This is a genomic window from Halorarum sp. SLYT50 (genome assembly GCF_059821265.1).
In genome coordinates this window covers 2040032-2493037 of the sequence record NZ_CM187555.1, presented here as the reverse complement: position 1 = coordinate 2493037, position 453006 = coordinate 2040032, and the positions used below count along the sequence as shown (strand labels likewise).

Here is a 453006-nt window from a genome sequence, read left to right as displayed (position 1 = left end):
TCCTCGATGAGGTCCTCGTCGATGCGGTTGAGTTCCTCCTTCGGGAGCGCCGACAGGAGGTCCCACCCGATCTCGATGGTCTCGTCGATGGAGCGTTCGGTCTGGAACCCCTGGTCGACGAACTGCTCCTCGAACTCCTCGGCGTAGTCGAGGTACTTGTTGTCGCGCTCGGAGAGCGCCTCGCGGCCGACGATGTTCACCAGGTCACGCAGGTCCTCACCCTCGGCGTACGCCGCGTACATCTGGTCGGAGACGTCGGCGTGGTCCGCGCGGGTGAGCCCCTCGCCGATCCCGTCGTCCATCAGCCGCGAGAGGCTCGGCAGCACGTCGATGGGGGGCTGGACGCCCTGCGAGTTGAGGTCGCTGTCGACGTATATCTGCCCCTCGGTGATGTACCCCGTCAGGTCGGGGATGGGGTGGGTGTCGTCCTCGCCGGGCATCGTCAGGATGGGAATCTGCGTGATGGAGCCGTCCCGACCCTGGATGCGACCGGCGCGCTCGTACAGTTGCGCCAGGTCGGTGTACATGTACCCGGGGTACCCGCGCCGACCGGGCACCTCCTCGCGGGCCGCGCCGATCTCGCGGAGCGCCTCGCAGTAGTTCGTCATGTCCGTCAGGATGACGAGGACGTGGTAGTCCTTGTCGAACGCGAGGTACTCGGCGGTGGTGAGCGCGAGCCGCGGCGTGACCGTCCGCTCGACGGCGGGGTCGTCCGCGAGGTTCATGAAGACGACCGAGCGCTCCAGCGCGCCCGTCCGCTCGAAGTCCTCCATGAACTCGTTCGCCTCCTCCTGGGTGATGCCCATCGCGCCGAAGATGACCGCGAACTCGCTCGCCTCCTCGCCCTCCTCCGCGGCCTCCTCGGGCACGGTCGCCTGGCGGGCGATCTGGAGCGCGAGTTCGTTGTGGGGCAGCCCCGCCGCCGAGAAGATGGGGAGCTTCTGCCCGCGCACGAGCGTGTTCATCCCGTCGATGGCCGACACGCCCGTCTGGATGAACTCCTCGGGGTACTCCCGGGAGTAGGGGTTGATGGCCGCGCCGACGATGTCTCGCCGCTCGTCCGGGACGATGTCCGGACCGCCGTCGATGGGCTGGCCCGACCCGTCGAGCACCCGCCCGAGGAGGTCCTCGGTGACGGGCATCTTCAGCGTCTCGCCGAGGAACCGGACCGACGCGTTTCGGTCGATGCCGGTCGTCCCCTCGAACACCTGAATGGCGACGAGGCCGTCCTCGCTCTCGAGAATCTGTCCGCGCTTGGTCTCGCCGGCGGGCGTCTCGATCTCGACGATCTCGTCGTAGCCGATGGGTTCGTCGACCTCGGCGTACACCAGCGGGCCGCTGACTTCCGTGATGGTCTTGTACTCTTTCATTGGTCTAGTAGAGCGAGCGGAGCTGCTCGGTTATCTCCTCTTTCAGGTCCGCGACGTACTCCTCCCAGTCGTCCTGGACCGCGATGCGGTTCAGACGCGGGGCCGCCTCGATGGCGGTTATCTCCTCGATGGGGACGCCGGCGTCGAGGGCGGCGAACGCCTCGTCGTTGAACGTCTGGATGGTCGTCAGGATGGCGTACGTCTTCTCGGGCGGGCAGTACATGTCCGCCGGGTTGAACGCGTTCTGCTGGAGGTACCCCTCGCGGAGGTACCGCGCCACCTCGAGGGTGAGCTGCTGGTCCTCCGGCAGGGCGTCCTTGCCGACCAGCTGGACGATCTCCTGGAGTTCGCCCTCCTCGTCGAGCGTGTCGACCGCCCACTGGCGGCGCTCGGGCCAGTCTTCCGCGACGTTCTCCGTGAACCACGGGTCGAGCTGTTCGCGGTACAGCGAGTACGACTGGTTCCAGTTGATGGCCGGGAAGTGGCGGCGCTCGGCCAGGTCGGAGTCGAGCGCCCAGAACGTCTTCACGATGCGGAGCGTGTTCTGCGTGACCGGCTCGGAGAAGTCGCCGCCGGGCGGGCTGACCGCACCGATGACCGACACCGACCCCTCGGTGCCGTTGATGTTCTCGAAGTAGCCGGCGCGCTCGTAGAACTGCGCGAGGCGAGCGGCGAGGTACGCGGGGTACCCCTCCTCGCCGGGCATCTCCTCCAGCCGGGAGGAGATCTCGCGCATCGCCTCCGCCCACCGCGAGGTGGAGTCGGCCATCAGCGCCACGTCGTACCCCATGTCGCGGTAGTACTCCGCGATGGTGATGCCCGTGTACACGCACGACTCGCGGGCCGCGACGGGCATGTTCGACGTGTTGGCGATGAGCGACGTGCGGGCCATCAGCGGGTTCCCGTTCTCCGGGTCCTCCAGTTCCGGGAAGTCCTCGATGACCTCGGTCATCTCGTTGCCGCGCTCGCCACAGCCGACGTAGACGATGATGTCCGCGTCGGCGAACTTGGCGAGGCTGTGCTGAGTGACGGTCTTCCCGGAGCCGAACGGACCCGGGATGGCGGCCGTCCCGCCCTTCGCGATGGGGAACAGGCCGTCGAGGATGCGCTGTCCGGAGATGAGCGGCGTGCGCGGCGTGCGCTTGTTCGACGCCGGGCGCTGTTCGCGGACGGGCCACTCCTGGCGCATCGTGATCTCCTCGCCGTTCTCCAGCGTGACGACGGGTTCGGTGACCGTGAACGACCCGCCCGAGGCGCTCTCGACGACGCCGCCCTCGTAGTCCGGCGGCACCATCACGCGGTGCTCGATGGTGACCGTCTCGGGGACGGTACCGACGACGTCGCCGGGTTCGACCTGGTCGCCGGCCTCGACCTCGGCGGTGAACTCCCACTCCTTGTCGAGGTCGATGCCGGGCGCGTCGACCCCGCGGTCGAGGAACGCGCTGTTCATCTTCGATTCGAGCACGTCGAGCGGGCGCTGGACGCCGTCGTAGATGGCGTCGAGCATCCCCGGGCCGAGGTCGACGCTGAGCGGTTCGCCCGTGTTCTCGACGGGTTCGCCGGGGCTGACACCCGACGTCTCCTCGTACACCTGGATGGTCGTCACGTCGCCCTCGATCTCGATGACCTCGCCCATCAGGCCCTCCTCGCCCACGTAGACGACGTCGTTCATCCGCGCGTCGAAGCCGACGGCGGTGACGACCGGGCCACTCACGCTCTCGATGCGTCCGGTGTCTTCGGCGGTGTCCGTCTGGGTTGCTTGACTCATGAATTCGGTTGGCTCTCGGGTTCGTTCTCGTCGTCCATCAGGTCGATTCCGATGGCGCGTTTGATCTGCTCGCGCAGGCCGCTTCCGGCGCCGCCGCCGAGCGTCACCAGCACGGGCTCGACGCTCCCCTCCGCCGACCGGCGCACCTGGCGGGAGAGGTGGTCGAGGTCCTCGTCGAGCATCACGACGATGCCGACGTCCTCGTCTGCCAGCGTCTCCTCGACGACGTCGTCGAGGGCGGCGTCCTTCTCGTCGTCCGGGACCGACTCCACCTTGCGGACGCCCGCGAGCCGGAACCCCGTGGTGAACTCCGGGCTGCCGATGACGGCGATCTCTTGGCTCATAGGATGACTAGTTCCTCCTCGATCTCCTCTTCGCTCAGGCCCGCCTCCTTCCCGCGGGCGATGGCGCGGATGTTCTCCACCTCGCGCTGCTTCGCGAGGATGTACGACACGACGGGCGTCACCGACAGCGGGTAGACGTGCCCGAGCGAGTCCGCGTACCGCAGCAGCGACGCCTCCAGCGCGCGTTCGAACGCGATGAGGCTGGTCGCCTCCTCGAGCGCCGACAGCGGCCGGTCGAGTTCGTCGCCGTACCGGCTCTCGCGGATTCGCTGGACCAGTTCGTCGGTGCTTCCCACGAGTTGACGCAGGTCCGCCGCCGAGAAGAGCGTGCCGCCCTCGATGAAGTACTCGGCCGGGTCGATGTCGGTGCCCGAGCGGGCGAGCCGGAGCGCGTTGATGGCGTTCCGGAAGTCGATCTCCGCGGTGAGGAACTCCCGGTACTCCGCGAGTTCCTCCCCCCGGAGGTCCGCCGTCGAGAGCAGACCGTAGTACGCCCGGTCGAGCGCGTTCTCCAGCGGAACCAGCACGCCCGACTCCTCGTAGTCCTCGTACGCCTCCTCGAGTGCGTCGCCGAACACGGTGTCCGAGAGTATCTCGACCACGTCCTCGATGGCGGTGGCGTCGAGCAGCCGCGAGATGCGGCGCTCGTCGAACTCGCCCGCGCGGATGAGGTCCACCTCCACCGTCTCGCGGTCGGCGTCGGCGTACAGTCCGCGGAGCACCGTCTTCACGTTCCACGCGTCGAACTGGCGGAGGTAGCGCGCCACCTGGTCGTACAGCCGACCCTCGCACCAGTCGAGGATGTCGTTGAAGTCGTTCGCGAGGCTCCGGTTCAGCGCGTACTCGATGAGGTCCACGCCGGAGAACCGCGAGCCGAGCGCGTTTATCTCCTCCTCGTAGGCGGGCGACTCCTCCATGAACCGAGCGATCTCCGCCGGGCTCATCCGGATGAGCTTCCGGTAGTCGTCGTCGTCGAACAGCGCGCCGCGTCGCGACCGGACGCGGGCGTTCACGTACTCCGGGTTGGAGGTGCCGGCGCGGCTACTCATGGTTACTCATCGTCGAACAGTTTGTCGCTCAGTTCCTTCAGGTTGTCCTCCCAGACCGACTCGAGCACGGAGTCGAAGGTGTTGTTGACCCGGACGCGCGACTCCTCGCTCTCGACGACGACGCCACCGAGACAGTCGTGCGCGCCGGCGAACGACCAGCCCTCGTAGTCCGCGAGGACGCGCCGCAACAGCGCCTCGTCGGACGCGCGACCGTGAACCGACACCGACTCGCCGGCGTCGAACTCCTCGGCGGCCGCGTCGAGCAGCGACCGGGTGAGCGTCTCGCGGCGCTCTCCCTCCAGGTTCGCGACGCGCTGTTCGACCGTCTCGCGGACCTCCTCGAGCACGTCGCGGCGGGCCTCGAGTCGCTCCTGTTTCGCCTCGAGTTTCGCGCCCGAGACGGCCTGTTCGCGCTCCTGTTCGATCTGGCGCTCGACCGCCGCCTGCCGCTCCTCGCGGATGCGCTCGGCCTCCGCGCGCGCCTCGGCGACGATCTCGTCCGCGCGCTCCTCGCCGTCTCCTCTGATTTCCTCCGCACGCGCGCGGGCTTCCTCCCGGATGTCTTCGACGACAGTGTCCAGACTCATTGTGAAAACAAGAGGGGTGAGTTACCCCAGGAAGAAGGTGACCAGTGCGAGAATGACGAGCGTCTCCGGCAGGACCGTGAAGATCAGGCCCTGCACGAACAGGTCGTCGTCCTCGGCGACCGCACCGACGGCGGCGGACCCGATGCCGCGCTCCGCGTATCCCGCGCCGAAGGCGGCGAGCCCCACCGCGAGCGCCGCGACGGCGTTCTTCGATAGTGCCGGGCTGCCCGTCCCCTCTTGCAGTACAACATTACCCAGTTCCGGAAGTGTCTCAATCATGGGTTTGAGTGACCGATTGCAGTCTTCGGACAGTCGGTGTTTGGACCGACGGAGGTCATAAAGCTTCCCAAAGAAATCGACAGAGGAGACCGAATACGGGAGGATAGGGACGCCCGATTCGGGGGCCTAGAGTAAAAACGTCGCGGAGTCGACCCGGGTCGACAGCCGACCGATAGGTCGGCACCCCCGGCTCCTATCGGGTCTCCGAGCCGGCACCGCCCGCCCGACGGTCGCGCGGGCGGCGACCGGGGCCGCTGCTTTCGCCGCTTCGCGCCGCTCACTCCGCGGTGGTGTGCTCGCGGTCGTAGCCGAACGGTTCGTACTCCGTGCCGCCGCCCTCGAAGAACTTCGAGAAGAACTCGTAGTACTCGAGGCGGACGGCCTGCAGGCCCGCGGAGGTGACTCCCAGCGCGAGCACGATGAGGTGACCGAACACGAGGATGAGGATGCCGCCGACGAGCGCCGCGGCGCCCCCGTGCATCAGCCCGCCGAACATGATCTCCGTGACCTCGTGGCCGTGGTACATCGACCCGACCTCCGGCATCCCGCTCAGCGCGAAGTGCCACTCGGCCTCGCTCCCCTCGCCGGTGACGTACACGCCGAAGAACAGGAGGTTGACGACGAACGCCATCCCCGCCTTCGCGAGCAGTACCGCGGCGATACGGGTGTACGACAGTCCGTTGACGAACACCTGGAGGAACAGCGCCTCGATGGCCTCGCCCACCTCACCCGACAGCCAGATGAAGACGAGACCGAGGAGGAACGCCCCGAGACCGAGCATCCCCACGGTCGAGGAGAACCCGGCGAACCCGAGCGGGAGCGGCTCCCCGTTGAACACGTGGAACAGGAACGACGGCTTCTGCCCGCCGAGGAAGTCGCTGAGCACGAACACCCACCAGCCGTTCAGCATGAGGAGCCACGACCCGCTCTCGAGGACCGCGTCCTTCAGCCCGTGGAACTCGTAGTTCTCGGCGAAGCTGAACACGTAGCCGACGTCGAGGTGGACGACGCTCACGACGATGCTGACGACCAGCCACGCCTGCGCCCACTCGAGTTCGGCCGGCTGGAGCCCCTTGTGGAGCGGCGCGCTCGACAGTCCGACGGCGCCCTCCCAGAGGTAGGTGGCGACGAGGTGCAGTCCGAACACTTCGCCGTAGAGGATACCGAACAACATCGTGAACAGGCCGGCCGCGATGGTGACGCCGCCCATGCTCTTGAACGCCGGCGCGTCGTAGTTGCTGTAGAGGAAGTAGCCGATGAGGGTGTAGAGCAACCCGTAGCCGAGGTCGCCGATCATGAACCCGAAGAACGCCGGGAACGTGAGGAACAGGACGACCGTCGGGTCGAACTCCGAGTACCGCGGGCGGCCGACCGCCCGCACGAGCACCTCGAACGGGCTGACGATGCCGGGGTTGTCCTGCACCACCGGGGGGTCGTCGCGGCGCATCACGACCGACCCGCCCGAGCCGTCGGCGACGGCTCGCTGGGGTTCCTCGGTCTCCTCCTCCTCGTCCGCGTCGCGCTCGCGGTCTGAGTCCGCCTCGGCGGCCGCTGGCGGGACCTCCTCGCGCAGTTGGACGTCGCCGTCGGAACCGAAGGCGGCGCGCTCCAGTTCCTCCACCTCGACGTGCGACCCCACCGCGTCCTGAATCGCGCTCGCGAACTCGGTGTACCGCTCGGTGGGGATCCACCCCTCGGCGACGAACGCATTGCGCGTCGTCGCGAACGAGAGGGGCGCCTCCGTCTTCTGAACCTCGATGGAGAGCTGTTCCTCGGCGGCGAGCAGGAACCCCGCCGCGTCCATCTTCACCGACTCGAGTTCGTCCTCGACGTCGGCGAGGTCGGACTCGACCTCCTGGCGCTCGGCTTCGAGGTCCCGGAGGTACTCCTGGGGACTCACCCGCCGTTGCTCCACCGACGGCACGTCGAGCGCCGCGAACTCGGTCCCGACCAGCACGTCCTGCACCGCGTCGTCGTCGGCGCCCGGCTCGAAGTACGCGAAGACGGCGAGCGTGTTCCCGTCGCCCGGGAACACCTCGTAGCCGCGGACCTCGTCGGCGTCGACGAGTGCGCGCTCGACCTCGTCCCGGTCGCCCTCGCCGACGACGACCGCCAGCGAGTCGTACCCCTGCAGGAGGTCGAGGTCGATGCCGAGGTCCGCGAACGGTTCGACCGCGTCGACGCGCTCTTCGACGTCCCGGAGCCGGTCGCGCAGGTCGTCGCGCCGGTCGTCGAGTCGGTTCACCCGGTCGCGGACCTCCGCGAGTTCCTCCTCGAGCGCCTCGTCGGTGACGATGCGGGCCGGTCCCGCCTCGTCGTCGTCCACGTCGAGGATGGACTCGATGGAGCGGACGGTCACGAGTTTGTCGGCCGCCTCCTCGGCCCCCGAGACCGGGTCGCCCGGTTGGAACCCCTCCCAGGAGCCGTTGTAGTCGGTGACGTGGAGGAGGTTGAGGTCGTGGACCGTCTCGATGACCGTCTCCATGACCCCCTTCGACCCCGTCACCGAGACCTTGCTCATCCGTTCAGGTCTGAGCATGTACCGCCTCCTCGAACCGCTCCACCGCGAACTCGACCGCCTCCTCGGTGCGTTCGTGAGCCGCGTCGGCGAGTTCGGCGCGTTCGTGCTGGCCGTCCGCGAGGATAGCCTCCCGCTCCTGCTCGATCTCCTCGCGGGCCGCCTCCAGCCGTTGCTCCTCCATCTCGTCGGCTTCGCGCTCCGCTTGGGCGACGATCTCGTCGGCCTCCGAGCGTGCCTCCGAGATGCGCTCCTCGCGGTCGGCCTCGGCCTGGGCGATGATCTCCTCCGCCTCGGCTTCGGCCTCTTTCACGCGTTCGAGAACTTCGGGTCTCGGCATAGGTGTTCGTCGTTCGTGGGTTGTGCCACCTGCGTATAAGGTGTTTGCGGAAGCCGTCGGGGACGACGGCGGGCTATCCGGGGGACGGAGCGCCAGTTCCGCTCGGTCGACGCGACGCCGGTCGCTCACTGTCGCTCGGAGACGTCAGCCGCTCGCCGCTGTACGGGGAGTTCTCGTCCCCCCCGCTCGGTTCGCCACGAACGTGTCGTTCCCCCCGTTCGTTCCGGGGAGAATCAGGAAAATATCACCACACCTGTGCATGACTGCGTTTCGCATTCCGAACGCTTAAGAGACGAATACACATGCGTGCGGTATGGCGCTGGCAGACTACTTCGCGCTCGACGACCACGGGACCGACCTCCGGACCGAGGTGGTCGCGGGCATCACGACGTTCCTGACGATGAGTTACATCGTCGTCGTCAACCCGAGCATCCTCGTCGCGATTCCCGAGGGGACGGCGGGCGGGCCCAAGCCCGGCATCGCGCTCGCGAACTACTCGTACGGCGAGACGGTCCAGATGGTGGCGGTGGTGACGCTCCTGTCGGCCGCGCTCGCCACGCTCGTGATGGCGCTGTACGCGAACCGCCCGTTCGGCCAGGCGCCCGGCCTCGGACTGAACGCCTTCTTCGCGTTCACCGTCGTCGGTGCGCTCGGCGTCCCGTGGCGGACGGCGCTCGCGGCGGTGGTCGTCGAGGGAATCGTCTTCATCGCCCTGACCGCGGTAGGCGCCCGGGAGTACGTCATCCGCGTCTTCCCGGAACCGGTGAAGTTCGCCGTCGGCACCGGCATCGGCCTCTTCCTCGCCATCATCGGACTGGAGGCGATGGGCATCGTCGTCGACGACCCCGCGACGCTCGTCACGCTGGGCGCGGTGGCGTCGGACCCGGTCGCCATCCTCTCCGTACTCGGCCTGTTTCTCACGTTCATGCTGTACGCCCGCGGCGTCAGGGGCGCCATCGTCGTCGGCATCCTCCTCACCACGCTCGCGGGCTACGCCGTCACGGCGCTGGGTGTCGTCCCCGCGAGCGCCGGGCTCACGGGGAACCTCTCGGCCGGCGCGACGTACGACATCACGCCGCTCGTCGGGTCGTTCCTCGCCGGGTTCGGGAACGTGGACGCGTTCACGTTCGCGCTCGTCGTGTTCACCTTCTTCTTCGTCGACTTCTTCGACACCGCGGGCACGCTCACCGGCGTCTCGCAGGTCGCCGGCTTCCTCGACGAGGAGGGCAACCTCCCGGACATCGACAGGCCGCTCATGTCCGACGCCGTCGGCACCACCGTCGGCGGGATGCTCGGCACCTCGACGGTGACGACGTACATCGAGTCCGCGACGGGCGTCGAGGAGGGCGGCCGGACCGGACTGACGGCGCTCGTGGTCGGCCTGCTGTTCGTCGCCTCGCTCGTGCTCGTGCCGCTCGCGGCGGCGGTGCCGCTGTACGCCTCCCACATCGCGCTCGTGGTCATCGGCGTGGTGATGCTCCGGAACGTCGTCGAAGTCGCGTGGGACGACATCACCGCCGCCGTCCCGGCGGGGTTGACGGTGCTCGTGATGCCGTTCACCTACTCCATCTCCTACGGCATCGCGGCGGGCATCATCTCGTACCCCGTGGTGAAACTCGCCGCCGGCCGGACCGACGAGACGCGGCCCGGCCACTGGGCGCTCGCGGCCGCGTTCGTCGTCTACTTCGTCGTGCGGACGGGCGGATTCCTCGCGGCGAACGTCTGAGACCCGGGCGCCGGCGTCGGTCGCGTCTCGGCCGCTCGACCGGGGCCGACTGAGGCGCGGTGCAAAGCACAAGAGTTTCACTTTCCGGCCTCCCTCTGCGGGACGATGGACGTCACGTCGCTCTCGCGCCGACGACTGGCGCGGGCGCTCGCTCTCCTCTGCGTGCTCGGGCTGCTCGCACCCGCGGGAGTACAGGCGGTCACGGCCGACGGCACCGGCACCCCCGCGACGGTCAGTCGCCAGGCGGGCACGGTGGCGAACGAGGCGAACGGGACGACGGTCGTCGCCATCCAGGGGTTCCACTTCGAGGGACAGGGCTCCACGAAGAAGCCCGCGGGTCTCGTGGGTGTGAACCCCGACGGCACGACCGCCTGGGAGTTCGACGGCTCCGAACAGGGGGCGAACTGGTTCTACGACGTCGACCCGCTGTCGAACGGGAACCTGCTCGTCGTCTCGACGAACCCCAACGGCACGATGCTGTTCGAGTTGGACCCCGAGACGCAGGAGGTGGTGTGGCGCGAGCGCCTCGACATCCACGACACCCACGACGTCGACATGCTCCCCAACGGGAACCTGCTCGTCGCCAACATGCGCCAGTGGAACGAGTCGGCCGAGCGGAGCGACGACCGGGTGTTCGTCTACAACCGGACGACCGACGAAGTCGTGTGGGAGTGGACGTTCCGGAACCACTACCCCGCCTCGACCGACGGGGGGTACGCCGAGGACTGGACGCACGTCAACGACGTCGACCGCATCGCGGAGGGTGAGTACCTCGTCTCCCCGCGGAACTTCGACCAGGTCATCGTCCTCAACCGCTCCACGAGGGAGATAGAGTACCGTCTCGGGAGCGACGGCAACCACAGCGTGCTCAACGAGCAGCACAACCCCGACTGGCTGCTCTCCGAGGAGGGGAACCCGACGATACTCGTCGCCGACTCGGAGAACGACCGGGTCGTCGAGTACGCCCGCCGGGACGGCGAGTGGGTCGAGGTGTGGGAGGTCGGCACCGGACAGCTCTCGTGGCCGCGCGACGCCGACCGCCTCCCGAACGGCAACACGCTCATCACCGACTCGCTGAACCACCGCGTCATCGAGGTGACGCCGAAGGGTCGTATCGTCTGGGAGTACTACGCGACGTGGGGGCCGTACGACGCCGAGCGGACCGTCCACGGCGGCGGGTCGACGGGCCCGACGATGGCCGACGTGGGCGTCACGGGGAGCTACCGCATCTACGGCAGCGCGGGCCTCATCGCCGGCACCGGCAGCACGTCCACGTTCGCGGCGACCGTCCAGAACGCGTTCGCGGACACGCCGCTCGACGACGCGGCGGCGGAGTTCGCGGTCCGCTGGGCGCACGTCACCCCGTGGATTCGCCCGGTGTGGATGGGAAGCTGGGCGTTCGCGGGCGTCGTCGGCGCGCTCTTCGTCCTGCTCTCCTGGGGCGGCGCGGAACTCGTGTACGCCCGCGAGCGGGTGGCCGGCGCGCTCCGGCGAGCGGGCGAGCGGGCGCGAACCGTCCGGTGAGGTCCGACCGTGCGTCTCCCCGGAACCGCGCCGGAGCGCACTGACGGCGGCGTCTCGGTGCGGGCGGTCCTCTGGGGGCTGTCCGGTCAGGTCCTCTACCTGTCCGCGCTGTTCGTTCTCCCGCTGTCGCGCTCGTTTCAGGCGGCGAACCCGACGCTCCAGGCGGCGAGTCCGCTGTTGCTCGCCGCGAGCGGCGCGGTCGGCGGGCAGATGGCCGGACACGTCGCGCACGAACACGGCGCGTCACCGACGCGGAGCGCGGCGGTGGCGGCGGGGGTCGGCGGGACGGGACTCGCCGCCGCCGTCTGGTGGTACCTCGTCACGCCCGCCGCGTTCGGCGGCGTGTTCTGGGGGTTCGCGTACGCGCTCGCCACGCACCGGGTCGTGCCCGTTCGGCTGGTCCCGCCGGCGCTCGGCGTCGCCGCGTTCTGTCTCGGCGTGGCGACGGCTCGACTCCCGCTCCGGTGGGAGGGGTCGCTCCTGGAGTGACCGGTGGAACGACGCCAGCGGTCCGGGCGGCGTCTGAGAGAAGCGCGCGAGCCGACGCCTACTCGAACGACGCGAGCGCGCCGACCGGCGCGTCGGTGAGTTCGCGCGCCCGGTCGGTGCCCTCCTCGCCGACGGCGATGAGCGCGAACACGCCCGCCACGTCGGCGTCCGCCTGGAGTGCGATGTCGAGGAGGAGTTCCTGCGTCTCGCCCGAGCGGATGAGGTCGTCGACGACGAGCACTCGCTCGCCGGCGTCGACGACGCCCGCGGGGAGGTAGTAGGTGAGTTCGATGCCCGAGGCGAGCCGCTGGCGCGACTCGATGAACTCCTCGACGGCCGTCTCCTTCGACTTCTTGGCGTACGCGACGCGGGCGTCGAAGTGGCTCGCCATCGCCGCGCCGAGCGTGATGCCGTCCGTCGCGGCGGTGAGCACAACGTCCGGGCGCTCGAAGCCGAGCGACTCCGCGGCGACGGGCGCGACCAGGTCGAGGAACGGCTGGTCGAACACCACGCCGGAGTTGTCGACGTACCCCTCGTCGTCGAACGCCACGCGCGCCTCCAACTCCGCGGCGAGCGTCTCGCGACCGATGCCCCCGACCACCTCGTTCGCGCGCTCCGCCCCCGGGAGTACGTGGCCGTTGACGTAGCGGTTGAGGTCCCCTGCGGGCAACCCCGTCAGGTCGGCGAGTTCGTCGTACGTGCGCGTCTCCTTCAGCGTCCGCAACACCGCGACCGCCTGTAGCTGGAGGGCGGCCTTCTCGGCCCTGTTCATCGTCGGTGTTCGTGGTTGCACAAACATGAATACTTCGGAAAAGAGCGCCGCGCTCGGTGGCCACGGGTGTGTAATCGCCTCGCGCGGAGCGGCCGGCCCGCTTCGACGGGACTGACCCTCAGCGGTCGGCGTCCGCGAGCAGGTCCGAGGCGGTGAGCAGCGACTCCAGTTCGACGTCGTGGTCGGCCAGCAGGGCGCGCGCTCCCTCCTCGCGGTCCACGACGACGAGCACGCGGTTCACCACCGCACCGGCGTCTCGGAGCGCCTCGACGGCGTCCACGGCCGACTGGCCGGTCGTGGCGATGTCCTCCAGGACGACGACTTCCTCGCCCTCCTCCAGTTCGCCCTCGATGCGGTTGCCCGTGCCGTACTCCTTGGCGGCCTTGCGCGCGATGACGTACGGCCGGCCCGTCTCCACGGCCGTCGCGGCGACGATGGGGACCGCCCCGAGCGCGACGCCCGCGAGTTTCGCGTCGCCGACGCGTTCCGCGAACGCCGCGGCGATGAGTTCCAGGCAGTGCGGGTCCGTCTCGAAGCGGTACTTGTCGACGTAGTACTCGCTCGTGCCGCCGTGCGAGAGTTCGAACTCGCCGAACAGCACCGCGTCCGCGTCTCGGAGGGCGGCGACGAGTTCGGCGCTCCGTTCGTCGTCCCCTCCGTCGCTCTCTCTCCGCTCGTGGTTCTCGTCCGGCCCGTCCGCTCGGCTCTCGTCCCGTCGTGTCATTGTCGAACCGGCGTGGTCGCGGGGCGAAAACCTGCCGATTGCCGCCGCCTACTCGGACGCCTCGCACCGCTGGACCGCGCTCGCCGGGATGGACGCCTCCACCTCGTGGGTGAGCAGCGTCTCCTCGCCCGCGCGTCCCTCGAAGACGACGCGGTAGGTCGCCCCCTGCCGGGGACAGCCGAGTACCGTCCGGCCGCCGGTGACGCGCGCGACGCCCGGGTCGGTCCTGACCTCCCCCCAGGCGACCCGGTTGCCGGCGTCGTCGACGACGAACACCCGCTCGGGGGACGGGACGGCGCCGGCGGGGTGTTCGATGACGAGCGCGGCGTCGTCGTCGACTTCGACGGCGACGACCAGCCCCTCGGGCCGGTCCGGGGTCGGGCCGAGGCCCGTGGCGACCGCACCGGCGATGCCGGCGACGCAGACGGCCGAGGCGAGCAGACAGCCCATCGCGATGAACGGGAGCGCGGTGCGCACTCGCTCCCGGAGGCTCCGGGCCGGTTCCTCGTCCGCCTCCTCTCCCCACATACCCCGATGGGGAAGGCCAGCGGGCTAAAGCGCGTCGTCCCGCCTATCAGCCCTGAGTCTATCACCAGGGTTCGTCCTTCAGACCGAGCCAGTAGGCGACGGCGTTCGTGCCGACGTGGAGCAGCGGCGTGACCACGACGACGACGGCGATGCGCGGCAGGGAGAACGTCGCCGCGAACCACCCGGGGGCGAACAGCGCCGCGAGTGCGAGCGCGCCGACGACGAAGTCGAGTTGGTCGAGCCCGGGGAACGCCGCCCCGCGCTCCCGGCCGGTCCGGCGCTTCAGGAACGAGGCGGCGACGTCGCCGAGCATCGCCCCGAGTGCGAGACCGACGGCGGCCGCGAGCGGGAACGGCGGGAGCGCGACTCCGAGCGCTCCCCCGACCGTCGGCGCGACGGCGTCGAGCGTGAGCGCGAGCGCGACGCCGGCGAGGGTTCCGGCGAGCGTGCCGCGCCACGTCTTCCCGTCGCCGAGGAGTCGCCGACCGTTCAGCGTGCGTCCGCCGTCGATGGGGCGGCCGCCGCCGGCGAGGACCGCGGCGTTGTTCGGGACGTAGGCGGGCAGCATCGCCCACAGCGCCCCGGCGACGAGTCCGAACGTTCCGGGCATACCCCCGCCTGCTCCCGGGTCCCTGATTAACCCCGTGGTCCGGCGGCGACCCGCGGCCCGCCGTGAGCGGCACGACTCGCCGCAGGCGAAGTGCCTCCCGACGACGGACCACGAGACTCAAGACGAGGGGGAGCACAAGAGACGGACGTGATTCCTCCCATCGCGAGCCGGTTCGTCGCCGGGGAGACGCCGGCCACGGCGTTCGAACACACCCGGCGAACGAACGAGGAGGGCGTGAAGGTCATCCTGAACCTCCTCGGCGAGCACTACCACGAGGCCGACGACGCCGAGGCGGACGCGGCGGCGTACGAACGGCTCGTCGCGGACATCGGCGGGACCGACCTCGACGCCTGCGTGTCGGTCAAACCCTCCCAGCTGGGACTCGACGTGAGCGACGCGACGTTCGTCGAGAACTTCCGGCGGGTCGTCGAGGCGGGCGACGAACACGGCGTGTTCGTCTGGTGTGACATGGAGGACGCCGACACGACGGACGTGACGCTCGACGCGTTCGAGGAGTTGGCCCGCGAACACGACGGCGGCGTGGGGCAGTGCGTCCAGGCGAACCTCCGACGCACGCGCGCTGACCTCGACCGCCTCGTGGACGTGCCCGGGAAGCTCCGGCTGGTGAAGGGCGCGTACGACGAGGGTGAGGCGGTCGCGTACACCGACAAGGCGGACGTGAACGAGGCGTATCGCGAGGACCTGGAGTTCCTGTTCAAGGAGCGCGACGCGGGCATCGCCGTCGGGAGCCACGACCCGAAGATGGTATCGTACGCACAGGAACTCCACGACGAGTACGGCAGCGAGTTCGAGATACAGATGCTGATGGGCGTGCGCGAGGACGCCCAGCGGCGGCTCGCCCGCGAGGGGTACGAAGTCTGGCAGTACGCGCCCTACGGGGGGAAGTGGCTCTCGTACTTCTACCGCCGGGTGCGCGAGCGCAAGGAGAACCTGACGTTCGCCCTGCGCGCCGTCGCCGGCGTCTGAGGGGCCGGGAGTCGAGCGGCCCCGCGGTGCGGTCCGTGTAGAAGGTCTGATAACCCCTGCCGCCGGACCACGAGACGAGACCGAATAATGTCCACGTGGAAGCGGGACTTCGCGAGCGGGCTGGTCGTGGTCGTCCCGGTGCTCGTCATCGTCTTCGTCGCCAACTGGGTGTACACCCAGATACTCAAGCTGCCGTTCGTCCCGGCCATCACCGTCGAGAACCCGCCGAACTGGCCGTCCGGCACCTTCCAGCTGTTCTTGAACCTCGTGCAGGTGACCATCGCGGTGGCGGTGTTCCTGCTGCTCGTCTTCTCGGCGGGCTACCTGATGCGGACGACGGCCGGCCGGCTGGCGGAGGGGTTGCTCGACGACACCATCAACCGGGTACCCGGCCTCCGGGTGCTGTACAACGCGTCGAAACTCGCGGTCGAGACGGCGCTCAGCGGCACGGAGGACCTCCAGAAGCCGGTGAAGATCGAGCCGTGGACGGGGATGCGAATGACCGCCTTCAAGACCGGCCAGACGACCGAGGACGGCCGGGAGGTGGTGTTCATGCCCACCGCGCCGAACATCACTACCGGGTTCGTGATGGAGGTGAGTCCGAACGACATGACCGAGACCGACGAGAGCGTCGAGGAGGCGCTCACGCGCGTCCTCTCGGCCGGCTTCGGCGAGGGGAACGGGCCGGGACCGGAGGTGACCGACATCCCCGTCGAGGACCTCGGGAAGTCGCCCTCCGACGACGACTGAAGCAGGGCGGGGAGCGTCCGACGACCGGTAGTCCGGGGAGGAGAGGAGTGCAGTCCGGTGCGACCCGCGGCGCGTCAGAACGGTCAAGTGCGCGCCGGCCGCCGGGTCGGTATGCACGACGACTCCGCCGACTCCGACCACTCCGACGACGCCGGTCAGGACGGGGGCGACCCAGACGAACCGTTCCCGGACCTCGACGCCGACCACGTGGCCCTGCTGGAGGCGTTCATCGAGCGCCACGGCTTCCTCTCGTGGCTGAACCTGGCCGTCGAGGACCTCGAACGCGGGCGCATCGTGATGACCGTCCCGTACGACGAGAAACTCGTCAACCCCGGGTCGCCCGTCGGCTCCATCCACGGCGGCATCGCGGCGACGCTCGTCGACACCGCCTCCGGGTTCGCGCTCCGGTCGACGTTCGACGACCCGACGACCGGGTCGCTCGCCACCACCGACCTGAACGTGACGTACCTCAGGCCGGCGACGAGCGACCTCCGGGTGGAGGCGGAGGTGCTCCGCGCCGGCGGGTCGATGGGGTACACGGACACGATGGTCTCCAGCGTCGACCCCGAGGGGGAGGAGAAGGCCGTCGCGGTCGGTCGGACCTCCTACCGCCTGTTCCGCGAGGAGTAGCCCGACGCTCGACACTCGGCTCCGCGGGTCGTCCCGCTCACCGGCCTCGCTCGTCTCGACCCGAGGAACCCTTATCCGACGGCCGCGCGAACCGCCACGACGACATGTACCACGGGGAGCGCGTCGAGTACGAGCCCGTGAGCGTGAAGGCCGTGCTGGCCGAGATGAAAGACACCGCGGAACTGCTCATCGACCTGTCGTACTCGGCGGTGCTCCACGGGAGCGACGACCTGGCGGCGGAGGTGCTCACGCTGGAAGCGCGGATGGACGTCCTCCAGTTGCAGGGACGCATGAGCGTCATCATGGCCGCCCGCTCCCCGGAGGACGCCGAGGAACTCGCGCCCGTGCTCGGGGTGATCGAGGCGGCGGAGAAGGTGTCGAACGCGGCGGGCGACATCGCGAAGGTCGTCCTCGAGGACATCGGCCTCCCCGACGCGATGCGGGCGGCGCTCCCCGAGGCGGTGGAGACGCTCGTTCGCGCGACCGTCGCGGCGGACTCGCCGTACGTCGGGCGGACGCTCGGCGAGGCGAACGTGGAGACGGAGACGGGCGTGCGCGTCATCGCGGTCCGGCGCGAGGGAGCGACCGGGAAGGCGTCCTGGGTGACGAACCCCGGCAAGGAGACGGAACTGCGCGCGGGCGACGCGCTCATCCTCCGGGGGTTCGAGGACGGCCTGCGCGAGGTGTACGAGGCGGCGACGGGCGACGCGTACGACCCGCCTGCGCCCCCGGCGGCGACCATCGACGACCTGGAGCGGGCGGTCGACTCCATCGTCACGATGAAGAACATGAGCGAACTCGCCGTCGACCTGGCGTACGGCGCGGTGCTGTTCGACAGCCGCGGCGTCGCCGAGGAGGTCGTCGAACTGGAGGCGGAGGTGGACCAGCTGAAGTCCCGGTTCGAGGCGTGGACGCTCCGCGCGGCCGGCCGCATCGAGGACCCGGTCCAGCTCCGGGGGCTGGTCCACCTCGCGTCCGCGACGGAGGTCATCAGCGACGCGGCGCTCGAGATCAGCGAGGGCGTGCTCCGGGGGCTGTCCGCCCACCCGGTGCTCGCGGAGGCCGTCGAGGAGTCCGACGAGGTCATCGTCAGGCTCGTGGTCGCGCCGGACGCCGACCTCGCGGGCGCGACGCTCGCCGAACGGCGCGTGCGCGACGAGACGGGGATGCGCGTCATCGCCGTCCGTCGCCCCGCGGGCGAGGAGCGCGAGGGCGAGTGGGTCGTCTCTCCGGGCGGGGAGACGGCGCTCCGGACGGGCGACGTGCTCGTGGCGAAGGGGACGCGCGCGGGCGCCGAGCGGCTGTCGGTGCTCGCGGGCGACCCGCGCGAGTTCGACGACTGAACCGGAGGGCGTCGAGCGAGAACGCGGGGGAAGCGCGAACGGGGGAGAGTCACCGCGATTCGCGCGCGCTCGCGCGAGCGAGACGAACCACCGAGACGACGGTGAGCAGCGTCGCGACGAGCAGCGCAGTCGCGGTGGCGAGTACGAACGCCAGCAGGAGGAAGTAGCCCTCCGCGCCGAGAATCGGGAACTCGCGGGTGCCGGTGAACGGGCCGAGCAGTTCGAACACGCGGACGGCGTACACGCAGACCGCGAGCAGGAGGCCGACGGCGACCCCGACGGCCGCGTTCCGGCGGACCGACAGCGCGTCGAGCAGGCCGCGCCCCGGCGGGCGGTCGGGGCGGTCGGGGCGGTCGTCGGGTGCGGTGTCCCGGCTCACGGCCGGAGTTGGGGGCGGTCGTCCAAAGCCTCGTCGGGACGGGCCGCCACCGGTCTCGGTCACGGCGGTCGCGGAACCGGGGGAGAGGCGACCGGGTGAGGCTCAGGCGTACGCCGCGAACTCCTCGCCGCGGGCGAGGAAGTAGGCGGTTCCGAGCAGGCCGACGGCGGTGGCGACGGTGAACGCCGCAGCCGGGGACGCGCCGTAGAGGTACCCGCCCAGCACGCCGCTGGGGATGACGACGACGTTGCGCACGAGGTAGTACGCCCCCGTGACGCGCCCGCCCGCGCCGGCCTCGGCGGGACCGACGATGAGCGCCTTGTGAGCGGGGAGCCCCGCGAACCGGAGCCCCGAGAACGCGAACAGGACGACGAGAATCGTCGCCGCCGACACCACGCCGAGGACGGGAACGGCGACGGTCGTGCGCGGCGCCGAGATGAGCAACAGCGGGAAGACGGCGTACACCGCGAACCCGAGCGCGACGACCGGCTTCAGACCGATTCGTTCGGCGAGGCGTGCGACCGGTACCATGGTGAGGAGCGCGACGGTCATCTCCACCGCGAGGAGGACGCCGAAGAACGCGGCCGGCGGGAGCCTCCCCACCACGGGGAGAGTGACGCCGATGCCGAACTCGTTCACGACGACGAGCGAGAAGAACGCGTACACCATCCCGTTCGCGAACCGGACGAGCGTGTCACCGACCAGCAAGGGACGGAGCGGGTCGGGGAGCGCCCGGAGGTCGGCCCGGACCGAGTCGAGTCCCTGGAACGACTTGCCGAGGCTGTCCTCCGACGCGTCGTACAGGGCGCGCTGTGCGACCGTCGCCAGCAGGCCGAACCCGGCCGCGACGAGCAGCAGGTACCGGAACCCGCGCTCGAACGCGTACACCGAGAGCAGACCGGCCGCGAGCAGCGGGCCGAGCAGGAACGCGGTCCGCCGGAACGTCTCGGTGCTCGCGAACCCCGCCGCGAGCCGCGAGGGCGGGACGCTCTGTTTCACCACTGCGAACGTCGCGCCCAGCCCGAACGACTTCCACGCCTGCGAGAGGAACAGCCCCAGAAACAGGAGCACGACCGCGAGGCTGGTCGGGCCGACGGGGACGGCGTCGAGGTCACCGGCGGCCCACCAGACGACGAAGCCGACGGTCGACGCGAGGCCGAACAGCGTGAGCGCGGTCCGCGAGCCGATGCGGTCCGAGAGCGCCCCGCCGGGGTACGGGTAGACCGCGCCGATGAGGTCGCCGACGGTCTTGTACAGGCCGACGACCAGCGCACTCGCACCCAGTACGTCGAGGTAGACGGGCATGTACCGCCCCGTCATCTGGAAGCCGAGGCTGAACGCGAACATGGCGACCGAGAGGACGAGCACGTCGCCCGACAGCGCGAAGAAGCCGCGGAACGTCTCGAACGGGTCCGGGTCCCGCTCGGCGGAGGCGTCCGCGTCGGAGTCTCCCATCATCGTTTCGCTGGGTAGCCACCGGCTAAAACGCTCCGAGGTGGGAGTAGAACCTGAAACACTTTACCCGTCGCCTCAGTACCCCCGGACATGGGATTGTTCGATCGGCTGCGCGGTGACGACAACCCGCGCGTCGCGTTCCTCGGTATCGACGGCGTGCCGTACTCGCTGCTCTCGGAACACCCGGACGAGTTCCCGAACTTCGCGGCGCTCGACACGGAGGGGACGAGCGGAGCCATCGACTCCATCGTCCCGCCGGAGTCGTCCGCCTGCTGGCCCGCGCTCACGACGGGTGTGAACCCGGGCGAGACGGGAGTGTACGGGTTTCAGGACCGCGAAGTCGGCTCCTACGACACGTACGTCCCGATGGGACGCGACGTGCAGGCGACCCGCGTCTGGGACCGCGTCGCCGAGGAGGGTCTCGACGCCACGGTGATGAACGTCCCCGTGACGTTCCCGCCCCAGCGGAACGTCCAGCGGATGGTCTCGGGGTTCCTCTCGCCGGACGTCGACAAGGCGGCCCAGCCCGACGAACTCCGCGACTACCTCAACTCCATCGACTACCGCATCGACTCGAACCCGAAGCTCGGGCACAAGGACGACAAGTCCGAGTTCATCGAGAACGCCCACGAGACCATCGACGCGCGGTACGAGGCGTTCAGCCACTACTTCGAGCAGGACGACTGGGACCTGTTCTTCGGCGTGTTCATGACGACCGACCGGGTGAACCACTTCCTGTTCAAGGACTACGTCGAGGAGGGAACGTACCACGACGAGTTCATGGAGTTCTACAAGAAGGTCGACGAGTACGTCGGGCGGCTCCGCCAGCAGCTCGACGACGACGTGACGCTCATCGTCGCCTCCGACCACGGGTTCACCTACGAGGACTACGAGGTGGAGATGAACCAGTGGCTCCAGGACGAGGGGTGGCTCTCGTTCGAGGACGACGACCACGAGGAACTGAACGACATCGCCGACGACGCGACGGCGTACTCGCTCATCCCCGGTCGCTTCTACATCAACCTCGAGGGTAGGGAACCCCGCGGGGGCGTCCCGGAGTCGGAGTACGAGTCGACCCGCGACGAACTGAAGGCGGCGCTCGAACAGTTGGAGGGCCCGGACGGGAAGAAGGTGGCCGCTCGCGTCGTCGAGAAGGAGGAGGCGTTCCGCGGCGACCACGACGACATCGCGCCGGACCTCGTCATCATCCCGAACGACGGGTTCGACCTGAAGGCGAAGTTCAAGGCGCACGACGACGGCGTCTTCTCGCACGGCCCCCGCAACGGGATGCACAGCTTCGACAACGCGACGCTGTACATCGACGACCCCGAGGCGACCGTCTCCGACGTCGACTTGCTCGACATCGCGCCGACCATCCTCGAACTCATGGAACTCGACTACGCGCGCACCGAGTTCGACGGCGCGTCGCTGGTCTGAGCGGGCGACTCTCCGCTACCCGAAGCTCTCGACTTTCGCGTCCCCTCCGTACCCGGCGTCCGCCAGCGCCGCGGTCGCCGTCTCGACGAACTCGTCGAAGCCGTAGACGAACGCCTGTTCGCCCGCCCGCCCGGTCACGGCCTCCGCGACGGCGCCGGTCACGTCGCCGTCCGTGACGACGACGGACGCCCCCCGGTCGCGCAGGGCCGCCAACCGGTCGCCGTGGGCGGGGGCGTCGTCCCGGTAGACGACCGCCGCCTCGTTGCCCGCGTCGAGCGCCGCCTCGGCGATGGCGACTGCCGGACCGACGCCCGGCCCGCCCGCGAGGACGACCGCGCGCGACTCCCCCTCGTAGTACTCCTCGCCGAACGGGCCGGACATCTCGACGGTGTCGCCCGCCTCCAGGTCGGCGAGGTACGCGGCGAACTCGCCGCCGTCGAGACCCACGGTCGTCTCGAAGCTCCCCTCGGTGTCGGGCGAGGAGACCGTGTAGAAGCGCGCTTCCGACTCGCCGTCGAGTTCGGTCGACAGACGGACGAACTGACCGGGCTTGGCGTCGAACCCGACGGGCGAGTCGAACACGACGGCGACGGTGTCCGGGCCGACGGTCGAGACCGACCGGACCGAGATAGTAGCGTCCATGCGCGTGGGTTCTCGACGGGGGCACCCGAAGCTGTCGGAACGCGCCCGCCTCCGGCGCACGCCGTCCCCTCGTCCGACGAGGGTCGATACGCGCGGAACGCCGGACGAACGTGCGACTTTCGGGGTCTCTTTCGACGCGACGTCGTCTCTCGTCGTTTACGCGGAAACGAATACGGAAATCGACCAACGCCGGCCGTCTCCCCCTTTCAGAAGGCTTTTCCTCCGACCCCGGGTAGGGCCGACTAGTATGCCAGCGGACTTCAACTGGGCCATCGGCGGGGAAGCCGGCGATGGCATCGACTCCACCGGGAAGATCTTCGCGCAGGCGCTCTCCCGGGCGGGTCGACACGTGTTCACGTCGAAGGACTTCGCGTCCCGTATCAGAGGGGGGTACACCGCCTACAAGATCCGGACGTCGGTCGACCGGGTCGACTCCGTCGTCGACCGCCTCGACGTCCTCATCGCGCTGACCCCGCGGACCATCGAGGAGAACCTCGACGAACTCCACGACGGGGCGGTCATCATCTACGACGGCGAGCGGACGACCATGCAGGACGTGGAGATCCCCGGGGAGATCGTCGGACTGGACGTCCCGCTCAAGCGGCTCGCCGAGGAGGCGGGCGGGGCCATCATGCGCAACGTCGTCGCACTCGGGGCCGCGTGCGAGGTGGCGGACTTCCCCGTCGAGAACCTCGACTCCGCGCTGAAGAAGCGCTTCGGCGACAAGGGGCAGGCCATCGTCGACAACAACAAGGAGGCCGCCCGGAACGGCATCGAGTACGTCCAGGCCGAGTACGAGGACACCGAGTTCGAGTACGACCTCGAGACGACCGACGCGGACTACGTCCTGCTCAACGGCGACGAGGCCATCGGCATGGGCGCCATCGCGGCCGGCTGCAAGTTCTACGCCGGCTACCCCATCACCCCCGCGACCGACGTGATGACGTACCTCACGGGGCGCATCGAGCGGTTCGGCGGGCACGTCGTGCAGGCGGAGGACGAACTCGCCGCCATCAACCTCGCGCTCGGGGCCGCCCGCGCCGGCGCGCGGTCGATGACCGCCACCTCCGGGCCGGGCATCGACCTGATGACCGAGACGTTCGGGCTGGTCGCCACGAGCGAGACGCCGCTCGTCATCTGCGACGTGATGCGCTCGGGGCCCTCGACGGGGATGCCGACGAAACAGGAACAGGGCGACCTCAACATGCTGCTGTACGGCGGTCACGGCGAGATACCCCGGTTCGTCGTCGCGCCGACGACGGTGTCGGAGTGCTTCTGGAAGACCGTCGAGGCGTTCAACCTCGCGGATAAGTACCAGACGCCGGTGTTCCTCGCCTCGGACCTCGCGATGGCCGTCACCGAGCAGACGTTCGACCCCGACGCGTTCGACATGGACGCCGTCGAGATCGACCGCGGCAACGTCGTCGACGAGGAGTCCGTCGGCGACCACCAGACCGACCAGGAGCAGTTCAAGCCGCACGAACTCACCGACGACGGCGTCAGTCCCCGCGCCGTCCCCGGCACCGCCGGCGGTGCGCACATGTCGACCGGTCTGGAACACGACGAACTGGGCCGCCGGACGGAAGACACCGAGATGCGCGTCAAGCAGGTCGACAAGCGCAACCGGAAGGTCGAGACCGCCCGCGAGCGGGAGGACTGGAACCTGCGGGAGTTCGGCGACCCGGACGCCGACGCGCTGGTCGTCTCGTGGGGGTCGAACGAGGGAGCGCTGCGCGAGGCGCTCGGCTTCCTCGAGGAGGACGGCGTGTCGGTTCGGGTGCTCTCGTGTCCGTACATCTTCCCGCGACCGGACTTCTCGACGGAGTTCGAGGGGCACGACGAGGTGGTCGTGGTCGAGTGTAACGCGACCGGACAGTTCGCGGACGTGCTCGAACACGACACGCTGACCCGCGTGAAGCGCATCAACAAGTACGACGGCGTGCGATTCAAGGCCGACGAACTCGCAAGGCGAATCACGGAGACCCTCGACGGGGAGACCCTGGAGGCAGACCAATGAGCTCGGAAGTCAGATTCACGGATTTCAAGTCCGACAAGCAGCCGACGTGGTGTCCGGGGTGCGGCGACTTCGGCACGATGAACGGGATGATGAAGGCGCTCGCGGAGACGGGGAACGACCCCGACAACACCTTCGTCGTCGCCGGCATCGGCTGCTCGGGCAAGATCGGGACGTACATGCACAGCTACGCCCTCCACGGCGTGCACGGCCGGGCGCTGCCGGTCGGCGCGGGCGTGAAGATGGCGAACCCCGACCTCGAAGTGATGGTCGCGGGCGGCGACGGCGACGGCTACTCCATCGGCGCGGGCCACTTCGTCCACGCGGTCCGGCGGAACGTGGACATGAGCTACGTGGTGATGGACAACCGCATCTACGGGCTGACGAAGGGGCAGGCGTCGCCCACCTCGCGGGAGGACTTCGAGACGGCGACGACGCCGGAGGGACCGAAGCAGCCGCCGGTGAACCCGCTCGCGCTCGCGCTGGCGTCGGGCGCGACGTTCATCGCCCAGTCGTTCTCCTCGGACGCGCTCCGCCACCAGGAGATCGTCCGGAAGGCCATCGAACACGACGGGTTCGGCTTCGTCAACGTGTTCAGCCCCTGCGTCACGTTCAACGACGTCGACACGTACGACTACTTCCGCGACTCGCTGGTCGACCTGAGCGAGGAGGAGTACGACCCGACCGACCGCGAGGCGGCCAAAGAGAGGGTCCTCGACGCGGAGAAGGAGTACATGGGTGTCCTCTACCAGAACGAGGAGTCGGTGCCGTACGGGAAACAGCACGGCCTCGACGCGAACATGAGCGAAGTCGACGACGGCGCGCCCGAGGACGCGACGGACCTCGTGCGCGAGTTCTACTGAGCCACTTCTGACGGGGGCCTCCTCGCTCGCGCGCCCCCGGCGCGCTCGCTCGTCGACCCCCGCCAAAACCCGTTCACGCGCGAAAGGGCCGCTCGCTCGCCAGTCTGTCGTTCTCGTGAGCGGCGCGAACGAGAGCACGGAAGACTCGCTCCGCTCGTCTTCCGAATGCTCGCTCGCTCGCGGAGGATAGCGGCGCGCTAGTCGTACCGCTTCCGCACCGCAACGGGACCACACCGACCCCACCGATGGCGCGGTCGTATCCACCGTTACCACGCTCGTCCCCCCGTTCTCGACCACGGCCGGAAGGTCGAAACCGCCCGCGCCCGACGCGTCACGCGAACCATGCCAGACGACGAGACGCCGAACACCGGGGAGGTCCCCATCGGGGGCAGTACCGTCGAACGCGCGGCAGAAGAGCGGGGCGTCGACCCGGACGTCCTCGCCGACGCGCTCGTCGAGGTGAACGCCGCGCTCATCGGTCGGCACGGCGAACTCGAACGGTCGGCCGACCACGTCACCGTCGACGGGGTGCGCGCCTACCGGGTCGGGACGGAACGGTGGGAGAGACTGTTCGACGAGGAGGCGTTCGCGTTCGACGACGACTTAGCGGCGGCCGTCGAGGCGGCACACACCGAGCGGGCGCGCCTGCTGTTCGCCGACGCCGTCGACGCGGACGAGGGGTTCGCGGACGACGAGGCCGGCGTGGTCGTCGGCGTCGACACGGCCGAGGAGTTCTGAGTCACCGACGCCGAGCGAGTCGCTCCGTCGACCTACCGCTCGCGCACGACGACGAACTCGGCGAGGTCCCGCAGGTACCCGCGGGCGTCCGACTCGCCGACGCCCGTCGTCTCCAGCGCTTCGAGCGCCATGTCGGCCTGAGCGTGGGCGCGCTCGTTCGCCTGTTCGGGCGTGAGGTCGGTCACCTGGAGCAGGGAGGGCCGGTCGACCGCCTCGTCCTGGCCGGTGGGCTTGCCGAGTTCGTCCTCGTCGGCCGTCGCGTCCAACACGTCGTCGCGCATCTGGAAGGCGACGCCGACCCGCTCGGCGTACTCGCCGAACGCCTCGACGGCGAACCCGTCGGCGTCGGCCGCGACCGCGCCGAGTTCGGCCGCCGCGCGGAATAGCGCCCCCGTCTTGCGGCGCGCGAGGTCCATGTACTCGACCTCGTTCGTCGGCCGGTCGACGAGTTCGACCGCCTCCCCCTTCCCGAGTTTGACCATCGACTCCGCGACCACCTGCATCGCCCGCTCGTCGCGCGAGAACAGCGCGAACGCCTCGCCGAGCAGGCCGTCGGAGGCGACGATGGCGGGACCGTAGCCGTACTCGGCCCACGCGCTCGGCGTCCCCCGGCGGACCGCCGAGCGGTCGATGATGTCGTCGACGACGAGCGAGGCGTTGTGGACGAGTTCGACCCCGACGGCGAAGTCCACCGCGTTCTCGGGATTCCCGCCGGCCGCCTCGCACGCGAGGAGCGTGACGGTCGGCCGGACGCGCTTCCCGCCGGCGAGCACGACGTGTTCGAGTTCCGCCGACAGTTCGGCCGGTTCGACCGCCGCCGTCACCTCCCCGAGGCGGTCGTCGACCATCGCGACCCGGCGTTCGAGATACTCCATTAGCGGCGGGTCGGGGCGCGGTATGTAAGAGGCTACCGGAGTCGGGCACGGAAAATCCGAAATCTGAACTCTGGAATCTGGACGGTTGGTAGCGCTCCCGCGAGCGTCGACTAGTCGGACGGGTCGAGAGAACGGTGAAGGGGTACTCGAGAGAATCGAGGGAGCGAACCGACGGAGTTGGACCCGGACGGGCGGCGTTGTCCCCGCCCCGTACGGTCCGACGAGCGCGACCGCTTCAGCCGGACTCAAACCGGCCTTGCCCTCCACGACCCGGTCGGGGTCGTCCGACCGGCCGGTGGTGCCGGTTCGTCGTGGTGGCTTTCGTCGGCTTTCACGACCTTTTGCTGGTTCGCGCGCACGTCCGACGCCGCGATGTGAGGTGGGGAACCCCACCGTGGTTGGCCGCCGAGGGTCCGTGACGGACCTGGTCGGGGCCTCGTCGTCGGCACCGGTCGCGCCGCCCGCACGGCGACGCCGCGCGGGAGTCGTCTGCGTCCGAAACCCGGTTACCCGTGCTCCGGCAGTCCTTCACACCACCCCGCCATGGCGGGACGGTAGTGGGACGGTTCGGTCCACCCGCGACGCTTGGTCTCGCGTCTCGTGTCGAGACGCTCGATGTCACGCCGCGCCCCGCGCCCCTCGGGTGTCGAACGTCGAGGGCCGGTCGAGGCGTCCGGTGTGTCCTCCGCAGTCCGCAATCGTGTTATACGGTACCGAACCACATAGTCGTATCTACCGGTTCGACTATCCGGTACGTATCGGCGTCGACCCCGGCAGAGACGGTGACGGCGGGACGCTCCGAGGGGAGGGGTTCGACGCGTTCCGCGTCGGGACGCTACTCGAACGCCTCGATGAGCGCCGGCACCACCTCGAACAGGTCGCCGACGATGCCGTAGTCCGCGATGTCGAAGATGGGGGCGTTGGGGTCGGTGTTGACGGCGACGATGGTCTCGCTCCCCTTCATCCCCGCCACGTGCTGGACCGCCCCGGAGATGCCGATTGCGAGGTACACCTTCGGCGTCACCTGCTTGCCCGACTGGCCGACCTGCCGGCTCTTGTCCAGCCAGCCGTTGTCGACGATGGGACGCGACGAGGAGAGGGTCGCGCCCGTCACCTCGACGAGTTCCTCGACGAGTTCGAGGTTCTCCTCCTCCTCGATGCCGCGACCGATGGAGACGAGGAACTCCGCGTCCGCGATGTCGACGTCGCCGCCCCCGACCTCTTCGAACCCGAGGACGCGCGAGCCGAACGTCGACTCGTCGGCCTCGAACTCGAACGCCTCGATGGACGCCTCGCCCGTGTCGTCCGTGACCGGCCACTCCCCGCCGCGCACCGTGACCGCGAACGGTTCCTCCTCGACGGCGACGGTGGTCTCCACCTTCGAACCGTACATCTCGCGCGTCGCCTCCAGTCCGCCGTCGTACGAGAGGCCGACGGCGTCGGAGACGAGCGGGAGGTCGAGCGCGTTCGCCACCGCCGGGGCGTAGTCCAGCCCGTTGACCGAGTTGGGCATCAGCAGCGCGGTCGGGGAGAGTTCGGCGTGGAGCGCCTCGGTCGCCGCAGCGTACCGGTCGTGGTTGAACTCCTCGCCGTCGGCGACGGTGTGGACGACGTCGACGCCCTCGCAGTTCAGCATCTCCGCGAACCGGTCGACGTCCCCAGAGACGACGGCGAGGTGGAGTTCCCCGCCGAGTGCGTCGGCGAGTTCGCGGCCGGCGGTGACGAGTTCGAAGCTCACCTCGCGCAGGTCCCCCCGGCGGTGGTCGGCGACCGCGAGCACGTCGGCGCTCATTCGCCGACCACCCCCCGCTCGCGGAGGAGGTCCGCCAACTGCGCGGCCTGTTCGCCGGCGTCGCCCTCGAAGTAGGTGGCGTCCGACTCGGTCTCGGGTTCGTACATGGCCGTCCGGCGGATGGGCGTCTCGACCGCGCTCGCGTCGAGACCGAGGTCGGCCAGTCCCCTCTCGGCGATTTCCTTCGACTGGGCCTGCCGGATGCCGCGGAGACTGGCGTACCGCGGCTCGTTGATGCCCGTCTGGATGGTGAGCACCGCCGGGAGGTCGACCTCCGTCAACTCCTCGACGCCGCCCTCCAGTTCGCGGTGGACGCTCGCCGTCGCGAACTCGTCGTCCATCTCCAGGCTGTTCACGACCGCGGCCCACTCGAAGCCGAGTTCGTCCGCGAGCGAGACCCCCGTCGCGCCGAACCCGTCGTCGTTCGCCTGCACGCCCGTCAACACGAGGTCCGGGTCCTCCTCGGCCGCGACGGCGGCGAGCAGGCGCGTCTTGGCCGCCACGTCGAGGTCGGCCTCCGCCACGTCGTCGTCCCACACGCGGACCGCCCGGTCGACCCCCTTCGCCAGCGCCATCCGGACGGTCTCCTCGGCGCGCTCGGGACCGATGGTCGCCGAGACCACCTCGACGTCGTCGAACGTCTCCGAGAGCTGGACGCCCGCCTCGACGGCGTAGTCGTCCCACTCGTTCAGGTCGTACTCGAGGTACTCCCTCGCGACGTCGGTCCCCTCGATCTCGAAGTCGTCGGCCGCCTCCGCGACCTCCTTGACGGTGACGAGGATCTTCATCGTGCGCCCGTATCCGCGGTCGCCGGTAAACAGTTTCGGAACGGGGGGAGAAGGCGGCGCGTCGTCGCCCGAACGGCGGGTCTGGAACGCTACTCGACCGGGCGGGAGAGACCGGCGGCCGGGCGTCGGCTACTCCTCCGTCTCGAACTGCTCGATGAGCGCCGGCACCACCTCGAACAGGTCGCCGACGACGCCGTAGTCCGCGATGTCGAAGATGGGGGCGCTGGGGTCGGCGTTGATGGCGACGACGGTCCGGCTGTTTTTCATCTGGCTGATGTGTTCGGACGTCCCGGAGATGCCGATGGCGAGGTAGACGGTCGGCCGGACGTACCGCCCGGACTGGCCGACCTGTCGGCTCCGTTCGACCCAGCCGCTGTCGACGACGGGCCGCGACGCGACGAGCGTTCCCCCCGTGACCTCGACGAGGTCGTGGATGAGATCGAGGTTCTCCTCGGACCCGATGCCGCGGCCGACCGAGACGAGCAGGTCGGCGTAGGTGACGTCGACGTCCTTGCCGACTTCCTGGAACCCGAGGACGCGCGAGCCGAACGTCGACTCGTCGGCCTCGAACTCGAACGACTCGATGGACGCCTCGCCCGTGTCGTCCGTGACCGGCCACTCCCCGCCGCGCACCGTGACCGCGAACGGCTCCTCCTCGACGGCGACGGTGGTCTCCACCTTCGAACCGTACATCTCGCGTACCACCTCGACCCCGCCGTCGTACGAGAAGTCGACCGCGCCGCCGACGAACGGGAGGTCGAGCGCGTTCGCCACCGCCGGGGCGTAGTCGCGCCCGTGGACCGAGTCGGGCGTGAGCAGCGCGGTCGGGGAGAGTTCGGCGTGGAGCGCCTCGGTCGCCGCAGCGTACCGGTCGTGGTTGAACTCCTCGCCGTCGGCGACGGTGTGGACGACGTCGACGCCCTCGCAGTTCAGCATCTCCGCGAACCGGTCGACGTCCCCAGAGACGACGGCGAGGTGGAGTTCCCCGCCGAGTGCGTCGGCGAGTTCGCGGCCGGCGGTGACGAGTTCGAAGCTCACCTCGCGCAGGTCCCCCCGGCGGTGGTCGGCGACCGCGAGCACGGCCACACCGCCGTCGTCGTCGGCACTCATTCGTCGGCCGCTCCTCCCTCGCGGAGCACGTCGGCCAACCGCGCGGCCTGTTCGTCGGCGTCGCCCCCGAAGTAGGTCGTCTCGGTCTCGGTCTCCGGTTCCGCCATCCCCGTCCGCCGGAGCGGCGACGCGAGCACACTCGCGTCGAGGCCGAGGTCGGCGAGGTCCCGCCGTTCGATCGGCGCCGACCGCGGGTCGACTCCGGCGTCTCCCTCCCGTGGTCGGTTGATTCCCAACTGGATGGTGAACACCGCCGGGAGGTCGACCTCGGTTCGCTCCTCGACGCCGTTCTCCAACTCGCGGTGGACGGTCGCCGTCTCGAACGCCCCGTCCACCTCGAGTCGGTTGACGACCGCGGCCCACTCGAAGCCGAGTTCGTCCGCGAGCGAGACCCCCGTCGCGCCGTTGGCCTCGTCGCTCGTCTGCACGCCCGTCAACACGAGGTCCGGTTCTTCCGTCTCGGCGACGGCGGCGAGCAGGCGCGTCTTGGCCGCCACGTCGAGGTCGGCCTCCGCCACGTCGTCGTCCCACACGCGGACCGCCCGGTCGACCCCCTTCGCCAGCGCCGTCCGGACGGTCCCCTCGGCGCGTTCGGGGCCGATGGTCGCCGAGACCACCTCGACGTCCTCGTACGTCTCCGAGAGCCGGACGGCCGCCTCGACGGCGTAGTCGTCCCACTCGTTCAGGTCGTACTCGAGGTACTCCCTCGCGACGTCGAGTCCGTCGACCTCGAAGTCCTCGGTCACCTCGGCGACTTCCGTGACCGCGACGAGAATCCTCATCGCCCGCCCGTACCCGCGGTCACAGGTAAACAGTTTCGACCGCCGACCCGGCGCGAACCCGTGCGTCCGAGCGTCCGCCGAACGGCCGGTCGGGTGGTCGACGGCCGGCGCCCCGGTGGCGCCGACGGCGTCACTCCTCGTCTTCGTCGGGCAGCGAGATGAGGTTCTCTCGGCCGAGTCTGAGTTTCTCGACGCGGCCCTCCTCGGCCATGGCCGACAGCAACTGCGACACCTTCGCGTCGGACCAGCCCGTCTCCTGAACGATGGCGGCCTGCCGCATCCGCCCCCCGTTCCGGTCGAGGAGCCGTTCGACGCGCTCCTCGTCCGAGAGGAGTTCGAGTTCCTCTTCGGTGGGACCGTCGTCGGGAGGCTCTTCGTCGTCCACCGGGGTCGTCGAATCGCCGCCAGCGCCGTCGACTCCGTTCGAGGGTGAGGCGGTCCCACCGTCGGTTGGCTGCGGGTCCTCACCTCCGCCGCCCGGGTCGGGGACGTCCTCGGGACGGGCGCCTCCGCGGCGGTAGAGGAGCGCCGCGACCCCCCCGAGGAGGACGAGACCGAGCAGCGCCAAGAGGAGCTCCCGCGACGCGAACTGCGGCGGGGGTTGCGGCGTCGGCGTCGTGGTGGACTGGACCCGCTCGAACCTGATGGCGAGTTCGTCGGCGTCGAGGGTCGCCGGGCCGGTGACGACGATGCGCCTGTTCTCGATCTGGTACTCGACCGGCGAGGAGACGTCGGAGGCGGTGAACCCCGGCGGCGGCTCGATGACGAGTCGCTGGCTCGCCTGGAGCGTCCGGAACCACGTGGTGTTCCCGGCCGTCCGGAACACGTCCGCGAGGACGAGACGGCCGGCGTCCGTCTCGCCGACGAATCCGGTCCAGGTGAAGGTGAGCCGGAGGAGCCCCGCCGTCTCGTTCACGAGACGGGCGGTCTGGTTCACGTTCCGGATGGCCATCTCGCGCCCCGTGGCGTTCTCGGCCGCGCGGGCCGCGTTCCGGAAGACGGTGGGGCTCGGCCCGCCCGCCGCCGTCCCGTTCACGTACCGGGCGGCGTACGTCTCGAAGGCGGCGCGGTCGGCCTCGGTCTCGAACGCGAACCGGGTCGTGACGTTCCACCGGGCGCTCCGGTCCTCGCGGACGGAGACGACGAACTCGGTCCGCGGCTCCTCGAACGCGAGGAGCGCTGACGGGGACGGGTCGTCGAGCGCGCCGTGTGCGGGGGCGCCGGCCGCCGCCCCGCTCGCGGCGACGACCGCCGTAGGGGCGAGAAGACAGAGGGCCGCGAAGAGGAGGGCGACGTACCGCATCGACAGACCGGTCACGGTGGCCCGGCAAAACGCTTTCCATCAGCCTCCTCCCGCGAGGAGGGGGTCCGCGGGGCGTGTCGCTCGGTTTTTTATGTCGGGCGGGGGTACTCGCCCCCAATGAGAGCCTTCCCCGTTCTCACCGCCCTCCTCGTGGTCTGCGTCGCGGTCGGCGGCGGCGTCGCCCCGACGCCCGGCGCGGCGCCGACGAGCGGCGCGCCGCGGGCCGTTCCGGTGACCACCGCCGGGGTACCGCCCGAGAACGCCGCAGCGGGCGCGAACACCCCGACCGGGAACGCGAGTGCGAGTAGCGCGACCGCTCCCGCCGCGGACTCGGTCGCGGCGAACGCGACGAACGTGACCGGCGGGGTGAACGTCTCCCGCATCCTCTCGCTCCCGTCGGGCGGAACGCCGGTCACCGGCGTCGAGGCCGTCTCGCTCGACGCCGGCGTCGCGGTGGCGTTCGGAACGAACGCGTCGGTCGAGCGGATGGAGACGCTCGCGCTGCGCGAGGAGATTCGAGCGGCCGAGACGAGAGACGTGCGTAGCCAGCGCATCCTCGGCGGCATGAACGGCGTCGAACAGCGGGTCGTCACCCTCCGCACCCGGTACCGCACCGCGGTGCAAGCGTACGCGAGCGGCGAGACGACGGCGACCGAACTCGTCGTCGAACTCGCTCGCGTCCGTGCGGAGGCGCGCGCGCTCGCAGACCGCGTCCGCGTCCTCGCGACGCTGGGAGAGGAGACCGAGGGGTTCTCGCTCGACAGCGCGCGGACGCAGTCGCTGCTGTTCCACCTCGACACCTTCGGCGGGCCGGTCACCGAGCGGTCGGTCGCCGCCCTCCGCGGCACGCGGGCTCCGACCCAGGTGTACGTCGCCGCCACCGGACCGAACGTCGTGTTGACGACCGTCAGCGACGACACCTACCTGCGCGAGGTGTTCCGGGCGGACCTCCGCGACCCGGACGGGTCGGCCATCCAGCCGGCCGTCGCGCAGAACGTGACCGCGCGGAGCTACCCCGAGATATGGGCCGCGAAGACGTCGACCAGCGGGTCGGGGAAAGGCGGGACGTTCATCTACAAGGTGTCGTACCCGAACGGCCGGCTCACCACCTTCGTCGACGGAGGGACGGAGCGGGTGTTCAAGGAGTACCAGCGGATTCCGGTCGCCGCCTTCCCGACCGGTCCGGTGGTCAACAGCACGCAGAACGGCCTCACGCTCAGCGTGAACCGGACGTACGCCGGCGGGCCGCTCCGCATCGAACTGGTCGACGCGCAGACCGACGAACCGGTGGACGCGACGGTGAAACTCGGCCGCGGCGGCGACAGCGTCACCGTCGGCCGTACCGGCGACGACGGCGTCCTCTGGACGCTCTCGCCGCGGGGGCAGTACCTGGTCACCGCGGTGCAGACGGACACCGCGAGCGCCGCGTTCGTCCAGGTCGAACCGGTCGACCCGGCGACGGTCGCCGAGGCGTACCGCGGGGACGCCTCCCCGGGGTCCGGGAACGGGAACGAGACCAGCAACAGGACGACGCCCGGCCGGGGGACCCAGTAGCGCGTCGGTCCGGGCGGGCGGTCGGCAGGAGCGGCCACGTTTATCACCGATGGGGCGACCACGCGCCCCGTGTCACGCCGCGCGTCCGCGCCCGCCGTCGGGGTCGTCCTACTCGTCCTGCTCACGGTGGCGCTCGCCGGGACCGTCGCAGCCGTCGGGCTGCCGGCGCCCGGTGAACCGGGCGGACTCGACGGACCGGCGCCGACGACCGCGCTCGCGCTCCGCGTCGAAGGCGACGCGCTCGTCGTCAGCCACCGCGGCGGGACGACGCTCGACGCCCGCCACCTCCGGGTCGTCGTCCGGGTGAACGGCACGCGACTCCGCCACCAGCCGCCGGTCCCGTTCTTCGCGGCGTCCGGGTTCCGCGGCGGACCGACGGGGCCGTTCAACGCGGCCGCCGACCCGCGGTGGACGGCCGGCGAGTCGGCGTCCGTCCGCGTCGCCGGGACCAACGACCCGACGCTCGGGCCGGGCGCACGGGTGCGCGTGACCGTCTACGCGGACGGGCGCCGGGTGGCGCGACTCGACGCGACGGCGGGGTAGCGGACGGGCACCCTCGGTCGGCTCACCTCTCGGGGACGCGCGCGACGGTCGTGATGGCCCGCGGGGTACCGGGGGCGCGCTGCTGGACGTGGTGGTCCATCTCCTCGAAGCCGGCCTCGCGGAACATCCGCTCGGCGTCCTCTGCGTCGTAGAACAGCATGATGGCGTCCGCGAGCCGCTGGAACAGCTTGGTCTTCGGGTAGTCGGGACCGACGACGAGCACCGTACCCCCGGGTCTGGTGACGCGGCGGAACTCCCGGAGGGCCGCGACGGGGTCGGGCCAGTACTCGATGGACCCGGACGACCACACCTTGTCGAACGTGTCGTCCTTGAACGGGAGCCGTTCGGCGTCGCCGCGGTGGAACCGCACCTTGCCGAACTTGCCGAACTTGCGGAACGCGTGTTCCATCTGGTCCATCGACTGGTCGAGCGCGTACACCTCGTCGACGTGGTTGAGCAGACCCTCGGTCGCGAAGCCGGTCCCGGAGCCCACGTCGAGCACGCGGTCGTCGCGGTCCGCGTCGAACCACTCCAGCGCCCGGTTGCGCATCCGGTCGTTCCAGACGAGCGGGTTGATCGTGTCGTAGACCGTCGAGAGGTACTTGTAGAACAGCCGGGCGCGCGACTTGTCCTCGAGGAGTCCCATCGCCCACGCGTTGGGGTGGCCTCGGCATAACCCCCACGGGTCCGCCCGCTCGCGATTCGAGCCCGGTAGGGGACGACGACCGGGAGTCACGGACCGGTCGCGGGGCGCCGGGCACACAGCTACAAGGCGGCCGCGGGCGCACCGTCGCGCATGAAGCTGACAGAGGCGACGTGGACCGAGGTGCGCGACGGTGCGCCCGACGCCGCGTTCCTCCCGGTCGGGAGCACCGAACAGCACGGTCCGCACGCCCCGCTCGGGACGGACGCGCTCACGGCGGTGGCCGTGGCCGAGGCGGCCGCCGAGCGGGCGACGGAGGACGAGGACGACGAGGTGGTCGTCGCCCCGCCGGTCCACGTGGGCGTGAGCGAGGAGCACCGCGCGTTCGACGGCACGCTGTGGGTGTCGCCCGACACGTTTCGCGCGTACGTGCGCGAGACCGTCGAGAGCCTCGCGCACCACGGCGTCGACCGGGTGGTGCTCGTGAACGGCCACGGCGGGAACGTCGAGGCGCTCGCGGAGGTGTCCCGGCGGGTGTCGCGCGACGACGCGACCGACGCGTACGCGGTGGCGTTCACCTGGTTCGACGCCGTCGGCGAGCACGCCGCCGAGATGGGACACGCCGGCAGACTGGAGACGGCGCTGCTCAGGCGGACGACTCCGGAGCTAGTGAGAGAGGACGAAGTCGAGTCGGCCCGTGCGGGGGGAAGCGACCGGTGGGGGGAGTGGGTGCGCGGGGTGAACCTCGCGCACGACAGCGACGAGTTCACCGACAACGGCGTCGTGGGCGACCCGGGAGCGGGCGACGCCGCGCTCGGGGAGGAACTGCTCGAACGGGCGAGCGAAGCGCTCGCGGCGGTGCTGGCCGCGGTGCGCGACCGGGAGCGCTAGGCCTCGGCCTCTTCGGCGTCCGCGTCGTCGGCGTCCGTCTCCTCCGCGTCCGTCTCCTCCTCGTCGGCGTCCGCGTCGGCGTGTGCGTCCTCCAGGTCGCCGCGGAGTTGCGGAACGGCGCTCGTGAGGTCGCTCACCTGCTCGTGGACCTCCTCGAGCGTCTCGACGAGCGACTCCAGCGCCTCGATGTCGTCCGCCAGGTCGTCGGCGTCCTCGAACGCGCCGGCGCGTTCGCCCAGCACGTACTGCTTCTTCGCCGCGCGGAGTTCCTCGACGGCGTCGTCGGTGTCGAGCGCCGCGTTGAGACCGTTGAGCGCGCCGAGCACGTTGTCGGCGTCCGTCTCCCACACCTCGTCGGCCGTCGGGAGGCCCTCGCGCGCGTTCGCGAGGTGCTCCTCGACCGCCTCGCGCATCTCGTCGGCCGCCTCGCCGAACAGGTCGTCGTCGTCGAACGTCGCTTGTCCCATGCCCCCGCGTTCGCCCCGTCGGCGGTTAAACCGTCGCCCGAAAGTGAAAGTGAAGACCGGCGCCTCGGACCGTCTCGCGTGCGTCCGCGCTCGGCCGACCGCTCAGTCGTCGGACCGCTCGCCGCTCGCGTCCCGGTCGGTCTCCTCCCCGCCGTCCTCGCCGTCCTCGACGACCGCGGCGAGTTTCATCCGCGGGTAGCCGTCCTCCATCTCCATGCGCGTCCGGACCGTGACGCCGCGGTAGCCCACGCGCATCTCGACGGTCATCAGCCGGCCGGTGAGTTCGGCGTACCCCTCGTCGTGGCCGATGGCGTCGCGGACGGCGTCGTCGTCGATGCGGACGGCGACCGACTCGCAGTGCGGCTGGTTCTCGATGGCCTCGGCCATCGCGCGTTCGAGCGACCGGGCGCTGGCGGGCGAGACGGGCGTCCCCGCGAACTGGTGGTACAGCGAGCCGAACTTGATACCCGCCTCGAAACACGCCTGCTGGGCGTCGGTCACCATGGGGACCGCTCGCCGGGCGGCCGGAAAGCCCTACCGGGGACGCGAGCGGCCGCGACCGACCGTTATTTATCGGCCGACGACCGACCCCCGGACGAATGGACGACCCGGTGCTGCTCACGGGGGCCGGCGGGCGGGTGGCGCGGGCCATCCTCGCCGGCATCGGCGAGGAGTACGACTGGCGCCTGCTCGACCGCGAACCGCTGAACGCGGAGGGCCTCCCGACGGACGTCTCGACGGCGGACACCGTCGTCGCGGACGTGACCGACGAACGAGCGGTGTACGAGGCCGTTCGCGGGGTCGGCACCGTCGTCCACCTCGCCGGCGACCCCCGCCCCAACGCGCCGTGGGACTCCGTACTCCGGAACAACATCGACGGCACGCACACCGTCTTCGAGGCGGCCGCGGCCGCGGGCGTCGACCGGGTCGTCTTCGCGTCTTCGAACCACGCGGTCGGCGCGTACGAGACCGACGAGCGCACTCCCGCGATGTACCGGACGGACGACGAGTTCCGCCTCGACGGGACGGAACTGCCGCGGCCGTCGAACCTCTACGGCGTCTCGAAGGCGGCCGGCGAGACCATCGGACGCTACTACCACGACCACCAGGACCTCTCCGTCGCGTGCGTCCGCATCGGCAACCTCACCAAGGACCACCCGCCCAAGGAGTACGAGCGCGGGCAGGCGATGTGGCTCTCGCACCGCGACTGCGCGCACCTGTTCGCGCGGTGTCTGGAGGCCGAGTACGGCTACGAGATCGTCTACGGCATCTCGAACAACGACCGGCGCTACTACTCGCTCGAACGCGCCAGAGAGGTGCTGGGGTACGACCCGCAGGACAACTCCGCCGACTACACGTTCGAGGGCGAACCGAAGGACGCCGTCTGAGAACGTCGGGTCGTCGCCGCGGGCGTCGGTCGTGCTACTCGCACTCGGCGTCGGCGTCGAACAGTCCCTCCACGTCCTCCTCCTTGCGCCGCCGCTCCACCACGTGCCGCTCCAGTCTGTCGAACACGAACGCCCGGGAGGGGTCGCCAGCGAGCAGGTCGAACAGCAGGGCCGTGAACGTCGAACGGCCCGTCCCCGCCTCAGCGCGAGCGTACCGCGCGGCGTCGGCGACGACGGCCGCCGCCTCCTCGCTGAACCCGCTCCCCTCGGCGAGCGCATCGGCCGCGAGCGCCGCCTCCTCGACCGAGAGGTCGGCGTACGTCACCGGCTGCCCCTCGTGGGTGAGCGCCGGCGGCGGGCCGCGCTCGACCCGCTCGGGGTCGCGTTCGAGCGCCCGGAGGTAGTCGCGGACGGCGGCGAGGTTCACTCCGCGCGCGTCCGCGGGCAGGTCCGCGAGGTACTCGCCCGCGCTCCGGGCCAGTCCGGTCGCGCCGCTCCAGTTCCCGTGCCGGGCGTGGTGGACGGCCGCCGTGAACTGGATGAGGCCGTGGAGCAGCGGTTCGTCGGCGGGCGCGGAGTCGGCGTCGAGCTCGAGCCACACCGCCTCCCACGGGTCGTGGGCCGCGCGGTACTCGCCGTCCGCGTACAGCGCGATTCCGGCGCGGAGAGCGGGGCGGAACTCCGTCACGCTCCCCGATTCGTGCCGGACGGGGTTAGCGCTGTCCGTCGGAGGAGCCGGTGGCCCCACTGTCCACGACGGAGCGGACTCGGACGGTCGGTCGGTGTGGTGTCGGCCAGTGGTGAATCGAACGGAGATTTGAACCACTCCCACGGCGCTCCGTTCGCACGCTCGCTGTGGTCCCGTGGGAGTCGCTTTTCGGTGTGGTGGCTCCGCTCGTCTGCGTAGCGCCGGTAAAATGTAACGTCCTGACGGAGATTTGAACTCCGGTCCCTGGCTCCGCAAGCCAAGAGGATAGTCCACTACCCTACCAGGACTCACTCTCGTATACTCCGGACCCACATAAGACGGTTACGATAGGCGAGCGGGACCGGAGACGCAAATAGGCGTTTGTGCCTCCGGCGGCCTTTTGCGCCCGCCGCGACACGAGTGAGCATGGACCGACGACGGGTCGTCGCCGGCCTCGGGGGCGTCGCGAGCGTCGCGCTGGCGGGCTGTGTCGGGGGCGTCGGCGGAGACGACGGGGACGACACCGGCAGTCCGCCGCCGGACGGGACCCCGCGCTTGACCGACCGGGCGTTCGAGCGGACGGGCGACTGTACGGCGTCCGAGTCGGAGTCGGCCGCCGTCTCGTACGGCGCGGCGAGCGTGACGTGCGAGGGCTGTCTCACCGGGCCGAACGGCTGTGCCGAGGCGGCGCTGGCGTCCGCCGAGTACGACGCCGCCGACCGGGTGCTGTCGGTCGTCGTGACGACCGAGGACCGGGGAGCGGGGACGGCCTGCACGCAGCAACTGGTGTACCGCGGCTACGAGGCGACGCTCTCGTTCGACGGTGGAGTACCGGAGACGACGGTAGTGTACCACGACTCGACGGGCGAGCGGCGCGAAGTCGCCCGCGCCTCGAACGCCTGACCGGGTCGGAGCGGCGTCGCGACTCCGGTCGAGTCCGTCGGTCGGGTCGAAGAGACGGGCGTCGGCGACGGCCGTCGGGAGCGACTCCCGAGGCGTCACACGACGGCAGTTGCCGGCTCCGGGGCGGCGGCGCGGTGCGTCCGACCACGCCCGATCCGCTACCCGGGTCACACCGGGTCGACGCCTACCGGAGGACGTTCAGGTCCTCCGTCTCGTCGTCGGGGGCGCCGTTTCGGTGGTCCAGTTCTTCCAGCACGAGGCGCCGGTCCTCCTGGAGCTGTCTGATCTTTCGGACGATCTGTCCGTGCATTCGCTTGACTTCGGTGTTGGATGCGCTTTCGAGTTCTTGGTATGTGGTGTGCATACACGACCCCCACTTACCGCGGAGGAGACGTGACACTCGAAGTATGAGTGTTTTGTCCCTCCGGGCAGTCTGTGTGTACAACCCGCCGCGTGCGGGTCGAGGTGCTCAGCTTTTTTCGTCATCGGGACCCAAGGAGTCGCGTATGTCACCACCGGTCCGCTCGGTCGCGCCGCCGCGTTCGACCGCGGTAGCTAAGTACCGCAGAGCGTCTCGGTACAACCCACGAGGAGATGCGCTTGCCATGGTAGGAACGACCGGCAGAGGACGCACCGCGGCAGTCGAGGAATGGGCGTAATCGAAGACGTCTACGAGGACGTGGAGGCGGACGTCCCCTTCGAGGAGTTCGAGGCCGCCGTCGAACAGAAGGTCGAGCAGATGGGCGGGCTGGCGGACGAGGAGACGGCGGCGATGCTCATCGCGCACGAACTCCGCGACGAGGAGGTGAACGGCGTGGCCGACATCAAGCCGGGGATGGACGACGTGAAGTTCCTCGCGAAAGTGATGACCGTCGGCGAGGTACGCACGTTCGAACGCGACGACGACGACGAGGACGGCCACGTGCTCAATCTGGAGGTCGCCGACGAGTCGGGGCGAATCACCGTCTCGATGTGGGACGAGATGGCGCTCGACGCCGTCGAGACGCTCCAGGTCGGCGACGTGCTCCGCATCATGGGTCGACCCAAGGAGGGGTACAACGGGCTCGAGGTGGCCGTCGACAAGGCCGAACCCGACGAGGACGCCGAGGTGGACGTGGAGGCGCTCGACGAGTACCGCGTCGCCGACCTCCAACTCGGCGCGTCTGACGTGACGCTCGTCGGCGTCGTCCTCGACACGGACAGCGTGCGGACGTTCGAGCGCGACGACGGCTCCGAGGGGCGGGTCGCGAACCTGACGCTCGGCGACGAGACGGGCCGCGTGCGCGTCACGCTCTGGGACGACCAGACCGACCGCGCGACCGAACTGGACGCCGGGGAGGTCGTCGAAGTGGTCGACGGCTACGTCCGCGAGCGCGACGGCTCGCTCGAACTCCACGTCGGCAACCGGGGCGCGGTCGAACCGGTCGACGCCGACGTGGAGTACGTCCCGGAGACGACGGACATCGCCGACCTCGAACTCGGCGACGTCGTCGACATCGCGGGCGGCGTCGTCGAGACGAGCGACACCCGCACGTTCGAGCGCGACGACGGCTCCGAGGGGCAGGTCCGGAACGTCCGGGTGAAGGACGACACCGGCGAGATACGCGTCGCGCTGTGGGGCGAGAAGGCGGACAGGGACGTCGACCTCGCCGACCGCGTCGTCTTCACCGACGTGGAGATACAGGACGGCTGGCAGGACGACCTGGAGGCGTCCGCCGGGTGGCGTTCGACCGTCTCGGTGCTGGAGAACGCCGACGGCGGGGCACGGGCGGCTCGGGGCGGCGAGTCGGACGAGCGCGACCCGGGTCAGGGCGGGCTGGACGCGTTCGAGTCGGGCGGCGGCGGGGCGGCCGCCGCGACGACCGACGCCGACGCGGAGGACGGCGAGGACGAGGCGGGCGGCGAGGTGGAGTTCACCGGGACCGTCGTGCAGGCGGGCGACCCGGTCGTCCTCGACGACGGGACGGAGACGCGCAGCGTGCACACGAGCGCGACGCTCCGCCTCGGCGAGGAGGTGACCGTCCGCGGGCGCGAGCGCGACGGCACCATCGACGCCGACGACGTGTTCTGAGCGCCGGGCGCGACGCCCGGGAACCCGGGTTCGTGAACGCCAACCACGGCAACGGAAAGCGTTATACACGCTTCACTCCGGCATGAGTGTATGAGTGTCGAGTTGCCGTTCTCGCCCGTCGACGAGGTCATCCGTCGGAACGCGGGCGACCTCCGGGTGAGTGCCGGTGCCGCCGAGGAACTGGCACGGCGCATCCAGCGCCACGGCGCGGACCTGGCGGCCGGCGCGGCCGAACGGGCCGACGAGGACGGACGCAAGACCCTGATGCCGAGCGACTTCGGCGTCGAACGCGTCGTGGACCGCGGCGACCTCACGCTCCCCATCGCGCCGGTGGACCGCATCGCCCGCCTCGACATCGACGGTCGCTACCGCGTCTCGATGGACGCGCGGGTGGCGCTCGCGGACGTGCTCGAGGACTACGCCGACAACGTCGCACGGGCGGCGGCGCTGCTCGCGCGCCACGCCGACCGGCGGACCGTACAGGCGGAGGACATCGAGACGTACTTCGCCCTCTTCGAGTAGATGCGATTCGGCTACAGCGAGGTGTGTCTCGACCACGACACGGGCGAGCGCCACCCGGAGAACCCCGACCGTCTGCGCGCCATCCGCGAGGGGCTGAAGCGGAAACACGGCGTCGAGTACGTCGACCCCGAACCGGCGTCCGACGAGGCGGTCGAGGCGGTCCACGACGACGAGTACGTCGCGGAGATTCGGGAGTTCTGCGAGTCGGGCGGCGGCAACTGGGACCCCGACACCGTCGCCAACGACTGCACGTGGGACGCCGCGCTCGCCTCGGCCGGCCTCGCGTGCTGGGCGGCCGAGGAGGCACTGGCGGGCGCGGACGGCCGCGAGACGCCGTTCGCGCTCGGTCGGCCGCCGGGCCACCACGCCGTCGCCGACGACGCGATGGGGTTCTGTTTCGTCAACAACGCCGCCGTCGCGGCCCAGTCGGTGCTCGACGCGGGCGACGCCGACCGAGTGGCGGTGTTCGACTGGGACGTCCACCACGGCAACGGCACGCAGGACATCTTCTACGACCGCGGCGACGTGTTCTACGCCTCGGTTCACGAGTCGGGGCTGTACCCCGGCACGGGCGAACTCGACGAGACGGGGACGGGCGACGGCGAGGGAACGACGCTCAACGTCCCGCTCGGAGCGGGCGCGGGCGACGGCGACTACCTCGCGGTCGTCGACGAGGCGGTCAGTCCGGCCATCGAGCGGTTCGACCCCGACCTGCTGCTCGTGAGCGCCGGCTTCGACGCCCACCGCCACGACCCCATCTCGCGGATGCGCGTCTCGACCGAGGGGTACGCGCTCATGACCCAGCGGATGCGGACGCTCGCGGACGCGACGGACGCCGGTCTCGGGTTCGTCCTCGAGGGAGGGTACGGCCTCGACACGCTCTCGGATGGGGTCGCCACCGTCCACGAGACGTTCGACGGCCGGCCGCCCATCGACGCCGAGGCGGACGTCGAGGCGGAGACGACGGACGTCGTCGACGACCTGCGCGAGCGGTTCGACCTCGGCTGAGTAGGACGCGACCGACCGCCGGCTGGGGCCGTCAGCGGGTCAGACCGTCGGTTCGAAGTACGCGCGGAGGTCGGTGCCGAACTCGTCGGCGAGGTCCGCGACGGCCGCGCCCGCGAGCACGTCGTACCCCTCGCGCAGCGCCGTCTCGACCCGCGCGCCGAGCGCGGCGTCGAACAGCGCGGGCGAGTCGAGCAGCGCCACCGCGTCGCGTTCGTCCCGGACGCGTTCGACGACGTACCGGCCGTCGTCGACGAACGGGCCGTACGCGTCGCTCCCCGCGTACGCCTCGTAGAAGCCGGCCGCGTGCTCGCGGACGTGGACCGGCGGTCCCTCGTGACGCTCGACGCGGGGGAGCGTGCGGTGGGCGAGTTCGAGGAGCAGGACCGCGCGCCGTCCACCGTCGGCGCCGCTCGCGGTCGTGCCGGACCCGGGGCTCGTGCCGCTCGCGTCGTCGTCCGCCGCCTCGGTCGCGAACGTGGCCGCTCGGAGCACGTCGAACCCCCGACCGGACAGTTCGCGTCGGAGGCCGTCGAGCGAGCGCCGGAGTTGCGGGTACAACTGGTCGTCCACGACGTCGGGCCCGTCGAAGACCACCGCGACCGGGGCGGTCCCCCGGCGTTCCACGTGGTCGCGGACGGCGTCCGCGGGGAGCGGGTCGGGGAGTGACGGGAAGAACGCCGACTCGTCGGGGGCCGCGAGGAGCGCGCGGGCGTGGTGCTGGAACCGCGCGAGGTTGTCCCGCGAGAGCACCGCCGCCACGTTCCGCTCCGGGTCGGTGGGGTCGACGACCACGAGGTCGTCGTCGAACGACGCCCGACCGTGCCGCTCGGGGTCGAGGTGGACCGGCGGGGTCCAGTCGGCGGCCGCGGCGAGCGTCTCCCGGACGCCGCCGTACTCCAGCACGAGAAGCTCCGAGAGGTACCCCGAGAACCCCCGGGTCCGGAGGTCGCTCCCGTAGACGCCGATACCTTTGAGGAACCGCTTGAACACGCGGACTTCCCCCGCGAGTGCGGAGTCGAGGCGAGCGTCGAGGTAGGCGGTGTGGAACGGCGTGCGGTCGACCGACGAGCGGATGGCGGTGGCGTCGGCCACGTCGTAGCAGGGGACGAGGTCCACGTCGAACCCGTCGAACGTCCCCGTGACGTACGGGTGTTCCGCGTACTCCTCGCGGCCCTCCGGTAGTACTGCGTGGCCGACGCGGAGGCCGTACTCGGCGAGGTCGTCCGCCGAGAGCGCCGTCGGGAACCGCACGAACAGGTCGATGTCGCGGTCGCCCGCGAGCCACGTCCCGCGTGCGGTCGACCCGACCAGGAGCACGTCCGCCTCGTCGGCCGGCGCCGGGAGGTCGGTCGCCGCCGCCTCGGCGCGGACCGCGAGCGCGTCGGCCGCCTCGCGCAGTCGCTCGCGCTCGTCCGCGCCGGGCGTCACCCGGTCCCGGACCCGCGACAGGAGCGCGTCGAGGTCGTCGCTGGCGTCCTCGGTCATGGCTCCTCCTTCCGCCGGTCGGCTTACCAGCGTGTCGGTCCGGAGGCGGAGAGAGCGCCCCCCGTCGGGGAGAAACGAAAGCCATTTCAGATACACGGGGGTAGAGACGAGTGCGGGCCGAAGTAGCTCAGTTGGTAGAGCACCTCGCTGTTAACGAGGTGGTCCCAGGTTCGAGCCCTGGCTTCGGCGCTTCTCCGTCGACAGCGACACCGAGCGGTCGCCGCGCCGCCGCCCGTCACCGCCGTGGGTACGGGATGGGAACTTACTTGGGCCGGTCGCCAGTACCGTCGGACGTGGGCCCTTAGCTCAGTGGTCAGAGCGCCCTGCTCATAACGGGGTGGTCGAGGGTTCGAACCCCTCAGGGCCCAGTTCCCCGGGCGACGGAGCGTGGAATGGCGCGTCCTCACCCGATTCGAACTCACCCTCGTCCGCCGAGAAGACCATACAATACGAAATGTCATCATAATATAATTCGGTTTGGGAAATAATTCTAAGAATATGGCCGTGATACTTATTCGCCTGTCCCACAGTTAGGTTACGCTATGTTCTCCCCCCCACCGGGCGGCCGCGGCCGCGATACCGAGCGCGGGGGCGCACGAGCGGCCCGGTCGCGTCGGTCGAGGACGCACCCGTGAGCGTCCCGACCGTCCTCTACGTCGGACCGGAGTCGGCGGCCGCGGAGGCCGTCGTGACCGCCGTCGAAGCCGGGCCCGTCCCGGTCGCGGTTCGCCGCGTCCCGACCCGGGCGGAGGCGCGAACGGTCCTGGAGCGCGAACCGGTCGAGTGTCTCGTCGCCGAGGGCCGTCTCCCGGACGGCGACGGCGCCGCGCTCCTCCGCACGCTCAAGAACGAGTTCCGGGTGTCGACCGTCCTGCTCCGCTCGGAACCCGACGCGGGCCCCGACGAGCCGCCACCGGGGGTCGACGAGGTCGCCGTGTACACGGGCCCGGCGTCGGCGCGCGTCGTCGCCGACGACGTCGCCTACCTGCTCCTCGCCGACCGGGCGGGGGAGGGAGCGTCGACGAGTCGGGCGCACCTCCTCGCGCTCTCGCGGACCACCTCCGACTGTCTCGTCACGGTGGACGCCGACAGCGTCGTCCGGTTCGTGAACCCGGCCGTCGAGGAGGTGTTCGGCTACCGGCCGAGCGAGATCGTCGGGGAGCCGCTGACGGTGTTGATGACGCCGGAACTCGGGGAGCGACACCGCGAGGGGCTCCGACGCTACCTCGAGACGGGCGAGCGGACGCTCGACTGGGGCTCGGTCGAACTCCCCGGGCGGCACAAGGACGGACACGAGGTGCCCGTCGAGGTGTCGTTCAGCGAGTTCACCGCCGGCGGCGAGCGCTACTTCTCGGGGGTGGTGCGCGACGTGACCGAGCGCCGGGAGCGCGAGCGCGAACTCGACCGGTACGGGCGGATGGTTCGGGCCGCGAGCGACGGCCTGTACGCGCTCGACGCGGAGTCCCGATTCGTCGCGGTCAACGACGCGTACCTCGACCTCACCGGGTACGCGCGCGAGGAACTGCTCGGGGAACGCGCGTCGGTGGTGACCGGGGAGGACCTCGACGCCGAGGCGGCCCGACTCCAGGCGGAACTCGAACGGAACGGCGCGGAGACGGCGGTGCTGGAGACCACGCTCACGACCGCCGACGGGCGGGACGTGCCCATCGAGGCCCGAATCTCGCTGTTCCCGGTCGGCGACGGCGAACACGGCCGGGTCGGCGTCGTCCGCGACATCACCGAGCGGAAGCGGTACGAGGCGACGCTGACCGAACTCCACGACGCGAGCCGCGACCTGGTCGACGCCGAGAACGCCGGGGACGTCTGCGCCCGGGTCGTCGAGACGGTGGTGAACCTGCTGGAGATTCCCGGCGGGGTCGTCTACCTCCGCGACGAACGCGACGGCCGCCTCCACCCGAGAGCGGTCTCCCCCTCCGTGGCCGAGTCGGTCGACGACCTGTCGGCGGTCGGCGCGGACGACGACGCGGCCGCCTGGCGGGCGTTCGACCGCGGCGAGACGGTGCGACCGGACGACGCTCGCGACGCCGGCCGGCCGCTGGAGGGCGGGGTCTGGATTCCTCTGGGCGAGCACGGCGTCCTCGGCGTCGGCTCGGAGACCGGAGCGACGCTCGAGGAGACCGACCGACGGCTCGCGGCGCTGCTCGCGGCGAGCGCGGAGTCGGCGCTCGACCGGGTCGAGCGCGAGCGGGAACTGCGGCGGCGGGGCGACCAACTCGCGCACCTCAACGACCTCGCGAAGCGCCTGACGGAGGCCGAGACCGAGCGAGAGGTGAGCGAGCGCGTCGTCGCCGCCGCTCACCGGGACCTCGGCTTCCCGGTCGCGACCGTCGACCTGTACGACGAGGAGACCGGTCGGCTCCGGTCGCTCGCCCGGACTCCGGCGGTCGCGGACCTCGTCGGGGACGGGTCGCTGTTCGCGTCCGAGCGAGACGTTCCGTGGCGGGTCTTCATCGACCGCGACCCGGTCGTGTCGGGCGACCTGCCGGCCGACCGCGACCTGCCGGCCTCCGAGACACCGCTCCGGAGCGCCGTCGTCCTCCCCGTCGGCGACCGGGGCGTGTTCGTCGCCGGGAGCACCGACCGGGACGCGTTCTCGGAGACCGACCGGCAGGTGGCGACGCTCCTCGCCGAGAACGCGGCGTCCGCGCTCGACCGGGTCGACCGCGAGGCCGCGCTCCGAGAGCAGCGCGACGCGCTCCAGCGGCAGACCGACTCGCTCGAACGGGTCAACCGAATCAACGAGGTGATTCGCGGCATCACCCGGGAACTGGTGCAGGCGTCCGCCCGGACCGACGTGGAGCGAGTCGTCTGTGACCGCCTCGCGAACGCCGACCCCTACCAGTTCGCCTGGTTCGGGACGTACGACCCGGTGAGCGACGAGGTAGTCCCGCAGGCGTGGGCCGGCGGGCACGAGGAGTATCTGGACGACATCACCGTGACCGCAGGCGGCGAGGAGAGCGGCGGAGGACCGACCGGACGGGCGGTTCGGACCCACCAGGTGCAGGTCCAGAACGACATCTACGCCGACCCGCCGTTCGAGCCGTGGCGCGCCGCGGCGCTCGACCGCGGCTTCCGCTCCAGCATCGCCGTCCCCGTCGCCTACCAGGGAACGCTCTACGGCGTCGTCAACCTCTACGCCGCCCAGCGCGGCGTGTTCAACGAGCTCGAGGCGACCGTGCTGGAGGAACTGGGCGAGATGATCGGGTACGCGCTCAACGCGCTCGAACGGCGGCGAGCGCTCGTCAGCGAGCACTCGGTCGAACTCGACTTCCGGGTCGGTCGTCCAGAGGGGGGACTGCTCGGGCTGGTGGCCGACACGGACCACGAGTTCGAGTTCGAGCGGGTGACGGAGACGAACGACGGGTCCCTCACCGTCGTGTTCACCATCCGCGGTGCGTCGCCCACCGAAATCGAGCGCGCGGGCCGGAGCGCGCGCGGAATCGAGGACCTGCACCTGGTCGCCGAGCGGTCGACCGAGTGTCTCTTCGAGTGCTCGCTCGGCGGGTCGACGTTCCTCGCGGAGCTGCTCGGGCGCGGCGGCGTCCCGACGCTGATGACCGCCGGCGACGACGAGGGGCGGGTCGTCATCCGCGTGCCGGGGAGCGCGGAGATTCGGTCGTTCGTCGACCTGTTCGAACGCCAGTACGGCGAGGTCGAACTCGTCGCCAGGCGCGAACTCGACGAGTCGGTGATGACCGCTCAGGAGTTCAGGAGCGAACTCGAACGGCGGCTCACCGAACGGCAGTGGGAGGTGCTCCAGAGCGCCTACCTCGCCGGCTTCTTCGAGACGCCGCGCGAGAGTTCGGCGCGCGACATCGCGGAGATGCTCGACGTCGCGCAGTCGACCGTGAGTCGCCACATCAGGAAGGGCGAGCGGACCACGTTCTCGCTCCTCTTCGGCGACGACTGACCCCGACGAACCCGCTCCGGGCGTGTAGATTCGTGTCGAATGCATCAGTATGCAGCCGCCAGTTCGGACGGAGCAACTGGATGCCGTCAACCGTTAGGTGTCCGGACGACGAGCGTTAGTTCATTCCGATGAAAGCTGATTCGAACGGGCGGGGCGACTCGACGCTGGAGCAGACGACGATGTGTGAACGGATAGTGACGGCCGTCGCGAACGCGAAGGGAGTCGACGTGACGACGCTCCCGCCGCTGTACGAGGTCATCGACCCGGAGTGTCTGAACGGGATATTCAGCGCGACGGAGACGGGGGTTTCGCGGACGGGGGGGACCATCTCGTTCCGGTGGGCGGGGTGCCGCATCGTCGTCGACAGCGACGAGGTGACCGTCTTCGTGGAGGACGCCGCGTCGGCGACAGTGAGCGCCGAATCGGCCGGGGCCGGCCGGTCGAGAAGCTGGCTCGACTGACCGGAGGAACCGATGGGCGACGACCGGAACGGCGACGGAGACGCGCGCGCCGAGTCGGCTACGAGCGACGCGACGGCGGCGGCGACGCGGCGGTGTGCGACCTGCGGGTCGCGGATAGACGCGACCGAGTGGCACCCGCTCTCGACGCGGGACGACGGCGGGGAGTTCAGCGTCCACGCCTTCTGCGATTCGAACTGTCGGCGAGCGTGGGACGAGGAGTGAGCGAGACCGGAACCGCGCCGGAGACACAAGCCCTCGTTTGTGCTTAAGTCAGCGTTATCTCCCGAGCGTGCGTTCACGGAGACATGACTACCAGACGCGGATTCCTCGGGACGGCTGCCCTCCTGGGCTCCGGGCTGTTCGCCGGGTGCCTGTCCGGCGGCGGCTCCTCCGGCGACGAGACACCCTCGGAGACGCCGCCGGGTGGCGGTTCGGGCGGCTCCGGCGGCAACGACACCAACGGAACGGGCGACACGCGCCCGCGCGGGTCGGGCGGGCCCGGCGTCACGCTCGCCGCCGTGGACGACGCGCCGTCGCTCCCGGTCCGTCCGACGGTGGAACTGCTCGACCCCGTGGCGACCGCCGACCACCCGCCGCGCCTGCGCGTCACCGTCGAGAACGGGGGCGAGGAACCCATCACGCTCGGCGAGGCCCGGGCGGTCGTCTTCGAGTACGTGACCGCCGAGTCGGGGCAACTCGTCCTGCTGCCGGCCGGCGGCGACTACCCCACCGACCCCGACTGTTGGCGGCTCCACGAGGGCGTCGCCACGACGATGGAGTACCGCACGGTGGCGCTCGAACCGGACGAGTCGGTCTCGGCCGACCTGGAACTGTACGGGGCGCCGACCGACGAGGACGCCTGTCTGCCGGTCGGCGAACACCGGTTCGAGTCGACCTACAGCGTCTCCACCGGGACGGCCACCGACGGAACGACCGCCGACGGGACGGCGACCAACGAGACGAACGCCACCGCCACCGGCAGTCAGGCGGAGGGTCCCGCCGAGGGAACGTGGGGTTTCTCGCTCCTCCTAGAGTGAGACGCCCGGTCGAGCGCCGAGAGCCCGTCGGAAGCCGTCAAAAGTAGGTGTCTCGGACCGTCCGCGCGAGCAGTCCACCCTTCTCGAAGGCGATGTACACGACGACGAACCGCCCGTCCGCCGGGCGGAGGACGAACACCTCGCGCGAGCCCTCGCCGGCGTCCTCGTTGACCCGTTCGACCAGCGGGTCGAGCGGGGTCGTCCCGTCGCGGAACGCGGCGAACAGGTCGCGCCTCCCGGTCGCTCCGGTTCCGGCGGTCGCCGCCCGGCGGACCGGCGAGCGCGCGTCCCCGCCTCCGCCGTCGGCGAAGACGTACAGCGCGCCGTTCGGGTCGCCGTCGGTGTCGCGGGTGACGCGCGAGGCCATCGCGTCGCCCGCCGCGCGGGCGTCGTCCCACGCGGCGCGCGCGGCCTCGAACAGGTCCGTCACGCCGTCCGCGAACCGGTAGCGGGTGCGGCGCTCGACGCGAACCGACGCGAACCGCGCGTGCCCGTCGACCCACTCGAGGGTCGCCTCGACGACGTACCCCGACTCCAGCGCCGCCACGTCCGCCGCGAGCGCCCCCTCGTAGCCGGCGGCGGCCACCCTGACCGGGTCGTACTCGTCGGCGTCGCCGGCTCCGTCCCCCTCGGCCGCGTCGAGGGTGACCAAGACGAACGTCGGGCGGCGTTCCGACTCCGCCGAGTCGTCGCCCGCCGGCGTGCGCTCCTCCGGTCCGCTCACCACGCGGTACCGTCCCGCGGTCGTCGCCTCCATACGCCCGGTCAGGGGTCCGCCGGACAAGCCCGTGTCGCTTTCCGCGGGCGGAGGGCGGGGGCGGCGCCGTCGCGCTCGTGCGTCGGTGGCCGCCCGCCCCGTCTATCCGTCCCCGTCTTCCCCGTCGAGCGCCCCGCTCGCGTCCCGGAACAGTCCGTCGAGAATCTCGGGTGTCGTCGGGTGGTACGCCCGGTCGGGCAACTCGCGCACGTCGGCGCCGCGCTCGACGGCCACCTGCATCGTCTTCGCCATCACGTCGGCGTGGTAGTGGAGGCCCTGGTAGCCGAGGACCGTCCCGTCGTCGGCGTCGACGACGAGTCGGGCGAGTCCGCGGGCGGCCGCCTTGGTCTTGAACACGCCGTCCTGCTCGGCGCGGCGGGTCGCGACGACCGGCTCGTGGCCGGCTTCGCGCGCCGAGTCGGCCGTGTGTCCCACCCGCGCGTACGGGTAGACGGCCGCCGCGGCGAACATCACCTCGTGGGTGACGGGGTGGTACTCCTCGAGTTCCGGCGTCCCGCCACTCGTCTCGACTCGGGCCGCGGCGACGACGTTGTCGGCCGCCAGGAAGCCCTGCTCCTTGGCGACGTGCAACAGCGGCTGTCGGCCGTTCGCGTCGCCGACGACGTACGTCCGGCCCGTCTCGTCGTCGGTCGCGCGCATCGTCGCGTCGACCCAGCCCGGTCCGGGGTCGAGGTCCGTCGCGCCGAGGTGCAGGCCGCCGAGGTTCGGCCGGCGACCGGTGAAGACGAACAGGTCGTCCGCCTCGACCGTCGCCGCCTCGTCCGTCCGGTCGGTGTGGAGGCGGACGCCGCCGTCGTCCGTCGGTTCCAGCCGCTCCTCGTGCGTCTCGGTCAGCACCTCGACGCCGAACTCCTCGCGGTAGACAGCGAGCAGTTCGTCGCCGAACGCGGCGGGCGCGTCGTCCAGCGGGCGCTCGTCGTGTTCGACCACCGTGAGGTCGACCCCCGCCTCCGCGAGGTACGGGACGAGTTCGACGCCGACGTAGCCGAACCCCACGACGATACCCGACTCCGGGAGCTCGGTCGCGTCGAGCGCGTCCGCGCTCGTCCAGTAGTCCACGTCGTCGATGCCGTCGGTGTCGGGCGCGTTCACCGTCGACCCGGTGGCGACGACGACGTAGTCGGCGTCGAGGCGGTCGCCCCCCGACAGTTCGAGTTCGTGCGGGCCGACGAACCGGGCGTCCTCGTGGACGAACTCGACGCCGTCGTGTTCCGCCAACTCGTGGATCGCGGAGCGGCGGTGGGCCGCGAACGACGACGTGTGGCCGTTCTTCCGCTCGACGATCCGCTCGAGGTCCATCTCGGGGGGGTCGCCCGCCAGCCGGTCGTCGTGGCGGGCGCGGTAGCGGTGCTCGGCCGCCGAGAGGACTTCCTTCGAGGGCATACAGCCGCGGAGGATACAGAGTCCGCCGCCGGGGTCGCCCCCGTCCACGAGCGTCAGGCGGTCGAGGACCGCTCCCTCGCCGGTGTGGTCGGCGAGCGTCTGGGCCGCGGCGACGCCGGCGCTCCCGTACGCGCCGAGGATTGCGACGTGCATCGCCCGGGGCTTCTGCGGGGGGGACCAAGTAGCTGCGCCCCTCGTGCGTGCCCGACGGTGGGTCGGTCGCCCCGTCCCTCCCGCGTCGTCTCCGTCACTCGTCGGGTCCGCCCCGACAGCACTAACCTCCGACGCGGAGAAGCGCCGGCCGTGCTGAACGCGGCGTTCCGCGACCGGGCCGTCTACCTGCGCGAACACGACGCGCTCGTCCTCGCGGACCTCCACGTCGGGCGCGCGGAGGCGTCGGACGTTGCGGTCCCGTTGGACGAGGCGGGCGACCTCCGGGGTCGGCTGGTCGCGCTCCTCGACCGGTTCGCGCCCGCGGAGATGGTGGTCGCGGGCGACGTGCTCCACGAGTTCGGGCGCGCGAGCGTCGCCGCCGAGCGCTCGCTCGCGGCGCTCGCGGACGCCTGCCGCGACGCGGGTGCGCGACCGGTGCTCGTCCGCGGGAACCACGACGTCGTACTCGCGGACGTGTGGGACGGGCCCGTCCACGACGCGTACGTGCTCGGGGGGGAGCCCGACGCCGGCGGACCCACCGTCGTCCGGCACGGTGACGAGACCCCCCCGACCGACGAGGACGCGGCGCTGTACGTCGTCGGCCACGACCACCCCACCATCGACGTCGAGGGGCGACGCACGCCGTGTTACCTCTACGGCGAGGCGGCGTATCGCGGCGCGGACGTACTGATGCTCCCTGCGTTCACCCGACTGGCCGGGGGCGCGGAGGTGAACGGAATGCGCGCGAGCGACTTCCGGAGTCCCCTCGTCACCGACCCCGACGCGCTCCGACCGCTCGTCCGCGCCGAGGACGACGACGAGACGCTGACGTTCCCGCCGCTCGGGGCGTTCCGGCGGCTGCTGTGAGCGCCGTGGACCCGAACAGCGAGGGACTCGGTGGCGTCGGCCCGAAGTCGAGCGCCCACCGGGGGCTGGAATCGGCGCTCCGCGCCGCCGCCCGGGTCGACTGGTCGCGCCTCCCGGTCGTCCGCGTTTCGACCGACCCCGCCGCGATTCCCGCCGAGGCCCGGGCGCGTCAGCGGCCGTCGAGCGCCGCCCGCGCGGCCGTCCGCCCGCTCTCCATCGCCCCCTGAATCGACGACCACTCGGTGTACTCGCCGGCGAGGAACACCGGTCCGTCGGGGGCGGTCACGTCGGGCAGGCGCTCGTGGATTCCGGGCGGCTGGTCGAACTGCGCGAAGCGGATGCGGTCGGTGTGCAGGCGGTCGAGTCCGTCGAACGTGCGCTCGGGGAACCACGCCGCGAGCGCCGCGCGCGTCTCCGCCGCGAGCGCCGAGGCGTCGTGGTTCAGCGCCGCCTCGCCGAGGAACGTCGCGCACAGCAGTTGGCTCCCCGCGGGCGCGTACTCGGGGGCGACGTCCGTCAGCGGGACCACCACGTTCGGCGCGTCGTCGTCGGCGTTGAGCAGAATCTTCCGGCCGGTCGACAGCGGCGTGTCGTCCGGGAGCGCGTAGTACTGCGCGACGGACGGACGCCCCTCCGTGGGGACGGACTCGACGCCCGTCAACTCGCGCGCCGCCGGCGGGTCGGTGGCGACCACCGCGGCGTCGGCGTCGAGTGCGCGCTCCGTCGTCTCGACGCGGACACCGTCGCCGGTCTGCTCGACAGTCTCGACGCCCTCGCCGAGCACGAGGTCCGCGCCGGCCGCGCGCGCCCGGTCGGCCAACTGGCGGGTGATGGCGCCCATCCCGTCGGCGGGGACGGCGATGTCCCCCGTCGAGAGCGCGCGGAACGTGGACGCGAACACGTGTTTCGACGTGGACAGCGAGCGGTCGAGCGTGATGCCGCCGTAGAACGGCGCGACGAAGTTGCGGCGGTAGCGCCGCGAGAACCCCCACTCGCGGAGGTACTCCTCGATGGACTCGTCCGAACCGGAGAAGAACCACGACTCGGGCTTGCTCGTCAACTCGCGCCGGAGCGCGAGCGTCCGGAGTTTGTCGCTCGTCGTCACCTGGCGGTTGAACGCCGACTCCACGAGGCTCCCCGGGTCGCGGAACGGGTCCGCGAGCGCCGCACGAGTGCCCTCCGCGCCCGAGCAGACGACCGCGCCGGGCGAGAACCGCCGGAGCGAGAGCGCGTCGAGGTCGAGTTCACGCTCGACGGCCGGGTAGCCGGTGAACAGCACCTGGAACCCCCGGTCGAGGACGAACCCGTCGCGCTCCCGCGAACGGACCCGTCCGCCGACCTCGTCGCGTCGTTCGTAGACGGTCACGTCCGCGCCCGCGTCCGCGAGGTGTCGCGCCGCGACGAGACCCGCGAGGCCCGCCCCGGCGACGGCGACGCTGTCTGGCATGGGCCGACGTTCGGCCGCGTCGTACAAATGCGTACCCGCGGCGCCGCCGGCCGCCGGGAAACCACTACACCCTTGCGCGGGCGGACCGTCGGGCCGCCCATGGAGACGACGGAGGCGTTCCGGGGGCTGACGTGTACGGCCTGCGGGGAGTCGTTCGACGCGGACGAGCACGGTCGCTGTCCGGCGTGCGACGGCCCGCTGGACCCGACGTACGACTACGACGCGCTCGGGGCCCTCGGCGCCGACGCGCCGCTCGCGGGCGACGGCCCGGGACACTGGCGATTCGACGCGCTACTCCCGTTCTCGGCGGACGCCGGTCTCACCGCGAACGAGGGGGCCACGCCGCTCGTCCGGGCGGACGCGTTCGCGGCCGAGTTGGGCGTCGAGTCGGTCGAACTGAAAGACGAGGGGCGCAACCCCACGGGGACGTTCATCGACCGCGGGATGAGCCTCGCGGCGACGGCCGCCGCCGAGCGCGGGGTCGAACCGCTCGCGCTCGCGGCCGCGGGCAACGCCGGCCAGTCGGCCGCCGCGTACGCCGGCCTCGCGGGCCTCCGGTCGTACGCGTTCGTCCCCTCGCGGACGGCGTTCTCGAACAAGGCGATGGTGAACGTCCACGGCGGCGAGATGCGCGTCGTCGGCGGGCGGTACGGCGACGCCGCCGCGGCCGTCGACGAGCAGTTGGAGACCGACTACCACTCGCTCCAGGAGTTCACCACGCCGTACCGCCACGAGGGGGCGAAGACGCTCGCGTTCGAACTGCACGCCGAACGGGGGACGCCCGACGCGGTGGTGCTCCCCGTGGGGACGGGCGAACTCCTCGTCGGGGTCGTCAAGGGGTTCCGCGAACTCCGCGACGCGGGCGTCGCCGACGCCGTCCCGCCCGTCTACGCGGTCCAGCCGGAGGGGTGTGCGCCCGTCGCGGCGGCGTGGGAGGCGGGCGCGGACGCCGTCGAGCCGTGGGAGACGCCAGACACCATCGTGGGCGAACTCGAGATCGAGGCGCCGGTCGGCGGCCACCTCGCGCTCGGGGCGCTCGAGACGGCGGGCGGCGACGCGCTCACCGTGAGTGACGACGACGCCCTGGAGAGCGCGGTCACGGCGGCGCAGTCGACGGCGATGGAGGTGGGCGGTGCGGGCGGCGTCGCGCTCGCGGGCGCGTGGCGACTCGCGGACGCCGGCCGGTTCGACGACGACGACGGCGTCGTCGTGGTGAACCCGGACGCCGGCGTGAAGACGCCCGACGTGCTCCGGAGCCACCTGATGGGTCAGGGCGTCTAGCGCGCCGCGTTCGACCCGCCGACTATAAGGATTAGCACCGTCTAATCCCGGACGAGATGCTGAGCGACGTGATGGAGGACTACCTGAAGGCCATCTACGTCCTCGAGTCCGAGGACGGAGCGCCGGTGTCGACCTCCGCCATCGCCGAGCGGTTGGGCAAGACCCCGCCCACCGTGACGAGCATGCTCGAGAAACTGGCCGAACGGGGCCTCGTCGAGCGTGAGAAGTACAAGGGCGTCGAACTCACCGACGAGGGGCGGACCGTCGCGCTGGAGGTCATCCGCCACCACCGTCTCATCGAGGCGTACCTCGCCGAACACCTCGACTACTCCTGGAGCGAGGTCCACGAGGAGGCGGACGCGCTCGAACACCACATCAGCGAGGCGTTCGAGCGCCGGGTCGCGGAGGCGCTGGGCGACCCGGCGGTCGACCCCCACGGCGACCCCATCCCCGGCGTCGACCTCGAACCGCCGAACGGCGACGACTCCTGGCCGCTGAGCGACGCGGCGGTGGGCGACCGGGTCGTCATCGCCCGCGTGAGCGACCGCGACGACGACGAACTGGAGTACCTCGAACGCGCCGGTATCACTCCGGGGACCGTCGTCGAGGTGGTCGACGTCGCGCCGTTCGGGATGGTGACCGTCGTCGCGAACGGCGACGAGCAGAGCCTGCCCGAGCGGGTGGCGGCGTCCGTGCGCGTGCGCGCCGCCGAGGCCATCAGGGACAACGGCGGTTCGGTGGACGAGGGGACGAGCGGCGCGTGACCGGATACGTCGAAATCCTCGTCGTGGCAGCGGTCGCACAACTCGCCGTGCTGCCCGGCGAGAAGGTCCAGTTCATCATCGCGGGCCTCTCGACGCGGTACCGACCGGCGGTCGTCGTCGCCGCCGCCGGTAGCGCGTTCGCCGGGTGGACGGCCCTGGAGGTCGCGTTCGGTGCCGCCATCCAGCGGGCGCTCTCGCCGTTCCTGCTCGACGCGTTCACCGCGGCGATGTTCCTGATGTTCGCGGTCCTGCTGCTCCGCTCGGCGCCGGCGAAGGGGGCCGGCGCGCACGCCGCCGAGACGGACGGCGGAAACGCGCTCGTCCCCGACGTCGCGGGCGAGGTCACCGTGCTCGGCCGCGAGTTCTCGGGGACGCTCGGGAGCTACCTCTCCATCTTCGCGATGATGGCCGCCGGCGAGTTCGGCGACAAGACGCAACTCGTCACCATCTCGCTGGCCGCACAGTACGGTGCCACGTCGGCCATCTGGGCGGGCGAGATGCTCGTCATCGTCCCCGTGAGCCTGGCGAACGCGTACGTCTTCCACCGGTTCTCCCACAGCTTCGACGTGCGGAAAGCCCACCTCGCGGGCGCCGCCCTGTTCGCCTTCTTCGGCGCCGACACCCTGCTCGCGATGGTCACCGGATTCTCCGTGTGGGAGACGGTCGTGGGCGCCGCATCGGACGCGGTGCTCGCGCTGGCGTGAGTCCGTGCCTCCGCGGACGGTGCCGACCGACGCCGACCGCGGGTCGTTCCCGGGACGCCCACCGCGGCGCTTAACACCGGCGTCCGCCTCCGCCCCGACGTGGCAACCCTCCCCGTCACCGTCGCCGCCGGGGTCGTCTTCGGCCTCGCGCTCGCCGCTCCGCCGGGACCGATGAACGCCGTCATCGCGGAGGAGAGCGTCGTCCGCGGTCGGGTCGCCGGCATCCGCGCCGGTCTCGGTGCGGCGGCGGCCGACTTCACCTTCTTCGTGCTGGCGCTCGTCGGCGTCGTGAGCGTCGTGGAGCGCTACCCGCTCGTCCGGGGCGGGATGGTCGGCGTCGGCGGACTGTTGATGTTGTACTACGCGTACGGGGCGACCCGCGAGGTCCGCGGGTCGTTCCTCGACCCCGACCCGGCCGTGGAGGCGTCCGCGGGCTTCCGCAAGGCGTTCGTGCTCGCGCTGACGAACCCGTACCAGCTGCTGTTCTGGCTCACCGTCGGCGTCGGCCTGCTCAGACCCGGGCGGGTCGACGTGTTCGCGGAGGCCGGAGTGGCGGGCCTCGCGGGCGAACTGGTCGTCGAGACGGGGAGTCCGGCGCTGCTCGTCGGCTTCTTCGGCGGCATCGGCCTGTGGGTGACGGGGTTCCCGACGGCGCTGGCGGGCGCGCGCCGAAGAGTGGAGGCGCTCGCGCCCGTCGTGGCGGCGTTGTCCGCGCTCGTCCTCGGCGGGTTCGGCGTCGCGTTCCTGCTCGACGCCGCCGGGACGCTCGGCGCACTCGCGTGACTCGGGCGGGAGTCAGTCGTCCGCGCTCTCCGGTCCCGACCGCTGCGAGGCGGGCGTACGCGCCTCCGAGAGCGGCCGGTGGCTCCGCTCGCCGATGATGAACCCGCCCGAGGCGGTCGTCTGCTCGGAGATGATCGCCGTCCGCAGGACGTAGGCGGTGAGCACGATGAACGGCGTCAGCGCGACGGCGTACGCCACCCCGAGGAACAGCACGAGGTTGGCGATGCCGAGCGTCGTCCCCGCGAACGACTCCGCGTTCACGGCCAACAGGACGTACGAGATGAACAGGATGGACGGCAGTCCCGTGTACAGCAGGTCCCGCGAGAGGTACGAGAACTCCCGCTTGTAGTAGATGGTCTTGAAGTACTCCCGCGCGGTGGCGAAGTACTGGAGCGCGTCCACCACCTCGTCGATGCGCTCTTTCGCGTCTTCCGAGAGGTCGACGTCGTATCCCCGGAGGAGGCGCGCCTCCTCGATGAACTCCGTGGGGTCGTACGCCGGGCTGAACAGCGTGACCGCGAACGACCCGGTCTCGGAGTCGAGCAGGTCGTCCGTGTGGTCGAGCGCCCCGTGAGTCCCCTCGACGAACTCCTCGAAGTCCTGGCGGGCTTCGTCGTCGAGTTCGTCCGGGACGTCGATGGCGTCGAGTCGTTCCCTGACCCCGTCTACGAGCGACATGAGGAACACACCCGGCCGCGCCGCCGACTCGGTCGACCCGAACTCGGAGGCGGTCCGCTGACGGAACTCCCACGAGTCGGAGATGCGGTCGTACTGGTCGCCGATGGGCGTCAACTCCTGGGAGACCACCAGCGAGTTGACCGAGACGACGACGGAGACGAGCAGGATGATGCCGCTCAACAGCGTGTTGAACAGTGTTTCGACCGTGTTCTGCTCGTTCAGCAGGTCGCGCATCCCACCCGGTGCGAGCACGCCGAGGACGACGAGGAACAGACACGTCAGCGCGAACAGGACGAGCGCGACGACGCGTCGCTTCCCGGTGATGAGAAACCAGTCGAGGGGGCGTCTGAGGAACGGCCGGAGTTTCATAGGGGGTAATCCACGTGGGACCGTTACAGATGTGTTAATTGATTACGACACATTAAGCAAAACGGTTCCGGACTCCGTTGCGTGTGGACGCGGTTAGTCGTCCGCTCCCTCCGGTCCCGACCGCTGCGAGGCGGGCGTACGCGCCTCCGAGAGCGGCTGGTGGCTCCGCTCGCCGATGATGAACCCGCCCGAGGCGGTCGTCTGCTCGGCGACGACGGCCGTCCGCAGGACGTAGGCGGTGAGCACGATGAACGGCGTCAGCGCGACGGCGTACGCCACCCCGAGGAACAACACGAGGTTGGCGATGCCGAGCGTCGTCCCCGCGAACGACTCCGCGTTGACCGCGAGCAGGACGTACGAGATGAACAGGATGGACGGTAGCCCCGTGTACAGCAGGTCCCGCGAGAGGTACGAGAACTCCCGCTTGTAGTAGATGGTCTTGAAGTACTCCCGCGCGGTGGCGAGGTACTGGAGCGCGTCCACCACCTCGTTGATGCGCTCCTTCGCGTCTTCCGAGAGGTCGGCGTCGTATCGCCGGAGGAGGCGCGCCTCCTCGATGAACTCCGTGGGGTCGTACGCCGGGCTGAACAGCGTGACCGCGAACGACCCGGTCTCGGAGTCGAGCAAATCGTCCGTGTGGTCGAGCGCCCCGTGAGTCCCCTCGACGAACTCCTCGAAGTCCTGGTGGACTTCGTCGTCGAGTTCGTCCGGGACGTCGATGGCGTCGAGTCGTTCGCGAATCCCGTCTACGAGCGACATGAGGAACACGTTCGGCCGCGCCGCCGACTCGGTCGACCCGAACTCGGAGGCGGTCCGCTGACGGAACTCCCACGAGTCGGAGATGCGGTCGTACTGGTCGCCGATGGGCGTCAACTCCTGGGAGACCACCAGCGAGTTGACCGAGACGACGACGGAGACGAGCAGGATGATACCGCTCAACAGCGTGTTGAACAGTGTTTCGACCGTGTTCTGCTCGTTCAACAGGTCGCGCATCCCGCCCGGCGCGAGCACGCCGAGGACGACGAGGACGACACACACCAAGACGAACAGGGCGAGCGCGACGACGCGTCGTTTCCCGGTGACGAGGAACCAGTCGATTGGACGACGGAGCGTCGAGCGGACTGCCATGCAGCCTCTATCGGACAGAGGGGGACAGGTGTAGTGTCCAGTTGCGTTTACATGGGAAGCCCTTTGCCCCGGCGCGGCGATTCGAGTGGCATGTTCGGGAAGACGACGTGGATAAAGCTCCCGCGGAACGTCCTCGTCGGACACGGGGTGCTCGACGAGGTGGGGGACGCGGTGGCGGAACTGTCGCTGGCGGGCCGGCCGCTGCTCGTCACGAGCCCGACGCCCGACGCCATCGCCGGCGACCGACTCCGCGCGCAGTTCGACGGCGCGGCGAGTACGACGGTCGAGTCGGCCAGTTTCGCCGAGGTGGCGGGCGTCGTGGAAGCCGCGGAGGCCGCGGGCGCGACGTACCTCGTCGCGCTCGGCGGCGGCAAGCCCATCGACATCGCGAAGATGGCCGCCGACGAACTCGGCGTCGGCTTCGTCTCCGTCCCGACGGCGGCGAGCCACGACGGCATCGTCTCCGGGCGGTCGTCCATCCCGGAGGGCGACAGCCGCCACTCGGTCGCGGCCGACCCGCCGCTCGCGGTGGTCGCCGACACCGAGATCATGGCCGACGCGCCGTGGGACCTCACGACCGCGGGCTGTGCGGACATCATCTCCAACTACACGGCGGTCAAGGACTGGCGGCTGGCCCGCCGGCTGAAGAACGTCGAGTACAGCGAGTACGCCGGTGCGCTCGCCGAGATGACCGCCGAGATGCTCGTCGACAACGCTGACTCCATCAAGCCTGGGCTGGAGGAGTCGGCGTGGGTCGTCTCGAAGGCGCTCGTCTCCTCGGGCGTCGCCATGTCCATCGCGGGGTCCTCGCGGCCGGCGTCGGGCGCGGAACACCTCTTCTCGCACCAACTCGACCGGCTGGCGCCCGGCGCGGCGCTCCACGGCCACCAGGCCGGCGTCGGCTCCATCATGACCGAGTTCCTCCACACCGGCGAGAAGGGGCAGTGGCGCGCCATCCGGGACGCGCTCGCGGACCTCGGCGCGCCGACGACGGCGGCGGACCTCGGCGTCGACGAGGAGACGGTCGTCGAGGCGCTCACCACCGCCCACGAGATTCGCGACCGCTACACCATCCTCGGCGACGGGATGAGCGAGTCGGCCGCCCGCGAGGTGGCGTCGTTCACGGGCGTCGTCTGAGCGGGCCGACACCGGGGAGCGGGCGAGCGCCGGGACCGGGCGCGTTCAGTCGGCGCGCTCGCCCGTCCCGGCGCGCGGGGCGTCCCGCTGGGCGGCGTCGAGTCGCGCCAGCCGGGCCGCCAGCGCCGGGTGCATCGAGAGGCGCGCGAGCGGTCCGGCGTCGTCGTCCGGGAGGTGACCAGTCTCGGCCAGGCGCGCGAGCGCGGCCGCGAACGCGTCGCCCGCGGCCCGGGCGGCGAACGCGTCGGCGTCGAACTCCGTCCAGCGCGCGACCCGGACCGAGAGGTACGCGAGCGGGAGCGCGAGCGCCGCGCCCGTCCACAGCCCCGCGGCGCCGTAGAGGGTCGCGTCGACGGCCCACGCGACGGCGTACGCGCAGGGGACGCCGACGCGCAGCGGGACGTGTCTGCGCGCGAGGTGGCCGTACTCGTGGCGGACGACCGCCGCCGCCTCCGCGGGCGGGAGCGCGTCGAGGAGACCCGTCGAGACGAACACCCGGCCGTACCGGGGCGAGAGCCCGGCCGCGTACGCGACGACCCGGTCGTCGGTGTCGACGACGGCGACCCGGTCGGCGGGGACGCCGACCGCCGCGACGGCGTCGGCGACGGGAGCGGGCAGGGGGCGGACCCGCTGGGTCCGTGCGACGACTCGCGGGGCGATGTGGACGCCGAGCAGACCCGCGACGATGAGCGTCCACAGTTCCCACCAGTCGAGCATCCACGCCGCGACGGCCGAGAGCGGCACGCCGCTCATGGCTCGCGGGCGAGGAGCGGGAGACGGGCGGGACGCCGGAGGGACGACACGGGGACGAGTGGGTCGCATCGCGTTGTATGTCTTTCCCCGTCGGGGGCCGGGGAGGGGTGTCACCCGACGGGTCACAGCGGATACTCGGCGACTTCGGGGTACAGCAGGTCGTCCGGGTGGTCGGCGACCCACCGGACGGCCGCAATCTCCCCGTCGCGCGGGTCCGCCTCGCCGCCGGCGTACTCGGCGTCGAATATCGCGATGAGGCGGTGGAGCGCGGAGCGGTCGGGAGCGCGGACGACGATTCGGTGTGCCGTCAGGACGCCCGCGAGTTCGACGGCGACGCTCGCCTCCTCGCGCGTCTCGCGCACGGCCGTCTCGGCGAGCGACTCGCCGGGTTCCTGCTTCCCCCCCGGTTCCGACCACGCGGTGTCGCCCTCGTGACGCACCACGAGCGCACGGCCGTCGCCGCGACGGACCCACGCGCCCGCGCCGCCGACGGTGCCGGCGTCGAACCGCTCCCGGTCGCGGTCCCAGTCGTCGGGGGAGACGTCCCACTCCTTCCGTTCCAGGGGAAACACCCCCCACTCGTCGCGGAGGCGTGCGAGCGCGTCGTCGACGGCCGAGCGCGACGCGTCGGTGACCATACACGACCGAGCGACGAGAGGACGGTAAGTGTTGGGAGCGACCGCGGCGCGTAGACCCGTTCGCCGTGCAGCGTGCGAGCCGCGAACCCGAAGACGCAAGACCGGTCGTCGCCAACGACCGGCCATGGCAACTGCCGACGCCTCCGGGGCGTTCCGGGCGATGAAAGAGCACCCGCGCGCCACCGTCGCGGTGCTGTCGGTCGTCGGGTACGCGCTCGTACTCGGGACGTTCGCCGGCGTCGTCCCGGGGTCGGTGTTCCCCTCGCTCACCGAGGCGCAGGTGAACCTCCTCAGCCACGCCATCGCCGCCGTGAACACGGTGACGACGGTGCTGCTCGTGCTCGGCTGGCGGTGGATTCGCCGCGGAGAGGTGCGCAAGCACGCCGCCGCGATGAGCGCGTCGTTCGGCCTCATCGTGCTGTTTCTCGTCCTCTACCTCGCGAAAGTCGGCGGCGGTCCCGGCGAGAAACACATCGTCATCCGCGAGACGGCGTTCCTCGGGGCGTACGCGGGCACGGTCGAACTCGGCTACCTCCTCATGCTCGCGGTCCACATCGTCCTCTCCGTCGTCGCCGTCCCGGTGGTGCTGTACGCCCTCGTGCTCGGCGTCACGCACACGCCCGCGGAGTTGCGGACCGAGACGCCCCACCGGCGCGTCGGCCGCGTCGCCGCCGGGACGTGGATACTCTCGTTGACCCTCGGCGTCGTGACGTACGTGATGCTCAACTGGGTGTACGCCTACGAGTTCGTCCGGGTCGCGCGGTAGGCGCGGTGAGTCGACTCGCACACCGCTCGACTCGGTGGCCGACCCCTCCTCGTCCGTCCCGCGCGTCCGGTACTCGGCAGACGGCACGCCGCCCCGTTCGCGGCGGCGAACCGACCCACGGCCGTTAAGTCCGCCGGGGGAGAACCCCGGACGATGACCGACCTCCGGGTGGCGGTTACGGGTGACGACGCGGCGGTTCGGCGGACCGTCGAGGGCGCCGGGTGGACGGTCGTCGCGCCCGACGCACCCGGCATCGACGCGCTCGTGACGGTCGGCGAGCGAGCGCTCGTGGACGCGGCGCTGGCGGACCCGGCCGCGCCGCTGGTTCCGGTCGACGCCGGGACGAGCGAGCACGCCGTCCGGGCGGCCGACCTCGACGCAGCGCTCGACGCGTTCGCGTCCGACGGGGGGCGGACGGTCGACCACCCGCTGCTGGTCGTCCGCACGGGCGGCGAGCGGGTCGCGCGCGCGCTCTTCGACGCGAGCCTGATGACGAACGAACCGGCGGGCATCTCCGAGTACTCCGTGTACGCCGGCGGCGAGCGGCTGGACGGGTTCCGCGCCGACGGGGTGGTGGTGGCGACGCCGCTGGGGAGCGCCGGCTACGCCCGCGCCGCGGGCGGGCCGTTGCTCGCGCCCGGGACGGGACTCTCCGTCGTGCCCGTCTCGCCGTTCGCGACCCGGACCGACGCGCGGGTCGTCGGCGGGGCGGCGAGCCTCCGCGTCGAACGCGACGACAGCGAGGTGTCGCTCGTCGCCGACGACCGAGTCGTGCGGACGGTGCCGCCCGGCACGACGCTCGACGTCCGCGCCGAGGGGAGCGTCGAACTGTTCGAGGCCGGCGCGCTCCCCCGGTCGCGGTGACCGACGGTCGGGCGAGCGGCGCCGCGCCGGCCGACGACCGGACGGCGAGCGCCGCGACCGACCGACCGGGAGGCGGTGAGTCCACCGCCGATTGGAAAGCTACTAATGAGTCGTGGTCCGAGGGTCCAGTATGCAACCGCTACCGCTGGAGTTCCTCGTCCCGCTGGGGGCGCTGGAGTCCGTCGCGGGGGCCCTACCGTTCGTCATCATGGCGCTGGTACTGGTGAACCTCGAGACGCGCGTGCTCGCACAGCGCTCGTACGCCGAGGAGGCGGACGAGAACGACGGCGACGAGCCCCTCTCGCGGTACCTCCCCCACGAGGCGATGAACGTGCTGCTCGTCCTCCTCTCGTTCGCGTACCTCGTCGTCCACCCGCACGGCGGCATGGTCCTGTCAGTGCTCGTGCTCGGCATGGTCATCTCGGACTTCTTCGAGTTCGAGGCGCGACAGGTCGAGGCCCGAAACGGGATGGAACTCGAACGGCCGAACAGCGCGCTCTTCGCGTCCGCGCTGGTGGTGCTGTACGCCGGGTTCCAGTCGCTGTTCTTCGTCGTCGAACCCATCTGGTCCCAGATCATCTGAGCCGGACCGACGGCCCGACGACCGCGATCCCCACCTTCTTCCCCGCCGTCGCCGACCGACCGCCCATGGAGTCAGCCCTGTTCGTCGGCGGTACCCGGTTCATCGGTCGCCACGCGGTGGAAGACTTTCTCGGCGCCGGCTACGCGGTCACCACGCTCACCCGCGGGGCTCACGAGGACCCCTTCGCCGACCGCGCGAACGTCTCGCGCGTCGAGGGCGACCGGACCGACCGCGACGCGCTCGAACGCGCGCGGGACGCGTCCGACCCGGACGTCGTCGTCGACACGGTCGCGATGCACCCCGGCGAGGTCCGCACCGCGACCGACGTGTTCGCCGACGCGCGCTACGTGTACGTCTCCTCGGGGAGCGCCTACGCCGGCGACGACGTGCCGATGCGCGAGGACGAGACCCCCCTCCACCCGTGCGACCCCGACCAGGAGGACGACGACTCGGTGGAGACGTACGGCCCGCGCAAGGCCGAGGGCGACCGCGCGGTGTTCGACGCGGCCGCCGACGGCGTCGAGGCGATGTCGGTCCGCCCGATGCTCGTCTACGGCCCCCACGACTACACCGAGCGGTTCGGCTACTGGGTGCACCGCGTCGGGGAGTACGACCGCGTACTGGTGCCGGGCGACGGCGGGTCGCTGCTCCACCGGGCGTACGTCGAGGACGTCGCGCACGCGCTCCGCGTCGTCGCCGAGGACGGCACCCCCGGCGAGGCGTACAACGCCGCCGACCGGAACACCGTCTCGCTGGAGCGGTCGCTCGACCTGGTCGCCGAGGCGCTCGACACCGACTACGAGGCGGTCCACGCGAGCGGGCGGGAACTGGCCGCACGCGGCGTCGACCCGTCCGACTTCCCGCTGTACACGCCCGCCCCGGCGGTCGTCTCGACGGAGAAACTCGCCACGCTCGGCTGGGAGTCCACCCCCCGGGACGAGGCCGTCGCGCGGACGGCCGAGGCGCACGTCGACGCCGGCGTGACCGGTCCCGACGACGCGCTCGACCGGGAGACCGAGGAGCGCGTCGTCGACGCACTGACCGGCGGCGACTGACCGCGGCCGACCCGGTGGCACGCGACCCGAGCGGCCGCGCCGCTCCCGACGGACCGGGCCGCGGCAATCGACCCGCGGACCGCCGGCTTTTCGACCGCGCCGGACGACCAGCGAGCATGAGCGACACCGCGCTCGTCGTCGGCGGTACCCGATTCATCGGCAGACACGTCGTCGAGGACCTGCTGGAGCACGGTTACGACGTGAGCATCTTCAACCGCGGGAACCACGAGAACCCGTTCGCCGACCGCGAGGGCGTGACGCACGTCGAGGGCGACCGGACGGACGAGACCGACCTCCGGGCGGCGAGCCTGTCGGTCGAGCCGGACCTCGTAATCGACTGCGTGGCGTACGAACCGCGCGAGGTGGAGACGGCGGTGGACGTGTTCGCCGACGTCGACGGCTACGTGTACGTCTCCTCGGGGAGCGCCTACGCGGCCGAGGAGATACCCAAACGCGAGGACGAGACCGCGCTGTGCGACTGCACCGCCGAGCAGGCGACGGACGACTCGATGGAGACGTACGGCCCGCGCAAGGCCGAGGGAGACCGGGTGGTGGCCGCGGCGGCCGCGGACGGCGTGAACGCGATGTCCGTCCGGCCGTGTATCGTCTACGGTCCCCACGACTACACCGAGCGACTCGACTACTGGCTCGACCGGGTGGAGGCGTACGACCGGGTCGTCGTCCCCGGCGACGGGACGAACCTCTGGCACCGGGCGTACGTCGAGGACGTCGCGCGCGCGCTCCGCGTCGTCGCCGAGGACGGCGCCCCCGGCGAGGCGTACAACGTCGGCGACCGCCGCCTCGTCACGCTGGAGGAGACGGTCGACCTGGTCGCCGAGGCGCTCGACACCGACTGCGAGGTGGTCCACGCCAGCGACCGCGAACTGTCGACCGTCGACCTCTCGACGACGGACTTCCCGCTGTACCGGGAGTACCCGCACGTGCTCGACACGAACAAACTGGCGGCGCTCGGGTGGGAGTCGACGCCGCTCCGCGAGGCGATGGAGCGGACGCTGGCGGAGCACCGCGACGCCGACCGCGACGGACGCGAGCAGGGCCCCGACCGCGAGGCCGAAGAGCGCGTCATCGGCGTGCTCGATACCGTCTGAGACGGCGGCCCCAGCCGGAGCCGTCGTCGAATCGACCGGTCAGTTCCCGCCGAGATCGTCGGGTTCCCACTCCATGCCAGCCACCTCCTCCTCCAGCCACTCGCGGAACCACCGTACCCGCTTGAGTCGTTCGTGTGCGATGGACTCCGCGGTGTCCGACTCGACGCGGGCGACGTGGTCCTCTCCGCGCTCGTACACCCGCTGGACCATCCGGGCCGTGTCCATGTGCGTGCGCGCCTCGTACCCCATGCGAAGGAGCATCAGCGCGGTGCCGTTCGCGCCGATCTTGTCGAGCAGGTCCGCCTCGATGAGACAGCGCGTCTCCAGCGGGAGGTCCGACAGCGGCCCCTGGTAGGAGTGTTCCGTCACGGCCGTACACACCTCGTCGACGAACGAGTCGGGGTAGTCGCCGTGCGCGGTGAGGAACTCGCGGGCGACGCGCGCGCCCTCGTCGGCGTGCGCGTCCTGTTCGGCCTCCAGTTTCGCCACGTCGTGGAACACCGCAGCCACGCGCACCACGTCGGCGTCGCCGCCCTCGCGGTCGGCGATGCGCTCCGCGAGGTCGACGACGTTGAGGATGTGGTTGAACCGGTACTCCGCGGAGTGCCACGGGTACCACCGCATCCGCCCGCCGTCGTCCTCGCTCTCGACGGAGGCCGCGAGGTACTCGCGGACGAACCGCTTCATCTCCGCGAACTCCTCGTCGGTCACCTGCGACCCCTTTATCTCGACGCCCACGGGTCCCACCTCCGCTGTCCGCCCGGTCCGAGAGAGAGGCGTGTCGTTCTCATTACGCGAAATGACGTGTGTTTCGTTCTTAGGCGTTACGACAAGGCTAACGGCGACGCGGGCGGGGGAACAACGGAGCGAAACCGTGGTGAACCGACGGACTCCGGCGAGGCGGGCGCTCGGGAGGACGTCCGCCGGGTCGCTCCGCCGCGGAACCAACCGCTAAGTACGCGCCGGTGCGTACCTCCGACGTGACCGACCAGCTCTACCTCGCGGACAGTTCGGTCCGGGAGTTCGAGGCGACCGTCGAGCGGGCGTTAGACGACCGGGTCGTGCTCGACCGGACCCACTTCTACCCGACCGGCGGCGGTCAGCCGCACGACACGGGGACGCTCCGGTTCGACGGCGGCGAGGCGCGCGTCACCGCCGTGACCAAGAAGGACACCGTTTACCACGGCGTCGACGGGACGGTCCCCGCGGAGGGGACGGCGGTGACGGGGGAACTCGACTGGGGGCGGCGGTCGGCGCACATGCGCTACCACACCGCCCAGCACCTCCTCTCTGCTGTCCTCCTCGACGAGTTCGAGGCCGAGACGGTCGGAAACCAGTTGTACGCGGACCACGCACGCCTCGACGCGCGCTACCCCAAGTTCTCCGAGACCGACCTCGCGGACGTGGAGGCGCGCATGAACGACCTGGTCGACGAGGACCTCCCGGTGCGTCACTACACGATGGACCGGGAGCGCGCCGAGGCGGAACTCGACACCCAGCGCACCCGCATCGACCTGCTACCCGACTCCATCGCGGAGCTACGCATCGTCGAAATCGGCGACGAGGACGACCCGTTCGACCGGACGGCCTGCGCGGGGACGCACGTCTCGGGGACGGGCTACCTCGGCCCGGTGGAGGTGACGGGCCGGACGACGCAGGGGAGCGGGAAGGAGCGCGTGACGTTCGTGCTGTCGCGGGAGCGATGACCGTCCGGCGGGTGATTCCACGGGACGCCATCCCCTCCGTCGAGGAACCGTCGTTCCGCTCCGCGGACGAGTACGACGGCGCCCCGGACGACGAGGTGCTCGTCGTCGAACCGGAGTGGGCGGACGAGGGGGAGAGGGCGGCCGCGGCGCGCGCGTACCCGGTCCGCTCCCTCGACTACCACGAAATCGTCAACGACGTCGTCGCCGGCCGACCGGTCGCGGTGACGTGGTGCCCCCTGTGCGGGAGCGCGGTCGTCTACGACCGCCGCGTCGGCGACCGGACGCTGGAGTTCGGCGTCTCCGGGAAACTGGCCGACGACGACCTGGTGATGTACGACCGGGAGACCGACAGCGAGTGGAAGCAGTCGCTCGGGGAGGCCATCGCGGGCGAGCTGGCCGGCGCCTCGCTATCTGTCCTCCCGGCGCCCGTGTACTCGATGCGCCGGTTCCGCGAGCGCTACCGAGACGGTGTCGTGATGGCGCCGCCGGGCGGCGAGAGCGAGGCCGCGAGCGACGACGACGCCCCGGCGAGCATCGACTACGACACCAGTCCGTACGAGGCGTACTTCGCGGCGGAGGGGTTCGGCCTCGCCGCACACCGCGGCAACGGGAGCGGCGAGCGGGAGTGGTCGCTCGACTGGCTCGACCCGAAAGCGGTCGTGCTGGGGTTGGAACGCGACGGCGACGCGGTCGGCGTCCCGGTACCGGTGCTCGACGGACGCGACGGGGAGACGCACGGGGACGAGAACGGTCGGGGAGCGGCGACCGACGCGGGTGGCGTCGCGACGGTCGGCGCCGGTGGCGTCGACGCCGTCGTGTTCGCGACGGCGGACGGGATACACGCGTTCCGCGACCCCGGGTACGACTGGGAACCGCGCCGGGGCGGGTTCCGGGGCGGCGGCGCGCTGTGGGACGGCGCGACAGGTGAGACGGTCGACCAGCCGGCCGCCCACACCGGCGAAGCGTACGCGGGCGACGCGCTGGAGCGACTCCCCGCAAAGCGCCTGTTCGCGTTCGCCTGGGTCGACGACCACGGGCCGGAGACGCTGTACCGCGGGTGAGTCGGGGAAAAGTACACCGCCGTCCGACCGAACCCCCCGACGCACGCGTGCCTCGCGGCCGTGCGAACGCCCGCGGCGGGTCCCACGAACTCGCAGACCGGACCGAGACGGACGAACTCGACCGCGTCGCCGGCGTGACGAGCACCCAAATTTCACGACTGATATATGGACCGAACGGCTATACGTCGGACGGGGAACCGGACAGTAGCGGCACAGGGAGCGGACGAACGGATGCTCAACCCAAGCGAGTACGACCCGGACGAGTTGCGAGCGCTGACGGGAGCGGCGCCGACGCCCGGCGAGGAGGCGGACGCCCGGTGGGCGACCCCGGCCGACTTCCTCGGACGAGCGGAGGCGTGCGTGCGCGCGACGCAGGTGGAAGACGCGTTCCTGCTTCAGGCGGCGGCCGGCGGCGCGGACCGACCGTACCTCCCGAGCCTCCCCGGCTCGGGCGTCGGAACGCGCATCGTGCTGGACTGGCTCCACTACCTCGTCGGCGTCGGCGGGCGGTCGAACGCCCGCGACGCGCTCGCGTTCTACCGACGGGTCGGCTGGCTCGGCGCCGACGCCGAGGAGGCGCTCGTCGCGCACCTCGACGCGTTCGACGACGACGGCGGGACCCCCCTCGGCGCCGGTCACCACCGAACGAGCCTCCTGTTCGTCGCTCGCCTCGCTGCGCTCTCATAATCATGGCAGCAGAATCAAACACCAGCGACGACAGCTTCGACTCCAGCCAGCCCACTCCGGTCGGCGTGAAACTCGGCTCGACGCGGACGGTGCTCCGCTACCCCGCGGACGCCGACGGGGACGAGTTGACCACGGTCCGGTCGCTCACCTGCCTCGCCACCTACGAGGACGCCATCACCGGCGACGAGCGGGTCCTGTTCGGCGAACGGGCCGCCGCGGAGTACCCCGACAGCGTCGAGTACATGCTCCGGTCGGGACTCCCCGAGGACGACGACCGGGCGGCGCTCGCGGGGCGGTTCTTCCGCGAACTGCTCCACGCGAACTCCGTCCCCGAGGACTCGGCGGTGGTGTACGCCATCCCGACGATGGAGAACGACGCCGGGCTGGAGAACCTCACCGCCGTCATCGAGGACTCCGCCATCGGCGCCCACGAGATGCGCTCGTACCCCGAGTCGCTCTGCGGCGCCATCCCCGCGATGGGCGGCGGCGTCGAGGCCATCGACGAGGTGTTCGTCTCTATCAATATGGGGTCGACGAACCTGGAGGCGTGCGCGTACCGCCGCGGCGACCAGCTCGTCCCCTTCTCGACGGGGTCGGTCACGGGCAACGACGTCGACCGCCGCATCGTGGCGAACGTCGAGGAGGAGACGCAGGGCCGCGTCCACGTCGACCTGACGACCGCCCGCGAGTACAAGGAGACCCACGGCGACTTCGAAGCGTTCGAGCCGTTCTCGGACGTCATCCAGCAGCCCGGTGGCGGCTCCCACGAGTTCACCATCGAGGACTCGGTCATGGACGCGCTGAACTGGTACCTCGACGCCGCCGTCGACGAGGTGGCCAACGAGTTCCTGCCGGACCTCGCCAACGACTACATGAAGCCGTACCAGCTGGCGCTCGACAACTCCATCGCGCTCACGGGCGGGATGGTCTGCATCCCCGGCATGGCCGCGGAGTTCGAGCGCCGCCTCGCGGCGGAACTCGGGCGCGATGTCGAGGTGGTCGCGCCCGACGAACCCGACCTGGCCGCCGCGGAGGGCGCCCGTCGTATCGCGGAACGACTCGCCGGCGCCTGAGTCCCGACCCGACCGAGCCGGGACGATAACGCGACCGCGTCGGCCGCGTCCGCTTCGGCATCCACCGACACCTAACTGATATTTCTCCGATGTTACCTGTTTAGAACTGTTGTATGCGGTATATATTCCGTACAGTTTCTGGCGTAGTCGGCAGAGATATCGCATTCGTTCGGCACGCTGAAACGAACTGTGCGTCTCGCAACCGAATCAGCCTCTCGTCACTCGATTCTCGCACGAAGATTTCCCAACGGACGGCCTCCGCGCGCTCCCGCCCGTCCCGGTCCGGGGACAGTCGAGTCGCGCGCCCGTCTGGCCCCGATTGTCGCTCGTCTGGCTGACACAGACGACCTGTCGTGGTGTTTATAACTACTACCGGACTGCCGTATCGGGGACTGGGACGTCCGGTTCTCGCCGGTCGTCACTGAAACACATGAGAAGACGGAATTACATGCGAACGATCGGTGGAATAGGTACAGCGGCGGGGCTCGGACTGGCGGGGACCGGAGTCGCGGCCGCGGCGGAGCCGTGCTACTACCAGGTCGACTTCGTCGCCGGCGACGTCGAGGAGCGACTCGGCGAGAGCGAGAACGACTTCTACGGCGCCCAGAACCGACTCATCCAGTATCTCCACGGTGACGAGAGCGGGGTCACGAAACGCGACACGTGGCTCAACTCGCTCGACCCCGACACGCGTGCGTGCGTCAGTTCGGAGCCGATACAGGTGGACGACGAGACGGCGTCGGTGGAGTTCACGGTCTCGGAGGGCTGTGAACTCCAGCTCTCGCTGGCGGTGTACACCATGCCCGACTCGATGTTCAGCTTCGGCACCGCCGACGAGCAGGAGCTGTTCGACTCGGACACCGGGACGTTCGGCCCCGGAACCCACGCGCTGGAGGTCACGCTCCCGTGCGCGGAGGACGACGACGACGTCGACGAGTGCGTCGAGTGTCCGGTCGACCCGGCGAGCGTCACCGAGTCCGACCTCGTCGACGTCCTCAGCGTCGAGTCCTCGTCGTACCCGGAGGTGTCGGTGTTCACGCGCGTCATGACCGACGCCGGGGACGCTGGCGACCTGGGAGCGGACGCCTTCAGCCTGTGTGAAGACGGCTGTCTGCAGGAGGACCTCTCCGTCTCGTCGTCGACGAGCGGCGGCGGGGCCGCGGACATCGTGTTCGTGCTCGACGACACCGGGAGCATGGGCTCGTTCATCGAGGGCGTGCTGGAGAACATCCGGCAGTTCGCCACCGACCTCGACGCCGCCGGCGTCGACAGTCGGTACTCGCTCATCACGTTCAAGGACGACGTCGAACTCGACCAGGACTTCACCGCCGACGTCTCCGTCCTGGAGAGCGCGCTCGACGACGTGGTGGCCAGCGGCGGCGGCGACTTCCGCGAGAACGACTTCGAGGCCGTCGAACGGGCGACGGAGCTCTCCTACCGGTCGGGCGTCCAGCGGGTCATCGTCGACATCACCGACGCGGCCGCACAGGTCGACGACCCCGACGCGTACGACAGCGACGAGAGCGTCACCGACCTCACCATGGCGGACGTCGAGAGCCTGCTGGTCGGCTACACGTACATCGCCGTCTCGCGCGACTTCAGCGAGGTGTACGGGGAGACCTTCGGCGACTACTACGGCGACGGCGACAAGCAGGTGCTCGCCGGGAACGTCGGCGGGACCTGGATCGACCTCGACAGTCCCGACTTCAGCAGCGTCCTCGAGGAGATCAGCGGCATCCTCAGCTCCACGTACACGCTGACGTACACCGCTCCGACCGACGGCGACGCCACCCGCCAGATACTGGTGAGCGTCGACGACCCGGCCGAGGGGACGCTCTACGCCACCACGTCGTACACGCACTCCACGACGACCTGATCCGCCGGCTCGCCGCGAGCTCAGTCGGTTCCCGTGAGCCGGCGGACTACCCCGCCGCTCTCGCCGGCCGTGCAGACGTACAGCTCCCCATCCGTGTCCTCCCCGAACGAGAACACGGGCCCGTTGACGCCTCCGAGTTCGATCGCCGAAACCGACCAGTCGATTCCCTCCTGCGGGTCGGCGACGAACAGCCGTCCGTTCGCCAGGAGGTCGGCGAAGACGTATCTCCCCTCGAGCCCCGAGAGCGCCGACCCGCGGTAGACGTACCCGCCGATAACGGCGATGCCCGTCACGTCGGTCTCGTCGGACTCGTGGGGGTACTCGATGACGGGCGGGAGGAGTGACTCCCCGTCGTCGGTGGTTTCGGGCGCCGAGTCGGCCATGAACGGGTGGGTGCCCTCGTAGACGTTCCAGCCGTGGTTGCCGCCCATCTCGACGCGGTTCACCTCCTCCCACATTCCCTGCCCGACGTCGGCGACGTAGAACTCGCCGGTCTCGCGGTCGAAGCTGAACCGCCACGGGTTCCGGAAGCCCCACGCGTACTGCTCGTCGAGTCCCTCGCTCCCCACGAGCGGATTGTCTTCGGGGATGCCGTACGGCTTCCCGTCCGTCTCGCCGTCGGGGTCGATGCGGAGGACGCTCCCCAAGAGATTCTGCGTGACGTCCTGCCCGTTCCCCCCGTCTACCGCCTCGTACCAGTCGTCGACGTGACCCAGCCCCTGGTCGTTCGCCGCGCCGCCGTCGCCGACAGCGACGTACAGGAGGTTGTCGGGGCCGAACGCGACCGACCCCGCGTTGTGGTTCCCCTGCGGTTCGGGAACCTCGAGGAGCACCCGCTCGCTGTCGGGGTCCGCGGCGTCGGGCGTCGCCGCGAACTCCGAGAGCACGAACGTGTGGCTGTATCCGTCGGGGGTGTCGGCGGTCGGGGGCGCGCTGTAGCGGACGAACACCCGTCCGTCCTCGGGGAAGTCGGGGTGGAACGCCGCGCCGAGCAAGCCCCGTTCCCCGGGGGAGTCGCCGAGTTCGACCAGCCGGTCGGTCACGTCGAGGAACGCCGACGTCTCGCCGTCGTCGACGACGTACATCTGACCGAACTGGTCGAGGACGTACCCGCGGCCACCGACGCCGGTGGGGAACTCCACGCCGACCGGCGAGGTGAACCCCTCCGCGTACACCTCGGTGGTCACGCCCGACGGCAGTTCCGCGGGTTCTCCGGTCGGGAGCGCGACCTCCAGAGAGTGGTCGCCCGGGCCGAACGTGCCGGTCGTCGCGTCGGCCATCTCCTGTTGGTCGGCCGTCTCGAACGAGAACGCTCCGCCCGGGAGCGTGTACGACACCAGCGAGAGTTGGAGTTCACAGCCCTCCGAGACCGTGAACTCCACCGACGCCGTGCCGGCCGAGACGGCTATCGGGTCGGACGAGAGGCACGCGCGCGTGTCGGGGTCGAGCGAGTTGAGCCACGTGTCGCGTCGTGTGACGCCGTCGACGTTCCCGTGGACGTACTGGACGAGGCGACCCTGCCGACCGTAGAAGTCGCTCTCGTTCTCGCCGAGGACCTCGTTCGGTTCGCCGACCACGAGGTCGACCTGGTACGACTCCACCGTCTGTGCGGCCGCCGGCGTCGCGCCCGCGCCGACCCCGAGCAGTCCGAGGCCGACCGCCGTTCCGCGGAGCAGGCGCCGCCGGCCGAGTGTGAGATTCGTTCGTGACACACCGTCGCGCACGATTGTAATCCACCTTACAATAGTTCCGTTTGTGCCACCGAAAGCTTGTACTAGTGGTACCAGCTGGTGACAGACCCGGCTTCACGCGTCGATAATCGAGGAGTCGACGGCGCCCGAAGCCGGGGACGCCGGAGGGCCGGTCTACAGTTCGCCGAGTTTGCGGAGGAGCTGACCGCGGTAGCGCTCGTCGGCGGTGACGCCCTTCAGTTCGAGGACGTTCCGCTCGAGTTTGTCGAGCGCGACGTGGAACGCGTGTTCCGAGCCGTACCCCTCGCCGGAGCCCGCCACCTGCCCGTGGGTGGTCCGCAGGCGGATCTGCGCCTGGATGAGCGGGGTGCCGCGGAGCTTCTCCTTGTGCTCGTGGAACCGGACGTGCGCGTGGAGGACGCGCATCTCCTGGTACTTCTCGGCGACCTGCGTGATGGACTCGCGGATGTCCTCCCGTGAGATGGTGTCGAGCAGGTCGACGTTCGTTATCTGGACGTCCATCGCGTCCTCGGCGGTGAACGTGAGCGCGCGCAGCACGTCCGTCTTCGTGACGACGCCCATCACGAGGCCGTCGTCGTCCTCGGGCGTGACGACGAGTCCGCTCACGTCCTGGTCCATCATCTCCTCGACGGCCTTTCGGACCGACGTCGCCGCCGTCGTCGTCAACACCGGGCTGCTCATCATGTCGTACACCGGGAGGTCGAGCAGGCGTTCGAGGTCGCCCGACCGGTCGCCGCGCCCCTGTCGCTCGTCGTTTCGCACGACGAAGTCGACGATGTCGTGGGTGGTGAGGATGCCCGTGAGTCGGCCGTCGTCGTCCACGACCGGGAGCCGGGAGATGCCGTGTTCCCGGAGGCGGTTGATCGCCTGCCCGACGCGCGAGTCCTCGTTGATGGAGACCACGTCCGACGTGTAGATGTCGTCGACGTCGAGTGCGTCGAGGTTCTCGAGGACGGCCTCGAGGATGGCGTCGGCCGTCACGATGCCGTACAGTTTCGACCCCTCGTACACGGGGGCGACCTTCACGTTCCCCTCGACGAGCACGCGCGCGACCTCGCGAACGTCCTCGTGGAGCGACACCTCGGGAGCGGACTTCATCAGCGCCGCCGCCTTGGTGTCGTCCTCGACGCGCGACCGGACCAGGTCGCGCTCACCGATGACACCGGCGTACTCACCGTCGTCCATCACGATGATGCCTTTCGGGTTCTCCCGGTCGAAGAGCGACCGAATCTTCCCCAGTCGCTCCCCCGCGTCGACCTCAACGAACTCCGGTACGGCGATGTCTGCGATGTCCATAACTCTCTCCGGAGGTACGCCACCCCACGTCTTGAAGGTTGGTTCCACGGACGGACGGACGCAACCCACCGCGGACGGGTCGCACCGCGGTCGACCGCGAACTCCGCGTGCCGGCCGAAGACGGAGACGGAGGGGAGGAACGAGACAGGAGTACGGCTCTACGGCGTCCTCCCCTCGCCGAGTCGAGAGTGGTTACTGCTCGCGCGAGATGCTGATGTTCTGCATCTCGCCGCCGCACTTCTCGCACTTGCTCGGTTGGTGTCTGGCCTCGATGCGATTGCCGCAGTCGGTGCACTCGTACGTGTACGGCGGGTCGTCGTTGTTCGAACCACTCCCTGGCATACTCTCCGATACGCGTCGGAAACATCTATGTCTTTGGGGGTGTGCTATCGCGAGTCAACCACGGGAAGTAGCACATATCATATACAACCCAATTGTGTCGTGTCGAGAACACCATTGTAAGTAGCCCCAGACGCCCGGTGGAGGCAACTGACGGAGAAGTACGAGAGTACGAAGCGGTACATATGTATAAGCCGATATGATTCCTCAGATATCATGTCCACGGAGGGTGGAGACCGGTGACGCCGCCCGCGCCGAACCACCGTCGAGCGCGGCGTTCACCTCGGATAGCTCCGGTTCCCGCCGACGTTCCGTTCTTTCGTCGGCGGGACGCGCCCGGCCGGGGGACAAGCAAGGAACCAACACCCCACAATGACTAATCTATCGCACTATACAAGCAAACTCCCTGTGCTCCTCGTGGTCATCGCGCTGCTCGTCAGCGCGGTGCCGATGGTGGCGCTCGCGCAGATAAGCGAGAGCGAACCCAACGACGAGCAGTCACAGGCGACGTCCGTCACCGTCGACGAGACGGTGGAGGGCGAAATCACGAGCGAGGACGAGGACTGGTTCTCGCTCGACGGCGTTCAAGCCGGCCAGAGCGTCGAGGTGAGCGTGAGCGTGCCGACCGACTCCGACGGCCTGTACGCGTACCTCTACGGTCCCGCCGGCTACACCGGCTCCGGCCAGTACGTCGACCCCGGCGAGACCGCACAACTCGGCGCGATGGCGGTCCAGTCCGGCACGTACTACGTGCGCCTGTACGCCAGCGGAACCGACACCGGCTCGTACGCTTTCGAGGTCACGACCGTCGATACCGACGGCTTCGAGCCCAACGAGCAGGAGTCCACCGCCACGTCCGCTTCCCAGGATACGGAAGTGAGCGGCGAAATCACCGTCAACGACCAGGACTGGTTCTCGTTCGACAGTATCCAGGCCGGTCAGAGCGTCGAGGTGAGCGTGAGCGTGCCGACCGACTCCGACGGCCTGTACGCGTACCTCTACGGCCCCGCCGGCTACACCGGCTCCGGCCAGTACGTCGACCCCGGCGAGACTGCACAACTCGGCGCGATGGCGGTCCAGTCCGGCACGTACTACGTGCGCCTGTACGCCAGCGGAACCGACACCGGCTCGTACGCCTTCGAACTGACGACCGTCGACACCGACGACTTCGAGCCCAACGAGCAGGAGTCCACCGCCACGTCCGCTTCCCAGGATACGGAAGTGAGCGGCGAAATCACCGTCAACGACCAGGACTGGTTCGCCTTCGGTGACGTTCAGGCGGGCCAGAGCGTCGAGGTGAGCGTGAGCGTGCCGACCGACTCCGACGGCCTGTACGCGTACCTCTACGGCCCCGCCGGCTACACCGGCTCCGGCCAGTACGTCGACCCCGGCGAGACTGCACAACTCGGCGCGATGGCGGTTCAATCCGGTACGTACTACGTGCGCCTGTACGCCAGCGGAACCGACACCGGCTCGTACGCCTTCGAACTGACGACCGTCGACACCGACGACTTCGAACCCAACGAGCAGGAGTCCACCGCCACCGACGTCTCGCGCGGGGCGGAGGTGAACGGGAACATCACCATCAACGACCAGGACTGGTTCGCCTTCGGCGGCATCCAGGCGGGTGACGACATCAACGTCACCGTGAGCGTGCCGACCGACTCCGACGGCCTGTACGCGTACCTCTACGGCCCGGACGGCTACACCGGCTCCGGCCAGTACGTCGACCCCGGCGAGACCGTCGAACTCGGCGCCATCGCCGAGCGGACGGGCACGTACTACCTCCGGCTGTACGCCAGCGGCACCGACACCGGCTCGTACACCTTCGAGGTAGCGTCGAGCGAAACCGACGAGTACGAACCCAACGAGCAGGCGTCGACCGCCGCGGATGTCTCGCAGGGCACCCAGATCAACGCAGAAGTCACGACCGGCGACGACGACTGGTTCGCCTTCGACGGCGTGGAGGTCGGACAGGCCATCACGCTCGACTTCGAGAAGCCCGCCGACGCGGACGGTCTGTGGGTCTACCTCCACGCACCCGGTAGCGGCGGCAGCGCGAGTGGCGCGGCCGTCGACGGCCTGTACGTCTCACCCGGTCAGACGAGCACGACGCTCGGCGGCATCGCCGAACGCTCCGGGACGTACTACGTCCACGTGTACGCGAGCGGCGACGACACGAGCGCCTACTCGTTCAGCGTCGGCACTGCGGAGACCGACGACTTCGAACCGAACCAGAACGCCGACACCGCGGCGCCGCTCGACGAGAGCGGGAACGCGAGCGGCGAGGTCACCCTCAACGACGAGGAGTGGTTCGACATCGGGAACGTCTCCGCCGACCGGAACGTCACGGTGTCGCTCACCAAGTCCGCGGACAGCGGCCTGCTGGCGCTCTACATCTACGGTCCGGACGGCTTGACGGCACTCGACGCCGTGACCGTGAGCGCCATGGAGGCCGAGGCGAGCGCCACGACCACCGAGGCGGGCACTCACTACGTGGTCGTCCGTCCGGTGGCCCGCAACACCGGGACGTACTCGCTGAACGTCTCGACCGACGAACCCGTGACGCCGCCCGAACCGACGGCGGTCGTCGTCTTCGACGACCAGGAGTCCGACGGTGACGAAGTGGTCGTCACCGAGGTCACCCTGTCCGACGGCGGCTTCGTCGTCGTCCACGACGAGTCGGGCGCCATCATCGGCTCCTCGGCGTACCTCTCCAACGGGACCCACGACGACGTCGTCGTGACGCTCGACCCCGAACTGGAGGAGACGGCCACGCTGACGGCCATGGCCCACGTGGACGACGGCGACCAGTCGTTCGACGCGAGCGCCGACGGACCGTACACCTCCGAGGGTGCGCCCGTGACCGACGACGCCGAAGTGGTCGTGGAGGAGGACACCAGCCCGCCGCCCGAGCCCGAACTCGCCTACTACCAGGTCGACTTCGTGGTCGGTGACCCCATCACTGACCTCGGCGAGTCGCTGTACGCGGAGGAGGACCGCCTGCTCCGGTTCGCGTGGGGCAACACCGAGGACGGCATCACCGACCGCGGCAGCGCCTGGCCGAGCAGCGACATCCGCGAGTCGGTCGACTACGCCCACATCGTCGAGAACGACGGCACCGCCACCGTGCGGTTCACCGTCGCCGAGGGCGAGGAGGTCACCGTCTCGCTGGTCGTCTACTCGATGCCCGGCGAGGCGTTCGACCCCGAGACGGCCGACGAGCAGGTGTTGCTGGCCGCCACGACCGAGACGTTCGGTCCAGGCGAGCACACCATCTCGGTCGACCTGCCCGACGACGACTGAGACTGAATCGGAACATCGGAATCGACCGACACCCGCCCCGGCGCCTCGGTGACCGAGGCGACCGGGGCGAACTGACCGGTTCGTTTATATGACACTCCCCGCGCGAATCGCCGCGTTCGTCGCTCGCCACGGGGCGAACGGCACGGGCGGAGAGGGTGTCGACCGACACGACGGGAGCAGTACTGTGTGAACGATACCCACGCTAAGTGACTTTAAGCACGGCTTGACGCGTCGAGCGCCGAAGAAAGAGTAAGCTTACTGTCCGAATCGAGACGGCGTAACGTGTGGGGACAGTCAGAACGTTTTTTCTAGTGTTGACCCTATCGGACGACGATGGCCGGTGAGACTGTCGCACGCTACTGAATCAACAATGGACACCAGCCAGAGACGCCTGTTCTCGGTGGGCGAACGAATCCGAGACGAGCGGCAGTCGGGGTTACCCCATGGACAGTAAGAACGACGAACGAGACCCGTGGCAGCAGGTGAACCGGTACTACTACGACCGAGAGGCGGGCGAGGAACTCGTGACGGCACTCGTCACGGCTATCGCCGAGTCCCGAGGGCTCGACCCGTTCGACCCCACGTCGATGGTGCCGTTACGCGACTACGTCGACCCCGAAGCACTGGAGGCGACCGTCTTCGGTCGGACGCCGACGGTGGGCGAACGGGAAGTGGGAAGCGTCGTGACCTTCCGCTATCAGGACAACAGAATCACCGTCCAGGACGACGGGTGGATTCTCGTCTCCGAACGCAGGGAGACGTGAGGTAGTCACGACGAGCGGAGGTCCGACGCGCGTCCGGACCGCGGGCCGACGAGCGAGGAGGCCCCGGCGGCGGGCGGAGGAGCCGACGGTGTCGAGGCGGCGGAACGACCGGGCGACGACGCCGGTCCGTCCTAGTCCTGTCCGAGTACGGTGGCGCGCACCGACGGGGTCTCCTGCTGCGGGTCGATGACGGGACGGAGGCGCGTCCGAAGCAGCAGCAGTACGGTTCCGATGCCGACGGCGTCCATCGAGAGGTCGAGCAGCGAGTCGTCGATGCCCCACCAGTGGAGTCCCGGCATGAGTTTGAGGTACTCGGCCAGTTCCCACCCGACGGCGCCGACGACCGAGAACCCGACCACGAACGCGACGAGTGTGCGGCCGCGGAGGCCGCTGTCGAGACCGAACCGGGCAAGCAGCAGGGCCATCGCCGCGGCCGACAGGAAGTGCGCGACCATCTGGAACCAGAAGAACCGCGGATAGTAGCCGAGCGTCGCCCCCGTCTTGTGAAACAGGTAGGCGAACAGGCCGAACGCGACGGCGAACAGCCACGCACGACTGAACAGAAGCGAACGGAGTCGTGCCATTTTCGACACCAGATAGGGGCGGGCTCGCCTTATCTGTTGCCAATCTCCTCACGCCGGCCGCGTCCCGCTACCCGCCGTCCGGCCGCCGTCGCCTATCGCCCGTCGTGACCTGCGGGTCGGTGCGCCACCAGAGGACCGTCAGGGCGAGCGTCGTTCCGACCGCGTTGGAGACCATGTCGACCGCGGCGTCCTCGAAGTCGTGGAAGTGCAGGTAGACGCCGTACTCGTCGAACCAGCCGAGGTACTCTATCGCCTCCCAGCCGAGTGCGCCGACCGCGGTCAGGGCGACGACGAACGCGAGGAGCCGTCGTCCCCGGTAGCCCAGTTCGAGGCCGACGAGACCGACGAGGATGGCGACGCCGCTCGCCGACGCGGCGTGGGTGACGTTCTGAAACCAGGGGTACGACAGGTACCAGCCGACTCTCGCCCCCAGCGAGTGCAACCCGTAGACGGACGCCCCCCAGACGAGCCCCGGTATCCAGACCCCCGCGTCGATGCGGTCGAGTGGACGGTACATACCCAGCGTCGTCGCTCCACCCCTTTGGCGTTGTCGGAGGTTCCGACCCGCTCGCCCGGACTGCGACGGTCGTCGCCCCGAGAACGTACCTCGGCAATCGTGCATTCCGATATCACAACGGTTATCGTCGGTACGTTCTCTCCCCCCGCTATGGGGACGCTCGTAGACGGAACAGTCCCGGCGTCGCAGTTCGCGCTCGCGGAGACGTTCGCCGAGTACCCCGACCTCGGCGTCAGAGTCGGGAAACTGGTGACGAGCGGCGAGCACGCCGTGATGCCGTTGCTGTGGACGCGGAACGTTCCGCACGGCCGGTTGAGCGATACGCTGGAGACCGATCCGACGGTCGACACGGTCGAACTCGTCGCGGAGTACGACGACGAGGCTCTCTACCGGATGCAGTGGGTCGACAACATCGACCTCGTCCTCCAGATGCTCACGAACTCCGGGGCGACCGTCCTCGACGCGACCGGGACCGACGGACGCTGGCGGTTCCACGTCCTCTATCCCGACCGGGAGTCGTACGCGAGGACGAGCGAGTTCTGTGACACCCACGAGGTCGCGTTCGACGTGCGGTCCATCAGGGAGGTGGACCGGAGTTTCGCCAGCCGGTACGGACTAACGAGCGACCAGCGGGACTCGCTCGTCGAGGCCGTTCGGCGCGGCTACTTCTCCGTTCCGCGCGAGGAGACGCTGGAGACGCTCTCGGAGGAGATGGACGTCTCCCACCAGGCGCTCTCCGAGCGCCTCCGACGGGCGACCGAGGCGCTCGTCGAGAGCACCCTCCTGTACGAGTCGGAGTACGTGGGCGTCGGCGACGAACGGGGGTAGACGGGTCGAACGGGAGGACGGGCCTGCGCGCGCCGGTCGGTCGGCGCGCAGCGACGCGACGGCAGGCAGTCACCGACGGGCGACGGCCGTCAGTCGAGTCGCCGCCGACCGTCGAGTCGCCACCGGAGTTGGCGGGCGGCGATGCCGAGTATCCTCGTCGGTCCCGTCGGGAGGTTGTCGAGTTGTTCGACGATGCCGAGCGCGTCCGCGAGTATCCACGTCTCGGCGACGCGTCCGTCCGCGCGGCGATAGATACCGAACTGCGGCACCTCGAACGTCCGGTCGGTGGGCGCCGCCTCGCGGTCTCCGACCCGGAGCGGTCCGACGTTCCGACCGCCCGCGGTGACGTACACCGCGATTCGGTCGCCGACCCCTCCCTTTCGACCCCATCAGCGACCTCGACCGGTTCGATATCTCCGACTTCAAGATGTTCAAGCGAGACGACGACGAAGTAGCCGATACTACCCTCTCCGACGTGACGATGGCACTTCGCACCTGCACCACGTGGTGCGAGTCGAAGGGACTCGTCTCTGACCGGATGGACGTGTCGCCTGACGTGCTTGAGGAACACTATGACCAGCGTACCGAGGAACAGAAGCGGAAACTCCGCCGAGAACTGTTTTGAGATGGAGGGATACCCAAGGACTCTACAAGAATACGACGACGCTGACGCCCTTTGCTCGACCCGTCACGATAATCCGTCACGGGGAATCGTGAGATGCAGGCAGACCTGACCAACTACCCCTTCGGACAGGAGAGATACCATGTGAACCTGTCGGGAATTTCTCCACCCGGCTCTAACGGCACCTCTCTCGAGTACACCCTGGATAAGTATTGACGAGTAGCCTGTACAGGGCAGCCGATAACCTACATGGGCTAACTGCTTTGATTCATCGTCCAAGTTCTTTTTACGAGGAATTGAGTGGGGGACCTATGGAAAACGAGCCGCCGGACGACGATGACGATGTTCACCCCGGAAACGGGACCTCGTCTACGGCATCGTCAGACGGTCCATCCATCCTCGAACTGGATGAGGTGTTTACCGCGCTCAGTCATCCCCGGCGGCGCTATCTTCTCTACACCCTCATCAACGAGGGTTCCGAGGAAACCCTTCCCGAGTTGGCGACGAGAATCGTCGCGTGGGAGCAGGACAAGCCCACCAGCGAGGTGACCGAGGAGGAGCGCCAACAGGTCCATCTCTCACTCTACCACTCGCACGTCCCCAAACTCGCCAAACTCGGCATTCTCGAATACGAACGGGGGAAAGACATCATCGTGCGAACGACAAACACCGAGCAGGTACAGGCCGTACTCGACGGTGCCGGCGCGGAACTCGATGCCCGACAGGAGACCCACGCCCGTCAGGAGGACACCAGTCAGGAGGATGATGTCGGTGACTCCAAGTAAGGACGGCCCGACAGAGACGGACGGCGGAGACCCTGACGATGTTCCCACCGAAACGGATGGTGAGAATGTGGAGGAGATGACAAGTGAGACACGTGGAGAAGACCCATCCAAGTACGTAGACGCGGAGCGGTGGGTGCAGGTCAACCAAGTCCATTACACTCAACAAGGGGACGGAGAGTTCGTGGCGGCGGTCGTCTCCGCCGTCGCGGATGCGAAAGGGGCCGACCCGCTTGACTACGCCGAGATGCCTCCCTTGGACGATTCGGTTGACGCCGAAGTACTTGAAGAGGCGGTGTTCGGTCGGGAAGTCGAGGGAGATGAACGCACGATGGGGTTCACCTACAACGACTACAAGGTGGCTGTACGCTCGGACGGCTGGATATTCGTCTACGAACAACGATAGACGGTCGACCCGGATGCGCCGAACGCAGCGAATTGAAGGGAGAGACTCACCCGAATCGCCTGCCGACGTTGGGGCTATCTCCTTCGAGGAAGTGCGGTGAGGAAGTGGGTCGGGGCGGATTCGAACCGCCGGCCTGCTCCGTGTGAAGGAGCCGTCATAACCGGACTAGACCACCGACCCGGTACACGGACGTAGCCGCGTCCAGAACTTAACCCTTCCCTTAGAGACTCAGTAGGTGGGTGCGTCCTCGGGTTCGCCGTCGCGTCGGTTCACCAGTCGCGCGGCCGTGAACAGCGCGTCCGAGAGGCGGTTGAGGTAGCGGACCGCCTCGTGGTTCACGGGTTCGTCGTCCGCGAGCGCGACCGCTCGCCGCTCGGCCCGGCGGACGACGGCGCGCGCGTGGTGGAGCGCGGCCCCGCTCTCGCTCCCCGACGGGAGGACGAAACTGGTGAGCGGGTCGAGTTCCTCGTCCATCGCGTCGATCCACGCCTCTAGGTCGTCGACGTGGCTCGCGCGGACGACCGGCGCGTCCTCGTCCGGGTCGGGGTTGGCGAAGTCGGCCTGGACGACGTGGAGGCGGTTCTGGACCGCGCGCAGTCGCTCGTCGACGTCGTCGTAACCGGTGGGACGGACCGTCCCGACGAGCGCGTTCGCCTCGTCGACGGTGCCGTACGCCTCGATGCGCGGGCTGGTCTTCGACACCCGCGACATGTCCCTGAGGTCGGTCTTCCCCTCGTCGCCGCGGCCGGTGTAGACGGGCATGAACTACGCGAGCGTGCGGTCGATGTACTCCACGATGTTCGCCGACTCGTTCATCGTCACGCCGTGCTCCTCGTCGACGAGGACGGGTACCCCACGCTGGTTGCTCACGCGCTTCACCTCGTCTCGCTCGGAGTGGAGCGCTTCCGTCCACTCCGTCTCGTAGTCGACGTCGTTCTCCTCTAGCGCGTCGTGGACCTTCTCACACCACGGACAGCCGTCCAGCGCGTACAGTGTCACGGACATGCAGGGGCGTTGGGTGGCGACGGCCAAGTAGCTTCGGCCGGGAGCGTCCGCGAACGCACGCGTGGAGGGGCGGGTCAATTGCGTCCGATAATCAGGCCATTTATGCTGGTACCTCGGACGGAATCCGAACGACTGAAGGGGCCGACCTCACGATAGGGGGGGCGTGAACGAGGAACGTGACCGGTACGCGCCGTCCGCGCCGGCGAGCGATGCGGAAGTATTCTCCGCTTCCGATGTCGCCGGGACCGGGTCGGCGTGAGCGTCGCCAGTACCCTCCGGCGCTACCTCCCGGGGCTGGCGACGCTCGTCGCGGTGGCCGCGGTGGCCCACGGAGTCGGGACGGCGCTTCCGGGCGTGACGCCGCTCGTCGTCGCGGTCGCAGGAGGTGCACTCCTGGCCAACACGACCGGGACGCCCGAGTGGGCCGCCGCGGGCGTCGGCCTCCACGGTCGGCTGCTGGAGGCGGGCATCGTGCTGCTCGGGGCGAGTGTGTCGCTCGCCGCTGTCGCCGCCGCCGGACCGGTGCTCGTCGGGTCGGTGGTGGGAGTCGTCGCGTTCGGTCTCGTCTGCGTCGAGGCGTTCGCCCGCCTCGCCGGCCTCGACGCGCGGACGGGGTCGCTGCTCGCGGCGGGGTCGTCCGTCTGTGGCGTCTCGGCGGTGGCCGCCGCCGCCGGAGCGGTCGACGCCGACGAGTCGCAGGTGGCGTACGCCGCCGCGACGGTCCTCCTGTTCGACGCGGTCACGCTCGTCGCGTTCCGCCGCTCGGGCACCTCCTCGAACTCGGCCCGCAGGCGTTCGGTGTCTGGGCCGGCCTCTCGATGTTCTCGACCGGACCGGTGACGGCCGCGGGGTTCGCGTTCTCGCGGACGGCCGGCGAGTGGGCGGCGCTGACGAAACTCGCGCGCAACTCGTTCATCGGCGTGGTGGCCGTGGGGTACTCGTTCCGCTACGCGTCGACCCGCGCGGGCGGAGAGGATAGCGTCTCGGGTGGTGGTAGCGGCGTCCGAGCGCGGCTCGCGACGCTGTGGGACGGCGTCCCGACGTTCCTCCTCGGCTTCCTCGCGCTCGCGCTGGCGACGAACGCGGGGCTCGTCCCGCCGGCGGTCCGTGACGTGCTCGGAGTCGCGGTCGACTGGCTGTTCCTCCTCGCGTTCGCCGGGCTCGGATTCGACATTCGGGCCGACCGGATGCGGGCCGCCGGCGTCGGACCGCTCGCGGTCGTGGGTGCGTACCTGCTGGTCGTGAGCGCGCTCGCCTACGTGCTCGTGGCGGCCGTCCTCTGAGTCGTCCGGTTCGCCTGCCCGCCGGCGGAGACCCGCTCGCCCGCCTCACGGTCGCTCGACGGTCGGGTACGACGCGGGCACCTCGAACCCCGCCCCCAGCCAGTCGCCGTCGACCAGCGTCTCGAACGCCGCCCGCGTCGCCGGCCGGTCGGTCCGGAGCGCCGCGCCGTACGCGATGGGCGCACCGCGGACGGTCCGTCCGTCCGGGAGCGTGTACGTGTGCTCGCGGTACCGGGCGGCGAAGCGGGGCGCTGAGAGGTCGATCCCGGGCGGGAGCGACCGGAACGCGACGGCGTGGTCCGCGGCCATGTTCCGGTAGACGACCGCGGCGTCGAGTCCGCCCGCCTCGAACGCGCCGAGCAGGTCCGTCTCCGGGAACACCTGTTCGGGCGAGAGCGCGTCCGGGTACGGCCGCCCCCAGCGCTCGCGGGCGAGTTCGAGCGCGAACAGCGTCCGGTAGCCGAGCGGGTCGGCGTCCGGGTCGGTGCGACCCCAGCGGACGGCCGGGTCGAGCAGCGGGTCGAACGCCCGTACGGCGTCGCGGACGCGGCGCCCGCCCGCGGTTTCGGGCGCGTACGCGACGACGAGCGCGTTCGTCGCGAAGGCGGTGTAGCGGTCGACGAGCCCCGCGAACAGGACCGGGTCGGCGAGCGCGAGCACGTCCGGGTCGCGTAGTCCCTCGCGCACCATGCGCGCGCACGCGGCCGACCCGTGGGACTCCAGGGCGACCGGCGCGTCGACGCGGTCGCGAAACCGCGTGTCGAGCGCGTGCTGGAGGCTCCCGGCCGCCAGCACCGAGACCGTCCGCTCCCCGCGAACCCGGTCGTCGCTCACCAGCGCGCCGAGACCGCCGAGTGCCGCGACCCCGGCGACCCCCGCGGCGAGCGCTGCACGCCGAGTGCGCGCCATACATCGACCAGGAGGAGTTTCACCAAAGATATTTCGTAACCGATACCGGGTACGTCCCCGGCCGGAACGAGGTCGTCGGCTGCGTCCTCGGCGAGCCACGGAGGAGGGAGGCGACGCGGCCCCCGGTTCCAGAACCGTCAAGTGGCCCGTCCACGCACCGGCGGGCATGCGTGACGGAATCGACGTCGAGGACGTCTACGACCTCTCGCTTCTGACGGACCTCTCGCTCTCGCCGGACGGCGACCGCGTCGCGTTCGTCGCGAGCGAGTCCGACCCCGACGAGGACGAGACTCGAAGCGCGCTGTACGTCGCCCCGACCGACGGCTCGCACGACCCCCACCGGCTCACGCGCGCGTCGAGCGCGTCGGCTCCGACGTGGGGCCCGGACGGCGACACGCTGTCGTTTCTCGCCGCGCGGACGGCCGACCTCGACCGGACGGCCGGGCGCGACGGCGCCGGGGAGGAGACGCAGGAGGACGACGAGGACGACGGCGAGGAGGGGTCCGGCGGGAACGGCGACGACGACCCGAGACGGCAGGTGTGGACGTTCGACCTCTCGCTCGGCGGCGACGCCCGGCAGGAGACCGACTTCGAGCGCGGCGTCCGCGAGTTCGACGTCTCGCCCGACGGCGACCGCCTGGTCGTCGCCGCGCGCGACCCGACCGACGAGGAGGAGGAGTACCTCGACCGGCGGGAGGAGAACGGTCCCATCGAGGTGACGCGCCTCCAGCACAAGCGCGACGGCGCGGGCTGGCTCGACGACGTGACGACCTACCTCTTCGTCGGCGCGCGCGACGGCCGCGCCGACGAGGCGGCGTTCGACCGACTCGACGACGCCTACGGCGCCGGGTCGAGCGAGCCGCTCTCGGGTCTCCAGCCGGCGTGGGGACCGACCGACCGCATCGCGTTCTGCCGGTGCGACGAGGAGAACCCGGACGACTCTGGCGCGTACGACGTGCTCACGGTCGACCCGGACGGGGGCGACCTCCGGGTGGTGACGGACGGCTCGCTCCGGTGTAGCGTGCCGACGTGGTCGCCGGACGGCGGCCGCGTCGCGTTCGCCGGCGGCAACTACGAGAACTGGTACGAACCGACCGAGGTGTTCGTCGCGCCGGACGTGGCCGACGCCGAGTACGAGTCGCTCTCGGCGCCGCTCGACCGGACGCTCCCGCTCGGTGGCGGCGACATGGCGTGGCTCGACGACGACCACGTCGTCACGCCCGTCGCCGACGAGGCGTGGACGCGCCTCGCGGTCCTCCCGCTGTCGGGCGAGCCACGCCGGGCGTACGGGCGACAGGGCCGCTCGCGGACCATCGAGGCGTTCGACCTGCAGGACGAGACGGTCGCGCTCGGACTGTCGCGTGCGAACCAGACGCCCGACGTGTTCGCGCTCGACGCCGCCGAACTCCGCGAGGGCGAGGCGGGTGGCCCCATCCGCCGGCTGTCGGCGCTCAACGCCGACTGGGAGGCCGAGACGGCGCTGCCCGACTGCGAGGTGGTGAGCTGCGAGAACAGCGACGGCGACCGCATCGAATCGGTCGTCTACTATCCGCCCGACTTCGACCCGGACGGCGAGGAGCGCGCTCCGACCGTCTGTTCCATCCACGGCGGGCCGATGAGCTACGACGCGCCGTCGTTCCGCTTCGCGAACGCCTACTGGGCGAGCAAGGGGTACGTCGTCGTGAAGCCGAACTACCGCGGGTCGACCTCGTACGGGCGGGAGTTCGCCGAGCGGCTGAAGGGGAGCCGCGGGAACCTGGAGTCCGACGACGTCGTCTCGGCGGTGGACGAACTGGTCGCGGAGGGCGTCGCCGACCCGGACCGACTGTTCTGTACGGGGTTCAGCTACGGCGGCATCACGACCGCCCACGTCGTCACGCGGACCGACGAGTTCGCCGCCGCCGCCCCCGAACACGGCATCTACGACTTCTACAGCAACTTCGGGACCGACGACAACCACAACTGGCACGAGTGGGAGTTCGGGGTGCCGTGGGAGAACGTCGAGACGTACCGCGACATCTCCTCCATCACGCGCGTCGACGAGATAGACACGCCGCTGCTCGTCACGGCGGGCGAGGAGGACTGGCGGTGCCCGCCGACGCAGGCCGAACAGCTGTACGTGAGCGTCCGCAAGCAGGGCGTCGACGCGAAGCTCGTCATCTACCCGGACGAGCACCACAACGTCGGCAAACCGCAGCGGGCGACCCACCGGCTGGAGACGCTGACCGAGTGGTTCGAGGAGCACGACCCGGGCGAGGCGTGAGCGAGCGACAGCGAGCGAACGCCTCGCCTCGACGGCGGCGAGGTCCTCGGGCCGAGCCGCCGACCGAACTGAGCGTCACCGAGTGAGCGAGCGTCTCGGTCGACGACGGTCACGAGTCACCGGCGCGCGGCACCTCCAGCCCTCCGTAGCTACAACCCCCATCCGAGCGCCCGGTTCGCGCCCACGAGCGCGAGACACCCGACGAGGAGCGCCACGACGACGCCGTACGCGAGCGGCCAGCCCGAGTCCGCGAGCGCGCCCACGACGACGCTCCCGGACGCGGCGAGCAGCATGTAGACGCTCCGGAGCAGGCCGAAACCGTAGCCGCGTTCGGCGTCGGAGAGGCGGTCCATGAACCGCGCCTGCACCGGGCCGGGCCACGAGATGCCGAGCCCGAGGACCGCGACGCCCGCCACCGTCCCGAGCGTCCCGGGGGCGACGAGCAGGAGCGCGACGCCCGACCCCGCGAGCGTCAGGCTCCCGGCGATTGCGGCGTCGCGCGACACCGCGTCGGAGACGCGCCCGGCGACGACCTGCGCGCCCGAGGAGAGCGCGAACATCCCGCCGAACGCCACCCCCGCCGTCGCGGGGGTCAGGCCGCGGTACTCCACGAGGAACGTCGGGAGGAACGAGGCGACCGCCTGGAACGTGAACGCGGCGACCACCGCGACGACCGTGGTGTACGCGAGCGCGGGCCGGGTGAGCAGGTCGAGGATTCGACGGCGGTCGAACACCGACCGCACCTCGCGACCGGGGGTCGACGGTTCGAGCGCCGGGACGACCCAGACGGTGGCGACGAGGGCCGGAATCGCGACGAGGACGCCGAGCGCGACGGCGGGCGCCAGCCCGCGCGCGCGCCGACGACGCCGCCGACGGCCGGGAACACGACGCCGGCGACCGCACCGGCCGCGGTGAGCGCGCCGAGCGGCCCGCCGCGCTCGTCGAACAGTCGGGTGAGCATCGCCGCCGCGGGCGCGAAGTACAGTCCCGCACCCGCCCCGAGTACCACGGCGGCGACGGCGAAGACGGCGACCGACGGCGCGAGCGCGACGAGCGCGGCGCCGACCGCCGTGCCGCCGACGCCAGCGAGCACGAGTCGGCGCTCGCCGTAGCGGTCCGCGAGCACGCCGCTCGGGAACTGGAGGAGCGCGTACGCCCCCCACATCGCCGCGAGCGCCAGTCCGACGGTCGCGGTGTCCGTCCGGAGGTCGACGAGCACGAACGGGACGACGGTCCCGAGGAGGAGCCGCGCGCCGAGTTGACTGAAGTTCCCGACGGCGACGGCCGCGAGCGCTCCCCGTCGACCTCCCCCGTCCACGGACGACACGCCTCACCTCGGTGGAGCGAGCGGTTAACCCTCGGGCACCGGGCAAGCCTCACCGGGAGAGCGGACGGCGACCGCGGACGCTCGCGGACCGCGACGGCCGTCGGTCAGTCCTCGAGGTGTCGCTCGAACGCGGCCCGGTGGTCGTCGTCGAACGGGGTCGGCCGCCCGTCGTCGTCGAGCGCGACCTGCACCGACTCGGCGGTGGCGACGCGGTCGCCGCCCACGCCGAGGTCGTACGCGAACGTCACGCTCGACGTGCCCACGTCGGTCACGTCGAGCGTGACGGTCAGGTCGTCGAGCGAGTCGACCGGCCGCTCGAAGTCGAGCGAGAGCGTCGCGAGCGCCGCGTTCGCCTCCTCGAGTCTGGTACCCACCTCCTCGCGGAAGAAGTCGATGCGCGCCTGTTCGATGTAGGTGGCGTACACCGCGTTGTTCACGTGGCCCATCGGGTCGAGGTCGCGGTACCGCGGCCGAACGGTCGTTTCGAACGTCACGTGCGGGCGTCGTCGCCGAGGGGCTTTTGCGTACCGCTCCACCGGCGCGACGCCCGTCGGCCGGCGACGGCCGCCGCGTACAGCGCGGTCACGCCCGCGCCGATGACGAGCGCGTCCGGGGGGGCCGAGAGCAGACCGAGTGCGACGATGAGCGTGGTCGCGCACGCGGGGGCGTGGCGCGTCCGCGTGACCGCCATCCCGGCGGTCGTGAGCGCGACCGAGCAGACGGCACTGACGACGAGGCGACCGGCGGCCGGGTCGCCCGGTGGGTGGGCCGCGAGGACCACGGCGCCGTCGGCGAGCGCGTGGTAGGCCGCCAGGCCAGCGAGCGTCCCGACCGCGTGCCCGCCGAGGACGCGCCGGGCCGTCGTCTCCTCGGGTGCGATCGCGAGCAGGTACGCCGACGGTCCGAGGCTCGGGAACACCAGCGGCCGGCCAGTGCCCCACGCGAGCACCCCGGCGACCGCCAGGAGCACGCCGGCCCGCGCCGACTCGACGACCGCGCGACGACTGCTCGACACGCCGGGACGCTCGCGCGTCCGGGACAAGAACGCGTCGATGCTCGAACCGGTGTTTTGAAACCCCGCGCGGCCCGATTCCGCCCGTGAGCCTCGAGATGGAACACGACTGTCCCCGGTGCGGCGGCGTGCAGACCTTCTGGCGGAGCGCCAGCATGACCCTGCACCTCGGCGAGAAGACGAAGTGGCGGTGTTCGGACTGCGACTACGGGTTCGTCCGCATCGACGACGGCGCGGACATCGACTCCTCGCGCGCCGACGCCTGACCCGGTCCCCGCCGTCCCGAACGCCACACCGAACCCCTCGGCGACGCCGACTCCCGAGCGGCGACGGTGTCTGACCCGCCGCGTGTGGGCCGGTCCCGGCCCACACCGCGGCCGTCAGCCATTACGGCTCGTCGCTCGAACCCCCGCTCGATGCCCGACAATCCGCAGAAGCAGCCGAGCGACGAGGTGGACGAGAACCAGATTCAGCAGTCGAAGACCGAGGGCGAGGCGTACCAGACCTCGGTCGCGTACATGGCGAACACCGTCGCCAACGACGGCGGGAAACGGGACGCGGGTGAGTACGTCGTCGGGTACGCACAGGAGGAGGCCGAGGGGATGTACGAACTCGTCGGCGAGGGGGAGTTCGAGTTCGTCGAACCCGACGGCGAGAACTGCCACCTCGAAGTCGTCGTCGCGGACGCGGGCGACAAGCGGTTCGTCCCCTACTGTGACGTGACGGCGGCGCTCGAACGCGACGGCGAGGAGTACGGCCCGTTCGAGTTGTCGTTCCTCTGGCACCCGGGCGTCTACCACTACGGGTCGAACGTCGAGGTGCCCGGGTCGGGGAGCTACGACATGCACGTCACGGTCGAACCGCCGACGTTCATGCGTCACGACGAGCAGAACGGCGACCGCTACGGCGAGACGGTCGAGGTGACGTTCGAGGACGTCGACGTCGAGACCGGACAGGACTGAGGGCGGCGACGACCGCGCCACCGCACGGCCGTGTGCCGCGTGACGCGCGATTCGCCCGCCGACCGAGACCGACCGCAAGGCCCGTAACCACGGCACCCGACGTGGCGCGTATGGCTCGTCGCATCCTCGTTCCGATCGACAGCTCCGACCACTCGACGGACGCGCTGCGTCACGCGCTCGACGTTCACGCCGGGAGCGAGCTCGTCGTCCTCCACGTCGTCGACCCCGCCCGGTGGATATCCACGGCCGACGACGACGAGGGCGAGGTGTTCTACTCGACCGAACTCGAGGAGGCGGTCGAGCGCGCCGCGGACGACCTGCTGGCCGAGGCGGCCGAGACGGCGCGGACCGCCGGTGCAGACGTCGAGACGGTCCGGGTGGTCGGCCAGCCCGCGAGCGCGATTCTGGAGTACCTCGACGAGCACGACGTCGACCAGGTCGTGATGGGGAGCCAGGGGCGAACGGGGCTCGACAGGCTCCTGCTCGGGAGCGTCGCCGAGCGGGTGACGCGGCGCTCGCCGGTACCGGTCACCGTCGTCCACTAGCCTCCCGTCGCGTCCGCGAGACACGCTTTTGCTCACCGAGCGTCATTCACGCGCATGTCTCAGACGCGGTCGAACTCTACCGTCGCACTCGTCACCGGCGCGAGCCGCGGGCTGGGGAGCGTCCTCGCGACGTTTCTCGCGGGCGACGGCTACGAACTGATACTCACCGCCCGGGGCGAGACGGGCCTCCGAGAGAGGGCTGAAGCGATAGAGCGGGCGGTCGAGGATGCGGTCGTCCACCCGGTCGCGGGCGACGTGACCGACGCCGGCCACCGACGCGCGCTCGGCGACATCGTGGCCGACGCCGGCGGACTCGACCTCCTCGTGAACAACGCCTCGACGCTGGGTCCCTCCCCGCTCCCGCCACTGGAGGAGTACCCGCTGGACGCGCTCCGGGAGGTGTTCGAGGTGAACGTCGTCGCGCCGCTGGCGCTCGTCCGGGAACTGCTCCCGGCGCTCCGGGAGCGGGAGGGACTCGTCGTGAACGTGACGAGCGACGCCGCGGTCGAGGGCTACCCCGGATGGGGCGGCTACGGCGCGAGCAAGGCCGCGCTCGACCAGGTGACGCGGACGCTCGCGGCCGAACTCGACTCGGTCGGTGTGGTCGGTGTCGACCCCGGGGACATGCGGACGGAGATGCACCAGCGAGCGTACCCCGACGAGGACATCTCCGACCGGCCGACACCGGACGTGACGATACCGTTCTGGGGCTGGCTACTCGGTCGCGACCCGCTCGCCGTGAGCGGCCGCCGGTTCCGGGCACAAGCCGAACGGTGGGAGGCGTGAGGTGTCGCTCTCGCTCGACGACCTCCGGTTCGAGCGTCCGGCCGACCTGGTGGCGGCCGAACCGCCGGAGCGGCGCGGACTCGCGCGCGACGGGGTCCGCCTGCTGGTGAGCGAGGGGGACGGCGAGGGCGCACACGGCCACGCGACGTTCGACCGACTGGCCGAGTTCCTCCGGCCGACCGACCTGCTCGTCGTCAACCAGAGCGCCACCCTCCCGGCCGCGCTGTCGGCGACCGGACCGTCGGGGGAGTTCCTCCTCGACCTCTGCACCGAGTACGGCGACGGCCTCTGGCTGGTCGAGCCACGTCGGAGTACGAGCGAACCCGGACCGCTCCCGCTCTCGCCGGGCGACCGAGTCGACGCCGGCGGGCTGACCGGGCGGGTCGTCGCCGCGTTTCCGGGCATCGAGCGGCTGGTGTTCGTCCGGTTCGCGGGCGACGTGCGCGCGGCGTTGGACGAGTACGGCAGACCCATCCGGTACGGGTACGTCAGCGAGGAGTACCCGCTCTCGGACTACCAGACGTACTTCGCGGCCGAACCCGGGAGCGCCGAGATGCCGTCGGCCGCCCGCCCGTTCACCGAGGGCGTCGTCGAGCGACTCCGGGCCGCGGGCGTCGGCCTCGCGTCGGTCACCCTCCACGCGGGCGTCTCCAGCCTCGAGGTCGAGGCCGACCAGTGCGCGCTCCACTGCGGGGACGCCGCGTGCAACCCGCTCTACCCCGAACCGTTCCGCGTGCCCGCCTCCACCGCGGCGGCCGTCAACCGGACGCGTGCCCGTGGCGGGCGGATCGTCGCCGTCGGGACGACGGTCGTCCGGGCGGTCGAGTCCGCGTGGGACCCCGAGGAGAGACGGGTGCGCGCGACGAGCGGATTCACCCGCCGGTTCGTGACGCCCGACACCGGCGTCGCGGCCGTCGACGGGTTGCTCACGGGGTTACACGACCCCGAGACGACGCACCTGGCGATGCTGTACGCCGTCGCCGGGCGGCCGCTCGTGATGACCGGCTACGAGGCGGCCATCGACGAGGGGTACCTCTGGCACGAGTTCGGCGACACGCACCTCCTGCTTCCGAACGAGGGAGTTCGCGGGTGAACCGCTACTGTCGACGGACTACTCGTCCTCGCCGCCCTCGAGTGCGCGCCACGAGAGCCGCGGGTCGCGCGCGGCGCTCGTCTGGTCGATACGCCGGGCGGTCGTCTTGCGGGGCGCGTCGGCCAACTCCTCGTCGGCGTCGGTCGCGGCGGCGTTGAAGGCGGCCGCGAGGTCGTCGAGCGACGCGCGGTTCTCCACCTCCGTCGGTTCGGTGAGCATCGCCTCGGGCACCATCTCGGGCCACTTCGTCGTCGGCGGGTGGACGCCGTAGTCGAGCATCCGCTTGGCCACGTCGGCCGCGTCGCGGTCGCCCGCGGTGGCCGCGAACTCGTGGTGGAACGGCCCGTACGGCACGTCGAACTCGATTTGCTCCGCGAGGTAGTTGGCGTTCAGCACGGCCTTCGCGCTGGCGTCGAGCAGGCCCTCGTCGCCGAGGCGGTGGATGTACGCGTACGCCTTCACCAGCACGAGCCAGTTACCCGCGAAGCCGTGGACCTTCCCGACGCTGTGTTCGGGGTCGAACAGTTCGTACTCGGGCGCGTCGCCGCCGGCGGACCCGCCTGCGTCTGCGCTCCGGACCTGCGGGCGCGGGAGGAACGGCGCCAACTCCTCGACGACGCCGACCGGCCCCGCGCCGGGACCGCCGCCGCCGTGGGGCGTGGCGAACGTCTTGTGGACGTTGTAGTGCATGATGTCGAACCCCATGTCGCCCGGGCGGGCGCGCCCGAGCAGGGCGTTCAGGTTCGCGCCGTCGTAGTAGAGCAGGCCGCCCGCGTCGTGGACGACGTCGGCGATCTCGACGATGTCGCGTTCGAAGAGACCGACCGTGTTCGGGTTCGTGAGCATCAGCGCCGCGGTGTCCCCGGAGACGGCCGCCTCGAGCGCCTCCACGTCGACGCGTCCGTCCTCGCCCGAGGGGAGTTCGACCACGTCGTAGCCGGCCATCGCCGCGGTGGCGAAGTTGGTACCGTGCGCGGACGCCGGAATGACGACCTCCGACCGGTCGTTGCCGTTCCGCTCGTGGTACGCCTTCGCCACGGCGATGCCGGTGAACTCGCCGGCGGCGCCGGCGGGCGGCTGGAGCGTCACCGCGTCCATCCCGCCGATGTCCGCGAGGTACTCCTGGAGGCCGTACAGCAGTTCGAGCGTCCCCTGTACCGTCTCGGGGTCGCGGTCCGGGTGGACCGCCGCGTCGGGGTCGGCCGCGACCGTCTCGGTGTACTTGGGGTTGTACTTCATCGTGCACGACCCGAGCGGGTACGGTCCCGACTCGACGCCCCAGTTCATCTGCGAGAGCCGCGTGTAGTGGCGCGCGAGTTCCGGTTCCGACAGCCCCGGCAGGTCGAGCGAGTCGCGCGTCAGGTCGTCGGGGAGGACGGAGTCCTCGTCGGGGTCGATGCTCGTGGTGTCCTTCTCGGAGAGCAACGGCTCGTTCCGCTCCTCGTCACCGTACCGGGCCTGGTCGTAGTTCACTCGGACCACCTCGGTGAGAGTGAGCATGTCGGACGGAGTCCGACGGAGTTCATGCGGCCTCCTCGAAGGCGGCGACCAACTCGTCGCTCGCCCCGGCGTTGAGGTCGGTCACGCACACCTGCAGCAGGTGGTCGTCGAGCGTGTGCACCGCGAACCCGGCGTCGGACAGGTCGCCGGCGACGGCCGGCGCCGGCTGGTCGGTCCGGACGACGAACTCCCGGAAGTGGTGGCGGTCGTGGACCGGCGCGGCCACGCCGTCGATGGCGTCGAGGTCCGCCGCCAAGTCGCGGGCGTTCCGGACGCAGTCCTCCGCGAGGGCGGCGAGACCGTCGGGACCGAGCGTCGCGAGGTGCATCGCGGCCCGGAGCGCGACCCACGCCTGGTTGGTGCAGATGTTGGAGGTGGCGCGCTCCTTGCGGATGTGCTGTTCGCGCGTCTGGAGCGTGAGCGTGAACGCGCGGCGCTCGGCGGCGTCCTCGCTCGCGCCGACCAGCCGGCCGGGGACCTGCCGGAGGTACGACTCCCGGCAGGCGAACAGGCCGAGTCCCATCCCGTAGCTGGTCGACAGGCCGAGCGCGCCCGCCTCGCCGACGACGACGTCCGCGCCGACGGCCGCCGGCTCCCGCAGCAGACCGAGCGCGACGGGGTCCGTCCCGACGCAGAACAGCGCGTCGTGCTCCGCCGCCACGTCGCCGACGGCCGACAGCGACTCCTCGATCGCGCCCGTCACGGTCGGGTTCTCCGCGTAGACGAAACACACCTCGTCGTCGACCCGCGCCGAGAGCGCGTCGACGTCGACGGTCGCCTCCTCGTACGGGTACGTCTCGACGGTCAGGTCGGAGCCGTCCACGTAGTTGTCGAGCGTGCCCCGCTTGCCGTCCCGGAGCGACTCCGGGACCAGCACGACCGACCCGCTCGTCTCGCGCACCCGGTCGGCGAGGAGCGCCGCCTCCGCGAGCGCGGTCGCGGCGTCGTACATCGAGCAGTTCGCCACCGGAAGTCCCGTCAACTCGACCAGCATCGACTGGTACTCGAACAGCGCCTGGAGGAACCCCTGGGTTATCTCGGGCTGGTACTGGGTGTAGCTCGTGAGGAACTCCGAGCGCGACGAGAGGTCGTCCACGAGCGCCGGGACGTAGTGGCCGTAGTGGCCCCGACCGAGGAACTCGGTCAGGTCGTCGTTGCGCCCGAGCGTCTCGGCGAGGTCGTCGACGACCGCGCGCTCGCTCCGCTGCGGGATGCCGAACTCGCCGTCGAACGCCACCTCGTCGGGGATGTCGAACAGGTCGGCCTCCGACTCCGCGCCGACGGCGTCGAGCATCGCGTCCGTCTGGGCCGGCGTGTGGGGTGCGAACGGGGAGCCGGCGGTCGAGCCGCGCCTACTCATCGCTCGCCCGTCCAGTCACGTCCGTGCCGTTCGAGGGACCGATTCCGTCCACGTCTGTCCATAGGTGTGCCTGCGCCGGGGCGATTAAGAGTCGTTCGTTCCCGGCCCGACCCTCCGGGTCCGACCTACCGGCGCCGGAGCCACCAGTAGCCGACCCCGACCGCGATGACGACCCCGAGGCCGACGACGGCGAGTGCGGCGCCCGTGTCGACCGTCGTCGGTTCCTCCGCGACGGTGACCGCGACCCGGTGCGACTCGGTCGACCGGACGTCGCCGTCGGCCGACTCCGAGGAGACGTTCGCCGCGAGGGCGTGGGTGCTCGCCACCGCGTCCTCGTCGACGCTCACCTCGAACGCGACGGACGCCGACTCGCCGGGAGCCAGCGACGGGACGTACGCCTCCGACGAGACGCTCGTGAACGGCGGCGTCGGCGCGAGCGCGACCGTGACGTCCGTTCGCGTCTCGTCGCCGGTGTTCTGCACCCGGACGACCAGGCGGTTCGAACTGTCCGGAGCGAGCGTCGCGTTTCGCGGTTCGAGCGCGAACAGGTCGCGGTCGGGGGCGACGGCGACGCGGGCGGGCGAGAGGTCCCGCTCGCGCCGGTCGCCGTCCGCGTCCCGGTAGCGCACGACGGCGTCGAACTGGTGGGGGCCGGACTCGCCCGCGTCGGTGACCCGGACCGGGAACTCGACGGGCGCCGACTCGCCGGGGCCGAGCGTCCCGACGGCGAACCCGGCGCGGAGCGGCACGACCGCGTCGCTCGGACTCTCGAGTCGGACGACCGCGTCCCGGACGGGTCGGGGACCCTCGTTGACGACGGTCCCGGTCACCGTCCCCCGCTCGCCGACGACCAGCGACGCGGAGACGTTCTCGAGCGCGAGCGACTGCTCGGGCGCCGGGACGACGCCCGCGGCGAGCGGACGCGACTCGACGGTCGCGCTCGTCTCGTTCGCGTACGTGACCCGCGCGAGGACGGTGTGGTTGCGGCGGTCGGCGTCCGCGAGGACGGCGGCCGGCACCCGGACCGTCCGGTTCTCGCCGGGGTTCCACCGGCCGACGAACCGGGAGACGGAGCCGTTCGCGCCGACGCGGACCGCCGCCGAGCGGGACTCGACCGCGACCCGCGCGTCCCGCGCCGGGGCGGACCCGACGTTTCGGAGCGTGAGCGAGACGTTCCCGGCGTCGCCGACCGGGGCGTCCGTCTCGGCGTCGACGACGCGGAACCGCGGCTCGCTCACCACCCGGAGCGTGACGGTGGCCGTCTCCCGGACGGTCTCCTCGTCGTGGTCGTCGGTGTTCGGGTCGATGTCCTCGGTGTACACGTACCGGAGCCTGACGGGGAGGTCGTACGCGCCCGGCGGGGCGTCCTCGTCGACGCGGACGGTCACGCCCGTCTCGACGAGTCCCCCGTCGGCGATGGCGCCGAGCGAGACGGTCCCCGTCTCGACCGACACCGGCGAGTCGCCGGCCTCGACCGAGAGCCGCACGCCGCGGGCCGTCGTCACCCGCTGTTCGGCCCGCGGGTCCCGCCCGCCCTCCTCGACGACGGCGGTGTTCGCCACCTGCAGGCGGAGTTCCGCCTCCTCGCCCGGTGCGACCCGGCCGTCGGGGAGCGTCACCGACAGGTCCGGTTCGGCTTCCAGAGCGAACGCGACGGTGGGGACGACGAGCAGGAGGACCACGACGCACGCGACGAGCGCGCGGCGTGCCGTCGCTCCCCGTCCGGCCGAGCGGCGCTGCGTCACCGGATGTCCCTCCGTTCGAACCGGAGGACGCTCGCGACGACGAGCAGGACGGCGGCTTCGAGGAGGACGACCGCACCCGTCAGGTCGTACGTCCCGTCGACGAGCACCTCGGTCGGGTCGTAGTAGCGCGTCGGGCTGAGCGTGCCGAGCCACTCGAAGTCCGTGTCGGTGACGACGGAGTCGAGCATGAACAGGCCGAAGACGACGCCGATGGCGCTGCGCTGTGCGAGGCTCTCCCGGCTGACGAGCACCGACACGAACAGCCCGATGCCCGCACAGACGAGCAGGTACGGGAACGAGAGCAGGTGGACCATCGCGAGGTCGGTCGCCGAGATGGGGTCGTCGATGAGGACCGTCCCGACGTAGACCACCGCCGCGACCAGGCCGTTGACGATGACCATCGGGACGACGAGCGGGAGGAACTTCCCGAGGACGACCGACGCGCGCGACACCGGACACGCCAGCAGGAGGTCCAGCCGGTCGTTCTCGACGCCCCCCGCGATGAGCGCCCCCCCGCTGTACGCGAAGTAGAGCCCGAGCAGGAGTATCCACCCGAACTGGTACAGTTCGGTCGCGAACAGCCCCTCGATGGTGCCGATGGACTCGACGCCGAACGCCGACCGGAACGCCGGCGGGAGCGCCTCGGCGTACGCCTCGAAGTCGACCTCCGCGATTATCGAGGGGCCGATGGCGAGAAACAGCCCCGCGAACGCCGAGAGGCCGACCGCGATGGCGACCGCTCCCAGCACCCGCCGCTCCGTCTCGTAGCGGGCTATCTCACGCATCGGCACCCTCCGGGTTCGGGGCCGACTCCCCGTAGAACCGCATGAACACCTCCTCGAGGGGGGCCTCCTCGATGTCCACGTCGGCGACGTCGAACCCGGTCAGGTGGCCGAGGAGGGCGGCGGGGTCACCGGTGAACGTGAACGAGACGGTCGCCTCCGCCTCGCCGGTCCCCCCGCCCCGGGCGACGCTCACGTCGTGGACGCCGGGGAGGTCGAAGTCGTCGGCGTCCACCCGGTCGGTCACCCGGACCCGGACGGCCTTCCCGGAACGGCTGCGCAGCGCCTCGACGTCCTCGAGCGCGACGAGGCGACCCTCGCGGATGATGCCGACCCGCTCGCAGACCTTCTGCACCTCGCTCAGGACGTGCGAGGAGAAGAACACCGTCTTCCCCCGGTCGCGCTCCCGGCGGACGAACTCGACGAACCGCTCCTGCTTGAGCGGGTCGAGCCCGCTCGTGGGCTCGTCCATGACGACGAGGTTCGGGTCGTGCATGAACGCCAGGACGATGGCGAACATCTGCCTGTTCCCCCGGGAGTAGCCGCCGATCTTCCGCTCCAGCGGCGGGTCGAACAGCCGGAGCAGTTCCTCGCTCCGCTCGTCGCCGCGAAGCGCGCCGTAGTAGTCGAGCACCCGCCTGCCGGTGGCGTCCTCGTCGAACACCGGCTCCGCCGGGAGGTACCCCACCTCGCGCCGCGCCTCGACGAGCGCCCGCTCGTCGGTGATGTCCCGGCCCAGCACCGCCGCGCTCCCGTCCGTCGGGGAGAGGAACCCGAGGAGCGTCCTGATGGCCGTCGTCTTCCCCGCACCGTTCGGCCCGAGGAACCCGAACACCTCGCCGCGTTCGACCGAGAACGTGAGGTCCTCGATGCCCCGCGTCTCGCCGTAGTACTTCGTCAGTCCGTCGGTCCGGATGGCTTCCATACCCAGTTTCGCTCTCCGACGTAGCTTCCGCGGGGGCATAGTGTTGTCGGCGTTATACGTACGTCCTCGCCAGAATCGTACCGAGGCACCGTCGGACGGTCGTCCCGAACCCCGGAACGGCCGTCGCGAGCGTCGGAGGCGCGCAGCCGTTCTGTACCCGGACTGGTCGTAGACTATATATACATATATAGTATTCGAAATACTTATCCTTCGGTCGCCGTCTAGTTCGGCCAGAGCATGGGCGCGAACGACCTCGCCGACCGACCCCTCTTCACCGGGGACGGCCCCGCGGACGAATCCACGTACGGGACGCTCACGACGGCCGAGCCGGTGACCGTCGCGCGGTTCGACCGACCGCGGGCGGCCACCCGGCGGCGCGTCGCCGTCGTCTCCGACCCGCACGTCTCGACCGGGGAGCGGGGAACGTGGAAGCTGTATCACCGCACCCGCGAGCGGTTCCGGGAGGCGGCCACCGCCTTCGCGGACCACGACGTCGACGCCCTCGTGGTGGCGGGGGACCTCACGAAGGACGGCGAGGCGCCGGACCTCGACTGGATGCGGGCGGCGCTCGACGGCCTCTCCGTCCCGACGCTCGTCGTCCCCGGGAACCACGACGTGAAAGCCGAGGGCATCGAGGGGTTCGAGCGCCGCTTCGGCGACGAGGGGTTCCCCGTCCACCGGTCGGTGGGCGACGTCGACCTCGTCGGTCTGAACAGCGCGATGGTGCCGGACGACGGCGACGACCCCCGGACGGGCGTCGTCTCGGCGGACCAGCTCGACTGGCTCGACGAGCGCCTGCCGGGCATGGTCGACCCCATCGTCGTCGCACACCACAACCTCCCGGGGCTGCGCGGACACATCGGGGACGGCGAGTGGGAGCCGCACTCCCCGGTGGGCAACGCCGACGCGCTGCTCGACGTGCTCGCCGACCACGACGTGCCGCTCCACGTCTCGGGGCACGTCCACCTCCTGTCGCTCGTCCGCGAGCGCGGCGTGCGCGGGCTCATCGCCCCCCCGCTCTCCTCGTTCCCGCAGGCGTTCCTGCTCCTCGACGTCGGCCCGGCGGGCACGACGGTCCGGTGCGTGACCGCCGCGAACGGCGCGGCCGTCGAGGAGTCGTACGACGCCGCCCAGTCCCACTCGGTCCGCAGCCGGGTCGTCTCGGCGCTGAACGCGGAGCAGTTCGACTCGCTCCCGCTGCTCGACGAGCGGGCCGACGCGGCGACCAACATCGACCCGATACTGGCGCGTCCGGTCGACGCGTCGTCGGACTAAGCGGGCTGGCGGGAACGACCCGAATCAGGACCGCTCGCACGCCGAGCGCAACAGCCGCTCGTAGACGTCGACCGCGTCGTGGACGCCGGCGAGGCTCACGACCGGGTTCACGTCGATGACGTAGTGCGCCTTGTGGACGAGCACGTCGAGTTCGAACAGCGTCAGGTCGAACAGGTCGGCGACGGCGTCGACCAGTTCCGCGAACCGCCGCGAGACGCCCACCGCCTCGGGCCGCCCGTCCGAGCGGAGTTCCTCGGTCGCGCGCACCTGGTCGCCGACGCGAAACAGCTTGAAACTCCGGCTGGGGACCACGTACCGCTGGACGAGGCGCTCACCAGCGAACGACAGGTCGCCCGCGAAGACGAGCCGGAAGTCGTGGCCGTCCGGGGCCGTCTCGTGGCGGGGTTTGACGAGGACCGGCGGGTCGAGCGTTATCTCGGCGGCGGTGCCGTACTCGAACTCGGCGACCGGGATACCGTGGTCGACGCAGGCCCGGCACGACCGGAGTCGGTCCTCGGCCACTCTCGCGCCGGCGTAGGAGTTGACCGTCGGAATCCCGGCTTCGTGCACCGCGCGGAAGTCCGCGAACGCCGCCCGCGACCACCCGGCCATGTGGTAGAGGTCGAACCCCATCTCCGCGACGTCCGGGTGGCGGCAGTCAGGGTCCAAGAGCACGAGGTCGGCCCACGAGCGAACGCGCTCGAAGAGCCGGTGTTTCGTCGGGTTCCCGCGGTCGGCGAAGTAGGTGATGCCGATCCGTGGTCGTCGGGTGGTCGTCATGGGCTTCGGTCCGTCTCGTCGACGGTGCGAGCATCGTCCGCCCCGGAAGTAGCCCTTGCTCTTCGCACATCGGACGGCTCGCGAGTACGAGAACGGTGATGCGTCGACGACTCATCCACAGTCATATATACAAGGTGTCTTGTATCTCGTTATGTATGTCATTAGGGAATATCGAGACCGTCTGAATCCATCCGATAACGTATGTATACAAGTATTTTGTCCCCCTTTCTATCCATACACATAAATTATACGTTGTTCTATCCACAATACTCAAACTACATGTCGTCCCTCGCCCCGGAGGGTGGCCGGAACCATATATATATATTTCTGGTATTCACAGATTATCTCCGTCTGGGTCTAAGGGGGCGTCGACGGTTCCACCGCGAGAGGGCGGCGGTTCGATATCGTCTACCGTGCGGTAACTGCTCCGACCGCGTCCGGACTCCGAACGCGCGTCGGGACCGGTGTGTTCACCTTTATTTTCCCCCGCGGTGAGGGGTCGCGTATGGCCCGAATCGCTCTCACCGGTGCAGCGGGAAGCGTCGGCTCGGCCGCGCGGTCCGGCCTCGAAGACCACGACGTGACGCCCGTCACCCACCGAGAACGCGACGGCATCGACAGTATCGTCCTCGACGTGGAGGACCGAGCGGCGCTCACGGAGGCGTTCGAGGGACAGGACGTCGTCGTCCACCTGGCGGGGAACCCGTCGCCCGAGGCGGAGTGGGAGAGCGTCCTCCCGACGAACATCGACGGGACGTACAACGTGTACGAGGCGGCCCTCGCCAACGACGTGGACCGCGTCGTCTTCGCGAGCACGAACCACATCCACCAGATGTACAACATCGAGGACCCGGAGCGTCCGGAGACGCTCCGGGAGGACGCGACCACCGTGCGGCCCGACGCCCCTCACCGGCCTGACTCGTACTACGGCGTCAGCAAGGTCGCCGGCGAGGCGCTCGGCAACTACTACGCGATGCGGCACGGGCTCGAAGTCGTCAACCTCCGCATCGGGTGGCTCCTGACCGAAGGGGAACTCCGCGAACAGCAGGAGGAAGACGAGGCGCTGGCGCGGTACGCGCGAGCGATGTGGCTGAGTCCGGACGACTGCGAGGACGGGATTCGCCGGACCGTGGAGGCGCCCCTGAAGCGGAACCCGCTCGCGGTCAACCTCGTCTCGGCCAACCAGGACCGGTACCTCTCTATCACCGAGACGCAGCGCGAACTCGGCTACGCGCCCCGCGACAACTCGGCGACCGTCGTCGAGTAACCCCGCGACGCCCGGGTCGCGTCGCTCCCCCCGTCCGACCCGCACCACCTTCCCAGTGGGAACCGTCAACGCTGCCGTCGTGGGCAGATACAAGTAGTATCGAAGCGACGCGACCACCGATGGAGTCGAAGTGTCCGACCTGCGGCGGAACAGTCGCGCGTACGCGTCGCGGGAACGTGCGCTGTTCCGACTGCGGATTCAGTCCCCGACACGGCGCCGACTGACCCGGAACCGACCGGTGGAGAGCCGCCGCTCGCGGCGGGGCGAGACCACCGGACGAGCCACGGCGTCGGCGTGCGCGTCGCGACAGGGAGACGCGGCCACGGGATGCGACTGCTCGGTCGCGGCGTGCGACCGCCGAGTATCGACGATGTGGAACGGACGCTCAGCGGGCCGTTCGACCCGGACCCGAGTCGCGGGGTCTGTCACGTACGCACCCCGGCGGTCGACGCGCCATCGGTGTCGTGAGAGCAAGACATATCTCCGGACGCGAGGAACTCCAGCCCAGCCAGCCAATGTCCGACGGGAGAGATCTGGACGACGACGCGCGGGAGTACCACCGGGCCGACCCACCGGGGAAGCTCGCGATTTCGACCACGAAACCGACGAACACCCAGCGCGACCTGTCGCTGGCGTACTCGCCGGGGGTGGCCGCGCCGTGTCTCGACATCGCCGAGGACCCCGAGCGAGCCTACGAGTACACGGCGAAGAGGAACCTCGTCGGCGTCGTCTCCGACGGTTCGGCGGTGCTGGGACTGGGCGACATCGGCCCACAGGCGTCGAAACCGGTGATGGAGGGGAAGGGCGTCCTCTTCAAGCGTTTCGCCGACGTCGACGTGTTCGATCTGGAACTCGACGCGGGCGGCGTCGACGGGTTCGTCTCGGCCGTCGCCGCGATGGAACCGGGGTTCGGTGGCGTCAACCTCGAGGACATCGCCGCGCCCGAGTGTTTCGAGATCGAGTCGCGCCTGCGCGAGGAGATGGACGTCCCCGTCTTCCACGACGACCAGCACGGCACCGCCATCATCAGCGGCGCCGCCCTCCTCAACGCCCTCGACATCGCCGACAAGGACGTCGAGGAGGTGCGCGTGACGTTCGCCGGCGCCGGTGCCGCCGCCACCGCCACCGCGCGGTTCTACGCGTCGCTCGGCGTGAAGCCCGAACACGTCACGATGTCCGACGTCCACGGCATCCTGTCGGATGACCGCGACGACCTCACGGCGCGAACGGAACCGTTCGCCGCGGGCACCGACCCGGGCGACCTGTCGGACGCGATGCGTGGGGCGGACGTGTTCGTGGGGCTGTCGGTCGGGGGTATCGTCAACGAGGAGATGGTCCGGTCGATGGCCAGCGACCCCATCATCTTCGCGATGGCCAACCCCGACCCCGAAATCGCCTACGAGAAGGCCAAGGCCGCACGCGAGGATACCGTCATCATGGCCACCGGCCGCTCCGACTACCCCAACCAGGTCAACAACGTCCTCGGGTTCCCCTTCATCTTCCGCGGTGCGCTCGACGCCCGCGCGACCGACATCAACGAAGAGATGAAACGCGCCGCCGCCGAAGCGCTCGCCGACCTCGCCCGCCAAGACGTCCCGGACGCCGTCGTCAAAGCCTACGGCGACCAACCACTCCAGTTCGGCCCCGACTACGTCATCCCCAAACCCCTCGACCCTCGCGTGTTGCTCGAAGTCGCACCCGCCGTCGCGCGAGCGGCCGCGGACTCGGGCGTCGCCCGCCGCGAACTCGACACCGACGAGTACACCGACCGCCTCGAAGCCCGACTGGGGACGTCGCGCGCGATGATGCAGGTCGTCCACCGGAAAGCGTCACAGGAACCCAAGCGCCTCGTCTTCGCCGAGGGTACGGACGAGAAGGTCGTCCGCGCGGCGTACCGCCTCCACGACGACGACATCGCCACGCCGGTGCTGGTGGGCGATTCCGACGAGGTGCGCGAGCGGGTTCGCTCGCTGGGGCTGCCGTTCGACCCGGAGACCGCGGACCCCGGAGGGCCACGAGCGGAGGCGTACGCTGACCGCCTGTACGACCTGCGCAAGCGCAAGGGCGTCACCCGGACGGAGGCGGCGGAGTTGGTCGAGACCGACCCCGACTACTTCGCGAGCACGATGGTCGAGACGGGCGACGCGGACGCCATGCTCACGGGCCTGACGCGCAACTACCCGTCCGCGCTCGGTGCGCCGCTGGAGGTCATCGGCTCCGCGCCCGGCGTGGACCACGTCGCGGGCGTGTACATGCTCACGTTCGAGGACCGGGTCGTGTTCTGTGCGGACACCACCGTGAACCTCGACCCCGACGCGGGCGTGCTCGCGGAGGTGACGAAGCAGGCGGCCGGCCTCGCGCGCCGCTTCGACGTCGAACCGCGGGCCGCGCTGCTGTCGTACTCGAACTTCGGGTCGGTGGACAACGAGGGGACGGCCAAGCCGCGGCGGGCGGTGGACCTGCTCCACGAGGACCCCGAGGTGGACTTCCCGGTCGACGGGGAGATGCAGGCGGACACCGCCGTCGTCGAGGAGATTCTCGAGGACACGTACGGCTTCTCTGACCTCGACGCCCCGGCGAACGTGCTGGTGTTCCCCAACCTCGAAGCGGGCAACATCGGGTACAAACTCCTCCAGCGACTCGGCGGCGCGGACGTCGTCGGCCCGATACTCACCGGGATGGACGCGCCGGTGCACGTGCTCCAGCGTGGCGACGAGGTCAGGGACATCGTCAACCTCGCCAGCATCGCGGTGACCGAGGCGCAGTAGGGAGTCGCCGCCCCCTCACATCGAGTCGCTCCCCGGTCCGTGACCCGGCGGGCTACACCGACTCGCTCACTCGCTCTCCCCCCCGGGCCGGTCGGCGGTCAGACGGACGAGCGAGTACGGGGGGAGTGACACGGTAACGCTCCCGTCGTCGACGGGTACCTCGTCGGTCGTCGGCGTAATTCGCTCCGGGTCCTCGAACGTGTTCTGCGCGTACATCGTCTCCGCCGCGAGTCGGTCGACCGTCACGGCGTCGACGCCCGCCAGCAGGTCGTCCGCCTCGACGGTCACGTCGATGGCGCCAGCCCCGGCGTCGCAGTGGACGAGCATCGCGGCGACGTCGTGGTCGACGGCGGCGGTCACCGCCACCGCGTCGACGGCGGGCGCGTCGCGCACCGGTTCGAGTTCGCCGAACCAGTCGGCGGTGTCGCTCCCGAACGCCGTCTCCGTCGAGAACGCGTGACAGGTCACGTCGACGCCGACGGGGGTGCCGCCGCGCAGGCCGAGGCCGAGTTTCTGGCCGTAGTAGCACGGGTCGGCCCACACCCGTCCCCGCGACTTCCGGAGGCCGCCGCCGTGGTTGCCCGCGCCCGAGTGAGTCACCATCTCGACGACTCCAGACCGGATGCACTCGTGGACGACGGTGGCGTCGTACACCGCCTCGGTGATGCTCTTGTTCGTCGGGAGCGTCTCGCGCTCCATCAGGGGGTCGTCCTCCTCTCCATCCACCTCTTCGCTCTCGTTCTCGTCGAACCGGGCGAACAGTTGGAGTTCCGTCACGGCCTGCCGGACGGACCCGACCCCGGCGTCTGCGCAGTCGGCCGCGACCCCGCGGTACTCCTCGCTCAACTGGCGGGCGAACCCCGAGTGGGCGTTGAACAGTTCGACCGGGTCGGTGCCCGGACCGGCGCGGCACTCGACGAGGACGTGGTCGGTGAGCCAGTCGTCGCCGTCGAGTTCGTCGTACAGCGGGTCGTTCCAGTCGGTGAGCCGGTTCCCGCACGCCATGAGTTCGATGCCGTCGTCGACCGACTCCATCGCGTCCGCGAACCGCCGGTACCGGTCGGCGTTCCCGCGGGGCGTCGTCCACGTCGTCTGCCACTCGCCGTAGAGTTCGTTGCCGACCTCCCAGTACGTGACGTCGTACGGCTCGGGGTGGCCGTTCTCGGCGCGGCGCGCACCCATCTCCGTGTCGGTCGACCCGTTGCAGTACTCCACCCAGCGGGCGGCCTCCGCGGGCGTGCCGCTCCCGGCGTTGACGCAGACGACCGGCTCGCAGCCGACCCACTCGCACAGGCGGAGGAACTCGTCGGTGCCGAACAGGTTGGGCTCGATCCCGTCCCACGCGGGGTTCGGTCTCGTCGGTCGGTCCTCGACGGGGCCGACGCCGTCCTCCCAGTGGTAGCCCGACGCGAAGTTCCCGCCCGGCCACCGGAATACGGGGAGGTTCGCCTCGCGGAAGAGGGCGGCGAGTTCCGGGTCGGCCGTGTCGAGGTGGTCGTCGGGGTACAGCAGTGCCCGGTCGACGGCGAGGTTCGCACCGCCCGCCGCCGTGGTCACGCTGAATCCGAGCGGATCTCCCTCGCCCGTCGCCGCGTCCTCGTCCGACGGGACCTCGAGCGAGAAGTCGACGGTGTCGTACTCCCGCCCGGCCGTGACCTCGGCAGTCGCGAACGCGTCGCCGAGCGTCCCGTCCGCGTCGACGGCGTGGAGCGCGAGTCGGACCGGCGTCGGCTCGACGGCCCGGAGCGTCACCCGGCCCTCGAACTCCCGGGTGCGGTGGAGAGGGAGGTGACACCACTGCGCGACGCCGGCGTGGCCGTCGGTCGATTCGGGCAGTTCGACCCGCTGTGCCCGGTCGCCCGCCGTCCCGACGTCCGGACTCGTCCGCACGTCCCCGTACGGGAACCACCACAGCGCCGTCCCGTCGCGGTACGCCGCACGCAGGCGCTCGGCGTCGGGGACGCCCTGCGTCTCGGCGTACGTCTCGACTCGCTCGCGTATCTCCGCGGGGTCGTGGACGGCGCCGCGCCCGCCGTCGACGCCGAACGTCGGGTACTGGAACTTCCACGAGCCGAACGTGGGGTTGAACAGCGCCTGCGCGTCGAAGGCGTTCGAGACGGTCCGCGCCGAGTAGAGGTGTTCGCCGAACTTCCCGTACAGTTCGGCGGGCACCTCCTCGCCTTCCCGCGAGGGGTCGAGGGCGACGGTGGCCGTCGAGTCGGATTCTCCCCGCGTGTGCGTGAAGAGGTCTGTCACGGTTCTGATTAGCCCGTCTCTCACCCCGACCAAATAGATTGGGAGCGGGAGCGACGCGGGCGAACAGGGTCGCGCCGTCGGGAGTCGCGCGCGGCACCGGCGGGCAGGGTCGGCGCGGTGGACCCGCCGACCGGTCCGCTCACCGGACGAGCACGTCCGGCAGGTCGACGGCGAACCCACCCTCGGCAGCCTCGTACGTGCTCGTCGGCCACGACCCGGTGTCGGTGAGCACGTCGACGTCGCCGTCCGCGACCAGCACGGTGTCCTCGGACTTCGCACCCTCGACGGTCGGGTTCCACGCGTACGGCGACGGCGACGTGACCGGGAAACCGGCGTCGGGCGTGGCGGTCCACTCGCGGGACTCGAACCCGATAGCGCCGCCCTGGTGGTGGCGCTCCCACTGCTCGGGCCACCCGACCGCCTCGTAGGCGCGGGCGACGGCGTCGAAGACGTCGCCGGCGTCGCCGCCCGCGGCGGCCGCCTCGCGCGTCGCGTCTATCGCGGTGGCCGCGACCCGACTCGCCGCGGCGTGCCGCTCGGCGAGCCACGAGGGCGGGTCGAACGCGACGGTCCGGCTGACGGCGACGTTGAGTCCAGCCGTCTCCGCGACGACGGTGAGCAGCGCGTACGCGCCGAGGTTCGCGTCGGTCGGCGTGAAGTGGCGGTGGCGCTGGGCGCGGTCGCTCCCGCCGACGAGTACGACCGGCGACTCGAGCCCCCGGTCCCAGAGTTCCTCGCGGAGTCGGCCGGCAGCCTGCCGCTCGGTGTCCGACGGTTCGACCGCGCGCCCGACCGCCTCGACGGCCTCGGTCGTCGCCGCGCTCGCGGCGTCGAGGCGCTCGCGGTCGGCGGGCGCGAGCGGCAGGCGAACGGCCGAGAGGTCGGCGAGCGCGAGGCCGGGAACCGACGGCACGTCGGCGGCCGCGTCCGCCGACGCCTCGTCGGCGACGGCGTCGGCGAGCGAGGCGTCGTGCCACGGGAACGTCGTCACCGGCACGCCCGTCGGGAGTTCCTCCTCGCGCATCCGGTCTGCCTCGTTGTTGGGTGCGACGGCGCGCACCGCGTCGCCGTCGTACCCGACCGCCGCGACGCCGACGCCGCTCGCCCGGTCGACGACGGTGTCGGCGCCGCCGGTCAGCCACGCGACGTTCGCCGACCCGAGCAACCACAGTTCGGCGACGCCCGCGTCGGCCAGATAGCGGTCCAGTCGGTCCAGTTTCTCCTGCTCGAGTGTCGTCACCTCCGAACCGTCGGTGTCCCGCGGGTAAACCCTTTCCCAGCCGATCCTGCCACCGCTTCCGGTAGTACCGGAATCGTTATGTGGCGAAGGTCCCACCACCGGACACATGGCCACCCAGGACGCACCGGTCGGGGCGACACAGACGACGATTCGCGTCATCGAGGCGCTGCGCGAACTCGACGCCGCGGGCGTCTCGGCCGTCGCCGACCACATCGACGTGCCGACGAGTACCGCGTTCGACCACCTCAGCACGCTCGAACAGAACGAGTTCGTCCGGCGGAGGAGCGACGAGTACGTCCTCGCCAGCAAGTTCCTGGAGATCGGCGGGTACTGCCGGAACAACGATCACCTCTACCAGATAGCGGAGCCGGAGATACAGAAGATGGCGCACAAGACGGGCGAGCACGCCAACCTCATGATAGAGGAGTTCGGGCGCGGCATCTTCTACGCCAAAGCGGAGGGCGAGGACGCGTTCCGCCTCGACACCCACGTCGGAAAGCGGGTCGGCCTCCAGACCACGAGCGCGGGGAAGGCCATCCTCGCGGAACTCCCCGACGAACGCGTCGAGGAGATAATCGACACGCACGGCCTCCCCGCGATCACCGACCAGACCATCACCGAGCGCGACGCGCTGTTCGAGGAACTCGACACGGTTCGCGAGCAGGGGTTCGCCACCGACACCGAAGAGCGGATTCTGGGCGTCCGGTGCGTGGGCGCGGCGCTCACCGACGGCGACGGCGAGGTCATCGGCGCGGTGAGCGTCTCGGGTCCCAAGAGCGGGATGAAAGACGAGCGGTTCTTCGACGACATCCCGGAACTGGTGCTCCGGACGGCGAACGTCATCGAAGTGAACATGAAGTACCAGTAGACCGGGACGGGCCGCTCGGTCGCTCGCGTCCGGTGAAACGAGAACGGCGGGAAAACGAAGCCGGAAGTCGACTCCGTGTCGGAACGAGAATCGAGAGGTCAGTCGGCCCGGCTCAGTTCATCTCGCGGCCTTCCCATCCCTTCTCGAAGAGGTTGATGGTGTGGACCTGGTCCTCGGTGTACTCGTGTTCCTCCACGACGTCCATGTCGAGTTCGATGCCGAACCCGGGGCCGTCCGGAATCTCCATGTACCCGTCCTCGACCACCAGGGGGTCCACGAGCAGGTCGTCGACCCACTCGACGTCGTACGTCTGGAACAGTTCCTGGATGCGGAAGTTGGGGATGGACGCACAGAAGTGCGAGTAGATGGCGCTCGCGACCGGTCCCTGCGGGTTGTGCGGCGCGATGTCGACGTGGTCAGCCTCCGCGAGGCCGGCGATCTTCTTCCCCTCGGTGATGCCGCCCGTGTTCATCAGGTCGGGCTGGAACACGTCGATGTCCGTCCGGGTGACGAGTTCGAAGAAGTCGTGCTTGGAGATGTGGCGTTCGCCGGTCGCCACCGGGATGGGCGACTTCCGCGCGACCTCGGCGAGGCTGTTGATGGAGTCCGGGGGGCACGGCTCCTCGAACCACGTCGGCTCGAACTCGTCGAGTTGCCGCGCGATGTCGACCGCCTGCCCGGCGGAGAACCGGCCGTGACACTCGATGAGCAGGTCGACGTCCGGGCCGACCGCCTCGCGGACCGCGCCGACGATGTCGACGGCGTGGTTCTTGTCCTTCTTCGACATCGACTGCCAGGCGGTGCCGAACGGGTCGAACTTCATCGCGTCGTAGCCGTCGTCGACCACCTGTTCGGCCGCGCGGGCGAACCCTTCCGGTTCGCCGTGCGCCTCGGTGTACCAGCCGTTGGCGTACGTGCGGAGGCGGTCGCCGTGGACCTTCCCGCCCAGCAGGTCGTAGACGGACTCGTCGAGCAGTTTGCCCTTGATGTCCCAGCAGGCCATGTCAACTGCCGAACAGACCGTCGTGTTGATGACGTTCTTCGAGAACCACTCGTCGCGGTACATCTCCAGCCATATCTGCTCGGTGTCGAACGGGTCCTTCCCGACGAAGTACTTCGACATCTCCTCGAGCGCCGCCGCGACGGTCCGCGGTTTGTCGTGCGTCGTGGCCTCCGCGAGTCCCGTGACGCCGGCGTCGGTCTCCAGCCGGACGAACACCCACGGTTTCCACGGGTTCGCCACGATGTGCGTATTCACGTCAGTAATGCTTACGTCGGACATCTACCGGTAAGGCGACACAGAACCACATTAAATCTACCGGGATGGGACGACGGGAACGAACGGGGACCCCGGCGCGGGCGTGTCCGGCATCACCGGAGAGAGCGCCCGCGAGAGAACTCCGCGCTCCGGCGAGATGGCAGGTGAGACCGTTATAGTTTACAGGAGTATCGTCGTAATTCTCGCCGAGATATTCGTTCCGGTGACACCGGATACTTCGGCTCGCTCGGGTACCGCAGCGGGGAGCAAGATATTTGTGACCGCCCGTATGTGGGAGAGACATGCGATACTATCGCATCGAACGTGACGGCGACGTCTCTCTCGTCGCGCGTGAGGGTTCGACGGCGTACGACCTCACGGCGACCGACCCGGCCCCCGACTCGTTCCTCGAGTTGGCCTCGGCGGCGTCGCTCACCGACGGGAGCATCGACGACGTCGCCGACGACCTGATCGACGACGCACCCACCGTCGACCTGGACACCGTCGAGGAGAACCTCCTCCGTCCCATCGACCCCGAGGAGGTGTGGGGCGCGGGCGTGACGTACGCCATCAGCCAGGAGGCGCGCCAGGACAAGGGCGGACTCGCCGAGTCGTACCTCAACGCGTACGAGGCCGACCGCCCCGAGGTGTACTTCAAGGCGACCCCGAGCCGGACGGTCGGCCCGGGCGAGACGGTCGGAATTCGCGGCGACTCGAGCTGGGACGTCCCCGAACCCGAGCTCACGCTCGTCCTCTACAAGGGCGACATCGTCGGGTTCACCGTCGGCAACGACGTCTGCAGCCGGGAGATCGAACAGCAGAACCTGCTGTACCTCCCGCAGAGCAAGATGTACACGAAGAGCTGCGCCATCGGTCCCTGCGTCGCGACCGAGGACACCATCGAGGACCCGCTGGACGTGGAGATGGAACTCACCATCACGCGCGACGGCGAGCAGGTCTTCCGGGGGTCGACCTCGACGAGCGAGATGGTCCGGAGCTGTGAGGAACTCAGCTCGTACCTCCAGCGGTACAACGAACTCCCGGAACTCGCCGTGCTGCTCACCGGCACGTCCATCATCCCGCCGGACGACGTGACGCTCGAACACGGCGACGACATCGCCATCGAGATCGAGAACGTCGGCACGCTCGAGAACACCGTCGAACTGCTCGAGTCCTGAACGCGCGCGGGCGTAGGACGAGACCGCCGCGGCGGCGCGACCCGCGGGTGTCACCCGCCCGCGCCGTCGGGGTAACCGGTCGATTTATACCACCGGCAGTGAACACCTGCTATCGTATGACGGACGCGCGCGTCACAGTTCACACTGAGTCGGTGATAGACCGCATCGAACCGGAGCTACACGGCCACTTCTCCGAGCACCTCGGCCGCTGTATCTACGACGGCATCTGGCGCAGCGAGACCGACGAGGAGGACGGCTACCGCGAAGACGTCGTCTCGCTGCTCGCCGACCTCGAGATTCCGGTGCTCCGGTGGCCCGGCGGCTGTTTCGCCGACGACTACCACTGGGAGGACGGCGTCGGCCCCGTCGAGGACCGCCCCCGACGACGGAACCTGTTCTGGGCGCAGGACACCGACGAGGTGCCCGAGGAGGCGAACTCGTTCGGAACCGACGAGTTCCTCCAGTTGTGTGAGCGAATCGACACCGAGCCGTACCTCGCCGCGAACGTCGGCTCCGGCGACCCGCAGGAGGCGGCCGACTGGGTGGAGTACTGCAACTACGAGGGCGACACCGAACTCGCGGACCGCCGCCGCGAGAACGGCCACGAGGACGGCTACGGCGCCACGTACTGGGGGCTCGGCAACGAGAACTGGGGCTGCGGCGGGCGGATGAGTCCCGAGCAGTACGCCCGCGAGTACCGCCGGTTCGCGACGTACGTCGGGTCGATGGACAACCTGATGCTCGAGGACGACCTGGAACTCATCGCCTGCGGGTTCGAGAACCACGAGTGGAACCGGCGGTTCATGGAGGAGGTCGGCAACAGCGCGTGGGGCGTGAACTTCCCGCTCGACCACCTGACGCTCCACCACTACTACGGGCGGACGATGAGCGTGGTCGACTCCGACACCGGCGCGGACGACTACGACGAGATGCTCGTCGAGGCGCTCGAGATGGACCGCCACATCGAGCGCATCGCGGCCGCCATCAACGCGTCCGCGAGCACCCGCGACATCGGCGTCATCATCGACGAGTGGGGGACGTGGCACACGGAGGCGGTCTCGGAGAGCGGCCTCGAACAGCCGGGGACCGTCATCGACGCGGTGTCGGCGGCTGCCGTCCTCGACGTCTTCAACCACCACGCCGACGTGATGACGATGTCGAACATCGCCCAGACGGTGAACGTGCTCCAGTGTCTCATCGAGACGGACGGCGACGAGGCGTGGGCGCGGCCCACTTATCGCGTGTTCGACCTGTACGCGCCCCACAAGGGCAACGACGCGGTCACGACGTCCGTCGACACGCCCACTCGCGCCGTCGACGACGACGAACTGCCGCTCGTCGGCGCGTCCGCGTCGCTCGACGGTGACGAGACGTTCGTCACCCTGACGAACCTCGACGTCCGCGAGGGCCACACGGTCGACGTCTCGCTCGAGGGCGTGGACCTCGACGCGGCCGACGTGGAGGCGCGCGTCCTGTTCGCGGGACAGGAGCCGGACGTGGCCGTCGACGCCGACACCGCCGACGAGTACACCGCCGAGGACCTCGACGTCTCCGTCGAGGACGGCGCGCTGGTCGCCGAGTTGGACGCCTCGACCGTCGCGTCCGTCTCCGTCCGCGAGTAGACGCGCCGGCCGGGTCGTCGGGGCGCTCTCGGTTCTCGCTTCTCGCGCGCGGGTCGCGGTCGAAGGTCGACGCTCGAAGCCGAAACAGGAGAGCCGCGTGGTCGGCCGGAGCGACGCGAGTAGCCTACCGCCCGTGTTCGTCGACGACGGCGGCCAGGACGGCCGTCGCGGTCGGGTGCGAGCCGTAGCCGTCGGTGACGCGGAGCGTACAGGCGGTCATCCGCCCGTCGCCGACCGGCCGCGTGAGGACGACGCCGCCGCTGTTCGCGAGCCAGCCCTCGGTGTAGCCGACGAGCACCTCGTCGTCCGGGTCGGGGTCCGAGACGTACGCGTACGGGTAGAGTCCCTCGAACGTCCAGCCGGGAACCACGTCGACGTCCGGGAGCAGCGTCTGGGAGACGAACGACGCACACAGGTTCCAGCTGTCCTCCCGGGCGAGGTCCGTGACCGGGAACGCCTCCGTGTCGGCCATCCCGCCGTGCGACCCCGGCAGGAGCACCGCGTCGCCGCCGTCCTCGACGAACGCCCGCGTCGCGTCGTCGAGGGCGGTGACGAGCGCGACGTCCGCGTCGGCCGGGTCGTCGACGACCGACGGCCCGTCCGCGCCGCCGAGCGACGCGCGGAGGCCGTCGTGGTCGGTGTAGACCGTCACGCTCCCGAGGCCGACGTCGCGCGACACGACCGTGACGGGCGCCTCGCCGACGTGTTCGTCGCCCGTCGTTCGCGCGACGACCGACTCGGTGCGGACGCCGTCGACCGTCGGAGTCTGGACGGAGATGGCGTCCGGAATCCGCTCGGCGCCGAACGCGTCGACCCGTACCGTCACCTCGCCGCTCTCGCCGAACGCCTCCCAGCGGACCGTCTCGTCGAGCGGGTCGGCGGTGTCGTTGACGACGACGACGTCGGCGTGGAGTTCCGCGTCGTCCCAGTGGACGTGCGCGGTCGGGTCGACGCGGAGCATCACCGGACCGTTCACCCGCGCGAACGCCTCGGGGTCGAGTTTCTCCTCGCGGAGGTAGTCGAGCATCCCGTTGAACTCCCACTCGATGTCGGTCAACTCCGTGATGACGTACCCCACCAACTCGTCGCGGACGCGCATGTCGCCGATGATCTCCGCGATGGACCGGAGTTCGCGCCGCTGCCACGCCGCCGCGAGGTCCTCCACGTCGTCGAACGTCTCCGAGAGGTGGCTCGACTCGAACCGGTCGCGGACGCCCGCGGGCCGCTTCAGGCCGGAGAGGAAGTCGTGGTCGAACCAGTGCGGGTCGCCGTCGTAGTGGGTCTCGAGCGCGTCGAGCGAGGGGAAGCCCCACGTCCCGAACTCCGACATCACGAGCGGTGCGTCGTCGGGGTCGTCGACCCCGTAGTTCTCCTCGGGGTGCGCGACGAGGTGGTCGAGTTGCTCGCGCCAGGCGTCGGCCCGGTCAGGGACGACGAAGTACTCGTGGTAGTCGTTCAGGTCCGTGGCGACGTGCGCCCACCCGGAGTTGTCACAGACGAGCCGCGTCGGGTCCGTCTCGCCGGCCGACTCGAAGAACTCCGCGAGGAACGACTGCTTCTCCTCGTCGGTCCACAGCGACTCGCCCGCCTCGCTGTGGCCGCCGATGCCCCACTCCTCGTTGTAGAGGCTCCACGCGACGACGCTCGGCCGGTTGAAGTCGCGTTCGACCATCCCCTCGAACTGCGCTTCGACCGCCGCCTTCGAGGCGTCGGAGTAGACGCTCGGGTTGGCCGGTTCCTCCCAGACGAGCATCCCGAGGCGGTCGGCGAGTTCGAGGAACCGCGGGTGCGCGGGCTTGATGTGCTTCCGGAGCATGTTGAAGCCCATCTCCTTGGCGGCTCGTATCTCGCGTTCGAACGTGTCGAGGTCGGACGGCCGGTAGAACGTGTCGGGGTAGTACGCCTGGTCGAGCGCTCCCCGGATGGAGAGGGGGTCGCCGTTGAGGTACACCTGGCCGTCCGACCGCTCGACGGTCCGCAGGCCGAAGGTGTCCGCGTACTCGTCGACGGTCTCCCCGTCGCGTTCCAGTTCGACCGTCACGTCGTACAGGTTGGGGTGCTCGGGCGTCCAGTACTCGGGGTCGTCGAACGCGACGGTTGCGCTCCCCGCTCCCTCGCCGTCGAGCGAGCAGTCGGTCGTCGCGACGTCGTCCCCGTCCGCGGAGACCCGCACCGACGCGGAGAGCGACGACGGGTCGGCGCCGTCCGGGGCGGTCACCCGCACGTCGACCCGGGCGGTGTCGGCGTCCGTGTCGGGCGTCACCCGCACGTCGCGGACCCGCGTCTCCGGGACGACCGCGAGGTCGACCCGCTGCCAGATGCCGCTGACGCGCGTGTACCACGGCTCGCCCTGCTTCCCGTGTGGAATCTCGGAGAGGTCTTCGGGGTCGGCGACGCGAACGGTGACGGTGTTCTCGCCTTCCACCAGTCGGTCGGTGACGTCGAACCGGAACGGGAGGTAGCCGTCGCGGTGTTCGCCCACGCGGTCGCCGTTCACCCAGACGGTCGCCTCGTAGTCGACGGCGCCGAAGTACAACAGCGCGCGTCGGTCGTCGTCTACCGCGTCGACGTCGACGCGTCGGCGGTACCAGCCGACCCCCGTGTACTCCCGCAGGTCCTCGTGTTCTTGCCACGAGTGGGGGACCGACACGCTCCGCGCGTCGGGCCACGCCGCGTCCGGGTCGGCCCAGTCCTCGTCGTCCCCGACGGCGTCGGGGTCGGTCGTGAACTCCCAGTCCCCCGAGAGTTCGTGCGTCGGGTCGCGGTTGAGCGTCGTGTGTTGCACGGTCACGTAAGATTCGCCATCCCATATCACGTTTTGGACTTCCCGCTCCTCCGCCGGGGACCGGACCGGCCGGGGGACCAAGGGAACCCGACTCGGCTGAGTGATCGGTGCGGCCGACGGGGACCTCTGCGTGTTCGTGACGAACCGGAACCTCCGGGAGCGCTCGGAGGTCACCGTCTCGCTCGGCGAGGCGCACGCCGGCGAGTCGGTGGTCGCCGTCACCGTCCACCCGACCGCGACCGAGCGGCCGCTCCCGCACCTGTTCGGCACCTCCTGGACGGCGCCGAAGAACTACGAGGTGAGCCGGACGGAGCGGACGGTCGGCGACGACGGCACGCTGTCGCTGGGTCTCGACCCCGCGTCGGTCGGTCGCCTCTACGTCGGTGACCCGGCCGGGAGTGCGTACGACGTGACCGACGACGGCGTGTGGCACGGCCTCGACCCCGAGGACGACCCTGACCCGCCCGGCGCCGGCGAGGGGTAACTCCGGGTCGACGGGGGCGGACACCTCACCGGACGACCGACCCGCCGTCCCAAACGAGCAGACCGAGACGAGCGCGCCGGCGTCCGAACGCATAGAGATAAGCCCGCGCGCTCGCTCCATCCGACCATGCGGACGTCCCGCCGAACGGCGCTCCGAACGCTCCTCGCCACCCTGGTGCTCGTCTCCGTCGTCGCGGTGGCGGGGAGCTACGCGAGCACCGCTCCGGGGGTCGCGTCCCGGGTCGACGGGTCGGACGCCTCGGTCGACGGTCACGCGCCCGGGGAGTTGACCGTGGTCACTACACAGGGGTTCCTCGCGGTCGACGAGCGCGCCGAACTGGTCGCGTTCGACGCCGACGGCGACGTCGTCTACTACGACGACACCCACGAGGTGTACTTCGACGTCGACCCCGTCCCGGGCACGCGCTACACCGTCGAGTACGTCGCCGCGATTCACCAGTCGGGGGCGGCCTGCCAGTCGAGCGGCCGCTGCACCACCAACGTCGTCGAGCGGGCGAACCTCTCGACGGGCGAGCGGTCGCGGGTCTACGCGGACGTGACGCGGGGGATGCCGTCGACGCGCTGGCACGACGTCGACCGGGTGAACGACACGCACCTCCTCGTCGCCGACATCTACGGCGACTCGGTGTTCCTGGCGAACGCGACCAGCGGTGAGCGGGTCTGGGAGTGGAGGGCGAGCGAGGTGTACACCTACGACCAGGGCGGCCAGCCCACCGACTGGACGCACGTCAACGACGTCGAACTGCTCCGGGACGGGCGGGTCGCCGTCTCGATGCGCAACATGGACCAGGTGCTGTTCCTCGAACCGTGTGGCCGGGAGGACGCACTCGTTCCCGCTCGGGGGAGCGGGACGGGGTCGGCCGACGCCGACCGCCGGGTGCGAACCGCGAACGCCGACTGCGAGGGGTACACGGCCGACGGCTCGTGGTCGCTCGGGACCGACGACGACCACGGGGTACTGTACGAGCAGCACAACCCCGACTACATCCCCGCGGAGCGCGGCGGGCCGGCGCTGCTCGTGAGCGACTCGGAGAACAACCGCGTCGTGGAGTACCAGCGCGAGGACGGCGAGTGGACCCGGAGCTGGGAGTGGCGCGACAGCCGCCTCCAGTGGCCACGCGACGCGGACCGGCTCCCGAACGGCAACACGCTCGTCGTCGACAGTCACGGCGACCGGGTGCTCGAGGTGACGCCCGACGGGCGTGCCGTCTGGAGCGTCGACGTGGGCATGGCCTACGACGCCGAGCGGCTGGGGACCGGCGACGAGAGCGCGACCGGACGGAGTACGGCGGCGACCGGAACGTCGCGAACGACGCCGCTCGCCGATGGCGACCCCGGCACCGCGACGAGACCGCTCGCCGCCGCCGTGCTGTGGCTCAAGGGCCTGTTCCCGAGCGTCGTGTTGAACTCCGCGCTGTACGTCGCGCCGCCGTGGGTCGGGGTCACCGACCTGTTCGTCGTGGCCGGCGGCGCGCTCGCCGGTCTGGTGTGGGCCGTCGCCGAGTGGCGGTGGTCGTCGCGGTCGCTCCGGGACGGAGTTCGACGGTTCGCTGACCGCACGCGAGAGAGAGTGCGGTGAGTGCGGCGAGAGCGGTCGGTCGGCACGAACGAGTGACGGGCACCGGCGTCCTCCCTCGGCTCGATTCGTCGCTCCGGGCGACGCTCGGCGTCGCCGCCGACTACGGAGCCAAGTATTAACAGGCCAGAGGGCGAGTGTCGGTCGATGGACCTCTCACGCAGAGACGCCCTCGCCGCGCTCGCGGCCGCCGGCGCCGGCGGCGGGACCCTCTACTACGTCGAAGGGAGTCACTCCAGCGGGGCGACGGCCGACCTGGCCGAGACGGCGACGGCGCTGGCGGACGTCCTCTACCCCTCCGAGGTGGCCGAGGCGGGGGCGTTCGTGGAGACGTACGTCGGGGGACGAATCGCCGACGACGAGGCGTACGGGGAGGCGATGGCCGACGCGGCGGCGACGCTCGACGCCCGCGCGGAGGAACAGCACGGTGCCCCCTTCCGCGAACTCTCGCCGGAAGAGGGGGACGAACTGCTCCGCGGACTGGGGATGGAACGCGTCGACCCCGACCCGGACGGGTCGGAACTCGCGCGCGTCCGGTACTACCTCGTGAACGAACTGCTGTACGCGCTGATGACGTCGCCGAAGGGGGGAGCGCTGGCCGGCACCGAGAACCCGCCCGGTCACCCCGGCGGACTCGAGGCGTACCAGCAGGCGCCGGGACAGTGAGCGCGAGCGACCGGACTCCGTCGGAGCGGGTGGACGTGTGCGTCGTCGGCGCCGGACCGGCCGGCGGGCTCGTCGCCCACTCGCTCGCCGAACGGGGTCACGACGTCGTCGTCCTCGAGGCCGGACCGCGGGTCCCACCCGACGAGCGGCTCCGACGGATGGAGCGCGACCTGCGCCCCGCGTACGACTGGCTGGACGTCTGGGACATGGGCGGCGAGCGCGACGCCTACACGTCGACTGGCGACGTCGACTACCCGCTCAACCGGACGCGGGTGAAGGGCGTCGGCGGTACCACCCTCCACTGGATCGGTTACACTCCCCGACTCCACGAGAAGGACTTCGAGATGGCGAGCCGGTACGGACTCGCGTCCGACTGGCCCCTCTCGTACGAGGACGTCCGGCCGTACTACGCCGACGTGGAGCGGGCGATGGGCGTCGCCGGCGCCGACGACAACCCGTTCGCGCCGCCCCGCGAGGAGCCGTTCCCGATGGAGGCGTTCCCGCCGAGCCACTCGGACGACCTGCTCGCGGCCGCCTGCGAGGACCTCGACATCACCGTCCACTCGGTGCCGCAGGCCCGGAACGTCGAGAGCTACGACGACCGGAGCGGGTGCGTGGGGTACGGCACCTGCATGCAGGTGTGCCCGTCGGGTGCGAAGTACAGCGGCGACGTCCACGTCCGGAAGGCCGAGAGCGAGGGCGCTCGGGTGCTCGACCGGGTACCGGTGCAGCGTCTGGAGCACGGTCCCGACGGCGAGCGGGTGGAGGCGGCGGTGTACGCGACGCCGGACGGCGAGGAACACCGACAGGAGGCCCGCCAGTTCGTCGTCGCGTGCGGCGCGATCGAGACGCCGCGGCTGTTGTTGCTCTCGGAGTCGGAGGCGCACCCGGACGGTCTCGCGAACTCGTCGGGAGCGGTCGGGCGCTACCTCATGGACCACCTCCTCTACGTCGTCGCCGGCGTGACGATGGAGCCGACGGGTCAGCACCGGGTCGGGTTCTCGACGTCGGTTACCCACCAGTTCTACGACCACGAGGAGCCGACCCCCGGGAGCTTCTTCGTCGGCTTGCTCAACAACGTCGGCCCGTCGCCGGTCGGGGCGGTCCTGAGCGACGGGCGGTGGGGGGACGACGTGACGTCGGCGCTCGGCCAGCAGTACGGCGGCCACATCGGGACCGAGGCGCTGGTCGAACAGCTCCCGCGTCCCGAGAGCCGGGTGACGCTCGACCCCTCGAAGACCGACGACCACGGCAACCCGGTCCCGGAGGTCCACTGGACGGTCGGCGACCACGGGCTGGCGACCGCCGAGCGAGCCCTCGACGTGCAGCGCGACGTCCTGACCGAAGCCGGCGCGAGAGTCACCTACGAGACGCCGCCGGACCAGCCGCGGTCGGGCAGCCACCCGATGGGGACGACTCGGATGGGCGCGGACCCCGACGAGAGCGTCGTGGACGCGCGGCTACGGACGCACGACCTGGAGAACCTCTCCGTCGCGTCGAGCAGCGTCTTCACGACCGGCGGCGCGATGAACCCGACGCTCACCATCGGAGCGCTGTCGTTGAAGCTCGCCGACCACGTCGACGCCGACCTCTGACCGGGACGGCGAGTGTCGACGGGCGTGCGAACGCGACGGACCGCACCCGCCGACCCGTCTCGTGGTCACCGCTGGTCGGACGGGCCGCCGACTCCGGCTGTCGAGGCGGTCGGCCGCTCGGACCGCTCGGGGTCCTCGTCGCGGAGTTCGTCCGCGAGCAGGGCGTGGTGGAACGTGAACGCGACGGGGGCGAACAGCAGGACGAATCCCAGCGTCAACAGCGCCGTCACGACGAACACGGCGAACGTCACGAGCGCCGTGGTCAGCGACAGCGTCGGGTGTCCCACCGTCCAGAAGTACCCCTTCTTCAGTGCGGTGCCGATCCAGTCGCCCTCGGCGAGCGCGACGAACGTCGGGATGAACACGAGCAGCATGAACGCGGCCGAGTACGCGCTGGCCAGCGCGAGCACGCCCGCCAGCGGCGCCTGCGTCCTGAGGAACTCGAGGGTGTACAGCACCGCCGCGACGCCGGCGGTGGCCGGCAGGACGCTCAACACGAACGCGGCGACGGACTGCCGGCGGAGGATGTCTGCGACGTACCCGTAATCCACCTCGTGACCGCGGACCACGCTCTCGACGGCCGCGTACGCGCCGACCGTCGCCGGCCCGATGGTGACCAGGGGGAGCGAGGCGAGAAACCAGACGACGCCGACGGGAACCAGCGACCAGGCGTGCCGATAGACCCGGTGTTTCGTCTTCGAGAGCGCCGCTGCGAGCTGTTCGGCGTCGGAGCGGGAGACGTCGGAAGCGGTCATCCGGGGGGGACGATTACTTGACCGTCCCCTGCATCTGGACCGCGCGGACCAGTTGCCCCTGGAGAACGATGAAGATGATGAACAGCGGGACGGAGGCGAACAGCGACGACGCCATGACCAGCCCAGGCTGCTGAGCGGTCAGCGTGTCCCGGATGGTGACCAGCCCGATGGGGAGCGTGTACATCGACTGGTCCTGCAGGATGACCAGGGGCCACAGGTAGGAGTTCCAGGTCCAGATGAAGATGAACAGCCCGAGCGCCGTCAGCGCGGGCTTCATCAGCGGGAGCACGAGCCGGGAGTATATCTGGAACGTGGAGAACCCGTCGAGGCGGGCCGACTCCTCGATCTCGTCCGGGAAGTCCTTGAAGAACTGCACGAGCATGAACACGCCGATCGGTCCCGCCGCCGCTGGCATGATGACGCCCAGGTACTCGTTGAGCAGCCCCAGGTCGACGACGAGCTGGAAGACGGGAATCAGGTTGACGATACCCGGGACCATGAAGCTCGCCACGATGATCGAGAAGATGATGCGCCGGGCGGGCCACTTCAGCCGAGTCAGCGAGAACGCGACCATCGAGTCGATCACCAGCACCATGACGGTCGCCCCGCCGGCGATGATGAACGTGTTGATGGTCCACTGGATGATCGGCGTGTTCGCCGTGAGGAACTCGAACCACCGCAGCGTCGGGTTGTTCGGGATGAAGTACGGATAGCTGGCGAACAACTGGTTTTGCGTCTGGAACGAGCGCCCGATCATCCAGAGGTACGGGATGATGAACACCAGCGCTGCGCCGATGAGCGCCCCGTAGACGCCCGCCTTCCGGAGTTGCTGTTCCGTCTCGTTGTCGAACGTGCTTCCGTCGCGAAGCCCGTCGAGGAGTGTTTTCGTGCTCATGTTACTCGTCCTCCGAGAGCGCGTAGTAGTTGACCAGCGACACCGAGATGAGAATCAGGAACAGGATGTAGCCGATCGCCGCCGCGTACCCGAAGTCCCGGGCGGAGAACCCGGTCTGGTAGAGGTACACCACGATGGTGGTCGTCGCGAAGTCCGGACCCCCCTGCACCATGATCCAGGGCTGCCCGAACACCTGGAACGACCCGATGAACGTGATGATGACCACGAACAGCAGGGGGTTCCGCATCTGGGGAATGGTGACGTCGCGGAGCATCCGGTAGGAACTGGCTCCGTCGAGGCGCGCCGCCTCGTAGAGGCGGTCCGGGACGTTCTGGCGCGCCGCGAGCAGGATGATGAAGTTGAACGCGATCTGCCACCAGATGGTCGTCACCACGACGGCGAACATCGCCCACGTGGACGACCGGAGGAAGTTGGGCGAACTGCCGAGGAGGACCCCGACCCAGTAGTTGATGGGACCGCCGCCGGCGAACAGTTCCTGGAACAACAGCGCGATGACCGACACCGTGAGGATGTAGGGGCTGAAGAAGATGGTGCGCAGCAGCCACCGGCCCTTGATCTCGCGGTTCACACCGAGTGCGAGCAGGAGGCTGAGCACCACCAGCGCCGGCACGGTGAAGATGACGAACTCGAACGTGTTGAACAGCGCTTCCCAGAACTGCGGGTCGGTGAGCAGCCGTTGGTAGTTCTGCAGGCCGATGAACTCCGATTCGGCCGGGAACAGGGCGTTCCACTCGTGGAAGCTCATGTACAGCCCCAGCAGGAGCGGATACAGCAGGAACAGACCGAACGCGAAGAGGTACGGCGCCGCGAACAGGACGCCCATCATCGACTCCTTGCGGTTGTACTCCTCGCGCATGTTCTGCCACCAGCCGACGACCGCGCCTTTCGGCCCCTCGCGCCTGACGGCTGCGAGCATGCCCAGCGTCATGGTTCGTGGTGGTCTGCGAACCCGTTCACGACGCCCGTCGACGAAAGGTCGAACCGGACACGGGGTCGGTCGAGCGCGCGGCGACTCGGTCGCCCGTCGGCGTGGCGACGGGGGCGGGACGGCGACGCCCCGGCCGGCCGGTGGCCACGCTCCGCCCGCCGAGCGGCCGGACGCGTTCGGCGCGCCGTGCCCCCAAGTGCGGGCCACTCGCCGACGGAATGCGGCGCCACGGGCCGTTTGTGGGCTGTTATCATTGTACCGGAGTAATGAGAGTGCCGCCGTATAAACGTTTCCAACCCGGGAGCCGTCGGGCAGTTCGAGGCCGACGCTCGACGGGTGAGGCGAGCGAGCGGCCGCCGAGGGACCGCCGAGGAGGCCCTTACCAGTTGATACCGTTGATGCGCTGTGCCGCGTCCTCGACAGCCGGCTGCGGCTCCTTCCCCCCGGCGCGGACGGCGTCGACGTTCTGCGCGAGCGCGTTCGTGTACTGGCTGGTACTCGTCGTCGGCGGCTGGTAGTAGAGCATGTCGTTCGACGCCATGTCGTAGAAGACGTTCAGCGTCTTCTCCCACACCGGCGCGTTACGAAGTTCGTCGGACTCGAGGGCCGACTCGACGGCCGGCAGGTGGCCCGCCTCCTTCCCCCAGGTGACGGACCGCTCCTGCGTCAGGTACTGGATGGCCTGAATGGCGCCCTGCTGGACCGCGTCGTCCCGGTTCGGGTTGCGCGGAATCCCGAGGGTGTGGCTGTCGGCCATCGTGTACTTGTTCTCCATACCGGGTGCGACGCAGGGGTTGTAGATGCCCCACTCGAAGTCGAGGGGGTTGGAGCCGCCCTCCTTGTACCGCGAGTACGCCCACGTCCCGTCGTTGACGGCGGCGTGCTCGCCCTGACTGAACGCGTCCCAACTCGTGGAGGAGTCGACCTTCGCCCAGTTCTTCTCCTGGTAGGCCGTCTTCCACGACTCCATGATGGCCATCCCGTCCTCGTTGTTGAAGTTCGCCTCGACGCCGCCGTCGTCCGTCGCGGGAAGCGGCTCGGTACCGCGCGACATCACCCACGGGAGCCAGACGCGGAGCCCGTGGGTGTCTTCGCCGGCGTCGTACGCGCCGTAGCCCGCCTCGACGAGGGCGTCGTTGACCTCGACGAACTCGTCCCACGACGTCGGCGGCGAGTCGTAGCCCACCTCGCTGTACAGGTCCTTGTTGTAGTACGTCGCGACCGGGTGAGCGTCCAGCGGCGCAGAGACGTGTTCCCCGTCGAACTCGGTCGCCGCGGCGATGTTGTCCAGGTACGGACCGTAGTCGATGTGGTCGTCCAGCGGGACCATCGAGTCCACGAACTGGGGAATCTGCGCCGTGTGATAGATGGCCAGGTCCGGCGGGTCGCCGCCGGTCATGGACGTGAACAGGCGGTCGTAGTACGCGTCCCACGGCACGCGGGTGACCTCGACGGCGACGCCGTCGGTCTGCTCGTTGAAGTCGCGAACCATGTTCTCGAACGGTTCGCCGTCGCCGCCGGTCAGCAGCGACCACATCGACACGACGGTGTCGGCGCCCTCCACCTCGACGCCACCCTGCGGCTCTGTGTACGTGCTGCTCCCGGCCGAGGTGGCGGCACCGCCGCCGGAGTCGTTGCCGCCGCCACCGCCGCCGCCACCGCCGGCACATCCCGCGATGCCGACGGTTCCCACGACGCCAGCGGATTTCAGGAACCGACGGCGCGTACTCGACTTCCCTCTCGACTCTTCACTATCGAACATACAGAACGGTGTTGCGAAATCAGTAGTAATAAGTGTTTCTTAACAATATTCACACGACCAGTTCGGCGACCGGGCCCAGTCGGTCGACTCACCCTGTCGAGTGTCGTTCTAGTCCGGCCGGACTCGGGGTGAGGGACGGTCGTCGGGGGCGGCGAAGCGTGTGCGTCGGGCCGGACCTCGTCAGCGAGTCGTCGAACGCGCCGGGCGAAGGCTCACGCCTGCTGACGCTGCGGGACGCGCTCGTCTTCGACCAGCAGGTTCTCTTCGGTGTTGAGGTCGAACAGGTGCGCGTTCTCGTCGTCGAAGCTGACGCGCACGCGGCTCCCCTCCTCCGGCTTGATGTCGGCCGGGACGCGGGCGATGCACTCGACGTCCCCGATGGTCAGATAGAGGTAGTTGTCGCTGCCGACGATTTCGAGCACGTCCACGACGCCCTCGATGGAGTCGGCCCCCGTCCCCTCGTCGATGTAGATGTCCTCGGGGCGGATTCCGAAGATGAACTCCTTCCCGTTCGTCTGCTGCTTGACCGAGTCGGCGATCTCGGCCGGGACCTGGTACTCGAAGTTGCCGTCGGCCTCCACCAGCGTCTGTCCCTCGAGCGCGACGTCGAAGAAGTTCATCGACGGACTGCCGATGAAGTCGGCGACGAAGTGGTTCGTGGGCTCGTTGTATATCTCCTCGGGGGTGCCGATCTGCTGGAGTTCGCCGTGGTTGAGGACGGCCACCCGGTCGCTCATCGTCATCGCCTCCTCCTGGTCGTGGGTGACGTAGATGGTGGTCGTATCCAGTCGCTCCTGCAGGCGCTGGAGTTCGATTCGCATGTGTGTCCGGAGCTTCGCGTCGAGGTTCGACAGCGGCTCGTCCATCAGGAACACCTCGGGTTCCCGGACGATGGCGCGGCCCGTCGCGACGCGCTGCTGCTGCCCGCCGGAGAGCTGTTCCGGCTTGTTGTCGAGGAGTTCCTCGATGCCCATCATCTCCGCGGCGTCGTCGACGCGCTTCTTGATCTCGTCGTCCGGGAGGTCGGTCGTCAGCTTCAGCCCGTAGGACATGTTCTTCCGGACGGACATGTGGGGGTACAGCGCGTAGTTCTGGAACACCATCGCGACCCCGCGGTCCTGCGGCGGGACGTTGTTGATGCGCCGGTCCCCGATCCTGATCTCGCCGTCGCTGATGTCCTCGAGCCCGGCGACCATCCGCAGTGCGGTCGACTTCCCCGACCCCGACGGACCCACGATGGTCAGGAACTCCCCGTCCGCCAGCTCGAGGTCGAGGTCACTGACGGCCACCACGTTCCCGTCGTAGATTTTCGTGACGTCGTCGAATGTGACGGTGCTCATGTGATTAACTATCGTGCGGTATACCGTCCCATCATTTATAGCTTGCGCTGGCCGCCCGCCACGGCGGCACGAACGAGAACGGGAGATTTCCGCCAGAAGTCGACGATTCGACCCGCGATAGCGGACGGAGTCGGGCAGGTCGGCCCGAAACGTCGTGAAAAGAAGTGCGGAGGTGTGCGTTCGTCCGAGACCTGTCCCCGACCGTGTCACCGCGGCGCCGAGGGAATCCAGACGGTCATGGCACCCGGCTCCCGGTTGTCCCACGCGTAGTACGGGACGGCGACCACGTCGGTCGGGCGCGACTCGACCGCCTCCGTCGACCGGTACAGCGACCCCTCCCACGCGTCGGTGCCGGACGCGACCCCCTCCCCGCGGAGGACGGTGACGCCGTCGAGGAGGTCCGGGTCGTGGTCGGCGCTGAAACTCCCGACGTCGGAGACGGCGATGGTCTCGACCGGGACCGAGTGGTCCGTCCCCTCGAGACAGTAGACCAGCGGCCCGCGCCGGAGCGCGACCCGTCCGGCGTTCTCGCGCACCCGGGGGTGCGCGACCTGCGCGTCGACCGACAGCGGGAACGAGACGCGGACCCGGTCGCCCGCGGCCCACTCGCGGTCGAGACGGAGGTACCCGTCCGCGCGCTCCGGGTCGACCGCGTCGCCGTCGACCCGGACGTCGACCGAGTCGGCCCACTCGGGGACCCGCACGCGGAGTTCGAACGCGACGGGGTCGTCGTGGGTGAACTCGACGGTCGTCTCCCCCTCCCAGGGGAACGCAGTCGACTGCGCGAACGAGACCCGGTCGTCGCCGAGGTCGGTCTCGACGTCGCTCCCGACGAACTGATTGACGTAGAGGGCGCGCTCGGAAGCCGAGCGCGCGTAGATGTGGCGCTCGAGCGAGGCGAGCAGGCGGGCCGCGTTCGGCGGACAACACGCCACGTAGAACCACTCCTTGCGGTGGTGGTCGCCGTCGGTCTCCAGCGGGTTGACGTAGAAGAACTCGTCGCCGTCGATTCCGACCCCCGAGAGGAAGCCGTTGTACAGCGTCCGCTCGACGAGGTCCGGGTGGCGCGAGTCGCCGGTCAACTCGAACAGGCGGCGGTTCCAGAAGACGCTCCCCACCGCCGCACAGGTCTCCGCGTAGGCGGTGTCGTTCGGGAGGTCGTAGTCCTCGGTGAACCCCTCGTGAGCGTGTTCCGAGCCGATACCCCCGGTGACGTACGTCCGCTTCGTCGCCATGTTCGTCCACAGGCGCTCCATCGCCGCGCGCAGGTCGTCGTCCTCGACATCCTGGAGCAGCGACGCGACGGCGGTGTACAGGTACATCGCACGGACGGAGTGGCCCTCGACGGTGTCCTGCTCGCGGACCGGGAGGTGGTCCTGCGCGTAGCTGCCGTCGTACTCCCCACCGCGCACGAAGTGGTCGCGGGCGACGTCGGCGGTCCGCTCGCCGTGGTGGACGAACTCCGCCCCGCCGATGTCGTCGATGTTCGCCAGCTCCTCGGCCAGCGGCGAGGGGTCCCGTCCTCGGCGGTCGATGAAGTACCGCGCGAGGTCGAGGTACCGCCGCTCGTCGGTCGCGCGGGACAGTTCCACGAGCGCGAGTTCGATCTCCTCGTGGCCGGGGACCCCGTCGCGCCCGTCCGGGCCGAACACGTCGTCAATGTGGTCGGCGAACCGCCTGGCGACGGTCAACAACTGCTCGTCTCCCGTGGCGCGGTGGTGCGCGACGGCCGCCTCGACGAGGTGACCCGCGCAGTACAACTCGTGCATCACCGCGAGGTTCGTCCACTTCCGGTCGGGTTCCTCCAGCGTGAAGTAGGTGTGCAGGTAGCCGTCGTCCTCCTGCGCGTCGGCGAGCAGGTCAACGACCTCGTCGACCCGCTCCCGGAGGCCCGGGTCGTCGGACTTCGCCAGCACGTAACTCGCCGCTTCGAGCCACTTGTACGCGTCCGAGTCGACGAACATCGGCCCCTCGAACCCACCCGTCTCCCCGTCGGCGACGCGCCGGAAGTTGTCGAGACAGCCGTTCTCCCGCAACTGCTCGTACTGGTGAGCGATGGTGGTCTCCCGGTTCGTCTCGACGCGCGGCGTCCAGAACTGGTCGTCGAGGTCGACGTCCGAGAGCGGGAGCGACTCGGCCGTCGCCCTGGGTCCGGATGGCATGGACGGACCGACCGCCCGACCACTATTAACAGTCACTGTGCGCGGCCCGCTCGCCGGGAGCGACAGCTATGTCCCTCCGAGAGCGAACCGGGAAACGATGGCCGAAACCATCGTCGTGACCGGCGCGCTGGGCGGTGCGGGAAGTTGGGTCGTCGACCGGCTCAGAGGCGAGTACGACGTCGTCGCCGTCGACCGGGCGCTCCCCGAGACGACGGACGTCGAGGGCGTCGACTTCCGGGCGGTGGACCTGACCGAGCAGGGACCGGTCTGGGAGACGGTGTCGAACGCCGACCCGATGGCGGTCGTCCACTTCGGGAACATCCCTCACGAGGAGGACCACGCCGGCGGGTACGTGTACGAGAACAACACGCGGAGCACCTACCACACGCTCGAAGCGGCGGGACGCGCCGGGGCGCGAGTGGTGTGGGCGTCGAGCGAGACGGTGTACGGCACCCACTGGCCCGACCCGCCGCTCCCCGAGTACCTGCCAGTCGACGAGGAGCATCCGACGGCCCCGTGGAACGGGTACGAGACGTCGAAGCTCGCGGGCGAGACGGCCGCCGAGCGCGTGGCGAACCGGTTCGAGGTGCCGGTCGCCTCGCTGCGTCCCTCCTGGATTCAGTACCCCGGCGAGTACGTCGTCACACCCATCCGGGAGGCGTTCGCGCTCGACGACGCCGCCCGGTTCGGCAACCTCTGGTCGTACGTCGACGTCCGGGACGTCGTCTCGCTGGTCGAACGCGCACTGACGGCCGACTTCGCGGGCCACGAGCGGTTCAACGCGTTCGCGCCCGACAACTTCCTCGGCGTCCCGACGACCGAGGCGGTCGAAGCGGGGTACGGGAGCCTCCCCGACGACTGCGAACTGACGGGAACGGAGTCCGGGTACTCGACGGCGAAGGCCGAGGCGATGCTCGGGTGGACGCCCGAACACTCCTGGGAGACGGCCGAGGACGAGACGGCGGCCGGTCCCGGGTTCGTCTGACGCGACGACACGGGGGTCGCCGCGGCCGGCACTCGCGGGAACGGCGACCAGAGCGAAAGAACGCGAGAGAGTGAAAGGACCGCGGGCCGACGGCCGGATTCAGTAGCCGTCGTAGACGGTCTTCTCGATGGTGTAGAACTCCATCCCGGCGTCGCCCTGCTCGCGCCACGTCTCGGAGGACGACTGCTTGAACCCGCCGAACGGGACGTGGAGTTCCAGCCCCGTCGTCTTCTCGTTCACCTTCGCGACGCCCGCCTCGATCTCGTCGACGAAGCGCTTGGCCTCGGTGTGGCTGTCGGTGACGATGCTGGCCGAGAGCCCGTAGTCGACACCGTTCGCGACCTCCATCGCCTCGTCGAAGTCGCTCACGCGGAGGACGGCGACCACCGGGCCGAACACCTCCTCCTGGGCGATGCGGCTGTCGGACTCGACGTTGGTGAACACCGTCGGCTCGACGAAGTAGCCGTCGCCGAGGCCGTCGGGTTCGCCGCCGCCGGTCGCGAGCGTCGCCCCCTCGGTCTCCGCGACGTCGATGTACTCCAGCGTGCTGTCGAGTTCGTCCTGGCTGACCTGCGGGCCCATCTCGTGGTCGCCGCCGGGACCGATGTCGATGGACTCGGCCGCCGAGACGAGTTCGTCGACGAACTCGTCGTACACGTCGTCGTGGACGACGGCGCGCGAACACGCGGTACACGACTGGCCGGTCGTCCCGAAGCCGCCGGTCGCGACGATCTCGGCCGCCTCGGCCGGGTCTGCCGAGGCCGAGACGATGGTCGGGTTCTTGCCACCGAGTTCGGTCTGGGCGCGCTTCCCCTCGTCGGTCGCCTTGTCGTACACCATCCGGCCGACCTCGCTGCTGCCGGTGAACGACACCGCGTCGACCGCGTCGGCCGTGATGAACGTGTCGGCGACGACGCTCCCCGGGCCGGTGACGACGTTACCGACGCCGTCGGGGAGGCCCGCCTCGTCGAGCGCCTCGAAGATGGCGACGGCGACGCCGGGCGCCATCGACGCCGGGTTGATGACCAGCGTGTTCCCGGTCGCCAGTGCGGGCGCGATCTTCCACGCCGGGATGGCGATGGGGTAGTTCCACGGCGTCACGAGCGCGGCGGTTCCGACCGGCTCTTTCCGGGTGTACAGCGTCTTGTTCGACGCGCTCGGGCTCTTGACCGTCCCGCCGAGGTCGGCCGCCTTGCTCGCGAAGTAGTAGAAGATGTCTATCGCGCGCTGGACCTCGCCGGCCGCCTCGCCGCGTGCCTTCCCTTCCTCGGCGATGAGCAGGTCGGTTATCTCGTCTTTGCGCTCCGCGAGGATGGCGCCCGTCTCGCGGAGGATAGCCCCCCGCTCCGGGCCGGGCGTGTTCGCCCACTCGTCCTGGGCGGCCTCGGCGGCTTCGACCGCCGCCTCCGCGTCGGCCTCGTTCGACTGCTGGTAGCTCGTGACGACCTCCGACGGGTCGGCCGGGTTCTCGACGTCGAACGTCTCTCCGGTCTCGCTCTCCGTCCAGTTCCCGTCGACGTAGTTCTGCTTTGTCTCCGTCATCGGTTGTACTTCTGTGGTTCACCCATACCATTCTTACGGCTTCTCCCGCGAGCGCGACGGGCCCGCGCCTCGGTCATAACGGAGCGCGCCGGCGCGACCGAGCGAGAGCGACGGAGGCAACATCTAAGTCCCCGCTCGGTGTCTCCGTGGGTATGCAGGTCGACCTCTCGGAGCGGACGGCGCTCGTCACCGGCGCCGGCCGCGGAAACGGACGCGCGATGGCGGAACGGCTCGCAGAGAACGGCGCGAACGTCGTCGTCAACGACCTCGACGTTGACCCGGCCGAAGACGTCGTGGACGCCATCGAGTCGGACGGCGGCGACGCCATCGCCGTGGCGGCGGACGTCAGCGACGAGGCGGCGGTCGAGGCGATGGTCGAGCGGGCGACCGAGACGTTCGGGGTGGTCGACGTCCTCGTGAACAACGCCGGCGTCGGCACGGTCGAGGCGTTCGCCGAGAAGCCGGACGACACGCTGTGGGACCTCAACCTCGGTACCCACCTCAAGGGCGCCATCTACTGCACCAAACACGCGATGGACGGCATGGTGGAGCAGGGGTACGGAAAGGTCGTCAACATCACCTCCATCCACACGAAGAACGGCGTCGGCCTGTCGCCGCAGTACGACGTCGGCAAGTACAGCCTGCTCGGTCTCACCAAGACGCTCGCACTTGAACTCGGCCGGGAGGGAATCCGCGTCAACGCCGTCGCGCCGGGGTGGGCGGAGACCCGGCTCACCGAGTCGTTCAGCGAGCGAACCCGCGAGCAGATAACCGACCTCAACCCGCTCGACCGGTTCGCCGAACCCGAGGAGATAGCCGACGCCGTCCTGTTCCTCGCCGCGCCCGAGAGCGACTACGTCAACGGACACGAGTTCCGCGTCGACGGAGGACAACAGCCCATCGACGCGTTCAAGTACGAGTCGGGAATGGCGGACAAGTACTGACGGAGACGCTTTCCGGCGGTGCCGGATTTTCTCGAGTCGACCTCGGCCGGCGATTCCCGGGGTCGTCGCCGCGTTCGTCCGCTCTCTCTCGAGGGTCGGTCGGCCGTTGCGAGCGGAGCGAGCGAGGCGATTCGGCGGCGAAACGAACAGACGGCCGTCGCGGCGTCTCACTCGACGACAGTCGGGTATCGATCGGGCGATGCATCGCGTAGTATCCGCTGTTACCGGAAAAATATCGTTACAAACGTACGTTCGTAACGAATACCGACGTCTCGCCGGGGACAGACCGGTGGCGGGACCTTGACCAAGTCTCATCACTATGGATATTTAATAACCTCCTCTGAATACCTGTTCCCAGTAGTATAGAATTTATGATAGGTACTGGTAGCGGTAGTCTTCCCGACCGAGTCGCGCCGCTGGAAGAGGGACTCGACGTGAGACGCGGATTCGTCGTGTACGTCAGACGCGTCGGACGGCCGCCGAACGTGTGCGCCCACCACTCACGTGACAATCGTTATATAATTTATCTATATAGTACTCTGTTTTCAAATATCGGATTTAGTCGCAGAGTTTATGCTCTCTTTCCGAACGGCTGTTCAGCCGTCACTGGAACCGGCCACCCGTCTCGGGTGGCCGAGACGTATCGGACGGGTCACCGCCAAGTGAGGGGTGTCGACTTCTACCGGTACGCCCGGTAAACGCGGACGACGAGACGTTTCCACGGGTCGGAGTATCGACCCCGAGCGTACTCGGTGTCTGGTTCGGCTTCCGTCCGCTATCACCGGACGAGAGCTTCGCCGCCCGGCGTCGGCCCGGCGCTCTCGTTCGGGCCCCGGGTCGTCGGTCGATGCGGACCCGAGGGGCGGCGGTCCGGGACGGCAGGCCGTTCGACGGTGGCCGAGAGTCGACTCGGGTTACGCGAAGACGTCCTCGAAGTCGTTGCGGACGAAGTAGCGGACCCAGTTACCGTACGTCCGATCGGCCGGGTGTTCGGCCACCTGCTCGTACTGGACGACGCCGTCGGTGTCGACGACGTACGTCGCCGCGATGCCGGTCACGCCGTGACTCGTCTGTTCCGCCCGCTGTACCGTTCGGCGACGTCGCCGTCGGGGTCGGCGAGCAGTTGGACGTCCAGGTCGAACCGGTCGCGCATCTCGACGGGCGAGGCGACGTCGTCGGTGACGACGGGGAGGACGTCCACGTCGTCGTTGAACCAGAGGTCGTAGGCCACTTCGCTGAACGTCTGTAGCTGCTCGGCGCAGAAGCTACACCACGCCCCGCGGTTGACGAGGACGACCGCCGGACCGTCATCGAGCGATTCGGAGAGCGAGACGTCGTCGCCCGCGGTGGTCTCGAGCGCGAAATCCGGTGCATCGGACCCTTCCAGACTCACACCCACGACGAAGGGTACCCCCGTATACGTCCCCGGCGGACTGGCGACGCGGGCGCACCATCGACGGCCGTCCGTGACGCTGTCCGCCCCGACCGTATCCGGTCGCCGTTGCGAGCGGTCAGACGGGTCGAGCGGACGACTCGGACCTACTCGATCTGGTCGCGGTACTCGTCCGGCGAGAGGAGCGCGTCGAACTCTGCGTCGTCGCTCGGGTCGACTTCGAGCATCCAGCCGTCGCCGAACGGGTCGTCGTTCACCAGTTCCGGCCGGTCGAACAGCGCCTCGTTCACGGCGGTCACCTCGCCCGAGACGGGCGCGTACAGGTCCGACACGGCCTTGATGGACTCCACGACGCCGAAGTCCTCGCCGGCGCTCACGGACTCGCCCGCCGCGGGCAGTTCCACGAACACCACGTCGCCCAGTTCGTCCTGTGCGAAGTCCGTGATGCCGACGCGGTGCGGCTCGTCGGTCCGTATCCACTCGTGCGATTCGCGGTAGCGGTTTCCGTCGGGTACGTCGAAGCTCATTCTGATGGTCTCGTTGGTCTCGTAGTCTCGGTGGTGTCTGGGGTGTCTGGGTGGCTGTGTCTGCGGGTCCGAATCAGTCGAACGGTGGCTGGACGACCTTCGCGCGCTTCTCTTGGCCGCGGACGACGACGTTCACGTGCGTCCCCGGGTCGGTGAGCGCCGTCGGGAGGTAGCCGAGCGCGATGGGGCTGTCGAGCGTGGGGCTCATCGTACCGCTCGTGACGCGGCCGACGACGTGGCCGTCCTCGTCGGTCACGTCGTACCCGTGTCGGGGGACCCCCCGGTCGAGCAGTTCCATGCCGACGAACCGCTCTTCGACGCCCGCCTCGTGTTGGGCCGCGAGCGCGTCGCGTCCCACGAACTCGGTGTCGAGTTTCACCGCGAAGCCGATGTCCGCCTCGTACGGCGTTCGGGGTTCTTCCTCCGGGTGGAAGTCCTGCCCCGAGAGGAGGAACCCCTGCTCGATGCGGAGCGTGTCGCGCGCGCCCAGCCCGCACGGCTGGCAGTCGTCCGCGAACGCGTTCCACACCGTCTCGGCGTCGTCCCACGGGGAGAGCACCTCGAACCCGTCCTCGCCGGTGTAGCCCGTTCGGGCCACCCAGCACTCGACGCCCGCCACCTCGGCGAACGACGCCTCGAACTTCGCGAGCGAGAGCAGGTCGGCGTCCGCCGCGGCGTCCACGAGTCCGGGCGCGTCGGGACCCTGCACCGCGAACATCGCCCAGTCCTCGGTGACGTTGCGGACCTCCGCGTCGAGGTCCCACTCGTCGCGGTGACGCACCCACCGCTCGTGCGTCTCGGCGTCGTGGCCCGCGTTCGGGACGAACAGGTACGCCTCCGTGTCGTCGTCGGACGAGCGTTCCGCCGCCGCAACCCCGGACGGGCGGTCGTCGGGGAGGCGGTAGACGACGGTGTCGTCGAACATCACGCCGTCCTCGCGGGTTATCGCGGAGTACTGCGACTCGCCGGGGTCGAGGCGGGTCACGTCGTTGGTGGTGAGCCGCTGCATCAGCGCGGTCGCGTCCGGCCCGACGACCTCGATTTCGCCCATGTGGGACACGTCGAAGACGCCGGCCGCCTCCCGGACGGCCGCGTGTTCGGTCCGGATGGAGTCGAACTCCACGGGCATGTCCCACCCGCCGAACTCGGTGAACTTCGCGCCGCGGTCGGCGTGCGCCGCCCGCAGCGGAGGCTTCCGTAGGGCCATACCCCCGCGTCTGCGGGCCGGAAGTAATGTCTTGTCCTTGCGGCCCCGTCGACCGGGGCCGGCTGCGCGCTACTCGTCGCCCGTCCGCTCGTCGCCGCCGACCGTCCGCTTGCGGTACTCCCCGCGGTCGAGTTCGAGCGGCGCGACCCCGTCGGGCGCGAAGTCGAACACCGTCGCGTAGAAGCCGAGTTCGGCTTCGAGCGCCCGGCGGCGCGACTCGGCGCGCCGGAACCCGTGCCGCTCGCCGGCGAACTCGACGTACGCGTACGGGACTCCCGACTCGACGAGCGCGTTCACCATCCGGTCGGCCTGCGCGGGCGGGACGACCCGGTCCGCCTCGCCCTGCAAGACGAGGAGGGGACTCGAAATCCCGTCCGCGTGGCTCGCGGGCGACCGGGCGTCGTACGCCTCCGCGGCGTCCGGGAGCGGGCCGACCAGCCCGTCGAGGTAGCGCGACTCGAACTTGTGAGTGTGCTCCGCGAGCGCCCGGAGGTCCGCGACGCCGTAGTAGCTCGTCCCGGCCGCGAACGCGTCGTGGAACGCGAGCGCCGCCAGCGCGGCGTACCCGCCGGCGCTCCCGCCGCGGACGGCCAGCCTGTCGGGGTCGGCGTCCCCCCGCTCCGCGAGGAACTCGGCCGCGCGGACGCAGTCGAGCGTGTCGGCGACCCCCCACTCGCCCCGGAGGGCGTCGCGGTACTCCCGACCGTAGCCGGTCGACCCCCGGTAGTTCACGTCGGCCACGCCGATACCTCGGGACGTGAAGTACGCGATTTCGAGGTCCGCGACCGGGAGGCTCTGGCTCGTCGGCCCGCCGTGGACCTTCACGACCAGCGGCGGGCGCTCGTCGTCCGGTCCGTCCACCTCGGGGTTCGTCGGCGGGTAGAACAGCGCGTGCGCCGCTTCGTCGTCCTCCTCGCCGGTGGGGAAGGTGACGTGTTCCGGGTCGGGCAGGTAGGTCTCGTCCACCTCCAGCGACGCCGAGCGACGCACCGGCTGGGGGTCCGAGCCGGGCGTCCACTGCACCACCGCCGCGGGCGTCCGCGGTCCGGCGGCGACGGCGACGACCGTCTCCCCGTCCGAGACGACGCGCGGGTGCGGGAACGCCCCGTAGGGCAGGCCGGCGGACTCCGCCTCGCCGGTCTCGGCGTCGAGCAGGACGAGTTCCTGACTCCCCGCCGCGTTCCGCACGGCGACGACGCGCCCGTCGTCGAGGAGCGCGTACGTGGAGAGACCGAGCGCCCACTGCGGGGTGCCGTACTCGGCGTCCTCCTCGACCAGCACCGCCGGTCCGCCCGGCGGGTCCATCGCGATGCGGTAGAGGTTCCACCAGCCGGTCCGGTCGGACGCCGCGTACAGGTCGCCGTCGGGGCCCCACGACGGGGCGAACACCGACTCCGTCGGTCCGCCCATCACCTGCCGTTCGTCGGTCAGCGAACCGTCCGCTTCGAGCGAGCCGACGTGGAGGTCGGTCCCGTCCCACGGCATCAGCGGGTGGTCCCACGAGAGCCAGGCCAGCGACTCCCCGTCCGGCGAGACGCGCGGGGCGGCGTAGAAGTCGGCGCCCGACGCGACGACGGTGGACGACCCGTCGCCGGTCGCGTCGAGCGGAACCCGGACGAGTTCGTTGACCGCCTCCGCGTCGGTCGCCGCTCCCTCGTGGCGTTCGCGGACGCAGTACACCGCGTCGCCGTCCGGCGCGAACGCCGCGTCGGCGTAGCGCACACCGCGCTCGGTGTCGGGGACGGGCGTCAGCGGCGTCGCCTCCGCGTCGGGGGCGGTGGTGTCGAGACGATAGAGGCGCTGGTCCTCGAACCGACTGTACACCAGCGTTCCGTCCTGGACCGCGAAGTCGCCGCCGCCGTACTCGTGGACGAGCGTCCGCACGTCGACGTCCGCGGGCGTCGCGTCGACCGGATCCCCGTCCGCACCGGGACGACAGACGACGCCGCGACCCCCCTCGTCGGGTCGGCGTTCGAGCCAGTAGGCGACGCCGTCGTCGACGGCCACGGTCCCGAAGTCCACGCCGTCGGACGCGACCATCTCCGCGGAGACCGGCGACGACCACTCGCCGTACGGCCGGTGGTGCTGACTCATGCGAGAGGGTACCGCGAGCCACGGCTTGGCCCTTGGGGCCGGGGAAAGAACCGAAGAACGGGGGAGCGGGAGGACGGGGAGCGAGAACCGGAGAGTCGACGGGTCCGGGACCCGGGACCCGACGAACGACCGCGACCCGTGTTCGCAGTCGTTCAGTGTTCGGCGACGTACGCCGCCATGTCGAGCAGCCGGTTCGAGAAGCCGAACTCGTTGTCGTACCACGTGAGCACCTTCGCGAGGCCGTCCTCGCCGACCGTGTTCGTGGAGTGCAGGTCGACGTACGAGGAGAACGGGAGGCCGACGATGTCGCTCGACACCACCTCGTCGTCCGTGTAGCCGAGCACGCCCGCCAGCGGACCGTCGTCGGCGGCCGCGCGGAACGCGTCGTTGATGGCGGCCGCGTCGGGCGACGACTCGAGGTCGACGACGAGTTCGGTGATGGAGCCGTTCGGCACCGGCACGCGCATCGCCATCCCGTCGAGTTTGCCCTCCAGTTGCGGGAGTATCCGCGTCGCCGCCTGCGCCGCGCCCGTGGAGGTGGGGACGATGTTCTCGGCCGCCGCGCGTCCGCGGCGGGTCTTCCCCTTCGGGCCGTCGACGAGGTTCTGACTCCCGGTGTACGCGTGGACGGTCATGAGCAGACCGTGGGCGATGCCGAACTCCTCGTCGAGCACCTTCGCGACGGGCGTCACCGAGTTGGTGGTACACGAGGCGTTCGACACCACGTCCTCGCCGTCGTACTCGTGGTGGTTCACGCCGTACACCAGCTGCTTGACGTGGTCCTCGCCCTTCGGCGGCGCGGAGATGACGACGGTGTCGGCACCGGCGTCGAGGTGACGCTCGGCGTCCTCGCGCGTGCGGAACACGCCGGTACACTCGAGCGCCACGTCCGCCCCGAGTTCTCCCCACGGCAGGTCCGCCGGGTCCTGCACGTCGAAGGTGGGTACCGCCGAGTCGCCGACCGCCAGTTCGCCCGTCTCGGCGTCGTACTCGACGCCGTCTAGCCGCCCCATCACGGTGTCGTAGGCGGCGAGGTAGCGCATGTCCTCGCCGTCCATCACGTCGTTGATGCCGACGAGTTCGACCCGCGGGTCGTCCAGCACCGCGCGGAACACGTTACGCCCGATGCGACCGAACCCGTTCAGTCCCACCCGTACCGGTTCCTCCACGTCCGTTCCCGCGGAGAGCGACGATTTACTCATATCCGAATTCGGAGCGCGTGTGGACTTAACTTCCTCGGGTCTCCGCTCGGGCGTTCCCGGCCGAGACGGTGCGAGAACGCTCGGGCGTGTGCCACGGGATGCCGGGGGGAGAAGGCTTATCCACTCAAGAGGGGTACAACGGGTGTATGCGGGACGAGCGCAACGACCCGTTCGGCGACATCTTCGACGAGATAGAGCGGATGATGAACGAGATGACCGGGACCCCGGGCGGCGACGCCGGGTTCGCCTCGGAGACGCACGTCTCCGTCGTCGAGGAGGACGACGTCGTGCGCGTCGTCGCGGACCTCCCCGGCGTGGAGAAGGACGGCATCGACCTGAAGTGCGACGGGACGACCCTCACCATCTCCGTGGTCGGCACGAATCGACAGTACGACGAGCGGGTCCGCCTCCCCGCGCGCGTCGACGAGCACTCGGCGGCGGCGTCGTTCAACAACGGCATCCTCGAGGTCACGCTCGACGCGCTCGAACCCTCGGCCGGCATCGACGTAGAGTAGGAGGGGCGACGGGGGCGGTCCGACCGGGTCCTCGCGGCGGGACGAGCCGTCGGCCCCGCGGTCACTCTCCCGTCGCTCGTCGCCCCGCGGTCCGCCGCACGAGCGCGGCCACGTCGTCGAAGAATCCGGTCTCGTACTTCTCCGCGGCGTCGACCGTCGGCCGGGCGTTCGTCTCCGAGACGACGAGCCGTCCGTCCGACTCCAGCAGGTCCACCCCCAGCAGCGGCGCGTCCAGCACCGTCGCGACGCGTTCGGCCGTCTCGCGGGCCGCACGCGAGAGGTCGACGCCCTCGGCGACCGCGCCGCGGTGGACGTTGTGTTTCCACCGGCCGGCCGCGCGGTCCCGGTCGGGGAGGCGGCGTTCGACCGCGCCCGCGTACGCTCCGTCGAGCACCATGGCGCGGTAGTCGCGCGCGTCGGAGAGGAACTCCTGGAGCAGGTACGACTTGTCGCCGGTCGCGCGGTAGTCGTGGACCAAGTCGAGGTAGTCGGTCACGCCGAGCAGCGAGTCGGGGTCCGCGACCGTGGCGATGCCGACCCCGCGGGTCGCCGAGTTGGGTTTCACCACGAGCGGGTAGCCCACCCGCTCGGCCGCCGCCAGCACGTCGGTCTCGTCGGCCGGGTTCGACACCATGGTGGTCTCGGGAACCGGCACGCCCGCGTCGGCGAGGCGCGCGATGACGCCGGCCTTGTTCCGCGAGGCGAGCACCACCTCGCGCCCGTTCACCCACGGCACGCCGAGGCGGGCGTCGAGCACCGCCCCCTCCATCAGCCGCGACGGGTACACCCAGCCCACGTCCACGTCCGGGAGACCCGGGTCGCCGGCGCCGTCCGTGAGCGGGTGGACCCGCTCGTCGGGCTGGACGTACTCGACGGCGATGCCGCGGGCGGCCAGCGGGTCGCGCAGGCGGTCGAACGTCTCGGCGTCGGTGGTGAGCGCGAGTCGGAGGTCGGGGTCGTCTCGGTCGGTCACGGCGTCGTCGTTCCGGTGGGGGCCCCTCGATATAATCTCCGGGGACGGCTCGTTCGTCGCCCGGAGCGACGGAAGCGCGGGTTTTTACCGCGCGAGGCGGTACGCCGCGTATGAGCGAGAGCGAACCGGGACAGGTTCCCCTCGACTGTCCGGCGTGCGACGACCGGACGGTCCACGAGGTGTTGAAGCCGGGGGGACACGCCACCGTCCGGTGTACGGCGTGCGGACACACCCACAAGGTGGAGATAGCGAAGTCGAAGACCGTCGACGTCGACGTGGTCGTCTCGCAGGACGGCGAGTCGTACCCCGCGACGCTGGCCGCCGACCCCGAGGAGGCGGTCGAGACCGGCGACGAGTTCATCGTGGAGACGCCGGAGGCCATCCAGCAGGTGCGCGTCACCGCCGTCGAGTTGGACGGCGACCGCCGCGTCGAGGAGGCACCGATGGAGGAGGCGGCGACGGTCTGGACGCGCGTCGTCGACAACGTCGGGGTCAACGTCACCGTCCACCCGAACGACGGCCGGCGCGACCAGACCCGGAGCCTCAAGGTGTACGTCCCCGGCGAGTTCGAGTTCACCGTCGGCGACGTCGAGTCGTTCGGCGACGACGAGTTCGAGATAGAGAGCGTACAGGTGCGCGACGACGCCGAGGGGTACCGCCGCGAGAAGTTCGACCACGAGGGCGACATCGTGTTCGCGAAGGACGTCAAGCGGGTGTACGCCCGCGACCAGACGACGACCGCCTGGTCGGCGTGGTGACTGAGGCACGCCCACGCGGCTGCTCGCGCCGTCGCCGGGGCACGACGCTCTCGTTTAGGTTAGCCTAATCGGCGTCCACGCACGGAACCCGGTCGTCGCGACGTCCTCGCCGCGCTCTCGGCCGCCGGGGTGGGGTCGCCGGCTGGTCCGGGCTCCGGTCGGAGGAGGGTACACCGGTCGACGAACACGACGTCGAGACGCGGTGTCGCTCGCGGCGGTGGTCTCTCCGTCGGACGTCGACGAGGTGGAGTCGTTCGTCCGGGAGTACTCCGCGGAGCGCGTCCGCGACGACGCGGCGTACGGTCGGGGCGTCGCGTAGGCGGTGGCGACGCTCGACGACTACGTGAGCGAGTGGTACGACGGCGCGTTCGCGTCGCTGACCGAGTCGGATCGGACGGACGTACTCGACCACACGACCGTCGACAGGGCCGACCCGGACCCGGAGGGGGTCGCCAGCGAGCGGGTCCGCTACTACCTCGTGAACGAACTGCTGTACGCCTTCTACACGACGCCGACGGGCGCGGAGCACAGACAGACCGCCCGGGAGTTCGTCGTCGCGGCCGGCGGCGTCGAGACGCCGCGCCTGCTGTTGCTCTCGAAGTCGGAGCGGTACCCCGACGGCCTCGCCAACTCCTCGGGGCTCGTCGGTCGGTACTTCACGGAGTACCTGTTCGCGGACGTCGGCGGGAGCCTCGACGACCGGACCCGCGCGACCGTCCGACGGGCGAACGAGATACAGCGGTCCATCCTGCGGGAGATGGGCGCGGATATCGACTGGACCGTCGGCCCCGACAACACGGGACCGGCGTTCCACCACACGGGGACGACCCGCATGGGGACCGACCCGGACGAGAGCGTCCTCGACCCGCACCTCCGCACGCACGACCTGTCGAACCTCTCGGTCGCCGGGAGTTCGGCGTTCGTCACGGGCGGTGCGATGAGCCCGACGCTCACCGTCGCGGCGCTCGCGCTGAAGGCGGCCGACCACGTCGCCGAGCGGCTCTGAGTCCGCCGGCTTAGGTCGGCCGAAAGACCGACACTCTTTAGGTGTGCCTAAACAGACACCGGACAACGAATGAGCGCGAGCGCCGGTCAGGACATCTGCGTCGTCGTCCCGACGGTCAGGGAGTACGAGTGCGTGCGAGAGTACGTCGAGAACGCCCGCCAACACGGATTCGACACCGACCGACTGTTCGTCGTCCTCGTGACCGAGGACTTCTGTGACACCGCGGCGATGGAGGCGATGCTCGACGAGGAGGGCGTCGCCGGCGCGGCGTTCGACGCGAGCGCGCGCGAGACGTGGTTCGTCGAGCAGGGGGTGGCGGCGTACGACCACCTCGTCCCGGCCGCCAGCCACGCGCAGACGTCGTTCGGCCTGCTGTACCTCTGGGCGAACGACCGGTTCGAGTACGGCGTCTTCCTCGACGACGACACGCGACCCCGTCCGGACACCGACTTCTTCGGCACCCACCTGTCGAACCTCGCGTACGAGGGCCCCGTCGAGACGGTCCGGACCGACGAGTCGTGGGTGAACGTGCTCTACCAGAGCGACGCCGACCTCTACCCCCGCGGCTACCCGTACGCGGCGATGGACGAGGCGGTGGAGACGACGACGGAACACGTCGACTCCGTCGTCGCCTCCCAGGGACTCTGGACGAACGTGCCCGACCTGGACGCCGTCCGCATCCTGATGGACGGCGACCTGCGGGGGCAGGCGCGGACGAGGACCGACGCGGACGACTTCGACCGGGACTTCGTCGCCGCCGAGGGGCAGTACCTCACCGTCTGCTCGATGAACCTCGCGTTCCGCCGCGAAGTCGTCCCGGCGTTCTACCAGTTGCCGATGGACGACAACGAGTGGGGCGTCGGGCGGTTCGACGACATCTGGTCGGGGGTGTTCCTCAAGCGCGCCTGCGACGTCCTCGGCGCGCAGGTGTACAACGGCGCGCCGCTGTGCCGGCACGACAAGGTGGCCCGGTCGACGTTCGACGACCTGACCGACGAGGTGGCGGGGCTGGAACTCAACGAACACCTCTGGACCGTCGTCGACGACGCGGCGGCGGACGCCGACTCGTTCCGGGAGGCGTTCGCGGGGATGGCCGACGCGCTCGCGGACGGCGAGTTCGACGAGTGGACCAACGGGGCGTTCCTCAACCACTGCGGCGAGTACATGCGCGACTGGCTCGACTGTCTCGACGCCATCGACGCCGACGCCCCGAGCGCCGAGGCGGTGGTCGCCGATGACTGAGCGGACGGCCGACCGCCGGCGCTTCCTCGCGTCCGTCGGGGCCGTCGGCGTCGGCGGGCTGGCCGGCTGTACCACGCCGTTCGGTGCCGGCGACCCGACCGGCGAGAACGGCGGCACCGAGTCGACCGCCGGCTTCACCGAGTTCCGCGGCTCCGGGCCGCTCGCGGAGGGGCGCGGCGAACTCTCCGGCACCCGCATCGCCGATCTCCCCGACCTCTCCGGGGAACTCGTCATCTACCTCGGCGGCGGCGAGGGCGGCCTCTACCGCGACCTCTTGACCCGCCTGCAGGAGATATACCCCGAGTTCACGGCCACGCCGCGCGAGTCGGGGACCGCCGACGCCGCGAACACCATCATCAGCGAGGGGGAGGCGACGCCCGCGGACGTGTTCTGGTCGGTCGACGCCGGGTCGCTCGCGGCCGTCGCGGACGCGGGGCTGACCGCGTCGCTCCCGGGCGAGGTGGTCGACCCCGTCCCGGAGGAGTTTCACCCGGACGACGACTGGGTCGGCACCGCCGGCCGCGCCCGCGCCGTCCCGTACAACACGTCGGCGCTCGCGGACGAGGACGTCCCCGACAGCGTGATGGCGTTCCCCGAGCAGTCCGCGCTCGCGGGAGCGATGGGCTGGGCGCCGACGTACGGCGCGTTCCAGGCGTTCGTCACGGCGATGCGGCTCATCGAGGGCGAGGACGCCACGAGGGAGTGGCTGCGGGGGATGCTCGAGGCGGGCGTGAGCGAGTACAACAACGAGTTCCTCGTCTCGAACGCGGTGGCCGACGGCGAACTCGACGCCGGGTTCGCGAACCACTACTACGCGCTCCGCGTGCGGGCCTCCCGCCCGGACGCCCCGCTCGACCTGGCGTTCACGAGCGGCGACGCGGGCGCGCTCATCAACGTCGCCGGCGCGGCGGTGCTCGCCCCGAGCGAGAACGGGGACCTCGCGAACACGTTCGTCCGCCACCTGCTGTCGGCGGAGGCGCAGGAGTTCTTCGCGACCCGGACGTACGCGTACCCGATGATTCCGGGCGTCCCGCCGGTCGGCGGACTCCCGACCATCGACGAGTTGAACCCGCCGGACGTCGACCTAGCAGAACTGTCGAACCTCCAGCCGACGCTCGAACTCATGCGCGAGGTGGGCGTCCTCTGATGTCCGTCCCCGACGGCGCGGAGGGAGTGCGGGCGGCGCTCGGGGGGGACGAGACGGACGCCGCGGTGGTCGTCCTCGCGGGCGCAGTGGCGGCCGCCGTGCTCTCGCCGCTCGCGTGGCTGCTGTTGAGCGCCGCGGAGGTCGCCCCCGCGGCGGCGCTGTCGCTGCTCGTCTCCCCGACGGCGACCGAGGTGCTGGCGAACAGCCTCGTGCTCGTCGGCGTCGTCACGCTCGCGTCCGTCCTGCTCGGCGTCCCGCTCGCGGTGTTGACCGTCCAGACGGACCTGCCGTTCCGCCGGCTGTGGACCGTCCTCATCGCGCTCCCGCTGGTCGTCCCAAGCTACATCGGTGCGTTCGCGTACGTCTCCGCGTTCGGTCCGAACGGCGAACTCGCGGACCTGCTCACCCCGCTCGGGGTGAGCGTGCCGACGGTGTACGGGCTGCCGGGCACCGCGCTCGTGTTGACGCTGTTCGTCTACCCGTACGTGTTCCTCACGACGCGCGCCTCGCTGCTGTCGTTCGACCAGAACCAACTGGAGGCCGCGCGGACGCTGAACCACGGCTACCGCGCCGCGTTCCGCCGGGTCATCCTCCCCCAGGTCGCCTCCGGCGTCACCGCGGGCGCGCTCCTGGTCGCGCTGTACACGCTCTCGGACTTCGGGACGCCCGCGATCATGCGGTTCGACGTGTTCACGCGGGTCATCTACGTCGAACTCAACAGCTTCGGCATCGGGCGCGCGAACGCGACCCTCCTCTCGCTCCAGCTACTCGCGGTGACGGCGGTGATACTCGCGCTCGAATCGCGGGTCGGCGGCGACGAGGCGGCCGGCTACGGCACGCCCGCCTCCGCGACGCCGGTGCTCTCGCTGGGTCGGTTCCGCTGGGCTGCGATGGCCCTGCCGGCGCTCGTGACGACGTTCACGCTCGCACTCCCCGTCGGCGTGCTCGCGATGTGGCTGGTGCGCTCGGGACCGGGGTACGCCGGCGGCGGGCTGGCGTTCCGCCCCGAGTTCGCGTTCAACTCGGTGTACGTCGCCGCGCTCGCGGCGGGCGCGACGGTGCTGTTCGCGCTCCCGGTGGCGTACTACGCCGGTCGCTCGCGGTCGGTGTTCGCCCGCCTCGCCGAGCGGGCGACGTACCTGGGCTACGCGATGCCGGGTGTGGTGCTCGGGCTCGCGCTCGTCTTCTTCGGCATCCGGTACGCGCCGGCGCTGTACCAGACGCTCCCGCTGCTCGTGTTCGCGTACGTCGTCCGGTTCCTCCCGCAGGCGGTCGGCTCCACCCGCTCGTCCGTCCTCGGGGTCGACCGGGAACTCCTCGGCGCCGCCCGCGTGCTCGGCGCGCCCCGCGGCGGGCGTTCCGCCGGGTGACGCTGCCGCTCATCGCGCCGGGACTGGTCGCGGGCGCCGCGCTGGTGTTCCTGACGACGATGAAGGAACTCGACACGACGCTCATCCTCCATCCGACAGGGTTTACAACCCTAGTTACCTACATCTGGCGAGTCCAGGAGGCCGGCTACTACGGCCGGGCGGCGCTACCGGCGCTCGTGCTGGTGGTCGTCTCGGGGCTGTCGATGGTCCCCCTCCTGCGCCAGGAGCGTGACGATGCGTAACGAACCAAGAGCCGAGGAGACGGCGAGTACCGCGGCGGCGGGCCCCACCCCCCGCCCGCCGGCCGACGAGTCGGACGGGACGACCGAGTCCGTCCTCGAACTGGCGGGCGTCCGGAAGACGTACAGCTCCGAGACGGCGGTCTCGGGAGTCGACCTCAGCGTCAGGCGGGGCGAACTGCTCACGCTGCTCGGCCCGTCGGGCTGCGGGAAGACGACGACGCTCCGGATGGTAGCGGGGCTGGAGGCGCCCACCGAGGGGACGGTCACCGTCGGCGACGACGTGGTCGCCGGCGACGGGACCGTCGTCCCGCCCGAGGAGCGCGACGTGGGGATGGTGTTCCAGGAGTTCGCGCTGTTCCCCCACCTCACCGTCGCGGAGAACGTCGCGTTCGGGCTGGACGACCTCGACGGCGAGGCGGCCGACGAGCGTGTCGGGGACCTGCTCGACCTGGTCGGCCTCGCCGAGTACGGCGACCGCTCGCCGGGCGACCTCTCGGGCGGCCAGCGCCAGCGGGTCGCGCTCGCACGCTCGCTCGCGCCCGAACCTGACGTGCTGCTGCTCGACGAACCGTTCTCGAACCTCGACGTCCGCCTGCGCGTGGAGATGCGCGAGGAGGTCCGCCGCATCCTGACGGAGGCGGGCGTCACCGCCGTCTCGGTCACGCACGACCAGGAGGAGGCGCTCTCCATCTCCGACCGCGTCGCCGTCATGAACGACGGGCGAATCGAGCAGGTGGGCGCGCCCGGCGAGGTGTTCGAACACCCCGAGTCGCGGTTCGTCGCCTCCTTCCTCGGGCAGGCGGGATTCCTGCCCGCGCGGGTGCGCCAGTCGAGCATCGAGACGCCCATCGGGTCGTACGACCGCGACCTGCTGAAGGGACTCACCGACGAGTACGTCGGCGCGACCGTCGACGTGCTCGTGCGACCCGACGACCTCAGGGCGACGCCGGCGGCCGAGGCCAACGCCGACGGCCGCGTCACCCGCCGGCAGTACACCGGTCCGTCGTTCGTCTACCACGTCGAACTCACAGACGGCAGCGTCGTCCGCTGCCTCCACAACCACGCGGAGAACTTCTCGGTCGGCGACCCCGTCGGGGTCCGACTCGTCGCTGACCACACGCTCGCGTGGTACCCGAGCCGGTAGATGCGCGCGCCGCGCCGACTCCGAGGCGACCGCTGGCGGGCGGCGACGCTCGCGCTCGCGGCGCTCGCGGGCGTCGTCGCGTTCCTCGTCTCGACGGAGGTCTTCCCGTACCGCTCGCTCAACCACGACGAGGCGGTGTACCTCCAGCAGGCGGAACTCCTCCTGCGCGGTCGGCTGTTCCTCCGGCCGCCGGTCGAGGACGCGTTCCGGCCGTGGTTCTTCGTCGAGGACGGCGACCGCCTCTACTCGAAGTACGCACCCGTCCCCGCGGCGGTGTTCGCGCTCGGGAGACTCGCCGGCGGGTTCCCGCTCGCGCTGACGGCCGTCGCCGCGGCGACGGTGGGGCTGACCGCCGCGCTCGGCCGGGAACTGTTCGACGGCCGGACCGGTCTGCTCGCCGGCGTCCTGCTCCTCGCCTCGCCGCTGTTCCTCGTTCACGCTGGCGTCTACCTCCCGTACGCGGCGACGACGGCGCTGAACGTCGGATTCGCGCTCGCGTACCTCCGCGCGGAGCATCGGGGGAGCCTCCCGGCCGCCGCGGCCGCCGGCGGCGCGGTCGGCCTCGCCTCTTCGCGCGGCCGTACACCGCCGTGCTGTTCGCCGCGCCGTTCGTCGCGCACGCCGGCTGGACGCTCGCGCGCACGGGGGCGCACCGCGCCGTCCTCGGCGGCGCGGGCGGGGCGGGTGAGACGGACGGTGGAGGCTCCGCGGACTCGACGGCGCGCGCGCTCCTCGCGCGCCGGGTCGCGACGGCGCTCCTCGGGACTGCCGGCGTGGCGGCGGCGCTGGGCTACAATCACCTCGTCACCGGCGACCCGCTGGTGTTCCCGTACCAGGCGTTCGCCCCGCGCGACGGCATCGGCTTCGGTCGCCGCCAGATTCTCGGCCACGAGGCGGTGTACACCGTCGAACTCGCGCTCCGGTCGAACGCGCTCGTCCTCCGACGGCTGTTCGCCGACTGGGTCGTCGCCGGACCGCTCGGAACGGCGCTGGCCGCCGTCGGTGTCGGCGCGCTCGCCCGCCGGCCCGGGCCGCGACGGACCCACCGCGCGCTCCTCGCGGCGGTGTTCCTCACGGTGTCGCTGGGGAACGTCGCGTTCTGGGGGAACTACAACGTGCTCGGCACGCTCGCCTCGCCGACGGACGGCCTGATACACTACCTCGGCCCGTACTACCACTACGACCTGCTCGTCCCCACGGCCGTCTTCGGCGCGCGCGGGGCGATTCTCGCGGCGGAGTGGGTGCGGGCGCGCGCTCGCGACCACGTCTCACCCGCCCGTGCGAGTCGCGTCGCGCTCGCGGTGATGGTCGCCGGCGGGGCCGTCCTCGGGGGCGCCGCGGCGGCGACGGCGGCCGACCCGCTCGCGCGCAACGCCGACGCGAGCGCGGAACTCGCGGCGGGCTACGAGCCGTTCGCCGACGGCGCGCCGACCGACGCCCTGGTCTACCTCCCGACGCCGTACGGGCCGTGGCTCAACCACCCGTTCCAGACGCTCCGGAACGACGCGGGGTTCGACGGCCCGACGGTGTACGCGCTCGGCGACGCGAACCAACTCGCCGTCGCCGCGGCGTACCCCGACCGCGCGCTCTACCGGTACGTGTACGCCGGCACGTGGCTCCCGACGGACGGGTCGACCGTCGACGCGGCGCTCGTTCCCGTCGACCGAGTGGCGGGTGAGCGACTCGAACTCGGCGCGACGCTCGCCCTCCCCGAGGCGACGCAGGAGGTGACGGTCCGGGTGACCACCGACCGGGGCAGCGCGTACTACGTCGCAACGCCGGCGGGGGGCGAACTCGACGCGACGCTGGTCGTCGCGGACGGGCGGGTTCGGCTCTCCGGTCCCGGCGTCTCGCCGACCGGGAACGCGACGCTGGCGGTCGCCGACCGCGACGAGGTGACCGTCGAGGCGTACGCCTCGACGGGGGCGACCGCGGGGGTCACCTACCGGCTGGCGTTCCCCGTCGCGCGCGAGAACGGCGCGCTCCGGGCGCTGTCGCCGACCGTCGAGCGGTGCGGCGTCCCGACCCGGTGCGTCCCGGTCGGCGTCGGCGGGGCGTCGACGGAAGGGGGCGTCGAGGTCACGTTCGCGAACGCGACGACGTGACCGGCGAGGGCCCGGGCCGGTGGCGGGTCACGTGCGCCGTCGCTCGCCGAGACAGACGCGGACGATGGACGCGGCGATGGCCGCGCCGCCCGTCAGCGGGTCGAGCGTCGTCTCGCCGAGGCGTTCGTCGTAGTCGATGGGTTCCTCGCGGACGCGGTAGCCGCGCAGCACCGGCCGGAGCAGGAGTTCGGCCGACAGCCCGGTGTTCTCGGTCCAGTCGATGCGGTCGATCACGTCGCCGCGGTACGCGCGCATCCCGGTCGTGACGTCGTGGAGCCGCCGCCCGGTCAGCGCGCTCGCGAGCGCGGCGAACGCGTGGTTCCCGTAGCGGTTCAGCGTCGGCATCGTCCGCGCGCCGTGGTAGAGGCGGTCGCCGCTCACCACGTCGTCACCCTCGTTGACGCGGGCGAGGAAGTCGGGGATGCGCTCCATCGGGTAGGTGCCGTCGCAGTCGGTCGTGACGCGGACGGGCGCCGACGTCGAGCGGAGCGCCGCGCGGACGGCGACCCCGTACCCCTGCGGCGCCTGTTCGACGACCGTCGCACCGCGGTCGCGGGCGATGTCGGCCGTCCCGTCGGTCGACCCGTCCACCACGACCACTTCCGCCGCGCCGCCGGTCGCGGCGTCGATGTCAGCGAGCACCGTGCCGATGGCCGCCGCCTCGTTGTACGTCCCCATGACGACGGCCACGTCGTCGAGGCCGTACGGGTCGGTCGTGTCACTCACGACTCCTCGTTCCGGGAGCGCCGTTTTAGGTGTACCGAAACCCCGGAGTCAGTCGGCGAGCGGACGACGGCCGAGCGTGTCGGACAGCGCGGGGGGTCGGCGTCAGTCCCTGTATCCCTCGTCGGTCATCGCGACGGTGACGAACCCGTCGAAGTTGAGCAGCAACTGCTGGGTGGTGTCGCCGAACAGCGCCTTGCCGGTGGGCGAGCGCCGCCGTCCGTGGACGAACAGGTGCCGACAGTCGTTCGCCTCGGCCGTCGCCAGTATCTCGTCGGCGCGGCCGTCTTCGTCGGCCACCCCGGCGTGACACTCGTACGCCACGTCCCGGTCGGCGAGCAGCGGGTCGACGAACTGCCGCAGTTCGCTCCGGTGCCCCTCCAGCACCGAGTCCTCGCCGTAGGAGGCCCCTTCGACCTCCCCGATGGCGGCCAGCGTCTCGGCGTCTTGCTCGAACGAGTCGGGGGTGACGAACGAGACGACGAGCAGTTCCGCCCCGCTCCCCTCGGCGTACGCCGCCGCCTCGGCGACCAGCGGTTCGAACGACGCGTCCGGTTCGACGACCACGAGTGCGCGTTCCATGCGTCCCCGCTCGGAGGACCACAACATGAATCTACTGCCGCCGGGAGGGGGGTGGCGTGCGGGGGACGACGTACACCGCTCGGCGGAACGAACGACTCCGTGGCGGCCGGTGCGGGTCGCTCACTCGTAGCCGTCGGGCGTCAGCGTGTACCGCCACCGGTCGCCCGACCGGACGACCCCCGGCAGTCGCGCGAGTGTGTCGAGGGCGAACGCGACGCCGGCGTCGGAGGTGTCCGAGGAGTCGGAGGCGTCCCGGGAATCGGAGATCTCGGAGGTATCGGAGGTGTCGGGGGAGTCGTCGTGGTACGCTGGCGGGAGCGCCGCGCGAAGCGTCTCGGTGTCGACGTCCGTTCCGGCCTGTAGCACCGCGAGCGCCGCGGCGACCGCCCGGCGCTGGTCGTCCGAGAGTCCCGCCGCCACCATCGCCTCGGTCGCGCTGGCGTACCGCCCCGCCTCGCCGTGGTCGAACAGCCTCGCGCGCCCGTCGGCCGAGACGTCCGACACGCCCGGCCGGCCGGTGAACCGCCAGAGGCCGTCGTCGGTCGCGGGCGGGTCGACCGTCGGGACGGCCGCGAGGTGGTCGCGGACGAACTCGGTCCACCACTCGGTCGCCGTGCGGTACTCGAGGGGCACCTCGCTGAACGCGCCGTCGCTGATCTCGGCGCCGGTCGCCGTCCCCCAGTACCGGAGGAACGCGAACGCCGCGAGCACGGCGTCGAGGCGGTCCGCGCGGAGCCCGCGCGCCCGCAACGCCTCGCGGACGGCGTCGGGGACGTCGGCGGTGCCGTCGGAGGGCGCACGGACCACGCGTCGGCCGCTGTCGGTGAGTTCGTAGCCGTCGCCGGTCTCCCGGACGAGGCCGTTGTCGGCGAGGAACGAGAGCCGGTCACCGACGGCGCTCCGGGAGAGGTCGGCACGCCGCGCGAGCGCCTCCGCGCCCGCCGGCCCGCGAGCGAGCACGACCAGTAGCGCGAGGTCCCGTTCGGTCAGGCTCGGATTGGACACGCTCGAAGGATGGGCGGTCACCGACTTACCAGCGGCGGCGGCACGTGCCGGCCCCCGGGCGGCAGGTCCGCGACGACGGGGCGGGCGTGACTGTTTTCATCGAGCGGACGCTATCGAAAGGATATGGACTTCGCGGCGGCGCGCGAGGCGATGGTCGACCAACTGGAGGCGCGCGGGTACGCCGAGCGCCCGGCGACGGCCGCGGCGCTCCGCGCGGTCCCGCGCCACGAGTTCGTCCCGGCGGCGCGCAGCGGGTCGGCGTACGACGACCGACCGCTCCCCATCGGCGACGGGCAGACCATCAGCGCCCCGCACATGGTCGCGGTGATGTGCGACCTGCTGGCGCCCGACCCGGGCGACGACGTCCTCGAAGTCGGGACGGGTTGCGGCTACCACGCGGCCGTCACCGCCGAACTCGTCGGGGACGGCTCCGTCGCCAGCGTGGAGTACCGTCCCACGCTCGCCGACCGCGCCCGCGAGACGCTAAGCCGACTCGGGTACGACCGCGTCCGCGTGCGCGTCGGCGACGGCAACGAGGGCTGGCCGGGACACGCGCCGTACGACGCGGCGTACCTCACCTGCGCGACGCCGTCGGTTCCCGACGCGGTCGTCGACCAGGTGCGCGAGGGCGGGGTCGTCCTCGCGCCGGTCGGCGACCGGCACCAGCGGCTCGTCCGCCTCCACGTCGGAGACGGGAGCGTCGAGCGCGAGGACCACGGCGGCGTTCGGTTCGTGTCGATGCAGGAGGGGTGAGCCGTCGCCGGGCGACCGGAACCGGGGAGCGAACGGGCGCACTCGCGTGCAGTCGGTTTTTAACCCCCCAATCCTACCCCCGAGACATGTCGATGGGAGACCGGACCGGGCTGAGGACCGAGTCCCTGCTGACGCTGTGGGCGGCGCGGGAGTCGGGCGTACTCGACGCGCTCATGGAACGCGCCGGCACGCCCGGGGAGGTGGTCGAGGAGACGAAGGTGACGCCCGAGGCTGCGGCGACGACGGTCGAGGTACTGACCGACCTGGGGCTGCTCGAGGAGGTCGACGGCGAGTACGAGCCGACGAACCGGGCGCTGGGGCTGCTCGCCAAGCGAGACGTGCGGTCGGTCGGGGGCATCCCGCACGCGCTCGACCGCCTGACGGAGCTCCTCAACCTGCCGACGACGATGACGACGGGCGTGCCCCCGGAGCGGAGCGACGACTGGACGGCGAACGCGCTCGGCGCGCACGCCGCGACCGACGAGGCGCTCGTCCGGGCGGCGGTGACCGCCGCGGTGCGGGCCGCGCCGGCGGCCGAGCGCGTACTCGACCTCTGCGGCGGGTCCGGCGTGTACGCGGCGGAGTTCGCGGAGCGCGGTCGGAGCGTGACGATAGTCGACTCACCGGAGACCGCGGACCTCGTCCGGCCGCTGTACCGGAACACGGACGTGAGCGTTCACCAGGGGACGCCGGGCGCGCTCGGGCGAGCGTTCGAACTCGCGTTCGCCGCGGACGTCGCGACGGGGATGGACCCCCTCGAGGTGGCCGGACTGCTCGACGCGGTCGTCGACGCGCTGGAGTCCGACGGCACGCTCGTGCTCGTCGAGACGCTCGCGGACGGGAGCGAGACGGCCGCGGCGGCCGACGTTCGCGGATTGGCCTCGGGCCACGGCGGCGCACACGAGCCGGCCGACTACCGCGGGTGGCTCTCGAAGGCGGGCTTCGGCGACGTGACCGTCGAGCCGATTCCGGGGACGGGAACGCAGGCGGTCGTCGGCCACAAACACATGGTTGATTAACGCGCGGACCCGAGTCGTGCCATGGGCGGCCCCGACACGGACGTCCTCCGGGAGGACATGCTGGACGCGCTCGAACACGCCCTCGACCGGGCGCCCGACGAGCGCGTGCTCGCGTCGATGGGCGTGGTCCCGCGCCACGAGTTCGTCGCGGAGGCCCCCTACGTCAACCGGGAGGGCGAACAGGGCGGGACGCGCGTGCTCTCGCCGGCGACCGTCGCGCGCCTGCTCGACGCGCTGGCGGCCGACCCGGGCGACGAGACGCTGGTCGTCGGCGCTGGCGTGGGGTACACCGTCGCCGTCCTCGCGGAGTGGGTCGGCGCCGAGCACGTACACGCGGTCGACATCTCCCGAGAGATGGTGTACGAGGCGCGCGCCAACCTCTCGGCGGCCGGCTACGACGCCGTACTCGTCGACCGCCGCGACGGGAGCGGCGGGCTCCCGGCGTACGCGCCGTTCGACCGCGTGCTGGTGGAGGCGGCGGCGGTCGAACCGCCGCGCGCGCTCCTCGACCAGTTGGCGTCGGACGGTCGGCTCGTGATGCCGCGCGGACGCGGAGCCGAGCAGACGCTCGTCGCGGTCGAACCCGGCGGCGCGGGCGGGTACGACGTGGTCGACGAGTTCGGTCCCGTCGCGTTCCGCCCGTTGCTCGTCGAGGGGGAGCAGGCCGACGCCGGCGTCCGGAACCGGACCGAGCGAGAGGACGCCGAGTTCGCCGAGCAGGGGTACTTCGCACGGACCGGCTGGGAACACGAGTGGATCGACTGGGACGACCGCCTGCGCGGCACCGACCGGTAGGGACGACCCGCCGACCGTCACTCGGTCACGACGAGCACCCGGGTGTTCCCGCGGCGGTCGACGAACCCTCCGCCCGCGGGGGGCTTGACGTCTATCTTCACCGTTCCGTCTACCTGATTCGGGCCGAGTTCCGGCGAGACCGAGACCGTCGCGGTCCCGTCGTCTCCGGTCCGCGCCGTCGCGACCCCGTCGATGTCCGCCGTCCCGCTCTTCACGACGACCGTCGCACCCGCGACCGGCGAGCCGTCGGCGTCGACGACGGTCACCGTCAGGTTCTGTGCGCCGGGCGTGGTGACCTCTGGCGACGGCCGGGCGTCGAGTTCCGTCACCGCGAGCCCCTGAATCCCGGACACCATGTTGAGCATCACGCTCAGGCTGGCGACGCCGACGACCAGCGCGACGACCAGCCTGACCGGCAACCCCTCGATGCCGCGCTCGTCGCGGCGAACCGCGTCGAACGCGGTGAGCGGGTCGAGTCCCTCTGCGACGCCGAACCGTTCGAATCGGTCGAGCACGGCGTCGGTGGGCTCGTTTCCCCACTTGAACCCTCGGCCGACGGTTTATGCGTGAAGGGGAGGGCACGCCGCCCGTGCACGTCATCGGACGCGCCGACGGGACGGGGAGTCGAACGGAGGCTGACGCCGGCCGCGCGGACGACGGTCCGACCGCGGCCCTAGGCCACTACTGCGCACGCGACGGGAGCGAGGGCGGGCGGGTCGCACTCGACCTGGACCGCCCGCACGCCGGACTGGTCGTCGGGAAGCGCGGGAGCGGGAAGTCGTACACGCTCGGCGTACTGGCGGAGGCCGTCGCGGACGCGGCGGGACTCGCACCCGTCGTCGTCGACCCGATGGGGGTCTTCGGGGGACTGGTGGCCGACGGCGGGTCGGTCCACCGCCGCCCCCGAGTGCGGGCCGACGCCGTGCCGCCCACGTCGTGGCCGCGGCTGTTCGGCCTCGACCCCGCCGGCCCCGTCGGGGGGCTGCTGTGGCGGGCGTTCGCCGAGCGCGGGACGCTCGGCGGCGCGCGGGCGTTCGTCGAGGGGAGTGACGCCGAACGGGCGACCCGGCGTGCGGCGGCGAACCACGTCGCACTGGCCGCGTCGTGGGACGTCTTCGACCCGGACGGACTGGGTCCGTCCGACCTCGCGGGCGGTCACCCGACCGTCCTCGACTGCGCGGCGCTCCCGGCGGCGGCGACGAACGCCGTCTGTCGAGCGGTCGCCGCGGGGCTGTACGAGGCACGAGTCGAAGGGGCGTTCGACCGGCTCCCGTGGCTGTTCGTCGACGAGGCGCACGCGTTCTTCGAGGGCGTCGCCGGGCCGGCACTCCGGACGCTTCTCACGCGCGGACGAGCGCCGGGCGTCTCGCTCGTCTGCGCGACTCAGCGGCCGGCGGTGCTCCCGGACGCCGCCGTCTCGCAGGCCGACCTGCTCGTCGTTCATCGGCTGACCTCACAGGCCGACATCGCGACGCTCGACGCCGCACGCCCCACGTTTCTCGACGGCGGGGTCGCAGAGCGGGTCCCCGCCGGTGTTGGCGAAGCGCTGGTGCTCGACGACGCCACCGAGGCAGTCCACCCGGTCCGAATCCGAGAGCGCCGGACGCCCCACGGGGGCGCGAGTCCGCGTGCGAGCGACCGCTCGCCGGCGGCGCAGTCGCCGGAGCCGTCCACCCGGGCGCGGACGAGCGAAGTCGAAACCGACGAGTAAGCCCGCGGCGCACTCGGCGTATGAGCGACAGTCCAGGCGCGGTCGCAGCCGTCGCCGTCGGCGGAGCGGTCGGCGCGACGCTCCGGTACGGCGTCGGTCTCGCCGTCGCCGGGGCCGGGGGGACGATGACCGTCAACGTGCTCGGCAGTTTCCTCCTCGGGGTGCTGGTGGTGCGCTCGCTCCCCGAGCGTGTCCGACTGTTCGCCGCGACGGGGCTGTGCTCGTCGTTCACGACGTACAGCACGTTCGCCGTCGAGACGCTCTCGCTCGGTCCCCGTGCCGGGGCGACGTACGTCGCGGCCACGTACGTGCTCGGGGCCGCAGCGGCCGCGCTCGGGGCGCTGGTCGGGGGGAGACTGTGAGCTATCCGCCCGGGGGAGCGCTGGCGGCCCTGCTCGTCGCCGCCGGCGGCGCGCTCGGGGCGAGCGGGCGGTACCTGCTCGGAAACCGCATCCCCGGCCGCCGGGCGACGGTAGCTGTGAACGTTCTCGGGAGCTTCGTGCTCGGCGCGACCGGCGCGGCGGTGACCGCGGGCGCGCCGGGTGGCCTCGCGCTCCTCGTGGGGACGGGGTTCTGCGGAGCGTTCACGACGTACTCCTCGTTCGCCGTCGAGATGCACGCGCTGGTCCGGAACGGGGAGTGGCGGACCCTCGCCGGGTTCGCGCTCGGGACGCTCGCGGCCGCGCTCGTCGGCGCGGCGGTCGGCGGACGCCTCGTCGGGACGCTCTCGGTGTGAGTCCGGCGAGCGTGGGTTTATTCGAACGCGCCCGTTACTCCGAGGTATGGACGTGACCCCGTCGTGAGCGCCGGCGGCCGGTCGGTGCCGCGGCGCCTCCTCGCCGGCGCGGCCGACGAACCCGTGATGGCGCTGTTCGTCACCCTCCTGCTCCTCATGGCAGTCGGGTTCCTGTTCGCGGGCCTCCTCGTGTTCCTGTAGTTCCGTGGAACGGTCAATCCAGGAATCAACGGTGAAAATTCGAGCGGGTGAGTTATTTAGGGGAACTCGCAACTGCCGCCGATGAGCTACGAGGTGCAAGTCTCGAGCGAAGACAAGTGCGGATACTGCAGCCGCGAACTCGTCGAGATAGAAGACTCGGCCGGGCGGACCGGCCGCTTCTGTTCTGCGGGCCACCCGCAGTAACGGTCGCAGGCGACCCGGCTGTCGCAGCGGGCGGCGACGAGTCACGTCTGGGCGTCTCCGTATCGGTCGAGCGGGCTTCGAGACGTGGTGGCGGGTCCGTTGCCGGGAGGACTTCGCGGGGGCCGACGGTGGGGAGTGCGGACCACCGGCAGTCCACCGGATAGGGGGGCGCCTCTCGACTCCGGAAGTCGCCGGTTCGTCCTCCGAGTCGAACGAATCGACCGAACCGAGAATTCGGAGCGCCCGGAGCGGGATTTGAACCCGCGTCACGACCGTGACAGAACGGCGCTCACAGGCTCGCGCTACCGAGGGACTATATGGCAAAATTCGCATCTTCCCCGCGAAACGGGGGGCCTAACACCGTTATCTACCCCAACACTTACTTAAAGAATTCAGACAACCTGTCCGTTAACCGAGGTCAGGGTCAACGGACTCATCATAACTGGCAATAAAAATTGCGTTTCTGAAAATAAGAGGGAAGTACGGACGATACCCTATACGAGCTGATTCTCCGTATCTTTATCAGCCCCCGTGCGAGAATCAATTGTTAATAATGTCGTTTCATTCGGACTTGTCTGACTATGCAGAACAGTCTTCTGCACTCCTTGAGGCATCACCACAGATGGATGAAGAGAATACCAAAAGGAAAATAATCGAGCCGCTGACTGAGCTCTTGGGTTGGAACATCCTTTCCTCGGACGTTGAACTTGAGTACTCGGTACAGATGGGCTCTGGAACGAAAAAGGTCGATTACGCTCTCAAACTCGAAGACACGCCTGTAGTCTTCGTTGAAGCGAAAGGAGCTGATACAGACCTAACGGAGAATCACGAGAATCAACTGAGAAGCTATATGCGGCAAGTTGGGGTGGATTGGGGTTTGCTATCGAACGGTCGTGAATTCGAGATTTTCAGACGCGACAATAGCAGTAGTCGCCCGAATGAGATATCTCTCGCGGAGTTCCCGCTTAAGAATATTCAGGAAAATAGGCAGGCTCTCGTAGCTCTTTCAAGGAGATCCATCCAGACGGGCGAGTCCCGACAGATAGCAGAGAAAATCGAGTCCGTACAGAGAGCAATTCAAACACTCCGACGAGACAAAGAAAACATCGCTGAGGACGTGACAAGGGTCGTCACGAGCAAGATTGGCGAATCGGTTTCACAAAGGGTAGAAGATGAGGCAAAGAGTTTCGTAGACGATCTGATTTCCTCATTGGCGGCACAAGCACACAAAACGGAGATCGAATCTCCGTCTAGTCGCTCCCAGTCTACTACATCCGGATATGAGATTCAGATTCTACAGGACGGACACGAGGTAGAACGAGTGTCGGGGAAGACTCAAGCTAAAGCCGTAGCAGAGCTCGTGAATTATCTCATCGAGGAGGCGAATCTATTGGAAGAAATAAAGATTCCGTACGTGCCCGGAACAGGGAGAGGAACGCGCGTATTAGTCAATGATAAGCCACTCCATATGAATGGAGATGAAATGCGAATGTACGAGGAGCTTTCGGATGGTTACTACCTATTCACTGCTTTGAGTGCTAAAGATAAGGCCCGATACGTTTCAGAGTTACTGGACAAAGTCGGGATGAGACACAATTTTATCGATTGGTGAGCATTCCTTACAGACAATTAACGCCTACAACTATAGCGACAGTGAAGTAATATTTCTGACTACAATTGAGCCGGCTACTCATCAGTGGAAATGCCACTCTCTTACTCACTTAGCACGCTCTAGCAAACTTGTAAGTCAGAGTCGTACAACCAGGTGCTCTGAAAGATTCACCTAATCTTGTTTAGTGAAATTCCACTAGAGGGCGTTAAACCAGTAAGCGCCCGGAGCGGGATTTGAACCCGCGTCACGACCGTGACAGGGTCGTATGATGGGCCACTACACCATCCGGGCGAACGCATCTCCTGGTTTCGGAGGGACGTAATTAAGGCTTGTTATCCGTCCCGTCCGTGTCGTGCGATACCGTGCGCCGAAAGCTTGAAATATGCGGGTCACGTCGGTCGGCGTGTCTCTCTCCGCGGGCTGGCCAGCGTTGCGTCCCCATCCGACTTGACAAGCGTTAAATGGCGGCGTCGTATATGACGCCGTAGTATCTCGTGAAGACTTCTCCCCACCGGCCACGGCCGACCCCGAACGCGACCACCACCAAGCCATGGTAAACGTAAGTGAACACGAACTCGTCCCGGACCACACCGTCCTCGACGACCCCGAGCGCGTCGAGGAGGTTCTCGAGGAGTACAACGTGAAGAAGACCGACCTGCCCAAGATAACGCGCACGGACCCGGCGCTCCCCGACGAGGCGGAGTCGGGCGACGTCGTCCGCATCGAACGCGACTCGCGCACCACCGACCGAGCCGTCGTCTACCGGCTGGTGGTAGAATGAATCGAGAGAGCCGACGCGAGGTCTCCCGGGAGTACTTCTCCCAGGAGCGGCTGGCCGAACACCACTTCCGGTCGTTCAACAACTTCCTCGACCGCGGCATGCAGGACGTCGTGGACGAGAAGGAGACCATCGACACCGACATCGGCGACAAGGAGGGGCAGGAACCCGTCTACGTCGAACTCGGCGACGTCCGCATCACCACCCCCCGCGTCCGCGAGGCGGACGGCTCCGAGGAGTTGCTCTACCCCCAGGAGGCGCGCCTGCGGAACATCACCTACGCCGCCCCCGTCTTCATGGAGATGAAGATCATCCGCGGCGGCGAGGAGGAACCCGAGACGGTCGTCGACCAGACGGAGACGAAGGTGGGGCGGATGCCCATCATGGTCGGGTCGAACAAGTGCAACATCTCCGGCTTCTCCGAGGAGGACCTCGTCCAGATCGGCGAGGACCCCGTCGACCCCGGCGGCTACTTCATCGTCAACGGTTCCGAGCGCGTGCTGATGACGAGCGAGGACCTCGCGCCCAACAAGATCCTCGCGGAGTACGACTCGAAGTACGGCGACGAGATTCAGGTCGCCAAGACGTTCTCCCAGCGCCGCGGGTACCGCGCGCTCGTGCTGTGTGAGCGCAACCGCGAGGGGCTACTCGAAGTCTCGTTCCCCTCGGTGTCCGGGTCGGTGAACTTCGTCACCCTCGTCCGCGCGCTCGGACTGGAGTCGGACGAGGACATCGTCCACCGCGTCTCGGACGACCCGGAGATCGTGAAGTTCATGCTGGAGAACCTGGAGGAGGCCGACGTCCAGACCGAGGAGGAGGCCATCGAGACCCTCGGGAAGCGCGTCGCCAGCGGACAGGGGAAGAACTACCAGCTCAAGCGCGCGAACTACGTCATCGACCGCTACCTCCTGCCGCACCTCCACGAGGACGGCGTCGAGGAGGAGGAGGTCCGCATCAACAAGTCGTACTACCTCTGCCGGATGGCGGAGGCGTGTTTCGAACTCGCGCTCGACCGGCGCGAGGCCGACGACAAGGACCACTACGCCAACAAGCGCCTCAAGGTGTCCGGCGACCTGATGAAGGACCTGTTCCGGACGGCGCTGAACAAGCTGGCGCGCGACGTGAAGTACCAGCTCGAACGCGCGAACATGCGGAACCGGCAGCTCACCGTCAACACGGTGGTCCGCTCCGACGTGCTGACCGAGCGGCTCGAGCACCCCATCGCGACGGGCAACTGGGTGGGCGGACGCTCGGGCGTCTCCCAGCTGGTCGACCGGACGGACTACATGGGCGTGCTGTCGCACCTGCGGCGGCTGCGTTCGCCGCTCAGCCGCTCGCAGCCGCACTTCGAGGCGCGGGACCTGCACGCGACCCAGTGGGGTCGCATCTGTCCCTCCGAGACGCCGGAGGGGCCGAACTGCGGGCTCGTGAAGAACTTCGCGCAGGCGATGGAGCTGTCGCAGAACATCGAGGACGAACAGTCACTCAAACGAGAACTCGCGTCCATGGGTGTCGAGGGCATCCCCGGCATCGAGGGCGTCGACCGCGCGTCGGCGGACGACTGACAACAATGGCTCAGGCACGAGAAGCGAAGGTGTACGTCAACGGGAGCCTGGTCGGGACCCACCCGGACCCCAACCAGCTCGCAGCACAGATTCGGGAGGCGCGCCGCCGGGGCGACGTCTCCGACATGGTCAACGTCTCGGTGAAAGAGCGGACGGGCGAGGTCATCGTCAACGCCGACGCCGGCCGCGCCCGCCGCCCGCTCATCGTCGTGGAGAACGGGGAGCCGCTGCTCGACGACGAGCACATCGAGGCGATGAACGACGGCGAGATCGAGTTCGAGGACCTCGTCGAACACGGCCTCGTCGAGTTCATCGACGCCGAGGAGGAGGAGGACATCCTCGTCGCCGTCGACGAGGAGGACATCGTCGCGGAGACGACCCACCTCGAGATCGACCCGCAGCTCATCTTCGGTATCGGCGCCGGGATGATTCCGTACCCCGAGCACAACGCCAGCCCCCGCATCACGATGGGGGCGGGGATGATGAAGCAGTCGCTCGGGCTGCCGGCCGCGAACTACCGCATCCGGCCGGACACGCGTCAACACCTGCTGCACTACCCGCAGCTCTCGATGGTGAAGACGCAGACCACCGAGCAGATCGGCTTCGACGAGCGTCCCGCGGCGCAGAACTTCGTCGTCGCGGTCATGAGTTACGAGGGGTTCAACATTGAGGACGCGCTCGTCATGAACAAGGGCTCGGTCGAGCGGGCGATGGCGCGCTCGCACTTCTTCCGGACGTACGAGGGCGAGGAGCGCCGTTACCCCGGCGGACAGGAGGACCGTTTCGAGATCCCGAGCCAGGACGTCCGCGGCGCGCGCGGCGAGGACGCGTACACGCACCTCGACGACGACGGCCTGGTCAACCCCGAGACGACGGTGGACGAGAACTCCGTCCTGCTCGGGAAGACCTCTCCCCCTCGATTCCTGGAGGAGCCGGACGACATGGGCGGGCTCAGCCCGCAGAAACGCCGCGAGACGAGCGTGACGATGCGCTCGGGCGAGGACGGGGTCGTCGACACGGTGACGCTGATGGAGGGCGAGGACGGCTCGAAGCTCTCGAAGGTGTCGGTGCGCGACGAGCGCATCCCCGAACTCGGCGACAAGTTCGCGTCGCGGCACGGCCAGAAGGGAGTCGTCGGCCACCTCGCGCCCCAGGAGGACATGCCGTTCACCGAGGACGGCGTCGTCCCGGACCTGGTGCTCAACCCGCACGCGCTCCCCTCGCGGATGACGGTGGGGCACGTCCTGGAGATGCTCGGCGGGAAGGTCGGCGCGCTGGAGGGCCGGCGCGTCGACGGCACCGCGTTCCAGGGCGAGGACGAGGAGGAACTCCGCTCGACGCTGGAGGAGCACGGGTACAAGTCCTCCGGGAAGGAGGTCATGTACTCGGGCGTCACCGGCGAGAAGATCGAGGCGGAGATCTTCGTCGGCACCATCTTCTACCACAAGCTGTACCACATGGTGTCGAACAAGCTCCACGCCCGCTCGCGCGGGCCGGTACAGGTGCTCACGCGCCAGCCGACCGAGGGGCGCGCCCGCGAGGGCGGCCTGCGCGTCGGGGAGATGGAGCGCGAGGTGCTCATCGGGCACGGCGCGGCGATGGCGCTGAAGGAGCGCCTGCTCGACTCCTCGGACAAGGAGACGGTGTACGTCTCCGAGGAGACGGGGATGGTCGCCGTCGAGGACGTGGAGCAGCGGCGCATCTACGACCCGGTCACCGGCGACGAGGACGACATCCACGAGATCGAGATCAGCTACGCGTTCAAGCTACTGCTCGACGAGATGAAGGCGCTCGGCATCCGACCGACGCTCGAACTGGAGGACGCGGTCTAACACATGGCTGGAGCTACACCCAAAGAGATCGGCGGCATCAGGTTCGGCCTGATGGACCCGGAGACGTACCGCGACATGTCCGCGACGAAAGTCATCACCGCGGACACGTACGACGACGACGGCTACCCCATCGACATGGGGCTGATGGACCCGCGGCTGGGCGTCATCGACCCGGGGCTGGAGTGCCGCACGTGCGGCAAGCACTCGGGGTCGTGTAACGGCCACTTCGGCCACATCGAACTGGCCGCGCCGGTCATCCACGTCGGGTTCACGAAGCTCATCCGGCGGCTGCTGCGCGCGACGTGCCGCGAGTGCGGCCGGCTCGCGCTCACCGACGAGGAGAAGGAGGAGTTCAAGGGGAACCTCCAGCGGACGAAGGACCTCGGCGGCGACCCGACGGACGTGCTGAAGTCGGCTGTCCGGCAGGCCCGCAAGGCGAGCACGTGTCCGTACTGCGGGCACCCGCAGGCGGACATCAAACACGAGAAGCCGACGACGTACTACGAGGTGCAGGACGTGCTCTCGGGCGAGTACTCCGAACTCATCGCGCGAGCGATGCAGCCCGAGGAGACCGAGGAGGACGAGGAGGTCGGCGAGGGGATGTCGCCCCAGGAACTGGCCGAGGAGACGGGCATCGACCTGAGCCGAATCAACGACATCCTCTCGGGCGAGTTCCGTCCCCGCAAGGAGGACCGAAAGGCGCTGGAGAAGGCGCTCGACATCGACCTCACCGAGGAGGACATGAACAAGCTGATGCCCTCGGACATCCGCGACTGGTTCGAGGACATCCCGGACGAGGACCTCGAGGCGCTCGGCATCGACCCCGAGGGGTCGCGGCCCGAGTGGATGATTCTGACGGTCCTGCCGGTGCCGCCGGTCACGGCACGCCCCTCCATCACGCTGGACAACGGTCAGCGGAGCGAGGACGACCTGACCCACAAGCTGGTCGACATCATCCGCATCAACCAGCGGTTCATGGAGAACCGCGAGGCGGGCGCCCCGCAACTCATCATCGAGGACCTGTGGGAACTGCTCCAGTACCACGTCACGACGTTCGTCGACAACGAGATATCCGGAACGCCGCCGGCGCGCCACCGCTCCGGCCGCCCGCTCAAGACCCTCTCCCAGCGGCTGAAGGGGAAGGAGGGCCGGTTCCGCGGCTCGCTGTCGGGCAAGCGCGTGAACTTCTCCGCCCGGACCGTCATCTCGCCGGACCCCACCCTCTCGCTCAACGAGGTGGGCGTCCCCAAACGGGTCGCCGAGGAGATGACCCAGACGATGAACGTCTCCGAGCGGAACATCGACCGAGCGCGCCGCTACGTCCAGAACGGCCCGGAGGCGCACCCCGGGGCGAACTACGTGAAGCGACCAGACGGCCGCCGGCTGAAGGTGACGAGCAAGAACTGCGAGGAGTTGGCCGAGAAGGTCCAGCCCGGCTGGGAGGTCAACCGCCACCTCGTGGACGGCGACATCGTCATCTTCAACCGCCAGCCGTCGCTCCACCGGATGTCCATCATGGCCCACGAGGTGGTCGTGATGCCGTACAAGACGTTCCGGCTCAACACCGTCGTCTGCCCGCCGTACAACGCCGACTTCGACGGCGACGAGATGAACATGCACGCGCTCCAGAACGAGGAGGCCCGCGCCGAGGCGCGCGTGCTGATGCGCGTGCAGGAGCAGATTCTCAGCCCGCGGTTCGGTGAGAACATCATCGGCGCCATCCAGGACCACATCTCGGGGACGTACCTGCTCACGAACGAGAACCCCGAGTTCACCGAGACGCAGGCGCTCGACCTGCTGCGCGCCACCAGCGTCGACGAACTGCCCGCTCCGGACGGCGAGAACGAGGCCGGCCAGCCCGTCTGGACCGGTCGGACGGTCTTCTCGGAACTGCTCCCGGACGACCTGAACCTGAAGTTCACCTCCTCTGCGGGCGACACCGTCGTCATCGAGGACGGCCAGTTGCTCGAGGGGACGGTCGACGAGGACGCCGTCGGCGCGTTCGGCGGCGAGGTGGTCGACACGCTGACCAAGATGTACTCCGAGACGCGCGCCCGGGTGTTCATCAACGAGGTGGCGTCGCTCGCGATGCGCGCCATCATGCACTTCGGATTCAGCCTCGGCATCGACGACGAGTCCATCCCGCCGAACGCGAACGAGCAGGTCGACGAGGCCATCGACTCCGCGTACGAGCGCGTGGGGGAACTCATCTCCACGTACGAGGCGGGCGAACTCGAGTCGCTGCCCGGGCGGACGGTCGACGAGACGCTCGAGATGAAGATCATGCAGACGCTCGGCAAGGCGCGCGACTCCGCCGGCGAGATCGCGGAGGACCACTTCGCCGACGACAACCCGGCGGTCATCATGGCCCGCTCGGGCGCCCGCGGGTCGATGCTGAACCTCACCCAGATGACCGGCTGCGTCGGCCAGCAGGCGGTCCGGGGCGAGCGCATCAACCGCGGGTACGAGGACCGCACGCTCGCGCACTACAAGCAGGACGACCTCTCGGCGGAGGCTCACGGGTTCGTGGAGAACTCCTACCGCGGCGGGCTGACCCCCCGGGAGTTCTTCTTCCACGCGATGGGCGGCCGCGAGGGGCTGGTCGACACGGCGGTCCGGACCTCCAAGTCCGGCTACCTCCAGCGGCGGCTCATCAACGCGCTCTCCGAACTCGAAGCGCAGTACGACGGGACGGTCCGTGACACCTCGGGCACCATCGTCCAGTTCGAGTTCGGCGAGGACGGCACGTCGCCCGTGAAGGTGTCCTCGACCGAGGAGAACGCCATCGACGTGGACGGCATCGCGGACCGGGTCGTGGACGCGGAGTTCGCGTCCGACGAGGAGAAGGCCCGATTCCTCGGGCGCGAGGAGCCGCCGACGAACCTCTCGGAGTACGCCGGCCCGGGACTCGACAAGGCGCAGGGAATGGGGGCGCAGTCGGATGACTGAACGCCTCAGCGTCGACGGCTACGTCGACGCCCACGAGCACGTGACCGAGGACATCGCGCTCGTCGTCGAAGACACCGAACTCCCGCGGCGGCTGAAGGACCGCGTGTACGACACCATCGACGCCCGCGAGGGCGTGACGAGCGAGCAGGCGAACGAGATCGCGCAGGCGGTCGAGTCGCGCTACCTCGACACGCGGGTCGACCCGCTCGACCCCGTCGGGACCGTGAGCGCGCAGTCCATCGGCGAGCCGGGGACGCAGATGACGATGAACACGTTCCACTACGCGGGCGTCGCGGAGATGGACGTGACTCAGGGGCTCCCGCGGCTCATCGAACTGGTGGACGCGCGCAAGACGCCGGACACGCCCATCATGATCGTCCGGCTCGACGGCGAGTACGCCACCGACCGCGAGAAGGCCCACGAGGTCGTCTGGCAGATCGAGTCGACGAAGATACTCGCGCTGGGCGACGTGTCGACGAACGTCGCCGACATGCTCGTCTCGGTCGACCTGAACGAGGAGACGCTGCTCGAGCGCTGGCCCACCCACGACGACGCGACCGAGGTGGCCGACATCGTCGCCGACACCATCGAGGACAGCCTCGGGGTGCAGACGCGCCGGTCGGGGACGAACATCGAGTTCGGCCCCGAGGAGCCGAGCTACCGCGAACTGCTCCAGCTGGTCGAGCAACTGCGCGAAATCGTGTTCAAGGGCATCGAGGAGGTCACCCGGGTCGTCATCCGGAAGGAGTCGGTCGAGAACTCCGAGAACGACGAGGAGTTCGTCCTCTACACCGAGGGGTCGGCGTTCGCCGACGCGCTCGAAATCGAGGGGGTCGACGCCTCGCGGACGACGTGTAACAACATCCACGAGATATACCGCACGCTCGGCGTCGAGGCGGCGCGCGAGACCATCATCAACGAGACGATGGAGACGCTCGAAGAGCAGGGGCTCGACGACGTGAACATCCGCCACCTGATGCTCGTCTCGGACATCATGACGAACCGGGGGACCGTGGAGTCCATCGGCCGCCACGGCATCTCCGGGTCGAAGGAGTCCGTGCTCGCGCGCGCGGCGTTCGAGGTGACGGTGAACCACCTGCTCGACGCCGCCATCCACGGCGAGGAGGACGACCTCAACGGCGTCATCGAGAACGTCATCGTCGGCAAGCCGGTCGCCATCGGCACCGGCGACGTCGACCTCCGGATGGGCTCTGCGTCCTCGACCCAGCGGTCGGCGGACGACTGAATGCGGGTCCGGATCTCCGACGAGGCGCGCCAGTACATCGCCACCGTGGCCGAGGTGACGGGCGTGACGCCGCTCGACTGTCTCGTCGAGGAGGGCGGCGACAGACTCGTCTTCCTCGTCCCGGCTGGCGAGATGGGCGAGGCCATCGGACCGGACGGTCGGACGGTCGAGCGCGCCGAGGCGGCGCTGGGCGCGGACGTGGAACTGGTCGAGAACGCCGACACCCCCGAGGCGTTCGTCGCCAACGCGCTCGCGCCCGCGGCCGTCCGCGGGGTGACGGTGAGCGAGCAGAACGACACGGTGGCGTACGTCGAGGTGGTCGAGCGCGACCGCGGGGTCGCCATCGGCACCGCCGGACGGAACATCGAGTCCGCCCGACGGCTCGCGCGCCGGCACTTCGACATCGACGACGTGCAGTTGGCGTAGGTGGCGGCGGCGGGGACGTCACGCTTCCCCTCTCTCCTCGGTCGTCGGTCACCCGCTCTTATGTCGTCCGACGGCGGTAGTCGTCCGCATGTACGTGCGCGCGCTCAACGAGCGAGTCGAGCGAGCACAGGTCGACCCGCTCGACTGGCTCCTCGGACCGCTCGTCGGCCTGCTAGAGGACGCGGAGTCGCTGGCCACGTTCCTCCTCGTCGCGGTTGCGGTCTACCTGCTCGGTCGGTTCTTGGTCTACCCGACGGTTGTCGGGGTCGTCCGCCGCCGGAACCGACACAACCCCACCATCCAGGCGGCCGTCGAGACGTACCTCGCCTACCTGCTGCTCGTCGTCGCCGTCGCGGCGGGGTTCGTCGCCGCGGGCTACACGTCGCTCACCGACCCGGCGCTGGTCGTCGCCGCCGTCACGCTGGCGGTCGGCGTCGCGGGACGGGAGGTGATCGGATCGCTCATCAGCGGCATGTTCCTGATCGCGGACCCGGACTTCAACGTCGGCGACTTCGTCTCGTGGCCGAGCGGCGAGGGGACGGTCCAGGAGGTCGACTTCAGGGTGACCCGGATCCGCACGCCCGCCTACGAGACGCTCACCGTCCCCAACACGGAGCTGACGACGAACGCGCTCACCCGGCCGTACGGCCGGAAGCGCGCCCGCGTCGACGAGACGGTCCACCTGTCGTACGACGACGACGTCGAACTGGCACGCGACCTGTTGGTCGACATCGCCCGCGAGGACGACCGCGTGCTCGCGGACCCGGAACCCGACGCCATCGTCGACACGCTGGGGGAGGGGTTGGTCACGCTCCGGGCGGTGTTCTGGGTCGATGACCCGACGCTGGAGCGGGTCGGCGGCGCCCGGGTGCGCTTCCGCGACGAGGTCGTGGACCGCCTCCCCGCCGCGGGCATCACGCTCGGGCCGCCGTCGGGACAGTCACTCTCGGGGGAGGTCTCGGTCACGTCTCCGGCCTGGGGGAGCGAGCGGCCCACGGACGAAAACGGGAGCCGCGAACCGTAGCGGGGCGGTCAGCGCTGGAGCGGCGGTATCTGCGCGTCGTTCGGTCGTCGAAACGCGCTCAGAACCGGCGAGAGGTAGCGCTAATCCGTTCTCGGAGTGTCTCGCCGAATCGAAAGGGAACCCTTACGTAGCTCCGTCGGAAATCCCCTCGCATATGGCGAACGGCAAGTACGCCGCCCGGAAACTGAAGAAGGACCGCCAGAAGCGACGGTGGTCCGACTCGGAGTACGCGCGCCGCGAGCGCGGCCTCCGCGAACAGTCCGACCCGCTGGAGGGCGCGCCGCAGGGGCGCGGCATCGTCCTCGAGAAGGTGGGGATCGAAGCGAAGCAGCCCAACTCGGCCATCCGGAAGTGCGTCCGGGTCCAACTCATCAAGAACGGGAAGCAGGTCACCGCGTTCTGTCCCGGCGACGGCGCCATCTCGTTCATCGACGAGCACGACGAGGTCACCATCGCCGGCATCGGCGGCGCGAAGGGTCGCGCCATGGGCGACCTCTCGGGCGTGAACTACAAGGTCGAGAAGGTGAACGGCGTCTCGATGCTCGAACTGGTGCGCGGCAACGCGGAGAAACCCGTCCGATAACACAATGTCCGAGAGCGAAGAGGAATCCCCCGAACCCGACGCGCCCGCCGACAGCGAAGAGGCCGAGGAGAACGCGCTGCTGTTCGGCGTCTGGGACGTCTCCGATATCGAGTACGGCGACCCGTCGACGCGGCCGTACCTCAACGTCACGCCCATCGCGCACACGATGGGCCGTCACGCCTCCAAGCAGTTCCGCAAGTCCGAACTCTCCATCGTCGAGCGGCTCATCAACCGCCTGATGCAGACCGATGAGAACACGGGCAAGAAACAGCAGGCGACCCGCATCGTCCGCGACGCGTTCGACATCGTCCACGAACGAACCGACGAGAACCCGGTGCAGGTGCTCGTCACCGCCGTCGAGAACGCCGCGCCGCGCGAGGAGACGGTCCGCCTGAAGTACGGCGGCATCTCCGTCCCGAAAGCCGTCGACGTGGCCCCCCAGCGCCGGGTCGACCAGGCGCTGAAGTTCATCGGCGACGGCGTCCAGTCCGCGACGTACAAGTCGTCGACCAGCGCCGCCGAGGCGCTCGCCGACCTCCTCGTCGGGGCCGAGCGGTACGACGTCCAGTCGTACCCCATCGCCCAGAAGGAAGAGCGCGAGCGCGTCGCCGCCGCCGCGCGGTAATCTCGACTCTCTCCCCGTTCTCCGCGCCGAGAGCCGCGGCACCGCCCGCCGATTCGGCGCTTCGGGGTTCCACCCTCCGGAAAGCACTTACCCGGACGGCGTAGAGCCGAGCGTGTGACCAGCCGTGCCCTCCTCGCGCTCTGTGCGCTCGCGCTGTTGCTCCCCCTGTCCGGCTGTTCGGCCGCCGGTTCGCTCGACTTGACGCCCGCGACCGACGCCGAGTTGGCGGACGAGGCGAGCCGCACGCTCCCCGACGCCGACCGCTCGGAGGCGGCCGACTACCGGGCGCTCGTCCGGGGAGCCGTCGAGAACGGTTCCGCCACCGCGAACGACACGTCGCCGCCGGTCGAGACGCGTGGCTTCCCGTTCGCCGTCGACGGCGCGTACTACGACCTCTCCGCGGACCCGGTCGGGAACCACACCGAGGTGCGCGTGAGCGCCGACGTCGACTACAACGGCTCGACCGACGGCCCCGCCGTCGCCTACGGGGACCTTTCGCCCGCCGACCGCGCACTCGTCGACGCGCTCCTCCCGCCGAAGTACGACCGGCGGACCGAGGGGTACGACTTCGGCGCCGGCGCGCGCTACACCCGGAGCGAGGCGTCGTCGTCGGTCCTCCTCTCGGGCGAGTACGACGCCGTCGCGTACGAGGGCGAGCGCTACCCGGTCAGGGTCGACAGCCGGGACGTGACGGTGACGACGTACCGCTACACCGCGACCGAAGTCGCGCCGGACGCCGAGTCGTACGGCGCGTCGCTCCGCGAGGAGTACGGGTTCCGCCTGTCGGACGCCGCCCTCTCGTCGGCCGAGCGCGAGGTGGTCGCGGCGGCGGTGAACGAGACGTACTACGCGGAGTCGGCGAGCGACGACGCGTTCCGTTCCGTCGCCGAGCGGTTCCGTGGGCACGACGCCGTGCGGCGCGACGAGTTCGGCGGCTCGTGGGTGGTGCGCTACGGGGGGACGACGTACTGGGTCGACCTCCGGTACGGCGGGTTCGAGTTCGAGGAGTCGGGGTGAGCCGAGACGGGTCGGACGGCCTCACCGCGCCGCAGGTCGGCCCGGGCCGGACTGTGGAGTCCCACACCCACACAAGCACTTTCCGACGGCGCGCGAACCGGGCGTGCGTGTTCCCCGAGACCGTCGAGACCGACCGGTTGCGACTCGACCGGTTCGAGCGCGGGACCGTCAGCCCGCGCGGTCTGTACGACGCCGCCTCCCACCGGAGTCCGACCGTCGCCGCGGAGACGGAGTACCTGCCGTGGAACCCGCTCGACACGCTGCGTGACGCCGAGGAGCGCATCGAGTCGTTCGAGACCAAGTGGGCGGAGCGCGAGCGGGCCGAGTGGGCGGTGTTCCCGCGCGAGGGCGAGGACGGGGCGGGCGAGTTCGCCGGGAGCGCCGGCCTCATCTGCCGGTGGGAGCAGGACCTCGCGCTGCTCGCCGTCTGGCTCCGCGAACCGTTCTGGGGGCGTCGGTACTCCGGGGAGCGCGCGGACGCGCTGCTGGAGGTGGCGTTCGACGCGCTGGACTTCGGCGTCGTCGCGGTGCCGTTACACGCCGACAACGACCGCTCGTACCGCGCGGTCGAACGGTACGTCGAGCGCCACCGGGGGCGGTACGAGGGGCTGCTCCGCCACCACGCCGGCCGGTACGACACCCCCGCGGACCACCACCGCTTCTCTGTGAGCCGCGAGGAGTGGGAGGAGGCCGACGGTGCGCGGACGGACGTGACGTACTGAACTGGGCTTCAGGGAACGCCTTTGCCGGCGGCGGGACCACCCGCTGGCATGTCGGACGACGGCACGCGGGGGCGACGGCTCGTCCGTCGGTTCTACCTGTTCCAGGTCACTCGCTCGGTGGGGTTCATCTCGCCGGTGTTCGCGCTGTTCGTGCTCCGCGACCTCACGTTCCCGGAGTACGGCACCCTCTCGGCGCTGTACGCCGCGCTCGTCGTGGTGGGGGAGGTGCCGACCGGGTACGTCGGCGACCGGTTCGGCCGGCGCGCGAGCATGGCGTGCGGCGTCGCCTGCACCGCGCTCTCGCTGGCGGGGTTCGTGGTCGTCGAGTCGTTCGCCGGCTACGCGCTCCTGTACGCCGTGTGGGCGTTCGCGACCACGTTCAACTCCGGAAGCGCCGACGCGTGGCTCTACGAGACGCTCGACGCGCACCTCGACGCCGGGGCGTTCACCCGGATCCGCGGCCGCGCGGGCGCCGTCGAGCGGTGGACGTCCGTCGCCACGATGCTCGGCGGCGGCGTCCTCTACGCCGTCGACCCGCGGTTCCCGTTCGTCGCCTCGGTGGCGCTGAACGCCCTCGGTCTCGCCGTCCTCCCCACGCTCCCGGCGAGCGGCGGGAGCGACCCGGACGCGTCGCCGCGCGAGGCGCTCGGCGTCGTCCGGGCGTCGTTCGCCCGACCGGGTCTGCGGGGGTTCGTCCCGTACGCGGCCGTCGTGCTCGCCGCCGTCGGCGCCGCGGGCGGCTACGTCCAGCCCATCGGCGTCGCCCTGTTCCGCGAACTGCTCCCGCCGGCGCTGTCGGGTGTCCCCGAATCCGCGCTGCTCGGCGCGATGTACGCCGGGTTCACCGGCGTCGCGGCGGTCGCCGCGGGGTACGCTGGTGCGGTCGAGGACCGCCTCGGCGTGCGCGGGGCGGTGTTGCTCGTGCCCGCGGCGACGGCCGTCCTGATGCTCCTCCCGCCCGTCGTACTGGTCGCCGCGCTCCCGATGTTCGTCGCGCGGACCGCCACGAGTCCGCTGTTCGTCCCCGTCGCGTACGGCTACGTGAACGACCGCGTCGACGACGCCGGCCGGTCCACGACGCTCTCCGCGGTGTCGATGGTGCAGGGCGCGGTCAGGACGCCGCTCGCGTTCGTCGCCGGTATCGCGGCGGGCGCGGCGGGCGCCGTGGCCGCCCCGGCGCTGCTCGGCGGGGTAGTGCTGCTCGCGGTGGCTGCGGCGGCCGTCGGGAGACCGGTCGACGCCTGAGGCCGGCGGCCGTTCAGGTCGGGCGCAGGCGCCCGAACCCGAACGCGACGCCCGCGCCGGCGAGCGCGAGAACGACCCCGGTCGTCAGCACGACGGCGAGCGGGCCGCCTCCGACTCCGGGGAGGAAGACGACGGCGCCGAGGAGGAGCGCGAGCGCCCCGACGACGGCGACGCCGGCCCCGGCGCCGACGCGCCAGTCCGTCGCCGACCCGCGGCCTCGGGCTACGGACGCACCGACGGCCGCACACCCGGCGAGCAGAGCGAGGTAGCCGGCGAACGCCAGGTCGTACGCCGTCGAACTCCCGAACGCCGGGAGGAGTGGCTCCAGCGCGTCGAACCCGACGACGAGGAGGTAGCCGGGAATCTGGAGTGGCTGGACCGGCACCGCGTACGCCAGCCCGTACAACAGGGCGACGGCGGCGGCCGCGGCGATCCAGTCGCGGAGGAGGGTCCGGAGCGCGAACGGTGCGCGTGGCGGGGGCGCGTCGGGGACCGAGGAGGGCCGTTCTGTCGTTCCCATGACGTAACGTTCGGCGACCGGAGGTAAATACCTTCTCGCGGATGTGTCGTCCGACCCGACTTATTACCACGTACGATAGTTTGAGGGGCGTCTTTATTTCCGGGTAGTGCGGCGGGAACCGCATGGTCCGCACGCTCGGGGCGGCGCTCGTCGTCGTCTCGGCCGCGCTGCTCTGTACGCCGTTCCTCCGAACCGGCGCGGGACAGCGGGCGTTCGGGGTGCTCGCGGGCGACCGCGAGCCGACGCGTCAGCGTCTGGTAGCGACGTACGCCGGCTTCGCCGCCGTCTACGCGACAGCCGTGCTCACGGTCGGGGTCGTCGGGCCCGCGACCGACCCACTCGACCGGACGCTCACGCTGTGCTGGCCGTTCTCGCTCGGCGTCGCCGCCGCGACCGTCTGGCTCCCGTCGATGGGGACGGAGTGGCGCGCGGCCGACCGCCGCGTGGAGGACACGGTGGCGTGGGCCGCGTTCCTCGCCGCGATGACCGCCGTCGCGGCGGGCGGGTGGCTGCTTCTCGGTGGAGCGTGAGGGCGGCGGGGGCTCCCTCCCGACCGGCGGTCAGTCGGCCGCCGCGGGACCACCGCCCGAGTCGACGGCGTACAGCCGCGTCACGTCCACGAGCGCCTTGCGGTACTCGCTCTCTGTCGGGTCGTCCGCGAGCGAGCGGAACGCGCGGGTGAACGCCGGCAGGTCGACGCCGGGCGCGTCGTTCGCGGCGGCGTGCGCCAGGTCGTACAGCCGGTGGTCCCGGTCGACGAGGCCGTGCCGTTCGACCATCGCGAGCGCGAACGCGGCGTTCACCGCGGTGATGTCGGGGTCGGACGCGCCGGACGCGAGCCGCGAGTCGGGGTAGAGCCCGGGGCGCGAGCGGTCGGCGACGGCGGCCGCCAGTTGCGACTCGAAGAACGTCACCAGTTTCCCGGAGGGGCCGACCGAGAGCGTGATGTCGTCGGCGTAGATGTCCTTGCAGTGGTTGGCGATCTGGTGGCAGTGCGAGAGCTTCCGGCGCTCGACGGACGTGCCCGCGAGCGCGAGGAACAGCGCCTCCTCGATGGGCTGGACGTGAGAGGGGTGCGCCTCCTCGTAGCGGGCCATGTGCGCGAGTTCGTGGAGCGCGAGTTCGCGCGCCATCGCGGAGGTGGCGACCTTCCGGGAGACGTTCAGCACGTGGCGGTCCTCGTAGTGCCCGGCCCACGTCCGCTCGCCCGGGTCCTCGCGGACCCGGACGTACACCGGAAGGTCGAGGTCGTGTTCGGTCCCGAGAAGAGCGGCGGCCCCGAGAAACGGGTCGGGCGGGCCGCCGTCCTGCACGCGAATATCCATGCGTATCGTTGACAGGGGGGCCGCGGATTTGACTCTTGTGCCGCCCGCCACGCGGACGGTTCTCATGGGGTGTGAGTCCCCGATTCCGGCGCTTTCGACGGCGGCAAAGCACTACCCTTTTGACCGGGCGACGAATACCGACCCGTAATGGGCCGACGAAAGAAAATCGTACAGGAATGTGAGAAGCTGATGGACTCCCCGGAGCAGATCCGGAACATCGCCATCGCGGCTCACGTGGACCACGGGAAGACCACCCTGTCGGACAACCTCCTCGCGGGGGCTGGCATGATCTCGGACGAGACGGCCGGCCAGCAGCTCGCGATGGACACCGAGGAGGACGAACAGGAGCGCGGCATCACCATCGACGCGGCGAACGTGTCGATGACCCACGAGTACGACGGGCGGAACCACCTCATCAACCTCATCGACACGCCGGGCCACGTCGACTTCGGCGGCGACGTGACCCGCGCGATGCGCGCCGTCGACGGCGCGCTCGTGGTCGTGGACGCCGTCGAGGGCGCGATGCCCCAGACCGAGACGGTGCTCCGGCAGGCGTTGCGCGAGGGGGTCAAGCCCACGCTGTTCATCAACAAGGTCGACCGCCTCATCAACGAACTGCAGGAGGGGCCCCAGGAGATGCAACAGCGGCTCATGGACGTCATCGGCGACGTCAACGAGCTCATCCGGGGGATGACCGAGGAGATGGACGACATCACCGAGGACTGGCGCGTCTCCGTCGACGAGGGGACCGTCGCGTTCGGCTCCGCGCTGTACAAGTGGGGCGTCTCCATCCCGTCGATGGAGGCGACGGGCATCTCCTTCGGCGACATCATCGAGATGGAGCGCAACGACGAGCGGCAGGAACTCCACGAGCGGACCCCGCTCTCGAACGTCGTGCTCGACATGGTCGCCGAGCACTTCCCCAACCCGCTGCAGGCGCAGCCGTTCCGCGTCCCGCGCATCTGGCGCGGCGACGACGAGTCCGACATCGCCGAGGACATGCGGACGGTGAACAAGGAGGGGGACATCGTCTTCATGGCGACCGACATCGGGATGGACCCGCACGCGGGCGAAATCGCCACTGGGCGGGTGTTCTCGGGCACGCTGAAGAAGGGGCAGGAGCTGTACGTCTCCGGCACCGCCGGGAAGAACCGCATCCAGTCGGTCGGCATCTACATGGGCGGCGAGCGGGAGGAACTCGACCGGGGCGTCCCCGCGGGCAACATCGCGGCCGTCACCGGCCTGAAGGACGCCATCGCCGGCTCCACCGTCTCCGACGTGGAGATGACGCCGTTCGAGTCCATCGAGCACATCTCCGAGCCGGTCATCACGAAGTCCGTGGAGGCGACCAACATGGACGACCTGCCGAAGCTCATCCAGACGCTCCAGCAGGTCGCCAAGGAGGACCCCACCATCCGCGTGGAGATCAACGAGGACACCGGCGAACACCTCATCTCCGGGCAGGGTGAACTCCACCTCGAGGTCATCACCCAGCGCATCCAGAAGAACCAGGGCATCCCGGTCACCACGGGCGAGCCCATTGTCGTCTTCCGCGAACAGCCCCAGCAGGCCTCCCGCGAGGTCGAAGGCGTCTCGCCGAACCGCCACAACAAGTTCTACATCACCGTCGAACCCCTGGTGGAGGGCGTCGTCGAGGACATCCGCCTCGGCGAGATATCGATGGACATGCCCGAACTGGAGCGCCGCGAGGCGCTCCAGGAGGCAGGCATGGACAAGGACACGTCCCAGAACGTCGAACACATCCACGGGACGAACATCCTCATCGACGACACGAAGGGTATCCAGCACCTGAACGAGACGATGGAACTCGTCATCGAGGGTCTCGAGGAGGCGCTCGACGACGGCCCGCTCGCGGCCGAGCCGGTGCAGGGCGCGCTGCTGCGCCTCCACGACGCGCGGCTCCACGAGGACACCATCCACCGCGGCCCGGCGCAGGTCATCCCCGCAGTTCGGGACGCGGTCCACCGCTCGCTCATCGACGCGGAGATCCGCCTGCTCGAACCCATCCAGAACGTCCGCATCGACGTGCCCAATCAGTACATGGGCGACGCCTCCGGCGAGATTCAGGGCCGACGCGGCCGCGTCGACGACATGTACCAGGAGGGCGACCTGATGGTCATCGAGGGCATCGCGCCCGTCGAGGAGATGATCGGCTTCTCCAGCGACATCCGCTCCGCGACGGAGGGGCGCGCCTCCTGGAACACCGAGAACGCCGGGTTCCGCGTCATGGCCGACAACCTCCAGCGCGAGCAGATCATGGACATCCGCGAGCGCAAGGGAATGAAGCTGGAACTCCCGCCGTCCATCGACTACATCTAGGACCCAGCGACCGGCACCGGGACACCACGTTACCCGGGCCGACGTCGACCCGCACTCGACTTCTCCGACCGCCGTCTCGTCGGTTCGTCCGGTTCGTCGCGACCGCTCGACCGTCACTCCCGAATCGACAGCGGTCGCTCGCCGGCCAGGAGCCGCGGGTTCATCTGCGCGAGCGGGTGCGGCTGGAACCCCTCGACCCGGTTCTTCACGCCGAAGCTGTTGGAGAGGGTGAACGCCGGGAGGTGAACCCGGTCCTCGAGCAGGGCCGTGATGGCGCGCTCGTAGAGCGTCTTCCGCTCCGCGCGGCTCTCGGTCTCTCGCGCGCGCCGAATCCGGTCCATCACCTCCGGGTTCCGGTAGTAGACGCCGTTGGTGAGTCCCTCCATCCGCTGGTGGAACAGCGGGTAGAGGAACGTGTCGGGGTCCGGGTAGCCGGCCCACGACCCGACGTACATGTCGTACGTCCCGTTGTTACCCGAGGTGACCTTCTCCCGGAAGTCGCTCCAGCGGTGTTTCACTACGCGGGCTTTCGAGAAGCCGGCGCTGCTCAACCCACGGACGAACCCCTGCGCGAGTTTCGCCCGCAGTTTGTCGTTGTGGGGGACGACGACCTTCGGCGTCCACTTCTCCACGCCGGCCTCCCGAAACAGCGTCTTCGCCTTCCGGACGTTCTTCCGGGCCGGGATGCCCTTCCACTCCTCGACCGGCATGTCCCAGTCCTCGGCGAGGCGCGCGGGGAGCGGGCTGTGCTGGCGCTCGCCCGCCGGTTCCACGACGTGTTCGACGAAGCTGTCCATCGAGAGCAGGTAGTCGACCGCCTCCCGCACCTTCGGGTCGGCGGTGGGGCCGCTGGAGCAGTTGAAGCCGACGAAGAAGTAGTTGTAGCTCGGCGTCTTCCTCACCCGCGCGCTCGGAATCTGCTTCGTCGCCTCCCAGAACTTCGGCTCTATGCGCTCGACCACGTCGCTCTGGCCGGTCTTCAGCGCCATCGTCCGCGCGAGACCGGCGTGGGTGTTGATGACCTGGAGGCGGTCGACGGCCGGCTGGGTCTCCCCCCAGTAGTTCTCCCACGTCCGGAACGACGCGTACTTCCCCGGCTTGACGAGGTGGGGTTCGTAGGGACCCGAGCCGACCGTCGCGTCGGGGGCCACTCCGAACTCGTCGGGGTTCGTCTGCCGGACGGACTTCGGGACGACCGACCGCGTGAGGCTGTGACGGAACGCCGGGTAGGGGTGGTCGAGGTGGAACTCGACGGTGGACTCGTCCGGCGTCTTCACCTCCGACAGCATCTCCGTCTGCCAGAGCGGCGGCGTCTCCTCCTCGACCGGAGCCTCGAAGGTGTACTTCACGTCCTCGGCGGAGACGCGCGTGTCGTCCTGGAAGCGCGCGCCGTCGACCAGCGAGACGGTGTAGGTCGTCCCGTCGTCGCTCACCGAGGGGTCGCCGTCCGCGAGCACCGGCACCAGGTTCAGCGCCCGGTCGTACGTGTACAGCCCCTGGAACGCGGCGTTCGCGGCCCCGGCCGACCAGGGGTCGTCGTGCTCGATGGGGTCGAGCGACACCGGCGGGAGGACCGTCGCGTACCGGAGCTGTACGCCCGGTTCGTTTCCGGGCATCGCCTCGGCCGAACAACCCGCCAGCGCGCCGGTCGCGACGACGCCGGCGAGTCCCTTCAGCGCGGTGCGTCTGGTCAGCGAGTTCGTGTCCGTGTTGCGGGTCATCGTCAGGTGTCCCCCTGCGGGTTACTCAGCCACGGGAGCAGTTCCTCGACCGTCTCGCGCTCGAAGTACAGCAGTTCCGTGCCGACGACCACTACCGAGATGAGCAGGACGAGCGAGAACACGCCCGGGCTGTTGAGGTAGAGGTTGTACAGCAGGAGCGGGAAGAATACCGCACAGCCGACGGCACCGACGGCGGGGACGGGTGCGACGATGTCGTCGAACTGGTCGCGTCGCAGGAACGCGAGCAGGCTCATCCCGCCGAAGACGGCGATGAAGGCGAGCGAGGCGAAGGAGGTGATGCTCGACAGGCTCCCGAACACGCCGAACGCCGCGGAGAGGACGCCCAAGACGACGACCAGTTTCTTCGGAATCTCGCTGTCCCCGCTCCCCTCCAGGCGCTCGGGCATCAGGCCCATGTCGATGAGGTCGCTCGAGAACTGCGCCCCGTTGAACAGCGTCGCGTTGACCGCGCTCGCGGTCGAGAACAGCGCCGAAATCCCGATGACGAACGCGCCGATGCGGCCCATGAACTCGATGCCCGCGTACAGCAGCGACACCTCGGGGGCGACGGCGATGAGCTCGATGCGCAACAGGCTGGTGGTGGTGACGGCGACGATGGCGTAGAGGAACGTCGCCGCCGGAATGGAGACGTAGATGGCCTTCTTCACGTCGTCGAACGGGTTCTCGAACTGGTCCTGGCCGTACATCAGGAGCTGCCACCCCTGGAACGCGACGAACGACATCGCCGCCGCCATGATCGGCTCGCGGCTGACGATGCTTCCGAACCCGAGTTCGATAGTGTGTCCGTTGAGGGCGAACCAGACTCCCCAGAGACCGAACAGCCCGATGACGAGGACCTTCCCCGCCGTGAGGACGTCCTCCGCCTTCCCGACCTCCCCCGCTCCGAGGAGGTTGAGCGCGACGAACACCCCGATGAGGGCCACGACGACGAAGCTGAACACGGGGAAGCCGTAGACGTGGAGTCGACCGACCATCTCCGAGAAGAACCCGGCGAACGCGTACGCGTACAGGGCCATCGACCCGATGTACCCGAACAGGAGCGTCCACCCGGTCATCCCGGCGAGCGTGTCGAAGCCGACGTACTCCTGGATGAACGACGGAGCGCCCCCGTTGCCGTCCATGTGTTCGTTCAACTTCACGTAGCTGTAGCCGGCGCACATGGCGACGACGCCGGCGAGCACGAACGCGACCCACGCGACGTTGCCCGCGACGGCGACGACGATACCGAAGGCGGAGTAGATACCACCCCCGATCATACCGCCGAGCGCCATGGCTACGGCTTCTTTCAGTTTCAGGTCGCCCATGTCCACCGTTACTCGGCGTACCAAGTGAAAAGTGGCGGCCGATCCGGAAGTCTTGGACGGCTCTTACGGTCTTCGTAGCGACGTTCAGAAACCAGTAGGAGTAATCGAGCACACGCTTCGTTTGGGTTGGAGACAGGTTGCGGCCGGAGGCATCGGAGTTAACACCGTGTGTTACTACTTTGAACAGTCGTCGGGGGGAGGTGGCGGAGGCAAACCTCGCCACCGTAGAAGACTTATCACCTCCCCCTCCCCACGGAGGGAGTATGCCCACTGGCACGACCCCCGGTCGGCGCGACGGCTGTGAACGACGCCACCAGCCCCGCGCGACCACAATTACGGGTCTCGGGTCGTGCGCGCGCCGCGGCGGGACAGGCCGGCCGCCGGCGTCCGGGGGGGCGAGGTAGATGCCCCCGGAGCCGGCGTCAGCCCCCGGCGAGCCTCGGCCGTCAGCCCCGGTCGACGAACGGGGGGACGCGCGGACCGACGGCGGCGACGCCCCGCAGGCGCACACCATCCGACTGGAACTCGACGACGAGCCCGGCCAGTTGCTCGCGGCGCTCGAACCCATCGCGGCGAACGGCGGGAACCTCCTGTCGGTGTACCACGAACGCGGGAACGTCACCCCACGGGGTCGCATCCCCGTCGAGGTGGACCTGGAGTGTCCCCCGGACCGGTTCGAGGCGGTGCTCGCCGGACTGCGCGAACGCGGCGTGACCGTCACGAGCGCCGGCGCCGAGGAGTTCGGCACGGAGGTGACGGTGCTCCTCGTCGGCCACCTCATCGAGACGGACCTCTCGGACACGCTCCGGCGACTCGCCGAGTGCGCGAACGCGTCGGTGGCCGATCTCGACCTCTCGGCGCCCGAGGGCACCGGGACCGACGACCCCTCGAGCGCCCGCCTCCGCCTCCGGGCGCGCGAGGGGCGGACCGCGGACGTGCTCGACTCGGTGCGCGCGGTGGCCGACGACAAGGGACTCGACGTCATCGAACCGCTGGAGGGCCGCCCGTGAGGCTCGCCGTCCTCGGTGCCGGTGCGGTCGGCCGCGCCGTCGCCGAACTCGCCGCCTCGTACGGTCACACGGTGACGGCGCTCGCCGACTCCTCGTCGGCGGTCGTGGACCCGGACGGGGTCGACGTCGCGGCGGCGCTCGCCCGGAAGGACGACGGGGAGGGCCTCGGCGACGCCGCTCCTGACGACGCGCTGACGGCCGAGTACGACGCGCTGGTGGAGGCGACGCCGACGACGCTCGGCGACGCGGAGCCCGGGTTCTCGCACGTCCGGACGGCGCTGGAACGCGACCGGCACGTCGTGCTCGCGAACAAGGGACCCGTCGCCGAGCGGTACGCCGACGTGCGCGCGCTCGCGGCCGAGAGCGCGGGCGAGGTGTACTTCGAGGCGACGGTCGGCGGCGCCATCCCCGCGTGTGCGACCGTCGCGGACCTCGGCCCCGAGCGGGTGTCCGCGGTCCGCGGCGTACTCAACGGCACCGCCAACTTCGTGCTGTCGCGGATGGTCGCCGAGGGCCTCGGCTACGACCACGTACTCGCCGAGGCACAGGACCTCGGCGTCGCGGAGGCCGACCCCTCGTTCGACGTGGAGGGGACCGACGCGGCGCTGAAGTGCGTCATCCTCGCGAACGTGCTGCGGGAGGCGGACTGCGAGTCGCTCGCCGAACTCCGCGAGCGGGAACTGACGCTCGCCGACGCCGACGTCGAGGGCATCCGCGACATCCCCAGCAGCGCGCTGGAACTGGCCGCCGAGGACGGCCGGACCGTCCGGCTGGTCGGGGAGGCGACTCGCGAGGGCGTCCGCGTCGGCCCGCGACTCGTCCCGGAGAACGGCACGCTCGCGGTGTCGGGGACGCGGAACATCGTCGAAATCGAGACCGAACACGCGGGACAACTCGCCATCTCGGGGCGCGGCGCCGGCGGCGCGGAGACGGCGAGCGCGGTGCTCGCGGACGTGGGACGGCTCTCCGGACCGGAGCGCGAGTAACTCCGGTCGCCCTCCCGGTTGTAGCGCCGAGACGTGCGTGGGTCCCCCCTCTGGAACGACTGCGCCGGGGTCGACAACGAACCCGTGACCGGCGAGTCACCGACTCCCACACCGCCGACGCTCTCACCCGCGTCGACCGTCCATCCCCGGGACCGGACCCGAGCGCGGCGGTCGTCGCCCGGGCCGAGCGAGCCGTGAGAACCGCACGCACGAGACGGCGGCACACGGAAAACCGCAAGACGCGACCGCGACGCCGGCTGAACCGTATCGAAATGGTTTTACGGCGTTCGGCCGAAACAATCCCACAGAGCGCCTCAGCGCGCGATTCCACAAATGAGCCAAGACAAACCCCACCAGAACCTGGCCATCATCGGCCACGTCGACCACGGGAAGTCCACGCTCGTGGGTCGCCTCCTGTTCGAGACAGGGAGCGTCCCGGAGCACGTGATCGAGCAGTACCGAGAGGAAGCCGAGGAGAAGGGCAAGGGCGGCTTCGAGTTCGCCTACGTCATGGACAACCTCGCGGAGGAGCGCGAGCGCGGCGTCACCATCGACATCGCCCACCAGGAGTTCGACACCGACGAGTACTACTTCACCATCGTCGACTGCCCGGGCCACCGTGACTTCGTGAAGAACATGATCACGGGCGCCTCGCAGGCCGACAACGCGGTGCTCGTCGTCGCGGCGGACGACGGCGTCGCCCCGCAGACCCGCGAGCACGTGTTCCTCGCGCGGACGCTGGGCATCAACGAACTCATCGTCGCCATCAACAAGATGGACGTCGTCGACTACGAGGAGGACACCTACCGCGAGGTCGTCGACGAGGTCAAGCAGCTGCTCAAGCAGGTGCGTTTCGGCACCGAGGACGCGAGCTTCATCCCCATCTCGGCGTTCGAGGGCGACAACATCGCCGAGGAGTCGGACAACACGTCGTGGTACGACGGGCCGACGCTCCTCGAGTCGCTCAACCAACTGCCGGAGTCCGAGCCGCCGACGGACGCGCCGCTCCGGCTGCCGATCCAGGACGTCTACACCATCTCGGGTATCGGGACCGTCCCGGTCGGCCGCCTCGAGACGGGCGAGATGCGCCCGGGCGACAACGTCTCGTTCCAGCCGTCGGACGTCGGCGGCGAGGTCAAGACCATCGAGATGCACCACGAGGAGGTCGACTACGCGGGTCCCGGCGACAACGTCGGGTTCAACGTCCGCGGCGTCGGCAAGGACGACATCCGCCGCGGCGACGTCTGTGGGCCGGCCGACGACCCGCCGACGGTCGCCGAGACGTTCCAGGCGCAGGTCGTCGTCATGCAGCACCCGTCGGTCATCACGGCCGGCTACACCCCGGTGTTCCACGCCCACACGGCGCAGGTCGCGTGTACGGTCGAGTCGCTCGACCAGAAGCTCGACCCCTCGTCGGGCGAGGTCGCCGAGGAGAACCCGGACTTCATCAAGTCCGGCGACGCGGCCATCGTGACGGTGCGCCCGCAGAAGCCCCTCAGCATCGAGCCGTCGAGCGAGATTCCGGAACTCGGCAGCTTCGCCATCCGCGACATGGGTCAGACCATCGCGGCCGGCAAGGTGCTCAGCGTCGACGAGCGATAGATGCCGGACCAGCAGGCGCGCGTCCGACTCGCGGGCACCTCCCCGGAGGACCTGGACGACATCTGTGACGACGTGCGGGAGATCGCGGACAAGACCGGCGTCGCGCTGTCCGGTCCCATCCCGCTCCCGACGAAGACGCTGGAGGTTCCCACACGCAAGTCCCCCGACGGCGAGGGGACGGCCACGTGGGAGCACTGGGAGATGCGCGTCCACAAGCGGCTCATCGACATCGACGCCGACGAACGCGCGCTCCGCCAGCTCATGCGGATTCAGGTCCCGAACGACGTCTCCATCGAGATCGTCCTCGAGGACTGAGGCGCTGGGGCGCATCCGCGCCGACTCCCCGTTCTCCCGTTTTTCTCCCCGCACAGCGCCGGCGCTACCTTTTCGAACCTCGGGCGCCCAGAGAGGCACGACCGTGGCCCGTTCGCTCACCGCCGCCCTCCGTCCGCCGGCCGAGACGCTCGGGCTCATGCTCGTCGTCTCGCTCGCCTTCTGGGTCGCCCGGCTCGCCGGGGTCGCGCTCGCCGCCGGGCTGTTCGTCCTCACGCCGGCGGTGCGCCCGTGGACGCTGGCGACGAGCGTGTACGCCCACGCCGGGCCTGCCCACCTGCTCGCGAACGCCGTCATCGTCGCGCTCGTCGGTCCGGCGGTGGCGTACGGCACCACCAGACTCCGCTTTCACGCGTTCTTCCTCGCGACGGGCGCGCTCGCCGGCCTCGCGCAGGTGTGGCTCGGGGGGCTGCTCGGCCGTCCGCGGGCGTCGTCGGCGCGAGCGGCGCGGCGTTCGCGCTCGTGGGGTACGTGCTCGCCGTCCACCCCGCGTCGGCCGCCGTGCTCGACCGCCTCCGCCTCCCCCGCGGGTGGGCGCCGCGCTCGTCGGCTCGGTGGCGCTCGCGGCGACGCTGCTGTGGAGCGCGCCCGGGAGCGCGCTGCTCGCGCACTTCACCGGCGCCGTCCTCGGACTCGTCGCCGGTCGGCTCCGGCTCCTCGGTACGTGACTGCGTGTGGGAAGCGCACCGAAACGGAACCCTCAAGTGACCGCCGCGGCTCCTATCGGATGCGGGCTCGTAGATCAGTGGTAGATCGCTTCCTTCGCAAGGAAGAGGCCCTGGGTTCAAATCCCAGCGAGTCCATCGGAGCGAACGAGTTTTCGAGCGAGCGAGATCGGTCGAGGCGGGATTTGAAGTAGACCAGTCGCAGCCCGCGCAGCGAACGGAGTGAGCGAGCAGGACCGTCTGGGCGTGGTTCAAATCCCAGCGAGTCCACTCCCGTTTTCGGACCGCTCACTCGACGTAGTTACCCTAGTGACTCGGCCCGCTAGTCGCTCCCTCGTTTCGACTCCGACACGCCCACCAGGCTCGACCCCGAGGCGAACTCGCCGACCCGCCACTTCGCGTACAGCTCCAGAACCGGGAGCGAGACGACGAGCAGCCCCACGAGCTGGGCGGCGAACAGCTTCGAGTCGATTGGGTCTATCTTGTCGAGCGTCCCGTGGAACCAGAAGAGGTCGGTCCACGCCGAGCGGTGGAGCGCGTGGATGGCGTCGGCTCCGACGGGGGCTATCCAGTGGGCGTCGGGTATCATCCCCCAGACGCCACCGAGTACGAGGAGGGTCGGCGAGCGGCGGAGGACGTGCGGGGCGACGGCGGCGAGGAGGAGGGCAGTCCCCAGCACCCCCACGACGAAGTGGGCGAGCGCGATCGACACAGTGTACAGGGGGCCTCGTCGTCATATATCTCTTCGGGCACACGAGTCGGACGAGCGCGCGTGCGTCGTGTGTACACGACTCGCCCTCCGCCGTGTCCGGGTCCGTCGGCGCAAAGACATGACTTAACCGTCTCTACAGCGTACTGCCCGTATGAGCAGTGACTCAGGGCGACGAAACCTTCGAATGCCCGACGACGACCAACTGTTCGCCGTCGTGACAGACATGCTCGGTGGCGGACGCGTCCGCCTGCGCTGTGCGGACGGCAAAGAACGGATGGGCCGGATTCCCGGCCGCATGCGGTATCGGACGTGGATACGAGAGGGCGACGTCGTCATCATCGAGCCGTGGGACTGGCAGGACGACAAGGCCGACATCGAGTGGCGCTACGAGTCCGACGCCGCCGAGCAACTTCGCGCCGAAGGCCACATCGACTGACGCGGGACGACTACCTGTCGACATACTGTTGTATTGTAGTGACGCCGCCGCCGTCCGCCACGTTCACTTTCACTCCGCTAGGCTGGCGTACATACCGTTCGCGCCCGAACGTCCGGGTATGAGTGTGAACGTGACCGCACCCGAACGGGACGGAGTCGACGGGGCGACCCGCGCGAGCATCGACGTGACCGAGGCGACGATCGGGGAGGTCCGCGCGTTCGCCGACGGGCGCGACGCGGTCCACCTGGAGCGTCGCGGCGGGCGGACGCGCCTCGTCGCCGTCTCGTCGCGGTAGGTGGAACGACCGGTCGGTGCTCCCCGGCCGGAATCCGTGCGTCCCGGCCGTCGCGCCTACTCCGGGACGGTCTCGGGCATCTCGTGGGTCGCGTCCGCGGGGTCCTCGACGACTTCGAGTCCGCGGCTGTTGACCGCGTACGGATCGATACCGACCTCCTGCATGAACTGCTTGTACAGCCGTTCGGCCGTCTCGCCGTCCTTCTGTTTGTCCGAGGCACGGTCGCACAGGGTGACGAGGTTCTCCGGGACGTCGTTCGTGTGGACGATCCAGTGGTTGACGAGGTCCGAGAGCCGACGGATGGGACTGGTGAAGTGGCCGTAGATGTCGAAGTTGAGCGCGTGGTGGCCGCCGAAGGGGTCGTTCATGTACTTCGCGCGCGGCATCACCTTCAGTACGGCCCGCTGAATCTTGTTGAGCGCCCGCGGCGGCGCCTCCTCGAGCGCCGCGTTGACGGCCTTTCGCGGGTCGTCCCACGACGAGCCAGGGATGGAGACGCCCTCGGTCTCTTGAATCTCGCGGAGCGCGTCGTTCCACTGGTCGGGCGTGGGTTGCGGGTGAACGCGGTACATCGCCTCGACCCCGCGGTTCCACATGAGTTCGTGCGTGACGGCCTTGTTCGCCTTCAGCATGCACTCCTCGATGATGGTGTGCGCGCGGTCTCGGCTGGGGTTGAGCACGAGCGAACCGTCCTCCTTGCGCTGTTCGTGCATCTGGTCCGCGAGTTCGTACGCGAGGACGTTCTCCTCGTGGAGCGGTGCCTCGGGGTCGTCCAGCCGGTTCTCACACTGCGTGTACGTGAGCCGCTCGTCGGACTCGATGACCGACTTGTAGATGTCCAGTTCCTCGAACCCGAGCGTCTCCTTGTCGAGGCGCATCTCGACGGTGTGGGCCAGTCGGTCCTCGTTGGGGACGAGCGAACACACCGTCTCCGCGAGGACGGGCGGGAGCATGTGGATGGTGTAGCCGGGCAGGTACACCGTGTTGCCCCGCTGGATGGCCTCGGTCCACATCTCCGAGTCTGGGTGGACGTAGTGGGAGACGTCCGCGATGTGGACCCAGAGGTGGTACTCGTCGTCGTCCTCCTCGATGGAGATGGCGTCGTCGAAGTCCTGCGCGTCCGCGGGGTCGGTCGTCCACGCCGTCAGGTCGCGCAGGTCCCGTCGCTCGTCGATCTCCGACTGAATCTCGGCCGTCACGTCCTCCGTCCGGTCGTTCGCCTCGCGCTTCACCTCCGGCGGGAACGCGTCGCGTATCTCGAACTCCTCGAACAGTTCCTCGCGCTTCTCCGCGAGGAGTTCGTCGAGTTCCTCGGTGATTCGGACCGGCCCCTGCCCCTCGGCGGTGCCCGCCGCCGCCTGCTCGTCCTGTTCCGCGTCACTCATGGCCCCGGCTACGGCGGACCGGTACCTATGGGTTTCGGGGAGCGAGAGGGCGGTCCGGTGGCCCGGCGCCCCGGAACAGACGGGCGTCCGCGCCCGCGACGGGGTCCTCAGTCGCCCCGATGGTCGGCGTCGCCGCCGGTATCGGGCGTGCCGTACCGATCGAGAACGGCTTCCTGGTACGCGTTGACGAACTCCACGCGCGTGGAGCGGCCGGTCGAGCGTTCGAGGTCACACAACAGCGACTCGAGGTCGGCGCGGGGCTGGTGACAGAGGTCGCCGTAACACCCCTTACAGAGGTACTCGAACTCCTTCTCGCGTCGTTCCCACCGGTTTCCCTCCTTGTCGTACTCGCGCGCGTCGCCGCGGGGCAGCGAGTCGCCGCACGCGATGCAGACGACCGATTCGCGGTCCGAATCCCGTCGGGGGCCCCACATACGCCCGGGAGTCCGAGCGCCGGGGACTTAGCGGTTGTGTACGTGTCAGTCTGCGCCGCCGTTCCCTCGCGTGCGTCCGCCCCGGCTCACCGTCGAGTCCTGCGGAGCGGGCGATTTATCCCCCGGACGCGTCACCTCCTCGTATGGAAGTCAAGTCCCGTCACCACCTGCGCAGCGACGCGGTGAGCGAGATTCGCGAGCGCCTCGCGGACGGACTCGGCGTCGACCTCGACGGGGACGCGTTCGAGTTGGTCGAACTGGCCGGCAGCCCGTTCGACCTGGTGCTCGTCGACGGCGACCCGGACGTGCTCTACTACGAGGACGAACCGTTCGTCACGGTCCGGGGCGCGAACGCGCACCCGCCGGAGCGCGGCGTCGTGACGGTCGACGCGGGCGCGGTGTCGTTCGTCTCCGACGGCGCGGACGTGATGCGCCCCGGAATCACCGAGGCCGACGAGAACGTCTCCGCGGGCGACCTCGTCGTCGTCGCCGAGGAGACGCACGGGAAGGTGCTCGCGGTCGGCCGCGCGCTGGTCGACGGCGACGAGATGGTCGGCGACTCCGGGAAGGTCGTCGAGTCGCTCCACCACGTCGGCGACGACCTGTTCGAGTTCACCGTCTGAACGCCAAGGGAACGGGCCAACGAGGCGTCAGCCGAGGACGAACACGACGAGCGCGACGGCGACCGGAACGCGACCGAACCCGGGGGACGCGACCTAGGTTCCGTCCCCGGTCTCGTCGGGTCCGCGGTCCTCGTCGTCGAGTTCGAGCGTCTCCCGACCGTCGTCGCCCGTCTCGTCCTCGTCGCTGTACTCCTCGCGGAGAATCTCGGCGCCCCGCCTCGCTTCCTCGTACGTCTCGCGGAGGGCGGCGACCGGCGTCTCCGTCGCGTCGACGCGCAGGTCGTCGTGGTACGGCCGCCGGTCGCGCTCCTCGGTCGTCCGCACCTTCAGCGCGGCCGACTGGACGGGGAGGTGCTCGCGCTTGTCGCCCCCCTCGGCGTGGCCGGCCTCGAGCGCGTCGACGAGTCGCTCCGCCATCGGGGCGTCGCCGAACGCGTCCGACTCGTACGCCGCGGCCACCGCGTCGACGACCGACTCGCCAGTCAGGAGGTTGCCCGCGACGGTGTAGTTCTCGCCGGTGGTGTGTCCGAACCAGTCGCGACACTCCTCGCCGGAGAACGCGAACGTCCCGCCGGCGTCGACGCCGTGAAGCTGTCGTTCGGCGCGCCCCTCGTCGGCGTGGAGTAGCGCCTCCAGCGCGTCCTCGACCGAGAGTCCGTCGTCGAGGTAGGCGACCCCCTTGCGTCCCAGGTCCACGTTCACGAGCGCCTGCGTCGCCACCGCGCCGTGCTCGGAGGCGAACGGACAGAGCGTGCCGACGCCGGGCAGGCGGGTGGTCACGGCGACACCGAAGCGCGTCTGGCGCGTCCCCTCGTCGTCGGTGTACGCCTCCCGGACGCAGATGCTGAACGTCATCGGCGGAGGTGGCGGCCGGCGGCGCAAAGTCCGCGGGTCTCGGAAGTCGGTCGAACGCGGGCGCGGGAGAGCGCGTGCGTCTGACGTACAAACTTATGGGTAGGGCGGCACACGGACGGCCATGGGCATCATGAGCAAAATCCTCGGGGGCGGTGGTACCCACAGTTCCGAGGACTACGTCGAACTCGACCTCGACGACTTCGAGAGCGCGCGCGGTGACGCGGGAATGCAGGTCCACATCGCCGAGATATCGGACCAGAGCGACGTCGTCGACATCAAGGACGCGGTCTACGACGGCGACTTCGTCATCGCCGACATCACGCGCCACTCGACGACGGACAAGACGGTCGAGCACATCATCGACGAACTCCGGCAGGTCGCCCGCGAGGTCGACGGCGACATCGTCCAGAAGGGCGACGACCAGCTCATCATCACCCCGACCGGCGTGACCATCTCGCGCGAGAAGTTGAACGGCTGACCGAGCCGCGAGTCACGAGCGGCGCGACGCTCGACGCTACCCGTCGAACTCCGTCAGCTCCGAACGCTCCGCCCGCTCGCGGTCGCGGCCGTCGTCGTGTGCCTCCCGGTAGGCGGTGCGGTAGTTCTGAATCTTCCTCACGAGCAACAGCCCGAACAGCCCGTCGTAGAGGACGACGTACCCGAGGTACGCCAGCAGCCCCCCGAACAGCGTCGGGATGCCGACGACGTTCATCGCCACGTTGACCGCGTACGACCCGATGCCGACCGTGCTGTTGTACGTGGCGTGGATGAGCGCCGCGATGAGCAGCCCCTTGATGACGATGGGGCCCCGGCTGTCGGGGTTGAACTTCGCCAGCCCGAGGTAGTAGCCCGCGAACGCCGAGTAGATGACGTGCCCCGGGCCGGCGAGCGCGCGCGTGAACGCGATGTCGCCGCCGGCACCGATGAGCCCCAACCCCACGTCGAGGGCGGCCTGGTCGACCGCGCGCGAGATGTACAGCGCGTTCTCGATGAACGCGAAGCCGAGCCCCGCCATCGCGCCGTACACCGCACCGTCGAGCACGGAGTCGAAGCTGTCGTCGCCGAACGCGTACAGCCTGACGGCGAGCAGTTTCACCGTCTCCTCGACGGGACCGACGATGAGGAAGAAGAAGACCACGGTCCCGACGAACCCCAGACCCTGGAAGAACGGCTGCGTGACCGAGTTGAGGACGGCCGCGAAGTTGGCGGTCAGCACGCCGAGGAGGAACGTCGCCACGAGCAGGTGGAGCGGTTCGCCCGACGCGACGTCCGACCGGTAGACGTACGCCGCGAGCGCGAGCGCCGGAATCGCCGACAGCAGCGTGAGCACGCCGAGTCCGGGGTCGCTGAGTATCGAGATACCGCCGACGGCGACGAGGAGGAGGAACGCGACGAGGATGACGAGCGCTCGAGCCGACCCGGCGAGGAGTCGGTAGAGCGCGACCGCGAGTCCGTCGAGCGAGGTCCGTTCCTCCCACGTCGCGACGTCGTACAGGTCCATCGACCCGCCGGCCGCCTCCTCGACGGGGTCCGTGCGCTCCTTTTTCGCCATAGCGGGCCGTGGGGCGCGTGCGTCTAAGTTCTTACCGCCGGTGCGGAACCGCTACGCTTGAATGGCGGGCGACCCACGGACGCGTATGCACTTCGACCCGCGCACGCAGGCCGCGCTGCGGGCGGTCGGACTCGACGAGTCGGACATCCGGCGCGCCGCCGACCTGGTCGTCGAGGCGACCGACGACGCCGCGGCGGCGCTGGAGGCGTTCTTCGACGGCGGCGGCACCTACTACTCGGACATGGACCGGGCGCACAGCAGCGGCGGCGTCCAGGAACACGAGGTGGCGTACCTCGACACGTACACTCACGCCGCGGACCTCCGCGGCTACCTCCGGTTCGACTCGTGGGGCGTCCCGGTCGAGGACGGACGCGTCCTGAACGACGACTGCGTCGAGTTGACGCTCGGCCCGACGGTCGACGACCGCGTGCGGTTCGCCCGCGACCCGGACGCGCTATGAGCGCCGCCCTCCGCGTCCGCGGTATCTACGCCACCGCCCTGACGCGGCTGTTCCTCGACGCCGGTCACGACGTGGTGCAGGCGTCGCCCCCCATCCGCCGCCGGTTCGACACCGACCTCCCGGACGGCGACCACGACGCCAGCGTCGAGACGACTCCCGACAGGCAGGGCGTCGGCGTGCACGGCGACCCCGGCGCGGTCGACGCCGCGACGGCCGCCCTCCGGGGAGTCGACATCGACACGCTCGCGTGGGCCGACCCGGCGCCGGAGGGCGCGGTGTTCGACGGCCGGGTGACCGAGACGCGCGGCGGCGGCGCCGTGGTCGACCTGGGCGACGCCGAGGGCTACCTCCCGTTTTCCAGCGCGGAGGGCTACGTGGAGGAAGGCGACGCGCTCCGCGTGCGGGTGGACGACCCCGCCGCACCGTGGAGCGACGACCGACCCGAACTCTCGACGCGACTCCGCGCGGCCGGCGGCCTCGCGACGCTCGTTCCCGACAGGGAGGGGACGCGCGTCGCCGGCGGCGACGACGCCGCGGCGCGGGAACTCGCGGGGATGACCGACCTCCTCGACGCGGACGTGCCCGACGGCTGGGGCATCGAGTGGGCGCGCGACGCCCGCGAGGCCGACATGGACGCGCTCGCGGCCGCGCTCGACCGGGCGGCCGAACGCGCGCGAGCGCTCGACGCGATTCGGGAGGACTCGGTCGGCGAACCCCAGCGACTCACCGACGCCGAGGGGGGGTCGTGGGTCTGGTTCGGCCGGGAGTCGCGGTTCGCGCTCGACGGGGTGCGCCGGGAGGTGACGACGACGATGCCCGGCCACCACCGGACGAAGGCCGCCTCGGCGGCGGCGAGTTCCGGCGTCGACCTCGCGGAGGCGCTCTGCTCGTTCGACGGCGCGGACGACGGCGGGTCGTTCCCGTTCGGCGTCGTGACCGACCAGTTCGGTCCCGCGGAGGGCGACACCGTCGCCATCGGACACGGGAAGCCGGACGGACGGCTCATCCGCCTCGGGCGCGGCGAGGTGACCAAACGCGGCGACGACGGGACGGTGACGGTGCGCCGCGAGATGACCGCCGGCGGGAGCTACGACGCGCTCGACGCCCGCCGCGAATCGGGCGACGTCGCGCTCACGACGTTCCGCGAGGGGCGCTGGTGGTACCCGACCGTCTACCGCGACGCCTCGGGGAACAGGAAGGGGACGTACGTGAACGTCTGTACGCCGGTCGAGACGTTCCCCGACTGTCTCCGCTACGTGGACCTCCACGTGGACGTGGTCAGACACGCCGACGGTCGGGTCGAACGGGTCGACGACGACGAACTCGACGAGGCGGTGGCGGCGGGGACCCTCCCCGAACCCCTGGCGGAGAAGGCGCGGTCGGTGGCTGCTGCGGTAGAGCGGGCGCTGGGCGACTGAGGAGGCGGGGAGGCGAAGAAGGAAAAGAACCGAACGTCGGGTGTCGGTGTCGGTGCTCTACTCGGCGCAACAGGCCTCGTGGCCGTCGTCGCACTTCGACCCCCCACGGGTCCGCGAGTCGGTCTTGTGGGACTCGCGACCGCCGTCGGCCTCCGCCTGCTTGGGACCGTCGAGCTGGTAGAGGTTCTGGCGGGCGTCGGCGAAGTAGACGTCCTCGTCCACGACGCCGATGTTCTCCAGTCGTTCGAGCGCGTAGCGGACCGTGCGAGCGGAGAGCATCGACTCCTGGACGATACCCTTCTGGGTCAGGGGACCGTTGTACTCCAGAACCTTGAACACGAGTTTGGCGCTGGGCGGCAGGTCGTCGAGACTCTCCTCTTCCGTTCCAGCCATCGTTACGATTCGAAACACTACACGGGCATAAAGCTTGACGAATGTGTACGCGTACCAGTCAGGGGTCTCACGTGTTGTGGCTTTCGACCCGCGTCGAGCGAGTCGGCGGGACCGGCGCGGTAAACGAACCCCTTTTGTCGCCCGCTGTCGGATGGTGGAGCATGGCTACGGAAACCGCTTCGGGCCTGTCGGACCACGCGCGCGGGGTGACGGTCACCACCGTCGCGTGTCTCGCCGGCATCCTCGGAGGGCTCGTCTCCGCGACGGTGTTCGGGGTCGGCGTCGACGCGGCGACCAGCCAGATGCAGTTTCTGGTCGTCATCGCGTCCATGTTCGTCCAGTACCCGCTCTTGAAGCTGCTCGGGGTCGCCGTCGAGGAGTTCGGGCTGAAGGACAACCTCTACGTGGGGTTCATGACGTTCACCCTCTGGTTCATCACGTACGGGGTGCTGCTCTCGGCGGGTCTCTCCGCGTAATGGCGGACGACAGCATCGCGGTCGTCGACCTCGACCGCTGCCAGCCCGACCGGTGCAACTACGAGTGTGCGAACTTCTGCCCGCCGAACCGCACCGGGAAGGACTGCATCGTCACGCGCGGCGAGCACTACGACGAGGACGAACCGTACGAGGGCGGCCCGGACCAGGTGTGGATCTCCGAGGAGATCTGTCTGGGCGAGACGTGCGGCATCTGCGTCGAGAAGTGCCCGTTCGACGCCATCGAGATCATCAACCTCCCGTCCGAACTGGAGGACGACCCGGTCCACCGCTACGGCGACAACGCGTTCGCGCTGTACGGCCTGCCGGTGCCGGAGCCGGGCAACGTGACGGGTATCCTCGGCCCGAACGGTATCGGGAAGTCGACGGCGGTCAAGATGCTCTCCGGCGAACTCACGCCGAACCTCGGGCAGTTCGATGAGGAGCCCGACTGGGCGGCTGTCCTCGACCGCTTCCGCGGGACCGAGCTCCAGAACTACGTCGAACGCGTCATCGAGGGGGAGGTGAGCGTCGCGCGCAAGCCCCAGTACGTCGACCAGATACCCAAGCGGTTCGACGGGGACACCCGGGACCTGCTCGAACGGACGGACGAGCGCGGCGCGCTCGACTCGCTCGTCGAGCGGCTGCACATCGGGCCGGTGATGGACCAGTCCATCGACTCCATCTCGGGCGGGGAACTCCAGCGGGTCGCGCTCGCGGCGACGCTCGCGCGCGACGTCGACTTCTACTTCCTCGACGAGATCACCCCCTACCTGGACATCAGCCAGCGGATGACCGCCGCGCGCCTCGTCCGCGAACTCGCCGAGGACGGCGAGCGCTCGGTGATGGTGGTCGAACACGACCTGGCCATCCTCGACCTGCTGGCGGACACGCTCCACGTCACGTACGGCGAACCGGGGGCGTACGGCGTCGTCACCGCCCCCAAGTCGGTTCGCAACGGCATCAACGAGTACCTCCGCGGCTACCTCGACAACGAGAACATGCGCATCCGGCCGAACGCCATCACGTTCGAGGAGCACGCCCCGCGCGAGTCCGGGAGGTCCCAGCCCCTGTTCGAGTACCCCGACATGGAGAAGTCCTACGGCGAGGGGGAGTTCTCGCTGACCGTCGAGAGCGGCACCGTCTACGAGTCGGAGGTGCTCGGCATCGTCGGCCCGAACGGCATCGGGAAGTCGACGATGGCGCGGCTGTTCGCCGGGCGACTCGAACCGGACGTCGGTGACCTCGACGTGCGTCTCGACATCGCGTACAAGCCGCAGTACGTCGAGATCGACCAGCCGATGCGGGTCGACGCGTTCCTCTCGTCCATCACGGACCAGTTCGGCTCGTCGTACTGGAACACCGAGATAGCCCGCCCGCTCCAGTTGGAGCGGATCATGGAGCAGAACCTGACGGACCTCTCGGGCGGCGAGCGCCAGCGGGTCGCCATCGCCGCGTGTCTCTCCGAGGACGCCGACCTCTACCTGCTCGACGAACCGTCCGCGCACCTCGACGTGGAACAGCGCGTGCAGGCGACGACCGCCATCCGTCGGTACGCCGAGAACCACGACGCGACGGTGATGGTCATCGACCACGACATCTACATGGTCGACCTGCTGGCGGACCGGCTCATGGTGTTCGACGGGGAACCCGCAGCACACGGTCACGCCAGCCCGCCACAGGAGATGCGTGCCGGGATGAACGAGTTCCTCGGCGACCTCGACGTCACGTTCCGGCGCGACGAGCGCACCGGCCGCCCGCGCATCAACAAACCCGACTCCCAGCTCGACCGCCAGCAGAAGCGCGAGGGCGAGTACTACTACTCCGTCTGAGTCCGGTCCGACGCGACTCCCGACCGCGGTTGTTCCTCCGCGAACGCGACGTCGAACTGCGCACCCCGGTCTCGGCGTCGATCGCCCGCACCGTCCAGCCGTGGGCCTCGACGACGCGCTTGGCGATGGCGAGTCCGAACCCGGCGCCGCCGACCGCCGTCGTGTGACCGCACTCGAACGCGTCGCCGGCGCCGTCGGACCACTCCACGGGCCAGCGTCACCCTCGAAAAATCAGAATCGAATACGCGCGGTCGTCGCCCGGCCCGTCGGGCGGTCAGTCCGCCCGGTACTCCTTCTGGAACCCGCGGAACTCCGTCCGGTGGGCCTCCTCGTCGGTGAGCAGCGTGACCCCGATGTCCTCGGTGACGGGGTCGTTGGCCTCCTCGGCCGCCTCGATGAGTTCCTTGTACGTGGAGATGGCGTCCTCCTCGGCCTCCAGGACGCCCTCGATGACCGAGAGGATGTCCGTGGTGTCCTCCGGCGGCTGGAGCGAGTCCTGGTTGGCGGAGAACTCCGCAGAGCCCGGGGGCCGCGCGTCCAGTTGTTTGAGCCGCTGACCGAGCATCTCCGCGTGCCCGAGTTCCTCCTGAACGTCGGTCTGCAGGCTCTCTTTGATCTCCTCGGCGCTGACGCCGTCGAGGACGATGGCGTTCGCCTGGTAGTTCATGACCGTCTCCATCTCGTCGCCGTACGCCTTGCGCAGGAGTTCGATGACGCGGTCGCTCGACATGACGTGTGGACGTGGGAGGGGGAGGGGGAAATAGTTGTTCGCCGCGGCGGTCCCGACGGTCAGCGCACGTCGCGAGAGCACGTGCCACAGAGGTTCTCCTCTTTCACGTCCACCTCGCGGACGGTCGGGGAGAAGCTCATCACGCACTTGTTGTTGTCGCAGTGTTCCAGCCCGAGCGTGTGCCCGATCTCGTGGACGATCTCCTTGCGGACGCGGTCGGAGAACACCTCGGCGGCGGGGCGCGTGGAGATGCCACCGTCGGAGGACGTCTGGAGGCGGTACGTGGAGATGACGGAGCCGTTGCCGTTGAGATACGCGAGCCCGAACACGTAGTTCCGACGCCGGTAGTAGAGGTCCTGCGGCGTGATGCCGATGTTCTTCTCCCCCTCGCCCACCCGCGAGACCAACTCGATGAACTGCTCGGCGCGGTATTGGTTTCGGCTGCGGTCGTACGCGCCCTCGGGGATGCGCTGTTCGTCGTGGACGCTGACGTCACAGTCGTAGACGGAACGCAGCGCCGTCGACGCCTCGCGCTTGACCTGCGCGGAGACCTCCCCGACGGGCACGATGTCGACGAGCATGGGCGTTCTTATGTGGGGTGCCACAATAAGTTTCCCCCCCGTGGTCCCGTCGCGTCGTCGCGCCGTCGTGGAGTTCCTCGCGCGCTACCCGTCGGTCTGCGAGGTGGGTATCGGCCGGCGACCGGGGGTGGCGCGCGCGCTCGCGGACCGCGGCGTGGAGGTGGTCGCGACGGACGTACACGAGCGACTCGTGCCCGAGGGGGTGCGGTTCGTCCGCGACGACGCGTTCGCCGCGAGCGAGCGGGCGGACCCCGGAGAGGCGTACCGGGTCGCCGCGCTGTACGCGCTCGACTGCCCGCCGGACCTCCACGGGGCGCTCCTGCGGCTGGCGCGCCGCGCCGACGCCGACTGCCTGTTCACGACGCTCGGCGGCGACCCGCCGGCGGTCGAGGCGCGCCCGGTCTCGCTCGACGGCGGCGAGACGCTGTACGTCGCCCGCGAGCGGACCGGACGCGACCGGCCGACGTGACGCCGGGCGGACGAACGGGTCGTGACCGCCTCGCTCACACGAGATAGCAGTCGGGGGACTATCTTGATGGCCTACCGATACTTCAGGACGACCCGTGAGACGCGATGTCGGCCACCGAACCGTCCGAACAGCCCGACCCGTCCGCCCCGGCCGATGCCGTCGTGAGACGGCGGCTCCGGCTGGGAGCGGTAGCGCTCGTCCTCGGCGGCGTGCTCACCACCGTCGCGGTGTTCCTCGTCGCTGACGTGATATCGCCGCCCGACGAGGCGAGGGTCGTCACCGTAGAGTCGGCCGTGCGAGCGAATTCGCTCCGCTGGCGCGTCGGGATGGCGGCCTCGTTTCTCGGGTACGCCTCGCTCGTCTTCGGCTCGTTCGCCCTCTACGCTCACCTCGCTCGGACGCGGGCCGAGCGGTGGGCGCTCGCGGGCCTCGCCGTCACCGTCGGGTCGCTCGTCGTCTACCTGCCGCTTCTGGGCGTTGCGGCGTACGCCGTCCCGGCGGCGGGCGCGCTCATCGAAGCCGGAGACCCCGACGCGATAGCGGTCGTCGACCGGACGTGGCAGGACCCGTTCGTCTTCCTCCCGTTCTTCGGCGGGATACTGGAGAACGTCGGCGTGGCGCTGTTCGGCGTCGCCGTCTGGCGGTCGAGGACGCTCTCGAAGCCCGGTGGGGCCGGCCTGCTCCTCGGGGGTGTCCTCGGTGTGCCGGCGTTTCTCGACGTGGTGCAACTCCGGGTCCCAGCACAGGTCGTCTTCGCCGCCGGACTCGCGCTCGTCGGCGCGTCGCTGTGGCGGGTCGCGGGGCGGGACGGACCGGGCGGCGAGTGAGCGGTGCCGGGGTCGCGCCGAGTCGCAACGCCCATACCCGGTCCCCCGTATCCCGACGTATGCGCGTGGATGCGGTCGTCCTCGACGTCGACGGCGTGCTCATCGACGTCGCCGACTCCTACCGCCGGGCGGTCGTCGAGTCCGTCGAGCGCCTGTACGGGGAGACGGTCGACCGGGGCGACCTCCAGCCGTTCAAGGACGCGGGCGGGTTCAACAACGACTGGGAACTCACCGACGCCGTCGCGCTGTACGTACTGGCGGGCGAGCGTGGGTACGACGTCCCGGTCGACGCGTTCACCGACGCGGTCGGGGAGCACGGCGGCGGGGTGGGGGGCGCGCGGGCGGTGCTGGCCGACGCACTCGGCGACGAGATGGAAGCGGTGGAGGCCGAGTGGGACCCCGAGCGCCTCCGTGAGACGTTCCAGGCGCTGTACCTCGGCGCCGACCTGTATCGGGACCTGGAGGGCGGCGAGCCGCCGTTCGAGTCGCCCGGCTACGTCCACGACGAACCGGTCGTCGTCACCGCGGACACCGTCGCGGCCCTGACCGACCGCTACCCGGTCGGCGTGCTCACGGGCCGTCCGAGCGCCGAGGCCGACATCGCGTTGGAGCGGGCGGGTCTCGACGTGGCCGACGACCACCGGTTCACGATGGACGACTGGGAGGAGGGGAAGCCGCACCCACGGGCGCTCGTGACGCTCGCGGAACGGTTCGCGGCGCGGCGCGTCGCGTTCGTCGGCGACACCCTCGACGACGTCCGGACCGCGGTCAACGCCGACGCCGCCGACGAGACGCGGGCGTACTACGGCGTCGGCGTGCTCACGGGCGGACTGCGCGGCGAGACGGGGCGCGCGAAGTACGCCGACGCCGGCGCGAGCGCGGTGGTCGACAGCGTGAACGACCTGCCCGACCTGCTGGGGTGAACTGACCGATGCGGCCGGCGTTCCTGTTCCTCGCCGTCGTCGCGATACTGGACCTGTTCGCGCTCGCGCTCGCGACGCTCGTCGCCCCGCCCGACCCGCTCACGCAACTGCTCGCCGTCGGCCCGATGCTCGCCGTCGCGCCGGTGGTCGCGTACTGGTTCGTGTACGTCCGCGGACGCGACAGGTCGGAGCGGGCGTGAGCGACCGGGACGGCCGAGAGCCGCCGGACGACCGGCAGTAAGCTTATCCCGGCCGATACGACATCCGGTCGTATGCCCTCTCGGTTCCCCGTCGAGTCCCCCCGGGAGGCCGCCGGCGTCGGGGCGGCCGTCGGACTGGTGCTCTCGGCGGTGGTCGGCGTCCTCTTCTCGCCGCCGGGCGAACTCGCGGAACCGGTCGTGGTCGGCTGTTTCCTCGTCGCCGCGCCGCCGGGCTACGTGGTCGCGCGCGCCCCGCCGAGCGAGCGGGCGAGCCGCCTGCTCGCGTACGCCGCCGCGTGGCTCGCGACGGGACTCGTCGGCGTCGCCGCGCTGTACGCGTGGCTCCGCTCGATGCCGGGGACGCAGGGCGTCGGTCTCGGCGTCCTGCTCCTGTTCGTCGGTCCCGGCGCGTGGGTCGCCGCGGCGGCCGCGCTCCACCTCCGCCCGCGCGGTCTCCGGCGGTTCGGCGCGCTCGTCACCGCGTTCGCCGCCCTCGGACTCGCCGCGGGTCACGCGCTCCAGTCGACGCTCGAGACCCACTGGCTCCCGGAGGCCGGCTTCGGGGCGGGACTGTTCCTGGGACTGGTCGCGGGCTACGCGGTCGGCTACCGCCGCCTCGGCGGTCGGGGCGGCGCGGAGCCGGACGGGTAGTCGCACCCCGGCAGCGGTGGCCGCGCACGTAACCCTTACCGACCGTCCCTCCGGAGGGACGGTCGTGCGAATCGCACTCCTGGGCGGCACCGGCGACGTCGGCGCGGGTCTCGCGCTCCGCTGGGGCCGCGACACGGACCACGAACTGCTCGTCGGCTCGCGCGACCCCGAGCGGGCGCGCGAGGCGGCCGAACGCTACGTCGAGACGGTCGCCGACCGCGGCGGCGACGCGACGGTGAAGGGGTTCGACAACGCCATGGCGACCGACCGCGCGGACGTGGTCGTGCTCGGCGTCCCTCCCTACCACGTCGCGGACACGGTCGAGTCGGTCGCGTCCGCGCTCGACGGCGACGACGTGGTGGTCACGCCCGCCGCCGGGATGAAACGCGGCGACGACGGCTTCCACTCCCACCCGCCGTCGGCCGGGAGCGTGACCGCGCTCGTCCGCGACGCCGTGCCGGAGGCGGTGCCGGTCGTCGGCGCGTTCCACACCCTCGCCGCCGGTCGCCTGTCCGACTTCGACGCGACGCTGGACCTCGACACGCCGGTGTTCGGCGACGACGACGACGCGAAGGCGACCGTGGCGCGACTCGCGGAGGAGATTTCGGGGGTGCGCGCGCTCGACGCCGGCGGGCTCGCGAGCGCGCGCGAGGTGGAGGCGCTGACGCCGCTGCTCGTCACGGTGGCGATGAACAACGAGGGGATGGAGGACCTGGGCGTCCGCTTCACCTGACGCGGCGTGGACGAACCTCGGAGCGCGCAGGGTTCAGGCCGGAGCCGCCCACGACGGGGGGTCCGAGGCGTGCACCCTCGTCCGACGGACGACTACGGGGGGTCCGCGACCTTCACCACCTGTTTGCCGACGTTCGTCCCCTCGAACAGTCCGAGGAACGCCTCGGGTGCGCGCTCGAACCCCTCGGTCACCGTCTCGCGGTACGAGAGGTCGCCCTCGCTCACGAGCGTGCGGAGGTGGGCGGTCGCCTCCCGGAAGCGCGGCGCGAAGTCGCGCACCAGTAGCCCCTCGACACGGGCGCGGGTCCGGACGAGCGTCCCCAGCTTCCGCGGACCGGTCGGGCGCTCCTCGGCGTTGTACAGCGCGATCTGTCCGCAGACCGCCACCCGGGCGTCGACGTTCAGCCGCGGGAACACGGCGTCCGTCACCGGGCCGCCGACGTTGTCGAAGTAGACGTCGACGCCGTCTGTCAGGTCGTCGAGTCGCTCGCCGACGTCCTCCTCGGCGTAGTTGACGCCGGCCGCGAACCCCAACTCGTCGGTGAGCCAGTCGAGCTTCTCGTCCGTCCCGGCGACGCCGACCACGTCCGCTCCCTGGAGCGTCGCGAGTTGGCCCACCACGGAGCCGACGGCACCGGCCGCGCCGGAGACGACCATCGTGTCGCCGGCTCTGGGTTCCGCCACCTCGCGGGTTCCGAAGTAGGCGGTCCGCCCGGGCATCCCGAGCACGCCGAGCGCGGTGGAGACCGGGAGTTCGCCCGTCTCGACCGGCGTGAGGTCGCTCCCGTCGGCGGTCGCGTACTCGGCCCACGGGAGGGTTCCCACGACCGTCTCGCCCTCCGAGACGCCCGCGCCGTTCGACTCGACCACCTCGCCGACGACGCCGGCGTACAGCGGGCCGCCGACCTCCCACGGGTCGGCGTACGACTCGCCCGCGTTCATCCGGCCGCGCATGTACGGGTCGACCGAGAGGTACAGCGTCCGCACGAGCGCCTCGCCCGGCCCGGGGTCCGGTCGCTCGACCTCGCGGAGGTCGAACACGTCCGAGTCGGGCGTTCCCTCGGGGCGCTTCGCCAGGTGGAACCGACGGTTGTCCGTCACGGGTGCGGTTCGAACGCGCGAGCTAAAAGGGTCCGGAAACCGGGATTCGGAAACTGAGGGTCGGCGTCAGTCCGCGCTGACCGGTTCGGTCCCGTCTGGGTCGACGAGTCCGCCCGCGTCGTCGTCGTCGTCGCCGGAGCCGTCCGCGCCGAGTCCGCCGTCGGAGTCGTCCGCCGAACGCAGCGAGCGCGCCCGCTGGATGAACGCCAGCGACGCGGCGAACAGGCCGACGTTCTTGAAGAAGTTGAACTGCTCCTGCTGGCGCTGTTCGCCCTCCATGTTCCAGAAGTCGTGCATCGTCGGCGTGATGCCGGCGAGGAACGTCGCCACCGCTCCGGCGGAGAACGTGGGAAGCCGCCAGAGCGTGACGCCGAGCGCGCCGACCGTCGCCATCCCGCTGGCGAACGGGACCAGCACGTCGGCCATCGGTACGTCCTTCGACTCGGCGTACGCGATCATCTCCTCCATGTCGAGGAAGTTGCCGGCGGCCATGAAGCCGACCGTCCCGCCGAACAGCAGCCGCGAGAGCAGCGGCGGCGGCGACCGGTCGTCGGTCACCGCGCCACCCCGTCGAACTCGGTTGAGTTCATGAGTGAACAGCGGTACGCCGGGCGGCGTCATAACCTCGGCGGCCGGTCGCCGCACGTCCCGGGACCGGTCGTCGGCTCACGCCGGCGACCGTGGGCTTATTCGCGGCGACGACGAAGACGCTCGCATGACCGGACTCGCGCTCGACGCGACCCAACTCGACCGCTACTCCCGGCACATCATCCTCGACGAGGTGGGCCCGGACGGGCAGGCGGCGCTGCTCGACGGGTCGGTGCTCGTCGTCGGCGCGGGCGGACTGGGTGCGCCGGCTATCCAGTATCTCGCCGCCGCGGGCGTCGGCACGCTCGGCATCGCCGACGACGACGTCGTGGAGCGGTCGAACCTCCAGCGACAGGTCGTCCACGCGGACGCCGACGTCGGCCGGCCGAAGGTCGAGTCGGCGGCGGCGTACGTCGCGGACCTCAACCCCGACGTCACCATCGAGACGTACGAGACCCGCGTCGACCCCGGGAACGCGACGGAGTTCCTCGACGGGTACGACGTCGTGCTCGACGCGTCCGACAACTTCCGGACGCGCTACGTCGTGAACGACGCCGCCCGCCTCGCCGGCGTCCCCGTGGCGCACGGGGCCATCTACAAGTTCGAGGGGCAGGCGACGACGCTCGTTCCCGGCGGGCCGTGCTACCGCTGTCTGTTCCCCGAGGCGCCCGCCCCCGGCGAGGTCCCTGACTGCGCGACCACCGGCGTGCTCGGCGTCCTCCCCGGCACGCTCGGCTGCGTCCAGGCGACCGAGGCGGTGAAGCTCCTGCTCGGCGTCGGCGACCCGCTGTCGGGACGGCTGCTGTTCTACGACGCGATGGACATGTCGTTCGAGACGGTGCCGTACCGCCGGAACCCCGACTGCCCCGTCTGCGGCGACGACCCCATCGACTCCATCGAGGGCGTCGAGTACACCGGCGGCTGCCGCATCTCCGCCGACTGACGGCCGTGCGGTCCCCGCGACACTGGGACGGTCACGGTGGGCTGCCGGCGACGGACGACGGGGAACGCCGCACGTTTTTCTCCTCCGTCGCCGGACGGTCGGTGTGAACTCGACGCGAGCAGCGGGGGGGCCGCGGCCGTGACCGTGGCCGAACTCCTCAGTCGGATGCCGTTCGCCGAGCACCTCGGCATCGAGGTGACCGAGGCCGCCGACGGGCGCGCCGTCGCGGAACTCCCGCTGACGGACGACCTCTCGTCGGTGCCCGGACGACGCGTGGCGCACGGCGGCGTCGCCTACGCGCTGGCCGACACCGCCGCGGGCGCGGCCGTCGTCTCGCTGCACCGCGCGCCGACGCCGACGGTGGACATGCGCATCGACTACCTCGCGCCGGCGACGACCGACCTCCGGGCCGAGGCGCGCGTCGTCCGCGACGGAGGGTCGGTCGCCACCGCGACGGTTCGCGTCGAGGACGCCGACGGGACCCACGTCGCGGACGCCCGCGGGACGTTCAAGACCGGCGGCGGCGACGGCGGCGCGTGGGGGTCCGTCGACCCCGACGAGGACCGCAGTCCGGACGGCGAAGCGTAATTCGACCGGCGAAAGAGGACAGATAGAGGTAACCGGCGGTAGAGCGCTTCAAACACACCAATACGGGTTTCCTATCCGTATTTTTTCCTGAATTATTTCCCAGCATTTATGAGACTCACGCTCCTAACTGTGAGTGAAGCCGCCCGCGTCCGGACCGGATTCGGGCCGGCGGCCTCCCCCCGTTTCATAATGAGTCAGACGACACGCCACGACCCCACCGAGCGCGAGGTAGCGCGGACGAACGAGCGCGAGCGGGCCGAGGAGTCGGTCGCGGACGGTGAGCAGCGCTGTCCGGAGTGCGGCGGCGCGCTCGTGTCGGACGACGCGCGCGCCGAGACGACGTGCGCGGAGTGCGGCCTCGTGGTCGACGAGGAAGGTATCGACCACGGGCCGGAGTGGCGCGCGTTCGACGCCAGCGAGAAAGACGAGAAGAGCCGGGTCGGTGCCCCGACGACGAACATGATGCACGACAACGGGCTGTCGACCAACATCGGCTGGCAGGACAAGGACGCGTACGGCAACTCCCTGTCGAACAGTCAGCGCCAGAAGATGCAGCGGCTGCGCACCTGGAACGAGCGGTTCCGCACGCGCGACCACAGCGAACGGAACCTGAAACAGGCGCTCGGCGAGATCGAACGGATGGCCAGCGCGCTCGGCCTGCCCGAGAACGTCCGCGAGACGGCGTCGGTCATCTACCGGCGCGCGCTCGACGACGGACTGCTCCCGGGCCGCTCCATCGAGGGCATCTCGACGGCCAGCCTGCACGCCGCCGCCCGGATGGCGAACGTCCCGCGCTCCATCGACGAGGTGGCGCGGGTCTCGCGGGTCGACGAGGCGACGTTCGAGCGGGCGTACCGCTACATCGTGCGGGAACTCAGCCTCGAGATTCAGCCGGCCGACCCCGTCGAGTACCTCCCGCGGTTCGCCTCGGACCTCGGCCTCTCCGACGAGACCGAGCGCCGCGCCCGCGAACTGCTGGCGACCGGGAAGGAGCAGAACGTCCACTCGGGCAAGTCGCCGGTCGGACTCGCGGCCGCCGCCATCTACGCCGCCGGCATCCTGACGAACGCGTCGCTCACGCAGAGCGCGGTCAGCGAGGCGACCGACATGAGCGAGGTCACCATCCGCAACCGCTACCAGGAACTGCTGGCGGCCGAGGAGCAGAACCACCCGCTCGGGACGGCGTGACGGCACCCGCCTGACTCCCGGAGCGGGCGAGAGGGGTGCGCGTCCCCCGACCGCGATTCCGACGAACGACTCCGCGAGGCGTGGCGCGCCGGGCGGGCGGGACCCCCCGGAACCTCCCGAACGATAACGCTTTTCGGCGGTCCCCCGGAACTCGAAGGCATGTCCGACTCCGACGAACTCAAGCGCGGACTCGAGGGTGTGCTGGTGGCCGAGTCCGGTCTGAGCTACATCGACGGCGACGAGGGCCGACTCGTCTACCGCGGCTACGCCATCGAGGACCTCGCGGAACACGCCTCCTACGAGGAGACGCTGTACCTCCTCTGGAACGGCGAACTCCCGACCCGCGAGGAGCTGTCCGAGTTCGAGGAGACGATGTCGGCCGAGCGCGGCCTCTCGGACGACGCGATGGAGACGGTCCGACGACTGGCCGAGGCCGACGAGGAACCGATGGCGGCGATGCGGACGGCCACCTCCGCGCTCTCGGCGTCGGACCCGGACGCGAACGCGGACCCGCAGGACCGCGAGGCGAACGTCCGGAAGGGCCGGCGCATCACGGCGAAGATGCCCACGGCGCTCGCGGCGTTCGCGCGGATCCGCGACGGCGACGACCCGGTCGACCCCCGCGAGGACCTCGACCACGCCGCGAACTTCCTCTACATGCTCAACGACGAGGAACCCGACGACGTGCTCGCGGACGTGTTCGACCAGGCGCTCGTGCTCCACGCGGACCACGGGCTGAACGCCTCGACGTTCTCCGCGATGGTGACCGCCTCGACGCTCGCCGACCTCCACTCGGCGGTCACCTCCGCCATCGGCACCCTCTCGGGAGGCCTCCACGGGGGTGCGAATGCCAACGTGATGCGGATGTTGAAGGAAGTCGACGACGCCGGCGAGAGCCCGACCGAGTGGGTGAAGGGCGCACTCGAGGAGGGACGGCGCGTCGCCGGCTTCGGTCACCGCGTCTACAACGTGAAGGACCCGCGCGCGAAGATTCTCGGCGCGCGCTCGGAGGAGTTGGGCGAGGCGGCGGGCGACACCAAGTGGTACGAGATGTCCGTCGCCGTCGAGGAGTACATGAAACAGGAGAAGGGAATCGCGCCCAACGTCGACTTCTACTCCGCCTCGACGTACTACCAGATGGGCATCCCCATCGACGTGTTCACTCCCATCTTCGCCGTCTCCCGCGTCGGCGGGTGGATCGCCCACGTGCTCGAACAGTACGAGGACAACCGGCTCATCCGACCGCGGGCGCGGTACGTCGGCGAGACGGACGCCGAGTGGGTCCCCATCGACGAACGGTAGCGAGCGCGCCGAGGGGGTTCCACCGGAGGCCAGTACGTTATTTTCCCGCGCGTGGTACACCGCCGAGCAGTGCCGGCTCCGCTGCTCGTCACGCTGCCGGACTGGTCGCAGGGGCTCTTCGCGGCGTTCGGGGGCCGCTCGGACTCGGCGTCGTCTTCGTCTACTCGTTTCTCGTCGCGTTCGTCCCGCCGTTCCCCGGCGAGGTCGTCCTGTTCGTCCCGGTGGACCTCGGCGTCTCGCGGCGGGGCGAGCTGGCGGCCATCATCGGCGTGAGTTCGATCGGGAAGGCGCTCGGGAGCCTCGTGGCGGTGAAAGTCGAACACGGCCCGAAGGACGCGGCGAAGGAGTCCGGCGGGACGGACGCCGCGACGGACGTCCTCTCGGGACTCGAGCCGGGGGCCGAGGAGCGCGTCGTCGGCGTCGCCGAGGCGTACGGGTACGTGGAGCTGACGCTGCCGCTCTCCGTGCCGCTGATGCCCGACACCGCCACCATCTACGCGTTCGGCGTGCTGGAGTTCGGCTACTCGGAGTTCGCCGCCGCGACGTTCGTCGGAGCGTCCTGCGCCTGCTGGTCGCCTTCGCACTCGTCACGGGCGCGCTCGCGGTGGTTGACGTAGCGCGCGGAGCGTGACGGTGCGCCGAACGCGGTTCCGCCGTGTGAGCCGTGCTGACAGGCGGCCGAGAAACTTATATCTCTCGTGAAGGCAATATATCGACATGGAGTTCTCAATCAAACCCAGCCAGCGCGAAGAGTACACCGAGCGAATGCGCGAGGAGACCGCCCGCGCCCGGGCGCAGGCCAGCGAGCGCGGCGAGACGATGCGACAGCAGGTGGGCGACCGCCTGCTCGACATCGTCGAGGAGAACTTCCCCGAGGAGTACGCCGCCCGTCGCCGCTCGACGATGATCCGCGCGTTCGGGGCCGGCCTCGCCGTCGGCTTGCTCGGCCGCGAACTGTTCCGGATGCGCCGCTCGAAGTAGACCGGTCGTACGACCTTCCTCCGTTTTTTCCCCGCCTCCGGAGCCGCCGCTCCGTCGTCCCGGTCGGTACGCCGGCACCGGTTCCGGGTCCCCGCGAGCGCGTCTCACCCCGCCTCGTCGGCACCCGGACCGCTCCCCCGTTCGGCCATCATGTCCGCGGCGCGGGCCGCCCACCCGCTGTACCGGAACCCCGCGAACACGAGCAGCGCCATCCAGACGAACTGGAGACCGACGCCCCAGTACGCCCCGAGGGGCCCGTAGCCGAGGACGCTCCCGAGGAGGTACGAGAGGCCGAGGAGGAAGCCGAACGTGCCCGTCACCCGCGCGACGAGCGGGATGCGCGTCTCGCTCGCCCCCTGGAGCGCCCCCGAGAGGACCGAGAAGGCGACGAGGAACGCCCCGGTCGCGCCGTACACCCGGGCGAACGCGACGGCGTACGGCACCGCGGCGCTCTCGGCGGTGAACACGCTGACGAACGCCGGCGCGACGAACACGAGCGCCACCCCGATGACGCCGACGGTCACCAGCCCCAGACCCGTGACCGCGTAGCCGTTGTACCGCGCGCCCGCCGGGTCGCCGTCGCCGAGCGCCTGCCCCACGACCACGCTCGCGGCGACGTTGTAGCCGCGCGAGAGCGGACCCGTCACCTGCTGGTACATCCGCCGGCCGATCTGGAAGCCGGCGTTGACGGGCGTGCCGAACGCGAGCAGCAGGCTGTTGAACGGGAACTCCGCGACGGTGGCCGCGAACCCCTCCAGCACCCGCGGAGCGGACACGCGGACGAGTTGACGCGCGATGACGGGGTTGCGCGGCCGGACGAGGTCCGCCTGCGCCCACGACGTCGCCAGCGCGACGAGTAGCAGCGAGGCGGTGAACACGTTCGCCGCCGCGGTGGCGAGGCCGACGCCGACGATGTCGAGTCTCGGGATGCCGAGCGGGGCGAACCCCAGGCCGAGCGCGACGGACCCCGTGATGTTCAGCCCGTTGGCGACGACGTTGACGTACATCGGCGTGCGGGTGTCGCCGGTCCCCTGGAGCGAGCGCGCCGCGATGAGCGCGACGTGGCGCGCGGGCGCCGTGGCGAAGACGATGGCGAGGTACGTTCCGCCGAGCCGTGCGGTGTCGGGGTCCGCGCCGAGGAGCGCGATGACCTCCTCGCCGAGGAACGCGCCGACGAGGACGAACGGGAGACCGAGGACGACCCCCATCAGCACGGCCTGCGTGATGGCCTCGTCGCGGTTGGCGGTCGCCGCCGCCCCCGTGTCCTGACTGGAGAGCGCGATGGCGCCGCCACCGAGACCCAGCCCCACCCGCAGCGGGAAGCGGGCGTACAGGTCCGCGAGACCGATGGCGACGACGGCGGCGGGCGAGAACTGCGCGGTGACGATGATGTCCGTCGTCCGCATCGCCGTCCGGAACGTCTGCTCGGCCATGACCGGCCACGCGAGCGAGAGCACGCGCTTCCAGACACCGAACAGCCGCCCCGTGTCCATGAGCGCGCGTCGACCGGCGGCGGTTTCACCCTACCGGAAGCGGAACGGCCGCGCGACCGGAGGAGACGCCGGTCACGCGTTCTCGTCGGCGAAACGGCCAAGCGTCCGCGGAGCGTCGCCCCGCACATGTACGTGTTCGCCTACGGGACGCTCACGAACCCGGAGCGCGTCCGGCGGGTGCTCGACTCGTTCGTCTTCGTCGGGGCCGCGACGCTGGAGGGCCTCCGGGTCGTCGAGGGCGAGTACCCGACGCTCGCGCCGCCCGCGGCGGGGGAGGGAGACGCCGCGGTCGGCGGCCGTCTGCTCCGCACGGACGAGGTGGCGGCGCTCGACGCGTACGAGGGGGTCGACGACGGCCTGTACGTCCGGGTCTCGCTCCCGTACGCGGGCGACCCCGACGAACCGGACGAGGTGGCGGCGTACGTGGGCGACCCGGAGCGCCTGGGGACGACCGCCCGCTGGCCCGGCGACGGGTCGTTCGAGGAGCGCGTCCGCCGCCACCTCTCCGAGGAAACTATCCGGGTGGTACGTAGCCACTAAATTCAAACGTGGGACGAGGAGCCGACGGTCGTCAGACGGGGAGTCGAAGTCGTCTCCGTCGTGCGTTTTCACTTCCGCCGCGCGTGACACAGGTTTATGTACCTCCGGCCACTCCGTACACCTGCACGTCACACGCGTGCATTCCCTCTTTCCCCTTCGACGGAAACGGCTAAACGGCGAGCGCCGGCTATCGGACGTATGCTCTCGTTCGAGGACGTGCTGGCGGCCCGCGACCGGGTCGAGGAAGTCGCGCGGCGGACGCCGCTGGAGTACTCCTACTCGTTTTCGGAGATGACGGGCGCCGACGCCCACCTGAAACTGGAGAACACCCAGCGGACGGGGTCGTTCAAGATACGCGGGGCGAGCAACCGCATCGCGGCGCTCTCGCCCGAGGAGCGCGAGCGCGGAGTCGTCACGGCGTCGGCGGGTAACCACGCGCAGGGGGTCGCGCTCGCGGCGACGCGCGCCGGCGTCGACTCGAAGATCGTGATGCCGAAGTACGCGCCCGTCTCGAAGGTGGCCGCCACCCGACGGTACGGTGGCGAGGTCGTCCTGCACGGCGTCGACTACGACGAGGCACAGCGGCGCGCACACGAGATAGAGGCCGCCGAGGACCGGACGTACGTCCACGCGTTCGACGACGAGGCGGTGATGGCGGGGCAGGGCACCATCGGTCTCGAAATCGCCGAGCAGTGCCCCGAGGTGGAGACGGTGGTCGTCCCCATCGGCGGCGGCGGCCTCGTCTCGGGCGTCGCCACGGCGCTGAAGGGGCGACTCGACGACGTGCGCGTCGTCGGCGTGCAGGCGGCGGGCGCCTCCTCGGTCGCGGAGTCGCTAAACAAGGGGGCGAGACAGGAACTCGACAGCGTCGACACCATCGCCGACGGCATCGCGGTCCGCGAGGTGGGCGAACTCACGTTCGAGGTCATCAGGGAGCGCGTCGACGAGGTGGTGACCGTCACCGACGAGGACATCGCGGTGGCGCTCACCTACCTGCTCGAACGCTCGAAGACGCTCGTGGAGGGGGCGGGCGCGGTGCCGCTGGCGGCGCTGTTGACCGGCGCGTTCGACTACGATGAGGACGAGGTGGTCGTCCCCGCGCTGTGCGGCGGGAACATCGACATGAACACGCTCACGACGGTCATCATGCGCGGGCTGGTCGAGATGGGCCGGTACCTCAAGATACGGACGGAACTGAAGGACCGCCCCGGCGCGCTGGAGCGACTGGTCGAGGTCATCGCGGCCGCGAACGCGAACATCTACGCCATCCACCACGACCGCACCTCCCGGGACATCGCGGTCAACGCCGCCGAGGTGGAGATCGAGATGGAGAGCCACGACGACGCCCACGCCGCCGAAATCGTCGCCTCGCTGGAGGAACACGGGTTCGCGGTCGACGTGCTGGCGTGAGCGCGCGGCGCTCGGCGTCCGAACCGGTCCGTCCGCTCGTCCGGTCCGTGCCGCGACGCTCAGGAGTCGGTCGCCGTCGCGCGGTACGAGACGGTCAGGAACCGCAGGCCGAGCACCGACATCCGGTGGTCGGCGACCACGTCCGCGCCGTCGGCCGACGGGGCGGTGGCGGCCGCAGGCCGGACGCGGAACGACTGGGCGAGCGGGAGCGCGAACGCGCCCAGCGGCGTGACGAGGTACAGCCCCGGGTCGCCGCCGCCGGTGTGGAGGCGGACCCCCGTTCCGGTCTCGCCGGGCGCGCCGTGGTGGTCGACCCGGAGTACCGTCGAGAGGTTCCCGCCCGGGAGCGGCACCACGATGTTGACGAACCGCTCGCCGCGACGCTGGTGGTGGGCGTAGACGGCGACGAACACGGCGGTCCCGTCCGGACGCGTGCGGACCCACGCCCGCGCCCCCTCGCGCGGGTCCGCGTCGGGCGAGACGGCGCGGAACCGGCTGTCGAGGCGACCGCCCTCGGTCGAGACGCCGGGGAGGTTCAACTGCGCCACGCGACTCGTGAGCGGCGCGGCGAGCGCGGCCCCCAGCTGGAACGGGGCGTGCCACTCCACCCGGTAGGTCATCCGGTACGCGCCCGTCCGCTCGTAGAAGTCGCGGACCGCGGGCGCGACGCGTTCCGGGTCGAACGCGGCCGTCGTGGCCGTCGACGGACGGGCGAACGCCGCCAGGTCGTCCATCTCTCCCGCCGGCACCTCACCGGTCGTGACGCCCGCCCGCTCGGGCCAGTCGGCGCCGACTCGCCGGCCCGCGGTGAGCGGCGAGAGCGGGACCGACGCCGCGGCGCGACGGGCGCGGGCGACGAGCGCGAGCAGGAGGAGCGCGAACGGTACGAGACCGAGGAGCACGGGGTCGGGGAGCCGGCGGAGGGGGGACGTCGACACGGACGGACGGAGGGGACGGCGATTTAAGGTGACCCCGGTTCCTGGTGGGGGTGTGAAACGCGTGATCTCCACCGACGACGCGCCCGCGGCGGTCGGCGCGTACAGTCAGGCGACGACGAACGGCTCCGTCATGTTCACCGCGGGGCAGATACCGATGACGCCCGACGGCGAGTTGCTGGACGAGGCGGACATCGCCACGCAGACCGAGCAGGCGCTCGACAACGTGGTGGCCGTCCTCGACGCGGAGGGGGCGGACGCGACGGACGTGCTGAAGACGACGGTGTTCCTCGCGGACATCGACGACTTCGACGAGATGAACGAGACGTACGCGACGTACTTCTCGGAGGAGCCGCCGGCGCGGTCGGCCGTGCAGGCCGGCGCGCTCCCGAAGGGCGTCGGCGTGGAGATAGAGGCGGTCGTCGCGCTGGAGTGAGGAGGCGACGGTCGGCCCTGCTGTGGGGCGCGGTGGGCGCGCTCGCGTTCCTCGTGTTCGCGCAGGGCGCGATGCTCGTCGGCGTACGCCTCCCGGTCGGCTTCCCCGGCCGACTGGGCCTCGCGCTCCTCGTCGGCGCGGTGGTCGCCGTGGCGGCGTACGCCACGGAACACCGGCTGGTGGGCTGACGCTGCGTCCGGTGCGAGCGGGACCCTCGTCGCGGACTCAGACGTCACCCGAGAGACGAACCTCGTCGTCGGTGACCGTCTCGACCGCGTCCGGCGGGAGTTCGAGGTCGTCGCCGTCGGTGCTCGCGCGACCGAACGCCGCGAGCACGGCCTCGGAGACGCCCGGATCGGGGTCGAAGTGACCGACCCCGTTCTCGACGCCCGTCACGATGCCGAGTTCCTCCCCCTCGGCGTCGACCAGAATCTTCCCGGAATCCTCCTCGGTGAGCGTCGTCATCACGTCCGGCCTCGACCGGCAGCGACCTGTACCTGACGGCCGTCGGGTCGGGCGAAAGGAAGGACTTAAACGGCACAGGGCGGTAGGTTCGGACGAGCCGGGATGGCCGAGTGGTAAGGCGCACGCCTGGAAAGCGTGTTCCCTCTGGGATCCAGGGTTCAAATCCCTGTCCCGGCGCTTCTCTGCGAGTCACTCGAAAGACGGGGATTTGAGCAGAGAGTGGAGCGAGCGAGACGACCGTGTTCGAAGATTCCCCGTCCCGGCGCTTCTCTCGCGACCCAACCGACGACCGACGAACGGCAGGCGGGGCCGGGAGTCGAACTCCGACGGCGAACGTCGACCGTCCCGTCAGGACGGAGTGGCGAAGCGGAGACAGAGGAAGTTCGGGTGCGTCGCCTCGTACTCGTACCGCTCCGGGTCGGCCCGGCGGTACGCGTCGGTCGGCGTCGGTTCCACCAGTCGGTCGAGCCGGAAGCCGGCCGCGAGCGCCGGGGTCACCATCGCCGAGAGCGGCCGGCGGTACGCCGGAACCTCGACGGCCTCGCCGAACGACTCCCAGACCGCGGAGACCCGCTCAGTCTCGTGGTAGTTCTCCGCGCCGTCGTACTCCTCGAAGTCGGCGTGAGGGTGCTGGACCGAGCAGACGACCCACCCGCCCGGGCGGAGCACGCGCCGGAGTTCCCGAAACAGCGGCCCCCAGTCCGCGACGTAGTGGAAGGCGAGCGAACTGGCGACGCCGTCGAACCCGTCGGCGGCGAAGGGGAGGGGACGTCCGAGGTCGGCCCGGAGGAAGTCGGCGTCGGGGAGGCGGGTCCGGGCGTACGCGAGCATCTCGCGGCTCGCGTCGAGCCCGACCACCGTCGCCCCCCGGTCGGCGAGCACCGCGCCGAGGTGGCCGGCGCCACACCCAGCGTCGAGGACGCTCGCGGCGTCGACGTCGAGGAGCAGCGAGAGCGTCGCCGGCCGCTCCAGGTGGGCGTTCGAGGGTTTGGTGTCGCCGTCGCGGTCGTACCCCGCGGCGAGTCTGTCGTACGCCCGGCGGGCGAGCGGCCGGTCCGACGGGTCTGGCATCGGTCGAACGGAGGACCCGGGGCGTCAAATACACCCGAGAAGAGTCGGCGTCGGCGGGCCGGTGCTGGCCCCGGTGGCGCTCCCCGTTCAGTCGGCCGACGGCGGGGGTGTCCGTTCGGTCCCGGGAGCCGACAGCCGCTCCGCGTACCCCTCCAGCATGCGCTCGACGTACTTCGCAACCACGTCGACTTCGAGGTGGACCGGGTCGCCGACCGCCTTCTCGCTCAGACACGTCAGGTCGTAGGTCGTCGGGATGACCGCCACGTCGAACGCCCCGTCCCGGCGGTCCGCCACGGTGAGCGAGATGCCGTCGAGCGTCACCGACCCCTTGTCGACGACGTACTTCCCGTACCCCTCGGGCACCGCGAACGTGAACCGCCAGTCCTCGCCCACCGACTCGATGCCGGTGACGCGCGTCGTCGTGTCGACGTGTCCCTGGACGACGTGGCCGTCGAAGCGCCCGTCGGCCGGGAGCGCGCGCTCGACGTTGACCGCGTCGCCCGCGCGCACGTCGCCGAGGTACGTCTTCGCCACCGTCTCGGCCGCGAGGAAGACGGTGAACCATCGTTCGTCCCCGTCGCGCACGTCTCCGAACTCCTCGACGGTGAGACAGACCCCGCTCACGGCGATGGACTGACCGGGGTGGAGGTCGTCGAGGCCCTCCGCCCGAATCCGGAGCCTGAGCCCGTCCGCGGTCGTCTCGCGGTCCGTCACCTCGCCCGCCGTCTCGACGATGCCGGTGAACACGGGCGGAGGTTCGCTCTCACAACTGGAAAGCGTTCCGACGTCGTGATACCACGAGAGCTATTTCTCCCCGGTGTCAGAAGGTGGCATGGACGCGTTCACGCGACTTCGGGGGAGTTTCGTCGCCGGGGTGTTCATCGTCGCGCCGCTCGCGGTCACGCTGTACGTCCTGGCGTTCGCCGTCCGCTGGATCGGCGGGCTGGTCCGACCCATCGTCGTCGGGACCAACCTCGCGGCGCTCGTCGGGGGGAGCGAACCGCTCGCGCAGGCGCTCGCGGCCCTCCTGCTCGCGGTCGGCATCATGTTCGTCGGCTTCGTCGCCTCCCACGAGGCGGGACGGCGGCTGTTCGGCGGGTTCGAGCGCGGGGTCGCGCTCCTGCCGGTCGTCCGCGCCGTCTACTTCGGCGTCAGGCAGGTCAGCGAGTCGATCGCCTCGCCCGCCGACGGGTTCGACCGGGTCGTCGTCGCGGAGTTCCCGCACGACAACACGTACGCTATCGGCTTCGTCACCAACCCGGCGCCCCGGCGCGTCAGCGACGCGATCGGCGCCGACCTCAAGGCGGTGTTCTTCCCGCACAGCCCGAACCCGACGGCCGGGAAGCTGGTGATGATGCGCCCCACCGACTTCCAGGAGTTGGACATGAGCGTCGCGCGCGGCCTCCGCCTGCTCGTGACGACCGGGCTCTCCGTCGAGAACGTCGAGGACCTCCCCGAACCGGTCGCCCGGTAGCCCGAGTGCGCGATAGCACGGCTTTTGTCCGCGAGCGCCGAACGGGTCGGTGTGGCACTCGGGATACTCGACCTGCTCGGTCTCGGCGCGAGCCTGATATTCGCGCTCCCGCTCGCGGTGTACGGTCTCCAGCGGGCCGCCGACGGCGAACCGCTCGTCGGCGCCGCGTTCGTCGCCGTCGCCGCGCTGATGGTGTACCTCCCGCAGCGGCTCACCACCCCCGGTGACATCCCGGGCAAACTCGTCGAGCGGACGGTGGGGTCGGCCGTGACCGCGCCCGACGAGGACGGCGAGGGGACCGAGAACGGCGACCGGACCGCGGAGTGAACACGGCGGAACCGACGTTTCCGCGGGTCAGGCTCGGTCTCGGTCCCGCTCGCGCGGAACCAGTCCGAACGGGTACTCGCCGAGGAGTTCGTACCTCTCCTCCGTGACGACCACGAGGTCCTCGAGACGGACCCCGCCCGTCTCGGGGTCGTACACGCCCGGTTCGACGGTGAACACGTTCCCGGCTTCGAGTTCGTCGCTCCCCGAGAGGCTCGGCCCCTCGTGGAGCGAGACGCCGACGCCGTGTCCCACGGAGTGGGTGAACCCCACCTCGTCGCCGTCGACCCGGAAGCCGTGGGCCGCGAGTTCGGCCGCGGCCTCCTCCTGGACCGTCGACGCCGTCACGCCCGCCGCCACCTCCTCGAGCGCCGCCTCGCGCGCCGCCTCGACGGCGACGTACGCGCGCCGCTCCCACCCACCCTCGGAGCCGACGGCGAACGTCCGCGTCACGTCGCCGTAGTAGCCGTCCGGGCCGCGCGGCGAGACGTCGAGCAGCACCGTCTCGCCGGGGCGTAGCTCGTCGAGTCCCGTGAAGTGGAGGTCCGCCGCCGTGGGACCGCAGCCGACGACGGTGTTGTCGGCGTCGGCGACGCCGTGGGCGGCCAACACCTCGTTCACCTGCCGGCGGAGCCGTTCGGTCGAGAGCGGGCCGCCGTTCCACCTGACCAGGTCCCCGTCCACCGTCGCCGCGGCGAGGACCGCCTCGGCGCGAGCGACGCCCCTGAGCGCCGCTCGCTGGACGCGCCGCAGGCGGTCGAGTTCGTCGTCAGCCTTCACCTCCCTCGCGTCGGCGACGACCGCGGTCGACTTCAGGTCGAAGCCGGCGTCGCGCAGGTACACCGCGGCGTCGTGGGGAATCCCCCGCGGGACGAGCAGCGTGCCGCCCGTGACGCCGCGGTCCGCGAGCGCCGCCGCCGCGCGGACGCCGGCGGGGTCACTCCGCCCGTCGGTGCGGACCGTCTCGCCGGGGAACTCCCGTCGGGCCTGCGCGTCGAACAGCGCCGGGGCACAGAGCGTCGCCGCGTCGTCGGCGAAGACGAACGCGTACTCGCGGTCGGGCCCGGAGAAGCGAGTCAGGTAGCGGAGGTCGTCGTCGAACCGGTCGCCGACGTGGGCGAACCCGACCGCGTCGCGCGCCGCCAGTTCCGTCGCGAGGAACTCGTAGTCGGTCGAGAGCACGTCGAGGTCCGCGGTCGCCATTACGGCTCCGGCTCGGGCGCGTCCTGTTCGTCGACGACGGCGGCGACCAGTTCCTCGGGCGGGTCGTCGCGGGGTTCGTTGTGGAGGAGGACGCTGATGGGCAGCGTCGGCGCGCCGTTCACGAGGTTCTCCATGACGACGAGCCGCTCTCTCGCCCGCGACATCCCGACGTAGAACACCCGCCGCTCGTTGTCCGTCAGGATGGGGACGGGGTTCGTCGTCTTGGTGAACTCCTCGCCCTCGGGGAGTCCCTCCACCTCGATGCCCTGCTGGTCGACGCGGGCGGCCATCTGCTCGACCACCTTCTCGGTGAGGTCGGTGGAGACGAACACGTGGTCGGCCTCGCGACCCTTCGCGGAGTGGATGGTGCCGAGGCGGACCCGGCTCGGGTCCATCCCGTCGTAGTCGCCCGCGAAGTACGCCTTGATGGACTTGCGCTGGAACGAGGTTATCTTCCGCGCCATGTCCGCGGCCGCCGGGCCGTCGGGCATGAACGGGACGAAGTCGGCCACGTCCTCCGGCGAGACGGGTATCTCCGCCAGGTCGTCCTCCTCGGCGGTCTCCTCGACGTCGTCGATGAAGTCGTACAGGTCGTCCCGCTCGTTCGACCCGAACGCGGAGTCCTGCAGGATGTCGGCCAGCCGGCGCGCCTGGAGCGCGGTCAGCACCTCGCTCCGCTCGACCGACTCGATCGCGCGGACGTAGTCGGTCAGGCGGTCGGTCCACATCCGCTGGTCGGTGAGACACGAGAACGGGATGCCCTCGGTGATGAACTCGTCGATGAACTGGAACATCTGGTAGCGCGCCCGGAACAGCACCATCACCGTCTCGTCGGTTCGCTTGACCGTCGTGCGGACGTTCCGGACCAGGTCGAGCATCGAGGGCGACTCGACCGCCTCGACCGACCCGCCCTCCTTGCGCGGGCGGAGGTCCTTCTCCTGTCGCTTGTCGATGTGGCGTATCTCGCGGTTGACGACGTTCAGGATGTTCGAGGGGAGCCGGTAGGAGTTCGGCAGCACCTCGTCCTCCGTGACCTCCGTGTCGAGCAACAGGTCCGGGTCGGCGCCCTGCCACGCGTAGACGACCTGGTCGTCGTCGCCGGCGATGAGGCACCTCTTCATGTGGGGGCGCCACTCCTCGTAGACGTCGTACTGGAGCGTCGTGATGTCCTGGAACTCGTCGATGACGAGGTAGTCGACGTTCGGGAGGAGCGACCGCTGTTTCACCCGTTCGAGCATGTCCGCGAAGCCGACGAGTTCGTGTTCGCCCTTGTAGTTACGCCAGCCGCGGATGGCCTCGGGGATGTCGACCCGGTCGTCGCTGGAGGGCCACGTCGGCGTGTACTTGTTCCCCTCCTGCGCGTTGGGGTCGATCTCCGGCGGGAGGCGGACCTCCTCGACGTCCCACTGGAACGGCACGTCGTACCAGTCCGCGACGTCGCGGTCCGTCCGCTGCAGCCACTGGGAGGTCGCGATGACCTTGTTCCCGAGCGTCGTCGACCGGGCCGTCCGCCGGCCGGCCCCCGAGTACTCGTCCTCGTACTCGATGCCGTACTCGTCGCAGAACTCCTCCTTGTCGCTATCGGACACGACGTCGCCGCGCGAGAGGTTCAACAGTTCGTACGCCTTCGCGTGCATCGTGGCGACGTTCCCCTGCAGGTGTCGCGGGGTGGTGTCGAGGCGCTCCGCGAGCCGCTCGCGTATCTCGGCGGCGGCGGCGCGGGTGTACGAGACGACGAGCACGTCGCGAACGCTGACGCCCTCCTCGTCGATGATGCGCTCCACGCGGTCGAGGAGCGCGGTCGTCTTCCCGCTGCCGGGGCCACCGAACAGTCGGGCGACGGTCGGGTCGCTCATTGTCCCCCTCTTGCGGGCCTGCATCATAAGCGCCGTGTTTCACCTCGATTCGGGGAGACGAACGGCTCGCGTCAGTTCTCCCGACCGGCCGCCCCGGAGCGGGCGCTCTACGGTCGCCGTCGACGCCAGAAGGTGGACCCGGTCGGCCCGGTCAGTCGGACGCGGGTCGCCACCCGCATACGCTACACTCGTCGGCCGTGTCGCCGTGAAGACCCCCGCAGTCGGGACACTGTTTCTTGTTATACGACTCCTCCCAGCGCGCTGGCTCCGTCTCGTGACCGCGGCTGGTCAGGAACTCGTCGAACAGGTCGTCGTCGGAACGGGGTGCCGACGCCATACATGCTATGGTATGGCACACCAGTACATATGTCTTTGGGCAGCGTCAGGACTGGAGAAACCGCGCGACTGCGGCCGAATAGCGCGTGGACGAGGACAGGTTCGGTCGAAAAACGGGTCCCGCCCGCTACACCCCGTACAGGTCGCCGAACTTCTCCTCGACGTAGTCCACGAAGTAGTCGGCCGTCAGCGGTTCGCCCGTCGCCTCCTCGACCAGTTCGTCGGTCGGGTAGCGCCGGCCGTGGCCGTGGACGTTCTCCGTCATCCAGTCCCACAGCGGTTCGAGGTCTCCCGCGCGTATCTTCCCGTCCACGTCTTCGACCTCCTCGCGCATCGCGTGGTCGAGTTGGGCCGCCAGCACGGAGCCGATGGTGTACCCCTGGAACGCCGCGAACCGACTGGACCAGTGGATGTCCTGGAGCGCGCCGTCCGTGTCCGTGTCGGGCGTGACGCCGAGGTAGTCGTCCATCTTGGCGTCCCACACGTCGGGTATCTCGTCCACGCCGAGGTCGCCCTCGACGAGCGCCCGGTCGACCTCACACCGGAGGATGATGTGGAGGTGGTAGGTGAGTTCGTCCGCCTCGACCCGGATGAGGTTGTCCGGGTATATCTGGTTGACCGCGGCGTACGCCTCCTCGGCGGTGGCGTCGGTTCCGAGGTGCTCGTTCGCGGTGTCGACGAACCGCTCCCAGAACGGTTTCGTCCGGCCGACGTGGTTCTCCCAGAATCGGCTCTGGCTCTCGTGGACGCCGCTGGAGAGCGAGTCGCCCAGCGGTTCGCCGAAGCGGTCCTGCGGCAGGCCGAGGTTGTAGCTGGCGTGGCCGAACTCGTGGATGGTGGCCGTCAGCGCGTCCATCGGGTCGTCGGGCTTGAACCGGGTCGTGATGCGCGAGTCGAACTGGTTGCCCGACGTGAACGGGTGCGCGGAGACGTCGAGGCGACCCCGGTCGTCCGGGTAGTTCAACAGGTCCAGCACGTCCTCCGAGAGCGCTCGCTGCTCCGTCTCGTCGTACGGGCCGGCGGCGACGAACGGCGAGGGGAGGTCCGCGCCGCTCGTCTGAATCTCCTCGATGAGCGGGACGAGCGCGTCCTTCAGTTCGTCGAATACCTCCTCCATGCGGGAGAGGGGAAGGTACGGCTCGCCGTCCTCGTACATCACCTCGTACGGCGGCCGGTCGGGGTCGATGGCCTCCGCCCGGTCGACGTGGAGGTCCCGCAGCGTCTCCAGTTCGGGCGCGAACGCGTCGAAGTCGTCGGCGGCCTTCGCCTCCTTCCACACCTGCTGGCTGTGCGACTGGTGTTCGGTCAACTCCTCGACGAGGTCCTCGGGGACGCTCCGGTTCCGGTCGTGCCGGCGCCGGATCTCCCTGACGTTCGCGGCCTGCTCGTCGGTCAGGTCGGCGTCCTCGGCGGCGTCGAGTGCGTCCGCCATCGCGTCGCTCGTCAGTCTCTCGTGGGTCGTCCCCGACAGCGCCGCCAACTGTTTCCCCCTGGCGGGGGCGCCGCCCTCGGGCATCGTCACCTGCTGGTCCCAGTAGAGGACGCTCGCCCCGCTCTCCAGGTAGGAGACGCGGCGGTACCGCTCCACGAGGTCCTCGTAGGCGTCCGGGGCGTCGGCGTGCTCGGCGTCGACTGAGTCGCTGCTCATGCGTGTACGGGTCGGCGCATCGCGCCATCAATCTCCGGGTCCGCGTGGTCGGTGACCGCTTCGCGGCTCGCCCCGACTCAGTCCTCGCGCAGTCGCTTCACGCGCTCGATGTTCCACGCGAACGACTTGCCGTCCTCGGTCGGCGTCTCCAGTACGAGCGGCACGCCGCGCAGGTCCTCGTGGTTGACGAGCGCGCGCATCCCCGCCTCGCCGATCTCGCCCTCGCCGACGTGCGCGTGTTCGTCCTTGTTCGTCCCGCGGGCGTGCTTGGAGTCGTTCAGGTGGATGCACTGGAGGTGCTCGAGTCCGACCACGTCGTCGAGTTCCGCGACGGTCTCCCGGACGCTCTCGGGCGTCGAGAGGTCGTACCCGGCGGCGAACGCGTGAGCCGTGTCGAGACAGACGTCGAGGTCCTGGGCAGACCGGTCGAGGACCGCCGCGAGGTGTTCGAACTCGCCGCCGAGTTTGGTGCCCGACCCGGCGTCCGACTCGACGAGGACCGTCACGCCCGCCGGAACGTCGAGTTCGTCGAGCGCCGCGGCGGCGTTGTCGAGTCCCCGCTCGACGCCCGCGCCGGTGTGTGCGCCGAGGTGGACGTTGACGTACGGGACGTCGAGTTTCGCGGCCGCCTCGACCTCCTGTTGCATCGACTCGACCGACTTCTCGTGGAGGTCCTCGCGCGGCGTGCAGAGGTTCACGAGGTACGACGAGTGGATGACCCACGGCCCGACGCCGTGCTCGTCGGACGTGTCGCGGAAGCGCTCGGCCTCCTCGTCGTCGATGTTCGGCGCCTGCCACACCTGCGGCGAGTGGGTGAATATCTGCCCGCAGTTCCCCCCGTCGTCGACGACGTCGTCGACGGCGTTGTACACCCCGCCGGCGATGGACTCGTGGGCGCCGACGCGGAGTTCTCCCGTACGCTCCGTGCTCATACCCGCCGTCGTGGGGCGGGGGGCAAAGCGGTGTCGGAACCGGGGGACGGACCAGCCTACCGCTCGCCCGGTATCCGCCGGACCCAGTCGTCGCTCCGGTACTTCTCGTCGGCTATCTCCTCGGCGCGCGCGAGTTCGGCGTCGGTCCACGCGCCCGCCTCGGCGTCGGCCCAGTCCGCGAGTGCGCCCTCGAACGCCGCGACGGCCTCCGCGCGCGTCGCGTCGGTCGACTCGGCGACGCCGGCGACCCGTTCTCCGAACGCCGCCTCGCTCACCCCCGGGTCGGCGAAACACGCGAGGTGGGCCGCCGAGGTCGTCTCGTACGTGACCGAACCGTGCTGGATGACGGCGTCCTCCCGGCGGTACTGGGCGTTCCCCGAGAGCTTTCTGCCGTCCCCACCCTCCGAGAGCACGTCGTGGGCCGGGTGGAGTTCCCGGAGGTAACACGCCGGGTGGTACAGCGCCGGGCGCTCCTCGGTGGCGTAGTCGGCGTCGACGCCCAGCCGCGAGAAGGCGTCCAGCACGGGCGTACACAGCAGGTGGTAACAGTCCATGAGGTCGCCCGGCAGTTCCGCGGCCGGCGCGACGACGCTGTAGGAGACGTCGCCGTGTTCGTCGTGGTAGATACCGCCCCCGCCCGTCTGCCGGCGGGTCACGTCCACGCCGGCCTCGCGGCAGGCGTCCCAGTCGACCGTCGCCGGGTCCTGCCGGTAGCCCAGCGAGAGGCACGACGGCCGCCAGCGGTACACCCGGACGGTCCGCGGGCCGCCCGCGGCGGCCGTCTCGGCGGCCACCTCGTCGAGCGCCATGTTCAGCGGGCCGGGGCGGGCCTCCTCGCGTATCAGCCGCCACTCCCGGTCGGCGGGGTCCATGTGGGGCGTCGTCGCCGGGCGCGCAAATCGTTTGCGACCCCGCGTGGAGTCGCGCCGCCCGGTCGCGGGGGCGTGGACGGCCCGTGCTCTGGTACCGCGCACGACCCGCGACCGACTCCTTTTACCGCGCGGCCGGCGACTACCCCGCATGGTCGAGAACGTCGCGGGGGTGATGGCCGAACTCGAGGCCGGGGACTTCTACCTCCTGTCGGGCGTCGAGCAGGGGATGCGCTTCTCGGAGTGGGTCCAGCGGGAGAAACTCCCCGACTACGCCGACCTGACCGACGAGGAGGTGGACTACCGGGTGCAGCGGTGCGCCGAGCGGGGGCTGGTGCGGCGCAAGACCATCCAGTACGAGGGGTACCAGCTCACGTTCGAGGGGTACGACGCGCTCGCGCTCCGGACGTTCGCCGAGCGGGAGACGGTACTGGGCGTGGGCGCTCCCCTCGGCGTCGGCAAGGAGAGCGACGTGTACGAGGTGGAGTCGTACCGCCCGCTCGCGCTGAAGTTCCACCGCGAGGGGTACACCAACTTCCGACAGGTGCGAAAGGAGCGCGACTACACCGCCGACCACCACCACGTCTCCTGGCAGTACACCGCCCGCAAGGCCGCGGAGCGCGAGTACGGCGCGCTCGAAGACCTCTACCCGCAGGTGTCGGTACCACAGCCCGTCGACCACAACCGGCACGCCATCGTGATGGAGAAGCTCCCGGGCGTCGAACTCGCGAACGCGAGGCTCCAGTCCGAACAGGTCGTCGGCGTACTCGATTTGGTCCTCCGGGAGGTGGACGCCGCCTACCGCGCGGGGTACGTCCACGCGGACATGAGCGAGCACAACGTCGCCATCAGCGAGGAGGGCGTCGTCGTCTTCGACTGGCCGCAGTCGGTCGAGACGACCCACGAGAACGCCGACGAACTGCTCGCGCGCGACGTGGGGAACGTCGTCGGCTACTTCGGCCGGAAGTACCCGCGCGAGACGCCCGACGTCGACGCCGACGCCGTCGCGGCGGCCGTCGCGGACGGGACGTTCGAGTCCGTCCGGGCGTTCGTGGGGAGCGAGGCCGAGTGAGCGGAGCGTACGAGGCCTCGGGAGGACGGCGGCGAACTCGCGGGTGAGCCGCCCGCGGAGCGGGAAACGAAGTCGAGCGAGAGCGACCCTGGCGAGACGACTGCGACCGGGCCTCCGTGGCATCCGGACCCGAGCGCGTGGACGCTTCGAAGTGCTTAACAGCGCGCCCCCGGTACCACCGGTAACTCGCTGGCACGTGGGCCGCCAGCGGGCACCCGGTTTGCCGGGACGAAATGTGGCCGGCGGGCGTCGTCGGACGCCCCGGGGGCGGGGGACCCGCCCGAACCCCGGCTGAATCGCAAGCGCCCGCGGAGCAACCCATGGCACGAAGCTTCTACTCGCACATCAAGGAAGCCTGGCGGAACCCGGACGACGGGAAACTCGCCGAGCTACAGTGGCAGCGCAAGCAGGAGTGGCGCGAGCAGGGCGCCATCGTCCGCATCGACCGCCCGACGCGCCTCGACAAGGCGCGCGAACTCGGCTACAAGGCCAAGCAGGGCGTCGTGATGGCGCGCGTCTCCGTCCGTAAGGGTGGCGCGCGCAAACAGCGACACAAGGCCGGTCGCCGCTCGAAGCGGCAGGGCGTCAACCGCATCGGCCGCCGGAAGTCCATCCAGCGCATCGGCGAGGAGCGCGTCTCGCGCAAGTACCCCAACATGCGCGTGCTCGCCTCCTACTCGGTCGGGCAAGACGGCTCCCAGAAGTGGTTCGAGACCATCCTGGTCGACCCCGAACACCCCGCCATCCAGTCGGACGACGACCTCAACTGGATATGTCAGGACTCCCAGAGGGGCCGAGCGTTCCGCGGCCTGACGAACGCCGGCAAGAGCAACCGCGGCCTGCGCACGCGCGGGAAGGGCGCGGAGAAGACCCGTCCGAGCGTCTCGAAGGGCAACCGCGGCGGGAAGTAACGCCCCCACGAACTGGACGACGCGTTCTTGCGGGGGCTGCCCGTACTGGGCCCATGGACGGCCTGTCGACGCTGGCGGTCGGAGTCGCGGCGACGACGATTCTCCTCGCGTGCAGCGCGTTCTTCTCGAGTTCGGAGACCGCCATCTTCTCGTTGCCCCGCGAGTGGGTCGAGCGCCAGGCGGCGACGGACGACCGTCGGGCGCGCGTCCTCAAGGACCTCCACGACGACCCCCACCGTCTCCTCGTGACGCTCCTGGTCGGGAACAACGTCGTCAACGTCGCCATCTCGAGCATCGTGACCGTCCTCGTCGCCGAGTCCCTCCCGGCCGGCCCCGCGGTCGTCGTGACCACGGTGGCGACCAGTTTCCTCCTGCTCGTCGGCGGGGAGATCGTCCCGAAGTCGGTCGGTCTCGCGAACGCGCGGACGTGGTCGCTGACCGCCGCGCCGGTCGTCCGGGTAGTCGAGCGCGTGCTCGCGCCCCTCATCGTGCTGTTCGACTGGATAACCCGCCGCATCAGCGCGCTCGTCGGTGCCGAGAGCGCAATCGAGCGCCCCTACCTCGACTGACCGACCGACGCGCGGACTCGCCGTTCCCCGGAAGCGCCCCGAACGCCGGCGGAACGGTTTTGCTCCCCGAGTCGAAATCGCGAGACGAGGACCTCCACGTGTGTTCAGCCGAACTCTTCGCCGTCGCCGGCGCCGGTCTGCTGTTCGGTCCCCCGATGGCCGCCTGGCCCTACCGGATGGCCCGGTTCGAGGAGGTGGTCGACGCAATCGGCCGGAAGTCGGCCGGCCGCGTCGAACCCGCGGACTGGAAGGTGACGCTCACGAGGGGGATGGGCGTCGTGCTGTCGGCGGCGGGCGTCGTCGCCGCGGCGGCGTGTCTCCTCTGAGCGCGTAGGTTCAGTAGTCGCCGAGTTGCGACTGGCCGTCCCCGCCGTCGCCGCCCACGCCGGCCAGTTCCGCCGCCCGCCGGATGGTCGACTCGAACGTCTCCTCCTGACTCCGGTCGTACAGCGTCGCCGCCGGGTGGACGCAGACGAGCAGGCGGACGGCCGTCTCGCCGACGCGCGCGTCGAACACGTCGCCCGCCTCCGAGGTGACGGAGACGGAGCGGTCGAGCAGGTGTTCGGAGGGCACCTTCCCGAGCGTGACGACGAGGTCCGGGTCGAGTCGGGCGAGTTCCTCCGCGAGGTACCCGCGGCAGTTGGCGAGTTCCTCGGCCGTCGGGTCGCGGTTCTCGGGCGGCCGACAGCGCACGCAGTTGGTGATGCGCACGGCCTCGCGCGCGACGCCGACGTCCGAGAGCGCGTCGTCGAGCACCGTCCCCGACCGGCCCACGAACGGCTCCCCCTGCTCGTCTTCCTTCGCGCCGGGGGCCTCGCCGACGAACACCAGGTCCGCGTCGGTCGGGCCGGTCCCGTTGACGATGCGTGAGCGCGACTCCACCAGTTCGGGACAGCGGGTACAGTCGGTCACCCGGAGCTCCGAGTCGAGTTCGTGCTCGCTCATACCCGAACCCCGGCCGCCGCGGAGTTACCCCTTTCCGTCCGGGCCGCCTTCGCCGGTGACCGCCGCGCTGTAGGCGCGCCCGGCGGACGCCGCGACGCGTGCGACGCGGAGCGGTTCGGGTCGGCTCGCGTCCGTGGGCGTCAGCGCGCGCAGCGCGTCGCCGGCCGCCTCCGCGCTCGCCCCGACGACGCGAATCCAGAGGTCGGTTCCCCCGTCGGGCCCCCCGACCCGGACGCGCGTCCGCGGCGGCTGCCGGTCGTACACCGCGAGTCGGTCCGCGAGCGCGTCGCCGGAGAACTGCTCGCGCAGGGCGGGTTCGAGCCCCTCGCTCTCCTCGAAGGAGACCGAGAGGACGGGCCGCTCGACGGCGTCGTGGACGCGCCGGAGGTCGACGACGTTGAACCACGCTGGCGCGATGCCGGCGAGCAGCAGTAGCTGGACGTCCTCGCGGTCGAGCGCGTCGAAACAGCGGAGAACTGCGTCGGTGGCGTCGGTCCCGCCGACCGAACAGGACGCGAACGCCAGTCCCGAGAGCGCGCGGTCGGCTCTGACCAGCGCGCCCGCGAGCGTCGCGCGCTCCGGCCCGTCGGAGAACGCGACCCCGAGCGCCCGAGCGCCGGACTTCACCCTCCGGCCTCAGGAGTCCGCGTCGGCCTTGATGTCTTTGAGTCGGTCGAGGAGTTCGTCGTTCGACGCCCCCGCCTCGAACTCGACGTCTCCCTGGTGGTCGCTCTCGCCCGCGTTCACCGTCTCCTCGTCGAGGTCGGCGTCGAGTTCCTGGTTCTCCTGCTCGGACTCGTCGTAGCTACCGAATCCCATACACTCTCCGCTAGCCGATTGCCACGGAAAAGTGTGGGGGGTCGGCTCGAACGACCGACGGCGTGGGCGCCGGAGTCCTGCCGTCTCACGCTCCATTTAACACCGTCCCCGCCGAGGACGCGGTATGGACGTCGTAAACGTGACCGAGGACGCGGAGGAGTTCACCTGCAACGCGTACCTCGTCGACGGGGCGGTACCCGCGCTGGTCGACGTCGGGACGATGCCGGGGGTCGAGGACGTGGTGGCGAAGTTCACGTCGACGCTGGACCGCGTGGCGCTCACCCACCAGCACCACGACCACGTGGGGGAACTCGACGCGGTGCTCGACGCGTACGACGCGGACCTGTACGCGTACGCCGACCACCCCAGACGGGACCGCGCGCTGGCCGACGGCGACGAACTCTCGCTCGGCGACGAGACGTTCGAGGTGGTGTACACGCCGGGCCACGCCGCCGACCACGTCTCGTTCGTCGGCGAGACGGTACTGTTCTCGGGCGACGTGGTGGTGTACAACGACGAGGCGTACGACGACGGGTCGTTCGGCCGGACGGACATGTCGGGCCAGTCGCGCGAGCGGCTCATCGAGAGCCTGCGGGAGTTGCTCGACCGTCTACCCGACTCCGTGACCGCGATGTACGCCGGTCACGGAGACGCCTTCCACGCGAGCGAGGAGGAGTCGGTCCGCGACGTCGTCGAGCGCGCGCTCGAGCGTGCGGAGGAGCGCGAACCGAAGTACGACGAGTGACGAGAACGGGGCCGGGAGAGCGAGTCGAACCCCACTCTCCGGAGACCGAGCGGGAGCGGGCCACGGCGGTCGCTGTCGGGCGGTCGCCGTCGGCCCGCCGGAGCGCCGGGGCGTTACGCAGTGCGGGGTTCCTTCGCCTTCGGCCGGAGCCGCGAGTAGCCGCACTTGCGGCAACTCTCCGCGCGCGGAGGGTTGCGGGCGTTACACCGCATGCAGATGAGTTTGTCGAGGGTGCGTCGCTCGGCCGCGTCGAAACTCGCCATGGGTACAGTACGCGACCGGACGCGTGTTAACGGTTGCGAGTCCGGTCGCCGCGGACGCGAGCGGCGACCGCCGGTTCGAGGGCCGGCGACGAGCCGAGTCGGGGTCGAGCGCGACGGGACGACCGACGGCGTCGCCACTCGACGCGCAGAGCCGCTGAGAACCGCGTCGAGCGCGGTTACGCGCCGGCGTCGGCGAGGGCCGCCTCGATGTCCTCGCGCTGAGTCACGCCGACGAACCGGTCCACGACGCCGTCGTCGTTCTCGACGATGAGCGTCGGCAGCGAGCGGACCTGGTACTGGTTCGCGACCTCCTGTTCGTCCTCGACGTCGACTTTCTCGAAGCGCACGTCGGGGTAGTCGGCTTCGAGTTCCTCGAGGATGGGGTCCTGCGTCTTGCACGGGCCACACCAGTCCGCGTAGAAGTCCTTCAGTCGGACGGTCATTCCGACTCCGAGTTGCTTCGCGCCTCGCATAAGGATTACTCACCCCGCCGGTCGTCGACCGTCGACACGCGCGGCGCGCCGCGCGGCGTAACCGGGGAGGGCGCGGAGTCGAAAAGCTTACGCGGGCGGCTCACCAGCCCTCGAACATGAGCAGCGGCCAGAACAGCGGGGGGCTGATGTCGAGTGCCGGGCTGGTCCGGTACTTCGACGCGGAGGACCGCAACGCCATTCGTATCGACCCGAAGACCGTCATCGCGTTCGGCGTCCTGTTCGGCGTGCTCGTCCTGCTCCTCCGGTTTACCGTCTGAGCCCGAGTGAGCCCGAGTCGTCGGGGGAGTAGCCGCCGAGCGACACCTTTTCACGCCGCCTCCACGCACTAGCGACCATGAAAGCGGGCGTCATCGCCGTCCAGGGCGACGTCTCGGAACACGCCGAAGCCATCCGGACCGCGGCCGCCTCGCACGGCGTCGACGCGGACGTCGTCGCGGTCCGCGACGCCGGCGTCGTCCCCGACTGCGACGTGCTCCTCATGCCGGGCGGGGAGTCGACCACCATCTCGCGGCTGTTGCGCGAGGAGGGCATCGACGAGGAGATACGGGCGCACGTCCGCGCCGGCAAGCCCGTGCTGGCGACCTGTGCGGGGCTCATCGTCGCCGCCGCCGACGCGAAGGACGACCGGGTCGACACCCTCGACGTCCTCGACGTGAGCGTCGACCGCAACGCGTTCGGCCGGCAGACGGACTCGTTCGAGGCGCCGCTCGACGTGGCCGGACTCGACGACCCGTTCCCCGCGGTGTTCATCCGCGCGCCCGTCATCGACCGAGTGGGCGAGGACGTCGAGGTGCTCGCCCGCTGGGAGGGGAACCCCGTCGCCGTGAAACAGGGTCCGGTCGTCGCCACCTCCTTCCACCCGGAGCTCACCCCCGACTCGCGGATTCACGACCTCGCCTTCTTCGCGCAGGCGTACGCTGATGCGACGGACGACGAGACCGTCGAAACCGCCGAACGCACGGACGACGCACGGCCCACGGAGGCGGGGGAGTGACCGAAGCGACCGAGGACGGGGCCGGCGAGGAAGCCGTGCTCGACGAACTGTTCGCCGTCATCGAGGACCGCCGGGAGACGCTGCCGGCCGACTCGTACACGGCCTCGCTGTTCACCCACGAGAAGGGCGAGAACGCGGTGCTGGAGAAACTGGGCGAGGAGACGACCGAGACCATCCTCGCGGCGAAGGACGACGACCGGGAGGAACTGGCCGCCGAGAGCGCGGACCTCGTCTACCACCTGCTCGTCCTCCTCGCGCAGAAGGGGATGGACCTCGACGACCTGCGCGCGGAACTGCGCGCGCGCTTCTGAGGGTCCGGCTCCGGACCCGACGAGAAGCGGAAGTCCGTCGCGCCGGCGAGCGGGTTACTCGTTCGACCGCGAGACGCCCGTGCCGAGCCACTTGTTCGGGTTGGCCAGGTCGCGGAGCACGTCCACGACGCCCTTCCCCTCGCTCTCGCCGGGGCGGAGCCACGCGCGGATGCGCGAGGAGAACAGTTCCACCGAGAGCACGATGACGACGACCATGAAGATGCCCGCCGCCGCCTGCGGGTAGGCGGTGTACTGGATGCGCAGGTCGATGTACTGACCGATGCCGCCCGCGCCGACGACGCCGAGCGAGATGGCGATGCGGGTGTTGATCTCGAGGATGTACAGCGTCCACGCGACGAACGAGTTGCGAACCTGCGAGAGCATCCCGAACGTGATGATCTGCGAGCGCGACCCGCCCGTCGACTGGATGGCCTCGATGGGGCCGTCGTTTATCTCCTCGAGTTCGTCGGTGAACAGGCGGCCGAGGTTCCCGACGGTGTCGGTCCCCACCGCGAGCACCGCCGACAGCGGCGTCAGCCCCGTCAGCGGGATGTAGACCAGAATCCACACCAGCGCCGGGATGGCGCGGATGGTCGACATCGTCCCGCGGAAGAGGAAGTTGAAGGGGAACGGCGTCACGCGCTCGGAGCCGAGCACGCCGAACAGCAGCGCCAGCGGCGCGCCCAGACACGTCCCGACGAAGCCGATGACGATGGTGATGACCGCCAGCCCGACGATGGTCCGGCCGCGACCCTCCTCCGTCAGAATCGAGTCGAGGAACGTCCCGGGGTGGGCGAACGACCCCCACAGCCCCGAGAGGTTGCTCGTTCGCGTGTCCTCCGCGCCGAGCCCGTTCGCCTTGGAGTAGAGCGTGAAGTCGCGGAAGTTCGGCGGGACGAAGTCGCCGACCGACGCCGCGAACGCGGGCCACTGCCGTTCGAGTTCGGCCCAGTCGAACCCCACCGTCTGGAGCCCGTAGTACAGCAGGACGAGCACGGCGGCGACGACGAGGAACATCGCCAGCCGCCGGACGTTCTGTGCGCGCTCGAGACGGCGGCGGGCGTCGGCGATGAACGGCGCGGACTGGGACCGGGACTGCGCCGACTCGGCCGTCCCGCCGTCCGATCGGGCGTCGCCGCTCATCCCCGTACCTCCCCGGAGTGGTCGGTCCCCGGCGCGCCGCTCCCGTCGCTCACGTCGCCCGCGACGGCCTCGCGCGCGCCCTCGTCGTCGCTCAGGCTCTCCTCGCCGCCCTCGCCGTAGTAGATGTCGTCGACCGTGTCCATCGTGAGTTCCTCGCGGGTGCCGTCGAAGACGACCTCGCCGTCGCGGACGCCGAGGAAGCGCTCGCCGAACTCGCGCGCGAGGTTCACCTGGTGGAGGCTCGCGACGGTCGTGAGGTTCCGCTCGGCGCTCGCGCTCCGGAGGTAGCCCATCACGTCGGCGGCCGCCTTCGGGTCGAGCGAGGCGACCGGTTCGTCCGCGAGCAGCAGGTCCGGTCGCTGGACCAGCGCGCGGGCGATGCCGACGCGCTGTTGCTGCCCGCCGGACATCGACCCCGCGCGCTGGCCGGCCTCGTCGAGGAGGTCGACCGTGTCGAGCGCTTCGAGCGCGGCGTCCTTGTCGGCGGTGGGGTACAGCGAGAGGAGGCTCCGGAGGTAGTTCGTTCGCGCGAGCGCGCCGGTCAGGGCGTTCCGGTACGCGCTCATCGTCTCGATGAGGTAGTGCGACTGGAACACCATGCCGATGGACTCGCGAACCTGTGCGGGCGGTCGGTCGACGACGCTGACGGTGCCCTCGGTGGGCTCCGTCAGCCCGTTGAGGATGCGGAGGAGCGTCGACTTCCCGGCCCCCGACGGGCCGAGGACGACGACGAACTCCCCCTCGGGGATGGACACCGTCACGTCGTCGAGCGCGACCGTCTCGCCGTAGCGCTTGGTGACGTTCTGTAGTTCGACGACTGCCATGTGGTGTGGTGGTCTGGTGACGGCCGACCGGGCCGGGGTGTGCGTGCGACGCGACGCCGCGGCCCCGACCGGGGACCGGCCGGGGCGCGAGTTGGTGGAGCGTTCCACCACAGGAGGAAAGATGTAGTGATTCCGCCGCGGCGAGCGGTGGCGGACGGTCGGCCCGCTCAGCCCAACTGGTCGATGTCGATGCCGAGTTCCTCGGCGACGTCGATGACCGGCTTGTACGTCTCGCGGCTCGCCTCGCGGACCGCCGAGAACCAGAGGTCGTCGTCCGTGTCGGCCTCGCCGTCCTCGCCCAGATACATCGACTCGGGTGCGCCGGTCAGCGCGTCGACGACGGCCGTCTGCGCCTCGTCGGATATCTCGGGGCTGACGCAGATGGGCGCGCGCGGGATGCCGTCGTACGTCTCGACGTACTCGTACCCATCCTTGAGTTCGCGGTCGTCGTTGAGCGTGATGAACTGACCCACGCCGGCCGCGGCGGCCTGTCCGGAGTCGAGCGCGGCGAACGCCGCGCCGTGGCCACCCGAGCCGGCGTACTGGACCGTGAAGTCGGCGCCGCCGTCGCCGGTCGGGTACTCGCCGATGTCGAGACCGGCCTGCTTCGCCATGTACAGCGGGAACAGCGACCCGGACGCCGAGAGGCGGTCCGCGAGCGCGACCGTCTCCCCCTCGAGGTCCTCGATAGAAGAGATGTCGGAGTCGGCCGTCGTGACCCACACCGACGTGTAGGTGTACGAGCCGTACCCCTTCCGCTGGAGCGCGATGTTCGCCTGCTCGTCCATCTCGCCGAGCGCGGCCGCGAACGGCCCCATCTCGGCGACGTCCGCCGTGCCCGACCCGAGCGCCCGGAGCACCGCCGAGTAGTTGGCGCCGTACTTGAGCGCCGTCTCGACGCCGAGTTCCTCCGAGAGGTACGACTTGACCGGCGCGTACTGCGCCATCATCAGGTCCTGCGGCTCCGAGGGACTCATGATGAAGTTGAGTTCGCCGCCGTACATCGACGCCCCGGACTCCGTCGACTCGGTCGTGTCTGCGGCTTCGGTCGTGTCGGCCGCCTCGGTGTCGTCGGATGCGGCGGTGGTCGCCGCGTCGGTCGCGGCGCCGGTCGGCGTGCCGCCCGACCCGGAACCGCTGTCGCTCGTACACCCTGCGAGGCCCGTGAGACCGAGCGCCCCGAGGGCGCCGGCCGACGTCAGGAAGTCGCGTCGGTCCTGCATGATTCGGTCAGTTCTCAATAGTTAGCGAACAAAAGCGTTCTCATTTGAGCCCCGAAATCGACCGATTTCACGCGGAGTGCGGTGAGATATAGACGTGACCGGCACGCCTCTCCCCGAGCGGTCGGTACTTATCCCTCCGGCGGTAACTCCCGCCCATGAGCGGGGTCCAAGCGGACGCGGACGCGAGTGAGACGATAGCGGACGTCGTCCTGGTGGATTACGGACTGGGCAACCTCCGGAGCGCGACGCGCGGCCTCGAACGCGCGGGCGCGAGCGTCACCGTCTCGGACGACCCGACGGCGTTCGCCGCCGCCGACGGCGTCGTCCTCCCGGGCGTGGGCGCGTTCCGCGAGGGGATGGAGAACGCCGGACCGTACCGCGAGGCGCTCGTGGACCACGCCGAGGCGGGGCGACCGCTGCTCGGTATCTGTCTCGGGATGCAGATGCTGCTCACCACGAGCGAGGAGGCCGAACGCGCCGGACAGGGGGACGTGGAGGGGCTGGGACTCGTCCCCGGCCGGAACGTCCGGTTCGGCACCGACCGGACGGTCCCCCACATGGGGTGGAACGAACTCGACGTGACGCGCGACCACCCGCTCGTCGCGGGCGTCGACGGCGGCTACGCCTACTTCGTCCACTCGTACTACGCCGTCCCGGACGACGACGGCGCCGTCGTGGCGACGAGCGACTACGGCGGGCGATTCCCGGCGGTCGTCGCCACCGAGGCGGGGAACGTGATGGGCACCCAGTTCCACCCCGAGAAGTCCGGCGAGACGGGGCTCCGCATCCTGCGGAACTTCGTCGAGTACTGCGCCGAGCGGTAGACCACGGCTCCCCGCGTCGAGCAGCCGGCGGGACGACCGCCGAACCCGATGGGCTTATCCGGAACCGCGGCCCACCGCGGAGCATGCAGGCCGTCACCCTGGGGCCGGCCGGAACGTACTCCCACCGCGCGGCGCAGGCCGTCGCCGACGACGTCGTCTTCCGGGAGTCGGTCACGGCCATCGTGGAGGCCGTCGCGGACGGGACGTGCGAGCGCGGCGTCGTCCCCGTCGAGAACAGCATCGAGGGGAGCGTGACCGAGAGCCTCGACGCGCTCACCGACGCCGACGTGGCCGTCGTGCGCGAGATCGTCACTCCGATTCGTCACGGACTGCTGGCCCAGTCCGAGGAGTTCTCCGTCGTCGCCTCCCACTCGCAGGCGCTCGCGCAGTGCCGCTCGTTCCTCGAACGGGAGTACCCGGACGTGAAACGGGAGGCCGTCGCCTCGACCGCCCGGGGGGTCGAGCGCGCCCGCGACGACCCCTCGGTGGCGGCCATCGGCCACCCCGCGAACGCCGAGTCGACGGACGCCGGCCCGACGCTGCGAGTGCTCGCGGAGGACATCCAGGACCGCCCGTCGAACGCGACGCGGTTCCTCGTCGTCGCGCCGGCGTCCGAGCGGTCGGAGGCCGGCGGGAAGACGTCGGTCGCGGTGTACCCCGGCGCGAACTACCCGGGCCTCCTGCTGGAGGTGCTGGAGGCGTTCGCCGAACGGGACATCAACCTCTCGCGCATCGAGTCGCGCCCGAGCGGCGAGCGACTCGGCGACTACCTCTTCCACCTCGACTTCGAGGCCGGCCTGTACGAGGACCGCGCGCGCGCCGCCGTCGACGACCTGGAGGAACTGGCGTCGAACGGCTGGGTCCGCGTGCTCGGGTCGTACGACACCGACCACGTCGTCTACTGACCGCGCGACCCGCTGGGGCGGCCAGTCGGGCCGCCCGGCCGGCGCGGTGTCGAGCGGTGCCGAGCGACACCGGGTGGTACCGGCTCCGCGACAAGACTCAAGCACGCTGACCGCCGATGGACCGACATGTCCGGACGTAGCCCGTTCGACGACATCGAGAACCTGTTCGACCGGATGAGTCGCGAACTCGAGGAACTGGGACGGGACCTCGAAGGAGGCGGCCGCCGCGGCGGCGGTGCAAGCGCGGACGTCCTGGAGACGGACGACGCGCTCGTCGTGACGCTCGACCTCCCGGGGTTCGAACTCGACGAGATTCACGTGAGCGTCGACGACAGGGTGCTCGTCGTGAGCGCCGAGCGCGAGGCGGAGACGGACGAGGCGGCCGGGGCGGAGGGCGCGCGGTACCACCGGCGCGAGCGCACACGCCGGGGCGTGAACCGCCGAATCCGGCTCCCGGTCGACGTCCGCGGGACGGAGGCGGACGCCGAGTACGAACGCGGCGTCCTGACCGTCACGCTCCCGAAGGAACGGTCCGAGCGAGGGGGAACGAGAATCGACGTGGAGTAACCGAACGGCGGCGTCGTTTCGGACCCCCGTTCGCCCTCGAACCCGCGAGCGGACGAGCGACCGTCGGGAACCCAGTGCGCGTAGCTATCACGGCTCCGGCTACGCTTAATATCGCGGACGGCCTCTATTCGTCCCGGTGATATTCCGATGGACCGAATGACCCCCTTCGACGACGTGAACCGCATGTTCGACCGGATGACCCGAGGCTTCGACGACGTCCGGGGCGGCAACTGGGACGGCAACTGGGGTTCGCGGGGGATGGGCGGCTTCAGCATCGACCTCGCGGAGTACGACGACGAACTCGTCGTCGTGGCCGACCTCCCGGGCTACGACAAGCAGGAGATCGACGTGACCGTCAACGGCGGCCGCCTCACCATCGCGGCCGAGCGCTCGATGGAACAGGAGGAGGGAGAGGAGGGCGCGTACCTCCGGCGCGAGCGCCGCAGCGCGTCCGCGCGGCGCACCGTCTCGCTCCCCACCGAGGTCCGCGAGGAGGACGCCAGCGCCAGCTACTCCAACGGCGTGCTCACCGTCACCCTCCCGAAGGTCCACGTCGACGACTCGGAGGACGACTCCCACCACATCGACGTGAACTGAGCGGGTCCCAGCCAGAACTGACTCCGTTTTTCGCCTCGTCCCCGTCCGTCCTCTTGGTCTCCTTCATCGTCGCGCTCTCGCCCGCCATCGGGTCGCACACTTCGCCCTCGGCCGACGGGACCAGGCCACTCCCGTCGGCGGCTCGAAGCGAGATAGTTCGGCCGTGGTCGCGAGACCGTCGTTACACCGCCAGCGACATCCGACTGAATCTCTGTCGGAACGTTCGGGCGAACTGGTGGACGGGTCGCCCCCCCAGACCGACGAGCAGCAGGGGATACGCCGACGCGTGCGTGGGGTCGTGTTTGAGCGCCCGGAACGCGTACCGGCGCACTGTGGGGTAACGACCGGCGCCGAGAGCGTTCGTGGCGACCGTCTGGGACAGATTAGCGACGAACACCCGGCTGCAGTCGCGGCCGTACTCCGACGCCAGCGACCGGTGCTTGCCGAGATACCGCGAGTAGGCGGCGAGAACAGCCTCGAAGTCGCCACTCAACTGGTCGTGGTCGCCGGTCCCGCGGAGGACGAGCGGGTCGGATATCGATTCGACCCGGCAGTGTTGCGAGAGGCGGATGTACCAGTCGTTGTCCTCCATGTAGGACAACTGTTCGTCGAAGTAGCAGTCGTGCTCCTCGACGAGTTCCGTCCGGACCATCGCGCTCGACGTCGGTGCGAGCCGCCGACCCCGGAGGAGGCGCTCCGTAACGACTCCCGAGAGCGTCGGGCAGTGCTCGTTTACGACTCGTCCGTCGCCGTCCACGTGGCGTTCGCCCGTACAGACGAGTCCGAGTCTCGGGTCTCCCTCGTCTTCCTCGAACGCCCGCACTTGGCGGGCGGTCTTCTCGGGGCGCCACTCGTCGTCGTCGTCGAGGAAGGCGACGAACTCGCCGCGCGCCGCCCGGAGTCCGATATTTCGCGCCGCCGAGACGCCGCTCTCGTCGCCGCGGAGGCAGCGAACGTCGAGTGCGTCGCCCCAGCGAGCCTCGACTCGCTCGGAGACCCGGGCGGACGAATCGTCGACGACGAGCAGTTCGATGTCGTCGTACGTCTGGTTCGCGACGCTCTCCGCGGCGTCGAGGAGGCGAGAGGGCTGCCGTCCGTAGGTGGGGATGATTGCCGTGACGAGCTGTTCTCTCACTGACTTGTGATACACACGAGTCGCCCATAACCGTACTGTCTATCTTCGAATAAGAGTTGGTTGATTGTACATGATTTGGTTAGGTCTCTAGACAATCCTCCTCGAAACACTCGACACGAGTCGGTCGGAGCGACGGGTACCGACCGGTCGGGTCACTCGACGATGTCGATGGCCGGCCGGCCGGGTTCGGCCTTGCGGACCACGTCGTCGTCCGCCTCCTCCGCGCGCAGCACGCGGACGGGGGCGCCGAACTCGCGCTCGACCAGCCACGCCGCCGCGGTCAGCGCCTCGTACTCGCGCTCGGGCGGCAGCGCGGGCGTCAGCGCCTCCCGCTCCGCCTGCAGGTCCTGCCCGTACGACGCCGCGGCGTCGCCCCGCTCGCGTATCTCGTCGTGGCTCATCAACTCGCCGATGAGGTTGGGCGCGTCGCTCTCCAGCGCGACGTCGAGCGCGCGGTGTTTCCACGCGGGCGCGACGACCACGTCGATTCGCTCGGGGTCGTCGATGTTCGCCACGTCGACGATGTTGCGCACGTCCTCGCGGGTGTTCTCGACCAGTCGACGCCGCCGCGCCGCCTCGTCGGGGTCGGCTCCCGACTCGGGCCAGTCGTCGTCGACGACGAACCCCTCGCCGCCCAGGTCCGCGTGCAGCGTCTCGCACAGGTGCGGGGCGACCGGGGCCAACAGCCGAACCGCGACCGTCAGACCGCGACGGAACGTCCGCTCGTCGACCGCGCCGTCGACGTGCTCCCGGTAGTTCCGGAGCGTCCCGACCAGCCCCTGCGCCTCCCGCAGCGCCGTGTTGAACGTCAGCGTGTCGTACTCCTCGGTGGCGACGGCGACCGTCGCGTCTATCTCGCTGTCGACGTAGGCGGCCACCGCGTCGGCCTCGCCGTCGGCGTCGCCGTCGGTGAACTCGTCGACCGTCCGCTTCAGCCGCGTCAGGAACCGGTACGTCGAGCGGACGCCCTCCTCGGACCAGTCGAACGCCCGGTCGGGCTGGGCGGCCTGCGTCATGAACAGGCGGGCCGTGTCCGCGCCGTACTCCTCGACGATTCGCTCGGGCGAGACGACGTTCCCCTTCGACTTGCTCATCTTCTCGCCCTCCAGTTGCACCATCCCGTGTGCCAGCAGGCGCTCGAACGGTTCGCGGTACTCCAGCATCTCCATGTCGGAGACCACCTTCGTGACGAACCGCGAGTACAGCAAGTGCATCACGGCGTGTTCGATGCCGCCGACGTACTGCTCGACGGGCATCCAGTCGTTCGCGCGCGCCACGTCGAACGGGCCGTCGTCCTTGTCGGGCGAGACGTACCGCAGGAAGTACCACGAGGAGTCCATGAACGTGTCCATCGTGTCCGTCTCGCGGACCGCCTCGCCGCCGCAGTCGGGACAGGTCGTCTCCTTCCACTCGGTCGCCTCGTCCAGCGGGTTCCCCGTGGTGTTGATGAACTCCGGCAGTTCGACCGGCAACTCCTCCTCGGGCACCAGCACGGGACCGCAGTCGTCGCAGTGGACGACCGGGATGGGCGTCCCCCAGTAGCGCTGGCGGGAGATGAGCCAGTCGCGCAGGCGGTACTGGGTGTGGTGCTCGGCCGAGTCGACGTCCTCGGTCAGTCGGTCGCGCGCCTCGGCGCTCGCCAGCCCGTCGTACTCGCCGCTGTTCACCAGCACGCCGTCCTCCGTGTACGCTGACTCGCTCACGTCCGGCGGGGTCGGCTCCCCGTCCTCGGGGACGGGCGCGACGACCGGGTCGATGGGAACGCCCATCTTCGTCGCGAACGCGTGGTCGCGGTCGTCGTGAGCGGGCACGCCCATCAGCGCACCCGTCCCGACGTCCGAGAGGACGAAGTCGGCGACGAAGACGGGAATCTCCCCGCCCGTCGCGGGGTTGGTGGCGGTCAGGTCCGTGGCGACCCCGTTCGGCTCGTCCCCCTCCGGGTCGGCCTCCTCCTCGACGAACCGGCGGACGTCCTCGTTCTCGGCGGCCAGGTCCTCGCTGATGGGGTGGTCCGGTGCCAGCGCGAAGAACGTCGCGCCGAACAGCGTGTCCAGCCGGGTCGTGAACGCCTCGACCGGGTCGTACCCGTCGATACCGAACGAGAGGCGCGCCCCCCGCTGGCGGCCGATCCAGTTGCGCTGCATCTGCCGGACGCTCTCGGGCCAGCCGTCCAACTCGTCGATAGCGTCCACCAGTTCGTCGGCGTACTCGGTGATGCGCAGGAACCACTGGTCCAGTTCCCGTTGCTCGACCGGCGTGCCACAGCGCCAGCAGTGCTCGTCCTCCCCCTCGACCTGCTCGTCGGCCAGCACCGTCTCGCAGGAGGGACACCAGTTTATCTCCGCGCCCTTTCGCTCGGCCAGCCCCTCCTCGTAGAAGCGCTCGAACAGCCACTGGTTCCAGCGGTAGTAGTCGGGGTCGCAGGTGGTGACCTCGCGCTCCCAGTCGTATCCGAACCCCATCGCCTCCATCTGCTCGCGCATCGTCTCGATACACGAGAGCGTCCACTCGCGGGGGTCGGTGTCGCGCTCCTTGGCGGCGTTCTCGGCGGGCAGGCCGAACGAGTCCCACCCCATCGGGTGGAGCACGTCGTCGCCCCGCATCCGGCGGTAGCGGGCGTACGCGTCCGTGATGGTGTAGTTGCGGACGTGCCCCATGTGGAGTTCGCCCGACGTGTAGGGGAACATTCCCAGCACGTACGTCGGGTCCGTCGCGTCGTCCGGCGTCCGATACGCGTCGGCCTCGTCCCACGCCTCCTGCCAGCGTCGTTCGACCGCCGCGTGGTCGTATCCCTCTTCGGACATTCTCGTACTCGTCAATGGTCCGCTTTTACCCCTATACCTTTCCATCGAACTGTCGGACCCGGCGGGGTCGGGCGGGGCGCGGGAGCGTTTTTGGTGCTCGGTGACCTCTCGTCTCGTATGAGCGACGCCGAGACGACCACCGAGGAGACGCCCGGCCTGCTGGGCCGGGCGTACCGGACCGTGACGCCCGGCTACCGCGGGCGCGAGGACGCCGAGATGAACGCGGTCGGCTGGGGGATGTTCCTCGGCCTGGTCGTCCTGTTCGTGCCGCTGCTGCCGTTCATCGTCATCGTCTGGGCCATCAGCAAGGTGACCGAGGCGCTCACGCCCGGGAGCGACGAGTAAGCCGAGCGGAGAGCGACGGGACGCTCGGGCGGTCGACCCGCTCTCAGTCGTCCAGTCCGAGCAGGTCGAACGGGTAGCCGTTGTCGCGTTCGTCGGCGTGTTCGTACACGACGTGCGCGGCCGCGACGTCCTGGATGGCGAGTCCGGTCGAGTCGAAGACGGTGATACCGTCGTCGGGCGTCCGCCCCTCCCGACTGCCGACGACGATCTCGCCGAGTTCGCCGAAGATGTCCTCGTCGTCGAGGACCCCCGCGGCGTACGGGACGTTTATCTCGCCCGAGTGGGTGGTCTGCGTGTAGTCGTCGATGACGAGTTTCGCGTCGAGGAGCACCTCGTCCGCGAGTTCGTGTTTCCCCTCGGCGTCGGCCCCCATGGCGTTGACGTGGGTGTGTTCGCCCACGGCGTCGCGGGGGACGATTGGCTCTTCGACGGGCGTGACCGTGGAGAGCACGTCGCAGGCGGCCGCCTCCGCGATAGAGCCGCCGCGCACGTCGAACCGCCCGGAGAACGCGTCGACGAACCGGGCGACCCGCTCTTCGTTCAGGTCGGAGACGACCACCGTCTCGACGTCGCGGACGGTGGCGATGGCCTCCAGTTGCGTGTACGCCTGGACGCCCGCCCCGACGATGCCGAGCGACGACGCGTCCGCCACCGCGAGGTGGTCGGTGGCAACGGCGGCGGCCGCGCCCGTCCGCTTCATCGTGAGTTCCGTCCCGTCGAGGATGGCGAGCGGGAACGCCGTCTCCGGGCTGGAGTACACCATCGTCCCCATCACGGTCGGCAGGTCGAACGACTCCTCGTTGTCGGTGTGGACGTTCACCCACTTCACGCCCGCGGCGTCCCACTCGCCCGCGTCGAGGTACGCGGGCATCGACCGGAAGTCGCCGTTGTACTGCGGGAGGTCGATGTAGCTCTTGGGGGGCATCTGGGCGTCGCCGCGCTCGTAGGCGGCGAACGCCTCCTCGATGGCCGGCACGAGTTCGCGCATCTCGGCGTTCTCGTGGACCGCGTCGCTGTTGAGCAGGAGCGTCTTCATCCTGCTGGCAAGTTTTACACCACTCGTTAGAAAGCCTCCGGTACCGGCGCAGCGGCGGTCGGCCGGGTGGTTCCGGGCCACACGCGCCGCTCCCGAAGACACTTTCCGTCTCGTCCCGTCGCCGCGACCGTGCGACCCTCCCGTCCGCTCCGGCCGACGGTGCTCGTCGCGCTCTCGCTCGGTCTCCTCGCCGTCGGGTGTCTCGGCGCGCCCGCCGGGACCCCGACCCCGACGGCGTCACCCACGTCGACGAGTTCGCCGGCTCCGACGCCGACCGCCACCGCGCCACCCGCGACGACGGGCCAGCGGACGACCGGCACGCCGGCCGGCACGCAGTACGCCGGCGAGCGGCCGGAGCCGAGCCACCCCGTCACCCTGAGCAATAGGTGGAACCGGAGCGTCGCGGTGCACGTGACGGTGGTCCGCGAGGCGACGAACGAGACGGTCCACGACGCGACGTACGACCTCGCGGCCGGCGACGAGGGCGTCGTCTACGACACCACGGAGGCGAACCCCGACGGAGTCGAGGCGTTCACGGTGACGGTGAGCGCGCGGAACGCGACCGAGTCCGTCACGGTCGAGACCTCGCGGTGTTACGGCGACGTCTACGCCGAGGTGACGACGGACGGCGACCTGTTCGTGACCTACGCCATCTGCTGAGCGGCGGCTGTCGGGCGGCGTCGAAAGAAGTCTCGAGTTCGGTCTGCGCGCGGGACGAGTCCGGTCGGCGGCGTGTGGAGCTACTCTCCTGCCGACTTCACATCGCGCCGCCCATGCCGCCCATGCCGCCCATGCCGCCGGCCGGCGGGCCGCCCGCGCCGCCCTCGTCGTCGCCGCCGCTGGTCGAGAGGTCGCCCGCGGCGATGATGTCGTCGATTTTCAGCACGAGGTTCGCGGCCTCGGTGGCGCTGGAGAGCGCCTGCTCCTTCGCGTGGGCCGGTTCGACGACGCCGGCCTCGAACGTGTCCTCGACGTCGCCGCTGAACACGTCGAGGCCGGCGTTCACGTCGCCGTCCTCGTGGGCCGCGCGGAGGTCGACCAGCGTGTCGATGGAGTCGAGCCCGGCGTTCTCCGCGAGCGTGCGCGGGACGACTTCGAGCGCGTCGGCGAACGCCTCGACCGCGAGCTGCTCGCGGCCGCTGACGCTGTCGGCGTAGTCGCGGAGGCGCGAGGCGAGTTCCACCTCGATGGCGCCGCCGCCCGCGACGACGCGGCCGTCGGAGACGGTGGTGGCGACCACGTCGAGCGCGTCCTGGACGCCGCGTTCGAGTTCGTCGACCACGTGGTCGGTCGAGCCGCGCAGCAGCAGCGTGACGCCGTGGGCCTCGTCGCCGCCCTCGACGTAGAACAGTTCGTCCTCGTCGTCACGCGACACGGAACCGTGCCCGAGGTCCGCGCTCGTCGCGGACTCGAGGTCCGAGACGATGGACGCGTCGAGGATGTTCTTGAGGAACTCCATGTCCGACTTCTTCACGCGCCGGACGGCCAGGATGCCCTCCTTCGCGAGGAAGTGCTGTGCCATGTCGTCGACGCCCTTCTGGCAGAACACCACGTTCGCGCCGCTCTGTTTGATGGCCTCGACCTTCGCTTTCAGCTGGTCCTCCTCCTGGTCGAGGAACTGCTGGAGTTGGTCGGGCGACTCGATGGAGACGCTGGTGTCGGCGTCGGTCTCCTCGACCTCGATGGGGTCGTTGAGCAGCAGGATGTTCCCGTCGTCGACGGCCGTCGGCATGTCGTCGTGGAGCGGGTCCTTGTCGATGACCGCACCCTGCAGGAGTTCGGACTCGCCCGCCGAACGGCCGGTCTGGGTCTCCATCTTCACGTTGTCGAGGTCGACGACGTGCGAGCCGTCGTTCGCCTCGACGGTGACCTGCTGGACGGCGCGGTAGACGAGGTCCGCGAGGACGTCCTTCTCGAGTTCGGCCCCCTTCCCGGTCATGGTCGTCTCGGCCACCTTCTTGATGCGCTCCTCGTCGTCGGGGTCGACGCGCTCCGCGACGTCGTCTACGTCCTCGCGCGCCCGCTCGCTGGCGAGCGAGAACCCCTTGATGATGGCCGACGGGTGGATGTCCTGCTCGATGAGGTCCTCGGCGTTCTTCAGGAGTTCGCCCGCGATGGCGACGGCGGTGGTCGTCCCGTCGCCGGCCTCGTCCTCCTGTGTCTCCGCGACCTCGATGATCATCTCGGCCGTCGGGTTGTCGATGTCCATCGTCGTGAGGATGGTCGCGCCGTCGTTCGTGATGGTGACGTCGCCCATCGAGTCGACGAGCATCTTGTCCATCCCCTTCGGGCCGAGCGTCGAGCGCACGGCCTCGGCCACCGCACGGGCCGCCGAGATGTTGTATTCCTGCGCGTCGCGGTCCTTCACACGCTGGGAGTCCTCACCCATGATGATCATGGGCTGACCCTGCATACGCCGTTGGCTCATGGTCAGCCGTGAGTGATGTTGTGCTTCTACATAAATCCTTGGAAGACCCGGTGTCGCCGCGGACGCCGCACCCCGAGAGTCGCTCGAGAGAATCGGGCGACTGAGTCGCCGTTCCGACTGGTACTTGCTCCCACACTGCACGGGTTCCTCGGGGGCGCGGGGGGGAGGAACCTCCTCATTATATACTACTCCGTCGGAGCGGCGTCGTTCTGCCCGCCCGCGACGGGTTCCTTCCAGTGAATCCGGACGGTCCCGACGGCGAACGAGTCGTTCGTCTCCGTGTCGCGGGCGATTTCGAGCGTGTTCGTCCCCTCGACCAGCGTCGCGCCGGTGACGGAGTCGGCCCAGTACTGCCAGCCGTCGCTGGGTGGGACGTCGAACCCGGTGAGCGCGTCGCCGTTGAGGAGGAGTTCGTGGCCGTAGGAACCCACGTCGAACGCCTGGATGCCGAGAAACGCGTCGTGGGCCTCTGCGGTCGGCACCTCGAACTCGTACGCGTCGGTTCTGTCACCGGCGTCGTCGGCCCAGTCGAGGTCGAGCGAGCGACCCGGGGGAGCGAGTTGCGCGCCGACGTAGACGGCGGCGTAATTCGCGTGGGTTCGCATCGTCGCCGGCTTCGCGGCGACCCGGTAAAAAGGACGTGCGTTCGCTACACGCGAGTCCGCTACTCGTCGCGCGGCGGCGCGGGGAGCAGGTCGGAGTCGGCGTCGGAGGGGGGATACTCCGGCTCGGCGTCGTCGTCGAGCGTGGCGATCTCCTCCTCCGCGAGTTCCGCTTCGAGTTGCTCGCGCTTCTTCCGTCCCTGCCGTTCGCGCCCGCGCTTCGTGTCTGGCATTGACACCCGTGACAACGATACGCACGGTTAAGAACCTTTCCGCCCGCCGAGTATTTATCACGGTCTGTCACTCCCGACGGGGTGTGCACGACCAGACTCGACGGGGACTCCTCGCCGCCGTCGCGGCGGGCGCGACCGGCGGAGGTACCTCGGCCCCCTCCGCGGCTACCTCTCCCGGTTCGCGCCGCTCTCGGGCGGGGCGGGGTGAGCCCCTCCAGCCCGCGTCACGAGCCCGTACGGCCCGGCGACGCTCCGGGACGACGAGGCGGGCGTCGCCCGCGTCGAGGCCGACGACGAGCGGGCGCTGTACTTCGCCGTCGGCTACGCCCACGGGAACGACCGGCTGTTCCAGTTGGACCTCCAGTGCCGGCAGATGCGCGGCGAATCGTCGACGGTGGTGAGCGAGGCGACGCTCGACTCCGACTGCTCCCACGTCCGGATGGACTTCGCCGGGGCCGCCGCGGCGACGTGGGAGCGGGTGAAGCCGACGGAGTCGAGCGCGCTCCCGCACTCTCGCTCGCCCGGGGCGTGGTCGCCGGCGTCGGCTTCGTCTGCTCGCGTGGCTTGCGAACGCCGCCCTCCTGGCCGCGGCGGGGGCGGCCGCGCTGGACGCGTACGGCGCGACGGGCGAGGTGCTCGCGGTGAGCCTCGTCGTCCCGGTTCTGGCCGGTCTCGTCGGTGGACTCGTTCACGGAGTGGCGTGACCGGCGTTCGGTCTCGGGAGCCGGGGAACGGCCGCCGGCGTCTCGTGATAAACGCCCGCCCTGCACGCGCCGCTGACCGATGACGCGCCCGTTAAGTGGCTCGGAACCGTGACTCGGAACGATGACTGACTGGGTCCGGGAGCCGAGTGGGAGCGGGCGGCGCGCGCGCCTCGCACGGGGTGGGCGGTAGTGCCGAAGGAGTTCATCACGGTCACCGGGGCGGAGGAACACAACCTGAAGGACCTCGACGTGGAGATACCGCGCGAGCAGTTCACCGTCGTCACGGGCCTGTCGGGGTCCGGCAAGTCCTCGCTCGCGTTCGAGACGGTGTACGCCGAGGGACAGCGCCGCTACATCGAGTCGCTGTCGGCGTACGCTCGGAACTTCCTCGGTCAGATGGACAAACCGCAGGTCGAGAGCGTCGAGGGGCTCTCCCCCGCCATCTCCATCGACCAGAAGAACGCCGCGAACAACCCCCGGTCGACGGTGGGGACGGTCACGGAGCTACACGACTACCTCCGCCTCCTGTACGCGCGGGTGGGGACGCCCCACTGCCCCGAGTGCGGCCGCGAGGTGGGCGAGCAGTCGGCCCAGCAGATGGTCCGGCGCGTGTTCGACCTCCCCGAGGGGACGCGCGCGATGATCGCCGCGCCGGTCGTGCGCGACCAGAAGGGGGCGTTCGAGGACCTCTTCTCGGAACTGCGCGCGGAGGGGTACGCCCGCGTCGAGGTGGACGGCGAGGAGCACGACCTCTCGGCGGGCGCGCCCGACCTGGACGAGAACTACGACCACACGGTCGACGTCGTCGTCGACCGGGTGAAGGTGCGCGAGGAGGACCGCTCGCGCATCACCGACTCCGTGGAGACGGCACTGGAGGAGGCGGACGGCGTGCTGAAGCTCATCGTCCCCGACCCGCCCGCGGAGGCCACCGACCTCGGCACCACCGCCCGTTCGACGGGCGATTTGGCCGGCGACGGCGACTCGCGGCTGGTGGTCGAGTTCTCGGAGGAACTCGCGTGCACCCACTGCGGCATCGACTTCTCGGAGATAGAGACGCGCTCGTTCTCGTTCAACTCCCCGCACGGCGCGTGCCCGGAGTGTGAGGGCATCGGTTCGACCAAAGAGGTGGACGAGGACCTCGTCGTCCAGGACGAGTCGAAGCCCATCAAGCACGTGTTCGAGCCGTGGAGTTACAACCGGTCGTACTACCGGACGCGCCTCGACAACGTCGCGAACCACTTCGACGTGAGCGTGACCACGCCGTTCGAGGAGTTGGACGACGACGTGCAGCGGCAGTTCCTCTACGGCACCGACCGGCAGGTCGAGTTCACCCAGCAGACGAAGAACGGCGTCCGCCGGAAGACCCAGCGGTTCGAGGGGATCATCCCCAACCTGGAGCGCCGGCACGTCGAGACGGACTCCGACCGGACCAGAGAGCACATCGAGGACTACATGGCGACCACCACCTGCCCGGCGTGCGACGGGACGCGCCTGAAGCCGCAGTCGCGGTCGGTACTCGTCGACGACACGGCCATCACCGCGGTCAACCGGATGAGCATCGGCGACGCCCTCGACCACTTCGAGGGGATGGAGGCCGACCTCACGGAGCGCGAGCGGACCATCGCCGAGGAGATTCTGAAGGAGATTCGCGCCCGCCTCGGCTTCATGGAGGAGGTGGGGCTGGAGTACCTCACGCTCGACCGGGAGGCGGCGACGCTCTCGGGCGGGGAGTCCCAGCGCATCCGCCTCGCCACGCAGGTCGGCTCCGGCCTCGTCGGCGTGCTGTACGTGCTCGACGAACCGTCCATCGGCCTCCACCAGCGGGACAACGACCGCCTGCTGAACACGCTGGAGGGGCTGCGCGACCTCGGGAACACCCTCATCGTGGTCGAACACGACGAGGCGACGATGCGTCGGGCGGACAACATCATCGACATGGGCCCCGGGCCGGGCAAGCGCGGCGGCGAGGTGGTCGCGCAGGGCGACTTCGACGACATCGTCGCCACCGAGGGGTCCATCACCGGCGACTACCTCGCCGGCCGGAAGGACATCTCCGTGCCCGAGGAGCGGCGGGAGAGCGACGCGGCGCTCACCGTCGAGGGCGCGCGCCAGCACAACCTGAAGGACCTCGACGTCGACGTCCCCGTCGGGACGTTCACGGCCATCACCGGCGTCTCGGGGTCGGGCAAGTCCACCCTGATGCACGACGTGCTGTACAAGGGACTCGCCCGCGAGATGAACGACAACACGGAGGTCGACCCCGGCGAGCACGACGCCATCACGGGTATCGAGAACGTCGGCGGCGTCCGCCTCATCGACCAGTCGCCCATCGGCCGGACGCCGCGGTCGAACCCCGCGACGTACACCGACGTGTTCGACCACATCCGCGAACTGTTCGCGGAGACGAAACTGGCGAACCAGCGCGGCTACGACAAGGGCCGCTTCTCGTTCAACGTGAAGGGCGGCCGGTGCGAGGAGTGCGGCGGACAGGGGACGGTCAAGATAGAGATGAACTTCCTCTCCGACGTGTACGTCCCCTGCGAGGAGTGCGACGGCGCGCGCTACAACGACGAGACGCTCGACGTGACGTACAAGGGCGCGACCATCGCGGACGTCCTCGACATGAGCGTCGACGAGGCGTACGAGTTCTTCGAGTCGCACTCGGGGCTGAACCGCCGGCTCGGCCTCCTGCGGGACGTGGGACTGGGGTACATGCGGCTGGGACAGCCGTCGACGACGCTCTCGGGCGGGGAGGCCCAGCGGGTCAAGCTCGCGGAGGAACTCGGGAAGAAGGACGGCGGGGAGACGCTGTACCTGCTCGACGAACCCACGACGGGACTCCACAAGGAGGACGAGCGGAAACTCGTCGACGTGCTCCACCGCCTGACCGACAAGGGCAACACCGTGGTCGTCATCGAACACGAACTCGACCTGGTGAAGAACGCCGACCACATCGTCGACCTGGGCCCCGAGGGCGGGGAGGGCGGCGGCGAACTCGTCGCCGAGGGCACGCCCGAGGACGTCGCCCGCGTCGAGGAGTCGTACACCGGGACGTACCTCCGCGACTACCTCCCGCACGTCGACCGCGAGGGGCCGCGGTCGGACCGCCGTCTCCCCGCGGAGGGTGAAGACGCGGACGAGGCCGAGAGCGAGGAGACGGAGGCACCCGCCGCGAGCGACGACTGAGCGGTCGAGACGACCCCGGGAACCGGACTCCCACCGCGCTCCCGCGCTCCTTTTACTCGTCCGCGCCGTCGTCACGCCGATGACGCGTTCGTGGCTCGACCTGCTGTACGCCTTCGTCGGGTGGGCGCTGCTGACGTTCCTACCCGCCGTCGGCGTCGCACGCCTGCTCGCGCCGACGCTCGCGGTCGGGCGGACGCCGTTCCTGCTGGCGGGGGCGGTGGCACTCCCGCTGGCGGTCCTCCACTGGCGCGCGGGCTGGTCGGTCGGTCCGCTCGGAGCCATGTTCTTCTGGTCGGTGGCGCTCGCGGTCACGCTCGGCCTGCCGCTCGCGCTCCTCCTCGACCGGGCCGGGGTGGAACTCGTCGCGCCGACGGAGCGGCTGGCGTTCCTCGCCGTCGTCTACGCCGCCGCGTACGTCCTCGGCGTCCGCCGCGGGTTCGCCCGCCTCCGCGCGTCGCTGCCGTGACGCGCGGGGCGGTCGTCGCACGTCCCTTCGCACGCCCCGTCCGTTCGGCGTCGGGCGGCTCGTCGTGACACCGGCTCGAATCGTCCAGCGGCGACGGGGACGGTGGCGAGTGCCCGGCCGAAATCCGGCCCTATCGTCGGACGCGTCGAACGCAACGGTCGTAACCGCGTCCTAGAGCCGGAAACGGCGAGGAACGGTCACCTCCGGTTAGTACGCCACCGAGCGAGCGTGAACGTGGAGAGGTCAGATGACACGACCACCGCGACTGACGAGACGGGCGACGCTCCGAACCGGTGCGGCCGCGTCGGGACTGCTCGCGTTCGGCGCGCGAACCGCGGCGGCACAGTCGGACGAGCACTGCTACTACCAGGTCGACTTCGTCGCCGGCCCGCCCATCGAGACGCTGGGCGAGACCGAGGACGACTACTACGGCCGGCAGAACCGCCTCGTCCAGTACGCCCACGGCGACGGTCAGGAGGTCGTGCGGCGCGACACCTGGCTCAACTCGCTCGACCCCGAGATACGCGCGTGCGTCACCGCCGACCCCATCCGGGTCGACGGCGGGACGGCGTCGGTGGAGTTCACGGTGGCGGACGGGTGCGAGCGCACCCTCTCGCTCGCGGTGTACCCGCTCCCCGACGGCAGGTTCTCCTTCGGGACGCGACAGCGACTCGCCGACGCCCGGACGGCCACGTTCGGCCCCGGGACGCACCAGTTGGAGGCGAGCATCCCCTGCGAACCGCCCGAACCACCGGAGTTGACCAGGGTAGTCGCGAGCGGCCTCGGACCCGGCGACCAGTTCGGTCGGTCGGTCGAACTGCAGGGGACGTCGCTGTTCGTCGGCGCGAACGACGAGGACGGGGCCCGCGGGGCGGCGTACGCGTTCGAGTCGACCGATACGGGGTGGGTTCAGCGACAGCGGCTCACCGGCGACCCGACCGGCGGCGGTAGCGGGTTCGGGTGGTACATCGCCGTCGACAGCGACACGGCGTTCGTCTCGGCGGTGTTCGACGACCAGCGGGGGGACAACGCCGGGTCCGTGTTCGTCTTCGAGCGTGGCGAGTCGGGCGCGTGGACACAGCGGCGGAAGTTCATCCCCGACGGCGTGAACACGAACGACTTCTTCGGGCACGCGGTCGACCTCGACGGGTCGACGGCGCTCGTGACGACGCGCAACGAGGAGGACAACGGGTTCGACGCCGGGTCGGCGTACGTCTACGAGCGGACCGACGGGACGTGGGCGCAGGCGGCAAAACTGTTCCCCGACGACGCCGCCGCGGTCGACCGGTTCGGGTTCGAAGGTGCGCTCTCGGGTGACACCATCGTCGTGGGCGCGCCCGACAAACAGAACCAGACCGGTGCGGCGTACGTGTTCGAACGCGCCGGCGGGTGGGAGCAGACCGTGCGCCTCCGCCCCGACGAGAGCCTCGTTCCGGGCGATTCGTTCGGCATCTCGGTCGACGTCGACGGCGACCGGGCCGTCGTCGGCGCGAACGCCGAGGGCAACGCCCCGAACCCCGGCGTGGTGTACGTGTTCACGAAGGCGGGAGACGGCTGGGAACCCTCGGCGGCGGTCAGGGCCGACGACGGGCGGGCCGGCGACCGGTTCGGCCGGTCGGTGGCGCTCGACGGGGACAGACTCCTCGTGGGCGCGTTCTTCTCGGACGAGGGCGGGAACGACTCGGGGAGTGCGTACCTGTTCGAACGCGGCGACGGCGAGTGGACCCAGCGGGCGAAGTTCGTGCCGGACGACAGCCAGGCGAACGGACGATTCGGGGTGTCGGTCGCTCTGGAGGGAACTCGTGCCGCCATCGGCGCTCCCTACCACGACAACTCGGTCGGGGCCGTCTACGTCGCCGACCTGTGAGACGGACTCCCGCTCACCCGGTCAGCCGGTGCCGTATCGCGCCCGCCACGAGTCGGACCATCGCCCCGGGCGAGTCGGGCAGGAGGCCGAGTTGCCGCATCATCCCTCGCGCGTCCGCCAGCCGCCATATCTCGACTATCTTCCCGTCCTCGAAGCGGCACTTGACGACGATGACGACGTCGAACGACTTCCCGACGGCCATCGGCGGGACGACGTCCGGGTACGCCTCGGCTATCGTCCCCCGCCACGTGGTGAAGAGGACGACGGTGTCGTCCTCCCCTATCGTGTCGTCGATGGTGAACTCGCTGTCCGGGGCGGCGGTCTGCCACGCCACCCCCTGCTCTCTGAGCGCGTCGAGTCCGCGGACCTCCAGGTCCGCCCCGATGCCGTGGAGCACGACGTCGTCCGCCATGAACTCGTCCGCCGCGTCGAGGTCCCCCGCGTCGAGCACGTCGGTGACCAACCGGTGGGCGCGCGACTTCAACTCGGCCGTGCTGAGCCGTGTCGTTTCGTTCATGAACGATGATTAGAATAGCGAGACGATAGCTGTTTCTCGCCGTCACGACGACGTCGGTGCCGTCGTTCGATTCCGGCCGATGGTCTCGGGCCAGTCCGCGGGGTTACCGTCTCGCCGAGCGTTTTTCCACCCCGCGCGACGTACACGCCGCGTATGGACACCGCGTACGCCGCGATGGGAGACGGCTTCCTCGTCGTGGACACGGAAGCGGAGACGGCGTCTCGGACCGCGACGCTGGACGGCCGCGCGCTGGAGTGCGTCGCCGTGCACCCCCGAGCACCGGAGCGCGTCTTCGTCGGGACGTTCGAGTCGGGTCTCCACCGCTCGACCGACGGCGGGGAGACGTTCGAGCGGGTCGACGAGTTCGACCACGACGCGACCACGGCGGCGGCCGTCGCGCCGGGCGACCCCGACGTGGTGTGGGCCGGGACCGAACCCTCGCGCGTCTACCGCTCGACCGACGGGGGGGACTCGTGGACACACCTCGACGGGCTGGTCGAGTTGGACTCGGCCGACGAGTGGTCGTTCCCGCCGCGCCCGCACACCCACCACGTCCGGTGGCTCGAACCGCACCCCGCGGACCCCGACCGGTGGTACGTCGCCATCGAGGCCGGCGCGCTCGTCCGCACGGAGAACGGAGGGGAGACGTGGCAGGACCGCGTCCCCGGCGCGCGGCGGGACAACCACGCGCTCGCGACCCACCCCGACGCCCCCGACAGGGCGTGGGTCGCCGCGGGCGACGGCTACGCCGAGACCGACGACGCGGGCGAGACGTGGCGACGCCCGCAGGAGGGACTCGACCGCACCTACTGCTGGAGCGTCGCCGTCGACGCGGGCGACCCCGACCGGGTGCTCGTGTCCGCTGCCCGCTCGGCGCGCGAGGCACACAACGCGGAGTCGGCCGAGACGTACGTCTACCGGCGGGTGGGCGACGGCGACTGGGACCGCCTCGACGACCGCGGCCTGCCGACGGGGGAGGGGGTCACCCGACCGCTACTGACGCGCGGCGAGGCGGGGGAGTTCTTCGCGCTGTCGAACCGCGGGCTGTTCCGGACGGGCGACGCGGGCGACTCCTGGGAACGGATCCGGACCGACTGGCCGGACCGGTTCGCGTCGCGGACGGCGCGCGGCCTCGCGGTCGTCTGAGGGCGACGACAGCGAACCGGGTCTCGCTCCGTGTCACCGCGCGTCGAAAAGGGTGGTCCGTCGAGGTGGTCGACGACCCCGTCGTCACATCGCCTCCCGACCCGCCCGCTCGCGGGCCATCGACCGCGACCGGCCGCGGGTCACCACGGCGCCGAAGACGGCGCCGAGGAGCACGCCGTACACGACGTGCGTGAGGAAGCCCATCGGGTCGAGGAACGGGACGGGCAGCGTCGCCGCGCCGACCGCGTTCGCCCAGACGGGGAGGACGAACCCCGCGGCGACGAGTTCCAGCACCACGCCGTAGAGGGCGCCGACCCCGACGAGTCCGAGGAGACCGTACTCGCGGAGCGACGTCCTCGCGACGGCGACCGCGAAGAGCAGCGCGAAGACGACGCTGTGGAACAGGTGGGCGAGCCACCCGGCCGCGACCGTCGGCTGTCCGTAGAGCGCGCCGACGAGCGGCATCGCGTTCATCACGAAGTCCATTATCAGCCCCATCCCGACGCCCGCGACGAGACCCCCGGCGATCGCTCCGCCCCACAGCCTGGTGGTCGTCTCGGTCGCTTCGGCGGATTCGTACGTCTGTGAACTCATTGTTCGTTCACCGAGTGAACGTATGTTCTTCGAGGAGAAATAGCGGTATATCCGGGTGTTACTCCGATAGTTCGCGGATACGGACCGCTGTGAACCAACCACCGTGTCCCTCCGCACGACGCGGTCAGAAACGCGCCGGACGACGTTCGACCGGCCGCTCCCGAGAGACGCGCGAGTCGGCGACCCAACTCGCTGCTCTCGCTCCGACGTCCGGTCCGACGGCACGCCCGCACCGGGAGACCGTCGGAGTCGGCGGCCGTCCGCTCCCCCGCGAACGGGGACCACAGCTCTCGACGGGTGTGAGGTGTCGAGTCCCAGAGACGGCGTCGGTGTCACGCGCCTGCCCGGGACGGAGTTGACCGGCGGGTATCGTGTAGTATCCGCCCGACCGCGGGACATATCACTCTCCGCGTGTACGGCCCGATATGTACGATTTCGTCGTGGTCGGGGTGGGGCCGGCCGGCGCGCGGTTCGCCCGCCGGGCCGCCGAGGCCGGGTACGACGTGCTGGCACTGGAGAAGGGGGAAGTGGGCACGCCGCTGGCCTGTTCGGGGCACGTCTCGACTGACCTCTGGGAGTACGTCCCCGCGGACGCGAAGGAGCGCCTGTTCCAGAACCGCGTGTACGGCGCGGACTTCCACGTCGGCGGGCCGGGCAGCGACGGCTACCGCTTCTACAAGCGCGAGGAGGTGTCGAACGTCATCGACCGGGTGGAACTCGACCGGACGCTCGCCGCCGCCGCGCGCGAGGCGGGCGCGGACGTGCGCGAGGGCCACACCGTCACGGGCGTCCGGGAGCGGCCGGGCGGCGTCACCGTCACCGCGAGCGTCGCGGGAGAGGAGGAGGGGTTCGAGGCGCGGATGGTCGCTGGCGCGGACGGACCGGTGTCGCGCGTCCGGCGCCAACTCGGCCTGCCGGAACCGGAGGAACTGCTCCACGGGGTGCTCGCGTTCGACGACGAACCCGACCACGCGGACCACGTGAGCGTCCACCTCACCGCGCCGCGCTTCTTCGCGTGGCGCATCCCCCGCGGGGACGCCGGCGTCGAGTACGGCCTCGCCGCGCCGCCGGGCCACGAGGTGCGCGACCTGTTCGACCGACTCACCGACGCGTACGAGGTGGAGACGGACCACTTCTGCTCGGGCGCCATCCCCATCGGCCCGCCCGAATCGACGATTTCGACCCGGGGGTTCCTGCTCGGCGACGCGGCCGCGCAGACGAAGCCGTTCACCGGCGGCGGCATCCTCTACGGGATGCGCGCGGCCGATATCGCCGCCGCGGTCGTCGACCCCGACGACCCGACGACGCTCGCGGAGTACGAGTCGGGGTGGCGCGCTGACCTCTCGCGGGAGATCGCGTTCGGGAAGTGGATTCGCCGTGCGTACTCGCTGCCCGAACCGGTCCAGCGGCTCGGTCTGCGGGCGCTCTCGGGTGAGATCGGCGTCCACATGGACGAGCCGAGTTCGTTCTTCTCGCGCGAGCACCTGCGGACGCTGTTCTCCTAGCCGGCAGCGGGGCTGCGAGCGGCCCGCGGCGGACCGCGGTGCGTCCGGGCTACTCCTCGGGGTCGGGGTACGTCGGGAGCCGCGCCGAGCGCGCGCTCCCCTCGACGAACGGGAGTGGGACGCGCTCCGCCTCCACGGGGCCGCCGTCCACTCGGACCCGGAGGTCCGTCGCGTCGGCGTCGAACGACACCAGCGCGAGCGCGATTGGCGCGTCGAGCGTCGGAGCGTCGACGGCGCGCGTCACCTCGCCGACGCTCGCGTCGCCGTCGAGGACGGCCGCGCCAGCGTCCGGACGCTCCGCGGGCCGGAGTCCCACGAGTCGCTGGCTCGGGCGACCCCGGTTCTCCACCTTCGAGACGACCTCCTGTCCGACGAAGCAGCCCTTCTCGAAGTCGACGGCGTTGTGAAGTCCGAGGACGTTCGGGAGCCGCCCTCGCAGTTCGGTCTCGAAGAGGGGCGTCCCCGCCTCGGCAGTGAGGTCGTCCCACGTCCGGTAGCCGAACGGCGCGGCGTTCAGCCCGCGGGTGAGCAGCGTGTCGAACACGTCGGGGGCCTGCTCGGCCGCACAGACCACCTCGTACCCCTCCTCGCCGAGCGGCGCGTCGCTCGCGACGACGGTGACGCCCACGTCGTCCATGCTCCCGCGGACGAACGACAGCGCGGGTTCGGGCGCCCCCGCCCCGTTGAGGACGGACGCCACCTTCTCGGTCGAGTTCGGCCCGTGGACGCCGAACACGCCGAACTCGGCGCTCGCGTCGCGGAGTTCCACGTCGTCGATGAACACCTTGCCCGACCAGTCCTCGACCAGCGGACCGGCGCGCCCGGGCGGCGTGAACAGCAGGAGGCGCTCGCCCGCGTTGTACACGTACATGTCCGTCTCGACGCCGCCCTGCGGGTCGAGCAACAGCGCGTACGTCCCCTCGCCGTCCGCCGCGGGGACACGGTTCGTCACCGCGTCGTCGACGAACCCGACCCGGTCGTCGCCCTCGACGGCGACGACGCCGTACCCCATCTCGATGACGCCGACGCCGTTTCGGACTGCGCGGGCGGCGGTGGCCGGCCGGCCGTACTCCGCGACCACGTCGCGGCCGCCGCGCTGCTCGAACGTCGCGCCGTAGTCCGCGTGGAGGTCCCCGACGAGACTCATGCCTCGAGTTGCGCCCCGGCCCGGAAAAGGAGTCCGCTCGCCGGTCTGCGACCCCGCGCGTCGGACGCGTCGGCTCCTAGAAACCGAGCCGGTCGCGGATGCTTCCGAGGACGCTCGTCTCCTCCTCCGGGGGTTCCGTCGGGTCCGGCACCACGCGCTCGTCGGGGTAGATGCGGAGCGTCCCGTCCTCGTCGTCCACGTCGATGAGGTCGTCGTCCTTCAGGTTCGACAGTGCGTGCTCGATGTCGTCGATGTCCGCGTCCACGTGCGCGCGGAGTTCGAGAACCGTCATCCCGTCGTCGGCCCGCCCGACGAGCGCGTCGAGGACGGTCACGTCAACCTCCGCCCGGTCGCGGAACTCGGGCCGCGCTTTCATACCAGATTCATCGACCGACTGGGGGATACGTGTACCGGTGGTCGACCCCCTCCGTACCCCCGCGCGCCGTCCGCGCTCCCGCCGTCCCTCGCCCGCGCCCGGCGGACGGAGGGAATCCTTTTAGTCGCGCGACCGGTCCCACACGGTAATGGGACTCAGGTGTCTGCTCGGTCACGACTTCACGGAGCCGACGACCGAGCGCGAGCGGGAGGAGCGGGGAGACGAGGTGATCATCGCCATCCGGCGGGTCAAGGAGTGCGAGCGGTGCGGCGAGCGGCGGGTCGTCTCGGAGAACAAGGAGGTCACGTCGATGAGCCAGCCCCTCGGCGTCGGGGGGGACGAGACGGCCGCCGAACCGGGGGAGGGAGGCGGCGTCTCGGCCCGAACCGACGACGACTGGACGCCGGCGGACGACGCCCGGAGCGACGACGCGCGACCCGGCGACGCGGCCGCGAACGGGCCGAGCGGGCGGACGAGACCGACGACCGCGGGACCGGGGGCTTCGTCGACGACGAACGGGAGTTCGACCACCCCGAGGCCGACCCGGAGGGCGTCGACACGGACGTCGAGGACGACGCGGAGATACTCGAATCCACGCCGTCCGGCGGACCCGATGCGTCGAACGGCGACTCGGGCGTGCGCGGACGCGGCGAGTGGCCCGACGCCGACGTGAACCGCTCGACGGTCGCGGACGACGGCGCCGCGTGGCCGAACGCGGACGGCGCGACCGGGACGGACCGCCCGGACGACGACGGCGGCGGCGGGGAGGCACCGGTCGACCCGGCCGCGGAGGACGCCGAGTTCGTCGACGACGACGCGGAAGGCGGCGTCTCGGGCCGGACGGACGACGACGCGACGACGTGGCCGGACCACGACGCCGCGGACGAGGGGTTCGACGCCGCGTTCGACGACGAGGACGCGACCGTCTCGGTCGGGGGAGCGACCGGGTCGCGGGCCGACCCGGACCCCGAACCCGCGGACGACGACGCCGGCGGGGAGTACATCGAGGCGGAGTCGGAACCGCTCGACGACACCGAGTCCGAACCGGACACGACCGGCCGGTCGAGCGCGGGCGTGTCCCGAAGCGCGGGTGCGAGTGTGGCTCCCGGGGTCGAACTGCAGACGACGTCCGGCGACCCGGACGCGGAGTACGTCTGTCTCGAGTGCGGCGCGCGCGAACCGGTCGGCGCGTCCTCGCTGCGGGCGGGCGACATCTGTCCGGACTGCAAGCGCGGGTACATCGAGGAGCGGGCGCTGGAGTAACCCTCCCCGCCCGCCCGTTCCCGTCTCCCCCTCGCTCCGTCCGGGCCGCCACAGCGTGCGGCGGCGCGTCACGGGCGCGTTGCGGCCGTCTGACGAAACTCGTTTAGGGACCCCCGCCGAACGCCCGTCCATGAAGGAGTACAAGATGCGACGGGGAGAGCATCTCGACGAACGGATGCCCGACCTGAAGGCCGAGATCGAGGAGCGCTTCGGTCCGGTGAGCGGGACCGAGGAGTACAACGGTCACGAACTGTACGTCGTCGAGGAACCGGACAATCCGGTGTTCGAGCGCATCGTCGCCGGCGCCGCGAAGTACTCCGGCAAGAAGGACAAACTCGCCGTCCACTTCGAGGAGCGACCTGCCGAGGACGTCATCGCCGAGGGGAACGCCGACGCCGCGGCCGACGCCGTCGACGCGAAGAACGAGTTCCTGCTCGACGCCACGGGTCGAGACGCCAAGTCTCGACGGGACTCGCTGAAGCGCGAAGTCGAGGACGACGCGCCCGAGTACTGAGTCGGCCACGCCGCGCACACCGCGTACGCTCCGCCACCGGCGCGACGGGACACCGCGCACCGCCGGGTGCCGTCGGCCGCACCGCCGGCTCCCGGCTACACCGTCTCGGGGAGGTAGCCGCCGTCGACCTCGACGTTCTCCCCGGAGACGTAGCTCGCGTCGTCGCGGAGGAAGAACAGGAGCACCGTCACGAGGTCGTCGACCGTCGCCCACCGGCCGCGGGGAGCGTCGTCGGGGAAGGCGTCGGACGTCTCGACGACGTACGGCGACACCGCGTTCACCGTCACGCCGTCGTCCTGCGTGTCGGCCGCGAGCATCCGCGTGAACATCAACACCCCCGTCTTGGCGATGAAGTACGGCGCGTTCTTCGGGTTGACGAGTCCCTTCTCGCTGCCCGCGTAGCCCACGTTGACGACGCGGCCCCACTCCCGCTCGCGCATGCCCGGGAGCGCACGCTTCGAGCAGAGGTAGGTCCCGTTGAGGTTGGTCTCGAGCACCGTCTGCCACGTCGAGAAGTCGATGTCGGCCCAGTGGTCGGGCGCGAACGCGCCGACGTTGTTGACGAGCACGTCCACGCCCCCCAGTTCGTGCTCCACCGCGTCGAACACCGCCGCAACGTCGTCCGGGTCGGTCACGTCGCCCCGGACGGTGGTGGCCTCCACCCCGCGCTCGCGGGCCTCCGCGGCGGTGGCTTCGGCCTCCGCGCCGCTCGTCCGATAGTGGATTGCGACGTCCGCACCGTGGTCCGCACAGGCCAGCGCGAACCCGCGACCGATGCCGGCGGCACTGCCGGTCACGAGGGCCGTTCGTCCGCTCAGGTTCGGCTCCATGGACGCACAACACGTGCGCGAGGCAAAACGCCCCCGGGTCGGCGAGCGTCGCAGGGGGTCGGCGAGCGTCGCGACGGTGTACGTTTATGATGGTCAAGCCGAAACGGGGAGTCATGACCATCGAGACGGTGCTGCTGACCGTCGGTCGGAGCAACGAGGCGCGAGTGGACAAACTGACCGAGGCCGCCATCGAACTGTCGGAGGCGACGGGTGCGCGCGTCATCATCGGACACGCGTTCGAGACGCAGTCGGACGTGGACAAAGTCCGAGACCGGCTCGACATGGCCGAGGGGTCGGCCACGGACGTGGCCAACCGGATGGACACCGTCCGCCGCGCGAGCAAGGCGCTCCGCGCCGCCGGCGTCGACTTCGAGGTGCGGGCCCTCGTCGGCGACCCCGGCGAGGTCATCGCGGACCTCGCGGAGGAGGTCGGCGCGGACCGACTCCTCGTCGGCGGCCGAAAGCGCTCGCCGGCCGGCAAGGCCGTCTTCGGCAGCACCGCCCAGCGCATCATGCTGTCGGCCCCCTGTCCGGTGACGTTCGTCCGGGAGTGACGACGCGACGGGGCGGCCGCCGACCCCGACAGGCGTTCACTCACACGCGGAGGAGAAACCCCCTGATTAAGTAGCACCGGGGCGAGCGATTGACCGATGGCTTCGTACGTCGGCGTCGACCTCGGCGCGACGAACGTCCGTGCGGCGGTCGGCGACGAGCGCGCGCGGATACTCGGGCGCGCGCACCATTCTACTCCCCAGGGACCGACCGGAATCGCCGTCACCGAGGCGGTACTCGACGTGACGAGAGACGCCTGCGCGGACGCCGGCGTCCCCCCCGAGTCGGTCGTCGCCGCGGGCGTCGCCTCCATCGGTCCGCTCGACCTCGCGGCCGGGCTCATCGACGGCCCCGCGAACATCGAGGGCGACGTCGGACAGGTGCCGCTCACCGGCCCGCTGTCGGAACTGCTCGGGACGGACGAGATTCACCTCCACAACGACACCGCCGCGGGCGTCATCGGCGAGCGCTTCCACAGCGACCGCAACCCCGACGACATGGTGTACGTCACCATCTCGTCGGGCATCGGCGCGGGCGTCTGCGTCGACGGGAACGTCCTCGCCGGCTGGGACGGCAACGCCGGCGAGGTGGGCCACGACATCGTCGACCCCGACGGCGCGATGACGTGCGGGTGCGGCCGGGACGGCCACTGGGAGGCGTACTGTTCGGGCGAGAACATCCCCGAGTACGCGCGCTACCTCCACGAGACGGAGCGCGTCGAGACCGACCTCCCGGTCGAGACCGAGGCGTTCGGCGCCGCCGACGTGTTCGACGCCGCCGGCGAGGACCCGCTCGCGGACCGGACCCTCGAACGCGTCCGGCAGTGGAACCTCGTCGGGATGACGAACCTCGTCCACGCGTACGCCCCGCTCGTCGTCTTCGTCGGCGGCGCGGTGGCGCTCAACAACCCCGACCAGGTCGTCGACCCCCTGCACGGGGGCCTCGCGGACTCCGTGTTCACGAACGTCCCGGACGTCCAGCTCACGACGCTCGGCGACGACGTGGTCGTGAAGGGCGCGCTCGCCTCGGCGCTGACCGGCGGGACGGGCGACCGCTCGCGGCTGTAGCTCGGACGCTCTCCCCCGTCGCTACCCCTTTCCGCGTCCGCCCCGGAGGGGGGCCATGCGACGACGCGACGCCCTCCGGGCGGGGGGGGCCCTCCTCGGCGTCGGGGTACTCGGGACCGCCGCTTCGAGCGCGCAGACCGGAGCGACCGAGCGACGACAGGCGTACGAGCCGCTCGGCCGTCTCGAACTGCCGGGTACGAAGGAGGCGGTCGTCTCGCCCGACGGCTCGGTCGCGTACCTCGCGCTCAGCGACGGCTACGCGACGGTCGACCTCTCGGACCCCGCCGAGCCGACGGTGCTCGCGGAGCGCCGTTCGCTGCTCGCCGACCGCGAGGAGGGCCCGCTGGCGGAACTGTACGACGCCAAGCTCTCGGGGGAGACGCTCGCCGTCGTCGGGCCGGCGAACCGCGGCGACGCGGCCCCCAACGGCGCGCTCCTCGTGGACGTCTCCGACCCCGCCGACCCCGCACAGCGGGCGTTCTACTCGACCGAGTTCCCCGTCCACAACTGCGTTCTCGACGGCGAGTACCTGTACCTCACCGGGAACGACGGCGAGGGGAACCCACTGGTCGTCGTCGACGTCGCCGCCGACCCGCCCGCGGAAGTCGCGCGGTGGTCGCCGCTCGACCGGGACGGGGGGTGGCGCGACGTCTCCCCGAACCTCCGCGTACTCCACGACGTGTGGGTCCGGGGCGGACTCGCCGCGCTGGCGTACTGGGACGCCGGGACGTACCTGCTCGACGTGTCCGACCCGAGCGCGCCGGCGTACCTCGGGCGCGTCGCGACGGCCGACCCCGAGACGCTGGCAGACGCGGACGGGGGGGAGGGGCTGGTGCCGCCCGGCAACCACCACTACGCCGCCACCGACCCGGAGAACGACCTGCTCGCGGTCGGCAAGGAGTCGTGGGCCGTCCGCCGAGACGACGAGCTGACCGGCGGACCGAGCGGCGTCGACCTCTACGACCTGTCCGACCCCACGTCGCCGACCCACCTCGCGACCGTCGACCCCCCGCCGACGCCGAACCCGACGCTCGACGGGACCTGGACCACCGCGCACAACTTCGAACTCCGCGACGGGACGCTGTACACCTCGTGGTACCAGGGCGGCGTGAAGCGCCACGACGTCTCGGACCCCGCGACCCCCGTCGAGGAGACGTGGTGGGCCGACCCCGCGACGACCCGGTTCTGGACCGCGCGGACCGCCGTCCCCGACTCGTTCTTCGTCGCCTCGACGATGGGCACCCGCACGGACGAACCGGCCGGGCTGTTCACGTTTCCCGACGCGCCCGGCGTCGGCGGCGACATCGACGCGCTGACCGCGACGGCGACGCCGACGCGGACCGGAACGGATGCCCAGACCCGGACGACGGGGACGCCGACCCCGACGACCGAGTCGCCGTCCGCGAGCGCCGAGCCGACCACGAGCGAGACGGGCGGAGAGACTTCGGAGACGGGCGCGCCCGGGTTCGGTGCGCTCGCCGCCGTCGGCGGCGTCGGTCTCGCGGCGTGGCGCGTGCTCCGCGGTGGGCGTGCGGAACCCTGACACAGATTCGTTCGGCCGGCCCGAGCGCGGGGCGAACCGCAAGCTTTCAACGTGTCGACCCCCAAGACGCGGTGATGAACGACCTCGCTGAGCGCGTCGAGGAGTGGATGGTGGGGCAGATGCCCATCATCCAGATGCACGGCGGCACCAGCGTCGTGCGTGAGGCCGACCCCGACTCCGGCCTGGTCGTGGTCGAACTCGGCGGCACCTGTTCGGGGTGCGGCATCTCCGACATCACCGCCCAGAACATCAAACGCGACCTCATCACGGACTTCGAGGAGGTCCAGGACGTCGAGGTGAAGGTGCCGAGCACCGGCGACATGGGGTCGAGCACCGTCGAGGGCGGCCGCGGCGGCGACCTCCAGTTCTCCAGCGAGTCGGCCGACCACTTCTGACCTCGTCGTTCGGCCGCCGGTACGCGCGCGTCGGACGAATGGGTCCGGGCATTACTGTACGGACGTGGATTCCTTCCGGAAATCGACGCGCGGGCAGTGACGGGTCGTACGTCGTGTACGATAATACACCTTATACCCGCATAGGAAGGACATAGCTAAACTTTATCCGGCTATTCCGAGTCGGAGTAGACGCAATGTGCGATAGAATCGAAACGTTCGGTCGGTCGCCCGGGCGCGCACGCCGCCGAGCGAGCACGAGCACGACCGGTGCCCAGGGGGTGGTCGACCGGTAAGCGCGGTCCGACCTGCCACGACACGATACTGCGACCGACCGGTGCCGACGGTCACCGAACGGTCGCCGCCGCTCCCCGGCCGTCACCACCGGGGGGTTCCGTGTGACAGGCGCGCCCGTTCCGCCGCGGGCGCGCCGTTACCTCACGCCGACACCACCGTTATCACCTGTTTCCTGTCGATGGCGTCCTCGAGTTCCTCCGCGATGGCCGACCCGCGCGACACCTGGATGTCGCCGCCGCGGCCGACCGTCGCGGTGAAGAGGTACTCGTCGTCCGCGCGCACCTCGACCGTCTCGCCGACGTGTTCGTCCATCCGGATGACGACGTGCCGGCTGGTTATCTCGGGCTGGACGACCGTCCCCTGTGGCTGTGGCGTCCCGCCGCCGTTGGTGCCGGCGCCCCCGCCGTCGTCGAACCCGCCCGACGGCCGCTCCGAGTGGGTCCGCACGTCGATGGAGATGCCGAGACGGTTCTCGATGTCGGAGATGCGCCCGCCGCCCTTCCCGATGACGTAGCTGATGTCGTCCTCCTCGACGTAGACGACCGCCCGGTCCTGCCCCTCCAGTTCCACCTCGACGTGTCCGCGGGCGACCGAGCGGATCTCCCGCTCGATCTCCTTCCGCGCGAGGCGGCTCACGCCGGTGTCGCCCCCTCCGTCCTCGGTGAGCGGGACGGTGACGACCTGGTTGTTGAACGTGTATATCTCGTACTCGGGGCGACCGGTCTCGAAGTCGACGACCTGGATGACCGGCCGCGAGAGGTCCTCGGCGGTCAGCCCCTCGGGCACCTTCACCTGCGTCGTCACGTCGTAGACGGTGTCCACCTCGCCGGCCTCGATGAACACGACGGTGTCGACCACCTGCGGAATCATCCCGAGTTCGACCCGGCCGACCAGCCGCTGGAGTGCGTCGATGGCCCGGGTTGCGTGCGTGACGCCCACCATTCCGACGCCCGCGAGGCGCATGTCCGCGAACACCTCGAAGTCGTGTGTCTTTCGCACCTCGTCGTAGATGGTGTAGTCGGGGCGGACCAAGAGGAGCGAATCGGCCGTGTTCGCCATGTCGCCCCCGAGCGCGGTGTACTGGGTGATGTCGTCGCTCACCTGGAGGTCGCGCGGCTTCTCCATCGTCTTCACCGCGTACTCGTTCTCGTTGAGGAACTCCGCGACGGCCTGCGCGAACGTCGACTTACCCGCCCCCGGCGCGCCGGCGATGAGCACCCCGCGCTGGCGTTCGAGGAACCGCTCCCGGAGTTCGTCCGCGAACTCGTAGTCGTCGAGCGTCGTCCGCGCCACCGGTCGAACGGCGGTTATCTCGATGCCGTCCGAGAACGGCGGGCGCGCGACCGCGATGCGGTAGTTGCGGTACTGGACGATGGTCATCCCCGGCTCCGAGAGTTCGATGAACCCCTGTCTGGACGCCCGGGCGGTCGCCTCCACGTCGTCGGCCCACGCCGCCATCTGCTCCTCGCTCGTCTGGCCCTCGGCCTCGTCGGCGGGGCCGTACTGCATCTCGCCGATGGTGCCGCGCTTGGCCTTCGGTACCGTCCCGGTCTTGAGGTGGACCGACATCGTGTCGTCCGTGAAGAACGACTCGATGTCGAGTCCGTCGTCGGTCGCCCCGCGGACCTGGGGTTCGACGTAGTCGACGTCGAGCCCCTTCGCCTTGGCCGTCTCGGCCTGGACGTGGTCGCTCGTGAACAGCGTCGCGTCCCGTTCGGTCGCGATGTCGCGGATGAGCGCGTCGACGTCCCCCTCGCCCGCGCCGGCCTGCTCGGCCACCGACGGCCGCCGGCCAACGAACTCGGCGTCGACGACGCCGTCGGCCGCGAGTTCGGCGAGTCGCTGGAGTTCGGCGATGCCGTCCCAGCCGGTGTCGCGGCCCTCGTTCGCCTGCGCCTCCAACTCCCCGACCACCGCCTCCGGGACGAACAGGGTCGCGCCCTCGAAGGAGCCGTCCTCGACGCGGTCCGACACGCGGCCGTCGATGACCACGCTCGTGTCCGGCACGACGTTCATGTCCTCCCTCCGAGCGGGCGACGCATAAAGTCGGCGTGTGGGGCCCCCGGTCCCCGATTCCGCCGGTCGCGACCCACGGAGCGCGCCCCGCGGACGACTCGTTGGCGCTCGCAAGCAGAACGTACTGAGTCGTCCACACGTGCATAGTGGTTCCCGAAACGGAAGGCGGGGTGGGGGGCGACCAGCCCTATTGAGCGCGCCGGCGTGCGGGTTCACGGATGTTCTACCACGACGACGAACTCCAGTTCGAGGTCGAAGTCGAGGACCCCGACCCGCAGTTCGCCAAGATGCTCCAGCAGGCTATCGGCGGCGCGGAGGGCGAGATGCGCGTCGCGCTCCAGTACATGTTCCAGGCGTTCGCCGTCCCGGCGGAGAAAGGGGAGATTCGCCGGTTCCTGATGGAGACGGCCACCGAGGAACTCGGCCACATCGAGATGCTCGCGACGGCCGTCTCGAAGAACCTCCAGGACGCGTCCGACGAGGCGCGCCGGGAGGCACGCCAGGACCCCCTCATCGCGGAGATGATGCGCTCGGGCCAGCCCCGCCAGGCGCTCTCGGCCGGCCTCCACGCGATGCCCGTCGACGCGAACGGCAACCCGTTCACGGGCAACTACGTCGTCGCCTCGGGCAACCTCGCCGCGGACATGTACGCCAACGTGATGGCGGAGTCGACCGGCCGCCTGCTCGCCACCCGGCTGTACGAGTTCACCGACGACCCCGGGATGAAGGAGATGCTGGAGTACAACATCGCGCGGGACACGATGCACCAGAACCAGTGGCACGCCGCCCTGGAGGACCTCGGCGAGCACCGACCCGTGCCCGCGAGTTTCGACCAGAACAAGGAGAACCAGGAGTACAACTACGCGTTCATGTCGACGTACAGAGAAGAGCTCGAGGACCCCGAACGGCCGTGGACGACGGGCGATGCGCCCGACGGCAAGGGCGAGTTCACCTACGCGCCGGAACAACCCGGCGGCGGTCAGCCCGACCTGGACGAGATGATAGACGAGATGTACAACGAAGTGCAGTAGAACCGGCGAGGCCCGCCGACCCGCGCCGACCGCTTCAATCGGCGTCGTGCGTCCCGGTCGACGGCGCCGACGGCGTCGCGTTCCGAACCGCGACCCACCCGGCCGCCACGAGCGCGAGGCTGGCGAGGAGCCAGCCGAGGTCGTACACGTCGAGGACGGGGTACGTCGCGTGGTGGAGTCGCAGCAGGGCGTGGTCGACCACCACGTCGAACACGTTCCACGCGCCGAGGCCGACGACGGCGGCGCCGCCGACGGCACTCGCGGAGGGCGGACGCGCCGGGTCGGCTTCGACGAGCGCAGACCAGAGCTTCACCGCGCCGGCGCACATCACGAGGAGCATGACGAGCGAGAACACGCCGTCGGCGAACACGTTCGTCCGGAGACCAGCCAGCGTCGTCGGGTCGACGTAGCCCGTGACGAGGTGGTGCGTCTGCAGAATCAGGTGAAAGAGGACGACGTCGACGAGTCCGCCGAACCCGACGCCGAGCGTCGCGGCGGCCAGGAGCGTCGAGCGGTCGGCGGTGGGACGGTCGACGGCGGTCATCCCTCGTGGTCGTCCGGGCTCTCGTGCTCGCGGTCCACCCACTCCTCCTCGTCGACGCCGGTGTCCTCGGCGGGGTCGTCGTCCTCCTCGCCGAGCGCCGTGTCGTCCGCGGGGTCGTCCTCGTCGGTCTCGTCGTCGAGGTCGTCGGGACTCTCGCGTTCGCGCTCCGCCCACTCGTCCTCGTCGACGCCAGTATCGTCCACATCGTCCTCGTCGACCGCCGCGTCGTCGGCATCCTCGGGCGCGTCGGTCCGGTCGGGGTGGTCGTCGTCTGTCATGGTGCGCCGGTGTAAGACGCGCGCGCGCATACCGTTCCTGCCCGTACACGCAAGCAGGGGTCGCCGACGGCCGGCTTTATGCGCCGCGCAGCACACCTCCGGTCATGGACGAACTCGCGGACCTGACTCGGGGCCTGGTCTCGATTCCGAGCCACGAGGACGAGACGGCCGCGGGCGACCGCATCGAGGCGTGGCTCCGAGCGGAGACGGACGCGACCGTCGAGCGCGACGACCACGGCAACGTCCTCGCGCGCCGCGGCGACGCCGACCGACCGGCGCTCGCGCTGGTGGGTCACCACGACGTGGTTCCGCCGGGGGAACCGCAGACGACGGCCGACGGCGGCTACGTCGTCGAGGAGCGCGACGGCCGGCTCTACGGCCGCGGGACCGCGGACATGAAGGGGTCGGTGGCGGCGTCGATGCTGGCGTTCCGGGACGCCGACCCGGCCTGCGAACTCGTCTTCGCCTCGTTCGTCGGCGAGGAGGCGGGCGGTATCGGCGCGCGCGCCGCCATCGACGACGGGTTCGCCCCGGCGTACGCGCTCGTGGCCGAGGGGTCGACCGACTACTCGAAACCGGGGGTCACGGACGTGGTCGTCGCCCACCGGGGCCGGCGCGCGAGCACGCTCCGCGCCCGGGGGACGAGCGCGCACGCGAGCCAGCCCGAACGGGGGACGAACGCCGTCTACCGCGCCTGCGACGCCGTCGACGTCGTCCGTGGGTTCGAGTTCCCCGAGACGGAGGTGATGGGCGAGCGCGTCCGCGGGAGCGTCGCGGTCACCGAAATCGACGGCGGGAGCGCGTGGAACGTCATCCCCGACGCCTGCACCGTCACGGTCGACGAGCGGACGGTGCCGGGCGGGTACGCCCCGCTGGAGCGGGTCGAGTCCGTCGACGGCGTCGAGTGGGAGGTGGAGCAGGACCTCCCGCCGATGGCGTGCGACGACGACGCGTTCGCGGACGCGGCGCTCGCGGCGGCCCGGACGGCACAGGACGGCGACCCGGAACACGTCGTCAAGCCCCACGCGACCGACGCGGGGTGGCTCGCCGCGGCCGGAACGACCTGCGTCGTCTACGGCGCCTCCGAACCGGGCGAGGCGCACACCGACACCGAGAGCGTCTCGCTCGACGTACTCGCGCGCTGTTACCGGACGTACCGGACCCTCGCGGAGGACGCGGCGGCGTTCGTCGGGTGACCGCGTGCGGTCGCCGCCGACCGAACCGGACGGCACTACCGCGGCGGCGAACCCGGGTCGCGAACGGTCGTTTCACGGGGTTCAAGGCGACCGGGAGGTAACCACCGGGCGATGGCTACCGACGCGGCGGAGGCCGACACGGCCGACGCGTACGACGAACTGACCGACCGACTGGAGCGGCTCACCGCCGTTCAGGGCGCGAGCGGCGTGCTCGGGTGGGACCAGCAGGTGATGATGCCCGAAGGTGGGACGCCCGCCCGGTCGAGACAGCTCTCGGTCCTGTCGTCGGTGAGCCACGACATGCTCACCGACGAGCGGACGGCCGAACTCCTCGACGCCTGCGGGGAGGCCGACCTGACCGACGAGCAGGAGGCCGTGGTGCGCGAGACCCGCCGCGAGTACGAGCGAGCGGACGCCGTGCCCGTCGAACTGGTCGAGGAGATATCCGCCACCACCTCCGAGGCGCTCGGCGCGTGGGAGGAAGCCCGAGAGAACGACGAGTTCGAGACGTTCGCGCCGTACCTCGAGACGCTCGTCGACCTCAAGCGGGAGTACGCCGAGCACATCGACCCCGACCGGGACCCGTACGCGGTCCTCTTCGAGGAGTACGAGCCGTGCCTCCCGCTCTCGCAGGCCGAGGACATCCTCGAGACGCTGAGGGAGACGCTCGTGCCGATGATAGACGAGATTCGCGCGAGCGACGCCGCCCTGACGACCGACGCGTTCGAGGGGACGTTCGACGTCGACGAGCAGGAGGCGCTCTCGCACGACGTGCTCACGGACCTCGGCTACGACTGGGAGCGGGGCCGCCTCGACGTCTCCGCGCACCCGTTCACCTCGGGCAACCAGTTCGACTGCCGCGTCACCACGCGGTTCGACGAGTCGGACCCGCGCGGCGCGCTCATGTCGACCATCCACGAGTTCGGCCACGCGTTCTACAACCTCGGGCTGCCGCGGGAGCACTTCGGGACGCCGCTCGGCGAGTCGCGCGACCTCTCGGTCCACGAGAGCCAGAGCCGACTCTGGGAGAACCACGTCGGCCGCTCGGCGGCGTTCTGGGAGCACGTCATGCCGACGGTGCGCGAGCACTTCCCGGACGCCGACGCAAGCCCGCAGGAGGCGTACGAGTCGGCCAACCAGGTGTACGAGGACAACCTCATCCGGGTCGAGGCGGCCGAACTCACCTACCACCTCCACATCGTCGTCCGGTTCGAAATCGAGCGCGCGCTCATCTCGGGCGAGTTGGCCGTCGAGGACGTCCCCGAGGCGTGGAACGACAAGTACGAGGAGTACCTCGGCGTCCGCCCCGACACCGACGCGGAGGGGTGCCTCCAGGACATCCACTGGAGCCACGGGAGCTTCGGCTACTTCCCGACGTACTCGCTGGGGTCCGTGATGGCGACGCAGTTGTACGACGCCGCGAGCGAGGACATCGACGGCCTGGAGGAGAAGGTCCGCGAAGGCGAGTTCGCCGACCTCCACGACTGGCTGCGCGAACACGTCCACCGGCACGGCGCGCGGTACGAGACGAACGAACTCGTCGAACGGGCGACGGGTGAGGGGTTCTCCGCGGCCCACTTCGTCGAGTACGTCACCGCGAAGTACGGCGACCTGTACGACCTCGACGAGTCGGTGTAACTCGGCGTCGAAGAGAGCGTCGCGCCGAGGTGCCGTCGACGCGCTCGTAAACGTCCGTTTTCGTCCAGAGGGACGGGGTCTCGACCCGTCGCCACGGTTCGTATCGGCCCGTTTTTCACCGCGCACCCCGCAGGGGTATCCGACAACACGAATGCGTCGCTTCTCGGCGGAGTACCTCGACCGCACGCGCCGCGGCATGTGGGAGTCGCGCGGCGCGCTCGAACCGCTGGCGCTCCCCGAGCGACGGCGCGTGCTCGACGTGGGCTGCGGAACGGGCGAACTGACGCGCGTGCTCGCCGAGGAGGCGCCCGACGCGGCGGTCGTCGGCGTCGACGCCGACCCCGACCTGCTCGCGGTGGCCCGCCGGGAGACCGGCCTCGACTACGCCGCCGCGGACGCCCACCGCCTCCCGTTCCCCGACGGCGCGTTCGACCTCGTCGTCTGTCAGGCGCTCCTCGTGAACCTCCCGGACCCCGCGGCGGCGCTCCGGGAGTTCGCCCGCGTCTCCGCGGACCTCGTGGCGGCGGTCGAACCCGACAACGCCGACGTGGGCGTCTCCTCGACCGTCGAGCGCGAGGCCGACCTGGAGGCCCGGGTCAGGCGAGCGTACATCGACGGCGTCGGGACGGACGTCGCGCTCGGCGACCGGCTGTTCGAACTGTTCGCCGACGCCGGCCTCTCGGACATGGCGAACCACCGACACCACCACGAGAAACGGGTCGAACCGCCGTACGACGAGGCCGACGTGGAGGGGGCGACGCGGAAGGCCAGCGGCGCGGGCATCGCCGACCACGAGCGCGAACTCCGGCGCGCGCTCGAACCGGGCGCGTACGACGAACTCCGCGAGGCGTGGCGCGCCATGGGCCGGGAGGTGGTCGAACAGATGGGCGAGCGCGCGTACCGCCGGGTGGAACTCGTCCCGTTCGACGTGGTCGTCGGACGGGTCTGACGGGTGGCCACTACACCACGTCGCCGCGGACCGTCGCCCCCTGCTGCCGCTCGCGGTACGCGCGCACCGCGCCGGCCGCCTCGTCGGCGACGTCCTCGTCGACGCCCAGCATCTCCAGCGCACCCGACAGCGTCGGGAACGGGAGTTCGCCGCCGCGGAGTTTCTCCATCGTCTCCTCGGCCCGCCGTCCCTCGGCCCACAGTTGGACCCCACGCGGGTCGAGCACCTGTTCGTACGCCTCCCGGGCCATCGCGCCCTTCAGCCGCTGGGTGACGTTCCTGTCGAACGGCGCGTTACACACCTCGAGGTGGACCGGTTCGTCGTCCGGGAGGAGGTGTGCCGCGAGGCACTGTTCGGGCGCCGCGTGCCCCGAGTCGTTCGCGCGGAGGTGCTCGGGGAACGCGCGCGCCCACTCGGCGGAGACGGACTTGCCGACGCCCCTGACGCCGTGCGACTCGACGAACTCGGCCTCCGCGTCGCTCTCGCCGCGCATGTGGAGGTCCTTCGTGACGTACACGTCGAGTCGGTCGACGGGGTCGAGCCCGAGCGCGACGTCGCCGTACACCCACACCTCCCTGACGGGCACCGGCATCGGCTCCGCCTCCACCGCGTCGAGAATCGCCTCGACCCGGTCGAGGGCGGCCTCGCGGTCCATACTCATACCGGTCGGTGGCGCGCGGCGGGGAAGCGTCTTACGCGTCCGACCGACCGCCGTCCGTCCCCGAGAAGGCGCGGGACGAAACCCGTATCCCGGGCCGTGCGCAACCCCGCGTAATGAGCTGTGACAAGTGCGACCGGGACGCCGTCCACTACGCCGCCTACTCCGGGGCGCACCTCTGTGAGACGCACCTGTGCGCGTCGGTCGAGAAGCGCGTCCGTCGGCGGGTCCGCGAGGACGGCCTGCTCCCCGACGACGCGACGCCCGAGGACCCCGAGCGCTGGGTCGTCGGCCTCTCGGGCGGGAAGGACAGCGTCGCGCTCACCGCCATCCTCGACGACACGTTCGCGGACGACCCGCGGGTCGAGATAGTCGCGCTCTCCGTCCACGAGGGTATCGAGGGGTACCGCGACGAGTCGCTGGCGGCGTCCGAGGAACTCACGGCCGACCGGGACGTGCGCCACGAGACGGTGTCGTACGAGTCGGACATCGGCGTCCGGATGGACGACGTGGTCGAGGACGACCCGGAGGGGATGGCGCCGTGCGCGTACTGCGGGGTGTTCCGGCGCGACCTGCTGGAGACCTACGCCGAGGAGCTCGACGCCGACAAACTCCTCACCGGGCACAACCTCGACGACGAGGCGCAGACGGCGCTGATGAACGTGCTCGAGGGCGACGTCGAACAGATGGCGAAGCAGTTCGACGCCAGCCTCGGTCCGTTCCCCGACCGGAACGAGTCGGACCACTTCGTTCCCCGGGCCAAACCGCTCCGGGACGTTCCCGAGAAGGAAGTGGCGCTGTACTGCCGGTTCCGGGACCTGCCGGCGCACATCACCGAGTGCCCCCACGCCAGCGAGGCGTACCGCGGGGAGATTCAGCAGTTGCTCCTGAAACTGGAGGAGAACCACCCCGGCGTCCGCCACTCCATCATGGCCGGCTACGAGGAACTCTCGGACATCGCCGCCGAGCGGTACCGCGGCGACGACGACGGGCCGGACCTCTCGGCGTGCGAGCGGTGCGGGTCGACCACCGCCCGCGACGTCTGTCGCAAGTGCCGGCTGGTCGAGGCCATCGAGGCCGTCTGACCCCCCGGTCGTCCGCTCCGGTCGGTCTCGAGCCGTGAAAACGTGCGTATACGCGTCCGAGACGCCCACTCGACGGGGGGACGCGGAGAACGGAGACGGCAGCCCGCGGCGTGCGACCCGTCGCGGGTCGCGTCGGGCGTCGCTACGTGCGGTTCGTGTTCGAACGGCGGGACGCGCGTCCCGCCGCGGACGAGAACGGCGAGGCCCCGAATCAGCGGATGACGTCGAGGCCGTTGTTCTGGTCGGGCCGCTCGCGGCCGCCGTCGGACTGCCAGGCGGTCTGGGAGTCGGCGGACTCCGCGTTGCTCCGCGCGTCGAACTCCGTCTCGGTCGAGGAGGCGGACCCCTCGATGCTCGCGCGCGACTTGTCCGCCTGCTTCTGCGTGCTCGGTCCGAGGACCTGCGCGCTCTGGACGCCGGTCATGATGGCCATGACGCGGACCTTCCCCTTGTACTCCTCTTGGATGCGCGCGCCCCAGATGACGTTGGCGCTCGCCTCCAGCCGTTCGGTGATGTTGTCGGCGATGCCCTCGGCCTCCTTCAGCGTGAGGTCCGGGCCGCCGGTGATGTGGACCAGTCCGCCGCTCGCGCCGCGGTAGTCGACGTCGAGTAGCGGGTGGTTCATCGCGTCGTTCACCACCTCCTGCGTCTTGTTCTTGTCCTGCGTCTCCCCCACGAGCATCACCGCGACGCCCCCCTGGTTCATGATAGTGGACATGTCCGCGTAGTCCAGGTTGATGAGCGAGGGCTGGGTGATGGTCTCCGAGATGCCCTTGACCGTCTCGGCGATGATCTGGTCCATCACCGAGAACGCCTTTCCGATGGGCAGGTTGGGCACGTAGTCCAGCAGACGGTTGTTGTCGAGAACGATGATGGAGTCGGCCTCGTTTCGGAGTTCTTCGAGGCCCTCCTCGGCTTTCACCGTGCGGGCGCGCTCGACGTTGAACGGCGTCGATACCATGCCGACGACGATGGCGCCCTGCTCCTTGGCGATCTTCGAGACGACCGGGGCCGCCCCGGTACCCGTCCCGCCACCCATCCCGGCGGTGACGAACACCAGGTCGGCGTCGCCGAGGACCTCCTTGATGGTGCCCTGCGCCATCTCGGTCGCGCGCTCGCCCATGCTGGGGTCGCCGCCCGCACCGAGACCCTGCGTCAGGGACTTGCCGACGAGTATCTTCGTGTCGGCCTCGATCATCTTGAGGTGCTGTTTGTCGGTGTTGATGGCGACGGTCTCGGCGCCCTCGACGCCGATGTTGTACAGGCGGTTGATGGTGTTGTTGCCCGCGCCGCCCGCGCCGACGATGACGATTCGGGGGTCGCCGAACTCGTCGTCGTCGTCCATCTCCTCCATGCTCCGCTGTTCGGCCTCCGCGTTTTCGAGGGCGTCCTGGACGATGTCCTGCATCGTTACACCTTCGCCCAGCTGCGCTTGTTGCGCTCGCGTCGGGTGCGTTCGCCCGTGCCGTCGGCCTGTTCGTTCAGCATTTCGCGCACCGCCGAGCGAATCGCCTCGCTGCGATTCGGGAACTCGCCGGTCTCGACCATCTGCTCGACCTCCTCGATCTGCTGTTTCGGGATCCGTAGTGTCACACGCTCCATATTTTACATTCCCCCGGTAAGACGGCGACCACGCGACAGCGTGGCGTCGTTACGGACCGTTCGGACGGGTCCCCGCTCGTCGGGGCGGCCCGTAAGACATCTCGTCTTACGCACCCGTACCCACAGACTCGATTGATATAAAATTACCGGACATGTAAGACACCAGTCGCCCCGAGTGTCTTACAGACAGCCGTCCCCCGATTACGGGCCGTCGAGCACGTCAGCCGCGGGCGTCCGACGACCGCACCCGGGACAGAACGCCCAGTCCGAGCGCACCTCGTCGCCGCAGTCGCAGAACAGCCGGCGGGACGCCTTCTCCCCGCAGTTGGGGCAGTAGACGTGGTCGTCCGACAGCGTCTCGCCGCACTGTGCGCAGTCGGCAGTGGCCGCCGTGTCGCCGTGCACGCCGGTCTCGCTCGTCCGGTCGCGCTCGCCGACCGGGCCGTCGGACGCGGAGCCCGAGCGCGATTCCTCCGGTTCCGCGTCGACGGAGACGGCGTCGGACGCGCTCGCCCCCTCGACGTTGACCGTGAGGTTCACCTCGGGCGTCGACGACGCCGGCGCGCCGAACGGGCGCGGCCGTGCGCCGAGCCGCGCGTCGAGTCGCTCGGCGACGAGCGCGTCCACCCGTTCGCGGAGGACGTCGTCTATCGGGGAGTCCGTCGACGGCGAGCCGCCCGCGTCGGCGGCGAGTGCGGGCTCGTTCTCGCCGGCCCCCTCGTGCTCCCGTTCCGCGTCGGCGAGGTACGCGCGGAGCGCCTCGCGCATGACCTCGCTCTTCGACGCCTCGAACCCGTCGAGACGCTCGACGAGGTCGGCGTCGGCGCGGAACGTGATCTTGCTCATCACCGCAGGGGTAGAGTCACACACCATATCAATGTGTCCCTCCGTGTGCCCCGCGTCCGACGACCGTCGTCTTACGGGCGACTCCCGCGGGGAAGCGCGGGTCGACGGCCGGCGACCGTGCTCTGTTCTCCTGCGTGCGTGCGCGTCGCGTGCGTCGGCGGACCGTCGGCGCGCCCGACGCAACCCACCGTCCGGCGAGGCGAGCGATTCGGGGCAAGCGCGGGGGACCGCACCGGCTGACCGTGGCCCGTCTCGCCGGAGTCGTGGCCGTCTTACACCCGGGGACCGTGACGAGCGTATGGAGCACCGCGAACTCGGCGGGGTCGGTCCCGTCACGGCGGTCGGACTCGGAACGTGGAACATCGGCGGCTCGTGGGGAGACGTCTCCGACGAGGCGGGCCGCGAGGCCGTTCGGGCGGCGCTCGACGCCGGCGTCGACTTCCTCGACACGGCGGACGTGTACGGCGACGGGCGCAGCGAGCGCCACATCGCGACGGTGCTCGACGAACGCGACGCCCACGACGAGGTGACAGTCGCCACCAAGGCGGGCAGGCGTCTCGACCCCCACGAGCCGGAGGGGTACGACGCCGACAACCTCGAACGGTTCGTCGACCGCTCGCGCGGGAACCTGAACGAGGAGACGCTCGACCTGCTCCAACTCCACTGCCCGCCGACGGACGTGTACTACAGACCGGAGACGTTCGAGGCGCTCGCGGGTCTCGAAGACGACGGGAAGATAGCTGCCTACGGCGTCAGCGTCGAGCGTGCCGAGGAGGCGCTGAAGGCCATCGAGTACCCGGGCGTCGAGACGGTCCAGATAATCTTCAACCCGTTCCGCCAGCGGCCGGCCACCTCGTTTTTCGACGCGGCCGAGCGCCACGACGTGGGCGTCATCGTCCGCGTCCCGCTCGCGTCGGGTCTCCTGACCGGTACCATCGACCGCGACGCGGAGTTCCCGGAGGACGACCACCGCAACTTCAACCGCGAGGGCGAGGCGTTCGACGTCGGCGAGACGTTCGCGGGCGTCCCGCTCGACGCGGGCGTCGACGCCGTGGAGGCGCTCGAGCCGCACGTCCCCGACCGGATGAGCCTCGCGCAGTTCAGCCTGCGGTGGATCCTCGACCACGACGCCGTCTCGACGGTCATCCCCGGGTCGACCAGCCCCGAGCACGTCGAGTCGAACGCCGCCGCCGCGGACCTCGACCCGCTCTCGCACCGGCACCACGGCGTCGTCCGCGACGTGTACGAAGAACACGTCGCCGACCACGTCCACCACCGCTGGTAGCGTAGCCGCCGACCGCGTATCACGGCTCGGCGAGTAGGCTTTTCTCCGTCCCTGCCCCACGGTCGACGTGGAACACTTCACGGCGGAACACGTCGGAATGGACGTCGTCGGCCCCGACGGCGAACGCCTCGGTCAGATAGCCGGCATCGAAGACGGAACCGCCCGACTCGACCCCGCGCCCGGCGCCGAATCCCGGGCAGAGGCCGTCGACCCCGACGCGGGCGCGCTCGCCGTCGACCCGGAGCGGGTCGACGTCGTCACCGACGAGTCGGTCCGCGTCCGGCCGGGCGCCGACGAGTAGCCTCGGACGGACAGTTTCTCGACCGTCGCGCGCTACCCGGTGAGCGGCGGCGATAATCGGTCTGTGGCCGGTTTCGTATCGCGCCATCCGGTGTATCGGAGGTCGTTTCGCCCTCGACCGCTACCCCGAACCTTATAGCGGAACGGACGTGTTCGGGAGTCATGGCCACGAAACTGCCCGAATCCGAGTTCGACGCGCGACTCGCGGAGGTGCGCGGCCGCCTCGCGGACACCGACGCAGACGCGGCGACGTTCTTCGGCGCGACGAGCATCGAGTACCTCACCGGCTTCCACCACATCCAGACCGAGCGACCGGTCGTGCTCGCGGTGACCGACGACGGGGTCGAAATCACGGTGCCCCGACTGGAGGTCGAGCGGGTCGAACCCAACCCCCGCATCGACGCGGTCCACCACTACTTCGACTACCCCGGCGGCGCCCCCGTCCGGGTGGCGACCGAGATGCTCGAGGGGATGGGCGTCGAGTCGGTCGCCTCCGACGCCGACGGCGCCCCGAGCGTCATGGGGTACGAGGGGCCGAACCTCTCGGAGTTCGTCGACGTCGACTCCCAGTCGTGGGTCGACCGGATGCGGTGGGAGAAGACCGACGCCGAAGTCGACCTCATCCGCGAGTCGGCGAAGTGGGGCAACCTCGCACACCGCTACCTCGCCGAGTACAGCGAGGTGGGCGCGCACCCGGCGACGGTGAGCCAGCGGGCCTCCATGGAGGCGTCGCGCGCCATGCTCGACACGCTGGGCGACCGGTATGCCGTCCGCGTCCGCGGCGACGGCCCGGCCCACGCGGGCTACATCTCGGGCGCGGAGACGGCGCTCCCGCACGGACACACGCCGAACGAGCGACTCTCGGAGGGGGACGTGCTCGTCACCGGCGCGGGCGCGAACGTCGACGGCTACCACTCCGAACTGGAGCGGACGATGTTCGTCGGCGACTACACCGACGAGCAGGAGCACTATTTCGAGTTGATGCTGGAGGCGCAGACCATCGCCATCGAGGCGCTCGGGCCGGGCGTCCCCATCAGCCACGTCGACCAGCAGGTGTGGGACTACTTCGAGGAGCAGGGCGTCACCGAGTACGCGCAGCACCACGTCGGCCACAACATCGGTCTCGGCGGGCACGAACCCCCGTACATCGACCGGGGCTGGGGCGAGTACGACCACGTCGACGGGGGCGACGAGACGATGGCGCCCGGCCAGGTGTACACCATCGAACCCGGCATCTACACCGACGAGTACGGCTACCGCCACTCCGACACCATCGCCGTCACGGAGAACGGTGTCGAGTGGCTCACGTTCTTCCCGCGGGACATCGAGTCGAACGTGGTCGGCTGAGCGCGGACCCCACCGCGCAGCCGGTACGCGTCCGACGCTCGGCGGACGCGGATAGAGGGATTTTACTCGCCGGGCGTCGCAAGGGCCGGTAGTGCACGAGTCATGACCGCGACCCAGAGCAACCTCGCCGGGCTGTCGCGGTTCATCTTCCGCGCGCCCTCGTGGTACACGAGCGTCGCGTTCGCGCTGTTGCTCGCGGCCGTCGCGGGCGTCGGCGCGTTCGAGACCCGCGAAGCGGAGCAGGTGTACCGCACCTTCCTGTTCGTCGGCCGCGACGCCTGGGAGGGCGTCTTCTTCATCGGCGTCCCCACCGTCGTCGCCAGCTTCGGGACCGTGCTGGTCGACCGGTTCGTGGGCGGGAGGCTCACCCGCAACCGCTCGTCGCTGCTCGCGCTGGTGTGCGAACTGGTCATCGTCGCCTCGCTCACCCTCGCGGCGGTGCTCGCGTACCTGGTGCCGATGTTCGGCCAGCGCTTCGTGTTCAACGTGCTCGTCGTCGCGCTCGCGTCGGTGTTCGCGCTCCGCCTGCTCGTCATCATGGCCGTCTCGCGCTCGTCGATTCTGGTGGCCTCCGTCCCGGCGAGCCTCCAGACGCTCACCGCTGCCGTCCTGCTGTTCATCTACAGCGGGACGCTCCGGTTCGTCGAGTTCGGCGGCTCGCTGTTCCACGTGCTGCTCTCGCCGTACCTCGCGCGGTCGGCGGAGGCGCCGGCGGAACTGTCCGCCATCGACCCCGACCACTTCCTGCTGCTCGGGCTGACGTGCGTGCTGTACGCAGGCGCCGTCTGGGTGTTCCTCTACACGGTCGACCGGCCGTGGCGCAACTCGCTCGGCGTCTCGGTGCTCGACTTCATCCGCGGGTTCATCGGCCACATCGCCGAGGGGACCCGCGAACTGGAGGACTTCTTCGAGCAGTTGGGCGAGGAGGCGGTCGTCCCGGTCACGGTGCTCTCGTTCCAGACGGCGACCGGACGCGAGAAGGCCCGGTGGGTGCTCCCGATGATTCACCCCGGCCCGATGGGCGAAATCGGCGGCGGCAACCTCCCGATGCGGGTGGCCGACAGCGCCGAGGGGCTGGCGTTCCCGCCCCACGCCACCGCGGGCCACGACTTCAACCTCGTCACCGAGCGCGAGGTGGGCACCATCGTCGACGCCGCGAACGCCGCGTTCGACCGGCTCACCTACTCGCCGTCGGCGACCGAGAGCCTCCGAACCGAGTCGGGCGACGCGAACGTACTCGGACAGGCGTTCGACGACGACGCGCTCCTCGTCTCCTCGTTCGCGCCCGCGTTCGCCGACGACGTGGAGTACGCGGTCGGCCTCTCGGCCGCCGCCGAGGCGCGCACCCGGGGGCTCGACGACGTGCTACTCGTGGACGCGCACAACTCCAACGACGGCCTGAGCGGCCCCGACCTCGGCCACGTCACGCCGGGGTCGACCCGCTCGTTCGACATGATGCAGGCGGCCCGCGAGGCGGGCGAACGGCTGGCGACCGCCCCCCGGGGGGACCTCCGCGTCGGCGTCGCGTGGGACCGGACCGACTGGACGCCCTCGGACGGAATCGGCCCGCTCGGCGTGCGCGTGATGGTGGCGTCCGTGGCCGTCGGCGAGGAGCCACCGGACGACGAAGAGCGGGACGGCGGGAATCGCGCCGGCGGTGAAGACCGGAGCGACGACGGTCCGACCGAACAGACCACCGCGTACGTCCTCGTCGACGGCAACAACATGGAACCGGGCCTGCGGGGCCGCCTCGTCGACGCGCTCGTCGACCGCCCGGCCGTCGACGAGGCCGAGGTGATGACCACGGACACACACGTCGTCAACACCGTCGATGCGGACAATCAGGTCGGCGCCGCGCTCGACGCCGACGAGTTGGAGGCGCTCGTCGCGGACCTGACCGACGAGGCGTTCGGGGACCGCGAACCGGTCGAGGCGGGAATGGCGAGCGAGCGGGCCGCCGTCACCGTGTTCGGCAACGACCGGACGGAGACGCTGGCGAGCCACGCGAACGCCGCCGTCTCGATGGGCGGCGCGCTCGCCGCGTCCGTCATCGCGACGTCGCTCGCGCTCTCGGTGCTGCTGTTCTTCGTCACCTGACGCGCTCGGCCGGCGCTCGCACGCCCCTACCGGCCGCCGTCGCGTCCCTCTCCCGCTCGCCACCGCTCGGCGAGGTCGGAGAGCGGCGTCTCGCGGACGTCCACGAACCGGCCGCCGACGTCCGTCACCCCGCCGTCCGCCTCGGGGTCGCCGCCCACGTGGGTGAGTTCGCCGGCGTCGACGTCGAGGCGGTCGGCGAGCGCCGCGAACGCGCGCGGGTCGGGTTTCCGCCACCCGCAGGCGACGCCGGTGACGACGGCGTCGAAGTCGTCGCGCGAGAGGTTCGAGCGGACGAGCGTCCGCCCGACGAGTTCCGGGACGGCGCAGTTCGACAGCAGGCCGACCGGGCCGCGCTCGCGGGCCGCTCGCACCGCCGCGTTCGCCCCGTCGCGAGTCCGTATCTCCGGGTCGAACGCGGCGACGACCGCCCGGCGCGCGGCGTTGTTCGGCGCCGTGACGCCCCGGGAGGCGAGCGCCGCGGTGACGCGCGCGGGCAGCGGTACCGCCGCGCCCGCCGGGGCGTCGACGTGGCGCTCGCGGTAGGCGTCGCGCCAGTCGTCGGGGACGGCGACGCCCCGCTCGCGGAGTTCGCGCCCGACGGCGGCCGCCGGGTCGGCGGGCAGGTCGGCCGCGACGAGCGTGTCGAAGAGCGCGAAGGAGGTGACCGTACCCACGCCGACTCAGCGACAGCGCTCGATGAAGTTCTCGAACACTTCCTGCCCCCGTTCGGTGTGGGACACCTCCGGGTGCCACTGGACGCCGTAGAGGTCCCGGTCGGCGTCGCTCATCGCCTCGACGGCGCAGACCTCGCTCTCGGCGGTCCGCTCGAACCCCTCGGGGACGGCCGTCACCTCGTCAGCGTGGCTCGCCCACGTGCGCGTGCTGGGGGCGAGCGACCCCACGAGCGGGTCGTCCGAGTCGAGGATGTCGACGTCCACGTCGGCGTACCCGCCGTACTCGCCCGACTCGACCGTCCCGCCGAGTTCCCTCGCGATGAACTGGTGGCCCAGACAGATGCCCAGCACGGGGACGCCCGCGTCGAGGTACTCCGCGCACCGGCCCGTCCGCTCCATGCTCGGGCCGCCCGAGAGGACGAACCCGTCCGCCTCCACCTCCGCGACCGGCGTCCCGTTGTCCACGACCTCGCTCTCGACGCCCGCGTCCCGGAGCGCGCGCCCCTCCAGGTGGGTGAACTGCCCGTGGTTGTCGACGACCACGATGCGTGGCTCGCTCATACACTCCGTTGCGCGGACGTGGTGAAAAGCGGGGCGGTTCACGCCGAGACATGCACGAACGTGCGCTCGCGTGCGCCGAGACGGCCCGCCGACGGCTCCGACCGTCGGCGGTCTCAGAGGGCGGTGGGGTCGAACCGCTCGTTACGCCCGTCCCACTCGTCGGTGCCGGTCGCCTCGCGGGTGTCGAGGTACACCTCGACCCCGTTCCCGTCCGGGTCGTCGAAGTACAGCGCCTTCGAGATGCCGTGGTCGACCGGCGAGACGGCGACCCCGCGCTCCCGGAGCGTCTCGTAGACGGCGCGGAGCGACTCCGCGTCCGGCACCTCCCACGCCGAGTGGTAGAGGCCGACCCGGCGGCCGTCGGCCGGGTCCGCGTCGTCGCCGAGTCCCTGCAGGGCGAGGTCGTGGTGGTGTTCGCCGAGTGTGCAGAACGCGTAGTTACCGACGCGTTCGGCCGCGGTCAGGCCGTCGAGAACCGCGGTGTAGAACGCGACCGCACGGTCGAGGTCGCGCACCTTCAGGTGGACGTGACCGAGGTGGGAGACGGGCATACGAGCCGGTAGGGCGGGAACGACGATAACGTGATCCGAACCCTCACCCGTCCGTGTCGGACTCGACGTCGGAGAACCGCTCGCTCGCGGTCGCGAAGCCGAACTCGTCCATCTCCCGGCCGCGGCGCGACTCCCGCTCGGCTACCGCCGCCGGCACCGGGCTGGCGTCGTCGTCGATGCGGGCGAACCCGGCGTGTACCTTCGCGTGACACCACCGGCAGAGCGCGACCGTTATCTCGTGGCTCACTCCCCCCGTCCCGCTCCCACCGTCGCCCGCCTCGTTCGCCGCACGCCCGCCGTACGAGAGGTGGTGTTCCTCGATGAGCGGCCGGCGCGAGTCGTGCGCCATCCGCACCTCCGGCAGTCCGCACCGGACGCAGGCCTTCCCGTCGGTCGTGTCGCGGTAGTGGGGGCAGTCGCGCCACTCGACATCCGCGTCGGCGACGACGCAGTCGTACCCGTCCGCGCGCCGCGCGGCCGCGAACTCGGGGTCGTCGCCCGCGCGGTCCAGCGCGAACCGGCACCGGCCGTCGCCGGTCAGGTGGTCGCACGCCCCGGCGTGCTCGTAGGGGTCCTCGACGCCGACCGGCGTCCCGTCGGGCGTCTCCTCCATACCGGGCGTGGTCGGCGCGCCGGCTTAAGCCTCCTGCCCGCCGCGCTCGGCCGCGACCGTGAGGTCCCGCAGGCGCGCCACCCGCTCGGTCGTCGACGGGTGCGCGCGCCGCTCGACGCCGTCGCCGCCTCCTGCCGCCGCAGTCCCGCCGCCGCCGGTCGCGCGAGCGAACCCGTGGGGGAGGAAACAGAGCGTTCTGACGTACGAGCGGTCGTCGAGCGCCGCCGGGGGCCCGGGACCGTCCGACTCCCCCAGCGCGCTCCGGTCCGCGGCGTCGTCGGGCGAGAGCCGAGTGAGCGTCGCCGCCAGCATCGCCGGCGCGCCGGTGACGCCCGCCGCGTCGCGGTCCGCCACGAAGTCACGCTCGCGGGCGAGCGACCGGGAGCAACACGCCGTAAGCGCGGCCAGCGTGCCGAGCGCGACGGCGCCGAGTGCCGCGAGCGTGAGCGTCCCCGCGAGGAACCCGCCGACGCTCGCCGCCGAGAACGCGGGGGCCGGAACGGTGGGCGCGGCGAGCAGGTAGGCGAGACACGCGCCGGCCGCGACGGACGGCCCGCGCGCCGCGGCCGCCGACACGATGCGCGAGCGCGCCGTCACCCAGCGCCGGGAGGAACCCCGCGAGCGTGAGCACCGCCGCGTCGCGGCTCCGGACGTGCGCGAGTTCGTGTGCCAGCACCGCGTCGAGTTCCGCGTCGTCGAGCGCGGCGAGCAGACCGGTGGAGACGACGACCGTCCCGCGGCCGAGTCCGGCGACCGAGAACGCGTTCGGAACCGGCCGGTCGACGACGGCGAGGCGGGGGGACCGCACGTCGAGACCGCGGGCGAGTCGGGAACAACGGGCGGACAGCCCGGGGTACTCCGCGGGGTCCGCCGGTCGGGCGTCGACCGCGGCGAGCAGCCGACGCCGGGCGTACCGCGTCTGCGCGAGCGCCGTCACGACGAGGAGCGCCGTCGCGAGCGCGACGACCCCGAGCAGGTCGTGGGGGAGCAGGGGAGCCACCCACGGTCGAACGAGCAGGGCGAGCGCGAGCGCGAACGCGCCCGCGGGAGCCAGCGCGACGAGCGCCGTCACGACCGTTCTGGCGGCGAGACCGGAGGTGGCGGGGATACGACGGCAGGAGGGCAGCGAGGCGAACGAACGGGAGGGCATCCCCCGTGGGTTCGCGCCCCGGACGCAAAAAGGGTGCCCGGCGCGCCACCGAGACGCACGACGGGCGAGCGCGCGCCGGTCACAACAGTGATGCGACCGGCGCGAACACGCCACGCCGTGGAACTGGTTCACTCCCCCCACGACGGTCGGCGCGAACGAGTGCTGGCGGACGAGGTGGACGTGGCGGAGTCGTCCCTCGCGCAGGCGCGCGGGCTGATGTTCCGCCGGTCGGTGCCCGAGGGGTACGCGCTCGTGTTCCCGTTCGACGGGGTCCGGTCGCGCAGCCTCCACATGGCGTTCGTCCCGTTCGCGCTGGACGCACTGTGGCTCGTGGACGGAGCGGTCGAGGCGACGGCGCGCCTGCGGCCGTGGGTCGGACTCGGTCGGGCGGAGGCGGACACCGTGGTCGAACTGCCGGCGGGCGCCGCCGACGGCGTCCGCGAGGGCGACCGGGTCGCGTGCCGGGAGGAGTAGTCGGCCGCCAGCGGTCGTCCTTCCCGCAATCCTTGCCGGGCGGGAGCCGGACCGGTCGATTTATCACCGTGCCTTCCGGAGCCGTGAGTGAGTTCAACATGGCTCGTGAACGCTTTATCGGGGTCCCCCGATAACCACGCACTCTCACTCGACGACACGACCGACGTCTCGTTCCTCGATACGACGCTGCGCGACGGCGAGCAGATGCCGGGTGTCTCGCTCGCTCCCGCCGAGAAGGCGGACATCGCCCGCGCACTCGACGCCGCCGGCGTCGACGTCATCGAAGCAGGCTCCGCACCCACCAGCGACGGCGAGCGCGCCGGCATCAGCCGCGTCGCGGACCTGGGGCTGGACGCGACGGTCACCAGCTTCGCGCGCGGCGTCCGCGCCGACGTGGACCGCGCGCTCGACTGCGGCGTCGACGGGGTGAACCTCGTCGTCCCCGCGTCCGACCGCCACGTCGAGACGAAAGTGGGGACGACGCAAGACGAGGTGGTCGAGACGACGACCGAACTCGTGGCGTACGCCCGCGACCACGGCCTCTGGGTCGAAGTGCTCGGCGAGGACGGCTCGCGCGCCGACCTCGACTTCCTCGAGCGGCTGGCGCGCGCCTCGTTCGACGCCGGCGCGGACCGCGTCTGCTACTGCGACACGGTCGGCGCCGCCTCGCCCGAGCGGACCCACGAGGCGGTGTCGCGGCTCGCCGCGCTCGGTCCCACTTCGACGCACACCCACGACGACCTGGGGCTCGCCGTAGCCAACGTCCACGCCTCGCTCGCGGCCGGCGCGGACCTCGTGCACGCGACGGTCAACGGCGTCGGCGAACGCGCCGGCAACGTCGCGCTCGAGGAGGTGGCCATCGCGCTCGCGGAGTGTTACGACCTCGAGACGCTGGAACTCGACCACCTCGCGGGACTCGCGCGCCGCGTCGCCGACGCGACCGGCGTCTACCCCGCGCCGAACAAGGCCGTCATCGGCGACAACGCGTTCGCCCACGAGAGCGGCATCCACACCGACGGCACCCTGAAGGACGAGGCGATGTACGAGCCGTACCCGCCCGAGCGGGTCGGCCGCGAACGGCGGCTCGTCCTCGGGAAACACGCCGGCCGCGCCGGCGTCGCGGCGGCGCTCGCCGACCTCGGGTTCGAACCCGACGGGGCGGAACTCGGGGCCGTCGTCGCGCGCGTGAAGGCGCTCGGCGACCGGGGCAAGCGGGTCACCGACGCGGACCTGCGCGCCATCGCGGCGGACGAACTCGACCGCGAGCGCGAGCGCCGGGTCGAACTCCGGGCGCTCACGGCAACCAGCGGCGACGGCGTGCCGACCGCGAGCGTCCGCCTGCGCGTCGGCGACGAGGAGCGGACCGCCGCCGGCACCGGGAGCGGCCCGGTCGACGCCGCGATGAACGCGATTCGCGAGGCGCTGACGGACGACGCCGCCCGCCTCGACTCCTACCACGTCGACGCGGTGACCGGCGGGACGGACGCCGTCGTCACCGTCGAGGTGACGATGCGGCGGCACGACCGCCGCGTCACCGTCTCGGCGACCGACGCCGACATCACCCGCGCCAGCGTCGAGGCGGCGGTCGACGCGCTCGACCGCCTGTTCGCCGACGCGGGGGAGGACCCGACCGGCGAGGCCGACGGCAACGGGACCGCGAGCGCTCGAACCGACGACGCCCCGTCGCCGACCGACGCCGGCGACGACTGACCCGGCGGCGGTAGCGGTGTCACCGTGCGGAGGTCGCGTTTTCGAGGGGTGTAGAGGTTCAGAAGGGTGACGTCGGCCGACGGCGTACTCTACTGGTGACGGACAATGGAGACGGTCGCGTCGGCCGACGGCACGCGAATCGCGTCCGAACGCACCGGGAGCGGAGGAGTGCTGACCGATGCGGCGTGAACCGGCGCGAGACGACCCTCGCGGCTTCGACCCGTCGTCGTCGACCGGACCCACTGGACTCGGTCCGGGCGTTCGGCGGCGCCTACCGCCGGTAGCCGTCGCAGAACTATACCCGAGTCCGACCTCCGGTGGTCCATGCGCCGGGCGACGCTCGCGGGGACGCTCCTCGCCGGGAAGGGGTTCGACGCGGTGTCGACGGTGGTCGTGCTCTCGCTGTCGGACTCCGTCCGCGAGGCCGTCCCCCTCTCGCGGGCGCTGATGGCCGCGTTCGGCCCGGTCGGCGGCATGGTCGCCGCCACGGGTCTCACGCTTCTCGCCGTCGGCCTCCTCGCGGAGGCGGGCGTCCTCGTCGAACGCTGGTCCCCGGAGTCCACGCCCGAGTGGTACGCCCCGACGCTCCGGTCGTGCGTCTACCTCGGCTGTGCGGCGTGGTTCGCGCTCGTCGGCGTCTGGAACGTCACCCACCTGCTGTGAGCGCGAGCGCCGGTCGGCTCCGCGGGACGGACGCGGGAGCGGGTCGCTAAGGGTTTACGTACGAGCGGGTCGGTAGCGTCGGTGTGTACGTCGTCGAGGTGAAACCGTCGGCCCGGAAGGCCAACGGCCCGGTGGGACGGGCCGTCGTCGAGCGGGGCGGCCGCCGCGAGTTCGACGACCGGCCGGCCGCCGAGGCGTGGGCCGCGTCGCTCTCCGAACGGGGCGGCCGCCCCGTCTGGATCCGGACCGCGCATCCGGCCGACCGGAGCGACGCCGACGGCTACCTCGTCAGCCGCCAGCGACAGCTGCTCGATCTGGACCGCGCGTACGACAAGCGCCGCCGCCGCGCCCGCGGCGAGACGAGCCACGGAGAGACGCTCGCGGCGTACGACTCCTGATTCCCGAGTCACGCCGGCGACGGTCGCGCGACTCCTCCGACGACCGTTCACGGCGACTCGGTCACGCTCGCGGAGGCGGGAGCAGCGGGTGGCTCTCGAAGCGGTAGTCCCCGCGAGAAACGCCGAGGGGGAGATTTGAACTCCCGAGTCCGAACGGACAGCAGATTTCGAATCTGCCGCCTTGGCCAGGCTAGGCTACCTCGGCTCGTTCGGACAAACGCCGGGTGGTCATTAATCGGTTTCGGTTCGGTACGGACGGCCCCCCGGAACCCGGGCACTTATCCCCGCTCCCGTGTCCACGAGTGACATGGATATCGCCGACGCGAGCGCGTCCTGCGGCGACGTGCTCGACGCCCTCCGCGGAGCCATCGTCGCGAGAGACGAGTTCTTCGAGGACATCCTTCTGGGTCTGCTCTCGCGCGGACACGTGCTCATCGAAGACGTCCCCGGCACCGGAAAGACGCTCACCGCCCGTTCGTTCGCGACGGCGCTCGGCCTGTCGTTCTCGCGGGTCCAGTTCACGCCCGACCTCCTCCCGTCGGACGTGACCGGGACGAACGTGTACGACGAGGGCGCCGGCGAGTTCGAGTTCTCCGAGGGTCCGGTCTTCGCGAACGTCGTCCTCGCGGACGAGATCAACCGCGCGCCGCCGAAGACGCAGGCCGCGCTGCTCGAGGCCATGGAGGAAGAGCAGGTGACGGTCGACGGGGAGACGTACGAACTCCCGGAGCCGTTCTTCCTCATCGCGACCCAGAACCCCGTCGAACAGGAGGGGAACTTCCCGCTCCCCGAGGCGCAACTCGACCGGTTCAACGTCAAGACGAAGATGGGGTACCCCGACCTGGAGGGGGAGATCGAACTCCTCCGCCGGCGCGCCGGTCGCGTCGAACAGGACCCCACCGTCGGGAAGGTGCTCGACGAGGACCGCGTGCGCGGCGTCCGGGAGGCGCCGGAGTCCGTCCGGACCGAGGAGGACCTCACGGAGTACATGGCCCGCATCGCGCGCGCCACCCGCGAGGACCGCCGGGTCGAGGTCGGCGTCTCCCCCCGCGGTACCCAGCGGCTGTTCGAGGCCGCCCGCGCGGCGGCCGTGCTGGTGGGCCGGGAGTTCGTCACGCCCGACGACGTGAAGCGGGTGGCTCAGCCGGTGCTCGCGCACCGCCTGGTCCTCACGCCGGACGCGAAGGTGAACGACGTGGCGAAGGCGGACGTGCTCTCGGCCGTGCTCGACCGCGTCGAGGTGCCGACCGTCCAGCGCGACGAGGCGGCGACGTAACGGGATCGGTCCCCGGCGGCGACGGCCGGGGTGTCGCCGTCCTCGACGGACGGGGGTGACGGCCCCGCGGCTTCACGGCAGTCCTCCGGCCTCCGACTCGACGCCGCCGATGGGGTCGTCCGACTCCAGATCGAGCGCGCCCAGCCCCGAGCCGGGCACGTCGACCTGAGCGGGCGGCAACACGAACTCGTCGTACGGACCGGTCACCGTCCGAACGGTGGCGGAGTCGGCCCTGCGCACGATGCTGTTTCGCCACCCAGTGATTCGGCCGCCGGCGTAGTCGACGCGAACCTCCAGGTAGTCCCTGTACCCCTGGACGGCGAAGTCGACACGGCCGCTGGCTGCCAGTCGTCCCTCGAGCGTCGGGACGAGTCGGTCGCCGGCGCCGAGGAAACACGCCGCGAAGAGAACCGTCGCACGTCGCCCACGAGTCAGGACTCGGAGGAGTTGCGCGACCAACGCCGCGTTCTGGTCCGTCGCGTCGCGCGGCGTTTCGAACACCTGGTCGGCACCGGCCGTGAATCCCCACCGCCCGTCGTCCGGTCGTCCCGAGAAGAAGAAGCCGCCTCCCTCGACGGTCGTTCCGTGCCCGACGAACACCACCCGTGAGACCCGCCCGGCGGGGAGGGCGGCGAGCACCGCGGTCGCCTTTCGCACCGTCCGAACGCCGTGCGTGTTCCGCTCTCCGGCCGCTCTGGTCGCGAGCGTCCGGTAGTAGTCCGAGAGGGTCAACTCCTCGATGTCGGCCGGCGGTGAACGCCCCTCGAACGTGAGTTTGCGCGTATCGCCCACCGTGTAGAAGGCGACGGTCAGCGGCCGCTGGGACTGGGCCGGCGGTCGGGGTCCGGTCCGCCCGGTCCCGGCGGCCCGGTCGTTCAGTACCCGCTCTTCGCCTCGTGTGGCGCGGTCGGTCGTGACTGTCCGGTCGTTGTCCAGCGGACCCGTTCGGTCTCTCGTCGTCATGGTGGCCTCGTCTCCGGCCGATGGCCGCCGGAGAGTGGCCCCGGTCGGTCGGTCTCGCGTCGCCCCCACGTCCGTCCTCTCCACTCCGTCGAGGGGGCCGTGGTGGTCATGGGTCAGTTCACCCGCTCCGGCAGGCAGAGCGTCTGTTTCAGCATCTCCGCCTCGAACGCGGTGACCCGCGCCCGGGCGACTTTCACACCCATCCCGTCGACGGTGCCGACGGGTGGGAGTGGGGGCAGGACGTTCAGGCTCCGCCCGCTCGTGCGGTACTGACGGAGGAGCCGCGTCCCGGCCGTCGTCCCGCCGAAGAATATCTGCGTCCAGACGCGTCGGCCTGCGACGCCGAGTCCGGCGAGGTCCTCGTTCGAGAACCCGGCGGCCCGAGCCCGGCGGTGGAAGACGTCGCGCGCGAACAGGAGCGCGGCCGCCGTCGCTATCAGGACGTGCCGCCCGGCGATTCGGGCGGAGAACACCCGCTCGCCGCGCTCGTTGCGCGGGAGTCCGCGCACCGCCTCGGCGGGACTCTCGGCGCTCGCCGCTCCGGACGGGAGCGGGAGCGCGGGGAACTCCGAGGGGAGGTAGTCGCGCCGGCGCAACACGCCGGCGGCCCAGCGGAGCCCCGCCGCCGTCGACTCGGGTATCTCCCCCTCGGCGCGCAACTGAGCGACCAACTGGAGCGCGCGCTCCCGCTGGGCGTCGGTGGCCTGGTAGAGGTGGAGGTTGTCGAGTCCCCCGCCGTGGAAGCTGTCCACCCGGGTGGGAGAGAACAGGTTCTCTTGGAACTCCCGGTACGCGACCGCGAGGACGAACCCCGGGTCGAACGCGTGCCCGGTGGTCTCGACGGCGGCGAACTGCTCGGCGACGCTCCGCACGTTGCGGTCGTCGGCGGCCATCCGGTCGAGCAGGTCGACCACGAGCGGCGGTCGACTCGGATGTCGTCGGACGCCCACGTGCCGGCCGTCGTCCGCGGCGGTCCACCCGTCGTCCGGGAGGTCGAACGCCACCAGTCCCATCCCGAGGTCCTCGAACAGCGTCTCGCGCGAGGCGAGCGACGCGTGGAGGCACCGCCGGAGTTCGACCGGGTCGACGGCCGCCGCGGGACCGGCGGCCGAGCCCTCCGCCCCGACGGCCTCCGCCGAGAGGACGCGCCCGGCGTTCCCCTCGGCCGCCGCCGCCGTCACGGTCGTCTCGGGGTCCAGCGCGGCGGGCGTCCCGCTGGTGTCCGCCAACTCGTCAGTCATCCTGCGCCTCGACGATGACGGGTTCCGTCGCCGGCCGCTCGCCGGAGAGCGGGCCGAACACCCGTTCGAACCGCTCGACCGCCGCGTCGTCGCCGTCGCGCACGACCTCCATCGCGAGCGAGAGGCGCTCGGTCTCGGCCGCGAGCCGGTCGTTCTCCAGTTCGCGCCCGCGCACCGACTCGGTCTGGAGTCCCACCGAGTAGTCGTCGAGGCCGTTGCTCTGCCCGAGGAGCGCCTCGACCGCGATGCCGTCGGTGCGCATCACGTTCTTCGTCGCCGAGAGGATGACTCCGGGGACGGTGATTTCGTTGCCCGTCTCGTCGCTGTACGTGTCGGTCGCGTCGCGCAAGACGTGGAGGTACTCGCGGAACACCGAGCCGTCGTCGTTCTCGACGGTCGCCCGCTCCACCACGGACGCCACCTCGCCGCGGTAGTTCAGGACGTTCGACAGTTCGTCCTCGACGATGGCGGCCACCTCCTCGCGACGCTCCGGCACGATGACCTCGTCGAGGAGCGAGTCGAGTTCAGAGAGCGTCACCTCGCGGTGGATGGGCCTCCCCGCCTCGTCGACCCCGCCGTTCGCGTACACGACCCGGACGTCGACGAGGTGGAGGAGGGTGATGAACTCCTGGTTCATCTGCCGGAAGACGAAGTTGAGCGTCCGGCTGAGGTTGATGTTCTCTATCTCCCGCTCGATGGCGGTCTCCTCGCCCTCGGTGGTCTTGGACTCGTAGCTCGTCTCGATCTCCACGTCGCGCTTGGCGGACGCCTTCGCGGCGTGCTTGTTGGTCGTCTCGGCGACGTTCTTCGCGAACTCCTCGCGCGCCGAGTTGGTGCTCCCCTTCGCACCCCCCTTCACGCTCGCTTTCCCCCACCCCCAACTCGCGGACGCCTTGGCGTCGACGTACCACGACCGCGACTCCTCGTGGCTCTCCTTGTGCGTCTGCTCCGCGCCGACGGTCTCCTCGAACTCGTCGGCGGTCTCGGAGGTGTACGAGTCGAGGATGCTCGACGCCTCCTGACGCTGCCGTTCGGTCTGGCGGTACGTCTTCACGCTTATCTTCGTCCGCTCGCCCGGCAGGAGCGAGAACGTCTTTATGGTCCGGCCCGCCCCGTAGTTGCCGAGGTACGACGAGAGACGGTAGCGTTCGCGGAGCATCAGCCGCGGGGTGAGTTGCTCCGGCGTGGGGACGTACGCAGCCCGGAGGTTCCGCCCCATCGTGTAGTGGAGGAGCGGCCGGTAGCCGCTCTGGACCATCCGGCTCGCAGTCGACGGCTCGAGCGCCTGTTTGTCGCCCGCCGAGAGCGTGCCCTCCCCCGGTAGCACGGCGAGGTGGCTCGTCACCCCGGCCAGCGACGTCGCGAGAGAGGCCGTCGTGGGTGTGACCTGCTCCCCGCCGTCGAAGAGAATCTCCTCGTCGTCTTCCTCGTCCGCGGCCTCGAAGTCGACCAGGAGGTGCGGCGACAGGATTGAGACGAACGGGAGCGTGCCGCCCGCGCTCGTCGTCTGGTCCTCCTGCCACTGCGCGTAGGTCTTTCCCGTCTTCGTCTCGGGCGCGAACCACTCGTCGTCGAGGTCGAGTTCGACGTGCGAGTGCCCGGGATACGAGGTCGGCTCCGGAACGTTGTAGCTGAGTACCGCCGCTTTTCCACCCGGCTGTAACCGAATCAGGGGTTCGTCCCCGTCTGCACTTGACATGGTTGTCTCCGTCGTGCCGCGGTCCGAGCGGTGCTCGGATTAGTTCTGAGTACGCTTCTGGAGAATCTAACCCTACCGGGGGTGGTAACATCCGAATCGACACCAGTTCACGCGAAGTAGCGCATGTACGCGATACATAGGACAAAAGATGAACAGAGGTGCGACCCCCTGGTTCGAACGGGGACTCGGGCCCGGCCGCGAGCGCTCGAGTCGACCGTGACTACCGTACCGCGCCCGCCAGCGCCACCGCCCCGACGAGCAGGAACACCAGCGCGACGAGCGGCTGACCGCCGGTGGCCGCGGAGTAGACGCCGTACGCGACGGCCGTCGCGACCGTCCCCACCGCGACGCTCGCGGCGGCGTGGACCGCGACGTTGCGCGTCGCGTCGGTCTCACGGCCGAGCTGTTCGCCCAGTCCGAGCGCGTGGTCGCCGAAGTCCCACGCGAGCACCGCCGCGACGCCGCCGACGAGCAGCGGGAGCGGGCCGACGCCCGAGACGCCCGCGAACAGCACGCCGCCGGCGAGCGCCACCGCGCCGAACCCGAGCGCGCGCCGCGACGGGGCGAGCATGCCGACGACCACGAGTAGGAACCCGAGGCCGGCGACCGCCCCCGCGGACGCGGCGAACAGGCCGGCCGCGACCGCCGCCACTCCGGCGGTGACCGTCGCCGCCGCCACCCCGGCGACCGGGGGGCGCTCGGTGACGGTCACCCCGACCACCTCGCGGCCGCCCGGTCGAGTTCCGTCGCCAGCGGTTCGTCCCCCCAGTCGACGACCCGGACGCCCGCGCGTCGCAGCGTCGAGAGCCGGTTCGCCCGCTCGACGGTCGCCAGCTGGTGACCCGGGGTGTCGTCGCGCGTCGGGTCGGGGCTGATGACCGTCACCGCGTGTCCGTACGCGTCCAGCCGGCGGGCGACCGTGACCGAGAAGTCGTCGGCCACGGGCGAGAACAGGATGACCTGCGCGTCCGCCGGGAGCCGCCGCCGGAACCGCCGCAGCCACGTCGTCGGGAGGAAGCGGTCGCCGCTCGGCGTCGGCGCGAGCGCCGGGTGGGTCGCGAGCAGGTCGCGCGCCGCGGCGCGGTGGTCCCCGCCGGTGCCCGGCGGGAGCCAGCAGTCGCCGGGGGCGAACGCCGCGACGCCGACCCGGTCGCCGGCGTCGACGAGCGCGGAGAACGACTGGCTCGCCGCGGTCACGCCCCGCTCAACCGCGTTCGGCTCCTCGGGTTCGGGCGCGAGGTACGACTCCTCGCGGGCATCGATACAGAGCACGACCGTCGCGGCGCGCTCCTCGCGGAACTCCAGCGTCGACAGCTCGCGCGTCCGGGCGTACCGCGCCCAGTTCACTCGCTTCGCCGGGTCGCCGTGGCGGTACTCGCGCGTCGAGTGGAACTCCAGCCCCGCGCCGCCCACGTCAGTCGGGACGCGGCCGGCGTACTGGGTCGTCAGCCCGCGGAGCGGGAGCGACGCCGTGGCGGCCAACTCGGGCGCACACCGCATCGTCGTCTCGACGGCCACCCGCTCGTCGTGCTCGCGCGACCCGCTCGGGTTCCGGGTGAGCACGTGGACCGGTCGCCACTCGTGTTCGCCGCGGACCGCGGTGACCGTGTAGCGCAGCGTCGCGGACTTGCCCGGGCGGAGCGCCGTGCCGAGGCGGGCGGGGTCCTCGCTGGCCAGCGCCGGCGGGACGCCGTCCACGAGCCGGAGGTCCGGGACGATACCGTCCCCGGCGTTGCGGACGCGCAGCGTCACCGTCACCTCGTCTCCGGGCTGGGGGGCGGGGTCGGACAGTTCGCGCGAGACGTCGAGCGTCGGCTGCGGCGCGGCGTCGCCGCGGGCGTACGCGGCGTACGCGACGCCGACCGCTCCCACGAGCACGAGCGGCGGGTGCTGGAGGAGCACGCCCAGCCCCACGGGGACGAGCGCGAGTCCCGCCACGCCGGCCCACCGACCGGTCGGGACGACGCCCGCCGGCCGGAGCTGTTCGGGGAGTCGCGGCGTCACCGGCGGGCCCCCACGAGTCGGGCGCGGACCGCCCGGACGCGCCGGCGCCCGGCGTCACGCGCCGCTTCGACGACCGCCCGGGGCCGGACGCGCGCCGCACGGGCGCCGCGTCGAGGCCGTCGTACTCGCCCTCGCTGGCCGCCACCAGCGCGGCGATGGTCCGCGTCGCCGCGAAGCGGAACTCGGCCTCGGAGCCGAGCACCCCCCGTATCCGGACGGACGTCGGCGCGACGCGCCGCTCGTCGTCGGCGAGGAACCAGGCCGCGACCGGGTCGGGCGTCCACGTCCCCTCGCTGACGGCGTCGTCGACGTCGGCGGCGGCGTAGTCGCCGCGCGCGCGGAGCGTCTCGTGGGCCACGTCGGTCAGCCGGGCGTGGAACTCGCGCCGGCGCTTGATGCTCGCTCGCGAGACGCCGCCCGCGTTCGACACCAACTGGTCGACGTCGTCGCCGGGGACGGGCGACTCGTAGCGCTCCTCCACGTCCGCCGTCTCGACCGCGCGCCGCTCCGTGTGTCGGCTCTCGTTGGCGAAGCGGAGGCCCTGCACGAGTGCGAGGACGCCGATGAGGGTGACGAACGCGTAATCGAGCTGGAGCAGGCCGGCGAGACCGCGCTGGACGAGCACGACGAACCCGAACAGCACGGCGGCGACCCCGACGGCGACCGTCGCTCTCACCGGTCACCTCCGGGGTTCGCGTCCTCCGACTGCGGCTCCTCGGACCCCGCGTCGGCGTCGCCGTACGTCTCCTCGATGTGCCGCAGGGCGGCGACGGCGCGCTCCTCGCGGTCCGGCGTCGGGTCCGCGCCGCCGTAGCGGACCTCCTCGAACACCTCGGTGAGCGCGAGCACGTCCTCGCGGTCCATTCCGGCCTCCACCGCGGCGGCCGCGAACTCCGCGGGGGTGCTGGAGCGCGGTCGGTCGACGTCGAGCAGGTCGGTCATCTCGCGCCACGCACGGTACACCTCGTTCTCCAGGTCCGCGTCGGACTCGAGGCGGTCGGCCGCCTCGCCCGCCGCCTGCCCGACCGCGGCGCGGCGTTCGGGCGCCGGGAGGTCGGGGTCCTCGTCCGCGAGTTCCTCGTCGTCGTCGCCCGTCGAGACGAAGAAGAGGGCGACGCTCCCGAGGATGGCGAGGACGAGCAGGAGGCCGGCGAGCGCCGTGGGTGCCGACAGCGCCTCGCCGGCCGCACGCATCCCGGACGACCCGCCGCCGGTTCCGAGCCCCGTCCGGTTCACGGCGGAACTGGCAGACGAGAGGGCGAGTTCCGTGGGTTGCCGCCCGCAGGAGACGAGCGCGAGGTACAGCACGCCGAACGGGAACAGCGCGGAGACGACGAACATCCCGCTCAGGATGCTCGACCCCGTGGTCCGGTACATCGCCCCGAAGAACAGCGCGACGACGCCCAGGAGCGCGAGTTGGACCAGCGGACGCGTCAGGAACGGGACGCACACCGAGAGGCTCATCCCCTGCCCCTCGTTGTTCCCCCCGAGGTCGATACCGTCGGCGTTCTGGTCGCCGAGACCCCCGCTCCGCTCCGACGACCCGAACCCGAACCCGCCGCTGTCCGTGGTGGTCGTCGCGGAGTCGAGGGTCGCGGCCGAGATCCCGAGCGCGAGGACGGCGAGGAGGGCGAGGGCGGCAGTGAGCGCGGTCCGTTTGTCTACCACGACACGGAGTAGCAGGATTGCGGGGTTGAACCTTTCGACGGCGGGCAGCGGGGGGACACACGTGACTCGCCGGACGCCGCTGGTGGGCGAGACCGGTCGGGCACAGAATCGAACCGGCGGAAAGGCGACCGCTCCCTCCGAGAAGCGGTGCGCCGCCGAAAGCGGTCGGGCGGTGAGAGTGGTGGGATGGGGACTCGTCGCGGCGGCCGCGACGAATGCCGGTCGCCCGAACGCGCAGTTCGGTCCCGGGCGAGACCGACTGCACACACAACTGGCGGAGTGGGGTACTTCACCCTGACCGCTACACATCAAGGGGAGGACGCGGTGTGACCGTATCAGTATAGGGCACCTCACTCGTCGCCCGGTCGGGACGCGTCGCCGGGACCATCCGCCGCTGCGTCGGTGGCGAAGAGGACGTCGAACAGTTTCCGCTGACCGATGCGGATGTGTCGGTTCACGGTCGGCTGCGAGACGCCGAGCACGTCCGCGAGTTCCTGTCCCGTCGTCTCGCGCGGTCGAGCGAAGAAGCCGTGCCGGTACGCCGTGTGCAGCACCTCCTCCTGTCGGTCGGTGAGTCGGTCGGTCAGCGTCGTCCTGGTCTTCCACGACGGGTCGGCCTCCGGCAGGTCGCGTTTGGCCGCGAGCGACACGTCCGTACACTCCCGTTCGACGACGCGGACGAACCGTCGCGGGTCGGTTTCGCTGGGTACGTCGAGCACGAGTTCGAGGTCGGACTCGTCGACGACGGCCCGCCGCGGGACCGCGCCGTGCTCCGAGAGTGCGACGACGAGCGACCGGGGACCGAACATCACCGGGACCTCCCCGACGGCGTCGTCGACCGACTCCGCGGCCCGGACGTGCGGCCACGATTCGACCGCGTCAGCGACGACCGTCGTGTCGGTCCCCTCGACCGGACGGACCACCCCGCGTGCGGTCCCGTCCGCGCGCCGACTGAACTCCGTAGCGACGACGGCGTCGGGACCGAAGGGGGGCGCGTCGAGCGTCCCCTGGTAGACGAGTCGCGTCAACGCCGTCGGTGGCGACGCGAGCGCCGCGCGGGCGAGACCCGCGTGCCCCAGACCGGCGACCGACCCGAGCGTCGAGAGCGTGTCGACCACGTCCCGGAACGCGTCGGCCTCCGTCGCGGCCGCGCAGGCGACGCCGTACGCGACCCGGTCGTGCGCCAGCGGGACGGCGACCAGCGACCGGAGTCCCCGCCGCAGCATCGTCGACCGCCAGGGGGCGAACGGTGGGTCCCCCCGGAGGTCGGGGACGTACTGTACTTCGCCGTCCGCCGCCGCACGACGGGCGGGCGAGTCCGGGTCCGCTCCGGTCGCCTCGGCGAGCGAGTCGGCGTCCGCCGGGACGGCGCTCTCGACGAGTCCGCCCTGTGCGACGCGGGCGACCCACGCAACCTCGACGGGACCGAGCGCGGCCAGCGCCCGCCGGAACCGGGCGTCGACCGCCGCGCGCGTTCGGGCCTCGGTGACGGCGTCGACCGCCGCGCGGTTCAGGTCGTTCAGGCCGTCGGCCCGGGACAGCGCGGCCTCGCGCGCGTCGAGCGTCTCCGTCCGGTCGCGCAGCGTCGCCGCGCGGTCCGCGCGGTCGAGTGCGGCCCGAACGGTGCCGGCGAACAGGTCGAGCAGCGAGGCGTCGTCCGACCCGCGCGCTCCGTCCGCCGACCGAGCCGCACAGACCAGCGCTCCGTGCCGGCCGAGCGGCGTGGCCACGACCGTCCCGGTCTCGAGGGTCTCCGTTTGAGGGTCGTTCGACGCGAACGCCTCCCACGCCGCGTCCCCCGCGAGCGCGTCCGCCGGGTCGACCGGGAATCCCTCGACGCGTTCGACGTCGGTCGCGGTCAACCCGCCCTCCTCGGCCGGTTCGGCGACGAGCGCCAGCGGGAACGCGAGCGTCTCGACGGCCGTCCGGACGGCGACGCGACTGACCGCCGCCGGCGTGGACGCCTCGACGAGCGCCCCGGTCGCCTCGCTCAGGTCCGCGAGGCGGCGCTCGCGCTCCGGACCGGCGGCGGCGTGCCGGACGTACACCGACAGCCCTTCCTCCGACGGGTAGATGCGGACCGAGAGCCGCGTCCCCAGCGACTCGCAGCGCTCCTCGAGCGCCGTCGACTCGCCCGCGTCGAGGACGCGTCCGCACGCCTCGTGGAGCGCCCGTCCCGTCTCCTCCGGGAAGACGTCTCGGAGGTGCCGACCGACGAGTCGGTCCGGGTCGAGCAGGTCCCTCGCCCGGTCGTTGACGTACGTGACGCGCCGCTCACCGTCGAGCGCGAAGAACGCGTCGGTCATCCGGTCGAGGACCGTCCCGGCGTTCTCGGACGGCACGCCGGCGTCCTCGCGGTCGGTCATACCGACCCCTACCGTTCCACGGACCAAGAAGCCTCGTGGCGAGTGCGTACCCCGCGGCACGCGCCGGACGGCCCCGTCACGCCGTGTTCGGAGGTGAACCCGGAGAAACGGTGCGAAACAGTCGGTGTCGAGTGTCGCTAACGACGCCGCTGTCGTGCGGTTGTCTCGTGAAACAGTCCGCTGATGATAGAGGGACTCCGAAGGTTCCGAAGAGGCCCACGCCGACGACGGTGTTCCCCAGACCGGTCGTCGGGGGGCCATGCCACGCCAGGGCAGTGAACCTGCCCCGATGTCGGGACGCTGCCCCTCTAGCGGCGACGAACCTGGACGCCCTCGTCAGTGGGGGAGACGACGGCGTCCATGAGCGACGCGAACGTGTCGACCGTTCGGTCGTCGTGTGCACCCACGTCGAGATGGAAGTGGGTGAACGCGTCGACGGACGCGAGCCGGTTGCTCATCGCGTTGAGGAACCGGTAGGCACGCTGTCGGTCGACGTACTGCAGGAGCGCGGTGAGCGACGGGAGCCAGCAGACGGGGCGTCCGTCGGCCGGGTCCATCTCCGAGCAGAGTTTGTCGAGCGCGACGCCGACCTCGGTGAGGTTCGCGGGCGAGGACACCGTCTCGATAGTCACGTCTGACTCGGCGTCCGCCGCGATGGCCCCGTGAGGGGTCGCGTCGAGAACGTACACTGCTCGGTTCGTGCCGCGCACGCGGCGTTCCAGGAGGTCTGCGTCGGACTGGGTGAACGCGACGAACAGCACTGGGCCGTCCGTCCGCGGGCCGAGTCCCGACGCGTCCGTCCACAGCCCCGACCCGGACGCGCTGCGTGGCGCATCCAACACCAACACGTTAGCGGCGTCCGAGAGAGGGCGCGGTAGCGAGATATCCTCACCGACTGTCGACGGGTGCGGCGTCCCTGACATGGCATTCTCAGGGACGCGAACCAGGGACTAAAAGGTAGCAATCGGTCCCGATAGTTTCCCCCGTACAGACACAATTGTTGCACAGCGTTTCACGTGATAATCGGGGTAATCTTCTCATACCTCCCTGGAGAACGCCTGACTCGGCGGCTGACCTCGACGCCACCGTTCACCCTCGCTCTCGGAGGAACCAGACAATATTTCCGCATCCCATACCGCTCTGCAAACGGCACAACCGTCCAGCGGGCCGCGGCAGGTTACCCGGCCGGGCCACAACCCGCCCACGGACCCGCGCGGCGCGTACGAAACGGGTAGGGGTAACGAGGGAGGCCGGTCGGCACTGACCCTCGCAGTGCCCGGCGGGACGGCCGGCCTCGGTCCACGCCGAGCGTCGGCGCTGCGACACGCCGGGTTGAAAGACGGGGGAGAGTGACACGTCGGACCAAGCGTATCCACCAGTTACATAGGTATTTCGTTCGTTCAGCGGAGATAATTGCCGAATACCTTTCGACGTGCGTGAGCTTGGGCGACATGGCTGTTCGACGAAACGGTCGGGGAGTGTTGGAGACCAGAGGGGTGAAACGAACATCTAACAAAGTGATACACCGCCTATGCGTTCGGCAGGGAGACCCACCACCCTTACCCCATGCTCGCGTACCCCGACTCACCCGACCCACCCGGTGTCGACACCACGTTCAGCCTGCTGAGCAACGCACGCCGTCGATTGCTGCTCCGAGAGTTACAGCGCGAGGGGACGGTAGAACTGCGCGACATGGCGCAGCGGATCGCCGCGGCGGAGCGGGACGTGCCGGTCGACGATGTCGAGTCCGGGGACTGCAAGAGCGTGTACGTCTCGCTGTACCAGACGCACGTTCCCCGGCTCGAGGAACACGACGTCGTACGCTACGACTCGGACGCCAAGACCATCTCGCTCGTCCGGTCGCCGGCGACCAAACGGCTGCTCGGAGTGACCGACGGTGGCTCCGACCGGTCGTGGCCGCGGTACTACGCCGCGGCGGCGCTGGTCGGTGCCCTCCTCCTCGTCGCCGTCACCGCGACGGGAGGAGCGGAGACGGCGTGGCGTATTCTAGGCGTCCTGCTCGGCCTCGTCACCGTGGGAGCGGTCGCCGCGGAGACGGGTGCGAGCCACGCCCTGAGTGACCGTCTCTCCGACTTCGCCGACGAGAGATGACTACCGACGAGCGACAGACCACCCGAGAGCGGTTTCCCCGTCCACCAGGTGTGCCCTCCAACACGCAGCCCGACAGGGAACACGAGGGAAAAACGGATGTCAGCTAGACAACGAGAACGCAGCCAGGAGAATCGTAGCGAAGCTGCCGAGGCCGTCCGCGAAGCGGACTCCGAGGGAGGAGTCGGCCCGGGAGCGGGAGACGCGCCCGAAGGGTTGACACTCGACGAGGCGTTCAAACTGCTCCGGAACGAGCGACGGCGGGCGGTGCTCCGTCACCTCCGGACCGAGCCGGAGACGACGCTGAGCGACCTGACGGAGCACGTCGCCGCGGCGGAGGCCGGCACGACGCGCGACCAGCTCGGGTCGAAAGAGCGCAAGCGAGTGTACATCAGCCTCTACCAGTCCCACCTCCCCACGCTGGCGGACGCGGGCGTCGTCGCGTACGACAAGAACCGGGGGACGGTGCGGCGACTGCCCGCGGCGGACCAGTTGAACCGGCAACTCGACCGCCTGTCCGGTCAGCCGCCTGATGCGAGGCTCGACGCCGTCCGGTACGCCGCCGCCGGAGCCGGGCTCCTCGTGCTGGCGGGCGCGGCCGGTCTACCGCTACTCGGCGCCGTCAGCCCGCTCTGGTGGGCGGTCGCTGGCGTCCTCACGCTCTGCGGGCTCGCCGGGGTGACGTACGTCGAGTCCGACCGGTCCGAACGTCCATAGGCGGTCGCGGCAGGTCGGGTGTGGACGCCGAGACGCCGCGCCTCGGGGAACGGCGGGTGCGTCTCGCTCTCCCGGGCCACGAACGCGACCGCACCGCCGAACCGCTCCGCCGTTCCGGAGCGGACGTCGCCTACCTCCTCGTCGACCACCCCGACCGAACCGCCGTCCGGGGCGCCGGCGTCGTCGCCACCATCGCGTGCATGGCAGTAGCGGCGCGCGTTACGGCGCCGGCGTCGCTGCCCGAGACGCGACGCCCGACGGGAGACCGCCCCGCTGACCGAGGGCGTCGCGCGCGTGGTCGACCTCCCCCGCCGGAGCCGAGACACGCCGTATCACTACTGGTTTAATATCCGAAACGTCGATGTATCTCTCGGTGATTATCATGACGACAACCGAGACCAAGACGACGGAGCGCCGCACGACCCGGTCGCTCATCCACACCGAGGGCCTGACGACCACCCACTACGCGGCCATGGGGCTCGCCGCCGTGACCGGCGTCATCCACCTCTACCTCTACGCGACCCAGGGGTTCCTCCCGTTCCTGCTCGCCGGGCTGGGGTTCTTCGGCGCGGTCGGACTCCTGTTCCTGACCGCGAACCACTCGCTCGTCTACCTCGCGGGCGTCCCGTACACCCTCGTCCAGATGGGCGCGTGGGTCTGGGTCGGCATGCCCGACTTCGAACTCGGCGTGGTCGACAAGCTAGTGCAGGCCGCCCTCATCGTCCTGCTCGTGGTCCTCTACCGCCGCGACCGCACCGCGAAGCGCGCCCTCGAGTCCGAGACCGCGCCCGCGAACTGAGCGACCGACCCGTGATTTCTCGTCGCCCCGCCGCCGACCGTAGTTTCCGTACCCGGAGTGACACACATGACACCCGTTTCCATGACCAGACGACAGTTCACGACCGCCGCGGCCGCCGCGGGCACACTCGCGCTCGCCGGCTGTCTCGCCAGCGGGACCCCTCCCGACCCCGACGAGCCGACGCTCCCGACGGAGCCGGAGTACGGGACGTGGTTCGACAGCGCGAACGGCTACCGCGGGACGCTCGACTACCGCGGCCGCGACGCCGTGGAGGTCCGCGTCGGAGCTGCCAGCGACGCCGGTCCCTTCGCGTTCGACCCGGCTGCCGTCGCCGTCTCGCCCGGCACCACCGTCACGTGGCGCTGGACCGGCGACGGCGGCGTCCACGACGTGGTCGCGGAGAACGGCACGTTCCGCTCGGGTGACTACACCGGCCGGGCCGGTCACGCGTTCAGTCACGTGTTCGACGCCCCCGGCGCGTACAGGTACTTCTGTACTCCGCACCGGACGATGGGGATGCGCGGCGCCGTCTTCGTCGCGCTCGAAGCGTAACCACGCGACGCTGGCGCGCCTCGTTCGCCTCGTCGGGGAACGTAGGCGTTCTCGTTCTCCGCCGTCCACTCAGAACGACAGGTGCGACGTGGAGTCCGGACCGTCGTCGCCGTCGTCGACGCCGCCCTCGTGCGCGAACGAGTAGTCGTCGTCCGCGAGGTAGACCGTCCCGTCCTCGACGGCTATCTCCACGGCGACGAGCGTCGTTCCCGCGGCCTCCCCGTTGTCGCAGTGGCCCGAGCAGGCGTCGAACATGGAGCCGTGTTTCGGGCAGATGACCTCGCCGTCCCGCATCGCCGCGCCGCGTCCCCGGTCGAGACGGTAGTTCTCGTGCGTACAGCGGTTCACCCAGGCCTCGACGCCCGGGTCGTCCGCGCAGGGGACGAGGATGGCCTCCTCCTCGGTTCCGGCCGGGTCGGTGACGGTGAACAGCACCGACCCCCGCTCCGGCACGTCCTCGACGCTCGCCAGCCGCGTCCGCTCGCTCATGGCCCGTCGTAGACGCGCCGGTGGCAATAGCTGTCGGGTGCGGTCGGGTGGACGCGCGCCCCTCGCGGCCCGTCCACGGAACGCCGCCCGCTCCCCCCGCTTCGGCCGCCGCAGGGGGCCTGTTTAAGGTCGCGCCGAGGGAGTGACACGGTACGAACATGCGACAGGCGACGACCAACGACCGCTCGCTCGCGTCGTACGACGACTACACCTCCGCGTCGCGGCGCGAGCGGACGGCCGAGGCGGCCGCCACGCTCGACGGACTCCGCGTCCTCCACGTCAACACCACGGACTCGGGGGGTGGCGTCGCCGAGATGCTCGGCTCGCTCGTCCCGCTCTCGACGGAGGCGGGCGTCGACTCCGACTGGCTGGTGATGGACGCGCCCCCGGAGTTCTTCGAGACGACGAAACGGCTGCACAACGGCCTGCAGGGCGAGGACGTCCCGCTGACGAACGAGATGCGCGAGACGTACCGCTCGGTGACCGCCGAGAACGCGGCGGCGGTGCCTCCGGAGTACGACCTGGTCGTCCTCCACGACCCGCAGACGCTCGGGATGGTCGAGCGCCTCCGTGAGCGACTGCCGGACGCGCGCGTCGTCTGGCGGTGTCATATCGACCTCACCGACGCGAGCGAGACGTACGTCGAGTTCCTCGACCCGTACGTCCACCGGGTCGACCGGGCGGTGTTCAGCCGCGAGCAGTACGGGAGCGTCGTCGACGGGGTAGAGAAGTCGGTCGTCTACCCGGCCATCGACCCGCTGAGCGAGAAGAACCGGCCGCTCGACGACGAGGCGGTGAGAGGGGTGCGCGCGGACCTCGCGCCCCTGTTCGAGGGCGACGGTCCGCTCCTCGTGCAGGTGTCGCGGTTCGACCCGTGGAAGGACCCGCTCGGCGTCGTCGAGACGTACCGCCTCGTGAGCGAGGCGTACCCCGACGCGGAACTGGCGCTCGTCGGCGCGATGGCCGAGGACGACCCGGAGGCGGTCGAGGTGTACGAGGCGGTAGAGACCGAGACCGCCGAGGACCCGGGCGTCCACCTGCTCACCGACGAGCCGGACCGCGCCATCAACGTCCTCCAACGCGAGGCGGACGTGGTGCTCCAGAAGTCGCTCCGCGAGGGGTTCGCGCTGACCGTCTCGGAGGCGCTGTGGAAGCGCACGCCCGTGGTCGGGTCGGCGGTCGGGGGAATCCCGCTCCAGATAACCGACGGGGAGACGGGGTACCTCGTCGACCCCGAGGACTACGACGCGGCCGCCGACCGGGTCCGCCGACTGCTCGACGACCCGGACGAGCGGGAGAGGATGGGCGACCGGGGCAGGGAGTTCGTGACGGAGCGGTTCCTGCTCCCGCGCCTGCTCGTCGACTACCTCGACCTGTTCGCGACCGTCACCGGCCGGGAGTAGCGGGGTCGAACCGGTCGCGCGGAGCGACGGTCGCGGCGGGCCGTTGGTCGGTCGGCGCCCGGGTTCCGGTTCCGCCGACCGGTCGGACTACTCGGGCGTGACGGTCACCCTGACGACCTCGTCGACGGCCGGCACGTCGAAGTCCGGGTGCCGGTCGGCGACCGGGCGGACCTCGTTCACCGGGTCGTCGGGACCGGTGTCCGGGCCGGACTGTGCGAGCACCTGGTCCGGACCGGTTCCCGGCGCCGTGTCCGCCTCGGTCCCCGCGTCGTACAGCGCGAGGTGGTCGGTCACGTCGCCAGAGACGGGCGTCCCGCCCGCGAACAGGTCCAGCCCGCGGAAGCCGTAGAACCAGTCGTTCGACTGGACGAACATTGTCTCTAGCGTGAACTGCTGGCCGGGGCGGGCCGTCACCGAGAACTCCGCCGGGCTCCCGGGGACGATGGGACCGCCCGGGCCGGCGAAGCTCCCGCTGGCGGTCACGTCCGGGTCGGCCATCAGCGCGTCGACGAGCACGGCCGGCATCCCGTCCTCCGCGATGTCCTCCGTGCCGTCGTTCGCCGGGTCGCCGGGGGCGAACGCGGGGTTGTGACCGGTGAACACGGCGTACGCGCCGGGCGACAGCGGCACCAGCCCGTCCGCCCGGTCGGTGTCGAGCGTGCCGGGCGTCGAGACGTTCTCGATACGGACGGTGAACGTCTGGGTGGCGTCCCCGAGGAGGTACTGGTCGACCGCGTCCAGCACCTCGCCCATCGACGCAGGGTCGTCGACGGCCGTCTCGGCGACGTCGTCGTCGGTGCCGAACGGCCACGGCCGCCTCAGAGTCAACGTGCGGAGGTAGCCCGCGTGCCGGGCCTCGACGCTGTGGATGCCCAGCGCGACGGGAGTCAACTGCAGGTCCGTGACGTTGCCGCCGGCGGCGTCGAGTTCGGCCTTCGCGAGGTACGGGGCCGCGCCCGCGTACGCGGCGACGCCGAGGTCCTCGACGACCTGCGCGAACCCGACGAACACCTCCACGCCGTCGAAAACGCCGTCCGGGAACTGGAACCCGTCGGGCGCGGTCACGTCGGCGCCGAGCGAGTCGAGCGCGCCCTCAAGCGCCGTCACGTGGTACGCCTCGTGGTCGCGGATGTCCTCGAGGTGCTGGTACGTCGAGAACCGGAGCGTCGGGCGGGCGAAGTACTTCGCCACGTCGGACGTCTCGACCTCTCGCTCGTCGAAGACGCCGCCGCTCGACGCCAGGGCGTTCCGGTAGAGCGCCGCCTCGAACCGTTCGAGCGTGAGCGCGTAGTTCAGAATCTCCGGGATGGTCGGGTCCATCGCCGCCGCCTCGGCGTCCGCGTGCTCACCGTCCGTGTCCGACGTGAGTGCGGCCGCGCTCCCGGCGGTCGACAGCGCGGACGCCCCGAGTCCGAGCGTCGCCGCGCTCCCGAGGAGCCGTCGTCGCGACAGCCGTCCGGTCACTCGACCGAGGTACTCGGGGGTGCTCTCGTCGACGTGGCGGTGGAACACCGATTCGTCGCCGTCCGTGTGGGGGTTGCTCGGTGGCATAGCGGTTGTGCTGCTGGCACACCGGGAGAAAGATAGAATGGGTGATAGTTATAGTGACGTTGTGTATCGGCGATACACCCGACCGAAATCGACACAGACGGGTCGAATTGTTCGCACCTATCGAAAAGTAAATCATAGCTGAGGTGGGCGAGAATCGCCGCGCCAGCGCGGCGTGACCGACCGGCGGCCCGCGGTCCGGAATGGTCGATTAATGTTACCAATTGTCGAGATGAACGTCAGCATTTATCATACATAATCGCTAACCGGACCGGTGACACACTATGAGCGGAGGACCCGCGAACACCGAGGTGCACTCAGTTCCGGCGACCGAGCGGGAGGCGGAGCCGATCTCCGGACGGTACATCGCGACGGCGATGGGTGGGGGGTTGGCAGGCACGGTGCTGATGCTGCCGATACTGGTCGGGATTCCCCAACTGTTCGACCTGTTCCAGACCGAGCCCATCACGCGGTTCGCCGGCGTCGGCGAGTTCTTCGGCGTCGAACCGACGGTCGAACTCGGCGTCACACTGTTCCTGCTGGGAGGGACGATCATGTTGCCGCTCGTCTTCCTGGTGGTGGCGGCGTTCCTCCCGCCGGAGACGCCGCGGTACCTCCGCGGGGTGTCGTTCGCCACCATCATGTGGGTGGGATTCGCTCCGGCCTTCTGGCCGCAGGCGGGCCTCCTCACCGTCGGGACGTACCTGCTCGTCTCGCTGGTCGGCCACTGGGTGTACGGGGCGACGCTCGGACTGGTGCTCCACCGGTTGACCGGAATCCCCCAACACGAGGTGTGAGCGTGAACGTGAACGAGGCTGTGACCCACGACCGACGGACCACGGAGGGAGCATGTCGACGGTAGTTCCGAGCGTGGTCGCCGCGTCGCTGTTCGAGAGCGGCGTCGCCGCGCAGATAGACTTCATCCCGCGCGGGTCGCGGGTGTTCGTCTTCGACCGCATCTTCACCGTCTTCCTCGTCCTCGGGACGCTGGTGGGCGTCGTCGTCATCGGCTACATGCTGTACAACGCCTACCGCTACCGCGACGACGGCGGGGCCGACACCGGCGGCATCGACCGACCCACCCTCGGCGAACTCCCGACCGGGAGCGGGGGCGGGCGGAAGCTGTTCACGTCGTTCGCGCTGAGCACCGTCATCGTCGTCTCGCTCATCGGGTGGACGTACGGGACGCTGCTGTTCGTCGAGAGCGGTCCGCCGGCCGACGCCGAGAACGCGCTGGAAGTCGAGGTGGAGGGGTTCCAGTTCGGCTGGCGCTTCATCTACCCGAACGGCTACTCCGAGCGGGGAACCCTCCGCGTCCCCGAGGGGACGGCGGTCACGCTGCGCATCACGTCCGTGGACGTGTTCCACAACTTCGGGATACCGGGGCTCAACGTGAAGGCGGACGCCATCCCCAACCAGCGGACCGACACGTGGTTCACCACCGAGGAACCCGCGAACTACACCGCGCAGTGTTACGAACTCTGCGGCGTCGGCCACTCGTACATGACCGCGGACGTGGTCGTGATGGAGGAGGACGCCTACGAGCGGTGGTACGCGAACACGAGCGCGAGTTCCGGCAACGAGACGGCGAACGGAACGGCGACCGAGACGGCGACGACGACGGCGGGTGAGGGACATTGAGTCGAGACACTCGAGACCGAGACACGAGAACCGACGGCGGCGAGACGGACGGGGGGACCGCGGTCCGCGACGACCTCCCGCTGACCGAAGAGCGCATCGACGACTTCGAGAACGACGACCACACGAGCGACTTCCCCGGGAAGAACGCGGTCAGACGCTGGTTCGTCACGACCAACCACAAGGACGTCGGCATCCTCTACGTCGTCACGGCGCTGCTGTTCCTGGTGCTCGGCGGCGTGCTCGCGCTGTTGATGCGCCTCCAGTTGTGGGCGCCGCGCGCGCCGAGCGAGGGGTTGCTCTCGGCGGCCGCGTACAACCAGGCGGTGTCCGCACACGGCCTGCTCATGGTGTTCTGGTTCCTCTCGCCGTTCGCGTTCGGCTTCGCCAACTACGTCGTCCCGCTCCAGATCGGCGCGAAGGACCTGGCGTTCCCCCGGCTGAACGCGCTCAGCTACTGGCTGTACCTCGCGTCGGGGATACTGTTCGGCGTCTCCTTCTTCCAGGGGAGCACGTACCCCGGCGGGTGGACGATGTACGCGCCGTTGAGTCTCCCGGTGTTCACGCCGGACGTGGGGGTGACGACGTCGGTGCTCGCACTGTTGCTGTTCGTCGTATCGGTGACGGTGTCGTCGGTGAACTTCCTCACCACGATGCACCGAATGCGCGCGAAGGGGTTGACGCTCCGCAAACTCCCGCTGTTCACGTGGACCATCCTGCTCACGGTGTGGATGATGCTGTTCGCGTTCGCGGCGCTGCTGGCGGCGCTGATGATACTTTCCGCCGACCGGATGCTCGGCACCACCTACTTCGCGCAGACCGCGCCCGCGGGGTCGCTCCTGTGGACCCACCTGTTCTGGTTCTTCGGCCACCCGGAGGTGTACATCGTGTTCTTCCCCGCACTCGGGGTGATGGCCGAGACGTTCCAGACGTTCACGGGCCGGCGCATCGTCGGGCGCAAGTGGTTCATCGCGGCGATGGTGCTGGTGGCGCTCCAGAGCTTCGTCGTCTGGATGCACCACATGTTCCTCACGAGCATCAACCTCCAGATCAAGACGCTGTTCATGGCGACCACCATCGGCATCTCACTACCGTTCGACCTGATGGTGTTCTCGCTCATCTACACCACCATCAAGGGGAAGATTCGGTTCACCACGCCGTTCCTCTTCTCGTTCGGCGCGCTCCTGCTGTTCATCATCGGCGGCATCACCGGCGTCTTTCTGGGAGCCGTGGTGCTCGACTACGAGTTCCGCGGCACCTACTGGGTGGTCGCGCACTTCCACTACGTGATGGTCGGGGGCGTCACCGCGCTCATCGGAGGACTGTACTACTGGTTCCCGAAGATGACCGGGCGGATGTACGACGAGTTCCTCGGCAAGGTCCACTTCGCCGCGTACTTTGTCGGGTTCAACCTGCTGTACTTCCCCATGTTCGTCGCCTGGGAGACACCGCGGCGCGTGTTCGACTACGCGCCCGGCCTCGCCCCGTGGCACAAGATAGCCACTATCGGCGGGTTCATCCTGGGGCTGTCGTTCGTCGTGATGTTCTACAACCTCGCGAAGAGCGCGTTCGCGGGCGAGCGCGCGTCCGCGAACCCGTGGGAGTACTCGACGACGGCCGAGTGGGCCGTTCCCTCGCCGCCGCCGCTGGAGAACTTCCCCGGGACTCCGAGCTACGGCGACGGGAAACTCTCGTTCCTCGGCGTCACCGGGGAGGCGGACCGGCGGCTGGAGTCGGGCGCGGGCGACGTGCCCGCCACGGAACCGGACGGCGGCGTCGTCGCCGGCCACGGGGCCGCACACGGGGAGGCGACCGCCGACGACGAGGGGCACGCCAGCCACGCGAGCATCTGGCCGCTCGTGTTGAGCCTCGGCGCGTTCCTCACGCTTCTCGGCCTGTCGGACCTCACCGGAGGGAGCTTCAGTGACGGGATGACGGGCGACCTCTACGTCGGCATCGCGGCGCTGGGGGGCGTGGTGACGATGGGGTCGCTCGTGTTGATGTCGCTGGAGCCGTTCCACGGCCCGGACTTCGTCGAGGGGGAGGCGTGGCCGTTCGCCGGTCTCGACACCACGAAGGTGGGCGTCTGGATATTCCTCGCCTCCGACGTGGTGCTGTTCGGCGGCATCATCGGGGCGTACGTGTTCACGCGCGTCGCGTTCGGCTGGGAGGCGTGGGAGATAGTCCCGTCTGACCCCCTGCCGGGGCTGATGAACACCTACCTGCTGCTCACGAGCAGTTTCACCGTCGTCCTCGCGCTCGAAGCCGCCAAGAAACGGAACCGGATGGCGCTGGTGGCGACGCTGACGACGACGTTCCTGCTCGGGGTAGGGTTCCTGTTCAACAAGGCCATCGAGTGGAACCACCTGTTCCACGAGGGCCTGTGGCTCTCGACGAACGTCCGGACGTCGACGTTCTTCCTCACGACGGGCCTGCACGCCGCACACGTCATCGCGGGGCTCGTCATCACGCTGTACCTCGTCGCGCGCGCGTGGCGCGGGGCGTATCTGGAGGACAGTCGCTCGGTGGAGTACTTCGGGCTGTACTGGCACTTCGTCGACATCGTCTGGCTGTTCCTGTTCCCGCTGTTCTACATCCTCTGAGGTGACCAAATCATGCCAACAACCAAACTGTACACGGCGATATACGTCCTGTTGTTCGTCTCGGCGACGGTCCAGGTGCTCGTCGAGTTCGCCGAACTGGCCTACTGGACGGCGTTCGGTATCATCATCGTCCTGTCGCTGGTCAAGGCGGCCATCGTGGCGGGCTACTACCAGCACCTCCGGTACGAGCCGCGGTCGCTGTCGTACCTGCTGCTCATCGGCCTTGCGGCCGCGCTGGCGCTGACGCTGGCCGCGTCGTACTCCATCCTGGGAGGGACGGCGTGACGAGAGCCGAAGCGGCAGCCGACGAACGCGAACCCGAGCACGAGCCCCCGGCGGTCGGCGCGCGGGCGACGCTCTGGTACGCTCTGCTGTTCTCGGTGCCGGTCGGCGTCGGCGTGACGGCGGCTGTGACGCGCGTCGCCGGCGTGTCGCTACTCGCGCCGACCGCGGCCGGTCCCGGTCTGGCGGCCGCGCTCGCGCTGTTCGCGTTCGTCGTCCTAGCCGTCCGCACGGGAGCGCCGGACGCCCGGCACGGAGGGCGGTGACGATGGCGGCACGAACCCGAGCGGACGACGAGCGACGCGACGCAGTCGTGTTCGGGCTCTCGCTCGCGCTCATCGTCGCGGGACTCGTCGTCCTCCTCCTCGGCGAGTACGGCGGCAGCGACGCGTTCGTCGTCGGCGGGGGCGTCGTCGTCCTCGCCGGCGTCGGCGTCGGGACGGCGTACCTCGCGTGGCTCCCCGGCGTCGAGGGCGACGAACACGGCGAGAGCGGCGGGCACTGACGCGCCACAGACGCGCGCTGGTTCGACGTTCCCCGGACCGAGAGACGGGGGACAGCGAGGGGTTAGTCGTCGATGTGGCGTCGAGACAGACTGCATACCTACTACCCAGTCCGGCCGTCGGGTACGGGTGGCGGAGACACTGCGGCCGTTCTCGTAGCTCTGTTGAATCCCTCATCTGTTGATAGAAGCCGTGTGCTGCATACAGAGGGAGTATGCAGCACGATGGTCGGCGTCTATCTGGGCAAAGTCGAGTGGAACAGCTGCTCTATACAGGACGTATCTCGAACAGATGGCGAGGACGAGGGGCTGAACGTTCATCGATGCGTTAGTTCGGTTCACGGATGAAAGCGAGCACCTCGGTGACGAAGAGTTCGGGCGCGGTGTTCATCGCGACGTGCCCGTGCCCCTCGAAGACGATGACTCGGCTGTCCGGGAGCGCGTCGTTGACCGCCGCTGTCGATTCGGTGGAATACTGCGGGCTCTCGCTCCCAGCCAACAGTGCTGTCGGTGTGGTCATGGTTGCGAATCGAGCCGCATCGAGCTCGTATTCGCCGTTTGCGATCAACTCACGGTACGCTGTATGGGCCGCTGCCACGCGGGTCGGCCAATTCGGTGCCGAGCGAAGCGCGTCGACGTCCGTCGGTGTGAGCCCGACAGCTTCGAACATCAGCACGAGCGCCTGCTCATCCTCGCCGTCGGCCAGAAGAGCTTCCATTTCTGCGAGCACTCCCTTGGAAGCGAGTTCCTCAAGCTCGGCCTCGAAGATCACGTCCGGTTCATAGAGGACGAGTGTGCGCAGATTGTCCGTTTGCAGGGCCGCCTCCAGTGCACAGAGGGCACCATAGGAATGGCCGAGCAGGTTCACCGGTTCGTCGATCGACTCGACGAGGGCTGTCACATCCTCGAACTCTCGTTCCGGTTTGTACTCGGCGGCGTCACCGCTCTCACCGCGGCCACGACGGTCCATCGCGTAGACCGTGAAACGCTCCGCAAAGGCAGGAAGGACGGGGTCCCACCGCGTGTGATCAGCGGTCGTTCCGTGCACGAGCACGAGCGGCGGTCCGCTTCCGGTTCGTTCGTACGCGATCGGCGTACCATCCGCTGACATGACTGTCTCCATCGTTCCTCTGTCCTACTAAGAGACCGTCGAACTATGTTATCCTTCCGCACACCGTATACGGAACAAAGGCCGGTATGCTATTCACCGGACTATCTCCGGTGGAATCTCGGTGACGAATTTGTGCCCTGTCTGCAGCACGAGTCCCGAAATCGATCACCGTTCTAGGGTTTCAACAAGGCCGTTCTAATCGGAACGCAGGGCGAAACCGGCTCCGGCTGGTGGGGGCGATACGCGAGCGACCCCGGAACGCGCCCGGGCCGGCGGCGAAGTCGGACCTCCACGGTACGACCGTCCGGTACCACCTCGACGTCCTCCAGAACCACGGGGGCGTCAAGCCGAGCGGCGACCGGTACTGGGCGGTCTGACCGAGCGGACGAGCGCCTACTGGGAGTCGTGGAGGCCCTCACAGCCGGGAGCGACTGACGACGCGCCGACCCCTCGCGCTCGGGGAGTCCACCAGTCCGCCGCGCGTCAGCCGGCGACGCTGAAGCCGATGAGCGCGAGGACGACGAGCGTCGCGTACACCGCACCGAGCGCGAACACCACCTTCAGGTGGAGCAGGAACAGGTCGTCCTCCTCCGCCTCGACGGCCGTCTCGTACGCCGCTCGCTCCGCGGCCGTCAGGCCGTCGGCGTGCGCCTCCCCGACGTGGAGGTCCCGGGCCTGCTCCGTCCGGAACGGTCGGTCGCAGTGCGGGCACCGGGCGGCCGGCGGGTCGTCGTCGGGGACGTCCCACGCGGGAGTCGTCCGCTCCGTCGGACGAGAGGACGTGGCGGACACGGCTACGTCACCACCGGCGCGTACGGCTGCGCGAGTATCCACATGCTCGACATCGTGTACGCGACCATGACGACGACGAACGGGTACTGGCTCCGGATGGGGCGAGTCCGGCCGGGGAACAGCGCGAACGACCGGGCGTGTGCGACCCAGACGGCGAGCAGGTGTCCGAGCACGACCAGCGCGAGCTGCGCCCCGCCGAACCACGCCGGGACGAACAGCGTCGGGGAACGGGCGGCGACAGCGGATCGAGCGCGACGACGACGAGCGCGGGGGCGAGATTCAGGAAGTAGCTGGAGAAGTGCGCGACGTGGTAGCCCGCCGCGATAGGCAGTAAGGCCGGCGCGAACCAGCCCGCGACGTACTCGGCCGTCACGTACGTGTCGACCGTCCGTCGGGCCGCTCGCGCCGCGAGGAAGTACGTCCCGAGGAAGGCGGCGAAGCCGAACACGACGGTCAGGAGGTGGACGACGACCGGCGGGACGGGGTCGGAGAGCGCCCGCACGACGCCGTTCCACGCCGGCGTCGAGACGAGGCCGTCGTACGTCGTCGCCCAGAGGAGCGCGACGACGAACGCGACGTCGTCGCGCGAGACCGCCCCCGGGTCGCGCACGAGCGCCGCGCCGGGGAGCGCGAGCGCGAGGCCGCGCTCGGTCCGCTGGACGGGTGCGAGCCGGCCGTAGAACCGGAAGACGCGCGACACCGGGTCGACGTGTTCGAACCACGCCCCACCGTACCTCGCCGCGCCGCCGAGCGTGAACAGGGTGTACGCCGCCACGACGGCCGCGAGCGCGCGGGGGTTCTCCGCGAGCGGGCTCACCACCTCGACGAACACGAGTGCGAGGAGACCGGCGACGCTCGGCCACCCAGCCAGGCGCTCCGGGTACCGGTGGTCGCCGCCCGGAAGCCGCGCGGCGAGCGTCCGCCAGGGGTCGAGCGCGGGCCAGGAGTTCCCGACGAGGTACGTCGACGCCGCGTAGCCCGCCCACCAGCCGACCCAGACGACCAGCACCGCGAGGTTCCGCCCCGGCGACAGCGTGCCGACGGCGCCGAAGACGAGCACGACGACCAGCACGAGGACGCCGAACACGCGTGCGACCGTCCGGAGCGTCCCCCACGCCGACGGGACGCCGACAGTCGGTCCCCGGTCGGCGGCGGCGCGCAGGAGGTCGACGTCGGTCAGGAAGCTGGTGAACAGGAACGAGACGCCGACGACGCCGCCGCCGGTGGCCACCACCAGCCAGAACGGGACGGGGACGGTGGCGAGCGACCCGCCGAGCGCCCCCGCGTGCGCGACGGCCGGTCCGGCGAGAAGCGGAGCGCGAACAGGACGAACAGGACGGCGACGGGCGCGGGACGGCGGAGGACGGCCCACGAGCGGGGTCAGAACGCGCCGAGCAGTTTCGCCACGACGGCGGCGACGAGCGCCATCCCGAGGACCCACGACCCGAGCGCGACCGCCTGGGCGTTTCCCAGTCCGCGGTTGCGGGCGGTGACGACCGTCCCGTAGAACAGGTAGAAGCCGGCGGCCGCCGCCAGTCCGACGCCGATGACCAGCCCCGCGAGCGGCTGGACCCACTCCGGGATGCCGGTGGAGACGAACAGCACCGTCGCCCCCCCGAGCGTGAGCGTGGCGAGGAGGAACGCGACCACCCACACCTCGGGGCGGTGACTCACGCTGACCGCCGTGGCCGAGAGGCTCCGCTCCTCGCGGTCCGTCCGCCTGACGACCGGGAGCGACCGCCGTTCGCCGGTCCCGGTGGTGAACGCCGTGACCGCGACCAGCAGTGCGACGCCCAGTATCGTGCTCGCGAGCAGAATCACCTGTGCCATGTGAACGTGTACCTTCACGGACGACCATGCGACACAGCGGCTTAAACGTTCGCCAGCCCGCGCCGGGGTCGACCGCCTAAGACAAGGCCGTTTGTATTAACTCAAATGAGTTGGAAAACGTTTATGCCGGTGCTCACACACCAGTCGACACGGCAGCCACCCCGGCGGACCCGGGAGCGAGCGGCGCGTTCGCGTCGGCTTTCGACAGTCCAGTGGCGACGCTGGCTCGCCCACGGGAGCCGGCGACCCGGCTGCCGCACTCCCAATGAGCGACGCACTCACGGACACCCACGAACGAATCGACGCCGTCGTCGAACGAGCCTGCGAGGGGCTTGACCTGCCGACGGGGACGGCGACGCTGACCGACGCCGCGCGGCGCGACTGCTACGCGGGCGCGTCCGCCGACGAGGCCGACGAGGCCGTCGGCGGCGTACTGACCGCTCGCGTCGAGCGGGACCCCGCCTACAAGCGAGCGGCCGCACGCGTCGCCCGCTGGCGGCACGCGCGCCACGTCACGGGCGCGGACGGACCGCTCTCCGACGAACGGTACCGCGAGGCGTTCCGGGCGGGCATCCGGACCGGGGTCGACCGCGGCCGCCTCGACGACCGGATGGCCGAGTACGACCTCGACCGGCTGGCGGACGCGCTCGTGCCGGACCGGGACGACGAGTTGGAGTACATGGCCGTCTCGACGCTGACACAGCGGTACGTCCTCCGGACCGTCGAGGAGGACGACCCGCTGGAACTCCTCCAGCCGTTCTGGATGCGGGTGGCGATGGGGGTCGCGCTCCGGGAGCCGGAGCACGACCGCGAGGAACGGGCCGTCGAGTTCTACGAGGCGCTCTCGACGCTCCGATTCGTCCACTCCACGCCGACGCTGTTTCACGCCGGGACGACCCACCCCCAGCTCTCGTCGTGTTACCTCACGACCGTGCAGGACGACCTGGAGGACATCTTCGACTCGTACAAGGCGCACGCGAAGCTCTCGAAGTGGTCAGGTGGCATCGGTACCGACTGGACGAACCTCCGCGCGTCGGGGGCGCTCGTGGAGTCGACGGGCGTCGAGTCCACCGGAACGGTGCCGTTCCTCAAGATAGCCAACGACGTGACCGCGGCCATCAACCGCTCGGGCAAGCGCCGTGGTGCGGCCTGCGCGTACCTGGCGGCCTGGCACCTCGACTTCCCGGCGTTCCTCGACCTGAAGCGGAACACGGGCGACGAGCGCCGGCGCACCCACGACATGAACACGGCCGCGTGGATTCCGGACCTGTTCGTGAAGCGAGTGCGGAGAGGCGAGGAGTGGACGCTGTTCTCGCCCGACGAGGTTCCCGACCTCCACGCGACGTACGGCCGGGAGTTCGAAGAGCGCTACGAGGCGTACGAGCGGCGAGCCGAGGCGGGCGACCTCCGGCAGTACGAGACGGTCGACGCGGCCGACCTCTGGCAGACGATGCTCACGCGGCTGTTCGAGACGGGCCACCCGTGGCTCACGTTCAAGGACCCCTGTAACGTCCGGTCGCCCCAGGACCACGCGGGCGTCGTCAACGCCTCGAACCTCTGCACCGAGATCACGCTCAACACCAGCGCCGACGAGACGGCGGTGTGTAACCTCGGCTCGGTGAACCTGGCGAAACACGTCGCGGACGGGGAGCTGGACCGCGAGCGCCTCGCCGACACCGTCGAGACGGCGATGCGGATGCTCGACGACGTGGTCGACCTGAACTTCTACCCGACGGAGCGCTCCCAGCGCTCCAACACGCGTCATCGACCGGTCGGCCTGGGCGTGATGGGGTTTCACGACATGCTCGTCGAGCGGGACGTCCCGATGGCGAGCGACGAGGCGCGGCGCGTCGCCGACGAGACGATGGAGGCGGTGGCGTACCACGCCGTCCTCAACTCCTCGCGGCTGGCGCGCGAGCGCGGGACGTACGAGTCGTACGAGGGGTCGAAGTGGGACCGCGGCCTGCTCCCCCAAGACACGGTCGAACTCCTCGAACGCGAGCGGGGCGAGCCGGTCGACGTCGACGTCGAGGAGCGCCTCGACTGGGAGCAGGTGCGCGAACACGTCGCCGCTCACGGGATGCGCAACTCGAACACGACGGCCGTCGCGCCGACGGCGACCATCTCCACCATCGCCGGCACCACCCCCTCCATCGAGCCGCGCTACTCGAACCTCTACGTGAAGTCGAACATGAGCGGCGACTTCACCGTCGTCAACGACCGCCTCGTCGCGGGCTTGAGAGAGCGGAACCTGTGGGACGACGACCTGCTCGACCGGCTGAAGTTCCACGACGGGTCGATTCGAGAGTTGGAGGAGGTGCCGGCCGACCTCCGGGAACTCCATCGCGGCGCGTTCGAGGTCGACCCGCGCCACCAACTCGAGTTGGCCGCCGAGCGGGCGGTCTGGATCGACCAGTCGCAGAGCCTCAACGTGTTCTTCCCCTCGACGGACGGCTCGCTGCTCGACGACGTGTATCAGAGAGCCTGGGAACTGGGGCTGAAGACGACGTACTACCTGCGGACGCTCGGCGCGAGCCAGTTCGAGAAGTCCACGCTCGACATGGCCGAGTACGGTCGGACACAGACCAACCGGACGGCGGGACGGTCGGCTGGCGACTCGGACGACGGCGACGACGGCCTCCCGAGCGTCGAGGACCCCACCTGCGACGCCTGCCAGTAACCACCACCATGCCCATCACGTACACCACCGACGCGGACACGCACGACCCGAACAAGATACTCCCCATCGACTACGACTGGGCGCGCGAGTACTACCGCGCCGGCGTCGACAACAACTGGGTTCCCGAGGAGGTTCCCATGACGAACGACGTCCGGCAGTGGGACGGCGACGCCCTCTCGGAGGCGGAGCGACAGTTGGTCGAGTGGAACCTCGGCTTCTTCTCGACGGCCGAGTCGCTCACCGCGAACAACGTCGTCCTCGCGCTGTACGACCACGTCACCGCCCCCGAGTGCCGTCAGTACCTCCTCCGGCAGGCGTACGAGGAGGCGATTCACACGGACACGTTCATCTACTGCTGCGACTCGCTGGGGTTCGACCCGGAGTACCTCTACGGCATGTACGACCGGGTACCCGCAATCGAGGACAAAGACGAGTTCGTCGTCGACCTCACGCGGGCCGTGACGGACCCCGGGTTCTCGATGGACACCGACGAGGACGTGCGGGCGTTCCTGCGCGACCTCGTGGGCTTTTACGTCGTCATGGAGGGGCTGTTCTTCTACGCCGGGTTCGCCATGATGCTCGGTCTCAAGCGCCAGGGGAAGATGGTCGGCGTCGGCGAGCAGTTCGAGTACATCATGCGCGACGAGTCGCTCCACCTCGGCTTCGGGGTCGACCTCATCGACGCGGTCCGCGACGAGACGGGCGTCTGGACCGACGCGTTCGACGCGGAGGTGCGGTCGCTCGTGACGGACGCGGTGGACCTCGAACGGCGGTACGCGCGGGAGGCGTGCCCCGACGAGGTACTCGGGATGGGGCCGGAGCAGTTCGCGGAGTACGTCGAGTACGTCGCCGACCGCCGACTGACACAGCTCCGACAAGAGGAGGCGTACGGGACGGAGAACCCGTTCCCGTGGCTCTCGGAGGCGGCCGACCTCAACCGCGAGAAGAACTTCTTCGAGACGCAGGTGACCGAGTACCGGTCGGGGGGGTCGCTGGAGTGGTGAGCCTCTCGGATTCCTACACAGAAACCACCGCGGTGGTGATGCCCGACGCGACCAACGACCTCGGCCGTGCGCTCGGCGGGGGGGTGCTCCACCGGATAGACGTCTGCGGGGTCGTCGCCGCCCGCCGGTCCGCCGCTCGCAGGCCGTCGCCGCCGGCATCGACCGCGTAGATTTCCACGCCGCACTCGACCTCGGCGCGACGTGGTCGTCGTGACCGGGTACGTCTACGACGCCGGGGAGACAAGCATGCGCGTCCGCATCGACGTACAGGCCGAGCGACCCAGCGAGGGGAGCGAGCGCGACACCGCCTCCTCGCACCTCACGTTCGTCGCCATCGACGACGAGGAGGACGTCACGGCCGTGCCCGAACTGTCGGCGGAGACGGACGAGGGGCGCGCGCTCCGGCGGCGGGCGTGCTAGGCGGAACGGGCGACCGGCGCGCGCTCGTAGACCCTCTGTCCCCCGGGGTGCGGTAGCGCTCCCTCGGCCGCGTCACCGCACGACGTCGACGCCGGTCACCTCGAACCGGGCGCCGCCGGCGGGTCCGTCGACGACTCTCACCTCCCAGCCGTGCGCCTCGACCGTCTCGCGGACGATGTTGAGCCCGAACCCGGTCCCGTCGGTGGCCGTGGAGTACCCGGCCTCGAACACCTCGTCGTGCACGCCCGACGGGATGCCCGACCCGTCGTCCCCCACGTAGAACCCGTTCGGGAGCGCCCCGACGGTGATGACTACCCCGTCGCCCCCGTGCTCGACGGCGTTTCGAAACAGGTTCTCGAAGACCTGTTTCAGTCGGGACGCGTCGGCTCGCACCGTGAGGTCGGCGTCGACGTGCATCTCGGCATCGCCGGTCCGGACGTTCTCCCAGCACGCGCGGGCGAGCGTGGCGAGTCGGACCGAGTCGGGCTCGCGGACGGTCGTCCCCTGCCGTGCGAGCGTGAGGACGTCCTCGACGAGCCTGTGCATCCGGTCGAGGGCGCGGTCGACGGCCGCGAGGTGTTCGCGTTCGTCCTCGGAGTCGGGCTCGACGAGTTCGAGCCGCCCAGTGGCGACGTTGAGCGGGTTCCGGAGGTCGTGTGAGACGATGCTCGCGAACTCGTCGAGCCGCTGGTTCTTCCGTTCGAGTCGGGCCTCCCGGTCCGCGAGCCGGTCCCGCTCGCGCTGGAGCTGGCGGAACAGGACGTCCTGCGGGTCCGAGATCCCGGTCTTCACCACGGCCCGGTAGATGAGGTAGAAGGACGCGATCTTCAGCAGGTGTCCGACCATGTTGGAGAAGCCGTAGACGCTGATGTAGAGGGTGAAGAACAGTTCGCCGACGACCGTCAGGAGGAGCGCCGCCACGAGATACCGGAAGACGCGGTCGTCGAGCGCCTGTCGGTGGCGGTACAATTGGAACAGCGCGACCGCGAGGAGCCCGACGACGAGGTACTCGCTGACGATTTTGAACGTCGTCAGTCCGCTTCCGGCGACGAACGCGGTCGGGAACGCGCCGCGGAATATCGTCACCACGAGAGCGGCGGTGACCCCCGCGTACCCCGCGACCAGCAGCGCGGTGTCCCGGGAGCGGTGGGTGAACGAGAGCCGCGAGGTCAGGGGGTCGTCCCCGACGAACGCGCTGGCGAGGACGAGCGAACCCGCCTCGAGGTACCGGGCTGCGAGCCACAGCTGGGTGGGGAGGTCGGCTCCCGAATCGGGGAAGACGCTCATCCCGACGTACGCGAGCGTGTGGAGCGTATCGAGGACGGCGACGCAGGCGTACGCCACCCCCACGACCAGGAGGAAGTCGTCGTCCATCCGCGTTCGGGAGTTCCACGCCACAAGGAACAGCGCCGACGCGATGACGACGCTGAACAGTTCTGCGAGGCTGTGAAACAGGAGAAAGTTCGAGAGTTGAATCACGTACAGCCCGGCGAACGCCACCCCCCACAGGAGACCCAGGAGCAAGCAGTTCCGCCGTCGCACCACAAGAGAGTCCCCACCCATACGATAGATGCACGTTTAATCGCACTTCATATTACTCACATCGAGTGGAGACGGTCGGCGACCCGCCGTCGAACGCCTCGCCCAGGGTCACTCGCTCGGGGCCGCGCTCGGCCGGTCGAGACACGGGTAGTCGACGACGAGTCCGTCCACGCCGGCGGCCGTCGCCGCGGCGGCTTCGTGCCACGTCCGCACCGTCCAGACGTTCACGTCCCACCCCTCCTCGTGGGCGGCCGCGAGGAGGTCGGTTCCGGTCGCCCGTTCCGGGTCCGCGTACCGCGTGTCGGCCAGCAACGCGAGCGGCGGGTGGACGGCGTCGGCGTCGTACCTGTCTGCGAGTTTCAGTCCGGTCGACGGGTCGAGCGGGATGGGGGCGACCGACGCGTGGGGTGCGATGTCCCGCACGGCCGCGAGTGCGCCCTCGTGAAACGAGGAGAACAGCACGTCGCCGTCGAACTCGTCGGTGAGCGCGAGCACGTCGCGGACGAACGGGTGCCACGCCGCCCGCCGTTCGGCGACGTCGTCCTCGGCGAGCACGCCGTCGGTCGACTCCAGCGACTCGCCGTTCGACTTCAGTTCCACGTGGATTCCCACGCCGTCGGGCAGGGCCGCGAGTACGTCCGGGAGCGTGGGGACGGTCTCCCCGCTGTCGAGCACCTCGACCTCGGCGAGTTCCGCCTCGGTCCGGTCGCGGACGAGTCCCTCGCCGTCGGTGACTCCTCGGCTCTCGTCGCGGTCGTCGAGGGCGTCGTCGTGGAAGACCACGACGGCGCCGTCGGCGCTCGGGCGCACGTCGACCTCGACGGCGTCCGCGCCGGCGTCCGCGGCGGCGCGGACGGCCTCTACCGTGTTCTCGGGGTACGCCCCGGCGAACCCCCGGTGGGCGATGAGTGTCGGGTCCATACGCGCCACACCCCGCACCGGAGTAAAACGCTGCTGGCTGTGCGGAGGCGAGTCGACCGCCTGCCGCGGGGAGAACGCTTTTCGCGGCGCTCGTCCCCTCCTCGGTATGCCCGACACCGACGCCGACGCGGACGCGAAAGACCGGCTGTTCGACGCCGTCGAGGGGCGACGCGAGCGGCTGACACGCATCGCCCGCCGCATCTGGGAGGAGCCCGAAGTGGCGTTGCGCGAGACGGCCTCGTCAGAGCGCCTGCGGGAGGCGCTCCGCGAGGAGGGGTTCGCCGTCGAGACGGGCGTGGGCGGCATCGAGACGGCGTTCGTCGCCCGCTACGGCGAGGGCGACCCCGTGGTGGCGACGATGGGGGAGTTCGACGCGCTCCCCGGCATGTCGCAGGAGGCGACCGCCGAGCGCTCGCCGCGCGACCCCGGCGCGCCGGGCCACGGCTGCGGACACAACCTCTTCGGCGTCGGCTCGCTCGGCGGCGCGCTCGCCGTCAGGGACGCCATCGAGCGGGGCGAGGCGTCCGGGACGGTCGTCTACTTCGGCACCCCCGCCGAGGAGGCCGGCGGAGGGAAGGTGTACATGGTGCGCGACGGGGCGTTCGACGGCGTCGACGCCGTCGTCTCGTGGCACCCCGGCTGGTACAACGCGCCCGGCAAGGGGTCGTGTCTCGCGGTCGACGCCTACGAGTTCGCCTTCGAGGGGGAGACGTCCCACGCGGCCGCCTCGCCCGAGTCCGGTCGGAGCGCGCTCGACGCCGTCCACCTCCTCAACACGGGCATCGAGTTCATGCGCGAGCACGTCCCCGACGCCGCGCGCGTCCACTACGTCGTCCAGAACGGCGGGGACGCGCCGAACGTCGTCCCCGGGGCAGCGTCGACCGAGTGTCTCGTCCGCGCACCCGGACGCGAGCAGGTGGAGCGCATCGCCGACTGGGTGACCGACGTCGCCGAGGGCGCGGCGCTGATGACGCAGACCGACGTCGACGCGACGAAGACCACCGCGATGTACGGCGTCCTCCCGAACCACGCCATCGCCGACCGCATCCGCGCGAACATGGAACGGCTGGGCGAGGTGGCGTTCACCGACGAGCAACTCGCGCTCGCGGAAGGCCTCCACGAGTCGCTGGGCGAGCGTCCCTCGCTCGACCGCGTGCCCGCCGAGTACCACGACGAGATTCGCGGGAACGCGATGTACACCGAGCCGATGGACGCCCCCGACGAGGGGACGACCGGGTCGTACTCGACCGACTCGGGCGACGTGAGCTGGACCGTCCCGCTCGGGCGGTTCACCGCGGCGACGTGGCCGGTCGGCACGCCCGCCCACTCGTGGCAGGCGGTCGCGGCGGGCCGCGACCTCGGCACCGAGGGCGCGCTGTACGCCTCGAAGGTGGTCGCCGCGACGCTGTACGACCTGCTGGTCGACGCGGACCTCCGGGCGGCCGCCCGCGCCGAGTTCGACGAGCGGACGGGCGAGCGGGGCTACGAGTGCGGCCTGCCGGCCGACGCGGACCCCTACGAGCTAATCACGCGGTGAGGGACGGACCGGGGCGGAGACGCCGGCTCAGAGCGTGATCTGGGTGAGCGTCGTCGCCGCGTTCTCCACGTCGCTGTCGGCGGCGGCGGCGACGGTGATGGTGTTCTCGCCGTAGTCGATGCGCAGGCGCGCCTCGAACGCGCCGTCGGTCGGTTCGACCAGCGTCGTGTCCGTCGGCGTCTTCACTGCCACGACGGCCCCGGTGGTCTCGCCGGAGACGACGATGTGGTCGCCCTCGAAGTCGGTGTCGACCCGGAGAGCGGGGCTGTCGTCGCCCCGGTGGATGGCCCGGTCGAGGTAGCGCTCGCGGACGAACGCCGGCGTCTCGACCGGTTCGCCTGCGTCGATGCCGTGCGCCAGCCGGACGTACTGCGCCATCGACCACGCGAGCGGCGTGGCCGACCCGGTCCCCTCGCCGAACTCCCAGTTGTACTCGGTTGCGTAGTCGCGGTCCCACACCTGTTCGGCGATCATCCGTCCGGAGTTGGCGAACTCCTGTATCGCCCGCAGGAGCGCCAGCGGGTCGAGCGCGTCCTCCCGGTCGTCGGGGTCGGCGAGCAGTTCGTACTCGCCGCGCTCGCCCGAGAGCAGCGGCCAGAGCCGCCCCTTCCCGGCGTGTTCGATGGCCCACGGCGCGCCCTCGTCCTCGTGTTCCCGCTCGCCGTAGCCGTCGCCGTTGTAGCGGTAGAACGCCGCCCCGGACGGCGTGTCGACGCGGATGGTCGTGTCGACCTCCTGCAGGGAGTTGCGGACGACCGGGTCGTCCCACGGCTTGATTCCCAGTCGGACCAGGTCGAGGAAGCCGCCGTCGATGATGTCCCGCTCGTCGAGCGTCGGTCCCCCGTTGGCGAGCGTCCGGAGGTGACCCGCCTCCGGGTCGCCGTCGCGCGTCACGCGGACGTAGTAGGGGGTCTCCGTGTGCTGTTCGGTGCCGGTCTCGGTCGCGGTCAGGTCCTCGACGTCGGTCACCCACTTGTCCGCCGTCGCCAGCCAGACGAGCGCGTCCGCCGCCTCCCCCACCTCGCTCGCGACCTTGCCGGCGCACGCCAGCCCGGCGATCTCGGCCGCGATGGACGACGGGGAGTAGCCCGCCTCTTCCTCCCAGCGCTCCTGGGCGGTCGCCGGGCCGTTCCGGACGACGTAGTCGGCCGAGCGGCGGAGGTGCTCGAAGTCGTAGTCGACGTCGTCGAACTCGACGCCGCGCTCCCAGAGCTGGTACGCCATCACCTGCGGGAACGAGATGTTGTCCATCTGCTCGCCGCCCCAGCGGGTGATGCCGTTGAGGTAGGTGTTCTGCGGGATGAACCCGTTCCCGTCCTGCTGGTACTCGTAGATGTACTCCAGTTGGTTGATGGCCGTCTCGATGTCGCCGACCGCCTCGAGGACCGTGAACACCTGGTAGAGGTCGCGCGACCAGACGAAGTTGTATCCGTACCCCTTCGGCTCCTCCGCGACGACCGCCTCGCCCCACGGCACCGACGGGGAGGCGATGGACCCGCCGAAGTACATCTTGTCCTCGACGGCTCGCAGGCTCATCAGCGCCGTACGGTACTGGTTCGCGAGGTCGGCGTCGTCGGCGACCGAGTCGGGCAGGGGCTTGTCCGCGAGGAACTCCCGCCAGGAGTCGACGTACGCCTCGCTGACGGTCTCGTACCCCCGAGTGAGCGCGCCGAACGCCTCGCCGAGCGCCGCGGCGGTGTCGGCGCGCTGGGCGAACCCGAGCGCGATGGTCTCGTCGACCCGTCTGCCGGTCGCGAGCCGCCCGACGAGGACGACGTTCTCGTTGTCGACCGTCTCGCGCGTCTTCGGGAGGACCCCCTTCGAGTAGAGCGACCGGAGGGGTTCGCTCCCGGCGACGCCGACGGTCGCCCAGTCGAACCGGGTCTCGGCCGCCATCGCCATCGCGACCGAGTACCCCTCGCCGTCGTCGTCGACGAGCAGGGGCCGCTTGCTCTCGCCGGTGTACGCCGACGAGTCGCGCGCGACGAGGTGGTGACTCCCGGGCGACCCCAGCCGCATCCCCCGGTCGCGAGTGCCGGTGTTCGCCAGCGCGGCGTCGGCCACCGCGAACACCTCGTACTCGTTGTCGTCGTCGGCCTCGAACTGCACGTCCGCGAGCAGGGCGTCGTGTTCCGGGTCGGTGGCGTACTCGACGGTGAGCGTCCACTCGTGGCCGCGGCCGTCGCCCGTCTCGGCGACCACCTGTCGGAACAGGAGCGCGTCGTCGGCCGCCGGCGTCACCTCGCGCGTGACGGTGTCGGCGTCGTCGTCGCGGCGGGTCTCGTTGTGCGTCCGCACGGTGTACTGCTCGTCGCCGGTCGCGTTGACGATGAAGTCCAGCGTCCGCAGGTTCATCAGGTCGATGCGGGGGAAGCGCACCTCCGTCAGCGCGCCCTCGGTGAGGGTGAACCAGACGCGCGACGGGTCCGCGGTCCGGTGGTCGGCCGCGGTGCCGACGCCGTACTTCTCGCCGGTCGTCCAGCGCGGGCGCTCGGCCGGCCCCTCGGGGAGCGGCGCGGCGGTCGGCAGCGCCTCCTGCTCGGCCAGCAGCGCGGTCGTCCGGAGCCGCACCGCGTGCGACTGTCCGAGCGGCGTCGCGCTGTCGGGCGTGCCGTCGTCGTACACCTGTTCGGGGAGGTAGCCCGTCTCCGTCGTCAACGGGCCGTCCGCGTCGAGCAGGTCGTACAGCTCCCCCGCGCGGTCGAGGAACGCCGCCCCGTCGCGGTCGCGGCTCTCGAGCAGCCCGCCGAGTCGCGCCGCGGCGGCGGCCCCGGTGGCGGTCGTGAGCGACCAGATCTTCGCGTCGACCTGCCCGTGCGTCCGCCAGTCGTCGCCCTCGTACCTCGTGAGACCGGCGACCGGCGTCCCCCGCGGGTCGCGGTAGAGTCCGTCGAGTACCGTCTCGACGTGGGATTCGAGGCGAGCGAGCGACGCGTCCGGGAGTCGAACCCCGCCGACCGCGTCGTACCCGGCGACGGCGTCGACGAGCGCGAACGTCGCGGCGTCGAGCCGGGAGTCGAGGCGGCCGTCCAGCGCGAGACGCATCCCGTAACACTCGCGCTCGTCGTCCCACAGCGTTTCGAGGCCCGCGAACACCGTCTCCGCCCCTTCGCGGGCGCGCTCCGCGAGCGCGTCGTCCACGGGAGCGCGTGCGACGGCGGCGTACGCCTCCAGGTACGTCGCCGCGGTGTGCGTGAACTGGCCGTCCATGTCCTCCCACACGTTCTGACACGGTTCGGGGAGCCCGTTGTCCGCGAGGCTCTCGTCCAGGGCCGCGACCGCGTCCGCGAGCGACTCGCGGACGGTGGCGGTGAGGCTGGCGGAGAGGGTCCGTCGCCGCTCGCGCAGCAGCATCCCGAGGAACGCCGTCACCTCGGCGGTCTGGTCGGCCTGGTACTCCAGGGACGACTCGTCCCCCTCTATGTGCGCGTTCGCCCACCCGGGCGCGAGCGACCCGTCGACGGCCCAGACGCGGTGAGGCCACGTCCCGTCGTCGAGTTGCGCGTCGCAGTAGAACCGCGCGCTCCGGACCGACTCGTCGTCGACGTCGAGTCCGAGCGTGTCGCCGGCGTCGAGCAGACACCGCGCGACGGTCGAGTCGTGCCGGAACCAGGTGTAGCCGTACCCGCCGGAGTTGGTGAAGAAGGGGTCGACCTCCGGTCCGGCGATGCGAGCGCCGGTCGGCGCCTCGAGCAGACCGAGCGCCCGGCGGTCCGCGCGGACGAGCGCCGACCGGGGACTCCCCTCGGGAATCGCGACCGTCGTCTGCTCGCGGGCGGCGGCCCGCAGGTCGTCGGCCGACCGGTGGCGTTCGGTGCAGTCGCGCAGGTCCGCGAGCGCCGTCTCGCGGTCGAGTTCGTCGTGGTCGGAGAGCTGCGTCACGAGCGTCGTCCGAGAGGCGCGCCCCTCGCGCTCGAGCGGGGCGGTCACGACCACGTCGCCGCTGAGGTGGGCGTCCTCGTACCGGTTCCGGCCCCGGTGGCGCGGGAACTCGACGGCCTCGTCCGAGAGTATCTCCTCGAACCGCTCGGGAATCTGGCCGCGCACCTGGTCGATGCCGGTGGAGGCGGTCACGTAGTCGTGTTCGCGCCGGTGGTACACCTCCACGGCTTTCGTCCCGTCCGGTCCGCCGTGCTCGTGGATGAGTCGGCCGACGCGCGTCTCCTGCCCCTCCGGGGCGAACGTCACGAACGCGACGAGTCTAGCCTCCGGCGGAATCTCCCCCCGGAGTTCGACGTGCGTGACGTGGGCCCGCCCGAGCGTCAGGTCGTACTGGTGGACGGTGAACCGCCCGGCGTCGTACTCCGTCTCGACGAGGGTGGTCTCGCGGTAGTAGTGCTGGCGGACCGAGTCGAGGTCGTCGAACCAGTGGATTCGGTCCCCCGTCTCGATGCCGAACCGCGAGCGGTCCACGCCGTACAGTCCCGAGAGCGACGACGAGTAGTCGCGGAGATACCCGGCGGGGTCGACGTGGACGAGCCTGTCCCCGTGACCCGAGAAGGAACCCGTTACCGTCGGCTCCCGAGCGGGGGACCCCCCAGCCCGGTCACGCTTGTATTCGTTGAGCGCTGTTCGCAGCCGCATACCCACGCTACAGCGACGCAGGGTATAAACATGGATGGACTACGGGGACCGCGTGTCCCGGCCACGGGACCGCGGTCAGAACCGGTCGTCGTCGGTCGGGAGCAGCGCGACGCTCTCGACCCCGACGCCGTCGTCGGCGGCGACGGCGTCGCCGGTGGCCAGGTCGGTCGACCCGACGGCGGGCGCGACGGACACCGTCGCCGGGTCGGCGCCGAAGTTCAGGACGACGACCGCCGCGTCGCCGCCGTCCGCGTCGTCGGCGACGCGGGCGAACGCGACGACGGCCTCCGGGTCGCCCTCGCGGACCTCGTAGTCGATTCGCCGGAGGTCGGCGTCGTTCGCGAACGCCGGCCGGGCGTGGCGTGCCTCGATGAGCCGCCGGTAGTGTGCCTGTAACTCGGGGTCGGCGTGGTCCCACGCGAGCCCGTCGCGGAGTCCCCGCTGTCCGAGTTCCTGGCCCGCGTACACCATCGGCGTTCCCGGGAGCGTCATCAGCGCGCCCGCCGCCGCCTCGGCCGCCGCCTCGCCGCACTCCACGACGTAGCGCGTCTCGTCGTGGTTCTCCGCGTACAGCATGAACGACGCGTGGTCGGGGAACCCCGCGTCGGCGCGCGCGTCGATGGCGTCGAGGACGCGCTCGGCGGGAATCGACCCGCTCCCCACCTCCCGGAGCGTGAACGCCGTCGTGGAGTCGAAGTGCATGTCGAACATCCCCTCCTGGAAGTCGGCGATGTACGGGATGGTCTCGTCCAGCAGGAGGAACGACGGGTCGCGCTCCTTCACCCGGTCGTGGAGTTCCTTCCAGAACCCGTTCGGCACCGCCCACGCCATGTCGCACCGGAACCCGTCGACCAGCGGGAACCACTCGTCGACGGCGTCGAGCAGGTGTCTCCTGACTTCGAGGTTGTCGTAGTCGAAGTTGGCGATGTACTCCCAGTCGAAGTACGTCCCGGGTTCGCCCGACTCCTGCCACTCGTACCAGCCGTAGTACTCGCTGTCCGGGTTGCCGTACGCGTCCTGGAAGAACGGGTGCGCCCGCGCGGAGTGGTTGAGGACCAGGTCGAACAGCACCTTCATCCCGCGGTCGTGGGCCGCCTCGACGAACCGCTCGTAGTCCTCGCGAGTCCCGAGGTCCGAGGCGATGGAGAAGAAGTCGGTGATGTTGTAGCCGTGGGGCGCGTGGTCGTTCTGTAACACCGGCGTGAGCCACAGCACGTCGACGCCCAACTCCTCGAGGTAGTCGAACCGCTCGACGATGGCGTCGAACGTCGAGTCGGCGCCCTCGTCTCCCTCCCCCGTCGCGAACGTCCGGACGTATATCTCGTAGATGACCGCGTCCCTCGCCCACTCGGGCGGGTCGTACGGTCGGGTCGCCTCGACGCGCGCCGACGCCGCGTTCGCCGTCCCCCCGTCGGTGACGACCCCGTCGTCCCGGTGGGCGACGTCGACGGAGTCGGCGACGCTGTAGCCGCCCGCGCCGACGGCGACGGCGTGGACCCGGAGCCGGGGGGGGAGACGCGCGACCGGGACGCGGAACTCGCGGTCGGTCACCTCGGCCGCGTCGGCCGGCAGGTCGTCGCGGTCGTCGACGAGGAACTCCACGTCCACGTCTTCGGGCCGTTCGTCGCTCCCCTCGGGCGTCCGCACCTCGGCTTCGACCACGAGGTCCTCGTCGTCGACGCGGGCGCGCAACTGGACGCGCGGACGGCCGGGCGCACCGTCCCCCTCGCCCGCCGCGTCGCCGGACCCGGAGACGGGGCGGGCGCTCCCGCTCCCTCCGCTCGCCCCCCGCTGACCCGTTCGCCGCTCCGCATGCCGGACACTCCGGACGCGCCGCCGCCGACCGGTCCGCCCGGCCGGAGGCCGCTCGGGAACACCCTGACGGTCAACTCGTGCGGACCGTCGGGAGCGGTCAACTCGACGAGGTACGTGCCGGGGACGTCGGGTTCGAAGTGGACGACGGGGTCGTCCCCGAGCGTGGCGGTGGAGCCGATGGGTGACTCCGCGATGTGCCAGGCGTACGTCGCGTCCGGGTCGGGGTCGCGCGGTGCGAGGTCGATCGAGTCGCCGACGGCGGCGAACCGGGGGGGGCCGGGGTGGGGCATTGCCGGTAAGTTGCACAACAGAGGCCTTTGTCTTTTCCCACGTTCTCGGCCGACACGCTGTGGCGGCCTCCGAGACGACGTCGGTCCGCCCGCCGAGCGTCCACCGACCGGGCGAACGGCTAAGTAGCACGCACACGCCGTTAGCGTATGAGCGGTACCGACAGAGCGGGACCCGACACGGTCGACGTCGACGTGGAGATCACCGACGAGCGGACGGTCGTGACCGTCTCGGGGGACCGCGACGCCGCGGTCGTGGTCCGGTCGGCGTCCGGCGAGCAGATATACCTCCCGCCCGAGGACTTCGAGCGCACGGCGGGCGAGGGGCAACAGACGCCGTACGACAGCCCCTACCAGTCCGCGACGCCCTACGACAGTCCGTACGACAGCCCCTACCAGTCGGGGCGCCAGGAGTCGCCCGCGGCCGGGTTGCAGCCGACCGTCGACGGGTTCCGCATCGTCCATCCCGAACCCGTGACAGACTTCCGGCTGCTCCGGTGAGCGTCGGTCAGGCTGGGGCGGCCGCCCGGACGCTCACTCGCACTCGCGCTCGCGCTCCTGCTCCTCGCGGGCGGCCGACTCCATGACCTGGTCGTAGAACGCCACGTGCTCGTCGGCGACTTCGCCCCACGTGCGCACGTCGTACTCCAGCGGGGTGTCGAGCGAGAGCGCGTACTCGATGCCCTCCGCGATGGCGTCCGAGTCGGAGTCCACCTCGATGAGACAGTCGTCCGGGAGGAGTTCGGCCGCGCCGCTCTGACTCGACACGACCCGCGTCCCGACGGAGAGCGCCTCGACGATGGTGATGCCGAACGGCTCCGAGAGCGACGGCGAGACGAACAGGTCGGCGCTGGCGTAGTAGTCGCCGAGTTCCTCCTCGGGGATGTAGCCGGCGAACACCACCCTGTCCTCGATGCCGAGCAGTTCGACGAACCGCTTCAGTTGGTCCGTGAGGTGCCCGGACCCGCCGAGCACGAGCGTCACGTCGTCGCGACGGAGTTTCGAGACGGCGTACAGGAGAAAGGAGATGCCCTTCTGGTCGGTGTGGCGGCCGACGAAGAACAGCATCTTCCCGTCGATATCCAGTTCGGCCTTCACGTCGCGGCCGGTCGACTGCACGCTCGGGAACCCGTTGTAGATGACCGTCGACTCGCCTCCGTAGCGCGACCTGACCTCGTTCGCGGTCAACTCGCTGACCGCGATGAGGTGGTCCGCGCGGTCGACGATGCGCTGTTCGGTCTCCACCTCCCGCTGTGGCGGGTGGACGTTGCGGTCCGACGAGAGCGAGTGGAACGTGGTGACCCACTCCACGTCGTGGGTCGACTGGGCGCGCGACCCGGCGTTGTAGCCGAACCAGTCGTTGGTGTGGACGATGTCGGCGTCCGTTGCCCGGTCGGCGAACTCCCCGGAGAGGCGGGCGATGCGGGTGATGATGTCGCCCGTCCCGGTCGGGACGCCGTGGACGCCCTCGCGGTCCTCGGGGGCGTACTCCGCCGGGAGCACCAGTTCGATGTCGACGTCCGCCCGCGGCTGTAACTCGTCGAACAGTTTGCCGACGGCGGTGTCGAGCCCCCCGGTCACGTTCGGTGGAAACCCCCAGCCCAACATCAGTACCTTGGGGCGCATCGTCCCGACGATTGCGTCGTCCCTACTTATGCGTTTGCGTCCGACTAACACGGCGACGGGAGTCGGCCGCGACGCGACTCGGCCGGCTGCGGTCCGAGGACCGGCTAGTTTGAAACCCCCGCCCGCTGAATCCGTGGCTATGCGCTTCGACCGGCAGAGCGGGGTGTTCCTCCACCACACGTCGCTCCCGAGTCCACACGGTATCGGTGACCTCGGCGCGGGGGCCCGCGCGTTCGTCGACTTCCTCGACCGGGCCGACCAGTCGCTCTGGCAGTTCTGTCCCATCGGTCCGACCGGCGACGCGCAGGGGAACTCGCCGTACCAGTCCTACTCGGCGTTCGCGGGCAACCCGCTGCTCGTCGACCTGCGCCGGCTGGCGGACCGGGGACTGCTCGACGAGGCCGACCTCGACCCGCCCGAGGCGGCGTCGCCACACGAGGTCCGGTACGGCGAGGTTCGAGCGTTCAAGCACGAACGGCTGCGGACGGCGTTCGAGCGGTTCGAGGCCGACGCCGACGAGGCCGACCGGGAGGCGTTCGCGGCGTTCCGCGAGCGGGCCTCGTCGTGGCTCGACGACTACGCCTTGTTCGCGGCGCTGCGGGACGAGTTCGACGAGCGGCTCTGGACCGAGTGGCCGCGCGAACTCCGGACGCGCGACCCCGACGCGCTCGCCGCCCGCCGGGAGTCGCTGGCCGACGAGATTCGCTACCGGGCGTTCTGTCAGTGGGTGTTCGACCGGCAGTGGCGCGCGCTCCGCGCGTACGCTCACGAGCGGGAGATTCGACTCGTGGGTGACCTCCCCATCTACGTCGCGCTCGACTCGGCGGACGTGTGGGCGAACCCGGAGGCGTTCCAGCTGACCGACGAGAACGCCCCGGCGGTGGTCGCGGGCGTCCCGCCGAACCCGGGCGACGACGGCCAGCGGTGGGGGAACCCGCTGTACGACTGGGAGCACCTCGCCGAGGCGGACTACGACTGGTGGCTCGCACGGCTCGAACGATTGTTCGACCTCGCGGACCTCACCCGCATCGACCACTTCACCGGCTTCGACCGCTACTGGGCGATTCCCGCCGAGAGCGACGACCCCGCCGACGGCGAGTGGCGCGAGGGACCGGGCCGGGAGTTCTTCGAGGCGGTCCGCGAGCGCCTCGGCGACCTCCCGTTCCTCGCGGAGGACCTCGGCTTCCTCGACCAGTCAGTCGTCGCCCTCAGGGACGAGTTCGAGTTCCCCGGCATGCGCGTCCCCCACTACGCCGACTGGTGCGAGGGCGGGAACATGCACCAGCCGATGATGTACCCCGAGAACTGCGTCGGCTACACGTCCACGCACGACACCGACACCGTCGTCGGCTACTACCGGGACCTCTCCGACCGCCAGCGCGACTGCCTCCACTACAACCTCGGCACCGACGGGAGCGAGATACACTGGGACATCGTCGAGGCGGTGTGGAACTCCAACGCCGGGCTGGCGCTCACGACCGTGCAGGACCTGCTCGGACTGGACAGCGACGCCCGCTTCAACCTCCCGGGGACGGCGACCGGAAACTGGCGGTGGCGCGTGACCGAGGAGGGACTCGACGAGGACGTCGCCGACCGACTCAGACAACTCACCGACGGGACGCTCCGGTGACCCGGCTCGGCGGACGAACGCCCGGCGGTTCCGGGTGCGTACGGTCCGCGCGTCGTTCGGTGTGAACCCAACCGGTGAGAAGCCGAAAATGCGAAAACGCACGCCGCGTGGCCGGTGCGTCTCCGGTCGCCGGCGTCGCGCGCGGTACTCTCCCCCCAGTTCTCGGTCGCGGGTCCCGTCGACTCGGCGAAACCCCGCCGGAGCCGTCAGTCGGCCCGCAGGCGGGCCGCGACGGTGGCGAGCGACGACCGAACCGACTGGAGCGGCGACCGACGCGACGCGCCGGCGTCCTCGCTCTCGGACGGCGTCTCCGGCGTCGCCGTCGCGGGTTGGTTCCGGGGCGACTCCGTCACGAAACAGTCGAGACAGAGTTCCCCCTCGGTCGGCTCGCTCCCCCTCCGGTTGATGCAGTGCTCCCCGCAGTGACGGCAGCGGTACTCCCTCCACTCGCCCGGTACGAGCGGCGTGTCGACGGAGGGCCTCGAAGTTTCGTAGTGGTCGATACCCCCTTCTGGTCGCGTATTGGCGTTTGACATGGGTGTGGCGGTGCCGGTGACTCCGTTGCCCGGTCGCCCGGCCGCCCGGTCGCGTCGGGCGGGACGGACTCCCTCCCCCGGCCCACTGGTGGTAAACACCTCGTAAGTATAATACAAACGGCCCGGTCGGTCGCGCCGGCGTCGGGCGGGAGTGGACCGGGGTGACCGACACGCTTAGGCGACGGGGTGTGAACTAGGGACGCATGTCCTCGCCCTCCGACGCCCGACCGTCGGACCGCGGTCCCGACGAGGCGTTCTGTCGCAACTGCGGTCGAGTCATCGACGCCACCGCCCGGTACTGCCCGGAGTGCGGTGCCAGCCAGGAGTCCGGACCCGGGACCGGGTCGTCGAAGTCGTCCGTCGAGTCCGCGCTCGACGACCTGTTCGAAGGCGGGAACCCGTTCGTCGCGGCGGTCCTCTCGGCGCTGTTCCCGGGGCTGGGACAGATATACAACCGCGAACTGGAGAAGGGGCTCGTCATCGTCGTCGCCAGCGTGCTCGCCGTGCTGTCGGCGGTGGTCCTCGTCGGGTTCCTGCTGTACCCCGCGGTGTGGATATACGCCATCTACGACGCGTACAAGGTCGCCGAGCGACAGGCGGCCGAGGCGGAAGCCACCCCGGTCGACGTCGTCGAGTCGGGCGAACGGTCGGACGACGAGGAGCCCGAGTTCCAGCGGTAGAGGGTCGAGCGAATCCGGGCGAGTTCGTTCTCGGTGGCGACGTCGCCGGAGCGGTCTCTCCGCGGGAACGGACGACGAAAGAAGAGTCGACGGTCGAGTCCCGAAGCGAGGCGGTTACGCCGGGGGAGCGAGCGGCGCGGAGGTTGCGCTCACGTCGGTCGCGTCCTCGCCGTTTTCGGTGGCGTTGGGCACCGTCACGGTGATGGTGTGCGTGCCGGGGCCGAACGTCTGGGTGGTCGAATCGTACAGTTCCTGCTGGTCGGCGGTCTCGGGGCTGAAGCCCGCGCCGGGTTTGGTGTACGAGACGAGCGACAGCTCGACGTCCGAACAGCTCTCGTTGAGCGTGAGCGTCACCGTCGCCGTGTCGCCGTCCTGCTTCACCACGCCCGCGTGGTCGAGACACAACCGGATGCCCTCGCTCGCCCACGCCCGACCGCGGTCCGCGATACCGTCCTCGCTCGTCCCGTGTGCGAACCGCACCAGCCGGTCCTCCTGGGCGTACAGGCTGTCCGCCGACAGGTTCTCCATCGGTTCGCCCGCGACGAAGTCCACCTGGTAGTGGGTTGCGTCCGCGGGTTCGCCGTCACCGACGCCGGTCGCGTCGAGTTCGCCGCTCAGCACCGACGTCTGCCAGTAGACGCGCCGGCCGTCGTAGTACGAGTCGGCGTACTGTCCGTACACGTTCAGGTCGGTCGCGCCGGCCGCGACCGCGGAGAACTCCCCGCGGTCGAACGTGACCACGACCTGCCCGTCGGTCAGCGCCGCGTCCGTCGCGGCGACGCGCTCCCCGTCCGCGTCGAGCGCGTAGAAGCTCGACGCCTCGACGGCCGTCGCGTTCTCGGGGGCGTCGTAGCGCACCGTCACCGTCTCGTCGTCGCCGTCGAGTGCGACGGTCGTCGACCCGACGCCGGCGTCGACGCGACGCATCCGTCCCTCGACTTCGGGCGAGACGACCTCCCGCTGCTCGATGTAGTCGATGAGCGCCGTCGAGTAGAGGATACCCGTCTCGGAGACGCGCGTCGCGTTCGCGAGCGGGTAGCTGTCACCGCCGTCGGCCATGAAGCTGTTGACGGTCACCGTGTAGTTCTCGTCCTCGCGGAGCCGGGTCCAGTTCGCGGGCTCGTCGGGGCCGGCCGCGTTGACGTACACGTCGCGGACCATCGGCTCGCTCCCCTCGTGGGGGACCCACTCGAACCGGACGCCGCTCACCTGCTGGCTGATCTCCGCGCCGTACTGCTGTCCCGCCTCGCTGTCGAGCGTGACGACCTGACTCGCGAGCGTCTCGCGGAGCTGCGAGCCGTTCATCCGGACCGTCACCAGCGTGTTCGGGAACGGCAGCACGCTCGTCACCTCGCCCACCGTCACGTTGCCCGCCGGGTACACCTCGTTGGTACGGATACCGCCGGAGTTCGTGATGGCGACGTCCGCGCCGGTCTTCGCGCGGAACGAGTCGGTTATCATGTTGCCGAGCGCCGTCTCGCGGTGGTAGTTCGCCTCGCTGGTCGCGTTGAGTTCGACCGTCGAGCGGCCGATGACCTCGTTCAGTCCCACCTCGCGCGCCTCCTCGATGACGCGCAGGACGGACTCGTTCCGCGGGACGTCCTCGGTCACCTCGATGAGCCGACCGTTCACGGCCGTCACGTTCCCGTCGGAGACGGTGAGGTTCACCTCGGCGAGGTGGGACGCCTCGCTGCCCGCCTCGACGATGGTCGTACCGCTCGTCTCCTGTGGCGGGTAGACGAGTTCGTCGTCGCCGACGACCACGAGGTCGATGGCACCCGACTCGTCTGCGCGCGCGAGGTCCTCCGACTCGGGGACGCCGATGTGCGCGAGCGCGACCACCACGTCGACGTTCCGCTCCTCTTTCAGGTACTCGGCGCGTTCGGCGCCGACTTCGCGGAAGTCCTGCACCTCGATGCCCGCCTCGTCGAAGTCGAGCGCCGTCTTCCCGACGATGGCCTCGTCGACGACGCCCACGAAGCCGACGCGGACGCCGTTCCGCTCGACGACGTGCGTGCCCGTCGTCCCCGCGATGGGTTCGCCCGTCGACTCGTTCACGAGGTTGGCGGCGAGCCACGGGAACTCGGACGCGGCCGCGAACTCCGGTACCGCCTCGTCGCCGTAGTCCAGGTCGTGGTTACCGAGCGCCTCGGCGGCCGGGTCGATGCGGTTCAACACCTCGACCGGGAGTTCCCACTCGCTCACCGGCGAGAGCGCGTGCGGACTTACCTCGTCGCCGCCGCCGACGAGCACCGTCGGGTTCTCGTGGGCGGCTCGCCGCCGTTCGATGAGCGTCGCCAGCCGCGGCATGGTTCCGGTCCGCGCCATCGCCGTCTGGATGTCGTTGTACGCGAGAACCGTCAGGTTCGTCGCGTTCGAACTACTCGAACCGTTCGCCGCGTCCGCCTCGGCGGCGGACGCACCCCGTTCGGGGACCGCTCCCGCCTCCACCCCCGTCCCCGCGCTCCCGAGCGCGAGGACGCCCGCCGGGACGGACGCGGTCACGAGGAGACAGGTCAACAGCACCGCTGAGAGTCGTCGCATGCGAGGGGACCGCACGCGGGCATCGTTGTTTAATCCACCTAAGAGGAGTATGGATTGCCGGTGGATAGTACAAACACGTACGTCCGGGACTGATTGATTCAGTCACCTCCCGAGGAGATAGTTACTCGTCTTGCGAGATTCGCGTCCGATTGGTGGCCGCCTGCTTCCGTTCGCGTGGGTCACACACCTCGGGCGTGACGCCGTGCCCCGACCCGCCGGTATCGACGGTCGGACCGCGGTCCCGTCAATCACGTCCTCCGCGAGCGGGAGGTCGAGCGGGGCGACCGCGACGTCCGGTATCTCGCTCACCCGTCGAGCGCCCCCTCGACCGCGCGCAACAGCGCGCGCGGTCCCCCGTCGCGGTAGACGTTGGCCGCCGGGAGGCCGTGCCGGTCGGTCGCCTCCTCGGGGTCGCCCCACGTCGAGACGGCCGCGACGGTGGCGTCCGAGAGTCGTTCGACGAGCGCGCGTTCCTCCGCGACCCCCCCGACGGGGAAGTCGGGGAAGTGCGTGCGCCGCGTCCGGTCGGGGTCGTGCGCGAGGACGACCGCGTCGGGCCACGACCCGTGGAGGACCGAGAGCGTGACGCCCGAGTACGCCCGGTGGGTCAGCGCCGCCTGCCCCTCGACGAAGACGAGGTCGTGGTCGGCGGCCGCGCGCTTCACGAGGTCCTCGACGACGCCCGCGGTGAAGTCCGCGGGCACCCGGTCGACGACGACCCCCTGGTGGGCGCCGACCATGATGCCGGTCTGGCCGGTGGCGACCCACGCCGCGTCGCGGCCGGCGTCCCGGGCGGCCGCGTACAGTTCGAACGTCGTCGTCCGCTTGCCGACCGCGCAGTCCGTCCCGAGGGTCAACACCACGTCCGCGTCGGCCTCGTCGACCGACCCGTCCCCGACGCGGAGGTCGGCGGCGGACGGCGGTTTGCGCACGTCGAACAGGCGGACGCCGGCCTCGTCGGCCAGCGCGGACCAGCGGTCGTCGTCGCTCAGGAAGACGTGAAGTCCCGACACCACGTCACAGCCGTGTTCCATCGCCGTCTCGATGTCGTCGACCCACGCGTCGGGGAGCTGTCCGCCCGCGGGCGCGACGCCGACGACGAGCACTTCCGCCTCCGGGGCGGCCTCGACCGCCTCGACCGCCGACCCGACGACGGGAACGTCGGGCGCGGCGGGGGTGTCGAGCACGTCCGCGGGCGAGCGGCCGGCGGTCTCGGAGTCGACGACCACCCGGGTCTCGAACAGGTCGCTGTGGAGGACGACCCCGTTCGCCGTCTTCCCCCCGGGGTTCCGAACTCTCCCTCCGCCAACACGATGGTCGGAACCGGTGCGTCGAAGGCGTCTCGCAGGTTCATCGTACTCCAAGTGGGCAATCACGAGCCAAAGCCCCACGCCCTCACATGCTAGGGTGGACCACCGGCGACGGTCGACCGCCCTCGTCTGGCGGCCGGCAGACCGGTCGTCGGTGTCAGCGTCCCAGTCACAGTTCGGTTTCGAGCGCCTCGACCACCTTGTCGAGCGTGCGCTCCCAGACCCGGCGCTTCGAGAACACGTGGGTCTCGTCGGGGTAGTACTCCGCCTCGAACTCCGTGCCGGTCTCCAGCAGGCGGTCGACGACGACGTCGAGTTGCTCGACGTTGACGTAGCGGTCGGCCGTCCCGTGGAAACTGTACAGCGGCGCCTCGTACCGGTCCATCGTGGAGACGGGGCTGGCGGCCTCCCACGCGTCGGGCGCCTCCCAGCGGGTGCCGCCGAGCGTCGTCGGGAGACTCGACGCCGCCGTCGGGTACTTGGTCTCGGTCGCCCACGGCTCGTACACTCGGCGGTCGGCCACGCCCGCGAGGTTGACTCCCAGGTCGAACGCGTCGGGGACCGTCCCGAGCACGCGGAGCGTCGCGTACCCGCCGTACGACAGCCCCCAGACGGCGAGCGCGTCCTCGTCGACGAAGTCGAGGTCGGCGAGGTAGTCCGCCGCCGACGCCACGTCGTCGTCTATCTCCCGACCGGGGTCGGCGGCGATGCCCTGCCGGAACCGCTTCCCGTAGCCGATGCCGCCGCGGTAGTTGACGACCAGTCCGACGTACCCCTCGTGTGCGAGGTACTGGTGGACGGTGTACGCCAGTCCGTAGGCGCGCCCGGGGTGCCAGCCGTCGCGCATCTGGCGCATCGGCCCGCCGTGGACCCACACCACCGCCGGGAGGTCGGTCGCGTCGTCGTCGACGGCGTCGGTGTCACGCGGGTCGAGGAGGAACGCCGGCACCTCGTAGTCGTCCTCGGTGTCGAGCACCACCCGCTCGGGGGCGACGGGCGCCGTCGGCCAGTCGTCGACGACCGAGGTGGTCACCCGGTCGCCCGCGTCGGGCGGCGCGGCCGAGAGCGGGCGGACGCGGAGTTCCGGCGAGCGCTCCCGGTCGGCGTGGACGTACGCGAGGCGGTCGCCGTCGGGCGACGCCGCCGGGTGGACGTTCGTGCCGGGCGTCTCGACCAGCGGGCGCACCGACTCGTCCCCCAGGTCGAACGCGTAGAGGCCGCGCTCCTCGGGCGCCGCGCGGTTCGAGGCGAAGACGAGGGTGTCGTCGTCGACCCAGACGGGCACCGAGTCGGCCAGCCCCTTGTCCTCGAACGCGCCCTCGGTCAACCGCGTCAGGTCGCCGGCGTCCGGGTCGAGCAGGTAGAGGTGGTCCCAGCCGCCGAGCGGGAGTACCGCGGCGACCCGTTCCCCGTCGGGCGAGACGGCGGGCGCGCCCCGCGAGACGACGCCCAGGTCGTCGTCCTCCTCGCGGAACGGAACCGCCTCGGTGCCCTCGCGCGGGTCGGCGACCACGAACTCCCGGCGCGTCCCGTAGTCGCCCACCCGCTCGAACAGGAGGCGGTCGTCCGCGAGCCAGGCGGGAGTGTGCGCCGAGTCCGTGCCGTTCGTCCGCCAGACCACCTCGCCCGTCTCGACGTCGAGCACGCCCACCTGCTTGGTATCCCGGTCGACGAACCGGTACGCGAGGAGGGCGTCGTCGTCCGACCACGCGAACGAGCGCGACTCGCCGAGGAACGGGCCGCGCTCGGGCGCGTCGAACCCGGTCCCCGCGCCCGTCTCCACGTCTGACACCCACGGCCGGCCGTCGCGGTAACAGGCGACCCGGTCGCCGCCGTTCGACCAGACGTGGCCCGACTCGTCGGCGGCCGCGAGCGGGCGAGTCTCGCGGCTCGCGGCGTCGAGCAGCAGCGTCTCGGACTCGTCGGTGACCACCAGACACTCCGCGCCGGTCGGCCGCCACGCGAAGTCGGACACGTACCCCTCGTCGGGGCGGAACCGCCACGACTCCTCGGCGTCGCCGACGAGCAACGCCTTCCCGTCGTCCTCGTACACGGTCGCGGCAAGCCGGCGGCCGTCGGCCGACCACGCCGGCGGGCCGGGGTACTCCACGTCCAGCACGTCCGAAATCGAGAGCGTCACGCGGGCGGCTACGGCGAGTCCCGGCTAAAAGCCTCGTGCGGGGGCGCGCCGCGCCGGAGTGAGAACGCATATCACGCCCCCGCGCCGGACCGGGGAACGGGACCGACCCCGGGCCGAGACGAGGGAAGTGAGAGTCCGGTGCAGGTGCAACTAAGGCGGAATTGGCCCAACCGAGGAGGTATGCCCGCGTACGAACCGGTCGACTCGCCGGACGAGACGACGGTGTTCCCCTACCACGACCTGACGCCGCCGACGGTGGCTGACGTGTACGCCGCCCGGCGGGTGGTGAACGCCCACCTCCCCCGGACGCCGCTCGTCCGGAGCGACTCCCTGTCGGCGGAGTTCGACGCCGACGTCTACCTCAAGCGCGAGGACACGCTCCCCACCGGCGCGTTCAAGGTCCGCGGCGGTCTCACGCTCGTCGCCGACCTGGACGACGAGTTCCGCGACCCCGGCCTCGTCGCGGCCAGCACCGGCAACCACGGGCAGTCGGTGGCGTACGCCGGCCGGACGTTCGACGTGCCGGTGACCATCGTCGTCCCCGAGGCGGCCAACCGCTCGAAGGTCGCCGCGATGGAGCGACTGGGCGCGGACGTGCGCCACCACGGCGCGCACTTCGACGCCGCGCGCGAACGCGCCGAGGAACTCGCAATCGAGGAGGGGTACCGGTACGTCCACTCGGCGAACGAACCCGCCCTGGTCGCCGGCGTCGGGACGGCCGGACTCGAAGTCGTGGAGGACCTCCCCGAGGTGGACTACGTCTTCTGTCCGGTGGGCGGCGGGTCGAGCGCGGCCGCCTACTGTCTCACCGTCGGGTCGCTCGCCGACGCGCGCGTCGTCGGCGCGCAGTCGGAGGCCGCACCCGGCGTCCACCGAGCGTGGACCGAGGGCCACCTCGACGCGCACGACACGATGGAGACGTTCGCCGAGGGCATCGCGACGAGCGTGCCGTTCGCGCTGACGACGCGGGTGCTCCGCGAGCGCCTCGACGAGTTCCGACTGGTGAGCGAGGCGGCGCTCCGTCGGGGCGTCCGCGACGCGTTCCGCGGGGACGGCATCCCGATGGAGGGCGCCAGCGCCGCCAGTCTCGCGGCGATGCGGGAGACGAAGTCCGAACTCGCCGGACGGACCGTCGTCTTCCCGGTCTCCGGGCGGAACATCGAGCCCGAGGCGTTCCTCGACATCGTCGGAGCGGCGGACGAGTAGTCCCCGCCGGTCGAGCGAACCGGCCGGTCACTCGCGGTCGGTCCACTCCTCGCGGAGGACGCCGTACTGGACCATGTCGCGGTGCGCGCCGTCGACGAACATGAACTTCCGCCGCCGCCCCTCCTCGGCGAACCCGAGCGACTCGAGCAGTCCACGGGAGGCGTCGTTGAAGTCGTACGCCCCCGCGCCCACCGCCGGCGCGTCGTACTCCCGGAAGGCGTGGTCGACGGCGAGCGAGACGGCCTCCGCGCCGTACCCCTGCCCGCGGACCGCCGGGACGAGCCAGTAGCCGAGTTCGGGCCGCTTCCAGTCGGCGTCCTCGACGGTCACCTGGCCGACGCGCCGCACCGCGTCCTCGTCTGGGCGACCCGGACCGGCGTCGTCGTCGAGACAGACCAGTAGCCAGTCCGTGCCGTCGTCCTCCTCGGGCACCTCCATCTGCTCGCGGCTCCTGAGCCGGCTCCCGAGCGGGTACCGGATGTCGGGATTGGCGTGCGCCCGCTGGAGGAACGGGACGTCCTCGCGCTCGACCGTCCGGAGCGTGACCCGCTCGCCGCGGGCGACGCGTGCGCCTGGCATGCCGACAGGAGGAACCGCGGTCCGCATACGCGTTTCGCCTCGGCAGGGGAACGCCCGCCGGAGCGGTCGGGTGGCGACGAGGAGGGGAGTCGGCCCGCGAGTCAGGGGACCGTCCAGTCGTTGTAGAGGAAGTAGCCGACGACGACGACGAGCAGGAGCGCCAGCGCGACGCCCGCCTCCAGGTTCCGGCGCCCCGTCTCTACCGAGTCGACGAGGTGGTGAAACCAGAACACGTTGGCGTACGGCGTCCCGTGGAACGCCCGCCAGGCGGCCGCCGGCCCCTCGACGCCGAACTCCCGGAGCAACCAGTAGCCGTCGGGAATCAGCGCCCAGAACCCGCTGAGAAACAGCAGCAGGAACTCCCGACGCGCCGGCAGGTCGACGAACGAGAGGACGACGAGGGCGGCCAGCACCCCGACGGCGAAGTGGACGAGCGCCTGCATGCGGACACGAGGGACGGTTGTGCGTGCCGCCGCTTCAAGATTTCTCGACGGGTACCCGGCTCGGCCGAGGCTCGACTCGGTGCGGCGCCCGGCCGCTCGGGTGGCGCGTGCCGACGTCGGTGGCCGAAATATTGGTAACTCAGTGCGAGTATAGGGTGACAAATGGACGACGAGGTCACCGTCACCATCGACCCACACGTCCACTCCGAGGAGTCGTACGACGGCCGCGAACCGGTCGAACTCCTCCTCGAACAGGCGCGGGAGATCGGGCTGGACGGTATCGTCGTCACGGACCACGACCGCATCCGGGAGTCGCTCCGCGCCGCCGACCTGGCCCCGGAGTACGGACTCGTCGGTATCCCCGGCGTCGAGGTGTCGACCGCCGCGGGCCACCTCCTGGCCATCGGCGTCGAAGAGCGGCCCGACCCGCACCGGTCGCTCCCGGAGACGGTGGGGGAGATTCGCGACCTGGGCGGCGCCGCCGTGGTCCCGCACCCGTTCCAGCGAACCCGCCACGGCGTCCGGAAGCGGCGGCTCACGGACTGCGACGCCGTGGAGGTGTTCAACTCGTGGGTGTTCACCGGCTACCGGAACCGGCGGGCGAGGCGGTTCGCGGAGAAGAACGACTACCCGGGCGTCGCCGCCAGCGACGCCCACTCGGCGGTGTACCTCGGGCGCGCGTACACGGAACTCGGGGTGCCGGACGTCGAGTCGAAGGCGAACCTCGAGGGGGACGACGTCGTCAAGGCGCTCCGGGCCGGGAGCGCCGAGATTCACGGCCGTCGCCAGCCCCTCTCGCGGAGCGCGCGCCACTACCTCGTCGGCGCGGGACGGAAAGCCGGCTGGGCGCTGCGGCACCACACACCGAGCCTGCTGTGACCCGGTCACAGAGGACGGGAACGTCCACTGCCTACCGGGCGTTCCGCCCCACGGAAATCGACGTCTCGAGTCGAGCGAACCCCTCGGCCACCGTCGTACGCCGACGTATCACGGTGGCCGCTCACCACCGGTCGTGAGAACGTTCATCTCGCGGACGTGGAGAGCGTGGCCGGCGTCGCTGCAGCCGAGGACGTGGTCCGGGGCGAACCGAAGCCGTACACAACGGTGTGGCCGACGGTCAAGCCGGCTGACGATTCGTTACGGTCTGAAAAGATAAATATATCAATAGAATCGTACCTGTTCGCGACTATGTGTGTCGCGATCGGTGGTACCACGGGAACCGGGAGATGGTAACCCGAGTTCGGACCGGGACAGGAGGCAGACGGTCGAACGCGGAGGGCGCGGAGAGCCCGGAGCGCGCTTCGACGAGAGGGCACCGTCGCGAACCAGATCGGGTCGAACGAGGTGACGAGCAGTCGAGCGCAGGCCCGACAGAGCGCTCGCTGTTGCAGGTTCAGCGGACGCACGGAAACCGGGCGGTCCAGCGGTTGATCACCAGCCGACTCGGGTCGGCGGTGCAACCGAAGTTGGAGGTGGGGAGACCGGACGACGAGTTCGAGCGGGAAGCCGACCGGATAGCCGACGCCGTACTACGGAGGCCGCTCGGGGAAGCGCCCCTGCATCCAGTCGAACGGAAGAGCCCGGGACGTCCGTCCGCGAGCGCGGCGTCGGAGAGAGCACCGGAGATACGCGCCGAAGACGAAGCTCGCATCGCTGCACTCCGCGGCGAGGGCCGACGCCTGCCCGCGTCGGTCCGACGGTTCTTCGAGCCCCGCCTCGGGGCGGACTTCTCTCCCGTCCGAGTGCACACCGGTCGACGGGCCGCGAACCTCGCCCGCGCGATGGACGCTCGCGCGTTTACGGTCGGACGCGACATCGTGTTCGCACCCGGCGCGTACGAACCCGAGACACCGACCGGGAAGCGACTGCTGGCTCACGAACTGACGCACGTCGTCCAGCAGAGCGGAGGGCCGACTCGACCGGTCGGAGGGTCGGAGGCGGGGGAGAGGCGGCCGGACGCCCGGGGAGGTCGAGACGAACGACCCGCCCCTGAGCGGGCGAACACGACGACGGGGACGCGAGGCGACTCCGCAGGGAGCGACGTAGCGACTCGGCGACCGGCGGCGCGCGGCGTGCCGCCGGACGAACGCCACCGCGCGACACGGACCGATACTCCGCCGAGTGTCACGATAGCGGAACGGAGCGAGCGGACGGTGGTCCAGCGGGAGAACGGCGACGGGGGGTCGCCAGCACCCGCCCCACAGACGCCCACTCCCGCCGAACCGACGCTGGGGTTCGGTCCGACCGGAACGACGCTGACCCGGGGCGACACGCTGACTGCGACGGTGAACTTCACGCCCACCGCGGGCGAGTCCGTGACGGTCACCGAGTGGCGCTACACCACTCCCGAACACGGGACCGTCACGCGCCCCACCACCGACTCCAACTTCCAGACGTCGTGGAGCGGGACGATGGCAGTTTCGGGCGAATTAGAGATGGATCACACGGTCACCCCCGCGGGCGGGAGTGCGGGCCCGCCGCAGACGCTGACGCAGGCGATCACGGTCGACGACCGTTCCGGCACGAACTGGCAGTCGAGCGTCACCAACGTCGCCGAGGGGACGCTGAGCGGCAAGCCCTCACCGCCGAGAGCGTTCCTCGACCTGGGTCTCCACTCGGCGAACGTGAGACAGCCCAACCCGACCACCTCGCGGGTCGCCGACGGACCCAATCAGCAGTTCACCTTCGCCTCGGCGATGGACGCGGGTACGTACACGTCGGCGCCGACGATCCACCCCGACCTCACCGCCGCGTCGAGCAGGTTCAAGACGTTCCACTCGGACCCGAGCCTCCTCTTTCTGGTCGTGGGAGCGAGCAGAACTCGGATTCCCAACTCCGACTACAGCGGACTGAGCACCGCCGGGTCGACGCTCACGTTCACCGTTCCGGACTGGGAGGCGTTCTACAAGGCGCACAACTTCTACCGGATACGGGCGACGGCGGATACGGGGGGTCGGTCGGTGGCCGTCCGAGACGCCTGGTGGAGTCTCGACAGCAACGCCCAGGCTGCCGGCATCACGATTACGAACGTTACCGCGGTACGCGACGCGCTGGGGGGCTCCAGCGGACCATACAGCGGGCCGATATCCACCTCGATAACACAGGGGTCGTGGGAGGGTAACGTCCTGATGCAGGCCGCGGCCATCCTCGCAGGCACGCGGAGCCACGAGTACGGGCACGCCACCCACAGCCACCGCGCGAACTTCGTCAAGATGGTGCGCGCGCTCGACCCTCGCAGAGTCATGGAACGGACGGTTTCCGCGCCCGGCCACGGCGTCGACTTCAACGGTACAGTTCGGAGTCTGACCGGGGAGATACTGCGCCCCAACCACGAGATCGTCGACGAGTCCGCCTCGGCCAGCCCGGAGCGATTCGTCGCCAAGAGCGGGGTGACGATGGCGGGCGTCAACGAAGACCCCGACACGGGGTCCAACCTGGGCGGCGTCTGGAACATCGCCGGAAATTCATGGATGGTGTAGTCGACCGGCGGCGCAGGTGCGTCGGTTCGCCCGAATCGGGCGGTTCGTCGTGTCGTCCCCCGGGCGGGAGGCGGAGGCCGTCAACGAACTGGAACTACGCCGGCTTCCCCGACGACTCGGTCTCGCGCTCCTCCTCGGCGTCGTCCCGCCAGCCGTCGCCGTCCCGCAGGTACTTGTAGGCCGGACCCGCCAGGAGCACCGCCGTCGCCACCACCGTCCCGACGACGAGCCAGGGGTTGAACGAGACGTCCTCCATGGTGAGTCGGTGGAGCGAGGTGCCGATCATCACCGCCGCGACCGCCCAGGGAATCTCCCCGATGGCGGTCCCGAGCAGGTACTCCTTCGTGTGGACGGGCGCAGCCCCCGCGGCCACCGAGGTGGCCTGTGCCGGGACCGGCGCGACGCGAGCCGTGACGACCCCGCGGAGGTCGCCCGTCGCGTCGAAGAAGCGGTCGGCGACCTTCTCCGCTCGCTCGAACAGGCTCGACTCGAAGTCGGTGTACCGGGTGATGGCGTAGGGGACGTACGTGCTCACGACCGACCCCGCTACCGCGATGGGGACGCCGAGCAGCAGCCCGTACTTGAATCCCACGAGCACGGCCAGCGCGGTAATCGGCCACGCGATGAACGAGCGGATCAGGTAGAGGAAGAGCAGGACCAGCGGGAAGTACGGCGAGTCGAGGAGCGCACCGAACCGCTGGACGACTACCTCCGGCGACAGCAGGAACCCTCCGGCCACCAACAGGGCCAAGAGGACCCCGGTGATACGCTTGTAGCCGATATGCATGCCCCTATAGCGCTCACACGTCTATATAACGTTACTCGCCGCACTCGCTGGGACGACGGCTCACGAATACAAGTTATCGACGGTTGTGGGTCCTCGCTCTAGAGGGACGGAACGGACGAATGAACACCATGACGCTGAGTGCGAAGGTTAATCGTGGGAACATTATATAGTAATAACAGATGGTATTGAAGTGGATGGTATCAAACCGCCCACAGATGGTCACAGTTGACCGAGTCAGTAACAGCGGAAATCCGATTGCCGAGGAGACTTACAACGGGAAAACCATCCATGTGCCGAGCGGTCTTGAGGGTGAAACCTATGAGGTTCGTCTTACGGACAGAGGAAGCTACATTGTAGCGGACCTAGTCCACAGTGAGTCCGGTGCACGTGCTCAAACACCAGCGGGCCCATCTGGTCCTACAGGACAGGACGATGTCATTCTCAAACTCGGAGAGGAACTGATCGGTGACGAAACGCTGACGATGGAGCAACGGGAATGCTCGGACAACCGACTCAACTCATCTGAGTATCCCGGTAAAGACATTCGAAGTGAAGTCGCATTCCGTCACGATTAGCGTCCTCGAGTCCGGCACTATTTTTCGGCACAGCTGATTGAATCGTATAAACTCTAGTTCAGATTATACATCCGAATAGTGGTCGGTGACACGAGCACAGGCCCGTTCGACCGTTCGCTCGCCGTAAGTTGCTCCATCCGCGAAGTGGACGTCGTCCCACTTCGGGCGCAGCAATCCTGACCGGCGAAAGAGTGTGTCCACACGCGTTGGATCCCCGTCCGTCCAGAAGGCGAGTAAACAACAGAGTGCCATGTCTGCCTCTGAGTGGCTATCGTAGCCACTGATGTGCCCCTTCCAGAGCGCGGTGAACTTCTCACCGTTCGACGCGGACTCTGCCTTCTTGATCACCTCCTCATCGTCCAAGCGTGGAGCAAACGACAGCGCACGAGTCGGTGACGCAGACCCGGTCGTCGCTTCCGATTGCGACGGACCCGACTCCGAGTCTCCTATGTACATCCGATGGACGGCTCGCAGTGCTGCTGGTCGCTCACAGACGTGCTTGGGAGTACCGCTCACTCGATCGCCCGTCATGGTGAAGAATCGCCCCTCATCGTACATCTCGACCGATCCTCGCCGTCGTTGCCCGTCCGGAAGTCGGCCCCGTGCGATGACGTGCACGCCCGTTCCGGACGGTGACACCTCCGTATACGAGTGGAGCCGCGTCACGATCGCTACCGTCTCGTCGTTCAGCCGTCCCGTCGCGGGGTCACGGCAGTCATCGAGATCGACGCCGACGAATGGATCCTCACTCGTGAAGACGAACCCCACACCCGAAACATCGGGGCGGGTCGCACGAGCGAGCGCATCGTCGAACGAGCCCCACGTCGTTGACTCGGCGGTCGATGCGAACGTACCGGTTGCAGGGTCGATCGGGACTTTCGTCTGCGTCCCGTGACGCTCACGAGACGCCCAACACACCCACTGAGAGCAATGACGAAGTCGAACGGGGAGGCCGTTTGGATTCATGCACACTCACCGCTCGGTGAGAGACGGGTCGTGCACTGGCCGCTGTGTGTCACGCGTCGGCTGGCCGTTCGTCTGTGAGTCGACCGATGACGTCGGTGTCGACGAGTCCCGACCTCCACTGTAGCCGTCAAAGCCGTCCGCGATCACTCCAGCTTCGAACCCGCTCGCACGAATCCGCAGCGGGAACCAGCCCTCTTCGTCGATTCCCAGAAGCGCCTCGGAGTAGCCATCCGCGTCGTTGCCCGCTTTCGCACTCCGCATCCAGTTCACCTCGCGCTCCGAGAGCCCGAACCACTCGGCCAGTTTCTCGGCCTCCTCTCGGACGCAGTGGATGAGCGTCATCGAACACAGGTTCGCGATAGTGCGCGCCTCGGGCGTCAGTGCGAATTCACCCCCCGTCTGCGTGATGAACTGAAGCGAGAGGTCGTAGTGTCTGCTGTGTCGAACCGCAGTCTCGAGAAACTCCAGCGAGGTAGCGTCGTTCATGAGATAGTGCGCCTCATCGATGGCGAACACGACTCGGTCCTCAGTCCCCTTCGCGCGCTCGTAGACGGCGTTGAACAGGACCTGCATCATCAGACTCGTCTCCGTCCGACCGCGCGTCCCCTCCTCTTGGTGCAAGTCGAGATAGATGACTCGTGAGTCGAGGTCGAACTCGGTCGGGCGGGCGAGATTGGCCAGATCGCCACCATCGCGGAACGACGGCCGGAGGTCTTTCAATAGCGACTGGGCGTCCTCACGGACACTCTGCTGCTCGCCCTCGGTGACGTATCCGAAGGTGGCTGGGTCGTCCAGTAGCGCTTCGAGGACGGCAATCACGTCACGCACGGTTGGAGAGGCTCGTTCGTGTGTCGCCGGATCGCGCGTGATGCCACGGCGCTCATAGGCTTCTTGCACGGCTCGCCGAAGCGTCTGTTTGCGGTCGCCGAGCGGGTTGGTAGCGACGTGGGTGAAGAACGTCTCGAAGAACGTGAGTACCCACGCGATCTGCTCGGCCCACGGGTCGAGGTCGGGAATGCCCACGAGGACATCGTCGGGCGTCGGCTGGAGGTCGAGTGGGTTGAATCCACGCGTGCCGCCGACCGTCACGCGCTCACCGCCGAGCGCGTCGTTCACACCTGCGAACCCTTCGAGCGGGTCGAGCATGATGAGGATCGTCTCGTCGTCGTACATCGCACGGCGAAGCAGTTGCAGTTTCGTCGAGAACGACTTGCCCGCCCCGAGTTTCCCGATGACCATCGCACAGTACCCCGTCTCGCGGGTGAATCGGTCGAGGATGAGCGGGCTCTCGGTGAGCGCGTACGTCCCGTATTCGATACCCGGCTCGGCGAACGCGCCGGCAACGAACGGAAACATGGCGCCGACCGCCCCGCCCAGCACGGGCGTTCGCGTCTCCATCGACTCACTCAGTCGGTCGACCGCGATCGGACTCGCCGAGACGAGTGAATCGAGTTGTGCCCACCGCGGCGTGACCGGCGTGAGATTCGCTGGCGAGCGGCGTGCCGTGTTAGCGACCGCATCCGAATCGATCTCCTCGGGTGTGTCTCCGCGAACGGAGAGATACATCGATGTATCGAACGCCGTCATCGAGGAGTTTCGGAGAACGTCGTACATCTCGCGATAGTCGTCCAGATCCTTCTGGATACCACGAGCGCCCGCCCGCCGTTTCTCAGAGAGATATTCAAGGTCGGCTTCTAGGTCTTCGATTTTGTTCTCGAGTGAGTCGAGCGTGCCGTGGGTGTCGCGCGGGGTGAGATGGATCGAAATATCCGTCGTCCGGGTCTCGGCTGCCGAGTAGAGCGTCTCGAAGAGCCCGTCGACCGGGGCGTCGGGATACTCACCAACCCACAGCGTCCGCACCCACTGCTCGCCCGTTCGGACTGCAGTCGGCGTGTGCTCGATCGTCGACGGTGTGACGACGGTCTGGTGGATATCTGGAATCGAATCGAGATCGGCAGCATCCGGCTCGTATGCAACCGAGACTGTCTCCTCGCTCTCGTTATCGCTATCGCTCTCCTCAGTCACCCCCGACTGACGGATCCAACGAGCGACCGAACGCGGGAGTAGGTCTTGGATCACGTCGTGTCACCCACGAGCGGGCGCGTCCGGAGCACGCGTCGCAAGTCGTCGTACTCACGCGAGTCCCCCGCCCAGAACTCGCCAATCAGTTGGGTTGCCCTGTCGATATCGACGCGATGAGCCGTACAGCCCTCGATCGCTCGAATCCCGGTCTCGACACGGCGGAGACGCTCGTCCAGTGCGTCGAACATGGCCTCGTGTTGCTCTTCGACGCGCGGCGCGAACCAGGCTTGGATGATGAGTCCGACCAGCGGGACGACTGCGAGTTTCTGCGTGAGACTCTCGCGTTCGAATCGAACCTCCGCCGGTGTGACCGGGACGATCACGTAGTGGTCTCGAATCGTCATTCGGCGCTCCTCGAGGTCTCTCGCATACCAGTCGAGATAGTGCTCGATGAGTACGGCGAGTCGCGGATTGGCTCTCACGTCCGGGTCGGTGAGTCGTGATTCGTACTGTGTGAGATACTCGTCGACGGGAAACGGTTGGGTCGTCGAGTAGAGCTGTATCGGGAAGTCGACGACCGTATTACAGAAGTCCTGAAACGCCTCGGCTTTCCCTGCCCATTCGGCGTCTGTTGCGAGTGCCATTGTGGGTGGACTCACCTGGACCATTCCGAGAAGCACTCCATCTGTCCGCTCGATCGCACCGCGGTCGGGGTAGACGCGTTCGAGATGGGTGTACTGTTTCGCGTCCTCGTGTGCGAGCTCTGTCGGTCCGCGGTAAAAGCCGAGGAACGTCCAGAACCACTCCAGACTCGACGTATAGGCTGGCGTGAGATATACGAACAGCGCGCCGAACGCGATCGCACTAGCGGCGAACGGGAGTGTGAACGTCTGGAGAGACGAGCCGGCAACCTCCACCGAGGAGGGAAGGAGGACCTGGGTAAGGAGGATGACGAGCACGCCCGGGAGGAGCGCGACCGCGAGGTCGGTGAGCGTGTACGTGCCGAACAGTTTCGCGTCTGTACCGAGCGATTTCGGAATGCGCTTGGCTGGATCTCTCTCGTGCATGGTTACTGGTCACCGCGTCGTGAATCGTCGATCGATGTCTCGTCGGGGGCGTCTTGCTCAGGTCGTCGCGTCGGCACAGGCGAATCCGATCGCGTTCGATCCTGGAGGTTGTCGAAGTCGGGGCGGCGGTCTGCAGGATCAGCCCCGGACGAAGACCGAGTTCCACTTCCATCGGATCGACTGAGGCGCCCACGCAGTCGTGAGCCAGCCGCGTTGAGCCGCGAGCCCGCTGCGTGGGTTCGTGAATTTCCCGAGTTGAGGACCGTCTGGCCGTTCGTCCGAATCGCCGGCCGTCCCCGCGTTCCCCGGGAGAGATTCCGTCCACCCTGCGCGCTCGTCTGCCCGGTTTGCCTAGCGGTACTGATTCGATGTCGAGCCCGTCGTCGCGAGACGTGGTGGGACACGCGATCGGCCATGAAGAACAGTGCACCAGCCTGCCAGAAGAGGACGAACGGTGAGACGACGGCGACGATCGGGATGACCAGTGCAGTCAGCCACGCACCGATCCCCCCCATTGAGAGGCTGAAACTTCTGCCCAAGAGATCCCCAAGACGAAAAAGGATCGCAACAGGTACCGTCATAAAGAGAAACGGTACGTAAAATCCCGCTAGCCGCTTCACAAATCCAGAAACGAGAGAGAACGGACCAACACCCGGGATCCAGAGCACGATAAGGATCGGCATCAAGAGCGTGAAGAGATACAGAACAACATGTCTTATGAAGTATACCAGAGCGATGAGGACAAATAGAATTAGATCAACCGAGAGTGCGATAACTACTCCGAGAACGCCCATCGCACTGAAGGACATCGTCTGAAAGAGAGATATTTGGGAGAGATCAGGAACGAGGTATACAGAGAGTTCGTAGACAAATTGTCGAGAAATTGCGTCTATCCACCACCAAGAAAGGATTCCCAAGAGTCCGGTGAAAGCTCGCTTTTTCAGCATAGAACGGTGATAGCTACTGAAGAAATTACTGGTTGATTCGAAGAAGACCACCAACCCGATAGACAAAGCCCACAGAAACAGTGATAGAGGTACGATCACATCCCAATAGTAATCGTAGATATTGGGCCACGCGTTGTTAGACGGTTCATTGAATACAGAATCCGGAGTAGGTGTATCAACAACGGTTCTCACTAAGTCGCCTGCATACTGCTCTATGATCTGTTCAATCGGCGTGAATAGGACTCTGAGTGCTTCTTGTATGGCAGAGACAATTATATCACCGAGCGCACCCCCACTCTCGCCCCCGTTCTGGGCAGCGGTAGGCTCAGTTGCGACAACAAGTATACCGATCGCACTGATGAAAATTATTCCAGATGCCCGACTATTCATTCTCAGTCATCTCGCTAATCAGTTCAACCGAGATGTTGCTACAGGTATCTCGGAAGTTCGCACTTAGCAGTTCTCCAGAAAACGTAGCACGGACTACTTGAGAAAGATGATCACCTGTAGCGACCTGCGCAATGACAGTTGTCTCAACTTCCCACCCATCACAGGAATCAGAACTTGAAATGATGAAAGGAGGAATGGAGCCGACATACTGTTGAGATTGTCCTGGCAGCAAGAGTGCCTCCAGTGCGGTTTGTGGTCGGAGTAGGTTAGATGTCGGTGTAGTAGAGGAATCGATCAGCCGATTTGCCCGCTCGTAGGGGGCACCTTGATAGCCGATATTGTAGACCCAAGTTGGGCCAGTACCTCTATTCTCGATCTCCACGGACAAGTTTCCTCGATTACTCGGGGTAGGCCGGCCCTCTGTATATTGTTCAATACCGATAATATCCAGACGTGGTGTAAGATTGAGAGTTACAGAAGCCGATTCAGTTCTATTCTCCACTGCGACTAGCTCGTGCTCACCAAGGAGATAGTGACTTCCAGCGTCGATATTCAAAATCGGGATATGAACCGTCGTTGCACCTGTCGCAACGGGTGTCTGCGTGAACGTGCTTCCATCCGGGGCGATCAAGTTGAGACCGGTAACCTCGTGTTCGTCGTGCAACCTGACGACCAGATCTTGCTCGTCGAACGAGATATCTCGAAAGACCGACTCGTCCGAGGGACTCGCTGGACGTGACGTCCCGTCAGCACCGTCAGTTCCAGTGCACCCCGAAAGAAGGGCTGCCCCGGCGAGAAGCCCCGACCGAAGCAACACTCGCCGAGAGAGCGAGTGTGGGCGCCCCATCATCACAGTCGCCTCCACGGCGGCCAGATGCCCCAGCCGGTGACTCGATCGATGAGGTAGACAGCCAACAGATACAACGAGACTGGGACCAGGAAATCGTAGAGGATCGACAGCGCGTGGAGTCCGATCCCACGAACGTACACGATGTCCGAATCCCCGACATATCCGGTGCTCTCGTGCCACCAGCGTCCCGGTTCGTATCGCGCCGAGACACCGCCCGGTGGCCGTGGAAGGATCACAGTCACCGTCCCATTCGTGCTGGTGTTCACACGTTGATCTTGGATGACGACCGAGCCTCCTCGACCGAGCGTATCGATCGGGGCACCAGTAGTCACATCTCGAAGCGTCACCTGAACGGTGACCGTGTCGTCGGTCACGTTACGCACTGACAGCGAGAGCTCGCTCCGATTGATCGGGACGTCGATGACCGACGAGTCATTCACGTCGGTCTCGATACCACGGACGAGCCCGTATGCTCTCACCTCAGAGAGGGTGTGGTTGGTCGTCCGCGTCCTAGTCACAGTCCCGTAGCTTGCCGTGTACGGGTCGACGAGAACGTCCAGCAAGACGGACTCGGGGAGGGTCGGCGGCTGCGTCTCTGTTCCATAGACTTCGAGGATCTGTACCGTGCGACGGGGTGTGGGAGTGGGACCCGTCTCGATGGGATATGCAGCCACCTGCAGCGGGTGCAGGGGTGACTCGCGAACCGACTCGCCGTCGTCGGTACTGGTCACGAGCGTGTCCCAGTCGTCGTCTCGTGCCGAGTAGAATCGCCAGACGCCTCGCACGTCTCCGTCCGGAAGCGAATACCCGAGCCACGGCTGGTTCTTGTAGACGGCAAGTCCCAGATCGCCGTTCGGGTACCGTGCTCGAAAGCCAATGGTGGTCAGGTCGTAAGCGGTCACGTCGATGCTGTCACGAGCGGTTATCGTCTCTGTGTGATTCTCGACCGTGACAGACGGGTTCACACAGAAAAACCCGCTCCTCCCGGGGCGACACACTTCGACACGCTCTTGAAGGCTAACGGCGACCTCCGCTTCGACGGTGAGCGTGTGAGACTCGCTTGGGTACCCGTCGAGCACGTATGGGAGTTCGGGCGTGTGACTCCCGTTCGCAGTTGATTCGAGGGTCTCGTCGACGAACAGGCGTGTCTCGACGATCTCGTGCTCCTCGAGTGTCCAGAACACGCGTCGGTCGCTCGTGATGGTGACCGGGGGGACGGCAACGCGATAATCGACGGTCGCGAGAAGCGTCCCGTTCGATGCGACGTACAACGGTTGGTCGGAGGGGGAGAGCCGCGCCCGTGTCGACGGCTGGACGGCAAACACCGCAGCGTAGACGTCTCGTGCGAAAATACCGTCACTGAGCGTTGCGTTTGGGGGATGGATCGATTCGGTTCTCGTCGTCTGCGGAAAGTCACCGTGATCCCCGCGGTTCCACTGCTCGACTGCCGCGGGTGGCGAGTCGAGCGGGATATCCGTCCCCGCAGCGAGCGTACACACCGATGGTGACGAGTTGTCCGTTCGATTCTGGAGTGCGGCGACGGTCGTGTTGTCGTCATCGCCCGCCCACAGTGTACAGTGAACCGTCTCGTTGAGACCGTGGTCGGTGCGCTCATCCGAGTGAGCGGTCGACTGCGTCACAGCAAGCGGCAGAGCGACGACTGCCATCGCGGCGATGAGGAACCTCCCGAGTGGGCTCAGAAGCCGCAACTCGCGCCACCCGCGACGACGTTGGTGAGGAGGAACCCGACGATAGCGGTCCCGAGTGGGGCAACGATCACCCCCCAGACGACGGCCTGGTTCCGAGCTTCCTTGAGTTCCATCTTCAAATCCGAGCGGCGAACGGTCGGAAGTGCGACTGTCGCCCCGAGCGCGATCACGCCACCGATGAGCGGGCCACCGAACTGGATGAGCGTGAAGATGTTCTCGAGTGTCTGAGCGATCTCTGTCTCACAGAACGCAGTCCCAGTCGACTGTGCGACCACGGGGTCGACCGCGATAACCGCCAGGAGAACCGTCGCGGAGACCGTCGGTCGCGCGATGGTTGTCAATGGGTCAGTGCGAGTGAGTCGGTCCGGGTCTGACTCCGGGTTGGCAGGTGTGGACATGGGTTCACGGACAGCCACACACCGTATCGAGTCTCCCGCCACGGCGACGACAGCCGAGAGTGAGTGACTGTGTGTCGCGTGATACCGAGTAGCGTGCGATTATAAATTTTGGCATTCGTACAAATACTAACGCATTCGTTCGAATGCTGCAGCAGCCGAAAGGAGTAACGAGAAATCCGATCCCGTGGTTATATAGTATTCGTAGCAGGATAATCGGTACTCGATATGTACCGCGAGGTGTCGTGGGCCGTGCCAGCTGACCCCTATATTCTCGAGGAGTTGGCCGTCTACACTGGGTGGCACACACCCAAGAACCTCGAACTCAACACGGAGTTCAGCCGGCAGTGGGTCGCCCAGCGCTGCCCAGTCTACGTCGAGCACGCTCTCGCTGAGCGTCACGAGAGTGAACCAGCCTACCGAATCACCGATCGTGGACAAGAACTGATCAACGGCGAGCTAGATCTGGACGAGTTGAACACGACCGAAGAGTAGCAGGCCGGCGTCTCCGTATCACAAACAGAACAGTTCCCCGGAGGAGGCTACTCCGGAGAGGAAGCAAATCGCTCGCGCAACGCCGCTTCTCGTTTCTCGAACTGCTCCGCCTTCGTCCGGACGTCCTGTCCGACGCGCTCAATCTGGGCGAGTGCGACTTGACTCTCTAGTCCCGTCTGCCCATCGCGATCGGTGTCTGCCTCGGCCTGCTGCTCGTACGTCCGCTCGACGGTACTGATCGTCGCCTTCGGATTGAACAGAATGTCGTTAGCTGTCCGAACGTAGCGATCGAGCGAGGAGCCCTCCGCCCCAGTGAAAACGTGTGTGAGCGCGTACGTCGCGCCGGAGTGGAGCGTCCACATGTCGATCTCGAACGGATCGATTGCCTCGGCTCGGGCATCGCTCGCGGCTCGATCGGCGAGGTACGCCGGCAACCCCAGCAGTTCGTAGAAGGTGGGGACGTCGAACGGGACGTCGGTGAAGTCGATAGTGATCGCACTCGCATCCGCGATGAACGCGAGGAGGTCATCCGCGACCAGTTCGAGTTGTCCGAGGACCCGCTCCCACCAGCCCTGAAAGTCGCCCACGTCACCGACGTGCCTGACCGTCTCACGGTCCGTCAGCTGGCGAATCGAGTTCGCACAGTAGCTGTCGCGGGCGAATCCTTCGACGTACACCGCGTGTCCGCCGAAGAAATCATACCCGGAGGTGACCCCCATCGTGATCGGATCCTGTCGGCCGGGTAGCGTGACGGAGAGTCCATCGAACAGGATATCCATGTGCACCTCGCCGCCACCACGATACTGTCGAATCTCGCCGAACACGATCTCCCCGAGCAGTTGTCCCTCGACCGTCTCCTCACGGAGGACATCTTCGAGCGATCCGAAGACGTCGATCGGGTTGATGATGGCATAGGAGTCGGTCGGGATGTGGAACAGTGGGTCGGTCCCGGACTCACCAGTCGCCTGTTGGTGGAGTCGGTCTGGCTCAACGAGAGCGGTGAACCGCTCGGTCGGCGTCCACTCGTCAGTGTGGGGATTGTCGTACGCGACGGTCGTCTCCACAGCCCGTGGGAGCGTGCGAATCGCTTCCGCGAACGAGACTGGCTCGGCTGCTGCCGCCCGCCGTGCGTACCAGGCAGGAAGTGCTGTGTCTGCTCGGTCGTCGACGCCAGCGAACGCAATCATTGTGTCTATGTCTGTCGTCATATCGAATCCTGCGAGCACTCCAGTACCGCGCCCGCACCCCTCGCGGGCGCTCACAAACCACCTCGATGTGATTTGAGGGGAGCTGTGGCTACGGTCGCGCTGCTTCGAGTTCGCGATACCGGGCGCGAATCGTCACCGGTGTCACGTCCGCGTGCTGTGCGAGGTCTGCCTGTGTAGTGGTATGACCGTGGTCACGACCGGCGAGATACAGACACGCCGCCGCAACACCCGCGGGATTCCGTCCATTGGCGAGTCCGTTCTCCTGGGCCACCGTCGCGAGTTCGAGCGCCCGGTGGTGGACCGACTCCGGGAGATCACACGCAGCGGCGAGTCGTGGAATCTGGTCACGAACGGACGTCACTTGGGTGTCTAATCCGAGCTCGACATTGAGAACTCGATAGCCGAGTTGGACCTTGGTCTGAGCACAGCGCGCGACTGCAGTCACCTCTGCGAGCGTCCGTGTGTGGCCGCGACAGCGGCAGGCCGCATACAGGCTTCCTGCTGCTATCGTCTCGATCGAGCGCCCGCGGATGAGGCCCTCGCGCTGTGCCTCACGATAGATTCTCGCCGCCTCTTCCCGGACGCCGTACGGAAGTTCAAGCGCGCTCGCCATTCGCGCAATTTCCCCACAGGCGTGTCCGAGGTTCTGCTCGGCCGTGCTTCGCCACCGAGCTCGGGCGTGGTGGCGACGGAGTCGCCGAAGGTGCCGGTATTTTCGGGGTGGGATGCGATTGCCTTTCCCATCGAGAACACCACCCATCTCGGTCGAGAGGCCCCGGTCGTGACGAGCAGGGGTGAGTGGAGCGCCGGTCTGTTCACGACTCACGTCGTCTGTGTACGACCGCGGCGTCGCTCCGTGATCGTAGCGATACTCGTCGGTGATGAGCCCACATTCGGTACAACTCGTCTCGCCACCCTCGGTCACGAGCGTCCCTGCACACTCGGGACACTCGGTTGTAGAGTGGGTTCGGCCGTCGTCCTCGTCGAAGCTGCTCTCGTAGATATCTCTCGTTGCCATTTCGAACCACGCGAGGCACGTCGTACGCCCCCGCACCCTTCAGGGGGCGAAAAACTACGCTCGCGGTGTTCTCAAATGGAGACGGGTGTTCGTCTGGAAGGGGACAGGGTTATCAGGGATATATTGCGTTCGTACGGTCGTATTCGGCTGGTCAGTTATCGCCAGCATCGGACTCCGTAGGTATTGGAGCGATACGGGCCTCATCTACCTCTCTGGAGACTGACTCTTTACTCCCATCAGCGGCAATGGGTGCATTGATGGCCGCCGCGAGCACTGGCTCGCGGATCGCGACCGCGACTCGGTGCTTGCACGCTCCGTCGTACCGTGCGTCAGCCGGGCAGGTACAGGTGATTGGAACGCCGTCATGAACGCTGACGGTGTACTCGTGATTCTCCGGGTCGGCGTAACTCGCGTTTCGGACCTGAACGCCGTCCGGGACAAGGGAGAACTCTAAGCACTCATACTGTGCGCGCTTGAGTATCCGTGTCGTTGCGTCTAACTGCCGTAAGACATTGGTAGAACTCATTGCTGGTTCGGACCGCTCGACTGAGCGCCCCGCACCCTTCAGGGGCGAACAAAATACAGGCGACGGATGACGTCTCATCCGCCTGATTTCAATTCCGTAATGAGTTTCTCCCTCGTCGCGACCCGACGTGGACGACATCGGACAGACGTTCTACCGTTTCAATCCCGGTACGGGTTTCTACCACGTCGCGACATCATGCTGTCGCCTCCTCGCGTGCGAGCCGCTGTTTGTTTCAATCCCGGTGCGGGTTTCTACCACGTCGCGACCCGAGGCCGCTCAGTCGCTCGCAGGCCTGTTCCATCGGTTTCAATCCCGGTGCGGGTTTCTACCACGTCGCGACATTGCCGCGAAGGTGTACGCGCGACTCATCGGAACGTTTCAATCCCGGTGCGGGTTTCTACCACGTCGCGACGCCTCCTAGAGCATCTAGGAGACGGAGGAGTCATCAAGTTTCAATCCCGGTGCGGGTTTCTACCACGTCGCGACGCGTCCATATCGAAGTACTCGCTCCGAACCTCGCCGTTTCAATCCCGGTGCGGGTTTCTACCACGTCGCGACCACTCGGGACGGTCGATCCGTTCGCGCGAGTGAGTGTTTCAATCCCGGTGCGGGTTTCTACCACGTCGCGACTCGACGGCCTCGCCTCCCTCGGAGGAGGCGGCGGGTGTTTCAATCCCGGTGCGGGTTTCTACCACGTCGCGACAGGGCGCGAAACTCCACATCTCGAACACCAAGGACGAAGTTTCAATCCCGGTGCGGGTTTCTACCACGTCGCGACTCGTTGGTTAACTTCCACTGCCGATGACCGCAGTGTTTCAATCCCGGTGCGGGTTTCTACCACGTCGCGACTCTTTCGAGTGGCGCGGCATCGACATCGACGTCAGGTTTCAATCCCGGTGCGGGTTTCTACCACGTCGCGACGCGCGTGGTACATCTACAAACGCTGGCCGTACGCCGGTTTCAATCCCGGTGCGGGTTTCTACCACGTCGCGACGCCCGACCTGCTTCTCGCGCACCTCGGCGCGGCAGAGTTTCAATCCCGGTGCGGGTTTCTACCACGTCGCGACTCGGCGACGACCACAAAGGGACGGTTAGCAGGGAGGCGTTTCAATCCCGGTGCGGGTTTCTACCACGTCGCGACCGCTCAATCGCCTCGGCGGTCCCATTACCGAGGTGTTTCAATCCCGGTGCGGGTTTCTACCACGTCGCGACATCAAGCAGCACTCGGCGATGCACCGGCGGGAGTTCGTTTCAATCCCGGTGCGGGTTTCTACCACGTCGCGACCGCTGAACGTCGAGCAGCGCCGCGTCGTCGGGAAGTTTCAATCCCGGTGCGGGTTTCTACCACGTCGCGACGCTTCTACGTCTCCGTCGGTCTCTGCCCGCAGTTCGTTTCAATCCCGGTGCGGGTTTCTACCACGTCGCGACGAGATAGTAACGGCGTGGGAAAACGGCGCATACGAGTTTCAATCCCGGTGCGGGTTTCTACCACGTCGCGACAAGAGGGTCGCAATGTCCTCGTACGTGGCCGTCGAGTTTCAATCCCGGTGCGGGTTTCTACCACGTCGCGACGAGCGAGAGCGGCGCTACGTCGTCTCGTAGCGGTGTTTCAATCCCGGTGCGGGTTTCTACCACGTCGCGACAGTAATGGGCGTCTGGACCGGCGAGAGCGTCCGAGAGTTTCAATCCCGGTGCGGGTTTCTACCACGTCGCGACGATAGCCACACCTCGCGGGTGGCCGAACACCCCGAACTGTTTCAATCCCGGTGCGGGTTTCTACCACGTCGCGACAGGGGGTGTTTCGTAGGGGATAGCACCTATAGTTTTCTCTGGGGATGCGAGAACGAGGAAGTCGTTCGTGGACCCCACCTGTACACAGCTTTCAAAAGGGTCGACGAAGATTGCCACTCAGACCTGGAGTCGGCCGGCAAGTGTCGGTGCGACATGACGGGTTTTGCCCTCTATCCACGTCTCAACAGCACCATCAGATTCAAGCGCGTCGAGATGTCGTCCGACAGTACTCTTTGACTTTCCGGTTTCGTCGGAGATTTCGGGAAGTGTCGTATTCTCGTCAATGGAAGCGAGGTACCTGAGCGTGTCGAGGGTCGCGTCGGACGGACGACTCATCAGGTTTGGGAGATCGATCTCTTCAATCTCCTCATCAACATCCCTGAATTGGAGTGCGAGGTCGACGACATCCGGCCGGGCGATCGCGGCGACGGTCAGCGGGAGAAAAATTTCCCGCGGTCCCCCATCGAAGTTGAGTACCACCGTTCCCTCGGCGGCTTCAAGGACATCGACGCATTCTAAGACAGCAGCGTCGAACGCCTCGTAGCTGACTTCCTCGACGACGACGTCCGATCCGGGGCCGAGTTCGTTGATCGTCTGGTTGATGTCTTGAATCGCGCTCTTCGCCCTATCGCTCGTGTCGCCGCGCGGTCGGAGGAGAATAACGATGTCGTCAGCGTCAAGGCCGTTATCAAGTATCGGACGCATCACCCGGGGGCTATAGTGCCCAATGGTGGAGACGTATGTGCGCATACCTTCGATTGCAGTTGAGTTCGACTAAACGGTTTGGCTTCGTAATCGCGCAATCGTCTGGCCTCGATCCCGAATAGCTGAATACGTTTTCAAAATCACGAAAAGACTCAAGAGGGTGACCGATCCAGATGTGATTGTGAATCAACACACGATTGCCTATCGTCGTGAGGTGTCATGCGTCGGGTCGACCTGACGCTTGAGCCGGAGGGCTCGTTCCCGGTGCCGACCGCAAACGGCTACCAGATCTATGGTGCGGTCCTCTCGGCACTTGACGGCGCCGACGAGGACATCAGTACGCGCATCCATGACTCCTCGATCGGGAGTCTGACAAATAGTGGCCTCCTCGGCAGATTCGAGGGGAGCCACCGTGATCACCACAAACGCGTGATCCGCGACGAGACATACGACCTCAAGTTAGGTGTCGCCGATCCGCGCGATCAGGAGGTCTTCCAAGCGCTTGCCGACGCGTTCGTCTTCAGTAACGATACACTCGAACTTGCGGATGGCGACTTCCGCGTTCGCGACTTCGCGAGTACGAATACGACTCACGAGGACCTCCTCACAGAAGCCTCAGATATCGTCGCCCGGAACCACGATACCTTCGAGGTTGATATCCGCTTCAAGACGCCGACGTGTATCAAGGAGAATAGTAATATTACAAACATGTTCCCTGCTAGGCAACACGTCTTTACCTCACTATTGCGGAAGTGGAACGCGACAATCCCAGACGAGCGGGCGGACGAGTTCGAGATCGCGATGACCCGCGAGGACTTCGGGACGAATCTCATTGAGAAGCCCGACGCGGACACTTACCAGACACACAGCATCCTTGTCAACCGCGGTGAGAATGGCGGTCCAATCCTCCGCCAGGGGTTCACCGCCGACTGCACGTACAAGTTCAAGGACGCGAGCGAAGCCATCCGAACCGCGGCGACGGCGCTGGCACTCTTCAGTGAGTACGCCGGTGTCGGCGCGTTCGTCTCTAGAGGATGTGGGACGGTGTCTGTGGAGGTTGAAGAATGAGGGGGTACGTGCGCGACCCAGACAAGGTTTCAATTCCGTTTGGATTTCTTCAGGGGTCGCACCAAGAAGTACGCTCTGCGAGGTACTCGAAGGTTCCGTGTAGTGCTACCCATACAAGGGCCCCTAGAATTTTTAGTACCTACAGTGTAAAACCCAGGTCGAAGGGCATGATAGCCAAGACTAGATTGAGCGGCCCGGACGACTCTGGACTCGTGGTGCGTCTGAGCGTTGGGTCCCATGGTAGAAAGGGAATCAACTCGTATCGATATCCAGTAGACCAGAGATTTCGGCCGGTTAGCCGATTGAAGAGCGAGATATACGACACATACTACAAGGGCACACTCAGTCGAACCAGATGTTGGTTAAGGTCATACAGGGGGAATACAGGTGTCAGATAATACGTCTCTCTGGGGCGAGCGGGACGTTCACCCTATCCTCGCAGAGTACCTCACCGACCTCGATCCTCGCCTTCTCGACATTGGGTGGTCCTTCGAACCGGCGAAGAGCGTCGAATACGGCCTGACTGACCAGTCGATGCTCAACCACGTCCGGAACGGCGTGTTCGCCATCGTGAGACTGAATGAGATTGCGCCGTCGTTCGGTGCCTACGAGTTGAGCGACAACGAACTTCGGAAAGTCGTCGCGCTGTTCGCCGTTCACGATCTACATAAGTTCCATCGCGAACAGGAGATGGGCGAGGAGTACGACATCGATGCAGACGAGGTCTCTGAGTTAGTCAACACGCTCGGTGTCGACGCATTCGCGCCCGATGTTCGGATCGAGACTTTCCATGCATGTGCGGTCGACCACGCGAACACGTGGAACTCGAACCCGGAGCACTCCACTCGAACATACGACCAACTCCGGCCCTACGTCCGTCTCGCCGACGCGTTCGCATCCTGCGAGACGCCGGAAGCAGCGACGGTCAAGCGAAATCAGACTGGCTTGGAGGTTGCGTACCCCGGAACCGACCTCGAACTCCGGCACCACACACTTGATGATGTGAAGGGTGTGTTCACCAACTTCCTCAACGGTGCGGTCAGCCACGTCCTCGAAGATCACTTCGAGTACGAGCGACTACTTATCTACCAAGATGGTTGCGTCTATCTGACCGATGGAGACTCCTCAGAGCCGACAGTCGACGAGGACCTAATCGGCACCGTGTACGACCGGCTTCGGGCGGACATTCCCGAATCCCACGATGCGTACGACAGTCACAGCGCGCTCGCGGACAATCTCTCGACGCAATCGCAGGGATTCTACACGATCAACGACCAAGACTTCTTCTACGCTGGCGTGCGGAACCTCCTTTATGCGACTGCGTTGAAGGCGAAGCAAGACGCGGACCCCGACTCGGAGCCGACTGACAGTATGGCGGAGACGATGGAGACGCTGAACGAGCGTCTCCCGATCGATATTGATGCGACGACGCGAGTCGCCCCGGGCTACGCGCGGCTGGTGTACACATTCAAACGCGCGTTCGTTGATCCGCTCGCCGATGCTCGCCTGACAGACGAAGATACCCTCTCCATGACGTGTCGGCTCTTCGACGTTGATGAGGGTGTTCTCAATGGCCTCCAAGAGCTCCATGACGACGGAGACATCGACCTCACGGCCGGCGGGAAGTGGGACTACGCGTATGCGGTCGGACAGCACGTCGCCGATCGAGCACGTCGGGAGAGCTGGCAGGACGTTCCGGGCGAAGTCGCGAAACTCCTAATCACGAATCTCGACGCACTTGACGAGGAGTGGGACGACGTTGTGATGGGCGCACATACAGGTCAGTTCGAGACCGAACTCCGGGCGTACATCGGAGACGTCCTTCGCGTCGGTGGTCAGGCATCCCCACCGACCGCAGAGATGGACGAACTCTCAGACCCGTTCGAAGAGCACCACGCGACTCGGCGAGGGAAGACATGTACGTTCTGCAACCGTGGAACGACGAGTACCCGGAAGGCAGACATGAAAGCACCGAAGTCACTCACGACACTCCAAGCGGGGTACTCAAATCGGATCCCGGCCGACGCCGGCCAGCCCGAGAAACTCCTCGTCTGTACGCCGTGTCAGATCGAGTTCTCCCTCCGCGAGACCGGATCGAGTCGACGCGACGCCGGCCGGATCTTCATCCATCTCGTTCCGGACTACTTCTACACGCCAACGATGTGGGACCTCTACGCCGACGAAATCTTCGCGCGATTCACGGGGGAGGCAACGACCCGGGTTGGTCGTCTTGCCTCCGCGATGTTCGACGTCGTGACTACCAGAGGAAACCAAGATCAAACGGACGAGATGTCGGTCTCTGAGTCAGTATCGACGGTCCTCCGCGAAGCGACGCAAGCCGAGGACGTGGGTGGACTTTCAATGATCGAACAGCTCCAGAACGGGTTCGACTCTGAGGCTGGGTTCGGGACACAGACGCTCTCGTTCTACAAGCCACAGGGCAACGAGACAGAGTTCCAGTTCTTTGGCATCTTCGTCGGTCTCGCGGTCGCGTCAACGGTCGGGCTGCGAGCGTACGTCTCACAGTCCCCGATCCCAGAAGTGCGGGGGCGCGATTTCTCAGAGATGGTAAAACTCGACGCGGGATTCACGACTGTGAACGGCTTCTACGGTCAGGAGATTCCGCTCTCGAAGCTTCCCGAGCGTCTCGGCGCCGCCGCAGCACTGATCGAACTGGGGTACGCGCTTGCTCGTGACGACACCCGGTTCGCGAAGTATCTTCGAATCGTCCGAAACAAACCGCTCCCGGGGTCGTACCTGTTGAAACGGGCAGTGCAGGACTCTGATGACGGCGGGGCCGCACGGTACCTGCTCGAGGAAGCTGACTACCTCGACCGCCACGGTAACCCGACGAACGACGCATATTCGACGAGAGTGATCCACAAATGACAAACACGACCAAGGACGACGTGACCGAACTTGCGGAACTCGCCTACGACGCGATACGGCCCGCCTACGGGAATGACAAGCCGTACGCTATCGAGCGAGTGTTCCGCGAATCGGTGAAAGCAGTGAAGGACTCGAACGAGTTTCGGCTGAGCGCCGACGAGGCAGCACTTCTCGTCGCTGGCCGGCTCGAAAAGCTCCACCAGCGAAGCGAACAGGTGTGGCCGGTACCAGCCGAGAAGAGTCGGAGCGGTGACCAGTTGAACGAGCGTATCGAGCGGTACGCGGACGCGTTCGCGCAACGACTCCTCGTCGACCGCTGTGAGGGGAAGCCGTCGCTGTTGAAGCGACGCGCGAACAACATCGCGGACGGTTTCTACGCAGCGACGATCCAGCTGCAGCGCGAGACGGCCGACGACACGACGGAGACTAACTAACAATGTTCGACTACGACACCTACCCCGAACTGGAACGCGGCACCGTTTCCCGAGACGAGATGACGATCGCTCCGCAGAACAACTTCACGAACATCCTCGTCCTGCGCGAACTGGAGAGCCATGCGGTCTTCACGACCGACGGGCAGAGCGCCGACCTCGCGAACGTCGCAGTCGGGTCGGGCGACGACCGTGAGACATACTCGCCGGGTCTGATGTTCATGCGCAAGCAGACAGGGAGCGACCGACGCTTCGGGAAGTCCCTCCAGCGAGACCTCGTCGGGACAGAGTGTACGATGCAGGTCAACAGGATGTGTCAAGACTGCGTCGAGTGCATCCTCTATGGGAGTGCCGCGAGCGACGACGCCGACCAGCCGCTCTCGATCACGTCCCGTGTGATGTACGATACCGCTTACACGCTCCGGGACGCGACCGCGACGATCGATGAGAAGTTCCAGAACGCGCCTGGCGACGACTACGCGAAGACCGCCGAAGCGACAATCCGTGAACCAGACTTCTTCGAGCCGGGGACGCTGTTCCCGTCGGTCATTACGCTTCGGGATGCGACACCCGAGGAGCTGGCGTTCGTTCTCGGGATCACGGCGAAGAACAAACGCTACGGCGCCGCGACGTCACGTCTCGGTCGCGTCAAGAACCACATCCTCGGCGTCTACACGGGGAGCGAAGAAGGGCCGGCGAACCTCGGCTTGACCCGGGACGTTATCACCCAACTCCGTGACAGCAACGAAACGATCCCCGACTCGATTCAGGACGTCATCACGGCTGCGGCGCACGACCCGCAACTCGTCGGCGAACTCCTCCAGTCCGCTTTCGATGACCGGATCGACGCCGAACGCGGTGGGCTTGACCTCGGACGCATCCCGGACGATACCATCGACGACCTACTCGGAGCCGCGACCGGCAACTCGCTCGCCGATGTCCTCGAAACGCAAGTGGACGCCTCGCGCGCGTTCCTCAAACAGACCGACTGAGAGCATGCCAGCAGCACTCGAAGTGACGCTCCGGACGCAGGGGGAGATCTGGTTCGCGAGCCGCGAGGTTGGTCGGCTTGCGGACACGGAGCCGTACTTCCTGAACACGGCGCTCTACTACGCGCTCGGATTTGCGTCCGGTCGGTACGTCGACCGCTCGTTCGAGCCGACGTACATCGACGATACCGACGCAGTCGCCGAAGAACTGTACGTGACGCCGGCGGTGCCGTCTGACAGCACTGGGTCGGGGGTTGCTAATCGGATCACATCGACGTACAACACAAGCAACGACGACTACGCGACGATCAACTACGCGGCGACAGATGACGAGAATACCGATGCGAAGCGGAACCTCCCGACGTATGGTCGTCGTCGCGTACTCGGGCACGGGAACGAACTCACGTGCTACCTGCTCGGACGTGGCCTCAGCGCAAGTGAACTCGAGTCACGCGTCCCTGGATACATTCGTCTCGGGAAGAAGCGTGGCAAAGCCCGGGTCGAGACCGGACCTCTCGATGTCTCGGAAGGCGACGGTGAGTTTGACCTCGGCCACCCGATCAGCGCGTACGACACGGCCCTCACCCCGGTTGGGAACCTCGTCACGAAGCGGATGCGACCGACGCCGCTCGTGATGCAGGCATCTTACGAGGGCGCGTACATCGAACTCACAGACCTGGAATTAGACGACGCCGACAGTATCCGACTCCCTGCTGACGCAACATTCCTCGAGACCAAGCGATGAGAATGACACTCCCTCTCTCGGGCGTCGAACTACGACGGCACGACGATCCAGAGTACCCGGTCGAAGGAACCGAATTCAAACCGTACGCCCACCAGCAGGATCTTCGGGAACTGTTCGCGACCTTGAGCAAGTTTCTCGCGGTGAACGACAGCCCAACCGGCGGCGGGAAGACGGTGTCGTGGCTCACACCTGTCGTTGAACACGGAGAGCACGCACTCGCGGTCTACCCGACGAACGCACTCATCCACGACCAGTACGATCAGATCACGAACGAACTTAACGAGAGCTTCCCCGAGTTGGGGTCAGACGTCGAGGTACTTCCGGTCACGGCCGACACGCTCCGGACACGGTACGCGGCCGAGTACCCGAAAGCGAAGACGAACGGAGAACGACTGCAACGGCTCCTCCGGACGTACGTGCATCAGCGCGACGACCCGGTGATCGTGCTGACGAATCCGGATATCCTCGTGATGATGCGCCGGCACATCTACGGGCGCACCGGCGACCCCGGATCCCGGATCAGACAACTCAACGAGTTCGAGACAGTCGTCGTCGACGAGTTCCACCGCGCCGGCCGGAAAGAACAGAATACACTCCTGTTCGCGCTCGACGAGATGTACGACCTCCCCAAGTTCCAGTGTGCGCTCTCGAAGATCGTGCTCCTCAGCGCGACGCCGACGAAGAGCCTCGAACACCGCTTCAAGGAGGCGATGAGCGCACCGTATCACCGCGTGACTGCACGTCGCGAAGCTGTCGAGGAACGCCCGTTCGACGATGTATCGACGGACGGATGGGGTGCAGTCATGCCACCCGTCGACCTCAACGTCCGTTCGGCGTCGACATTCGACACTGCGAGGGAACTCCTCGGTGAAGACTGGGAGGACACCGAAGCGTTCGCCAGACGGCCCGGGAGGACCGTCTTCATCCTCGACGGAATTCACGAGGTGGACGAGGTGTACACCCACCTCTCGAGAGCGCTTGACAATCAGGTTGTCGTCCGTATCGATGGATTTCACCGCGGCGACATTGAGGAGAAGCTCGACGGCTTTGACGTGCTCGTGAGCAACTCCGCCGTCGAGGTTGGAATCGACTTCGCGGTCGACCGTCTCGTGTTCTCGGCGCCCGACCGGGCAAGTTTCGTCCAGCGTCTCGGTCGTCTCCGAACCGAATCCGAACTGCAACCCGCCCGCTGCTACGTTCCGTCAACCGTCGCGGCTTCGCTCTCCGAAACCGAATACGACGGTCGCGTCCCGCGGGCGCGCCTCGTCGAAACACTCGAAGATGCCTATCACGACCCCCGAGAGTTCGAGTCGTTCGACTGGCGCTACTCGGCGGCCGAAGCCTACCACCACGTCGAACGTCGCGCTTGCAACGCCAACTCGGAGCGAGCCGAGGAGATCCGCGAGGAGGGCTGGGATCGCATCCTCAGACACTTCGGCGGTGGCGATCCACCGCTCACCCGGTCAGACGTCGAAGCGCACGCCGCCGTTATCGATAATGCGGTCGAGCGAACGCTCCAGTGGTACCGTGGCGGGTCGCTTCAGGCACTCGTCTACGACCGGACGCCGGGTGCGGACGACCCCATAAAGACGTATGACTTGTTCTACCTCCTTCGCCACGGGGACGTCAAATTCTTCTCACGCACCGAGTTCGACAAAGTCGTCCCGGACGAATACGCCGATGATGTCTCTCACCTTGTGCCGTACGTCACTGGCTACTGCACGTACGACGGGACGATCGAGACAAATGACGAGGGATACGGACGGAGCGTCCGTCTCAAGGCCATCGATGAGGTCTACGGCTGGCTACGCGACGACGATGGGGCCGACGACGAGACACGGAAGCCACGCGAACTCGGCGGGATCGGTATCGACGTCGATCCCGACGGCGCGGATCGAATCACGTCGATCGATCATCTCCGCGACGAGATGCGCGAAGGCCTCAACGTGCTCTGCTATGCGGTCCCGAAGCATCCACGGCAGGTCAAGAATCAGTACGACCTCGGGAAGTTCCTCTTCCTCTACCCGCTGATAGTCGGTGACGAACAGTGGTGTGCCGCACTTGGAGTCGACGCGCTCTACCTGCACTGTGCAGTCCAAGAATCGCAGAATGCTGTCGACCTAGAAAGCTTGGGTATCGATCTCTAAGATGACGGGTTCAAGCTTCAAGGACGAACTGATATACGTGAGCGCGTTGAACGAGTTCGTCTATTGTCCACGGCGGTACTACTACCAACGGTACTACGATGAGATCGGCGAACCCTACGAACTCGTTGACGGCCGCTCGAAACACGAACACGCATCCCGTCGCGGGGGGTGGGTTACGGAGCGATACTTCTGCTCTGACGATCTCGGAATACACGGGAAGATCGACCTCGTCGATACCGAGGATGGGACACCGACCCCAGTCGAACGGAAACGTTCTGAGAGCGGGTCGTACTACCCGAGCGACGAAGTCCAACTCGCCGGCTACTGTATGCTGCTTGAAGACGCCCTCGGCGAACCCGTAAACGTGGGGTACATATACCTCTACTCGACCGATACGCGTCACTCGGTCCGAATCACGCAGGATCACCGCGAGACTGTCCAGAAGATACTGCGACGCATCCAATCGATGTCGGTCGATTCGATCCCGCCACTGACGCAAAGCCAGTCGAAGTGTGAGGCGTGTTCAGCGCGGACGTACTGTATGCCCGGCGAGACGGCGCTTCTCTCACCGTCCGATGCCGAGGGGACCGGATGGGAGGGGACGACACCGGGTGATTTGGCGTGAAAGCGAGCCAGAGAATGTTCGAGGACTCGGTCGTCTACGTCACGACGCAGGGTTCGCAGGTCCGTATCGACGGCGGTCAAGTTGTCGTCTACGACGTAGAAGGTGACGACGGCGAACTCGGAGCGTTTCCCGTCGAGAAGCTCGACACGATCAACGTCTTCGGTGGCGTGAACTTCTCGACGCCGTTCGTCGCGACAGCGAACGAGCACGGGATCGTGCTCAACTACTTTACACAGAATGGGAAGTATCGGGGGAGCTTCGTCCCGGAGCGCAACACAATCGCCGAAGTCCGCCGCGCGCAGTACGCGCTCAACGACCATGACGAACTCGCGATCGCGAAGGCGATGATCGCAGCGAAGATCCGGAACGCGCGGACGATCCTTTCCCGGAAGGGCGTTCAAGGAACGACTGTCCTCAAGGACCTCGGCGAACGTGTCTCGACCGCGTCGAACAAGGATGACCTCCGTGGAATAGAAGGGGAGGCCGCAGAACGCTACTTCGGCCGACTTGACGAAACTCTCATCGACGACTGGACATTCGAAACACGCAGTAAACGACCACCTGAAGACCACATCAACTCGCTACTGTCGCTAACCTACGTAATGATGAAGAACGAAGTGCTAAGCGCGCTGCGCTGCTACAACCTTGACCCTTTCCTAGGCGTACTCCACGCCGACCGACACGGACGACCGTCGCTCGCGCTCGACCTCCAAGAGGAGTTTCGCCCGCTGTTCTGTGACGCGTTCGTCACGCGTCTGGTTAACCGTGGGACAATCACGCATGACCAGTTCGGAGACGACAACCGACTCACTGACGACGGCTTTCAGGCGTACTTAGACAAGTTCGATGGCTACATCGACGAAGAGTTGACACACCCACACTTCGAGTACCGCGTGAGTCGTCGGAAGGCGATCCGGCAACAAGTGATCCTCCTGCGGAAAGCAATCACGGGTGAACTTGACGACTATCACGCACTGGAAGTGTCACGATGAGACTCGCAGTAACGTACGACGTCAGCGACGACACGAATCGTCGGCGCGTCTACCGAACGCTGGAACGATATGGGGCGTGGCGACAGTACAGCGTCTTCGAACTCAACGTGTCGAAGAGCGAGCGGGTCGAACTCGAAGACGAACTCGAAGGACATATCGAACCGACAGACGGAGATCGAATCCGGCTGTATCGGCTTTGTGAAGCCTGCCAAGAGGCGACGACAGACCTCGGGACTGAACCACCCGACGGGCAATCGAACGTCATCTGACGTCGACCTTCATCGACCTTTTTCAAAGCCGTGTACAGCGGGGGTCCACGAGAGCGACCGACGCCATCGTGGGTGGAGCAAGTTTTATCGGCCGCCTCAAGCAAATTACACCCCCTGTCGCAGGGCGGTAGAAACCCAGAGCGGGATTGAAACGTCCCCGGCCGTTCCGTGCTCGGTCCCTGAGTTCTGTCGCAGGGCGGTAGAAACCCAGAGCGGGATTGAAACTGCGGGTGAACGGGACGGTAAAAGTCCCAGTAAGCTGTCGCAGGGCGGTAGAAACCCAGAGCGGGATTGAAACTGAAATTACAAATGACTGATACTGTCGGCCCATACGTCGCAGGGCGGTAGAAACCCAGAGCGGGATTGAAACGGTCGAGCGACGACGATGACGATGACCGACCACGGGTCGCAGGGCGGTAGAAACCCAGAGCGGGATTGAAACCGTCCTCGACGCGAATGTGGTTCGGTCCCGATGGTCGCAGGGCGGTAGAAACCCAGAGCGGGATTGAAACAGGAGGTCGAGAATCGTCGCCGGGTCCGTCGGGGACGTCGCAGGGCGGTAGAAACCCAGAGCGGGATTGAAACCGCGGCCGGGTATATCCGCCCGTTCACGCTGATCGAAGTCGCAGGGCGGTAGAAACCCAGAGCGGGATTGAAACATCGCCGACGAGTTGCGCGAGTCGGCCGCCGACGAGCGGTCGCAGGGCGGTAGAAACCCAGAGCGGGATTGAAACCGCTCTATCGCTGGCAGCACTCGACGCAGTTGTGGTGTCGCAGGGCGGTAGAAACCCAGAGCGGGATTGAAACGGACCATAGAGCGCGCGCGCGAGGAACTCGGGACCGTCGCAGGGCGGTAGAAACCCAGAGCGGGATTGAAACTCGCTCCGGCCTCGGCTATCGACGGGAACGTCGCCGTGTCGCAGGGCGGTAGAAACCCAGAGCGGGATTGAAACCGTCCGACGTGACTGACTTGAGCGCGCCCGTCACCGTGTCGCAGGGCGGTAGAAACCCAGAGCGGGATTGAAACGATTCCGGTCGGCCACTCGTCCGGGAGGTTGTGCGGGTCGCAGGGCGGTAGAAACCCAGAGCGGGATTGAAACAGCGCGAAGAGCAGGAGGGGATAGAGCCAACTCGGCGGTCGCAGGGCGGTAGAAACCCAGAGCGGGATTGAAACCTCCCGGCGCGAGCGCGAGCAGGCCGCCACACAAGAGTCGCAGGGCGGTAGAAACCCAGAGCGGGATTGAAACAGCGTTCCGGGTTCGGTTCGCGAGAGTGTCGCGATAGGTCGCAGGGCGGTAGAAACCCAGAGCGGGATTGAAACGACTTCTTCTCGTCGCCCGGTGACGCGTTCAAGTGTCGCAGGGCGGTAGAAACCCAGAGCGGGATTGAAACTCGTCCGCCGGGTCGGGCGCGTCGTCTCCTCGGACTGTCGCAGGGCGGTAGAAACCCAGAGCGGGATTGAAACCAGGCTATGTTTTCGGATCTATGACTCTCGAAAAGGGTCGCAGGGCGGTAGAAACCCAGAGCGGGATTGAAACGGTCCCCAGGAGCCGCTATCAAACGTCGAATCGTCGCAGGGCGGTAGAAACCCAGAGCGGGATTGAAACACGGGTAACCTGAAAGGCGCGGCCGCCGAGCGCGTCGTCGCAGGGCGGTAGAAACCCAGAGCGGGATTGAAACACGGCGAAGCGACTGAGTGGGACGCTCGACGCGCTCCGTCGCAGGGCGGTAGAAACCCAGAGCGGGATTGAAACGAACTGGGGATGTTGGCATCGGTCATCTACATGTTGTCGCAGGGCGGTAGAAACCCAGAGCGGGATTGAAACCGGTCGGTCACGTTCTCGACGCCCTCGCCGAACTCGTCGCAGGGCGGTAGAAACCCAGAGCGGGATTGAAACCCCGGCTGCTGTTCGGCTTGCAAGGCGAGGCGAGCGGGTCGCAGGGCGGTAGAAACCCAGAGCGGGATTGAAACTGAACGCGGTGCCGCTGGGGGTCCTGAAAGACGTGGGTCGCAGGGCGGTAGAAACCCAGAGCGGGATTGTAACAGGGCGATGGGTTCGACGGCTTGAAGATACAGGGACACAGGCGAAGATGGGATCCAGCCTCCCCGCGAAGCAGCAATCGCTGTACCTCACCGGGGGAGATGTCGAGCATACCGAAAGGCCGGATTGAGCAACCGCTACTCAGAGAGCTCTACTCGGTACGCTTGTGTGCAAACCATCTCAGTGAGGAATCTCGATGGATATTCCGGGTATAGGACATTAACTTATCGACACTACTGATGAGTGAGATATCCTCATCTGTTGGACGCTATTCCGCCCAGAATTTCGTCACTCAAACTGATTGAGGCTGAGTGAAGCGTTATTGGACAATATCCGCCGAATTTGCGCGCGGTCCATCCCAAGTGGCGACAGCACGCTTTCGGCAGCACGAATCGCCTGCGCTCGGTACCAAGCCTCATCGTATGACCGCAGCGGTTCGTGGCTCAGCCGAACGCGACCCAGTCCCTGCGCGTCGTCGTTGGAGACGAGATATTCGACACGCTGGCCGGGAGCCAAGGCGCAGTCTTTCCACTTCGCTCGCTTCAGCGCTGCCACCGTCACCGTCTCGTGACGATACTGCTCTGCTCGCTTCGAGACGCGTTGCTTGAGAAGGAGTTCCCGTGGGTCAACCACGCCACGCTCCAGTTGACTAAGCCAGCGTTCGAGGACGCCACAGACCGCGTTCGGGTCGTGAGTGCGATCGAGAGTGCGGATCAGCGCAGCCTGTAGCTGGCAGGTCCACGCGGGCGTATCGCCCTGCCGAATCTCGATGCCACGCGTCTTCACCGCCTCACCCAACCCCTCATCCGGGTACGCCTCGCCACGGCGTCGTCCGAAGTAGCGCGTCAACGCCCCTCCATCGCCGTCACGACGCGGACACAACGCTACCCAGTCGAACGCACTCTCGTACTCCAGTTCGATTCCCACCTCGTCGCTCACCTCGCGTGCGATCGCCTCCAGCGGCCGTCGGTCAGCCTCATCAACGTCGAGGGCGGGCGTCACCCAGATCGAGTCGACGATGCCGTGGACCACGCGCCAGCCATCGGCCTCCAGCGCTGCCTTCGCGTCCAGCAGGATTTTCCGAGCGAACGCGTTGATCGCCTCGTGACACTCGATGCGACCGAACTTCGCGTTCGAGAAGCCCTGATAACCGAAACACGACACGAGAATCCACTTGATCGCAGACGATCGCGCTTCGAGCGTCGCCAGTTCGTCTGGGTCGTCTGTCTTCTCGATTCGCGTTTTGATCCGGTCGCGCCCGTCAATGAGTGGCCCGAGGACGTCGGGCAAGTAGCCGTCGCGTTCACAGATCGGATAGCCGACTTCCGGAACGGCCTCGTTGTCACAACAGCCGCAGCGCACCGTCTCCGGAGAGATATTCCGCGTGCGGATGATGTTTGGGTACAGCGACGAGAAATCGAGTTCGTGGACGTTCTTGTGGACCCCAACCTCGGGGGCGAGCGTCGTCCCGCCTCGGTCGGCTGTGTCGAGCGCCGATGCCGTCCGAAAGAACTCCGGGCGCCATGCTCGCCAGGGGACTAACACACCACGCGAGCGCGCCTCGCGGATCTGCATCGCTGTCAGTACGCGCCCAATCGACGCCCACCCGAGTTCCTGCAGTGGAAGCCCCGCTCGCTCGACGAGATCGAGACAGCCGTCGAGCCCCGCCTCCTCGTAGAAGAACGTGTTCGAGCGGTCGATAAGCACCCGGCCGGGGACGGAGTAGCGGGCCGGCGAATGCCCAACGTGACCGTAACTGGTGTACGTCGACGTGGACGCGAGTTTGGTGTACCCGGTCTCCCGTCCGAGCGCGTACGGGCTGAGTCCGTACTCGTCTGCCGCCTCGAAGAGTAGTGGCACGACCTGCGCGGAGTCCACGACGAGTACATCCGGATCGATCGATGCAACTCGCTTTGCGACGGCCTGCGCGACCGCTCGTGATGACGCGCCAATCGACTCTCCGTCGACCCGGAGTTGGGACAATCCAGCGACGTCCAACTCGTGCGCTGGGAACTGGAGATGGAGTGTGCGCAGATCACGGGCGCTAGTATCTGGTTTGGGCTCAGTCTCCGTTTCGAGCGTGTAGCGGAGTTGTCGCGTGAGATCGACGTTGTAGCAGGTGTACGCGTCCGGCCCGCCGAACTGGTGGACACGCCGCCCGACCGAGCGGACGTCCTCGATACGTCGACAGTCGAGTCGGAGAACTGGCCGAAGATTCGACCGGAACGTCTGCCGCCAGACGTCGAGCGAGCAGTCTACGATGGCCTCCTGTCCCGTGAGGAACGCTCGAAGGTCACGAAGTTCCGATGAGAGCCTACCACGGGGAGGAAGCCGTGGATTCGGGTCTGGACCTCCTTCCCGACCGTAGAGTTCCGAAACGGGAGCGCCCACATATAGTGTTGGCTGGTACTCGTCGACGACGGTTCGGTCGATCCCATCCGATGTCACCCGCCATTCGACGACCGAGTCGCCGTCGTAATCGACGGTGAGGACCATCGCTACTCGGAGCCACCGACTTCATCGCGCGGTCGCGTGCTTGACTCAGCCCGCTCGGCTTCAAGGTCCTCGATACGCGCTTCGAGCTCGTCGAGGCGGTCCTCCTGTTCGAGGTCGATACTCACGAGAAGTGGCGCGAGTCGGTCGGAATGATTCAGGTTACTCGCAGCGTCGGCGTGTTCGCGAGCGTATGCGAACAGTCGGTCGAACAGTGGTTGATGCCGTCGCCGCAGGACACGGCGGAAATCGCTCCACTCGTCTTCGATTGTCGAGAGGACGTCTCGAAACGTCGGGTTCGTCCGGCCCACCCTCACCACCCCTCCGGTGTGACTGGCGAGGCAGGTGTCGTCGGGCCGGAGTCACCTATGGTCGGCTGGGCTGGGTCTGCGATCGCCGCCCCGGTCACACGAGCGCGGTGTTCGAGAATCTCCTGCCAGAAGGCGAGTGTTGTCTGCATCCAGCCGTCGCCCGTGTGATAGACGAGCGTCTCGTCGGTGCCCTCTCCGTTGGTGAATCGAGGACCGAATTTCGTCGCTTGGCAGGAGAGTTCCTCGTGGGCTGCAGCAGCAAGAGGAGCGCTCAGATCGTCTGCACGGGTTCGCGTAAGCAGTACTGGGACGTCGTAGTCGCGGGCAATCCCGGCGAGCGTCGCGAGCCGACGGACGAGAAGCTCACGTGCGTGGTCTCGCGGGATGTCGTCCGCCCGATAGAAGTGGTCTATCCCAGGTGCGACGACGATGGTCGGGTCGTCACGGTCGAGGCTGGCGTTCGAGACGAGTCGGGGGAGACGATCGAGAAGGGCGGCGTGCTGGTAGGCGGTGAAGCCGCGGGCGACGCTCAGACGGTCGAGATAGCGAGGGTGCGGTGCGAGTCGGAGGAGCGTCCGTGTTTGGACGTGGCCGCGTGCGTCGATCCAGAATCCCTGTCCGCCCGTGTCGAGGAGTCGGTCGAGAACGACCGCGCACAGCGGCTCGATGCCGAGTGTCGAGTCGACGTCGAGGAGCGTGATACCCGAATCGAGCGTGGGGAGTTCGATACCCTCGTGTGACCCATCGCCGGTCATACACGTCGCCACGGGGACGCATCATAAAGCCGTCAGCCATACCCTCGCCGGAAGTAAAACGAAGCTCGACTTACTGGATTTCTCTCTCGAATCGTCTGAGAGTGACGCGCAGTCAGGTGATTACCAGCTCCAATTTCTTGAGGGAGTCCACCCCGTCACCGTGGTGAAAGTGCTCTTCGGCGCAGATCTCATTGGCGAACGGAAACCACACGTGGTATTCGCTGAAAATCTCGTCCCAAGACTCCTCGAAGAATCGATCATCGATAGCGGAGTCCACATCCCTGTTCGGTGCGCTCGTATCGTATCGGCTCAGCGAGTGTCTCGATTGATATTTTGAGTGTAAGAATCTTAACTGGTCGACACTGCTGACCGAGTGAGATGCCCCACCCGCTGGGTTTCCGTCTGTGGACGGATGTAGGACAGGTCAATCAATCGGTGAGCACGGATGAGTGAGGAGACCCTGAAACTGTATCTCGTGCGGTCTGACGACCCAACAACTGTCCTCGGCGGCCCATACGAGGAACTCGAGGCGGTTCGGGAACGAGAGAAGGCAGAGGCAATCCTCGGGGAGTGGCTCGCACTGTCGCTCATGCCCCCATCGGAGGCCCGAGCGGCCGTTGCTCGGCGAAGCCGAATGGGAGCTAACACATGGCGCACGAACGAACAGTCCGTGTTCCACGGTGTGACTGACTGAGTATGCGTTTCGTAGTCGAAGACACTCGTCAGGAGGATGAATTTAACTGAGACCCGATCGTGATCCTGCGTGCACTCTGTAATCACGGAGCAGACCAGAGACACCACGACAAGAATCGGGGAAGGCATCCAGTCGGATGTTCACCGTCAGCGCCTGAAGACGGAAAAAGAGAACCGCCCTCGCGTACTGGTCTCACTATCATCTACACTTGAGGGAAGTGGACGTCACCCAGTCTGTCGGAGCCACCGAGACACACACCGTTCGGATGATTATTGAACCGGCAACGCCAACGTGAGGTCATGGCTCACGAACGCACGAGTTTCTGGACACTCATCCTCGCGATGGGGGTGACGCTTCTGTTGTTACTCGCGTTCTCCTCGCTGTTCGTGACTGGGGGAACGGGATCTGCGTTCGTATTGAAACTGAGCCTCGTCTTTCTCGCGATTCCCCTCCTCGGGTCGCTCGCGATCATCTACGTTGGCTGGCGACCGTTTTCCGACGACGACGAGCAAGAAGAGAGTGTGTTCGACGACGTGGACTAGCTACGAAATTTCTGGACTATCCCAGTACTCGTGATCGGGATCGTCACGGAAACAGGCCGCCGCGTGGGGCCGGTCCCAGCCGGTCGGTCCAGGTAACGCACCCAACTCGGGTGTCTCTTCGGTGCACACCTCGTGTGCGACTGGACACCGCGTGTGGAACCGACAGCCCGACGGTGGGTTCGTCTGGTCGGGGATATCGATGTCGCGGACGGGCGGTTGCTCGACGTCCACGTAGTCGGGGTGGAGGTTCGCGGTGCCCCATTTCAGGACCTTCGTATAGGGATGTTTGGGGTTACGGAGGACCTCCTCCGCGGGACCGAACTCGACGAGTTCTCCCATGTACATGATCCCGATGCGTCCGTCAGCGTGCTCGGTCAGGTACCGCGCATTCGAAAGGTTGTGACTGATGAAGAGGAAGGAGGTGTCGAACTGCTCTTGGAGTTCGAGCATCAGGTCCATCATCTCAACCCGTAAGCTCACGTCGAGTGCGGACACCGCCTCGTCCGCGAGGATGAGGTCGGGGTTCATCAGTAATGCTCTGACCAGTGCGACCCGCTGCTTCTCACCTCCGCTCAGCTGATGTGGATACCGCTGAGCGTAATCGGACGCCGGCGTCATACCCACCCGTTCGAGCATGCCGACGATACGGGCGCGACGGTCCTCACGAGAGAGGTCGTCGTTCCACCGCTTCAACGGGGCGGCGAGTGAGGCCATCACCGTCTGGTTCGGGTTGAGCGCTCCCCCAGGGTCTTGATGGACGATCTGGAGTGCCTTCCGGATTTCCGAGAACGAGATGTCGGTGTCACCGCCATCGCGGGCCGTCCAGATGTCCTGTCCGCGATACTTCACGGAGCCGCTCGTGGGGCGCTGGAGTCCGAGCGCTGCTTTCCCAAGTGTCGTCTTTCCACAGCCCGATTCGCCAACGAGCGCAATGACGTCACTCCCGCCGATCTCGAGTGACACACCGTCGATAGCGTGAACGTGTGATTCCTCGGCACCGAGCAACCGGTCGACGACACCACGATCTTGCTCAAAGTGGACCTCCACGTCTTCTATGGAGATGACCGGCTGGTCGGCACTCATGGCCAGTCCTCCTCGACGTCTGGCGCGTGGTCCTCGATATCGAATGGGACTGCCTCTGCTGCATCCTCCCAGTGGAAACAGGCCGCTCCGTGATCGGCGTCGACCTGCTGAAGCTCGGGATCTTCGTTGAGACACTCCTCGGTCGCCAGTGGGCACCGTGGATGATAGCTACAGCCGACGGGCGCGTTCACGGGGTCTGGCGCCGACCCCTCGATCGCACGCATCTCGTCGAGTGGGATGTCGAGATTCGGCACCGACCGAAGCAGTGAGCGCGTGTAGGGATGCGCTGCATCGAGAACGACCTCCCGAGCAGGTCCGACTTCAACCATCTGAAACGCGTACATCACTGCCAGGCGGTCTGCGAGGCCGGCGACGAGCGGCAGGTCGTGTGTGATGAACACGACGGTGAGGTCGTACTTCTCTTGGAGTTCGTTCAGCAGACTCAAGATCGACCGCTGCATGAGCAGGTCAAGCGCGGCCGTCGGTTCGTCCATGACGAGGACGTTCGGCTCGAGGACGAGCGAGAGCGCGATGAGCGCGCGCTGTTGCATCCCACCGCTCAGTTCGTGTGCATATGAGTCGAGGACGCGGTCAGGGTCGAGATACAGGTCGGCGAGGAGTTCCCGAGCACGCTCGAGTCCATCGTCGACGTCATAGCCGTGCGCTTCGAGCGTCTCGACGAAGTGGCCCTTGACCTCCATCGTAGGATTGAACGATGACTGAGCGCCCTGGAACACCATCGATATCTCCTCCCATCGAAGGCGCTTGAGGTCTGACTCCGAGAGATCGAGCACGTCGATGTCCTTCCCGGGCGAGGGGCGGTACACAATCTCACCGGAAAGCCGGCCGGGATCGACAACCGCATCGAGCAACGCGGACGCGAACATCGACTTCCCCGATCCGGACTCCCCGACGACACCGAGGATCTCGTTGCGGTCCACATCGAGGGTGACCCCATCGAGTACGCGTGACGTACCGCGGTCCATCTCGAATGTGACGGAGGCGTCCCTGATCGTGAGGATGGGATCATCGCCACCCACCTGTGTCGACTGGGCTGAGTCGGTCAGCGTCTCGGACGTATCGGGTCGTGACATGGGTCTACGTGTGTGTGGTCGAGGCGGAGGTGGATCCGGTCGCGTCGTCGTCGGCGACGTCGCTCTCATCGAGCGTCTCCGAGTGACGAGCACGGACGCGGGGATTGAACAGGCGGTCACACCCCTGTGCGAACAGGATGAGACCGAACGAGAGGAGAATGACCGTGAACAGGGGAGCGAGAAGCCAGTGGCGCATCTCCGCGGAGTACAATGCGCCATTGTTGTAGGCGGCGTTGATCATGACTCCCCAGTTCAGGTTCGAGAACGGGAGCACGCCCAAGAAGTAGAGGCCGACGGACCCGAAGATAACGCCACGGGCGGCACCGACGAAATTGACGAGAATATACGGCATGAGGTTCGGCACGATATCGCGCAACAGGATGGTGTGCGTTCCAAGCCCCATCGTCCGGGATGCCTCCACGTACGACTCGCCCCGAAGCGTGAGTACCTGTGACCGGACTGCTCGCGCCAGCCCCGCCCACGCGTTGATCGAGATGAGGATGCCGACAGTGAACGGAGATTTCGGCTGGAAGATAGCCGCCAGGACGATGATAAGCGGGAGCCCGGGAATGGTCATCATGATGTCCGTGAACGTCATCAGGACCGTCTCTGTCCACCCCCCTTTGTAGCCCGCGAGGATGCCGATCGCGGCGGCGACAGAGACAGCAAACACGGCGCCACCGAGAATCATCTCAAGCATGGCCGGTGTCGCGTGGACGATCGAGGCGAACACACCCTGGGCCTTCGGGTCCGTCCCGAGCGGGAATGCCAGGTTCTGGAACGGTTGAAGCAGTCGCGGCCCGGTGTTTGGCCGCGGATAGCGGACGAGGATCGGGCCGAGCGTGCCCATCAGGAGAAATCCGAGGAGGATGAGTGTGCCGACGCGGGCCCGCCAGTCGGTCCAGATGATACGAGCGGGCGCGCGTATCCAGAGGTCGAACACCTGCCGAAGCCGCTGTGAGTCGTCGAGGTCGTCTTCAGCGACTGTCTCGAACGGGGAGTGTTGGTGGCCGCCGTCGGTAGCCAGTCCGTCGCCATCGGATTCAGCGTGGGCGGGGTCAGTAGGTTTCATCGCTTTCACCTCCCGCCCGCGGATCGAGTTTGCCGTACGTCAGGTCGGCGATGAGAACGCCGATGACGACCGTCACTGTGAGCAGGATAAACCCGCCCATCATCAGTGGATAGTCGCGTGAAGAGATCGATTTGAACATGTAGTATCCAACCCCGGGGTACGCGAAGATCTGTTCGAGAATGACCGATCCGCCGAACATCGTCCCGATCGAGATCATGATACCAGTGTACATAGGCAAGATCGCGTTCCGGCCGACGTACCGCAGGGCGACCCGCTGTTCGGAGAGCCCGCGGAGGCGAGCAACCCGAAGGTAGTCCTCACCGAGTTCGGAGATAGCATTCCCCCGCATTGCGATGGCGTTCCCACCGAACCCGGTGATGACGAGCGAGATGACTGGAAGCGCCGCGTGATAGAAGAGACCGATCAGGAACGGAACGTTGGGACCGACTGTCGAACTGGCAGCCATACGGCCCGTCGTCGGAAACAGCGACCACTGATAGCCGAGATAATAGATGAGCAGGATGCCCGCAATGTAATATGGAACTGAATTCGCGACGATAGAGATGAGCGTCGCGCTCGTGTCGAACGTGCTTCCCTCGCGGTACGCCATGAACGCACCGAGCGACACCCCGATGGCGAACATCAGGCACAGCGAGATCGACATGTAAAACACCGTCCACGGGACGGCGTCCCCGAGGATGGAGCTTACTGGCTCTCCGTACCAGATCGACTGGCCGAAATCCAGGTGCAGAAGGATCGAATTCATGTAATTCAGATACTGCTTCCAGATCGGCGCGTCGGTCTGGATATTGGTGTAGAGCGCGATCTTCTGTTGCATCTCCTCGGGTGAGAGGTTCTGTTTCAGTAACTGAGCCCGGAGATAATCGATCGGGCCACCAGGCATCAGCCGAATCAAGACGAAAGAGAGGCTGACCACGGCGTAGACCGTGAATGCCGCCTGTCCCAGCCGTGTTACATAGTAGTTGGTGCTCGCCATGAGTACAGATCTGAGCCGGTTACTTCGTCTTGGCCTGAATCTCGCCCATCCGGTCGGCCCACCAGTGGGGTTCGCCCTGCTTCATCAGGTCACCGTCGACATCCGGGAGCTTCCAGTTCTGTGTATCGAAGAGGTTGACGTCGTGTTCGACAGTGATCGGCATCTTCGGGAGAGTCATATTGTACACCCACGCCGCCTTGTCGATCAGTTCCTGTTCGCGCTCGTCGCCTTGGGCGGTTGCGAGGTCGTCGAATAGCTTCGCTACATCGACGGATTGCGTGTCGCCATCGGCCTTACCGATCGGCATCGGAACGTCGACCGTGTCGGGGTAGTTCGTCTGGTCCGACCACCACCCGACGGTCACCGAGCGGATATGGTAGCCGGGATAGCCACCGCGGAACCACATACCCGACCACCAGTCACCGATGAGTTCGAACTTGCCGTTCGGGACGATGTCGCCGTACATCTGCGTGTGCTCGACCTTTTGAAGCGACGCGTCGATGCCGAACGACTGGAGTTGGCTAACGACGTTCTGGCCGATCGACACCCAGTAGCCACCCCGCCCCTCTTTGATAGTGGGCGCGAACGCCTCGCCGCTTGGCGTCTGCCACTGGTCGCCGCTCTTCGAGAAGCCAGCTTCCTTCAGCAGCGACGCGGCTTTGTCCTCGTCGAGATCGTACGTGAGGTACTGATCCTGTGAGTCGCCGAGGTAGGTATCGAGGGCACTGTTAGAGATACCACACGGGATCTCGATCGCCTGCCGCTGATACGCACCGGAGGTATTCTTCGCGACGAGTCCGAAGTCAATCGCGTACAGGAGTGCCTTCCGGACGCGTGCGTCACCCCACGGCTTCTTGTTGAAGTTGGGGACGAGCCCGTACCCGTTATAGAGTGGAACCTGATTCCACTCGACCTGCTCGGGCTGTTGCTCGAGTTGCGACATCGTCGGGTGCGTCTTCGTCCAGTAGTCGATCTTGTCGTTCGCAAGCGCGAGCGCCCGCTTGGACTGCGACGGGACATACCGCCACCCAGCCTGAGAGAAGTTGCGCTCGTCGGCGCTGAAGTGGCCGTTATCGTACTCGTCGTAGAGTTCGAACGTCCACGCCTGATTGGACTGCTCTTTGAACTGCCAGGGACCGTTCCCAACGGGGTGCGTGTCGCCGCCGAACTGGAGTTCGAACTGCTGGAGCTCCTGAATGACCGCCTGCTCTTCCTCCTCGCTCTCGGCTTTACGGGCGCGCTTGGCGAACTCGCCGTAGATTTCTGTCTTCGCCATTAGTCGACGGCGGAGGAGTTGGTCGAGCAGCATGAACTCGTTCGCTGGCTTCGCCAACTGGAATTCGACGGTGTACTCGCCGGTTGCCTCATACGACTCGACGTTGTCGAACGGCGACCCAAGCAGCGACTCGATATCGAGTTGGGTAATGAGGTCCTCAGCCGTCACCGAGTCTCCGTTGTGCCACGTGTACGTATCTCGGAGTGTAACCGTCGCCGTCGTCTCCTCGACGGACCAGTCCTTCGCGAGGAAGCCGACGAACTCTTCGCGGTTTCCGTGATACCGACCGAGGAAGTCGTAGAGGAAGAATCCATCAAAGTTGTAGTTCTTCCCCCACGGGTTGTGCTGGCCAGACTCGCCAGGTTTGGTCAACACGCCCGTCCAGGTCTGTTCAATGGGTTCACCACTACCACCGGTTGTGGTTGCATCGCCGCCCTGCGTGGTTGCCCCGTCACCGGTCGGACTCGTGCTTCCCTCACCACCGCCAGTCTCGCCCGAGCAGCCGGCAATTCCGGCTGTGACACCCGCTGCGCCGATGCCTCGCACGAAGCCGCGCCGTGAAAACGGCTGATTTTCGTCAGCTCCCATGTCACCCCCAACCAAGTGTATGTCGGGGTTTATAATTTAGGTCGTATTTGGATTATCCCAAATATACAATAGAGCAGCCAAAGAGGGCATGCAGACTAATGTGGTCGCCGAACTGCGCGAAAACGAGATGCCAGCAGAGATCATGATCTCCTCCGAGGACGAGGGCGTTAGCGAGCACCGACTTCGCGTGGGTGTGATCGGGACAGGTGCGATTGCACAGCGCCTGCACCTGCCCGATTACCGCGACCACCCCGAGGTCGAGGTGGCGGCTGTCTGTGACGTCGAAGAGGAGAAAGCCGCCGCTGTAGCGAGCGCGTTCGACGCCGACCACCACTTCACCGACTATGCCGATCTCATCGACTCCGGCGTCGTCGACGCGGTCAGTGTCTGTCTGCCAAATCACATGCACGAACGCGTCGTCACTCAAGCGCTCGACGCCGACCTGCACGTCCTCTGTGAGAAGCCGATGGCGACGTCGGTTGCCGAAGCGAATCGCATGATCGACGCTGCCGAGGAGAGCGATGCAACCCTGATGATCGACCAGTCCGAGCGCTTCTCACCAGTGTATCAGAAGGCGCTCGACCTCATCGAGAGTGGGCTCATCGGCGAGGTCGAATCGATTCGCGCCCGCTTCAGTCATGACGGCCCTGAAGGGTGGTCACCACGGTCGACTTGGTTTACCGATGCCGACGCATCCGGTGGTGGCGCCATGGTCGATATCGGCATTCACAACGCAGACCTCGTTCTCTCGCTCGTGGGTGATGTCGCAGAGGTGCAGGCGTACACGGATACGCTCGCGTTCGACGCTGATGTTGAGGACACCGCGGTCGCCTGCATGCGACTCGCGAACGGTGGCCTCGGCACGTTCGAGGTGTCGTGGACAACTGACCCCGAGAAGATCGAGACCCAAGTCGTCGGAAGCGAGGGCGTCCTAGACATCGACAAGGTCGCTGGTGACCTTCACGTCGAGCTTCACGACGATCGCGGCCGTGTCGAGGTGTCACTTCCCGACTACCGCAGCCCGATCAAGCGCTTCGCGGACGCTGCCTTGACGGGAAGTCAGCCCCCGGTTACGGGTGAGCACGGTCGTGATGCGCTCGAACTCGTGATGGCGATTTACCGTGCCGGCGATCGGAACGAGCCCGTGTCGCTCCCGCTCGAGGGTGACGACGAATGAAGCTTGCCTGTTCGAGTTACTCGTATCACGACGCACTCACGGAGGGCGAGCTCGACGTTCACGGCTTCCTCGAGCGGGCCGGTGCGGACCTTCCGGTGGATGGTGTCGAACTCATCGAGGAGCACCTACCGGACGAGGACGAGACGACGCTCCGTGCCGTCCGGGAGACCGCCGCCGAACACGGCGTCGATATCGCCTGTCTCTCGATATTCTACAACGACTTCGCGAAGGCGACGAGAGACGAGCGTCGCGAGGACGTCGAGGCGGTCAAGACGTGGCTCGATAACGCCGACGTTCTCGGTGCCGACGTAGTCCGCGCGTTCACTGGCTTCCCTGGTCTCCACAATCGCGACCACGGTGACCCTGCAGTGTGGCGCGACGTCCGGCAATCTCTCCAGGAGTGTCTCGACCACGCACAGACCTGTGAGACGACGCTATGTATCGAGAATCACAATCACGATGGCCTCATTCGGACTGCAGACGATATCTTCCGCATTCGCGCAGGCGTCACCGGTGACCTCGGGCTCGTACTGGATCTTGGAAACTACGTGGACGGGCAGTCGTCCATCGAGCGAACACGGCAGCTTGCTGATCACGTCCACGCTGCATACGATGCCATCGACGCCGAGGGTGCCGATCCTGAACACGCCTACTACGCCGACGAACTGGCCGCACTGGCCGAGCAGGGCTACGATGGCTATGTCACACTCGAGTGGGAAGGCGAGACTGACGATGCGGAGGCCGTACCGCGGGCTCTCGACTACTTGGACGGACACCTGTAGGCTCCGAGCGCAGACGGCAGGCAAGTACATGGTGACGGCACCTCGGGAAGGGACCATCGATCGATCGTTCTACACCCGTTTGCAGGGGCCTCAGTGTGTCTCGGACTCACGTGAATATAACGCGTCGACCGAGAGCGGTAGTGAATCGAGTCCCGACACCGCCGAACCCTCACGAGAGACCGGAGTACAGCTCGCGGACTGAAAGCGAACGAAGTCAAGTAAGAGACCGGCGGTCACGATCGACTGGTCCGACCTGTACAGAACTCACGAACGAGCATCCTCATCGGTGGGATCGCTGTCAGAATCGAGAGCAGCGATACCGTCGAACGACTCTTCGATGACTGCCCACTGTTCGTCGGTGATCCGGCCGATATTCGCGCCGGTCGAGAACAGGCTAATGCCATCGGCGCCACCGTGGAGCGCCATCTGAATAGCCGTATGAAGCTCATCCGGCGGCAGACGCTCGCCTTCATCACCACTCCCTGCAGTGCGAATAGACGGAAGAATAGGACGGTCGACCGCCTCGCGGAGTGAACGCGTCACGTCCCGGATCCACAGCGGATGGAGGTCCATGTCGACATGAGCGGTTCGCGGTGTGAGGATATCCACGTGATCCGCAAGTGCCTCGATATTGAGCCCGAGCGTTTCGCGGCTGTCCCGCAGCGTCAATTGGGCGTCGGTGAATACCTCTACTTGGAGGTTGACCAGTTGCGTTTCCTCGAACGGATCTGCAAGGGCAGTAAACAGTTCCGTGCTGGCGTCTGTGCGTGCTTGGAGCCACGAGGCGTGTCCGTCACTGTCGTCTGAACCGACCTCTTCTGCGCGCTCGACACACCGGTCACAGAAACACGAGAGGTAGTCGGTCCCACCGTTGTGTACCGGTTGGAACTCGAGATGCGAGAATCGGACGCCGTCGACGTCGTACTCGCTCACCTCGGTGGCGAGCGTCTGGAGGTGGTCGCGTACCTCGGTGCGGCTGGGACACACCCAGTACATCCACTCGAAGGAGACGTTCGGGTAGCGGATTTCGGTCCCATCGCGAGCGATTTGCACCAATTCCGGGTTCTCCTCGAGCAGGTACTTATCGCAAAGCGTGAAGAAGACCGGGACGATACGCACCCCGTATGCAGGCGCAGCATCAGTTAGTTCGCCGAGAAGATCACGGCCCGGTACCTGGTTTGGGACGGTATCTGAGTCGTAGAAGACTCGCCCGTCGCTCTCCTTGCAGATGACCATCGCCGTGTTCACGTTCCGGTCTGCGAGGTCGGCCAGGACGGTCTCAACATCCATCGTTGCCCATGGATAGAGCGTAACGGCGCGGATAGATTCCCGCTCCCACCATGGAGCCGGTTCTGTCGCAGTCATATTGACAAACCCCTCCTGAGTTACGCAGAGACAGTCTCTCCGGAGGGGAATATCTCTCGGTTCGTTCTGCCTCGTTCGTTCTTCTTTGGTAGATTCCAAAGATACCCACCAGCTATTTGAATCAACCCGGAAAACCGTGAGAGACACCGATGAGCGATCGCCGATTCACCCGTCGGGTTCCAACCGCTACGGAGGCTGCCTCAGGGGCTGAGGAGCGCTCAGTCGATGGTGAGACAGTCTTCGATGTCACCGAGGCGATCGGATCGAAACCCCGGTGGAAGCTCCTGACAGCCATTGCGGAACGGCCCCACACGATCGATGACTTGGTGGACCGTCTGGACCGCTCGAAGGGGACGATCTCCGTACATATCTCGAAACTCGAGGAGGCGGGAGTCGTCCAGTCGGGGTACACAGTAAGTGATCAAGGGGGCGTCAAGAAGATCGTCTCGATCGCTGTCGACGAAATCACACTCGACCTCGGGTCGCTATCGCCATGAGTAGCCGGAGCGACGTAGGGATCGCGGAAGTGAGTGAATCGAACGTCCGCGCTTACACCGGGCAGGTCTCGGTTGAGTACGACACCGATCGCGGGCATATCTGTCTGTGTCGGCGAGAGACGACCGACGAGGCATATCTCGGCGTTCACCCAGGCGGGCCAGACCTCGGTCTGCTCACAGCCGGGCGAGTGACTGGCATCGAAGCAGAGACTGACGACGAGACTGAGGACGTGCATCTTCGAATCCACATCGCCAGTCGCGTCCACGACGGCGAGGCGGTGTTCGCGCTTCAACTGCCCGCAGACTCTCCGGGTCTGATCTCGTACACCCTCGACGTACCCGGGGACTGGACTGTCACTGACGCACTCGAAGAGTGGGGGCCGGAACTCGTCTACCACGACGCGACCGGTGACACGAGAGACGCCTCGCTCGAGAACTACCTCGACGGAACGCCAGGAAGTAATCCTGCCGCCGGGACGAGTGACTATAATCAGCTCATCTATGCGGGCGACTCTGCCGTTCTGGATGCGACGCTGTTGTACATGGCTGACTGGCCGGCACTCGACGAGTACTTCGTCACGACTGAGACGAATATGCGCGAGACGGTGTCGTTTCCTCCGGGGCCAATGGGGTACGATATGCCCGACCCAAACGACGTGCCCGACCGGGACTCAGTGACAGTACTGGCAGCGAACCTCGTTCTCTCCGCGGATGCGATTCCGGCTGATGACCCTCAGCCCTATTGTGAGCGATTCGTCAAGGACATCGCCGCCATCTACGATCGCCTCGACCACCCACCGACCGACCCGATCGACTGGCGCGACGTGAGTGAAAAGGCGATCGACGCGATCGAAGCCCCCGCGAACCGATTCGAGTACGATGGCGTGTTCCATCCGGGCGGCGTCGAGCTCGTGACCGTACTGAGCATCGTCACGCCATACCGGGCGTACGCCGAGCAGTTCGATGACGACGATGCTGCAGCCCTGACCGAGGACGTCGCCTCGCTGGTAGAGACGTACTACGACCCCGAGTACGAGGATGCCGCTGGGAACACGGGCATGATCGGGAACTCACCGGCGCCGCTCACGCTTACGCACGTTGACGCGTGGTACCTCTTCTGGCCCGTGATACAGGCAGCCGAGTACGCGCTCACCTTCGACGATGACCGAATCGCGGAGATGGTCGTCGACACTGCCGACGTGATGATCGACGTCGGGCAGGCTATGGAGTACGAGTTCCCGATGTGGCTCGACGTCGACGCACTGGAGGGACACGAACCCGAAGACCGCCTCTGGGATGGCTATCAGTACGACTGCGCTGGGGCATACGCGTATCTGATGTGCCAATACCACGAGTTAACCAGCGAGGCTCGCTATCTCACCGAAGCGAGAGCCGCTGCCGATCGCGTACTCGAGACGGGTTTCGAGCTCCCCTACGAGTTTACGACGACACCACTGACCCCGCTCGCGATGTGTCGCCTCGCCGAGCGCACCGGAGAGACACGGTACATCGATGCGTCGTACGTCGGCCTCGCAAATATTCTCCGTCACGCGTACTTTTTCGACCCCGAACATGGCAAATTCGCTGGACGGCAGGTGTTCCTACTCAGTGAGGCGATGCCACCCGAGGACTACGAGGGGAATTTCTTCGCGAACGCGCTCGAAGAGTGGTCGCTTCTTCATCACCTCAACCGCTACCTTACAGAGGGCGGTAGCGCCCTCTCGGATGCAGCCCGGCAGATGACCGCCGAACTGCTTCGCCACAAGGGAACCTCGCTTGCGGATTCGCTGGCTGCGTTTCAACCCGATCCATCGCTCGTCTACGATGGGATCTCCCCCCAGTCTGGGCGGCGCGTCAACCGTGAGTGGTTCCTCCCCCTCGAACCATTCGGCGCACTCGAACCGATGTTCGAGCAACTCGGCGCTGTCGGCCAGGATCTGTATGGTGCCGGTGCGTACCCCGAGATGGCGACGATTCAGTACCATCCGTTGGGCGAAGCGGCGACGTTGTATGTCGATGGGCCCGTTACTGTGGAGACCGATGGAGCGTTCACGTGGGTCGTCACACCGCAGGGAACGTCCGGAACGTACACTGCCAGTCTGAGTGGAGAGACAGACGTTCTCGTCGACCTCCTCGTGCGCCAGGCCGACGGGACCGGCGCAGAAGTCGAAACCGCCTACGATGCAGCGTCGGACAGTTACTGCTTCGATCTCGCTGTCGAGCACGACTATATCGTCCAACGTCGCGTCCCGAAGCGCGCCATCATCGTCGAGGATTTCACGGTTACTCCCGACACGATTGCCGCTGGTGAGACTGCGATGGTCTCGATGACCGTCCGGAATACATCAGGACAGACTGGCGTGTTCGACGTCCCCTGCTCCGTCGGCACGACGACGCATACAGAACGGGCCACGCTCGGCCCACACGACACTGCTGAGGTTACAGTAGAGGTATCGCCGGACGAGACAGGGACGTATAACGTTCAGATCGCACATGAGAATCGCGCGTTGCGCGTCGAATCGCGGGAGTGACCGAAGTCACCCTCGCCTATTGGCCGAACGATTCAGTCGCTGCTGGGTAGACCCCCGATCACGAAGGGAGTGGCCGTTTCAGGTACAATGCCGACAAAGCAGTTGCTCACTTCGATCCGGAGTGAGACGATTCGTTCACTCGCCTCCCCACGACGTCGTCCCGCTAAAGCGGGGTACCCAGGTCTTGTATCTCGACCCACTCAGTTCCAGTTGAAATGACGAGTTCGGCGGTCCCGTCATCATCTGGGTCCCACTCGTCCCCGTCACTGAGGACCACTCGGCCAGGGTCGTGAGTTGGGGAAGACGATCGGGGGTCGAATCCGACGTGGGTCGCCTGCGAGACGCTCCCACCGAACTGCTCGCCTTGGAACGTTTGGACGGTGTACTCAGGCCACTTCTTGCTCGATCCATCCACGTAAAGTGTCCCGTCCTGGAGATCGACGATCTCTCCGACTGCCCCGGCTACGAACGGATTGTGGAAATACGTCCCCTGTTCGTCGCTACCGAAGCGAGCGTCACCTTCGAACGCCTGGATGACTGCCGTGCCCTCGATGTTTGCGAAGTACGCGTTCTGGAAGACGTTATAGATCGCTCGTGAATCTGCGATGCGAATCCCGTTGTAGGTCGCTTCCACGTTGAGGTACCGGAAGTGGTTTGCAAAGGAGTACTCCTCGAGACGGAGTGCCTCACCGGGTTCACCCCCCTCGACTGGCCCGCCGCCCGAGCTGAAACTCCCCTCAATACCGGAGAACTGACAGCGCCACAGTTCGCAGGCAGTCCCCCCTCCCGAGTTGTGGACACCGAAGTGATAGCTGTTCAGCAAGAAGTTGAGCTTACAGGCACCCGCTCCGGTTCCGCTCCCCGTCGCGAACCTCGTCCAGCAGCTGTTGAACGCGTTCGTATCCTCCTTCCCGAGGACGAACTGATACCCGCTCGTGTCCCCCTCGAATCGAACCCCCACGAGTTCGATGTAGAAGAACGCGGTTCCGGACGAATCCCAGATGCGAATCCCGTCACCGTTCTCGTTGCCGGCGCGAATGCGCGATGATTCGAGGCCATCACCGTAGATGGCCCAGTTGGTGTTCCCGATCGCGTCATACTCAGCTAGATCGATTTCCCACGCGGTGGACCCGTCTCCGTAAAATCCACTGGGGTAGTAGATCACACCACCACCGAGTTGGTTCAGTCGCTCGAACGCCTCCCGCATCCCAGCAGTGCCTGACGGTGATGTATACGGGTCTTCGGAGGTACCAGCGCCACTCACCTCGGGGAGTTCGGACACGTATACCGTGCTGCTCTGCTGAGCGGCGGAAAGGTCTCCGACGCGTATCGATTCAACGGGCGCTGCGACGCCGAGGCGCTCGCTGGAGCCACGTTCACCACTGTGATCGTGTTCGTCCGGTGCCCACGGCTGATTGCTATTGGCGGGATATTGCGATGAGGAACCTGCTGCGTTCGCCGATCCAGTCGGCCCGACTAACCCGAGTAGGGTTGCACCCTCTAAGAAGCCGCGCCGGTTCGACGTAGGCTGTCTACTATCGTCGTCTCCCTGGTTGTCAGTCATTGACGCAGTGAATGATAGCACCAGACATGAATCGGGTTATCGATTATGGAAGATAGATAGAATATATCGCTACCTCCCAAACCCAGTTTAGAGTGAGATAAAAGAGACAATTGCATGGAGGCGGTCGTGGCTGCGCGCACAGCGACGCGAGCCAGAGCGGAGGGTGCGGTGCTGGGATCGGCGTGACGCAGCATAAAAAACGAGTCGACGCTTCGACTATTCGTCCCACCACCGGTCACGCTCGGGGAAATGGACTGTCGACCACCCAGTCAGGGCTACCGAGACGCGTCCGTCGTACCAGCTCCGTGCCGCTCCGTACAGCCGTACGCGCTCCCCCTCCTCGATCAGGGGTTGCCTGGATTTCTCCCAGATTGTCACACGGGTCTGCCCGGTTTCGTCGGCAATGAGTCCTACCTGCGCGATACTCGGATGTGACGGCTCCCACAGCGTCTTCATCCGCCCGTCGATGCTCACCGTTTGGCGATTCAATGCCTCCAATTCACCGATCGGCACCACTCCTCCAGAGGCCGTCCGGAGCATCTCGAACACGCTGATGACCGCACTCGTCAGCCCCCTCCCATCGACGACCTGTTCGGCCAAGCGCCGACTGATCGCCGCCCGCGACCACCGCTCTAATTTCTCAGTCATTCGCATCGCTTCCCGGTTCACTGCCGCCAACTCCTCGCGCGATAACTGCGCTCTGGGGTCGATCACGTCCGGGTCCGCCCACGGGTCCACGCTCGCCGCCCGCTTGCCGAACTCGTGCCGCCGCTCGATGCTCACCTGCTGTGCCGCCTGCCGCGACCGCGCTTCCCGGTCCGAGTCCTGCCCTCTGTCGAACCGAATTTGTGTCTGCTCGATCTCCCACTCCCTCGCTTCGAGCCGCTCTTCTGCCGCCAGCGTTAGTCCCCCCGGTGTCGCATCCGGGTGGTTCGTATCCACCTTCGCTTGGATCTCTTGCTCGACCGATGGCCGCAGCTCGGGCGTCTCGTCTACGACCTCAGCTTGTTCATCCGCCTCTTCCTCAACCGAAACGTCTTGTCCGAGTACGTTCTTACGAGACATTGGTGTTCTAGCACCTGAAGGCGTTCCACGACGCCGACAACCGCGACTCTACTCGCGGTTTTCAACGACCACAACCCGACAGACACGTCTGCACGCGCCGCTCGCGCCTTCGCGAGCGCCCCCTGGGGCGCGAGCGGCGCGTGCCGATGCACATCAGCAAACCAGCCACGCGCGCCGACGCGGTCGGGGCGAGCGGCCAGCGGAGCGTGGGTGCCGCGTTCCGAGCACGCGCAGCGCGCACAGGAACCGGGAGCCACAGCCTGCTGGCGTGCCGGGAGGGTACGAGCGAGCGCGGCGCTTCAGCGCCACGGACCCGGCCGTGAGAGGCGAGCGGAGCGTGCCGGATTCTGAAACGACGGGCAGAGACTACCAGAGACCAGTTACCGACTCACCGACTAGCGGTACGACTAGAGCAGTTGGACACAGAACGGACAATGATGCTCGCAGCCGCCTATCGGCCTACCGGTACGCAAACGAACCTACTGAGAGAGTCGGTCGCGTTGCTGATCCATCGTACACCGCACACAGCGGTCGTCACCGACGCACGCGACGTTGTTGTACGGACACTCGTGCTCGGGGATCTCACCGTGAGAGCGGGTTAGTTCGCGACGCCACTCGGCTTCCCAGTCGTCGATATCCATCGTCATCGAGGTGAAGACGACGTCGTCGTCTCGGTCGACGATCTTCACCACTGTCGAGTGTTCGAGTTCGTCACGGACAGTCTCGATTGCCTCCGGATACGACGAGCACATGACGCGTTCGGATTCCTTAACGTCGTGAAGCACGACGACCGTGATCCGGCCGTCGTAGGTCTCGGTCGGATCCGGTCTGGACGGCATGGTCGCTCAGTTCCACCCAATGAACAAAAAGATTGCCCCAGAAGACCTGGTACAGAAAGAGTATCGTGGTAAAACCGGACATAGCTAGGAAAAATGGCTACAGGAGTGGTCGTGGTCACACAACTCCACCGAGGTCACCTAGTCGGGCCTGCTTCGACCCACCGGCGAGGTCGTCGAGTCGGAGGCCGCGTGACTGTGCTTCCTCCAGTTTGATTCGGTAATTTCCGCTCGTCGTCCGGTGACAGTCCTCGGGGGCGAGAAACCACCACGACTCGTGATCGAATCGGGCAGCAAGTCGAGCTTCAAGTCCGAGCATCTCTGCGAAGTACAGCAGATCGTCGACTTCATCGCCATCGATGTAGATCGGATCGCCACTCGATGATTTCGCCTCGATCGCATAGCCGTAGGTCCCGTTCCCGCAGATCACGTCCGGGAGTTCGCGAGTGGTCGCACTCCCCGAGGCGGGTGCTCGCATCGGCGCGAACCCGACGTCCTCGAGTCGGGTCACGAGTTCGCGCTCGCGGCGATCCCCCTTCGGATTGCCTGGCATATCTCCATCTCACTACCCGAGCGTATTCTATCCTCGGATGGGGAGCGTCGTACAAGCCGCCAACAGGAGAGCGGTCCTCCATGCCTGCCGAGAGGCCCGAAAGACCGACTCAACCCCGACCCCACGATTCATCGAATGGCGCAAACGAGTAGTGGTACCCGCCGATCCCAGAAATCAAGATCACACCGACGAGGGACTCGTCGAACTGTGGATTGAGGTGGTCTTGTTGAAATACTCACAACTGGGGGAGGAACCGCGCGCGACAAACAGAATGGATCCAGCATGACGTGCGGGAGCTTTGTCGAACCCCTCATCTAATGACAGTTCTCACCGGTCATACCGAATACAGAGCGCACAACCCAAATACCACAATATATGATAGTTTGTTGGATGCGAACCGATGCACTCTGCTTTCCTCACAATGTACGCCCACGCCGCCTTGACGAGTACCACGGATCAGCTCTCTAGCTCTACAGAGGAACTCGGTAGCAAACCACTCTCTATTTCGAGCCGAAACGGAGACAGGGTTCACCCTCGACCCTCGAATTTCGGTAGATGTGAGCATCGATTATTATAGACAGAGTGCGTGGGATACCGCATGATGAATTCTGAACCAGACGGCTCTGACATACTCATCGAGGCCGTCAAGCGAGCACCGATGCTCGCCGCGCTGCGAGAGGAACCTCTGGCTCGTCACGAGTTAGAGAATCGGCTCGGTATCTCGAAATCGACTGCTCACCGGAACACGAAATCGCTGGCAGAACAAGGTCTGCTCAAGAAATTAGATGGGGACTTCGTGCTCACGGAGTTCGGACAAGCGGTCGCCGATGTCGTTGCGGCGTATGAAAAAGAGATGAACACGACCACTCGTCTCGCTCCTGTGTTCGAAGCGATTTCCGGGACCGACCCCCCCTGTCCCATCGAGGCCTTTGCTGACGCGACTGTCACGTCTGCGGATCAAGGCGATCCTTTCGGCCCGCTGGCGCGGTTTGTGTCACTCGTCCAAGATTCAGACTCGTTGCGCATGTTCGACTCGTATGCTATTGCACCGACCTACATCGATGAGATACATGGACGGATACTCGGCGGAATGCGGGCAGTAGTCATCGAACGTCCCAACATTGCCGAGGATATCATGGAGAACTACCCGGCAAAATGCGTCGAATTGTGTGCGAGCGAGTTTCTCGAAATGCGGCTACACGAGAGGCTCCCTTTCGGATTGGTCGTCCTAGACGACTACATTGGTATCGGCGTCCGGGATTCAGACACAGGGATTCCTCGGGCCTTCGTCGACACAGAATCGAATGAGGCCCGCGAATGGGCAGAGACGATCTTCGACTCCTACTGGAACGAAGGGGTTCACCTGGAGCGATTTAATCCGAAGGCGCTGAGAGAGACCATGGAGACCAGAGCCGAATGATCGAAGGTGCGTGACTATGTGAGATCGACTGAGATCTGTTTGGAATGGATTGTCGGCGAAAGAACGGTCGATCAGTTGGACGAGTTCACATTGGCCCTCTGAACTTCGCTAACGCGTCTCGCAAGCCCCACTACGAGTCTGGAGATTGATACGGACCCTTGACCGACTGGCCACGGCGCTCAATTCGCGTTATCGGGAGCCCCGCACAGTCGGCGTGGTCGCGTAGCGCGTCCTCGTGTTCCGCCTTGAAGTGACAGAGGGTGCCAGTGACCTCATCGTCAACATTGGTCATGACCTCTGACTCAACCCACTCGATGTCAGTGCCGGCGTCACGAACAGTATCTAGCGCCGCGACTGACCGCTCGCTGGCGCGTTCTCGTTCGGCGTGGGTCACGGGCTGGTCCAGTAGTCGTAGGATGAGGAAGTCCTCCAACTCATGGTCGGTCATCAGTCTTCCTCCCGGGGCGGTAGCTGTGGTTCGACGATACGTTCTGCCATCAGGTTGTCTCGGTGAGACATTAAAAAACCGTATGCGGGGTGGAGATATGTAGCTACTCTCCGGGATTGTCCCGAAGATAGGGATGCTCCCACCCATCGAAACGATTCCGTTGGGAGTTGTCGTTCTTTGGTTCACTCTGTACTCACGTACAGGACTGACGCCGCGCTCAGTACTCAGCAGACGGGTCGTCCGTTACTGGGCGAACGGCGAACGTCGGCGGAGAGATGAATTCACGGCCGCGGCGCCGCCATCGGCCGTCCTCGTACACGTCCTCGGAGCGCACCCATCGAGGATCATCCCTCATCACCTGATAAACGACACGATGTCGTATCTCGTCCTGTGTCCGGTACTCGAGCGCGATCTGTCTCATTGTGTCCTCGCGATCCGCTGGCGCTCACTCGGGGTATCGATGGAGACCATCATCATGCCAGTCGGATCTGGAAGCGGTCTGCGATCCAGCACTGCCCCGCAGAACTCACACGAGTGGAGGATCTCCGTGCCGATTACGCAGATCGAACGGTCACACATCGGGTGTGAGCAGTGAGATGCCCACGGCGAGTCAGTCGGTGGAGATCCGACGAGCCACTGGGACACGCGTGGTCGTAGTCGAGACGTGAGCCACTGTCTGTAGCGTTCGTGCACCTGTTGAACACCTGCACCCCTCCTGGGTGTGATAAATCTCCGAGACGATGGGATGGATCACGTCAGTGTCGGCCAAGACGGTCCAGAGCAGTGAGTGAGCACAGGAAGGAGAAAGAGGGGAGAGACGGTGCACGACGACCGGGAAACCGTGTCCACATCGATCACCTGCCTCCGTGACCGCCTACACAGGGAGGAACTCCCAGACGTCAGTTGCCAAACGACGACCAGTGCAGCCACGACTAGGGTCGTGTAGTGAATCCGCGTGATGACACCCCACTCACGGTCTCGCCGCGCGAACACAGCGAACCCGAGTCTGGCGACTGCGAGGAGAATCGCGAGAGAGGGGAGCAAGAGTGTCGCCTCCACGAACGCCGAACCACCGATCATCACGCTGAACGGGTCGGTCGCGACGGTCGCGAGAGCGACAAGGAAGGCAGACAGAACGATACTGGTCAAGTTCCTCGTTCCAGACACCTTGGTCCAACAGATCCTGTAGCGTCGTCCAGTCCTTGGCGATAACCTTACCGGGTGAAGTCGGTCCCATATAGAAGCGAGACGGTGATCGACGGTAAGCTGACGCTCGAGTGCAACCGCCTCCGGCTGGCCCGTGTTTTGAGACGCGCTGTGTGTTCAGCAACCCTCTCGGACCAGATCACTGGTTGCGGGATACGTCGAGACCCCAGCTCCAAGAACGGCCCCACCCACGAGGGCGAGGACGGCAACTCGAATCTGTAGTGGAATCATCCACGCGAGAGTGAGGCCGCAGAGAGCCCCCACAGCATAACAGACCTGAACGAGGACGACCGCGGCACGCGCCCACACTGGGGTGGACACGTACGAACCACCGACTGCCGCCGTTTCGAGGGCGGCGTGACCAGCCAGAACGAGCGCGCCGGCGAGTCCGACAACGGCGCCAGTAGCGTACAGCGCCCCCAGCGTGAGCCCCTCGAGGACTCGATGCGCTCCGATTGCGCTGCAGGTGAGGTGAGCGTGATCCGAACAGCCCGAGGGAGGAGCGGTCGTCCGTCGAGTCGCCCAGCGCATCGCGATGATCCCCACAGCCGCGCTACCGAGCCCGAGCAGTGGCTGTGCCAGTAGCGCGCCGCCGACGAGCGTGCCGCCGAGAGCGATCAACAAGACGCCGAGTGTGAGTTGTCGGCCAAACGTTCCGTCCACTACGGTCAGACGATCGGAGGATCGATATCTGCTCGCACCAAGCCCGCCGAGAAGACCGGCAACGACTGGCAGTCCGACGACGACACCGAACGTCACTGGAATGCCACCGGCGTCGCCAGTCCCGTGAGCGCTCGCTGTCGTCGAAAACCCAACCAGACACCAGACACTGACACCGAACCGAGCGAGAAGTCGCCACCCAAACCACAGACGCTGGCCGGGTGTCTCGTGTCGAACCCCGGGCCGCACGGTGAAAACGCTCACCTCCGAACAGGCATCGGCTGACCGAGTCACTCCCATGGGTTCACGACCAACTCGGCGTGGATATCCGACCCAACCGCGACCCGACAGTCACTCTGCGGCCGAGCAAGACAACAGAGGATGTATCCCGCCCGGCTGTGTCGGGGATGCAGCGCTCTCGGAGGACGCTCGTACGAGATACGTCCGTCGAGGAGACGGCCGACACAGGTCGCACACGCGCCCGTTCTGCAGCCGAACGGCAGCGCCACCCCCGCGGCCTCGGCGGCATCGAGGACCGTCTCACTCGTGCTCGCACGGACCGTCTCCTTGCGCCCGGCCTGCCACCTCAAGACGATGTCATAGCGAGCGGCCATCGCACTATTGCCACACGTCGCTCGTGCAATCACCGTCGGGCCATCGAATCTCGTGTGCACGCGCCGGCCCTGCGGGGAGGTCGCCGAAGTCGACGAGGAATTCCTCGTCGAGCGTCATCGTTCCCGCCCGTGGGTCGACATCGGCTTTGAGCATCACCGACCCTCGCTCGGCCTCCTCGGGGTAGAACTGATTATCCCAACTCGAGAGCAGCGATGTCGTCCAGTAGAGGCGCTCACCGTCGAGACTTAACTGGAGCATCTGCGGCCCGCCGATCACGTCGCGCTCGCCATCGATCGGCTGTTGGTCGCCGAAATACCCACCCGCCCAGACCTGATCGACGAGGCGAGGAGTCGCGGGATCGCTGATATCGTACATGCGAACGTCACCGTGGAGCCAGTTGCTACAAAAGAGGTAGCGGTCGTCCATCGAGACGACGAGATCGGTCGTGAGCCCGGGCATCGGCATCTCCCACGCGTCGTGCTCGCGAGCGTCGATATCGATCACCGTCTCGGCCGTCCACTCCTCACCCGTCTGTGAGAGGTGGAGGATGTTCGAGGAGAGGGCGGCGCCGACGTAGGCGTGTGCCGACTCAGGGCTGTGAAGAAAGCGAACTTCCAGCGGGACGAACCCCTCCTCACCGAGTTCGAGCGTCTGCGTGACTGTCCGCTCGGTCCAATCCCAGATGTGGAGTCGCTGGCCGTACTTCCCGGCCTCGACGTCGTCGAAGTCGAATCCTGGGAAGAACGTCGACGGCGCGGCGAGTTCGCTCGAGACCATCACGTCGTGCCGCGGCTGATACCAGAAGTCGTAGTTCATCCCGATCTCACCGGGAGGGTCCCACCGACCCGCGATCTCGAAGTCCGCATCGAGTTCGAGAAAGCCACCGGGCAACTCGCCGTCGGCGTTCCCGAGCATGCTGATCAGGATCTCACCGTCGGGGATGCAGTGAGTCGTGTGCGGCGCCGAAAGGTCGTATTCGAATACCGCTTCTGGCTCGATAACCCGCGTGAGTTCGGGATTGCGCCGGTGTTTCGTGTCGACGATATGGAGTCGCGACGAACGGAAGCCGGGAACGACGAGATATCGCCGTTCAAGCCCGCCGACATGACACGATGACGAGCAGGCGTTCCACCCGAAGTGGTGGAGTTCGTCCCCTCGGGTCGGCAGCTCGACTCGTTCGATGATATCGGTATACGTCGCCGAATCCGGGTCGAGGTCGACGACCGCGAGAAAGTCGGGTGCATCGATGTCCGTTCCGGTGTACAGTCCCATCACGTACGCGAGCGTCTCGGGGGCTGATTCTTCGATTGCGGCCTGCGGCGTCGGATAGCCGGGCCCATCGGTTCCATGGTCGTGGTAGTGGTCGGTTGCCATAGGTGCTCTCTCCGCACCCACTAGTCTCGATGAAACCCCGATATACACTCGCGCTGAGCGTCTCACACAGTGTAAGCGACTCTCACGCCGTGAACAGAGATGGATCCAGTCGCTCACCGTCGCGACGGTGCTCATCGACCAGTGAGTCGGCCCACGAGTGAATCACTTCATCGTCGGTTTCGATCACCGCGAGCGGTGCTCCCTCACCACCAGAGAGACACAGCAAGACGACGTCGTCGACGACGAACACGGTCGAGGGGATCTCCGCCTGGGAGAGAAAGATCTCGAACGTGTCCGTCTCGACCATCTCTCGGGCCTGGTCGACCATCTGCGGATTGGTCCCAAAGCGTTCGAGCGCAGCGCTATCGAGCACGCTCTCGAGGGCGAGATCGCCATCGACCGTACCGCGCCAGCACACCTCCATAATGCCTGGGAGAACGGAATACGTGAGGAGGCGAATACTCTCGGCAGTGTAAACTACCCCACCCTACTCCCTCGGCGCTCCGCGCCTCGGTCCTTGGGGGTGGGGATTTGATGTGGACTCCCGGCGATTAGTCGCCAGCAACAGGCCGGTAACTCTCGCCGTTCAACGTCCCACCATTCACACGCAGGTCTACTTCTGCGTCTCCACTCCCCGACTTGGGCGAGGAGCGGAGTTTGTGGATTCGCGTTCGAGCGTAGCGTAGCCCGATGTTCTTCGCACCGTTGTAGTCCGCGTTCACCTCGTACCCGCACTTCTGGCACTTGAAGTAGTCTCCGTGGCGGTTGTCCTCATGCGTGAACCCACAGTCCGTCCGAGAACAGCGTTGGGACGTGTGGTTCGGCGCAACTCGCTCCACGGAGACACCGTGTTCTGGTGCTTTGTACTCGACGTACTCGAACAGGCGACGGAACGTCCATACATGGTGCCACTGTGCCTGTGGAAGACGCTCGCGTATGTCGGTTAGGTCCTCGAACACGATAACGTTGCAGTCGTGTTCGACGGCTTCCGCGACGAGTTCGTTGGCGACCGTGTGGATGTACTGTTTCCGCCACGCTTCTTCGCGCTTTCCGAGGCGAAGTAAGGCGTTGTGCGCGGCTTGGGTACCGCGCTGTTGCATCTCTCCACGTCGCTTCTCGAACTCGCGGCACCAATGGTCGTAGTCGTCTCCTTGCCAGAACGTGCCGGTCGAGGAGACGGCGAGTGAGTTGACGCCGAGGTCGATACCGAGGACCGTTTGGTCGGGGTGCCCAGTATCTGCCGAAACCTCTACGTCGTCGCCGTCTATCCGCCGTGTTGAAATGTTGAGGTAGAACTCGTCGGTTGTCGCGTCGTACCGTAGTGTACTCTCACGGAACTCGTAGTCCTCGGAGAGAACGTATCGCTCGTAGGGCGTGGGGCTGTCTGCCGGGAGGATGAACGTGGGTTCGACCCGGCCCTCGACGGTTGCCAGCGACATCTTGTTGCGGTAGAAGGTCGCGCTCCGAGTGTCGTAGTCCATCGTCTCGGCGGTGAACGTGGGACAAGAGACGCGCTGTCCCTTCTTCCAGCGTTCGACAACGCCTTTGATGGCTTCGACGGCGCGTTTGATGGCGGCTTGGACGAGTTGTGCCTGTAGGTCCGTCCCCTCTCGAAGTTCGGAGTAGAGCGCGTCCCGCACTTGCCGTTTGTTGGTCTTGCACTCGGTGTAGGAGGTGTCGGACCAACAGTAGTCGGCGGTTCGGTTCGCGCAGTACAGGTATTGCTCGGCGGTTCGGTGGAGTGCGTCGCGTTGCTCGTCGGAAACGGCGAGTTTCACGACGGCGGTTCGACGCACCTCCATACTTCAGAGTAGGGGCAACGGTACTTATAGGCTCGAGAGTCGGTCAGTCGGAGTATGCCGGTTGTGTCGTGCCATGTCGGTTCCCTCTCCGGCCTACTCGCTCCCTTTGCTACGCTTCGGTCGCTCCTTGAGGCCGGAGGCTCCACCTTGGATTACGCTGAATCCGATTCGAGATGTGTGTTGTTGGAGCGAGCGGAGCGGTCTTCGTCGCGCGAACGATTCGCGCTCCAGCGAGGTGTCCGAGGTCGAAATCGAACCCCTCCGCGGGGAACCACTGTGCCACCTCGTTGAGCGGGGGAACCGGCTCGAAGCGCTCGAGAAACCGGATCATCTCCCGTGAGACGTACGCGCCGAGGTGAGTGGCTTCGTACTGTCGATCCTGTTCAGTGACCCAGCCCCGCGCTTCGAAATCGTCGAGGATGCGCCCGAGTGTCGCGCGCGTCACACCCGTCGACTCCTCCAGATCGTATCGCTCACTCGGCCCGCGAGTCAGTTCCTCAAGCACCCGAATACGATTCGGCGACCGCGCGAGGAATTCGAGTTCCTCGAGTGGAGCACCGAGGAGGTCGACGAGGGTCATGTGACACGGTACCACATTCATCAGTGGGAGATATAGCCGTTCGGCCACGCGAGCCGACAAGCACGATTCCGAATGTGACGACAGACTCACGAGTATCACAGAATCGGTGCGTCGGCGCGCGGACTCCCCGCACTGGCGAGAACGGGAGTAGGGGTAGCCCAGCACATCGTCGGCCCCGCTGAATGCCCACCGAGCAATACCTATCACCTCCGCAGAACCGTGATTTATGAGATACGCCTCGAACGCTGAATTGCCACACCGGACTGCCATCGAAATAGTGGTCCGAGGCTCCCATGCCGCATTCCGACCCGACCACCGACGCCGAGGCACCTGACCTCCCTGTCCTCATCGAGTCGACGCGACCCTACCTTCGTGTCCAGCCGACCGACGATCCGCTCGCCGTCGAGACTATCAAGACGCACATTTGTCGACTCCACCAGCTCGGGCAGACGGTCAGAATGAGCCGTCTCGATACCCTGTTGAACCGCGCGTCGTCACGGCCAACGATCGAGTGCCTGCTCGTCTCCACAGGTGGTACGGACGACTCGCTCACCTATGCGTTCGGGATTGACGATGCGGACACGGACACAGACGCAGACACGGTCGCCACGCTCGAACGCCTCCTCCGCGGGTTGCTTCCCGACTCGTACGAACTCGAGCGGACGGCCCAGCTAGGCGGACAGCTCGGCTCGCTCTTGGACACAGCTGATGAACCGACTGCTGCAGTCAGCTTTCAGGGACACGCCGAGCGGCGACGCGATTGGCAAACACAACTCACACCGTTCGCTACATTTCACGAAGACGATCAGGGTCGCGTTCCACTGACGGCGATCGTCGAAACGATGGCGACACACGAGTGCCCGATGGTGTATCAGGCGCTTCTCCAGCCCCTGCCCGACTGGTCACGCCGTGCCGAGGAACGCCGCGCTGCGATCGAGGCGAATCAGGACACGCTCGGTGACCAGTTCGCGACTGTCGTGTTCGGGCCAGCTGACGACGAGGCGTCGATCCCTGCAGGGGACGTGACTCGACTCGAAGAACTCGAAGTGCGCGACGCTCGCCGGTCGTTCGTCGTCAACGCACGGGTCGTCGCCATCGGGACTGACCAGAGCACCGCCGAGCGAGCAGTCCGCGAACTTGCGTCGGCGTTCGCCGACGTGAGCCACACCTGCTACGAAATCGAGAGTCGCGTCGCTACCGGGACAGAGAGCCAGGCGGTCGTCGAGGCGATTCGTGACCGAACGATTCACCCACCGAGATACGAACGGCTTCGCACACGGCTCCCGTGGGCACACAATCGCAGTCGGGGAATCGTCGCCGATGCGACGGAGGTTGCGAATTTCTGTCTCCTCGGTGGGGCTGCCCTCACCACGGCTGGCGGTCGTGCAGTCGCACCGACGCCGGGCGAGCGCACGGCCCTCCCCCGCCCCCCGTTCGAACAGCTCGCAGCCTACCGTGGAACGGGTCTCCTCCTCGGAGCCCCACTCACACAGGATGGCACACCTGACGACCACCCGCTCGTGGTGCCGCCCGCCCTCCAGCCGTTACACGTCGGCTGGTTCGGGAAGACGGGCTCGGGCAAGTCGACGAGTCTGATCAACGCGCTTCTCGAGAACCACACAGCCACGAATGGGGCGGACATTCTGATCGACCCGAAGGGCGACGGAATGGCCACTGAGTACCTCCGAGCACACTACGCGACCCACGGGACGCTGGAGAACGTCCTGTATTTCGACTGCGCGGCGATGCTACCGGCGTTCTCCTTCTTCGATATTCGCGACGAACTCGCTGCGGGTGTTCCCCGAACCACGGCGGTCGAGGATACGGTCGATCACTATCTCGAGATCCTCACCCAGATCATGGGTCGCGAGCGCTTCGACCGGGCGGTTCGGTCGCCGGACGTGATTCGATATCTGGTGAAAGCGATGTTCGACCCGGTCAATGGATATGAGGCGTTCTCACACCGCGATCTCCACAGCGCCGAGCGGACGATGCACGAGCGCCAGGCCGCCCCGGCCGTGGCAGATTCCGATCTCGAACGGATGCTGGCAGGTGTCGTCGCGAATCGTGCGCAGTCGTTCGACGAGATCATGCAGGGGGTTGCGAATCGGATGGAGAAAATCCCGGTCGACCGGCGCCTCGCACGCATCTTCAATCACGTCCCCGAAGATGGGGATGAGGACCCACACTTCGACCTCGCAGAGCACCTGAACGAAGACGTGGTGATCGTCTTCGATACGGGCGAGCTCCGCACCGAGGCTCAGCGTGTCCTCACGCTGGTCATCCTCTCGAACCTCTGGACGGCACTGCGGCGTCGGTCGCGGCGTGGAGCGACCGATACATCTCATCCCCTCGTGAACCTCTACGTCGAAGAGGCCGCGAGCATCGCCGTCTCTGACCTCCTGAAAGAGCTGCTCGCCCAGTCGCGTGGGTTCGACTGCTCGGTCACCCTCTCGATGCAGTTCCCCGCCCAACTCCGGGGTGACGGGGAGGACGTCTACGACGAAGTCCTGAACAACATCTCGACGTTCGTCACCGGAAACGTCCCCGTCGACCGTCGGCTGGCCGAACGCCTCGCGACCGACGAGATGGATCCACAGGCCGTGGGCAACCGCCTCCGCGCACTCCGTCGCGGACAGTGGCTCGTCAGCCTCCCGGCGGCGTTCGACGCACCCGAGCCACGACCGTTTCTCGTTGGCTCGGTGTCGCCGCCACCAGGCGACCCGGCTGGGAGTCGACCACTCACCCCCGCCGAGCAGCGAACGTTCGACGGTGCTCTGAAGCACGTTCACGAGCGGACACTCGCCGAGTCGGGTCTGACGCTTGGCGAGCCGAGTGCCGCCACACACGACGAGGAGACAGAAGATGAGTCCGAGACTCCACAGGTGCGGGTGGACTCGGCACTGCCACACACGAATCGGATGCCGCCGACCGTCGAGTACGTCGCCGCGAGTCACGCACTCCAGTGTAGGGCCTGCGGAAATCGGTACGATCCAGATATCCAGGGCATGAAACGCGCGATCGCGTGTTGTTCGTCGCTCGATAGTGTAGAGCGAGACGACGTCCCCATCTGCGATCTGCATCTCAAACTCACACCAGATGAACGGCGGGCTTCCGAGTGGACAGATCACCAGCTCATGTTCCTGCAGGCGGTCTACAACGCCCAGCAGGTGCGGTACGACCCGCTCGAATACGACCTGCTCTACGACTCGATGCTCAGGTTGCAGGAGTACATCGGGATCGACTCCGAGCCGCTGCAAGACCTCATCGACGCCGACCTACTTCGACACGATACCGACCACCCGCATCGCCTCTATTCGGTGACGCCCGACGGCCGCACCGTGATCGGCGAGGGATATCGCCAGGGCGTCGACTACGGGCATGGGGCGGGCGATCTTGGAGAGTCGAGCCAGCATATTTTTGCGGTCGAGGTGGCCGCGCAGTATCTCGACCGGCAGTACGTCGACGAGCCAGACTCGGCTGTCGTCGAGGTCGTCCCCTACTACGAACTGGATGACCAGCATCGCCTCGACGTCGCAGGACTGGATCACGAGGGCGAGATCGTCGTTGCAGTAGAAGCCGAGCGGGTGAACAACGACGTCCTGCGCGCGGTCCCCGAGGACTTCGATAAGATCGCCGCCTGTGATGTCGAAGAGGCGATCTGGGTCGTGATGACCCAGTCCGAGGGGCACGACGTCCTCCGGGCACTGAACAACCCTCCGGAGGGCGAACCACGTGTCGAGAAGACCTATGCGGGGACGACGCCACCCCAGCAGTTCCGGATCGACACACCCGGCCTGACGGCGATGTATCCTGCCGAGTGGCTGCGCGACCGAATCGATCGATGAGTGCGGTGCGACCCGTCGATCCTCCGCTGGCAACATCGTCGATGGATAACCGACCAGACACGCACGGCAGAGGCCGACGTAGAACCCATCGATCAGCGATAGATTCAGTGATAGTGATGATATATAGCGCAGATCTCGTCGGAAGTTCGAAGCGGAATAGGCACGTCACGTGGTTCTATGCTGGCGTTCGTGGCCACTCCCGAGACGGCGTGCATCACCTGTGTTGGGAGAGTGCTGTTGTGCCGACCGCAATCCGTATGTGACTGGATCGGGTCGTGGACCGTCCGCTGGACCGAATAGGTTCCAACGAGGAGGTCTCCCATACCCCCCTGATCAAACGTGTGGTGACGACCGGCGACTCCATCGGTGGGCTCCACATCGTCAGGTCGGTCAAACAAAATCGTATGATTGCGGGTACGCCATTCTCGTTCAACACACCAACGAGTGCAGAGGTGACTAGCTCGGAGTAATCCGACCTCTATCGATGTATGTAATCTCAGGTAATGCTCTACTTCCGGTAGAGGACTTGGAAGTCACTCTACCGTATAACGGAACGACGAATACAGCTTGCCATCTGTGATTTCAGAGAGCGGTGTCGCTGGTCAAGATATCGATGTAGAGGAAGTCACCCCGAAGCCGCCCAACTCAACCACAACGAAGGAACCCGAGATAAAAGTAGAAACACGAGGATGAGGGGACGGGGAACAGGTCGGGGTAAAAATGGGAGCGAAACGGCGACGAGATGAGGTCCACCTCACCAGGGCAATAGCAGTTCATAACGAGTGGACGTGGGTATCCGCAGCCGTTCTAAGATCGTTACTCGTCTAGTTTCAAGGCCGGTTAGCGAAGTCTGGTTCCGCTACATAACCAGTCCTGGAGGACATATTATCGACTCGCATCTCTCCGAGTTGTGTTCCTGTGTCGTTATCGAGGGGGCCTCGGAGTGTAGAATTCAGATATAAGTGCGTGTGATAATTGGGGGAAATTACTTTGTGAGTTGTTCACAAACAAGGATCCATGACAGCCCTAGTCGTGGACTCAGAGGCTGCACTAGAGAGTGTGAGCGTGAGCGTCGTCACGGCGGTCGCTAAAGTGCTCGATCGCGATCCGACGACGATCGGACCGATACATGACGCCATCGATCCAGATGCGTTAGACAGGCTCTTTGCATCGACTACCACGACAGCACGAGAGAACGGCGGTCGAGTGACGTTTTCTGTAGAGGGGTGTGAGGTGACCGCCTACGCGAATGGCCGGCTTGAGGTCGTCAAGCCTGACACTCTGGGTCAAACCAGTGCGAGTGACTAAGAGAACTCGTTTCTTCTGTAGGCTCAGTAAGACGACGACCTAACACGCCGAGATAGCGGAGATGAGTGCAGAAGAGTGACAGCGGGATTTAATTGCCCAACTGTCCAATGGCCGACCGCAGTCCATGTCAGAGGCCGCGCGGCTTCCCTGTCGCGCGGGGGTTTTACCCTCTATAATCTGAAAGGCTCGTTTGGGTGGGGTCCACGTCGCCTCGTCAATAATTTCATCGCCCATCTTGTTCCTCCCGACAGACGAACCGCGTCTAGGTGTCGACGCCGATGCGGATCTCCCCCTCGATTACCGTGATTCAAATAATCTGAATGATAGATGCTATCAGTCGACGCATACACATATATCTTGGTAGTTCGTCTGAGTAGATGCGGTCGAATAGACCGCAAATCGGTTGTGGTCACCGAGTTCCGGGCTGGTGGGAGCCGCGTGGTGGATCCACCGCCACCACGCAGCAGTCGGCTGCGGAAACTCGATTCGACCCTCGATTGACGGTAATCCACACCGTTCTCGTCAGTTACTATGAGCGGTATTTCGGTCCTGTATGAGCTGTTCGGCTTCGAACTGGTTCTGGTCGTGGGGCGTATCGTTGAGCGTCGTTGATCGGCCAAACACACTCACGAGACGTGTTGTGAGCCCTCCGTCTTCTGGGCGAGAAAACAGGCCCAGCGGATGGATGGACAAGCCTCCTGCGTGGGACACGCGTCCGACACACCCGAATAACCTATTATAAGCCACTCCTAGAGCCAACCGATGTCGAACTCGCGGACGCCGCTGAGTCCGACCAACCGAACTGCCCTCACCCGTCTTGAAGAGTACGTCGAGACCCTGGACGATAATGCAGTTCTGACCTGGGAGACAGCAGTCGAGTGTCTCACTGATGGCGAGTTCGAACAAACGGAGACTCGCCGACAGATTGAGCAACTGCTCCTCAAAGGGTATCTCTACGAGGTCGGGGAGGAGATTCGGATCCCACCGCGTCCTATGATTGACTGAAGGCCGACCGATGGGCTGGCCACTTGGTCCGCCACGTGTAGAAATAGTAGAAATGAGCAGGGGACGCACCAGCCAGAGAGTCAAGCTGGTGAGCTAACAGAAACGATGGTGGTTCGTGTATCGCTTTTCGTATCGAATTCAGTCAAACAGCCAAGATGTACCGAACCGTGTCGTCGGAATCAACACCGAGGATTAGGCCGCTATCCTTATTCTAATCCAACATGAATAACTACTATATGACCGTATCACTCTCTAACAGAGACTACCGTATCATCGTCGATCTGCAGAATCGGTTCGAGGAAAACGGTGAGACAGAACAGGCGGCGTTCTGTGAGAAGATCCTCACCAGGCTCGAACAGACCGACGAGAGGTAACTCAGGCCTGAGAGGCACTTCTTCGGTGTTGTGGACGAATAACTGTTCGCGGAGTGAGTTCTACTCCACTGACGAAATGTAAGAGACTGTTGAGGACGGGGAGCCGGGGGCGCGACGAGAGAACGACTACTTGTACCCGTAACTCGCCTCGTGGTACGACCAGACGGTGTCCATCGCGTTCACGAACGTGTCGAGATCGATCGAATTCACATCCCACGTACGCTCGCTAGCGCACCGGTAGCGCCGCTCGCGGTCGTGATGAATCCTGCGCTCGATACGAGCCTCGCGGATCTTTTCACCAAACAGCGGACGGAACCCCGGGTCGGTTCGGGCGCGAGTCACGTCCGACGGCGAAACAGCACCCTCCTCGACTGCCCGTACGACGACTCCGTTGGCCAAGTCACCCTCAGAGAGTTCTCGTTTCCACGTGGTCAGCCAGTTGCCGATGCGACCCAGCGGTTCGACCAGTCGGATCGCCTCCCTGAGCGCCGGTTCGTCGTTCGGGTCGAACTCGGGCGAACACATCAGGTCGACCGTCGCGAGCGCGTCCATACACATCGTCGCCGACTGGACAGTCAAGCACTCCTCGTAGCTGGCCGACCCAGGGTTCTCGGCGACAGTTCTCGAATGACGCTGTGCGCGAGCGCTGTCCGCGAGCGCGTCCCGGAGCGTCGCGAGGTAGTACTCGAAATTCGGGGCATCTGCGAGGCGATCGGTGAACGTCTCCCACGCCGAGGCGGCGAGTCGGACGCGTGGTTCGTCCGCGGGGCTTCCCGGTTCGGGCGGTCCGTTGAACAGGACCCGAGCGGCGGCCTCGAAGGCAGTGTAATCCGATCGGCGGTCCGAAAGGTCGTTGAGCGCAGTGACGTACACACTGACGAGGAGTCGCCCCTCGTCGGCGAGCTCCTCATACTGAGGTGGAACGGAATCGAGTCGGAACTGGGGCAGGACCGCGTCGAGCCACCCCCACATGTAGCGGTCGCGGCAGCCGAATGCGATCTCGTACTGGTCGATGAGGCGTTCGACAGATCGGGGTAGTTCACGGCTGCAGAGGTCCTGTGGCGCCGGAACCGTCGTCCCCCGGCGACGGTCTGTTGACATCTACCTGTGGGTTCGCGTTCCGGGATATAACGTAATCGGCTGTCATTCGTAATATGATAATTGATACGAGGTATGCATGTCGACGGTTGTAGTGCATCGTCTCACTACAATATCGGAATCAACTGGAAGAAGAGGTCGGAAGCTTAATAATTCCAAATGTGAACTAAACTCAATAATCATTATACGGTTCAAATGAGTCACAGGAGAGGAGATGATTCGAGTCCTCCACGTCGACAACGAGTCGAGCGTTGCGGAGTTGACCGCTGAGTTTCTCGAACGAGAGGACGACCGTCTCGATGTCGTCATCGAGACGAGCGCCAGGGACGGGCTCGACCGACTCACTGGCGACGACATCGATTGTATCGTCAGCGACTATCAGATGCCTGGGATGGACGGACTCGCGTTTCTCGACGCTGTCCGGAAACGCGACGACAGCCTCCCGTTCATCCTGTTCACTGGAGAGGGTTCGGAAGCAGTCGCGAGTGACGCACTCACAGCAGCTGCTACGGAGTACCTCCAGAAGAACGGCGATACCGGCCAGTATGCGCTCTTGACCAATCGAATCATCAATGCGGTGGAGAGCCACCGGTCCAGAGAGCGTAGCGCGTACCTCGAGTACGTTCGTGACGTGCTTCGCGAGATCAATCAGGCGCTCATCCGCGCGTCTACGTGGGACGAGATCGAGACACAGGTCTGTGATATCATCGGTGGGCTCGACGCTATTCGCTTCGTGTCCATCTCCGAGGTGGACTCCGAGACGAGTCGGATCACGCCTCGAACGTGGGCCGGCGTCGAGGATAGATATCTGGGTGATATCGACGTGAACAGTGGCGAGGAGACCGACCGTCCACCGACGCCACACGAACGAGCGCTCTCCGAGCGAGCGGTCGTCGTCTCGTCGGATATTCAGATGGATCCCGCGTTCGACCCGTGGCGCGAGACGGTGCGCGAGAGTGGTGTTCGTACACTCGTCGTCGTTCCGCTCGAACACGACGATACCCTGTACGGACTGCTCACTGTCCACGTCGACCGAGTCCGACGAATCGACGAGGAAGCGCGGGAGGTGCTCACAGAACTGGGCGATAATATCGCGTACTCGTTCTACACCGTCGAGACGCGCGAGCAACTCGCAGCGAGCGAAGCCTCCTACCGGACGCTCGCGGAGACGGCGTCGGATGCGATTATCACGATCGACGCGACCAGTACCATTACGTACGCGAACCCCGCTATCGAGCAGTTGTTCGGCTACACTCCCGCAGAACTCCGCGACTCCCCCCTGACGACGCTCATGCCCGACCGGTTCCACCACGACCACCACGAAGGGATCGATCGATATCTCCAGACGGGAGAGCGACAGCTCGATTGGACTCGGATCGAGTTACCCGGGCTCCACAGGGACGGAACCGAGATTCCGTTGGCCGTCTCGTTCGGGGAGTTCGAACGGCACGGCCAGCAGTTCTTCACCGGGATTCTGCGTGACGTGTCCGAACGAAAGGCGCGAACGGCCGAGTTGCAGCGCCAGAACGAGCGGCTCGACGAGTTCGCGGGCATCGTCGCACACGACCTGCGAAGCCCGCTGAGCGTCGCGACCGGTCGTCTCGAACTCGCGCGAGACGACTGCGACAGCGAACACCTCACCGCCGCGACACGCGCACTCGATCGGATGGACGACCTGATCGGGGACCTGCTCACGTTTGCTCGACACGGTCAACGAGTCGACGAAACCGACCCCGTCTCACTCGCCGATGTACTCCGAGACCTCTCTATCGAGGACTCGTTGACTGTGACGGTCGACTCCGACCTCGACCCAATCATCGGCCATCGAAGTCGAATCCAAGAATTACTCGAGAATTTAGTCCGAAACGCTCGCCAATACGGTGACGCGGACACGACCATCCGGATTGAGAGGCTCGAGAGGGGGTTCGCAGTCGAAGACGACGGCCCCGGAATCCCAGAGGCGGAACGCGACACCGTGTTCGAACCGGGATTTACGACGAACGAGGACGGGACGGGATTCGGTCTGTACATCGTCAAGACCATCGCCGACGCACACGGCTGGGACATCGCGGTTACTGAGGGAGCGAGTGACGGCGCTCGATTCGAGATTACCGACGTCGAATTCGCTGATTGAATCGTGCCGGTCGTTGCGTGTGAGGTTCTCGGTCAGCTACTTGTAGCCGTAACTGGCCTTGTGGAAGTTCCAGACGGTCGTCATCGCCTCGGCATACGCGTTGAGGTCGACCGACTTCGCTCCCCAGATGCGGTCCTGTACGGAGCGGAGGCGACGATCGCGGTCACGGTCGATCCTGCGTTCGATACGGGCCTCTCTGATGCGGTCAGCGAACGTCGGGCGAAAGCTCGGATCCGACCGAGCACGGATCATGTCCGTCGGTGAAATCACACCCTCCTCAACCGCACGAGCGACGACGCCGTTCGCAAGATCCCCTTCGGCGAGTTCACGCTCCCACGTGGTCAGCCAGTTGCCGATCCGGCCGAGTGGTTCGATTACACGAATCACCTCGCGGAGCGCCGACTCATCGGTGGGATCGAACTCGGGCGAACACATCAGGTCGACCGTCGCGAGCGCGTCCATACACATTGTCGCCGACTGGGCGCTCAGACACTCCTCGTAGCTGACCCTCCCCGGATCGGCCACAACGCTCGCAGCATGTCGTTGCGCACGTGCAGTCTCGGCAAGGTCGTCTTGAAGCCTCGTCACGTACCGTCCGAAATTCGGAGCCCCGGCGAGTCGGTCACGGAGCGTCTCCCAGGTCGCTGCGACGAGCCGAACTGCAGGTTCGTCGGCCGATGTGTCGGATTCGGGCGGACCAGTGATCGGAATCCGTGCAGCCGCTTCGAAAGCGGTATCGTCAGAGCGGCGGTCGGAAAGGTCGTTGAGCGCGGTCACGTACACGCTGACCAGCAGTCGGCCCTCATCGGCGAGATCGCGATACTGTGCGGGGACACAGTCGAGTCGGAATTCAGGGAGGACGGCGTCGAGCCACCCCCACATATAGCGGTCTCGACAGGCAAACACCGACTCGTACTGGTCGACGAGTCGTTCAACCGACCGGGGTAACTCCCGACCGCGCAGTTCTCGCGGACTCGGCGTCATCGCTCCCTGTCGACGACGTGATGCCATATACTATAATTCATGTAGTTACTTTCTAAATAAACTAACGCCAGTCAAGAGATCGTATCCAGCATTCTCCTGTTCCTCCCTCTCCGCGAACCGCACCAGTTACTCGTTCCTCCTTTTTGCCGAGCGGTTCAGTGATGGGTGGCGTACTCAAAAACAGCTCACGATAAGCCACGATCTCGTTGTTCTCACCAAGTAGTCAGTGGCTGCTGCTATGTCGAATCAAACCCGGCTCCTTCTAGCACAACAAGACGACGGTAATACTCTAGCGGAGTAGCAGCGTCCCCCTCGTCGGAAGTGAATCGCTCTTCAGCGATCGATCGCGCGTTCTTCACAGGTGACTGGAGATACATCTGGGCGATCACCGGCCAGAGAATCGAGGTGACAGGTGCACTCGCGAAGGAGGCGGCTGCGACTCCTGTTGCCCCTGCTGCGATCCCAAACACCCCCAACGAAGTCGAGTTGTTTCGTGCTGCCTCCATCAGCAATTCAGCAGAAGGCAGCCGACCCCGGAGAAGCCCCATTTGGCAGAGACTTCAGGGGTAGCCGATTTCTGCATTTGCGTCGCCGTCTCGTCACTCGCTTCCGTGGCCGGCGACGCGGATCGATAACTCGTGGTTGACGTCACAGGGGATGTTCCGGCTAGTGGATAGGTATCGGCCGTCACGGCACCGATAGCCGTCATCGCAGAGCAGTACAGCGACCATCCCGGCTGTGTTCGGTGTAATCGGCCAGTCCGCTCTATTCCTTACGTGCTCGATCGCTACAGACATCCGCTATGGATAACGCGGTCTGTTCCTCAGGTATCGAGTGGGGTAGCAGACCACCCAAAGTCAACCGATCGATTACAGGCAGGACAACGCGGTGTATCGAACTGTTCGCCCAGAATGTATCCCAATCCGCTTCCGACCACCAAGCCAGTAGCTCCGAGGAGGACCGTCGTGCCGAGTCCCCATCCGCCAGTGGCTAGTCCGACGACGCTCCCAACGGCGCCCCCAGCACCGGCAGCAACCAGTCCGCTTGTCGTCGTCACGAGTGTCCGATCGTGCTTGACTCGGTAGGCGTGCACGCTGATGGAACAATCTGGGCACTGCGCGTTCGCAACCCGCCCTCGTTCGCTTGCGGCCATATCTGTGGTATCAGGACTAACGACCGGTAGTAAATTTGGCGTCGTGTGAATCAGAAATAATACTCTGCGGTCAGAATCATGCGATGGGTTGCGAGACGAACCATGGGCGGGAGGAAGCGGCCATACGAACCAGCAACTGCGCGCTGCGATTGATGTGAATCCCTAATCGGGCTCAGTAGCTCTCCGGTGGTAAGCAGACGGCTAGTCGAATTAGCTGTGGCCGTGTGAGATTCATAATCGGCCCGCACCACCGCAAGGGAAGCCGAGAGGCTCGCAGCGAAGGGGACTAGGTCAGATTGCCGAGCAGATAGCGACGGCACCCGCGTTCCGAGCTTCAGTGCATACAGGCGGGAGAAGAGCCTCTCTCCCTAGTTCTGTGTAACCGGCCGAAGACGCAGGACAACTCTCGTATCGAAAATCGAGAGACGGCGTCCGAGTATGAGAATTTGAACGGGTGACACCAGCGAGGTGGTCTTCCCGGTTCCATCGCAGGGGTAGTTCTCCACCGTGTTCGCGTACCCCCTAGAGAGGCCGCCGAGGGGGAATCCCTGGCACCCAGTGACTCGAGTTGGAACGGTCCTAGATGCCGAGTCGTCAGGGTCGAGCTAGCTCTTTCCGGGTCAGAGAGCCGATTATGAATACGGTGCTGCGAGCGGGCGAAGCAGGAGACCGCTTTTGAGAGGCGTGCACCCGCTCTGGCTCGCTATGACTCCGGAGAGCAGGTGCATGAGAGACGTTCACGAGAACAGAGACGGTCATTTAGTGACCGTATCGCCAAGACTGCGCGACGTTCTCACTCCTGACGACTTCCGATCATCGATCACCAGTGGCAGTCACGAAGCGAAGAGTGTGGTACGCGCGAGATGGGTCATGCTGGTCCTTCAGCGTAGGTCGCTCACGAGGGAGAGACCCGAATGCCATCGGGCGTGAGGATCCCGCTGTTCAAGCGCACTCCCGCGGGTGCGCCTCCATCGGCTCCAATCTGGTTCCGACGGAGATACTCAAGTCCGATATTCTTCGCCGCGTTGTAATCGGCGTGATTCTCGTATCCGCACGCGATGCAGTGAAACGTCCGACCCGATCGACTCGCTTCGTCCACCATTCCGCAGGTCGAACAGCGACGAGATGTATCGGCAGGCGAGGTGAACGCGACCGAGATACCCTTTGTGACGGCCTTGTACTCGACATACTCGGTGAGCCGGCGGAACGCCCATCGATGCTGCCAGCGAGCACCCGAGAGTCGCTGGCGGATGTGAGAGAGGTCTTCGAACACGATTACAGAACACTCGTGTTCGCGCGCCTCTGTTACGAGTTCGTTCGCTACCTCGTGCAAGTGCTGTGTCAGTCGACCGGTCTCGGTTCGTCCCACCGCGTGGATGTTCGCGTATGCCCAGCGAGTGCCGCATCGATGAAGCGCCGCACGGCGCTTCTCGTATTCTCGGCGCCAGTGTGCAAGCTCGCAACCGGACCAGAACCGTCCGGTCGAGGTGACGGCCAGTTGCCGAAGTCCGAGGTCGACGCCGAGGACCGTTGGGTGCTCGACGTCATCGACCTCTGAGACTGGTCGCTGCATCAGGGCATGGAGATACCAATCGCCGTCTGTGTATCGGAGGATGCTCGACCGGAACTCGTACGCTGGATTGCAGACGTACCGCTGCTGTGGTGTGCCGTCGTCCGCAGGGAGGTCGTACTCACAGACGACCCGCCCATCGACAGTCGCGAGTGAGACACTGTCGCGAGCGAACGTCGCGGATCGCTTATCGTACAGGAGGCTCCGCGCGGTAAACTGCGGGCGCGAGGTTCGCTGTCCGTCCGCTCGACGCGCGACACCAGATCGGACGGCGTCGATGCCTCGCTTGATCCCCTTCTGGACGAGATTCGCGTGGAGTGCTGTCTCGGAGCGGAGTTCACCGTAAAGCGCGGCCCGTGCCGCAGAACGATCGGTGCAGCACGACCCGGTATCGTCCCACGCCCAGTCGCTCGTTCGGTTCGCACAGTGGAGAAATCGCTCGGCAGTCTCGTGGAGGAGTGCCTCCGCACGGGGAGCGACCTGTAGTTTGACGCGGACGGTTCGTCGCTCCTCCATCGGGATGAGTTGGACCTGCTATCGGGTATAAACATTCGCGTGACCCCCGGGAACCCGAGGACCGACTCCGACCGCGGCCAACTGGTCCTGCTCGCGGCCGCCCTCGTCGCCGTCGCGCTCGTCCCGATGGCGTTCGCGTACCTCCAGCTCGGCGCGCACCCGGACGTGAACGCGAGCACCGCGGACGACCGGGCGACGGCGGACGTCGTCCGCGCGGTAGAGCGCGCTGCGGCGAACGCCTCCGCCCGGGTGGCCGGCGAGTATCCGTGGGCGGACCGCTCGGACGCGCGGACGGCGTTCGCGCGCACGTTCGACGCCGACGTCTCGCGCATCGAGCGGTCGCGCCTGCGCGAGTCGGTCGCCGTGACCGTCGAACGGAACACGAGCGCGGCCGAGGCGTGGGCCGAGTCGAACTGCCCGTGGGGACCGAACCGCCGGTTCGGGTCGTGCGAAGCGCGCGAGGGTCTCGTCGTCCAGGAGCGCGTCGACGAGACGGCCGTCGTCGCACTCGCGGTCGACGTGACCGTGACCGAACGCTCCGGGACGACAACGGTGACGGTCGTGCTGACAACCCCGTTCGCGTAACCCTTCCTTCACGGCCACGGAACCGTTCCAAACGGAACGAACGGTGCGAACGGTACACGAACCGACGGGAACCGACGGGAACGGTCGGTCCCGGTTATGGGCGGTCCGGGAATACCTCGAAGTGGAGCCGCCATGGCGACGAAACCCGACTATTCAGTGAACCGGAGCGACAACGCAGACGAGACAGACCTCCGTCCCATCGACGACGAGGCACAGAGACGCGACATCGAAGCGGCGTACCGGTCCTTCGAGGCCGACGAGCGGGCCGCCGAAACGGGGCGGCACCAGCGACCGGACCGCGAGCAGAGGGAGTCCGACCGCGACTGGAACGCGGTCGGCGTCGTCACGTCGCTGGGGGCGACGTGCCTGTTCGGACTTGGGAGCCTGCTGGGTCGGTCGGCGGGGCTGGCGACCGTCGCCTCCTTCGCGTTCGTCGCGGTCAGCGTGTTGCTGGCACGACGCGGCTGGCGCTGGCGTGGGTAACGGCGTCCGTCGAGAATCACGAACGATAATCTGAGGCGCGCCTTGAAGTACGTCGACTAGCGAGTCCGTTGTAGAGATGAGATATCCCGACGGGGCCTGCCAGGAGTGCGGCGAGCGACTGTACGGAACCGCCGACGGCGGGACGTTCTGTCCCAACTGTGGGACGTACCCCGTGGACGCTGCCGAGCAGGATGTGCTCGGCGAGCAAGAGAGAAGCGAGGCGGTTCCGGAAGCGCCCTGAGGCGGGCGCGCTCGGTCCCGGCGGGCCGTCGGTTCTTCGTCCTTCGTCGTTCACACACCCCAGCGGCTGGGCCGTCCGACACGACCGGCGTCGTTCCCGTCGTTCGTGTCTCCTGATGGTGGCCGGTACTACTCGGACGGCGACCGACACCGACGGCGCCCAACGACGAGACGCCTCGGCGTCCTGTCCGGCGAAGTGACGGAGAACCTAGCTACGGACCGCCGCCGCCCCGTCGGCGAGGCGAGATAAAAGCGAGTGAGGGCGGCCGCGAGATCAGTCGTCGAGCGTGGCCGAGAACGCGGGCGACGGCGAGGCGTCGAGACCCTGGTCCACTCGGACCGTCCCGGCGGCCGCCACGGACTGGAGGTGGTCGGCGTCCGCGCGCAGTTTGGCGGCGAACTCCCCGTCGAAGTCCGCTTGGTCCTCGGCGAGCGACTCCGCGGCGAGCGCGAGTCGCTGAAGTTGGTCGTGACCGAGCGTGACCGTCTTCGCGAGGCCGCCGTCGAGTTGCGCCGTCGTCATACACACACGATTGGCAGAGGGATATTAACGTGTTTCGCCGATAGAATCAGGTCTGATAATTTCGCTCGACACTGGGTCGGTCGGCGGGCTCAGAACTCCGCGAACTTGTCGCGGCGGTAGAGGTCGAGCTCGCTCACCGTGTCGGGTGAATCCCGCGCGAGCGCGAACCCGACCGCCTCCGCGACCGTCTCGGGGGCGGTCACGTCCCCCGGTTCGAACCGGTCCTCGAACGCCTCGTCCTCCTCGCCGCCGAACTCCGTGCGTACCTCCGAGGGGTTGATGACGGAGACGGCGACGCCGTCCTCCCCGACCTGCCCTTCGAGACTGTGGGCGAACCCGCGCGTCCACCACTTCGTGGCGGCGTACACGGGGTTCCCCGGACGGGGGTGGTGACCGGCGAAACTGCCGATGAACACGAGTGTTCCCTCCCGTTCGCGCAGGTGCGGGAGCGCCGCTCGCGTCGCGTAGAACATCCCGTCGACGTTCACGTCGGTCATCGTGTGGTACGCCTCGTCGGTCATCGACTCCACGTCGCCGCCGAGGCCGACGCCCGCGTTGTTCACCAGCGCGTCGAGCGCACCGAACTCGTCGACCGCCGCGGCCACCAGCGCGTCCACCTGCTCGCGGTCGGTGACGTCCGTCTCGACCGGGAGGGCGTCGGCGTCGTGAGCGTCCGCGAGGTCGGCCGCGATGGCGTCGAGTTTCTCCAGCCGTCGCGCGCCGAGCACGACGTTCGCACCCTCTCTCGCGAGGAGGTGAGCGGTCGCCTCGCCGATGCCGGAACTCGCGCCGGTGATGACCACCGTGTCGCCGTCGAGTGAACGCATACGTCCGCGCGTCGGAGCGAACGGGCAAAGCCGTTCCCCTCGGTCCCCGTTCCGGCGGGGGACGAGTCGCGCGGTCCGACCGAACTAGTCGGACTCCTCGAGCGGGGAACGCGCCCAGTCCGGTTCTTCCCCGTGACGGACGACGATGTTCTCCCGACCGATGCTGATCTTCCGAATCTCGTCGTCCTCCTCCATCCCCGAGAGTACGCGGCTCACCTTGGACTTCGACCAGCCCGTCGCACCCACGATGGCGCCCTGCGGCATGCGACCGTCGTGTTCGTCGAGGAGTTTGAGCACCTGTCGTTCGTTGGACAGCGCGGTCGGCATCGGGTCGCCCCCCTCGTCGGTCACCTCGGTGCCCTCGGTGGGCTCGGCGACGGTCGGTCCGTCCGCGGTACCGTCGGCCGCCGGCGTGCCCGCGCCGGGGTCGTCTGGCTCGTCCCCGGACTCGGAGTCGTCGGAGCCGCCCCCGGACCCGCCGAACGGGAGCGAGCCACCCAGACCGCGCCGTCGGGCGAAGAAGACCACTCCCGCGACGAGGAGGAACGCGCCGACCACGAGCCCGACCCCGAGCATGGTCGTCTCGTCGATGCCGTCGGTCGGGTTCGTCCCGGCCTGGACCTCGGCGCCGTCGGGCCGACCGTCGCCGTCCGTGTCGGGTTCGGTCGGGTTCGTCCCGTACTCCTTCACCTCGGGACCGTCGGCCAGTCCGTCGCCGTCCGTGTCAGGTTCGGTCGGGTTCGTCCCGTACTCGTTCACCTCTACGCCGTCGTCGAGGCCGTCCCCGTCCGTGTCGGCGCTCGTCGGGTTCGTTCCGTGGACGTTCACCTCCGCGCCGTCGTCGAGGCCGTCCCCGTCCGTGTCGGCCTTCGTCGGACTCGTGTTGTACTCGTGAATCTCCGTGCCGTCGTCGAGGCCGTCCCCGTCCGTGTCGCCGGTCGCCGGGTCCGTCCCGTGCGAGAGCACCTCGGCCCCGTCGCTGAGGTTGTCGCTGTCCGTGTCGGGTTCGGTCGGGTTCGTCCCGTACTCGTTCACCTCCGCGCCGTCGCTGAGGTTGTCCGAGTCGGTGTCCGCGACGGTCGGGTCCGTCTCGTGCGTCCGGATTTCCGCGCCGTCGTCGAGGCCGTCGTCGTCCGTGTCGGCGTCCAGGAAGCCCGTCGACCCGTTTATCTCGTTGCGGTTCCCGAGGCCGTCCCCGTCCACGTCGCCGTCGGCCGAGAGGAGGTGGACGGGCCGCTCGGCGCTCGCCAGCACCGTCCCGTTGGCGCGAGCGGTCGCGACCAGCGTTCGCTGGCCGGTGTCGTTGTTCGGCCAGCTATCGAACGCGAACTGGATGTTCGTCTGCGTCGCGTTCGGGTTCACCGGCCGACACGCGAGCGTCTGGTCGCCGCCGCCGGTGGTCCCCAGACACACCTTCTGCACTCCCGTCCCGTTGACCGACACCGAAACCGACTGCGACTGCCAGTTCGCGAGGTACGCGACGTTGTCCGCCGTCACCACGATACCGTCGCCGTCCACGTTCATCTGTAAGGACGGAGCAACGGCCGCGGCTGACCCTGTAGACGCCAACAGAAGACACGTAACGACCACGAGAACGAATGCGCGGCCGCGCGTCCCTGAAGGGGACCGGGATTCCATCGTACTGTGGGGAGACGACGGGCAGTAAAAACGCCGTCGCAAGGGAGAATAAGGCGGTAAGTAATGAGCAACAATTCACTCCGAAACAGTTCGCAATCGTCGAAACCGTCCCGGGAGGGAGGGGGACCGTTGGAAACGCCTCGGGAGGACGGTGGACGATGACGCCGAGTTAATCCGGGGGCCGCTGTAGCGAGGAGCGCTGCGATGCGAGAAACAACAACCAGGCGAAAGCTGCTGGCTGGACTATCAGGCACTGCGCTCGCGCTCGTCGCGGGATGTTCGGGCGGCGGTGGGGGCGCGGCGAACGAGACAGACATGGGCGCCGGCGAGGCAACCACGGCGATGGCCGAGGAAACCACGGTCGCCGCCGAGGAGACGACCGCCGCAGAGGAAGAGGAGACGACCGCCGCAGAGGAAGAAGAGACGACTGCCGCGGAGGAAGAGGAGACGACTGCCGCGGAGGAAGAGGAGACGACCGCCGCCGAGGAGAGACGGAGTCGAACGAGACGACGACCGTCGGCAACGAGACGACGACCGTCGGCAACGAGACGACGACCGTCGGCAACGAGACGACCAGCGGGAACGAGTCGGCGTAACGACCCCGTTCGGCTACTCGACGCACATCGCGAGTGTGACATCTTTTCTTCGACGACCGGTCCGATAGCGTGCTGTGCCGCCGAGAGAGACCGAATCGGTACGGAGCGGCGGCCCCGTGCTCACTCGGCCGGGCCGGGGGCGTCGGAGGTGGTCCCCGACGCCGCCCGGAGGAGCCGAGAGCCGAATCGGACCCCCGGCCGACCGAACAGCGACGCCAGCAGGAGCGCGACGGCTCGGGGGGTCCGCCGCCACCAGGCCGTCCGCACGAGGTCCGCGACCGCCCGGGCCGACCAGCCGCGGTCGTCGAGCAGGAGCGAGGCCCGGAACTCGTGCGTCGACGCGAGCGCCCGTGCCCGCGTCTCCCGGTCGTAGAGGTCGGCGTACTCGCGGACGATGTCGCGGCGACCCTCGAAGACGCCGAGCGACCCGCCGAGCGACCCGGGCGAGTCGCCGCGGACGACGAGCGGGGCGTCGACGAACTCGAACTGCGTTCGGCGGGCGAACTCGACGATGAGCCCGAGGTCCTGTGCGCCCGGGCGGTCGGCCAGCGGGACGACCGCGTCGTACAGCCGTCGTTCCGCGAGCATGGTCGACGTGAGACACGGGTAGAGGTCGAACGCCAGCGCTCGCTCCAGTACGTCCCCGCGCGCGTCCGGGTCGGGGTCGAACCGGCGGCCGTCGTCGAACGTCATCCCGCAGTAGGCGACGCCTGCACACGGCGACGATTCGAGCAGTTCGACCTGCCGGGCGAGTTTCTCCGGGCGGAGCCGGTCGTCGTCGTCGAGCAACTGGACGTACGTCCCGCTCGCGCGGTCCACCCCGACCGTCCGGGCGGCGTTCGCCCCGCGGTTCTCCGGCAAGGCCACGTACTCGACGTCGTGCCGTTCGGCGACCGGGCGCGCGTGCCCCTCTCCCGAGTCGTCGACGACGACGGTCTCGACGGCCGGGTGCGTCTGCGCGGCGACGCTATCGAGTGCGGCGTCCAGCCTGTCGTTCCGGTAGTGGGTGGGGACGACGACGGAGACGAGCGGCGGGTCGTCGTCGTACATGTGCGAGGAGGACGACCGCGGCGGGGATAAGTACACGCGGGTTACGTCGGACCGAACCATCAATCGGACAATAATATCGGCGGCCCCACTCCATCGTCCGGCGACTGTATAGCGGTGAACGACCCGTGAACGGGCCGCTCGCGACCCGACCGCCGCGGGCGGAACAATTAATGCCAGGTTACTCGAACAAGTACGTAGCTGGTAATGTGACGTGCTCCGAGGAGGGTCGAACATGAGCGGGGAAGACGGGGGAGACCGACGGGAGAGTCGTATCGAACGCGACCAGATATACACGCTCTTGAGCAACCGCCGTCGGCGAAACGTCATCCACTCGCTGCTGGACGACGGCCCGGGGTCCGACGTCGGAGAACTGGCGTCCCTGCTCGCCGCCTGGGAGAACGGCTGTCCACCCGAGGAAGTGACCTCGAAGCAGCGAAAGCGCGTCTACACGGCGCTCCGCCAGACGCACCTGCCGAAACTCGCCGACGCAGGTGTCCTCGACTACGACGAGAACCGCGGCGACGTGGAACTCACGGCCGCCGGGGCCGACCTCCGCAAGTACCTGTGGCACCCCCACGAAGTCCGGTGGACGCGGTACTACGCCGCCGCGTGCGCCGTCGGCGTCGTCCTCGTCGTCCTGTCGTGGACGGGCGTTCCGCCCCTCGCCACGGTCCCGGCGTCGGTACTCGCGAGCCTCGTCCTCCTCCCGTTCACCGCGCTCACGGCCGCCAACTTCGCCCGCACTCGCCGGGCGGTGCGGGACGCCCACGCCCGCGACGCGGACACCACCTACGGGTCGCTGACCGTCTCCCCGGGCCGGTCGTCGGTGACGACGGTCTCGGACGGGGGCGAGTCGAGCGACGACGAGTGACCGGCGCTCACGCCGTGGCGCGCGCCAGTCGCTCGCGCTCCGTCCGGAGCACGTCCGTCCAGACCGAGAACAGCGCGGAGTTCAGCCGGTAGCTCGCGTCCACGTCGCGGACCCACGCGTCGTCCGCGAACAGCAGTCGCTGGAACCGGCGGACGTCGGGCGGGAGGCTGTCGCGCCGCCCGCCGTAGTACGCCGCCGAGAGGCGGCGGGTCCGTTCCACGAGCGACGCGGGCACGTCGACGCCCGACTCGCGGGCGACGTACGCGAACCACTCCACGTGGAGCACGGCGTCCGCGAGCAGGAAGCGGTCGCGGAACCCGGAGACGCCAGCCGTCGCCGGCGCGCCCGCGACCGGAACGTCGACGGGGCGGGAGAACGACGGGGCCGGGACGCCGCCCCCGACGCGGGCGTACGGGGTCGCGACCCGGCGAAGCCGCCACGACGCCAGCGCGACCGGCCCCGTCAGCGCGGCGCGGTACCACGTCGGGGTCCACGGGAGGAACGGCGGGCCGAACGCGGCGTCGGCGAACAGCGTGGCGGCGACAGTCCGGGCGAGCGTGGGCGGTACGTCGGTTCGCCCTCCGCGGAGCGCCGCGTACCCGTCGCGGCAGTCTGCCCGCAGGTCCCCCCCGTCGAACCCCATCTCCTCCGTCACGCGAGCGGTGTACTCCGCACCGGCGCGGTACCACTCGGCGAAGTCGGCCGGCGTCCGGCAGCCCAGCAGGCGCAACAGCGTCACGCCCGGGCTTCGCCCCCGCCGCCCCTGAGTCCGCCGGTTCCCGGTTCGTCCCGTCGTCAGCCGGACCGGGTGCCCTCGTCCGTCCCGTCCGCGTCGTCTCGGTCGTCCCCGCCGTCGCCGTCGTCCACCTCGTCTAGCACCTCGTCGGGTTCCGTGCCGAGGTCGGTCGCCTTCGCCCCGTCGTCGTCGCGGACTCCCTGCTCCGCGCGGAGACGCGACACCGAGTACCCGACGGCGTGGACCGCGAACACGGCGAGGAGCGGCCCGAGGAACAGCCCGTACCAGCCGAACAGGGCCGCGCCGAGCACGTACGCGAACAGCACCAGCCCGGTGTGGATGCCGCGGCCCGAGAGGTACGGGCGGAGCACTGTCTGGGGGAGGATGTCGAGCAGGAGGAACGACGCGACGAGGAACGCCGCGGGGTAGGTGAACGGCGTCCCCGTGCGAACCGCGGCGGCGAGGAGGTAGAGTCCGGCCGGGACGTACACCAGTTTCCCGACGACCAGCGGGACGAACGTGGCCACCCCGGTTAGCAGCGCGAGCAGGGTCGGGACGGGCAGGGTGACCGCCGCGGGCGCGACCATGTTGTACCCGTTGTAGACCAGCACGGAGGCGACGCCGACGAGCACCACCGTCACGAAGTTGCCGAAGTACACCTCCTCCAGGTCGGCGTCGACGGTGCGGAGGAGCGCGTACCCCGGACTGCCCGGGTCGAACACGCGCTCGCGCACCCACCGGTCCACGTCGTCGCCGTCCCGCAGGAGGAAGAAGACGAGCGCCAGCATCAACGAGAGGTGCAAGAAGGCGTTCCCGAGCGTGGCGAGCGTCCCGAGGAGCGCCGAGAGACCCTCGCGGATGCCCCGAAGTTCCCCGAGACGGCGCGAGAACGCGAGCGGGTTCCGGACCGCCTCCGAGAGCGACGACGGGTCGCCGGGGAGCCGAGAGACGACGAACTGGACGGCGTTCGCCCCCGCGAACGCCGAGAGCTCCTGGACCGCGATGCTCCCGGCGTAGCCGACGAGCGCCAGTATCGGCACGACGAGCGCCAGCACCGTCACCGTCGCAGCCAGTCCGTGCGAGGGGAGCACTCGTTCCAGCCGCGTGTGAATCGGCCGGACCGCGTAGTAGATGAACAGCCCCGTGACGAACGTCCCGACGAACGAGTAGAGGAACAGCCCGACCGCGGCGGCTCCCGCGAGCGCGAGGAGCCACCAGCGCGTCCGCTCGGGCGTCGGGAGCCGCCGGCTCACGCCGCGCCCACCCCCGCGACCGACACCCGCCCCGGTCGACGCGCCCGGGTCACGCTTCGTCCGGGTCGACGAGGTTGTCCGAGAGCCCCCACTCGCGGGCGCGCGCTTCCGCCTCCTCGCGCGCCTCGGCGCGGATGGCGTCTACCCGTTCCTCGTCCGCGAGGAACGACGCGAGCGCGTCGTGTGCGCCCGTACTCGCGTCGTCCCCCGGCGTCCGCCGGCGCCGCCTCGCGCGTCCGGCGCGCGAGCGCCGGGTCGCCCGCGAGGTCCCGGGCCGGCGCGCCCGGCGCGACGCGGAGGTCCGCACACGAGTGTGCGGCCTCCAGCGCCCGTTCGGGGAGCGCGTACAGCGAGGCCCTGACGGGACCGACCGTCGCGAGCGCCGCCAGCGCGTCCGGACCGCCGGCGTCGCTGCCCGCCTCGTAGGCGAGGACCGGGACCCCGTCGGCGAGAGTGAGCACCCCGTGCGTACCGCCGTCGAGCAGGAGCGCCGACTGGGGTTCGAGCGTGAGGTAGCCCGTCGTCGCGTCGTCGAGGGCGGCCCGCAGCGGGTCGCCGGGACCGTCCACGACGCGCGCCGAGCGCAGGTCGCCCCGGGGGATGGCGACGCGGCCCGCGCCGACGGTGGGACCGCCGCTCATGGCCGCTCGGGGACGACGGCGCTGCGGAAGCGGTCCGCCACCGCGCCCGCCTCGCCGGGGCGGGGATCGATACGGGCCGCCGCCTCGCGGAACGCCGCCGCGGCGGCCGACTCGGGCGCGTGTGCGAGCAGCGGTTCGCCCGCGTCGCGCGCGGCCCGCGCGGCGTCGCTGTCGGGGACGACGCCGAGCGTCCCGCCGTCGAAGTACTCCTCGGCCTGGTCGGCGACCCGTCCCAGGTCGCCGTGAACCTTGTTGAACAGGACGCCCGCCCCCTCCGTGCCGTACGAGCGGGCGTACTCCTGGACCTTCAGCCCGTCCGAGAGCGAGGGGATCGTCGGCTGGAGCACGGTGACGACGCGGTCCGCGAGCACCACCGGGAGCACGGCGCTCTTCGAGGCGAGCGTCGCCGGGGAGTCGAGCAACAGCACGTCGGCGTCGGCCGCCAGTTCCGCGGCGACCGCCCGGAGGCGCGCCGGGTCGGACGCCTCGAACGCCGCGAGGCTCGTCCCGCAGGGGACGACCCGCATCCCGTACCGGTCGTACGTCGCCTCGGCCACGTCCGTCTCCGCCCCCTCGACCAGCAGGTCGTGGAGCGTCACGTCGGCGTCGTCGAGTCCGGCGTGAAACAGCAGGTTCGCCATCCCCGTGTCGGCGTCCACGACGGTCACGTCGTACTCGTCCGCGAGCGCCATCCCGAGCGCGAGCGTGCTCGTCGTCTTCCCCGTCCCCCCCTTGCCGCTCGCCACGGCGAACGCCTCGACCATACCCGGCCTGACGCGCGCCTACACAAGTAACTTCGCCACGCCTGACGTGAGTCGGTGCGAGACGAACCGCGGCGACGGCGGTCGAGTTACCGAGCGCCGACGAGTCGGAGAATCCCACCGACGGAGCCGGGTCGAGTCGGAGGTCCCGGTGGCGGTAGCCACCCGTTCGACCCGGCTCCGAGCCGCGGTGCGCGTCTCTGCGCGTTCCGGACGTTCCGGTATCCGCGGACACGCGACCACCGGTGTCCACGAACCGTCCCCATCGACGGTACCGGTGTGAACCGGCGTCGAAACGAACTCGGCTGAGACGCGTGTACCTGCGGCCTGCTCACGCCGTACCTTTTTCCGTCGGCCTCGAGACGACGGGTCGCGCTCTGGCGAGCGGGTTATCTCGCGTCGCGTCTACCGTCCGGCATGGCGCGCGTCGTCGAGGCGGTCGTCGGACGTGGGGAGTTCCTGCTGGGGGAGACGCTGGCGACGACCGAGGCGGTCGTCCACCTCGAAGAACTGGTCCCGACCGGCGAGGGGGTCGTCCCCACGTTCGAGGTCGGCGAGACCGACCTCTCGGCGTTCGAGGCGGCCGCGGCCGACGACCCCACCGTCGAGTCGCTCGAACGGGTCGCGAGCGACGACGAACGCGCCCTCTACCGCGTGGAGTGGTCCGGAACCGACGGGGGCGTGCTCGGCCCGATAACGGCCGCGGAGGGAGAGTTGCTCTCCGGCGAGGGACGGCGCGACGGCTGGGAGTTCACCATCCGGTTCGCCGAGGCGACCGACCTCTCCACGTTCCTCGGCGAGTGCGTCTCGGTCGGGGTCGGACTCGACGTGCGGCGCGTGTACGACGCCGACGGCGTCGAGGACGCGGGCGGGACGTACGGGCTGACGGAGCGACAGCGGACCGTGCTCCTCTCAGCGTTCGACGCCGGCTACTTCGACGTGCCGCGTCGGGCCACCCAGACGGACCTCGCGAGCGAGTTGAACGTCGCGCCCCAGTCGGTGTCGGAACTCATCCGGCGCGCGACCGCCGAACTGGTGGCGAACACCGTCGCCAACGGCGGCCGGGTCGAGCGGGAACCGGAACGGGAGGCGTAGGCGACGGCCCCGCCCGCTGAGTCGGAGCGGCGAGAGCGGCCGCCGCGAACGTCGTCGGGGCGTACGTCCTCCCGTACCTGCTCGCCGCGTTCGCGCTCGCGGCGGTCGGCTGGTACGCGACCCAGTCCGGGTGGAACCGGTCGGACGAACGGCCCGGAAGAACTCACGGGCTATCGCTCCAGCCGTCTCTCACGGTTCGGCTTGCCTTGTACAAGGCGAACGTCGGCGGGAAAGCACTTGTCGCCCGGCGCGAATCGGACGGTGTGCGACGCCGCTCCCTCCTCGCCTCGCTGGCCGGCCTGTCCGCCGGCTGTCTCGCCCCCGGCCCCGGCTCGGGCGGGGGAACCGGGACCCCCGCGAGCACGCCGACCGACACCGACTCGGCGCCCACCTCGTCGACTGCCGCGCCCACGACCACCGCCGCGACGACGGCGACGGGAACGCCGCCCGACCCGCCGGGCGAGTCGCGGTTCGCGGGGCGCTCGGTTCCCGACGTGGAGGGGGACCCGACCGCGTGGTACCACGAGGCCGACGCCGACAGCGGCCTCTACCTCCGCCCGTCCGCCGAACGGGTGTCGCTCCCGACGGCGGTGACGTTCACCGCCGTCAAGCGCGGCGACCGCGAGGACGGCTGCGGGGTGTGGACGCTGTACAAACTCCGCGAGGGAACGTGGTACAAGCTGTTCCCGTGGGTGGTGCTCGAAGCGTGCTGGCACGTCGGGCCGGGCCGGACCCGGTCGTTCACCGTGACGCTCCGCCCGGACCGCCCGCCGGACGGCGTCCCGTTCGCCGGCGGGGCCGACGGGCAGACGCTGGGGCCGGTCGGCGCCGGCACGTACGCCGTCCGCCAGGAGTTCGACGCCGGCGAGGGGTCGATAGCCGCGCTGGTCGAGGTGACGGGCGACCCGCTCACGGGGCCACTCGCGGACGTGACCAGCGAGCGGGACGGGACTACCGTCACGGCCACGAGCGACGCCTGGCGGGAGGCGGACGCGGCGGACCGGGCCGTCGTGACCGCCGAACGCGCCGCCGACGCGGCGGACGCGACACCGACCGTCGCCGAACAACTGTCGCTCCTCCGCGGCCCGGCGCTGTGGAACGCCGTCGCCTCGTTCGGAGCGGCCGAGGAGGGCGTCGAGACGGTCCGTCTCCGCACGGCCGAGAGCGCGTGGACGACGTACCCGTTCGGCCACGACACCGACAGCGTGACGTTCCGCCTCCGCGGGCGGGCGTACGAGGCGACACTCGACCGCGACCCGGGCACCTGACCGACTCCGGAGTCGTCTCCCGTCGCTTCCCTGGCGTCCCGTCCGCGCGGAGCGAGTCGACCGTTATCGGCAGTACGCCCGTCGAGTGTTCCTCCGTCACGGGCGTCGGTTGGCAGAACCGACGCCTGAGCGTTGCTGGGCGCGCTATCGAGAGCTGTCGGGCAGTCGGGAGAACCGGGAGTGCCGCAGGGGCGGCGGCCACCGCCGATTCGCTCACGTCCGGTCCAGTCGGAGCGTCAGCGTCTCGACGGCGTCACACCGGGGACAGACGTGTCGGTAGACGAGGCGGCGGTTCCGATACCCCGTCTCCCACCGCCCGCCCTCGTCGGTGTAGCCGCACTCCCCGCACCGCGGCGTCTCGCGGAGTCGCTCCCGGTAGCTGTCCAGTGGGGTGGTTCCGGGTCGACCGCTTCGTGCCATGTGGTAACACACATCCCGAACGGACAAAAGCGGCTAGGACCGTTCATCCGCCCGACGCCGCGGCTGTCGGATGCTCGAGAGCGAGGCGCGAGAACGCGATTCGACGGCGCGCTCGCGGCCGCTCACGCCTCGTCGAACAGGTCGTCGACCGCGTCGCGCGCGGCGCGAGCGGCCTCGTCGGCCACGTCCTCCGCGTCGGCGTCGGCGTCCGCCGGGGGGTTGACGTAGACGTCCACGTCGAGCACGCCGTCCTCGAACGTGACCGTCACGTCGAAGTCACGCAGGTCGGCCTGCTTGTACCGCTCGAGGACGACCCCCTCGGCCGCCTCCGAGGCCGTCTCGACCACCTCGCGGTCGGTCGGGCCGTCCGCTCGGCTCGGTTCGTCCGTCTCGTCCGGGCTCATCTACGCGCCGCCGGCGCCACCGGGACCGCCCGGACCGCCGGGACCGCCGCCCATCCCCGCCGGACCGCCGCCGCCGCCGCCCTGCTGGAGCATCTGCTGGAGTTCCTGCTGGAGTTCCTCGAACTCCTCCTGCACGCGCGTCTCCTGTTTGTCGAAGCGCTCCGCGCGCATCTCCAGCGTGTCGACCTTCTCCTCGAGTTCCTCGTACGCCTCGTCGTACGTGGTCTCGACGAGGAGTTCGCCGACCTCGCGGTACATGACCGTGTCCTCGTCGACGTCCTCGAGCGTCTCGAGGGCCGTCTCCGCCTCCGAGAGCGACGTCTCCGTCGACTGCTTCTGCTCTGCGAGCTGCTGGGCCTGCTCCTGAAGGTCCTGTAGTTCCTCGATCTTCTCCTGCGCCTGCGGCGGCAGATTACCCTGCATACCAGGGCCGACGTGCTTCGGCCTGAAAAACCCGGTCATGTGCCGGCGCGAGCGCGCGCCGGTGCTCGCGCGCCCTCGACCCGCCGACGGCGCTCCCTCTCACTCGGCCACGGCGACCGCGTCCTCCGCGACTCGAACCAGTCGCGTCCACGTGTTCGTCCCCGCCCGGAGCGCGACCAGGTCGCGCGCGCGGACGACCACCTCGACCGTGTCGCCGTCGCGCCTCGCGTCCGCGCCCGAGCGTTCGTCGGCCATCTCGCCCCCCTCGACGGCGACCGCCTCGTGGACCGCCCGAGCGCGCCGCTCGTCGACGTAGGGAAACGAGAGAACCGCACGGTGGTCGGCGTCCCCCGGGGGGGTCACTTCACGTCGACTTCTTTCACGACGGGGGCGCGCTCCTTCAGGAGCACCCGGTGCCCGCAGTAGGGGCACCGGACCCCACCGTACTCGTCGAGTTCCACGTCGCGCTTACAGCGGGAGCACTTGTAGCTCATATCGGTAGTGTGAGGCGGGACTACTTACGTTACTCGTCGTCCTCTTCGCCCTCGAGCGCCGCCCGGATGGAGCGCCGCACGCCCCGGCCGCCGGGGGTCTGCGGGCGGTACGCGCCGCCGGTGAACGTCTCGCCCGTCTCCTCGTTGACCCAGACGCCCGTGCCGACGCGCTTCACCGAGTCGCCGTCGAGCGTCGCGCTGTTCATCCCGCCTTCGATCTCGGAGACCCGTCTGCGGGCGACGCGCCCGTAGCGCGCGCCGAACCGCCCGGCGCTCCCGACGCTTCGCGCCTTGTCCTCGGCCATAGTGGTCACCGGTTCGCCGCTGGTGGTGAAAAACCCTGCGAGTCGGCGCGCCACCGGGACGGACGCGCGCGGACCCGGTCGGCCACCCCTCCGGCCACCCGTCGGCGCCGGGATAGAATATTTAGTTCGTGTTAGTTACGAAGTAATATACAAAACGCTGCCCCGTCGTGTGAACGGCGACCGGCACGTGCGGGGAGTATCTTTATCAGCGAGTACCGTCGTTAGGGGACGGAGCCAACCGGAATGCTAATCGCCGAATTCCACCTGTCGACGCCCATCCTCCGTGACGCGCTGGCGGCGGCACCCGAGGTGACTGTGGACCTCGAACGCACCATCGACACCGACCCGGCGCGCCTGGAGTTCTTCGCGCGCGGCGACGACCTGACCCGGTTCGAGGGCGGTCTCGAATCCGACGAGTCGGTCGACGACGTCCGCGTGCTCGGAGAGGGGCCGGACTTCCGGTTCTACCGGGCGACGCTCTCGGAGAAGGCGCACGCACGGACGACGTACCGGAAGTGGCTGGAACTCGAAGCCACCCCCGTCTCGGCCGTCGGGGACCAGAACGGCTGGAACTACCGATTCCAGTTCCCCTCGCGGGACGCGCTGGCGGAGTATCGCGACGCCTGCCGGGAACTGGGCCTCACCTTCACCCTCTACGGCCTCTACGAACGCTCGGACCCCCACCCGAGCGACGAACACGGACTGGCCGACGACCACCAGGCGGTCTAGGCGAACCCCTCGTCGCGTAACGCGTCGTTCAGGTCGGCCCGCACCCGCTCGCCGGTCTCGCGGTCGCCGGCCGTCGTCACGACCCGGTTCTCCTGGACGCTCGACCCGTCCCGCAACAGGAGACGGACGTTGCCGTGCTTGTCCGCGCGCGTCGCCTTCGCGCGGAGTCCGGTCCGCGACCCCTGTCCACCGGCGTCGATGGGTCCGGGGATGATCTTCTTCACGTGCGGGTGGGCGGCGACGACGCCGATGACCTTCCGGCCCGTCCGGCCGCCGATGAGCGTGGAGTGCGAGCCGCCGAGTTTCTCTCCCGGCGCCTTCTCGACCACCTCGAGCGACGGCTCCCCCCGTCGTTCGACGACCGTTCCCACCGGGTCGTCGTCGGGGACGCGGTAGAACTCGTAGTGGACCTGCGAGCGCGTCTCGCGCAGCGGGTCACGTTCGCCGGCGGCGTACACCGTCTCCGGACGCTTGCGCCGGAGTTCGTCCGCGACCCGGCCGGCGAAGTTCCGGAGGTACGCGGGACGGGTCCGCTCGTCCGTCTCCGGCACCGCCGTCACCGTCGTCTCGCCGACCACCCGCGCCCCGCCGTCGGCCGGCGCCCGACCGTCGGCCGCCTCCTCCTCGAACGCCAGCATCGTGAGCGTCGCGCGGTCGGGGGCGAAGACGACGACGACGGCGTCGCAGTTGGCGGTCTCACAGCGCAGGCAGTAGTCGCCCGGTCGGTCGAGCGAGGCGCTGCACCGCCGGCAGTTCATACCGGAGCGACGCCGCCGCGCCGGATAAGCCCGTCCGTTTCGGGCGGCACGTCCGTTCGCCGGTGTCGCCTCTCAAGCGGCGGTCCGGCGACCCGCCGACTCGACCGAGGCTCGTCTATACACCCGATACCGCGATACTGAACCGCCGGTCGGCGACAGACGTTCGAGGATGGCGGTCCGGGACCGGTCTGTCGGACTGGGTCGCGCTACTCGTCACCGCGACCCGACGGCGTCGTCACGTCGAACGCCGCCGGGTCGGCGTCCGCGACCGTCGGGAGTCGCCGGAGTCGAGGGCGCACGAGGACGTACAGTCCCGTGAACCCAAAGCCGAACGCGGCGAGTCCCATCGTGGTCGTCGTCCCCAGCAGTTCGGCGACGACCCCGCCGACCAGCGAACCGAACGGCAGCGTCGCCCCGGAGGCCGTCCCCTTGATGGAGGAGACGCGCCCGAGGTGGTTCTCGGGGAAGACGGTCTGGTTCAGCGTGGCCGTGAGCACGCCGCCGACGCCCGCGGGCACCCACGCGAGTCCGAACAGGACGACCGTGATCGACGGCGACGGCGCGTACACTGCGGCGAGCCAGCAGCACGCGGCCAGCGAGTTGGCGACCAGCGTCAGCCGGCCGTACGCGACGCGCTCCAGGGACGGCGCGAGGAGCGACCCGACCAGCCGACCGACGCCGAGCGCACCCAACAGCAGACCGTAGACGGCGGGACCACCGAGTTCGTCGCCGAACGCCGGCAGGACCGCGAGCGTCACGCCGGTCGCGAGGTTGAACACCGCCGTGGTGAACACCAGTTCGACGAAGACGGACCCCCGGAGTATCTCGACGCCCGCTCGCAGGTCGGCGACGTACGACCCGAGCACCGAGCCGTCGGTCTCCTCGGACGCCTCGCCCCCGCCGCCGGACGCCGGCACCGCGATGCCGGCAAACAGCAGGCCGGCGACGGCGAACGTGGCCGAGTCGAGCAGGAACAGCGCCGTCGCGCCGAAGACGGCGATGACCCCGCCGCCGAGCGCGTCGAACACCATGTCCAGCCCGAGCGTGACGGTCGCGAGCGCGGAGTTACCCCGCGACAACTGCTCGTCGGCGACGATGCGGGGAACGAGCGCCGCCTGCATCGGCGCCATCACCAGCGTCGCGAGCGTCAACACCGGCACCACCGCGAGCAGGACGCCGACGCTCAGCCGCCCCGTCACTGCGGCGAGCGGGAGCGCGAGCACGACGACGCCCTGTAGGGCCTGCGACCCGACGAGCACGGGTTTGAGCGGGAGGCGGTCGACGACCGGTCCGGCGAGTATCTGCAACAGCCACGGGAGCAGCAGCAGGGCGTTCGCGACCCCGGTGAGGACGGTCGACCCGCTGAGGTCGTAGACGAGCCACAGGACGGCGACGGTGTAGAGGCTGTCCCCGGCGTTCGTCACGAACTGCCCGGCGAAGAACCGCAGGAAGTCGCGGTTCCGCCACAGCGACGGCCCCTCGCCGGCCGCGTCGGCCGCGGTCATCGGCGGCCACCGCCGGCGGTCGTCGAACGCGGTCGACGCGGTCGTCGCGGCAGCGGGCGACGCGTCCGTTGGTCGTGAGACGGTGCGTGGTCGGACGAGCCCCGGCAGTGGGCCGGTGGCTCGGTGAGTGGCGACATGTGCGTGTGTTCGGTCGGTGAACTGCGGCTACGGGAGGTAGCGGAGCGAGCCCGAGTGCTGCGGCTATCGGGCCCCGCTCGCGGCTGGAGGCGAGAGCGGGTCGAACACCGGTCGACACGCGAACCGACGGGTCATAGAACGCTTCGTCCGACGCGTCGGCAAGCCCGGACATAGGGCTGACGGTGCCGTGGTACGCGGTCACGAACCGGCGAGCCGCAGGAGGGCAGTTCTCCCGAACACGGGGACGAGATTCCGGACGCCGACTCGGTCGCGAAGCTCACCGACTATCGGGCGACGACCGACGGCAGCGAACCTGTCGCGGGAGGGGAGCCACCGGCCCGTGCGCGCGGTCCGGAACGGGTCGTTCGACCGCTCGGTGCCGACCCGACAGCCCGCTCGGGCGCTAGTCGGACGCGGGCGCCGAACCGTCCACCTCGTCGTCGCCCGTCACCTCGTCGCTCGCCTCGTCGTCGACCGGGTCGCTAGCCGACACCTCCTCCTCGGACTGAGGGTCGGTCCCGACGTCGCCGCCCATGGACACGTCGGGGGTGAGCGGTTCGCCGTGAATCAGTTCCGGGAGGACGATGCGGACGGCCTCGAGCATCACGATGAAGACGATGGGGAGGAAGAAGAACCCGTACCAGCCGAACAGGATGGGGCCGAGCACGTACGCGAACATCATCATCACCATGTCGAGTTGCCGGCCCGTGATGTACGGTTGGACGAGTCCCTGCGGGAGGATGTCGAGCGCCAGGAAGTAGACGACGAGCACCCCGCCGACGAACACGAGGCTACCGCCGCTCTGGGTCGTCTGGAACCCGAGGTAGGCGACGACCGGGAGGTAGATGATCTTCCCGACGACGATGGGGATGAGGCTCGCGACCCCCGTCAGAAACCCCAGCGTGAGCACCATCGGTACGCTTACTCCCTGGGGCGCGACGACGTTCGTCCCGGCGTAGACGGCGGTGGCGATGACCGTCATGACGACGACGAACAGGAGATTCCCGAAGAACACCGACTCGAGGTCCTCGTCGACGGCGACGGCGTACGCGTGCGCCGTGGAGTCCTCGCCGCCGGTGAGGTCGAGCAGCGCGTCCGAGAGCGTGTCCTGTCGTTCCAGGAGGAAGTACGAGACGGCGATCGCGAGCGAGATGAGCAGGGCACCCCCCACGACGGCCGAGACGACGGTCGTCCCCATCTGGAGTGCGGACTGGATGGACTGGTCGGGGGCGGTGAGAGTCTGGACGGGATTCTGAGTGAGCGACGCCAGGAACTTCCCCTGCTCCTCGGAGAGTTCCTCCAGGTTGAAGTACCGCTGGATGAGGGGGGCCTGTCCCTCCCCACCGACGAGCATCTGTACCTGCTGGAACACCCGGAACCCGGCGTACAGCGCGACGAGGACGACCGGGACGATGGCGAGCGCGACCGTTATCCCGGCCGCGAGGCGGTCGGAGTTGACGTACTGGTCGACTCGGCGGTGGATGGGTCGCGTCGCGTAGTAGCCGAAGACGCCGAGCGCGAGCATCCCGACGAACGAGTGCGCGATGAACACCGCCGCGGCGAAGAGGACCGCGACGAACAGCCACCACCCGACACGTTCCCGACCGCCGACGAGTTTAGCGACGTCCATTGGAATCGTCTCCAGAGGACTACGCCCCTCTCGCGGAAATAAGCGCCGGCTCCCGCGAGACCGCGCGGAAGCGCGCCACGACCGCCGAGCCGGGCGATTCGACGGGGTCGACCCGACTCAGAGTCGTTCCGGGTCGCACTTCAGGTACTCCCGGAGTACCGTCGTCGCGTACGACCCGGACGGGAGCGCGAACGAGAACACCGGGTCCCCCTCCCGTTCGCGCACGTCGAGGTCCAGCGACAGTCGTATCGCCCGCCGGGTGCCCGTCGACTCGAACGACCCGGGGAGCGCGAAGTCGGCCGGGCCGACCCCGAGGTCCGAGAGCACCGCCCGCTCGATGTCTCCCGGTTCCCCCTCGGCGAGGTCCGTCTCGGTGCCGACGAGCGGTGCGGTGACGAACGCCCGGCCGCGCTCGCAGTGGCGCGCGAGCACGTCGAGTCGGTCGTCGGTCGCCCGCTGGACCCGGTCCGTGTCCGGTTTCGGGAACTCGACGTCGCGCTCGGCGAAACAGCAGACGTCGCCCGCGACGGGCCGCTCGAACGGCAGTCCGCGGCGGAGTCGTTCGCTCACGACGCGGTTGAACGCGTACGACTGGGCGGCGTTGACGAACAGGCGCTGGAGGTTCGACGGGACGGCTTCGAGCGCCTCGCGCCAGTCGGCCCCCTCCGCGAGCCGGTGGAGCATCGAGCGCTCGTAGCGCAGGCGGCCGGGCATCGCGTCGAGGGCGGCCCCCCAGTCCGGGCTGTCGGTCGCCGCCTCCCGCTCGACGACGCGGCGGGCCGCCCGTGACTCCTCGGGTTCCGCCTCGTGGGGATTGCCGCAGTACGCGAGCACCGCGCCGCGCCAGTCGCCGCGGACCACGGCCAGCCCCACCTCGTGGGTGACGGGACGGCGGCTCCCGAACCGCTGGTGGCCGAAGTAGTTGGGGACGGCGGCCCGGTCGCCGCCGAACGCGCGGAGCGCGGCGGTGACGGGGGCGGGGTCACCGGTCGCGTCCCGCACGCGAATCTCGAACTCGTTGCCCGCGAGGTCCCCGAACGTGAGCGCGCGACCGACCCGGCCGAGCACCGTCACCTCCGCGTCGCGCACGTCCGGGAGGTCCGCGGGGTCGACCCCGCGGAGCGTGAACAGTTGCGTGGTCATCGCGTGCTTGTCCTTGGTTCCGGCCCAGGAGACCCGTTCGCGGCTGACTCCCAGCCCGTCCGAGAGCCGCCCGGCGAAGTCGTTGGTGTCCCAGCCCCGCAGCGTGACCCGGACGAGGAGGTGGGGGTACGACCCCGGGTCGGCGTCGACCGGTTCCGGCTCCATCCGCTCGCGCTCGCGCACCCGGAAGTCCTCGGGGGCGACGCGGAGGCGGCCGCCGATGCCGTCCGCGTCGCTGACGTAGAACTCGGTGCCGACGGTCCGCTCGCGGGGGTGCGCGTCGTGCATCACTCCCGCTTGGACGGCCGGCGAGAAGTGCCTTACCAGTTGGCGTTCCGCACGCCCTCCGCCGTCATCCCGGCGAACGCCGCCGCCGCCGTCTCGTGGTCGAACCCCCCGAGGCTCTCGACGGCCGCCTCGCGTGCGCGCCGGAGCGACGCCTCCAGCGCGGCGAACGCGTCGTCGCCGGCCAACTCGGCGGGCGGCTTGGCCGCTTCGAGCGCCGCGCGCTTCTCCGCGAGCGCGAAGTGGTCGCGGACCGCGTCGTCGTACGAGGAGAGCGTGAGGAGGTGCTCGACCGTCGACAGCAGTTCCGTCCGTCCGACGGGCTTGCTGAGGTAGGCGTCGAACGCCATCCCGACCACGTCGAAGTCCGGGTCGACGGCCGTCACCATCGCCACGCGGGCGTCGCAGTCGGCCGCCCTGAGTCTGTCGAGCACCTCGTCACCGTGGAGTCGGGGCATCCGCCGGTCGAGGAGAATCACGTCGGTGTCGGGGGTCACGGCTTCGACGGCCGCCTCCCCGTCGTGGGCCGTCGAGACGTCGTACTCGTCTCGGAGCCAGATGGCGTACATCTCGGCGACTGCCTCCTCGTCGTCGGCGACGAGGACGGACGGGGCGTCGGTCATCGCAGTGCGACGACCCACACCGGAGGTGGGTAAAATAGGCGGTGGTCCGATTCACAGAAGCGATAATTCGCCGGTCACCTTGTCCACGACGGCGTCGGGACCCGGGCCGACCGCGAGCGCCGTCACCGTCCCGGGGTCCAGTTGCGTGTGGCCCGCGTCGCGCACGACGGCGTACGGCAACCCCTCGCGCTCCGCCGCGTCCGCGAGTTCGAACAGTTGCGACTCGCCGTCGCCCTTCAGGACCACCTTCTTCTGCCCCTCCCCCTTCCACTCGCGGCGGGCGCGCTCGCCGGTGTCCTCGTACGCCGAGAGCGATGCGTGCGCCACCTGCGCGGCGAGTTTGCCCGTCCCCATACCGATGTCCGTCCGGGCGACGATGGCCTGTTTCACACCCGCCGGGTCGCAGTGACGGCCTAAAAGCGCTCTCCTCGCACCCTACGGGACGGTAGGGGGTTCGTATTGATGGTTTGCCGTCCCGCGTGCTACCACATGGCATCCGACTGGACCCTGTCGGACAGAACGCGAACCGCCTTCGCCGGCCACGGCGTCACCGACGGCTCGACGCTGCTCGACGGCGCGAGCCGAAACCTCGGCGCGCCGCCGGACACGAGAGTGGCCGTCTCGCCGTCGGTGCTCCGCGCGGTGGCGGGCGCCTTCCACGAGGCGTTCCGCGACGCGACCGACCACCGGGGCGTCCCTCCGTCCGTCGAGGCCGCCCTCGACGACGCCGTGGCGTGGACCGAGACCGAGTTCGGCGACCTCGACGGCGCGGGCGTCTCTCTCCGCGAGGCGCTCCTGCCGGCCTTCTACCACCAGTTCGCCGGGTTCCACCGCGCGTACTGCGGCCGGTCGCGGGTCCCCGAGTTCGAGCGGTGAGCCGCGCCCGGTCGTCCCGGGCGACCGGACGGGCACGCGGCCCGACGACCGGCGGTCACGCACCTTTAGGTCGGTCGCCGTGGAGTCCCCGGTAACGCATGATACTCGCGGACACGGACATCCTCGGCCGCCTCCGTGACGGCGACCTCGCCATCGACCCGCTCGACGACCCCGACACGCAGGTCCAGCCCGCGAGCGTCGACCTGCGGCTGGGGTCGGAGTTCCTCGAGTTCCGGCGGACCAACATCCCGTGTATCCACCCGAACGACGAGCGGGAGGTGGACGAGTACGTCACGGAGACCCACGTCGCCGAGGGGGACGACTTCATCCTCCACCCCGGCGACTTCGTGCTCGGGACGACCAAGGAGCGGGTGAGGATTCCCGCCGACCTGCTGGCGACCGTGCAGGGGCGTTCCTCGCTCGGCCGCCTCGCGGTCGTCATCCACGCGACGGCGGGCATCGTCGACCCCGGCTACGAGGGGCAGATAACCCTCGAACTGTCGAACCTGGGGGCCGCGCCGGTCGCGCTCTCGCCGGGGATGCGCGTCTCGCAGCTCATCTTCACTGAACTCAAGCACCCGGCCGAGCGGCCGTACGGCGTCGAGCGCGGGTCGAAGTACCAGGGGCAGACCGGCCCGCAGGCGTCTCGCATCGGCGCGGACCCCGAGTTCGCGCGGGGGGCGGCGAGCGACGAGAGCGAGGCGGACGAGACGGGCGGGCGCGACGGGCCGGGAGGCGAGGGGCGGTGAAGTTCATCGAGGAGGTGGTCGTCGAGGAATTCCTGCCGACGCTCCGCTCGATGCTCGCCGAGGACCTCCGCGACCGGGGGTTCACCCAGCGCGAGGTGGCCGAGGCGCTCGGCATCAGCCAGTCGGCCGTCTCGAAGTACGCCCACGGCGACGTGAGCCGGAACCGGCGGGTGCTGGAAGACGAGCGGGTCGCCGCCATCGTCGAACGGGTGGGCGAGGGGCTGGCGTCGGGCGAGTTGAGCCGCGTCGGCGCGCTCGTGGAGCTGGAGGTGTTCGTCCGCCAACTGGAGGACGGCGACCTGCTCGCGGAGCTCCACGAGGCGGCGATGCCGGAACTCGCGGACGCCGAGTACGGCTTCGCCGTCCACGACCCCGACAGCGGTCTCCGCGAGCGCGAGCGGACGCTCGCGTCGCTCCGACGGGGGCTGCGGACGCTCACCGCCGCCTCGGGCTTCGCGAGCCTCATCCCGAACGTCGGCTCGAACCTGGTCGAGTGCACGCCCGACGCGACCGACATCGAGGACGTGGCGGGGATTCCGGGCCGCATCTTCGACGTGAAGGGCCGGGCGACGGTTCCGGGCGACCCGGAGTTCGGCATGAGCGAGCACGTCGCCGGCGTGCTCCTCTCGGCGCGAGCGGCCGGGAGCGACGCCCGTGCGGCGGTGAACGTCGCGCACGACGACGGCCTCGTCGCGGCGCTCGAAGACGCCGGCTACGAGTGCGTCGCGTTCGACCCGGAGGCCCCGACCGACCCCGTCGCGGCGGCGCTCGAGGACGGCGTCCCCGGGGAGACGTTCGTGCTCTACCAGTCGGGCGGGTTCGGCATCGAGCCGGTCCTCTACGTGCTCGGCCCGGACGCGCCGACGGTCGCACGTGTCGTCCGGGACCTGCTGTGAGCGGCGGAGGAGCGCCGGCGACCGGAGCGACACGGGAGCGGCGGTAGCGGTGGAGATGGAAATGGAGATGGAGATGGACGCGCCGGAGTTCTACACGACGTTCGCCGGCCTCTACGACGCGCTCGCCCGTCGCGGCCCCGGAGTGAGCCGCCTCCGGAGCGCGCTCGTCGACGCGCTCGACCCGAAGCCGGGGGCGACGGTCGTCGAACTCGGCTGCGGGACGGGCGCGAACCACCGCCCGCTCCGCGAGCGGGTCGGTCCGACCGGGGCGTATCTGGGGGTGGATTTCTCACCCGGCGTGCTCGCGGTGGCCCGCGAACGGGAGCCAGACGCGGCGTTCGTCCGCGCGGACGCGACCCGGCCGCCCGTCCGCGACGGCGCGGCCGACGCCTGCTGTGCCGCGTTCGTCTCGGGGATGCTCGCCGACCCCGCGGCCGCGGTTCGCGAGTGGGCGGACCTCGTCGGGCCGGGCGGCCGCATCGCGTTGCTGGACCTCGCACGGACCACGCGCGGCCGGTGGCGCGCGCTCAACCCGGGGTTCCGCGCGTTCGTTCGCCTCGGCTCCCCGCCGGGCACCGCGACGGCGCTCCGACGGAGCCCGACCGCGTCGCTCGACGCGCGCGTCGTCGCCGCTCACCGGGCGCTCCGCGAAGTCTGCTCGGACGCCGAGTACCGCACGCTCGCCGGCGGGTTCGCCCGCGTCAGCGCCGGGACGGTCGCGGAAGCCCGTGAGTAGCCGAGCAGGAGCCGCTCACTCCGCGGGCGGGCCGAACGCGAACATCGTCGTCGGCGTCTGGTTGGACGCCCGCGGCGAGAGGTGGTCCGTCACCTCGTCGTCGAAGAACGTGAACCCGCGGCCGCCCAGCGACCGGTGGGCGTACGTGGCGAGGTAGAGGCGACCGAGCGCGACGCCGCCCGCCAGCTGCGCGAGGCGGTACCCCCGGTTGCCGAACCGGTCGACGAGCGCGTCCACGTCCGCCACGAGGTAGACGTTGACCGCCGCGTCGCCGACGACCGACTGGCCGAGCGCGAGGCGGCCCGCCGTCTCCCGGTCCGTGTCGCCGACGCGCTCGAGGGCCGACTCCTCGTGGTGGTACTGGTACGCGCCCGCCGGGACGCCGTCGACGGCGTGGACGAGACAGTAGCAGTCGAGCACGCGCGACGGCGCGCCGTCCGAGTCGTCCGCGTCCGACGCGACGGGTTCGGTCGGCACCCGACCGAGCGCCCGGTCGAGTACGGTGGCGAACTTCCGCCCGCTGACCGACTCGCGGGCGTACTCACGGAGCGACCCTCGACGGCGGATGGTGTTCCAGAGCGGGCGACTCGACGCCGTCTCCGCGTCCACCGGGTCGAGGTCGACCACCTCGCCGTCCCCCGGCCCGTGCGTGCCGAGCGCGGCCGGGTCCGCGTCCGCGAGGCGCTGTCGCCACGCGGCGGCCGCCTCGCCGTCCGCGAGCGCGCTCTGGCGCCACGCGTCGTGGACGAGCGGGTAGTCGATGGGGTCGGGCGATGCGGGGACGGTGGCGGGGTCGATGGCGTCGACGTCGGGCGAATCCGGAGCGGGCGCACCGTCGCCCACCGGGACCAGTTCCAGCGGCGCCTCCGTCTCCGGGTCGACGCCGAGGAGGGCCGCCACCGGGTCGTCCGCGAAGCCGAGCGCGACCGACGCCGGGTGTCCCAGCCCGTGTGCGACGGCCAGCAGGTTCGCGAGCACCGTCCCCGAGTCCCAGAACGCGTGCCGGTACGTCCGCTCGGTGTACTTCCACGCGTTCCGCCACCACTCGGAGGTGGCGACGAACGTCACCGGGGCGTCTGCGACCCCGTCGTGCCCGCCGCTCGCCCGCGCGAGGACGCCCCGGTAGTCGCCCTCCCGGAGGACGTCGAACGACCCCGAGTCCGGGTCGAAGTGGTAGACGCCGGCGTCGAGCGACCCCAGGTCGCCGGTGACGGCGTACAGGTCGACGTGGTATAGTTTCCCGGTGCACGACGCGGCACGGAACCGCATCCGCTCGCCGCGCACCTCGAGTTCCTTCGTGACCCCCGCGGCGTAGTGGCACAGCGCGTGGAGGTCCTCGAAGTCGAGCGACGACCCCCGCTCGGACGCCTCCGCCGGTGCCTCCCCGGACCGCAGGCCGGTCGCTCGCGCCGTCGGCGCCGAAATCGCCGACAGCGCGGGTTCCTCGGGCGACGCCGGCGAGTCGGGGGGCGCGACGCGCGGGAGGCGCTCGTACACCTTGTACGGGCGCGGCTTGTTCTCGGACTCCATCGGCGGGGAGTGCTCCCCGACCGACCGGGGCCGGTGGGTCGTCTCCTCGTGGTACTCGCGGGCGTCGACCATGCCCGGAGGGACGAGTCGGCGCCCCAAAGGCGTTCGGCGGGTTCGGTCGGCGTTCGCGTGTGAGTGGTTGCCACGAACAGGCCGTGTACGGGTCGTACAGGACGACGCACGCCTTATCCCCGTCCGGGCCGAACGAGCGTTCCACGACCACATGAGCGACGCGACCAACATGCTCGTCGACGGCGACTGGCGGACCGACGTGCGCGAGGACGAGACGGACGACGGCGAGTTCGACCGGAGCGAGACGACGTTCCGGAACTGGCTCGACGGCGCCGTCCCGGAGGCGGGCGCGGACCCCGTGGAGAACCCCGAGTTCCCCGTCGAACCCGGCCGGTACCACGTCTACATCTCCCGGGCGTGCCCGTGGGCGCACCGAGTGGCCGCGACGCGCGCGCTGAAGGGGCTCGAAGACGCGATTTCGCTCTCGCTCGTCCGGCCCGAACGCTACGACGACGGCTGGGAGTTCTCCGAGGAGCACCCCGACCCGCTGTACGGCGCGGACTACCTCCGGGAGTTGTACACCAGAGCCGACGACGACTACACCGGTCGCGTGACGGTGCCCGTCCTGTGGGACACCGAGCGGGAGACCATCGTGAACAACGAGAGCGAGGAGATCATGCGGATGCTCGACACCGCCTTCCACGAGGAGGGCAACGGGGTCGACCTCTACCCCGAGGGGTACCGCGAGGAGGTGGACGAGCGCATCGACGACGTCTACCCGCGCATCAACAACGGGGTCTACCGCGCCGGCTTCGCCGGCACGCAGGAGGCGTACGACGACGCCGTCGACGAACTGTTCGACGCGCTCGACGAGTACGAGGACCTGCTCGGCGGGCGGCGCTACCTCGCCGGCGACCGACTCACCGAGGCCGACGTCGCCATGTTCGCCACGCTGGTCCGGTTCGACCACGTCTACCACACGCACTTCCGGTGTAACCGCCGGGCCGTCCACGAGTACCCGAACCTCTGGGCGTACACGAGAGACGTCTACCAGACGCCGGGTGTCGAGCGGACGGTGAACGTGGACCACGTCACCCGGCACTACTACAGGAGCCACGAGAGCCTGAACCCCAAGCGCATCGTCCCGACCGGTCCCGACGTCGACTTCTCGGCCGACCACGACCGGGACCGACTCGCGGGCGGCCCGCCGGCGGAACTCGCGTCGGGGACGGCGTCCGACGACTGAGAACTCCCGGTTATCGGCTCTCCCTGTCGGAAACCGCGTCTTCTCCGCGCTCCTTCCGGCGAGGCGCGCCAGCGAGCACCGCGGGCCGGACGAGACGGGCGCTCGCCGACCGCGGGGACGGCGCGGGACGCGGAGTCGACGGCGGCGAATCCGGATCGGAACCGGTCGGTTTCGTATCGCGCTTATCGGTGTACAGGACGAGCGAGTGGTCGGCCGTCCGTCGGCCACCGCCTCGCCGACGTGCGTACATTTACGCGCGGCCCACTCGACCGCCCGGACATGGTTCAGCCCACGGCTCGCGTCCGCGACTGCGACCGCTCGCGCATCCGTCTCATGTTCGAGATGGCCGACGAGGCGGAGGCGGACGGCGAGGACGTCGTTCGTCTCGAGGTCGGCGAGCCCGACTTCGACACGCCCGACCACGTCACCGAGGCGGCGTTCGACGCCGCGCGCGACGGGGCGACTCACTACACGTCGAACGCCGGCCTCCCCGAACTCAGGGAGGCCATCAGCGACACGCTCGACGCCGAGTACGGCGTCGAACACGACGCCGACGAGGTGCTCGTCACCACCGGGGGGATGGAGGCGCTCCACCTCGCGGTGCTCGCGTCGGTCGAACGGGGCGAGGAGTTGCTCATCCCCTCGCCGGGGTGGGCGAACTACTGGACGCACGCGCGCCTCGCGAACGCGACGCCCGTGGAGGTGCCGATGGAGGCCCCCGAGTTCGAACTCGACGCCGACCGGATACTCGAAGAGCTGGGACCGGAGACGGGCGCGGTGGTGCTGTGTACGCCCTCGAACCCGACCGGACGGGTGTTCGAGGAGAGCGAGGTGCGAGCCGTCGTGGAGGCGGCGGCCGACCACGACGCGTACGTAATCGCCGACGAGGTGTACGCCCGGCTGACGTACGACCGCGACCCGCGGGGCGTGGCGTCGTACACGGGCCACCCCGAGAACGTACTCACGGTCGGCTCCTGCTCGAAGTCGCACGCCATGACCGGGTGGCGGGTGGGGTGGCTCGCCGCCGACGAGTCGGTTATCGAGGAGACGACGAAGGTGCGCGAGGCGACGACGGCGTGTGCCCCGAGCGTCGCCCAGCACGCCGCAATCGAGGCGCTGACGGGGGCGCAGGAGCCGTTCGACGAGATGGTCGAGGCGTTCGAGGAACGGCGCGACTACGTCGCCGACCGCATCGACGATATGGACGGCGTGACAGCACCCCGGCCCGAGGGGACGTTCTACGCGTTCCTGACGCTCGAAGGCGACGAGGAGAGCCTCTCGATGGCGAAGCGGCTCTGCCGGGAGGAGGGGGTCGTGCTCGCCCCGGAGACGGGTTCGGCGAGGCCGGGGAGGGCCGACTCAGGCTCTCGTTCGCCAACTCGATGGAGCGGCTGGAAGAGGGGCTCGACCGACTCGAGGCGGGGCTGTGAGCGGGGCGGCGCTCACCGCATCAGTTCGCCGCCGTTCACGTTCAGCGTCTCGCCCGTGACGAACCGCGCGTCCCGGAGGAACGCCACCGCGTCCGCGATATCCGCGGGCTGCCCGACGTACCCCAGCGGGATGTCCCCTAGCTCGTCTTCCAGTTCTGCCTCGCTCCGGTCGCTCGTCATGTCGGTCTCGACGTGCCCGGGCGCGACAGCGTTCACCCGCACGTCCGGCGCGAAGTCGGCCGCGTGGCTCCGGGTCAGCGACAACAGCGCCCCCTTCGACCCGGCGTAGTGGCACTCCACGGGGGCGCCGGTGTGCGCGAGGATGGACGAGACGTTCGTCACCGACGCCGACGGCTCGTCCGTCGACTCGCGGAGGTGCGGGAGCGCGGCCTTCGTACAGTTGAACGCGGAGTTGACGTTCACGTCCATCACCCGGTCGAAGTCCGCGGGCGAGAGGTCCACCGTGTACACGTGCTGGTCGATGCCGGCGTTGTTCACGAGGTGGTCGACGCCGCCGAGTTCCTCGGCCGCGGTGTCGACGAGGCGCGCGGCCGCGTCGGGGTCGGAGACGTCCGCGCCGACGACGACGGCCTCCCGGCCGGCGTCGCGGACGGCGTCGGCCGTGGCCTCTGCCGCGTCCGCGGAGGTGTGGTAGTTGACCGCGACGTCGTAGCCGTCGCGGGCGAACCGCGCCGCGACGGCCGCGCCGATGCCGCGCGAGGACCCGGTGACGAGTGCGGTGGGCATACCCGCCAGAGTCCGCGCCGCCACTTGGCCGTTGGCACCGCGGAACTATACCCGTCGAGCGCCTCCTCTCGACATGGTTCGCGCGGCGCTCGCCCGCGCGGCCCGCCGGCTGGAACCGCCGCCGCGGGTCGTCGACTGGGCCATCGCGGCCGCCGTCGCCGTCGAAGTCGGCTCCGGGCTCTACTCGTTCACGCGGGGCGAGCCGAGCGGCGCGTGGGTGTTCTGGCTCCACTCGGCCGTCGGCCTGACGCTCGTCGGCCTGCTCGGGTTCAACTGTGGCGGGTGCGACGCCGCGTCACGGACCGAGGAGCGTGGGACCGCGCGACGCCGCTCTCGGTGCTCCAGGCGGTCGTCGCGCTCTCGGCGCTCGCGACCGGCGTCTTCTGGGTGCTCGGGGGGAACGTCCCCCTCTGGGAGTGGACGACGCTCAACCTCCACGTCGGCCTCGGCCTCCTGCTCGTGCCCCTCGTTCTGCTCCACCTGCGGGCGCGTTTTCACGACCCGCGCGAGGTGGACGTCGACCGCCGGGCGGCGCTCCGGACGGGCGCGCTCCTCGTCGGCGGCGCGCTGGCGTGGCGCGCGAGCGGCGTCGCGGACCGGGCGCTCGGCGGCGCGACTCGACGCTTCACCGGGTCGAAGCCGACGGGCGACCTCGCCGACACGGAGACGGAGGGCGGCGCGTTCCCCGTCACCTCGTGGGTCGCGGACGACCCCGACCCGGTCGACCGCGCGGCGTGGACGCTCGCGGTGACGGGGCTGGTCGCGGAGGACCTGTCGCTCGGCGCGCGGGACCTGTCGGCGGACGCGGAACGCGAGGCGCTCCTCGACTGCACGAGCGGCTGGTACACGGTCCAGAACTGGGGCGGCGTCCGCGTCGGCGACGTACTCGACGCGGCGGGCGCGAGCGACGCGGCCCGGTACGTCCGGTTCGTCTCGGTCACGGGCTACCGCTGGTCGCTCCCCGTCGCGGAGGCGCGCGACGCCCTGCTCGCGACCCACGTCGGCGGGGAGCGCCTGAGTCACGGCCACGGCGCGCCGGCACGGCTGGTCGCGCCCGGCCGGCGCGGCTTCCAGTGGGTGAAGTGGGTCGAACGGGTCGAGGTGCGCCGGCGCGGCGACCCCGCCCAGTGGCTCGTGACGCTCGTCACCGGGTTCGACTAGTCGGTCGCCCGACGCCCTACTCGGGCCCGGTCGCGGCCGGGTCCGGGCTGACGAAGTGACCGACGCCCTCGCCGACTGCTACCCCTCGCTCGTCGTCGGAGCCGGAGTCGACCGTCGCGAGTCGGTCGGCGACGCCCGCGGGGTAGAACGGCGCGTCCGCCGCGCGGAGGTCCGCGAGCGAGCGCCAGTACGCGTCGTACTCGACGCGCCCGCCGTCGTCGACGCCCGAGAACGAGTCGCGCTCGTACAGCGACTCGTCCGCGAACCCCACCTCGCGGACGACGACGAGTTCGTGGTGCGACTCGCCGGCGTACGTGAACAGGTTCTCGACGGTACACAGCGTCCGCCCCGCGTCGACGCGGACGCCGAGTTCCTCGCGGAACTCCCGTTCGACCGCCGCGGCGCTCGTCTCGCCCGGGTGGATGCCGCCGCCGACGAACCGGTGGAAGTGGCCGCCGGCGTCGCCCGCGAGCCGCTGGACCAGCCACTCGCCGGTGGCGGGGCGGCGGACGCTGCCGAGGACCTGCGCCCGGATGCTGGCCGCCGGGTCAGAGTCGGAATCCGAGTTCGACACGGGGTCGTGTCGGTTCGACCCGGCCGAGCGACTTCCGTGTCGGAGCGTTCGGACGGCGGGGGTCGTCCCCTGTCACTCCTCGTTGGGGGCCGAGTCGTCGCGGGTCAGGTCGCCCTCGCGAATCGCGCGCTCGGCCGCCCGGAGCGCCGCCTCCCGGTCGAACGACTCGACTATCTCCCGGAGTTCCGCCTCGCTCGCGTCCGCTAGCTCGCGGGCGTGGCGCGTGACGTTCGGCACCGCCCGGACGATGTTGTCGACGATGGAGACCGCGGCGACCTGCGCGGACCGGCTCATCGGGTTCAGGTCGACGACGATTTCGGTCTTGCCCATCGCGCCGAGCGCCTCGGCTCGGTCGCCGTCCTCCAGCGGGACGAGCACCACGTCGGCGTCGCCGATGCCGTCGGCGTCGACCGTCGCGCGCTCGTGGCTCAAGCCCGGGATGCGCCCGTCCGCGGTCAGCCCCTTCACCTCGCGCGCGCCGTGTTCGCGGAGGTGTGCGGCGATGGCCTCCATCCGCTCGTCCGTGCGGTTGAACAGGTTGACCTCGACGTCCGCGCCCGTCGCGTCCGCGAGGTCCACGAGTTCGGCGGGGACGAGCGCCGCGACGTTCCCGTTGACCGAGAGGACGGGGTGGTCGGCCAGCAGGAGGTGTGCGGCGGCCACCCGGGCGGCCTCGTCGGCGGAGGGGATGGTGGTCTCGCCGAGCAGGTAGTCGAACGCCTCGCCGCGCCCCTCCGCGATGAGCCCCTGCGTCGAGGTGATACCCTTCTCGACGCCCGCCTCGATGCGGTGACGGGTGAGCAGCGACTGGTACCGCGGGTGGTCCGCCGGGAGTTCCGACTCGTGGTCGACCTCGCTCGGCGCGTCCCCGGTCGGTGTCTCCTCGTCCGACGCGTCCCCGCTCGGCGCGTTCCGGTCCGGCGCGTCCTCGCTCATACCCGGGCGTGGGCGGCGCGGCGTGAAAACTCACCCCGTTCCGGTCGGCAGCAGCGTCGCCCCGCCCGGGTGGACGCGACAGACTGCCGGGTCGTACCCCGCGTCCGACAGGCCCGTCCCGGCGGCGAACGCCGTCCGCCCGAGCATCGCCATCGACGCCCGCCCGCCGGCGTCCGCGACGGCGTCGAGCGCCTCCGCCACCTCGGGGACGAGCAGGCCCGCCTCGTCCGCGAACCGCCGCGCTGCCGCGAACAGTCCCTCCGGGGTCGGGTCGCTCACCAGGCGCGTCAGCGCCGCCTCGCCCGCCGTCCGCACGGGGTCGAGGTCGCCGCCGAGGACGGCCTCGGTCGAGAGGTCGCCGAACGTGACGTACTCGACGCGCGGGCGCGCCGGTACGCCGTCGAGGACGGCGTACCCCGGCCCGCCGGGTTCCAGCCGGACGGGGATACCGCCGCGGAACTGCGCGACCACGTCCCCCAGCCCCGTCCCGGCCGCGGCGTCGGCGGCGTGAGCGACCCGGACGAGGTCGTTCTCCGAGCGGCCCAGTCCGAGCGCGTCGTTCGCGGCGAGCGCCGTCGCCAGCGCACACGCGCCCGAGACGCCGAAGCCGGCGCCGACCGGGACGTCGCTCTCCGCCTCGACCGAGACGGGCGCGTCGGGCGACAGGTCGTCCAGCACGTCCGCCACCGCCGGAATTTCCGCCCGCTCTCCGTCGAGACGGACGACCCGCTCGTCGGCGGGCGCGACGGTCACCTCGACGCCGTCCGACAGCGCGAGGCCGGCGCCGCGCGACCCCGCGCGAACCGGGTCGTCGTGGGGGTACGGCGCGAACAGCGCTGTCACGTGGCCCGGCGCGAACGCGGTCGCCTCGTCGGTCATCGTGGAGTCGAGTGCGCGCCGGTACCTATCCCTTATGAATCGGTGACGTGACGGCCACCACGGATAAGGTACAGGGTAACGGTCTGACTGGCATGCACGGACTTGCATCCGTCACTCCGGCGCTCGCACAGTTCACCCCGGCGCTCCTGCAGGGCGGTGGTCTGCTCTGGCTCGCCATCGTGTTCTTCGTCCTCGCTATCGTCGCCGGACTGGCCGGCTTCCGCGGCATCGCCGGGCTGACGATGGAGGTCGCGCGCATCCTCGTACTCGTGTTCCTCGTGCTCGCCATCGTCGCGTTCCTCCTATGAACAGACGGGGGGAGTCGCTCGCCGCTCGGGGAGCGGTCGACGCCCCCGGTAGATGAGCGAGGGCGACGACCGGGACCCCTCGCCGTCGAGTGGCGAGGTCTCCGACGAGGAACTCGCGGAGGCCGACGAGCGGAACGAACAGCCCTCCTACGGTGAGATTCTCGCCCGGGAGATAGACGAGGGGCTGCGGGAGCTGAAGCGCCCGACGGACGGGCTCGCGCTCTCGGCGCTCTCGGCGGGCCTCGACATCGGGTTCGGTCCGTTCCTGATGGCGGTCGTAGTGACCGTCGCGGCCGGCACGTACAGCGACCCGACGGTCGACCTGCTGAAGGCGAACATGTACGCCGTCGGGTTCATCTTCGTCGTCCTCGGCCGGTCGGAACTGTTCACCGAACACACGACGCTCGCGGTGCTTCCCGTACTCGACGGGCGGGCGTCGCTCGCCAACCTCGCGCGGCTCTGGGGCGTCGTCTACGGGGCGAACATCGTGGGCGGAGCGGTGTTCGCGGTCGTGATGGTTCCCATCGGACCGGCGCTCGGCGTCGCCGAGCCGGGCGCGTTCGGGGAACTCGCCCGCGAGATGACCGAGCACACGTGGTTCACGCTGCTCGGAGCCGGTCTCCTCGCCGGGTGGCTCATGGGGCTGCTCTCGTGGCTCGTCGCCGCCGCCGAGGAGACCATCAGCCGGGTGTTCTTCGTCTGGCTGGTCACGGTGGCTATCGGGTTCATCGGCCTCCCGCACTGTATCGCGGGCAACGTGGAAGTGCTCGCCGGGTACATCGTCTCCGGCGAGGTGACGCTGATGGACTACGGCCGCTTCATCACCGCCTCGACCCTCGGGAACGTCATCGGCGGGACGGTGTTCGTCGCCCTGCTGAAGTACGGCCACGTCGTTCGCGGTGGCGACCCCGAGGTGAACTGACGCGGACCGGGGGAAGCGAACGCCGCGCCTCCGAGTCGAACCCGGCCCGGAGCGGGGACGAGACTCGGTCGAGACGACGGCTCACGCGCTCCGCGCGGCGTCGTAGCTGGCGCGGAGGAAGGGAACCAGTCCGTCGAGGTCGGCGGTCGCGTCCGTCCGCGGGACGACGGTCCACGAGTCCACGCGGCGAGCCCCGGGCGCGAACGGCTCCGTCGGATACGCGGCCGCGAGGGCCGCACACTCCTCGTCCGGGAGTCGGGTGAACGCCAGTCCCTGCGTGGCGACGACGGCGAACAGCGTCCCGTCGGCCGTGAACGACGGACAGCCGAACATCTCCGTCTCGGCCACGCGGCCCCAGTCGGTCACGACGTCGGCGACGGCGGAGCGAAGCTCCCCGGCGACCGCCTCGTCGTAGTACGCGCTGGCTGTCATAGACCCGGT

General features: G+C 68.9%; 438 protein-coding genes, 8 tRNA genes, 13 pseudogenes and 2 CRISPR repeat arrays (1 of these 461 running past the window's edge). Of the genes and pseudogenes, 234 read left to right on the top strand and 225 right to left on the bottom strand.

Annotated elements, in window-relative coordinates; translation table 11 throughout:
* From AC6RUA_RS13010 to ahaH, 8 genes are all read right to left on the bottom strand, one after another.
* Positions 1-1370, bottom strand: the 5' portion of a protein-coding gene (locus tag AC6RUA_RS13010; RefSeq protein WP_499813430.1) for an ATP synthase subunit B. It extends 76 nt beyond the left edge of the window; the window shows 1370 of its 1446 coding nt (coding positions 1-1370); its start codon is at positions 1368-1370; the stop codon falls past the left edge of the window.
* 4 nt (positions 1371-1374) lie between these two features.
* The gene (locus AC6RUA_RS13005) at positions 1375-3138 is read right to left on the bottom strand and encodes an ATP synthase subunit A (RefSeq protein WP_499813429.1); all 1764 of its coding nucleotides are present in this window, start codon (positions 3136-3138) and stop codon (positions 1375-1377) included.
* Positions 3135-3482, bottom strand: a complete 348-nt coding sequence (locus tag AC6RUA_RS13000) for a V-type ATP synthase subunit F (RefSeq protein ID WP_499813428.1) — start codon at positions 3480-3482, stop codon at positions 3135-3137. Before AC6RUA_RS13000 ends, AC6RUA_RS13005 begins: the two co-directional genes overlap by 4 nt.
* Entirely contained in the window at positions 3479-4531 is a 1053-nt protein-coding gene (locus tag AC6RUA_RS12995) for a V-type ATP synthase subunit C (RefSeq protein WP_499813427.1), read from the bottom strand. Before AC6RUA_RS12995 ends, AC6RUA_RS13000 begins: the two co-directional genes overlap by 4 nt.
* A gap of 2 nt (positions 4532-4533) precedes the next feature.
* Positions 4534-5118 carry a V-type ATP synthase subunit E gene (locus tag AC6RUA_RS12990; RefSeq protein ID WP_499813426.1) on the bottom strand — a complete coding sequence of 195 codons (585 nt, stop codon included), beginning with the start codon at positions 5116-5118 and terminating at the stop codon, positions 4534-4536.
* A 21-nt stretch (positions 5119-5139) separates the two neighbouring features.
* On the bottom strand, positions 5140-5397 hold the full coding sequence (locus AC6RUA_RS12985) for an ATP synthase subunit C-like protein (protein ID WP_499813425.1): 258 nt from the start codon (positions 5395-5397) through the stop codon (positions 5140-5142).
* A 277-nt stretch (positions 5398-5674) separates the two neighbouring features.
* Complete coding sequence (locus AC6RUA_RS12980; RefSeq protein WP_499813424.1) at positions 5675-7936, bottom strand: V-type ATP synthase subunit I; 2262 nt, start codon at positions 7934-7936, stop codon at positions 5675-5677.
* Complete coding sequence (gene ahaH / locus AC6RUA_RS12975; RefSeq protein WP_499813423.1) at positions 7923-8255, bottom strand: ATP synthase archaeal subunit H; 333 nt, start codon at positions 8253-8255, stop codon at positions 7923-7925. The genes AC6RUA_RS12980 and ahaH overlap by 14 nt, the downstream gene beginning before the upstream one ends.
* Before the next feature lie 313 nt (positions 8256-8568).
* Between ahaH and AC6RUA_RS12970 the strand changes: the two genes are divergently transcribed.
* From AC6RUA_RS12970 to AC6RUA_RS12960, 3 genes are all read left to right on the top strand, one after another.
* Complete coding sequence (locus AC6RUA_RS12970) at positions 8569-9981, top strand: NCS2 family permease (protein ID WP_499813422.1); 1413 nt, start codon at positions 8569-8571, stop codon at positions 9979-9981.
* Positions 9982-10086: 105 nt separating this feature from the next.
* Positions 10087-11505 (top strand): aryl-sulfate sulfotransferase, encoded by a 1419-nt coding sequence (locus AC6RUA_RS12965; RefSeq protein WP_499813421.1) that lies wholly within the window; start codon positions 10087-10089, stop codon positions 11503-11505.
* A 9-nt stretch (positions 11506-11514) separates the two neighbouring features.
* Entirely contained in the window at positions 11515-11994 is a 480-nt protein-coding gene (locus AC6RUA_RS12960; RefSeq protein ID WP_499813420.1) for a hypothetical protein, read from the top strand.
* A gap of 58 nt (positions 11995-12052) precedes the next feature.
* Here the strand turns inward: AC6RUA_RS12960 and AC6RUA_RS12955 are convergent, their stop codons facing one another.
* The 4 genes from AC6RUA_RS12955 to AC6RUA_RS12940 all read right to left on the bottom strand — a co-directional run bounded on the left by AC6RUA_RS12955 (position 12053) and on the right by AC6RUA_RS12940 (position 14628).
* A complete protein-coding gene (locus AC6RUA_RS12955) occupies positions 12053-12766 on the bottom strand; it encodes a phosphoribosyltransferase family protein (protein ID WP_499813419.1) in 714 nt (237 codons plus the stop codon).
* A gap of 118 nt (positions 12767-12884) precedes the next feature.
* Positions 12885-13490, bottom strand: coding sequence for an orotate phosphoribosyltransferase (gene pyrE, locus AC6RUA_RS12950; RefSeq protein WP_499813418.1), 606 nt, complete (start codon positions 13488-13490; stop codon positions 12885-12887).
* A 48-nt stretch (positions 13491-13538) separates the two neighbouring features.
* Positions 13539-14018, bottom strand: coding sequence for a hypothetical protein (locus tag AC6RUA_RS12945; RefSeq protein ID WP_499813417.1), 480 nt, complete (start codon positions 14016-14018; stop codon positions 13539-13541).
* A gap of 61 nt (positions 14019-14079) precedes the next feature.
* On the bottom strand, positions 14080-14628 hold the full coding sequence (locus AC6RUA_RS12940; protein ID WP_499813416.1) for a CDP-2,3-bis-(O-geranylgeranyl)-sn-glycerol synthase: 549 nt from the start codon (positions 14626-14628) through the stop codon (positions 14080-14082).
* A gap of 147 nt (positions 14629-14775) precedes the next feature.
* Between AC6RUA_RS12940 and AC6RUA_RS12935 the strand changes: the two genes are divergently transcribed.
* From AC6RUA_RS12935 to AC6RUA_RS12920, 4 genes are all read left to right on the top strand, one after another.
* Positions 14776-15615, top strand: coding sequence for a proline dehydrogenase family protein (locus tag AC6RUA_RS12935; protein WP_499813415.1), 840 nt, complete (start codon positions 14776-14778; stop codon positions 15613-15615).
* A gap of 87 nt (positions 15616-15702) precedes the next feature.
* Positions 15703-16365: a DUF502 domain-containing protein gene (locus tag AC6RUA_RS12930; RefSeq protein WP_499813414.1), complete on the top strand. Its 663-nt coding sequence runs from the start codon at positions 15703-15705 to the stop codon at positions 16363-16365.
* Positions 16366-16476: 111 nt separating this feature from the next.
* Entirely contained in the window at positions 16477-16995 is a 519-nt protein-coding gene (locus tag AC6RUA_RS12925; protein ID WP_499813413.1) for a PaaI family thioesterase, read from the top strand.
* A 104-nt stretch (positions 16996-17099) separates the two neighbouring features.
* Positions 17100-18338 carry a potassium channel family protein gene (locus AC6RUA_RS12920; RefSeq protein WP_499813412.1) on the top strand — a complete coding sequence of 413 codons (1239 nt, stop codon included), beginning with the start codon at positions 17100-17102 and terminating at the stop codon, positions 18336-18338.
* Between the two features lie 49 nt (positions 18339-18387).
* On the opposite strand, the gene AC6RUA_RS12915 is transcribed toward AC6RUA_RS12920, so the two are convergent.
* Positions 18388-18717 carry a DUF7536 family protein gene (locus tag AC6RUA_RS12915; RefSeq protein ID WP_499813411.1) on the bottom strand — a complete coding sequence of 110 codons (330 nt, stop codon included), beginning with the start codon at positions 18715-18717 and terminating at the stop codon, positions 18388-18390.
* A gap of 102 nt (positions 18718-18819) precedes the next feature.
* The gene (locus AC6RUA_RS12910) at positions 18820-20172 is read right to left on the bottom strand and encodes an MFS transporter (RefSeq protein WP_499813410.1); all 1353 of its coding nucleotides are present in this window, start codon (positions 20170-20172) and stop codon (positions 18820-18822) included.
* 90 nt (positions 20173-20262) lie between these two features.
* Here AC6RUA_RS12910 and AC6RUA_RS12905 point away from each other — a divergent pair, with 90 nt between their 5' ends.
* Positions 20263-21609, top strand: a complete 1347-nt coding sequence (locus AC6RUA_RS12905; RefSeq protein WP_499813409.1) for an alkaline phosphatase family protein — start codon at positions 20263-20265, stop codon at positions 21607-21609.
* A 15-nt stretch (positions 21610-21624) separates the two neighbouring features.
* Here the strand turns inward: AC6RUA_RS12905 and AC6RUA_RS12900 are convergent, their stop codons facing one another.
* Entirely contained in the window at positions 21625-22251 is a 627-nt protein-coding gene (locus AC6RUA_RS12900; protein WP_499813408.1) for an FAD-dependent oxidoreductase, read from the bottom strand.
* A gap of 247 nt (positions 22252-22498) precedes the next feature.
* Between AC6RUA_RS12900 and AC6RUA_RS12895 the strand changes: the two genes are divergently transcribed.
* The 3 genes from AC6RUA_RS12895 to AC6RUA_RS12885 all read left to right on the top strand — a co-directional run bounded on the left by AC6RUA_RS12895 (position 22499) and on the right by AC6RUA_RS12885 (position 25866).
* On the top strand, positions 22499-24268 hold the full coding sequence (locus AC6RUA_RS12895) for a 2-oxoacid:acceptor oxidoreductase subunit alpha (protein WP_499813407.1): 1770 nt from the start codon (positions 22499-22501) through the stop codon (positions 24266-24268).
* Positions 24265-25128 carry a 2-oxoacid:ferredoxin oxidoreductase subunit beta gene (locus AC6RUA_RS12890; protein WP_499813406.1) on the top strand — a complete coding sequence of 288 codons (864 nt, stop codon included), beginning with the start codon at positions 24265-24267 and terminating at the stop codon, positions 25126-25128. The genes AC6RUA_RS12895 and AC6RUA_RS12890 overlap by 4 nt, the downstream gene beginning before the upstream one ends.
* 342 nt (positions 25129-25470) lie before the next feature.
* Positions 25471-25866: a DUF8048 family protein gene (locus AC6RUA_RS12885; protein ID WP_499813405.1), complete on the top strand. Its 396-nt coding sequence runs from the start codon at positions 25471-25473 to the stop codon at positions 25864-25866.
* A 32-nt stretch (positions 25867-25898) separates the two neighbouring features.
* On the opposite strand, the gene AC6RUA_RS12880 is transcribed toward AC6RUA_RS12885, so the two are convergent.
* The 6 genes from AC6RUA_RS12880 to AC6RUA_RS12855 all read right to left on the bottom strand — a co-directional run bounded on the left by AC6RUA_RS12880 (position 25899) and on the right by AC6RUA_RS12855 (position 32516).
* Complete coding sequence (locus AC6RUA_RS12880) at positions 25899-26741, bottom strand: polyprenyl synthetase family protein (protein WP_499813404.1); 843 nt, start codon at positions 26739-26741, stop codon at positions 25899-25901.
* Positions 26742-27576: 835 nt separating this feature from the next.
* Positions 27577-28533 (bottom strand): electron transfer flavoprotein subunit alpha/FixB family protein, encoded by a 957-nt coding sequence (locus tag AC6RUA_RS12875; RefSeq protein ID WP_499813403.1) that lies wholly within the window; start codon positions 28531-28533, stop codon positions 27577-27579.
* Positions 28530-29321, bottom strand: a complete 792-nt coding sequence (locus AC6RUA_RS12870) for an electron transfer flavoprotein subunit beta/FixA family protein (protein WP_499813402.1) — start codon at positions 29319-29321, stop codon at positions 28530-28532. The genes AC6RUA_RS12875 and AC6RUA_RS12870 overlap by 4 nt, the downstream gene beginning before the upstream one ends.
* 129 nt (positions 29322-29450) lie before the next feature.
* Positions 29451-30431, bottom strand: a complete 981-nt coding sequence (locus AC6RUA_RS12865) for an electron transfer flavoprotein subunit alpha/FixB family protein (protein ID WP_499813401.1) — start codon at positions 30429-30431, stop codon at positions 29451-29453.
* Positions 30428-31213 carry an electron transfer flavoprotein subunit beta/FixA family protein gene (locus AC6RUA_RS12860; RefSeq protein WP_499813400.1) on the bottom strand — a complete coding sequence of 262 codons (786 nt, stop codon included), beginning with the start codon at positions 31211-31213 and terminating at the stop codon, positions 30428-30430. Before AC6RUA_RS12860 ends, AC6RUA_RS12865 begins: the two co-directional genes overlap by 4 nt.
* Positions 31214-31343: 130 nt before the next feature.
* Positions 31344-32516: a helix-turn-helix transcriptional regulator gene (locus tag AC6RUA_RS12855; RefSeq protein ID WP_499813399.1), complete on the bottom strand. Its 1173-nt coding sequence runs from the start codon at positions 32514-32516 to the stop codon at positions 31344-31346.
* Positions 32517-32633: 117 nt separating this feature from the next.
* On the opposite strand from AC6RUA_RS12855, the gene AC6RUA_RS12850 reads away from it, so the two are divergent.
* Positions 32634-34070 carry a DUF7094 domain-containing protein gene (locus tag AC6RUA_RS12850; RefSeq protein ID WP_499813398.1) on the top strand — a complete coding sequence of 479 codons (1437 nt, stop codon included), beginning with the start codon at positions 32634-32636 and terminating at the stop codon, positions 34068-34070.
* Positions 34071-34139: 69 nt separating this feature from the next.
* A complete protein-coding gene (locus AC6RUA_RS12845; protein WP_499813397.1) occupies positions 34140-34613 on the top strand; it encodes a type IV pilin in 474 nt (157 codons plus the stop codon).
* Between the two features lie 22 nt (positions 34614-34635).
* Here AC6RUA_RS12845 and AC6RUA_RS12840 read toward each other — a convergent pair whose 3' ends face one another.
* Positions 34636-35259 (bottom strand): methyltransferase domain-containing protein, encoded by a 624-nt coding sequence (locus AC6RUA_RS12840; protein ID WP_499813396.1) that lies wholly within the window; start codon positions 35257-35259, stop codon positions 34636-34638.
* Positions 35260-35409: 150 nt separating this feature from the next.
* On the opposite strand from AC6RUA_RS12840, the gene AC6RUA_RS12835 reads away from it, so the two are divergent.
* The gene (locus tag AC6RUA_RS12835) at positions 35410-36147 is read left to right on the top strand and encodes a creatininase family protein (RefSeq protein ID WP_499813395.1); all 738 of its coding nucleotides are present in this window, start codon (positions 35410-35412) and stop codon (positions 36145-36147) included.
* On the opposite strand, the gene AC6RUA_RS12830 is transcribed toward AC6RUA_RS12835, so the two are convergent.
* Both AC6RUA_RS12830 and AC6RUA_RS12825 read right to left on the bottom strand, forming a co-directional pair.
* Positions 36144-36614 carry a DUF5790 family protein gene (locus AC6RUA_RS12830; RefSeq protein WP_499813394.1) on the bottom strand — a complete coding sequence of 157 codons (471 nt, stop codon included), beginning with the start codon at positions 36612-36614 and terminating at the stop codon, positions 36144-36146. The two genes, AC6RUA_RS12835 and AC6RUA_RS12830, sit on opposite strands and share 4 nt — an antisense overlap.
* Before the next feature lie 102 nt (positions 36615-36716).
* Positions 36717-37118, bottom strand: coding sequence for a dihydroneopterin aldolase family protein (locus AC6RUA_RS12825; protein WP_499813393.1), 402 nt, complete (start codon positions 37116-37118; stop codon positions 36717-36719).
* 95 nt (positions 37119-37213) lie between these two features.
* On the opposite strand from AC6RUA_RS12825, the gene azf reads away from it, so the two are divergent.
* Entirely contained in the window at positions 37214-38002 is a 789-nt protein-coding gene (gene azf / locus AC6RUA_RS12820) for an NAD-dependent glucose-6-phosphate dehydrogenase Azf (RefSeq protein ID WP_499813392.1), read from the top strand.
* Between the two features lie 34 nt (positions 38003-38036).
* On the opposite strand, the gene AC6RUA_RS12815 is transcribed toward azf, so the two are convergent.
* Both AC6RUA_RS12815 and AC6RUA_RS12810 read right to left on the bottom strand, forming a co-directional pair.
* A complete protein-coding gene (locus AC6RUA_RS12815) occupies positions 38037-38690 on the bottom strand; it encodes a DUF309 domain-containing protein (protein WP_499813391.1) in 654 nt (217 codons plus the stop codon).
* Positions 38691-38925: 235 nt separating this feature from the next.
* A tRNA-Arg gene (locus AC6RUA_RS12810) sits at positions 38926-38998 on the bottom strand.
* A 118-nt stretch (positions 38999-39116) separates the two neighbouring features.
* Here AC6RUA_RS12810 and AC6RUA_RS12805 point away from each other — a divergent pair.
* Positions 39117-39593, top strand: coding sequence for a hypothetical protein (locus tag AC6RUA_RS12805; protein WP_499813390.1), 477 nt, complete (start codon positions 39117-39119; stop codon positions 39591-39593).
* 184 nt (positions 39594-39777) lie between these two features.
* Here the strand turns inward: AC6RUA_RS12805 and AC6RUA_RS12800 are convergent, their stop codons facing one another.
* Entirely contained in the window at positions 39778-39957 is a 180-nt protein-coding gene (locus AC6RUA_RS12800) for a hypothetical protein (protein WP_499813389.1), read from the bottom strand.
* A gap of 285 nt (positions 39958-40242) precedes the next feature.
* Here AC6RUA_RS12800 and AC6RUA_RS12795 point away from each other — a divergent pair, with 285 nt between their 5' ends.
* From AC6RUA_RS12795 to AC6RUA_RS12785, 3 genes are all read left to right on the top strand, one after another.
* Positions 40243-41664 (top strand): single-stranded DNA binding protein, encoded by a 1422-nt coding sequence (locus tag AC6RUA_RS12795; protein ID WP_499813388.1) that lies wholly within the window; start codon positions 40243-40245, stop codon positions 41662-41664.
* 90 nt (positions 41665-41754) lie between these two features.
* Positions 41755-42186 carry a histone gene (locus tag AC6RUA_RS12790; protein ID WP_499813387.1) on the top strand — a complete coding sequence of 144 codons (432 nt, stop codon included), beginning with the start codon at positions 41755-41757 and terminating at the stop codon, positions 42184-42186.
* Positions 42187-43194, top strand: a complete 1008-nt coding sequence (locus AC6RUA_RS12785) for a histone deacetylase family protein (protein ID WP_499813386.1) — start codon at positions 42187-42189, stop codon at positions 43192-43194.
* A gap of 39 nt (positions 43195-43233) precedes the next feature.
* On the opposite strand, the gene cca is transcribed toward AC6RUA_RS12785, so the two are convergent.
* Positions 43234-44679: a CCA tRNA nucleotidyltransferase gene (gene cca / locus AC6RUA_RS12780; RefSeq protein WP_499813385.1), complete on the bottom strand. Its 1446-nt coding sequence runs from the start codon at positions 44677-44679 to the stop codon at positions 43234-43236.
* A 116-nt stretch (positions 44680-44795) separates the two neighbouring features.
* Between cca and AC6RUA_RS12775 the strand changes: the two genes are divergently transcribed.
* The 6 genes from AC6RUA_RS12775 (at position 44796) to AC6RUA_RS12750 (ending at position 50108) form a co-directional block, all read left to right on the top strand.
* A tRNA-Asn gene (locus AC6RUA_RS12775) sits at positions 44796-44868 on the top strand.
* Positions 44869-44974: 106 nt separating this feature from the next.
* Positions 44975-45047 (top strand) — tRNA-Ile (locus tag AC6RUA_RS12770).
* A gap of 263 nt (positions 45048-45310) precedes the next feature.
* A complete protein-coding gene (locus tag AC6RUA_RS12765) occupies positions 45311-48610 on the top strand; it encodes a PAS domain S-box protein (protein ID WP_499813384.1) in 3300 nt (1099 codons plus the stop codon).
* Positions 48611-48738: 128 nt separating this feature from the next.
* Positions 48739-49071 carry a HalOD1 output domain-containing protein gene (locus tag AC6RUA_RS12760; RefSeq protein ID WP_499813383.1) on the top strand — a complete coding sequence of 111 codons (333 nt, stop codon included), beginning with the start codon at positions 48739-48741 and terminating at the stop codon, positions 49069-49071.
* 12 nt (positions 49072-49083) lie between these two features.
* Positions 49084-49293, top strand: a complete 210-nt coding sequence (locus AC6RUA_RS12755) for a DUF7576 family protein (protein ID WP_499813382.1) — start codon at positions 49084-49086, stop codon at positions 49291-49293.
* A gap of 83 nt (positions 49294-49376) precedes the next feature.
* Positions 49377-50108 carry a hypothetical protein gene (locus AC6RUA_RS12750; protein WP_499813381.1) on the top strand — a complete coding sequence of 244 codons (732 nt, stop codon included), beginning with the start codon at positions 49377-49379 and terminating at the stop codon, positions 50106-50108.
* 37 nt (positions 50109-50145) lie between these two features.
* On the opposite strand, the gene AC6RUA_RS12745 is transcribed toward AC6RUA_RS12750, so the two are convergent.
* Together AC6RUA_RS12745 and AC6RUA_RS12740 are read right to left on the bottom strand one after the other, a co-directional pair.
* Positions 50146-50865: a DUF6663 family protein gene (locus AC6RUA_RS12745; RefSeq protein ID WP_499813380.1), complete on the bottom strand. Its 720-nt coding sequence runs from the start codon at positions 50863-50865 to the stop codon at positions 50146-50148.
* Positions 50866-50967: 102 nt separating this feature from the next.
* Complete coding sequence (locus AC6RUA_RS12740) at positions 50968-52422, bottom strand: dihydrolipoyl dehydrogenase family protein (protein ID WP_499813379.1); 1455 nt, start codon at positions 52420-52422, stop codon at positions 50968-50970.
* Between the two features lie 150 nt (positions 52423-52572).
* Here AC6RUA_RS12740 and AC6RUA_RS12735 point away from each other — a divergent pair, with 150 nt between their 5' ends.
* A complete protein-coding gene (locus tag AC6RUA_RS12735) occupies positions 52573-53289 on the top strand; it encodes a metallophosphoesterase (protein WP_499813378.1) in 717 nt (238 codons plus the stop codon).
* The gene (locus AC6RUA_RS12730) at positions 53286-53516 is read left to right on the top strand and encodes a hypothetical protein (protein ID WP_499813377.1); all 231 of its coding nucleotides are present in this window, start codon (positions 53286-53288) and stop codon (positions 53514-53516) included. The genes AC6RUA_RS12735 and AC6RUA_RS12730 overlap by 4 nt, the downstream gene beginning before the upstream one ends.
* Here the strand turns inward: AC6RUA_RS12730 and AC6RUA_RS12725 are convergent.
* Complete coding sequence (locus tag AC6RUA_RS12725) at positions 53459-54736, bottom strand: NAD(P)/FAD-dependent oxidoreductase (protein WP_499813376.1); 1278 nt, start codon at positions 54734-54736, stop codon at positions 53459-53461. The two genes, AC6RUA_RS12730 and AC6RUA_RS12725, sit on opposite strands and share 58 nt — an antisense overlap.
* 99 nt (positions 54737-54835) lie before the next feature.
* Here AC6RUA_RS12725 and AC6RUA_RS12720 point away from each other — a divergent pair, with 99 nt between their 5' ends.
* The 4 genes from AC6RUA_RS12720 (at position 54836) to AC6RUA_RS12705 (ending at position 58268) form a co-directional block, all read left to right on the top strand.
* A complete protein-coding gene (locus tag AC6RUA_RS12720) occupies positions 54836-56017 on the top strand; it encodes a pyridoxal-phosphate dependent enzyme (RefSeq protein ID WP_499813375.1) in 1182 nt (393 codons plus the stop codon).
* A gap of 56 nt (positions 56018-56073) precedes the next feature.
* Entirely contained in the window at positions 56074-56781 is a 708-nt protein-coding gene (locus AC6RUA_RS12715) for a metal-dependent transcriptional regulator (RefSeq protein WP_499813374.1), read from the top strand.
* Positions 56778-57485: a TMEM165/GDT1 family protein gene (locus AC6RUA_RS12710; protein ID WP_499813373.1), complete on the top strand. Its 708-nt coding sequence runs from the start codon at positions 56778-56780 to the stop codon at positions 57483-57485. The genes AC6RUA_RS12715 and AC6RUA_RS12710 overlap by 4 nt, the downstream gene beginning before the upstream one ends.
* 99 nt (positions 57486-57584) lie before the next feature.
* The gene (locus AC6RUA_RS12705; RefSeq protein WP_499813372.1) at positions 57585-58268 is read left to right on the top strand and encodes a LysE family translocator; all 684 of its coding nucleotides are present in this window, start codon (positions 57585-57587) and stop codon (positions 58266-58268) included.
* A gap of 12 nt (positions 58269-58280) precedes the next feature.
* Here AC6RUA_RS12705 and AC6RUA_RS12700 read toward each other — a convergent pair whose 3' ends face one another.
* A complete protein-coding gene (locus AC6RUA_RS12700) occupies positions 58281-59315 on the bottom strand; it encodes a DUF7972 family membrane protein (protein WP_499813371.1) in 1035 nt (344 codons plus the stop codon).
* Between the two features lie 93 nt (positions 59316-59408).
* On the bottom strand, positions 59409-60443 hold the full coding sequence (locus AC6RUA_RS12695) for a DUF7972 family membrane protein (protein WP_499813370.1): 1035 nt from the start codon (positions 60441-60443) through the stop codon (positions 59409-59411).
* 90 nt (positions 60444-60533) lie between these two features.
* Between AC6RUA_RS12695 and AC6RUA_RS12690 the strand changes: the two genes are divergently transcribed.
* Complete coding sequence (locus AC6RUA_RS12690; protein WP_499813369.1) at positions 60534-61580, top strand: NAD(P)-dependent glycerol-1-phosphate dehydrogenase; 1047 nt, start codon at positions 60534-60536, stop codon at positions 61578-61580.
* A gap of 45 nt (positions 61581-61625) precedes the next feature.
* Here the strand turns inward: AC6RUA_RS12690 and AC6RUA_RS12685 are convergent, their stop codons facing one another.
* Positions 61626-62333, bottom strand: coding sequence for a M48 family metalloprotease (locus AC6RUA_RS12685; RefSeq protein WP_499813368.1), 708 nt, complete (start codon positions 62331-62333; stop codon positions 61626-61628).
* A gap of 122 nt (positions 62334-62455) precedes the next feature.
* Entirely contained in the window at positions 62456-62971 is a 516-nt protein-coding gene (locus AC6RUA_RS12680; protein ID WP_499813367.1) for an NUDIX hydrolase, read from the bottom strand.
* A 124-nt stretch (positions 62972-63095) separates the two neighbouring features.
* On the opposite strand from AC6RUA_RS12680, the gene AC6RUA_RS12675 reads away from it, so the two are divergent.
* The 5 genes from AC6RUA_RS12675 (at position 63096) to AC6RUA_RS12655 (ending at position 67348) form a co-directional block, all read left to right on the top strand.
* A complete protein-coding gene (locus AC6RUA_RS12675; protein ID WP_499813366.1) occupies positions 63096-63737 on the top strand; it encodes a DUF420 domain-containing protein in 642 nt (213 codons plus the stop codon).
* Positions 63738-63890: 153 nt separating this feature from the next.
* The gene (locus AC6RUA_RS12670) at positions 63891-64601 is read left to right on the top strand and encodes an NAD(+)/NADH kinase (RefSeq protein WP_499813365.1); all 711 of its coding nucleotides are present in this window, start codon (positions 63891-63893) and stop codon (positions 64599-64601) included.
* A 130-nt stretch (positions 64602-64731) separates the two neighbouring features.
* The gene (locus AC6RUA_RS12665; protein ID WP_499813364.1) at positions 64732-65184 is read left to right on the top strand and encodes a DUF7313 family protein; all 453 of its coding nucleotides are present in this window, start codon (positions 64732-64734) and stop codon (positions 65182-65184) included.
* A 65-nt stretch (positions 65185-65249) separates the two neighbouring features.
* The gene (locus tag AC6RUA_RS12660; RefSeq protein WP_499813363.1) at positions 65250-66239 is read left to right on the top strand and encodes an NAD-dependent epimerase/dehydratase family protein; all 990 of its coding nucleotides are present in this window, start codon (positions 65250-65252) and stop codon (positions 66237-66239) included.
* 116 nt (positions 66240-66355) lie between these two features.
* Positions 66356-67348 carry an NAD-dependent epimerase/dehydratase family protein gene (locus AC6RUA_RS12655; protein ID WP_499813362.1) on the top strand — a complete coding sequence of 331 codons (993 nt, stop codon included), beginning with the start codon at positions 66356-66358 and terminating at the stop codon, positions 67346-67348.
* Between the two features lie 39 nt (positions 67349-67387).
* Here AC6RUA_RS12655 and AC6RUA_RS12650 read toward each other — a convergent pair whose 3' ends face one another.
* Positions 67388-68086, bottom strand: coding sequence for an HD domain-containing protein (locus AC6RUA_RS12650; RefSeq protein WP_499813361.1), 699 nt, complete (start codon positions 68084-68086; stop codon positions 67388-67390).
* A gap of 242 nt (positions 68087-68328) precedes the next feature.
* On the opposite strand from AC6RUA_RS12650, the gene AC6RUA_RS12645 reads away from it, so the two are divergent.
* The 5 genes from AC6RUA_RS12645 to AC6RUA_RS12625 all read left to right on the top strand — a co-directional run bounded on the left by AC6RUA_RS12645 (position 68329) and on the right by AC6RUA_RS12625 (position 73751).
* Positions 68329-69054, top strand: a complete 726-nt coding sequence (locus AC6RUA_RS12645) for an alanyl-tRNA editing protein (RefSeq protein WP_499813360.1) — start codon at positions 68329-68331, stop codon at positions 69052-69054.
* Positions 69051-70115 carry a DUF3179 domain-containing (seleno)protein gene (locus AC6RUA_RS12640; RefSeq protein WP_499813359.1) on the top strand — a complete coding sequence of 355 codons (1065 nt, stop codon included), beginning with the start codon at positions 69051-69053 and terminating at the stop codon, positions 70113-70115. Before AC6RUA_RS12645 ends, AC6RUA_RS12640 begins: the two co-directional genes overlap by 4 nt.
* A 231-nt stretch (positions 70116-70346) precedes the next feature.
* Entirely contained in the window at positions 70347-70802 is a 456-nt protein-coding gene (locus AC6RUA_RS12635) for a FlaD/FlaE family flagellar protein (RefSeq protein ID WP_499813358.1), read from the top strand.
* A gap of 2 nt (positions 70803-70804) precedes the next feature.
* On the top strand, positions 70805-71875 hold the full coding sequence (locus tag AC6RUA_RS12630) for an actin-like salactin (RefSeq protein WP_499813357.1): 1071 nt from the start codon (positions 70805-70807) through the stop codon (positions 71873-71875).
* Between the two features lie 448 nt (positions 71876-72323).
* The gene (locus tag AC6RUA_RS12625; RefSeq protein ID WP_499813356.1) at positions 72324-73751 is read left to right on the top strand and encodes a VWA domain-containing protein; all 1428 of its coding nucleotides are present in this window, start codon (positions 72324-72326) and stop codon (positions 73749-73751) included.
* A 20-nt stretch (positions 73752-73771) separates the two neighbouring features.
* On the opposite strand, the gene AC6RUA_RS12620 is transcribed toward AC6RUA_RS12625, so the two are convergent.
* From AC6RUA_RS12620 to AC6RUA_RS12610, 3 genes are all read right to left on the bottom strand, one after another.
* On the bottom strand, positions 73772-75463 hold the full coding sequence (locus tag AC6RUA_RS12620; protein ID WP_499813355.1) for a PQQ-dependent sugar dehydrogenase: 1692 nt from the start codon (positions 75461-75463) through the stop codon (positions 73772-73774).
* A 153-nt stretch (positions 75464-75616) separates the two neighbouring features.
* Complete coding sequence (locus AC6RUA_RS12615; protein WP_499813354.1) at positions 75617-76759, bottom strand: CBS domain-containing protein; 1143 nt, start codon at positions 76757-76759, stop codon at positions 75617-75619.
* 192 nt (positions 76760-76951) lie between these two features.
* Positions 76952-77101, bottom strand: a complete 150-nt coding sequence (locus AC6RUA_RS12610) for a rubrerythrin-like domain-containing protein (protein WP_499813353.1) — start codon at positions 77099-77101, stop codon at positions 76952-76954.
* A 405-nt stretch (positions 77102-77506) separates the two neighbouring features.
* Between AC6RUA_RS12610 and AC6RUA_RS12605 the strand changes: the two genes are divergently transcribed.
* Positions 77507-80404 (top strand): DUF7282 domain-containing protein, encoded by a 2898-nt coding sequence (locus tag AC6RUA_RS12605; RefSeq protein WP_499813352.1) that lies wholly within the window; start codon positions 77507-77509, stop codon positions 80402-80404.
* Positions 80405-80847: 443 nt separating this feature from the next.
* Positions 80848-81168: a HalOD1 output domain-containing protein gene (locus AC6RUA_RS12600; protein ID WP_499813351.1), complete on the top strand. Its 321-nt coding sequence runs from the start codon at positions 80848-80850 to the stop codon at positions 81166-81168.
* A 131-nt stretch (positions 81169-81299) separates the two neighbouring features.
* Here the strand turns inward: AC6RUA_RS12600 and AC6RUA_RS12595 are convergent, their stop codons facing one another.
* Entirely contained in the window at positions 81300-81752 is a 453-nt protein-coding gene (locus tag AC6RUA_RS12595) for a hypothetical protein (RefSeq protein ID WP_499813350.1), read from the bottom strand.
* Positions 81753-81819: 67 nt separating this feature from the next.
* Entirely contained in the window at positions 81820-82269 is a 450-nt protein-coding gene (locus AC6RUA_RS12590) for a DUF2238 domain-containing protein (RefSeq protein WP_499813349.1), read from the bottom strand.
* A 150-nt stretch (positions 82270-82419) separates the two neighbouring features.
* On the opposite strand from AC6RUA_RS12590, the gene AC6RUA_RS12585 reads away from it, so the two are divergent.
* On the top strand, positions 82420-83097 hold the full coding sequence (locus AC6RUA_RS12585; RefSeq protein ID WP_499813348.1) for a helix-turn-helix domain-containing protein: 678 nt from the start codon (positions 82420-82422) through the stop codon (positions 83095-83097).
* Positions 83098-83186: 89 nt separating this feature from the next.
* Here AC6RUA_RS12585 and AC6RUA_RS12580 read toward each other — a convergent pair whose 3' ends face one another.
* Positions 83187-83450 carry a hypothetical protein gene (locus AC6RUA_RS12580; RefSeq protein ID WP_499813347.1) on the bottom strand — a complete coding sequence of 88 codons (264 nt, stop codon included), beginning with the start codon at positions 83448-83450 and terminating at the stop codon, positions 83187-83189.
* A gap of 74 nt (positions 83451-83524) precedes the next feature.
* Here AC6RUA_RS12580 and AC6RUA_RS12575 point away from each other — a divergent pair, with 74 nt between their 5' ends.
* From AC6RUA_RS12575 to AC6RUA_RS12565, 3 genes are all read left to right on the top strand, one after another.
* A complete protein-coding gene (locus tag AC6RUA_RS12575; protein WP_499813346.1) occupies positions 83525-83722 on the top strand; it encodes a hypothetical protein in 198 nt (65 codons plus the stop codon).
* Between the two features lie 308 nt (positions 83723-84030).
* Positions 84031-84504, top strand: coding sequence for a DUF7344 domain-containing protein (locus AC6RUA_RS12570; protein WP_499813345.1), 474 nt, complete (start codon positions 84031-84033; stop codon positions 84502-84504).
* Positions 84491-84907, top strand: a complete 417-nt coding sequence (locus AC6RUA_RS12565; RefSeq protein ID WP_499813344.1) for a HalOD1 output domain-containing protein — start codon at positions 84491-84493, stop codon at positions 84905-84907. Before AC6RUA_RS12570 ends, AC6RUA_RS12565 begins: the two co-directional genes overlap by 14 nt.
* Positions 84908-85012: 105 nt before the next feature.
* Here AC6RUA_RS12565 and AC6RUA_RS12560 read toward each other — a convergent pair.
* The 3 genes from AC6RUA_RS12560 to AC6RUA_RS12550 all read right to left on the bottom strand — a co-directional run bounded on the left by AC6RUA_RS12560 (position 85013) and on the right by AC6RUA_RS12550 (position 85912).
* Positions 85013-85087 (bottom strand) — tRNA-Val (locus AC6RUA_RS12560).
* Between the two features lie 48 nt (positions 85088-85135).
* Positions 85136-85669 carry a cob(I)yrinic acid a,c-diamide adenosyltransferase gene (locus AC6RUA_RS12555; protein WP_499813343.1) on the bottom strand — a complete coding sequence of 178 codons (534 nt, stop codon included), beginning with the start codon at positions 85667-85669 and terminating at the stop codon, positions 85136-85138.
* A 3-nt stretch (positions 85670-85672) separates the two neighbouring features.
* Complete coding sequence (locus AC6RUA_RS12550; RefSeq protein WP_499813342.1) at positions 85673-85912, bottom strand: glutathione S-transferase N-terminal domain-containing protein; 240 nt, start codon at positions 85910-85912, stop codon at positions 85673-85675.
* A 255-nt stretch (positions 85913-86167) separates the two neighbouring features.
* Here AC6RUA_RS12550 and AC6RUA_RS12545 point away from each other — a divergent pair.
* A pseudogene (locus tag AC6RUA_RS12545) lies at positions 86168-87195 on the top strand (YeiH family protein).
* A 45-nt stretch (positions 87196-87240) separates the two neighbouring features.
* Here the strand turns inward: AC6RUA_RS12545 and AC6RUA_RS12540 are convergent.
* On the bottom strand, positions 87241-88104 hold the full coding sequence (locus tag AC6RUA_RS12540; RefSeq protein WP_499813341.1) for an extracellular solute-binding protein: 864 nt from the start codon (positions 88102-88104) through the stop codon (positions 87241-87243).
* 166 nt (positions 88105-88270) lie between these two features.
* Here AC6RUA_RS12540 and AC6RUA_RS12535 point away from each other — a divergent pair, with 166 nt between their 5' ends.
* Positions 88271-90367: an LpqB family beta-propeller domain-containing protein gene (locus AC6RUA_RS12535; RefSeq protein WP_499813340.1), complete on the top strand. Its 2097-nt coding sequence runs from the start codon at positions 88271-88273 to the stop codon at positions 90365-90367.
* Positions 90368-90516: 149 nt separating this feature from the next.
* Here the strand turns inward: AC6RUA_RS12535 and AC6RUA_RS12530 are convergent, their stop codons facing one another.
* From AC6RUA_RS12530 to AC6RUA_RS12515, 4 genes are all read right to left on the bottom strand, one after another.
* The gene (locus AC6RUA_RS12530) at positions 90517-91032 is read right to left on the bottom strand and encodes an MFS transporter (protein ID WP_499813339.1); all 516 of its coding nucleotides are present in this window, start codon (positions 91030-91032) and stop codon (positions 90517-90519) included.
* A complete protein-coding gene (locus AC6RUA_RS12525; protein WP_499813338.1) occupies positions 90960-91694 on the bottom strand; it encodes an MFS transporter in 735 nt (244 codons plus the stop codon). The genes AC6RUA_RS12530 and AC6RUA_RS12525 overlap by 73 nt, the downstream gene beginning before the upstream one ends.
* A gap of 104 nt (positions 91695-91798) precedes the next feature.
* Positions 91799-92188: an acyl-CoA thioesterase gene (locus AC6RUA_RS12520; RefSeq protein WP_499813337.1), complete on the bottom strand. Its 390-nt coding sequence runs from the start codon at positions 92186-92188 to the stop codon at positions 91799-91801.
* On the bottom strand, positions 92185-92709 hold the full coding sequence (locus AC6RUA_RS12515) for an HPP family protein (RefSeq protein WP_499813336.1): 525 nt from the start codon (positions 92707-92709) through the stop codon (positions 92185-92187). Before AC6RUA_RS12515 ends, AC6RUA_RS12520 begins: the two co-directional genes overlap by 4 nt.
* An 83-nt stretch (positions 92710-92792) precedes the next feature.
* On the opposite strand from AC6RUA_RS12515, the gene AC6RUA_RS12510 reads away from it, so the two are divergent.
* The 5 genes from AC6RUA_RS12510 to AC6RUA_RS12490 all read left to right on the top strand — a co-directional run bounded on the left by AC6RUA_RS12510 (position 92793) and on the right by AC6RUA_RS12490 (position 96092).
* The gene (locus AC6RUA_RS12510) at positions 92793-92972 is read left to right on the top strand and encodes a DUF7838 family putative zinc beta-ribbon protein (protein WP_499813335.1); all 180 of its coding nucleotides are present in this window, start codon (positions 92793-92795) and stop codon (positions 92970-92972) included.
* Positions 92973-93122: 150 nt separating this feature from the next.
* Positions 93123-93668, top strand: a complete 546-nt coding sequence (locus tag AC6RUA_RS12505) for an iron transporter (RefSeq protein WP_499813334.1) — start codon at positions 93123-93125, stop codon at positions 93666-93668.
* 110 nt (positions 93669-93778) lie between these two features.
* Entirely contained in the window at positions 93779-94213 is a 435-nt protein-coding gene (locus AC6RUA_RS12500) for a universal stress protein (RefSeq protein WP_499813333.1), read from the top strand.
* Between the two features lie 54 nt (positions 94214-94267).
* Positions 94268-94999 carry an SDR family NAD(P)-dependent oxidoreductase gene (locus AC6RUA_RS12495; RefSeq protein ID WP_499813332.1) on the top strand — a complete coding sequence of 244 codons (732 nt, stop codon included), beginning with the start codon at positions 94268-94270 and terminating at the stop codon, positions 94997-94999.
* A 1-nt stretch (position 95000) separates the two neighbouring features.
* On the top strand, positions 95001-96092 hold the full coding sequence (locus tag AC6RUA_RS12490; RefSeq protein WP_499813331.1) for an S-adenosylmethionine:tRNA ribosyltransferase-isomerase: 1092 nt from the start codon (positions 95001-95003) through the stop codon (positions 96090-96092).
* A gap of 18 nt (positions 96093-96110) precedes the next feature.
* Here the strand turns inward: AC6RUA_RS12490 and gcvPB are convergent, their stop codons facing one another.
* From gcvPB to AC6RUA_RS12465, 5 genes are all read right to left on the bottom strand, one after another.
* Entirely contained in the window at positions 96111-97565 is a 1455-nt protein-coding gene (gcvPB, locus tag AC6RUA_RS12485; protein ID WP_499815448.1) for an aminomethyl-transferring glycine dehydrogenase subunit GcvPB, read from the bottom strand.
* A gap of 49 nt (positions 97566-97614) precedes the next feature.
* Positions 97615-98952 carry an aminomethyl-transferring glycine dehydrogenase subunit GcvPA gene (gene gcvPA / locus AC6RUA_RS12480; protein ID WP_499813330.1) on the bottom strand — a complete coding sequence of 446 codons (1338 nt, stop codon included), beginning with the start codon at positions 98950-98952 and terminating at the stop codon, positions 97615-97617.
* Between the two features lie 125 nt (positions 98953-99077).
* A complete protein-coding gene (locus AC6RUA_RS12475) occupies positions 99078-100697 on the bottom strand; it encodes a COG1361 S-layer family protein (protein ID WP_499813329.1) in 1620 nt (539 codons plus the stop codon).
* Positions 100694-101482 (bottom strand): ABC transporter permease, encoded by a 789-nt coding sequence (locus tag AC6RUA_RS12470; RefSeq protein WP_499813328.1) that lies wholly within the window; start codon positions 101480-101482, stop codon positions 100694-100696. Before AC6RUA_RS12470 ends, AC6RUA_RS12475 begins: the two co-directional genes overlap by 4 nt.
* Entirely contained in the window at positions 101475-102404 is a 930-nt protein-coding gene (locus AC6RUA_RS12465) for an ABC transporter ATP-binding protein (RefSeq protein WP_499813327.1), read from the bottom strand. The genes AC6RUA_RS12470 and AC6RUA_RS12465 overlap by 8 nt, the downstream gene beginning before the upstream one ends.
* A gap of 237 nt (positions 102405-102641) precedes the next feature.
* Here AC6RUA_RS12465 and AC6RUA_RS12460 point away from each other — a divergent pair, with 237 nt between their 5' ends.
* Positions 102642-103679: a metallophosphoesterase family protein gene (locus AC6RUA_RS12460; RefSeq protein ID WP_499813326.1), complete on the top strand. Its 1038-nt coding sequence runs from the start codon at positions 102642-102644 to the stop codon at positions 103677-103679.
* Positions 103680-103703: 24 nt separating this feature from the next.
* On the opposite strand, the gene AC6RUA_RS12455 is transcribed toward AC6RUA_RS12460, so the two are convergent.
* Positions 103704-104459: an ATP-grasp domain-containing protein gene (locus AC6RUA_RS12455; protein ID WP_499813325.1), complete on the bottom strand. Its 756-nt coding sequence runs from the start codon at positions 104457-104459 to the stop codon at positions 103704-103706.
* 505 nt (positions 104460-104964) lie between these two features.
* Between AC6RUA_RS12455 and AC6RUA_RS12450 the strand changes: the two genes are divergently transcribed.
* Both AC6RUA_RS12450 and AC6RUA_RS12445 read left to right on the top strand, forming a co-directional pair.
* On the top strand, positions 104965-105726 hold the full coding sequence (locus AC6RUA_RS12450) for an NAD-dependent epimerase/dehydratase family protein (RefSeq protein WP_499813324.1): 762 nt from the start codon (positions 104965-104967) through the stop codon (positions 105724-105726).
* A gap of 515 nt (positions 105727-106241) precedes the next feature.
* The gene (locus tag AC6RUA_RS12445) at positions 106242-108494 is read left to right on the top strand and encodes an NADP-dependent malic enzyme (protein WP_499815447.1); all 2253 of its coding nucleotides are present in this window, start codon (positions 106242-106244) and stop codon (positions 108492-108494) included.
* A gap of 66 nt (positions 108495-108560) precedes the next feature.
* Here AC6RUA_RS12445 and AC6RUA_RS12440 read toward each other — a convergent pair whose 3' ends face one another.
* Together AC6RUA_RS12440 and AC6RUA_RS12435 are read right to left on the bottom strand one after the other, a co-directional pair.
* Positions 108561-110750: an alpha-L-arabinofuranosidase family protein gene (locus tag AC6RUA_RS12440; protein WP_499813323.1), complete on the bottom strand. Its 2190-nt coding sequence runs from the start codon at positions 110748-110750 to the stop codon at positions 108561-108563.
* Between the two features lie 139 nt (positions 110751-110889).
* The gene (locus AC6RUA_RS12435; RefSeq protein ID WP_499813322.1) at positions 110890-111990 is read right to left on the bottom strand and encodes a M24 family metallopeptidase; all 1101 of its coding nucleotides are present in this window, start codon (positions 111988-111990) and stop codon (positions 110890-110892) included.
* Between the two features lie 106 nt (positions 111991-112096).
* Between AC6RUA_RS12435 and AC6RUA_RS12430 the strand changes: the two genes are divergently transcribed.
* On the top strand, positions 112097-112858 hold the full coding sequence (locus AC6RUA_RS12430) for an IclR family transcriptional regulator (RefSeq protein ID WP_499813321.1): 762 nt from the start codon (positions 112097-112099) through the stop codon (positions 112856-112858).
* Positions 112859-112970: 112 nt separating this feature from the next.
* Here the strand turns inward: AC6RUA_RS12430 and AC6RUA_RS12425 are convergent, their stop codons facing one another.
* The gene (locus AC6RUA_RS12425) at positions 112971-114140 is read right to left on the bottom strand and encodes a mandelate racemase/muconate lactonizing enzyme family protein (protein WP_499813320.1); all 1170 of its coding nucleotides are present in this window, start codon (positions 114138-114140) and stop codon (positions 112971-112973) included.
* Between the two features lie 278 nt (positions 114141-114418).
* Between AC6RUA_RS12425 and AC6RUA_RS12420 the strand changes: the two genes are divergently transcribed.
* On the top strand, positions 114419-115294 hold the full coding sequence (locus AC6RUA_RS12420; protein WP_499813319.1) for a fumarylacetoacetate hydrolase family protein: 876 nt from the start codon (positions 114419-114421) through the stop codon (positions 115292-115294).
* A gap of 116 nt (positions 115295-115410) precedes the next feature.
* The gene (locus AC6RUA_RS12415; RefSeq protein ID WP_499813318.1) at positions 115411-116916 is read left to right on the top strand and encodes an alpha-N-arabinofuranosidase; all 1506 of its coding nucleotides are present in this window, start codon (positions 115411-115413) and stop codon (positions 116914-116916) included.
* 124 nt (positions 116917-117040) lie between these two features.
* On the opposite strand, the gene AC6RUA_RS12410 is transcribed toward AC6RUA_RS12415, so the two are convergent.
* The gene (locus tag AC6RUA_RS12410) at positions 117041-119701 is read right to left on the bottom strand and encodes a glycoside hydrolase family 2 protein (RefSeq protein WP_499813317.1); all 2661 of its coding nucleotides are present in this window, start codon (positions 119699-119701) and stop codon (positions 117041-117043) included.
* Positions 119702-119801: 100 nt separating this feature from the next.
* On the opposite strand from AC6RUA_RS12410, the gene AC6RUA_RS12405 reads away from it, so the two are divergent.
* From AC6RUA_RS12405 to AC6RUA_RS12390, 4 genes are all read left to right on the top strand, one after another.
* Positions 119802-120185, top strand: coding sequence for a hypothetical protein (locus tag AC6RUA_RS12405; protein ID WP_499813316.1), 384 nt, complete (start codon positions 119802-119804; stop codon positions 120183-120185).
* Between the two features lie 126 nt (positions 120186-120311).
* A complete protein-coding gene (locus tag AC6RUA_RS12400; protein WP_499813315.1) occupies positions 120312-121784 on the top strand; it encodes an aryl-sulfate sulfotransferase in 1473 nt (490 codons plus the stop codon).
* A gap of 144 nt (positions 121785-121928) precedes the next feature.
* Entirely contained in the window at positions 121929-122447 is a 519-nt protein-coding gene (locus AC6RUA_RS12395; RefSeq protein WP_499813314.1) for a gluconate 2-dehydrogenase subunit 3 family protein, read from the top strand.
* Positions 122444-124042: a GMC family oxidoreductase gene (locus AC6RUA_RS12390; RefSeq protein WP_499813313.1), complete on the top strand. Its 1599-nt coding sequence runs from the start codon at positions 122444-122446 to the stop codon at positions 124040-124042. Before AC6RUA_RS12395 ends, AC6RUA_RS12390 begins: the two co-directional genes overlap by 4 nt.
* Positions 124043-124107: 65 nt before the next feature.
* Here the strand turns inward: AC6RUA_RS12390 and AC6RUA_RS12385 are convergent, their stop codons facing one another.
* The 6 genes from AC6RUA_RS12385 to AC6RUA_RS12360 form a co-directional block, all read right to left on the bottom strand.
* Positions 124108-124797, bottom strand: a complete 690-nt coding sequence (locus AC6RUA_RS12385) for a YesL family protein (RefSeq protein ID WP_499813312.1) — start codon at positions 124795-124797, stop codon at positions 124108-124110.
* A 13-nt stretch (positions 124798-124810) separates the two neighbouring features.
* Complete coding sequence (locus AC6RUA_RS12380) at positions 124811-125692, bottom strand: carbohydrate ABC transporter permease (protein ID WP_499813311.1); 882 nt, start codon at positions 125690-125692, stop codon at positions 124811-124813.
* Position 125693: 1 nt separating this feature from the next.
* Positions 125694-126629 carry a carbohydrate ABC transporter permease gene (locus AC6RUA_RS12375; RefSeq protein WP_499813310.1) on the bottom strand — a complete coding sequence of 312 codons (936 nt, stop codon included), beginning with the start codon at positions 126627-126629 and terminating at the stop codon, positions 125694-125696.
* 391 nt (positions 126630-127020) lie between these two features.
* Positions 127021-128403: an extracellular solute-binding protein gene (locus tag AC6RUA_RS12370; protein ID WP_499813309.1), complete on the bottom strand. Its 1383-nt coding sequence runs from the start codon at positions 128401-128403 to the stop codon at positions 127021-127023.
* Positions 128404-128615: 212 nt separating this feature from the next.
* Positions 128616-129743: an ABC transporter ATP-binding protein gene (locus tag AC6RUA_RS12365; protein WP_499813308.1), complete on the bottom strand. Its 1128-nt coding sequence runs from the start codon at positions 129741-129743 to the stop codon at positions 128616-128618.
* A 206-nt stretch (positions 129744-129949) separates the two neighbouring features.
* Positions 129950-131905: a glycoside hydrolase family 127 protein gene (locus AC6RUA_RS12360; protein ID WP_499813307.1), complete on the bottom strand. Its 1956-nt coding sequence runs from the start codon at positions 131903-131905 to the stop codon at positions 129950-129952.
* Positions 131906-132002: 97 nt separating this feature from the next.
* Here AC6RUA_RS12360 and AC6RUA_RS12355 point away from each other — a divergent pair, with 97 nt between their 5' ends.
* Positions 132003-132890 (top strand): NAD-dependent epimerase/dehydratase family protein, encoded by an 888-nt coding sequence (locus AC6RUA_RS12355; RefSeq protein WP_499813306.1) that lies wholly within the window; start codon positions 132003-132005, stop codon positions 132888-132890.
* 99 nt (positions 132891-132989) lie between these two features.
* On the opposite strand, the gene xacF is transcribed toward AC6RUA_RS12355, so the two are convergent.
* The gene (gene xacF, locus AC6RUA_RS12350; RefSeq protein ID WP_499813305.1) at positions 132990-134432 is read right to left on the bottom strand and encodes a 2,5-dioxovalerate dehydrogenase; all 1443 of its coding nucleotides are present in this window, start codon (positions 134430-134432) and stop codon (positions 132990-132992) included.
* Positions 134433-134584: 152 nt separating this feature from the next.
* Between xacF and AC6RUA_RS12345 the strand changes: the two genes are divergently transcribed.
* Positions 134585-135376, top strand: a complete 792-nt coding sequence (locus AC6RUA_RS12345; RefSeq protein ID WP_499813304.1) for an SDR family NAD(P)-dependent oxidoreductase — start codon at positions 134585-134587, stop codon at positions 135374-135376.
* Between the two features lie 914 nt (positions 135377-136290).
* Here AC6RUA_RS12345 and AC6RUA_RS12340 read toward each other — a convergent pair.
* The 5 genes and pseudogenes from AC6RUA_RS12340 to gap all read right to left on the bottom strand — a co-directional run bounded on the left by AC6RUA_RS12340 (position 136291) and on the right by gap (position 141799).
* Positions 136291-136769, bottom strand: a pseudogene (locus AC6RUA_RS12340) (peroxiredoxin family protein).
* A gap of 146 nt (positions 136770-136915) precedes the next feature.
* Positions 136916-137296: a glycine cleavage system protein GcvH gene (gene gcvH / locus AC6RUA_RS12335; RefSeq protein WP_499813303.1), complete on the bottom strand. Its 381-nt coding sequence runs from the start codon at positions 137294-137296 to the stop codon at positions 136916-136918.
* 73 nt (positions 137297-137369) lie between these two features.
* Positions 137370-138503 (bottom strand): glycine cleavage system aminomethyltransferase GcvT, encoded by a 1134-nt coding sequence (gene gcvT / locus AC6RUA_RS12330; RefSeq protein ID WP_499813302.1) that lies wholly within the window; start codon positions 138501-138503, stop codon positions 137370-137372.
* Between the two features lie 69 nt (positions 138504-138572).
* Complete coding sequence (locus tag AC6RUA_RS12325) at positions 138573-140597, bottom strand: S9 family peptidase (RefSeq protein ID WP_499813301.1); 2025 nt, start codon at positions 140595-140597, stop codon at positions 138573-138575.
* Positions 140598-140749: 152 nt separating this feature from the next.
* Positions 140750-141799, bottom strand: a complete 1050-nt coding sequence (gene gap / locus AC6RUA_RS12320; RefSeq protein WP_499813300.1) for a type I glyceraldehyde-3-phosphate dehydrogenase — start codon at positions 141797-141799, stop codon at positions 140750-140752.
* 146 nt (positions 141800-141945) lie between these two features.
* On the opposite strand from gap, the gene AC6RUA_RS12315 reads away from it, so the two are divergent.
* Positions 141946-142314: an Hsp20/alpha crystallin family protein gene (locus AC6RUA_RS12315; RefSeq protein WP_499813299.1), complete on the top strand. Its 369-nt coding sequence runs from the start codon at positions 141946-141948 to the stop codon at positions 142312-142314.
* A gap of 61 nt (positions 142315-142375) precedes the next feature.
* On the opposite strand, the gene AC6RUA_RS12310 is transcribed toward AC6RUA_RS12315, so the two are convergent.
* Positions 142376-143287 (bottom strand): ATP-grasp domain-containing protein, encoded by a 912-nt coding sequence (locus AC6RUA_RS12310; protein WP_499813298.1) that lies wholly within the window; start codon positions 143285-143287, stop codon positions 142376-142378.
* Between the two features lie 110 nt (positions 143288-143397).
* On the opposite strand from AC6RUA_RS12310, the gene AC6RUA_RS12305 reads away from it, so the two are divergent.
* The 7 genes and pseudogenes from AC6RUA_RS12305 (at position 143398) to AC6RUA_RS12275 (ending at position 152301) form a co-directional block, all read left to right on the top strand.
* Positions 143398-144045 carry an HVO_0476 family zinc finger protein gene (locus AC6RUA_RS12305; protein WP_499813297.1) on the top strand — a complete coding sequence of 216 codons (648 nt, stop codon included), beginning with the start codon at positions 143398-143400 and terminating at the stop codon, positions 144043-144045.
* 382 nt (positions 144046-144427) lie between these two features.
* A pseudogene (locus AC6RUA_RS12300) lies at positions 144428-145051 on the top strand (GMC oxidoreductase); the annotation flags it as partial.
* A gap of 69 nt (positions 145052-145120) precedes the next feature.
* Positions 145121-146293 (top strand): alpha-1 4-glucan-protein synthase, encoded by a 1173-nt coding sequence (locus AC6RUA_RS12295; protein WP_499813296.1) that lies wholly within the window; start codon positions 145121-145123, stop codon positions 146291-146293.
* A complete protein-coding gene (locus tag AC6RUA_RS12290) occupies positions 146286-147440 on the top strand; it encodes an extracellular solute-binding protein (RefSeq protein WP_499813295.1) in 1155 nt (384 codons plus the stop codon). The genes AC6RUA_RS12295 and AC6RUA_RS12290 overlap by 8 nt, the downstream gene beginning before the upstream one ends.
* Positions 147440-149052 (top strand): annotated as a pseudogene (locus AC6RUA_RS12285) (ABC transporter permease). The gene AC6RUA_RS12290 and the pseudogene AC6RUA_RS12285 overlap by 1 nt, the downstream one beginning before the upstream one ends.
* Complete coding sequence (locus AC6RUA_RS12280) at positions 149045-150196, top strand: ABC transporter ATP-binding protein (RefSeq protein WP_499813294.1); 1152 nt, start codon at positions 149045-149047, stop codon at positions 150194-150196. The pseudogene AC6RUA_RS12285 and the gene AC6RUA_RS12280 overlap by 8 nt, the downstream one beginning before the upstream one ends.
* 590 nt (positions 150197-150786) lie before the next feature.
* A complete protein-coding gene (locus tag AC6RUA_RS12275; protein WP_499813293.1) occupies positions 150787-152301 on the top strand; it encodes a DUF7846 domain-containing protein in 1515 nt (504 codons plus the stop codon).
* Between the two features lie 27 nt (positions 152302-152328).
* Here AC6RUA_RS12275 and AC6RUA_RS12270 read toward each other — a convergent pair whose 3' ends face one another.
* The 3 genes from AC6RUA_RS12270 to AC6RUA_RS12260 form a co-directional block, all read right to left on the bottom strand.
* Positions 152329-152979, bottom strand: a complete 651-nt coding sequence (locus AC6RUA_RS12270; RefSeq protein ID WP_499815446.1) for a dolichyl-phosphate hexose transferase — start codon at positions 152977-152979, stop codon at positions 152329-152331.
* Between the two features lie 150 nt (positions 152980-153129).
* Entirely contained in the window at positions 153130-153606 is a 477-nt protein-coding gene (locus AC6RUA_RS12265; protein WP_499813292.1) for a universal stress protein, read from the bottom strand.
* 120 nt (positions 153607-153726) lie between these two features.
* Complete coding sequence (locus AC6RUA_RS12260; RefSeq protein ID WP_499813291.1) at positions 153727-154611, bottom strand: hypothetical protein; 885 nt, start codon at positions 154609-154611, stop codon at positions 153727-153729.
* Positions 154612-154734: 123 nt separating this feature from the next.
* On the opposite strand from AC6RUA_RS12260, the gene AC6RUA_RS12255 reads away from it, so the two are divergent.
* From AC6RUA_RS12255 to AC6RUA_RS12245, 3 genes are all read left to right on the top strand, one after another.
* Positions 154735-155364, top strand: coding sequence for a protein-L-isoaspartate(D-aspartate) O-methyltransferase (locus AC6RUA_RS12255; protein ID WP_499813290.1), 630 nt, complete (start codon positions 154735-154737; stop codon positions 155362-155364).
* A gap of 86 nt (positions 155365-155450) precedes the next feature.
* A complete protein-coding gene (locus tag AC6RUA_RS12250; RefSeq protein ID WP_499813289.1) occupies positions 155451-156383 on the top strand; it encodes a methyltransferase domain-containing protein in 933 nt (310 codons plus the stop codon).
* Between the two features lie 21 nt (positions 156384-156404).
* A complete protein-coding gene (locus tag AC6RUA_RS12245) occupies positions 156405-157178 on the top strand; it encodes a protein-L-isoaspartate O-methyltransferase family protein (protein ID WP_499813288.1) in 774 nt (257 codons plus the stop codon).
* Between the two features lie 17 nt (positions 157179-157195).
* On the opposite strand, the gene AC6RUA_RS12240 is transcribed toward AC6RUA_RS12245, so the two are convergent.
* Positions 157196-157693, bottom strand: a complete 498-nt coding sequence (locus AC6RUA_RS12240) for an Ig-like domain-containing protein (protein WP_499813287.1) — start codon at positions 157691-157693, stop codon at positions 157196-157198.
* Positions 157694-157767: 74 nt separating this feature from the next.
* Here AC6RUA_RS12240 and AC6RUA_RS12235 point away from each other — a divergent pair, with 74 nt between their 5' ends.
* The 5 genes from AC6RUA_RS12235 (at position 157768) to AC6RUA_RS12215 (ending at position 161642) form a co-directional block, all read left to right on the top strand.
* On the top strand, positions 157768-158889 hold the full coding sequence (locus AC6RUA_RS12235) for an ATP-binding protein (RefSeq protein ID WP_499813286.1): 1122 nt from the start codon (positions 157768-157770) through the stop codon (positions 158887-158889).
* Between the two features lie 20 nt (positions 158890-158909).
* Positions 158910-159251 carry a fluoride efflux transporter FluC gene (locus AC6RUA_RS12230; protein ID WP_499813285.1) on the top strand — a complete coding sequence of 114 codons (342 nt, stop codon included), beginning with the start codon at positions 158910-158912 and terminating at the stop codon, positions 159249-159251.
* Positions 159248-159625, top strand: a complete 378-nt coding sequence (locus tag AC6RUA_RS12225) for a fluoride efflux transporter FluC (protein ID WP_499813284.1) — start codon at positions 159248-159250, stop codon at positions 159623-159625. The genes AC6RUA_RS12230 and AC6RUA_RS12225 overlap by 4 nt, the downstream gene beginning before the upstream one ends.
* Before the next feature lie 63 nt (positions 159626-159688).
* Positions 159689-159826 (top strand): hypothetical protein, encoded by a 138-nt coding sequence (locus AC6RUA_RS12220; RefSeq protein WP_499813283.1) that lies wholly within the window; start codon positions 159689-159691, stop codon positions 159824-159826.
* An 826-nt stretch (positions 159827-160652) separates the two neighbouring features.
* The gene (locus AC6RUA_RS12215; RefSeq protein WP_499813282.1) at positions 160653-161642 is read left to right on the top strand and encodes a type I restriction enzyme HsdR N-terminal domain-containing protein; all 990 of its coding nucleotides are present in this window, start codon (positions 160653-160655) and stop codon (positions 161640-161642) included.
* Positions 161643-161860: 218 nt separating this feature from the next.
* On the opposite strand, the gene AC6RUA_RS12210 is transcribed toward AC6RUA_RS12215, so the two are convergent.
* Positions 161861-161933, bottom strand: a tRNA-Asp gene (locus tag AC6RUA_RS12210).
* Between the two features lie 259 nt (positions 161934-162192).
* Here AC6RUA_RS12210 and AC6RUA_RS12205 point away from each other — a divergent pair.
* The 12 genes from AC6RUA_RS12205 (at position 162193) to AC6RUA_RS12150 (ending at position 175654) form a co-directional block, all read left to right on the top strand.
* Positions 162193-162423 (top strand): DNA-directed RNA polymerase subunit H, encoded by a 231-nt coding sequence (locus tag AC6RUA_RS12205; protein ID WP_499813281.1) that lies wholly within the window; start codon positions 162193-162195, stop codon positions 162421-162423.
* Complete coding sequence (locus AC6RUA_RS12200) at positions 162420-163985, top strand: DNA-directed RNA polymerase subunit B'' (protein WP_499813280.1); 1566 nt, start codon at positions 162420-162422, stop codon at positions 163983-163985. Before AC6RUA_RS12205 ends, AC6RUA_RS12200 begins: the two co-directional genes overlap by 4 nt.
* Positions 163986-163990: 5 nt before the next feature.
* Positions 163991-165817, top strand: coding sequence for a DNA-directed RNA polymerase subunit B (gene rpoB, locus AC6RUA_RS12195; RefSeq protein ID WP_499813279.1), 1827 nt, complete (start codon positions 163991-163993; stop codon positions 165815-165817).
* A gap of 3 nt (positions 165818-165820) precedes the next feature.
* The gene (locus AC6RUA_RS12190; protein ID WP_499813278.1) at positions 165821-168766 is read left to right on the top strand and encodes a DNA-directed RNA polymerase subunit A'; all 2946 of its coding nucleotides are present in this window, start codon (positions 165821-165823) and stop codon (positions 168764-168766) included.
* Entirely contained in the window at positions 168759-170012 is a 1254-nt protein-coding gene (gene rpoA2 / locus AC6RUA_RS12185) for a DNA-directed RNA polymerase subunit A'' (protein ID WP_499813277.1), read from the top strand. Before AC6RUA_RS12190 ends, rpoA2 begins: the two co-directional genes overlap by 8 nt.
* Entirely contained in the window at positions 170013-170438 is a 426-nt protein-coding gene (locus AC6RUA_RS12180) for a NusA-like transcription termination signal-binding factor (RefSeq protein ID WP_499813276.1), read from the top strand. It abuts the gene before it with no gap.
* A gap of 88 nt (positions 170439-170526) precedes the next feature.
* On the top strand, positions 170527-171462 hold the full coding sequence (locus tag AC6RUA_RS12175; RefSeq protein ID WP_499813275.1) for a mechanosensitive ion channel family protein: 936 nt from the start codon (positions 170527-170529) through the stop codon (positions 171460-171462).
* 154 nt (positions 171463-171616) lie between these two features.
* A complete protein-coding gene (locus AC6RUA_RS12170; RefSeq protein WP_499813274.1) occupies positions 171617-172045 on the top strand; it encodes a 30S ribosomal protein S12 in 429 nt (142 codons plus the stop codon).
* Positions 172046-172049: 4 nt separating this feature from the next.
* On the top strand, positions 172050-172670 hold the full coding sequence (locus AC6RUA_RS12165) for a 30S ribosomal protein S7 (RefSeq protein WP_499813273.1): 621 nt from the start codon (positions 172050-172052) through the stop codon (positions 172668-172670).
* A gap of 114 nt (positions 172671-172784) precedes the next feature.
* Positions 172785-173687, top strand: coding sequence for a hypothetical protein (locus tag AC6RUA_RS12160; protein WP_499813272.1), 903 nt, complete (start codon positions 172785-172787; stop codon positions 173685-173687).
* Positions 173688-173794: 107 nt separating this feature from the next.
* A complete protein-coding gene (locus AC6RUA_RS12155) occupies positions 173795-174409 on the top strand; it encodes a GNAT family N-acetyltransferase (RefSeq protein ID WP_499813271.1) in 615 nt (204 codons plus the stop codon).
* A 48-nt stretch (positions 174410-174457) separates the two neighbouring features.
* On the top strand, positions 174458-175654 hold the full coding sequence (locus tag AC6RUA_RS12150; RefSeq protein WP_499813270.1) for an MFS transporter: 1197 nt from the start codon (positions 174458-174460) through the stop codon (positions 175652-175654).
* 13 nt (positions 175655-175667) lie between these two features.
* Here AC6RUA_RS12150 and AC6RUA_RS12145 read toward each other — a convergent pair whose 3' ends face one another.
* Positions 175668-176174, bottom strand: coding sequence for a hypothetical protein (locus tag AC6RUA_RS12145; RefSeq protein WP_499813269.1), 507 nt, complete (start codon positions 176172-176174; stop codon positions 175668-175670).
* A 122-nt stretch (positions 176175-176296) separates the two neighbouring features.
* Here AC6RUA_RS12145 and AC6RUA_RS12140 point away from each other — a divergent pair, with 122 nt between their 5' ends.
* The gene (locus tag AC6RUA_RS12140; RefSeq protein WP_499813268.1) at positions 176297-176704 is read left to right on the top strand and encodes a hypothetical protein; all 408 of its coding nucleotides are present in this window, start codon (positions 176297-176299) and stop codon (positions 176702-176704) included.
* Positions 176705-176734: 30 nt separating this feature from the next.
* On the opposite strand, the gene AC6RUA_RS12135 is transcribed toward AC6RUA_RS12140, so the two are convergent.
* Positions 176735-177499 (bottom strand): DUF5781 family protein, encoded by a 765-nt coding sequence (locus tag AC6RUA_RS12135; protein WP_499813267.1) that lies wholly within the window; start codon positions 177497-177499, stop codon positions 176735-176737.
* 147 nt (positions 177500-177646) lie between these two features.
* Here AC6RUA_RS12135 and AC6RUA_RS12130 point away from each other — a divergent pair, with 147 nt between their 5' ends.
* Positions 177647-179839 (top strand): elongation factor EF-2, encoded by a 2193-nt coding sequence (locus tag AC6RUA_RS12130; protein WP_499813266.1) that lies wholly within the window; start codon positions 177647-177649, stop codon positions 179837-179839.
* 113 nt (positions 179840-179952) lie between these two features.
* On the opposite strand, the gene AC6RUA_RS12125 is transcribed toward AC6RUA_RS12130, so the two are convergent.
* Together AC6RUA_RS12125 and AC6RUA_RS12120 are read right to left on the bottom strand one after the other, a co-directional pair.
* Complete coding sequence (locus AC6RUA_RS12125; RefSeq protein ID WP_499813265.1) at positions 179953-181560, bottom strand: ABC transporter substrate-binding protein; 1608 nt, start codon at positions 181558-181560, stop codon at positions 179953-179955.
* Positions 181561-181562: 2 nt separating this feature from the next.
* Positions 181563-182885, bottom strand: a complete 1323-nt coding sequence (locus AC6RUA_RS12120) for an APC family permease (RefSeq protein WP_499813264.1) — start codon at positions 182883-182885, stop codon at positions 181563-181565.
* A gap of 404 nt (positions 182886-183289) precedes the next feature.
* Here AC6RUA_RS12120 and AC6RUA_RS12115 point away from each other — a divergent pair, with 404 nt between their 5' ends.
* The 6 genes and pseudogenes from AC6RUA_RS12115 (at position 183290) to AC6RUA_RS12090 (ending at position 187619) form a co-directional block, all read left to right on the top strand.
* Positions 183290-183895 carry an amino acid-binding protein gene (locus AC6RUA_RS12115; protein ID WP_499813263.1) on the top strand — a complete coding sequence of 202 codons (606 nt, stop codon included), beginning with the start codon at positions 183290-183292 and terminating at the stop codon, positions 183893-183895.
* Positions 183892-184881: a homoserine dehydrogenase gene (locus AC6RUA_RS12110; protein WP_499813262.1), complete on the top strand. Its 990-nt coding sequence runs from the start codon at positions 183892-183894 to the stop codon at positions 184879-184881. The genes AC6RUA_RS12115 and AC6RUA_RS12110 overlap by 4 nt, the downstream gene beginning before the upstream one ends.
* Positions 184882-185214: 333 nt before the next feature.
* Entirely contained in the window at positions 185215-186483 is a 1269-nt protein-coding gene (gene tuf, locus AC6RUA_RS12105; protein ID WP_499813261.1) for a translation elongation factor EF-1 subunit alpha, read from the top strand.
* Complete coding sequence (gene rpsJ / locus AC6RUA_RS12100) at positions 186484-186798, top strand: 30S ribosomal protein S10 (protein WP_023395258.1); 315 nt, start codon at positions 186484-186486, stop codon at positions 186796-186798. It begins immediately after the preceding gene.
* 157 nt (positions 186799-186955) lie between these two features.
* Positions 186956-187484, top strand: a pseudogene (locus AC6RUA_RS12095) (rhomboid family intramembrane serine protease).
* A 63-nt stretch (positions 187485-187547) separates the two neighbouring features.
* Positions 187548-187619: transfer RNA gene (locus tag AC6RUA_RS12090), tRNA-Ala, on the top strand.
* A 184-nt stretch (positions 187620-187803) separates the two neighbouring features.
* Here the strand turns inward: AC6RUA_RS12090 and AC6RUA_RS12085 are convergent.
* Positions 187804-188193, bottom strand: coding sequence for a hypothetical protein (locus tag AC6RUA_RS12085; protein ID WP_499813260.1), 390 nt, complete (start codon positions 188191-188193; stop codon positions 187804-187806).
* Positions 188194-188344: 151 nt separating this feature from the next.
* Here AC6RUA_RS12085 and eif1A point away from each other — a divergent pair, with 151 nt between their 5' ends.
* Positions 188345-188629, top strand: a complete 285-nt coding sequence (gene eif1A / locus AC6RUA_RS12080) for a translation initiation factor eIF-1A (protein ID WP_499813259.1) — start codon at positions 188345-188347, stop codon at positions 188627-188629.
* Positions 188630-188747: 118 nt separating this feature from the next.
* On the top strand, positions 188748-188924 hold the full coding sequence (locus AC6RUA_RS12075; protein WP_499813258.1) for a hypothetical protein: 177 nt from the start codon (positions 188748-188750) through the stop codon (positions 188922-188924).
* 56 nt (positions 188925-188980) lie between these two features.
* On the opposite strand, the gene AC6RUA_RS12070 is transcribed toward AC6RUA_RS12075, so the two are convergent.
* Together AC6RUA_RS12070 and AC6RUA_RS12065 are read right to left on the bottom strand one after the other, a co-directional pair.
* Positions 188981-190309, bottom strand: a complete 1329-nt coding sequence (locus tag AC6RUA_RS12070) for a ribonuclease catalytic domain-containing protein (protein ID WP_499813257.1) — start codon at positions 190307-190309, stop codon at positions 188981-188983.
* A 107-nt stretch (positions 190310-190416) separates the two neighbouring features.
* Positions 190417-190743, bottom strand: a complete 327-nt coding sequence (locus AC6RUA_RS12065) for a DUF7562 family protein (protein ID WP_499813256.1) — start codon at positions 190741-190743, stop codon at positions 190417-190419.
* Between the two features lie 143 nt (positions 190744-190886).
* Here AC6RUA_RS12065 and AC6RUA_RS12060 point away from each other — a divergent pair, with 143 nt between their 5' ends.
* Positions 190887-191366: an RNA-binding protein gene (locus tag AC6RUA_RS12060; protein WP_499813255.1), complete on the top strand. Its 480-nt coding sequence runs from the start codon at positions 190887-190889 to the stop codon at positions 191364-191366.
* 93 nt (positions 191367-191459) lie between these two features.
* On the opposite strand, the gene AC6RUA_RS12055 is transcribed toward AC6RUA_RS12060, so the two are convergent.
* Positions 191460-192221 carry a DUF1028 domain-containing protein gene (locus AC6RUA_RS12055; RefSeq protein WP_499813254.1) on the bottom strand — a complete coding sequence of 254 codons (762 nt, stop codon included), beginning with the start codon at positions 192219-192221 and terminating at the stop codon, positions 191460-191462.
* Between the two features lie 121 nt (positions 192222-192342).
* On the opposite strand from AC6RUA_RS12055, the gene AC6RUA_RS12050 reads away from it, so the two are divergent.
* Positions 192343-192699 carry a cell division protein SepF gene (locus AC6RUA_RS12050; RefSeq protein WP_499813253.1) on the top strand — a complete coding sequence of 119 codons (357 nt, stop codon included), beginning with the start codon at positions 192343-192345 and terminating at the stop codon, positions 192697-192699.
* A 36-nt stretch (positions 192700-192735) separates the two neighbouring features.
* On the opposite strand, the gene AC6RUA_RS12045 is transcribed toward AC6RUA_RS12050, so the two are convergent.
* A complete protein-coding gene (locus tag AC6RUA_RS12045; RefSeq protein WP_499813252.1) occupies positions 192736-193773 on the bottom strand; it encodes a PrsW family intramembrane metalloprotease in 1038 nt (345 codons plus the stop codon).
* Positions 193774-193858: 85 nt separating this feature from the next.
* On the opposite strand from AC6RUA_RS12045, the gene AC6RUA_RS12040 reads away from it, so the two are divergent.
* Together AC6RUA_RS12040 and AC6RUA_RS12035 are read left to right on the top strand one after the other, a co-directional pair.
* Positions 193859-194233, top strand: coding sequence for a DUF7532 family protein (locus AC6RUA_RS12040; protein ID WP_499813251.1), 375 nt, complete (start codon positions 193859-193861; stop codon positions 194231-194233).
* Positions 194230-195651: a ribonuclease FAU-1 family protein gene (locus AC6RUA_RS12035; protein WP_499813250.1), complete on the top strand. Its 1422-nt coding sequence runs from the start codon at positions 194230-194232 to the stop codon at positions 195649-195651. Before AC6RUA_RS12040 ends, AC6RUA_RS12035 begins: the two co-directional genes overlap by 4 nt.
* Before the next feature lie 57 nt (positions 195652-195708).
* Here the strand turns inward: AC6RUA_RS12035 and AC6RUA_RS12030 are convergent, their stop codons facing one another.
* Positions 195709-196044 (bottom strand): MarR family transcriptional regulator, encoded by a 336-nt coding sequence (locus AC6RUA_RS12030; protein WP_499813249.1) that lies wholly within the window; start codon positions 196042-196044, stop codon positions 195709-195711.
* 161 nt (positions 196045-196205) lie between these two features.
* Here AC6RUA_RS12030 and AC6RUA_RS12025 point away from each other — a divergent pair, with 161 nt between their 5' ends.
* Entirely contained in the window at positions 196206-196520 is a 315-nt protein-coding gene (locus AC6RUA_RS12025; protein ID WP_499813248.1) for an EMC6-like membrane protein, read from the top strand.
* Entirely contained in the window at positions 196520-198349 is a 1830-nt protein-coding gene (locus AC6RUA_RS12020; protein WP_499813247.1) for a ribosome biogenesis/translation initiation ATPase RLI, read from the top strand. The genes AC6RUA_RS12025 and AC6RUA_RS12020 overlap by 1 nt, the downstream gene beginning before the upstream one ends.
* Before the next feature lie 274 nt (positions 198350-198623).
* On the opposite strand, the gene AC6RUA_RS12015 is transcribed toward AC6RUA_RS12020, so the two are convergent.
* Positions 198624-199079 carry a ferritin-like domain-containing protein gene (locus AC6RUA_RS12015; RefSeq protein ID WP_499813246.1) on the bottom strand — a complete coding sequence of 152 codons (456 nt, stop codon included), beginning with the start codon at positions 199077-199079 and terminating at the stop codon, positions 198624-198626.
* 59 nt (positions 199080-199138) lie between these two features.
* On the bottom strand, positions 199139-199660 hold the full coding sequence (locus AC6RUA_RS12010) for an archaemetzincin family Zn-dependent metalloprotease (RefSeq protein ID WP_499813245.1): 522 nt from the start codon (positions 199658-199660) through the stop codon (positions 199139-199141).
* Positions 199661-199700: 40 nt separating this feature from the next.
* On the opposite strand from AC6RUA_RS12010, the gene AC6RUA_RS12005 reads away from it, so the two are divergent.
* The 6 genes from AC6RUA_RS12005 (at position 199701) to npdG (ending at position 203463) form a co-directional block, all read left to right on the top strand.
* Positions 199701-200129 carry a UPF0146 family protein gene (locus AC6RUA_RS12005; protein ID WP_499813244.1) on the top strand — a complete coding sequence of 143 codons (429 nt, stop codon included), beginning with the start codon at positions 199701-199703 and terminating at the stop codon, positions 200127-200129.
* A 104-nt stretch (positions 200130-200233) separates the two neighbouring features.
* Entirely contained in the window at positions 200234-200956 is a 723-nt protein-coding gene (locus AC6RUA_RS12000) for a hypothetical protein (RefSeq protein ID WP_499813243.1), read from the top strand.
* Positions 200957-201015: 59 nt separating this feature from the next.
* Positions 201016-201879 (top strand): TIGR01548 family HAD-type hydrolase, encoded by an 864-nt coding sequence (locus AC6RUA_RS11995; protein ID WP_499813242.1) that lies wholly within the window; start codon positions 201016-201018, stop codon positions 201877-201879.
* Between the two features lie 8 nt (positions 201880-201887).
* Positions 201888-202079 carry a DUF7534 family protein gene (locus tag AC6RUA_RS11990; RefSeq protein ID WP_499813241.1) on the top strand — a complete coding sequence of 64 codons (192 nt, stop codon included), beginning with the start codon at positions 201888-201890 and terminating at the stop codon, positions 202077-202079.
* Positions 202080-202151: 72 nt separating this feature from the next.
* Positions 202152-202730, top strand: a complete 579-nt coding sequence (locus AC6RUA_RS11985) for a hypothetical protein (protein ID WP_499813240.1) — start codon at positions 202152-202154, stop codon at positions 202728-202730.
* Positions 202731-202794: 64 nt separating this feature from the next.
* Positions 202795-203463, top strand: coding sequence for an NADPH-dependent F420 reductase (gene npdG, locus AC6RUA_RS11980; protein WP_499813239.1), 669 nt, complete (start codon positions 202795-202797; stop codon positions 203461-203463).
* A gap of 92 nt (positions 203464-203555) precedes the next feature.
* On the opposite strand, the gene AC6RUA_RS11975 is transcribed toward npdG, so the two are convergent.
* On the bottom strand, positions 203556-204563 hold the full coding sequence (locus AC6RUA_RS11975; protein WP_499813238.1) for an NADP-dependent oxidoreductase: 1008 nt from the start codon (positions 204561-204563) through the stop codon (positions 203556-203558).
* A 66-nt stretch (positions 204564-204629) separates the two neighbouring features.
* Positions 204630-205121, bottom strand: a complete 492-nt coding sequence (locus AC6RUA_RS11970) for a DoxX family protein (protein ID WP_499813237.1) — start codon at positions 205119-205121, stop codon at positions 204630-204632.
* 157 nt (positions 205122-205278) lie between these two features.
* Here AC6RUA_RS11970 and ubaA point away from each other — a divergent pair, with 157 nt between their 5' ends.
* The 6 genes from ubaA to AC6RUA_RS11940 all read left to right on the top strand — a co-directional run bounded on the left by ubaA (position 205279) and on the right by AC6RUA_RS11940 (position 210153).
* Positions 205279-206094, top strand: coding sequence for an SAMP-activating enzyme E1 (ubaA, locus tag AC6RUA_RS11965; RefSeq protein WP_499813236.1), 816 nt, complete (start codon positions 205279-205281; stop codon positions 206092-206094).
* Positions 206095-206259: 165 nt separating this feature from the next.
* Complete coding sequence (locus AC6RUA_RS11960) at positions 206260-206682, top strand: PaaI family thioesterase (RefSeq protein WP_499815445.1); 423 nt, start codon at positions 206260-206262, stop codon at positions 206680-206682.
* A gap of 189 nt (positions 206683-206871) precedes the next feature.
* On the top strand, positions 206872-207870 hold the full coding sequence (locus AC6RUA_RS11955; protein ID WP_499813235.1) for a transcription initiation factor IIB: 999 nt from the start codon (positions 206872-206874) through the stop codon (positions 207868-207870).
* 159 nt (positions 207871-208029) lie between these two features.
* A complete protein-coding gene (gene citZ / locus AC6RUA_RS11950; protein WP_499813234.1) occupies positions 208030-209172 on the top strand; it encodes a citrate synthase in 1143 nt (380 codons plus the stop codon).
* Between the two features lie 221 nt (positions 209173-209393).
* A complete protein-coding gene (locus AC6RUA_RS11945; protein WP_499813233.1) occupies positions 209394-209789 on the top strand; it encodes a hypothetical protein in 396 nt (131 codons plus the stop codon).
* A 100-nt stretch (positions 209790-209889) separates the two neighbouring features.
* A complete protein-coding gene (locus AC6RUA_RS11940; RefSeq protein WP_499813232.1) occupies positions 209890-210153 on the top strand; it encodes a hypothetical protein in 264 nt (87 codons plus the stop codon).
* A gap of 104 nt (positions 210154-210257) precedes the next feature.
* On the opposite strand, the gene AC6RUA_RS11935 is transcribed toward AC6RUA_RS11940, so the two are convergent.
* Positions 210258-211646 carry an MATE family efflux transporter gene (locus AC6RUA_RS11935; RefSeq protein ID WP_499813231.1) on the bottom strand — a complete coding sequence of 463 codons (1389 nt, stop codon included), beginning with the start codon at positions 211644-211646 and terminating at the stop codon, positions 210258-210260.
* A gap of 126 nt (positions 211647-211772) precedes the next feature.
* Here AC6RUA_RS11935 and AC6RUA_RS11930 point away from each other — a divergent pair, with 126 nt between their 5' ends.
* Both AC6RUA_RS11930 and ilvA read left to right on the top strand, forming a co-directional pair.
* Positions 211773-212186, top strand: a complete 414-nt coding sequence (locus AC6RUA_RS11930; RefSeq protein WP_499813230.1) for a gamma-glutamylcyclotransferase family protein — start codon at positions 211773-211775, stop codon at positions 212184-212186.
* A gap of 198 nt (positions 212187-212384) precedes the next feature.
* Positions 212385-213596: a threonine ammonia-lyase gene (ilvA, locus tag AC6RUA_RS11925; RefSeq protein WP_499813229.1), complete on the top strand. Its 1212-nt coding sequence runs from the start codon at positions 212385-212387 to the stop codon at positions 213594-213596.
* Between the two features lie 59 nt (positions 213597-213655).
* On the opposite strand, the gene AC6RUA_RS11920 is transcribed toward ilvA, so the two are convergent.
* On the bottom strand, positions 213656-214534 hold the full coding sequence (locus AC6RUA_RS11920; protein WP_499813228.1) for a hypothetical protein: 879 nt from the start codon (positions 214532-214534) through the stop codon (positions 213656-213658).
* 52 nt (positions 214535-214586) lie between these two features.
* On the opposite strand from AC6RUA_RS11920, the gene AC6RUA_RS11915 reads away from it, so the two are divergent.
* Positions 214587-214967, top strand: a complete 381-nt coding sequence (locus tag AC6RUA_RS11915; RefSeq protein ID WP_499813227.1) for a Rid family detoxifying hydrolase — start codon at positions 214587-214589, stop codon at positions 214965-214967.
* Positions 214964-215155, top strand: coding sequence for a DUF7981 family protein (locus AC6RUA_RS11910; RefSeq protein ID WP_499813226.1), 192 nt, complete (start codon positions 214964-214966; stop codon positions 215153-215155). Before AC6RUA_RS11915 ends, AC6RUA_RS11910 begins: the two co-directional genes overlap by 4 nt.
* 37 nt (positions 215156-215192) lie before the next feature.
* Here AC6RUA_RS11910 and AC6RUA_RS11905 read toward each other — a convergent pair whose 3' ends face one another.
* Positions 215193-215432 (bottom strand): DUF8593 domain-containing protein, encoded by a 240-nt coding sequence (locus AC6RUA_RS11905; RefSeq protein WP_499813225.1) that lies wholly within the window; start codon positions 215430-215432, stop codon positions 215193-215195.
* A gap of 96 nt (positions 215433-215528) precedes the next feature.
* Between AC6RUA_RS11905 and AC6RUA_RS11900 the strand changes: the two genes are divergently transcribed.
* A tRNA-Ser gene (locus AC6RUA_RS11900) sits at positions 215529-215609 on the top strand.
* 171 nt (positions 215610-215780) lie between these two features.
* Here AC6RUA_RS11900 and AC6RUA_RS11895 read toward each other — a convergent pair.
* Both AC6RUA_RS11895 and AC6RUA_RS11890 read right to left on the bottom strand, forming a co-directional pair.
* Positions 215781-216503, bottom strand: coding sequence for a class I SAM-dependent methyltransferase (locus AC6RUA_RS11895; protein WP_499813224.1), 723 nt, complete (start codon positions 216501-216503; stop codon positions 215781-215783).
* Positions 216504-216590: 87 nt separating this feature from the next.
* The gene (locus tag AC6RUA_RS11890; protein WP_499813223.1) at positions 216591-217250 is read right to left on the bottom strand and encodes a riboflavin synthase; all 660 of its coding nucleotides are present in this window, start codon (positions 217248-217250) and stop codon (positions 216591-216593) included.
* A gap of 85 nt (positions 217251-217335) precedes the next feature.
* Here AC6RUA_RS11890 and AC6RUA_RS11885 point away from each other — a divergent pair, with 85 nt between their 5' ends.
* Both AC6RUA_RS11885 and AC6RUA_RS11880 read left to right on the top strand, forming a co-directional pair.
* The gene (locus tag AC6RUA_RS11885; RefSeq protein ID WP_499813222.1) at positions 217336-217977 is read left to right on the top strand and encodes a DUF502 domain-containing protein; all 642 of its coding nucleotides are present in this window, start codon (positions 217336-217338) and stop codon (positions 217975-217977) included.
* 51 nt (positions 217978-218028) lie between these two features.
* Entirely contained in the window at positions 218029-218304 is a 276-nt protein-coding gene (locus tag AC6RUA_RS11880) for a DUF7533 family protein (RefSeq protein ID WP_499813221.1), read from the top strand.
* Positions 218305-218331: 27 nt separating this feature from the next.
* On the opposite strand, the gene AC6RUA_RS11875 is transcribed toward AC6RUA_RS11880, so the two are convergent.
* The 6 genes from AC6RUA_RS11875 to AC6RUA_RS11850 form a co-directional block, all read right to left on the bottom strand.
* A complete protein-coding gene (locus tag AC6RUA_RS11875; protein WP_499813220.1) occupies positions 218332-219504 on the bottom strand; it encodes a M24 family metallopeptidase in 1173 nt (390 codons plus the stop codon).
* Entirely contained in the window at positions 219504-221360 is a 1857-nt protein-coding gene (locus AC6RUA_RS11870) for a UvrD-helicase domain-containing protein (RefSeq protein WP_499813219.1), read from the bottom strand. The genes AC6RUA_RS11875 and AC6RUA_RS11870 overlap by 1 nt, the downstream gene beginning before the upstream one ends.
* 151 nt (positions 221361-221511) lie before the next feature.
* On the bottom strand, positions 221512-221697 hold the full coding sequence (locus tag AC6RUA_RS11865) for an HVO_0416 family zinc finger protein (protein ID WP_499813218.1): 186 nt from the start codon (positions 221695-221697) through the stop codon (positions 221512-221514).
* Between the two features lie 126 nt (positions 221698-221823).
* Positions 221824-223344, bottom strand: a complete 1521-nt coding sequence (locus AC6RUA_RS11860; protein WP_499813217.1) for a carboxypeptidase M32 — start codon at positions 223342-223344, stop codon at positions 221824-221826.
* 77 nt (positions 223345-223421) lie between these two features.
* Positions 223422-224276: a deoxyribonuclease IV gene (locus tag AC6RUA_RS11855; RefSeq protein ID WP_499813216.1), complete on the bottom strand. Its 855-nt coding sequence runs from the start codon at positions 224274-224276 to the stop codon at positions 223422-223424.
* 56 nt (positions 224277-224332) lie between these two features.
* The gene (locus AC6RUA_RS11850) at positions 224333-225148 is read right to left on the bottom strand and encodes a lipoate--protein ligase family protein (protein ID WP_499813215.1); all 816 of its coding nucleotides are present in this window, start codon (positions 225146-225148) and stop codon (positions 224333-224335) included.
* Positions 225149-225296: 148 nt separating this feature from the next.
* On the opposite strand from AC6RUA_RS11850, the gene AC6RUA_RS11845 reads away from it, so the two are divergent.
* The 4 genes from AC6RUA_RS11845 (at position 225297) to AC6RUA_RS11830 (ending at position 228023) form a co-directional block, all read left to right on the top strand.
* The gene (locus AC6RUA_RS11845; RefSeq protein WP_499813214.1) at positions 225297-226217 is read left to right on the top strand and encodes a serine/threonine-protein kinase RIO2; all 921 of its coding nucleotides are present in this window, start codon (positions 225297-225299) and stop codon (positions 226215-226217) included.
* Between the two features lie 320 nt (positions 226218-226537).
* Positions 226538-227128: a 50S ribosomal protein L15e gene (locus tag AC6RUA_RS11840; protein ID WP_499813213.1), complete on the top strand. Its 591-nt coding sequence runs from the start codon at positions 226538-226540 to the stop codon at positions 227126-227128.
* Between the two features lie 53 nt (positions 227129-227181).
* Positions 227182-227697, top strand: coding sequence for a CNNM domain-containing protein (locus AC6RUA_RS11835; protein ID WP_499813212.1), 516 nt, complete (start codon positions 227182-227184; stop codon positions 227695-227697).
* A gap of 98 nt (positions 227698-227795) precedes the next feature.
* The gene (locus tag AC6RUA_RS11830; protein ID WP_499813211.1) at positions 227796-228023 is read left to right on the top strand and encodes a DUF6199 family natural product biosynthesis protein; all 228 of its coding nucleotides are present in this window, start codon (positions 227796-227798) and stop codon (positions 228021-228023) included.
* Between the two features lie 10 nt (positions 228024-228033).
* Here AC6RUA_RS11830 and AC6RUA_RS11825 read toward each other — a convergent pair whose 3' ends face one another.
* Genes AC6RUA_RS11825 through AC6RUA_RS11815 form a run of 3 tightly spaced genes read right to left on the bottom strand, consistent with a single transcriptional unit; the run spans position 228034 to position 229461 of the window.
* Positions 228034-228642: a uracil-DNA glycosylase gene (locus tag AC6RUA_RS11825; protein WP_499813210.1), complete on the bottom strand. Its 609-nt coding sequence runs from the start codon at positions 228640-228642 to the stop codon at positions 228034-228036.
* Between the two features lie 24 nt (positions 228643-228666).
* Entirely contained in the window at positions 228667-229269 is a 603-nt protein-coding gene (locus AC6RUA_RS11820) for an endonuclease dU (RefSeq protein ID WP_499813209.1), read from the bottom strand.
* 9 nt (positions 229270-229278) lie between these two features.
* Positions 229279-229461, bottom strand: coding sequence for a DUF5786 family protein (locus tag AC6RUA_RS11815; RefSeq protein ID WP_499813208.1), 183 nt, complete (start codon positions 229459-229461; stop codon positions 229279-229281).
* Positions 229462-229585: 124 nt separating this feature from the next.
* Here AC6RUA_RS11815 and AC6RUA_RS11810 point away from each other — a divergent pair, with 124 nt between their 5' ends.
* On the top strand, positions 229586-230206 hold the full coding sequence (locus tag AC6RUA_RS11810; RefSeq protein ID WP_499813207.1) for an MBL fold metallo-hydrolase: 621 nt from the start codon (positions 229586-229588) through the stop codon (positions 230204-230206).
* Positions 230207-230319: 113 nt separating this feature from the next.
* Here AC6RUA_RS11810 and AC6RUA_RS11805 read toward each other — a convergent pair whose 3' ends face one another.
* Positions 230320-230469: a 50S ribosomal protein L40e gene (locus AC6RUA_RS11805; RefSeq protein ID WP_499813206.1), complete on the bottom strand. Its 150-nt coding sequence runs from the start codon at positions 230467-230469 to the stop codon at positions 230320-230322.
* A gap of 176 nt (positions 230470-230645) precedes the next feature.
* Positions 230646-230912 (bottom strand): thioredoxin family protein, encoded by a 267-nt coding sequence (locus AC6RUA_RS11800; protein ID WP_499813205.1) that lies wholly within the window; start codon positions 230910-230912, stop codon positions 230646-230648.
* A gap of 146 nt (positions 230913-231058) precedes the next feature.
* Here AC6RUA_RS11800 and AC6RUA_RS11795 point away from each other — a divergent pair, with 146 nt between their 5' ends.
* The 3 genes from AC6RUA_RS11795 to hisE all read left to right on the top strand — a co-directional run bounded on the left by AC6RUA_RS11795 (position 231059) and on the right by hisE (position 232268).
* Positions 231059-231220: a preprotein translocase subunit Sec61beta gene (locus AC6RUA_RS11795; RefSeq protein ID WP_499813204.1), complete on the top strand. Its 162-nt coding sequence runs from the start codon at positions 231059-231061 to the stop codon at positions 231218-231220.
* 77 nt (positions 231221-231297) lie between these two features.
* Positions 231298-231957, top strand: coding sequence for a pyridoxal 5'-phosphate synthase glutaminase subunit PdxT (gene pdxT / locus AC6RUA_RS11790; protein ID WP_499813203.1), 660 nt, complete (start codon positions 231298-231300; stop codon positions 231955-231957).
* Positions 231954-232268: a phosphoribosyl-ATP diphosphatase gene (hisE, locus tag AC6RUA_RS11785; RefSeq protein ID WP_499813202.1), complete on the top strand. Its 315-nt coding sequence runs from the start codon at positions 231954-231956 to the stop codon at positions 232266-232268. The genes pdxT and hisE overlap by 4 nt, the downstream gene beginning before the upstream one ends.
* Before the next feature lie 54 nt (positions 232269-232322).
* Here hisE and AC6RUA_RS11780 read toward each other — a convergent pair whose 3' ends face one another.
* The 3 genes from AC6RUA_RS11780 to phnD all read right to left on the bottom strand — a co-directional run bounded on the left by AC6RUA_RS11780 (position 232323) and on the right by phnD (position 235458).
* Entirely contained in the window at positions 232323-233411 is a 1089-nt protein-coding gene (locus tag AC6RUA_RS11780; RefSeq protein WP_499813201.1) for a PhnE/PtxC family ABC transporter permease, read from the bottom strand.
* Positions 233408-234235: a phosphonate ABC transporter ATP-binding protein gene (locus AC6RUA_RS11775; RefSeq protein ID WP_499813200.1), complete on the bottom strand. Its 828-nt coding sequence runs from the start codon at positions 234233-234235 to the stop codon at positions 233408-233410. The genes AC6RUA_RS11780 and AC6RUA_RS11775 overlap by 4 nt, the downstream gene beginning before the upstream one ends.
* A gap of 167 nt (positions 234236-234402) precedes the next feature.
* Positions 234403-235458, bottom strand: a complete 1056-nt coding sequence (phnD, locus tag AC6RUA_RS11770; protein ID WP_499813199.1) for a phosphate/phosphite/phosphonate ABC transporter substrate-binding protein — start codon at positions 235456-235458, stop codon at positions 234403-234405.
* A 155-nt stretch (positions 235459-235613) separates the two neighbouring features.
* Here phnD and hisH point away from each other — a divergent pair, with 155 nt between their 5' ends.
* The 4 genes from hisH (at position 235614) to AC6RUA_RS11750 (ending at position 238351) form a co-directional block, all read left to right on the top strand.
* Positions 235614-236282, top strand: coding sequence for an imidazole glycerol phosphate synthase subunit HisH (hisH, locus tag AC6RUA_RS11765; RefSeq protein WP_499813198.1), 669 nt, complete (start codon positions 235614-235616; stop codon positions 236280-236282).
* An 83-nt stretch (positions 236283-236365) separates the two neighbouring features.
* On the top strand, positions 236366-237187 hold the full coding sequence (gene pheA / locus AC6RUA_RS11760) for a prephenate dehydratase (RefSeq protein ID WP_499813197.1): 822 nt from the start codon (positions 236366-236368) through the stop codon (positions 237185-237187).
* Positions 237188-237313: 126 nt separating this feature from the next.
* The gene (locus AC6RUA_RS11755; RefSeq protein ID WP_499813196.1) at positions 237314-237754 is read left to right on the top strand and encodes an Hsp20/alpha crystallin family protein; all 441 of its coding nucleotides are present in this window, start codon (positions 237314-237316) and stop codon (positions 237752-237754) included.
* Between the two features lie 147 nt (positions 237755-237901).
* Entirely contained in the window at positions 237902-238351 is a 450-nt protein-coding gene (locus AC6RUA_RS11750; protein WP_499813195.1) for an Hsp20/alpha crystallin family protein, read from the top strand.
* Positions 238352-238532: 181 nt separating this feature from the next.
* Here the strand turns inward: AC6RUA_RS11750 and AC6RUA_RS11745 are convergent, their stop codons facing one another.
* Complete coding sequence (locus AC6RUA_RS11745; protein ID WP_499813194.1) at positions 238533-239486, bottom strand: glycosyltransferase family 2 protein; 954 nt, start codon at positions 239484-239486, stop codon at positions 238533-238535.
* A gap of 152 nt (positions 239487-239638) precedes the next feature.
* Positions 239639-242290 (bottom strand): leucine--tRNA ligase, encoded by a 2652-nt coding sequence (gene leuS, locus AC6RUA_RS11740; protein ID WP_499813193.1) that lies wholly within the window; start codon positions 242288-242290, stop codon positions 239639-239641.
* A gap of 117 nt (positions 242291-242407) precedes the next feature.
* Between leuS and AC6RUA_RS11735 the strand changes: the two genes are divergently transcribed.
* Positions 242408-242635: a DUF7535 family protein gene (locus tag AC6RUA_RS11735; RefSeq protein ID WP_499813192.1), complete on the top strand. Its 228-nt coding sequence runs from the start codon at positions 242408-242410 to the stop codon at positions 242633-242635.
* A gap of 43 nt (positions 242636-242678) precedes the next feature.
* Here AC6RUA_RS11735 and AC6RUA_RS11730 read toward each other — a convergent pair whose 3' ends face one another.
* Positions 242679-243671 carry an ornithine cyclodeaminase family protein gene (locus tag AC6RUA_RS11730; RefSeq protein WP_499813191.1) on the bottom strand — a complete coding sequence of 331 codons (993 nt, stop codon included), beginning with the start codon at positions 243669-243671 and terminating at the stop codon, positions 242679-242681.
* Positions 243672-243800: 129 nt separating this feature from the next.
* On the opposite strand from AC6RUA_RS11730, the gene AC6RUA_RS11725 reads away from it, so the two are divergent.
* Positions 243801-244331 carry a hypothetical protein gene (locus AC6RUA_RS11725; protein ID WP_499813190.1) on the top strand — a complete coding sequence of 177 codons (531 nt, stop codon included), beginning with the start codon at positions 243801-243803 and terminating at the stop codon, positions 244329-244331.
* 97 nt (positions 244332-244428) lie between these two features.
* On the opposite strand, the gene thsB is transcribed toward AC6RUA_RS11725, so the two are convergent.
* From thsB to AC6RUA_RS11710, 3 genes are all read right to left on the bottom strand, one after another.
* The gene (gene thsB / locus AC6RUA_RS11720) at positions 244429-246069 is read right to left on the bottom strand and encodes a thermosome subunit beta (protein ID WP_499815444.1); all 1641 of its coding nucleotides are present in this window, start codon (positions 246067-246069) and stop codon (positions 244429-244431) included.
* 215 nt (positions 246070-246284) lie between these two features.
* Positions 246285-246704, bottom strand: a complete 420-nt coding sequence (locus tag AC6RUA_RS11715) for a DUF7383 domain-containing protein (protein ID WP_499813189.1) — start codon at positions 246702-246704, stop codon at positions 246285-246287.
* 59 nt (positions 246705-246763) lie between these two features.
* A complete protein-coding gene (locus tag AC6RUA_RS11710; protein ID WP_499813188.1) occupies positions 246764-246934 on the bottom strand; it encodes a hypothetical protein in 171 nt (56 codons plus the stop codon).
* A 304-nt stretch (positions 246935-247238) separates the two neighbouring features.
* Between AC6RUA_RS11710 and AC6RUA_RS11705 the strand changes: the two genes are divergently transcribed.
* From AC6RUA_RS11705 to AC6RUA_RS11690, 4 genes are all read left to right on the top strand, one after another.
* The gene (locus AC6RUA_RS11705) at positions 247239-247721 is read left to right on the top strand and encodes a penicillin acylase family protein (protein WP_499815443.1); all 483 of its coding nucleotides are present in this window, start codon (positions 247239-247241) and stop codon (positions 247719-247721) included.
* Positions 247722-247827: 106 nt separating this feature from the next.
* Complete coding sequence (gene uvrA, locus AC6RUA_RS11700) at positions 247828-250824, top strand: excinuclease ABC subunit UvrA (protein ID WP_499813187.1); 2997 nt, start codon at positions 247828-247830, stop codon at positions 250822-250824.
* Positions 250825-250903: 79 nt separating this feature from the next.
* On the top strand, positions 250904-251290 hold the full coding sequence (locus AC6RUA_RS11695; RefSeq protein ID WP_499813186.1) for a hypothetical protein: 387 nt from the start codon (positions 250904-250906) through the stop codon (positions 251288-251290).
* Between the two features lie 247 nt (positions 251291-251537).
* On the top strand, positions 251538-253157 hold the full coding sequence (locus AC6RUA_RS11690; RefSeq protein WP_499813185.1) for an FG-GAP repeat protein: 1620 nt from the start codon (positions 251538-251540) through the stop codon (positions 253155-253157).
* Between the two features lie 13 nt (positions 253158-253170).
* On the opposite strand, the gene AC6RUA_RS11685 is transcribed toward AC6RUA_RS11690, so the two are convergent.
* On the bottom strand, positions 253171-253674 hold the full coding sequence (locus tag AC6RUA_RS11685) for an ester cyclase (RefSeq protein ID WP_499813184.1): 504 nt from the start codon (positions 253672-253674) through the stop codon (positions 253171-253173).
* Positions 253675-253827: 153 nt separating this feature from the next.
* On the opposite strand from AC6RUA_RS11685, the gene AC6RUA_RS11680 reads away from it, so the two are divergent.
* Entirely contained in the window at positions 253828-254820 is a 993-nt protein-coding gene (locus tag AC6RUA_RS11680) for a WD40/YVTN/BNR-like repeat-containing protein (RefSeq protein WP_499813183.1), read from the top strand.
* An 84-nt stretch (positions 254821-254904) separates the two neighbouring features.
* Here AC6RUA_RS11680 and AC6RUA_RS11675 read toward each other — a convergent pair whose 3' ends face one another.
* Positions 254905-255414 carry a hypothetical protein gene (locus tag AC6RUA_RS11675; protein WP_499813182.1) on the bottom strand — a complete coding sequence of 170 codons (510 nt, stop codon included), beginning with the start codon at positions 255412-255414 and terminating at the stop codon, positions 254905-254907.
* A gap of 425 nt (positions 255415-255839) precedes the next feature.
* Between AC6RUA_RS11675 and AC6RUA_RS11670 the strand changes: the two genes are divergently transcribed.
* Positions 255840-256919 (top strand): geranylgeranyl reductase family protein, encoded by a 1080-nt coding sequence (locus AC6RUA_RS11670; RefSeq protein WP_499813181.1) that lies wholly within the window; start codon positions 255840-255842, stop codon positions 256917-256919.
* 49 nt (positions 256920-256968) lie between these two features.
* Here the strand turns inward: AC6RUA_RS11670 and ygfZ are convergent, their stop codons facing one another.
* Together ygfZ and AC6RUA_RS11660 are read right to left on the bottom strand one after the other, a co-directional pair.
* The gene (ygfZ, locus tag AC6RUA_RS11665; RefSeq protein WP_499813180.1) at positions 256969-258066 is read right to left on the bottom strand and encodes a CAF17-like 4Fe-4S cluster assembly/insertion protein YgfZ; all 1098 of its coding nucleotides are present in this window, start codon (positions 258064-258066) and stop codon (positions 256969-256971) included.
* Positions 258067-258142: 76 nt separating this feature from the next.
* Positions 258143-258442, bottom strand: a complete 300-nt coding sequence (locus AC6RUA_RS11660; protein WP_499813179.1) for a DUF6432 family protein — start codon at positions 258440-258442, stop codon at positions 258143-258145.
* Positions 258443-258590: 148 nt separating this feature from the next.
* Between AC6RUA_RS11660 and AC6RUA_RS11655 the strand changes: the two genes are divergently transcribed.
* The 3 genes from AC6RUA_RS11655 (at position 258591) to AC6RUA_RS11645 (ending at position 260219) form a co-directional block, all read left to right on the top strand.
* Positions 258591-259115: a DUF7093 family protein gene (locus AC6RUA_RS11655; protein WP_499813178.1), complete on the top strand. Its 525-nt coding sequence runs from the start codon at positions 258591-258593 to the stop codon at positions 259113-259115.
* Positions 259079-259705 (top strand): hypothetical protein, encoded by a 627-nt coding sequence (locus AC6RUA_RS11650; protein ID WP_499813177.1) that lies wholly within the window; start codon positions 259079-259081, stop codon positions 259703-259705. Before AC6RUA_RS11655 ends, AC6RUA_RS11650 begins: the two co-directional genes overlap by 37 nt.
* A 130-nt stretch (positions 259706-259835) precedes the next feature.
* A complete protein-coding gene (locus AC6RUA_RS11645; RefSeq protein WP_499813176.1) occupies positions 259836-260219 on the top strand; it encodes a DUF5611 family protein in 384 nt (127 codons plus the stop codon).
* 95 nt (positions 260220-260314) lie between these two features.
* Here AC6RUA_RS11645 and AC6RUA_RS11640 read toward each other — a convergent pair whose 3' ends face one another.
* Entirely contained in the window at positions 260315-261049 is a 735-nt protein-coding gene (locus tag AC6RUA_RS11640; RefSeq protein WP_499813175.1) for an SDR family NAD(P)-dependent oxidoreductase, read from the bottom strand.
* A 113-nt stretch (positions 261050-261162) separates the two neighbouring features.
* Here AC6RUA_RS11640 and AC6RUA_RS11635 point away from each other — a divergent pair, with 113 nt between their 5' ends.
* The 4 genes from AC6RUA_RS11635 (at position 261163) to AC6RUA_RS11620 (ending at position 264606) form a co-directional block, all read left to right on the top strand.
* Positions 261163-261603, top strand: a complete 441-nt coding sequence (locus AC6RUA_RS11635) for a universal stress protein (RefSeq protein ID WP_499813174.1) — start codon at positions 261163-261165, stop codon at positions 261601-261603.
* Positions 261604-261699: 96 nt separating this feature from the next.
* Positions 261700-262668: an ROK family protein gene (locus AC6RUA_RS11630; protein WP_499813173.1), complete on the top strand. Its 969-nt coding sequence runs from the start codon at positions 261700-261702 to the stop codon at positions 262666-262668.
* A gap of 55 nt (positions 262669-262723) precedes the next feature.
* Positions 262724-264211, top strand: a complete 1488-nt coding sequence (locus AC6RUA_RS11625) for an LVIVD repeat-containing protein (RefSeq protein ID WP_499813172.1) — start codon at positions 262724-262726, stop codon at positions 264209-264211.
* Positions 264212-264285: 74 nt separating this feature from the next.
* Positions 264286-264606, top strand: a complete 321-nt coding sequence (locus AC6RUA_RS11620) for a NifU family protein (protein ID WP_499813171.1) — start codon at positions 264286-264288, stop codon at positions 264604-264606.
* 435 nt (positions 264607-265041) lie between these two features.
* Here the strand turns inward: AC6RUA_RS11620 and AC6RUA_RS11615 are convergent, their stop codons facing one another.
* A complete protein-coding gene (locus AC6RUA_RS11615; protein WP_499813170.1) occupies positions 265042-266916 on the bottom strand; it encodes a PINc/VapC family ATPase in 1875 nt (624 codons plus the stop codon).
* Positions 266917-267134: 218 nt separating this feature from the next.
* Here AC6RUA_RS11615 and AC6RUA_RS11610 point away from each other — a divergent pair, with 218 nt between their 5' ends.
* Positions 267135-267947: a manganese catalase family protein gene (locus AC6RUA_RS11610; RefSeq protein ID WP_499813169.1), complete on the top strand. Its 813-nt coding sequence runs from the start codon at positions 267135-267137 to the stop codon at positions 267945-267947.
* 34 nt (positions 267948-267981) lie between these two features.
* On the opposite strand, the gene AC6RUA_RS11605 is transcribed toward AC6RUA_RS11610, so the two are convergent.
* Together AC6RUA_RS11605 and AC6RUA_RS11600 are read right to left on the bottom strand one after the other, a co-directional pair.
* On the bottom strand, positions 267982-268491 hold the full coding sequence (locus tag AC6RUA_RS11605; protein ID WP_499813168.1) for a DUF2243 domain-containing protein: 510 nt from the start codon (positions 268489-268491) through the stop codon (positions 267982-267984).
* Positions 268488-268769 carry a hypothetical protein gene (locus AC6RUA_RS11600; RefSeq protein ID WP_499813167.1) on the bottom strand — a complete coding sequence of 94 codons (282 nt, stop codon included), beginning with the start codon at positions 268767-268769 and terminating at the stop codon, positions 268488-268490. The genes AC6RUA_RS11605 and AC6RUA_RS11600 overlap by 4 nt, the downstream gene beginning before the upstream one ends.
* Before the next feature lie 104 nt (positions 268770-268873).
* Between AC6RUA_RS11600 and AC6RUA_RS11595 the strand changes: the two genes are divergently transcribed.
* From AC6RUA_RS11595 to AC6RUA_RS11585, 3 genes are all read left to right on the top strand, one after another.
* Complete coding sequence (locus AC6RUA_RS11595; RefSeq protein WP_499813166.1) at positions 268874-269965, top strand: M20 family metallopeptidase; 1092 nt, start codon at positions 268874-268876, stop codon at positions 269963-269965.
* Positions 269966-270076: 111 nt separating this feature from the next.
* Entirely contained in the window at positions 270077-271603 is a 1527-nt protein-coding gene (locus tag AC6RUA_RS11590; protein WP_499813165.1) for a carboxypeptidase M32, read from the top strand.
* Between the two features lie 151 nt (positions 271604-271754).
* Entirely contained in the window at positions 271755-272552 is a 798-nt protein-coding gene (locus AC6RUA_RS11585; RefSeq protein WP_499813164.1) for a class I SAM-dependent methyltransferase, read from the top strand.
* A gap of 10 nt (positions 272553-272562) precedes the next feature.
* Here the strand turns inward: AC6RUA_RS11585 and AC6RUA_RS11580 are convergent, their stop codons facing one another.
* Positions 272563-273207 (bottom strand): DUF7095 family protein, encoded by a 645-nt coding sequence (locus tag AC6RUA_RS11580; RefSeq protein WP_499815442.1) that lies wholly within the window; start codon positions 273205-273207, stop codon positions 272563-272565.
* 119 nt (positions 273208-273326) lie between these two features.
* Here AC6RUA_RS11580 and ncsA point away from each other — a divergent pair, with 119 nt between their 5' ends.
* A complete protein-coding gene (ncsA, locus tag AC6RUA_RS11575; protein ID WP_499813163.1) occupies positions 273327-274295 on the top strand; it encodes a tRNA 2-thiolation protein NcsA in 969 nt (322 codons plus the stop codon).
* A 211-nt stretch (positions 274296-274506) separates the two neighbouring features.
* Here the strand turns inward: ncsA and ftsZ are convergent, their stop codons facing one another.
* The 3 genes from ftsZ to AC6RUA_RS11560 all read right to left on the bottom strand — a co-directional run bounded on the left by ftsZ (position 274507) and on the right by AC6RUA_RS11560 (position 276743).
* Positions 274507-275703, bottom strand: coding sequence for a cell division protein FtsZ (ftsZ, locus tag AC6RUA_RS11570; RefSeq protein WP_499813162.1), 1197 nt, complete (start codon positions 275701-275703; stop codon positions 274507-274509).
* Between the two features lie 2 nt (positions 275704-275705).
* Positions 275706-275897, bottom strand: coding sequence for a transcriptional regulator CdrS (gene cdrS / locus AC6RUA_RS11565; protein WP_499813161.1), 192 nt, complete (start codon positions 275895-275897; stop codon positions 275706-275708).
* Between the two features lie 201 nt (positions 275898-276098).
* Positions 276099-276743, bottom strand: a complete 645-nt coding sequence (locus tag AC6RUA_RS11560) for a double zinc ribbon domain-containing protein (protein ID WP_499813160.1) — start codon at positions 276741-276743, stop codon at positions 276099-276101.
* A 298-nt stretch (positions 276744-277041) separates the two neighbouring features.
* On the opposite strand from AC6RUA_RS11560, the gene AC6RUA_RS11555 reads away from it, so the two are divergent.
* From AC6RUA_RS11555 to AC6RUA_RS11540, 4 genes are all read left to right on the top strand, one after another.
* Positions 277042-278028, top strand: coding sequence for an aldo/keto reductase (locus AC6RUA_RS11555; protein ID WP_499813159.1), 987 nt, complete (start codon positions 277042-277044; stop codon positions 278026-278028).
* A gap of 67 nt (positions 278029-278095) precedes the next feature.
* Positions 278096-278329, top strand: a complete 234-nt coding sequence (locus AC6RUA_RS11550) for a DUF8593 domain-containing protein (protein WP_499813158.1) — start codon at positions 278096-278098, stop codon at positions 278327-278329.
* Between the two features lie 161 nt (positions 278330-278490).
* Positions 278491-279675, top strand: coding sequence for a M24 family metallopeptidase (locus AC6RUA_RS11545; RefSeq protein WP_499813157.1), 1185 nt, complete (start codon positions 278491-278493; stop codon positions 279673-279675).
* 102 nt (positions 279676-279777) lie between these two features.
* Complete coding sequence (locus AC6RUA_RS11540; RefSeq protein ID WP_499813156.1) at positions 279778-281772, top strand: DUF2070 family protein; 1995 nt, start codon at positions 279778-279780, stop codon at positions 281770-281772.
* A 26-nt stretch (positions 281773-281798) separates the two neighbouring features.
* Here AC6RUA_RS11540 and AC6RUA_RS11535 read toward each other — a convergent pair whose 3' ends face one another.
* The 6 genes and pseudogenes from AC6RUA_RS11535 to AC6RUA_RS11510 all read right to left on the bottom strand — a co-directional run.
* Positions 281799-282446, bottom strand: a complete 648-nt coding sequence (locus tag AC6RUA_RS11535) for an HAD family hydrolase (protein WP_499813155.1) — start codon at positions 282444-282446, stop codon at positions 281799-281801.
* Positions 282447-282452: 6 nt separating this feature from the next.
* On the bottom strand, positions 282453-283007 hold the full coding sequence (locus AC6RUA_RS11530) for a GMP synthase subunit A (RefSeq protein WP_499813154.1): 555 nt from the start codon (positions 283005-283007) through the stop codon (positions 282453-282455).
* Between the two features lie 113 nt (positions 283008-283120).
* Positions 283121-283558, bottom strand: coding sequence for a VOC family protein (locus AC6RUA_RS11525; RefSeq protein ID WP_499813153.1), 438 nt, complete (start codon positions 283556-283558; stop codon positions 283121-283123).
* Positions 283559-283601: 43 nt separating this feature from the next.
* Entirely contained in the window at positions 283602-284171 is a 570-nt protein-coding gene (locus AC6RUA_RS11520; protein WP_499813152.1) for a DUF7097 family protein, read from the bottom strand.
* Positions 284172-284195: 24 nt separating this feature from the next.
* Positions 284196-284768, bottom strand: coding sequence for a M48 family metalloprotease (locus tag AC6RUA_RS11515; RefSeq protein WP_499815476.1), 573 nt, complete (start codon positions 284766-284768; stop codon positions 284196-284198).
* 67 nt (positions 284769-284835) lie between these two features.
* Positions 284836-285321, bottom strand: a pseudogene (locus tag AC6RUA_RS11510) (M48 family metalloprotease); the annotation flags it as partial.
* Positions 285322-285411: 90 nt separating this feature from the next.
* On the opposite strand from AC6RUA_RS11510, the gene AC6RUA_RS11505 reads away from it, so the two are divergent.
* The 4 genes from AC6RUA_RS11505 (at position 285412) to AC6RUA_RS11490 (ending at position 288566) form a co-directional block, all read left to right on the top strand.
* The gene (locus AC6RUA_RS11505) at positions 285412-285795 is read left to right on the top strand and encodes a DUF192 domain-containing protein (protein ID WP_499813151.1); all 384 of its coding nucleotides are present in this window, start codon (positions 285412-285414) and stop codon (positions 285793-285795) included.
* 105 nt (positions 285796-285900) lie between these two features.
* Entirely contained in the window at positions 285901-287505 is a 1605-nt protein-coding gene (locus AC6RUA_RS11500) for a hydroxymethylglutaryl-CoA lyase-like TIM-barrel protein (RefSeq protein ID WP_499813150.1), read from the top strand.
* 324 nt (positions 287506-287829) lie between these two features.
* Complete coding sequence (locus AC6RUA_RS11495) at positions 287830-288168, top strand: hypothetical protein (RefSeq protein WP_499813149.1); 339 nt, start codon at positions 287830-287832, stop codon at positions 288166-288168.
* An 83-nt stretch (positions 288169-288251) separates the two neighbouring features.
* Positions 288252-288566 (top strand): DUF8081 domain-containing protein, encoded by a 315-nt coding sequence (locus tag AC6RUA_RS11490; protein WP_499813148.1) that lies wholly within the window; start codon positions 288252-288254, stop codon positions 288564-288566.
* Positions 288567-288686: 120 nt separating this feature from the next.
* On the opposite strand, the gene AC6RUA_RS11485 is transcribed toward AC6RUA_RS11490, so the two are convergent.
* Positions 288687-288771: transfer RNA gene (locus tag AC6RUA_RS11485), tRNA-Ser, on the bottom strand.
* 102 nt (positions 288772-288873) lie between these two features.
* Between AC6RUA_RS11485 and AC6RUA_RS11480 the strand changes: the two genes are divergently transcribed.
* Entirely contained in the window at positions 288874-289842 is a 969-nt protein-coding gene (locus AC6RUA_RS11480; protein WP_499813147.1) for an AAA family ATPase, read from the top strand.
* A gap of 72 nt (positions 289843-289914) precedes the next feature.
* On the opposite strand, the gene AC6RUA_RS11475 is transcribed toward AC6RUA_RS11480, so the two are convergent.
* From AC6RUA_RS11475 to AC6RUA_RS11435, 9 genes and pseudogenes are all read right to left on the bottom strand, one after another.
* Positions 289915-290805, bottom strand: coding sequence for a hypothetical protein (locus AC6RUA_RS11475; RefSeq protein WP_499813146.1), 891 nt, complete (start codon positions 290803-290805; stop codon positions 289915-289917).
* 113 nt (positions 290806-290918) lie between these two features.
* The gene (locus AC6RUA_RS11470; protein ID WP_499813145.1) at positions 290919-292046 is read right to left on the bottom strand and encodes a hypothetical protein; all 1128 of its coding nucleotides are present in this window, start codon (positions 292044-292046) and stop codon (positions 290919-290921) included.
* Positions 292039-293745 carry a hypothetical protein gene (locus tag AC6RUA_RS11465; RefSeq protein WP_499813144.1) on the bottom strand — a complete coding sequence of 569 codons (1707 nt, stop codon included), beginning with the start codon at positions 293743-293745 and terminating at the stop codon, positions 292039-292041. The genes AC6RUA_RS11470 and AC6RUA_RS11465 overlap by 8 nt, the downstream gene beginning before the upstream one ends.
* Before the next feature lie 220 nt (positions 293746-293965).
* Positions 293966-294457 carry a DUF7519 family protein gene (locus AC6RUA_RS11460; RefSeq protein ID WP_499813143.1) on the bottom strand — a complete coding sequence of 164 codons (492 nt, stop codon included), beginning with the start codon at positions 294455-294457 and terminating at the stop codon, positions 293966-293968.
* Positions 294454-295749, bottom strand: coding sequence for a DUF58 domain-containing protein (locus AC6RUA_RS11455; RefSeq protein WP_499813142.1), 1296 nt, complete (start codon positions 295747-295749; stop codon positions 294454-294456). Before AC6RUA_RS11455 ends, AC6RUA_RS11460 begins: the two co-directional genes overlap by 4 nt.
* Before the next feature lie 217 nt (positions 295750-295966).
* A pseudogene (locus tag AC6RUA_RS11450) lies at positions 295967-296374 on the bottom strand (DUF7269 family protein); the annotation flags it as partial.
* A gap of 47 nt (positions 296375-296421) precedes the next feature.
* Complete coding sequence (locus AC6RUA_RS11445; RefSeq protein WP_499813141.1) at positions 296422-297417, bottom strand: DUF4129 domain-containing protein; 996 nt, start codon at positions 297415-297417, stop codon at positions 296422-296424.
* A 350-nt stretch (positions 297418-297767) separates the two neighbouring features.
* Positions 297768-299783: a helix-turn-helix domain-containing protein gene (locus AC6RUA_RS11440; RefSeq protein ID WP_499813140.1), complete on the bottom strand. Its 2016-nt coding sequence runs from the start codon at positions 299781-299783 to the stop codon at positions 297768-297770.
* A gap of 308 nt (positions 299784-300091) precedes the next feature.
* Positions 300092-300706 carry a DUF7504 family protein gene (locus AC6RUA_RS11435; RefSeq protein WP_499813139.1) on the bottom strand — a complete coding sequence of 205 codons (615 nt, stop codon included), beginning with the start codon at positions 300704-300706 and terminating at the stop codon, positions 300092-300094.
* A 643-nt stretch (positions 300707-301349) separates the two neighbouring features.
* Between AC6RUA_RS11435 and AC6RUA_RS11430 the strand changes: the two genes are divergently transcribed.
* The 5 genes and pseudogenes from AC6RUA_RS11430 (at position 301350) to AC6RUA_RS11410 (ending at position 303960) form a co-directional block, all read left to right on the top strand.
* Positions 301350-301895 carry a DUF7344 domain-containing protein gene (locus AC6RUA_RS11430; protein WP_499813138.1) on the top strand — a complete coding sequence of 182 codons (546 nt, stop codon included), beginning with the start codon at positions 301350-301352 and terminating at the stop codon, positions 301893-301895.
* A gap of 96 nt (positions 301896-301991) precedes the next feature.
* Complete coding sequence (locus AC6RUA_RS11425) at positions 301992-302609, top strand: DUF7344 domain-containing protein (protein WP_499813137.1); 618 nt, start codon at positions 301992-301994, stop codon at positions 302607-302609.
* 20 nt (positions 302610-302629) lie between these two features.
* Positions 302630-302782, top strand: a pseudogene (locus AC6RUA_RS11420) (HFX_2341 family transcriptional regulator domain-containing protein); the annotation flags it as partial.
* Positions 302783-302991: 209 nt separating this feature from the next.
* Positions 302992-303408 carry a hypothetical protein gene (locus AC6RUA_RS11415; protein ID WP_499813136.1) on the top strand — a complete coding sequence of 139 codons (417 nt, stop codon included), beginning with the start codon at positions 302992-302994 and terminating at the stop codon, positions 303406-303408.
* 66 nt (positions 303409-303474) lie between these two features.
* Positions 303475-303960: a halocyanin domain-containing protein gene (locus tag AC6RUA_RS11410; RefSeq protein ID WP_499813135.1), complete on the top strand. Its 486-nt coding sequence runs from the start codon at positions 303475-303477 to the stop codon at positions 303958-303960.
* Between the two features lie 69 nt (positions 303961-304029).
* Here AC6RUA_RS11410 and AC6RUA_RS11405 read toward each other — a convergent pair whose 3' ends face one another.
* On the bottom strand, positions 304030-304449 hold the full coding sequence (locus AC6RUA_RS11405) for a Rieske (2Fe-2S) protein (protein ID WP_499813134.1): 420 nt from the start codon (positions 304447-304449) through the stop codon (positions 304030-304032).
* Between the two features lie 158 nt (positions 304450-304607).
* Between AC6RUA_RS11405 and AC6RUA_RS11400 the strand changes: the two genes are divergently transcribed.
* On the top strand, positions 304608-305852 hold the full coding sequence (locus tag AC6RUA_RS11400; RefSeq protein ID WP_499813133.1) for a glycosyltransferase: 1245 nt from the start codon (positions 304608-304610) through the stop codon (positions 305850-305852).
* A gap of 87 nt (positions 305853-305939) precedes the next feature.
* Here the strand turns inward: AC6RUA_RS11400 and AC6RUA_RS11395 are convergent, their stop codons facing one another.
* Positions 305940-307403: a spondin domain-containing protein gene (locus tag AC6RUA_RS11395; protein ID WP_499813132.1), complete on the bottom strand. Its 1464-nt coding sequence runs from the start codon at positions 307401-307403 to the stop codon at positions 305940-305942.
* Between the two features lie 281 nt (positions 307404-307684).
* On the opposite strand from AC6RUA_RS11395, the gene AC6RUA_RS11390 reads away from it, so the two are divergent.
* The 6 genes from AC6RUA_RS11390 (at position 307685) to AC6RUA_RS11365 (ending at position 312428) form a co-directional block, all read left to right on the top strand.
* Positions 307685-308197 (top strand): DUF6789 family protein, encoded by a 513-nt coding sequence (locus tag AC6RUA_RS11390; protein WP_499813131.1) that lies wholly within the window; start codon positions 307685-307687, stop codon positions 308195-308197.
* A 52-nt stretch (positions 308198-308249) separates the two neighbouring features.
* Positions 308250-309041 (top strand): cytochrome c oxidase subunit II, encoded by a 792-nt coding sequence (gene coxB / locus AC6RUA_RS11385; RefSeq protein ID WP_499813130.1) that lies wholly within the window; start codon positions 308250-308252, stop codon positions 309039-309041.
* 80 nt (positions 309042-309121) lie between these two features.
* The gene (locus AC6RUA_RS11380; RefSeq protein WP_499815441.1) at positions 309122-311641 is read left to right on the top strand and encodes a cbb3-type cytochrome c oxidase subunit I; all 2520 of its coding nucleotides are present in this window, start codon (positions 309122-309124) and stop codon (positions 311639-311641) included.
* Between the two features lie 12 nt (positions 311642-311653).
* Positions 311654-311926 (top strand): cytochrome C oxidase subunit IV family protein, encoded by a 273-nt coding sequence (locus AC6RUA_RS11375; RefSeq protein WP_499813129.1) that lies wholly within the window; start codon positions 311654-311656, stop codon positions 311924-311926.
* Complete coding sequence (locus AC6RUA_RS11370) at positions 311923-312189, top strand: hypothetical protein (protein WP_499813128.1); 267 nt, start codon at positions 311923-311925, stop codon at positions 312187-312189. Before AC6RUA_RS11375 ends, AC6RUA_RS11370 begins: the two co-directional genes overlap by 4 nt.
* A 2-nt stretch (positions 312190-312191) precedes the next feature.
* Positions 312192-312428 carry a hypothetical protein gene (locus AC6RUA_RS11365; RefSeq protein WP_499813127.1) on the top strand — a complete coding sequence of 79 codons (237 nt, stop codon included), beginning with the start codon at positions 312192-312194 and terminating at the stop codon, positions 312426-312428.
* A 325-nt stretch (positions 312429-312753) separates the two neighbouring features.
* Here AC6RUA_RS11365 and AC6RUA_RS11360 read toward each other — a convergent pair whose 3' ends face one another.
* Positions 312754-313548, bottom strand: a complete 795-nt coding sequence (locus tag AC6RUA_RS11360) for an alpha/beta fold hydrolase (protein WP_499813126.1) — start codon at positions 313546-313548, stop codon at positions 312754-312756.
* Positions 313549-313766: 218 nt separating this feature from the next.
* On the opposite strand from AC6RUA_RS11360, the gene AC6RUA_RS11355 reads away from it, so the two are divergent.
* Positions 313767-313913, top strand: coding sequence for a hypothetical protein (locus tag AC6RUA_RS11355; protein ID WP_499813125.1), 147 nt, complete (start codon positions 313767-313769; stop codon positions 313911-313913).
* 106 nt (positions 313914-314019) lie between these two features.
* On the opposite strand, the gene AC6RUA_RS11350 is transcribed toward AC6RUA_RS11355, so the two are convergent.
* The 3 genes from AC6RUA_RS11350 to AC6RUA_RS11340 are packed head-to-tail and all read right to left on the bottom strand — an operon-like array spanning position 314020 to position 316176.
* Positions 314020-314328, bottom strand: a complete 309-nt coding sequence (locus tag AC6RUA_RS11350; RefSeq protein ID WP_499813124.1) for a DUF7410 domain-containing protein — start codon at positions 314326-314328, stop codon at positions 314020-314022.
* A 7-nt stretch (positions 314329-314335) separates the two neighbouring features.
* Positions 314336-315700 (bottom strand): hypothetical protein, encoded by a 1365-nt coding sequence (locus AC6RUA_RS11345; protein ID WP_499813123.1) that lies wholly within the window; start codon positions 315698-315700, stop codon positions 314336-314338.
* Positions 315701-315708: 8 nt separating this feature from the next.
* Positions 315709-316176 carry a hypothetical protein gene (locus AC6RUA_RS11340; protein ID WP_499813122.1) on the bottom strand — a complete coding sequence of 156 codons (468 nt, stop codon included), beginning with the start codon at positions 316174-316176 and terminating at the stop codon, positions 315709-315711.
* 247 nt (positions 316177-316423) lie between these two features.
* On the opposite strand from AC6RUA_RS11340, the gene AC6RUA_RS11335 reads away from it, so the two are divergent.
* Genes AC6RUA_RS11335 through AC6RUA_RS11320 form a run of 4 tightly spaced genes read left to right on the top strand, consistent with a single transcriptional unit; the run spans position 316424 to position 320262 of the window.
* Entirely contained in the window at positions 316424-318838 is a 2415-nt protein-coding gene (locus tag AC6RUA_RS11335) for a ribonucleoside-diphosphate reductase subunit alpha (RefSeq protein WP_499813121.1), read from the top strand.
* An 8-nt stretch (positions 318839-318846) separates the two neighbouring features.
* The gene (locus AC6RUA_RS11330; protein WP_499813120.1) at positions 318847-319842 is read left to right on the top strand and encodes a ribonucleotide-diphosphate reductase subunit beta; all 996 of its coding nucleotides are present in this window, start codon (positions 318847-318849) and stop codon (positions 319840-319842) included.
* Complete coding sequence (locus AC6RUA_RS11325) at positions 319839-320012, top strand: hypothetical protein (protein WP_499813119.1); 174 nt, start codon at positions 319839-319841, stop codon at positions 320010-320012. Before AC6RUA_RS11330 ends, AC6RUA_RS11325 begins: the two co-directional genes overlap by 4 nt.
* 31 nt (positions 320013-320043) lie before the next feature.
* On the top strand, positions 320044-320262 hold the full coding sequence (locus AC6RUA_RS11320; protein ID WP_499813118.1) for a hypothetical protein: 219 nt from the start codon (positions 320044-320046) through the stop codon (positions 320260-320262).
* A 72-nt stretch (positions 320263-320334) separates the two neighbouring features.
* Here AC6RUA_RS11320 and AC6RUA_RS11315 read toward each other — a convergent pair whose 3' ends face one another.
* Both AC6RUA_RS11315 and AC6RUA_RS11310 read right to left on the bottom strand, forming a co-directional pair.
* Positions 320335-321825, bottom strand: coding sequence for an MASE3 domain-containing protein (locus tag AC6RUA_RS11315; RefSeq protein WP_499813117.1), 1491 nt, complete (start codon positions 321823-321825; stop codon positions 320335-320337).
* A gap of 87 nt (positions 321826-321912) precedes the next feature.
* Positions 321913-322725, bottom strand: coding sequence for a glycerophosphodiester phosphodiesterase (locus AC6RUA_RS11310; protein WP_499813116.1), 813 nt, complete (start codon positions 322723-322725; stop codon positions 321913-321915).
* 106 nt (positions 322726-322831) lie between these two features.
* Between AC6RUA_RS11310 and AC6RUA_RS11305 the strand changes: the two genes are divergently transcribed.
* Entirely contained in the window at positions 322832-324262 is a 1431-nt protein-coding gene (locus tag AC6RUA_RS11305; protein ID WP_499813115.1) for an amidohydrolase, read from the top strand.
* Positions 324263-324289: 27 nt separating this feature from the next.
* Here the strand turns inward: AC6RUA_RS11305 and AC6RUA_RS11300 are convergent, their stop codons facing one another.
* Both AC6RUA_RS11300 and malA read right to left on the bottom strand, forming a co-directional pair.
* The gene (locus AC6RUA_RS11300) at positions 324290-328846 is read right to left on the bottom strand and encodes a DUF7997 domain-containing protein (RefSeq protein ID WP_499813114.1); all 4557 of its coding nucleotides are present in this window, start codon (positions 328844-328846) and stop codon (positions 324290-324292) included.
* Between the two features lie 75 nt (positions 328847-328921).
* A pseudogene (malA, locus tag AC6RUA_RS11295) lies at positions 328922-330951 on the bottom strand (alpha-amylase MalA).
* Between the two features lie 147 nt (positions 330952-331098).
* Between malA and AC6RUA_RS11290 the strand changes: the two are divergent.
* The gene (locus AC6RUA_RS11290; protein WP_499813113.1) at positions 331099-331449 is read left to right on the top strand and encodes a DUF7510 family protein; all 351 of its coding nucleotides are present in this window, start codon (positions 331099-331101) and stop codon (positions 331447-331449) included.
* 33 nt (positions 331450-331482) lie between these two features.
* On the opposite strand, the gene AC6RUA_RS11285 is transcribed toward AC6RUA_RS11290, so the two are convergent.
* Complete coding sequence (locus tag AC6RUA_RS11285) at positions 331483-332574, bottom strand: glycosyltransferase family 4 protein (protein ID WP_499813112.1); 1092 nt, start codon at positions 332572-332574, stop codon at positions 331483-331485.
* A 139-nt stretch (positions 332575-332713) separates the two neighbouring features.
* On the opposite strand from AC6RUA_RS11285, the gene malQ reads away from it, so the two are divergent.
* Positions 332714-334204 (top strand): 4-alpha-glucanotransferase, encoded by a 1491-nt coding sequence (gene malQ / locus AC6RUA_RS11280; RefSeq protein WP_499813111.1) that lies wholly within the window; start codon positions 332714-332716, stop codon positions 334202-334204.
* A gap of 206 nt (positions 334205-334410) precedes the next feature.
* On the opposite strand, the gene AC6RUA_RS11275 is transcribed toward malQ, so the two are convergent.
* Positions 334411-334740: a hypothetical protein gene (locus tag AC6RUA_RS11275; RefSeq protein ID WP_499813110.1), complete on the bottom strand. Its 330-nt coding sequence runs from the start codon at positions 334738-334740 to the stop codon at positions 334411-334413.
* A 203-nt stretch (positions 334741-334943) separates the two neighbouring features.
* On the opposite strand from AC6RUA_RS11275, the gene AC6RUA_RS11270 reads away from it, so the two are divergent.
* On the top strand, positions 334944-335420 hold the full coding sequence (locus AC6RUA_RS11270; RefSeq protein ID WP_499813109.1) for a zinc ribbon domain-containing protein: 477 nt from the start codon (positions 334944-334946) through the stop codon (positions 335418-335420).
* Between the two features lie 114 nt (positions 335421-335534).
* Here AC6RUA_RS11270 and AC6RUA_RS11265 read toward each other — a convergent pair whose 3' ends face one another.
* From AC6RUA_RS11265 to AC6RUA_RS11255, 3 genes and pseudogenes are all read right to left on the bottom strand, one after another.
* The gene (locus AC6RUA_RS11265; protein WP_499813108.1) at positions 335535-337964 is read right to left on the bottom strand and encodes a bifunctional metallophosphatase/5'-nucleotidase; all 2430 of its coding nucleotides are present in this window, start codon (positions 337962-337964) and stop codon (positions 335535-335537) included.
* 305 nt (positions 337965-338269) lie between these two features.
* A pseudogene (locus tag AC6RUA_RS11260) lies at positions 338270-339318 on the bottom strand (DUF1611 domain-containing protein).
* Positions 339319-339443: 125 nt separating this feature from the next.
* Entirely contained in the window at positions 339444-341414 is a 1971-nt protein-coding gene (locus AC6RUA_RS11255) for a S9 family peptidase (RefSeq protein WP_499813107.1), read from the bottom strand.
* 180 nt (positions 341415-341594) lie between these two features.
* Between AC6RUA_RS11255 and AC6RUA_RS11250 the strand changes: the two genes are divergently transcribed.
* The gene (locus AC6RUA_RS11250; protein WP_499813106.1) at positions 341595-342620 is read left to right on the top strand and encodes a threonine ammonia-lyase; all 1026 of its coding nucleotides are present in this window, start codon (positions 341595-341597) and stop codon (positions 342618-342620) included.
* Between the two features lie 27 nt (positions 342621-342647).
* Here AC6RUA_RS11250 and AC6RUA_RS11245 read toward each other — a convergent pair whose 3' ends face one another.
* Positions 342648-343199 (bottom strand): GNAT family N-acetyltransferase, encoded by a 552-nt coding sequence (locus AC6RUA_RS11245; RefSeq protein WP_499813105.1) that lies wholly within the window; start codon positions 343197-343199, stop codon positions 342648-342650.
* Between the two features lie 101 nt (positions 343200-343300).
* Complete coding sequence (locus AC6RUA_RS11240; RefSeq protein ID WP_499813104.1) at positions 343301-343642, bottom strand: hypothetical protein; 342 nt, start codon at positions 343640-343642, stop codon at positions 343301-343303.
* Positions 343643-343804: 162 nt separating this feature from the next.
* Here AC6RUA_RS11240 and AC6RUA_RS11235 point away from each other — a divergent pair, with 162 nt between their 5' ends.
* Both AC6RUA_RS11235 and AC6RUA_RS11230 read left to right on the top strand, forming a co-directional pair.
* Complete coding sequence (locus tag AC6RUA_RS11235) at positions 343805-344521, top strand: PHP-associated domain-containing protein (RefSeq protein ID WP_499813103.1); 717 nt, start codon at positions 343805-343807, stop codon at positions 344519-344521.
* A gap of 575 nt (positions 344522-345096) precedes the next feature.
* The gene (locus AC6RUA_RS11230; protein WP_499813102.1) at positions 345097-347121 is read left to right on the top strand and encodes an eCIS core domain-containing protein; all 2025 of its coding nucleotides are present in this window, start codon (positions 345097-345099) and stop codon (positions 347119-347121) included.
* Positions 347122-347215: 94 nt separating this feature from the next.
* Here the strand turns inward: AC6RUA_RS11230 and AC6RUA_RS11225 are convergent, their stop codons facing one another.
* A complete protein-coding gene (locus AC6RUA_RS11225) occupies positions 347216-347908 on the bottom strand; it encodes a TVP38/TMEM64 family protein (protein ID WP_499813101.1) in 693 nt (230 codons plus the stop codon).
* A gap of 215 nt (positions 347909-348123) precedes the next feature.
* On the opposite strand from AC6RUA_RS11225, the gene AC6RUA_RS11220 reads away from it, so the two are divergent.
* A complete protein-coding gene (locus tag AC6RUA_RS11220) occupies positions 348124-348483 on the top strand; it encodes a hypothetical protein (RefSeq protein ID WP_499813100.1) in 360 nt (119 codons plus the stop codon).
* Positions 348484-348546: 63 nt separating this feature from the next.
* On the opposite strand, the gene AC6RUA_RS11215 is transcribed toward AC6RUA_RS11220, so the two are convergent.
* The 6 genes from AC6RUA_RS11215 to AC6RUA_RS11190 form a co-directional block, all read right to left on the bottom strand.
* Positions 348547-349251, bottom strand: a complete 705-nt coding sequence (locus tag AC6RUA_RS11215) for a phage NrS-1 polymerase family protein (RefSeq protein ID WP_499813099.1) — start codon at positions 349249-349251, stop codon at positions 348547-348549.
* 204 nt (positions 349252-349455) lie between these two features.
* Positions 349456-351474 carry a VirB4 family type IV secretion system protein gene (locus AC6RUA_RS11210; RefSeq protein WP_499813098.1) on the bottom strand — a complete coding sequence of 673 codons (2019 nt, stop codon included), beginning with the start codon at positions 351472-351474 and terminating at the stop codon, positions 349456-349458.
* A gap of 50 nt (positions 351475-351524) precedes the next feature.
* On the bottom strand, positions 351525-352538 hold the full coding sequence (locus AC6RUA_RS11205) for a TraC-like domain-containing protein (protein WP_499813097.1): 1014 nt from the start codon (positions 352536-352538) through the stop codon (positions 351525-351527).
* A gap of 2 nt (positions 352539-352540) precedes the next feature.
* Positions 352541-353875 (bottom strand): TrbL/VirB6 family protein, encoded by a 1335-nt coding sequence (locus AC6RUA_RS11200; RefSeq protein WP_499813096.1) that lies wholly within the window; start codon positions 353873-353875, stop codon positions 352541-352543.
* A gap of 849 nt (positions 353876-354724) precedes the next feature.
* Positions 354725-356392, bottom strand: a complete 1668-nt coding sequence (locus AC6RUA_RS11195; RefSeq protein WP_499813095.1) for a DUF8186 domain-containing protein — start codon at positions 356390-356392, stop codon at positions 354725-354727.
* Between the two features lie 29 nt (positions 356393-356421).
* Positions 356422-356850 (bottom strand): hypothetical protein, encoded by a 429-nt coding sequence (locus AC6RUA_RS11190; protein ID WP_499813094.1) that lies wholly within the window; start codon positions 356848-356850, stop codon positions 356422-356424.
* Positions 356851-357057: 207 nt separating this feature from the next.
* On the opposite strand from AC6RUA_RS11190, the gene AC6RUA_RS11185 reads away from it, so the two are divergent.
* Positions 357058-357324, top strand: a complete 267-nt coding sequence (locus tag AC6RUA_RS11185) for a winged helix-turn-helix domain-containing protein (protein WP_499813093.1) — start codon at positions 357058-357060, stop codon at positions 357322-357324.
* 47 nt (positions 357325-357371) lie between these two features.
* Here AC6RUA_RS11185 and AC6RUA_RS11180 read toward each other — a convergent pair whose 3' ends face one another.
* From AC6RUA_RS11180 to csa3, 4 genes are all read right to left on the bottom strand, one after another.
* On the bottom strand, positions 357372-358532 hold the full coding sequence (locus AC6RUA_RS11180; protein ID WP_499813092.1) for a hypothetical protein: 1161 nt from the start codon (positions 358530-358532) through the stop codon (positions 357372-357374).
* 88 nt (positions 358533-358620) lie between these two features.
* Complete coding sequence (locus AC6RUA_RS11175) at positions 358621-359550, bottom strand: transcription initiation factor IIB (protein ID WP_499813091.1); 930 nt, start codon at positions 359548-359550, stop codon at positions 358621-358623.
* Positions 359551-359701: 151 nt separating this feature from the next.
* On the bottom strand, positions 359702-360076 hold the full coding sequence (locus AC6RUA_RS11170) for an SWIM zinc finger family protein (RefSeq protein ID WP_499813090.1): 375 nt from the start codon (positions 360074-360076) through the stop codon (positions 359702-359704).
* A gap of 155 nt (positions 360077-360231) precedes the next feature.
* Positions 360232-361867: a CRISPR direct-repeat array (repeat unit 37 nt; unit sequence GTTTCAATCCCGGTGCGGGTTTCTACCACGTCGCGAC).
* A gap of 117 nt (positions 361868-361984) precedes the next feature.
* Positions 361985-362617: a CRISPR-associated CARF protein Csa3 gene (csa3, locus tag AC6RUA_RS11165; RefSeq protein WP_499813089.1), complete on the bottom strand. Its 633-nt coding sequence runs from the start codon at positions 362615-362617 to the stop codon at positions 361985-361987.
* A 174-nt stretch (positions 362618-362791) separates the two neighbouring features.
* Here csa3 and cas6 point away from each other — a divergent pair, with 174 nt between their 5' ends.
* The 9 genes from cas6 (at position 362792) to cas2 (ending at position 372727) form a co-directional block, all read left to right on the top strand.
* Complete coding sequence (gene cas6, locus AC6RUA_RS11160) at positions 362792-363640, top strand: CRISPR system precrRNA processing endoribonuclease RAMP protein Cas6 (RefSeq protein WP_499813088.1); 849 nt, start codon at positions 362792-362794, stop codon at positions 363638-363640.
* Between the two features lie 387 nt (positions 363641-364027).
* Positions 364028-366529: a type I-D CRISPR-associated protein Cas10d/Csc3 gene (cas10d, locus tag AC6RUA_RS11155; RefSeq protein WP_499813087.1), complete on the top strand. Its 2502-nt coding sequence runs from the start codon at positions 364028-364030 to the stop codon at positions 366527-366529.
* Entirely contained in the window at positions 366526-366963 is a 438-nt protein-coding gene (cas10d, locus tag AC6RUA_RS11150; protein WP_499813086.1) for a type I-D CRISPR-associated protein Cas10d/Csc3, read from the top strand. The genes cas10d (AC6RUA_RS11155) and cas10d (AC6RUA_RS11150) overlap by 4 nt, the downstream gene beginning before the upstream one ends.
* A gap of 2 nt (positions 366964-366965) precedes the next feature.
* Positions 366966-367952 (top strand): type I-D CRISPR-associated protein Cas7/Csc2, encoded by a 987-nt coding sequence (gene cas7d, locus AC6RUA_RS11145; RefSeq protein ID WP_499813085.1) that lies wholly within the window; start codon positions 366966-366968, stop codon positions 367950-367952.
* A 4-nt stretch (positions 367953-367956) separates the two neighbouring features.
* Positions 367957-368694: a type I-D CRISPR-associated protein Cas5/Csc1 gene (cas5d, locus tag AC6RUA_RS11140; protein ID WP_499813084.1), complete on the top strand. Its 738-nt coding sequence runs from the start codon at positions 367957-367959 to the stop codon at positions 368692-368694.
* Positions 368691-370841 carry a type I-D CRISPR-associated helicase Cas3' gene (gene cas3 / locus AC6RUA_RS11135; RefSeq protein WP_499813083.1) on the top strand — a complete coding sequence of 717 codons (2151 nt, stop codon included), beginning with the start codon at positions 368691-368693 and terminating at the stop codon, positions 370839-370841. The genes cas5d and cas3 overlap by 4 nt, the downstream gene beginning before the upstream one ends.
* Position 370842: 1 nt before the next feature.
* Entirely contained in the window at positions 370843-371466 is a 624-nt protein-coding gene (gene cas4, locus AC6RUA_RS11130) for a CRISPR-associated protein Cas4 (protein ID WP_499813082.1), read from the top strand.
* Positions 371463-372458, top strand: a complete 996-nt coding sequence (gene cas1, locus AC6RUA_RS11125; RefSeq protein ID WP_499813081.1) for a CRISPR-associated endonuclease Cas1 — start codon at positions 371463-371465, stop codon at positions 372456-372458. The genes cas4 and cas1 overlap by 4 nt, the downstream gene beginning before the upstream one ends.
* On the top strand, positions 372455-372727 hold the full coding sequence (cas2, locus tag AC6RUA_RS11120; RefSeq protein WP_499813080.1) for a CRISPR-associated endonuclease Cas2: 273 nt from the start codon (positions 372455-372457) through the stop codon (positions 372725-372727). The genes cas1 and cas2 overlap by 4 nt, the downstream gene beginning before the upstream one ends.
* Before the next feature lie 116 nt (positions 372728-372843).
* Positions 372844-374772: direct repeats of the CRISPR family, unit length 37 nt; unit sequence GTCGCAGGGCGGTAGAAACCCAGAGCGGGATTGAAAC.
* A 285-nt stretch (positions 374773-375057) separates the two neighbouring features.
* On the opposite strand, the gene AC6RUA_RS11115 is transcribed toward cas2, so the two are convergent.
* The 4 genes from AC6RUA_RS11115 to AC6RUA_RS11100 form a co-directional block, all read right to left on the bottom strand.
* Positions 375058-377265 (bottom strand): type B DNA-directed DNA polymerase, encoded by a 2208-nt coding sequence (locus AC6RUA_RS11115; RefSeq protein WP_499813079.1) that lies wholly within the window; start codon positions 377263-377265, stop codon positions 375058-375060.
* A 2-nt stretch (positions 377266-377267) separates the two neighbouring features.
* Positions 377268-377573, bottom strand: a complete 306-nt coding sequence (locus AC6RUA_RS11110) for a DUF8156 family protein (protein WP_499813078.1) — start codon at positions 377571-377573, stop codon at positions 377268-377270.
* 2 nt (positions 377574-377575) lie between these two features.
* Complete coding sequence (locus AC6RUA_RS11105; protein WP_499813077.1) at positions 377576-378328, bottom strand: hypothetical protein; 753 nt, start codon at positions 378326-378328, stop codon at positions 377576-377578.
* Positions 378329-378440: 112 nt separating this feature from the next.
* Complete coding sequence (locus tag AC6RUA_RS11100) at positions 378441-378605, bottom strand: hypothetical protein (RefSeq protein ID WP_499813076.1); 165 nt, start codon at positions 378603-378605, stop codon at positions 378441-378443.
* Between the two features lie 168 nt (positions 378606-378773).
* Between AC6RUA_RS11100 and AC6RUA_RS11095 the strand changes: the two genes are divergently transcribed.
* Together AC6RUA_RS11095 and AC6RUA_RS11090 are read left to right on the top strand one after the other, a co-directional pair.
* Positions 378774-379022 carry a hypothetical protein gene (locus tag AC6RUA_RS11095; protein ID WP_499813075.1) on the top strand — a complete coding sequence of 83 codons (249 nt, stop codon included), beginning with the start codon at positions 378774-378776 and terminating at the stop codon, positions 379020-379022.
* Between the two features lie 299 nt (positions 379023-379321).
* A complete protein-coding gene (locus AC6RUA_RS11090; protein ID WP_499813074.1) occupies positions 379322-379564 on the top strand; it encodes a hypothetical protein in 243 nt (80 codons plus the stop codon).
* Here the strand turns inward: AC6RUA_RS11090 and AC6RUA_RS11085 are convergent, their stop codons facing one another.
* The 5 genes from AC6RUA_RS11085 to AC6RUA_RS11065 are packed head-to-tail and all read right to left on the bottom strand — an operon-like array spanning position 379565 to position 385674.
* A complete protein-coding gene (locus tag AC6RUA_RS11085) occupies positions 379565-380647 on the bottom strand; it encodes an ABC transporter ATP-binding protein (protein ID WP_499813073.1) in 1083 nt (360 codons plus the stop codon).
* On the bottom strand, positions 380644-381741 hold the full coding sequence (locus AC6RUA_RS11080) for an ABC transporter ATP-binding protein (RefSeq protein WP_499813072.1): 1098 nt from the start codon (positions 381739-381741) through the stop codon (positions 380644-380646). The genes AC6RUA_RS11085 and AC6RUA_RS11080 overlap by 4 nt, the downstream gene beginning before the upstream one ends.
* Before the next feature lie 4 nt (positions 381742-381745).
* Positions 381746-382813 (bottom strand): ABC transporter permease, encoded by a 1068-nt coding sequence (locus tag AC6RUA_RS11075; protein WP_499813071.1) that lies wholly within the window; start codon positions 382811-382813, stop codon positions 381746-381748.
* Complete coding sequence (locus AC6RUA_RS11070) at positions 382800-383810, bottom strand: ABC transporter permease (RefSeq protein ID WP_499813070.1); 1011 nt, start codon at positions 383808-383810, stop codon at positions 382800-382802. Before AC6RUA_RS11070 ends, AC6RUA_RS11075 begins: the two co-directional genes overlap by 14 nt.
* Positions 383811-383829: 19 nt before the next feature.
* Positions 383830-385674 carry an ABC transporter substrate-binding protein gene (locus AC6RUA_RS11065; protein ID WP_499813069.1) on the bottom strand — a complete coding sequence of 615 codons (1845 nt, stop codon included), beginning with the start codon at positions 385672-385674 and terminating at the stop codon, positions 383830-383832.
* A 127-nt stretch (positions 385675-385801) separates the two neighbouring features.
* On the opposite strand from AC6RUA_RS11065, the gene AC6RUA_RS11060 reads away from it, so the two are divergent.
* The gene (locus AC6RUA_RS11060; protein ID WP_499813068.1) at positions 385802-386851 is read left to right on the top strand and encodes a Gfo/Idh/MocA family protein; all 1050 of its coding nucleotides are present in this window, start codon (positions 385802-385804) and stop codon (positions 386849-386851) included.
* The gene (locus tag AC6RUA_RS11055; RefSeq protein WP_499813067.1) at positions 386848-387633 is read left to right on the top strand and encodes a sugar phosphate isomerase/epimerase family protein; all 786 of its coding nucleotides are present in this window, start codon (positions 386848-386850) and stop codon (positions 387631-387633) included. Before AC6RUA_RS11060 ends, AC6RUA_RS11055 begins: the two co-directional genes overlap by 4 nt.
* Positions 387634-387897: 264 nt before the next feature.
* On the opposite strand, the gene AC6RUA_RS11050 is transcribed toward AC6RUA_RS11055, so the two are convergent.
* Positions 387898-388923, bottom strand: a complete 1026-nt coding sequence (locus AC6RUA_RS11050; RefSeq protein ID WP_499813066.1) for a family 10 glycosylhydrolase — start codon at positions 388921-388923, stop codon at positions 387898-387900.
* Between the two features lie 224 nt (positions 388924-389147).
* Between AC6RUA_RS11050 and AC6RUA_RS11045 the strand changes: the two genes are divergently transcribed.
* Positions 389148-389495, top strand: coding sequence for an ArsR/SmtB family transcription factor (locus AC6RUA_RS11045; RefSeq protein WP_499813065.1), 348 nt, complete (start codon positions 389148-389150; stop codon positions 389493-389495).
* Positions 389492-392026 carry a hypothetical protein gene (locus AC6RUA_RS11040; RefSeq protein ID WP_499813064.1) on the top strand — a complete coding sequence of 845 codons (2535 nt, stop codon included), beginning with the start codon at positions 389492-389494 and terminating at the stop codon, positions 392024-392026. The genes AC6RUA_RS11045 and AC6RUA_RS11040 overlap by 4 nt, the downstream gene beginning before the upstream one ends.
* A 163-nt stretch (positions 392027-392189) precedes the next feature.
* Here AC6RUA_RS11040 and AC6RUA_RS11035 read toward each other — a convergent pair whose 3' ends face one another.
* The 4 genes from AC6RUA_RS11035 to hjc all read right to left on the bottom strand — a co-directional run bounded on the left by AC6RUA_RS11035 (position 392190) and on the right by hjc (position 396044).
* Positions 392190-393233 (bottom strand): hypothetical protein, encoded by a 1044-nt coding sequence (locus AC6RUA_RS11035; RefSeq protein WP_499813063.1) that lies wholly within the window; start codon positions 393231-393233, stop codon positions 392190-392192.
* Positions 393234-393806: 573 nt separating this feature from the next.
* Positions 393807-394655 carry a DNA-binding protein gene (locus AC6RUA_RS11030; protein ID WP_499813062.1) on the bottom strand — a complete coding sequence of 283 codons (849 nt, stop codon included), beginning with the start codon at positions 394653-394655 and terminating at the stop codon, positions 393807-393809.
* Positions 394656-395134: 479 nt separating this feature from the next.
* On the bottom strand, positions 395135-395494 hold the full coding sequence (locus AC6RUA_RS11025; protein WP_499813061.1) for a hypothetical protein: 360 nt from the start codon (positions 395492-395494) through the stop codon (positions 395135-395137).
* A 115-nt stretch (positions 395495-395609) separates the two neighbouring features.
* A complete protein-coding gene (gene hjc / locus AC6RUA_RS11020) occupies positions 395610-396044 on the bottom strand; it encodes a Holliday junction resolvase Hjc (protein ID WP_499813060.1) in 435 nt (144 codons plus the stop codon).
* 601 nt (positions 396045-396645) lie between these two features.
* On the opposite strand from hjc, the gene AC6RUA_RS11015 reads away from it, so the two are divergent.
* Positions 396646-397464, top strand: a complete 819-nt coding sequence (locus AC6RUA_RS11015; RefSeq protein ID WP_499813059.1) for a helix-turn-helix transcriptional regulator — start codon at positions 396646-396648, stop codon at positions 397462-397464.
* 130 nt (positions 397465-397594) lie between these two features.
* Here AC6RUA_RS11015 and AC6RUA_RS11010 read toward each other — a convergent pair whose 3' ends face one another.
* The 8 genes from AC6RUA_RS11010 to AC6RUA_RS10975 form a co-directional block, all read right to left on the bottom strand.
* Positions 397595-397912 (bottom strand): nickel-binding protein, encoded by a 318-nt coding sequence (locus tag AC6RUA_RS11010; RefSeq protein ID WP_499813058.1) that lies wholly within the window; start codon positions 397910-397912, stop codon positions 397595-397597.
* Between the two features lie 217 nt (positions 397913-398129).
* On the bottom strand, positions 398130-398333 hold the full coding sequence (locus AC6RUA_RS11005) for a hypothetical protein (protein WP_499813057.1): 204 nt from the start codon (positions 398331-398333) through the stop codon (positions 398130-398132).
* A 902-nt stretch (positions 398334-399235) separates the two neighbouring features.
* Positions 399236-399877: a hypothetical protein gene (locus tag AC6RUA_RS11000; RefSeq protein ID WP_499813056.1), complete on the bottom strand. Its 642-nt coding sequence runs from the start codon at positions 399875-399877 to the stop codon at positions 399236-399238.
* Positions 399878-400068: 191 nt separating this feature from the next.
* Positions 400069-400392 (bottom strand): 2Fe-2S iron-sulfur cluster-binding protein, encoded by a 324-nt coding sequence (locus AC6RUA_RS10995; RefSeq protein WP_499813055.1) that lies wholly within the window; start codon positions 400390-400392, stop codon positions 400069-400071.
* A 4-nt stretch (positions 400393-400396) separates the two neighbouring features.
* Positions 400397-401767: a selenium-binding protein SBP56-related protein gene (locus AC6RUA_RS10990; RefSeq protein ID WP_499813054.1), complete on the bottom strand. Its 1371-nt coding sequence runs from the start codon at positions 401765-401767 to the stop codon at positions 400397-400399.
* Positions 401768-401849: 82 nt separating this feature from the next.
* On the bottom strand, positions 401850-402191 hold the full coding sequence (locus tag AC6RUA_RS10985; RefSeq protein ID WP_499813053.1) for a transcriptional regulator FilR1 domain-containing protein: 342 nt from the start codon (positions 402189-402191) through the stop codon (positions 401850-401852).
* A gap of 127 nt (positions 402192-402318) precedes the next feature.
* Positions 402319-403569, bottom strand: a complete 1251-nt coding sequence (locus AC6RUA_RS10980) for an RNA-guided endonuclease InsQ/TnpB family protein (RefSeq protein ID WP_499813052.1) — start codon at positions 403567-403569, stop codon at positions 402319-402321.
* 109 nt (positions 403570-403678) lie between these two features.
* The gene (locus tag AC6RUA_RS10975; protein ID WP_499813051.1) at positions 403679-404149 is read right to left on the bottom strand and encodes a MarR family transcriptional regulator; all 471 of its coding nucleotides are present in this window, start codon (positions 404147-404149) and stop codon (positions 403679-403681) included.
* Positions 404150-404442: 293 nt separating this feature from the next.
* On the opposite strand from AC6RUA_RS10975, the gene AC6RUA_RS10970 reads away from it, so the two are divergent.
* The 4 genes from AC6RUA_RS10970 (at position 404443) to AC6RUA_RS10955 (ending at position 410684) form a co-directional block, all read left to right on the top strand.
* Positions 404443-407997, top strand: coding sequence for an ATP-binding protein (locus tag AC6RUA_RS10970; protein WP_499813050.1), 3555 nt, complete (start codon positions 404443-404445; stop codon positions 407995-407997).
* A 1017-nt stretch (positions 407998-409014) separates the two neighbouring features.
* Positions 409015-409305 carry a HalOD1 output domain-containing protein gene (locus AC6RUA_RS10965; protein ID WP_499813049.1) on the top strand — a complete coding sequence of 97 codons (291 nt, stop codon included), beginning with the start codon at positions 409015-409017 and terminating at the stop codon, positions 409303-409305.
* Positions 409306-410067: 762 nt separating this feature from the next.
* Positions 410068-410310, top strand: a complete 243-nt coding sequence (locus AC6RUA_RS10960; protein ID WP_499813048.1) for a hypothetical protein — start codon at positions 410068-410070, stop codon at positions 410308-410310.
* A gap of 236 nt (positions 410311-410546) precedes the next feature.
* Positions 410547-410684, top strand: a complete 138-nt coding sequence (locus tag AC6RUA_RS10955; protein WP_499813047.1) for a hypothetical protein — start codon at positions 410547-410549, stop codon at positions 410682-410684.
* A gap of 126 nt (positions 410685-410810) precedes the next feature.
* Here AC6RUA_RS10955 and AC6RUA_RS10950 read toward each other — a convergent pair whose 3' ends face one another.
* Complete coding sequence (locus AC6RUA_RS10950) at positions 410811-411785, bottom strand: terpene synthase family protein (RefSeq protein WP_499813046.1); 975 nt, start codon at positions 411783-411785, stop codon at positions 410811-410813.
* Positions 411786-411996: 211 nt separating this feature from the next.
* Between AC6RUA_RS10950 and AC6RUA_RS10945 the strand changes: the two genes are divergently transcribed.
* On the top strand, positions 411997-413916 hold the full coding sequence (locus AC6RUA_RS10945; RefSeq protein WP_499813045.1) for a two-component system sensor histidine kinase NtrB: 1920 nt from the start codon (positions 411997-411999) through the stop codon (positions 413914-413916).
* 36 nt (positions 413917-413952) lie between these two features.
* Here the strand turns inward: AC6RUA_RS10945 and AC6RUA_RS10940 are convergent, their stop codons facing one another.
* Together AC6RUA_RS10940 and AC6RUA_RS10935 are read right to left on the bottom strand one after the other, a co-directional pair.
* On the bottom strand, positions 413953-414900 hold the full coding sequence (locus AC6RUA_RS10940; RefSeq protein ID WP_499813044.1) for a hypothetical protein: 948 nt from the start codon (positions 414898-414900) through the stop codon (positions 413953-413955).
* Positions 414901-416948: 2048 nt separating this feature from the next.
* On the bottom strand, positions 416949-418139 hold the full coding sequence (locus tag AC6RUA_RS10935; RefSeq protein ID WP_499813043.1) for an RNA-guided endonuclease InsQ/TnpB family protein: 1191 nt from the start codon (positions 418137-418139) through the stop codon (positions 416949-416951).
* Between the two features lie 39 nt (positions 418140-418178).
* On the opposite strand from AC6RUA_RS10935, the gene AC6RUA_RS10930 reads away from it, so the two are divergent.
* The 3 genes from AC6RUA_RS10930 (at position 418179) to AC6RUA_RS10920 (ending at position 419448) form a co-directional block, all read left to right on the top strand.
* Positions 418179-418724 (top strand): DUF7261 family protein, encoded by a 546-nt coding sequence (locus tag AC6RUA_RS10930; protein ID WP_499813042.1) that lies wholly within the window; start codon positions 418179-418181, stop codon positions 418722-418724.
* Between the two features lie 132 nt (positions 418725-418856).
* A complete protein-coding gene (locus tag AC6RUA_RS10925) occupies positions 418857-419207 on the top strand; it encodes a hypothetical protein (RefSeq protein ID WP_499813041.1) in 351 nt (116 codons plus the stop codon).
* 76 nt (positions 419208-419283) lie between these two features.
* A complete protein-coding gene (locus AC6RUA_RS10920; RefSeq protein WP_499813040.1) occupies positions 419284-419448 on the top strand; it encodes a hypothetical protein in 165 nt (54 codons plus the stop codon).
* A gap of 273 nt (positions 419449-419721) precedes the next feature.
* Here AC6RUA_RS10920 and AC6RUA_RS10915 read toward each other — a convergent pair whose 3' ends face one another.
* The 4 genes from AC6RUA_RS10915 to AC6RUA_RS10900 form a co-directional block, all read right to left on the bottom strand.
* The gene (locus tag AC6RUA_RS10915) at positions 419722-419970 is read right to left on the bottom strand and encodes a hypothetical protein (RefSeq protein ID WP_499813039.1); all 249 of its coding nucleotides are present in this window, start codon (positions 419968-419970) and stop codon (positions 419722-419724) included.
* 89 nt (positions 419971-420059) lie between these two features.
* Positions 420060-420797 (bottom strand): SDR family oxidoreductase, encoded by a 738-nt coding sequence (locus tag AC6RUA_RS10910; protein ID WP_499813038.1) that lies wholly within the window; start codon positions 420795-420797, stop codon positions 420060-420062.
* A gap of 84 nt (positions 420798-420881) precedes the next feature.
* Positions 420882-422321 carry a helix-turn-helix transcriptional regulator gene (locus tag AC6RUA_RS10905; RefSeq protein WP_499813037.1) on the bottom strand — a complete coding sequence of 480 codons (1440 nt, stop codon included), beginning with the start codon at positions 422319-422321 and terminating at the stop codon, positions 420882-420884.
* A gap of 830 nt (positions 422322-423151) precedes the next feature.
* On the bottom strand, positions 423152-424081 hold the full coding sequence (locus tag AC6RUA_RS10900) for a glycosyltransferase family 2 protein (RefSeq protein WP_499813036.1): 930 nt from the start codon (positions 424079-424081) through the stop codon (positions 423152-423154).
* A 232-nt stretch (positions 424082-424313) separates the two neighbouring features.
* Here AC6RUA_RS10900 and AC6RUA_RS10895 point away from each other — a divergent pair, with 232 nt between their 5' ends.
* Positions 424314-424952, top strand: a complete 639-nt coding sequence (locus tag AC6RUA_RS10895) for a DUF7344 domain-containing protein (protein WP_499813035.1) — start codon at positions 424314-424316, stop codon at positions 424950-424952.
* A 7-nt stretch (positions 424953-424959) separates the two neighbouring features.
* On the opposite strand, the gene AC6RUA_RS10890 is transcribed toward AC6RUA_RS10895, so the two are convergent.
* The 5 genes and pseudogenes from AC6RUA_RS10890 to AC6RUA_RS10870 form a co-directional block, all read right to left on the bottom strand.
* The gene (locus tag AC6RUA_RS10890; protein WP_499813034.1) at positions 424960-425691 is read right to left on the bottom strand and encodes a DUF8116 family protein; all 732 of its coding nucleotides are present in this window, start codon (positions 425689-425691) and stop codon (positions 424960-424962) included.
* 56 nt (positions 425692-425747) lie between these two features.
* On the bottom strand, positions 425748-426941 hold the full coding sequence (locus AC6RUA_RS10885) for an AI-2E family transporter (RefSeq protein ID WP_499813033.1): 1194 nt from the start codon (positions 426939-426941) through the stop codon (positions 425748-425750).
* 49 nt (positions 426942-426990) lie between these two features.
* Positions 426991-427248, bottom strand: coding sequence for a DUF8054 family protein (locus tag AC6RUA_RS10880; RefSeq protein ID WP_499815440.1), 258 nt, complete (start codon positions 427246-427248; stop codon positions 426991-426993).
* Positions 427244-427582 (bottom strand): annotated as a pseudogene (locus AC6RUA_RS10875) (DUF8054 family protein); the annotation flags it as partial. The pseudogene AC6RUA_RS10875 and the gene AC6RUA_RS10880, both read right to left, overlap by 5 nt.
* Positions 427579-428346, bottom strand: coding sequence for a nucleotide-binding protein (locus tag AC6RUA_RS10870; protein ID WP_499813032.1), 768 nt, complete (start codon positions 428344-428346; stop codon positions 427579-427581). The pseudogene AC6RUA_RS10875 and the gene AC6RUA_RS10870, both read right to left, overlap by 4 nt.
* A 414-nt stretch (positions 428347-428760) precedes the next feature.
* On the opposite strand from AC6RUA_RS10870, the gene AC6RUA_RS10865 reads away from it, so the two are divergent.
* Positions 428761-429438, top strand: coding sequence for a helix-turn-helix domain-containing protein (locus AC6RUA_RS10865; protein WP_499813031.1), 678 nt, complete (start codon positions 428761-428763; stop codon positions 429436-429438).
* A 263-nt stretch (positions 429439-429701) separates the two neighbouring features.
* Positions 429702-430706 carry a hypothetical protein gene (locus tag AC6RUA_RS10860; RefSeq protein WP_499813030.1) on the top strand — a complete coding sequence of 335 codons (1005 nt, stop codon included), beginning with the start codon at positions 429702-429704 and terminating at the stop codon, positions 430704-430706.
* 213 nt (positions 430707-430919) lie between these two features.
* Here AC6RUA_RS10860 and AC6RUA_RS10855 read toward each other — a convergent pair whose 3' ends face one another.
* From AC6RUA_RS10855 to AC6RUA_RS10830, 6 genes are all read right to left on the bottom strand, one after another.
* On the bottom strand, positions 430920-431126 hold the full coding sequence (locus tag AC6RUA_RS10855) for an HVO_0649 family zinc finger protein (RefSeq protein ID WP_499813029.1): 207 nt from the start codon (positions 431124-431126) through the stop codon (positions 430920-430922).
* Positions 431127-431248: 122 nt separating this feature from the next.
* On the bottom strand, positions 431249-431530 hold the full coding sequence (locus AC6RUA_RS10850) for a DUF3194 domain-containing protein (RefSeq protein WP_499813028.1): 282 nt from the start codon (positions 431528-431530) through the stop codon (positions 431249-431251).
* The gene (locus AC6RUA_RS10845) at positions 431531-431953 is read right to left on the bottom strand and encodes a prefoldin subunit beta (protein ID WP_499813027.1); all 423 of its coding nucleotides are present in this window, start codon (positions 431951-431953) and stop codon (positions 431531-431533) included.
* 99 nt (positions 431954-432052) lie between these two features.
* Positions 432053-432316, bottom strand: a complete 264-nt coding sequence (locus AC6RUA_RS10840) for a KEOPS complex subunit Pcc1 (RefSeq protein WP_499813026.1) — start codon at positions 432314-432316, stop codon at positions 432053-432055.
* Entirely contained in the window at positions 432313-432447 is a 135-nt protein-coding gene (locus AC6RUA_RS10835; RefSeq protein WP_499813025.1) for a DNA-directed RNA polymerase subunit P, read from the bottom strand. Before AC6RUA_RS10835 ends, AC6RUA_RS10840 begins: the two co-directional genes overlap by 4 nt.
* A 29-nt stretch (positions 432448-432476) precedes the next feature.
* Positions 432477-432752, bottom strand: a complete 276-nt coding sequence (locus tag AC6RUA_RS10830; RefSeq protein WP_499813024.1) for an eL43 family ribosomal protein — start codon at positions 432750-432752, stop codon at positions 432477-432479.
* A gap of 243 nt (positions 432753-432995) precedes the next feature.
* On the opposite strand from AC6RUA_RS10830, the gene AC6RUA_RS10825 reads away from it, so the two are divergent.
* Positions 432996-433481, top strand: coding sequence for a bacterio-opsin activator domain-containing protein (locus tag AC6RUA_RS10825; RefSeq protein WP_499813023.1), 486 nt, complete (start codon positions 432996-432998; stop codon positions 433479-433481).
* Here AC6RUA_RS10825 and AC6RUA_RS10820 read toward each other — a convergent pair.
* The 6 genes from AC6RUA_RS10820 to pth2 all read right to left on the bottom strand — a co-directional run bounded on the left by AC6RUA_RS10820 (position 433478) and on the right by pth2 (position 439953).
* Positions 433478-434239: a DUF2103 domain-containing protein gene (locus tag AC6RUA_RS10820; RefSeq protein ID WP_499813022.1), complete on the bottom strand. Its 762-nt coding sequence runs from the start codon at positions 434237-434239 to the stop codon at positions 433478-433480. The genes AC6RUA_RS10825 and AC6RUA_RS10820 overlap by 4 nt on opposite strands.
* Before the next feature lie 206 nt (positions 434240-434445).
* Complete coding sequence (locus tag AC6RUA_RS10815; RefSeq protein WP_499813021.1) at positions 434446-435744, bottom strand: MFS transporter; 1299 nt, start codon at positions 435742-435744, stop codon at positions 434446-434448.
* A 541-nt stretch (positions 435745-436285) separates the two neighbouring features.
* Entirely contained in the window at positions 436286-437512 is a 1227-nt protein-coding gene (locus AC6RUA_RS10810) for an AI-2E family transporter (RefSeq protein WP_499813020.1), read from the bottom strand.
* Positions 437513-437629: 117 nt separating this feature from the next.
* The gene (gene truD, locus AC6RUA_RS10805; RefSeq protein ID WP_499813019.1) at positions 437630-438943 is read right to left on the bottom strand and encodes a tRNA pseudouridine(13) synthase TruD; all 1314 of its coding nucleotides are present in this window, start codon (positions 438941-438943) and stop codon (positions 437630-437632) included.
* A 32-nt stretch (positions 438944-438975) separates the two neighbouring features.
* Positions 438976-439563 (bottom strand): response regulator, encoded by a 588-nt coding sequence (locus tag AC6RUA_RS10800; RefSeq protein ID WP_499813018.1) that lies wholly within the window; start codon positions 439561-439563, stop codon positions 438976-438978.
* A 51-nt stretch (positions 439564-439614) separates the two neighbouring features.
* Positions 439615-439953, bottom strand: coding sequence for a peptidyl-tRNA hydrolase Pth2 (gene pth2 / locus AC6RUA_RS10795; RefSeq protein WP_499813017.1), 339 nt, complete (start codon positions 439951-439953; stop codon positions 439615-439617).
* A gap of 99 nt (positions 439954-440052) precedes the next feature.
* Between pth2 and AC6RUA_RS10790 the strand changes: the two genes are divergently transcribed.
* The 4 genes from AC6RUA_RS10790 (at position 440053) to AC6RUA_RS10775 (ending at position 442820) form a co-directional block, all read left to right on the top strand.
* Positions 440053-440439: a hypothetical protein gene (locus AC6RUA_RS10790; protein WP_499813016.1), complete on the top strand. Its 387-nt coding sequence runs from the start codon at positions 440053-440055 to the stop codon at positions 440437-440439.
* Positions 440440-440537: 98 nt separating this feature from the next.
* On the top strand, positions 440538-441188 hold the full coding sequence (gene dcd, locus AC6RUA_RS10785) for a dCTP deaminase (RefSeq protein WP_499813015.1): 651 nt from the start codon (positions 440538-440540) through the stop codon (positions 441186-441188).
* Positions 441185-442084, top strand: a complete 900-nt coding sequence (locus tag AC6RUA_RS10780) for a thiamine-phosphate synthase family protein (protein WP_499813014.1) — start codon at positions 441185-441187, stop codon at positions 442082-442084. The genes dcd and AC6RUA_RS10780 overlap by 4 nt, the downstream gene beginning before the upstream one ends.
* A gap of 55 nt (positions 442085-442139) precedes the next feature.
* Positions 442140-442820, top strand: a complete 681-nt coding sequence (locus tag AC6RUA_RS10775; protein ID WP_499815439.1) for a class I SAM-dependent methyltransferase — start codon at positions 442140-442142, stop codon at positions 442818-442820.
* 15 nt (positions 442821-442835) lie between these two features.
* Here AC6RUA_RS10775 and AC6RUA_RS10770 read toward each other — a convergent pair whose 3' ends face one another.
* Positions 442836-444422: a SagB/ThcOx family dehydrogenase gene (locus tag AC6RUA_RS10770; protein WP_499813013.1), complete on the bottom strand. Its 1587-nt coding sequence runs from the start codon at positions 444420-444422 to the stop codon at positions 442836-442838.
* A gap of 151 nt (positions 444423-444573) precedes the next feature.
* Here AC6RUA_RS10770 and AC6RUA_RS10765 point away from each other — a divergent pair, with 151 nt between their 5' ends.
* Both AC6RUA_RS10765 and AC6RUA_RS10760 read left to right on the top strand, forming a co-directional pair.
* The gene (locus AC6RUA_RS10765; RefSeq protein ID WP_499813012.1) at positions 444574-445608 is read left to right on the top strand and encodes a glutathione S-transferase family protein; all 1035 of its coding nucleotides are present in this window, start codon (positions 444574-444576) and stop codon (positions 445606-445608) included.
* Positions 445609-445887: 279 nt separating this feature from the next.
* Positions 445888-446874, top strand: a pseudogene (locus tag AC6RUA_RS10760) (pyridoxal phosphate-dependent aminotransferase); the annotation flags it as partial.
* Positions 446875-447050: 176 nt separating this feature from the next.
* Here AC6RUA_RS10760 and AC6RUA_RS10755 read toward each other — a convergent pair.
* Positions 447051-447785, bottom strand: a complete 735-nt coding sequence (locus tag AC6RUA_RS10755) for a 3-oxoacyl-ACP reductase family protein (protein ID WP_499813011.1) — start codon at positions 447783-447785, stop codon at positions 447051-447053.
* Between the two features lie 73 nt (positions 447786-447858).
* Between AC6RUA_RS10755 and AC6RUA_RS10750 the strand changes: the two are divergent.
* Positions 447859-448946 (top strand): annotated as a pseudogene (locus AC6RUA_RS10750) (molybdopterin-dependent oxidoreductase).
* A 16-nt stretch (positions 448947-448962) separates the two neighbouring features.
* On the opposite strand, the gene AC6RUA_RS10745 reads toward AC6RUA_RS10750, so the two are convergent.
* The 3 genes from AC6RUA_RS10745 to AC6RUA_RS10735 form a co-directional block, all read right to left on the bottom strand.
* A complete protein-coding gene (locus AC6RUA_RS10745; RefSeq protein WP_499813010.1) occupies positions 448963-449520 on the bottom strand; it encodes an NUDIX hydrolase in 558 nt (185 codons plus the stop codon).
* 72 nt (positions 449521-449592) lie between these two features.
* The gene (locus tag AC6RUA_RS10740; RefSeq protein ID WP_499813009.1) at positions 449593-450456 is read right to left on the bottom strand and encodes a 4-phosphopantoate--beta-alanine ligase; all 864 of its coding nucleotides are present in this window, start codon (positions 450454-450456) and stop codon (positions 449593-449595) included.
* 30 nt (positions 450457-450486) lie between these two features.
* Positions 450487-451335 carry a pantoate kinase gene (locus AC6RUA_RS10735; protein ID WP_499813008.1) on the bottom strand — a complete coding sequence of 283 codons (849 nt, stop codon included), beginning with the start codon at positions 451333-451335 and terminating at the stop codon, positions 450487-450489.
* 92 nt (positions 451336-451427) lie between these two features.
* Between AC6RUA_RS10735 and AC6RUA_RS10730 the strand changes: the two genes are divergently transcribed.
* The gene (locus AC6RUA_RS10730; RefSeq protein ID WP_499813007.1) at positions 451428-451643 is read left to right on the top strand and encodes a DUF1328 domain-containing protein; all 216 of its coding nucleotides are present in this window, start codon (positions 451428-451430) and stop codon (positions 451641-451643) included.
* A gap of 52 nt (positions 451644-451695) precedes the next feature.
* A complete protein-coding gene (locus tag AC6RUA_RS10725; RefSeq protein ID WP_499813006.1) occupies positions 451696-452565 on the top strand; it encodes a formate/nitrite transporter family protein in 870 nt (289 codons plus the stop codon).
* Positions 452566-452646: 81 nt separating this feature from the next.
* Here the strand turns inward: AC6RUA_RS10725 and AC6RUA_RS10720 are convergent, their stop codons facing one another.
* A complete protein-coding gene (locus AC6RUA_RS10720) occupies positions 452647-452997 on the bottom strand; it encodes a TfoX/Sxy family protein (protein ID WP_499813005.1) in 351 nt (116 codons plus the stop codon).
* Positions 452998-453006: the final 9 nt, after the last annotated feature.

Coding starts and splice junctions, on each gene's coding strand:
- AC6RUA_RS13005 (WP_499813429.1), bottom strand. CDS start 3,138: ATGAGTCAAGCAACCCAGACGGACACCGCCGAAGACACCGGACGCATC.
- AC6RUA_RS13000 (WP_499813428.1), bottom strand. CDS start 3,482: ATGAGCCAAGAGATCGCCGTCATCGGCAGCCCGGAGTTCACCACGGGG.
- AC6RUA_RS12995 (WP_499813427.1), bottom strand. CDS start 4,531: ATGAGTAGCCGCGCCGGCACCTCCAACCCGGAGTACGTGAACGCCCGC.
- AC6RUA_RS12990 (WP_499813426.1), bottom strand. CDS start 5,118: ATGAGTCTGGACACTGTCGTCGAAGACATCCGGGAGGAAGCCCGCGCG.
- AC6RUA_RS12985 (WP_499813425.1), bottom strand. CDS start 5,397: ATGATTGAGACACTTCCGGAACTGGGTAATGTTGTACTGCAAGAGGGG.
- AC6RUA_RS12980 (WP_499813424.1), bottom strand. CDS start 7,936: ATGCTCAGACCTGAACGGATGAGCAAGGTCTCGGTGACGGGGTCGAAG.
- ahaH (WP_499813423.1), bottom strand. CDS start 8,255: ATGCCGAGACCCGAAGTTCTCGAACGCGTGAAAGAGGCCGAAGCCGAG.
- AC6RUA_RS12970 (WP_499813422.1), top strand. CDS start 8,569: ATGGCGCTGGCAGACTACTTCGCGCTCGACGACCACGGGACCGACCTC.
- AC6RUA_RS12965 (WP_499813421.1), top strand. CDS start 10,087: ATGGACGTCACGTCGCTCTCGCGCCGACGACTGGCGCGGGCGCTCGCT.
- AC6RUA_RS12955 (WP_499813419.1), bottom strand. CDS start 12,766: ATGAACAGGGCCGAGAAGGCCGCCCTCCAGCTACAGGCGGTCGCGGTG.
- pyrE (WP_499813418.1), bottom strand. CDS start 13,490: ATGACACGACGGGACGAGAGCCGAGCGGACGGGCCGGACGAGAACCAC.
- AC6RUA_RS12945 (WP_499813417.1), bottom strand. CDS start 14,018: ATGTGGGGAGAGGAGGCGGACGAGGAACCGGCCCGGAGCCTCCGGGAG.
- AC6RUA_RS12940 (WP_499813416.1), bottom strand. CDS start 14,628: ATGCCCGGAACGTTCGGACTCGTCGCCGGGGCGCTGTGGGCGATGCTG.
- AC6RUA_RS12930 (WP_499813414.1), top strand. CDS start 15,703: ATGTCCACGTGGAAGCGGGACTTCGCGAGCGGGCTGGTCGTGGTCGTC.
- AC6RUA_RS12925 (WP_499813413.1), top strand. CDS start 16,477: ATGCACGACGACTCCGCCGACTCCGACCACTCCGACGACGCCGGTCAG.
- AC6RUA_RS12920 (WP_499813412.1), top strand. CDS start 17,100: ATGTACCACGGGGAGCGCGTCGAGTACGAGCCCGTGAGCGTGAAGGCC.
- AC6RUA_RS12910 (WP_499813410.1), bottom strand. CDS start 20,172: ATGGGAGACTCCGACGCGGACGCCTCCGCCGAGCGGGACCCGGACCCG.
- AC6RUA_RS12905 (WP_499813409.1), top strand. CDS start 20,263: ATGGGATTGTTCGATCGGCTGCGCGGTGACGACAACCCGCGCGTCGCG.
- AC6RUA_RS12900 (WP_499813408.1), bottom strand. CDS start 22,251: ATGGACGCTACTATCTCGGTCCGGTCGGTCTCGACCGTCGGCCCGGAC.
- AC6RUA_RS12895 (WP_499813407.1), top strand. CDS start 22,499: ATGCCAGCGGACTTCAACTGGGCCATCGGCGGGGAAGCCGGCGATGGC.
- AC6RUA_RS12890 (WP_499813406.1), top strand. CDS start 24,265: ATGAGCTCGGAAGTCAGATTCACGGATTTCAAGTCCGACAAGCAGCCG.
- AC6RUA_RS12885 (WP_499813405.1), top strand. CDS start 25,471: ATGCCAGACGACGAGACGCCGAACACCGGGGAGGTCCCCATCGGGGGC.
- AC6RUA_RS12880 (WP_499813404.1), bottom strand. CDS start 26,741: ATGGAGTATCTCGAACGCCGGGTCGCGATGGTCGACGACCGCCTCGGG.
- AC6RUA_RS12875 (WP_499813403.1), bottom strand. CDS start 28,533: ATGAGCGCCGACGTGCTCGCGGTCGCCGACCACCGCCGGGGGGACCTG.
- AC6RUA_RS12870 (WP_499813402.1), bottom strand. CDS start 29,321: ATGAAGATCCTCGTCACCGTCAAGGAGGTCGCGGAGGCGGCCGACGAC.
- AC6RUA_RS12865 (WP_499813401.1), bottom strand. CDS start 30,431: ATGAGTGCCGACGACGACGGCGGTGTGGCCGTGCTCGCGGTCGCCGAC.
- AC6RUA_RS12860 (WP_499813400.1), bottom strand. CDS start 31,213: ATGAGGATTCTCGTCGCGGTCACGGAAGTCGCCGAGGTGACCGAGGAC.
- AC6RUA_RS12855 (WP_499813399.1), bottom strand. CDS start 32,516: ATGCGGTACGTCGCCCTCCTCTTCGCGGCCCTCTGTCTTCTCGCCCCT.
- AC6RUA_RS12850 (WP_499813398.1), top strand. CDS start 32,634: ATGAGAGCCTTCCCCGTTCTCACCGCCCTCCTCGTGGTCTGCGTCGCG.
- AC6RUA_RS12840 (WP_499813396.1), bottom strand. CDS start 35,259: ATGGGACTCCTCGAGGACAAGTCGCGCGCCCGGCTGTTCTACAAGTAC.
- AC6RUA_RS12835 (WP_499813395.1), top strand. CDS start 35,410: ATGAAGCTGACAGAGGCGACGTGGACCGAGGTGCGCGACGGTGCGCCC.
- AC6RUA_RS12830 (WP_499813394.1), bottom strand. CDS start 36,614: ATGGGACAAGCGACGTTCGACGACGACGACCTGTTCGGCGAGGCGGCC.
- AC6RUA_RS12825 (WP_499813393.1), bottom strand. CDS start 37,118: ATGGTGACCGACGCCCAGCAGGCGTGTTTCGAGGCGGGTATCAAGTTC.
- azf (WP_499813392.1), top strand. CDS start 37,214: ATGGACGACCCGGTGCTGCTCACGGGGGCCGGCGGGCGGGTGGCGCGG.
- AC6RUA_RS12805 (WP_499813390.1), top strand. CDS start 39,117: ATGGACCGACGACGGGTCGTCGCCGGCCTCGGGGGCGTCGCGAGCGTC.
- AC6RUA_RS12800 (WP_499813389.1), bottom strand. CDS start 39,957: ATGCACACCACATACCAAGAACTCGAAAGCGCATCCAACACCGAAGTC.
- AC6RUA_RS12795 (WP_499813388.1), top strand. CDS start 40,243: ATGGGCGTAATCGAAGACGTCTACGAGGACGTGGAGGCGGACGTCCCC.
- AC6RUA_RS12790 (WP_499813387.1), top strand. CDS start 41,755: ATGAGTGTCGAGTTGCCGTTCTCGCCCGTCGACGAGGTCATCCGTCGG.
- AC6RUA_RS12785 (WP_499813386.1), top strand. CDS start 42,187: ATGCGATTCGGCTACAGCGAGGTGTGTCTCGACCACGACACGGGCGAG.
- cca (WP_499813385.1), bottom strand. CDS start 44,679: ATGACCGAGGACGCCAGCGACGACCTCGACGCGCTCCTGTCGCGGGTC.
- AC6RUA_RS12760 (WP_499813383.1), top strand. CDS start 48,739: ATGAAAGCTGATTCGAACGGGCGGGGCGACTCGACGCTGGAGCAGACG.
- AC6RUA_RS12755 (WP_499813382.1), top strand. CDS start 49,084: ATGGGCGACGACCGGAACGGCGACGGAGACGCGCGCGCCGAGTCGGCT.
- AC6RUA_RS12750 (WP_499813381.1), top strand. CDS start 49,377: ATGACTACCAGACGCGGATTCCTCGGGACGGCTGCCCTCCTGGGCTCC.
- AC6RUA_RS12745 (WP_499813380.1), bottom strand. CDS start 50,865: ATGGAGGCGACGACCGCGGGACGGTACCGCGTGGTGAGCGGACCGGAG.
- AC6RUA_RS12740 (WP_499813379.1), bottom strand. CDS start 52,422: ATGCACGTCGCAATCCTCGGCGCGTACGGGAGCGCCGGCGTCGCCGCG.
- AC6RUA_RS12725 (WP_499813376.1), bottom strand. CDS start 54,736: ATGCCAGACAGCGTCGCCGTCGCCGGGGCGGGCCTCGCGGGTCTCGTC.
- AC6RUA_RS12720 (WP_499813375.1), top strand. CDS start 54,836: ATGGAGACGACGGAGGCGTTCCGGGGGCTGACGTGTACGGCCTGCGGG.
- AC6RUA_RS12715 (WP_499813374.1), top strand. CDS start 56,074: ATGCTGAGCGACGTGATGGAGGACTACCTGAAGGCCATCTACGTCCTC.
- AC6RUA_RS12700 (WP_499813371.1), bottom strand. CDS start 59,315: ATGAAACTCCGGCCGTTCCTCAGACGCCCCCTCGACTGGTTTCTCATC.
- AC6RUA_RS12695 (WP_499813370.1), bottom strand. CDS start 60,443: ATGGCAGTCCGCTCGACGCTCCGTCGTCCAATCGACTGGTTCCTCGTC.
- AC6RUA_RS12690 (WP_499813369.1), top strand. CDS start 60,534: ATGTTCGGGAAGACGACGTGGATAAAGCTCCCGCGGAACGTCCTCGTC.
- AC6RUA_RS12685 (WP_499813368.1), bottom strand. CDS start 62,333: ATGAGCGGCGTGCCGCTCTCGGCCGTCGCGGCGTGGATGCTCGACTGG.
- AC6RUA_RS12680 (WP_499813367.1), bottom strand. CDS start 62,971: ATGGTCACCGACGCGTCGCGCTCGGCCGTCGACGACGCGCTCGCACGC.
- AC6RUA_RS12675 (WP_499813366.1), top strand. CDS start 63,096: ATGGCAACTGCCGACGCCTCCGGGGCGTTCCGGGCGATGAAAGAGCAC.
- AC6RUA_RS12670 (WP_499813365.1), top strand. CDS start 63,891: ATGACCGACCTCCGGGTGGCGGTTACGGGTGACGACGCGGCGGTTCGG.
- AC6RUA_RS12665 (WP_499813364.1), top strand. CDS start 64,732: ATGCAACCGCTACCGCTGGAGTTCCTCGTCCCGCTGGGGGCGCTGGAG.
- AC6RUA_RS12660 (WP_499813363.1), top strand. CDS start 65,250: ATGGAGTCAGCCCTGTTCGTCGGCGGTACCCGGTTCATCGGTCGCCAC.
- AC6RUA_RS12655 (WP_499813362.1), top strand. CDS start 66,356: ATGAGCGACACCGCGCTCGTCGTCGGCGGTACCCGATTCATCGGCAGA.
- AC6RUA_RS12640 (WP_499813359.1), top strand. CDS start 69,051: ATGACCGTCCGGCGGGTGATTCCACGGGACGCCATCCCCTCCGTCGAG.
- AC6RUA_RS12635 (WP_499813358.1), top strand. CDS start 70,347: ATGCTCAACCCAAGCGAGTACGACCCGGACGAGTTGCGAGCGCTGACG.
- AC6RUA_RS12630 (WP_499813357.1), top strand. CDS start 70,805: ATGGCAGCAGAATCAAACACCAGCGACGACAGCTTCGACTCCAGCCAG.
- AC6RUA_RS12625 (WP_499813356.1), top strand. CDS start 72,324: ATGCGAACGATCGGTGGAATAGGTACAGCGGCGGGGCTCGGACTGGCG.
- AC6RUA_RS12615 (WP_499813354.1), bottom strand. CDS start 76,759: ATGGACATCGCAGACATCGCCGTACCGGAGTTCGTTGAGGTCGACGCG.
- AC6RUA_RS12610 (WP_499813353.1), bottom strand. CDS start 77,101: ATGCCAGGGAGTGGTTCGAACAACGACGACCCGCCGTACACGTACGAG.
- AC6RUA_RS12600 (WP_499813351.1), top strand. CDS start 80,848: ATGGACAGTAAGAACGACGAACGAGACCCGTGGCAGCAGGTGAACCGG.
- AC6RUA_RS12595 (WP_499813350.1), bottom strand. CDS start 81,752: ATGGCACGACTCCGTTCGCTTCTGTTCAGTCGTGCGTGGCTGTTCGCC.
- AC6RUA_RS12590 (WP_499813349.1), bottom strand. CDS start 82,269: ATGTACCGTCCACTCGACCGCATCGACGCGGGGGTCTGGATACCGGGG.
- AC6RUA_RS12585 (WP_499813348.1), top strand. CDS start 82,420: ATGGGGACGCTCGTAGACGGAACAGTCCCGGCGTCGCAGTTCGCGCTC.
- AC6RUA_RS12575 (WP_499813346.1), top strand. CDS start 83,525: ATGTTCAAGCGAGACGACGACGAAGTAGCCGATACTACCCTCTCCGAC.
- AC6RUA_RS12570 (WP_499813345.1), top strand. CDS start 84,031: ATGGAAAACGAGCCGCCGGACGACGATGACGATGTTCACCCCGGAAAC.
- AC6RUA_RS12555 (WP_499813343.1), bottom strand. CDS start 85,669: ATGCCCGTCTACACCGGCCGCGGCGACGAGGGGAAGACCGACCTCAGG.
- AC6RUA_RS12550 (WP_499813342.1), bottom strand. CDS start 85,912: ATGTCCGTGACACTGTACGCGCTGGACGGCTGTCCGTGGTGTGAGAAG.
- AC6RUA_RS12540 (WP_499813341.1), bottom strand. CDS start 88,104: ATGGCGCGCACTCGGCGTGCAGCGCTCGCCGCGGGGGTCGCCGGGGTC.
- AC6RUA_RS12535 (WP_499813340.1), top strand. CDS start 88,271: ATGCGTGACGGAATCGACGTCGAGGACGTCTACGACCTCTCGCTTCTG.
- AC6RUA_RS12505 (WP_499813334.1), top strand. CDS start 93,123: ATGCCCGACAATCCGCAGAAGCAGCCGAGCGACGAGGTGGACGAGAAC.
- AC6RUA_RS12500 (WP_499813333.1), top strand. CDS start 93,779: ATGGCTCGTCGCATCCTCGTTCCGATCGACAGCTCCGACCACTCGACG.
- AC6RUA_RS12495 (WP_499813332.1), top strand. CDS start 94,268: ATGTCTCAGACGCGGTCGAACTCTACCGTCGCACTCGTCACCGGCGCG.
- gcvPA (WP_499813330.1), bottom strand. CDS start 98,952: ATGAGTAGGCGCGGCTCGACCGCCGGCTCCCCGTTCGCACCCCACACG.
- AC6RUA_RS12470 (WP_499813328.1), bottom strand. CDS start 101,482: ATGCGTGAGATAGCCCGCTACGAGACGGAGCGGCGGGTGCTGGGAGCG.
- AC6RUA_RS12465 (WP_499813327.1), bottom strand. CDS start 102,404: ATGGAAGCCATCCGGACCGACGGACTGACGAAGTACTACGGCGAGACG.
- AC6RUA_RS12460 (WP_499813326.1), top strand. CDS start 102,642: ATGGGCGCGAACGACCTCGCCGACCGACCCCTCTTCACCGGGGACGGC.
- AC6RUA_RS12455 (WP_499813325.1), bottom strand. CDS start 104,459: ATGACGACCACCCGACGACCACGGATCGGCATCACCTACTTCGCCGAC.
- AC6RUA_RS12450 (WP_499813324.1), top strand. CDS start 104,965: ATGGCCCGAATCGCTCTCACCGGTGCAGCGGGAAGCGTCGGCTCGGCC.
- AC6RUA_RS12445 (WP_499815447.1), top strand. CDS start 106,242: ATGTCCGACGGGAGAGATCTGGACGACGACGCGCGGGAGTACCACCGG.
- AC6RUA_RS12430 (WP_499813321.1), top strand. CDS start 112,097: ATGGCCACCCAGGACGCACCGGTCGGGGCGACACAGACGACGATTCGC.
- AC6RUA_RS12425 (WP_499813320.1), bottom strand. CDS start 114,140: ATGTCCGACGTAAGCATTACTGACGTGAATACGCACATCGTGGCGAAC.
- AC6RUA_RS12420 (WP_499813319.1), top strand. CDS start 114,419: ATGCGATACTATCGCATCGAACGTGACGGCGACGTCTCTCTCGTCGCG.
- AC6RUA_RS12415 (WP_499813318.1), top strand. CDS start 115,411: ATGACGGACGCGCGCGTCACAGTTCACACTGAGTCGGTGATAGACCGC.
- AC6RUA_RS12400 (WP_499813315.1), top strand. CDS start 120,312: ATGCGGACGTCCCGCCGAACGGCGCTCCGAACGCTCCTCGCCACCCTG.
- AC6RUA_RS12395 (WP_499813314.1), top strand. CDS start 121,929: ATGGACCTCTCACGCAGAGACGCCCTCGCCGCGCTCGCGGCCGCCGGC.
- AC6RUA_RS12385 (WP_499813312.1), bottom strand. CDS start 124,797: ATGACCGCTTCCGACGTCTCCCGCTCCGACGCCGAACAGCTCGCAGCG.
- AC6RUA_RS12380 (WP_499813311.1), bottom strand. CDS start 125,692: ATGAGCACGAAAACACTCCTCGACGGGCTTCGCGACGGAAGCACGTTC.
- AC6RUA_RS12375 (WP_499813310.1), bottom strand. CDS start 126,629: ATGCTCGCAGCCGTCAGGCGCGAGGGGCCGAAAGGCGCGGTCGTCGGC.
- AC6RUA_RS12370 (WP_499813309.1), bottom strand. CDS start 128,403: ATGTTCGATAGTGAAGAGTCGAGAGGGAAGTCGAGTACGCGCCGTCGG.
- AC6RUA_RS12365 (WP_499813308.1), bottom strand. CDS start 129,743: ATGAGCACCGTCACATTCGACGACGTCACGAAAATCTACGACGGGAAC.
- AC6RUA_RS12360 (WP_499813307.1), bottom strand. CDS start 131,905: ATGCCATCCGGACCCAGGGCGACGGCCGAGTCGCTCCCGCTCTCGGAC.
- AC6RUA_RS12355 (WP_499813306.1), top strand. CDS start 132,003: ATGGCCGAAACCATCGTCGTGACCGGCGCGCTGGGCGGTGCGGGAAGT.
- xacF (WP_499813305.1), bottom strand. CDS start 134,432: ATGACGGAGACAAAGCAGAACTACGTCGACGGGAACTGGACGGAGAGC.
- AC6RUA_RS12345 (WP_499813304.1), top strand. CDS start 134,585: ATGCAGGTCGACCTCTCGGAGCGGACGGCGCTCGTCACCGGCGCCGGC.
- gcvH (WP_499813303.1), bottom strand. CDS start 137,296: ATGAGCTTCGACGTACCCGACGGAAACCGCTACCGCGAATCGCACGAG.
- gcvT (WP_499813302.1), bottom strand. CDS start 138,503: ATGGCCCTACGGAAGCCTCCGCTGCGGGCGGCGCACGCCGACCGCGGC.
- AC6RUA_RS12325 (WP_499813301.1), bottom strand. CDS start 140,597: ATGAGTCAGCACCACCGGCCGTACGGCGAGTGGTCGTCGCCGGTCTCC.
- gap (WP_499813300.1), bottom strand. CDS start 141,799: ATGAGTAAATCGTCGCTCTCCGCGGGAACGGACGTGGAGGAACCGGTA.
- AC6RUA_RS12315 (WP_499813299.1), top strand. CDS start 141,946: ATGCGGGACGAGCGCAACGACCCGTTCGGCGACATCTTCGACGAGATA.
- AC6RUA_RS12305 (WP_499813297.1), top strand. CDS start 143,398: ATGAGCGAGAGCGAACCGGGACAGGTTCCCCTCGACTGTCCGGCGTGC.
- AC6RUA_RS12295 (WP_499813296.1), top strand. CDS start 145,121: ATGAGCGCGAGCGCCGGTCAGGACATCTGCGTCGTCGTCCCGACGGTC.
- AC6RUA_RS12290 (WP_499813295.1), top strand. CDS start 146,286: ATGACTGAGCGGACGGCCGACCGCCGGCGCTTCCTCGCGTCCGTCGGG.
- AC6RUA_RS12280 (WP_499813294.1), top strand. CDS start 149,045: ATGCGTAACGAACCAAGAGCCGAGGAGACGGCGAGTACCGCGGCGGCG.
- AC6RUA_RS12270 (WP_499815446.1), bottom strand. CDS start 152,979: ATGGGGACGTACAACGAGGCGGCGGCCATCGGCACGGTGCTCGCTGAC.
- AC6RUA_RS12265 (WP_499813292.1), bottom strand. CDS start 153,606: ATGGAACGCGCACTCGTGGTCGTCGAACCGGACGCGTCGTTCGAACCG.
- AC6RUA_RS12255 (WP_499813290.1), top strand. CDS start 154,735: ATGGACTTCGCGGCGGCGCGCGAGGCGATGGTCGACCAACTGGAGGCG.
- AC6RUA_RS12250 (WP_499813289.1), top strand. CDS start 155,451: ATGTCGATGGGAGACCGGACCGGGCTGAGGACCGAGTCCCTGCTGACG.
- AC6RUA_RS12245 (WP_499813288.1), top strand. CDS start 156,405: ATGGGCGGCCCCGACACGGACGTCCTCCGGGAGGACATGCTGGACGCG.
- AC6RUA_RS12230 (WP_499813285.1), top strand. CDS start 158,910: ATGAGCGACAGTCCAGGCGCGGTCGCAGCCGTCGCCGTCGGCGGAGCG.
- AC6RUA_RS12215 (WP_499813282.1), top strand. CDS start 160,653: ATGGATGAAGAGAATACCAAAAGGAAAATAATCGAGCCGCTGACTGAG.
- AC6RUA_RS12205 (WP_499813281.1), top strand. CDS start 162,193: ATGGTAAACGTAAGTGAACACGAACTCGTCCCGGACCACACCGTCCTC.
- AC6RUA_RS12200 (WP_499813280.1), top strand. CDS start 162,420: ATGAATCGAGAGAGCCGACGCGAGGTCTCCCGGGAGTACTTCTCCCAG.
- rpoB (WP_499813279.1), top strand. CDS start 163,991: ATGGCTCAGGCACGAGAAGCGAAGGTGTACGTCAACGGGAGCCTGGTC.
- AC6RUA_RS12190 (WP_499813278.1), top strand. CDS start 165,821: ATGGCTGGAGCTACACCCAAAGAGATCGGCGGCATCAGGTTCGGCCTG.
- rpoA2 (WP_499813277.1), top strand. CDS start 168,759: ATGACTGAACGCCTCAGCGTCGACGGCTACGTCGACGCCCACGAGCAC.
- AC6RUA_RS12180 (WP_499813276.1), top strand. CDS start 170,013: ATGCGGGTCCGGATCTCCGACGAGGCGCGCCAGTACATCGCCACCGTG.
- AC6RUA_RS12175 (WP_499813275.1), top strand. CDS start 170,527: ATGTACGTGCGCGCGCTCAACGAGCGAGTCGAGCGAGCACAGGTCGAC.
- AC6RUA_RS12170 (WP_499813274.1), top strand. CDS start 171,617: ATGGCGAACGGCAAGTACGCCGCCCGGAAACTGAAGAAGGACCGCCAG.
- AC6RUA_RS12165 (WP_499813273.1), top strand. CDS start 172,050: ATGTCCGAGAGCGAAGAGGAATCCCCCGAACCCGACGCGCCCGCCGAC.
- AC6RUA_RS12150 (WP_499813270.1), top strand. CDS start 174,458: ATGTCGGACGACGGCACGCGGGGGCGACGGCTCGTCCGTCGGTTCTAC.
- AC6RUA_RS12145 (WP_499813269.1), bottom strand. CDS start 176,174: ATGGGAACGACAGAACGGCCCTCCTCGGTCCCCGACGCGCCCCCGCCA.
- AC6RUA_RS12140 (WP_499813268.1), top strand. CDS start 176,297: ATGGTCCGCACGCTCGGGGCGGCGCTCGTCGTCGTCTCGGCCGCGCTG.
- AC6RUA_RS12135 (WP_499813267.1), bottom strand. CDS start 177,499: ATGGATATTCGCGTGCAGGACGGCGGCCCGCCCGACCCGTTTCTCGGG.
- AC6RUA_RS12130 (WP_499813266.1), top strand. CDS start 177,647: ATGGGCCGACGAAAGAAAATCGTACAGGAATGTGAGAAGCTGATGGAC.
- AC6RUA_RS12125 (WP_499813265.1), bottom strand. CDS start 181,560: ATGACCCGCAACACGGACACGAACTCGCTGACCAGACGCACCGCGCTG.
- AC6RUA_RS12120 (WP_499813264.1), bottom strand. CDS start 182,885: ATGGGCGACCTGAAACTGAAAGAAGCCGTAGCCATGGCGCTCGGCGGT.
- AC6RUA_RS12115 (WP_499813263.1), top strand. CDS start 183,290: ATGCCCCCGGAGCCGGCGTCAGCCCCCGGCGAGCCTCGGCCGTCAGCC.
- tuf (WP_499813261.1), top strand. CDS start 185,215: ATGAGCCAAGACAAACCCCACCAGAACCTGGCCATCATCGGCCACGTC.
- rpsJ (WP_023395258.1), top strand. CDS start 186,484: ATGCCGGACCAGCAGGCGCGCGTCCGACTCGCGGGCACCTCCCCGGAG.
- eif1A (WP_499813259.1), top strand. CDS start 188,345: ATGAGCAGTGACTCAGGGCGACGAAACCTTCGAATGCCCGACGACGAC.
- AC6RUA_RS12075 (WP_499813258.1), top strand. CDS start 188,748: ATGAGTGTGAACGTGACCGCACCCGAACGGGACGGAGTCGACGGGGCG.
- AC6RUA_RS12070 (WP_499813257.1), bottom strand. CDS start 190,309: ATGAGTGACGCGGAACAGGACGAGCAGGCGGCGGCGGGCACCGCCGAG.
- AC6RUA_RS12065 (WP_499813256.1), bottom strand. CDS start 190,743: ATGTGGGGCCCCCGACGGGATTCGGACCGCGAATCGGTCGTCTGCATC.
- AC6RUA_RS12060 (WP_499813255.1), top strand. CDS start 190,887: ATGGAAGTCAAGTCCCGTCACCACCTGCGCAGCGACGCGGTGAGCGAG.
- AC6RUA_RS12055 (WP_499813254.1), bottom strand. CDS start 192,221: ATGACGTTCAGCATCTGCGTCCGGGAGGCGTACACCGACGACGAGGGG.
- AC6RUA_RS12050 (WP_499813253.1), top strand. CDS start 192,343: ATGGGCATCATGAGCAAAATCCTCGGGGGCGGTGGTACCCACAGTTCC.
- AC6RUA_RS12045 (WP_499813252.1), bottom strand. CDS start 193,773: ATGGCGAAAAAGGAGCGCACGGACCCCGTCGAGGAGGCGGCCGGCGGG.
- AC6RUA_RS12040 (WP_499813251.1), top strand. CDS start 193,859: ATGCACTTCGACCCGCGCACGCAGGCCGCGCTGCGGGCGGTCGGACTC.
- AC6RUA_RS12035 (WP_499813250.1), top strand. CDS start 194,230: ATGAGCGCCGCCCTCCGCGTCCGCGGTATCTACGCCACCGCCCTGACG.
- AC6RUA_RS12030 (WP_499813249.1), bottom strand. CDS start 196,044: ATGGCTGGAACGGAAGAGGAGAGTCTCGACGACCTGCCGCCCAGCGCC.
- AC6RUA_RS12025 (WP_499813248.1), top strand. CDS start 196,206: ATGGCTACGGAAACCGCTTCGGGCCTGTCGGACCACGCGCGCGGGGTG.
- AC6RUA_RS12020 (WP_499813247.1), top strand. CDS start 196,520: ATGGCGGACGACAGCATCGCGGTCGTCGACCTCGACCGCTGCCAGCCC.
- AC6RUA_RS12015 (WP_499813246.1), bottom strand. CDS start 199,079: ATGTCGAGCGACCGCGTCATCGAACTCCTGCGCAAGGCGTACGGCGAC.
- AC6RUA_RS12010 (WP_499813245.1), bottom strand. CDS start 199,660: ATGCTCGTCGACATCGTGCCCGTCGGGGAGGTCTCCGCGCAGGTCAAG.
- AC6RUA_RS12000 (WP_499813243.1), top strand. CDS start 200,234: ATGTCGGCCACCGAACCGTCCGAACAGCCCGACCCGTCCGCCCCGGCC.
- AC6RUA_RS11995 (WP_499813242.1), top strand. CDS start 201,016: ATGCGCGTGGATGCGGTCGTCCTCGACGTCGACGGCGTGCTCATCGAC.
- AC6RUA_RS11990 (WP_499813241.1), top strand. CDS start 201,888: ATGCGGCCGGCGTTCCTGTTCCTCGCCGTCGTCGCGATACTGGACCTG.
- AC6RUA_RS11985 (WP_499813240.1), top strand. CDS start 202,152: ATGCCCTCTCGGTTCCCCGTCGAGTCCCCCCGGGAGGCCGCCGGCGTC.
- ubaA (WP_499813236.1), top strand. CDS start 205,279: ATGACCGGACTCGCGCTCGACGCGACCCAACTCGACCGCTACTCCCGG.
- AC6RUA_RS11960 (WP_499815445.1), top strand. CDS start 206,260: ATGCCGTTCGCCGAGCACCTCGGCATCGAGGTGACCGAGGCCGCCGAC.
- AC6RUA_RS11955 (WP_499813235.1), top strand. CDS start 206,872: ATGAGTCAGACGACACGCCACGACCCCACCGAGCGCGAGGTAGCGCGG.
- citZ (WP_499813234.1), top strand. CDS start 208,030: ATGTCCGACTCCGACGAACTCAAGCGCGGACTCGAGGGTGTGCTGGTG.
- AC6RUA_RS11940 (WP_499813232.1), top strand. CDS start 209,890: ATGGAGTTCTCAATCAAACCCAGCCAGCGCGAAGAGTACACCGAGCGA.
- AC6RUA_RS11935 (WP_499813231.1), bottom strand. CDS start 211,646: ATGGACACGGGGCGGCTGTTCGGTGTCTGGAAGCGCGTGCTCTCGCTC.
- AC6RUA_RS11930 (WP_499813230.1), top strand. CDS start 211,773: ATGTACGTGTTCGCCTACGGGACGCTCACGAACCCGGAGCGCGTCCGG.
- ilvA (WP_499813229.1), top strand. CDS start 212,385: ATGCTCTCGTTCGAGGACGTGCTGGCGGCCCGCGACCGGGTCGAGGAA.
- AC6RUA_RS11905 (WP_499813225.1), bottom strand. CDS start 215,432: ATGACGACGCTCACCGAGGAGGATTCCGGGAAGATTCTGGTCGACGCC.
- AC6RUA_RS11895 (WP_499813224.1), bottom strand. CDS start 216,503: ATGCCAGACCCGTCGGACCGGCCGCTCGCCCGCCGGGCGTACGACAGA.
- AC6RUA_RS11885 (WP_499813222.1), top strand. CDS start 217,336: ATGGACGCGTTCACGCGACTTCGGGGGAGTTTCGTCGCCGGGGTGTTC.
- AC6RUA_RS11875 (WP_499813220.1), bottom strand. CDS start 219,504: ATGGCGACCGCGGACCTCGACGTGCTCTCGACCGACTACGAGTTCCTC.
- AC6RUA_RS11870 (WP_499813219.1), bottom strand. CDS start 221,360: ATGAGCGACCCGACCGTCGCCCGACTGTTCGGTGGCCCCGGCAGCGGG.
- AC6RUA_RS11865 (WP_499813218.1), bottom strand. CDS start 221,697: ATGGCGTCGGCACCCCGTTCCGACGACGACCTGTTCGACGAGTTCCTG.
- AC6RUA_RS11860 (WP_499813217.1), bottom strand. CDS start 223,344: ATGAGCAGCGACTCAGTCGACGCCGAGCACGCCGACGCCCCGGACGCC.
- AC6RUA_RS11855 (WP_499813216.1), bottom strand. CDS start 224,276: ATGAGCACGGAGCGTACGGGAGAACTCCGCGTCGGCGCCCACGAGTCC.
- AC6RUA_RS11850 (WP_499813215.1), bottom strand. CDS start 225,148: ATGGACCCCGCCGACCGGGAGTGGCGGCTGATACGCGAGGAGGCCCGC.
- AC6RUA_RS11845 (WP_499813214.1), top strand. CDS start 225,297: ATGGTCGAGAACGTCGCGGGGGTGATGGCCGAACTCGAGGCCGGGGAC.
- AC6RUA_RS11840 (WP_499813213.1), top strand. CDS start 226,538: ATGGCACGAAGCTTCTACTCGCACATCAAGGAAGCCTGGCGGAACCCG.
- AC6RUA_RS11835 (WP_499813212.1), top strand. CDS start 227,182: ATGGACGGCCTGTCGACGCTGGCGGTCGGAGTCGCGGCGACGACGATT.
- AC6RUA_RS11825 (WP_499813210.1), bottom strand. CDS start 228,642: ATGAGCGAGCACGAACTCGACTCGGAGCTCCGGGTGACCGACTGTACC.
- AC6RUA_RS11815 (WP_499813208.1), bottom strand. CDS start 229,461: ATGGGATTCGGTAGCTACGACGAGTCCGAGCAGGAGAACCAGGAACTC.
- AC6RUA_RS11810 (WP_499813207.1), top strand. CDS start 229,586: ATGGACGTCGTAAACGTGACCGAGGACGCGGAGGAGTTCACCTGCAAC.
- AC6RUA_RS11805 (WP_499813206.1), bottom strand. CDS start 230,469: ATGGCGAGTTTCGACGCGGCCGAGCGACGCACCCTCGACAAACTCATC.
- AC6RUA_RS11800 (WP_499813205.1), bottom strand. CDS start 230,912: ATGACCGTCCGACTGAAGGACTTCTACGCGGACTGGTGTGGCCCGTGC.
- AC6RUA_RS11795 (WP_499813204.1), top strand. CDS start 231,059: ATGAGCAGCGGCCAGAACAGCGGGGGGCTGATGTCGAGTGCCGGGCTG.
- pdxT (WP_499813203.1), top strand. CDS start 231,298: ATGAAAGCGGGCGTCATCGCCGTCCAGGGCGACGTCTCGGAACACGCC.
- AC6RUA_RS11780 (WP_499813201.1), bottom strand. CDS start 233,411: ATGAGCGGCGACGCCCGATCGGACGGCGGGACGGCCGAGTCGGCGCAG.
- AC6RUA_RS11775 (WP_499813200.1), bottom strand. CDS start 234,235: ATGGCAGTCGTCGAACTACAGAACGTCACCAAGCGCTACGGCGAGACG.
- phnD (WP_499813199.1), bottom strand. CDS start 235,458: ATGCAGGACCGACGCGACTTCCTGACGTCGGCCGGCGCCCTCGGGGCG.
- hisH (WP_499813198.1), top strand. CDS start 235,614: ATGAGCGGGGTCCAAGCGGACGCGGACGCGAGTGAGACGATAGCGGAC.
- pheA (WP_499813197.1), top strand. CDS start 236,366: ATGCAGGCCGTCACCCTGGGGCCGGCCGGAACGTACTCCCACCGCGCG.
- AC6RUA_RS11755 (WP_499813196.1), top strand. CDS start 237,314: ATGTCCGGACGTAGCCCGTTCGACGACATCGAGAACCTGTTCGACCGG.
- AC6RUA_RS11750 (WP_499813195.1), top strand. CDS start 237,902: ATGGACCGAATGACCCCCTTCGACGACGTGAACCGCATGTTCGACCGG.
- leuS (WP_499813193.1), bottom strand. CDS start 242,290: ATGTCCGAAGAGGGATACGACCACGCGGCGGTCGAACGACGCTGGCAG.
- AC6RUA_RS11735 (WP_499813192.1), top strand. CDS start 242,408: ATGAGCGACGCCGAGACGACCACCGAGGAGACGCCCGGCCTGCTGGGC.
- AC6RUA_RS11730 (WP_499813191.1), bottom strand. CDS start 243,671: ATGAAGACGCTCCTGCTCAACAGCGACGCGGTCCACGAGAACGCCGAG.
- thsB (WP_499815444.1), bottom strand. CDS start 246,069: ATGATCATCATGGGTGAGGACTCCCAGCGTGTGAAGGACCGCGACGCG.
- AC6RUA_RS11715 (WP_499813189.1), bottom strand. CDS start 246,704: ATGCGAACCCACGCGAATTACGCCGCCGTCTACGTCGGCGCGCAACTC.
- AC6RUA_RS11710 (WP_499813188.1), bottom strand. CDS start 246,934: ATGCCAGACACGAAGCGCGGGCGCGAACGGCAGGGACGGAAGAAGCGC.
- AC6RUA_RS11695 (WP_499813186.1), top strand. CDS start 250,904: ATGACGCGTTCGTGGCTCGACCTGCTGTACGCCTTCGTCGGGTGGGCG.
- AC6RUA_RS11690 (WP_499813185.1), top strand. CDS start 251,538: ATGACACGACCACCGCGACTGACGAGACGGGCGACGCTCCGAACCGGT.
- AC6RUA_RS11685 (WP_499813184.1), bottom strand. CDS start 253,674: ATGAACGAAACGACACGGCTCAGCACGGCCGAGTTGAAGTCGCGCGCC.
- AC6RUA_RS11680 (WP_499813183.1), top strand. CDS start 253,828: ATGGACACCGCGTACGCCGCGATGGGAGACGGCTTCCTCGTCGTGGAC.
- AC6RUA_RS11675 (WP_499813182.1), bottom strand. CDS start 255,414: ATGAGTTCACAGACGTACGAATCCGCCGAAGCGACCGAGACGACCACC.
- AC6RUA_RS11670 (WP_499813181.1), top strand. CDS start 255,840: ATGTACGATTTCGTCGTGGTCGGGGTGGGGCCGGCCGGCGCGCGGTTC.
- ygfZ (WP_499813180.1), bottom strand. CDS start 258,066: ATGAGTCTCGTCGGGGACCTCCACGCGGACTACGGCGCGACGTTCGAG.
- AC6RUA_RS11660 (WP_499813179.1), bottom strand. CDS start 258,442: ATGAAAGCGCGGCCCGAGTTCCGCGACCGGGCGGAGGTTGACGTGACC.
- AC6RUA_RS11655 (WP_499813178.1), top strand. CDS start 258,591: ATGGGACTCAGGTGTCTGCTCGGTCACGACTTCACGGAGCCGACGACC.
- AC6RUA_RS11645 (WP_499813176.1), top strand. CDS start 259,836: ATGAAGGAGTACAAGATGCGACGGGGAGAGCATCTCGACGAACGGATG.
- AC6RUA_RS11640 (WP_499813175.1), bottom strand. CDS start 261,049: ATGGAGCCGAACCTGAGCGGACGAACGGCCCTCGTGACCGGCAGTGCC.
- AC6RUA_RS11635 (WP_499813174.1), top strand. CDS start 261,163: ATGACCATCGAGACGGTGCTGCTGACCGTCGGTCGGAGCAACGAGGCG.
- AC6RUA_RS11630 (WP_499813173.1), top strand. CDS start 261,700: ATGGCTTCGTACGTCGGCGTCGACCTCGGCGCGACGAACGTCCGTGCG.
- AC6RUA_RS11625 (WP_499813172.1), top strand. CDS start 262,724: ATGCGACGACGCGACGCCCTCCGGGCGGGGGGGGCCCTCCTCGGCGTC.
- AC6RUA_RS11620 (WP_499813171.1), top strand. CDS start 264,286: ATGAACGACCTCGCTGAGCGCGTCGAGGAGTGGATGGTGGGGCAGATG.
- AC6RUA_RS11615 (WP_499813170.1), bottom strand. CDS start 266,916: ATGAACGTCGTGCCGGACACGAGCGTGGTCATCGACGGCCGCGTGTCG.
- AC6RUA_RS11610 (WP_499813169.1), top strand. CDS start 267,135: ATGTTCTACCACGACGACGAACTCCAGTTCGAGGTCGAAGTCGAGGAC.
- AC6RUA_RS11605 (WP_499813168.1), bottom strand. CDS start 268,491: ATGACCGCCGTCGACCGTCCCACCGCCGACCGCTCGACGCTCCTGGCC.
- AC6RUA_RS11600 (WP_499813167.1), bottom strand. CDS start 268,769: ATGACAGACGACGACCACCCCGACCGGACCGACGCGCCCGAGGATGCC.
- AC6RUA_RS11595 (WP_499813166.1), top strand. CDS start 268,874: ATGGACGAACTCGCGGACCTGACTCGGGGCCTGGTCTCGATTCCGAGC.
- AC6RUA_RS11590 (WP_499813165.1), top strand. CDS start 270,077: ATGGCTACCGACGCGGCGGAGGCCGACACGGCCGACGCGTACGACGAA.
- AC6RUA_RS11585 (WP_499813164.1), top strand. CDS start 271,755: ATGCGTCGCTTCTCGGCGGAGTACCTCGACCGCACGCGCCGCGGCATG.
- AC6RUA_RS11580 (WP_499815442.1), bottom strand. CDS start 273,207: ATGGACCGCGAGGCCGCCCTCGACCGGGTCGAGGCGATTCTCGACGCG.
- ncsA (WP_499813163.1), top strand. CDS start 273,327: ATGAGCTGTGACAAGTGCGACCGGGACGCCGTCCACTACGCCGCCTAC.
- ftsZ (WP_499813162.1), bottom strand. CDS start 275,703: ATGCAGGACATCGTCCAGGACGCCCTCGAAAACGCGGAGGCCGAACAG.
- cdrS (WP_499813161.1), bottom strand. CDS start 275,897: ATGGAGCGTGTGACACTACGGATCCCGAAACAGCAGATCGAGGAGGTC.
- AC6RUA_RS11560 (WP_499813160.1), bottom strand. CDS start 276,743: ATGAGCAAGATCACGTTCCGCGCCGACGCCGACCTCGTCGAGCGTCTC.
- AC6RUA_RS11555 (WP_499813159.1), top strand. CDS start 277,042: ATGGAGCACCGCGAACTCGGCGGGGTCGGTCCCGTCACGGCGGTCGGA.
- AC6RUA_RS11545 (WP_499813157.1), top strand. CDS start 278,491: ATGGCCACGAAACTGCCCGAATCCGAGTTCGACGCGCGACTCGCGGAG.
- AC6RUA_RS11540 (WP_499813156.1), top strand. CDS start 279,778: ATGACCGCGACCCAGAGCAACCTCGCCGGGCTGTCGCGGTTCATCTTC.
- AC6RUA_RS11530 (WP_499813154.1), bottom strand. CDS start 283,007: ATGAGCGAGCCACGCATCGTGGTCGTCGACAACCACGGGCAGTTCACC.
- AC6RUA_RS11525 (WP_499813153.1), bottom strand. CDS start 283,558: ATGCCCGTCTCCCACCTCGGTCACGTCCACCTGAAGGTGCGCGACCTC.
- AC6RUA_RS11520 (WP_499813152.1), bottom strand. CDS start 284,171: ATGGAGGAGACGCCCGACGGGACGCCGGTCGGCGTCGAGGACCCCTAC.
- AC6RUA_RS11505 (WP_499813151.1), top strand. CDS start 285,412: ATGCGACCGGCGCGAACACGCCACGCCGTGGAACTGGTTCACTCCCCC.
- AC6RUA_RS11495 (WP_499813149.1), top strand. CDS start 287,830: ATGCGCCGGGCGACGCTCGCGGGGACGCTCCTCGCCGGGAAGGGGTTC.
- AC6RUA_RS11480 (WP_499813147.1), top strand. CDS start 288,874: ATGGATATCGCCGACGCGAGCGCGTCCTGCGGCGACGTGCTCGACGCC.
- AC6RUA_RS11475 (WP_499813146.1), bottom strand. CDS start 290,805: ATGACGACGAGAGACCGAACGGGTCCGCTGGACAACGACCGGACAGTC.
- AC6RUA_RS11470 (WP_499813145.1), bottom strand. CDS start 292,046: ATGACTGACGAGTTGGCGGACACCAGCGGGACGCCCGCCGCGCTGGAC.
- AC6RUA_RS11465 (WP_499813144.1), bottom strand. CDS start 293,745: ATGTCAAGTGCAGACGGGGACGAACCCCTGATTCGGTTACAGCCGGGT.
- AC6RUA_RS11440 (WP_499813140.1), bottom strand. CDS start 299,783: ATGACCGACCGCGAGGACGCCGGCGTGCCGTCCGAGAACGCCGGGACG.
- AC6RUA_RS11435 (WP_499813139.1), bottom strand. CDS start 300,706: ATGTCAGGGACGCCGCACCCGTCGACAGTCGGTGAGGATATCTCGCTA.
- AC6RUA_RS11430 (WP_499813138.1), top strand. CDS start 301,350: ATGCTCGCGTACCCCGACTCACCCGACCCACCCGGTGTCGACACCACG.
- AC6RUA_RS11425 (WP_499813137.1), top strand. CDS start 301,992: ATGTCAGCTAGACAACGAGAACGCAGCCAGGAGAATCGTAGCGAAGCT.
- AC6RUA_RS11415 (WP_499813136.1), top strand. CDS start 302,992: ATGACGACAACCGAGACCAAGACGACGGAGCGCCGCACGACCCGGTCG.
- AC6RUA_RS11410 (WP_499813135.1), top strand. CDS start 303,475: ATGACACCCGTTTCCATGACCAGACGACAGTTCACGACCGCCGCGGCC.
- AC6RUA_RS11405 (WP_499813134.1), bottom strand. CDS start 304,449: ATGAGCGAGCGGACGCGGCTGGCGAGCGTCGAGGACGTGCCGGAGCGG.
- AC6RUA_RS11400 (WP_499813133.1), top strand. CDS start 304,608: ATGCGACAGGCGACGACCAACGACCGCTCGCTCGCGTCGTACGACGAC.
- AC6RUA_RS11395 (WP_499813132.1), bottom strand. CDS start 307,403: ATGCCACCGAGCAACCCCCACACGGACGGCGACGAATCGGTGTTCCAC.
- AC6RUA_RS11390 (WP_499813131.1), top strand. CDS start 307,685: ATGAGCGGAGGACCCGCGAACACCGAGGTGCACTCAGTTCCGGCGACC.
- coxB (WP_499813130.1), top strand. CDS start 308,250: ATGTCGACGGTAGTTCCGAGCGTGGTCGCCGCGTCGCTGTTCGAGAGC.
- AC6RUA_RS11375 (WP_499813129.1), top strand. CDS start 311,654: ATGCCAACAACCAAACTGTACACGGCGATATACGTCCTGTTGTTCGTC.
- AC6RUA_RS11365 (WP_499813127.1), top strand. CDS start 312,192: ATGGCGGCACGAACCCGAGCGGACGACGAGCGACGCGACGCAGTCGTG.
- AC6RUA_RS11360 (WP_499813126.1), bottom strand. CDS start 313,548: ATGGAGACAGTCATGTCAGCGGATGGTACGCCGATCGCGTACGAACGA.
- AC6RUA_RS11335 (WP_499813121.1), top strand. CDS start 316,424: ATGAGCGACGCACTCACGGACACCCACGAACGAATCGACGCCGTCGTC.
- AC6RUA_RS11330 (WP_499813120.1), top strand. CDS start 318,847: ATGCCCATCACGTACACCACCGACGCGGACACGCACGACCCGAACAAG.
- AC6RUA_RS11315 (WP_499813117.1), bottom strand. CDS start 321,825: ATGGGTGGGGACTCTCTTGTGGTGCGACGGCGGAACTGCTTGCTCCTG.
- AC6RUA_RS11310 (WP_499813116.1), bottom strand. CDS start 322,725: ATGGACCCGACACTCATCGCCCACCGGGGGTTCGCCGGGGCGTACCCC.
- AC6RUA_RS11305 (WP_499813115.1), top strand. CDS start 322,832: ATGCCCGACACCGACGCCGACGCGGACGCGAAAGACCGGCTGTTCGAC.
- AC6RUA_RS11300 (WP_499813114.1), bottom strand. CDS start 328,846: ATGCGGCTGCGAACAGCGCTCAACGAATACAAGCGTGACCGGGCTGGG.
- AC6RUA_RS11290 (WP_499813113.1), top strand. CDS start 331,099: ATGAGCGGTACCGACAGAGCGGGACCCGACACGGTCGACGTCGACGTG.
- AC6RUA_RS11285 (WP_499813112.1), bottom strand. CDS start 332,574: ATGCGCCCCAAGGTACTGATGTTGGGCTGGGGGTTTCCACCGAACGTG.
- malQ (WP_499813111.1), top strand. CDS start 332,714: ATGCGCTTCGACCGGCAGAGCGGGGTGTTCCTCCACCACACGTCGCTC.
- AC6RUA_RS11275 (WP_499813110.1), bottom strand. CDS start 334,740: ATGTCAAACGCCAATACGCGACCAGAAGGGGGTATCGACCACTACGAA.
- AC6RUA_RS11270 (WP_499813109.1), top strand. CDS start 334,944: ATGTCCTCGCCCTCCGACGCCCGACCGTCGGACCGCGGTCCCGACGAG.
- AC6RUA_RS11265 (WP_499813108.1), bottom strand. CDS start 337,964: ATGCGACGACTCTCAGCGGTGCTGTTGACCTGTCTCCTCGTGACCGCG.
- AC6RUA_RS11250 (WP_499813106.1), top strand. CDS start 341,595: ATGCCCGCGTACGAACCGGTCGACTCGCCGGACGAGACGACGGTGTTC.
- AC6RUA_RS11245 (WP_499813105.1), bottom strand. CDS start 343,199: ATGCCAGGCGCACGCGTCGCCCGCGGCGAGCGGGTCACGCTCCGGACG.
- AC6RUA_RS11240 (WP_499813104.1), bottom strand. CDS start 343,642: ATGCAGGCGCTCGTCCACTTCGCCGTCGGGGTGCTGGCCGCCCTCGTC.
- AC6RUA_RS11235 (WP_499813103.1), top strand. CDS start 343,805: ATGGACGACGAGGTCACCGTCACCATCGACCCACACGTCCACTCCGAG.
- AC6RUA_RS11225 (WP_499813101.1), bottom strand. CDS start 347,908: ATGCATATCGGCTACAAGCGTATCACCGGGGTCCTCTTGGCCCTGTTG.
- AC6RUA_RS11220 (WP_499813100.1), top strand. CDS start 348,124: ATGGTCACAGTTGACCGAGTCAGTAACAGCGGAAATCCGATTGCCGAG.
- AC6RUA_RS11205 (WP_499813097.1), bottom strand. CDS start 352,538: ATGCACGAGAGAGATCCAGCCAAGCGCATTCCGAAATCGCTCGGTACA.
- AC6RUA_RS11200 (WP_499813096.1), bottom strand. CDS start 353,875: ATGAATAGTCGGGCATCTGGAATAATTTTCATCAGTGCGATCGGTATA.
- AC6RUA_RS11195 (WP_499813095.1), bottom strand. CDS start 356,392: ATGGCAGTCGTCGCTCTGCCGCTTGCTGTGACGCAGTCGACCGCTCAC.
- AC6RUA_RS11185 (WP_499813093.1), top strand. CDS start 357,058: ATGTACCGCGAGGTGTCGTGGGCCGTGCCAGCTGACCCCTATATTCTC.
- AC6RUA_RS11180 (WP_499813092.1), bottom strand. CDS start 358,532: ATGACGACAGACATAGACACAATGATTGCGTTCGCTGGCGTCGACGAC.
- AC6RUA_RS11175 (WP_499813091.1), bottom strand. CDS start 359,550: ATGGCAACGAGAGATATCTACGAGAGCAGCTTCGACGAGGACGACGGC.
- AC6RUA_RS11170 (WP_499813090.1), bottom strand. CDS start 360,076: ATGAGTTCTACCAATGTCTTACGGCAGTTAGACGCAACGACACGGATA.
- csa3 (WP_499813089.1), bottom strand. CDS start 362,617: ATGCGCACATACGTCTCCACCATTGGGCACTATAGCCCCCGGGTGATG.
- cas6 (WP_499813088.1), top strand. CDS start 362,792: ATGCGTCGGGTCGACCTGACGCTTGAGCCGGAGGGCTCGTTCCCGGTG.
- cas10d (WP_499813086.1), top strand. CDS start 366,526: ATGACAAACACGACCAAGGACGACGTGACCGAACTTGCGGAACTCGCC.
- cas7d (WP_499813085.1), top strand. CDS start 366,966: ATGTTCGACTACGACACCTACCCCGAACTGGAACGCGGCACCGTTTCC.
- cas5d (WP_499813084.1), top strand. CDS start 367,957: ATGCCAGCAGCACTCGAAGTGACGCTCCGGACGCAGGGGGAGATCTGG.
- cas3 (WP_499813083.1), top strand. CDS start 368,691: ATGAGAATGACACTCCCTCTCTCGGGCGTCGAACTACGACGGCACGAC.
- cas4 (WP_499813082.1), top strand. CDS start 370,843: ATGACGGGTTCAAGCTTCAAGGACGAACTGATATACGTGAGCGCGTTG.
- cas2 (WP_499813080.1), top strand. CDS start 372,455: ATGAGACTCGCAGTAACGTACGACGTCAGCGACGACACGAATCGTCGG.
- AC6RUA_RS11115 (WP_499813079.1), bottom strand. CDS start 377,265: ATGGTCCTCACCGTCGATTACGACGGCGACTCGGTCGTCGAATGGCGG.
- AC6RUA_RS11105 (WP_499813077.1), bottom strand. CDS start 378,328: ATGACCGGCGATGGGTCACACGAGGGTATCGAACTCCCCACGCTCGAT.
- AC6RUA_RS11095 (WP_499813075.1), top strand. CDS start 378,774: ATGAGTGAGGAGACCCTGAAACTGTATCTCGTGCGGTCTGACGACCCA.
- AC6RUA_RS11090 (WP_499813074.1), top strand. CDS start 379,322: ATGGCTCACGAACGCACGAGTTTCTGGACACTCATCCTCGCGATGGGG.
- AC6RUA_RS11085 (WP_499813073.1), bottom strand. CDS start 380,647: ATGAGTGCCGACCAGCCGGTCATCTCCATAGAAGACGTGGAGGTCCAC.
- AC6RUA_RS11080 (WP_499813072.1), bottom strand. CDS start 381,741: ATGTCACGACCCGATACGTCCGAGACGCTGACCGACTCAGCCCAGTCG.
- AC6RUA_RS11075 (WP_499813071.1), bottom strand. CDS start 382,813: ATGAAACCTACTGACCCCGCCCACGCTGAATCCGATGGCGACGGACTG.
- AC6RUA_RS11070 (WP_499813070.1), bottom strand. CDS start 383,810: ATGGCGAGCACCAACTACTATGTAACACGGCTGGGACAGGCGGCATTC.
- AC6RUA_RS11065 (WP_499813069.1), bottom strand. CDS start 385,674: ATGGGAGCTGACGAAAATCAGCCGTTTTCACGGCGCGGCTTCGTGCGA.
- AC6RUA_RS11060 (WP_499813068.1), top strand. CDS start 385,802: ATGCCAGCAGAGATCATGATCTCCTCCGAGGACGAGGGCGTTAGCGAG.
- AC6RUA_RS11055 (WP_499813067.1), top strand. CDS start 386,848: ATGAAGCTTGCCTGTTCGAGTTACTCGTATCACGACGCACTCACGGAG.
- AC6RUA_RS11050 (WP_499813066.1), bottom strand. CDS start 388,923: ATGGATGTTGAGACCGTCCTGGCCGACCTCGCAGACCGGAACGTGAAC.
- AC6RUA_RS11045 (WP_499813065.1), top strand. CDS start 389,148: ATGAGCGATCGCCGATTCACCCGTCGGGTTCCAACCGCTACGGAGGCT.
- AC6RUA_RS11040 (WP_499813064.1), top strand. CDS start 389,492: ATGAGTAGCCGGAGCGACGTAGGGATCGCGGAAGTGAGTGAATCGAAC.
- AC6RUA_RS11035 (WP_499813063.1), bottom strand. CDS start 393,233: ATGCGGGAGGCGTTCGAGCGACTGAACCAACTCGGTGGTGGTGTGATC.
- AC6RUA_RS11030 (WP_499813062.1), bottom strand. CDS start 394,655: ATGTCTCGTAAGAACGTACTCGGACAAGACGTTTCGGTTGAGGAAGAG.
- AC6RUA_RS11025 (WP_499813061.1), bottom strand. CDS start 395,494: ATGCCGTCCAGACCGGATCCGACCGAGACCTACGACGGCCGGATCACG.
- hjc (WP_499813060.1), bottom strand. CDS start 396,044: ATGCCAGGCAATCCGAAGGGGGATCGCCGCGAGCGCGAACTCGTGACC.
- AC6RUA_RS11015 (WP_499813059.1), top strand. CDS start 396,646: ATGAATTCTGAACCAGACGGCTCTGACATACTCATCGAGGCCGTCAAG.
- AC6RUA_RS11010 (WP_499813058.1), bottom strand. CDS start 397,912: ATGACCGACCATGAGTTGGAGGACTTCCTCATCCTACGACTACTGGAC.
- AC6RUA_RS11005 (WP_499813057.1), bottom strand. CDS start 398,333: ATGAGACAGATCGCGCTCGAGTACCGGACACAGGACGAGATACGACAT.
- AC6RUA_RS10995 (WP_499813055.1), bottom strand. CDS start 400,392: ATGGCCGCTCGCTATGACATCGTCTTGAGGTGGCAGGCCGGGCGCAAG.
- AC6RUA_RS10990 (WP_499813054.1), bottom strand. CDS start 401,767: ATGGCAACCGACCACTACCACGACCATGGAACCGATGGGCCCGGCTAT.
- AC6RUA_RS10985 (WP_499813053.1), bottom strand. CDS start 402,191: ATGGAGGTGTGCTGGCGCGGTACGGTCGATGGCGATCTCGCCCTCGAG.
- AC6RUA_RS10980 (WP_499813052.1), bottom strand. CDS start 403,569: ATGGAGGTGCGTCGAACCGCCGTCGTGAAACTCGCCGTTTCCGACGAG.
- AC6RUA_RS10975 (WP_499813051.1), bottom strand. CDS start 404,149: ATGACCCTCGTCGACCTCCTCGGTGCTCCACTCGAGGAACTCGAATTC.
- AC6RUA_RS10970 (WP_499813050.1), top strand. CDS start 404,443: ATGCCGCATTCCGACCCGACCACCGACGCCGAGGCACCTGACCTCCCT.
- AC6RUA_RS10965 (WP_499813049.1), top strand. CDS start 409,015: ATGACAGCCCTAGTCGTGGACTCAGAGGCTGCACTAGAGAGTGTGAGC.
- AC6RUA_RS10960 (WP_499813048.1), top strand. CDS start 410,068: ATGTCGAACTCGCGGACGCCGCTGAGTCCGACCAACCGAACTGCCCTC.
- AC6RUA_RS10955 (WP_499813047.1), top strand. CDS start 410,547: ATGACCGTATCACTCTCTAACAGAGACTACCGTATCATCGTCGATCTG.
- AC6RUA_RS10950 (WP_499813046.1), bottom strand. CDS start 411,785: ATGTCAACAGACCGTCGCCGGGGGACGACGGTTCCGGCGCCACAGGAC.
- AC6RUA_RS10945 (WP_499813045.1), top strand. CDS start 411,997: ATGATTCGAGTCCTCCACGTCGACAACGAGTCGAGCGTTGCGGAGTTG.
- AC6RUA_RS10940 (WP_499813044.1), bottom strand. CDS start 414,900: ATGACGCCGAGTCCGCGAGAACTGCGCGGTCGGGAGTTACCCCGGTCG.
- AC6RUA_RS10935 (WP_499813043.1), bottom strand. CDS start 418,139: ATGGAGGAGCGACGAACCGTCCGCGTCAAACTACAGGTCGCTCCCCGT.
- AC6RUA_RS10925 (WP_499813041.1), top strand. CDS start 418,857: ATGGCGACGAAACCCGACTATTCAGTGAACCGGAGCGACAACGCAGAC.
- AC6RUA_RS10920 (WP_499813040.1), top strand. CDS start 419,284: ATGAGATATCCCGACGGGGCCTGCCAGGAGTGCGGCGAGCGACTGTAC.
- AC6RUA_RS10915 (WP_499813039.1), bottom strand. CDS start 419,970: ATGACGACGGCGCAACTCGACGGCGGCCTCGCGAAGACGGTCACGCTC.
- AC6RUA_RS10910 (WP_499813038.1), bottom strand. CDS start 420,797: ATGCGTTCACTCGACGGCGACACGGTGGTCATCACCGGCGCGAGTTCC.
- AC6RUA_RS10905 (WP_499813037.1), bottom strand. CDS start 422,321: ATGAACGTGGACGGCGACGGTATCGTGGTGACGGCGGACAACGTCGCG.
- AC6RUA_RS10900 (WP_499813036.1), bottom strand. CDS start 424,081: ATGTACGACGACGACCCGCCGCTCGTCTCCGTCGTCGTCCCCACCCAC.
- AC6RUA_RS10895 (WP_499813035.1), top strand. CDS start 424,314: ATGAGCGGGGAAGACGGGGGAGACCGACGGGAGAGTCGTATCGAACGC.
- AC6RUA_RS10870 (WP_499813032.1), bottom strand. CDS start 428,346: ATGGTCGAGGCGTTCGCCGTGGCGAGCGGCAAGGGGGGGACGGGGAAG.
- AC6RUA_RS10865 (WP_499813031.1), top strand. CDS start 428,761: ATGGCGCGCGTCGTCGAGGCGGTCGTCGGACGTGGGGAGTTCCTGCTG.
- AC6RUA_RS10855 (WP_499813029.1), bottom strand. CDS start 431,126: ATGGCACGAAGCGGTCGACCCGGAACCACCCCACTGGACAGCTACCGG.
- AC6RUA_RS10850 (WP_499813028.1), bottom strand. CDS start 431,530: ATGAGCCCGGACGAGACGGACGAACCGAGCCGAGCGGACGGCCCGACC.
- AC6RUA_RS10845 (WP_499813027.1), bottom strand. CDS start 431,953: ATGCAGGGTAATCTGCCGCCGCAGGCGCAGGAGAAGATCGAGGAACTA.
- AC6RUA_RS10835 (WP_499813025.1), bottom strand. CDS start 432,447: ATGAGCTACAAGTGCTCCCGCTGTAAGCGCGACGTGGAACTCGACGAG.
- AC6RUA_RS10830 (WP_499813024.1), bottom strand. CDS start 432,752: ATGGCCGAGGACAAGGCGCGAAGCGTCGGGAGCGCCGGGCGGTTCGGC.
- AC6RUA_RS10825 (WP_499813023.1), top strand. CDS start 432,996: ATGCTAATCGCCGAATTCCACCTGTCGACGCCCATCCTCCGTGACGCG.
- AC6RUA_RS10820 (WP_499813022.1), bottom strand. CDS start 434,239: ATGAACTGCCGGCGGTGCAGCGCCTCGCTCGACCGACCGGGCGACTAC.
- AC6RUA_RS10815 (WP_499813021.1), bottom strand. CDS start 435,744: ATGACCGCGGCCGACGCGGCCGGCGAGGGGCCGTCGCTGTGGCGGAAC.
- AC6RUA_RS10810 (WP_499813020.1), bottom strand. CDS start 437,512: ATGGACGTCGCTAAACTCGTCGGCGGTCGGGAACGTGTCGGGTGGTGG.
- truD (WP_499813019.1), bottom strand. CDS start 438,943: ATGCACGACGCGCACCCCCGCGAGCGGACCGTCGGCACCGAGTTCTAC.
- AC6RUA_RS10800 (WP_499813018.1), bottom strand. CDS start 439,563: ATGACCGACGCCCCGTCCGTCCTCGTCGCCGACGACGAGGAGGCAGTC.
- AC6RUA_RS10790 (WP_499813016.1), top strand. CDS start 440,053: ATGGCATCCGACTGGACCCTGTCGGACAGAACGCGAACCGCCTTCGCC.
- dcd (WP_499813015.1), top strand. CDS start 440,538: ATGATACTCGCGGACACGGACATCCTCGGCCGCCTCCGTGACGGCGAC.
- AC6RUA_RS10775 (WP_499815439.1), top strand. CDS start 442,140: ATGGAAATGGAGATGGAGATGGACGCGCCGGAGTTCTACACGACGTTC.
- AC6RUA_RS10770 (WP_499813013.1), bottom strand. CDS start 444,422: ATGGTCGACGCCCGCGAGTACCACGAGGAGACGACCCACCGGCCCCGG.
- AC6RUA_RS10765 (WP_499813012.1), top strand. CDS start 444,574: ATGAGCGACGCGACCAACATGCTCGTCGACGGCGACTGGCGGACCGAC.
- AC6RUA_RS10755 (WP_499813011.1), bottom strand. CDS start 447,785: ATGCCCACCGCACTCGTCACCGGGTCCTCGCGCGGCATCGGCGCGGCC.
- AC6RUA_RS10740 (WP_499813009.1), bottom strand. CDS start 450,456: ATGAGCGAGGACGCGCCGGACCGGAACGCGCCGAGCGGGGACGCGTCG.
- AC6RUA_RS10735 (WP_499813008.1), bottom strand. CDS start 451,335: ATGACCGACGAGGCGACCGCGTTCGCGCCGGGCCACGTGACAGCGCTG.
- AC6RUA_RS10730 (WP_499813007.1), top strand. CDS start 451,428: ATGCACGGACTTGCATCCGTCACTCCGGCGCTCGCACAGTTCACCCCG.
- AC6RUA_RS10725 (WP_499813006.1), top strand. CDS start 451,696: ATGAGCGAGGGCGACGACCGGGACCCCTCGCCGTCGAGTGGCGAGGTC.
- AC6RUA_RS10720 (WP_499813005.1), bottom strand. CDS start 452,997: ATGACAGCCAGCGCGTACTACGACGAGGCGGTCGCCGGGGAGCTTCGC.